The organism is Providencia manganoxydans (genome assembly GCF_016618195.1).
GTDB classification, from domain to species: Bacteria; Pseudomonadota; Gammaproteobacteria; order Enterobacterales; family Enterobacteriaceae; genus Providencia; species Providencia manganoxydans.
The window spans coordinates 1384114-1845486 of the sequence record NZ_CP067099.1 but is presented as its reverse complement, the minus strand read 5'-3'; the positions used below and the strand labels follow the sequence as shown (position 1 = coordinate 1845486).

Genomic DNA, 461373 nt, shown 5'->3' with positions numbered 1-461373 from the left:
GCTAGAATAGCTAAAATGCCCAGTGGTACAGAGTGAGTAAAGCCTTTGACCTTGTGCGCTTTGATTTTCGCTTCGCCGTGGAAGGCGATGAAAATCATACGGAAGGTATACATTGCGGTTAGCAGTGCACCGATGAGGCCGGCCCATAACAGAACGGTTTGCCCATCAACTTCAGCACCCCATAAAATCGCATCTTTACTGTAGAAACCAGCGGTAAACAGAGGCAATGCCGCCAATGCACTTCCACCAATTAACATCACAGCGTAGACGTAAGGGATTTGCTTACGCAACCCACCCATTTTGAAAATATTTTGTTCGTGATGACATGCAATGATCACCGAACCCGCTGACAAGAACAGTAACGCTTTAAAGAAAGCGTGAGTCATCAGGTGGAAAATTGCCGCATCCCATGCTTGCACACCAAGCGCCAAGAACATATAACCGATTTGACTCATGGTTGAATAAGCAAGTACACGTTTGATATCGGTTTGTACCAATGCAGCACAGCCTGCAAATAGCAGCGTCACACCACCAACAATACCGACTAAATGTAGAATTTCAGGTGCCATCAAGAACAACGCGTGAGTACGCGCGACAAGATATACACCCGCAGTCACCATGGTTGCTGCGTGGATCAGTGCAGAAACTGGAGTTGGACCTGCCATCGCATCAGCTAACCATGTCTGTAGTGGCAACTGGGCAGATTTACCTACCGCACCACCTAAGATCATTAAGGTTGCCCATGTGATTGCTGTGCCGCCTTCCGCCATTTTTTGTGGTGCCAGAACAGCCATTTCGCTGAAATTCAAGGTACCCAGTTCATTCCACAGAATAAACATACCGATAGCTAAGAACACATCACCAACACGGGTTACAAAGAAAGCTTTCATCGCGGCTTTGCCGTTATCTGGATTGGTATAGTAGAAACCAATCAATAGGTAACTGCACAGCCCTACCCCTTCCCAACCTAGATACATCAGCATCATATTATCAGCGAGGACTAAAACCACCATACTCGCGATAAACAGGTTCGTGTAGGTAAAGAAACGTGAATAGCCTTCTTCGCCACGCATATACCAAGAAGCGTACACGTGGATCAAGAAGCCAACCCCTGTCACAACACCTAACATTGTCAGTGAGAGGCCATCAAGGCGAAGACTAAATGGGATATTAAAGTCACCCACTGACATCCAAGTCCAAAGCAGCTCGGTATACGGAGGATATGCGCCGTTTGCAAGTACAGGTTGTTCTAAAAACTCAATACCCACATACAGTGCAACAACTGCTGCAAGGCCGACTACCCCAGCACCAATAATAGCTGAAACATTTTCTGACCAACGACCGCGGGAAAATGCGAGTAGCACAGACCCCAGTAGTGGCAGCAAAATGGTTAAATAGAGTAAGTTCATCCGCGCATCTCACTGACTTTATCAATATTCAGGTTCTGACGATGACGATGGAGTTGCAGTAACAACGCCAATCCAATACTCGCCTCCGCAGCAGCCAGCGCAATGGCCAAAATGTACATAATTTGGCCGTCTGGTTGCCCCCAGAAACTCCCTGCGACAACGAAAGCTAACGCAGTTGAGTTAATCATGATTTCCAGTCCGATCAGCATGAACAGCAAATTACGGCGGATAACAAGACAGCTTAGTCCCATTACAAATAAAATCGCCGCTAAAATCAGACCATGTTGAAGAGGTATCATTATTGTTCCTCCGCATTTGCATTGGCATTGCTAACAATGTCAGCGCCGTTTTCGTAGCGGTCACGACCGACGTGGAACGCAACCACGAGACCAGCAAGCAACAGCAGTGACGCTAATTCAACCGCGAGGACATAAGGTCCAAACAGGCTGATAGCCACTTCTTTTGCACTGATCACCGTACCTGCAATACCTTCTTGGTATGACAAGCTAGTGATGCCATAAATCAGTAGCGCTAATAGAACCAGAGACAAAATTGCCGGCCCGATCCAATTTTTTGGCGCTAACCACTCACGCTCTTGCTCTTGTACAGAGCGTCCGAGGTTGAGCATCATCACGACGAACACAAACAACACCATAATGGCACCTGCATACACGATGATTTCTAATGCACCCGCGAAGTACGCGCCGAGTGAAAAGAACACCATGGACAGTGCCAGCAAAGAAACAACCAGATACAACAACGCATGTACCGGGTTAGTATTGGTTATCACCCTCAAAGTTGCTAATACAGCAACCAGACCGGCGATATAAAATGTAAATTCCATGAATATCGCTCCTTATGGCAACAGGTCTTTGACGTTAATCGGTTTGGCTTCGTTATCCGCTTCACCTTTGTCTTTACCTGCAATCGCCATACCCGATTTACGGTAAAAGTTATAATCAGGATATTTACCCGGACCTGAAATTAATAAGTCATCTTTCTCGTAAACAAGATCCTGACGACGCCATTCACCCATTTCAAAGTCAGGCGTTAATTGGATAGCCGTTGTCGGGCAAGCCTCTTCACACAAACCACAGAAAATGCAGCGTGAGAAGTTAACGCGGAAAAATTCAGGATACCAGCGACCATCTTCATGTTCTGCTTTTTGCAATGAGATGCAGCCTACAGGGCAAGCAACCGCACACAAGTTACAAGCAACACAACGCTCTTCGCCATCTGGATCACGAGTTAGTACGATCCGACCACGGTAACGGGGTGGCAGGTACACAGGCTCTTCAGGATACATTTGTGTTTCACGTTTTTGGAACGCATGTAATCCAACTAACCAAATACTGCGTACTTGAGTGCCGAAACCGACCAATAAATCTTTCAATGTCATGGTTCAATCACCCCTTACTGAGCATTATATAAAATGACTGCTGCGGTACCCAGCAGGTTAAGCAGCGTCAGTGGCAGACAAATTTTCCAGCCAAAGGACATCACTTGGTCATAACGCGGACGCGGTAAAGATGCACGGATCAAGATAAACATCATCATGAAGAAGGCAGTCTTAATCGCAAACCACAGGAACGACGGCAAGAATGGACCATGCCAGCCACCAAAGAACAGTGTCACGATCAGCGCAGAAACGGTCACAATACCGATATACTCACCCACGAAGAACAGGCCGAATTTCATACCTGAATATTCTACGTGGTAACCATCGGCGATTTCTTGCTCTGCTTCTGGTTGGTCAAATGGATGACGGTGACATACCGCAACACCGGCTATCGCAAAGGTCACAAAACCGAAGAATTGTGGAATAACGTTCCACATGCCTTCTTGTGAATTGACGATATCAATCAGGTTAAATGAGCCTGCTTGAGCAACCACACCCATCAGTGATAGACCTAAGAACACTTCATAACTCACCGTTTGTGCAGATGCACGCATTGCACCGAGCAGTGAGTATTTGTTGTTACTTGACCAACCCGCGAATAGCACCGCATAAACAGCCAGACCTGCCATCATCAGGAAGAATAAGATCCCGATATTCAAGTCTGCAACGTGCCATGTTGGGCTAACCGGAACGATAGCAAACGCAAGGAACAGTGAGCAGAATGCAATCACTGGCGCTAGCGTAAAGATTTTTTTGTCCGCAAACTGTGGGATCCAGTCTTCTTTGAACAACATTTTGAACATGTCGGCAATTAATTGCCCCATGCCAAAAGGTCCAACACGGTTAGGACCGTAACGGTTTTGGAATAAGCCGAGAATACGACGTTCACCCAAACTCATGTACGCACCACAGGTAACGACAACCAATAGGATGACAATCGACTTAAGAATGGAAATTAACACTTCCATCACTTCTGGGGATATCCAATCCATCATGCACCCCTCCGTAGATTATTGACTGACACACCCGCCATTGCTGGTGCAATACCTGGCATCCCCAAAGGCAGACCGATTTGACCACTCGACAGATTTTGGCTTAAACGTACAGTCAAATTGAAAGCTTGACCTTGATGACTGAATTCCGCTTTAGCGCCAGCACCCAAACCGAGAGCTGCTGCATCTTGTGCATTCAACATCACATAAGGCTCAGGCATACGCTCTTGGATCACCTCTGAACGTTGTGACATTTCATCACTGCCGAACAGATGATAATAAGGCGCAACCACCCACTGTGCTTCAGTTGCATGATAAGCCGCTGGAATATCAGTGAAATAAGCCAATTTAGCTTCAGTTGAATTAAACAGACGCACACCCGGATCACCGAAACGTAGATGCCCACCGACTTCGCTTTGGAATTTGTTCCAAGCTTGTGGTGAGTTCCAACCAGGTGCCCATGCAAATGGAATTTGCTGACGTGGTGCCGTTGGGCTGTTGTTACCTTCCATTGAGAAGGCAAACGCAGTGTCTTTATCTTGCGGTTGACGTTGCTCATGGACTGATTGATTTGCCAACATTGCAGTACGACCACTGTAACGATGTGGTTCACGTGCTAACTTCTGGCCACGAATGCGGAAAGACGCTTTCGGTGCTGCATCAACAATACCGGCGAACTGTGGCAGTGCCGCAACACAATCCGCAATCACATGATCAAGTTGAGACCAGTCAGCGTCACGTTCTTGTGCTTCCGTTTGCAGAGAATGCAACCAACGCCAGCTTTCGTTCATCACGATAGATTTGTCGTAGAAAGATGGATCAAACACTTGGAAGAAACGTTGTGCACGGCCTTCTTGGTTGATTAAAGTCCCATCGGCTTCTGCGAAGCTTGCAGCTGGCAAAATCAATGACGCTTTATCCATGATGTCAGTGTGTTGATGATCAGCAACAATCAAGTGTTTCAATTTAGCCAGTGCACTATCAACGACATTGACACTGCTATGACGATAAAGGTCATTTTCCATTACGATAGCAACGTCAGCTTCGTTCGCGTTAATACGCGCAAATGCGCTATCTAATGATTGCGCTTTCATCATGGCTAAACCGAAGCTATTTGCATGCGATGCAAGGTAAGATAAACCAACTTGTGCACCTTTCGCTTTCAGTGCAAAGGCAACGTTTGCAGCGGCTTGGATCATGGCATCACTTGCCGAGTGGCTACCACTGATAATCAATGGTTTTTTAGCCCCTGCCAGCGCTTGTGCGATGGTTTCTACTTTGGCTTTTAAATCAGCTGGTAAATCAGCAACTGCGGGTGCATCACCATTGATCATATTCGCAATGGCGAAACCAAAGCGCGCTTGATCAGCGACTGGCGCACGATAGTTAAATGCCGCAATATCATCTAAGCGAGTATCATCAACGTTAGTGATAAACAGTGGATATTTAGCATGTTGACCGATATTCATGATCGCGGCGATTTGCCAATCAGCGACTTTCTGTGCTGCTGCCATTTCGCGTGCTTTGCCTTTTACAGCTTGGCGAACGGAAAGTGCCATGCGCGCACCAGTTTGAGTTAAGTCTTCACCCAATACCAGCACCGCATCATAGCCTTCAACTTCACGTAGGCTAGGCGTATAAACACCACCGTTTTGTAAGATATTTTGCATCAACTCAAGGCGACGTTGTTCATCAGCCGAAACACCTGAGTAGAAGTTTTCTGCACCCACTAATGCACGTAAAGCATAGTTGCTTTCGATGCTCGCGCGCGGCGAACCAATACCAATCACTTTTTTCGCTTGATTGATTATTTGTGCACCACTTTGCATTGCTTCGATTGCAGAAACAACTTGCTTAACACCCTCTTTATTTAAGAGTGGCTGACGTGGCCTATCTTTGCGGTTAACGTAGCCGTAACCAAAACGACCGCGGTCACATAAGAAATAGTGGTTTACTGAACCGTTATAACGGTTTTCGATACGGCGAAGTTCACCATAGCGCTCACCTGGGCTGGTATTACAGCCGATACTGCACTGTTGGCAAATACCCGGTGCGAACTGCATATCCCATTTACGGTTATAGCGTTCTGAGTGAGTTTTATCGGTAAAGACACCTGTAGGACAAACTTCAACGAGGTTACCGGAGAATTCGCTCTCTAACGTACCATCTTCCGTACGTCCGAAGTAAACATAGTTATGTGCACCATATACGCCTAAGTCAGTGCCATCAGCGTAGTCTTTATAATAACGCACACAACGATAACAGGCGATACAGCGGTTCATCTCATGACTGATGAAAGGCCCTAGATCCTGATTAATGTGAGTACGTTTCGTGAAACGATATTTACGCATATTATGACCGGTCATCACCGTCATATCTTGCAGATGGCAGTTACCACCTTCCTCACAGACTGGACAGTCATGTGGGTGGTTGGTCATTAACCATTCAACGACACTTTCACGGAATTGTTTGGCTTCTTCATCGTCAATAGAGATGTAAGTACCTTCCGTTGCGGGTGTCATACAGGACATAACGAGACGACCGCGGGTGTCATCCGCGTTTTGATATTGCTTAACCGCACACTGGCGGCAAGCGCCAACGCTTCCCAGCGCCGGATGCCAGCAAAAATAAGGAATATCTAGCCCCAGAGAAAGGCAGGCTTGTAACAGGTTTTCAGACCCGTTTACGTCATATTCTTTGCCGTCTACATATATTGTAGCCATAGTCAGCATGCTTCCCAAAGGCCCGCTCAAAGCAGGCGTTAATCAAAAATACGTTCTTCGTGAAAAATAACTTTTGCGGTTGCTCATTCGCAAAAGCGTTACCAACGCTGTTTCAGCAAGTTGGGTTGGATACCGGCTATCTGGGCAATATTGCGCAGATCTTTTTGCGAGATACCCGCTTCAAATTCTTCACGGAAATATTTGATGGCGCTCTGTAAAGGCTCAACCGCACCCGGTGCATGAGCACAGAAGGTTTTACCCGGACCTAAGAAACGACACAACTGCTCTAACGTTTCAATATCCCCCGGTTGCCCTTCTCCTTTTTCCAACGCTTGTAAAATTTTCACGCTCCATGGCAAGCCATCGCGACAAGGTGTACACCAACCACATGACTCACGAGCAAAGAAAGTTTCAAGGTTGCGAACTAAAGAGACCATGTTGATTTCGTTATCAACAGCCATAGCTAATGCCGTACCTAAACGGCTCCCTGCTTTACCGATAGATTCAAAATCCATTGGTAGATCAAGGTGATCACCTGTCAGGAAGTCCGTACCTGCACCACCCGGTTGCCATGCTTTTAGGGTCAAACCATCGCGCATGCCACCCGCGTAGTCCTCTAGCACTTCACGTGCTGTGGTGCCAAATGGCAGCTCCCACAACCCCGGATTTTTAACGCGGCCAGAGAAGCCCATCAATTTGGTGCCGGCATCTTTGCTCTTACCTGCGCTTAAGTTGATATACCACTGGTCACCATGCTCTAAAATCGCAGGTACGTTACAGATAGTTTCAACGTTATTTACACAGGTTGGCTTGCCCCATGCACCGGATGTCGCAGGGAACGGTGGTTTTGAGCGAGGGTTAGCACGACGACCTTCAAGGGAGTTAATCAGTGCAGTTTCTTCACCACAAATATAACGACCGGCGCCTGTATGCACAAACAGTTCGAAATCAAAGCCAGAACCCAAAATATTTTTGCCAAGCAGACCCGCAGCTTTTGCTTCTTCGATGGCATGACGCAGATGTTTTGCTGCCTCAACATATTCGCCACGCAAGAAGATATAACCACGGTAAGCTTTGAGTGCAAATGCCCCGATGATCATGCCTTCAACTAATAAATGTGGCAGTTGTTCCATCAAAAGGCGGTCTTTATATGTGCCCGGTTCCATTTCATCTGCGTTACATAAAAAGTAACGTAGTTTCATGTTTTCGTCTTTTGGCATCAGGCTCCATTTCAGACCAGTGGAGAAACCTGCACCACCGCGACCTTTTAAGCCAGCGTCTTTGACTAAGTTAACCACTTCATCAGGAGCCATGCCTTTAAGTGCACGCTCTACACCTTTATATCCGTTTTTACTGCGGTACTCATCCAACCAAACAGGTTGATTGTCATCGCGCAAGCGCCATGTCAACGGATGTGTCTCGGCAGTACGGATCACGGGTTGAAAGGAGTTTGTCATGGATACTGCTCCAGTAACTTTTTAATATCTTCAGGCTGTACGTAACTGTGGGTATCCTCATCAATCATCATGGTAGGACCTTTATCACAGTTACCCAAACAACAGGTTGGTAGTAATGTAAAACGACCATCTTGTGTTGTTTGACCTGGGCGAATATTGAGCTGGTTAATAATTTCAGCTTCTAATCCCTGATAACCCGTGATGTGACAGACCACACTGTCGCAATAGCGAATAATGTGGCGACCAACAGGTTGACGGAAAATTTGGCTATAGAATGTCGCTACGCCTTCGACGTCACTTGCAGGGATGCCCAGTACTTCAGCAATCGCGTGGATAGCGCCATCTTCAACCCATCCACGATTTTTTTGCACAATTTTCAGTGCTTCAATTGAGGCAGCACGTGCATCTTCATAGTGATGTTTTTCACCTTCAATTTCAGCACGCTCAGCCTCTGTTAATACGAAGCCGTGCTGAGGTGTTGGTTCAAAAACATTAACACCATCAAGACTGGTCTGCTTATTATGTTCATTATGCATGGTTAGCGATCCACATCCGACATTACAAAATCGATACTACCCAGATAGACAATCAAGTCAGAAACCAGACTTCCGCTGATCACCGCTGGAATTTGCTGCAAATGCGCATAACTCGGTGTACGGATACGGGTACGATAGCTCATGGTGCTACCATCACTCGTCAGGTAATAACTGTTGATCCCTTTGGTTGCTTCAATCATCTGGAATGATTCATTGGCAGGCATCACTGGGCCCCAAGACACTTGCAAGAAGTGATTAATCAAGGTTTCAATGTGCTGCAACGTCCGCTCTTTTGGTGGCGGAGTTGTCAATGGGTGGTCAGCTTTGAAAGGTCCTTCAGGCATATGCTTCAAGCATTGTTCAAGAATGCGAATACTTTGACGCATCTCTTCCACTTTAATCATCACACGATCATAACAGTCACCGTTGTGAGCAATTGGAATATCGAACTCAAAGTTTTCGTAGCCTGAATATGGACGCCATTTACGCACGTCGAAATCAACGCCTGTCGCACGCAAGCCAGCACCTGTTACACCCCACGCCAATGCCTCTTCTTTAGTGTAAGAAGCAACGCCGATAGAACGGCCTTTCAAAATGGAGTTTTTCAGTGCGGTCGTCACATAAGATTCAAGACGTTTTGGTAGCCAATCTAATAGCTCGCGTAGCAACTTATCCCAACCACGCGGCAGATCATGAGCTACACCACCGATACGGAACCATGCAGGGTGCATGCGGAAACCCGTAATGGCTTCAACGACGTTATAAACTTTCTGACGATCAGTAAATGCAAAGAATACAGGTGTCATCGCACCAGTATCTTGAATATAAGTACTGATATACAGCAGGTGACTGTTGATACGGAACAGTTCCGATAACATAACACGGATCGTTTTCACGCGATCAGGTACTTCAATACCTGCTAGTTTTTCAACGGCCAATACGTATGGCATTTCATTGACACAGCCACCGAGGTACTCGATACGGTCAGTGTAAGGAATATAGCTATGCCATGATTGACGCTCACCCATCTTCTCAGCACCACGATGGTGGTAACCAATATCAGGTACGCAGTTAACGATTTCTTCACCATCAAGTTGTAACACAATGCGGAAAGCACCGTGTGATGATGGGTGGTTAGGTCCTAAGTTTAGGAACATGAAGTCTTCGTTTTCGTTGCCGCGAGACATGCCCCACTCTTCTGGTTTGAAAGTCAATGCTTCCATTTCCAGATCTTGTTTTTGCTTAGTTAGCTCAAACGGGTCAAACTCGGTCGCACGTGCGGGATAATCTTTACGGAGTGGATGACCTTCCCAGCTTGGTGACATCAGTAAGCGACGTAAGTTCGGATGACCTTGGAAGGTGATACCGAACATATCCCATACTTCACGCTCATACCAGTTAGCATTTGGGAACAGTGAAACAAGAGAAGGCACATTGAGATCTTTTTCACTCAATGCCACCTTCAACATAATATCACGATTGCGGTCTATCGAGATTAGGTGATAGAAAACACTAAAGTCCGCCTCTGGCAAACCTTGTCTGTGTATTCTTTGACGCTCATCAACCCCATGTAAGTCAAATAACATGACATACGGTTTTGGCAATTTTTTCAAAAAATCTACAACTTCAAGTAACTGTTCGCGTCTTACCCAGATAACTGGCATGCCAGTACGGGTTGCTTGAACAGAAAAGGCATCCGGCCCAAATTGGTTGCGCAACTCCAGAAGCACAGGATCACTTAAGTGATCTTGTGTCTGCCATCCTGGCTGGGTACTCTCTTGCGCTATCTGATCTGTCATCATTCTTCACCATAACGCTTGATCAGGTTTATTATTTCGCAACACATAGCTCTGTTACGCTGTATGGCTTTAAGCCTTAAATTTCGTCTGGGGTACGCAGGTTAGTCACTGCGATACGTTCACCGTGTTTTCTTTCTCTTTCTGACTGCATATTGGCACGGTAAACGCCCTGATCACCAACAACCCACGAAAGAGGACGACGCTCTTTACCGATAGATTCTTGTAACAGAAGCAGTGCTTGCATATAAGCTTCAGGGCGCGGCGGACAACCTGGGATATATACATCCACAGGAATAAATTTATCAACGCCTTGAACGACAGAGTAAATATCGTACATACCACCAGAGTTGGCACATGAGCCCATTGAGATGACCCATTTTGGTTCTAGCATCTGATCATAAAGACGCTGAATAACAGGTGCCATTTTTGTAAAGCAGGTTCCTGCTACGACCATAAAGTCGGCTTGACGAGGTGAAGCACGAAGTACTTCTGCCCCAAAGCGGGCTACGTCATGAACTGCTGTGAACGACGTTACCATTTCGACATAGCAACATGAGAGACCAAAGTTATATGGCCAAAGAGAATTTTTGCGGCCCCAGTTAACCACATCATGTAATGCATGAGAAAGTTTTCCCATATACACGCTGTTTTTGACTTGCTGCTCAAGTGGATCTGTAACGATTTCTTGAGTTTGCAGGGGGTAACGGTCGTTCTCACCGTTCGGATCTATGCGGGTGAGCGTATAATCCATTGTATAATGCCTCGCTTTTTACTGCGGATGACGATTGCTGATTTTAATAACTTCACTAGGACCTTTAACTGCGCGACGTGAACGGACAGGAGTCCAATCCAATGCACCGACGCGGATCAGGTAAAATAGTCCCGCCAACAATACCAAAATAAAGATTGCTGCTTCGATAAAGCCTAACCAGCCAACTTCACGGACGGCAACGGCCCATGCAAACAGGAACATAGCTTCAACATCGAAAACAACGAAGAACATGGCAACCAGATAAAATTTGGCTGACATACGAAGACGGGCACTCCCTACCGAATCGATACCGGACTCATAAGGTACGTGTTTTGTTCTGGCTTTGGCGCGACTGCCGAGGAAATGACCAGCGACCAACATAAACGAACAAAGGGCGATGGCGCCGACAAAGAATATCGCAAACGCCCAGTTATGGGCTAACGCTAGGATAGATTCAGACATACTCGTTGCTTACTCATTACATATGGTGCGTAAATCTGCTCTTTTTAACATCACGGCAGTATTGCACCATAATTGCCCAGTTAATTGAGAAGAAAGACCAAAAATCATCACCAAACATAAAAATCAGCCTGAAGACTGCGTTTGGTTTGTCCTCTCTCTGACTATTTATTTTGCTTAACTTAAGCAAAATAACCCGTATTTGTTACAAATCCTTGACATTTTAAAAACAAGGTTGAAACAAAAAACACTCAAAAGCAGCTAAAACGTGTCAGTGTGATAATACACCTAGTAAACACAATGACTAGTTTAACTGATTATTCGCTTTTACTACACTATTATCTCAGGAAAAACCTGTCTTACTAGATGAAAACTTGCTCTTTTTATTTGATCTAACGCACAGTTTTATTGAAAATATACTTAGATTGTTTACAGAACATTCAAATTTAGTCTAAGTCGTATTAACTATTTTTTACTCACTAAATCAAGTAACTGTCTGACTAAGCAGCCCAATTTTAGCAATTATTCAAAATATGATTGTTAACAACATAACAACTTCTTAACGAAAAAATGAAATTTCTGTTCTGCCATCCACATCACAATTATTTCACGTTATAATTATTTTAACCATACTTATTAAGTGGTTAATTCGCTTTTTTTACCTACAAACTGCTCAAAAAAAAAGCCGCGACATCATCGCGGCATTCTTATTAGATATATTCTAAATAATTCGAGATACAGGTAGGTGACCCGTGAAGATAGATATTGAACAATTTATAATTAATATAAACCTTCACTTTCACTGACAACTGTATCATCGGCTGTAGGTGCAACTGCGTAAGGAATTTTTTTATTCTCTATGGCACTAAACACCGTCAGCACAAAATCCTTTTGCTCATCCGCATTTTTATATAGCCAATACTGAATATCAGGTAAACGTGGTAAGCCATCTGCTTCATTTAAAATACGTAAATCCGCATTTTGCATTTCCATCGGTCGTGCCGTGACGCCAACTTCTGCATTCACAGCAGCTCTGACAGCTGGCAATGATGCAGCTTCATAGGCAACATGCCAAGACAATCCAGCATCATCTAATGCATCTGTACTCATTTTACGGAATGGGTTTGATTCATCCATTACCACTAATGGGATAGGTTCATTAGCACGCAATTGGAAATCAGGTGCGCTGTGCCATAATACAGGCACTGTTCTCAATGCTGTTTTAGGGTGATGACTAATACGTGCAGTTGTCAATGCTAAATCGATTTCATGATTATCTAACATCGATTCAATAAAATGCGCACGTTTAATTCTTACCTCAACAGCAAGGCGAGGGAAAACAGACGCAATACGATTTAATAAGAATGGCAATAAAATATCGACAGTATCATCCGATGCACCAATGCGCAGCTCACCTTCAGCGTCATTGTAGGTCAATGATGCTGTCGCATCATCGTTAGCACGTAAGATTTGTCTCGCATAGCCAAGAAGCTGTAAACCATGAGCGGTAAGTAATTTATTTCGCCCATGACGAGCGAATAATTCACGGCCTACCAGCTGTTCTAGACGTTGCATTTGCTGGCTCACAGCAGACTGTGTGCGACATACAGCGGCAGCAGCAGCAGCAAATGTATTGAGATCGGCTACCGCAACGAATGTGCGCAGTAAGTCCAGATCGAGATTCATTATTGGACGATTGGAATTTATCATCATTATTCTCTTATATAATTTTATGGTACCTGGTGTTCCTGCTCTCCTCCTTGAGATCAGCTTGTTTAATAACTTAAAATAACTTGCTTAGTGCTTTCCAATCCCTAGGATCGCATTGACTACTCTTTAAATGTGTTGATAGCTCGTAAAACGACAATACCAACCTACGACAAAAAAAGTTTACTAAGTGAGCGATTTAATTTAAATCCCAAATACAACCTTCATATTTTGTCGCTCCGCAAATAGTAACATATTTAATGTAATTGCAATTATTTTAATGTAAATGCCTATAGGCACATACTCAAAAAGACAATTTTATCATTTAAAATCAATGTATTGAAATCATTTGATTTAATCTTTGTGGCTACTTTTTTACTAGAACAATCAATATTACTAACAAAAAGAGCTCGTTTTTGCTGAAATTTCGTGGAAATTTATTTCTAAACATCTAATTTCGTCATCAATCTTACAATTTGATACAAATTTTTTATTTCTTACTTAACTACATGAAGATTTTTTGTTTTTTCCTCCAAAACTGCGATATTTGACGACATATAAACCCAACTTAACAAATACAAACAGATAATTATTTTGATATAATAGAAATATTTAGTATTCATCTATCGCATTACGGTATTAGCCAACCTTTTACACCAAAAATTATCTACTATCTTCAAAAGCTTCCGAGGTAGGAGTAGAGTAGAACTGTTCGCCGGAATCCCCCTACTTAAAGCATCCCAAATAGGGTAATGAGAGAAACAATGAATACGATAAAGAAATCTAACAAGCTTGATAATGTCTGCTATGACATTCGCGGGCCTGTCTTAAAAGAAGCAAAACGCTTAGAAGAAGAAGGTAACAAAGTCCTCAAGCTCAATATCGGTAATCCGGCACCGTTTGGCTTCGAAGCCCCAGACGAAATATTGGTTGATGTTCTACGCAATTTACCAAGCTCACAAGGTTATTGTGATTCAAAAGGCTTATATTCAGCCCGTAAAGCCATCGTTCAACACTATCAAGCACGTAATATCCGTGAAATGACGGTTGAAGACGTTTATATTGGCAATGGTGTTTCTGAATTAATTGTGCAGGCGATGCAAGCCCTGCTAAATAATGGCGATGAAATGTTAGTGCCTGCCCCTGATTACCCGCTGTGGACTGCGGCAGTTTCTTTATCAGGTGGTAATGCAGTGCATTACATGTGTGATGAGCAACAAGGTTGGATGCCAGATATTGAAGATATTCGTAAAAAAATTAGTCCTCGTACCCGCGGGATTGTTATCATCAACCCAAATAACCCAACAGGTGCGGTATACAGCAAAGAGCTATTATTAGAAATTGTTGAGATTGCTCGTCAACATAATCTGATTATTTTTGCTGATGAGATTTACGATAAGATCCTTTATGACGATGCTGTCCACCATTCCATTGCTGCTCTTGCCCCTGATTTGTTAACAGTGACCTTTAACGGGTTATCTAAAACATACCGCGTAGCCGGTTTCCGTCAAGGTTGGATGGTTTTGAATGGTCCAAAACAGCAAGCTAAAGGCTATATTGAAGGTTTGGAGATGCTGGCATCTATGCGCCTTTGCGCAAACGTCCCGATGCAACATGCAATCCAAACCGCTTTAGGGGGTTATCAAAGTATTAGTGAGTTTATTCAGCCGGGTGGCCGATTGTATGAACAGCGTGAGCGTGCATGGGAACTTATCAACCAAATCCCTGGGGTCTCTTGTGTTAAACCACAAGGTGCTCTATATATGTTCCCTAAAATTGATATTAAGCGCTTTAATATTCATGACGACCAAAAAATGATCCTAGACCTACTACTACAAGAAAAAGTACTTTTAGTGCAAGGAACTGCATTTAATTGGCCGGAACCTGACCATTTCCGCATCGTTACGCTACCCTATGCAGATGATCTTGAAATGGCAATTAATAAATTTGGTCGTTTTATCGAAAACTACCGTCAATAATCCCCTATATACTCTAAATAATTCGAGATGCAGGTAGGCGACAAATGAAGATAGGCGGGCATAGATAAACTCTATGACTCGACTAGCTGAGTGTAGCCAACAGCCCTGCAACTTGAAGTATAACGAGTATATACTCTAAATAATTCGAGATGCAGGTAGGCGACAAGTGAAGATAGGCGGGGAGCATAGATAAACTCTATGACTCGACTAGCTGAATGTAGTCAACAACCCTGCAACTTGAAGTATAACGAGTATTTAACGCTCTTACCACAATGAGAGCATTGCCCCTTTCACACTATAAAGTTCTACAATAACGGTATCAACAATATATAATGCAATGCCCTATTTTATTAATTTAATATAAATGAAATAGGGCATCAATAAAAACATACTGCTATAAACATTCGAAATTTACTTTTATAAACCATCGAGAAAAGATGGTTTTAAATGAAAATTTAAAGTATAGAAATAAAATAAACTGCTGCTAAGAAAAATAGCAATAAAATAATGGGGAAGTATTTCATGGCATTCCTTACTATTATTGAATAATAATGACCTTTTCATTATAGTTTTTTATCACGTCAAATCAAACACTAATTATAAACTTATATAGTTGCAGAACATTATAATCTTAATTTGATTATCCATATTAAATAGACAATGATAATTCTCTTATTATTCCCTCGCAATAAATAAGTTGCCATCTCGTCATCAAGCAAAATCTGACAACAACGTTACCTTTTAAAATAATAAGTTAACTAAACACTTCCGATTAAAATCATCTATTTTTAGATTATATTTTTCATTCTCTATATCTGGAAGCACATACTCCATATATGCAGATATTTCATAAAAAGGCATACCTTGCTTATTTTTAGTTTGTAATCACCTCATAAATATCAATGTAAATAATTTATCGACTATCTATCCTATAAAAAATAAATATTCAGCCTTAATCATCGCTATGTTTATTTCTACTAACATTACACGCTTATGCATGTCTTAGGTTTACTTTCACTTATCAGTAAACTGTAACCAATAAATTAATTAATAAGTTCAATAGGATTGATATATAATTTTAAAATTATACATATCAATTTTGAGCCTTCTCCACTACAATATAGCTTTAGCCAATAGGGAGTAATCATGAGCTACTTTTTTGCCCACCTTGCTAGAATGAAACTGATCCATCGCTGGCCATTGATGCGCAATGTACGCACTGAAAACGTTTCAGAACATAGCTTGCAGGTTGCAATGGTTGCCCATGCACTCGCTATCATCAAAAATAAACGATTTGGCGGAAATGTTAACCCTGAGCATGTTGCCTTACTCGCGATGTATCATGATGCCAGTGAAGTGATTACGGGCGATCTACCAACACCCATTAAATATCATAACGAGCAGATTGCTCATGAATATAAAAAAATAGAAAAGTTTGCTCAACAGAAGCTGTTAGATATGTTACCTGAAGAACTCCGAGAGGATTTTCAAGAACTTATCATTGAAGAATTACAAACTGAAGAAGAGCACTTTATTGTCAAGCAAGCGGATTCACTTTGTGCTTATTTAAAATGCTTAGAAGAGCTATCTGCTGGAAATAGTGAATTTAAATTGGCTAAAAAGCGCCTTGAAAAAATTCTATCTGACAGAAAAAGCCCTGAAATGGACTATTTTATCGAAATATTTGTTCCTGGTTTTAAACTTTCCCTTGATGAAATTAGTAACTAATTCATGGGAAGGAATAATATTTTTATTCCTTCCTTGCAGAATTTAATTTATTTCATTCAATTCAGTATTACATCCCGATGATACTGGAAATGCGACATAAAAAGTTTTAGCATCACCATTGACACCTAATATTACCCTACCATCATCCTGTTCACCTAATGAACAATAAAATCGTCTTTTGCTTTGATACGTTTTGCCACTTTTTGTGTGTATTTTAATAATCCAATAATCATAGCTATCCCAAGGCCCCACCGTGTATCGAAACACAAATGCATCCGTTGTTTTTGTTTTATCAGGAACATTATGGATGATTTTACTTGTTCCATAGACTTCAGATTGGTCAAGAAGTCCCGATACAAAATGAGTAAACTCAACCTCTATCAATTCCTCTCCCCAATAATTTTCGAAGTCACAGTAACCTGTAAGATATTCATATTCACCAAAACTTTGTTCTTTTTTCATTTATCCTCACTAAAAAGTGTATTCCAAACAGAATTCATCATCGATGAAATATCAACAATACAGGATAAATTCAAATGTAATATCATAATTGGTATCATAGAATAATAAAAATAAAATTCTGGTGACTGACTAAATAAATGAGTCAGTCACCTTTTATTAAAAATAATTTAGAAGGGAAATAAAATAGGAACAATTAATATACTGATAATCATGACAATAACAGTAAATGGAACACCGATCTTAATAAAATCACTAAATTTATATCCCCCAGGCCCCAGCACTAAGGTATTAACGGGTGAAGAAACTGGTGTCATAAAGGCTGCCGATGCGGCTATTCCTACTATCATAGCAAACGGTAACGGCGACACATCCATATGACGAGCTGCTGCAATGGCAATTGGCGCCATCAAAACAGCAGTGGCTGTATTAGAAATAAATAAGCCAATTGAGGCGCAAAGTATAAATAAACACAACAACATAACGTGTGGCCCTAACCCACCCGCAATTTTCATGAGAGCGTCAACCGCTAAAGCAATACCACCTGTTTGTTGTAGTGCGATAGCAAATGGCATCATCCCTACAATTAAAATAATACTCGGCCAGTGAATTGACTTATACGCACTCTCCATATCAATACAACGAAATTTACCCATCAATAAACAGGCAATGAGCGCGGCAATAAAATTGGGGATCTCATTGGTTACCATCATAGCAACCATCAAGGCAAGACAAAATAAAGCATGTGGGGCTTGAGATGATGCAGGAGCGACAGCTTCAACTTCCGCGGCTAAGTTTAATACAATAAAATTACGAGGCTTAGTTGAAAGAATACGAATTAATTTCCAGTCACCAATCACTAATAAAATATCACCAAGCCTTAGTGGTTCATCAACTAATTTCCCCCCTATCGCCTTACCATCACGTCGAATACCAACAACGTTTAGACCATAACGAGTACGAAATTTAATATCTCGGAGGCTTTTGCCCAATAGTTCGGAATCCGGGTTCATCGATACTTCAGCCATCCCCACATCACGCGACTGGTCGGAAAAATAATCGCCACGTAAGATCATCGGTTCAAGCTTTTGCTCAAAACAAAACTGTCGCAGAGCATCATCACTCACCGCAATATCCACTAATAAAACATCTTGCTCTCTTAATTCCGTCCCCCCCGTTGCACTCACCATAACACGCCGAAATTTACGCCAACGTTCAATACCAACCACGTTAGCTTCATAACGAGAACGTAAATGTAATTCATCGAGGGAGTGCCCAATTAATGGTGAACCTTTACGAATAGCAAGACGACGAGCCCTACCCGTTAATTTATAATCACGAATTAAATCACGGAAAGTACGCTGATAGCGCTCAGGTAATTTATTAGGCTCACTACTCCCTAGCCAACGACGAGCAACCCACATGTAAGCGATCCCTGCCAGTAAGATCACAATACCTATTGGGGTGATTGAAAAGAATTGGAAGCCTCTGATACCTTCTCGAACTAACTCACTGTTGACCACCATATTTGGCGGTGTTGCGACTAATGTCATCATGCCGCTGATCAAACCAGCAAATCCTAATGGCATCATTAGACGACTGGGGGAAATTTTCATGCGCCCAGCAACGCTAAGCACAACAGGGATAAAGATAGCAACCACACCAGTCGAACTCATAAAAGCCCCGAGCCCAGCAACGGTGATCATCAAAAACACTAACATTTTACTTTCACTGCTACCCGCGACACGAACCAGCCAATCGCCCATTTGGTAGGCTATACCCGTTCGCACTAAACCATCACCAATCACAAATAAAGCCGCAATCAATAATACGTTAGGGTCAGCAAAGCCTGCTGTCGCCTGCTCTAAAGAAAGTGTATCGCTTAGCACAAACGCGACAATCACCAGTAATGCCACCACATCCATCCGTATTTTATTTGTGGTGAACAAAACTATCGCGATCAATAAGAGGGTTAACACCCACAGCAATTCTCCGTTCAAAAACGTCCCCTTTCAACGAAAAAAATAGTGTTAGATATTCCCTTAGTTAACCATGTTTTACGGAGAATTACTTTGATTTAATCGCTGTTAGACATTTTTTGATACATGGAGTGTAAAAACACCATTTTTATCTGGGCCAGTCACCGTAATCTGCGTTAATGAACTGATAATTGCATCAATTTGTTGTCTTCTTGGCATACTCTCTGGCGCGTGCACGGCTACAACTTGACAGCCTGCATCAAGTGCTGAATAAATCCCTGCTTGAGCATCTTCAAAAGCCAGACAATCGTTTGGTGATAAATTGAGGGATTGTGCCCCTAAGAGGAAAGGTTCTGGGTCAGGTTTACCTTTTGATACCTTTTCAAAAGTAACCCAATGTTTTGGTTCAGGTAAACCCGAAGCTTTTTGGCGTCCATGTGCTATTGGCACCGTTCCTGAAGTCACAATCGCCCAAGGTGCACCTATCTCTTCTAAACGTGTCAATAAAGCCACTGCTCCGGGTAATGCGACGACACCTTCCATATCGGAAGCTTCCATTTTTTCTAACCAGCGAAAGCGAGACATAATTTCGTCTTCGCTGGCTTCAGGCATAAAGTGACGTAAGCTAGTTAGCGCAGGTTTTCCATGGATATAGCTAATGATTTCTTCGGGTGAAACCCCTATTTCTTCACCAAATAAACACCAGCAACGTTCAACTACCGCTAATGAATCGGCTAAAGTACCATCAAGATCAAACAGAAAACCTTTTGCTTTTAACTCCACATTTACCCCTTAGAAACACATTTATGCGTTAATAACCTGATTAATTTCCACGGCAGACAAATGGTATTGACGAGGACAAGCACGCCAAATACCTAGCATCCGCACATATTTATCCCACATTGGTGTTTGAGAATTAAAGCCATGAGTTCCACTATCAAAATGGGTATAGCGGCCTTCGGTATTGACCATAAAGCGTACATAGCTCAAGTAACGCGCTTCTGTCGCTGCGTCAAAGCCTAAGAACTGCACACGGCGTCCATCGATACCTTGAGGATCACTCATATTGCCATAAGACACTTGTAATGCATGATACATTTCCATGATATCAATCACGGTGCGACAAGTGCTCTCACTTAATTCGCCGAAGTCTCTATCTAGCTCACGCATTTGTAAGCCGAAGCCACGCTCAATAATAGTTTGCAAACGACGGTAGCGATCTGCATTATCAGGATCCAACATCGTCATCATTTTGTATTGATTTGATAAAATCAGGCGTTGTGCATTAGTCATTTCCATCATGATCCTCCTCGGAAAATTTTTAGCTCATCTTCGCATTCAAAATTCATGATGGACAGTGAAAACACCACTTTTATTGATCTAAACAACCTTTTTACATTACTTGTTGTTAAATCGAACTTTTAATTTAAATATCTTCAATAAAAGACTTATCTAACTGCTTAAATGCGCGTTGTAACAACTGCGCTAATGCCAAGTAATCAGGTTGATGTTCGATAGGCGCCATAGCAATGCCTGCTTGGGTAAATTTGTCGCGGATTTCATAAAACCAACTGAGCAAACTGGCAGGCAGTGGAGTTGCCGCCCTTTTTCCTAACCACCATAGGCCTTGCATTGGTAAACTACAGGCAAACAGAGCTGTTGCGACCGCAGGTCCGAGCTGCCCGCCAAGCGCGATTTGCCAAGCGAGCGTAAAAATAGCGATCGGTGGCATAAAGCGGATACCAAAGCGCGTTGCTTTGATCATGCGTAATTCGGGGAATATTGGAGATAACTTTTTCTCCATTGGAAATGTTTTTAGGTACAGGTTCCCCAGCCTAAATCGTTTGAAAAAACCTGGCGGTGAGTTTTGTAATGTACTCATGGATACCTTCCTATTAAATCTTTGCTTCGCCATCACCATACGCCATTTTATCCGTAATGCCTATACTCATGATACTTCAAATAGCAACACCTTTCGTTAAGGCATAATGACCACGTTCATTCGCACTCATCACCTAGTTATTTTGCCGAAATCAGCTATTCTGATGGATAGGTAATTTTGCATAAAATGCGTATTTTATAGGGCTGTTATGATTTCAATCAATCAAAGCTTCTATTTATAAAAAAAACATACAAAATATAAAATATTTTTAGTAGAATTAGCCGCATTTAGTATTGCTGTCGAAATTTGCTAGCCGAGTAAGGTTATCAATGTTCAACAGGCTTGTTATATATTGGGGTTCTGACGTGTTATTTCAACACCAATGGCTGAATGCATTAAACTATGCACTTAGCCAATAAAAGATACACTCTAAATAATTCAAGATGCAGGTAGGCGACAAGTGAAGATAGGCGGGGAGTATAGATAAACTCTGTGACTCGGCGAGCGTAGCGTAGTCACTTATATCTCAACGAAAGCCCTGCAACTTGAAGGATGACGAGTATAAACACATATAACGTCCCCCTTTTATTGTATCCAATAAATTTTAAATGATTTGAAGTATCACAGACTGTTTACTTCTAAATAATTCGAGGTGCAACTAGGCGACAAGTGAATGAGTCGCTAGGAGCCTACATAAGTAGGTGACTAGTGCGAGTGAACGCAGTCACCATACCTTAACGAAAGGCGTTGCAACTCGAAGTATGACGAGTAAATGACTTGAATCATAAAATTAGGGTACAAAATACGCTAGGCTCTAGCACATTAGATTTTTACAAAGTCTTTTTAGGCAATTTTGCATTTTAAAGGCTTCACTACAACAATTAACAATAGGTATTTCCATGTCAAGTAAGCTGGTACTGGTTCTAAACTGCGGTAGCTCCTCACTGAAATTCGCCATCATCGATCCATCTAATGGCGATGAATATTTATCTGGTTTAGCTGAGTGCTTTAATCTGCCGGAAGCCCGTATTAAGTGGAAAATGGATGGCGCTAAGCATGAAGCTGAATTAGGCGCAGGTGCTGCACACAGTGAAGCGCTGAATTTCATTGTTAACACGATCTTAGCAGAAAAACCTGAGTTGTCTGCACAAATCGCCTCTATCGGTCACCGTATTGTTCACGGTGGTGAGAATTTCACTTCATCGGTATTAATCAATGATGAAGTTGTTGAAGGCATTAAAGCAGCCATCCCATTTGCTCCACTGCACAACCCAGCTCACTTGATTGGTATCGAGGAAGCAAGAAAAGCATTCCCTCATTTGGTTGGTAAAAACGTTGCCGTATTCGATACTGCATTCCACCAGACTATGCCTGAAGAAGCATACTTGTATGCGCTACCATACGAATTATATGAAGAGCATAGCATCCGCCGTTATGGTGCTCACGGTACTAGCCATTTCTATGTGTCTCGTGAAGCCGCTAAAAAATTAAACAAACCTGTTGAAGAATTAAATGTGATCACCTGCCATCTAGGTAACGGTGGCTCAGTGACTGCGATTGTTAACGGTCAATGCGTTGATACTTCTATGGGACTAACGCCACTGGAAGGTCTGGTAATGGGTACGCGTAGTGGTGATATCGATCCTGCGATTATTTTCCATCTTCATGATTCTCTAGGTATGAGCGTTGATCAAATCAATAAGATGCTGACTAAAGAGTCAGGTCTACTTGGTTTAACTGGCGTAACCAGCGATTGCCGTTATGTTGAAGATAACTACGATACTAAAGCAGATGCGAAACGTGCGATGGATGTATTCTGCCATCGTTTAGCAAAATACGTTGGTGCATACAGCGCACTGATGGAAGGTCGTCTTGATGCTGTTATCTTTACTGGCGGTATCGGTGAGAACTCAGCTCAGGTTCGTGAACTGACACTGAAAAAACTGGCTCTGTTAGGCTTTGAATACGATCATGAGCGCAATTTAGCTGCCCGTTTCGGTAAAGAAGGTCTAATCACGACTGATAATAGCCGCCCAGCGCTAGTTATTCCAACGAACGAAGAGTTAGTGATTGCCCAAGACTCTGCTCGCTTAACCGCTTAAGGTCTCGATACCGCCAGCTCTACGCTGGCGGTACTGTTTTATAATTAGAGAGAGGTTCCCGTGTCTCGTACAATTATGTTAATTCCTACCGGCACCAGCGTTGGCCTAACCAGCGTCAGTTTAGGTGTCGTTCGCTCAATGGAACAAAAAGGTGTTCAATTGAGTGTATTTAAGCCTATCGCACAGCCGCGTGTTTCAGGTCAGAAAGACCAAACTACCGAGGTTTTACGTTCTCATTCAAGTATCACATCTATCGTCGAACCATTAGAAATGGGATATGTTGAGTCATTACTGACCTCATCAAAAAAAGACGTATTGATGGAAGAAATTGTTGCTCGTTACCATGAGCAAACTAAAAATGCAGAAGTGGTTCTGATTGAAGGTTTAGTGCCAACCCGTAAGCACTCTTTTGCCCAATCACTAAACTACGACATCGCGAAAACTTTAGGCGCTGAAATTGTGTTCGTTACTGCGCCAGGCAACAGCACAATCACTCAAATGAAAGAACGTTTAGAGTTAGTGCGTAACGAGTTCGGCGGCCCACGTAATAAAAACATCATTGGTGTCATTGTTAATAAAGTCAATGCACCTGTTGATGAACAAGGCCGTACTCGCCCTGATCTGTCTGAAATTTTTGATGACTCAACTAAAGCAACCGTCACTAATATCACACCAAAAGAATTAGAGTGCCTAAGCTTACCTGTACTGGCCTCTATTCCTTGGAACTTTGATCTGATTGCGACTCGTGCCATTGATATGGCAAAACACTTAAATGCTGAAGTGATTAACGAAGGTGAAATTAAAACTCGCCGCGTTAAATCAGTTACATTTTGTGCACGTAGCATCCCTCACATGCTAGAACACTTCCGCCCAGGTTCATTGTTGGTCACATCTGCTGACCGTCCTGATGTATTAGTTTCTGCTTCCTTAGCAGCAATGAATGGCGTTGAAATTGGTGCTTTACTATTAACTGGCGGCTACCATATCGACGCACCGATCCGCCAACTGTGCGAACAAGCCTTCGAAACCGGTTTACCCGTCTTCATGGTGAAAAGTAATACGTGGCAGACTTCATTGAACTTACAAAGCTTCAGCTTAGAAGTTCCAGCAGATGACCATGAACGTATTGAAAAAATTCAAAACTACGTTGCTCGTCATATCAGCAGCGAGTGGATTGAGTCATTAGTGGCTGATTCAGAGCGTCCAAACCGCCTGTCTCCTCCTGCATTCCGTTATCAATTAACTGAATTAGCACGTAAAGCGGGCAAACGCATTGTTCTGCCTGAAGGTGATGAACCACGTACTGTTAAAGCGGCTTCTATCTGTGCTGAACGTGGTATTGCAACTTGTGTTCTACTGGGTAATCCAGAAGATATCCGTCGTGTTGCATCCGCTCAAGGTATCGAATTAGGTACAGGTATTGAAATCGTTGACCCACTGAAAGTACGTGAAGAGTATGTTGCTCGCCTTGTTGAATTACGTAAAAACAAGGGAATGACCGAAGTTGTTGCACGTGAGCAATTAGAAGACAACGTCGTTCTCGGTACATTGATGTTGGAAAAAGGCGAAGTTGATGGCCTCGTTTCTGGCGCGGTTCACACCACAGCAAACACCATTCGCCCACCGCTACAGTTGATTAAAACTGCGCCGGGTAGCTCACTGGTGTCTTCCGTGTTCTTTATGCTATTACCTGAACAAGTTTTTGTTTACGGTGACTGTGCAATCAACCCAGATCCAACCGCTGAGCAACTGTCTGAAATCGCTATCCAATCTGCTGATTCAGCAAAGGCATTTGGTATCGACCCACGCGTTGCGATGATCTCTTACTCTACAGGTAACTCAGGTGCGGGTAGCGATGTAGAAAAAGTACGTGAAGCAACACGTCTGGCACAAGAGAAACGCCCTGATCTGATGATTGATGGCCCACTACAGTATGATGCTGCGGTAATGGCTGATGTTGCTAAGTCCAAAGCACCAAACTCACCCGTCGCAGGTAAAGCAACTGTATTTATCTTCCCTGATCTGAATACAGGTAACACCACTTATAAAGCGGTTCAACGTTCAGCGGATCTGGTTTCTATCGGTCCAATGCTGCAAGGTATGCGTAAACCTGTAAACGACTTATCTCGCGGTGCATTGGTTGATGATATTGTCTACACTGTCGCCTTAACAGCCATTCAAGCTGCACAGAATGAAAATGCTTAATCACTACGATTAACCTTTCATTCGCAAAAAGCCAACTATGATAGTTGGCTTTTTCTTTATCTATAAAATGAATAATATCAACAATAATCAAACACATTAGTTTGAATGGTTTTGATGGCCAAATCTTTATCAATAAAATCATAGATAAGCACACCTTTACCTGCACTTTGTTGCAACATCGTTAATTTGTTAGCAAGGATTGGATTCAGAATATCTGCATACCCCCTAGGATCCCCTAATTTTCCATTGGTTGCGCTGATATGGTTGAGGACTAGTTTATGGCTATAATGCGGCATGGGTAATAATAATGCATCGATGTCCTGTATTTTCTCTTCAATCTCAGGCCCATTCCAATTATCTTGCAATACGATATTGTTATTTTCATGCCAATTATATGCCCAAGTGAGATCCCCCAATGAAGATACCTGCCATATAGGTGCAGCACATTCAATTGCAATAATCTTCCCTCTTACTTCACCCAATGTTGGCCATACATAAATATCACCATTATCATTGAGTTTTGGTAGATAAAGATTATCAAGATAGTCAGCAATAAAGGTTTGAATAGCTGATTTGTATTGCTCGAAATCATCTTTTTTTTCATTGGCATTTTGGATCCGTACCAACACAAACTCAGATGGATTTTGAGCTAAAAATTGCTGTAACTGTTCGAAAATAACTTGAGCGGAAATATCGCTGATCCACTCACGATGCGCAGCAACCAAATCTCGCGTGATCCTTAAATCAAAAAAACGTACCCCAATATTCAGTTGCTCAATCAACGACAGATGCTGAGTTTTATAATAAGCACTGTCACATAAGGCCGTCATCGCATCATGCGTCCCCGGAATGCTCAATTCAGTTATTGACCGGTTATCATTAATATATTTTAACCAACAAGGTAATTTATTATTTATCATCAGGTATACTCACCTTTTATACTCTAAATACTTCAAGATGCAGGTAGTCAACTTCACTGCAACCTGAAGTATGACGAGTATATTATTAAAAATTATCCGAAAGTTTGCCTTCCGGATAATCATCATTATTGTGTTGCTCCAGCGGCCTTTTTCATCTTAATTAACTTCCAAGATAACAACGCCGCAATCAGAGTTAAAATAGATAGACCAATGAATACATGACTGATAATCGTTGTTGGGGTAAGTACTTCACGAAGAATTTTGCCATGTTCATCTAATTGTGGGCTAAAAATAATTTTACCTAATACTAAAGGGGCTAGTAATGCGGGAAGATAACCAATGGTGATCGCCAATGACATTGCTGCCGAGGCATTTTTCTTATCAATATTAGATTCACCAATCGGGGCGTAATAAACACCACGGATCATAAAACAACATGCTGAAGCACATAGCATAAGTACCATAATGCTATTACGTACAATTGGTGTCACAATATCGTCTGGCACTTGTCCCGGCAAAAAATCGGCCACCGCAGCAGGATTCATATAGAAAAGTATGCTGATCGTCGCAAGTAAGATCGCTAACAAAAATGACATAAAGCGCATAAAATGTGCGGTTGATTTAAATGCTAAAGTAACTAATAACGTTGAAAGCAATGGTAGCATCCGCAGCGCTATCACAACTGAAGCAAATATTGCTGCAACCGTTGCAGAGGTTCCATAGCCCGCCTGTAAAAAACGCGCAAAATAGGTGCCAGCAGCGACAAATGTTCCATAAATACAAAATACGTTTAGCCCAGTGATCCACACAATTGGTAATTTAATCACTTTAAAAACACCTGAAACGGCCTCTTTCACCGAGCTGGCACTTTCGGTGTCATCACCAACACGTGCGTCTTTAGATACCGCAAGAAAAATAAAGATAGCAGTCGCTAATACAATCACTGATGCGGTGATCATCATGATGCGGCTAGACGCTTCAAAATAAACCATCGCCGCCCAAACTAGACTAAGTAAAAATGCCAATAAACCACGACCAAACTCAAACATACCGAATGCAACACCTTGATGTTCTTTAGTGGTCGACAAACTAACCGCCTTAAAGTTAGCGGGTTTAAATAAAACTTCACTCAATAATAGCATCAAGAAAAAGCACAATAACAATGTTGGCATACTTAAACCTGGTGAGTTTAATGCAATAAATAGTGAAATACAGCCAACCCCGAGTGTAGTTAGAAACATAATATTGCGTACTTTAAAGCGGTCACCAATCCAACCTAACCCTATAGTACCTAACAAAATAACCAAGCCTTGCATTGAATATAACTGCCCTGCCTGTGCATCTGAAATGCCCATCGCAACAGGAAACCCTAGTGGTAAAGAATTACGCAGATCCCAAAAAGCATACAGTAATTGGGCATTTGCAGTGATAAAGAGTAATTGGATAACCGTATGGGATGAAAACCCAAATTTACGCATTAAATTAGTCATTTTTTATATCCATTATAATTATATACTCTAAGTAATCCGAGATGCTGCTAGACAACAAATCAATCCGTCGCTAGGAGCCCACAGCGTTTATGACTGGTGCAAATGGTTGTAGTCAACAACACTGTAACTTGAAGTAAGTCGAGTATATGAATAATACGTTTCATTAGTGGCTATATTTAGATAATCTAAAATTTATTTTATTTATCTAGTAATGTTGTGTAGTACGCTTGCTATCACTGTGTTGTATATAAAATTCAATAAGTCATCATAAAAATAGATAATTAGGTATAAATAACTAGCCTTGTTATGATGAAATTTAGAAACACACAAAATGAATCATGCATTTCAAAATTATTACTTATAAAAAAATTATTCCGTGATCGTTTTCACATATCATTAACCTTCATATTTATTCATGACGGATTTGCTACATAAATAACACAACAATAAAGTGTAATGTCATTAATGCTAAATATTTCAATAGGTTATTTTTATTTATAGAAAGGAAAGTAATTGCTGGTATTTAGACTTAATGCAAGGTGAGACACTCATCAATTTATGACTATATTAATTGAAAAATCATTACGGCTAATAAATAAAAAGCTAGGAGAAATATCCCCTAGCTTTGGTGTTTAGACAATATTTTATTTTTGTCTGTTATTTTTTAACAGTAAATAAAGATACAATCGTAGCAACAAGTATATTTAATATAAATGCAGCAATACCGATATTCATAAACTCAAGTCCCTCGCTTAACCAAGGGAATAATTGAGATAATGAGATATGTTCAATATAAGTGATAGCGAGGAAAAGTACGCCTGCAATAATGCCTGCGATCGCCCCAGCAGCTGACATCGGATTATATTTTCTAAAACTCATTAATAACGCAGGGAAAAACTGCGCAACAATATTGACACCAAGTAGCATTATCGCTACCAAAGTATCATTACTGTGGAAAATAAAATACAAACTGACTAAAGCAACCAGTGGCACCATAAAGCGTGCATAAATACCAGATTGGCGTTTTTCTTCACTGACATTTAACGCTTTTTGCACCACCCCCGCTAACATATTCGATGTTGTCAGCAGCAACATCGAACCTGGAACCAATGCGGTTAACATTCCCGCGGCACCAATTAAACCGACAATGACGGGTGAAAAAGTCGCCTTAGAAATTTCAAATAACGATAAATCAACTTGTGAGCCGTCAAGATGAGGTATTTGTAGGATTGCAGCATAGCCCACAAAGAAAGCAAATAACATGATCAAACTATAAGCAGGAATTAAAATACTATTGCGTTTCAATGACTTTTCATTTTTTGCCGTAAATACCGCCGCCATATAATGTGGCCAACAAAAATAGGCAACTACCGATAAGAAGATAGTGGAAATATACCAAGGAATATTTAACCCTTTTTCTGAAAAGGTTAAAAAGCCGGGGCTTGCGGTATCAATCGCACGGAACATATCACCAAAACTGCCATAATAATGCAGCGGAATATAAATACCGATAAATAACACTACCAGTAATATCATCAAATCTTTTAACGCTGATGTCCATGCAGAACCATGAATACCTGAAATCATCACAAACAAAGTAACAGCAATGATCCCAATCCAAATCGCCATATCAGCAGGAATTGCGCCATAAGAGGCCTGAGACACAATGATCCCCAACCCTTTAAGCTGTAAGACAAATAAAGGTACCATTGCTGCAATTGAAATTAAACTAACTAACAATGCTAAACCTTGACTATGGTATTTCGCCCCAAAGAAATCTGAAATCGTTCTGATATCATTTTCTTTAGCAAATCGCCAAACTCGTGGGTGCACCCAATACAAAAAGATCCCCATAAATGCATTGACGGCTAATGTATATAGAATTGCGGGTCCTTTACCATATGCCCAACCACTTCCCCCTAAAAAGGTAAAAGTGGTATAAATTTCGCCTGCACTGAGTAAAAAAACCAACAACGCACCATAACTACGCCCTCCCACCGACCACCCTTCGTGATCCATGGTTTTACCTTTTTTGGCTCTAAGCGCAAGATAAATGCTAAACAGGAAAAACAGCGTAATAACAACTAATGCTGAGCTCATTGTTCTTCCTTACTGTGTCTAGAGTCTAATACATTAATTAGCAGCATAATAAGTGCACTAACAACCACCCAAGCAACGATCCAAAACATTAAAAACGGCAGTCCCATCACAAACGGTTCTACACGATTGGCATAATAAATACCTACCGTCAGCGCTAGTAAAGGAAAGATGACCAAAAAGTGATACCATTTCATAGATAAGCTCCTTGATGATTAACCACGAGAAACTAAATTTCGTGGTAGATGGCTCAGCATTTCGACTCCATCCTCGGTGATCAACAACATATCTTCGATCATAATACTTCCAACCCCAATGCCGTAATAAGGTGTTTCAAGGCTTATTACCATACCCGCTTTAAACACTTCCTGTGCCGCCGCACTCACAAACGGGGCTTCCTCTAACCCAGTAAAAACACCGTCACCATGACCTAAATGACCACGATTGTAGTGAGGCAAGCCAGAATTACGAATTAATGCCATAGTGTCATTAAAGACATCACTTAATTGCACTCCCGGTGCAACTCGGCTTAACATATATTCATGCCCTTTCTGGATGGTTTGATAAAGCGATGAAACTTTGTCATTTGCTTTACCCACCACAAATGTTCTAGCGATATCAGCGCCATAGCCAGCCACATCAACACCACAATCAAACTTAATTAAATCACCCTCTTTGGCTGGCATATTGTCAGGTAACATTTTGGGTGAAAAATCACTGCCTACCGAGATCAAATTAAAACGGCTATAGTTCGTTTCAGGATATTGCATAACTTTCGCTTTAAACGCTGCGGTTAACTCGGCTGAAGTACACCCAACTTTAATTAACTCACTTGCAGCTTGAATACCTGCTTCGGTAATTTCCGCACTTTTTCTTAGCTGCACTATTTCCCACTCACTTTTAATCATACGCAATTCATTAAATAACGGCGCAGAATCCACTAAATTGAGTTCAGGGATCACTTTGTCTAACCACACTTTGCCTGCGTAGCTAATTTGATTTAACTCGATAGCAACCTGTTTACCATCCCCTTTAACATCTGCTAGAGCGTCTTTTAATAAGCTGAAGATAGCTTCAATTGGGCTATTAATCGGTCGTGGCTTTATCACTTTGCCATGGTCGGGGTTGTACGGATCATCAACATCAACCCAAATAGGGAAAGTTACGATATGTGCATTCGGCATTTCTAATTGCAAATTTGCCGCTTCAAATTCATTCATAATAACCAGTGATTTTATCGCAGGATCACGAAAAATAACGGCAATCGCTGTACCCGTTTGTCTAAAGGTATACATAAAGAAACTCGCAAATCCTGTTAGATGATAGAAGTTATCAGCAACTGTTGCGATGAGCACTTCGATATCATCACGTTCCATGATTTGACGCGCTTTCTTTGTGACATTCTCAAGGTGTTGTTTTTTCAAAAAAGAGATATCTTTATATGTTGTCATTATTTAATTTCTCGGGTGATGTCTAAATATCAATACCACCCCACTCAGTAAGCTTTGCGGGGTGATGAATATAACAATTAATCTTTCTACCATTTATAACTAATAGCTATACATTATTCTAGATAATACTATATAGGAAATAAGTGGAAGCATAATTGAAAAGCCAATACTGACAGTTAACTGATTGAAATAACTTTAATATTTAGCTCTTTCTGCGGAGGGATTATTGATAGTATATGTAAGGATGATTGACCTTTGCTGCTGATCCTTACAACTAAAAAGATAAAACAAAAGTTAAAAAATCGATGATTATCTTGATCAACTCAACTCTCCATTGTTCGAGTTAAGTATTATGCTTACATGTCAGTCTACCAGTACACTTAAAACATGCGTCATTCATATGAGGCAATATTGAGAGGCTATCGCCAAATTCAGTAGACCACGAACCTCTCATCTACCCTACCTAGTTGGCCGTTAATTCGAATAAAAATTCACCGTCAAAATCAACGCCTCTAGCTATCAGCACAAGAAATGGCTTTATCAAATTGATTATTACGCGTTAACCATAAGGAGAGTGCTTTCAGTGAATCTGGAGTGAACTCATCACAACGCGCGCTAATTTCATCAGGTGTTAACCAACTGACTTCAACAATTTCAGATTCCTGTAAAGCAAATGGGCCATGACTAACACAACTAAACAAACCGCCCCAAATACGACAGTTCTCACCTTCGTAATAAAATAAGCCATGCTCAGCAAATGGTACTCCAGAAACCCCAAGCTCCTCTTGTGCTTCACGCTTTGCGGAATCAAGAATATTTTCGCCTTGAGTTACCACTCCACCTGCCGTTGCATCCAAATAACCTGGATAAAAATCTTTGATATCAGTTCGCCTTTGTACCAAAATTTTTCCCATGCCATCATGGACAACAATGTAGGTCGCACGATGACGTAGATTTTCTGCACGCATTTGTCTGCGAGTTGCCTGGGCAATCACCTCATTGTTGTCATCAACAATATCAACCCATTCAACCACTTCGGTTTGTTCATCCATCCTTAAAACCTTTTTTATCAGCCTGTTAAGTACAGTTGTTATGCCATAGAACTTTACCGAAAACGGTCAAGCAAACAGTCTATCTCTCCGATATAACTCAACATTCAACAACACTACAACTCGATGTATGCCGAGCACATAACAAGGTATTCTTTTCATTGCTCCCTTGCAAGCAAACACCAATAAATTTGAGTGTTTATTCCGTACTATTGACGAATTAATCGACATTTCTCATTTCCTTATGAAATTATTTTCACAAAATTGTTAACAGCCTCAGCAAATTTATGAAGCAACTGCTATAGTTAGCACAAATAGGCTCGATATTAGTCCCATTTTTCACAGGAGGCGATTATGCGGATACTTATTACTGGCGGTACAGGGTTAATTGGTACACCCCTCGTGCAACGACTTGTTGCGCGTTCAGATAAAGTAACTGTACTAAGCCGCTCTCCACAAAAAGTTTACAGTCATTTCTGTAAAGCTGTTGAATGTTGGACTTCTCTTCAAGATAAGCAAAACCTTAATCAATTTGATGCGGTAATTAACCTTGCAGGAGAGCCTATCGCCGAAAAACGCTGGAGCGATGAACAGAAAAAAATCTTATGTGAAAGCCGCTGGGTAATAACTCAACGCTTAACGGAATTAATTGCAGCCAGTGATACACCACCACATACTTTTTTATCCGGCTCCGCTGTCGGTTATTATGGCGATCAAGGGCAAGCGGTTGTAGATGAATTTGAACAACCCCACGACGAATTTACCCATTATTTATGTCAACATTGGGAAGCGCTTGCTCAAAATGCCGAATCACCAGCAACACGGGTATGCATATTACGTACTGGGGTCGTCATGTCATTAAATGGTGGAGCATTGGCAAAAGTCCTCCCTATTTTTAAAATGGGCGCTGGTGGTCCTATTGGTCATGGAAAACAGTTTATGCCATGGATCCATATCGATGATATGGTAAATGCAATCTGCTTTTTACTCGATAATCATTCATTATCAGGGCCATTTAATATGACAGCCCCTTATCCCGTTCATAATGATCAATTTTCAGCTATTTTAGGCGAAGTTATTAACCGTCCTGCGTTTATTCGTACTCCTGCCTTTGCCATTAAAGCCATTCTGGGTGAAGCTGCTGCATTAGTTCTTGGCGGTCAACAAGCTATTCCTAAGCGCTTAGAAGAAGCGGGCTTTCAATTTGAATATATTGAATTGAAAATTGCTTTAGAGGATTTATTTAAAACACAATAAAAAATAAGATTTATATTATTAGGCTGAATAATATAATCAAATTCAGCCTTAAAACTTATTATTTACTACCTTGCCAACGGGTAAAGAGATCTTGTTCTAATTGAATATCAAATTGATCTAGAATTCGATTTACTGTTTGATCAACAATATCTTGAATTGTTTGGGGTTGATGATAAAAAGCCGGCATTGGAGGCATGATCACCGCGCCCATTTCGGCTGCTTGTACCAGTAAACGCAGATGGCCGAGATGTAATGGGGTTTCACGTACGCCTAACACTAATTTTTTGCCTTCTTTTAATACCACATCTGCTGCGCGCGTGACTAACGTATCAGTATAGCTATGTACAATGCCCGACAGTGTTTTCATGGTACATGGCATGATCACCATGCCCGCTGTACGAAATGAACCTGATGAAATCGCAGCCGCGATATCACGGCTATCATAATTATGATCAGCCAGCTGTTGGATATCTTTTACTGTGTAGTCAGTTTCTAACGATAATGTCTGGCGAGCAGCCGCACTCATCACAAGATGTGTTTCCACATGATCCACTGGTTTTAAAACTTCTAATAGCCTAATGCCATAAATGGCACCACTCGCACCAGTTAAACCAATGATTAGCTTTTTCATGCCACCCTCTTTCCAACGAATATATCCAGCGCTAATCATAACAGCTATTGTGATTAAAAACCTTCAAATCTACCGGTTAGATCGCCAAAATCAAAGATGTTAACTTTTCAGAATATCGAAATTTTCAGTAGTATTAAATTAAATAATAGAGATTGTTTTATGTTTAGGAGTAACTTTTAAGCTACGGCTCGCTGAACAAGATATAAACCTTATCTAATAAAAAACCAACCTAAAATGGAATTTCCCATAGGCTGGTTTTCTTCTTAAATCAAAAATGATTAACCTTCGTTATAAATCTCTAGGTTCTCAATCTCATTTTGATCTTTAATTTTTAGCTCATCATCTCTACGTAGATTCTCTAAATAATCTAAGTAGGTTTGATCGATATCTTTTGTGACATAAATACCATCAAACACTGAACATTCAAACTCACTGATTTCCGCATTCTCTTCACGAACAGCGTCGACCAAATCACTGAGATCTTGGAAAATCAAACCATCAGCACCAATGAGCTTACGGATTTCATCAACTTCACGACCATGTGCGATCAATTCATTGGCGTTTGGCATATCAATACCGTACACATTCGGGAAGCGAACTTCAGGTGCCGCAGATGCAAAATAAACATTTTTTGCCCCTGCTTCACGCGCCAGTTCAACAATCTGTTCTGAGGTGGTACCACGTACAATTGAATCATCAATCAATAATACGTTTTTATCACGAAATTCCGCACGGTTAGCATTCAGCTTACGGCGAACTGATTTACGACGCTCTTGTTGCCCTGGCATAATAAATGTGCGGCCAACATAACGATTTTTCACAAAACCTTGGCGGTATGGCTTATCTAAAATATGCGCGATTTCTAAAGCGATATCACAAGATGTTTCAGGTATTGGGATCACCACATCGATATGTAAGTCTTCCCACTCACGAGCAATTTTAGCGCCTAATTTTTGCCCCATACGCAATCTTGCGTTATACACTGATATTTTATCGATAAAAGAGTCTGGGCGAGCAAAATAAACATACTCAAATAAGCATGGCGTTAATTGTGGGTTCTCGGCGCATTGGCGTGTATACAGTTGACCTTTCTCGGTCACATAAACCGCTTCTCCGGGTGCAACGTCACGTAAAAACTCAAAGCCTAGTGTGTCCAATGCAACACTTTCTGAAGCTACCATGTACTCTTCAGCCCCATTTTCCAGTACCCGACGACCTAATACTAATGGACGGATACCGTGAGGATCACGAAATGCCAACATGCCATGACCAATAATCAAGGCCACACATGCATATGCCCCACGCAATCTTTTATGCATGGCAGCAACAGCAGTAAATACATTGTCTGGCTCAAGTGGAAAGTGATCAAAACGGTCTAACTCATAAGCCAATATATTTAATAAAATTTCAGAGTCCGAGGTGGTATTCACATGACGGCGAGCTGTTTCAAATAAACGACGCGTCAGTTCATGCGCATTTGTCAGATTACCATTGTGAGCAAGGGTGATACCAAAAGGCGAGTTCACATAGAAGGGCTGTGCTTCTGATGCGCTTGAACTTCCCGCAGTTGGATAACGTACATGGCCAATTCCCATGCAACCTTGCAGTCGGAGCATATGCCGTGTTTCAAAAACATCTTTTACGAGGCCATTCGCTTTACGTAAACGAATATTATTTTTGCCATCAATGGTAGCAATCCCTGCTGCATCTTGCCCACGGTGCTGAAGCACAGTTAAAGCATCATAAATAGATTGGTTGACCGGTGATACACCGGCGATACCGACAATACCGCACATTTAGTCTTTCCTCATCAGCCAGACGGAGAAATATTCTCCGGTAGGAAACTTGACGCATTTTGCAGGTAGTCAAAGAACCACCTGATTATATGACTGAACTGCGGAATAAGTTCCGAACGTTGCCAATCCTCACTTTGAGGAAGTGGTGTAAAGGTATCAAGAAAAAATAATAACGCAGATACAATTAACACACCACGCAACGCACCGAAGCAGATCCCCAGAACACGATCTGTGCCCGATAAGCCAGTTTTTTGAACCAGAGAACTAATCACATAGTTAACAACTGCACCGACAATTAATGTCGCAATAAATAATGCAGCAATAGCAATACCATTTCTGACTAGTATGTCCTCAAAGCGCGTAAAATACTGTGCTAAGTAAGGATAAAATGTACTAGCAACAAAGAATGCACAGCCCCATGTTATCAGTGATAAAGCCTCGCGAACAAACCCTCGGATCAGGCTTACCAGTGCCGAGAAGCCAATGATGGCAATAATTGCATAATCTAACCAGACCATATTTCATTCCAAAATTCGCACCCACGGCAGTGGCTGGAGTGCATTCTAACAGAAAACGAAAACGTTTGCGTAACCAATTTACATACAATTTAAAAAAACCAACGGCGAAAAGAAAAATTCATATTCGCCGCTACAATTGGTTAAAAACTCAAATTTTTATACTCTAAATAATTCGAAATACAACTAGACGACAAATCAATTCGTCGCCAAGGGCCTACAGCAGTATATGACTATTGCGTTGAGTATAGTCACTATACTTCAACGCAATATGCTATAAATCGAATGATAACGAGTATTTTATTCCTAATTCAATACTATGATTTACTCATGGCTTGAAAGCCCTAATCTCACCTTGCAGCCCCGTTATCGAACGCAACTCAGGTAATGCGCTTTCTAAGCGTTGCCGTGAAGCTTCTGGCCCAACAAAAATACGCGTTAATTGGCCATTCACTGGTCGTGAAGGAACCGTATAAACTTGATACCCAGACAACCGTAATTTTGCGACAATTTCCTCAACCTTCACTGAATTTTTCAATGCACCAAGCTGCACCACAAACGCTTTCCCCTGTGGAGCTTTAACTTCAGGCTTAGGCTCTGGTTTTGGTTCCGGCTTCGGCACTGGCTTCACTTCAGGTTTTGGCGTAGGTTTAGGTTCTGGCTTTTTAGGCTGTTCAGTTGGGGTAACCTCTTTTTCTGGCAATGTTGTGGCAGATTGCTGTTCGCGCTGCTGTTCATCTTGTTTCTGCTCAGAAATCGCTTCAGATATCATGGCTTCCGATACCGCGCCTGACGTCGAAGATTGCGTCAGCGGTGCGATCGCTTCGATATCTTGCTCGTCACCCGGTTTTGGAATAATAGGTATGGCCGCAAATTCATTTTCATTGTATTTCTTATCGCCATCAAGTAATGCGGGTAACACAATGATCCCCGCAGCAACTAAAACAATGGCGCCGACAAGACGATTTTGAAATTTACTTGCCACCTACGCTATCCTTTTGTTTGATCTAACAACATCATTACATGAGCAACAGTATGGAAAGAACCACAAACAATCACAATATCCTTCTCTGTTGCATCAACACAAGCTTGCTGCCATGCTTCATCAACCGAATCAAATACCTTTGGCGAATCTAGATATTGGCTTAATTGAGATGCTGATGCACCACGAAACTCAGTTAATGACGCCACATACCAATCCGTCACTTGCTCAGATAAACGCGTTAATGTGCCTTGGATGTCTTTATCGCCTAACATACCAACTACCGCACGGATCCGTCGCCCTTCAACCGAAGGAAGTTGCGCTAAACGAGTCACCAGATAACCTGCTGCATGTGGATTATGCGCCACATCCAGTATCATCAACGGTTTCTCACCAATAATTTGAAAACGCCCAGGGAGTTGAGCAGACTTCAAGCCCTCTCTCACCGCCTGATCAGTAATTTTATTGGCTAGTTGATGGTTAGTTTCTTTGAGACAACAAATAACCCCTAAAGCAGTCGCTGCATTAGCGAGCGGTACATTAGGTAACGGTAAATTCGCCCACTGGTATTTATCGCTTTGCCATGACCAATTATTTTCGTGTTGCTCAAAAGACCAATCTTTATCACGACGAAACAGCAGAGTACCAATTTCATTGGCATATTGACCGATCGATTCAGGCATGTCAGGTTCACCGACTACACCATAACGACCACCACGAAAGATACCCGCTTTCTCGAAACCAATGTGTTCTCTGTCAGAGCCTAGCCAATCAGTGTGATCGATAGCAATACTGGTGATTGCCGTGACATCAGCATCGACGATATTGGTCGCATCTAAACGCCCACCTAACCCTACTTCAAGGATCACCACATCTAACGCAGACTGTTTAAACAACTTCAGCGCTGCCAATGTGCCGTACTCAAAATAAGTTAATGAAATATCGCCACGTTCCGCTTCTATATCAGCAAATACACGACAGAAATCCGCTTCAGCTAGCTCTTGACCTTGAATACGTACCCGCTCGGTGTAGCGAACTAGATGTGGTGAACTATAAACTCCCACTTTGAGGCCAGCCGCCATTAAAATAGATTCAAGAGTATGGCAGGTTGTCCCTTTACCATTAGTGCCTGTCACGGTGATCACGTGAGGTGCGGGTTGAAGCAACCCCATTTGACGAGCAACTTGTCCGACGCGCTCTAGCCCCATATCAATATTTTGGCTATGCAGGTCTGTAAGATATGAAAGCCAAGTCTCCAATGGAGACTCGGCATTTGGAATAGTAAATTGATTACTCATCATCTTTTTTATGCTTAGCAGAGTCCTTTACTTGCTCATGAGCATCGATGACAACATCGTCTTTAGCGATATCGATTTTCACTTCCTCTTCAATCACTGGTACAAACTCTTCTGTATTGAAGCTCGGTTTATTGGTTAACATTGCTAATACATCAGCTAACGTATCACGCATATCAGTACGGCGAACGATCATATCGATAGCGCCTTTCTCTAACAAGAACTCACTACGTTGAAAGCCTTGAGGCAATTTTTCACGTACCGTTTGCTCGATAACACGTGGGCCTGCAAAACCAATTAACGCTTTTGGTTCAGCGACGTTGATATCACCTAACATCGCTAAACTTGCCGATACCCCACCCATGGTTGGGTCAGTTAATACAGAGATGTATGGCAGACCACGTTCTTGCATTTTTGCTAACGCTGCACTGGTTTTCGCCATTTGCATCAGTGACAACAGCGCTTCTTGCATACGCGCGCCACCACTTGAAGAGAAGCACACTAATGGGCAGTTATCTTCTAGAGCTTGTTCAACTGCACGAACAAAGCGAGCACCAACAACGGATGCCATTGAGCCACCCATGAAAGAGAATTCAAATGCCGCCGCAACAATTGGCATTTCTTTTAACGTCCCTTTCATTACCACGATAGCATCTTTTTCACCCGTCTCTTTTTGAGCCGCTGAAATTCTATCTTTATATTTTTTTGAATCACGGAACTTGAGTATATCTTTTGGCTCAAGTTCACTGCCTAATTCCGTTGTAGAGTCTTCATCAAGAAAAGCTTCAAGGCGCTGGCGTGCATGAATGCGCATATGATGATCACATTTAGGGCACACTTGTAAGTTACGCTCTAACTCAGCCCCATACAATACTTGTCCACAACTATCACATTTAGTCCAAACCCCTTCAGGGATATTGACTTTAGTTGATTGGGTCAAGTTACCTTTCTTTAATATTTTTTCAATCCAGCTCATTAATAGACCTTTTCGTCTGATTGATCTCTGGCTACTTCCTTGAGAAGCCGCATATAACGCCTCTCAGGTAAAACACCAGTATGTAATTTTGTGCCATTAAACCACAATGGTACTCCACTGTGGATAAAAAAATTTAAAATCCGTTACGGATTATCACTGTTTTGCGTAGCGACACGCTTTTCTCTCGCTGCTGCACGGCGATGACGGATCACTTCAATCACCCCCGGAAGAATAGAAATAAAGATAATGGCGACTATCAATAATTTCAAATTCTGCTGTACGAACGGTAAATCACCAAACAGGTAACCTGCATAAGTGAATGATAACACCCATAATAACGCACCTGTCACATTATAAAAGGCAAAATGACGATAAGACATTTTGCCCATTCCTGCAACAAATGGCGCAAAAGTTCTAACAATCGGCACGAACCGCGCCAATATAATGGCTTTACCACCGTGTTTTTCATAAAACGCATGGGTTTTATCTAAATAAACACGACGGAAAATTTTTGAATCGGGATTTTTAAATAATTTTTCGCCAAATATACGACCGATTGTATAGTTAATTGCATCACCTAAAATGGCCGCGATGATCATCAGTGTAACCATTAAATGCACATTCAAATCATTGCTATCTAATGCGGAAATCGCTCCTGCAACAAACAATAATGAATCACCAGGTAAGAATGGGGTTACTACCAGCCCAGTCTCACAAAACAAGATCAGAAATAAAATACCGTACACCCAAGTACCATATTCAGCAACCAGCTCTGCTAGATGCACATCGATATGCAGAATGAAATCGATAATAAAACTGATAAACTCCATAAGTGTCCTCGTGATTTATGAATAGCGTCCCTGCTATATCTAAGATTCTTAAGATTAGATTTACATCAGCTCATCGGCTAAAAAAAGCGGCCCCATCACATTCGATGGCAGAGCAAATTTCTCAGGATAATCAACCGCAACTAAGTACAAACCTTCAGCTTTAGCGGTCGCCGCAGCTTTTGTTCTGTCCTTAAGTTCCAGTAATTCTGCCATCCAATTAATATCTTGATTACCGCAACCAATTTCTAGCAGACTTCCAACAATATTTCTGACCATGTGATGAACAAATGCATTGGCTTTGATATCCACCACCACATAGTTACCATGGCGGCTAACTTGCACGTGCATTACATTACGCCAAGGCGTCCTTGACTGGCACTGGACTGCTCTGAATGAGGTAAAATCATTTTCCCCCAATAGAACTTGCGCCGCCTGATGCATTCTTTTTTCATCCAATGGATAATGAAAATGCGTGACGCCATTCGATAAAATCGCAGGTCGATAGCGATGATTAAAAATGACATAACGATAACGACGTGCTGTTGCACTGAATCTCGCATGAAATTCTTCATCAACACCTTGGCACCAACGCACGGCAATATCGTCAGGCAAATGGGTATTAACGCCCATTGTCCACGCTGCCTCTTTGCGCACTACTGGCGAATCAAAGTGCACCACCTGCCCTGTCGCATGTACGCCTGCGTCAGTACGCCCCGCACAAAACACACTAATCGGCTGATTAGCCACTTTAGACAGCGCTTCTTCGAGACAACCTTGTACACTTTTTACTTCTTGTTGGCGTTGCCAGCCATAATAGCGACTACCGTTATATTCAATGCCTAACGCAATGCGAGACAACTGGGTTGACTCGGACATCAGTAAGATAGCTCCTGAGCCAGTTTTTCTGCGGTTTCAACTGCCATCAATGCACCACCAAAACGCACATTATCGGCAACAGACCAAAACTGTAAGATTTCAGGAATACCGTAATCATTACGGATACAACCAATACTCAAATAATCGTTGCCAGAGGCATCAGTCACTTGAGTTGGATAATCGCCTTCTTCTGAGACCTGAATATCATCAAAACGTTCAAGTTCATCGCGAGCTTCTTCCATACTGACTGGTCGCAAGGTTTCAAGGTAAACTACTTGGGCATTACCATAAAATACTGGTGATTGAATAAAGCTCACAGCAACGGGTAGTCCATCGTCCTGCAATACTTTGCGTACTTGCTCAACCAGACGGCGCTCTTGCTGTACACTGCCTTCTTCATCGGCTAATGTTGGTAACATATTGAATGCGAGTTGTTTAGTAAAACGGCCTTCTTCAGCTGGGATGCCATTTAACAAACGGGCACTTTGTCCTGCGAGTTCATCCACTGCCGATTTACCATAAGCAGAAACAGATAACATATTTGTCAGCGTAATACGTCCCACTCCTGCCGCATCAATTAATGGCTTAGTGGCACTCAATAATTGGCTCACATAGCTATCTGCAACAGCAATAATATTACGATTGCGATAATCAGCTAAGACATGCGGGTTTACACTCGGTACAACTAAAGGGACATCTGGTTCGAGAGCAAACACACCACTGCTATCAATCACAATACAACCTTCTTGTGCCGCTTGTTCCGCATATTGCAAGCTGACTTCATCACTTGCAGCAAAGAACGCCATTTGAGCTTGCGACCAATTAAAGTCGGTAGCATCTTGGACTTGATAACTTTTGCCATTAAAACGAATGCTCTCCCCTGCTGTTCGCTCGCTGGCTAACAAGTACAATTCGCCAACCGGAAATTCGCGTTCTTGTAATAATGCTAAAATGGCTTCACCGACAGCGCCGGTTGCACCCAATAACGCAATATTCCAACCTTCAGTCATTGCTGTTTCTCCAAAAAATAACGATTAAATGAAATAATTAGCAAATAATAAGTTAATGATGTAATCATCAACTTATCATCGTTGTTTGCTGTATTCACTTAATTAAATGTGCATTAAAACCCAGTGCAGATAGTTGTGATGCAACCTGATCATCATCACAACGAATGTTGAGAGACGACCACTCACGGCGCTCCTGATAGTGCTTGCGTAATTTGTCAAACTCACCGGGTATTGCGGCGACTTCACGCAATGCAGCGTCGTCGCGACGCACATCATACACGAGATGAACCAGCCTTTTGAGCTGACTTTGCGATAATTTACCTTGAAATGTTAGTGCGCTAATTTCAGGTGTAGGTAATAAAGAAGACAGCGCGATATTGTCTGGTTTGCCTAAGAATTGGCAATACGCCTCGTAGACTTGGGTTGTACCACGTGCCTTACCTTCAAGGGTATAACCTGCAATATGTGGTGTGCCAATGTCTACCCATTGAAGTAATTCAATATCTAAATCTGGCTCGGGCTCCCACACATCTAAAACGACAGAAAGCGATTTACCTTGTTTCAATAGTGATAACAAAGCTTGATTATCAACAACTTCACCACGACTAGCATTAATAAGGATCGTGCCATCACGTAGCTCAGCCAAACGTTGAGTATCCATTAAATGGTAGGTTTTATCCGCACCATCCATATTCAATGGGGTATGGAAAGTCAAAACATCCGCTTCCGCCAGTACTGTTTCTAAAGGTAAAAATTCGCCCTGACCTTCTGCTTGCGCACGAGGAGGATCGCATAATAATGTTTTTATCCCCCAAGCTGCCAAGCGATTGGCTAAACGGCCTCCAACATTACCAACGCCAATAATTCCGACTGTTTTATCACGCAAATCAAAATGATCGCGTTCCGCTAACATTAATAATGCAGAAAATACATATTCAACCACAGCGATTGCGTTACAACCCGGTGCTGAAGAAAACGCGATCTTGGCTTGGTTGAGCCATGCTGTATCGACGTGATCAAAGCCCGCTGTTGCCGTACCCACGAATTTAACTGGTGTATGGCTAAGTAATGCGCTGTTAACTTTGGTAATTGAACGTACCATAAGTGCGTCGGCATCAAGCAATTCACCTTCAGGTACTGGGCGGCCTGGCACAGCAGTAACTTTACCTAACTTGCTAAATAATTGCTGAGCATATGGCATGTTTTCATCAACTAAAATTTTCACTGAATTCGCCCCAATATCATCACGCGTCTTTTAAATAAAAATGCAAAGTATACTCTAAATCATTCAAGGTGCAGCTAGGCGATAAACGAACGCTCAGCTAGAAGTATAGAAAACACTGTGGCTAGCGTCAGTGAGTGTAGGTACTCTATATTAATGAGAAGCGCTGCAATTTGAAGTATGACGAGTATGTCATCTATTTTGCCACGTTCCAGCACCATTTCCTATGTACGATTTACTTCATTTAACGATTCTTTAGTACGAAAACGATCGGGGGTCACACCCGATATTTGCTGAAACATTGCAATAAATGCCGATGCGGAGCTATAGCCCACATCCAGCGCGACCTCATGCACACTTTTTCCGCGTTCTAACCCAGCTACCGCATGCAAATAACGTAAACGCTGACGCCATTCACTAAACGACATCCCTAGCTCTTGCTGACAACGACGCGATAACGTTCGTTCTGAGGTGTAACTGCGTTTAGCCCACTGCGCTAAAGTCGAGTTATCAGTGGGATCTCTTTGTAAGGCATCTAAAATGGGGGCTAAAAATTTATCTTTTGTGATAGGAAGATAGGTATCTTGGCAAGGTGAAAGTGCAAATTGGTCAACCAACACACTGGCTAAACGCTTATCTTCATCGGTTTGAGGCTCAACAATTCCCCTTTGATAAAAATCGGACATAATCGTCTGAAAAATGGGGCTTAGTCGAACTACGCAGGCACGAGAGGCTAACTTGCCGCTGAGGTGTTGTGCAAAATCGATGATCCGAAATTTAACACTTTGTTTATTAAAACTCGCATGCTGTACATCGGCAGGTATCCAAATGCAAAATTCAGGTGGTGCTAGATAATGCTTACCGCCAACTTCCATTTCCATGATCCCACACACCACATAGAGCAATTGCCCAAACGAATGAGAGTGAGATTTATACTCTGTCTGGGTATCAATTTGTTCATGCCGTAAGGCAATAAACGCAGGTTCAATGATATTGCACTCATTAATTAGTCGTTTCGATGTGTTTGTAATTTGTTTCATGAATGTTGTCTGAAAACCGTTATCGAATGTCTGAATATCAGTATATATAAAAAATCTGACAAGGCTATACTATTGCCATCATTAGGGAGAAGCATTTGATGAAAAATTTAATCTTTCCGTTAATAGCGGTTTTACTGTGGTCAATCAATGCGATTGTCAATAAAGCGGCTGCAACGGCCATCGATCCTGCGGCAATATCTTTTTACCGTTGGGCATTAGCACTATTAGTCATGACTCCATTCGTACTGCGTTCAGTTCTTAGGCATTGGTCGGTTGTCAAAAAACATTGGTGGCAATTAGCCATTTTAGGGGCACTAGGCATGATGCTTTATCAAAGCCTTGCTTATTATGCGGCCCACTCAGTCAGCGCAACCTTTATGGGGATCATGAACTCACTTATCCCATTGCTAACCGTGGTAATTAGTATATTTGTCCTACGAGTCATTCCAACGGTCGGTATTTTTATCGGTACACTACTGTCATTGGTTGGGTTAGTTTGGCTAGTGAGTCAAGGAAACCCTGCCACTCTATTTTCTCAAGGACTTGGTACAGGTGAGCTATTGATGTTAATTGCCTCCGCAGCCTATGCTTTATATGGCGTACTGACTAAACGTTGGGCAATTCAGTTATCAAGTTGGGATTCACTGTATGTGCAGATTTTCTTTGGTGTGCTCCTATTAATACCTAACTTTTTATTGGCTGACGATGTTTCACTCAATAGCCATAATATTGGTCTTGTGGCCTTCGCAGGGATTGCAGCATCAATTATCGCCCCTGCGATGTGGATCCAAGGTGTGATGCGCTTAGGTGCCAATACAACATCTATCTTTATGAATTTAGCGCCAGTATTTACAGCAATTATCGCGATTTTTGCGCTCGGCGAAGAATTAAAAAGCTACCATCTATTAGGCGGCGGAGTGGTCTTACTTGGTGTAATGTTAGCACAACAATTACGCACGCCACTGACTGATCTTTTCAAGAGTAAAAAACACATTGAGCAGAAAAAAGATTGCGTAAACGATAACAGCCAGTAAAATTAGCTTTCAAGCAATGCAATGTCGTAATCCATATGCCCCACTTATGTGGGGCTATGTTTTTTTATTTATACCCATTAATTATTAAATGAATCATCTTAATTTAATTTATTTAATAAAATACCAATATATTAAATATTACATTGTTGAAAACATTATGGATTAGGTAACTAATATTATGATGAATATGTAAAAGGATAGTCATGCTCCCTAATATTAAGCCATTTCGAATAGCCACCGTGACTTTAGCTACACTGATAACTTTGTGCTTTACGTCTTCAAAACTTCATTTATCACCATTAGCAACAAGTTATGCTTTTTCTCAATCCGATGACACTCAAAAGGATTTAGTGTCATTGGCTAAAAATGAGCATAATGACTTGCCATCAACGGTGAGTCTTCCTACGATTTTCTCAACCATTGTTAATGATGATTACGCCAAAAAAGCGTATTTATTGTATCAAATCTATCATGGTGATGAGTATCGAGAAAATTTAACACCTGACTGGTTACAAGCTCAAAAATACCTTGAGCTTGCGGCTGAATTAGGCCATCAAGATGCATTGATTGAAATGATTGAACAGTCAACTTTCCGTTTTAATTTTCCCGGAAAGTACCTTGATGAACTAGCGCAAAAATATATTAATACTCTGTTAGATAAATACCCTGATTCTCCGAAAGCCCTTATTGCTTTAAGCGATCTTTATGCAACATATACAACACATTTTTATAATCCTGAAAAATCATTTGAATTAATTCAAAAAGCGAGTGAAATATCACCATCAGCAGAGAACAACTATAAACTTGCTCAAAAATACGCTCTCGCTCTAGGTACAGAGCAAAATTTAAAACAAGCTATCAGTCTTCTACAAGAAAATATTGCTAACGATAAATTAGTAAAAGATAGCCAATATGCATTAGCACGACTCTATTTTCAATTTGATGTATCCGATGAAATTGAAAAAGACTTCGTTATTGATATACTCAAAGAAGGTGTTGAAAGAAATAAAACTTCTTTATTTCCAGATTATAGCTTAGCACATTACTATGCAGACTATCTTTTAGAGCAAGACCCAATTAATAATAAAGAATATGCTTTTTCATTATACAAAAAAACAGTCAACTATTTTACTGATGCAAATATACATCATGCATTAGCGCTAATAAAATATAAAGAACACGAAAAAGATCAGGCCATGGCCCTTATTTTATTAACGCTAGAATCAGATAAAGAGCGTCATTATCTCACCACAAGAGAGCGTCAAAATGCTTATGACCTGCTCTTTGAGCATGCTCTTGAGTATCCTAGAGCAATTCAATTTCTTATTGAAGAATCATTTAATAATGAACGAGCAAGAACTTTCATCCTTCCTTTATTAGATCAAAATCCTGACGTAAGGTTTAAATATGCCATAGCTAATGTTAGCCGTATGAGTATTGAGAATAAAGTTGATGAAAATAAATTAACCTCACATTATCTAGACATAATTGAAGCCGCAGAGTTAGGTTCCATTGATGCTATGCTGTTTATTATTCATGGGAAAATTGATGATAACCTCATTTCTGGAAGCCTTTATTACAATAATAAATTTGATCAACTCACAGGGACAACACAAAATGATCGTTTGATGTGGCGTAACAAGTGCGCAGAACAAGGGAGTAATCGCTGTTTAGCCGAGCTGGGTAAACTCTACCAATATGGGCAATCTGGTGTTGAAAAAAATTATCCGAAAGCACTGGAATATTATCGACAAATTCATGTCATACCTGATAAGTATGAATTTTTGGATTATGAGTCCGATATGAAGCTTATTGAAAAAGAGCTACAAGAATTCAATGAGCTGCTCAATCAATATCATAATAATGACTCCCAAGCCGCTTACAGACTAGCCAATACTTATCGGCTCGGTGAGTATGGGCAAAAGAAAGACAATGTTAAGTGGCTTAAATATCTCGATCAAGCAGCAAACTTAGGCAGTTATACAGCATTAAGTGATCTACAGACATATTATGAGAACGAAGGGTTACTCGAAAAAAATAGCGCTAAAATCATGCGTTATTATAAGCAGCAAATCTCTTCAGGTAATCAATCAGCCACCCTAAGCTTAGGCTTAAATTATTTATACGGATTGCACCTTGTTAATGCAGATCGAACAAAAGCTCGTGAATTATTGAAAAAATCAGGCAAAGATGGCGAGCGCTATCTCTCTGAAATGGATAGTTTCGATGCAAAATACAATATAAAAAATAAAGATGCAGATACCAATCTTCAGCTAGGTATCGCACATACATCCGGTAAAGGAACCAACATTGATCATTTAAAAGCTCGACAATATTTTAAAGCCGCTGGAGAACAAGGGGATCAAGATGCCGCTTATACCTATATTAGATCGTTACAAAATGGTATTTATGATTATAAACAAAACCGCTGGATAGTAGAGCCTAATTGGGATGAAGCTATTTCATGGTTAAAAAAATACCCACTGGCCTGTTGTGAGGAAGATGAGTTATTTCGTTATAATACACTGGTATTACCCGCGTTAAATAATGATATTAATGCAACACTCCGATTGTCCCATTGGTATATTGAGCAACAGCAACATACTGCGGCAGCCTATTGGTATAACAAAATACTGGATAAAGCAGATTTAAATATCATCATCCCTGCTCTTGATAAAATAATTACCAATACAGACAAAAAACGCGAATTATATTCATTTGGAACATTGAAGAACAATCAATATTCTAAAGTCCATTTTGCATCTTTAGCGCTAAGTAACAAAAAAGTAGCCGCAAACCCACAGCTCTACCAGTCTCTCATTCAATACCTGCATGAAGGATTAGACTCAAAAGATCCTGTGATTGCAGATCTTGCATTTGATTCTTTGTTGACTGCATATAGAGATGGAACTGAACGGTATAGTTATCGAAACCTTCATCCAAAACATGAAAAAGCGTACGTTGAATTATTAGAGTCACAGTCTAAGAAACGTACTGATGTGCTAATGCTATTGGCTGAATATTATACAAAAAAAGATCCGCAGAAAGCGCTAGCATATGCCAAAGAATCTGATGAAAAAGGTAATATTAAAGCAGCTAATTATCTATTTAACTTTTATCTTACTCAACATGATGCTGAAGATGAGAATTTTGAGCGTGCGGTTCAATATCTCAAGAAATATTTAAATATGAGGGAAGCTGCTGATAAAGAGAAAATTAAAGAGCTTACTGTTCCTACTCTAAAGATAACCTACATTGCCAATATTTATTTCGAAGGCTTTGACGATATAGCGCGAGATCTAGATAAGGCGATTGAGATGTATCAATATTTATTAAAATATGAACCTGAAATTGCATTAGAAAAACTTTATGAGGCACATATCTTAAACGGAAATGCCAATGAAGCTTATTACTATGCATTAATTCTTGATAAAGATATTGATAATGTCATCATGTTTAATACGCTAACCGATGCACAGCGTGAAGCTATCAAGATACGTGCACAAAATTATATCGATAGTCAAAATACTAAAAAATAAATCATAACCGTAGTCCAGACTTTCATAGTATCCGTCTGTACTGATTGATCTGCGACTGACAAGCTTAGCTTCCTATGCACTTTGCTTGAAAAATAGCTGCGCTGGTTGACCTGAGAGTACTCATCAATCAGCCAGCGTCTGCAAGGAAGCATCCCGCATATTACATAAACCGGTCAGCACCGCCTGAAGCCTCAATAGTCTGACCGGTAACAAACTGATTCCGATCAGAAAGTAAGAATGCGGTGATTGCCGCAATATCTTCTGGTAATCCAAAACGACCTACAGGCGTTTTCTCTTTGCCCAATAATGTCATGATCTCTTTATCCGTTTTATCAGTCAGCTCAGGACGACGATCACGGACATTCGGCAGCATATTCCTAGCCCAGTTATCCGTTATGACAGCACCTACCCCCACCGCGTTAACCAAAATCTCATCAGGCGCAACACTCAGTGCCAGACTACGAGTTAGATTATTGATTGCAGCGCTCAGAGCATGCGAAACCGTCAGTTGGGGGTTTGGATAGATCCCACCAATAGAGGAAATGTTGACAATGCGTCCCCAATTTTGAGCCTGCATTCCGGGTATGACAACCTTACAAAACCGTCGCATTGCAGAAAACTTAGTCTCTGTCATCGACTGCCACTCTTCTTCTGATGTAGTCAGCAGTGTGCCTGTGTGGGCTCTTCCTGCATCATTTACCAGCAAATCAATGCGCTGAAAAATACTTTCGGCCTGCTTTACCACCAGCTCAGGCAGTTCAGGATCCGTCACGTCCCCAGCAATCGGCAGTACGGTTACTCCGTATTTATCTGCAATTTTTTGTGCTGCTAATATCAATTGTGCTTTTTGTCTAGCAACCATGATCAGATGCACACCATTCGCGGCCAATTCTTCGCAAATACTGAAACCAATACCGGTTCGAGCTCCAGTTACTAGAGCCACTTTACCCGTCAGTTTTAAATCTATTTTCAACTCCTTAGATTATGTTTAGTGATTAATGTGAATAACATGAGTAGCAATTTTTTGTTTCAAACACTTGGGGAATAAAATTCAGACGTCTGAATAAAGTGGTCAAAGAATCGGGAATAGATATTGCCTAGAGTAGACAACATTACGTTTAGAACGAGGTGTGAACATGTGTACTGATAGCGAGGAACTTTCTTCGGTCAAGATCCTAATACTGGCAATTATTTGCTGTATCGTTGTCGCTAATATCTATTTTAATCAATCCGTTATGAATCTGATTGCGGGTTCTTTTCCTAATGAATGGAAAGCCGTCTCTTTGATCCCCATGGCCACCCAGTTAGGCTATGCGGCAGGCTTGTTCTTGCTGATCCCGCTGGGCGATTATATAGAACGTCAACGGCTTATCCTACGTCAGGCACAAGTGCTGTTTTTGGCACTGATTGGCATGATATTGTCTCCAACTGCATCAGCGCTGGTGTTTTTCTCTTTCCTGACTGGCATTGCTGCCACCGTTGCCCAACAGATTGTACCGCTTGCAGCTTCGCTTTCGAAAAGTTCTTCACGCGGTAAAACAATGGGAACGGTAATGAGTGGTGTTTTGGCAGGAATTCTAGCGGGGAGAGCTATTGGCGGCTTTATTGGTCAATATTTCGATTGGCGAGGAGTCTTTTTATCGGGCGCAGTCATTACACTGATAGCGATATTTTTCATCGCCCGTATGTTGCCTTCTCAGTCGTTACCTACTCCGAAATTTAACTATCTCACAGTACTGCGTTCCTTAGGCCAGTTATGGAAAAATGAACCACAGCTGAGAAATGCGACACTGACACAAGCCCTGTTATTTGCCTCCTTCAGCGTGTTATGGACTGCCCTCCCTTTCTGGCTAGCCTACCGCTACCATTACGGGGCAGGCATAACTGGGTCTTTGGCTGCGCTGGGGTTAATTGGAATTCTCTGTGCACCTCTGGCAGGAAGTATCAGCGATCGTCAAGGCCCTTTTAGAATGGTTGTCTTGGGCATAGTGCTGATGCTGCTGGCCTGGATTGTTTTCTGGGGCTGGAACAGCATAGTTGGTATGGTGGTGGGCATTCTATTACTGGATGCGGGGGAACAATGTGTCCTGATCGCGAATCAGCACACCATTTATTCTTTGTGTCTAGAGGCTCGAAACCGTCTTAACACACTTTTTATGTGCATCATGTTTATCGGTGGCGCATGTGGCTCACTGACGGCCACTTGGCTATGGGAAACCACGCATAACTGGATGTTGATCGTGTCTGCTGGGGCGGGGCTGGTGATATTAGGTATGTTAATCGCCATCAGATACAACACTTCATCCCTTCAAACGGGCACATAGTTCTAACGCATTTCTGATGTCTGTTGAGTATTGAGACTCATCGATATGGCTTAATACCTCCGTGATTAACTGTTTTGCCACCACATGGTCACCGATTTCAATCAGCAGCATTGCTAGCGAGCAAACAATGCGCAAAGCCCAGCCATATGCTTGTTGCTGGTATGCTTTATTCAGTGCCAGTTCTAATTGCTGGCGCTGAGTGCAAGTCGGTAAATGTATTGCGGAAAGACGCATCAGTTCAGGTATACACCAGTTTTCATGCGGTGTTTGCTGCGAAAGTCTGGCATCCATTTCTGATAATAAAGGAGAGTACTGCCAGTCTAATCCCATGCCTCGCAGCGATCTAAATAACATAGTTTGCTTGATATTCGGCTGACTGAACTGCTCAGCCCAATGGAGAAATAACTCACCGTAGGTTTTCCAAAAATAGAGGTCATGTTTTTCAGCCAGTTCAATAAGCCAAAGAGCGGCCTTTCTTACCCAGCGCGGATTGCGATCGAGCGCCGCTGTCATGCAAGCACCTTCCGCCAAGGCGCAACACAACGAACAAATATGTTGTAAACGCGCCGCTTTTTTCACTGCTCGCCATGCAATCTGCTTAGCGGTTTTATACTCACCCTGTACCCAAAGTACACGGGATAAAAATGCCTCACCAGCAGTTTCCTGATCGAGTCCAAAACGGAAAGCGTGGTCGGAACCGTCAATGGCAAGCCGATCCAGAGATTGTTGCAAATAATCGCGACCGAGAGCATGCTTCCCCAAAAAATGCCAAGATACCCCCAAAATTCGCAATCCTGTAGCCAGCGCGTTTGTATCATTAATCGTCTGTGCAAGCGTGCACATTGACTGCGCATGATGAAGCGATTGGTCGAGTTTTCCGGTGCGCAAGTAATACAACCATAGCCCATAATAAGCTTGTAAGCGGATTTCGTTATCGTCGAGTTGTTCAGCAAGTGACAACGCTGTTTGCCAAGTGGATCGTGTTTCAGGAGTGGGACCTTTTGCCCAAGTCGATGCTTTACCCGCAGCTGCACTGAGATCCATTCTCTGATGTAATGTTAAAACTCCCTGCAAACGCGCTTCACTGAGCAACGGATAAATATGGCGCTGACATTCATGATAAAGTGAATATTCAATCCAGAATGGCGTCATGGCCTGTAATATATCAAGTCCTTTTGCAGGGTTAGCTCCTTCAGTTAAGGTGTGCTGTAAAACACTGCGTAAATCATTAAGGATAGAGTCATAACGTGCTCGCCACTGTTTTGTTGGCAGCCTATACCAATCGAGCTGAGCTTGCTCCGCTTGACGATGGCAATAGTCAGCAAACTGAGCGGCAAGCCTTGGATAGACTCCTTGCTGCCTGAGTTTATCGCAAGCGAACTGACGAAGGGTTTCCAGTAAACGAAAACGGGTAACGGGTACCTGAGTAATCACTTGGATCAGTGACAGGGAGACCAATCGTTGGAGATCATCGACAAGCTGCCAACTATTTTCTTCGGGAGTCTGTAAGAAGTCGGTCACGGTGTTCACGGAAAATATATCGGTGAAAATCCCCAAAGAGCAGAATAATTTCTGTTCACGCGGATTGAGTAATTGATAAGTCCACTCTAGCGTAGTCTTGATTTTTTGATGTCGAGATACCCGAACGCTTTGCCTATTGCTCAAAAGCTGAAAACGATCTTCCAGACCATAATAAATCTCACTGACGCTCATAATCGATAACCGAGAGGCTGCAAGTTCAATTGCTAGGGGGAGCCCGTCAAGATGACGGCATAATTCAGCTATCACTGGTAGCTCAGCATTTGATGGATGGTAATCAAATCGCTGAGCCTGAGCGCGTTCAATAAATAGGCGAACGCAGGGAAACAGCAGCAATCGTTGAAAATCGGCCTCTTCTTTTTCTGGAACCACTAGTGGCGGTAGGAGGTACTGTTGCTCACCTGCAATTCCTGTTACCGCCTGACTAGTAAGTAACATGGTAATATGTGGTGCTGCATTCAGTAGCAAGGTAATCACCGGTTTTAACTCTTTGATAACATGCTCACCATTATCAATCATCAACAAGCACTGGCGTTGGGCGAGCTAATGCGATAAATCAGAATCGTTATGAACAGCAGTTAATGGCAGATGCAAAGCCTGTGAGAAAGCGGAGAGAAGACTGGAAGCGTCAGAGATGTGGGCCAGTTCAACCACACAAACACCATCTGGATACTTTGCCCGAACAAAATTAACGACTTCCCAAGCCAAACGCGTCTTACCCACGCCGCCTAGACCAGTGATAGTGACAAGTGGGTGCTGACGTATTAAGGCGCATACCTCCTGCACTGCTTGATCACGCCCTAAAATCGAGGTTAGAAAAGGAAAAACAACCGGGGATTTTCTGCTATGTTCTGACGATACGACTTGATGACTGGGCAAAAGGTCAAAACGGTAGCCAGCACCAAATTCGGTCGTTAGAAGATGACGATCGTTGCCAAGCACGCGACGGATGGCAGAAATCTGCGCTTGAAGATTATTTTCCTCAACAATTTCATTCCCCCATACCTGAGTAACTAATCGGTCTTTACTGACGACTTGGCCTTGTGCACTGACCAGAGCAACCAGCACATCAAAGGCTCTGGCAGAAATTTTAACCGGTTTACCGCGATGCAGCAGGATCCTCAATTGAGGACAAATTTGCCACTCAGCAAAGCGGATTTCATCGGTAGATTTCATGATGTCACTCTCTTTTGTCGGGATCCTCTGTCGCAGGTCAGCGGTAGTATAAAATCAGGGGCAGCGTTCCTCATAACACAATAGTTAATTCAGCAATCATAACATAGGGGATTTCTCATCACAGTCAGATGAGCGATATAAAGTACAATACATTGAATTAAACATTTTGACACTAAACAGCCCTCAAACAGCGCTCAAGTGTCTAATTTAAGTGAAGAGCTGATGCACGTAACAGTGCAACAAAGATGATTTTTTGAATGAGATCGTTCATATTGATTGGAAAGAGTTCACTTCCACTAAGAAGATTAAATTAACAAAGGCTGAAAATGACAAAGCTCGAAGAATTAAAAAATATTTATCCCGATGCACTTGTATGGCAATTTGGTGATAGCCCAGAACTTGCTGACGAACTCGTACAACTGGTTTTGAGTGGAATTAAAACAGCGACATGTTCTTCGATAGCATCTTTTCAGCATGAATATAAGCGAGGCGAAGCCCCCTACGTTGGCAGTTATAATATCATTCTTAACGGAGCCGGACAGCCAATGTGCGTAATCAGAACCCTCAAGATGCAAGTCATCCGCTTCAATGAAATGACCCGTGAACTCGCCAGTAAAGAAGGTGAAGGTGATTTAAGTCTGGAGTATTGGCAAGAAGGCCATAAGCGTTATTTTGAACGTGAAGGCTCTTATTCTGAAGAAATGGAGCTTATCTTTGAGGAATTTGAACTTATAGAAATTTTGTAACAGCCCGCTTTGGCACAGGACTACCCTAAGCGAGTTTCAGCGGTCAGCCATGAGCGAGGAGCGGATAACAAATTAGTCGGCAAGCCATGGGGAAATTTTAATGCTTCTATTCAGGCCAGCCATCGGATCCTACTGGCCATTATTAAAACAGGAAGCATATTCAAAATGCTCAGGTCATCGGATCTTCACTTTTAGTCCAATAACGAGCGTGGCAAGAAACATTACGCAACCAGCGGTGATGAAAACCCCTATCACGCCGCTGATGCTAAAGAGTAAGCCTCCTAGTGCAGCTCCAGCAGCAATTGAAGACTGTACTGCTGCCACTACCATACCCCCTGCTGTTTCAGCCTGATCGGGAACGGAACGTGCTACCCAGTTTGACCACGCCACGGGAACGCCACCAAAAGCCATCACCCATAACGCAACAAACAATATCAATCCATTTTCGTTCAGGGGCAATAAAATCATGCCCAGTGCTGCCAAACCGACAAGTGCTGGCATCAGTATCAGCGTAAAACGCAAACTTCTTTCCATTAGCCAACCAGTCAGTAGCGTTCCGATAAAATTAGCCACGCCGAATCCAAGCAGGATTAAAGATAAATGATCTACATCAAGCTGAGTAATATTTTCAAGAGCCGGTCGAATATAGGTAAACATCGCATACTGACCAGTATGTACAATAACACATCCAGTCATTCCGATCGCAACGCCTGGGCGGCGAAGCACATCCAAGATAGTCGCAGTTGCCATCATTCTACGTGGAGCCATTCTAGGAAGCGTAAACAACTGAAAAATGAGTGTCAGCACGCCTACTCCAGTTGCAGCGATAAAAGCACTGCGCCATCCATAAAGCCCACCTAAGTAGCTTCCCAGCGGAATCGAAACGACTGTTCCGACGGCAATACCACTAAAAATAATGGAGAGAGCACGCGGCACTCTTTTTGCAGGAACCAGCCGCATAGCTACGGCAGCTGCCATACTCCAGAACCCACCCAGAGCTATACCCAACAGAATGCGCATTACAAGTAAGATTGACAGGCTCGATGAAAGTGCCACAAGCAGGTTGGAAGCAATCATTAGCACGGTAAAACCAAGCAAGACATTTCGGCGATCATAATTGCGCGTCAGACGGGGAACTATCAGGCCAGCAAACAGTGCTACCACTGCTGTTATCGTCACAGCCTGACCTGCAAGGGCTTCGGTAACACCAAGATCAGCGGCCATAGGTGTCAGCAAGCTAGCTGGGAGGTATTCTGCGGTCAGCAATCCAAACACCCCCATCGTCAGCGAAATAACAGCTATCCATGCGGATTCTTTAGGCTCTGAACTATTCAGACTAGCAGATATGGCTTCAGGTGCTTCATTTCTCATAACATACTCTTTTCAGGAAAAAATTTAGGTTCCAAGTCTAGAGCTGTGAAGCCGGATGCTCTATGATGTTACATCCTGATTTTTTACCCGAAACGCCGGAAATACATGTGAATAAACATTTTGCTCTGTCATCCGAACTCATCAGTGAACTATTGCTTGAAATGCGCCTATGTGGCGTACAGTACCGCCGCTTACTGACTGGAACTGAATTTGGTGTCGGTTTTAGTAATAAACCGGGCCATGCCTATTTTCATTACATCGCTGTGGGAACTGCTTTGCTTCGTACAAACGATGGTGTGCTTCACAAGCTGAAAGCCGGAAGCATGGTATTTATGCCACAGGGTGAGGAGCATCAGCTTATATCGGATGTCAGCTGTGCAATTCAACATATCGATACGTTAGGCTCTGCGCCTTTAGGAGAGGCTGTCAGCGGAATCAATACCTGTCCCAGTACGCATCCGACTCCCAGCACAGTTCTGTTTTATGGCTGTATGGAGTTCGATCTTGGTGGAATGCAGGGCTTGGGTAAACTGATGCCGCAAGCCATAGTGGTGGAAGCAAACGAAAAGGTATATCCGGGACTGGTTCCCATTCTGGATGCAATGAAATTTGAAATTTGTTCCGGGCGTGCTGGCTTCGCGGGCATTCTGGCACGCCTAGCAGAAGTGGCTGCTGCCATGATCGTTCGTGGATGGATAGAAAACGGCAGTGAAAATGCCGCTGGCCTTATCGCCGCGCTACGTGATCCGCGGCTTGCCCGTGCCATTCTGACCATCCATCGCGATACAAGTCGAGAGTGGTCTGTTGCAGAGCTTGCTGCCCAGTCTCATGTTTCACGTTCTGTTTTCGCTGAACGCTTTACATCAATCATTGGAATACCTCCCCAGCGCTATGCAAGGGAAGTACGAATGCGCCTCGCTGTTCACTGGATTATTCACGATAAAGTCTCAATCGACACGGCAGCTTTACGTCTCGGCTATGCCTCACAGGCAGCATTTAGCAGAGCTTTTAAGCGTATCATTGGGTATCCACCGGGTGTTATGCGAAGCAACCAATTAAAAGCCATTCAGAGTTAATTCACTGAAATTATGAATATTATTGATTCGGTTCTGCACTGAATTCTGCATATAACACGGAGAACTGAGCATAAACTGACCATCATCAATTAACGCATCACATTTTCTCTAATGTCCGTTTCTGACACAACAGTTACTGGAACGCTAATATCTACAAGCTACCTGAGTAAACATTTTAGTTAGATATTTAATGCATCCAGCCTTTCGAAGCCACTAAGTCCGCTTTTCGCAGTCAGATTAGATTGAGTTTTGTGCCATAACGGTATCCGATCAAACCCGAACTATTACAGCGAATTTAATGCTATTAGTGCTCTATCCCCTATTCATCACGGGCTAGTTTGAAACACCACCCTAGCCAGTAGCCCACCCAATTCCGTCCCTTTCAATAATTGCAATTCCGTGCCGTGGTAAATCGCAATATCTTTTACCAATGCAAGGCCAAGTCCAGAGCCTTCCATCGCTAATGCATTATTTAATCGTGTAAATGCTTCCATAGAACGCGTTATTTTTTTATCGGGAATACCGGGGCCTGAGTCTTCTACTTCCAAAATAGTATGCTGCTTGTCTTCACTGAAGAGTATTCGTACCGTTACTATGCCATTGGTAGGGGTATATTTAATCGCATTATCAATTAAATTGGCGCACATTTCAGAAAGCAAAATTGGCTCTCCTTTGATCCATGATTGTTCTTCCCCCTCATAACCTAAATCAATACCTTTACTTTCAGCTTGCCCTAGGCGAGTAAAACAAGCCTGCTGAACCAACTCAACAAAATTGATTGCTCGATATTGGCGGATAGCTTCTTTTTCATGTGCTTTTAAACGTGCTAGCTGCAATAACCTATCAGTTAAGGCAATAGTACTATCCAACGTGTTATTAATGGCATGTAAACTTTGCTGTCGTTGTTGTTCATCATTGCTATTCAATGCCACAGACACTTGTGTTTTCAAAACGGTTAAGGGCGTTTTTAATTGATGAGAGGCATCGGCACTAAAACGCTCTTGGCGCTTCACCATTCTTTTTAATCTTTCAATATAACGATTTAATGCATCTACAAGCGGTGATAACTCTGACCATGGTAATACATCGGGTATAGGTGTTAGGTCATTTGCAGAACGCCCCATCATCAAATAAGATAATTTTTTGAGTGGGGTTAATAGGCGGCTCAATAATAGATAAGCTAGAACCAAGGTCAAAAATACCACAGTTCCTTGGCTCATTAAGGATGAAATGAGTAATTGGCGTGCAAATTCGTGTCGTGATGCGACTGTCTCTGCCACACGGATCTCTACCATTCCCATCATGCCGCCTTCATTCACGGGTTGATAAAATGAGGCAACACGGATCGGTAAACCTTTGTATTCAGCATCGTAAAAATAAACCAGTGCCGTATACAGCTGAGAACGCAACCAATGCGGGGGGATCTCAGGTAAATCATTATAACCTGAAATGGTTTCACCACTTGGAGAGATGACTTGATAGAATAAGCGGTCATTAATGTTGCGCTCAAAACTGTCTAAGACAACATAAGGCACATCAACGATTAAATGACCATCTTGCACTTGTATACGTTCAGCCACTGTCCTCGCGGAAGAAAGCAAAGTGCGATCATAAGCTTGGTTCGCCGCATTTTTGGCGCTGTAATAATGGGTGTAGACTGTAAAAGCCCCCAAAACAATAAGGGGGATACCGAAAAAGAGCAGCAACTGATGAAAGAGAGAGTGTGGATGAGAGACTAATTTCATACACTACACTGCTCTAGTCGGTATCCTAATCCGCGAAGAGTACTAATATTGACATCTGTCCCCGAAAGTTTTTTTCTGACGCGATGCACATATAATTCAATACTCTGTAAATTAGCTTCATCGGAGAGGGAAAAAACCTGCTCAAACAATTGTGTTTTTGAAACAGGACGCCCACGGCGATTGAATAAGGTATTGAGTACAGCAAACTCCCTTGGTGTTAAGGCAAGTGGTTCTTGGTTAAGCAAAAAATAACCATCTTCATGATAGCAAAGTGAACCAAAACGTTGCTGTTCATTGACCTGCCCTTGACTACGACGTAACAGCGCTCTAATTCGTGCTTCCAATTCAGCTAAATCAAAAGGCTTAGTCACATAATCATCAGCACCTGCATTGAGCCCTTTGACTCTATCTGCAACATCCGAGTTGGCTGTCAATAATAAAACGGGCAGCTCTTGTCCACGTTTACGCATTTGTGCCAGTACCTCTAAGCCATTTAGTCTTGGCAAAGAAACATCCAACACCACCAGCGAATAACTTTCTGTTTGTAATAGTTGATCGGCTATGGCGCCATCACTCGCGATATCCACCGCAAACCCTGTCGAGCTAAGTGCTTTTTGTAACCACAATGACAACTCATCGTGATCTTCCACTAGCAAAATTCTCATTGTTCATGCACTCATTTAAGCAGATTTTGCGTATACGTTCGCATTAACCTCTACGTAATGAAAGACTTAAGCATAATATTTCCAATCCAGCTCACAGGAATACCTCACGCACATAAATTAACATTAAATTAACAATTAAAAATAATTAATAATAAACAATCTGATATTCATCACAAAAAAATAACTTAGTTTGTTAATGAAAGGTAAATGAAAGCTTAGTGAGCCCATGATGTTGGCGAGAAAAACAACAATGACATCTCTTTATTTGATTTCGTGAGGAAAAAAAATGAAAAAATTATCATTAACCACTGTTGCGACCGCCCTATTTTTTGCCAGCTTACAGCAAGCCAGTGCCCTACCTGATCGTACAGAGTGTATTGCTCCAGCGAAACCCGGTGGTGGTTTCGATTTAACCTGTAAATTAGTTCAAGTATCTATGCTTGAAACAAAAGAAATAGAAAAACCAATGCGGGTCACCTATATGCCCGGTGGTATTGGTGCTGTTGCTTACAATGCTATCGTAGCACAACGCCCAGCCGAGCCAGGTACCATTGTCGCATTCTCTGGCGGTTCTTTACTTAATCTCGCACAAGGAAAATTTGGCCGTTATAACGAAAATGATGTGCGTTGGTTAGCCAGTGTTGGTAGCGATTACGGCATGATCGCGGTTCGAGAAGATTCACCCTATAAAAATTTGCAAGATTTAATGGAAGCGTTCAAAAAAGATCCTAACAGTATCGTTTTCGGTGCTGGTGGTTCAATCGGCAGCCAAGATTGGATGAAAACTGCTCTGCTCGCTAAGCAAATCGATGTCGACCCGCGCAAAATGCGTTATGTCGCCTTTGAAGGGGGTGGTGAAACATTAACAGCATTACTCGGTAACCACATTCAAGTCATGTCTGGTGATATGAGTGAAATGGCACCTTACCTTAACGATGGCAAAGTACGCGTACTGGCGGTTTATGCTGATAAACGCCTCAGCGATGGGCTTGAAAATATCCCAACGGCGAAAGAGCAAGGTTATGAAATTGTCTGGCCAATTATTCGTGGTTTCTATATGGGACCCAAAGTTTCAGATGAAGACTATAACCAATGGGTCGAAGCCTTCCAAAAACTACAACAAACCGATGAATTCAAAAAACAACGCGAACTACGCGGGTTATTTGAATATAACTTAACCGGTCAAGAACTGGACAATTACGTTAAAAAAGAAATCGAGCAATACCGAGAACAAGCTCGCTCATTTGGTTTAGTGAAATAACGGGGGCCGATGATGAGCCAGCGCATATTTGCCATTGTTTGGCTGATATTGTGTGGGATCGGTCTTTACATTGGTTGGGGCATCCAGAGTGAGTTCTCATACGAACCTCTGGGGCCTCGGCCTTTCCCGATAGCCATACTCTCCTTAATGGCTTTGTGTGCCTTACTGTTACTTTTAGGCAAACAAGAAGCTATTGAATGGCCAAAACCTTATGTTTTACGTCGCTTAGCACTGCTGATCTTGTCATTAGTGATCTATGCATGGGTATTCGAATGGTTAGGGTTTCCATTATCAACCAGCTTACTGACCATCAGTGTTGCATTGCTATTTGGCGCGACACCAATTGCCGCAATTATTTCAGGACCAATACTGGGTGTTGTACTGTTTTATGCCTTCGACAAGCTACTTGATGTCACCCTGCCTATTGGCAATCTGTTTAATTAAGTAAGGAAATAGCCATGGAAACTTGGATGTATCTTTCGCAAGGGTTTGAAGTCGCATTAATTCCTCAAAACTTGCTGATCGCCCTTATCGGCTGTTTTATTGGCACCGTCGTTGGCATGCTACCCGGTTTAGGGCCAATCAATGGTGTTGCGATACTGCTTCCTTTAGCATTCGCATTAAAACTGCCTCCAGAATCAGCGTTAATATTATTAGCAACCGTATATTTAGGCTGTGAATATGGTGGGCGTATATCTTCTATTTTACTGAATGTTCCCGGTGATGCCGCTGCCATTATGACAACTTTAGATGGCTACCCGATGGCAAAACAAGGTAAAGGTGGGGTTGCACTATCTATCTCAGCAGTCAGCTCATTTATTGGTTCAAGTATCGCGATTGGCGGTATCATTTTATTTGCACCACTTTTGGCACAATGGGCTTTAGCATTCGGACCGGCTGAATATTTTGCGCTTATGGTATTTGCGATCGCTTGCCTTGGCAGCATGATGAGCCAAAATCCCATTAAATCACTATTAGCCGCGCTAATTGGTTTATCTTTTGCGACCGTAGGCGTAGATGCAAACTCAGGTGAATACCGTTTTACTTTTGATAGCGTTCATTTATCCGATGGGATCCAATTTATCGTCGTTGTCATTGGATTATTTTCTGTTAGCGAAATTTTGTTAATGCTAGAAGGTACCGCTACAGGACAAGGACTGATCCGCAAAACAGGTCGTATGCTATTTAATCGCAAAGAAGCTAAACAGTGTGTAGGTCCAACATTACGTTCTTCATTTGTTGGTTTTTTTGTCGGTGTGCTCCCCGGCGCAGGTGCAACAATAGCCAGTGCTATCACCTATATGACTGAGAAAAAAATCAGTGGTGCAAATAACCAATTTGGTAACGGTGATGTACGTGGGGTCGCGGCTCCAGAGGCTGCTAATAATGCCTCAGCCTGTGGCTCTTTTATTCCAATGTTAACCTTAGGCGTCCCCGGTTCAGGAACCACGGCAGTCATGATGGGGGCATTAACGCTATATAACATCACACCCGGTCCAGGTATGTTTACAGAGCAACCTGATATCGTCTGGGGGCTAATTGCCGCATTACTGATTGCAAACGTGGTTTTATTAGTCATGAATATCCCATTAATTGGCTTATTCACTCGTATGCTTACCGTACCGCTGTGGTTTTTAGTACCCGCGATCGCTACGGTTTCTGCTGTTGGCGTCTATGCTGTTCACAGTACAACGTTTGACTTATTACTGATGATGGGACTCGGCGTATTTGGCTATATATTACGGAAAATGAATTTCCCACTATCCCCTCTGATTTTAGGTTTTGTACTTGGTGAGATGCTTGAGCAGAACTTGCGCCGCTCTTTATCAATCAGTAATGGTGAGTTCAATATTTTATGGAGCAGCACTATCTCACAATGCTTACTGGCTATGGCAGTGCTAGTGCTAATATTACCGCCAATTATTAAACTTATTCGCAGAAAACGTCAACACCAGTCCCACATAACTGAATAATCTTACTCGCAATCAATTCTCTGTAACATTTTGCCCCAGTTCTATTTTGGGGCATTTTTTATTCAGTTTATTCCATTGATTTTATTAAAAATCAGACAATCTCTATATAAAAACAGCCTTGGCTTTTTATATTATTTTTGTATTATCTCACTTTAGAACACCATTACTCTTAATATGTTTATTAAAATATTTACGCGTCTATTTAACTGGCAACCAAAACCACTTACTTATAACCAATATGCCAAGGTTTTAAATGATAATTACCAAATTAGTAGCCAAAATCCAGCGACCTTGACTTATAAAGAAAGCGGCTATTTATTAATTAAATCTCAAGGTGAAGTACATGTACGCTGTAATGGATTATTAGTTTTACGTTTAAAACGCAATATTAATATTATCACGATTGGTTGGATTGGTAATAAAACCCAGATCCTCGATATCAAACACAATATTTTCACGTCATCACGCGGCTTTACCTCCTCAAATAGTCGCCATTATTCAACGACGACAACCTCTTCTGAAAGCAGCTCTTCAAGCCATGAGCAACGTTCAAGCAATAGCAATGATAGTTATGAGTGTAGTTCGTCCGGAAGTGACTCATGTGGTGGTGACTCAGGAGGTGGTGGTGATTAAATATTCCAGTCATCCAATAAAAAGAGCGAAAACCTAATCGTTCTCGCTCTTTAAAAATTTATTTAGCTAATTAAATAAATTAAGCTTTGTATTTGCTCATCACTAACGTTGCGTTAGTACCACCGAAGCCAAAGCTATTTGACATTACAGTCTCTAGCGCTTGTTCAGTTGGTTTAGTCACAATATTCAAGCCTTCTGCTTTAGGATCTAACGTCTCAACGTTGATGCTTGGCGCGATAAAGCCATGTTCTAACATTAGCAGGCTATAAATCGCTTCATGTACACCCGCAGCACCCAGTGAATGGCCGCTCATTGCTTTAGTTGCAGAGATAGCCGGAGAGTCGTTGCCAAAGACTTCTTGAATAGCTTCAAGCTCTTTCGTATCACCGACAGGTGTTGATGTACCATGAGTATTGATGTAATCAATTTTACCATCGATACCCTGCATTGCCATTTGCATACAACGTACAGCACCTTCCCCAGATGGAGCAACCATATCAGCACCATCAGAAGTCGCGCCATAGCCGACGATTTCTGCATAAATGTGCGCGCCACGCGCTAATGCATGCTCAAGTTCTTCAACAACGACGATACCGCCACCACCTGCAATAACAAAACCATCACGGTCAACATCATACGTTCTTGATGCTTTGCTCGGGTCTTCATTGTATTTGGTAGACAGTGCGCCCATCGCGTCGAATTCACAAGTCATTTCCCAACTAAGCTCTTCACCACCACCGGCGAAAACAACATCCTGCTTACCTAATTGGATCAATTCCACTGCGTGACCAATACAGTGCGCTGATGTTGAACATGCTGAGCTGATTGAATAGTTAACACCTTTAATTTTAAATGGCGTCGCTAAGCAAGCAGAGATACCCGATGCCATCGCACGAGTGACCATATAAGGACCAACACCACGTAGGCCTTTTGCTCGCATACCATCTGAGCCTGCAACTTGGTTACGAGGAGAACCACCACCCGACCCCACAACAAGGCCAGTACGTAAATTAGAAACTTGTTCGTCAGTTAAACCCGAATCACTAATTGCCTGCTCCATAGACAAATAAGCGTAAACTGAGCAATCGCTCATGAAACGGCGGATCTTACGGTCAATTAAACCGTCTGTATCCATTTTTACATTACCCCAGACGTGGCTACGTAGCCCCGCCTCTTTGAATTCTTCTGAAAAAGTGATCCCGGAACGACCTTCCTTCAGAGAAGCCAGTACTTCTTCCTGGTTATTACCAATACTGGAAACAATACCCAGGCCAGTGATGACTGCACGCTTCATTCATTACCTCATGTCTTTTAATAATGTGAGTACGGGATTTATAGTGTGCCACTTTAGCTTACACTTGTACGCTGAACAAGTCCGATCAGGGTAAATATTTGTATTTTTTTCTTATCTAACATAACAACATTTTTGTTCAAAGGTAGCCTTGGTGCCTGTTCAGCGCTAAAATTCAGCTATTATTTGGATAATATTAGGCATAAGCGTGAAAAAGTCAGCAGTTCAAACAGCCCGCCTTAGCTGGAACGACGAAGGCACTCCGATTTCAGAACAATTTGATGACGTCTATTTTTCTAATCAAGATGGTTTAGCAGAAACCCGTTATGTTTTTTTACAGGGAAATCAATTTCCAGCACGCTTTGAGAGTCATCCATTTGAAACCTGTGTTATTGCGGAAACGGGTTTTGGTACAGGCTTAAACTTTCTCACTTTATGTCAATCTTTTGAAGAATTTAACCGTAATCATCCACATGCAATGTTACAGCGATTACACTTTATTAGTTTTGAAAAGTATCCACTTAGTGGAGATGACCTTAAAATGGCACATGGCCGTTGGCCTGAGCTTGCTGCGCTCTCAACCATGTTGTGTGAACAATGGCCTCAACCACTCCCCGGAAATCATCGAATTGTATTAAAAAATGGGCTAATTACACTTGATTTATGGTTTGGTGACATAAATGAACAATTACCCCAACTTAATAGCAATTTAAACAATAAGATAGACGCTTGGTTTTTAGATGGATTTGCACCTTCAAAGAATCCTCAAATGTGGAGCGAACAACTGTTCGCTGCAATGGCTAAATTTGCTCGTCTAGGAGGAACGTTTGCCACCTTTACCTCTGCTGGTTTTGTTAAACGAGGTTTGCAACAAGCAGGGTTTACTATTAAAAAAATTAAAGGATTTGGTCATAAACGTGAGATGCTTACGGGTAACTTAGCCGATAAAAATGACAAAATGATGACGCCTTGGTTTGCCAGACAAGCTGCATCAACACCCGATGACATTGCCATTATTGGTGGCGGCCTCGCCAGTTTAACAACCGCCTATGCACTCATACAACGAGGTGCGCATGTTACTGTTTATTGTAAAGATGAACACGTGGCACAAAATGCATCAGGTAATCGACAGGGAGCGGTTTACCCACTGCTTAACGGTAAGGCGAATGCATTAGAACAATTTTTTGTCAGCGCGTTTCCTTACGCACATCGTTTTTATCATCAGCTCAGCCGTCAAGGGATCGAATTTGATGGGCAATGGTGTGGTGTTTCCGAATTGGCTTACCATGAAAGAAGTCGCCGCAAAATTGATTCCATGTTACAAACCCAATGGCCAGAGCAATTTGCCGCAGAAAAAAGCCGTGAACAGCTGAGCCAATTAGCAGGGTTGGATGTCAATCATTCAGGTATTCATTACGCCAATGGCGGCTGGCTGTGCCCTGCTCAACTTTGTGAAAATCTTATGCGGCACCTCAGTGAGAAAGGGGTTAAGTTTCACTTTAAGCACAACATTAAAGAACTACAACACACTGAAAAAGGCTGGTTATTACACGCCGAAGTTGAAGAACAACAACAATCCTTTATACATCAAACCGTAGTGATTGCTAATGGGCATCTGCTGAGCCAATTTTCACAAACGGAAAAACTGCCTGTGACCCCAGTCAAAGGACAAGTCAGCCATATCCCAACAACGACCATACTAGGACAGTTAAATAATGTGCTCTGTTATGAAGGGTATTTAACACCAGTTAACCCTGCGGATCAGCAGCATTGTATTGGTGCCAGCTATCAGCGCAATCAACTCGACTTTGATTACAGTGAAGCTGACCAACAAGAAAATCGTCAAAAATTACGGGATAGTTTGCCTGATATCACATGGACTGAAGAGATTGATGTTTCAGGAAAGCAAGCACGACAAGGGATCCGCTGTGTTATTCGCGATCATATGCCGCTAGTCGGTAATGTTCCCGATTTTACACAACTCATGACTCTGTATGAAAATCTATCTGAACAAATGACACAACCAGAAGATATTCAAGCTGCTCCTGTTCATCCTAATTTATTCATATTAGGTGCGCTTGGCTCTAGAGGGCTCTCGACCGCGCCTTTATGCGGTGAATTACTTGCAGCACAAATCTTTAATGAGCCATTACCATTCAATGATGAAACGCTAGCAGCACTACACCCTAATCGATTTTGGGTCAGAAAATTATTAAAAGGTCGCGAAGTAAAAGTAAAACCATAGACGATCAAATTAACCAGCAGTTAAAAAAGCCTCTTGCAACATAGAGGCTATCATTGTGTATTGTCTCTAAACTAACTACTTTTGGTTGTTTTTTCTACGTTTACAGTACCAACGACTAAACCAATTAGTGATGTAGATATAGCAGAATATGATCAACGTAATGGTCAAAATATCCATATTTAACGTATTCGTATCGAAACCAATAATGCTAATAAACAGGGTTGGCGATAAGATTAATAATAATAAATCAAAAAATAGCTGTAGACGATATGGTTTAGCTGAAATAACATTCCAAATCGTTTTATGAATACTCATTAAAGTAACCTCTTATTCTGAAATCAAACGCTATGATTAGGGTTATTTTTACACTGCTTGCTGCCTAATATATAACCGAAATAGATAACAATAAACCCAACGACTACACTCAATATTAAATATACGACGCCAGTCCATAAATATTGAGGGTATTTCATTATCTCTACTGCTCCGTACACAAAACTAGAAAAAGTAGATAACCCGCCCATCACTCCAGTAGCAAAAAAAGCATTCATTGATTGGCCAATGCGTTTACTGGTGAGCAACCCTGCAACAATACCCAATAAAAACGAAGCACTAATATTGGCAATGAAAATATCTAAAGGAAACTGGTCTGCCATTTTCGGTACAGAAATCATTAATAATTCACGAAAAATTGCGCCAATAGCACCACCGATAAAAACTAAGATTGCAATATTCATATTTTTATCCTTTAGTTAATCAACCATGCACCAAAAAATGCAGCCATCAGACCTGCAATAATTGACAATAATAAATAAAACAACGCTAACATTTTTTGTTTTGTTTGCGTCAGTTTTAGCGCATCAAGCTGCATACTACTAAATGTAGTGTAGCCACCTAATAAGCCAGTTAATATGGCTGATTGTAGAAATGAACCATAACGATCATCCCAATCTAACAAAAAATAACTGCTTAAAAAGCCGATTATAAAAGCACCTGATACATTAATAATGAAGGTCGATAAAGGAAATTTACCGTGATATTTTTCACCAACTAAACGTCCAATCCACCAACGCAATAATGAACCGATCCCACCACCAGCACCGACTAAGGCGATATCAAAAGCGAGCATATTGAGTACCTCAATGTATTTAATTTAAAATAGACTTGTCACATTTCAAATAGAAGATATTTCCCAAACTGACGTACATACCTTATCTAACAACATTTTATTATGACTAAAAATAATCATCGCTAATGGTCTGTCTTGTGATAATTCAATCAGAAATTGCCAAATATCTTTTTGTAAATGTGCATCAAGTTGAGCCGTTATTTCATCCGCGATTAATATTTTAGTGCGAGGATCTAGCGCTCTTAATAGAGCAATGCGTGCCAGTTCTCCACCTGAAAGCTCACTCGGACGTCTTTCTAACCATTGTGCTTTAATTGACAAACGTTCGAGATATTCAGCGCTTGGCTCCCATGCATCATTGACACTTGAGCCGACAGTTCTATATGGATTAAAACTTTTCTCTGGATGTTGAGGCACTAATTGTATTGGACAATAACCTGTTGGCGATAATGCCTTTCCCTCAAATAAAATCAAACCATTAGAGGGTGCTTGCCATTGCGCTAATACTCGGCCTAATGTAGTTTTACCAAAGCCACTTGGTGCAGAAAGCCCTAAGCGCTCATTATTACCTAAGCAAAAGGAAAGATCGTTCCAGAGTGTATTCCCTCCCTGAGTGATACGTATATTTTTTACTTCTAACATATTCCCTTCCTCTTACACCTAAAATAGTCATTATTAGCTAAATAAAATCCAACCTGCCGCAATCGACATACAAATTAAGGCAATGATACCGCCTGATTTTGTAAATTCTAAAAATGAAATTTTAATACCATGTTGGGCTGATTGATCGACAGCAATAATGCCCGCAAGGCTACCAAAAACAAAAATATTACTTGAAAAACAAGCACCAAAAATTAATGCGGCTCCTAGTGGATCAGCATTACCATCGGGAGAAACGAATTGAATTAACAACATCACGGTTGGTGTTGTACCAATAAAGATGCTCATAATACTGGAGACCAAAAATAGCGTAATAGGACTACTCAGATCGATACCTTTATTTAACAAATAATGCAAAACTTCCTGCGGAACCCCCGTCTTAGCAAAGGCAGCGTTAATAATAAACAGGCCCATTATTAGCAATAGCAGATCACCATTAACATGCTTTAGCATGTCACTAGAGGCAATTTTCCTATTTAATAATAAAAAGCAAGCCGCTGAGAGTGCCACTAACTCTCTAGGTAAATCTGTAAACAAAAACGCAATAATGACAATGGCAATCACAATAGCGGCTTTACCCGTTTCCCATTGATTAAATGGGATCACCGTATGTGTTTTAGGGGGTAGCGACGCCTTTTGACTTTCAGGTAAATACCAATTTTTACGATAAAGTAAGCTAATTGCACACCAAACAACAGGCAAAGAAAGCAATACAGGAATAGCGGTGATATGCAGCACGCCGATAAATGATAGATCTAAGCCTTGTGCAACTATCATATTTTTAGGGCTACCAATCAATGAACCTGCTGCCCCATTGTTTGCTGCGAAACAAAAGCCCAATAAAAATGGGATTGGATTCAGCCCTCTTGCTAATGTGATTGAAATTAACAATGGCGTCATTGCCACGACCACCACATCATTAGTCAATACCGAAGCAAGTACAGCACCAACAATAATAAAGACCAGTAACAATTTGGGTGGGCTAATTTTGAGGATAGCCATTTCATTCGCGACTTTATGATAAAAGCCAGAAACGGTGAATGAAGCCGATACCACCATCAAGCCAAATAGCAACCCAACTGCTTGATAATCAATAGAGTCCCAAGAAGCTTTCGGGGTAATAAAACCAAAACCAATCATTGCCAAGGCGCCAGCAACAGCTGCCCCCGTACGGTCAATTTTTATTCCTGGAAACGTGCCAAAAGCCATCGCGATGTAAACCAGCACGAAAATAATAATAATTGAATTCATATTTAGCTCGCCATTTTTATTCTTGTATTATTTCACTTGAAGCAAAATAAAATAATGAGCTGTGGTCATTCCACAGCTCATATTCAGATCTCTACGCATCTTCTAAGAATCTAGGATATTGTTCGAGAAAATAATGTTTTCAATTATTTGGCTATTGATACTCTCACCAAAAATCATTTTAATTAATACTTCACTACCTAACGATGATAAAGAGATCAACAGATCAGCATGCAGTAATTTCAAGTTTTCGTAGTTATTATCATCGTTGACGACCATAACACTTTTGATATTCGCGCCGACAATCTCTTTAGCCGCCAGCATCGCAATCGTGTTTTCGGCATCTAAATCTCCAAGTATAAATAATGCCTTAGCATCTGCTAAATTCACTTGGTTTAAGCTTTTCTTATTGATTTGTGATGTCGTGATCACTGGAGCATTATCTGGATAATTGTTTTTGTGTTCTTCTTTACACAGCACCATCACATCTAAATCACGCTTTTTTAATCCATGATAGGTGTTTAACGCTAAAGGGCTAGCACCGACAATTACATAATGATCTTTCATACGGAATAATCTCTTTTTGACAATTTCTTGTGTGCTCTTTGCAAACACTCCTAAAAAATAAACAATAGAAGTGGTAAAAATTGTGATACCCAATATCACAATAGAAATGGTAAATAATCTTGCTTCTACACTAATAGGAACAATATCCCCGAATCCTACGGTTGTCATACACACCAGCGCAAAATAAAACGCAGAAGAGATATCGGTTATATGAGGTTGGAACTGATCACCAAGATACAATGATCCAAATACTGAATATCCCAGTAAAGCAATCAAACTGACAAACGCAACAAAGCCCGCACCTGATAAGCTATGGCGGTGAAATATTTTCCAATTTGCAATCAATGCAATTAATATCAGTAGTGAGAGCGTTCCCGTTAATACATTCTCTCTTGCTAAGAGCAAGTTAATCAGAACGAGAACAAACAGCATAAAACAACTAAATACCCATCCAATTCTGATACCTAAATAAATAGGTAATGCCAAAATAATCAAAACGACCCCGATAGCAAACCGAGGGATATCCAGTAATTTAATGAAACCTAATGACTGCAACCAATCAACAAAATTATGGTGTTGTGGGGACAAATTAATATTATATGACGCTAAGATAGGCAGTATTATCAATAGCCCATCCAGCAAGATCAACAATGCTAATGTTGTCCTTATCATCGTCATATTTTGAATGTATTTATAAATCGCATTCTTTTTCATATCGATATGACCTAAAATTATATTTTATACTGTCAATAGTCCGCGTTGCAGGTAGAGGACCAGCAAAGATAGTCGAGAAGCTTAAATAAATTAGGTAACCCGACCAGCAAAGCATCGCCCTCCTCTGCAACTCGAAAGATAACGAGTATAATTATGATTGCCTATGTTCAGGCATAATATCTTGGTTCGGTACTAAGAATAACCATGATGCTAAAACAAATGGCATGGTTAATGTAGGTATACCAAACGGCTCCAGAATAATATCTAATGCACCTTGAACAAAAACAGTAAAGATAACTCCGATGATAGCATAGACTACCACTCGATAACTCGGCTTATTAAATGTTGAACCTAAAGCAATTGCAGTTAAAACGGCGCTAAATGAATATAAACCAGTATGGATGCTAACAAAATCGCCTTTCAATAACGTGGCAATAATAAATGCTAATAGCGAACCAACAATAGCAAACACTGCGGCCCATATTGAGCTAACAGCAAGTCCAACCACAAAAATAATACCAACAATCACACTACTTAGTAAAAAGACTTCAGAAACACCACGGAAGACATCAGCAACAATATCACTGTGTGGAATACTGCCAATTGGCTCAATAAATTGTTGCGGAAGCGCCGGTGCTGGTAAAGCAACACCTTTTATACCTAAAAAACTGTAACTGGCTAATAAGATGGTCCAAGAAACTAATACAAAAGGAGCGGTTAATGCAGCAACTTTCCAATTTTTTAAGAAATCCATTAAGGATATGGTCGCGATCACCGAAACAATACTACCTAAAATAATCGATAACCAAACAAAAGGCGTATTTTCTAAAAAAGTAGGTAAAGCTACACCAACTAAACAGCCATTATAACCATACAACCCCGAACGCAATGAGCTTGTATCCAACTTACTGATATACGCAGTCAATGTGGATACGACTGTGCCTAATAGGCAGCCAAAGGCTACAGCAGGCATGCTTTCTAAAAATGCTCCGATAAAGATTGCAATAAAAAATAGCAATCCGGTTAATGGATTATTTTGAAACATCACTTGAGCACAGCCACGAAGTGTGACATCAATAAACTGTACTGTAATATTTTTATCAGCAAGCTGATCCCAAGCATTTTTATTTATTGTTGAAGTGTTCATCGTAATGTCCCTTCTATTCCTTGGCATAGGTATAGGTAGGATCGTTAATCAACGATCCTACCTGTCATTATTTGACGAATATCTTTGTAACTTAATAAGCTAAATAAGTTTATATACTCTAAATAATTTTAGGTGCAGCCAAGCGACAACAAACTGATCGCAGCAGCATAAAAACTATATGACTAACGTAAAAGAACGCAGTCGCCATACTTTAATAATACAAAGTATGGCGAGTATACTTTTTAACGCCATAAAAAAGGCTTCTGTAATGTTATTCCTAGTATTTCTTCACGTGCGATTTGCCAAAAATATCTAACAGCCTCTTTCACTTTTGGACTATCAACACCCAATGCTTTAAAAATTAAACCGCAATCATTAGGTAATTGAGTTGCCCCAAATGCAATATTGTTCTCTGTATCATAAATAGCTTCTAGACGCTCTAAAATACGACTATGGTGAATTTTAGGTGTTAGCAAAATAACATTGCCAAACGTATCAAATTTATCCATCACCGCAGTGGTCATTAATTGTTCTTTTTTAGGCTCTAGAATATATTTCTCAACAAACAATTCTTTATTCGATGAAGATTCTGCTCTGATATGCGAAGAGAAAATATCAAAACCAAACTGCTCATCTTGGTGATGATACTTACGTCCCGACATCAATATTTCAGAATATATCATTGTCGCACTCGGATGAATGTTAATCCGAGTATCAGTAATAAAGCGTGAATTGCGATGAGGAATAATTGGATCAGGTAAATACTCTAAATAACCATCTTCTTCAACGATAATATTTTGGAATTGTGTTGCATAGTTTGCTTCCATCATATGCACTTTCGTTGCAGATTGTGTGGTTACATGAGCACACGCACCCTTTTCAACAATGATATCCAACGCTTGACGATCACCCTGCAAAAGACAACCTGAAGTAGAAATCATGGTGACACAAGGTAACTGTGGCATCATTTCATCCCAATAGAGTGCTTTTTGCACCAGAGATGGAACACGACGTTCCATCTCTACTAGCTCGCTGCGATATTCGCCTTGCGCAAATCTTAGCTTGAGATAACCACTTTTACCTACCGCACCGCTTTGCATTTGTTTAGGCTCATCTTGATAGATGGCGAGTTCAGGTGCATTGTTACCGAGTGTATGTGCTTGAACACGTGATGGTGTATTTGCGATATCTGCCCTGAATTGAGTCATACTTAGCCCCTTGATGATTGATGGGTAAACAGGAATTTATCCATAATCATATCAACCAGTTCAACAACACCTTCGCCGGTTTTACAGTTAGTCATCACATATGGACGATTACCGCGAACCACTTTCGTGTCGTGCTCCATCACTTCAAGGCTCGCGCCAACATAAGGGGCAAGGTCAATTTTGTTAATGACTAAAATATCAGCCTGTACTAAACCTGGACCATTTTTACGTGGAATTTTTTCGCCTTCAGCCACATCGATAACATAGATGTAAAAGTCAGCCAATGCGGGACTAAACGTTAATGTTAGGTTGTCACCACCACTTTCAATCATGATCACATCGCTATCAGGAAAACGCTCTTCCATATCTTCTACCGCAGCAATGTTCATACTTGGGTCTTCACGAACAGCAGTATGCGGACATGCACCTGTTTCCACACCCAAAATTTTCTCTTCGTCTAAAATACCTTTTAAAGTACGTTTAACTTGTTTCGCATCTTCAGTGGTCACAATGTCATTAGTGATAATTAACGGTTTAACGCCACGCTCAATGAGGATCGGAGTAATTACTTCAATAATTGCTGTTTTGCCTGAACCCACTGGTCCACCGATACCAATCCGAGTCATTTTTTTCATCATTGTTCCTCAAAATTTTTTAGTTAATCATCAGTTCATAAACAAACGAACAAACGATTTTGTATGCACTGCTGCCAGCACATCAATCACTGGCACATACGAGGCCATTTGTTGAATATCGCCACATGATGCAATGTCACAAAAGATGTCGATATCTTCATTCAATTCAAACAGAATATGTTGTGTTTCATAATGCGTAACACGCATCAAGCGCATTGCTGCACTCAAAATCGTCATGGCAATACCATATTGATGCATGACCACCACATCTCTTTCTGTTATTCCTTGAACTGCCATTACAATGGCTTGTGTCACTGGCTGGGTTCCTGCTGCTGTGCCATTTTTAATTTGTTCTAGCCACCAAGCAACTTGCTGGTTTTCAAATATATGTACTGAGATCTCAGCGAGTTTCTTTCCCATACGGGTCGTCATTATTCTCGCTTCTTCATTTAATTTACGATTGTGCACAGCCCAATCGATATTAATTAATGCTTCATTATCTTGTGCGATAACGGCTCGATGGGCAGCAACTACCGCAATACCATCAGAGCTTGCCGCAACATTGAGTGATGTACGGACAAATGACTTTAGCGTTTCTTTATCGTGCACAACGCCTTTTTGTATTGCCGACTCTACGCCATTTGAAAAGGTAAATGCACCTATAGGTAGCGCCGAGTCACCAAACTGCATGATCCTAATTAAATCAGATGCCTTCATACCACAATCCTTAACTGCAATGACCATTAATGCTTATGTGTATGGCTATGCCCATGGTGATGGTCATGATCGTGATCGTGGTGATGGTCGTGATCATGGTCATGAGAGTGGCTATGTGCATGTTGGTGAATTTGACCAATTGCCACATGGACATGCGTATCGGTATCTTCCGCACCACCAAATAATAAACGCGCTTCTGAATGTGTCAGTTTTGGTAAAATAGACTCACCTTTTACGAAAGCAAAAGTATCTTGAGAAAAACCATGGGTACGCATAACCGATTCCATGACTTTTTCACTCACCGTTAATGGCACATAAACTTGATTCTCTTTTAAAACCGCTTTCCAGTGCTGGTTTCCTAATGCATGTCCCAATTCAAAACTAACTCGAATTTGTTCTTCAGCATCCAAACTTTGCAAGCGCTGTAAATTAACTACCATCACGTCACGCAAAGAAATCTGCACAATAACCATCGTATTGGCGGCTTCATCAAATAAAATAACATCGCCATCAGAAAGTAGGACATTACGATCTAATGCAATACCGAGATCGAGACCCTTTTCTGTATGTTTACGACAACGACTCTTCTGTGCTTCACGCTGGTCAAGTATCAAAACATCCAGCTGTGCTTTTTGACTTTTTTCTTGCCAAGCTGGATCTTTTTTCACATTTCCAAGAATTTGTTCAATGATGATCATCGCATTACCTATTATGTTAATTCTGCCTGCTTGAAGGCAGGCAGAAAATAAAACAATCAAATTACTGGTTGTGTCACAGTATTAACCAAAGAAATAACGTTGGTTCATGGCTGCTTCACTAATCGGTTGGCAAGTAGCATGTTCGCCATTCACTTTTACAGCAAAAGTTTCAGGGTCAACTTCAATATTCGGAGTTTCACCATTACGAACTAAATCACGCTTACCAATCGCACGGCAGTTGTTCACCGCCACAACTTGGCGCTCTAAACCAGCTTTTTCTTTAACGCCATCATCTAATGCTGCTTGGGAAACAAATGTGACACAAGTGTCATTAACTGTTTTACCCATAGCGCCAAACATTGGACGATAGAATACTGGTTGTGGTGTTGGCAGTGACGCATTTGGATCGCCCATTGCCGCCCAGTTAATCAAGCCACCTTTAATCACCAGTTTTGGTTTAGCACCAAACATTTTTGGATCCCACAACACCAAGTCAGCCATTTTACCAACTTCGATTGAACCTAAGATGTGACTCACGCCTTGTGCAATCGCTGGGTTAATTGTGATTTTTGCAACATAACGTAAAACGCGGAAGTTATCATTACCCGGTGCATCTTCAGGCAGTTTTCCACGTGAAGCTTTCATTGCATTCGCGGTTTGAATGATCCTCAACCAGTTCTCACCAACACGACCCATCGCCTGTGAGTCACTAGAGAACATCGAGATTGCCCCCATATCATGCAATACGTTTTCCGCTGCGATAGTTTCTGGACGCACACGACTTTCAGCAAACGAAACGTCTGATGGTATATTTGGGTTTAAGTTGTGGCAAACCATGATCATATCGAACAATTCTGATTGGCTATTAATACCAAAAGGAAGTGTTGGGTTAGTTGAACTTGGCAGCACGTTTGGCTGGCTAACAACTTTAATAATATCTGGTGCGTGACCACCACCAGCACCTTCTGTGTGATAGGTGTGGATAGTACGGCCTTCGAACGCTTCGATAGTATCTTCTACATAGCCACCCTCGTTGAGGCTGTCTGTATGCACAGAAATTTGCACATCAAACTCATCAGCGATACGCAGTGCGTGACGAATTGCGTTGCCTGTTGCGCCCCAGTCTTCGTGTACTTTTAAGCCTGCCGCGCCAGCAACTAATTGCTCAATTAATGGTTCACGGGTATATGAGTTACCTTTACCCAAAATACCAACGTTGATTGGCAAGCCTTCAATGGCACGCAGCATGGCACGCATGTTCCATGGACCTGCGGTTACTGTGGTGCCGTTGGTACCATCAGTTGGCCCAATACCACCACCAAAGAAAGTCGTTACACCGTTTGATAACGCAGCATAAGCCTGCTGAGGTGAAATTAAATGAATGTGAGTATCGATACCCGCAGCGGTTAAAATTAAGTGTTCACCTGAGATAGCATCTGTGGCTACACCCACCACCATTCCAGGGGTGATATTGTCCTGAACATTCGGGTTACCACTTTTACCAACCCCAACAATTTTACCGTTTTTAATCCCTACGTCGGCTTTGATCACACCTAAACGTGCATCAACAATAGTGACGTTGGTAATAACGAGATCAAGAACCCCGTTATCGCTGGTAAAGGTGTTATTTGCGCCCATACCATCACGCAAAGATTTACCTCCACCATAGACAGACTCTTCGCCATATCCGCGTAAGTCTTTCTCGATTTCAATATACAGATCTGTATCACCTAAACGAATTTTATCGCCGACTGTTGGGCCAAATAGGCCGCTATATTCTTGTCTAGAAATTTGTGGCATTTTATTTACCTTTATAGTTTATAAGGTACATAGCTATTTATCATTATCGATAAACAACACAATTACTGTTCTTTATGTTTATAACCGCGAGCAATCGCTTCATTTAATGCAATCGCTTTTGCTGGACGCTCTGTTGTTGCGACGTTATTCCCTGCCCAACCATCAACGAGGTTATTAAATCCATAAACAGTTTGTTTTCCACCGAAAGGGATAAGTGATACTTCAATTTCATCGCCTGGTTCAAAACGTATTGCAGTAGTAGACGCAATATTTAAACGCTTACCATAAGCCGCAGCACGATCAAATTCTAACGCATGGTTAACTTCAAAAAAATGAAAGTGAGAGCCTATTTGTACCGGACGGTCACCGGTATTTCGCACTTTTAATTTCGTTTCAGGTTTGCCTACATTAAATTCAATTGGGGTATCCGCTAAAATAACCCCGCCTAAAGGTGTAGGTGCTTTTGTATCTGTTTTCGCGTTGCTCATATGCTCACCTCGTCATCAGCTTATTTTATCGGATTATGCACAGTAACCAGACGTGTGCCATCAGTAAAAATAGCTTCAACTTGTACGTTTGGAATTAAATCCCACACACCATCCATAACATCTTTTTTCGTTAAGACAGCAGCAGCTTCTTTCATCACATCTTCAACGGTTTTACCATCACGTGCACCTTCTAAAGCAGTAACCGTAATAATGGCAACCGCTTCTGGGTAGTTTAATTTCACACCACGGTCACGACGTTTTTGTGCAACGTCTGCGAGTGTATAAACCATCAATTTTTCAATTTCCCTTGGGGTTAATTGCATAACGCCTCCTCGATTGATAAAAGTTTGTATTTATCAATACAGATAAATATTTATTACACGCGTTAAATAGCCATACTCAAAATAATTCGAGATAAGGTCGACAACACACGAAAATAGACGGAGCATAAATAAACCATATGATCCGGCTAGCTGAGTATAGTCCCCCCTAAAATTCAAAGTATGACAAATATAAACAATCCTTTGCGCTATAAATCCTTGTAAAAACCAAATAACAAGTTCGTTGCATTTAAAAAATAATCATTAATATTAAAGTCACCTTATCTCACCAATAAATACTCACCAAATGACTAATCAAAATAAGATAACCAATATTATTAATGATACCTTGTTAAAAGTTTGTTATTTTTAAATACTAAAATGATTATTGTTTAAAATTCATAAATTGGTGTTCAGGCAAAGAATGCCATAGAGATTGGAGCCATTTCCCCCCTCCACCATTTTGTAATTTTTCACTCGTTAATACTTCTTCAAGTGACCCATTGCGTAAAAGTGCAATACGGTCAGCGAAACGTACAGCCATCGCAAGATCATGTGTTACCCACAAAATACCTTTTCCATCTTGGCAAAGTGACTTGATATGTTCCAATAGCTGGATTGCATGTTCATCATCCAACCAAGAAGAAATCTCATCCGCTAAGATATATTCAGCACGCGATAATGTCGCACTACAGGCTAAAACACGTTTTGCCATTCCACCTGATAATTGATTTGGATAATTATTCACCACACTGGATTGCAAGTTATATTGCTGCAAATGCAGTGCTACATCGTGCATTTTGATATGCTGCCCACTTAACACGGCCGCCCTTTCGAGTTGAGGGCCGATTCTAATTAAGGGGTTTAGAGCACTGACACCCTGTGGTATATAACATAAAGAATTACCACGATACTGCTGCTTGGTTTTTTCAGTTAGCTTATTACCATTTAAGACAATATTGCCATGACAACGCATATTCTCTGGTAATAAACCTAAGCCACTTTGTAACAATAGGCTTTTACCTTCACCACTGCCCCCCACTAGCGCAACCATCTCACCTGGGCGAACATCCAATGAAATATCATTCAATAATGGCTGCCAACGTTTTTTTCCAAGCCAACGAAACTGTGCAACATCTACGGTTAAATGATCAAAACTTAACATCATACTCCCCTTAACCATAAGTTTTGGACAGATTTGGCAAACTGGTCAAATAACAGTACCAATCCAACTAATGCAAGACCTGGAAACATCGCTAACCACCAAGCACCTGTACTTAAATAACGCAGCGCATCAGATAGTAAAATGCCTAATGATGGCTCATGTGGTGACAAGCCAAAACCAAGAAAACTCAATGCAGCGCTGTGTAAAATTGCATGTGGAAACATCAATAATGTTCCAACCATCCACTGCGGTAAAATCATCGGCAGATAATCATATCGGCAACGATATAGTGCACTGTTACCAATGCGGCGCGATAACATGATGTAATCTGCTTGTTGTACTCGCAATAACTCAGAACGTAAGATAAGCGTTAATTTTGGCCAGTGAGTTAATGCAACCGCCCAAATGACTCCCGCTTTTCCCCCCCCTAAAGTAAAACAAATCAAGATCAGCAACAGCAAATGTGGCAGTGCTAATAATGAATCGATAATGCCACGCACGATATAATCCATCGTTTTGCTAAATGACGATAAACCCGCCATCACAACTGCGATTAAACCACTCGATACCGCTGCCGTCGTTCCAATCTGCAAACTGGTCGCTAAACCTTGAAATACGCGATCCCATAAATCACGCCCTAAACTATCAGTACCGAATAAATGAACTAATGAGGGCGCTTGACGGCGATCTAATAAATTCACTTCGACATCAGTCTGTGAAAGCCACAAGGCATAAATGGCTAACACGCATAAACACACTAAAGAAATTATTAACTTCAGTAAAGCTCGGTTTGGGTTATAGGTCATGACTCTCTAATCACTCCCTGATTAATCTTTTTCAATAACAAATCTGAAAGGCTATTGCTGAAAAAGATCACCACTGCACACAACATCACAATCCCCATGAGCAATGGAATATCCCCCCGTAGCCCTGCATCAATTGTCGCTTGCCCTAAACCAGGGTAAGCAAATACCTTTTCAGCCAGTAATGCGCCGCTGAGTAATTCCCCCACCGAAGCAAATTGCAAACACATCGCTGGTGTGATTGCATGTTTTAAGATATGAAAACTCATCATTGGCCACCCTTTATCACCCTGCGCTTTCGCATAGTGAATGAACTCGCTATTCATCACTTCCGCCACTTTAGAGCGCGTGTGTAAGGCGATATTTCCAACACCTAGCAGTCCTAGAGCAATCACGGGCAGTACTAAATGATGGATTTTTTGTGACCATGTCGCTGTTTGTTCGTCTAAACCGATTGGCCATGCACAACAAATTGGCGCCCAATGCAACGAAACAGCAAATAATGACAGTAATAATAACCCTATCCAAAACACAGGGATCGACGCTAATAGATAAGATAATGTTGAAATCACCCTATCTGGCCACCGGTTAAGGTAACGTCCCGCAACCAATCCCAAAGCAAAACCAATAATCCCTGAAAATAACCACGCTGATATCAATAATGCTAATGAAGGCGCTAACCTATCGGCTATGACTTGTGATACAGGTGTGTTATAGAGCATCGAATAGCCCATATCACCTTGTAATAGCTGCGAAAACCAACGCCAGAACTGCATCCATAATGGCTGGTCAAGCCCCCAACGAGCAGCAATCAGTGGATACTGCTCAGGGGGTACATGCATTAAATCATTACCAATATAAGCTTTTATCGGATCAATAGGTGAATAGCTTAAGAGAATAAAAACCCCTATCGCTGTCACCAACAGCAAACAAATAAATCGCAGTAAAAGCCCTATTGTTGTACGCATTATTTACAGGTCCAAGCCCAATCATCAACGTTATTCAGTACAGACCAAGAACCATGAATTTCAGGTGCACCTTTGCCTAATTCAACACAATTATCTAATAAATAAATGTGTTGAATATTCATCAACCACGCCCAAGCTGCATCACCTTGGATACCTGTTCCTGTTTGACCATTCCAATCCACTTGTTGCCATAATGGAATTGCGGCTGTTTGGTCTGGCTGGCGCAACGCCTCTTCGATGATTTCATCAATAGCTGGATTTTTATAATAACCAGGGTTGTAAAAACCAACACCCGCAGCCTTACTGCTATAGTTATGAACCAGTTCCATTGGGTCGAGGCTACCCCAACCAAACAATGTTGGGTTGGCATGCATGTAACGCTCAACGGTTTCCCAACTTCCTGATTTCAGATCCATCTCAATACCAATAGGTTTCAAACTTGCCCTTACCGCTTGAGCTAAATCACGACGCGTAGTATCACCGCTCGCATACCAGAGAGTCAGCTTAGCAACTTTACCGTCTTTTTCTCTTAAGCCGTCTTTATTTAATTTCCAACCAGCCTCTTCTAAAATCGCTTTCGCTTTTTCTACATCACCATCTTTAAACGATGATTTCGGGTTATTCCAAGGTAATCCTTCAACCCCTGTGTAGGCAGGGATAGCAAATCCTTCAAGTACCGATTCAGACAGCAATTTACGGTCAATCACATAGTTGATGGCTTTACGCACCGCCACATCGGAGGTGATATCATTACCAATTGGATTGCCTTGTGCATCTTTTTCACCTGCTGGAGGAATAGGGAAAGAGATCCCTCTATTCTCTACACTATGACGTTCAACCAATTTCATATCTTTGACATCTTTTGCATTCGCTGCGATAGCCGCAGGGATGCGCACGATATCAAGTTGACGACTTTGTGCCGCAGCGAAAGCCGAGTCTTCATCAAGGAATACGAAGACCATCTTATTAAAGTCGTTTTTTGGGCCTGCATAGTATGGGTTTTGTTCAACGATCAGTTGCTGTCCCGGTTGAAATTCAACTAAACGATATGGACCTGCACCAATCGGATTATGTGCATACTTTTTAGCATCGTACTTATCGGCAGAAACAATACCTAATGAACCTAATACGTTAATAAAGGTACTTTGTGGTGATGATAATGTAATCTTAACGGTTAATGGGTCAATCGCTTCAGCGTTAGCAAAGTTCCCCATATCCACTTTACCACCACTTGCAGCGGCATTGTTATAGGTGAAAACCACATCTTTTGCTGTTAATGGTGAGCCATCAGAAAATTTTAAATCTTTCTTTAATGTTAGCGTCCAAATTTTACCATCATCAGAATGTTCATATTTCTCAAGCATATAACTATGCCATGACAAATCTGCATTCTGTTTTAATAGCGGACTATGAAGAAGCATATAGCTGCCATGACTCCAGCCTAACATAGGGTCAAAACCTTCTGTTGGTTCAGAACCAATAGCCAGACGTAAAGTATGTTCTGGTGAAGTAGAATCGGCTAGAGCACCCATAGATAGCCCCATTAAGCATGCGGCTTGGATTGCTGTTGCTAATCTCTTTTTCATATTATCCTCTTTCTATTTCGTTCATTTTTATAATAATGTTATTTAATAATAGATTAATCAAAAACTAAGCCACCGAAGTGGCTTAGTGACTAAACTCGACTAAACACTAGTTAGATTTTTCTCTATACGCATCTTCATCAAATTCAGTGATATCTAAATCATCACCAACAGCCTGTTGATTTACTTTGACTGGGGTAAATTTATTAATGATCCATAGAATTAATAATGTAAATACGAACGACCATACACTAGTAAAGACAACAGCAACAAGTTGCTTCACAATTTGCATACCATTGCCTTCAAGTAAACCTGCTGGTCCTTTAGGGTTCCAAACTGTGGAAGCAAATACCCCAACTAAAATAGAACCTGTGATCCCGCCTACACCGTGCACACCAAAAACATCCAGTGCATCATCTAAATGACGTCTCACTAAGAAAACAAAGAAATAACAAACAAGACTTGCAATAATACCAATGATTGCCGCTGAGCCGATTGATACATAACCCGAAGCTGGCGTGATTGTCGCTAAACCTGCAACAGCACCGGTTAAGAAACCAACTAATTTTGGCTTACCAGTATGCAGACGCTCAATAATAAACCAAGTGACTGCTGCAAAAGCCGCTGCAATATCCGTGGTTAAAAATGCAGACACCGTGACTGTATTTACTTGCAACTCGGAGCCCGCGTTAAAGCCATACCAACCAAACCACAGTAAAGCAGCACCTAATGCAATATAAGGAATATTATGGGTTCCATCTGAAGGTACCATACGTTTGCCGACATACAGTGCCGACGCTATCGCAGCAAAACCTGCAGTTGCATGCACAACAATCCCACCAGCAAAGTCAACAACGCCCCACTTAGCAAAAATTCCCTCGGGACTCCATACCATATGAACAAATGGGCAATAAACAAATAACGTCCATAAGGTCAAAAAGATCAGATAAGCAGGGAAGTTAACTCTATTTGCAAAAGCCCCTGTTATTAATGCAGGTGTAATAATGGCAAACATCATCTGATAACTGAAATGTACCAGTATTGGTAACCCGCCATCATTCCCTGTATACATGGTTTGGGGACTGACGTTATTTAAAAACGCATAATAAAATGGATCACCAATGATCCCATTAATTGATGGACCAAAAGATAATGAATAACCGACAACAAACCAAATAATCGCCACCCATCCCATAGAGAAGAAACTTTGGGACATTATGGTAATAACACTTTTACGAGAGACTAGGCCGCCATAGAAAAAAGCCAGTCCTGGAGTCATTAACATAACTAAACTTGTACACAGCAGCATAAAGGCCGTATTTGGAACATCCAAAACCGACAGTATATTTTCCATAAACTTTCTCACACTAGATAGTCATATATAAATCAGTGAACTTATTATTTATAAAATAAGCCCATTTGTAATATTAACCTACCTATATAATAGAATAAGCACAACGATTATCAACAATATTATTTAGATCATTCAAGATTCATCTTCAACGATCATCTCAATGTAATAATCATTACAAATACAAGGGAGTTATCATGATAATACTCACATTATGTTAATAATAAGTTATATTAATTAAATTAATGTGCCTAATGGCTAAAAAAGAACGAACAAGTCTATTTTAGACTGTCTTTATTGGACTAATAAAGGATAATGAAAGTCTATTCTCTTAAAATAATTAAATGAAATCTAAACTAAATAGTGAATAAGTTTCATTCATTGTTAAAAGAGACAAAATAACATTTTGTCTCTGCTAGATTAAGAATTTAATAACGATATTTAGATTATTTCATAATTACCCTAATAAAAAACTAGAGCATACACAAATAACAACATATATGCGTACAGATTAGATAAATCACTCGATAGATTTAATACGCAAAAATAAACTTGATATATATCAAAAATAAGTATTCTTATTAAATATATTATTATTGTGTTTGTATTATTGATATAAAAATAAATATATTAACAATATTACTCTGTTGTTCTCTTGTAAAAAATTAAATATAGTTTAATTATTTTAATAGAATAAATGCTTGATAATTGCCATTATCCAGATACTAATAATTGAGTATTAAAATCATCTATTCTAACCCCTAAAAACAGAAATAACTAAACTGTTTATTTTAAATAGTCTATATATGACTAAGATGGCTATATTACTTCAATATAGCCTAGCCATGGAGTGTATTATCAATACCTATCTAAACTATCTAATAATATTAAGACGCATCGCACATCGTTGTTCAACGTTAAAACCTGCGTTCACTTCTTGTTGCAATATAGATGCTAAGTCAGTAGTTAATTCACTCGCTTCTACTATCGAAAAACCTAATCGCTGGTAGTAAGGTGCATTCCATGCAATCTCGCGGAAAGTGGTTAGCGTGACAGAACGAACCCCTTCCAGTAATGCGAACTCTACTACTTGTTGGATCAATCGACGTCCGACACCTTTCCCCTGCCAAGACTGACACACCGAGACTTCACAGATATGAAGGCTCTCTTGCAATCGTTCGATATTGATAAAAGCGACTGGCTGATCGTTATTATTGACAGCCACCCACTCCATTTCTTGAGCTATATAATTAAGATGATCTTGTTCTGACTGCACATCATCATCAGCAATCCAACCTAATTCAGGGTGACCACGAAATGTTTGTGCTGCTGAATGTTCAATAGTAGGTAAGATTGCAGCATCAGAAGGAACGGCTTTACGAATTGAAAACATTTTTTGCTTCATAATAAAAAAGAGGGTGCCCCCCTCTATACTCGTCATACCTCATGTTGCGGTAATTTTCGTTAAGGTATAGTGATCGCGTTCACTCACATTAGTGATCTAACAACGCATTCACTACTTGTCTAGCCGCACCTCGAATTATTTAGAGTATAGGGGGTGTTGACGAAGCGAATAAAAGCCTGTTTTTTCCGCTTCTTTATTTAAAAAAATTAGATGTGTTTAGCGCACTTCATCTAAAAGTGATTTCCACATGCCTAGTACTAATACTTGATCTGGAGGGGTTAACTCGCCACCTTTAATCGCTTGTTGAATACTGTCTTCTACACGTTGATAGAGAGCATCTGCGCTAGTTTCTTGTTCTTCTTCAAGTTCAGCTACAGCAAGGGTTAAATGCCCACGCAAATAGCCACCGGCAAATAATTCATCGTCACTTGCGTGTTCGACCATATCATCAATTTTTGTCAGTATGCGTGTTTCAAAATCCGCAAGCATGCTTTATCCTTACTGTCGTTAGTGTATCTATATTCATCATACTTCAAGTTGCAGAGCTTTACGTTAATACAAGGTAACTGCGCTCATTTGCACCAATCATCGACTTGTGTATACGCCTAGCCACACCTCAAATTATTTTGAGTATATTAGGAGAAGATATCTTCCGGATAAGGAAAATCTTCTGCGCAAAGAGGTGGGGTATTGTAAAACGTTTGTAGCGCCTTCACAAAGCGTAATGGCCTTTCAGGAATACCATTTGCTAAATATTCCATCACTTGACGATGAACTTTGCGTTGAAATGCGATACGGTCAGGCTCAAAATCCCCTTCTAAGTTATCGCAACTCACATTAAAAGGGATCCCAGCGGCAACACAAAATAGCCAATCGAATGATTGAGGCTTAACCTCAACCACCTCAAACTCGCCTTGTGTTTTTTCATCACGGCCATCAGGGCAATACCAATAGCCATAATCAACCTGTTGGCGCCGAGCCTCTCCCGCAATACACCAGTGAGAAATTTCATGCAAAGCACTCGTAAAGAAACCATGAGCAAAAACAACACGATGATATGGCGTATGCTCATCCGCAGGTAAATAAACAGGCTCGTCATCACCTTTAACTAATTTCGTGTTGTACTCTTCTCCGAAGCATTCTTCAAAAATATCTATCAACTGCTGATAATGATGTTTAGTCATGAAATTCAAATCATTTTAAAATAACGAAATAACCCAAGCCTTGATTGCATCACCATGACTATCATGGAGCAATTTAATACTCATTAACAAAGAGATGATCACTATCATCGGTCGGATCAGTTTTTGTCCTTTAGTCAGCACTAAGCGAGCACCCAATCTCGCGCCAACCATTTGGCCAACAAGCATAACAAAGCCTAGTGCCCATAAAACATGACCTCCGATAATAAAAAATATCAAAGATCCAGAATTTGATGCAAAATTAAGTAATTTCGCATGGGCTGTCGCTTTCGCAAGGTTGTAACCTAACAATAAAACATAGCCTAGTGCTAAAAATGATCCCGTTCCTGGTCCAAAAGCACCGTCATAGAAGCCGATTGTCATCCCAATAGCCACACCAAAAATCGGAATACTAATACGCTGTTGGCGGTCTTGAGCGCCCAATGATGGTGTTAACAAGAAATACAGCCCGACACAAATCACCATGATGGGTAATAGCTGCTTCAGAAAGTCAGTATTAATCATTTGGATAACAATAGCACCAGCCATAGCGCCAATGACTGTCATAATGAAGGGAAATATTTGCTCGCGTAAATTGATAGCTCTACGCCTGACAAAGTACAACGTAGACGAAAAAGAACCGCCCACCGCTTGGAGTTTGTTGGTGGCTAACGCTTCGACAGGCGTGATCCCCACAGACAGTAATGCAGGTATGGTTAATAAACCGCCCCCACCTGCAAGCGAATCAATAAATCCCGCAAACAACGCAACACAGAACAGCAGCAAATAGACTTCAGGTGCAACAGCGGTCAACCAATCCATTTTTAATCCAAATAACAATATTGCTAGCAATATGTAATATACATTATGATCTATGATCACTCAGTATTACTGCCTAGATGAATATGTTTAAGCAGGTATCATCCAAACCTTTATACTGTAATCCTTCAAGTGCAGCACCTTGAGTTATCAGAGTATACACCGTATAGACTCTAAATAATTCTATACTCGTCATACTTCAAGTTGCAGGGTTGTTAACTACGCTCAGCTAGGCGACAAATGAATGAGCCACTAACAGCATAGTCACCATACCTCAACGCAAAAGCGGCGATTTTGAGTATGACAAGTATAATGATAATTAAGCAAAAGGCTTCATCGTCGGAACAACATCTGCACATTGTCCACGGTGACGCAAATAGTGATCCATTAATACAATCGCCATCATCGCTTCCGCAATTGGCACGGCACGAATACCAACGCATGGGTCATGGCGACCTTTAGTGATCATTTCAACTTCTTCACCATCACGGTTTAACGTTTTACCTGCTACCGTAATACTCGATGTCGGTTTCATTGCGATATGTGCAATGATTGGCTGACTACTGCTGATCCCACCAAGAATACCGCCAGCATGGTTTGAGCTAAAGCCGTCACGAGTAATTTCATCGCGATTTTCACTGCCTTTAAGGCCAATAACCCCAAAACCATCACCAATTTCTACACCTTTTACTGCATTGATACTCATCAATGCATGGGCAAGATCGGCATCTAAACGATCAAATACAGGTTCACCTAACCCAGCAGGCACATTTTCAGCCACCACGGTTACCTTTGCACCGATAGAATCCCCTTCTTTCTTTAAGCCACGCAATAGCTCATCTAATGCATCAAGCTTACTTGGATCAGGGCAAAAGAACGGATTTTCCTCAACGATAGACCAATCTTTGATTTCGCACTCTACTGTCCCCATTTGGGTTAAGCAGCCTCGAATAACAATACCCAGTTTTTCATGTAGGTATTTTTTGGCAATCGCACCTGCCGCAACACGCATCGCGGTTTCACGGGCCGAGGAACGGCCACCACCACGATAATCGCGCTGGCCATATTTTTGCTCGTAGGTGTAATCTGCATGACCCGGTCTGAATACATCTTTGATCGCACTGTAATCTTGTGAGCGCTGATCGGTATTTTCAATCAGTAGACCAATACTGGTACCTGTTGTAATACCATTAAACACACCCGATAAAATTTTCACCTGATCCGGTTCACGACGAGCCGTAGTATAACGCGAAGTTCCGGGACGACGGCGATCTAAATCCCCTTGTAAATCTGCTTCTGTCAGCGCTAATCCCGGCGGTACGCCATCAATGATACAACCTAAAGCCAAGCCGTGAGATTCACCAAATGTGGTCACACGAAACAGTTGCCCTATTGAATTTCCAGCCATGCCAAATCCCTAGTTCTTATTAAGCGATTGTTATTGTGATGTTGTGATTGTTTAGAATGCCGCGCAATATCCACTTAATCAATATAAAGTTGGAATTGAGCATGATGTTCCAATAATTGATCACGGGTTAACATAAACACACCATCACCACCATATTCAAACTCTAACCAAATAAACGGAACGTCTGGATATTGTTCGATAAGATGCACCATACTATTACCGACTTCGCAGATCAGTACCCCTTCATCAGTGAGGAAACGTGGTGCATTGGCTAAAATACGGCGCGCAAGTTTCAACCCATCACTGCCTGCTGCCAATGCTAATTCAGGCTCAACACGGAACTCTTCTGGCAAGTCATCCATATCTTCCGCATCCACATAAGGTGGGTTAGTCACGATCAAATCATATTTAACTTCTGGCATATCCCTAAATAAATCAGAACGAATTGGGATCACGCGATGTTCTAACCCATGATTAGCAATATTTTGCTCGGTGACAGCCAGTACATCAGCTGAAATATCGACGGCATCCACTTCTGCTTCAGGGAACTCATATGCACAGGCGATAGCAATACAACCACTACCAGTGCACATATCAAGAATAGTTTGTGGCTCGTCCGCAACCAAACCAACAAAATGGTTATTTATCAATTCGCCAATTGGTGAGCGGGGAATTAACACTCGCTCATCAACATAGAATTCGTGGCCACAAAACCATGAGCGATTAGTCAGGTAAGCCACAGGGATACGCTCATTGATTCGACGCAGTACACGTTCAATAATACGATGACGCTCCGTTGGTGTCAGGCGCGATGTAAGTAGTTCATCCGGTATATCAAGCGGTAAATAAAGCGTTGGTAGTACTAATTGTAACGCCTCATCCCATGCATTATCGGTACCGTGACCATAATAAACATTGGCTGCATTAAAGCGGCTCATTGTCCAACGCAAAATATCCTGAATGGTATGAAGCTCAGCAACAGCTTCATCAACGAAGATCTTTTCCAAGAAGTGTTTCTCCTGACTGTATATCGAAAGTCTTCAAGTTTGCCACGAAGTGAGACACAAATCAGCAGATTAATATAATTAAATCGTGAAGGAATAGATAAAGAAGACAATTAAAAAAAGCACATGCCCTCATAGGATGAGAGCATGGCCAAAATTAAATAAAGAGATTAATTATTCGACTGGTTCAGCGTTATAATTTGGCTGAGTATCCGCTTCTGGTTTTTTCACCCACAAAGCATATGCACCTGTTAAAATAACTAGCCAAACAATACCAACATATAAGGCAATACGGGTATCTTCGAAATAACCAAGCACCCCAAATATGAACAGCATAAAAATTATGGCAACTACAGGGCCGACAGGCCATAGCGGTACAGGGAACTTCAGTGAGGCAACTTGTTCTGGCGTCATTTTTTTGCGCATCGCCACCTGTGATACTAATATCATTAACCAAACCCATATAGTGGCAAAGGTAGCAATTGAAGCAATCACTAAGAACACTTTTTCTGGGATCAGATAGTTAAGTACCACACCCACTAACAGGACAAGCGACATAACCAATACCGTCATCCATGGCACACCATTTTTGGTTAACTTAGTGAACGCTTTCGGTGCTTGCCCTTCATGAGCCATACCAAACATCATACGACCTGCGCCAAAGATATCACTATTGATCGCGGATATCGCTGCGGTGATCACCACGACGTTTAAAATATTCGCCGCTGAAGAAATACCTAAGCTATCAAATATTTGCACAAATGGACTACCTTGAGAGCCAATTTGATTCCATGGGTAAATACACATTAAAACAAACAGTGTCAGAACATAGAATAGCAGGATACGAATCGGTACCGCATTGATAGCACGAGGGATCGTAACATCAGGATTTTTAGCTTCACTTGCCGTGATCCCAATCACTTCAATTCCACCAAAGGCAAACATCACCACAGCAAAGGATGCGATCACACCTCCAATTCCATTTGGCATAAAGCCGCCATGCTCAAACAAATTTGAAATTCCAACGGCGTGATCGGAAGCCTGACCAAAACCAAACATCATGATTGCAGCACCACCGACAATCATTGCGACAATCGCCACAATTTTGATGATAGAGAGCCAAAATTCCATTTCGCCAAACACTTTTACATGGCACAAATTAATGGCGCCGATAAAACAGATAATACCTAGCACCCAGATCCATTGAGCGACCTCAGGGAACCAAAGCTTCATATAAAAACCAAATGCGGTTACGTCAGCTAAGCAAACAATTAGCATTTCAAAAACATAGGTCCAACCTGCAAAAAAACCTGCACGTGGCCCCAAATAATGGCTCGCATATTGTGAAAAAGAACCTGCAATCGGGTTATGAACCGCCATTTCCCCCAATGCCCGCATAACCATAAAAACCGCAGCTCCACCTATAATATAAGCAATTAATACCGCAGGGCCTGCGGTTTCAATTGCCTTGGCTGAGCCGTAAAACAGACCTGTACCAATCGCTGCCCCGAGGGCCATAAACCGGATGTGACGCGCAGAAAGTCCACGCGTAAGTTTTGTTGTGCTTTGCATGATTTATCCTTCGTATTATAGTTTTAATTACGTTAGTGCAGATAAATACCACAAGCGGTCGATACATTGCCGACCGCTTATTATTTGCGTGATGTATTATTTAGAGAAGACTGCTCCCTCAGAGAACAGAGTTGATAATTTGTGTTCTGCAATCAGGTTGATTGCAGCATCGATATCGGGTGCAAAGTAACGGTCTTTATCATAGTACGCCACTTTATCACGCAATGTTTTACGCGCTTTTTCTAATGTTTCACTTGATTTTAGTCCCTCACGGAAGTCCATTCCTTGACATGCTGACAGCCATTCAATGGCTAAAATACCTGTCACGTTTTTGGCCATTTCCCATAAACGGCGGCCTGCCGCTGGAGCCATAGACACATGGTCTTCTTGGTTAGCTGATGTTGGTAAGCTATCCACACTCGACGGATGTGCTAATGCTTTATTCTCACTCGCCAATGCCGCAGCGGTGACTTGTGCAATCATAAAGCCTGAGTTAACACCACCGTTATTCACCAGAAACGGCGGTAACTGCGACATATGTGTATCCATTAATAACGCGATACGGCGTTCCGATAATGCGCCTATTTCAGCCAATGCTAAGGCAATATTATCTGCCGCCATCGCGACTGGCTCTGCATGGAAGTTACCACCTGAAATAATGTCACCATTATCAGAAAAGACTAATGGGTTATCAGACACCGCATTTGATTCAATTAAAATCACGTCAGCAGCTTGGCGAATTTGAGTCAAACAAGCTCCCATCACTTGTGGCTGACAACGTAATGAGTATGGGTCTTGTACTTTGACACAATTAGCATGTGATTGAGATAGCTCACTCGTCGGCGTTAGAATTTCACGGAATAAGCCAGCAACATCGATTTGTCCTTTCTGCCCCCTCACTTCATGAACTCGAGCATCAAACGGTTTACGAGATCCTAATGTTGCTTCAACACTCAACGAACCACAGACAATACCGCTGAGCAGGAGATTTTCCGCCTCAAACAACCCTTTCAAAGCGAAAGCTGTCGATACTTGAGTCCCATTTAACAGTGCCAATCCCTCTTTTGCTTCCAATTTTAGAGGCTTCAGTCCTGCTTTTTCGAGTGCCGATTTCGCACTGATCCATTTACCTTGGTATCGTGCTTTACCTTCCCCCAGCAACGTTAAACTCATATGCGCAAGAGGCGCTAAGTCACCAGATGCTCCTACAGACCCTTTAGCAGGGATCAGAGGATAAACTTGATGATTGACCAAGGCGACCAAAGCTTCAATCACCTCCAAGCGAATACCTGAAAACCCACGAGCCAAACTATTAATTTTTAACACCATAATCAGACGAACTAACTCATCATCAAGTGGCTCACCAACCCCAGCGGCATGTGACATAACAATCGAGCGTTGCAACGATTGGAGATCTTTCGTCGCAATACGGGTGTTGGCTAGCAAGCCAAACCCTGTATTGATGCCATATGCCGTTTTATCTTCTGCAATAATTTTATTAACAGTGGCAACACTTTTTTCTATCGCAGAGTGTGCACGTTTATCTAATGTGACAGTTACTGGTTGTGCAAGAACAAGGCGCAAGTCATTCAGTGTCATTTTTCCTGGATGGATAGTTAACTTAGTCATTAATTGCACCTCTTAGCGTGTTTTGATCATGGGTAAATTAAGATTTTTTTCTTGCGCACATTTAATCGCAATATCATAACCAGCGTCAGCATGGCGCATAACACCGGTTGCAGGGTCGTTATGTAGAACTCTTGCGATACGTTCAGCAGCTTCATCGGTACCATCGCACACAATAACCACCCCAGAATGTTGTGAGAAGCCCATACCTACACCACCACCATGGTGTAATGATACCCATGTTGCACCACTTGCTGTATTTAATAGCGCATTCAGTAATGGCCAATCTGATACCGCATCGGAACCATCTTTCATTGCTTCAGTTTCACGGTTTGGACTTGCAACTGAGCCTGAATCAAGGTGATCACGACCAATAACGATAGGTGCTGATACTTCACCACTGCGTACCATTTCATTAAATGCCAAGCCTAGTTTTGCTCTATCACCTAAACCAACCCAGCAAATACGAGCTGGTAAGCCTTGGAAACTAATGCGTTCACGAGCCATATCTAACCAACGATGAAGGTGTTTATCATCAGGTAATAGCTCTTTGACTTTGGCATCCGTTTTATAAATATCTTCAGGATCACCCGATAACGCTACCCAGCGGAATGGGCCTACGCCACGACAGAATAACGGGCGAATATACGCAGGTACAAAACCAGGGAAATCAAATGCATTTTTAACGCCCATTTCAAGGGCCATTTGGCGAATATTATTACCATAGTCAAACGTTGGAATACCTTGTTTTTGGAACGCTAGCATGGCTTTTACATGCTCAGCCATTGATGCTTTGGCTGCTTTTGTGATGCCTTCAGGATCTTTCGCACTGCGCTCGCGATACTCTTCCCAGCTCATACCAATTGGTAAGTAACCATTGAGGGGGTCATGGGCGCTGGTTTGGTCAGTGACCATATCGGGACGAACACCACGTTTTACTAATTCAGGAAGTACTTCAGCCGCGTTAGCACATAACGCGATCGAAACCGCTTTTCCTTCTGAGGTGTACTTTTTAATACGCGCTAATGCATCATCCAAATCAGTCGCTTGCTCATCGACATAGCGCGTGCGCAGGCGAAAGTCGATACGGCTTTGTTGGCATTCAATGTTTAATGAACATGCACCTGCCAATGTTGCCGCGAGTGGCTGAGCGCCGCCCATACCACCTAATCCAGCGGTCAATACCCAACGCCCCGTCAGATCATCATTAAAATGTTGGCGCCCTGCTTCAACAAAAGTTTCATATGTCCCTTGAACAATCCCTTGGCTACCAATATAAATCCAGCTTCCCGCAGTCATTTGACCATACATCGCTAGGCCTTTTGCATCCAATTCATTGAAATGCTCCCAATTGGCCCAATGCGGTACAAGGTTTGAGTTCGCAATTAATACACGAGGTGCATTTTCATGGGTTTTAAAAACCCCCACGGGTTTACCTGATTGCACTAGCAAGGTTTCATCGCTTGCTAATTCTTTTAGAGTTTCGACAATTTTGTCGTAGCACTGCCAGTTGCGTGCTGCTCGGCCAATACCACCATAAACCACTAACTCATGTGGGTTTTCTGCAACGTCAGGATCTAAGTTATTCATAAGCATGCGCAAAGGGGCTTCGGTTAACCAACTTTTTGCGTTGAGCGTGTTGCCTCTCGGAGCTCTGATATCACCATTTCTGTATTTATTATTTATCGTTGTCACATTCATACCCTCTTTCGATAGATTCAGTCTGTACTGATAATGTCTTGCTATAGGTATAGTTGTATATACATGTACAATCAATACCCATTTTAACATTAAATTTAGGATAGGAAGATGAGTAAAGTAAAATAAGTTATTATTTATTAGCTAGTTATAATGATTTTACTCAAAGTTGATGGTGAATAATTCTTCTAAATCTGCCAGTGAGATCACATTAGATTTACAATTAATTCACATTAATAAATTGAATGACCTATTGGAGGAATTCAGGAAAGTAAACTGAAGTGAGTTTAATTGACAGATAATTAAATGCACTATTTTTCAAAAAGATAAATAGCAAGCAACCTTAATATCAAGCGTTGCTTACTATTCCTAAGAGGTAAAATGCCCTTTTAGCTTATAGCGATTTCCGGGAAATAATAATTTTGTACTTGTCACAACAAATGATTGAGACCACGTACGTCGCGATATCAATAAGCAAGAGGAGCCGATAGCAATGTTCAACAATTTGGCGGCTCGTTCATCAGCTTCTATCGCTTCAACAATATGTTCTCCTTCCGTCAAGGGTGCAACCATTGACAAATAATCATGAGGGGTAATAGCTGAAAAATTTTGTTTTAAATAATCAGGAGCCGCTAGCGCATTAACATAGCGATCTTCTATCTGTACGGCTACCTCATTTTCATAGTGAACAATGATAGAATGAAATACCATTGTATCCGCTGAAATGTTCAACTCAGCAGCAAGGGAAACCGATGCAGGAACCTGTTCTAATCTTATGATTTTACAACTGTAGTTATGGCCTCTCGCTAATATTTCCGCTTCAATGCTATGGATCTCAAATAACGCTGATTGCCCCTTTGGCTCGGCAACAAATGTACCGACCCCTTGCACACGCACCAATAACCCTTCAGCAGTTAATTCTCTCAATGCTCGATTAGCCGTCATGCGACTACATTCAAATTGTTTTACCAGTTCTGATTCGGAGGGGACACGGTCATTAGGTTGCCATTCTCCATTATGGATCTTTTCCGTAATCAGCTGTTTTACCTGTAAGTAGAGCGGAACAGGGGTGTCCCTAGGACTTTTTTTATTTGCCGTCACAATTTTTTCCATTAAAAAAGTAAAATATTAAGCTCGCAATAAAATTGGCAAGAGCTACCTTGGCACTATCGAGTTATATACTCGCCATACTTCAAGTTACAATACTTTTGTTAAAGCTCGTGGCTACCCCATGCCAATCACATACTGATTATGCTCTTAGGGACTGACACACTTGTCACCTAGCCATCGCTCAAATTATCTAGAGTATACAATCAAGTAGCCAATATTTTGACCGTCGCAAATAAAATCTAATCTCCTGCAAAATAGCCTTAAGAGAAATAACTTACCTATCTATATTATCAGTTTTGTATGGCGATATAAGAATTTTATGACTTAATAACCAACCAATACCATTAAGCATTATGGTGACTAATATTTCCTTGATAAACGCGCATATATAAAGGCTGGCTACCTTGCTCATAAATCATCTCAACGGGATCAATAGCATTCCATACCACAAAGTCCGCCTGATATCCCACTTTTAACTGCCCATGGGTATCCTCTCGGCCTAATGCTTTCGCAGCGTGACATGTCACACCGGCCCAAATTTCTTCAGGTGTTAATCTAAACAATACCGCTGCCATATTCATGATCATACGCAATGACGCAAAAGGGCTGGTTCCTGGGTTAAAATCTGTCGATACGGCCATCGGGACCTTATGTTCACGTAACAGCTCAATTGGTGGTAATTTAGTTTCCCGTAAAAAGTAAAATGCCCCCGGTAAAAGTACCGCTACCGTTCCACTTTCTTTTAAGGCACGAATACCATTGAGATCAAGATACTCAATATGATCAACCGATAAGCCTTTAAAACTTGCGACGAGCTCACTACCACCGAGATTGGACAGTTGCTCTACGTGCCCTTTTACTGGAATACCTAATTTTTGTGCTGCGGCAAACAGTTTATGGCTTTGCTCCAAAGAAAAACCTACACTTTCACAAAACACATCAACGGCTTCAAATAAACCTTGCTGCCACAAAGCTGGCATAATCTCATTACAAATAAGATCAATATATTCGTCAGCTTTATCTTTATATTCAGGGGGAACGGTGTGAGCCGATAATAATGTAGAACTGACGCTAACGGGGTAAGAGTCTGCGAGTTTTTTAGCGACTAATAATTGCTTTTGTTCGCTGACAAAATCTAAACCATAGCCTGATTTCATCTCAATAGTCGTAACACCCTCACGGATCAATGCCTCTAGCCGAGGTTGAGAAACCTGAAAAAGCTGCTCCTCATCCAATGAACGAGTCGCACGCACCGTTGAGTTAATGCCCCCCCCTTGCTGACTTATCGTTTCATAAGAAACGCCATTCATGCGTTGCTCCCATTCCGCCGCACGGTTACCACCAAACACTAAATGTGTATGACAATCAATCAAACCCGGTGTCACTAAGCGCCCTGCTAAATCCACAACGTGGCAATCTGTAGTATTAAGCGATCCTGCTGGAACAATCGCTACAATCAGATTGCCGCGTGTCACCATATCAACATTTTCTAGCAATCCATAAGCAATATCAGACTGCTGATCCATGGTTGCAATACGGCCATTTTGCCAGATAACATCTTGAGCTAGGGTTTTAAATGACATAACAAATCCTATGGTTTAAAAATGCATTGAATGTTGCAACAAAATAACAGGTATAGATATGTATATACAATTAGACAAAACAACGTGATTTGTCAATGTATACTCGATAGTTTAGTTAAAAATTTGTTATTTTAGTCTTAGAAATTACGCCTCTAACAATAAGAGACAAAAATAGGTTAAACTTAAAGAAATATAATTATCTAAAAAAGACAGTTAATATAATGAAAAACAAATTTGGGTTAAATGATGATGATATTCATCTGTTTAAAGAAGCCATCCAGGGCGCAAAGAAGATAAAACAAGATCAAATTTTACATACACCTATTCGTGCCAAAGTGACTCAGCCATCGAGTAAAAAAGTTCAACAAGAACAAATTGATGCAACATTTTATTTTTCTGATGAGTTCCAACCTCAATTAGAAGATGAAGGCCCTACTCGCTATCTAAAACCCGGCGAAAGCCCTTACGAATTAAAAAAGTTACGCCGTGGAGATTACGTTCCGGAACTCTTTCTTGATCTACATGGTTTGACCCAAATGGAAGCTAAGCAAGAAATTGGTGCATTAATTGCGGCATGTAAACGTGAAAATATATTTTGTGCTTGTATTATGCATGGCCATGGTAAACATATCCTAAAGCAACAAACACCGCTCTGGTTGGCACAGCATCCAGATATTATTGCCTTTCATCAAGCACCTAAAGAATGGGGAGGTAATGCCTCAATTCTGTTACTCATTGAAACCCAAGAAAGTATCAGACGTTAGATCCGTTAACTTAAAGTAGCCCCTTAGGGGCTAGTTAACTATTGGTTCATTGAGAATAATTGTGATGGACTAAGCATCCAGTCTAAATGAGCTTTATGGTGCCCCACATCGATTTCAATACAAGCGATTGAGGAAGTAATAAACATAGGTGGTGCCTCATGTGGACACAACTCAGAAACTAAATAACCAACTAATGGCAAATGAGAAACGACTAATACTGCATTTGCTCCCATCACTGCGAGATCACGAATATGATCAGCTACAAATGTGGCATTTCCCCCCGGGGTCAACATCTCCATTACTTCTGCCTGCATAGGAAGACTTAAATTTTCCCTAACCACCTGTAGCGTTTGTTGCGCCCGCAAATAAGGACTGACAAGTACATTATCAATTGCTGGGTTACGTTTATTCAACCACTGAGCCATCAATGCTGAGTCATCGCTTCCCTTTTGCGTTAACGCTCTCGCTGCATCACTGGCAGCCTGTAATGCCGCGTCACCATGACGCATAATATAAACTTGCATAATCCACCATTTGGGTTAACTAAGTCACCAGACTCGCTAACCTTATTTATTAAAATACCTTTATATATCAAATGATAATATTCTATTGAAGCATTATTCATTCACGCAAAACAACCTAACTAAGCTTCAAATTATTGAAAACACAATTGTTGCAAAAATCAGCATTAACCACACCGAATGTGTGATTCTGCATCAAACCATTTAAAAATAAAATGACTTAAGTAGTTTTTTTGTTTTTAGTTTGTCTGAAATATATCTAGATTTTGCAGTCAACTTAACGTTACTGTTTATCCTATCTTACCTACTTTGTGATGCTTTCATTTCCCCGACAATTAACCATAAAAAAACCCGATGTTTGCTATAACAAGCAAATTCATCAGGTTTTTTATCAGGTTAGCACTCTATTTATTTGATCCTAGCCTGACTCACTACACCTAGATCATTATCCTTTCTTCGCTATTCAATGTTCTACTCAGAGAAGAATTGCTCATTATTTTGTGCCATTTGACACAATCGATCGCAAGGTCTGAATTTTTCATCATATTTTTCAGCTAAGTTATTCATCGTATCAACTGTTTTTTGAATACCCAAGCTATCCATATAGCGGAAAGGACCACCAAAGAATGGCGGAAAGCCAATTCCAAATACAGCACCGATATCTCCATCACGTGCATTTTGAATAATTTTTTCATCTAAACATCGTACCGCTTCATTCAACATTAACAGCACACAACGTTCTGCAATATCAATTTTGCTTAAATGATTTTGTGGATGAATACCCACTAATGAATAAAGGCTCTTATCAACTTGGCGCTTATGAGCCTTTTTCCAAAAGAATAACTTAGATGACGCTTGATGCTCATACAAATAAAAACCTTTACCATTTTTCTTACCTTTACGACCATCTTTATTCACTTTATCTAAAAGTTCAGGAGCCATAAAACGCTCTCCAAAACGCTCGACGAGTATAGGAAGAATTTTTGTCCCTACATCAATACCCACTTCGTCTAACAGATTGAATGGCCCTACAGGAAACCCAAAATCGACTAACGCGCTATCAATATGTTCAATTGACTCGCCATGCATTAAACACTCAGCCGCTTCACATAGATAAGGCGCTAAAATGCGGTTAACATAGAACCCCGCGTCATCACCAACGACTATTGCTGTTTTACCCTGCTTTTTAGCTAAAGCGACCGCCGTTGCAATAGTTTGAGCATCTGTCTGCTGATGAGGGATCACCTCCACTAAAGGCATTTTATCTACAGGGCTAAAATAATGTAATCCAATCACTTTTTCGGGGTGTTTGGCTTTTTCTGCAATCTGATTAATAGGTAATGATGATGTATTTGAAGCAAAAATAGCATGGCCTTTAGTCACATCTTGGATCTCCGCAACCATTTTTTGCTTTAATGCGAGATCTTCAAATACCGCCTCAACAACGATATCAGTATGCTCAAAACCTTGATAATCAAGAGTACCTGATATTTTCGCCATGACTGCATCACGTTCACGAGCAGGCATTCGCCTTTTATTCACGCGCTGAGTTAGCCGATCCCAGCTATAACGCAGTGCTTGCGCTACACCGCTCTCATTAATGTCTTTGATACGAACAGCAAGATCACCTCGCATTGCAGTAACATAAGCGATCCCTCCGCCCATCAAACCACCACCTAACACACCTATCTGTTTAAATTTAGCAGGAACCGCTGCTGAACCCGTTTCATTTTTTAATGAAGTTGTCGCAAAAAAGAGGCTGCGCAATGCTGCCGATTGTGGAGTCATCACTAGCTCACCAAAGGCTTTTGCTTCCGCATCATATCCCGCTTTAGCCCCTTTTTCGACCCCTGTTCTCACAACTTGAATTATCTTCTCAGGTGCTGGATAGTGCCCTTTGGTTTTACGCATCACCGTCTGTTTAGCCGTTGAAAATACTTTATTGCGTAATAATCTACTGCTTAACAACCTTTGCTGCCAATGGATAGGAGCTCGCTGAATTTTACCTTTCTTTGCCATTTGAATAGCAACATCCAGCAAAATAGTTTCAGGTACGACATCATCCACTAGTCCGATTTTTTGAGCTTGCTTAGCGCGTAACTGCTTACCTGTCAGCATCATATCTAATGCACTAGGAATACCCACTAATTTAGGTAACCGCTGTGTTCCACCAGATCCTGGAAGTAACCCAAGTTGTACTTCAGGTAGACCTAGTCGTGTTTTATCATCATTCGAGCAAACGCGTGCGTGGCAAGCTAATGCCAGCTCTAAGCCCCCTCCTAAGCAAGCCCCATGAATAGCAGCAATGATAGGCAATGGATAATTTTCTAATTTATCAAATAAAATATGACCTTCTCTTGAAAGTTCACTGGCTTCTTCTTTACTCGTGCAATTAGCAATCATGCTAATATCAGCACCAGCAATAAAGCTGTCTTTCTTCCCAGAGGTGATCACCAGCCCTTTCAAGCCTGATGTTGATTGTGCCTGCTGTAATATGGAAAGGAATTGCTGGGCAAATTCAGCCTTTAAGGTGTTCACTTTTTCGTTAGGGACATCAATATAAATCACCCCTACAGTTTGCGAATGAACTTCAAGACGAAATGCCCCCTTAGCGATTTCACCTTGCATTTCTCGCGGAGAATAATCAGTCATTATTCCACCTCCAAAATCATTGCTGCACCTAAGCCACCCGCTGCACATGCAGTTGTTAGGCCAAACCCACCGCCACGCCGGCGAAGTTCATGAAGTGTTTGCGTTACCATACGAGCACCTGTCGCAGCAAAAGGGTGTCCATAAGCAATAGAACCACCCAAAACATTAAATTTATCCATGTCCACTTCACCAATTTCTTTGGTTAATCCTAATTTTTCTTGTGCAAATTGGCGACTTGAGAATAATTTAAGATTTGCCAGCGTCTGAGCTGCAAATGCTTCATGCATATCAATTAAGGTGAGATCTTGCAATGTCAGCCCTGCACGTTTCAGTGCAATCGGCGTTGCATAAGATGGTCCTAGTAACATATCTTGCCAAACATCAATCGCAGAAAAAGCAAAGCTACGAATATAACCTAATGGTGTATAACCTAATGCTTTTGCTCGCGACTCTGTCATCATTAGAACAGCAGCCGCGCCATCCGTTAATGGAGTACTATTCGCCGCGGTAACAGAACCATGTTTACGGTCAAATGCAGGCTTTAATTTTGCATAAGAAGATAAAACTGAGTTTGTACGAATATTATTATCTTGAGTAAACGCTTGTTTGAAAGGTGGCATATAAGCGGTCATCACCTCTTGCTCTAATACACCACTTTCCCATGCTTTCGCCGCCAGCAAATGTGAACGATGAGCCAACTCATCCTGTTGTTCACGGCTAATATGGTAGCTTTTAGCCATTTGTTCAGCGGTATCCCCCATACGTAACCCTGTAGAATACTCCGCGACTGCTGGTGCAACGGGTAACAAATCCTTTAAACGTAATTTCGCGATAAGGGATAATTTTTGGCCTAACGATTTAGCTTTACTCAAAGAAAGTAGTGTTGCAGCTAATTTTTTGGATACGCCAATTGGTAAAACTGAAGAGGAATCGGCGCCACCGGCAATACCAACGGAGATATGGCCAGCCATCATACTTTCAGCAATATTAGCCATTGCTTGAAAACTGGTTGCACAGGCTCGTGAAACGCTATAAGCATCCGTTGAAACACTCATACCCGTCCCGAGCACAATCTCCCTTGCAATATTTGGAGCAGCAGGCATTTGCACAACTTGCCCAAATACCAACTGCTCAATCAACTCTTTCTCAATACCACTTCGGTTGAGTAATTCAGCAACCACCGCTTTTCCCAAATCAACCGCGGCAACCCCTTGGTATGCTGTCGCTTGTTTAGCAAAAGGTAGACGTAGACCACTCACAATCGCGATCCTTTCTTTTGCTGAATAATTACTTTCGCCATGATGGGAAGTTTGATTCATGGTAGCTCCCGCTAAAATTTTCTAGCTTATAGACCCTACAGATATCGTCGTTGTTTACATTTAGGTGTAATAAATAGATATGCACCTAAAAACCTAATTTAATAGCGATACTTTCACAACTGTTGAACCCCAAGAGGTCTGACCTGTTATTATTGTTAACATAAAGGTTACATTCAGAAAACCGTGATATTGAGAAAATGCGAGCTTGCACACAACTTAATGAGTATCAATGAAAGATTGGAACAATTAAGGTAGGAAATAGATATTGCAAGAAAATAAAGAAACCTTCACTATTGTGCAATAAATCAACAGCGAAGGTCGCAAATAGTTAATCAGTTGATTGATTAGCGCAGGCCCAATTGAAAAATCAGACTTTCTGCTTCACAGCTAAATGTGAAATCTGCTGATAGCTCAACACCGCCCTCAACATTCGCTATCGAATGTTTGATGATACAAGGGTCTGATTCAACTGATTTAGCTTTTTCTGTTAACTGTTTCAACATGGCTTCCGCTTCTGCTTGGCTTGCGAAAACATGCTGATATGATGCAGTACAATCTTTGTTATCTAAGATTGTGCCCACATCCACACAACAGCAAGCAGCTGTCTCTTCTGCGCTACAGCGCTTAATCGCATCAGTCATTTTATTCTCCAAATCAACAAACTGTTAAGCTGCTATCATAACGCCGAAAAACAGCGAAAAACCAGTGTATACCAAAGCTATCACCGACTATCTGCTATAAGTTTGATCTAACCCCATAAATTACAGCTATAAGTAAAATTGGCACCATTCAATGTTGCAATTTTGTTAAACACATCGCAATTTTGAAAACAATTCAGAGATAATTGTAAAACATACTTGCAACACATAAGGTGGTCAGACCTATACTCTAGTAACTGGTCTGATTTGTCATAAAGGCAAGCGACCCTACAATTCTGCGCTTCTTGCGATAGAAGTCGCCTAATATAAATAATAAACAAGAGGGTTTTGGTCATGAGCCAGAAAAACCTATTTACTCGATCAGCTTTGGCAATAGCAGTGGCAATGATTTCATCTAACGCTGGAGCCGCTGGTTTTTTGCTTAATGAATATTCCACATCTGCGCTAGGACGTGCATTTTCTGGGGCAGGTGCAATCGGCGATAACGCAAGTGAAGGTAGTCGTAACCCAGCAGCGATGATGTTATTTGATCGTCCTGCTCTTTCAGTTGGTGCGGTGTATATTGATCCGAGTGTTGATATTAAAGGCCGTGGAGCCTCCCCACTCGGTAGTAATTTAAATGCGAATGATATCGCACCAAGTGCGGTAGTACCTAATGCTCACTTTATTTTCCCTATTAATGATAAATGGGCAGTGGGTACCTCAATGACGACAAACTTTGGGCTCGCAACTGATTTCAACAAAAACTATGCCGCAGGCCCTATCGGCGGTAAAACTGACCTAAAAACCGTGAATTTAAACTTAAGTGGTGCTTACCGCTTAAATGATAACTTTAGTTTTGGTTTAGGTGTTGATGCTGTTTATGCAGATGCAGAAATTACACGTCATGCGGGGGATTTGAGTATAATCAGCCCATTGCCCATGTCGCCTAGTACCACTATGGCTAAATTAACGGGTGACGATTGGGGCTATGGCTGGAACGCAGGGATCCTCTATGAATTAAACCCTGATAACCGCTTTAGTTTGACTTATCGTTCAAAGGTTAAGGTCAAATTTGAAGATGGTAAATACTCAAACGATTTACCAACTAGTTTACCAAATGGCGGGCCTCTACCAGGTGGCCTTGTGGGAACTGGTGGTGAGAAAATCAAAGGGAAACTTGATCTGAACTTACCTGATATTTGGGAGTTCTCTGGTTACCATAAAGTTGCACCAAAGTGGGCATTACACTATAGCGTTGCCTACACGGGATGGAGTGAATTTAAAGATCTTACCGCATACCGTAGTAGTGATAATGAACTATTATTCCACAAAGCAGAAAACTTTAAAGATGCATGGCGCTTTGCTTTAGGTACCACCTACTTCTATGATGATAATTGGACATTCCGTACCGGTATTGCCTACGATGAAAGCCCTGTACCAACTAAATATCGCTCAATTTCTATTCCTGACCAAGATCGCTACTGGTTAAGTGCGGGTACAACCTATGCATTTAATGAAAACGCCTCCGTTGACCTTGGTATCTCTTATATGTATGGCAAGAAAGTGAATATCTCCGAAAAACTCAGCGAGAGCGCAGCTGTGCCACTGCCAGCCTACGAGTTTAAATCTGAAGGTTCAGCTTGGCTGTATGGCGTAAACTTCAACTATACATTTTAATTGATATGAACCTCATAAATAACAGGGGCATCCCCCCTGTTATTATTTCTCCCAAATACAAATAAACCTTTTTCTATCTGTAAAACTTCATTTTTAAGTTATAAATCACTGGCATTAACCTGATTTTCTACATTGAAAGCACATTATCATCATCAAGGTAGCAAAATATCCTACCTACTACTACGTAAAAAGCCTTGAAAACGCAGTTCTCGCCTGAGTTGCACTTGACATCTGCCCAGATAAATCTATAAATTAAATTATGGCTGGCTTGTAAATTAACTGTTAACAGTCCCTACACCACGCCTACCACTGTAAAACTATTTCAATTTGTTTTTAAACACCCATTTCGTTGTAAATAGTTTTGCAATTCTTTTTCATAACATCACAACACCCTGCATGTTCTTGTCATAACGCTATGTACAATAAGTTTATTGTATAGCTCAACATGGCAGCATAGATGTATGGGCAAAACACATTAACGTTAAGCCATCATTAACACGCCGAGCGTTAATCATAAAGAGGCAGATATGAGCACATAGGAGAAAAGTATGGGAACTTTATTTACTGTTGGCTTTATTGGCGTATTAGGCGTCATCGCACTAGTAGATGCAATAACTTCTCGAGGAAACCGAGGCAATGAATAACATCTTTATCACTCTCTAATGTCTGATGACAAAAGAGAGTGATAACGTTAATCACATAGACTAATCAATAGAATCTAAATCACCTTCGATTGCCGATGCATTAGGATTCACCGTCGCTTTTAATTCCCCACCACTCGATAAGAAATCATTACGTTGGAAATAGGCTTCCCTCATTAACAAATACGGATCTGAAGAGTTCTTCAATAAACCATCAGAATCGAGTAATTGTGAACGGGTTTCAATACCTTCAAGCGCCCATTTACCCGCTGACATCCAGAACGTCAAATAACTTAACATCGGATATAGATCATCGACTAAGTTACCCCCCTCTTCACGTACCGTAAAGCTACCGTAGCCCGGTAACACGACGTATGGGCCATAGCCAACATCATAGTAACCTAGAGTATTACCAAAACGTTTAGGTTCTTCTTTCGCTAACTGAGGGTTTGCCATTGAAGCTACGTCGATAAGCCCCCCCACTCCGAAAACGGTATTGAGGAAAAAGCGATTAAAATGTTTAAAACCTTGGCTGACTTCGCCTCGTAGGAAGCTATTCAGCATACTGGCTGGTTCTTCAAGGTTAACAAAAAAGTTGGTTAAACCATTACGTGCAGGCATCGGTACATAATCACGCCAAGCCACTGCAACAGGCCTTAAAACGTATGGGTCTAACACATTGTAGTTAAAATTGAACATCGCTCGGTTAAAACCTTCAAGCGGATCCGAACGTTCCTGAGTTTCAGGGTTTATTGAACTCGAACATCCAACAAGCAAAACTCCCGCAAGAAGAACGCCACTCATGCGAAACTTCATAATACTCTCCATCCCCTGCACCACCAGCCATGGCACTTTTCTACGAATTATAAGCTAATATGTTTATATTAAAACCAAACAGATATAATTGTTAATCAATTTGAGTGCTAAGAACAACTAAGCAACCATAATGTTAACTATACCTTATTTATGGCATCCATCATTATAAGAAATGTGATTAAACAGGTAAGAATCACTTTTTATCGGGCAAGAAACACAAAAATGTAGAAGATTCATAGTGATAATGCACACTATTTTAAGTATTACTATGATTTACACGTATAATTCTCATTTATCCAATTATCACATACAACTTATTTATCTAACCAGTCAACCAAAACATCACTTGAGCAAAAAAACAACTAAAAGCTCTTTTTGCAGCTTCTGATAAAAGAAATTCCACGTAACAACTTGATTCAACAGGAAGTCAGAAGTAGAATGCCAACCACTGCGGCATTAGCGGTAAAGTCCCCTTAGTTAAATGGATATAACGAGCCCCTCCTAAGGGCTAGTTGTAGGTTCGATTCCTGCAGGGGACGCCATTAGCAACTAAATAGAGCTATCCATACCTAAACAAACCCTCCAAAAAAACCAATCACAGCAATGCATCGCACTAAACTTAGCTAAACCAATCTATACTGGTATAAACGTATCTTTGGGGGTAGTATTGGTGGTATCGTATATTTCACTCGTACTCAATACCCCCATGCCAACAAATATCAGTGGCAAAAACAAAAATCATACAACTAAATGCAATCGATACATTTCTAAATGGTACGAACAGAGAGAAATAATTCAGAATAAGTCGATAGGATATGCATTTCCCTTTTCTCCCTATCCATCTTATTCCTCTATACCATCAAAGCTGTGCCAACATTTCCTGCGTAATCAGTACCACTCCACCCTCTGAACAATAAAAACGCTGTTCATCCTCTTCTTTATTTTCGCCTACCACCAATCCACTTGGCACATGGCAACCTTTATCAATAATGCAACGTTTTAAGCGGCAAGCACGCCCTACACGTACCTTAGGGAGTAACACTGAAGAATCAATTTGGCAAAAAGCATCAATATTTGTTTCTTGAAAAATAACTGAGTTAGTAATCATTGAATCCGCAATTATACAACCAGAGTTAATTAGCGAGTTAATGACCATACCTTGTGTTCCTGAACTACCTTGAATAAATTTAGCGGGGGGTAGCGGGTACATTGCTGTACGAATTGACCAATTATGGTCATACATATCTAGTTCAGGTGCAGCAGACACTAAATCAATATTCGCATTCCAATAAGAGTCGATAGTGCCGACATCACGCCAATATGGCTGAATTTTTTCATTAAAATTAGATGTGACACATGAACGAGCAAATGGATGTGCCCATGCAACCCCTTGTGCGACTACCTTTGGGATGAGATCTTTACCAAAATCATGATGAGTTTCTATAAGAATGTTTTCTTCTTTCAGTAATTGATATAGGTATTGCGCATCAAAAACATAAATTCCCATACTGGCTAATGAAGTATCAGGTTTGCTAGGCAGCGATGGTGGATTTTCTGGTTTTTCGATAAATTGAATAATACGTTCGTTTTCATCGATATCCATAATTCCAAATCCAGAAGCTTCATCTCGCGGTACTTCAATACAAGCCACCGTGCATTTGCTGCCTTTTTCGACATGGTCGAGCAACATTTGCGAGTAATCCATCTTATAGATATGATCCCCCGCTAAAATCAAAATATATTTTGCTTGATAATGCCTAATGATATCTAAATTTTGAAAAATGGCATCAGCAGTACCTTGGTACCATCCATCATTCCCTTGCTTTTGCTCAGCAGGTAAAATATCAATAAACTCATTGGCTTTATCATTCAGAAATGACCAACTCCTTTGAATATGTTGGATCAATGAATGCGAATAATACTGTGTTAACACCCCTACGCGGTAAATACCTGAATTGATGCAATTTGATAATGTAAAATCAATAATTCTAAATTTTCCACCAAAAAATAATGATGGCTTAGGTTGCTTATTAGTCAGTGCTTTTAAGCGTGTTCCTCGCCCCCCAGCAAGGATCAACGCCACCGTTTTATTAGGTAACTGCCTTGCTAACATTAAACGTTGCGCAGAGTTTGATTGTGATTGAGCCAATAACTTTTCTGGCATATAACCCCCTCAAAAAACTTAATGATTAAAATTATTATTAATTAACACATCAATATTTCTTGGATTACTTTGGTGTTTTTCAATCATTTCACTAGAACAGAGAAAAGGCTCACTGTTCACCCAATGACCAGCGGGGAGTGTTATATGCTGGTTCTGCTCTGTAAAATTAATAATTATTAGCCACTTACCAGATAATAATATTTGTAACGGTAATATTTCATGCCATTGCCATTGTTCAGGTGTTAATGGCTCTCCATGTTGATTGAGCCAAACCACATCAGCGGCATTCTTTTCACTAGAAAAATTTCCTGTCCACCATTCACCTTCAGTTAGAGCGGTTATTTTATGCCTTAAAGCTGTCAACCGACTTGTAAATTGGATCAACTCTTCGTCTCTTGTTTGCCAATTAATCCAACTTACAGGAGAATCCTGACAATAAGCATTGTTATTTCCTTGTTGGCTATTTCCTTGTTCATCACCAGCTAGCAACATCGGTGTTCCCAGTGATAACATCAAAAAGGTCAATAAATGCCGTTGGCTTTGAGATCTTTTTTGTAATATTTGAGGATCGTCAGTTATCCCTTCAAAACCGTGGTTATTACTGTGATTACTATTACTACCATCAGTATTGCTTTCTCCATTAGCTTGATTGTGTTTATGATTGAAGCTCACAACATCTTGAAGAGTAAAACCATCATGAGAAGTAATTTTATTGATAGAGACATAAGGTAAGCGCTGGCTCTGTTGATAGATGTCACTAGAGCCTGCGAAGCGGCTCGCAAATGTACCTAAAGGGACACCTTTATTTAAGGTAAATTGACGGATATCATCACGAAAACGGTCATTCCATTCCGCAAATGGAGTCGGAAAGTTACCTAATTGATAACCGCCAGTCCCAACATCCCATGGTTCAGCAATGAGTTTTAATTTGGATAAAACAGGATCTTGAGTAATTGCTCTTAATAATGGGGAATTTGAGGAAAATTCAGGCGTTCTACCGAGTACTGTTGCTAGATCAAAACGAAAACCATCAACATGACACTCATTTGCCCAAAAATGTAGGCAATCTATCACCCACTGTTTCACCATTGGATGAGATAAATTCAGTGTATTTCCACACCCCGTCCAATTATGATAATCACCATTATCTTGCAACCAATAATAAGTACTGTTATCAATACCTCTAAATGACAATGTGGGGCCTAAAAGATCTAATTCGGCGGTATGATTGAAGACAATATCTAAAATAATTTCAATACCTGCACGATGTAAGGCTTTTACCATGTCTCGAAATTCGTTTAGCGGTGAGGTATTAGCTCGACCAGACCAATATGTCGGTTCAATCGCAAATGGCGCTAACGAGTTATAACCCCAATAATTGGTTAAATTTAATTTTTGCAAACGAGGCTCATCAAGGTGAAATTGTATGGGCAGTAATTCAATAGCAGTAATACCCAGTTGTTTTAAATAGCTAATCATTACTGGATGATCAATAGCCGCATAGCTACCTCGGATCTCTTGTGGAATATCAGGGTGTAATTGAGTCAAGCCACGTACATGCGCTTCATAAATGATCGTCTGTGACCACGGCGTATTTAGTAATTCATCATCCCCCCAATCATAATTGTCTTGTGTAACAATCGATTTAGGCGCAATGCTTCCATTATCAATTACATTTCTACTATCTATCCCATCAATAAATAGATGTGCATCTTGTACTTTACTACTCACAGCTCGACTGTAGGGGTCAATCAGTAGTTTATTAGGGTTAAAACGCAAACCTTGTTCTGGCTGCCAAGGGCCATGCACTCGATAACCATAATGAAGACCAGCTGTAGCACCCAATAAATAGCCATGCCAGATATGGTTATCATCACGTATTAAGTCATAACGAATTTCTTCACCCTGTTGGCTAAATAAGCATAACTCTACTCTTTCAGCTTTTTCACTATAAAGTGCAAAATTGACGCCATTTTTATCGGCCACACAGCCTAATGGCGTTGAATGCCCCGCGCTTAATTTAAAGTTAACATTTGCCATTGTTCATCTTCCTTTTTGGTTGAAAAGGAGGAATACAACTATCATTGAATGAAATTTATTATGACAAGCAATAGGCTTTGTGTGAATATTTGCCATATCATCAATATCCCCTTTATGATTGTCGAATATCGTCCTAATTAATCATGATGTTATATCTCTTACTAGAATAATTAAGCCGCTGACAACTTTGTTTTACTTGTTTGAGTTAAACTAGCACATAAATATCAGTACATCAGAGCAAAAATATTCTCATGAAAAACTTATCCTCAAATTATAAATCAGTAATGTATAAAAAAGATTATCGAAACGAACTAAAACTTTCTTTCAACTACTTCCGTACTTATTCTAAAAAATTAAATAACCGTAATGCCTGTTAGGTTCGCTAAAGCTAACCTTGCATATTAATTTACAAGAGCTTTTCAGCATAAAGTGAGAAGTTTATAAGTTATTAAAACTTCATCCCAATTAGTCACCTTAAGTTATTACACCTTAAAAACCCCATTTGTGAGTTTAAAGTTTCCATTTATTATCAATGCATTAAAAAAACAAATGTGATTAAACTACTACCATACTAATCACATCCACTTTACAGTTAATATTATAGTGTGTTTTTTTTGTTATTTAAAAATTCGAATATTTTTTACATTAAAACTAAACCCAACATAAATAAACAGTAATCTACATTATAGATTTTAATTTTTCAGCAACCCATATTTTAGGTTGCCGCTTTATTTTTACATAAATAGATAGTCATTTAAAAATGATCGCTTGGTAAGGGTTTAGCACAATATGTTCACTTTCAATATTTAAATCTTTAATATTACTCAAATATAGTTTATTTATATGACTATTAACCTTCTCATTTTTATCATTGAAATTACAATAAATATTTACCCATTGATCTTTTAATACTCTACGGTAGGCAATAACATTTTCTGGTGCCTCAAGCGCTATAAAAGTACCATGAATAAGAATGTCTCTGATCTCAGAATGTAATCTCAGAGAAATAAGCTGTTGATAGAATGAAAAAAGAGAATCTGCTTGCTGTTGCTGTTCTTGAGCATTAATGGTTGTGTAATTAGGATTGATTTTTAGCCACGGTGATGCAGAAGTGAACCCTGCGTGCAAGTCTGAATTCCATTGGAATGGCGTTCTTGCATTATCTCTACTACGTGCAGCAAAATAACTTATCATCTTCTGCTGATCATAATTATGTTGTAATCCCCATTCATATAATTTAAAAACATGTAAATCATCATGCTCATCTATCGACATGGCACAGTTAGTCATACCAATCTCTTGTCCTTGATAAATAAATGGCGTACCACGTTGCATCAACAAAAAAGTCGCCAACATTTTTGCTGCAACTAAAGATGATTCAGTGCCTTTTGGCAGAAATTTATTTAATGAACGTGGTTGATCATGATTTTCCAGATATGGAGCCCCCCAACCTACCCGTTGGGTATCAAGCTGACTTTTTATAAAAACTGGCTTTAACCGTTTTCCAGTAATTGGCTTTAATGTAAAAGGTGGTTGTTCATCAATATCAAGATTTGCAATGCTAAAATCAAATACCATCGAAAAATAGCCATGTTCTCCTACATAGTCATAGAGATCTTTTTCAGGAACATCAATTTCAGCAACAGTCATACAATTGGCGGGGCGAAAAGTATTATCTGCAAGTTGATTAAGAAATTTATCTATCCCAGGTTGATTGACAACCCAAGGGATCAGGGAGGCGGTACCATCTTCATGATCAGGTGCAAAATAATGAACTGAAAGTGCCTCTGGTGATTTTTTTAAATTACCAATCGCATCAATACGAAAACCCGCGACTCCTTTTTTTATCCACACATTAATCATATCAATAATTTCTTGACGTAATTGTGGGTTTTCCCAGTTAAGATCCGGCTGTTCTGGCCCAAAAGAATTAAAATACCAACGATGAGTGTTTGGAACATGCGTCCATACCGAGCAATCAAAATAGCTACGTAAATTGTTAGGGGGGGTCGATTTATCCCATTCTATAAATGTATAGTAATCGGCATATCGGCTATTTGGGTCGGCGAGTGCAGCTTTAAACCATGGATGCTCATCTGATGAATGATTGAGAACTAAATCGAGGAGTATTTTTATGCCACGCTTTTTTGCTTCCGCAATTAGCTTATCTAACGTCGCATTATCACCAAAAATAGGATCAACCGTTGAATAATCAGAAATATCATAACCATTATCTTTCATCGGTGATTTAAAAATAGGGCATAGCCAAATAACATTTACCCCAAGAGCTTGTATGTAATCTAATTTTTTTATGATCCCTGCTAGATCGCCTATTCCATCACCATTATCGTCACAAAAGCTTTTGGGATAAATTTGATAAACAACCGTTTCTTTCCACCATGCATCTGTCATACTCACCTCATCATTATGTCAATAATAAATCTGTGTTAGATACAGCATGTAACTTTGTTTTACCTATCCTTGTATATTAAAAACACAAAAATTTCACTAATACTAACGTAAAATTGACGGTAAGCTATCCATAAAAATGAACTCCCTTTGCAAGCAGCAATTGGCAACTACTTTACAAGCTATAGCATAATTATCTAAAGAGGTAACTAAATCACTTAACTACTATCACTTAACTACTATCACTTTCACTCATTATAATGTCATAAGCTGAGTCTTTTTGAATAAATGATGGACTTTATGGCGAGCTAACCTATTGATATTTAATTCGAATGCACTGAACATACATAATGAATGTTCCGAAAATTTATATCATAAGAAAGTATAGCTACTCGTCCATATTATATTAATTTGTTAAAATATTTGGACATTTTGATTAAGAAAACGCTTACCACTCTATAAATAAAATCAACATGCAATATAAACACCTCACATCTTTGCACATTTCTATCATATTGATGCCTAGCACATCTAGATCACTATTATTAAGTTCTACTGTATTAGAAAATAAACCCAAGCTATTTTATTTATTGATGACATATTAGGGAGAGATTCCACTATGTATATTTACTGTGTTCACAATAGTAGTGTATAACAAACACCTATAACTAAATGTATTTCAAAAAAAACGATAGTGTAACAAAATGAAAATATCAATCTTAAATTAAAAAAATAACAAATAAAATAAACTTAAAATATATGATAATCCCATCATCATTCCAAAAAGAACTACTCACATATCTTGTTAATTTATAAAATTACAAAGTCAAATTTTTAAATGTTTTGTCAAGTTTCATCATTAAATCAATAGACAAAACCGATTAAAAAAATTCTTATCCATTGACTGAAATGTGTTTACTTAAATAACGAGTGGGCCATATTTAATTCCAGTTTAACACGCAATATGTTAATCACTAAGTGTTTTTACTATAAAAATATCAATTAGAACATATTAAATATTTGCATCATTAAGGGGTATTAATTAGAGCATGTTAAATATTTGTATCAGATAACAATAAACACTTCACTAAGTGAAGTAGGTTCGACGTTAATATTGCTTAATTAAATTCAACATTAACGGTTACTGATAAAATATGGAATGGAGCCCATATAATTATTATTAAAAGGAACAAGGCCCTAGTTAAACTACTTAACCTAATTATATTTAATAGAAACACAAAAAAAACAAGTAAATATATATTTTAAATTTAGCTTTTCACATACTTAGGAAGATCATCATGAAATTAAATAAAATTGCTTTAATTGGTACATTTGCGGTTGCAGCTCTATCTTCTCAAACATTCGCAGCGCAAGATGCTACTGTTAATTTTAACGCGCGCTTAGTAGCAGCAACATGTGATATCAGTGCTTCTAAATCTTTAGTAAATTTAGGTACTCACTCAATCGAAAAAATTACTGATATCAATAAAGCATTAGCAGAATCAAACTTTAACTTAGTATTAAATAAATGTACTAAAACTTATTCTGATGATACAACTGCAACAGAAGTTTCAATCCTAACAAGTGGTGAAGCTTTAGCGGGTCACTCTGATATGTTTGCTGATGCTCAAGCATCACAAATTGGCGTTAAACTAAAAGCAGGTACAACTGAATTAGCACCTAACGCACAAACAACTATCAATAACCTGAAAATTTTAGGTGATAACGACTATATCGTTGAAGTTACAGCTGGTTTATATGCAACTTCTAAAGATGCTGTCGCTCAGAGTTTAAATGTTCCAGTTACTTTTAGCGTTGCATACGACTAATAACTACTTTAGTTAATTAGCTAGTTGAGCAGGCAGTATCAATATACTGCCTGCTATAAAGGAAATAAAAAATGATAAAATTAAAATTCTTAATTTTTACCTTATTGACTCTTTCATTTACTACTCAAGCAGGCGTCGGTTTAAGCCAAACACGTATCATAATTGAAGAATTGGGGTGGGCAAAGCTCAAATACCTCTGTCGGTATGTCATACAATAATAATTACAAAGGCATATCTTATAGCTTAAGTTATATGGTTGACCGAGTAAAAAGCTACAACAACTCATGGCCTGAAAACCGTGTGGTTTCTTTAGATATTACAGTGCCCTTCAGCTTACTGACTAATAATGAAATGGCTCAAACGATGAGCGCTCGTTACGGTATTAGCATTGATAACCACGGCGAAACACGAAATCAAGCAGGTTTGACAGGAAGTGCATTAGAAAATAAATTCAGTTACGGTTTGTACCAAAACTACAATAGTCAAGGAAGTAACTACGGTGGTAGCTTAAATGGTACATATTCAGCAGATAATTCAACGCTCTCAGCTGGTTACAGTTACTCTGACACAAACCGCACAATGAACGTAAGTATGAGTGGTGGAATGATCGCTCACTCTGATGGGATTTCATTGTCCCCGAATATTGGAGATACCGTCGCTATTATTACCGCTGATGGTGCTAAAGGCGCAGAGCTAACAATGGGTGCCAAGTTTGACCGCTTTGGTAATGCGATTATTCCACAATTAGCGAGCAATACAGCAAACCAAATTTCTGTCAACGTCAATACGTTACCAGATGATATTACTTTTAAAGATACATCAATGATGGTGTACCCAACTGAAGGTGCAATTATCAAACGTAACTTTAAAACCAAAATTGGCTACCAAGCCATCATTCATATTAGTACAGCAGGTAAAATACCACCATTCGGTGCCATTGCAACGCTTATTTCTGCCGATAAAGATGATGATATTAATACAGGTATCGTTGGTTCTAATAATCAGTTGTACATGAGTGGATTACCTAATTCCGGAAAACTAAACATTAAATGGGGTAATCAAGGTGATCAATGTTCAATTAGTTACACATCATTAGAAAGTATAGCGGTAACTGCTGATTCACCAGTTAGAACGCTAATAGCTGAATGTAAATAAAGAGCATTAAAGCCAAATGACGGATAAGAGAATAACCATGAAAAAAATAAAATCCTATTTTCCATTTTCATCCAGTGTAGCATCAAGCTTGCTATTCACATTGCTATTTGCTACACAATTTCCAGCACTAGCAGCGGATAAACTCACTGTTCGAGCTGGACAATCAGGCTATTTGGGAGAGTTATACCCTTCAGCAAAGTCTGCTTTTTTGAGCTATCACCCTTCGTGGCACTATTCAAGCACGTCTCCGCTGCAGGATCCTAACGTTAACTACCCGATGCTTCCAAGCAATGCTGTTTACTTACAATTTTCAACACTAAGTGGTGGCTATATTAATTCCAACTTTCCAAAGTATGAAGGAGCCCCAGGTATTAGACTTATTAACGAAAATGATCCAAATAAAATTATTGTATTACTTCTAAATGGTACTGTATCCGCTTCATTTTATAATACAAATTACTCATATGTCACAAAAAGAGCTGTTATTAAGCGTTCAAGAACAATAAGTGGTAATTTATATCAAACAAACTCTTTAGGCTGGAAGCTTGAAAATAATACTTCTACAATTGAGAAATATTTTATTCCTGATTCACGGAATAGAACAGGAAATATTACAGCTGATATTAGCAGTTTTTCTGCTTATGCTAGCTCCGAATCAGGAGCTCCGACAACGATAACAAAAGGACGTTATAGACTGTCAACTGATGAACAATTACGGTTCGGCCATAGTAACTTATATTCTATATATGGATGGGCATCAGCAGATACACAATTATTAAATGATAGCACTCTAAGTATCGAAGCCTTAGATTCGTGTATTGTTAAACCGATGACTGCAACCAATATTGTATTTAACAATCAATTGGCTGGTTATAAAGCCAATCAACTATTGGAAACCCGCCCCGCCACACTGTCATTAGATTGTGTGACAACTGGCAAATTACTTATGGTGTTATCGGCTAATCAGCAATTGCATGGTCAAAATAGTACAGGAACAACATCAAGTACGAATCTTGCCGGAATGGCTTTGGATTCTTTGTCAGGAAATTCAGCTAACTCAACTGAGCGCCCTTATATTGTAACCACTAAGGTACCACCGGCATCAGATATCTGTCGAAATGGTCACAGTGATGCATTAGTTTACTATGACCGCATTAAACTAGGAGATATTACCACTACAAATTTACGCCAAAACTTATACTTTAATCTTTGCCAAAATGGGAATGTAAAAGCAGGTGCGTACCGTGGAAGTATTGATGTATCTTTTTATCTTGAATAAAAATTAAATTGACAAAAAACGTTAATGCTGTAAGTAATTAATATCTTATTACACATATTATTAATATTTAATTAAACGATGCCACTCACTATATGCTGCGAGTGGCAATCTATATTTAAAATAATAATAAGCACAGCTAAATACAAAATAAGTCACTCGCTCAGAGGCATGGGATATACGATCAGCCCCTCTTAACGAAAAGCATTACGACTTGAAATATCACAATGATTACGCTTTAGGGTAATCGGTTTTATTTAATATCGTTGCATGCGCCCCCACAGGGAATAAACTAATGGAACTAAATCCCTGATCTTGATACCCCATAATTCCACCATCTGTTCTCATTTCATTAAGGTCAATCAAGATGATACCTAACGTTGGGATAATTTTTTCACGCCAGATAAATAAATACAGATTATTTGATATTTTAATGTAATGACAACGGTCAACATCCGCTAACCCCTTTTCAACACCATCCAAACAATGCCACGCATAGAATTGTTCATTCAGATAAACATGCTCATAACGCTCTTTAGGATTATAAGTATACATATTACGCATACCAATAAGCTCTGCGGTATAAGTCGGTGCTTGTCCTTGCTTATTATCAAGGGTTCCAAATTGAATGCCGATTTTAACATCCGTTAATGGCAGATTTTGCTCAACCTTACTAAAGGCTGAAATACGTATATCAGTTTCCGTGGGTAAAGTGCCTTGAAGCAAGACACAGTTATTATCTTGCTCGTTAATAATAATAGTAATCCCTACACGCCAATCTTCAGGTGAAATAAAATTAACAAAATAAACCCCAGGCCGAATAGAAGTAATCCTACAACCAACAATAGCATCTTTCCATTTAATTTGTTGATCAGCAGGAAAAGAGACTGCTATTTGTTGCATTGTATCTGCAAAATTTAATTGAAATGTCTTACCTGTTAATTTATTACTGACCTCTAAAATATAGCTATCCGGTGCAAAACCATCTGATAATGCGCCCACTTGGATAAATGCAGCTTCTTCAATCATAATAGCTCCTTAGGTAAAAGCGAGAGTAGGTAAATCGACAACTGTTGCACCACCATCAATAACCAGTGCTGCACCAGTAATAATCGAAGCGTCCGCCGAACATAAAAACTTGCATGCTAAAGCAATTTCTTTTGCACTTGCTGGACGTTGTAATGGCACGTCACGGCAAACATATCGATAAGCCTCATCCAATGAAAACTGATGTTGTTCCATCAATGGCTGCATCTCTGCATCCGCCATTGGTGTTTTTACCCAGCCGGGACAAATTGCATTTGCTCTAACCCCTTGTCTTCCATAATCACGAGCAACAGAACGCATGAGTCCAATTAGTGCATGCTTTGCTGTAACATAACCACAAGCTTCAGGGCCAGCAGCTAAAGACGCTAATGAACCAATGAAAAGTACGTTGCCTTGATTCCGTATTAAAAAGGGTAAACATCCACGAATACTAGCAAATGCACTGTCTAGATTAGCGGATATGGCTTGCCGCCATTGTTGGTCGCTCATATCCTCAACCGTCCCTAGCCCCATTCCTCCTGCATTGCAGATTAATACATCAATTCTATCTGTGTACTGTTGAATCTGTGGCAAAATGTTCTCATCCCATGATGTTGCAGTAGAAACATCAGCGACAATGGCTATTGAGCCTGTTTCTTGAGCAATTTTTTGTAGGGGTTCTGCACGGCGCCCAATGATAAAAACTTTGTCACCTTGAAGAGTAAATAGCTGAGCACAAGCAGCACCGATTCCAGTACCACCACCTGTAATAACAACGGTTCTTGCTTCCATACCCTCTCCTATCGCGACTCATGCTTAATACAAAGTTAATTTTTACTTTAAACAATTCGAGATGTAGCTAGGAACAGAAAAATTATGCGACTAACTCACATCTGCGTAGTCACCATACCTTAGCGGAAAACCTTGTAGTTCGAAGTATGACGGGTCTATTTGTTAATATAGAAACAAATTACCAAACCTGACTATCGCTCTAAGGAACGATATTCATAAAAATGCGATAGAAGTGGATAAATTAAGAGGGAGTAAGATAAATTTATCAGCCAGCCTTTTATTATCGTATCCTAAATAATTCTAGATATAGCTAGAAGCCTACTGAGGTGTTTGACTCGTGCGAGTGCGCGCAGCCAACACGGCTGCGGCACGGTGTGTGACGACTATAATTCACTGATAAATTTAGATAATTAAATTTAAGGTAAGATTGCAAAAGAACGAACAGGGAAACCACTGGCATTGTTAGGTTTGGCGACCAAATTAAAAATCACAGCACCTCGGGTTGGTAATTTATCAAGATTAGTCATTAATTCAATCTGATATGTATCTTGTTCCAACACATAATATTCCCCTTGCAAAGCATTATTACGCCGAAAATCTTGGGCTGAATCGGTATCAAAAGTCTCATGACCAATCGCTTTAATACCTCGTTCTTCAAATAAAAACGTCAATGCATCCATTCCCCAACCTGGAATTTGATTGTTACCCTCTGTATCTTTATTATCCATTGCTTCCTGTGATGGCCAGCGATGGCTCCAATCGGTTCTCAACGCAACAAAAGTTCCGGCTTCAATTTGTCCATGTTGTTTTTCAAAATCAAGCACATCTTCTCGCGAAAAAGCAAAGTTTGGATCTTGTTTAGCGCGCTGTGATTGGTCAATGACGATCAAAGGTAAAACTAACTCTTTAAGCTCTAACTCGTGTAGATAACGTTTCCCTTGTACAAAATGGCATGGAGCATCAATATGCGTGCCATATTGACCGGGGAAAGTAAATTGCTGTGCAAAAAAACCATCTTTATAATCGAATAATGTCTGAAATTTCGCTGCTTCGAACATAAAAAAACGTGGTGAATCTTGATCAAAACTATGTGTTAAATCGACCCACTTTTTTGACTTTAATAAATTTAGGGCATTCAATAATTCGTTAGACATAGATTTTCCCTTTTGCGATGTATTTGCTCAGTTATTATTTTTATACTTAAAATAATGAGATGTATAGCTAGACAACCGGTGAACTTCATCACCCAAAGCACGACTATCTGAAGTATAGCAATGCCTTTATTAATTAACTAAAAATAAACACTTTGTCCATCAATACAAGACGAATATTTTTCATATTACATCACTGTTATTTCCAACCATATTAAAATAATAAAAAACCACCTAATAACATACTAGGTGGCCATAATTAACAATAAAAAGTAGACTAGGATTTTGTTAGTTACTTATTCCATACTTCAGGCTCAATAAAGCCATCATATATGCGTTGTGAACGAATATAATCCGCATATTCTTTTGACTCGAAAGCATCTTTTAAATCTTTTGCCCATTGAGAGTTCACATTATCTTGCATTACTGTCACAATAACACGATGCTCTAAAGGCGAGTCTTCAATCACTAATCCATCCGCAATACGCTGGCCTGCACTCGCAACATAGTTACCATTTACCACAACAAAATCAACATCATCTAATAAACGTAGACCTTGCGCAGCATCTGTTTCACGGATATCTAAATTATATTTAGCAGGCTCTATATCATTCACGCTAAAAGTTAATGTATTGGTATTAGGCTTTATTTTTATCCAACCTAATTGCTCTAAAATTCGAGCTCCACGCTCTGCGTTTACCGGATCATTAGATAATGCGACAATCATACCATCTTTTACTTCATTCAATGATTTATGTTTGTTAGAACGTAAACTTTGTGGTGCGCTTGGGGAATCTGCTAAGGCAACCATATTGATATTATTTTTCTTATTATACGCTTCCATATAAGCTCGGCTTTGATTTACTGAAGCGTCAATGGATCCCTCTTCAAATGCGGGGTTTATTTGCCTATTTTGTGAAAATTGTCGCAAGGTAACTTTATAACCTTTTTTTTCTAATATCGGAACGATTCCTTTTTCGACTTGATCAATATAATTACCAACGCCAAAGCCGATGGTTATTTCCTTCTTATTTGGGTTATTTTTCTCGTTATTATCATTACATGCAGCCAATGCAATCACTGCTGTGGCAACTAAAGCTAAATATTTTATTTTTTGTTTCAACATGATGTTACGACCCTGTGTAAATAATAGGGTCAGTATAATCATAATTATTTCATCTGATTTATAACATATCGCTATAACTTATTACTAATATTATATATAAAGCCATTTTAATAACATTTAGGAATATGGATATAGCGATTTGTTCGTTCGAATAATGGGTTTCTTGTTATGTAATGAATAAATAAGATAAAAATGTATATAAAGAGAATTGTAAGATGTCTATTCCAAATAATGATTTAATTAATGAACTCATTGAACTAACACCAGAGTCAAATTTAGCAATTACCAGAAATGAACGAGCAGCTGCGACTGACAATACTCAAGCCGCTTTTGATATTATTTTTTCCGTAGATTCTTCTCGTTTAACACCTGAAATAAAATATCACTTCGCGAGTATTGTGGCCGAGCAAACAGGTAGTGCAACACTGGCGTATTTTTATCAGCAATCTTTAGGTCAGCATCCCCTCAATTTAACTGATCCCGCCTTTAAAGCTGCCGAAAAATATTTACAAACACTGGTTAACCACCCCAAACAAACTGATTATCAGCTACTCAATGCTTTAACTCACCATGGGTGGATTGAAAGTGACATCATTTTACTCGCTCAATTAATTACCTTTGTTACTTACCAAGCTCGCTTGATAGAAGGATTGCGATTGCTACAACAGCATGAGCCATCACATATTCACACACCCTTGATTACTGCTGGGCAGTGGAATAATCACCCACAAACACATCAAGGAAAACCTTCTCCAACCGCATTCACCCAAGAACAACTTGGTTGGGAAGCATGGCTCAACGCTCGTGATCCTCAAACTCTTGATGCCGACGAAACACAAGTGATGAAAAAGTTTGGACAACTAAACTCTGAATATTTTTTATTGCTTGCTCATCAAAGCAAAATTCTGGAAATTCGTACCTTAATTGATCGCGGTGTTTTTTATACCGCCGGTGGCCTACCTCGCTGGGAGCGTGAATTTGCCGCAGCAGCAGCAAGTAAAGTTAATGGTTGTATTTACTGTGCTTCAGTTCATGCACGTAAAGCCAGTCAATACGCTAAAGATCGTCGTACTGATGTTGAAAAGTTATTAGCGACACCAGTTGGCTCAGCACTTGCCGACGGTTTCGATGAGCGCCTAACCGCAATCACCGACCTAGCAACTGCGCTTTCTGCTACACCGATACAAGCTAACCATCAGCAAATTGTTTTATTGAGGAAATTGGGATTATCTGAACTCGAATTACTCGATCTCATTCAGTCTACTGCGTTTTTCTCTTGGGCAAACCGTTTGATGCTTTCTTTAGGTGAGCCATTTCAAATCGAAGAAAATAAGGAGTAAACCAATGACCTCGTATAATGGTTTAAAGGCTCTGGAAGAGCAAATTCGTCGTGATTTGCAATACCTTAATTTACCGCTAACAAATTGGTCATTAACGCCAAATCATTCGCATCATCAATTGGATGTAGCGATCATTGGCGCTGGAATGTCAGGTATCACTGCCGCTTTTGCTCTTAAATTACAAGGAATTGGATCCGTTGTATTTGATCAAGCCGTTGCAGGAAGAGAAGGTCCATGGCAAACCCCTGCGTTAATGGAAACATTACGTTCACCAAAACATGTTGTTGGCCCCGCACTTGCCTCACCTTCACTGACGTTTCAAGCTTGGTTTAAGGCACAGTTCGGTGATGAACAGTGGGATTTACTAGATAAAATTCCACGCCTGCAATGGGGCGAATATCTTCAATGGTTCAAAAAAATGACCGCACCTTATGTACTGAATCAATATCAATTAATTGATACTGAATTAAGTGCACAAGGTTATATACTCACTTTTAAGACGCCAGACGGAGAACAACGCTATCAAGCGCAACATGTGATCCTTGCCACAGGTATGGAGTCATTCAGTGAACCTAATATTCCTGCATTTATGGATACTATTCCTAATCATTATTGGGAACATTCTTACGCAGGGAGTGATTATAGCCGTTTCAATGGATTAGATATTGCTGTAGTTGGCTACAGCGCTGGTGCAATGGATAGCTCAGCTACTGCATTAGAACACGGTGCTCGCTCGGTTGAATTACTGATCCGAGCGAAAGATATGCCAAGAGTTAATCGCGGTAAAGTTGCTGGAAACCCTGGGTTTACCGAAGCCTATAGTCAATTTACTGACGCTCAAAAATGGCATTACAGCGACTATGTTGTTAAAGCCAAGACTCCAGCACCGCATGGCAGCACGCTGAGAGTATCTTGCCATGATAATGCTTATTTTAATTTCGATACTCAAATCAAGCAGATCACAGTAAAAAATAATAAACTGCATATTGATACAACCACTGGCGAGTATATTGCTGATTATCTGATCTTAGCCACTGGCTACCGCTTAAACTGGCAGAAACATACTGCATTTAGCAAAGTTACCCCTTTTATTCGTACATGGGGAGAAGTTTATAGTCCTCCTAGCGATGAAGAGAACAGTGAATTTGCTTTATATCCTTATTTAGGTGCTAACTTTGAGTTTCTGCCAAAAGAAAACTGTCATCTATCTGAATTAAGTAATCTGTATTGCTTTAATTTAGCGGCATCACTCAGCATGGGGCCGATTATTGGTTTAATCCCTAATACCAATACTGGCGCACTAAAACTTGCAGAGCATATTGCTGCTAAGCTTTATCTTGCTCATCAACAACAACACTTGCAACAGGTGAAAGACAGTACTGAAGCTGAACTACTAGGAGATGAGTGGCAACCAGCACTCCCTTATCGCTTACGGATCACCCAAGCGGATAGTGTGGAGTAATTATGATTACATTTAAAAACATCGAAAAAATCTATCAAAAAGAAGGCCAGTCACTAACCGCACTGCAAAATGTTAATTTACAAATTAATGAAGGTGAAATTTTCGGTTTTATTGGCTATAGCGGTGCGGGTAAAAGTACTCTGATCCGCTTAGTGAATCAGCTAGAAAAACCCTCTTCAGGTGAAGTGATCATTAATGGGCAAAATATCGCACATCACAGTGCGGCAGAAATTCGAGCTCATAAAAAAAGTATTGGCATGATTTTTCAACATTTTAATTTATTAGAAACCAAGACTGTTGCCCAAAATATTGCCATGCCATTACTGTTATCTGGTGTGAGTAAACAAGAAATCGAACGACGTATTGATGATATTTTAGCTTATGTAGAACTGAGCGATAAAAAACATCAATACCCGGGGCAGCTTTCTGGTGGACAAAAGCAACGAGTGGGTATTGCTCGTGCATTAATTAATAATCCCAAAATTTTATTATGTGACGAAGCCACATCGGCATTAGATCCACAGACCACATTATCGATTTTATCATTGCTCAAAAAAATCAATAGAGAGCAAAAAATTACTATTTTATTAGTTACTCATGAAATGGAAGTGATTGAACAAATCTGCCACCGCGTAGCTGTGATGGAAAATGGTCGTGTTGTTGAAGAAGGCTCAGTCCTCGATATATTTGCAAACCCGCAACAACCGACAACACAGAAATTTGTGCGTACAGTACTCAATGAGGAAATACCTAAACGCGTATTAGATAATTTAGAGCATCAACACAATGTTTATCGCTTAGAGTTTTTAGGTGCTTCGGCACAACAGCCCGTGGTCAATGAGCTGATATTACAAGATAAAGTAAAAATTAATATTTTATTTGCCAACATGAAAGAAATCAGTGGCGTAGTTTTAGGCAGTATGTTTGTACAAATTGTTGGTGAAGAAAACAATATTCGTGATGGCATTGAATTTTTGCGCCAGCGTGGCGTTGCAGTCAGTAAGGGGGCTCTATGACACAATGGTTTGATACGGCATTAACCAGTAAACAATTTTTCCTCGCAATGTCCGAAACCTTTACCATGGTTTCTATTGCGCTGGTGATTGGCTCATTACTAGGTATTTTGTTAGGTATCGTTTTAGTGGTCACTCGACCTGATGGTATATGGGAAAACAAATGGATATACCGCATTATCAACCCAATTATTAACACTATTCGTTCATTGCCTTTTATTATTTTATTAGTCGCTATGATCCCTCTTACTCGACTGATGGTTGGCACTTCAATCGGCACAACCGCAGCGATCGTACCTTTAGTGATCTATATTGCTCCCTATACTTCACGTTTAATTGAAAATTCTTTGTTAAGCGTTCATTCGGGGATTATTGAAGCGGCTGATGCTATGGGAGCAACCAATTGGCAGATTGTTTGGCACTTTATTTTACCTGAGGCCAAATCATCTCTGATCCTAAGTTTAACGGCTGCCAGTATCACACTCGTTGGCGCAACAGCAATGGCAGGTGCTGTCGGTGGTGGTGGTGTTGGCGATTTAGCACTTAACTATGGCTATCAACGCTTTGATAATGTTGCGATGGCGATTACCGTTGTGACATTGGTCATCATTGTACAAGGAATGCAGATGATCGGTGATTATCTCGCTAAAAGGGCAAGATATCATTGATAACACAATGACCGGTATGAACCGCACTTATCGGTCATTTTTCTCCTCTCCCTCTCCTACTATTGTTCACTCATCCTATCATGCAGAAACCACACTAGAACATAATTGATTGATTAGCATGAAATTAATATAATCACATAAACAAAAAATCAAAATACATTAAATAAATTAATCATTAAAGGAATTCAAGTACTAAACATTATTAATTAGTCAATAAAATTATCATATGAAGACATCATCTGATTTAAAAATACAGTTATATGTCAATTTATTTGTTTTTATCTGTTGTATAATCATAGTGATATAACGATTAAATTAAAATTATTGTGTTTTCAGCCATAGTACTATCTTAATTGTTTTATTTTCATTGCTGATGACCTTACTCGCAACAATGATACATTATCAGCGTGTTACTCACCCCCTAACTTAAATCTGATTATGCTAACAATTGAACAGTTAATATTACTCACTTCTATACTCATCTTACTGGGTATTTTTTCCAGTAAACTCTCGGCTCGGCTAGGCTTGCCAATGCTGGTTATGTTCCTATTCATCGGCATGCTAGCAGGGGAAGATGGCATTGGCCAAATTGCGTTTAACAATGTTAACGTCTCTTATGCCGTTGGTTCTCTAGCATTAGCACTGATCTTATTTGATGGGGGTTTGCAAACTTCGGTGAAATCTATTCGCCTTGTTTGGAAACCCGCATTCACTCTCGCTACATTTGGTGTATTAGTCACCGCAGGTATTACAGGATTAGCTGCGGCGTACATTTTAGGTATACCGCTACTTGAAGGCCTTTTACTTGGCGCAATTGTGGGGTCAACGGATGCCGCTGCCGTTTTTTCATTATTACGTAATGCAGGGATCTATCTTAATGAACGTTTGCAATCAACTTTAGAGATTGAAAGTGCCACTAACGACCCGATGGCAATTTTTTTAACCGTCGGCCTGTTACAATTACTAATGAACCAGCAAGCTTCAGGTAGCGAGCTACTATTATTATTTATCAGTCAAATGGGGATTGGTACCTTAGTTGGTCTAAGCGTTGGCTGGCTATCGATCAAAATTATTAATAAGATTAAATTACTGGCCACAGGACTTTACCCTGTATTAGTAGCAGCTTGTGGCTTACTATCCTTTGGTATTGCAAGCAATTTACAAGGTAGTGGTTTCTTATCAATTTTTGTAACTGGCGTCGTTATCGGTAATGCTCGTTTTGTTTTTCAGCGCAATACTTTCTTATTTCATGATGGGTTAGCTTGGCTAAGCCAAATTATCATGTTCGTCATGTTAGGCTTGTTAGTCAACCCAAGTTCATTACTGGAAGTGTGGTTTGAAGGGCTAGTTATTGCACTGGTATTAACCTTTATTGCTCGCCCAATTGCTGTTGTTCCTGTGTTAAAATTATTTGGGTTCAATCGCGAAGAGATCACATTAGTCTCTTGGGTTGGTCTGCGCGGCTCTGTCCCTATTATATTAGCCATCTTTCCTTTTATTTATGGCTTACCTGGAGCAAATCTAATTTTTGATGTGGTGTTTTTTGTGGTGTTAATATCGGCTACATTACAAGGCTCAACTTTACCTTATGTCGCCCGCAAACTGAATTTGATGCAGCCCCCTCCTCTTCTTCCAGCCGCAACGCTTGATATCACAGCTGTCGATCAAATTGATGCAGATCTTGTCGAATATACTTTAGGTGAAGATTGCTCTGCTGTTGACCGCCGTTTATCACAATTGGCTTTACCTGACCAAACCGTTATTGCCATGATCACTCGCGGTAAGAGCGTTCTTCCTCCTAGAGGTTCAACAAAGTTACTTGCCAATGATCATTTATTTGTCGTCCTGAAACCTGAAAATCGTCTTTTTCTCGAGCGTCTATTCTCTGAAAAGATTTCTTCCGAGTTAATGCCTATAGAGCTACCATCAACAGGGCTTAGCCTAAAAGGAACAACAAGGCTTGATGAAATTTATGAATCTTATGGCATTCAAATTGATAATGAGAACATACAAACGCTAGATCAGTTTATTTATAGTATCTCAACTGGAGAACCAACGCAGGGCATGGTAATTAGCTTGACGTCTTTACAGATGAGGATCAGTGAGATGATTGGTTCACGGATAGTCACGGTGGTATTAGAGCCAATACCTTTAGAGGATAGCTAGTAAAAATCTAAACGCCATTTTTGATTATATACTCTAAATAATTCAAGGCGTAGTTAGAAGACCAAGTCAACGAGGCGCTAGGAACATAGGAAATACGTAACTAGCGTAAGTGGACATAATCAGTACGCCTTAACGAAAAGCGCTACAACATGAATTATGGGAGTATGAATTAGCTGACATTGACATCCCCTATATCAATATATTTACTTAAAATCATTGTTTTTCACTTTATTATCTCTGGAGCATCCAGTAATTTTTTATTTCCACTCATATGATATTCGGTATTTCTGACCATAAAAAAATAAAAGCCCATGAGAGGGCTTTTATTTCATAGTATATAAATAATGACAGATGCAGTATTTATTGATAGTACAATAGAGAAAGTTCTCAATGTCTATTTATATAATGTTCTTAATTGAAACAATTAAGTTCTAGATTACTTAATTAAGTTCCACTTTGGAACATATATAATCAATAGTTAGATAAGAGAATAAATAGAGTCGTCAAACCCTTTAGATTCTTTATCTTCACTTGCATGGGTATCATCTTGAAGGACTTCACTAAAGAATTCCCCCATATTTACATCTAATACTTTCAGTACTCTTACTAAACAGTCGATATCTATACGGTTTACTCCACGTTCATAACGGAATAGTTGTTGCTCGCTGATATCAATCTCTTTAGCTAACTGAAAAACAGTATAGCCTTGAGACTTTCTTAACGATTTAATTTTTTGTCCAACTGCACAAGCGACAGGATATTTTGTATTCATAAACATTCTCGCTTCAACTTATATTATTAATGAAATAAAAAATCAGCAGGTGATTCTCTGTGTTTTTCTATTGTTATCTTTATTTATGATATAGCCATTTGGATGTATTAACGACGATTCAGCCTATATCTTGAGAGGGATGATATACTAGCAATATAATTAGTTTCAACTAATCCAAAAATGACATTGCAACTATGTAACTAAATATTATCATAATCACAAAATGCCTTAAAAATGAGGATTTTCCTTTACTTTCAATAAATTAAAGCATTTAACAATTAATAGTTGTTGTTCTAGGCAAACATAGTCCCGCAGGTAACCACAAAATTTAAACCTAAATTAACCTTATTTACCCGATAAATAATCTAAAAATAACGGAAATAAACAGAATAATTTAATACTGTAACAGTATTAATGATTTTTGAAACCGATATTCATAAAATGAATACACACAATACGATAAACACACAAATAGTGTAAAACAAAGTAAAAAAGAGAAATTATTCCCATATTATCATTTTGATATCTTAAATATCAATAGCTTATATCAATAGTCTTTTTGTTACAATCGACAAAAAACACTGAATTTTTAAAGTAGCATAAGAAAAACTATAGCTAGCTCACTAAACATAACAAAACATTAACGTTATGTATCTTTTTGGTTTGCTATACATGAAGCATATCACAAAAAATAAAAATTTAAATTCTTTGAAATACACAGTTTTTTATGTTAAAAAACAAATCTAAATATGATAGAGCTACTGTATATTCACCCCATAAACTAAACAGTAAGAATTTATCTCCATAAAATTTACCTTTGTAGATTTTTATCGCATTATAAATCACTGACTATTGAGTAATACCCAATATAATTCTTACCAAATTAGCCCAAAAGAAACCGACTTAATCCTAAAAACTAGCTATTTATGCTTAACTCCTAATTCTCTTACACAATAGTAAATTTCCCTTACTTCGTAATAATTTTAATAGAACCACAAGAGATACAACAATGCAGTGTTCCATAACTCACTATTAGAGTAATTACAAGCTAAAAAATTTGTTAGACTATCTTTTATTGAACTGTGTATTTTATATACCTAAAGCCTCAACTCTTAAACTATTTGAATGTCTTTATACATGCTCTATCACTCTATGCTAAATTAATAGCATATTAACGAATACGGACTCCTTAACATCAAACTGTTTACAATTAAATTGTAAAAAAAAATAACGTCACGTTACAATAAAAGAATGATCCATATATATCTTTAAACAGTATATTTACATTCCCTATTGTCATATTAATAAGTATTTTTGTTTTTGATTTATGTTTAGCATGGTATTTTATCATTGTGGTAAACCACAGTATTAAATTAAACAACCTGTAAGGTATCTTGAATGTCTCATCCCTCCTCTGACAACTAATAATGCTAATTAGCTTAGAAAACTTCACAAGGGTTGACTGAGGGCACTACAATTTAATTTAAATGACAAAGCTCATCTCTTTATCTCTTATGCAAACATAACAATATGGAATGGCTTAGTGGGTAGTATGTATATATTACAGGAGGAGCATTAATTTGTTTGCTAATGTGACAATGAGAATATAGTCATCAAAATGATGATTCAAACCAACATCTCTAGATCACAAATCAATGAACACCGAGAAATACAGATAAATAGCCAATCCCTAGCTTTAGCTAAAATTGCTGTGAGTTGAAATATTGTGAATACAAACCAATTGAGTACATATGTTGGTAAAGCCATTAAAAGCGCTATAGCTTCGCTGTAAATCATTTGGATGTATGTTTGGTATCTATTCTAGGTATGATGTAGACGTTTGAGAGAGAATCAATCGTAGAGCTTCTCACCCGCACTCTACGTACAGCATGCAAGGATCTTTTTTTGGGATTAAGAACGGAGTGTTTCTTTAGATGGTGGGTCGTGCAGGATGACTCGGCCGATGGTCTCGCCCTTCGGGTCGTTGCGTAAGCGCAACGCTGTCTCGCTTCGCTCGGCTCGAACCTGAACGCAGCTTCTCACCCGCACTCTACGTGCAACATGCAAAGATCTTTTTTGGGGATTAAGAATAGAGGAGGTTGTTTAGATGGTGGGTCGTGCAGGATGACTCGGCCGATGGCCTCGCCCTTCGGGTCGTTGCGCAAGCGCAACGCTGTCTCGCTTCGCTCGGCTCGAACCTGAACGCAGCTTCTCACCCGCACTCTACGTGCAACATGCAAAGATCTTTTTTGGGGATTAAGAATAGAGGAGGTTGTTTAGATGGTGGGTCGTGCAGGATGACTCGCCCGATGGCCTCGCCCTTCGGGTCGTTGCGCAAGCGCAACGCTGTCTCGCTTCGCTCGGCTCGAACCTGAACGCAGCTTCTCACCCGCACTCTACGTGCAATATGCAAGGATCTTTTTTGGGGATTAAGAATAGAGGAGGTTGTTTAGATGGTGGGTCGTGCAGGATGACTCGGCCGATGGCCTCACCCTTCGGGTCGTTGCGCAAGCGCAACGCTGTCTCGCTACGCTCGGCTCGAACCTGAACGCAGCTTCTCACCCGCACTCTACGTGCAACATGCAAGGATCTTTTTTGGGGATTAAGAATAGAAGAGGTTGTTTAGATGGTGGGTCGTGCAGGATTCGAACCTGCGACCAATTGATTAAAAGTCAACTGCTCTACCAACTGAGCTAACGACCCATCGTTGAATTTTGATACTAAAAATGCTTGATATACGTACAGGATTTTAGTCCTTCGGACTTACCCTTACGGGTCGAACCTGCAACCATCTTGAAAAACACAATAATCTACTGACTGAGCCAACAACCCATCTTAAAAATGATTGGTTTTGTATCTTTAGATGGTGGGTCGTGCAGGATTCGAACCTGCGACCAATTGATTAAAAGTCAACTGCTCTACCGACTGAGCTAACGACCCATCTATAAATCTAAATTGATATAATGCGACTAACTAATGAAGTGGTGGGCGATACCGGGTTCGAACCAGTGACCTCCTCCTTGTAAGGGAGATGCTCTACCAACTGAGCTAATCGCCCACTTCATGACAAGTTTCACATATTGGGTAAATAAATGGTGGGCGATACCGGGCTCGAACCAGTGACCTCCTCCTTGTAAGGGAGATGCTCTACCAACTGAGCTAATCGCCCATTTATTTACTGCTTACTACTAAGTACTTCTTTATCGTCGACAGTGGTGGGCGATACCGGGTTCGAACCAGTGACCTCCTCCTTGTAAGGGAGATGCTCTACCAACTGAGCTAATCGCCCTGTCGTCGATGGAGGTGCATTATAGGGATCCCTCGTTCTGAGTCAACGGTTTTTGAATAGATTTTTTCTGTTCGTTGTAAAAATAAGCAAGATGTACCAATATTCATCAGAAAAGAATCTTATTTAACCAGAATCAGGTTAATTTATACCACCTAACAAAAACAATATTAGTCGAAAATTATTTTTATGCTGGTAAAAAATGGCTATTTGCTTCTTTAAACAGATTTTATTTATCTAACTACAGATAACTTTATTGAGGTATCACTGTAGAGTGATAGAATAGAACTACATTTTATACTCGTCATACTTCAAGTTGCAGCGCTTTTCGTTAAGGTATGGTGACTACGCCCTCTTTTACTAGTCACATACCCATGTATGCTTTCAGCGACTCGCTCACTTGTCGCCTCGCTGCACCTCGAATTATTTAGAGTATAGGCACGTTAGAAACCCGTATCGCAATTAAGGCAATCTCGATGAGTAAAATTAAAACCCGTTTTGCACCTAGTCCAACAGGTTATTTACATGTTGGTGGAGCGCGTACCGCGCTTTATTCCTGGTTATTCAGCCGCCATAATCAAGGCGAGTTTGTTCTACGTATCGAAGATACCGACTTAGAACGTTCAACTCAGGAAGCTATCGATGCCATTATGGATGGTATGAACTGGTTAAATTTAAATTGGGATGAAGGCCCTTACTACCAAACTAAGCGCTTTGATCGCTATAACGATGTCATTGATCAAATGCTTGATGCAGGCACTGCCTATCGTTGCTATTGCTCAAAAGAACGTTTAGAAGCGCTACGTGACCAGCAAATGGCTTCAGGTGAAAAACCTCGCTACGATGGTTGCTGCCGTGACCATGCTCATAATCACACAGCAGATGAGCCTCATGTGGTGCGTTTTCGCAACCCACAAGAAGGTTCTGTTATCTTTGATGATAACATTCGTGGCCCTATCGAATTTAGTAACCAAGAGCTTGATGACCTTATTATTCGCCGCACTGATGGTTCACCAACTTATAACTTCTGTGTCGTTATTGATGACTGGGACATGGAAATTACCCATGTGATCCGCGGTGAAGATCACATCAACAATACTCCTCGCCAGATCAATATATTAAAAGCTTTGGGTGCACCTGTACCTGAGTACGCTCACGTTTCCATGATCTTAGGTGACGACGGTAAAAAACTGTCTAAACGCCATGGCGCAGTTAGCGTGATGCAATATCGTGATGAAGGCTATTTACCTGAAGCTCTACTTAATTATTTAGTACGTTTAGGGTGGTCACATGGTGATCAGGAAATTTTCACCCGTGAAGAAATGATCAACTACTTCAGCTTAGATGCCATTAGCAAATCAGCAAGTGCGTTCAATACAGATAAATTGCTTTGGTTAAATCACCATTATATTAACCACTTGCCAGCTGAAGAAGTTGCTGTTCACCTTGCATGGCATATTGAGCAACAAAATATTGATACACAAAATGGGCCACAATTGGCTGAACTAGTGAAATTACTCGGCGAACGCTGTAAAACACTCAAAGAAATGGCCGAGTCTTGCCATTATTTCTATGAAGAGTTTAATGAGTTCGATGCAGATGCTGCGAAAAAACATTTGCGCCCAGTTGCTCGCCAGCCATTAGAAACGGTGAAACAGAAACTGGCCGCTATCACTGAGTGGACGGCTGAAAACGTTCATCAAGCTATTGAGCAGACTGCGACTGAGCTTGAAGTCGGTATGGGTAAAGTGGGTATGCCATTGCGCGTTGCAGTAACAGGTGCAGGCCAATCGCCTGCTTTAGATGTGACTGTCCATGCTATTGGTCAAGCACGCTCTGTTGCTCGTATTGATAAAGCACTTGCTTTTATCGCTGAACGTGAAGCATCAGCTCAATAATTATCAGCACTTCCCTATGCTGTATATGGCGGCATAGGGATCTCTCAAAATCCAACCCATCCCACTGATTTGCTGTTTAAATGCTCTATAATTCAGCAGTTAAACTCAAAACCACATTATTTGATTGACACCCTGACATTGCTTGAATATCATGCCCTCCGTCCATAGATTTTGTTGGGGCTATAGCTCAGTTGGGAGAGCGCTTGCATGGCATGCAAGAGGTCAGCGGTTCGATCCCGCTTAGCTCCACCACCTAATTCCCTGTTAGGTGTTTATCCAAAATCAAATCTATTGGGGCTATAGCTCAGCTGGGAGAGCGCTTGCATGGCATGCAAGAGGTCAGCGGTTCGATCCCGCTTAGCTCCACCAAATCCTCATATCTAATTTCAATCACTACTCTAAAGAATTCAAGTTAACATTAGGCGAGTAATGTGATTGAACATAACAACTTGAAGTATGACGAGTAAGTCAGACACGTTTTAACGGCTTTACAAGGCTATCCAGCCCTTCTATTTTAAGCCCTAATGCCATTTCCATTAATTGCCCAAGTCGCCCTTTCGGGAACTCACCTTTCTTATAGAACCACAACAAGTACTCCTCAGGGAGATCGACTAAGGTTATACCTTTGTATTTCCCAAATGGCATTTGCGTATTTGCTATATCGATAAGATCTTGTTTTTCCATTTTCTCTCCAAGCAAAAACGGCATTCATAATGAATGCCGTTAGTCATTTTAACATTTTTATTAGCGTTATAGAATGAGCCCAACAACCGCCGCTGATAAAAAGCTAACTAATGTTGAACCAAACAGAAGTTTTAAACCAAAGCGAGCAACGGTATTACCTTGCTTCTCATTCAAGCCTTTGATTGCGCCTGCTACAATACCAATTGATGAGAAGTTAGCAAAAGAAACTAAGAATACCGATAAAATACCCACGGAGCGAGGAGAAAGTGCCGCCGCCGCTGCTTGTAAATCCCCCATAGCAACAAATTCATTCGTCACCATTTTCACTGCCATGATACCGCCTACTTGTAAAGCTTCATCAGCAGGAATGCCGAGTATCCAAGCAAAAGGATAAAATACATAACCTAGCATTGTTTGGAATTTAATATCGAACAGCGCAACACAAATACCATTCACCATTGCAATCAAAGCAATGAAGCCGATCAGCATAGCAGAAACAATAATCGCGACTTTAAAACCAGCAAGAATATATTCACCCAGCATTTCAAAGAAGCTTTGACCTTCATGAATGTTGCTCATTTGCAACTCTTCTTCTGCTTCTGGTGGATATGGGTTAATCAGTGAAAGTACAACGAAAGTACCAAACATGTTCAGCACCAACGCTGCAACTACATAGCGAGGTTCTAACATTGTCATGTAAGCACCCACAATTGACATTGAAACTGTCGACATTGCAGTCGCCGCCATGGTGTACATTCTGCGTTCTGACATTTTGCCTAGTTGGTCTTTATAAGCAATAAAGTTTTCAGACTGTCCGAGTAATAATGAACTAACCGCGTTAAATGACTCCAATTTTCCCATGCCATTCACTTTAGATAGCACGGTACCAATGATGCGGATCACAATAGGTAACACTTTGATATGCTGTAAAATACCGATCAGTGCTGAAATAAAGATGATAGGACAAAGAACTTGCAAGAAGAAGAACGCTAAATGGCCTTCGATCATGCCACCAAAGATAAATTTAGTCCCTTCAGCTGCATATCCTAATAAGTGTTCAAAGACACCTGCGACGCCTAATACAAACGAAGAACCTACATCAGAGTGCAAGAAGAAATAAGCTAATGCAACTTGAATAACCAGTAATTGTACAACATAACGTAGTCGGATTGCCTTACGGTTACTACTTGCTAATGTCGCAAGAGCGCCAATTACAACAAGAGATAAAACAAAATGCAGGATCGAGGTCATATGCGACTCCAACAAATTTAAACAAAGCGGTTTATGTGTATATTCTATGTAATAGGCGACATTTAAATGCGACAACCGTCACATTAGCATGAAAATGGATACATTGTATTTTGTAGAAAGCTAATGCCGATCACACTTTAAGCGGAAATACTGACTGTTAACCTATAAGTTGATATAGGTCATGTCATCACCTATTTTCAGATGATGACACTCAAAAACTATAGTAGAAAATCAAGAACCTAGCAAACGAATAAGCTCATCTTCATCAATGACTTGAATACCCAATTCATTTGCTTTAGCCAGTTTGGAGCCTGCCGCTTCCCCTGCAATCACTAAATCAGTTTTCTTCGAAACACTACCAGCAACCTTAGCCCCTAATGCGACCAACTTATCTTTTGCTTCATCGCGGGTTAAGCGGCTCATCGATCCGGTTAATACCACTGTTTTCCCTGCAAATGGGCTATCAATACTGCTGACATCTATCGCAACTGCTTGTGGCCAGTGAATATTCGCTTTATTTAGCAAATCTTGGATCACCGCTTGGTTATGCTCTTCACGGAAGAAATTAACCACATGCTTAGCCACAACGTGACCAATATCTTGTACTGTTTTTAGTGACTCTTCATCTGCTGCCATCACGGCTTCAAGGGTACCGTAATGCGACGCGAGATTCGCCGCTGTTGCTTCTCCAACCTCACGAATACCTAAAGCATAAATAAAACGTGCGAGTGTCGTTGCTTTCGATTTCTCTAAAGCATCCACTAAATTCTGTGCCGATTTAGGCCCCATTCTATCCAGCCCAGTGAGAATACCTGCACTCAATTGATATAAATCTGCGGGTGTTTTTACATACTCTTTTTCAACCAGTTGGTCGATAATTTTGTCTCCCATGCCATCGACATCCATAGCACGGCGTGACACAAAATGTTTTAATGCTTCTTTGCGCTGGGCGCCACAAATCAGACCACCAGTACAACGCGCAACAGCTTCGCCTTCTATGCGTTCGACATCTGAACCACAGACTGGACAATGAGTTGGGAATACGATTTCACGACTATCTGCTGGTCGTTCTGATCCAACTACGCTAACAATTTGCGGGATCACATCACCTGCTCGGCGGATCACCACTGTATCACCAATATGTACGCCTAAACGTTCTATTTCATCTGCATTATGTAGTGTCGCATTACTGACTATCACACCAGCAACCTGAACAGGTTCTAAGCGCGCAACGGGTGTAATGGCTCCAGTACGCCCTACTTGAAATTCAACGTCTTTTAATAAGGTCATTTGTTCTTGCGCAGGGAATTTAAACGCGGTAGCCCAACGAGGAGCACGAGATACAAAGCCTAATTGCTCTTGAGTCGCAATCGAGTTAATTTTGATCACGACCCCATCAATATCAAAACCAAGCGATGGACGAATTCTTTCTATTTCATGATAAAAATCTAATACCGCTTTATGGCCAGTTTTCAGTTGAACATAATCACTAACAGGTAAGCCCCACGCTTTAAATTGCATCAAACGCTCATAATGGGTATCTGGTAATGTTTCACCCTCCACTAAACCTACACCATAACAATAAAAAGTCAGTGGTCTTTTTGCGGTGATGCGAGGATCAAGCTGACGTAATGAGCCTGCGGCTGCATTTCGGGGGTTAGCAAACACTTTACCACCTGTACGGCGAGCTTCCTCATTGAGGGCTTCAAATCCTTTTTGTGGCATAAACACTTCACCACGAATTTCTACGCGGGCAGGAATGTTATCTCCGATTAAACGCAGTGGAATAGCACGGATCGTTCTCACATTCGATGTGATATTTTCGCCAACAGTGCCATCGCCTCTCGTTGCTGCTTGGGTCAGCTCGCCATTTTCATATAATAAACTTACCGCGAGGCCATCGAGTTTTAATTCACAGCAAAAAGTTTGCTCTTGTTGGTCTTTCAATCGATCTCTAACGCGTTTATCAAACGCAAGGTAGCTTTCCTCATCAAACACATTATCAAGCGATAACATCGGTATTTCATGACGAACAGTATCAAATGCAGCTAGTGGTGCTGCACCAACACGCTGTGTCGGCGAGTCGCTAGTTATCCATTCAGGATGCTCTGCTTCGATGGCTTTGAGTTCTTGCATGAGTTTGTCATATTCAGCATCCGGAATTTCAGGCGCATCTAATACATGATATTGATATTCGTGATAACGTAATTGCTGTTTGAGCGCATCGAGATGTGATTTTGTCGTCATGTTTCACCCATAAATGTAAACCCCCCAATTAAGGGGGGTTTCGGTCGTTCTGATAATTAATTTAGTGTATTGCGAATTCGAGCATGATACACCTCTATTTTTTGAGGTGTTAACATTTTACGCTCATCATCAAGGACAACACCGCCCGCATCTGAAGCGATGCGTTGTGCTGCCTGTAGCATTAACTTGAAGTTTTGGCTTGCATCACCATAAGATGGCACCATCATAAACATGGAGACACCCGGCGTCGTAAACTCAGACATGGTCTCAGGATCAAATGAACCCGGTTTAACCATATTTGCAAGGCTAAACAGCACAGGGCCAGTCCCCGAAGGGTGCACATGGCGATGGAAAATACGCATTTCACCAAACTGGAACCCTGCTTGTAAGATACTTTGTAACAGCACTTCACCTTGTAAAACTTGGCCTTGATGAGCAGCTACATGAAGAACCAGAACCGTCTCCTTGTTGTTCGTTGGAGATTCACTTTGCGGTTGTTCAGTTTTCTTCTCAGTGTGCGCCTGTTCCTGTTCATGGTGTATCGGCTGTTGCTCCTCTTGATTGTCATTAATATCGAAATTGAATTCTGGTTGCTCTGGCGTATGCGGGGTACGCACAGCAGCAGATGGCTGGGAAGTTGTGACTTTCGCAGCAGATTGTTCGTTCACAATATCGACCTGTGGAGCGACATCAGACACAATAGGCTCTGAACGCGCTGGCGTAATATTTAATACAGGTTCGGTATCATGAGCAGAAGGTGTAATGGGTGGCAAATCAGGCTCGACACGACGTTCTTCCTTTACCTGACGCACAGGTTCAGAAACCGCAGGCTGAGAGATAGGTTTCTCTTGTGCTTCAGTTTCATTGAATAATGCAGAATCATCATCATAATCTGACGATTTCTCCTGACTGTCATGTTTTCGGCGTTTTACGGGACGATCACGGAATAACTTTGAGCGCTCTTTACGGCTGGTCCATAGACCATGCAGTAACAGCGCAACTATGGCTATCGCACCTACGACCACTAATATCAGACGCAAATCCTGCATCGCTGCTATCTCTAGTTGTTGAATGATAATGCCACCACGGCAAAAACGAAGCCCAAATATTTTAAGCTGCGAGCTAACAAGCTGTAAAATCTACCATAAAACTACAGTAATTTATAATTTTAAGGCATTCATACAGCTAAGTACCGTCAACATAAACGCAACTTAAAATATGACGGATATACCTTAAGATTATTTGGCAAACGTGCTAAGTGCAACCCTCTGAACGATTTTCTTATAAGAAAGAGACAATTCTGCTTTCGTTTGCTGTTTTTTTAAGCAAATACTGACTAGCCAGCCTAAAATCCTACCTATATGATACATGGTCAACCGTAAAGGAGAGAAGAAGAAGTATGATCCAATCGACAGATCCGCAACAAAAAAGCCATTCAGGCTTTTACTACTTCGCACAAGGATGGCGCTTAGTCACGCGCCCAGGAATTAAACGTTTTGTTATTTTGCCGCTTTTAGCCAATATTATTTTACTTGGTGGCGCATTTTGGTGGTTATATAGCAAGCTCGGCGACTGGATTGCTCAAGTCATGAGTTATATCCCAAGCTGGCTACAATGGCTTGATTATCTCATTTGGCCAATTGCTGTTATATCAATCTTGCTCATATTTACTTATTTTTTTAGTACCGTTGCCAATATTATCGCAGCACCATTTAACGGTTGGCTATCTGAAAAACTTGAGTCTGAGTTAACCGGTATCCCTGCACCTGATGGGGGCATCATTGATGTCGCAAAAGACGTTCCACGAATGATAAAACGTGAGTTCGTGAGAATTGGCTACTACCTACCCCGCGCTATTGGTTTACTCATTTTGTTTTTCATCCCAGGTATCGGGCAAACCGTTGCACCAATTCTTTGGTTCCTATTCGGCGCTTGGATGATGTCAATTCAGTATTGTGACTACCCGTTTGATAACCATCGTGTTGGCTTTAACGATATGAAACAAGCGTTGTCAAAAGACCGTATGAATAATATTCAATTTGGCGGTGCAGTTAGCGTATTGATGATGATCCCAATCCTTAACTTGCTGATCATGCCTGTCGCTGTATGTGGCGCAACCTTAATGTGGGTTGACCGTTATCGCGCTCGCTACGCACGTTACTAATCTCTCTACAATAAAACGCGATGTTATTGATAAATAGCTCGCGTTTTTACTCATTCCTCCCTTTGTTCTCTTGCTATATTCGCCATTTTTGTCATAACCTTTTACTAAAATATATCTGTTCAAAATAACTTAAAAATATAAGTATATAGGTAATTCATATTTGCAATAAAGGTTTGTTCGCGTATTTTGGGATCAACCTTACATCCAATTCTCGGCCCTAATTGACTATTATAAGGATATCCCATGAGTAAAATTTATGATGATAATTCGCTAACCATTGGTCATACCCCATTAGTACGCTTAAAACATTTCGGAAATGGCAATATTTTAGCGAAAGTTGAATCGCGCAATCCAAGTTTTAGCGTCAAATGTCGTATTGGTGCGAATATGATTTGGGATGCTGAGAAAAAAGGAATTCTAACTCAAGATAAAGAACTCGTTGAACCAACTAGTGGTAATACAGGTATTGCATTAGCTTATGTTGCAGCTGCAAGAGGTTATAAATTAACCCTAACCATGCCTGAAACGATGAGTATTGAACGACGCAAACTGCTAAAAGCACTCGGCGCCAACCTTGTTTTAACTGAAGGCGCTAAAGGTATGAAAGGCGCTATCGAAAAAGCAGAAGAAATCGTTAAAAGTGACACAAATAAATATATTTTGCTACAGCAGTTTAATAACCCAGCAAACCCTGAAATTCACGAAAAAACCACAGGACCTGAAATTTGGGAAGATACCGACGGTCAAGTAGATGCCGTTATTGCGGGCGTTGGAACCGGCGGAACTATCACAGGAATTGGCCGTTATTTAAAGAAAACTAAAGGCAAAGATGTCACTATCGTTGCTGTTGAGCCAGAAACCTCACCGGTGATCAGCCAAACGCTAGCGGGTGAAGAGGTGAAACCAGGTCCTCATAAAATTCAAGGCATTGGGGCTGGATTTATTCCAGGTAACTTGGATGTTTCACTGATTGATAAAGTATTTAAAATCAGTGATGACGAAGCTATCAAAACTGCACGCGCGTTAATGGAAAATGAAGGCATTCTTGCGGGGATCTCTTCAGGCGCTGCTGTTGCTGCCGCCGTTAAATTGGCAGCAGAACCTGAGTTTAAAGATAAAAATATCGTTGTGATATTACCTTCTTCGGGTGAGCGTTATCTTTCAACTGTGTTATTCGCCGATCTTGCAGCAGATTAATTTTAAAAGCGTTAACTATTCGTTAAAAAAGCACCTTGTTGGTGCTTTTTTTGTGGTATGGATCAAACTTTAGCACGTATTGAGATGATTTCTAATCGAGGGTCTAGTATTAAACATAGTAATTATTTTGAGCCTCGAAATTAATCCAATTTAAATCAAAAAATTTGATTGTCGAACTGGTATTATTTAGGCTGTAAACTGAAAAAAGGTTGATATTCGACAAAGTCGGAAACCTTTTTAACCGTTAATAATCTAACTAGGCACACTCAGTCATGCACAGTTCAACTTGAAACTGTCGTATGACAAGTGAGTATACAAACCTAAGTTAAATCAACTACACTAATAAAAAACTAAGTTATTGAGGAAATAATATGTTCCAGCAAGAAGTCACTATTACAGCACCAAATGGCTTACATACACGCCCTGCCGCTCAATTTGTGAAAGAAGCTAAAGCATTCACTTCTGATATCACTTTGATTTCAGGTGGCAAATCAGCCAGCGCAAAAAGCCTATTCAAGCTACAAACTCTGGGGTTAACTCAAGGTACTGTTGTAACCATTTCAGCCGAAGGTGAAGATGAAAAACAAGCAGTAGAACATTTAGTTAAACTGATGGGTGAACTGGAATAATCTTGCCGAGCAAGAGAACCAGTGTTACTGAGTTAATTCTCCATCCCTAAATATTTAGCTCTAAATATTTTGCAATGTAGCGAGGTGGCAAGTGCGTAACGACCTAGGATCATCGACAATTATGTGACTAGTCCCAATAAGCATAGCCACCATATCTTAAAGCAAGACGCCGCAGCTTGAAGTATTGCGAGTCTACATTTAGGGATATCAGTTTACAGATTGACAAGCTTGCTGTTATCTCTTCAACATCAGAACACCGAGCCGCAGTAGTAAGGTAATAATATGATTTCAGGAATTTTAGTATCCCCAGGTTTTGCTTTTGGTCAGGCTTTACTCCTCAAAGAAGACCCTATCATTGTTAGCACTAAAAAAATTGCTGATGACCAGATAGAAACCGAGATCCAACGCTTTATTGATGGACGCAACAAATCAGCCGAACAACTCAGCCTCATCAAAGAAAAAGCCGAAAAAAACCTTGGTGCAGAAAAAGCTGAGATTTTTGAAGGCCATATTATGCTGTTGGAAGATGAAGAGCTTGAGCAAGAAATTGTTACGCTAATTAAAAGTGACAAAAAAACAGCGGATGCCGCTGTTCATTCTGTGATTGAAGATCAAGCACAAGCCCTTGAAGCACTTGATGATGAGTATTTGAAAGAACGTGCAGCAGATGTACGTGATATTGGTAAGCGTTTATTAAAAAACATCCTGCGCATGCCAATTGTTGATTTAAGCGCTATCGATAAAGAAGTGATCCTTGTCGCTGCTGACTTGACCCCTTCTGAAACCGCGCAACTGAATCTTGATAAAGTGCTCGGTTTTATCACTGATTTAGGTGGCCGCACCTCGCATACATCTATTATGGCGCGTTCACTTGAACTACCTGCAATTGTTGGTACTTCAGATGCCACAACGAAAATTAAAAATGGCGACTACATCATCCTGGATGGCGTAAATAACCACATTTATTTGAATCCATCAGATCAAGAAATTGATAAACTGAAAAAATTCAATGAAGAATACCAACAAGAAAAAAATGAGCTTGCTAAGCTAAAAGATTTGCCAGCAATCACACTTGATGGCCATCAAGTCGAAGTGTGTGCAAACATTGGTACGGTACGTGATGTTGCGGGCGCAGAACGCAATGGGGCTGAAGGTGTTGGTTTATACCGCACAGAATTCTTATTTATGGACAGAGATTCTCTGCCAACCGAAGAAGAGCAGTTCCAAGCGTATAAAGCGGTTGCTGAAGCCATGGGCAGCCAAGCGGTCATTGTACGTACCATGGATATTGGTGGTGATAAAGATTTACCATACATGAACTTACCTAAAGAAGAGAATCCATTCTTAGGTTGGCGTGCAATTCGTATTTGCCTTGATCGTAAAGAAATTCTACATTCTCAGTTAAGAGCTATTTTAAGAGCCTCAAGTTTTGGTAAACTGCGTATTATGTTCCCGATGATTATTTCCGTTGAGGAAGTGCGTGAACTAAAAGCAGAACTTGAGATGCTAAAAGGTCAATTACGTGAAGAAGGCAAAGCCTTTGATGAATCAATTGAGGTTGGTGTCATGGTGGAAACACCAGCGGCCGCAGTGATTGCTCATCATTTAGCGAAAGAAGTTGACTTTTTCAGTATTGGGACGAACGATCTCACTCAATATACTCTAGCTGTTGACCGTGGTAATGAGCTGATTTCTCACCTCTACAATCCGATGTCACCTGCGGTTTTAAACCTAATTAAACAGGTTATTGACGCATCACATGCGGAAGGTAAATGGACAGGAATGTGTGGCGAGCTAGCAGGAGACGAACGTGCAACCTTATTGTTGCTTGGCATGGGATTAGATGAGTTTAGTATGAGTGCAATTGCAATCCCTCGTATTAAAAAATTAATTCGTAATGCAAACTTTGCAGATACTAAAGCATTAGCTGAACAGGCACTTGCTCAACCTACTGCGGATGAATTAATGAAACTTGTCGATACCTTTATCCAAGAAAAAACGTTATGCTAGGGGTAGCACAATAGAAACAGCACATTAGTTTCGGTCCCATATAAAACGATTAGGAGAAGATCCATGGGTCTGTTTGACAAACTGAAATCACTGGTTTCGGATGATAAAAATAGCAGTGGCAGTATTGAAATTATCGCACCTTTATCAGGTGAAATCGTCAATATTGAAGACGTTCCCGACGTTGTTTTCGCTGAGAAAATTGTTGGTGATGGTATTGCTATCAAACCTGCGGGTAACAAAATTGTCGCTCCTGTAGATGGGACTATTGGTAAGATTTTTGAAACTAACCATGCGTTTTCCATTGAATCGGATGATGGCATTGAACTATTTGTTCACTTCGGCATTGATACTGTTGAGCTAAAAGGTGAAGGCTTTAAGCGTATTGCTGAAGAAGGCCAAACAGTTAAAAAAGGCGATTTAGTTATCGAGTTTGATCTCGCATTACTAGAAGAGAAAGCAAAATCAGTTTTAACCCCTGTCGTTATTTCTAACATGGATGAAATTAAAGAACTGACTAAGCTTAGCGGTACCGTGACTGTTGGTGAAACCGTTGTGATGCGCGTTAAGAAATAATCTCATCGTCTTTGACGATAGAATAAAACCATCAGATAGCTTATGCTACTGATGGTTTTTTTATGATATTCAGCGACTAATCAAACACACCTGTTGAGAGATAACGGTCGCCTCGGTCACAAATAATCGCCACAATCACGGCATTAGGCTCCGCTTTAGCGACTCTCAGCGCCCCTGCAACCGCTCCACCAGAGCTAACACCACAAAAGATACCTTCACGTTTGGCAAGCGCCCTCATCGTGTCTTCAGCCTCTTGCTGATTGATATCTAACACACTATCAACTAAGTTTTGGTCAAAAATACCCGGAAGATAGTCTGGTGACCAGCGGCGAATACCTGGGATTTGGCTTTTTTCTGCGGGTTGTAATCCAACAACTTGTATATCTTGCGACTGTGATTTTAAATAACGGCTCACACCCGTAATGGTACCTGTTGTCCCCATACTTGAAACAAAGTGCGTAATACGCCCTTGTGTTTGTTGCCAAATTTCTGGTCCAGTGGTGTTAAAGTGTGCTAGAGGGTTATCAGGATTATTAAATTGGTCGAGTACCTTCCCTTCTCCACGTGATTCCATTTCCTGAGCTAAATCACGAGCGCCTTCCATACCCACTGCTGTACTGACTAAAATTAATTCAGCGCCATACGCTTTCATGGATGCTTGGCGCTCTTTACTCATATTTTCAGGCATCAATAGTTTCAGTTTATAACCTTTAACAGCTGCGATCATGGCAAGTGCGATACCGGTGTTACCACTTGTCGCTTCTATCAATGTATCACCGGGTGTTATTTCACCTCGTTTTTCTGCTTCGGTGATCATTGAAAACGCAGCGCGATCTTTTACTGAACCAGCAGGGTTATTGCCTTCTAGTTTTACCCAAATTTCAGCATTTACCCCATCAGTTAAGCGCTGAAGTTTAACTAAAGGCGTGTTACCAATAAATTGTTCCAGAGTTGCCACTATCGATTCCTTATTTCATTTATCTCTAATGCGCTTTCTTATGGTTATAAATGATATCCTATTATGCTTAAATAGTTCGCATGAAAAAAATTCACTTAGATATCAATAATTAATAAAATCGATTGGGCTTACAACTAATTTAGATAACAGACGAGGATTGCGCCAATAAAATCGTTTTATTGGCGCAATTGTAACTGATTGGATATTAAGCGCTTTGGGCTAGCTGGGGAAAAAACAGTTCATTTTCACCTTGATAGATTTTGGCCTTATGACTACCAAGGAAATATTGTTCCCCCCTCATTGGAATTGAGTGAGAGGATTGCCACACTACGGATAAAGGTTCATTTCCCCAACCTATCGGCTGGACGGTTAGCTGCCAAAAATGACCTCTAGGACCTGATTCAATTACGCGAATTGGTAAACGATGTTGCTCATCAGCCTCTTTAACTAAACTGATATCCCAAGGGCGTAAGAATACATCCACTTCGCCTTGATGAGCACTCGTATGATGTAATGGAAAATCATAACCATCGATCTGTAGCTGAGCACCTTTGATATGACCGTGAAGTTGATTAACTTCTCCCATAAACTCTAATACAAAACGAGTTTCAGGGTGCTGCCAAATTTCATCCGGTGTACCAACTTGCTCGATATGGCCTTGGCTCATTACCACAATTCTATCAGCAACTTCCATTGCTTCTTCTTGATCATGAGTCACAAACACACTGGTAAATTTCAATTCATCATGCAATTGACGCAACCAACGACGTAGCTCAACACGAACTTGCGCATCTAAGGCACCAAAAGGCTCATCAAGCAATAAAATTTGTGGCTCTACAGCCAGTGCTCTCGCTAAAGCAACTCGCTGTTTTTGCCCTCCAGATAACTGGGAAGGATAACGTGTCGCCAGATGAGCAAGCTGTACCATCTCCAATAATTGCATCACTTTTTGTGTAATAGCTTGTGACGATGGACGTTGCTTTCTTGGCATAACAGTTAAACCAAAAGCAACATTATCAAATACGGTCATATGACGGAATAAGGCATAGTGCTGAAATACGAATCCAACATGGCGATCTTTAGCATGAATGCGACTGACATCCTGACCATGGAAACGTAAAGCACCTGAGCTGTGTTGCTCTAAACCTGCGATAATTCGCAGCAGTGTTGTTTTACCTGAACCTGATGGACCAAGTAGAGCCACCATTTCTCCGGAAGCAATATCTAATGAGATATCTTTCAGCACTTGCGTCTTAGCAAATAATTTGCCGATTTTTTCGATTTGAATACTCATTGTTAATGAACTCCTGATTCGGATTGCTGCCGGCTCAAATGCCATTGCAATGCACTTTTAATAATCAAAGTGATAATTGCCATTACAGCAAGGATCGCCGCAGCAGTGAATGCGCCCACGGTGTTATAGTCCTGATGCAGTAATTCAACTTGTAATGGCAATGTGTAGGTTTCCCCACGAATTGCACCTGATACCACAGAAACTGCACCAAATTCACCAATTGCTCTCGCATTGGTTAGAACAACCCCGTATAGCAGTGCCCAGCGAATGTTCGGTAATGTCACCCGCCAGAACATTTTCCAGCCGGATGCGCCTAATAAAACAGCGGCTTCATCTTCTTGACTCCCTTGGCTTAGCATCAGGGGAACCAATTCTCTGACTACAAATGGGCAAGTGACGAAAATAGTCACTAATGCCATACCTGGCCACGAAAACATTAATTGAATGTCATAGCCTTCAAGCCAACCACCAAACCAACTATTAGACCCGTAAAACAGCAAATACAGTAAACCTGCAACCACTGGCGATACCGCAAAAGGAATATCAACCAATGTGAGTAATAGCTGCCTTCCCGGAAACTGAAAACGAGTCACTAGCCACGCAAGCATAGTGCCAAAAATTAAGTTTACTGGAACGGTTATCAAGGCAATCAGCACGGTTAAACCAATTGCATGCAACATATCTGAATCATTTAAATTAAGTAAAACTGCATCGAGCCCTTTCGAAAATGCAGTCATAAAGATCCAAATAATAGGTACCACCAGCAATAATACTGAAAATAATACGCCAACAGCGATCAGGAACCATTTAGCCCAATTAATAGGTTGACGTGAAGTTGCCGTCATTGGTGTAATTTGAGCCACTTATTTACCCCCTAATCGCTTGCCAAAACGGCTTTGCACGATATTGACACTAAACAACAGTAATAATGACGCTGCTAAAATCACGGATGCGATTGCACTCGCCGCTGGATAATCAAACTGTTGTAATTGGCTAAAAATCATCAATGAAACGACTTCGGTTTGCCAAGCAATATTACCTGCAATAAAAATGATAGCGCCAAATTCCCCTAAACTGCGGGTAAAAGAGAGTACCGTTCCAGCCAGTAATGCAGGTGAAACTTCTGGTAATACTACCCGACGAAAAGTTTGCCAACGACTTGCGCCTAACGTTTGCGCTGCCTCTTCATATTCAGGGCCTAGCTCTTCCAAAACAGGTTGTACCGTTCTGACGACAAACGGGATACTCGTAAATGCCATCGCTACCGCAATACCTAACCAAGTATTGACCACCTTAATATCAAACTGGTGCAAATATTGTCCATACCAACCCGATGTCGCAAATAGAGTCGCTAATGTTAAACCAGCCACTGCCGTTGGTAATGCAAAAGGCAGATCAACTAAGCCATCTAAAAAAGTCCGTCCCGGAAATCGATAACGGGTTAAAATCCATGCTAGCAACATACCAAAAACCGCATTAAATAGGCTCGCCACTAACGCTGCCAACAAAGTCACTTTATATGCTGCGACGACTTGTGGATAACTGACTACAGCCCAATATTGCTGCCATGTCATTTCTGACAACTGGATCACTAAGGCACTTAACGGCAGCAGTAAGATCAAACAGGTATAGAACAAACTGCTGCCTAGTGTCAGGCCAAAACCAGGCAAAAAGCGCTTCCCTGAATTACGCATTAACGGCGCCCTTCTGCCATCAATTTGTCAAACTCGCCGTTAGTTGCAAAATGGGTTTCCATCACCGCAGGCCAGCTTTTAAATTGGGATTCCACAGTAAATAAACGTGTCTCAGGGAATTTTTCTTTATTCGCAGCCATAACTTGTTTATCGTTAACGCGATAATTAAAACTCGTAATGATTTCTTGGGCTTTTGGGCTATATAAGTAATATAGATACGCTTTTGCTAAATCCTCTGTGCCATTTTTCTGCACATTCTTATCAATCCACGTCACTGGAAACTCTGCTAAAATATCCACTGGCGGGACGATAACTTCATAATCTGATTCGCCATATTGCTGGCGGATATTATTCACTTCTGATTCAAAACTGATTAATACATCACCAAGGCCACGTTCAATAAAAGATGTCGTTGCACCACGGCCTCCTGTATCAAATACTTCGACATTTTTTAAAAACTGCTTCATTTGCTCGCGAGTTTTCTTCTCGTCGCCTTTATTTTCTTGTGCGAAAGCCCCCCAAGCAGCTAAATAGGTATAGCGGCCATTACCTGATGTTTTTGGGTTAGGAAATATTAATTTAACGTCTGAGCGCGCTAGGTCATCCCAGGTTTTGATCCCTTTTGGATTATCTTTGCGTACTAAAAATGCCATCGTGGAATAATAAGGTGAGCTGTTATTTGGCAAACGGGCTTGCCAATTTTCAGGGATCAAATTGCCCTTATCATGCAAAATTTGTACATCCGTGACTTGGTTATAGGTCACTACATCGGCTTTTAGCCCTTGTAGAATCGCCAGTGCTTGCTTGGATGAACCTGCATGTGACTGTTTAATTGTCACTTTGTCATCAGGATGTAATTCATTCCACTGTTTCTCAAACTCTGGGTTCAAAGCCACGAATAATTCGCGAGCAATATCATAGGAGCTATTAAGTAATTCAGCGGCAACTAATGGTGTACTGCCCATCACTGAAATGGTTGCTAACCCGGCTAAAGCGGTTTTTTTTAAGAAAGCTTTTTTCATTAAACACCTACCTATCACTAAACCCAAACTACATCGTTAAACTTACTTTATCTGCTTTGGTTATAACTGTGTAGTTATCAATCGCCATTTAATATATCAAATTGATATAATCAATACATTATGGCAATAAGCAATGAAATAGTGTTTTTTATCATGAAGTTAGTTAGATGAGTGCTATTCATGAAAACGTGAAATGGGAACAGGAAGGTTGTGTCAAAATTGAGTTGCCGCTTCCTTGCGACAATCATTGTGGCTTATAGTGCAAGTAATCTATCAATAGAAGGAGCAAAGTAGTAACTACCTGATACCGCTTTAGTCATACGCAGCAAATCATCATATTTACCGTCTTTTTCACCAAACATACTTAATAACTGTTGTTCAATATTATGTAAACGCGCGCAATAAGCGACAAAGAACAAACCATGCTTACCACTCGCAGTACCATAAGGTAGGCTATGACGCATAATAGATAGCTCTTCACCATCCTCTTCGACCACAACACGTGAAACGTGGGAAGTCACATTACGGGCACTTTCATCAAGCTCAACGCTATCTTTTTTAGTGCGACCAATCATCTTTTCTTGCTCATGCTCAGAGAAGCGCTCCCATTTTTTCAAACTATGCTCATAACGCTGAACAAGAATATAGCTGCCGCCCATATCAATACCATCGGCAATCAGAGCAACCTCAGCAATTTCTTCACCTTGTGGATTTTCACTACCATCAATAAATCCACTCAAATCGCGCTCTTCTACCCAGCGAAAACCGTGAGTCTCTTCCTCAACTTTAATCGCTGAGCCAAATGCTTTTAACGCCGCTTGAGCTAACGAGAAGTTAATATCATGACGTTGAGATTGAATATGAATAAATAAATCACGTTGGGTTGCAGGCGCTAGCCCTTTCCCTAGTTGACGAAATGGTTTCAATTCAGGCGCACTTTCAGATGATGAAAGTTGCTTCCAGATATCCGACCCAAATGCAACAACAGCACCCAAACGATCGGCTGGATATTGTTCTTGTAATTGCGTCAACGCATCCACAAAGTGCTGGCAACCTAATTTAATTTCATCCAAAGTTCCTTGCACCATTGCTTCAATAAAAATGCCGAAACGACTGTGATCTTTCAGAATACCGCTCTGAGAATGAGACATGTAATCAACCTCTTATTATATGTAAGTAATTCTCAGATTATTTTAACGCAAATAATTGCCAGCAGGTAAGAAATAGATGGGATTGATTTGATTAAATCACTATTGAGTGAAGATAAAATTACGTGCTTTATTCCTATTTGGTCCATAAAGCACGCGATTAAATAATATTTGTATTATTTTTTCCAAGTTATTTGCGAGATCGTCCAGCTTTTTAACTCATCGTCAGGTGGCATTAAACCTTCAGGTCCTTGCCATTTACCAGTAAAGCTATAGACAATATGTGATGTTTCCGGCGCAATGCACTCGACTGTTGGCTGGTCATTAATCGGCTCAGCTATTTTACAAGCACCAAACGCTTTCTCATAAATATCGCTAAACTGCGAACCGATTTCTGTTCCCCATTCAGTGACAATTTTAGGATCGTTAATTATAACCCGTGAAACGTGCCCTTTTTCAGGCCCAATCACCTCAACCTTAACCGTATCATCATCAATGCCTTGGAAAACAGTGACAATTTCACCTTGCTCGGTTTGCATACCACTGCGAATGGTATAACGATTATCCAAACGCTCTTTAATGATATCTGCTTGCATCGGCGTAAAAGCAGTGATCCCACCAACCCCTGCCGCTTTAACCGTTATTGGGCTACTGAACCAATTCATCGGTGAAAGTGAAGACCAGAATCCTCCTGAGCCTGCGCAACCAGACAATAACAATACGCTCGTCAGTGCGGTTATCTGAGAAACCTTCACAATTGCACTTTTAGGCATAACATCCTCTATTAATGATTTACTTGATGCTTACTGTGACAACCTATTTTTAAAAACATTCCAGCCGACACTAAAAATCTAAATCATTTGTTAATGTTTTAGTGTAAATAAGGCGTGCAGGTTGCTCTTCTTCATAAAGCATTTTTTCAAACATACAAATCGCTGAATCGGACTCTTCATTGACAAGTAATTCAATTCTGCCGCAGCCTCTAGCACGTAATTTCTTTTCTAAACGACTAATTAAAGCATTTGCAATGCCTCGACCGCGGTACTCTGGATGAACCGCTAAATAACAAGCGGAGCCTTTAATACCGTCATAGCCTCCCATAACAGTACCAACAACCTCTCCTGTCACTTCAGCAACCAGAAATAAATCAGCACCACATTGTAATTTGCGTTCAATATCAAGTTCAGGATCGCCTCCGAACTCATTTAAGTCGCAGCGTTCCCACAGCGTGATGACTTCCTCAAAATCACTTTGGCGGAAAATACGTATTTCCATATTGATGACCCGTTTTAACTGAGCTTTCTGCCATTATCACTGCTTTTGGCGCACAATCAATATTCAATATGCCTTTTTTAATTCAAAAAGGTATACTTTACTCACTTTTTTTTACCAACCGTTCAATTGGAAAACAATGAATTACCCTGATATTTTTCGCGTAAAAGCCTTTTTACTCGAACTACAAGAAACCATTTGCCAAAAAATAACTGAACTGGATGGTAAGGAAACCTTCCTAGAGCAAACATGGGAAAGAGCTGAAGGTGGTGGCGGTCGCAGCCGCGTATTAACGCAAGGCGCTATTTTTGAACAAGCGGGCGTTAACTTCTCCCATATACAAGGTAACCAGATGCCTGCTTCAGCAACAGCGCATCGCCCTGAACTCGCCGGCCGTAGCTACCAAGCAATGGGGGTCTCCTTAGTGATCCACCCTCTTAATCCATACATTCCAACAACTCATGCCAATGTACGTTTTTTTATTGCCGAAAAAGAAGGTCATGCCCCTGTTTGGTGGTTTGGTGGTGGATTCGATTTAACACCCTACTATGGTTTTGAAGAAGATGTTATTCATTGGCACCGTGTTGCTCGCGATCTGTGCGAGCCATTTGGCACTGACACCTATCAAACCTATAAAGATTGGTGTGATGAATATTTCTATTTAAAACATCGCGATGAACCAAGAGGTGTTGGTGGATTGTTTTATGATGATTTGAACAAACCTGATTTCGAGACTTGTTTTGCATTTACACAAGCCGTCGGTAATGGCTTCTTAGAGGCCTACGTTCCTATTGTCGAAAAGCGCCGACATCATTCTTGGGGAGACAGAGAACGTCAATTCCAACTCTATCGACGCGGGCGCTATGTAGAATTTAACCTAGTGTGGGATAGAGGCACATTATTTGGTCTGCAAAGCGGTGGACGCACTGAATCTATTTTAATGTCCATGCCGCCACTCGTACGTTGGGAATATGATTATCATCCTGAACCTAATAGCCCCGAAGCTAAGTTATACAGTGATTTTTTAGTCACTAAAAAAAATTGGCTAGATAGACTCTAAATAATTCAAGATGCAGGTAGGCGACAAGCGAAGATAGATGGGGAGCATAGATAAACTCTGTGACTTGGCGAGCGTAGCGTAGTCACTTATACCTCAACGAAAGCCCTGCAACTTGAAAAATGACGAGTATAAATAGTGACAGTGATTACTATCATTAAAGTCGCTAAAATGCTTGGCGGCTTTTGTGATAAAAATTAGCAAATTTTAATAAACATGATTAACTATCAACTAGTTACATAATCAACTTCATCGCCTATGATTCCATTCTCACAAACAAAATGGAGTCTATTATGAGTCATATCCTTGGTCGTTCTTACCTTCCCCCTTACCTTGTTGCTCAGATGTATCAAGATTCACCCTCACCAAGTAAAAAATCAACGTTACTTCATGTTAATGAATTAATGAGCAAAGCATACAGTTTAGAAGATAAGGAACTATTAAGATCTTTATTTATGAATGTGGCAAGCCCAGGTAATCGGTATGAACGTATCATTAGAGATGCACAGCAAAATGAGGAGTCTAGTTGGCATGCACATTCTAATTTACCTATTTGTTCACGCTCTGATCTATCGTTAGATAACTCAGCACCAAATCCATATGTCCTACACATGCCACATGAAGATTTTTCAATCATTATGAAAGAAGGTGACATTAACGCACCTTCAACCGCCGCGCGCACTGTGTATGATTCTGTTGGTAAAGTGCGCTCTTTTTACAAAGAAAAATTAGGCATTGATAAGTTATTTGGTTGTGATTCGCAAATTAATGCGGTGATCCACTACGGTGAAGATTACGCGAACGCATTTTGGAATTCACAAGCCATTTTCTTTGGTGATGGTGATCGAGTCTATATGGGTGCCTTTTATAATGACATCGATATTATTGGCCATGAACTCAGCCATGCTTTCGTAACCTTCACAACTGATTTTGACTATTGGTTCCAATCTGGCGCACTCAATGAATCTGTTGCTGATGTTATAGGTATAATGGTGAAACAATATGCTCAAAATGAACGAGCTAATGAATCTAACTGGCTATTAGGGGAAAATCTGTTCCTTGATAAGTATCATGCACCTGCATTACGTTCAATGAAAGAGCCGGGCACTGGGTATAATATTCCAATCTCTGGTGGAAAATATATGAAAGATATGCAAGTTGGTCATATGCAAGATTATATGCATCTGTCTGCATATCAAGATAATGGTGGTGTACACATTAACTCAGGGATCCCAAACAAAGCCTTCTACTTACTTGCTACAGCACTTGGAGGTTATTCATGGGAAGTCGCAGGGCAAATTTGGGTTCAAACTATGTATGACAGTACACTGAGATCAAACGCAACATTTAAAGAGTTTGCTAAAGCAACAATTAACACTGCAAATCAAAAATTTGATCACCGTGTTGCTAATATCACGAGAAAAAGCTGGGAAGATGTTGGTCTATTTGTTTAATCCTTTAAATAAGTTAGTCTGCCAGTAATGGCAAAACTTGTCAGCCATAAGCATAAGATACGGCTGACAGTTAATCGTATTAACGTTTTTTCTTTTTACGTCCTGGTTGCGTAAAGCGTTTACGAGATGCAGTATCCGTTGTTGCTTTTGATTTATTTCCTGCGTTTGGCTTACTGTTGCCTTTTCCACTCGCGGGTGTTTTAGCTTTTACAGGTTTCTTCGGCTTGGCATCTGCTTCTGATTTTTCAATCATTTCAAATAACTTAATTAACTCATCATCAGTTAAGTCTCGCCACTCCCCTAATGGGATCCCCGAAAGACCCACATTCATAATTCTAACTCGCTCTAATTTCGTGACCTCAAAACCAAAATGTTCACACATACGGCGAATTTGACGATTAAGTCCTTGAACTAAGGTAATACGAAATACAAATGGTGCTTCTTTTTTCACCTTACATTTCTTGGTCATCGTCCCTAGGATCGGTACGCCAGCTCCCATCCCTCGAATAAACTCTTCAGTCACGGGTTTATTGACGGTAACCAAATACTCTTTTTCATGCTCATTGCCAGCGCGTAAGATCTTATTAACCAAATCGCCGTGGTTAGTTAAAAAAATCAAGCCTTGTGAGTCTTTGTCTAGACGACCAATAGGGAAAATACGTTTACTGTGGTTAACATAATCGACAATATTATCTTTTTCGCCACTTTCGGTGGTACTCACTATACCAACTGGCTTGTTCAGTGCAATTAGCACCAAATCTTCTTCATTTCTTGGTTCAATAAGTTGCCCATTCACTTTGACAACATCACCACTAAAAACTTGATCGCCAATAGCCGCGCGTTTGCCATTGATAAAAACATTACCTTGTTCAATGTAGCGATCTGCATCACGTCTTGAGCAAATACCACTTTCACTAATGTATTTGTTAAGACGTGTAGAAGATTGAGTTTGCATGGTTACCCTCTGTAATCTGCATTGCAGGAGCTCTTTTCTCCCAATATTAGAAAGCCGTAACAGTGGATACCATTACGGCTTGTTAGAAGCGCACATTCTCTGTGACTTCTATACTCCTCATATTTCAAGAGGCAGGCATTTCGTTAAGGTATGCTACGCCTCGAATTATTTAGAGTATATATTGTTAACGTTTTTTCAAATGCTGCATTAAACGCTTACGTTTACGCAGCTGAGTGGCCGTTAACTGATTCTTTTTGTTTGCATAAGGGTTTTCGCCCTCTTTAAATTGAATACGAATCGGTGTTCCCATCACCTGTAATGAACGACGGAAGTAGTTCATCAGATAACGTTTATAACTATCTGGTAAATCAGAAACTTGGTTGCCGTGGATCACAACAATTGGTGGGTTATGGCCACCTGCGTGCGCATATTTCATTTTAACGCGACGACCACGGATCAATGGTGGTTGGTGCTCATCTTCCGCCATTTTCATGATACGTGTCAGTAAAGCCGTACCTACACGGCGGGTGGCTGACTCATAAGCTTCTTGAACAGATTCAAATAAGTTACCAACACCGCTACCATGTAATGCAGAAATAAAATGGATACGTGCAAAATCAACAAAGCCAAGACGTAATTCGAGCATGTCTTTTACATGATCACGATCTTCAGGCTTCATACCATCCCATTTATTAACGGCGATAACTAAAGAACGACCTGCGTTCAAAATAAAACCTAATAACGATAGGTCTTGGTCAGAAATCCCTTCGCGTGCATCGATAACCAACAATACAACGTTAGCATCTTCGATAGCTTGTAATGTTTTAATCACTGAGAATTTTTCAACAGTTTCAGTCACTTTACCGCGTTTACGGACCCCTGCCGTATCAATCAAAATATACTCGCGTTCATCACGCTCCATTGGGATATAGATGCTATCACGTGTTGTACCTGGCATATCAAATACCACAACACGATCTTCACCAAGGATACGGTTTGTTAGTGTAGATTTACCGACATTTGGCCGCCCCACTATCGCCAATTTGATTGGCAATGTGGTTGGATCAAAATCATCTTCTTCGTCCTCGAATTGCGCATTTTCCTCTTGGGCTGCCCAGTAAGCGGCATTTTCTTCTTCTTCGGTCAGCTCAACGTCTTCTTCGATTTCAATAAAAGGCTTCAGTGATTTTTCAATTAACTGTGTTACACCACGACCATGCGATGCAGCAATAGAATGGATTTCACCTAAACCTAAAGAATAAAAATCACCAATTGCACTATCAGCATCGATACCATCTGTTTTATTGGCAACTAAATAAGTTTTTTTCTTACGGCTACGTAGATGCTTGGCGATCCCCTCGTCCGCAGGCATTAACCCTGCTCGTGCATCGACCATAAATAGAACCACATCAGCTTCTTCAATAGCTTGCAATGATTGCGCAGCCATATGGGTTTCGACACCTTCCTCGGTGCCATCGATACCACCGGTGTCGATAATAATAAATTCATGCCCTTCTACTTCAGCACGACCATATTTACGATCACGAGTCAGACCGGGAAAATCCGCTACCAGTGCATCACGGGTACGGGTTAATCGGTTAAATAACGTGGATTTTCCTACGTTTGGACGCCCAACCAGCGCTACGACGGGTATCATTATTTGATGCCTCACTACTTTAATTAACTAAAAGAATTTTGTGTCGTGACTAAAATAAACACAAAAAACAAAAAACGAAACGGCTCCTACATCAGGAACCGTTAATTTTATAGAGAAATTGGTGACTTGTCAGAAAATTAACGCGTCAACAGATAAACTGTGCCGTTTCTTGTCTGGATCATAAGTTTATCACTGGCTACCACAGGGCGGCTATGGATACCTGAGCTGTTGAGCTTGTTTTGTGCCACAAAACCACCCGTGCTCATATCCAACCAATGCAGATAACCTTCTTTATCACCAACAACAATGTAGCCATTGTACATTTCTGGAGCGCTCAAATTACGGTTTAATAAACCTTCTTGCGTCCACAATGTCACACCATCACTCTTACGAACGGATAGAACACGGTCATTTTGATCAACAAGGTAGAGATTTTCACCCGACAACACCATATTGTTGACAGAACCGAGATCGCGTTTCCATTTGATTTGGCCTGAACGCATATCCAATGCAGCTAACGTTCCGTTATAAGCAATTGCATAGATCATACCGTCATCAATAACTGGCGTCATATCCACATCATCCAAGCGACCAATTTCAGTAGAGCTGGTCACTTGAGAAATGCGTTGCTGCCAAATTAATTGGCCTTGTGACAGTAATACCGCGCTCACGCGACCATTGTCACCACCCACAATTGCTGCACCATATGCCACACTTGGTGCTGACTCGCCTCTCACGGACAGTGATGGGGTATCCATATTCACTGTCCATTTGATTTCACCGTTGTTCTCATCAAGTGCTTGTAACATTCCATTACTGGTATGAACAATCACAAAACCGTTACTGGCGACCGGACGAGAAAGTGCTTCACCCGCAACTTCCACATCCCAAACAACTGAGCCGTCTTCTTTGTTTAGGGCAATCACGGTTCCACGCTCAGTGCCAATATAAATATGATCACCAGAAACGGTTAACCCACCTGATAGCAGTGCAGATAAGTTGGCAGAAAGAAAACCTGTACGCTTAGAAAGATCAACAGACCAAATTTCTTTACCACTATCCAGTTCAAATGCTTTCACTAACCCTTTGCGATCAGCCGCATAGATTGAGCTACCATCCCAAACTGGCGATAAATCAGAATAAAATTGTTCCACACCATTACCGACTGATTTATCCCAAACGATAGATGGGGTAAATTGATTTTCAACCTGTGGGAGTGGTGCCATAACGATAGAATCAGTTTCGCTGGAACAACCGGCAAGTAAAGCTGAAGCGACTAGGCCAATCAAAAGTGTTTTCCGCAACTGCATGTTAATCGTTTCCTTTCTACGTTATGTTATGAATTAATTAGACACGTTATTCAGTTTAAGGGTAAGGAGACCTTTAAGGGTCTGTGATCCTTCACTATCTAGCCCTTGTGTATATGCAGCTTTAGCACCTGCTATATCACCTTTTTGAAGTAATGCATCCCCACGAACATCTTGTGCAGCAGCCTGCCATGATTTCGCTTTAATATTACCAATAGACGCTAGCGCTGCATCTGCATTACCAAGCGCAAGTTGTACTCTAGCTAAACGCAAATTAATTAAATCTGCCATATCTTCCGTTTTGGCTTTCTCTAAAGCATTTGCTAATGACTTTTCAGCCATTGCTAAGTCGCCTTTATCAACCGCGACCTGAGCCAGTTCTAAACCAATCATCGCGCTATAAACATCATTGGTTTCTGCCGCGAATTTTTGTGCGGCCTCAATCCCTTGAGCTGAACCAGAGTGCAGTTGAGTGCTAACGTTTTCAAATTTTTGTGCGCTTTCTTGCAGTACATTCGTTTTATGAGACTGCCAATAGTTCCACCCAAAAACAGCACCAACACCTAAAACAAGCCCAACAACTAACGCAACACCATTATTAGCAAAAAAGCGTTTAATCGCATCAACTTGATCATTTTCGTTTGTATAGACTTCCACTTGTCTCTCCTTAACCTAACAGTTCAGCTAAACGCTGGGCTAAATGCTGTTGTGAAATCGTTTCTTGCTCACCTGTGCGCAAATCTTTAACACCAACTTGGTTATTTAAGATTTCATCATCGCCTAAAATCAAAGCAATTTTAGCGCCTTGTTTATCTGCGCGCGCTAATTGTTTCTTAAAATTACCGCCGCCGTGGTTTGTCATCACACGCAGTGTTGGTAACGCATCACGGACTTGTTCTGCTAACATTAACGCTGATTTTTGACTATTTTCACCAAATGATGCCAAATAAACATCGGTCACTGATTCATCAGCAGTAAAACTTGGGTTAAGGTCTTTAACTAATAAAACCATACGTTCCATACCCATTGCAAAACCAACAGCTGGTGTTGCACGGCCACCCAACTGTTCAACTAGGCCATCATAACGACCACCGGCACATACTGTACCTTGTGAACCTAATGCCGTTGTTACCCATTCAAACACGGTGCGGTTATAATAATCAAGACCACGAACTAAGCGCTGATTGACACGATATCCAATACCCGCCGCATCCAATAATTTACATAAACCATCGAAATGCTCTCGCGATTCATCATCTAAATATTCAAACAATTCAGGTGCGTCATTAAGTAATGTCTGCACATCTTTATTTTTCGAATCCAAAACACGCATTGGGTTAGTGTACATACGACGCTTGCAATCTTCATCGAGTTTATCTTTATGTTGCTCAAGGAACTCAACTAATGCTTCGCGATAACGTGCACGAGCTTCTAAAGAGCCAATCGAGTTCAACTCTAACGTGACATGTTCACTGATGCCTAAAGCACGCCACCAACGCGCAGTCATCATAATCATTTCAGCATCAATATCAGGGCCGGCTAGACCAAAAACTTCTGCTCCCAGCTGGTGAAATTGACGGTAACGCCCTTTTTGCGGACGTTCATGACGGAACATTGGCCCAAGATACCATAAACGCTGTTCCTGATTGTACAGCAAACCATGCTCTATACCTGCGCGGACACAACCGGCAGTATTTTCAGGGCGCAAAGTGAGGCTGATTGGCTCTTTATCGCTTTCTTGGCGATCGATAAAGGTATACATCTCTTTTTCAACCACATCGGTCACTTCACCAATTGCCCTACTAAATAGCGGGGTATGCTCTACAATCGGGGTACGAATTTCACTAAAGCTATATCCTTGTAAAATATTTTTAAGAACTGCTTCAATTTTCTGCCAGACTCGAGTGTCTGCCGGCAGGTAATCGTTCATGCCACGAACGGCCTGGATATTTTTTGCCACGTTATGTCTCTATTTTCAGAATCGAATAAACTCGATTATAAAAGCGAAATGTCATTGGGTTCAATCGACAAACAACAATATTCCTGCTCAATCGGGAATTATCTGTGCTTTTGCGATAGATAGCGTTAGTTTTTACTCTACAATATGCGGATTTAATAGGCTAAATAGAGATAAAAACAAAAACTGGCTCGCAAAGAGCCAGTTATTTGACAACTATTTTTCTATTTGGTTTATCTCTATGCGATTACTTTCATCAAGCATTGCTGCTTTTGCGCGAATTTTCGCCTCAAGCTGATCGATAATATTATCATTATCGAAACGCTCTTTCTGACGTTTACCGTCTTCATAGAAACCACTTTTCGTTTTAGCGCCAGCAACACCAAGAGTGGATACCTCTGCCTCGCCGGGGCCATTGACCACACAACCGATGATTGAAACATCCATTGGGGTAATAATATCTTCTAAACGCTGTTCTAATGCGTTCACAGTACCAATAACATCAAACTCTTGGCGTGAACAGGTTGGACAAGCGATAAAGTTAATTCCACGAGAACGAATACGCAGTGATTTAAGAATATCAAAACCAACTTTGACTTCTTCAACAGGATCGGCTGCCAGAGAAATACGCAGCGTATCCCCGATCCCTTCAGATAACAGCATACCAAGACCAATCGCCGATTTTACTGAACCAGAACGAGCACCACCGGCCTCAGTAATACCTAGGTGTAACGGCTGGTCAATTTTCTGGGCAAGAAGGCGATATGAGCCAACGGCAAGAAAAACATCGGATGCTTTAACACTAACTTTAAACTGATCGAAGTTTAATCTATCTAAAATATCCACATGGCGCATTGCCGATTCAACTAATGCTTCAGGTGTGGGTTCACCATATTTCTCTTGAATATCTTTTTCAAGAGACCCCCCATTAACACCAATACGAATAGGGATATTGTAATGACGAGCACAGTCAACAACTTGACGAATACGCTCTTCACTACCAATGTTACCCGGGTTGATGCGTAAACAATCAACCCCATATTCCGCCACTTTTAATGCAATACGATAATCGAAGTGGATATCGGCAACCAAAGGTACATTAACCTGTTGCTTAATTAACTTAAATGCCTCGGCAGCATCCATCGTCGGAACAGAAACACGTACGATATCAACACCGACACGCTCTAATGACTGAATTTGGCGTACCGTTGCATCGACATCTGTCGTACGGGTATTGGTCATAGATTGAACTGCGATAGGTGCACCATCGCCAATAGGGACTTTACCTACATATATTCGGGTGGATTTACGTCTTTTGATCGGTGATTCATTATGCATTTTAATTTAACTCTCCGGACATCCATGTGCTCTTAAACACTGTTGTGTCGTGATAATCATTGCTTCAATTATCACTATACACAAAAACGTAAACTGCAAACTATCACATTTGATGTTTTAGGATACAGTTTACGTCTTCAATTCTTCGCTTTATACCTTGGCCTTATGCTTCAGGGACTTTCAATTTAGCAGGGCGATTTGCCTTAATAAAACGACTTAAATCAACAACATTACCATTAAACTGTGCATCCACGTTTGCTGGCGCACCAATATTTAAACGGTAAGGAGGAGTACCTTGTAAGTCGAGCTTATCGCCATTATTTTTTGTGCCACTAAACAAAATTTTATTATTAGCATCACGGACTTCAAGCCAGCATGGGCCTTTAAAACTCATCACTAATGCATCTTGAACCACAGGAGCGGCTTCAGGCTCATCATGAGTTTGAGCGCGATCGACTGTTACAGTTGTATTTGATGCGTTTGGTAATGGCACTGTTTTAACAGGCTGCGATTCCATGACTTGAGTATCGATAGGTTGTGCCGGTGCTAAATCAATCGGTGTACTTTCCGCGGTCAGTGGCGCATTAATTGCAGAATTATCAGGAACGTCGCTCGGCGATTCAGTTGAGTTTTCAACATTGTTTTGTTGAGAAAGGATCAAATCATTTTGATTTGCCATCGTCGTTAACTCACTTTTTTGTGCCTGATGGTCTTGCCACCACCACACACCGACCATTGCAATTAATAAAATCACAATCAGCCAAGTGACTTTCATTAGCCAGCCTTCACGTTTCTTACGTTTTTTACCTAACGAATAGCTTTGCATAGGTGAAACCGTTGACATAGCAATCGGTTCACCGGTTTTTAATAACGCGTTTAATTCACTCTCAGCAACATTTACCATGCGTGCATACAAACGCATATAACCGCGCAAAAATGTGGGTTCAACACCAGCAGGCTTTATATCTTCATCGATTTCTCTTACCGTACTCACCTTAAGACAAAGACGCTCAGCGACCGCCTCTTGCGTGAGCCCCATACGTTCACGAGCCTGAGATAATAGTTTTCCTACAGTGATTGGGGTTTGTTCGGTATTGTTATCGATAGTCATTTGCTGGCAACACTGTTTCCGAGTGAATGAAATATAAAGCTATTTATCCTAAGCTTTATTCGTAATAATCCTAATGTGACAATTAAATTGATATCATCACCTACAAAACATTGTAGGTGATGAGGGGCATTTTGCCTATCCATAAAATGATCTAGATGATAACTAGACCAAATGTTTAAGACTCAACTATTAACATCAGACTGCTTTAACCTTGATAGGTTCCCCAGCCATGCGTTTTTTCAATGTCCGTTTTGTTCTGTCAATCACTTCACCCGCTAATTGACCACACGCTGCATCTATATCATCACCGCGAGTTTTACGTACTATTGTTGTAAAACCATACTCCATTAACACCTTAGAAAAACGGTCAATACGGCTATTTGAGCTGCGGCCATAAGGTGCTCCGGGGAACGGGTTCCAAGGGATCAAATTAATTTTACTTGGTGTATCTTTTAAGCATTCCGCTAATTGATGCGCTTGTTCAGTACTATCATTAATATGATCAAGCATCACATATTCCACAGTAACACGGCCACCATTAGCATTCGATTTTGCAAGGTAGCGTCTAACACTGCTCAAAAAGGTTTCAATATTGTACTTTTTATTAATTGGCACAATATCATCACGGACATCGTCGGTCGGTGCATGCAATGAAATCGCTAAAGCCACATCAATCATATCGCCGAGCTTGTCTAAAGCGGGTACAACCCCCGAGGTTGATAAAGTCACACGACGTTTAGATAAGCCAAAACCGAAATCATCCATCATGATTTCCATTGCTGGCACGACATTATTTAAGTTCAATAATGGCTCGCCCATTCCCATCATCACTACATTGGTGATTGGACGACGACCACTGGATTTCAACGAACCAATAATTTTTGCAGCACGCCAAACTTGCCCAATAATTTCTGAGACACGTAAGTTACGGTTAAACCCTTGCTGTGCGGTTGAGCAGAATTTACATTCCAGAGCACAACCTACTTGTGAAGAAACACATAAGGTTGCACGATCATCTTCTGGGATATAAACCGTTTCGACCTGTTGGTCACCCACAGTGATCGCCCATTTAATTGTGCCATCCGCAGAACGCTGTTCTTCGGCAACTTCCGGTGCACGGATTTCAGCGACTTCCTTCAGTTTCGCTCTTAGAACTTTGTTGATATCTGTCATTTGATCAAAATCGTCATAACAGTAGTGATAAATCCATTTCATTACTTGGTCAGCACGGAATGGTTTTTCACCCATTTGCGCGAAGAATTCACGCATCTGCTTACGATTTAGATCCAGCAGGTTAATTTTTTGTGAGTTAGTTTCTGGTGTGACAGAAATAGCTGAGGAAGTTGCACATTGTGCACTAGTAGTCATGTCGGACATTTTGAGTTGCCTCGTTGTTACACTTTCGGCGAGTGCTATTAGGATAGCACAACGTTAATAATAAAATCGCCCTGTTAACAATTATATTAACAGGGCGACGCATTGTACAAACTTTATAGGAATAATGCTAATGCATTACACCAGTTTATCACTTAGCGTGGGCAGATTTCATCTTCTGCAAAAAAATACGCGATTTCGCGGTTTGCTGATTCGATAGAATCTGAACCGTGAACGGCGTTTTCAGTGAAACTATCTGCATAATCAGCACGCAGTGTACCTGCTAGCGCGTTATCTGGATTAGTTGCACCCATTAAGTCACGGTGACGTTGAACTGCATTTTCACCTTCAAGAACTTGCAGCATGATTGGACCAGAAGTCATGAACTCAACCAGACCTTCGAAGAAAGGACGGCCTTTGTGTTCCGCGTAAAAACCTTCTGCTTGTTCACGGGTCAAATGCAGCATTTTGGCGGCAACGATTGAAAAACCAGCGCTTTCAAAGCGGTGATAAATTGCACCAATTGCGTTTTTCTTCACTGCGTTTGGCTTAATAATAGAAAATGTACGTTGAACCGTCATAAATAACCTCTTTAGCGATATCGTGACTTTTACCCTGCGTTCTCAACTTTTCTTCAAGTAAATCAAAACGGAAAGTAGATGTCAGTTGTAGTTTTTTATAATGTATACTCGTTATACTTCCAGTTGCAGCCTTGTTGGTTGCATCTTGAATACTTTAGAGCATCTATATTCTGGTGACCAGCACCAGAAAATAAGGCGTTGATTATAGGGGCTACGATTACAATTTCCTACAGTCACATCAACATTTTGTTAAACTTTTTATAGCAAAAAACACTATTTTTTTGACTAAGTCACACTTTTAATGTGCTACTTCACTTTAAAGTCCACTGACGTGACTTGTCCACCCAAATCTAAAACCGATATCTGATAGCTACCCGATTTCTCCAGTGTCAATAAAATAGTGCCATTATGGTTAGTTTCTTGAACTTGTTCTCCATTTAAAAACCACCACTGATGACCTTGCCCACCTTGAGTGATTAAACGCAGATCTAAACTCGTTTTTCCCGGTAATCGCTGTAACACTTCTCCGCTACGAACGCCTGATATCAGTAGTGGTGGCATTTCAGCCCGTAACGGAGGACATTCAGGATCTGCTTTTGGTAAACGATTTATCCTTTTTTCACCAACAGGCAACCATGACTCTAAGGTTATCGGCCATAAATGGATCTCTTTTTCGGTTGCATTTGGGCAATCTGAAGCAACTTGCAAACCTTGACTGTTAACCCACACCTTTTGGCGTAAACCAAGCAAAGACTCTTGCTCCTTAGCCATCAATGTCGGTGGAATAGTATTATCTAAAATCCAACTCAAGCGACGCTGCCGGCAATTACTATCTTCTTTTGGCAGTGTAGTGCCACTTGGCCAACAAATCACTGCTTGACTGACACTAGCTGGCCGCGGATCTTTTGGTATCGATAGATGAGATTGATATAAACGAGCCAGTAATAGGTTATTGACTTGATTCATAATCGGGATCGCGGTTGCATAACCATACTGCCCCGCTACAGGCGTGCCATCAGGCCGCCCCACCCAAACGCCTATTGTATAGCGAGGGTTCACACCGATAGCCCATGCATCGCGGTAGCCATAACTCGTTCCCGTTTTCCACGCTAAATTGACTTGCGCGGTTAAACTACTATCCGGCACAGGACGCGCTTCGCCGCCCATAATACGGCGAATAATCCATGCTGCCCCCGGTGACATTAATTGACGATCACGCAATACGTCTGTGGGTCGATAACGTAAAGGCGATACCTTACCTTGACGAGCAAAGCCGCTATAAGCAGACACTAAATCATCCATGCGAGCCGCTGTTCCGCCTAAAATCAGTGATAAATTAGGTTCACTCGCTAATGGGAAACGTAATTCAGTACCTACGTTACGTAATTTAGCCGTAAAACGCTTACTGCCATAAACATCAAGTACTTGTACAACGGGTAAGTTCAAGGATCGTACTAATGCATCACTGACACTTACTGGACCATTAAATCCAGTATCAAAATTGCCCGGTCGATAATCATCAAAACGCCGCGGCACATCTTGCAGTAATGACTCTGCATGGATCAAACCATCATCCATTGCCAATGCATATAAAAATGGTTTTAACGTAGAGCCTGGTGAACGCCATGCCGTGATCATATCAACATGGCCAAAACGGCTATTATCTTGGAAATCAATTGAGCCAATATACGCTTTTACACTCATATCGGTATGATCGACCACCAGCAGCCCCAGTGATGTCTGTTTTGGCAACTGATTTTTCCAATTCATTGCCATATCTTCTAATTGACGCTGTAGCCCTGCATCAATAGTTGTTTCAATGATTGAGTCTTGAACATCTTTGACGACGCGTCGTGCCAGTAATGGCGCTGAATTTGGACTTTTACGCGGTGCCAACCAAATTTGTTCTTGTTTAATATCCGTTATTTTCTCTATCGGCCAAACTTGATACTCAGCCAATCTATCAAGTACTTTGTCACGAGCAGCTTGAGCCCTTAAGGGATAGCGATCTGGCCTTAGACGACTTGGTGCTTGAGGTAGCACAGCAAACAATGCCGCCTCCCCAGAGGTTAATTTATCTGGTGCTTTATTCAAATATACCCAACTCGCCGCACCTATTCCTTCAATCGTTCCGCCATAGGGTGCACGATTGAGATACATTTCTAATATTTCATTTTTTGAATAATGATATTCAAGCTGAGCTGTTCGCCATAGTTGCTTTAATTTACCCGTGACTGTTCTATCGTGAGGATCAACTAGCCGCGCCACCTGCATCGATATCGTGCTACCACCCGAAATAATGCGCCCAGAACTGACGTCCTGCCATAATGCTCTGAGTAATGAGAAAGGATTAACCCCCGGATGGTTATAAAAGTGACGATCTTCGTAGGTGAGTAACGCTTCAATAAATTCAGGTGAGACCTCATCTAATTTTACCGGATAACGCCATATTCCCTCTTTATCCGCAAAGCGCCAAAGCGGTGTGCCATCTGCGGCAACTACCGTGCGTGCCATCTCAATTTGTTTGATGGGTAATGGCCATATTTTATCAGCCAATACAAACAAGAGAGGCAAAAAAATCACCAAGAAGAGCAAAGTCAACCCAGTGCGTCGTAACCCTTTTTTCATAGATGGATGTACCGCAAAGAAATAGCCCTTATACTCGTCATACTTATAACTCACAGTATAAGGGCTTGCTCAAGATTAACGAACGATTTCTAGTTGACCATTAGCATTACCAACAGCACGCCATTCAGGAACATACATTGATTCCACTTGTGGAACTGGAACATTGTAGACGCCTGGGGTTACTGCACGCGCTAAATACACTAATGTCGTTGGCTTATATTGCTGAACTTCAACAGCAGCAACAAAACGGTCATCACGATATTCCATGTGACTAATTTGTGCTTGCTGCATGTCATCAATCACTTCTTGTAAGTTCGGTGCCGTTTCACTGAGATTAGCACTACTATTAGCAAGGTTTTGATTTTCTAATTCTAAACCTGCTGGCAGTAAATCAACCACTAATGCATCAGGCACTCTCTGAGTGGCGTTCACTTCTAATTTTACTACCACCATTTCACCCGTTCTTAAACGATCAAGTGAAATTGGCTTACCTTGTAAATCTAAATAAGTACGTTTTACATTCAATACATTAGAGCTTGGGCGTGGTGTATACATTGGGTAACCCACGACGTTCACACGACTATATAATGTGTTGGTACCCGTATTTTCAATGCTATAACCTGTTTGCAGTTGCTCTTTAGTTAAAAATTCATTGACTGGTTTGTCTGAAGACATCGGTGGTTGTTGACCGTTGATCACCGCTTTCCATGGTGACTCCGTATCATTGACATAATAACGACCTGCTAAGTACAACGCGTTACTTTCTTGAGTTGAGAAGTATTGCTGTGATACTAGGTTATTTGACAATGTTTGCAATTTTTGGTCACGTGATTTCGGCATCAATTGATGTTCATTCAGTAAGGCGACAATCAATGCATCATCACGAATTATTGAACCATAATCACCATCATAGCTGTAACGAGCTCGTTGTTTTTTCAAACCATCAACAATTGCGCTATCACCGCGTATTTTATCTCCCATCAAGTTCAGTGCAACACCCAATTGAACCAGTGATAAGCCACTATTAGCTTCATTGGCTCTTGAGTACAGTTGACGTAACGCGCCTAAAGGTGCTTTTTGTTGAGTTGCTAATACTAAACCAGCGTAAGATTGCGCGGCAAAACGCGATGCAGCTTGGTTATCAGTATATGGATAGTTAATTTGATTGCCATCTTGCAAATAGCTTAAGAGGCGATTGTTTGCGTTAGCAATAGCGTCTTGAGGTACTGAATAACCACGTTGGTTTGCTCGATTTAAGAAATCTGCTGCATATGCAGTTAGCCAATATTCCTCATTGCCATTACGATCCCATAAAGCGAATCCCCCATCGGTACGTTGCATACTTAATAAATGTGGAATACCAACTTCAATTGCCTTACGACGGTCTTCATCCGTTTGCGACTTCACACCCAACTTAGACAGCTCTGCCTGTGAAGAATACAATGATGGATATAAACCACTGATGGTTTGTTCAAGACAACCATATGGATAGGCAAATAGCTCACGAATATAACGAGCAATTTGTAATGGCGGACGGCTAGTTAACAGAACTTGCCCTTCTAGGGTGTCCGTTGATAAGCCACGTAAATCCTCTATTGGTAATGACCACTGCTCACCCGGTTCAACCGCAATCGCATAAGAAATCGTTTCTGCTGGTTGTGCTGGGCGAACACCCACTTTCCAACTATTGCTGTATTCTTTCAATGATTCACCCGGCAAATTAATACCATTGATTGTCATTGAAACTTCACCTTCGCCATACCCATAATCAGCACTGACAGGTAAAGTGATAGTGGTACGCTTGCCTTTAACTAATGACAGTTCTTTTGATGTAGGTCCTTCTAATTTCACCATACCTGATGCTTTGAAGGTTACCGTAACATTTTGCGTATTATCCGTGGTATTGGTTAAATCTAAAGCAAAGTATGATTTATCACCACCAGCCATAAAACGCGGCATAGACATTTGTGTTACTAATGGTGCGGCAACAACCACTTTACTGTCCGCATGGCCAAAGTCTTTTTCATTCCACGCTTGTGCCATTACACGTAATTCGCCATTAAAATCAGGAATTGCCAGTGTAATTTCACCTTCACCGTTTTTATCTAACGTTACAGGTTTAGCTTGCTCTGCAATGATTTGGACTTCAGTCAATGGTTTTAGGCCACCACGTTCTAATGCCGCATCTTCACTGTCACCACCAAAACGTAAACTCGCTAATTTGCCTTGTCCTTCAATCAGATGACCATATACATCATATTGGTCAACGCTATAGCGTTTGCGACCAAAGAAAGCATCATACGGATCAGGGGTTTTAAAATCAGTGATATTTAATACACCTGTATCAACAGCAGACAATAAGACGTTAACTTGTTCAGGCAAAGGCTTACCATCTTGCGCCGTTGCTTTCACTTTCACAGTCAGATCTTGATTTGGTCGCATCTTAGTCGGTGCATTCAACGTTAAACCAATTTTACGGTTTTCATCTGCCAATGGCACATGAAGTACGCCGATCGCACGTTTCACTGTCGCCTCTTTTGAATCATCTCCCGGACGTACAACTACGGCTGTGATATAGAGGTCATGACGTGCCCATTCTTTGTTTACAGGAACGTCGATTTCCATGCCTTTTTCAGGCACATCAATTTCTTGCCACCACAGTGGGCCACTACTTGATTCAAGTAAAATATAACCTTTACCTGCTTTAGGCGATTCAATGTGAACTTTTGCTTTTTCTCCCGGTAAATAAGCCGGTTTATTCAAACTGAGTTTGACCTGATCGGGACGTACGGCACCATTACCACCTACGTTATCTTGCCATGAATATCCAGCCCAAAACTGTATGCTGCTGACTAATTTGTTATCTTCATTTATCACTTCAAGACGGAAAGAGCCCCAATCAACGGGGAACGAGACTTTTGCAGTACCCTCTTTTTCAATCTTGATGTTTTCATTTGCCATCACCAAATCTTTTTGATCGTAATTTGATGTCCAGCCGCCACTTTCTGACCAACTCCAAAAATAGTCACGACGCTCATAGACAAGACGAGTCGTTAAATTTTCAGCTGATAATTTATTTCCTGCGGCATCAGCAAAGACCAATTCGAACTCAGCAAGTGAGTTTTCATCAACATTGTAGCGTTTGCTATAACGACCTGTACGATAGTCATAAATTTCTTTTTTATTGAACAGAGGGCGAATACCCACTAAGGCATTTGCAGGCCATACTGACTGTTCGGCACGACGCGTGACAGGTCTACCACCCGCTTCCAACAAACTCGCTTGAGCGACAACCTTAATTGGTGAACGCAGCGATTCCCAATTGCTTTGTGGAACGGCAATGACGGTTTCCCCGCTATCATTCAAGGTCAGATCGAATTCATCCAACTTGCGTTGCAGCCCTTCTTCACTTTCAAAACCAAACTCAAAGCCCGGTAATTTAGCAACAGCTTCACGATCAGGACGGATCAATATTTGCCCTTGTAATTCATTACCAGCTGCTGGTGCGCCATATAAATAACGCCCTTGAATATCAAATTCGACAGGTTGGTTGTTCAGTATCGGTTTGTCTTGTGCCGTAATGTCTAATGCCATACGCTCAGGCATAAAATCTTCGACATTAAACTTGTAGTAACGCAGAGGTGAGCCATCACCTAAATCAAAACGTAATGACCAATTACCTGTTTCTGCTGATTTTGGGATCTCATACTGATATTGATACAAACCATTTTGATCTTTTTCAGGCTGCCACACAAAACTTCTAACCACTTGGCCATCGGTTTTTAATACATCGACTTTGACTGGCTGTGCTTTGATTGGGTTTCCATCACCATCACGCAATAAACCATTAACCAGTAACAGCTCACCGGGACGATAAAGATCACGAGGACCAAATACAAAAAACTGTTTCGCATAACCCACTGGACCTGAAATATCAAATTCAGATAAATCAAGCGCAGGTTGGGTCAGGTCAATCATACTTGTTTGACCATTTAAAGTTGCCAGAAGTAATTTCCCTCCAGCTAATTTATCTAATTTGGCGTGGCCCTCACCATCGGTCGTCGCCTTATTCACTAACTGGCCTTTCTCATCCAGTATGCGTAACTCTACCCCTTTTAATGCGGAGCCTTTTGCCAATGATTGTGTAAATACATCAACTTGGTCTTGATAGCTGTGTAGTGACACACCGATATCACTCAGTGTAAATACCGTTGCAGGGAATTGATAACTATAGCTACCCGCCTTTTGCATGATCGCTAAATAGACACCATCTTGTTGCAATTCTTTGATATCTTTTAACGGTAATAAAATATTCTGGCGGGTATTCTTTTCTGGATTGAGATCAAAACGGCCTGTATAGGCTAATTTGACCTTATCGAGAAACTCTTCTGAATACCAATATTCGTAATTACTACGGTATTGCCACATTGCTAAAAATTGCGGGAGCTGCTCTTCATCAATGCGGAAAAAGTTAACATCAACTTTATCAACATTAAGCGCCATCACAGGTAGCCCTTGCGCAACTTTACTTGGTAATAAAGAACCTTTGCTAGCAAAACCCACGGTAGGGATAATTTGAGCAGTTTGGATTTTTTTCTCAAATGGCGCAGTGATTGTACGCTCATTAACCGCTTTGATCCCCGTATTAACGGTTAAATTTAGCTCTCTTGAAGGAGGTAAGTGGCGAAAGCGTAACTCCATCTGATTATCAGAGAGTTCCCATGCTCCATCTAGCTTTCCTGTTTTTACATCAATGAGATTCAAAAACTGACTAAAATCTTGGTTTGGCTCTAGAGGCACAGAGAAAGTCACCACCATTGCGCTGGCACCGTCTAATTGCAGTTCAGATGCATCGAGGATAGTCACATCTTTACCAGCATAGCGTTTGATCATCTCTTCTTTTGAAAGTTTCGCTGCCGTTTTGTTTTCTGCCGCAACTGGTGCGGTCTTAGTTTGATTTTCTGCCGCTGAATTTTTTTCAGTCGCGACATTGGTTTCTTTTTTGCTTGTATCGTCTGTATTATCACAACCCGTTAATGCAATGACAGATGCAAGAGCCGCTGCAATATAACGTTTTTTTGTTTTTAAACCCGCCAATGAAGCCCAACTAAAATGTTGATTCATGACCGACTCTTCCTTTTATAGTTAAATTTATTGAGCTGTACTTCCAATCAATATGTTGAAAGCAACAAAAATTTTGACCTGATAATAAAAATAGGCGAAGACTGAAATAGTCTGTATCAATCGGTTGTATAATTTAACAGAGAGGGAACCTAGCACCTATCAGACAAAACGGAAAAATAGCGTGATATTCTGTGTAATTAGTTATTATATTTCTTTAAATTAAATAAATTATTATTACTCACAGCCTGTATATTGTATTCATTGCACTTAAAATAATTAAGCCAGTTACAAAGGCTCAGCCTCTAAATCAAGTAACACGTAAGCATCCTATTTATACTCAAAATAACTCGAGGTTTAGCTAGCAGGCGGCAAGTGAGTGTGACGCTAGACAACCCTAGAAAACGATGTAACTAGTGCGAACAAATGTAGTCAACACCGACTGTAATTTTAATTATGCCTTGTATAACAAAAACTTAAGCTTAAACTTTCCTTTCTTAGCAATAGCTAAACAAAGCATAACTATTCATATTATTGTAGAGAAATAAGATCTTCTCGGCTTAACCCAGTACTTTCCATGATGAGTTCAAGACTAATACCATTTTTTAAAAGGGCTCTGGCTGTAGCGAGATTCGCCTCATGTTTACCTTTCTCAATTCCTTTTTCGATTCCTTTTTCAATTCCTTCTTCTAGACCTTGCTGATGCCCTTTCTCCCAGCCCACTTTTATGCCTTTATCTTGCAAACGTTGTGCGATACTCATAATAGCCTCTTGATATTTTTCAACCTGATCACATAATTGTTGAACCACTTCCTCAACATTTGGTGTATCTATCGTAGCAAATAAATAATTGAGAATAGTGATGACATCGCTATCAGTATTATAGTTGCGATTGATCGCTTGGGCTATTAAAGATATTACGTGTTCATTTTTATCTCGCAAATGTTTATGTTTCATCACCAATTCCATAATCGCCACCTTACGGAAATTGATAAAATCATTATCATCCACCACCGTTACATCAACCAAAGGAAAACAGCCTGTATATAACTGGTTTGCGACACTCGCTAATGGGAAGCAATCTGTCCATAGTTGCGAATAAGGATAAGGAGAAGTATCTCCATGGTAGAACAAGATAGGCACAACTAGCGGTAAATCTTTATGCCCTTGTTGCAAGTGTTGATTCATCGCCAAAAAAGCGTAGTGCATTAATCGCCATGCCATTAACTTATCTGGAGTTGATTGATGCTCAACAAGTAAGTAAATATACCCGTCACCTTCTGTCGTTTGCACCGAGTACAACACATCAGATAACCGTGAGCGTAACTGTTTATCGACAAAAGAGGAGTTCGTTAATGTGAGCGTGTTAAAATCACATAACGTACTAATGTGTTCTGGTAAATGAAAGTGAAAAAAATCTTTAGCATTCTCGACCTGAGACATAAAACTTTTAAATGCTGCATCGTGGACTGAATGTTTGTGTGCCTTCTTCATTACTGAGCCTTATCTGCGCAAACCAGTCAACAATGCATATTGTTTGTGGCTGCTTTAGGTTATCACTGTAGAAGGGTAATCGTGTTTCAAATGACTGCTAATCTCGTAATACAGCAATATTTATTGCTAACGCTATTTTCCATAGATAAATACCCTAAATAATTCAAGTTGCAGCTAGGCGATAAGTGAACGTAATCGACATCGCTGTAACTTGAAGTATGACGGGTATAGACGATGTGCCCCACTGCTTGTCATTGCCCGAAAAGCGTATCATTAGGAGTATAAAAGAGTCATTAATCGCCTAGTTAACTTAGCGCTAAAGTTTCTCCGAAAAAATTAAATTTGGCGTTTATAGAGGATCACAAATGATGGTGGGACAATGGGTTCTTACCGAACCCATCACTGTATTTATTTGGTATTTTTAACTGGGATGGTATCACGTAACCAACTGCCTAATTTACGTTGGTAAAAAGGCTCAATATGCTCAGTGATAAAATGGCTAATCCCTTTTTCTGCTTCATTGACTAAGCAGAAATCAATAGATTCATTATCTTCTAGATAATCACAAGCTAAGGTGCCAGCCTGATGAATAATTTCATCAATATTTTCAGTCCCCGGAACAAACTCTAACGCGACCATTAAAATAGCTTCACCACTATCATGGTTCTCTTCTTGAGCGGACACAATAAAAGCACGACGTACAACTTTATGTTGTTTAAAACACGCTATTAATGCTTCAGTCAATGCTGCTGGTTCATTTTCTAGCGCACTTAGCTTTAATGATGAGCCTTGGGGAATAGTTAATTCAATAAATTCGATCTCATTGTCAGCGTTCGATAAATGATTATTTTCAGATTGCTGCGACATATCGATGCCCTATAGGAAATATAAAAATGATAACAACTATAATAAAAAAACAGGCACAAAAAGTCGCCTTTTTCATGCCTGTTTATTGATTTTAATACTGCTTAGCCTGCTTTTTTAACTAACAAGTTCGCAATAGTTCTAACACCAATCCCTGTAGCCCCTTCAGCCCACAGGCTCACCGGTGATTTACGATAAGTTGCAGAACAATCGATATGGATCCAGTTTTGGCGATAGTTTTCAACAAAATGAGATAAAAATGCCGCTGCGGTACTCGCACCTGCGGTATGAGATGGCGCAGCAATATTATTTAGATCAGCAAAACCCGATGGCAATTGCTGACGGTGAAACTCAGCTAATGGTAAACGCCAGAATAATTCATGTTCCAATTCTGAGGAATCCATTAATTCCGCAACAAATTTATCATCAAAGCTAAGAACTGAATGGTAATCATTACCTACCGCAGTTTTTGCCGCCCCAGTCAATGTTGCTGCATCAATAATTAAGGATGGCTTTTCTTTACATGCATCAATTAAACCATCAGCAAGAACTAAACGACCTTCTGCATCAGTATTCATCACTTCAACAGATTTACCGTTACGATAACGAATAATATCGCCTAATTTAAACGCATTACTGCTTACCATATTATCTGCTAAGCAAAGGAACAATTTAACGCGTTTTTTCAATCCACGTTTAATCGCTAATGCCAACGAACCCACTAATGTTGCTGCTCCGCCCATATCTGCTTTCATTGAATTCATTGAGGAAGAAGGTTTAATACTGTATCCCCCTGAATCGAAAGTAATCCCTTTTCCTACTAGGCAGGCAAATACAGGCGCATTCGCATTCCCCGTTGGGTTGTAATCTAGTGCTAACAACGCTGGTGGGCGATTTGAACCACGGCCAACTGTGTGGATCCCCGCATAACCTTGTTCAACTAAATCATCACCTTTTATAATGCGATAGCTAATATTTTCTGCACCCACATGACATAACAAATCAATGGCACGTTGTGCTAACTGCTCAGGGCCCAATTCTTCCGCTGGCGCATTGATCACATCACGTACCCAATCAATGGTACGGATACGGTTTTCTAATTCTTTACGCTCCGCATCGGCGAGTACTGGCCATTCAATCGTTCTCGCCCCTTTTGGCGCCCTAAAACCTTGCCAAAATGCCCAACTTTTTTCCAGATCCCAACCGTCACCAATAAGGGATACGTTGCGAATACCTTGGCTATCTAATTTGCGTCCCGCACTTTGCACCGCACATAGCTTACCCGGATGTTTTAAGTGGATAGTGATCCCTTTATCACCAGAGCTGATTAAAGCGCCCTCACCCCAACACGGTGCTGCTGCTTCAAATGAAATCATTACTGGCATAATTTGTTTTGTCATCGTTTCTCTCACTTTAGCTATTGTGGCGAGTAACTTTATCAATTCTTACCCGCTGATATAAGTAACTTAACCGATTCGCGGTCAAACAGATATCAATATAGTGCTGATTAAATGGAAAAACCGGACTAAAAGCCCGGTTTACTCACTTAATGGAATAGTTATTCGAATTCATCCAGCCAAACTAATAAAATCGCTTCCAAGATCTTTTCGTTCGATTTTTGAGGATCATCATCAAAATCGTCTAAATCACATATCCATTGATGCATGTCTGTAAAGCGAACTGTTTTTGGATCCACATCAGGATAGGCATCATACAGTGCTTCGCCAATTTCTCGGCTATTTGACCATTTTAGGCTCATATTCGCTTCTCCGTGCTGTTGAATTAATGCTCACGAGCATGGTTAATCGTGTATTTAGGAATTTCGACCACTAAATCTTCATCTGAAACTCTCGCTTGGCAGCTCAAACGGCTTTCTGGCTCTAATCCCCATGCTTTATCCAACATGTCATCTTCTAATTCACTACTTTCTTCCAGTGAATCAAATCCCTCGCGAACAATACAATGGCAAGTTGTACAAGCACATGATTTTTCACATGCATGTTCAAGTTCAATACCAATACGTAATGCAGCATCTAAAATTGACTCACCGTCTAGTGCATCAACAACCGCACCTTCCGGACATAATTCAGTATGAGGTAAAAAAACTATTTTAGGCATAATTATATCTCATCCACAGAATGGCCTGACAGCGCCTGACGAATAGAAGCATCCATTCGGCGAGCCGCAAACCCCTGTGTTTGCTTATCCAGTTGTTTAATGGCATTTTCAATTGTGGTAGGGTCTGTACCTTCTACCGCTTCAATTAATACATTGACTGCATTATCAATCGCTGACTCTTCGTCGGTAGTCAATAAATTAGCATCTTGCTCTAATGCACTAGTCAGGCTTTCAAGTACTCTGGCAGCTTCAACTTTTTGTTCTGCCAAACGGCGCGCATTAAAATCATCTTGCGCATTAGACATCGAGTCTTTAATCATGTTGGAAATTTCAGTGTCAGTTAAACCGTATGAAGGTTTTACCTGAATAGAGGCGACAACACCTGTTGATTTTTCCATTGCACTCACACTCAGTAGACCATCTGCATCAACTTGAAAGGTAACTCGTATATGTGCACCACCCGCTGGCATAGCAGGAATGTCACGAAGGGCGAAGCGCGCAAGTGAACGGCAATCAGAAACCATTTCACGCTCACCTTGTACCACATGCACCGTCATTGCTGTTTGGCCATCTTTGAATGTGGTGAATTCTTGTGCTCGGGCTACAGGGATCGTGGTATTGCGTGGGATCACTTTTTCCACTAATCCCCCCATAGTTTCAAGACCTAAAGATAGCGGAATAACATCCAGTAGTAGCATGTCACTATCTGGTTTATTACCTACTAAAATATCAGCCTGAATTGCTGCGCCAATCGCAACCACTTTATCAGGATCAATTGAGGTTAAAGGTAACTTACCAAAAAATTCACCCACTTTATCTCTAACTAATGGAACACGAGTCGAACCCCCAACCATCACAACATTGAGTACCTCTTCGGCGTCTACTTGAGCATCTTTCAACGCACGTCTGCATGCCATGAGTGTACGCTTTACATGTTTTTCTATTAGTTGCTCAAACTGTGCACGATGAATTTCGCCCTGCCATTGTGGCAACGATATTTGTACGCTATCTGTATCACTCAGCGCAATTTTCGCTTCAGTTGCCGCATTGAGTAGTTGACGGTTTAAACGGTGATCCCCTTGGCTAACAATGCCCGCTTGTTCAGCGATCCATTCCGCCAATACTTGGTCAAAATCATCACCACCTAATGCAGTATCGCCACCCGTTGCAAGCACTTCAAATACACCACGGCTTAAACGTAAGATAGAGACATCAAAGGTTCCACCACCAAGGTCGTAAACGGCGATCACTCCTTCTTGCCCTGAGTCAAGGCCATAAGCAATAGCTGCCGCAGTTGGTTCGTTTAACAAGCGCAATACATGTAATCCAGCCAAGCGAGCTGCATCTTTGGTACCTTGACGTTGGGCATCATCAAAATAAGCAGGAACAGTGATCACAACACCATCCATTTCACCACCTAACGTCTCTTCAGCTCTTTTAGCAAGCGCTTTTAATATGTCAGAAGAAACTTGAATAGGATCAACTTGCCCGCAGACCGTTTGCATAAATGGTAAACCATTTTCACTCGCAGTGAGCTGATACGGTAAATCAGGATAGCGTTTTTGAATGTCGACCAATGAGCGTCCCAGTAGGCGTTTCACTGAAATAATCGTATTCACAGGATCAAGCTCTGCACGTTGTTTAGCTTCCCAGCCTACCTGTTTGTTATCGGCTTGATAATTCACCACTGATGGCAGTAAATAACGGCCTTCATGATCAGGCAATACCGCAGCTTCGCCACTGCGTACAGTAGCAATTAAAGAATGGGTGGTACCCAGATCTATTCCAGCAGCAAGCTTACGTTGATGCGGAGCAGCAGTCATACCTGGTTCACTGATTTGAAGTAAAGCCATAATTATTTCTCTTAAAAATCGTCCAGTAATCGCTCTTCGAGCTGCTCAGCTTGCTGCTGTAATCGGTCAAGAAAACGTAATTTACGCACAGTGTCTGCGGCCTGCTCCCATTGCTTATCATCAAGCTGTGTCACCATCATAGCCGAACGTGTCTTTTGCATTTGTTGTACATTTTTTATAAAATCCACAAGCAAATCAGCAGCATGAGAGTTATTTTCGATATTATCGAGTTCTTCACGTAGCTCAAGTTGTTCCATCAAAAAAGCGGTGTCATGCATCGTATGCTGTTCATTATTAATATCAATACCTTGTAACAACAACATGTATTCTGCACGTTTCAATGGATGACGAAGAGCTTGATAAGCTGCGTTGATTGTTGCTGCTTGTTGGAGGGCTTGCATTTTTTCCTGTTCGGTACAGGTTGCATAACGATCTGGATGATATTGACGCTGTAACGATTGAAAACGTTGAACTAGTTGCTCGCTGTCTATCGTATAGCTAGGTGTAAATCCAAAAAGAGTAAAATAATCCATAAGTATTTAGTTTCTCGAACTGAAATACCAATGCAAATCCATGAAAACGACTTGTTATAAAGTGTCACGAAGAGTACATTGGTCAAAATGTTGTCTATACTCGTCATGTTATAAATCACTCAGAGCATATAGAAAGTATTATACGTGAAAGCTTTCCCCACAACCGCATTCACTGCTGACATTGGGGTTATTAAATTTAAAACCTTCGTTCAAACCTTCTTTGACAAAATCCAGTTCAGTACCATCTAAATAGACGATGCTTTTACCATCAACGATGACTTTCACGCCTTTATCTTCAAAAACGGTATCTTCTTCATTGATCATATCAGCGAATTCGAGAATATAAGCCATACCTGAGCAGCCAGAAGTTCTAACACCAAGGCGTAAACCTTCGCCTTTACCTCTGCTAGCTAGAAAAGCTTGAATACGTTGCGCAGCGCTTTCTGTAAGAGAAATAGACATTGCAAACCTCACTATAGAAACAAACAAGGCAGATACTATTTTACGCTTAGTACCCACCCTAAAATATCATTATTTAGAGTATATACTGGCCTATAATGTAGCCGCATAGGTTTTATTTATTTATTAGTCCTGATGCGGCTCGTTGACCTGTGTTAAAAGCCTTATTTGCCTTGGCGTTTGCTTTTATAATCCGCGATGGCAGCTTTAATTGCATCTTCAGCCAGAATTGAGCAGTGAATTTTCACTGGTGGCAATTCTAATTCTTCTGCGATAGCTGTGTTTTTAATTGATTCTGCTTCATCTAAGCTTTTGCCTTTCATCCACTCAGTCACCAGTGAACTGGATGCAATCGCAGAACCACAACCATAAGTTTTAAAGCGAGCATCTTCAATAATGCCTTCATCACTCACTTTGATTTGCAATTTCATTACGTCACCACACGCTGGCGCACCAACCATACCGCTGCCAACACTTGGGTCGTTATTATCGAATGAACCCACGTTGCGTGGATTTTCATAATGATCGATGACTTTTTCGCTATATGCCATTTTTAAACTCCTGAAGCTGTCTGATTAATGGTGAGACCATTCGATGCTGTTAAGATCTACGCCGTCTTTGAACATTTCCCACAATGGAGACAGTTCACGTAAGTGACCAATTGCGCCATGAATCTGTTTGATTGCATAGTCAATTTCTTCTTCGGTTGTAAAGCGACCAAAGGAGAAACGAATTGAGCTGTGTGCTAGCTCATCATTCATTCCTAAAGCACGCAGAACATAAGAAGGTTCAAGGCTTGCGGATGTACACGCAGACCCCGAGGATACAGCCAAATCTTTAAGAGACATCATTAATGATTCACCTTCAACATAGTTGAAGCTGACGTTCAGAATGTGTGGCGCACCATTTTCTAAGTCACCATTTAGGTAAACTTCTTCGATATCTTTAATACCATTCCATAAACGCAGGCGCAGTTTACGCAGACGCGCGGATTCATCACTCATCTCTTCTTTGGCGATACGATAAGCTTCACCCATACCAACGATTTGGTGAACAGGTAATGTACCGGAACGCATACCGCGCTCATGACCACCACCATGTTGCTGTGCTTCAATACGAATACGAGGTTTGCGGCGCACATATAATGCACCAATACCCATAGGACCATACAGTTTATGGGCGGAGAATGACATCAAATCAACTTTCAGAGCAGATAAGTCGATAGGCAATTTACCGACGCTTTGTGTCGCATCAACATGAAAAATAATGTTACGGCTGCGGCACATTTCACCAATAGCGGCGATATCTTGTACGACACCAATTTCATTATTCACATGCATGATAGAGACAAGGATAGTATCATCACGTAAAGCCGCTTCGAGTTCTTTCAGATCAATCAAACCATTACGTTGCGGGGAGAGATAAGTAACCTCAAAACCTTCACGTTCTAATTGGCGACAAGTATCTAAAACTGCTTTATGCTCAGTTTTACACGTGACAACATGCTTACCCTTCTTCTGATAGAAGTTCGCTGCACCTTTAATAGCTAAGTTATCTGACTCGGTCGCACCTGAAGTAAATACAATTTCACGTGGATCAGCATTCACTAGCTCAGCGATTTGATTACGTGCAATATCAACGGCTTCTTCTGCTTGCCAACCAAAACGGTGGGAACGCGAAGCGGGGTTACCAAAATTGCCGTCCATAGTTAGACATTGCATCATTTTTTCAGCAACACGAGGATCAACCGGTGTCGTTGCTGAATAATCAAGATAAATCGGTAATTTCATTGCTCACTTACTCCAAAAGACAAAATTGTCTTCATTTTCCAATGACGCATGTAACCCTCATTTGATGGCCTACTGCATCCACTGCTATTTATAGAATTATTTTATATTAAGCACGAACATTGATAATAGTTTCAGGTGATAAACCACCTAATGTAGCTCGACGTTTTTCGTTATCTTGTCGATCAGCAACATCCATAACTTCCTGATTTTTAACCAGTTCATCAAGGCTAATACTGCTTAGGAAGCTAGTGATCCTGTCACTTAAGTCACGCCACAGAGCATGTGTTAGGCAACGATCACCATTTTGGCAACCTTCTTTATTACCTTGACAACGCGTTGCATCAACAGATTCATCAACCGCCGCAATCACTTGAGCAACGAAAATCTGGTCAGCATCACGCCCTAATAGGTAACCACCACCTGGACCGCGAACACTCGCCACAAGATCGTTTTTACGTAAACGCGAGAAAAGCTGCTCAAGATAAGAGAGGGAAATTCCCTGACGCTCAGAAATATCAGCAAGAGGTACTGGACCTGACTGAGAGTGTAACGCGACATCAAGCATCGCGGTTACTGCGTAACGCCCTTTGGAAGTGAGTCTCATAACATATACTCCATGGTAAAATATAGCCTAATTGTGACATTCCTGACTAATTTAGTCAACTATTTACCTGACTAAAACACTCAGGTATTATCCACGGAGTTTTACACGTTATACTTCAAGGTGAAGCGCTGTTGAATACCCTGACTTCCACTAGTTACATAATATTCTATGCCCCTAGTTGCACCTCGGATCATTTAGAGTGTAGCACTCACTTTTTTGCCCATTTTTCCATCGACGTTAAAATGCCACGTAATATATGTAGCTCTTGAGTTTCAATATGTGCACGTGTAAATAAGCGCCTTAACTTATTCATAATCATGCCTGGATGAGCTTTACGGATAAAGCCAGATTCATTCAATACACTTTCAAGATGCACATAGAAACGTTCAACATCTTCTGAAGGCGGGTATTCTACCTCATCCACTGACGAATTAAGCGTATTTTTTTCATCCATCGCTAGGTACGCCATACGAATTTCATAGCTCACCAGCTGTACAGCCATCGCTAAATTGAGCGAGCCATATTCAGGATTCGTTGGGATATATAAATGATACTGACACTTTTGTAGTTCTTCGTTGGTTAGCCCTATTCTTTCGCGGCCAAAAATGATAGCAACCGGTGCGGTTTGTGCTTGCGCGATCGATTTTTCACCACATTCACGTGGGGCAACCATCGGCCAAGAAAGCGTACGAGAACGAGCACTGGTACCAATCACCAACTTACAACCTTCTAATGCCTCATCGAGTGTCTCAACAATTGTTGCATTACCGATGACATCACTTGCTCCAGCAGAAAGTGCGATTGCGTGTGAGTCAGGTTGTACTTGTGGTTTGACCAAGTAAAGATTGGAAAGTCCCATGGTTTTCATGGCACGAGCAGTAGAGCCCATATTCCCTGTGTGTGAGGTTTCAACAAGGATGATGCGGATGTTATCTAGCATGATTTAGTCGTTTTGATAAAAAATAATCGCAAGAGTCTAACACAAAATTGCTTATTGTGATGAACATCTATATAATCCGCCCACTCAAAGTTTTTCGTTCTTTAACATTCCAGTGGAAAAAGCCCATGCATCCGATGCTTAACATCGCCATACGTGCTGCACGTAAGGCCGGTAATCATATAGCTAAAAGCTATGAAACGCCTGATAATGTTCAAATCACTCAAAAAGGCACTAACGACTTTGTGACTAACGTTGACCGTGAATCAGAGCATTTGATTATCGAAGTCATCCGTAAGTCTTACCCAGATCACACTATCATCACAGAAGAAAGTGGTGAATTATTAGGTAAAGAAGATGAAATTCAATGGGTAATCGATCCACTGGATGGCACTACCAACTTCACAAAACGTTTCCCTCACTTTGCTGTATCTATTGCTGTCCGCATTAAGGGACGCACAGAAGTTGCTGTCGTTTACGACCCAATGCGCAATGAGCTATTCAGCGCAGTTCGCGGTCAAGGTTCACAATTAAATGGTTACCGTCTACGTGGCGCCGACGCTCGTGAACTAGATGGCGCGATCGTTGCAACAGGCTTCCCATTCAAACAAAAACAACATTCAGTTGTCTTTATGAATATCATGAGCAAAATGTTTGAAAGTTGTGCAGATTTCCGCCGCACAGGCTCTGCTGCTCTGGATTTATGTTATGTCGCTGCTGGCCGTGTTGACGCTTACTATGAAATTGGCTTAAAGCCATGGGATTTCTTAGGTGGTGAGCTGATCATGCGCGAAGCTGGCGGTATTATGACTGACTTTGTTGGTAACCATAACTATCTGGCTTCAGGTAATATCGTTGCGGGTAGCCCACGAATTGTTAAAGATATTCTATCCGTGATGCGCGAAGAGCTATCTGAAGCGCTAAAACGCTAAACTAACAATACATCTTGAAAGGCGCTGGAAATCCTTCAGCGCCTTTTTTATTGATAGAGCCATAAATGCACTGGTAATCGCAAAACACCAGCTTATGACTGTGCAGTAACTTTTGGTCGAATAAATAATGCAGGTATTGCCAACAATGCCATTAAATAAAAAACAACACCATGTTGATCAGGGACACGTTTATAAATTGCGCCCGCCACAATCGTCATTATTGCTAGACCGCCTCCCATTGCTAATGCGGAATAGACAGCTTGTAACGGAATAATTTCGTTTTCTTTACGTGAACTAATAAACCGCATCGCAGCGAGATGACAAACTGTAAACGTACCACTATGCAATATTTGCACCACGATCAGCACAGGAAGTGAAGTAAAAGCCCCCATTAAGCTCCACCGAATAATGCCACATACAGCGGACAACAATAGCAAGTTGCGAGCACTCCAACGACGGAATAGCTTATGACTTAACATAAAGACCACCACTTCAGCCACCACCCCAAGTGACCACAAATTACCAATGACTGAATCTGAATACCCCGCTTCTTTCCAAAATAATGAAGCAAAGCCATAGTACGCAGCATGTGCGCCCTGCAATAAGGTGACACAAACGAGAAATCGAATAATATTTTTATCTGCAATAAGCTGTTTGAAGGTAATTTTAGACTCACCTACCGTTTTAAATACCCCCGCAGGCATAACCATTGGTTTAAGCATCGCGCCTAGTAACAACGCCAAACAGCTAATAATTAATCCAATCATGATGGACTGATGGCCATAAACGCTTGCATAATGGCCCATTAATGAAGAGCCGATAATAAATGCGATTGAACCCCAAACTCGAATTTTGCCATAATCAAATGGAAATTGTTTTTGCCACGTCCCTGCTAATGAATCACCAAGGGGAACCATCGGTGAAAAAAACAAATTAAACCCAATCATGACAAAAAATAACCATGCCCAATGCGATCCAAAAGCAAACCCAATCGCAAATATCAGAGAAAGTGCAGCCAGTATTCGCAACGCAGTAATGAGTTTTGAGGGATCTTTTACCATCGGTGTGATAAACATTGAACCAAGAAAACGTGCAGCTAGCCCTATTCCCAATAGCAATCCGATCATTTCAGCATCAATACCTTCCCCTTGTAGCCAAATTGACCAAAACGGCAAGAAAATACTGTAAGCTAAAAAATAGGTAAAATAGTCAATCGCAAGCCAATGCGTTGATGGGATTACCATTATTCCTCCTTGTTTTTCAATACAAAAAACCCGCCAGAAGCGGGTTTAAGTAAATTTAACACTAGCTTAAATTATGCGTAAACTGGGTACTTAGCGCAGATGTTTAATACTTTTTGCTTGATACGCTCAATGGTCGCTTCATCATTAAGATTATCTAACACATCACACATCCAGCCCGCTAATTCACGTGCGTCTGCTTCAGTGAAGCCACGACGAGTGATGGCGGGTGTCCCAACGCGAATACCAGAGGTAACAAATGGGCTTTTAGGATCGTTAGGAACGCTGTTTTTGTTAACAGTGATATTAGCACGGCCTAACGCAGCATCTGCATCTTTACCTGTGATATTTTTATCAACCAAATCAACTAGGAACAAGTGGTTCTCTGTACCACCAGATACCACTTTATAACCGCGTTGCTGGAAAATTTCTACCATTGCTTTCGCATTTTTAGCAACTTGCTGTTGATAAACTTTAAACTCAGGCTCCATTGCTTCTTTCAGTGCAACCGCTTTACCTGCAATAACATGCATTAGCGGACCACCTTGAGAACCTGGAAATACTGCTGAGTTTAGTTTTTTATACAGTTCTTCATCGCCACCTTTTGCAAGGATCAAACCACCACGCGGACCCGCTAATGTTTTGTGTGTAGTCGTTGTTACGATATGTGCATGTGGAACTGGGTTCGGATAAACACCCGCAGCAATGAGCCCTGCAACGTGAGCCATATCAACGAACAAGTAAGCATTGATGCTATCTGCGATTTCACGCATTTTTGCCCAATCAACCACACCTGAGTAAGCAGAAAAACCACCGATAATCATTTTAGGTTTGTGTTTTAACGCTTGTTCTTTGATATCGTCGTAGTCGATTTTGCCACTTTCATCAATACCGTAAGGTACGATGTTATACAGTTTACCTGAGAAGTTAACCGGAGAGCCGTGAGTTAAGTGACCACCATGGGCAAGGTTCATACCTAAAACCGTGTCACCTGGTTGTAATAATGCCATATAAACGGCAGCGTTAGCTTGTGAACCTGAATGTGGCTGCACGTTAGCATAATCCGCACCAAACAGCTCTTTTGCACGGTCAATCGCTAATTGCTCAACAACATCCACATATTCACAGCCGCCGTAATAACGTTTCCCCGGATAGCCTTCTGCATATTTATTTGTTAGCTGAGATCCTTGAGCTTGCATCACTCGTGGACTGGTGTAGTTTTCTGAAGCTATTAATTCAATATGTTCTTCTTGACGTACAACTTCCTGCTCCATTGCTTCCCAAAGTTGTGGGTCATAATCTGCAATATTCATTTCACGCTTTAACATCCGCTTCTCCTGCCTCAGCTATTCAATAAGTTGGTAATAAAACTAACGCAATAGCACACAGTGTAAACTCTTTTTGTTCGAGGTGATAGCCCTAAACAAAAAATATACGCAAACGTTTGCATATATTTTATTGACACTAAATCAACATAAGTTGCATCAAAATAAAATCATACAAATTCATATTGTAAAGATATTAAACGCTATTTTTTTATCGTCACATCAATAAACACTCTATTTTTAGGCCTTTTTTTAATAGACCTATTTACATTGTGAGTTAAAAGTTATAAGTTGCATTTAAAATACATGTTATAAATTTCATCTGCTAGTGAAGAATTTTCAAGGGAGTCTGCCATGCTAGACCAACAAACTATCGCTATCGTCAAATCTACTATTCCTGCCATTGCGGCAACAGGCCCTAAGCTGACCGCACACTTCTACGACAGAATGTTTAAACAGCATCCTGAACTCAAAGATATTTTTAACATGACTCATCAAAACAATGGTTCACAACGTGAAGCGTTGTTTAATGCGGTTTGTGCATACGCAACCTATATTGAAACCCCTGAAGCACTAATTTCAGCGGTTGAAAAAATTGCTCAAAAACATGCAAGTTTAAATATCAAACCTGAACACTACCCAATTGTCGGTGAAAACTTGCTGGCTGCAATTGATGAGTTACTGGATCTGGGTCAGGAAGTCTTGGATGCTTGGGGCAAAGCGTATGGCGTGCTAGCTGATATTTTTATTCATCGCGAAGCAGATATTTATCGCCAAAATGCGGAGAAAAAAGGTGGATGGGAAGGACTGCGTGAATTTCGTATTGCAGTAAAACAAACACAGAGCGATGTGATCACCAGTTTTGAGTTTGTTCCTGTCGATGGACAACCTGTTGCAGACTATCGTCCAGGCCAATATATTACCATTTACATCAATGATGATAGCTTAGCTAACCAAGAGATCCGTCAATACTCACTCACCACCGCTCCTAATGGTCAAAGTTATCGTATCGCGGTTAAACGCGAACAAAATGGAGTTGTCTCTAATTATATTCACCATGAACTCAATGAAGGAGATATTGTTCATCTAGCCCCACCTTGTGGTGATTTTTTCATTGATGTTGATAATCAAACTCCTGTTACCCTGATTTCAGCAGGTGTTGGCTTAACGCCGATGTTAAGCATGCTTAATCAATTAACTCACGAAGGCCATGACGCACAAATTAATTGGCTACATGCAGCAGAAAATGGTGCGGTACACGCATTCCATCAGGAAGTGAATAAGCATTTATCCCATCATAAAAATAGCCAGTCTGCGATATGGTTTAACCATCCTCGCCCTGAAGATAAGCAAGGCTTTGATTATCAATTCAGTGGATTGATGGATTTATCAGCAGTAAAAGAATGGTTAATGATCCCAAATATGCAATTCTATTTCTGTGGGCCAGTGGGTTTTATGCAATATATTGGTAAGCAATTGATTGATATGGGTGTTTCAGCAGATAACATTCATTATGAATGCTTTGGCCCTCATAAAGCCCTGCCATTGAATTAATAGGCAATTTTGCGGTAATGGTTTTGCATGTAAACATAGTTTTAATCAATCCCATTCTTGTGTTTACACCATTACCGCTTTTTCCCTTCTGAGAAATAGTAAATAGCTTGTTTTAAATAAAGAATTGGCTAACGCTACTCCGTCAAATTTGACGAAAAAGATCCTCTAAATAATTCGTGCTACAGCTAGGCGGCAAGTGAAAGAGACCCTAGGAGCATACATCAGTATGTGACTAGGGCGAATGAGCGTAGCCAACAACGCTATATCGCGATGTATAACGCGGTAAATCCTCTAAATAATTCGTGCTACAGCTAGGCGGCATGTGAAAGAGACCCTAGGAGCATACATTAGTATGTGACTAGGGCGAGTGAGCGTAGCCAACAACGCTGTAGTGCGAAGTATGACGAGGATTAGATGGCTTCCTCGTCCTGCTCACCTGTCCTAATTCTAATCACACGGGCGACATCATACACAAAGATCTTCCCATCGCCGATTTTGCCGGTTTGTGCTGTTTGCATAATAGTTTCAACACAGCTTTCAACGATATCATCAGGCACGACAATTTCAATTTTGACTTTTGGTAGGAAGTCGACCATATACTCTGCACCACGATAGAGTTCTGTGTGACCTTTTTGGCGACCAAAACCTTTGACTTCGGTTACGGTCATACCCGTAATCCCGACTTCCGCCAGCGCTTCTCGAACGTCATCAAGTTTGAATGGTTTGATAATTGCATCAATTTTTTTCATAAATAATTCCTGCTATGACCAGTTTTTACGGCCAAAACCCGATGTGATCGGATAACGACGATCTTTTCCGAAATTACGCACCGTAATACGTGGTCCAACTGGCGCTTGACGGCGTTTATATTCGTTAATATCGACAAGACGCACAACGCGATGAACGATTGCTTCATCGAAGCCTTGTTCAATGAGTTGAGCAACTGAGTAATCTTTTTCTACGTATGCTTCTAACAGTGCGTCCAAAATATCATAGGGTGGTAAGCTGTCTTGATCGAGCTGCCCTGGTGCTAATTCTGCTGAAGGCGGCCTATCAATCACACGCTGCGGGATAGCGGGCGAGACAGTATTACGATATTTGGCTAATTCAAACACCAATGTTTTTGGCACATCTTTTAAAACATCAAAACCACCGGCCATATCGCCATATAAAGTGGAATAGCCAACGGCAGATTCACTCTTATTACTGGTGGTTAATACTAAACGGCGGCGTTTATTTGACATCGCCATTAGGATAACAGCACGGCAACGCGCCTGTAAATTCTCTTCTGTGGTATCGACTTGTGTACCTTCAAACATCGGTTGTAACTGTGCCATAAAGGCATCAAACATTGGTTCAATCGAAACAATATCAAATTCAACACCAAGTAACTCAGCCTGCTCTTTGGCATCATGAATACTCATTTCTGAGGTATAGCGGAATGGCATCATAACAGCTTGTACGCGCTCTTTACCTATCGCATCAACGGCTATCGCAACGGTTAGACCTGAGTCTATCCCTCCCGATAGGCCTAAAATTGCGCCATTAAAGCCATTTTTATTGATATAATCACGAGTTGCCATCACCAAACCTTGATAAACCTGTGCAACTAGTGAAAGTGCTGGAGCGGGGTTATCCATTGGTATAATGTCTAAATCATTAAACTGGCAATTCACCACCTGTTCATTGAAATCTAATAACTGATGGGTCATTTCACCATTACTGGCGAATACTTTAGAACCCCCATCAAAAATCAGTTCATCTTGCCCACCAACTTGGTTCAAATAGATAATTGGCAATTGTGTGCGCTGACAGTGAGCCACTAACAATTCACTACGAATATGCTCTTTATTTCGATCATAAGGTGAGGCATTGATGGTGAGTAAAATTTCAGCACCAGCCTGTTTCACCGCATCAACAGGCGCATCAAACCAGATATCTTCACAAATCAATAAACCAATACGATAACCTTTAAAATCAACAACACAGGTTTTATCGCCAGCACTAAAATAGCGTAATTCATCAAAAACACCGTAATTTGGCAGTTCTTGTTTGAAGTAACGCGTGAGTAATTCACCTTGGTAGAAAAAAGACAACGTATTGTACATTTTGCCACCTTCAGACCATGGGTGACCAACAACAATGGCGGTTTCACTGCTTGCCTTCTGTAAGCGCTCTAATTGCACTAAACAACGCTGCGTTAAGTCAGGGCGAAACAATAGATCCTCTGGCGGATACCCTGTCAGTGATAGCTCTGAGAACATCACAATGTCAGCAATATTTTTTTGTTGTTCAACAACTTGCAACATACGTTCGCAGTTGCCTTCAATATCACCAACTAACCAATTTAATTGAGCTAGTGAAATATTAAGCTTACGGCTCATAAGGTCTTTCTTCTCCCGAGCAGGTGTATTAATACTTTAATTTATTTATAACCAGAACATTAACGACTGAGCGACTTAATACAATAGTTATTATTCTTTAAAATCATTAGCTTCTAAATCATGGCGTGCTAATAATTTATAAAATTCGGTTCTATTTCGCCCCGCCATACGTGCCGCTTGCGTCACGTTACCTTTGGTCATTTGCAGCAACTTACGTAGATAATTGAGCTCAAACTGGCTACGTGCCTCAACAAATGTTGGTAATGCGGTATTTTCACCCTGCAAAGCTTGGCTAACGAGAGTTTCACTGATCACAGGCGTAGTCGTCAATGCAACACATTGTTCAATCACGTTAACTAATTGGCGTACGTTACCCGGCCAACTTGCTGACATCAGGCATTTCATTGCCTCTGTTGAAAAACTGCGTACAAATGGTTTATGTCGTGATGCAGATTCACGCAGTAAATGATTAGCTAATATCGGAATATCTTCAGCTCTCTCATTCAGTGCAGGAATGCGTAAATTGACTACATTAAGACGGTAATAGAGGTCTTCACGGAATTCGTTTTTCTCCATCGCCTTCGGTAAGTTACGGTGTGTCGCTGAAATAATACGTACATCGATATCGAGGTCACGGTTACTACCGAGAGGTCGAACCTTACGCTCTTGTAGTACTCGCAACAGCTTAACCTGTAGAGGCATTGGCATATCACCGATTTCATCAAGAAATAGTGTGCCACCATTCGCCGCAAAGAATAAACCTTCTCGGCTACTCACTGCGCCTGTAAATGCACCTTTAGCGTGACCAAATAGTTCTGATTCCAAGAGTTGCTCAGGTAATGCACCACAGTTGATCGCGATAAAAGGTTTACGTGCTCGTGGGCTGGCCTTATGGATAGCCTGCGCTAACACCTCTTTACCCGTACCACTTTGCCCATTAATCAGTACGCTAACATCAGACTGTGCCACCATATGTGCTTGTTCTAGCAGCCTAATCATCAATGGACTACGTGTGACAATACCTTCGCTCCACTCCTCATCACTAATCGGCGTGGAAGAGAGAGCAAGAGCCTCATCAATAGCCTTATATAGCGCATCTTTATCAACAGGTTTAGTTAAAAAGCTAAAAACCCCCCGCTGAGTGGCGGCAACAGCATCAGGGATGGAGCCATGGGCGGTTAAAATAATAACAGGCAAATTAGGATGCTGTTTCTGAACTTCATCAAACAGCGCCATACCGTCCATTTCGTCCATTCTGAGATCACTAATCACCAAATCGGTTTTTTCTTTTTGCAGTATTTTTAAGGCTTCAGGCCCACTTTCAGCCGTTGTCACTTTAAAACCTTCGCTGCTTAAACGCATTCCAAGTAACTTCAGTAGACTCGGGTCATCATCCACTAATAATAGATTTGCTGATTTACGGCTGGTCATGGATGCGCACCCTCCGTTTGATTATTAGTTGCTGGTTCACGACTTTCAGCGACTGGCTTTTCATCTTTAGGCACTGCTTTTTCTTGCGTCTTCTCAACAGCTTCAACTTCTTTTTCAGTTTCATTGCTGCTTTGCTTACGAGATGAAAGCTGTCTTTCAATATCCGTCAGGTTTTCTAATTTGCGTGATGTCGTATTCAATTCAAAAACCAACTTAGCATTCTCTTCTTTCATGCGGTCAAGCTTATTATCAGTATCTTGCTGTAACCGTTTAAAACGTGAGTTTGCTTCTGCAAGGTTAATTATCTGAACTTGTTGTTCACGCCATAGCTGTAGCAATGGACGAATTGCTGTTGGAAAATTAAGGCTGAAAGTATTCATACTATCAACCATTTTACGGCGCTCAGCGATCGTAGGCTCTGCCGCGCCCATTAGAATGCTTTGTTGGAAGGCTTGTGACCAATTATCAACTGAGACTTGTGATGCCTCTTTTCGTGCGATAGCGGGATCAAGGCGATCCGCACAATCCATCATACGCAGCCAAAATAGCGCATTCTCACGTGCATTGGGTTGATTGTTATCCCAAATGCCATCACAAGCCGCGTAACGATAATCTGTTACTTTCACTTCAGGCACAACAACTTGAGCCAATGTTTCTAAAGGCGATTGGCCACTTTTTGCCGCACATCCCGTTAAAATGAGGGACAACAATAATGTACCAATATGTACCGCTTTTTGTTTTCGGATCAATGCTGTCGTTCTTTTGGTTAACCCTATATATTGCTTCGCTCGCATCGCCAAACTAGATGCGAATAAAACCTCTGTAGACCGATTTGCCATTATTATTCATTCTCTGCAGTTAAAGGCAGTTCAATTCTAAAGCAGACATCTGCTAACTTACTGGAAACGAGTGAAAGCTCCCCACCCATTTGTTTAATACAATCTTGTGCAATACTGAGCCCTAATCCGCTGCCTTTGACAGCCCCTTTTCTCACGAGTGATCCTTGGTAGAAAGGTTCAAAGATCATACTCTGTTCTGATTCAGGGATCGGCGTACCTGTATTAGCAACTTCAATAACAAGCTTATTATCTATTCTACGGCTTGTGATCCAAATATTACCTGATTCACTGCCATAGTGCACCGCATTGGAGTAGATATTATCAATAACCCGCCCAAGAAGTGTGGGTTCGGCAAGGCAGTGGTCAATACGTAAACGAATCTCTGTTTGAATATTCTTTGCTCTTGCGGGAAGGTTGTGCGCTAACACAATATCTTCAATCAATTTTTGCAAATCAACATGCTGTGCTTCTGGCGGGCTATCTGCCAGTTTACGATTATAATCGAGAAGCTGTTCAATAAGTTGCTGAAGATGCTTACTGCTATGATCTAAAATTTCTACCACTTCTTTTTGTGATTCAGTTAATGGCCCAGCGACTTCATCCGCAAGCAGTTCTGTGCCTTCACGCATACTTGCAAGTGGTGTTTTTAATTCATGGGAAATATGACGTAAAAATTCATGTCGTTGAGATTCTAGCCAAGCTAGCCTCTCACTTAGCCAAATAATACGTTGAGCAAGAGAACGAAGCTCACGAGGTCCTTTGAAACGCTCTAAGTTACTGGCTAATGTCCTGCCAGTCCCTAAGCGGTTAATCATGCGCTCAATACCTTTTACAGGGCCAATGATCATACGGGTAAATAACGCAACTAAGAATACGCTAAGCAAAAACAGAATTAAGCTCTGCCAACCAAATAGTTGACCTTTATTCGCAATCGCTTTTTGTAGCTGATCACCTCGGCTAAAAATGACATTGCGCGTTTCTTGGATCAAGAAATTATTTTGCTCTGAAAATTGGCTAAATGCATTTGTAACCTCTTTTGGCAACTCGTTATTATCACAGTTTACCGTTTTTAATTCATTGAGTGCCTTGGCAAGTGAGGATGAATCTGTTTCTTTTGGCAAAATGGTTTTTTGCCGTTCGAACATTTGCTGATAATCAGAAAATTGTTTTAAGTAAAGTGTATGCAATGATTCATCTTTTAAAACACAATACTGACGATAGCTTCTTTCCATTTCTAAAGCCAGCCCCCCCATCGCCTCACTACGTCGTGTATCTAAAAGGGTTGTTTTATTAATTTGAGCCGCTTGGTTGCTCAATTGCTCCAGACTTTGATAAGCCTGATAGGCCAAAACCAATAGTGGTAATAGCACTAACCAAAATGCCATAACAACTAATTGGCGCAAGGAGCGCGGAAAAAGACGCCATTTACTCAATGCATTCATCTCACACCTGTTAACGTTACACCAATGGTAGCAGAACTCGACGTATTACGTGAGCACGATTACGACGCTTATTTCTTATCTGTACTTCTAAATAATTCAGGCTCTCTGTCATCACCATACTTCAACACAAAGCGCTGTCGCCTATGTATGAAAAGTGTATTCGAAAAATGAAGATCAATAGGTTACAGCAAGCCACATGCCAACTTACTAAAAATGATTAAGATAATCAGAGGAATAGAAAGGAGTAAAAATAGGAAGGCGGAATAAAGTGTTGAACTCTATTCCGCCAGCGATGGTATTGATACTTCATTATACTCTAAATAATTCGAGATGCAGGTAGGCGACAAACGAAGATAGACGGGGAGCATAGATAAACTATGTAACTCGGCTAGCTGAGCGCAGTCAACAACCTCTGCAACTTGAAGTATGACGAGTATATATGGCTATTTATCCATAGTCATATAGGTGGTGCCTCACTCAACGTGTCGCCCTGTGTTTGATAAGGCCCGAAGGCGAGTATCTGTGCTATTGGACGGTAGGCACCTTACTTTGGCATCATTCTTGCTTTATGTGGTATGTTCCCACCCTAGTTGTGGACCGACATAATAATGTTGAATGAGCAACTGAGTATTATTATGCACACATCATGCCAACTTTCCAAGTTATTTTTTAATTCATTGTTATTTAAAGATTTATATTTTCAACATCAAAATAACGCCCTATCTATAACACTTTTTGTTTCCCCCTCACGAGAAATTTGTCTCTATTTAAAGACACCTCTTTACCTCATTTATTTTTACTTTATTTTTCAATAAATTAAATGTCGCCTATTGGCGACAGTGCGATATAGCGTTTGTCGCTAATTTTATACAAGAAGAGAAATGCACTCATTTTGAGCTGTTACTGCATCAAATTAACATTAAAAAAAATTTGATATTTTTAATTAACCAAAAAATAAATAACAAATTAATACATATAATTATTTATATACCCCAAATTAACCACATAATTAAAACCCACAAAACATAAATTTAAATTATATTTAAAGGGTTATATGGAACAAAAAAGCACAGTTAAACAACAGAGTCTGAAAAGTGCACACTATGTCCTTGAGCAAGCAATTGGCTTTACCTACCAAGGTGCTCTACGCGCCGCAGCTGAACTCAAACTTGCGGATTGTTTAGTTGATAAAGCAAAAACCGCTGAAGAATTAGCACTAGAAACAAATACAGATGCAAAGATATTGAAGCGCATCTTACGAACTTTAGTATCGCGCAATATTTTTACTACAGATGGCAATGTAAATTTTGCGTTGAACCCAGAAGCCACTTTTTTATGTAGCAATCATCCATTTTCAGTACGACAAGCTATTTTAATGCTCACGGATAAGACGTTTTGGCTACCTGCAAATAACCTCAATCAATATGCATATGGAAATAATAGTTTTGAAGAAATATTTGGTATGCCATTCTTTGATTATTGGGAATTACATATTAATCATCCTGACAATTTTCATAATGGCATGTCTGAACTATCAAGGGTTGAAAATGAGTTTGTTCTCAATAGCATTAAGTTCCCTGAAAATATCACAGTTGCTGATATTGGCGGGGGTACGGGGACATTACTATTATCTGTGCTTAAAAGGGAGCCCTCACTAAAAGGTATACTTTTTGATACTGAAGCGGTTTTAAAAAAGCACATCCTATCACAATTAAATGATGACACTCGTTGGCAACTCTGTTCAGGATCTTTCTTTGAACAATGCCCTGAAGCCGATATTTACCTGCTTAAATACATTACCCATGACTGGAGTGATGAAAAAATACAACAAATATTGCATACCATTCACAAAGCTATGAAGCCTTCATCTAAATTGCTGATCATCGATAATATTATCCCTGAAGGGGATCAACCTTACTTCGGTAAAGAGATGGATCTCATAATGATGACAAGTTTTTCAGGTGCAAGCGAACATACTCAGTCTGAATTTTCAACGCTTTTATCCTATGCAAACTTCAAAATGAATAATGTTATTTCAACTGGTTGCCATCTATATATTATTGAGGCAGTGCCGGTTTAAATCAGTAAAACTGATAGCTATCTTAAATTTGATGCAGCTTGAACATTTAATGTATCACACTAGCTTATCTCTCTCGGTGTTGATATAAGCATTAAAAATTACCTCAATAATGTATAGCTATAAAAATGATAAAAATTGCCCTTATTGACGATCACATCGTGGTACGTTCAGGTTTTGCACAGCTATTAACTCTTGAGCCTGACATTTGTATAGTTGGTCAGTATGCTAGTGCTCAAGAGGCTTGGCCTAACTTAATTAGCCTTGATATTGATGTTGCCATCATGGATATTTCCATGCCTGATGAAAACGGTTTACAACTGCTTACTCGTTTGCGTCAAAAGAAACCCGATTTTCGCACTATTATACTGAGTATTTATGATACCCCTGCATTTGTACAAAGTGCCTTAGATGCAGGCGCCAGTGCCTATTTGACTAAACGATGTGGCCCAGAAGAGCTCGTTCAAGCGGTTCGTTCTGTCCATAATGGGGGTTGCTACCTATGTTCAGATGCGATGAAGGTTCTACGCCAAGCACCACAACAACGCCGAGCTTTAGAAGAACTCACCCCAAGAGAAAAAGAGATATTTGATTTATTGGTGGCAGGCCTAAGCGTAAAGGTGATAGCCGAACAATTAGAGTTAAGCCATAAAACAGTTCATGTTCACCGCGCAAATATTCTTGGAAAGCTTCAATGTGAAAATACCATCGATCTTGTTCATTATGCTTTAGAGCACAACCTTTACTCAAGGTGATAGACGATGCGCAAAGGAACACGCCTACTCCTACAATCCATTTTTTTATTTTTTACTTATTCATTGATTTGGATTGGCTTATGGATTATTGGCTTTTATCTAAGTCAAAATGGGTTTCAAGCTACCCTTTTCTTACCTCAAGGGCTACGCCTAGCCTTAATGATTATCCTATGGCGACGCTATTGGCCAACACTATTGGTTAGCGAAGTAACACTTAATATTTGGCTCGCCCAAGAACAGTTATTATCACAACCGCTATTACTACTTTCACCTTTATTGAGTTTAACTGTTGCCTATGTGATCCAAGACATTTGGTGGCGATATACGCTTTATTGGCAGCGATTATTATTGTTACTTGCAGGTGTTGCGGCAAACAGCTTACTACACGTCCTTGTTTTTAGCTGGTTGTCTTCTTTTTCAGTCAGTCAGCTGTTTCTAGCCACTTTTACTGGCGGAATATTATTAACGCCATTTATTTATCTAATCTATGAATACTTGCATGAACAGCATTATCAAATGCTACTCGACTATGGTACCCCTGATAAGCAGCTCAGAACCTCTTTATTGATTTGGGCATTCTTATTTTGCTTAGTTGGTCTCAGCGCACAGGTCTTTTTCACCCCTGAAATCGAACAACTCATTGTTTTACTTGTTTTTATCCCTAATGTATTTATGGCTTATCGCTATGGTTGGCAAGGCGGTGTGTTATCTGCCTTATTAGGCAGCTTAATTATGACTTTTGCTCGTCAATTTCATGGCGCTTTTGCTGACCTACAAGAACTCGAAATGTTCTTAAGCTCTCAAGCGCTGATTGGAATTGGCTTAGGGATAGCTATCAGTCGACAACAGCAATTAGCACGTAACCTACAACGCTACCGACAACGATTAGAGCAGGAACTCAAAGCCAGAAGAGAATTAATGCGTCAATTGGTGCACACCGAAGAAGATGTGAAAAAAGCCATTGCACGTGAGCTGCACGATGAAATTGGCCAAAATATTACCGCGATCCAAATTCAATCAATGCTAGTAAAAAAAACGGCTCTTGACCCACTCAGCCATCAAGCTGCGGGGCAAATTAACCAGCTAGCACAGCAAATTCACCAATCTACCCGACAGTTATTACGTCAGTTACGTCCACCAGTACTCAATGAAATGTCATTAGAAAAAGCGCTCGCTCATCTTATTGATGAATTTGCCTTTGAAAAAAATGGGATCGAATGTGAGTTCCATTATCAGCTAATAGATACACCTGAAAATGATACAGTTCTGTTTACCCTTTATCGCCTAGTTCAAGAGCTGTTAAATAATATCAGTAAACATGCTCGCGCCACGCATATCTCTATCTCTCTAGAACAACAGTCAGACAAAATCCAACTCAGGGTCAACGATAATGGTGTGGGGATCCCCTTTAGCCAACGAACGAGTGGCTTGGGATTGCGCGGCATTGAGGAACGGGTGAGTGCTTTAGGAGGGGATTGGACGTTAACCACGCAAGGTGGAACACAGATAATTGTTAACCTGCCCACACTTTGAGAGTAAACAAGCCAAAACTAAGACTTATTCCTAGCTCTCTAAGTCCTTATCTCATCCTTTTTGTTAAAAATTTGATTACATTTTGCCGAACGGGAGACATCGACATGATTGGCAAAAGCACCCTCACTTTAGATAGCACATACCGCTTTTGGCGCCGTAAATTGATGCTATCAATGATTGTTGGCTACGCCGCTTTTTATCTAACCAGAAAAAGCTTTAATTTTGTGATGCCCGTTATGCAGGTGGAGTTGTTTTTAGACAAAAGTGATATCGGCTGGATTGCGACTGCCTTTTATTTGACTTATGGCATCTCAAAATTTATCTCTGGCATTTTTCACGATATCACAGGCTATCGCTGGTTTATGGGAGTGGGTCTAGTGATGACTGGTCTCCTGAATATCCTTTTTGCCTATTGTTTGTCTTTTCCTGCATTACTGATTGTATGGACACTAAATGGTTTTTTTCAAGGCTGGGGATGGCCTCCATGCGCACGTATCTTAACTCATTGGTATTCACGCAATGAAAGAGGTTTTTGGTGGGGGCTATGGAACATATCCATTAACTTAGGTGGCATGTCACTCCCTTTATTAACAGCTTGGTTAGCAACGAGTTATAGCTGGCAAATGGCATTAATTGTGCCCGGTATTATTGGTGTTGTGATTGGTCTATGGCTGTGTCGGCAGCTCAAAGGGACACCACAACAAAGTGGTCTGCCCACAATCGGCCGATGGCGGCATGATGTTTTGGAGTTAAGACAAGAAAGGTTATCACCGCCACAACCCATGCTAACCATATTAAAAGAAACCATTTTATTTAACAGAATGATTTGGTTGCTCGGTTTTTCTTACATTCTGGTTTATTTGATACGCATTGCAATAAATGATTGGGGCAATCTTTGGTTATCAGAAACCCACGGGGTCAATTTACTCAGCGCCAATGCCACCTTATCACTGTTTGAGCTAGGTGGTTTGCTCGGTGCACTTTGTTCTGGCTGGGGTTCTGATCTGCTGTTTCGCGGGCAACGTGCGCCAATGATTTTACTTTTTTCGTTAGGATTGGCGATTTCAGTAAGTGCACTGTGGCTAACGCCGATTCACCACTATGCCTTACTGGCAGCCTGTTTTTTTAGTATTGGCTTTTTTGTATTTGGGCCACAAATGTTAATCGGTCTAGCTGCAACAGAATATTGTCATAAAAATGCAGCTGGAACGGTAACTGGTTATCTCGGCTTGTATGCCTATTTAGGGGCGGCAATTGCGGGATGGCCACTCTCTCAGGTCATAGCACATTATGGTTGGTCAGGCATGTTTGCTTTACTTGCCAGTGCTGCGGCACTGATGGGATTACTGCTAATGCCACTTTTGATTGCGAATGTCAGCAAACGTGAGCACTTAGCCGGTACTGTTTCACTATCCGATGATAAAACCTGATAAAAAGGACTGAAAATGAAACTGAAAACCCTTACTACCCTTATTGCAGCCGGCTTGTCTTTAGCGGCAATTTCAACAACAGCTTCAGCCGCGGGTCGATTAGTTGTCTATTGCAGTGCCACCAACGCCATGTGTGAAACTGAAACCCAAGCTTTTGCTAAAAAATATGATGTAAAAACCACCTTTATTCGTAATGGCTCAGGCAGTACATTAGCAAAAATCGAAGCTGAAAAACGCAACCCTCAAGCCGATGTCTGGTATGGCGGTACGTTAGATCCTCACTCACAAGCAGGTGAAATGGATCTACTACAACCGTATAAATCACCTAATCTAGAGCAAATCATGCCGCAATTTCAAGATCCGGCAAAACGTAAAGGTAACTATTCCTCTGCGGTTTATATCGGCATTTTAGGCTTTGGCGTGAATAAAGATCGTTTAAAAGAAAAAGGTCTACCAATTCCCACCTGCTGGAAAGATCTCACCAAACCTGAATATAAAGGCGAAATTCAAATTGCCGATCCACAAAGTTCAGGAACCGCTTACACCGCGCTGGCAACCTTCGACCAACTGTGGGGGACCGACCAAGCCTTTGATTATCTCAAAAAACTAAATAGTAATATTTCTCAATATACCAAATCAGGCATCGCACCGGCACGTAACGCTGCACGTGGTGAATCGGCGATTGGGATTGGCTTCTTACATGATTACTCATTAGAAGTTGAAAATGGTGCGCCATTAGAATTGATTGCACCTTGTGAAGGTACAGGCTATGAAATTGGCGGCATCAGTATTTTGAAAAATGCGCGTAACCTTGATAATGCGAAGCTATTCGTTGATTTTGTATTATCAAAAGAAGCGCAAGAGCTAAGCTGGAAAGAAGGTAAATCTTATCAGATCTTAACCAATACAACGGCTGAATCTTCACCTGTTTCATTAAAACTGAATGATTTAAACCTGATCAACTACGATATGGATAAATACGGCGACGCTGATGTCCGTAAAAACCTGATCAACAAATGGGTTACTGAAGTCAAAATGAGTAAGTAATCGCTTGAAGGGAGCATCTATCACGATGCTCTCATTTCTGCAAAACAATAATAATGATGTCAACATTCGGGGGATTTATGTCTCGCACCCTTACTTTGCCTAAAAAACAGGGAAGAGACACCATTTTCTTTTGGTTACTACTGGCATGGCTAGGATTTGCGTTACTGCCATCGTGGAGCTTAGATTATGGTGTTTTCGACTCAACGCAAGATGAAATACTTGCCGCTTATGGTTGGAGTAGCGTAAATATCAGTTGGATGTGGTTTTTACTGCCTTCGCTCCTATTTATTCGCCCTATCTATGCTGCTGATAGATATCATAAAACACGACACTATCTTGATATATCTATTGCTGCCATCACGGCTATTGCCGTTGTCGTTTCTGCCATTTTTGAAGGTAAAGGCTTAGGCTATTCATCTATCATGCTATTTATCTCATTAGGCATGATCATGACACTCGCCTTAACACGATTAGAGTGGCTAGGTGGAGACCAATTTGTTATTGGCTCACTGATCACTATTGTGGCCGTTATCGCTTTATTTATTGTCTTTCCTAGCGTTGCCATTTTTATCCCTATGTTTACGGATAGCAATGGGGACTTTGCGCCATTTTCATTTGTCGCGATATTGACTCAATCTCATATCGTCCAAGTGATTATTAACTCGGTTTTCCTATCGCTGGCGGTGGGTGCAGGCTGTACTTTCTTTGGTTTGATCCTCGCGATTTATACCTCAAGAATTGCCAAACGTTCTGCTATCATTGGCCGCGTGTTCTCTATTTTGCCGATCGTTACCCCACCTTTTGTCGTTGGCCTAGGTGTCACATTGATGATGGGGCGCTCAGGTTATATTACTGAGTTCCTTGCAACCTATATGGGGTTAGAAAATACCAACTGGCTGTATGGTTTTACAGGTATCTGGTTAGCACAGGTTCTCGCCTTTACTCCAATGTCATTTATGATTTTAGATGGTGCAATCAAAACGATCCATCCATCACTCGAAGAAGCCTCTTATACGCTGAGAGCTAATCGCTATCAAACTTTCTTTAATGTGTTTATGCCTCTGTTAAAACCAGCTTTGGCCAACGCATTTTTGATCGTCATCGTTCAATCTCTCGCCGATTTTAGTAACCCATTAGTATTAGGAGGTAACTTTGACGTCTTAGCGACGCAAATTTATTTCTACATCACAGGCTCACAGCTCGATTACCAAGCTGCAAGTACCCTAGGTGCTTCATTATTGGTTTTCTCACTGCTCGTTTTCTGCGTGCAATATATGTGGATAGGCAAACGTTCCTATGTCACGGTGTCAGGTAAATCCTATCGTGGTGATGTTCAGCCACTCCCAACTTCATTAGTCACATTAGTTACCACTTTCCTCACCATTTGGGTGGTATTCAATGTGTTATTATATGGCAGCATTTTCTACGGTAGTTTCACGGTTAACTGGGGCGTTGATTACACCCTAACCCTAGACAACTTTATAAAACTCTTCGGACAGGGAATGAGTGATGGTGCATGGCCATCATTGTTGGATACCTTATTGTATGCGGGTATTGCCGCCCCAATCACCGCAATCTTAGGGCTATTAATTGCCTATATTGTAGTACGACAAGAATTCCGCGGAAAAAAAACCATCGAGTTCACCACGATGTTATGCTTTGCCGTACCCGGAACAGTCGCAGGTGTTTCTTATATTTTGGCCTTTAATGATTCACCTTTCTATTTAACAGGTACTGCTGCAATTGTGATCATCTCAATGACCATGCGTAACGTTCCTGTAGGGATCCGTGCAGGTATTGCAGGCTTAGGGCAAATTGATAAATCTCTTGATGAAGCATCACTTAGCTTACGAGCGGGTTCAATGAGAACCATTTTCCATATTTTATTACCCTTGTTACGCCCTGCGATCCTCTCTGCGCTGATCTATAGCTTTGTTCGTGCCATAACTACCGTCAGTGCCATTGTGTTCTTAGTTACGCCTGATACTCGCGTTGCAACCGCTTATATCTTAAATCGTGTTGAAGATGGTGAATACGGCGTTGCTATTGCTTATGGCTCGATCCTGATTGTGGTAATGCTCGCAATTATTTTCCTATTTGACTATTTAATTGGCGAAGCCCGTGTTTCACGTTCCAAAGCCAAAAATGCACAGTAATCATGGAGTAACTGACATGACCCAACAAAATTTTGTTGAACTTAAAAATGTGACTAAACGCTTTGGTAACAATACGGTTATCGATGATTTAAGTCTTTCTATTCCACAAGGCAGTATGGTGACGTTATTAGGTCCATCCGGTTGCGGAAAAACCACGGTTCTGCGCTTAGTTGCCGGCCTTGAAAAACCTACCGAAGGCCGAATGTTTATAGATGGTGAAGATGTTACTGACCGTTCTATCCAACAGCGTGATATCTGTATGGTGTTTCAGTCCTACGCCCTATTCCCTCATATGTCTTTAGGGGACAACGTCGGGTATGGTTTGAAGATGCTGGGTTTACCTAAAGCAGAAATTAAACAACGGGTGGAAGAAGCTTTGGAGTTGGTTGATTTAGCTGGCTTTTCTGATCGTTTTGTTGATCAAATATCTGGGGGCCAACAACAACGTGTCGCCCTCGCCCGAGCGCTGATTTTAAAACCAAAAGTACTGTTATTTGATGAGCCACTCAGTAACTTAGATGCTAACTTACGTCGTAGCATGCGCGAGAAAATTCGTGAGTTACAACAGCAATTTAATATTACCTCATTGTATGTGACACACGATCAAAGCGAAGCTTTTGCCGTTTCCGACATGGTTTTGGTAATGAACAAAGGTAAAATCATGCAACTTGGCTCACCACAAGAACTGTACCGCCAACCCGCTTCTAAGTTTATGGCCAGTTTTATGGGCGATGCCAATATTTTCCCTGCAACACTCACCAGTGATAGCGTGAATATATTTAACTATCATTTACCACGCCCAAGTCAATTAACGTCTGATAAAACAGAAGTAACTGTTGGCGTTAGACCAGAAGCCATTACCCTGAGTCTACAAGGTGAAGAAAGCCAACGCTGCACCATTTCACATGTAGCCTATATGGGGCCGCAATATGAGGTAACAGTCGATTGGCATGGCCAATCAATGCTATTACAAATCAATGCAACACAGCTTCAACCTACGGTAGGGGAAAGTCTCTACTTACAAATACATCCTTACGGTATGTTTATACTCGAATAGAAAACTAACTATTTTATATCAATAAAAAAAGCGGTAACGCAATGCGCTACCGCTTTCTCAATACATTAAACTCGAAAATTAGCCTAATTGTTTACGTGCGTTACGGAAAATACGCATCCATGGACTATCTTCCCCCCAATTTTCAGGGTGCCATGAATTGCTCACTGTACGGAATACACGCTCAGGATGCGGCATCATGATCGTTGCACGGCCATCAGTAGAAGTCACGGAGGTAATACCATTAACTGAACCATTTGGGTTTGCTGGATACTGTTCAGTCACTTGCCCATAGTTATTCACAAAACGCAGTGCGACCAGTAAACTATTTTCCAACTGTTGAATATGGGCTGAGTTACGTGCTTCAACTAAACCTTCACCATGTGAAACAGCAATTGGCATACGTGATCCAGCCATATCTTGTAATAATAATGACGGACTTTTCACTACTTCAACTAAGCTAAAACGCGCTTCAAAACGCTCTGAGCGGTTACGAACAAATCGTGGCCATAAATCTGCACCTGGGATCAGCTCATGTAAGTTAGACATCATCTGGCAGCCATTACATACCCCAAGGGATAGTGTGTCTTGACGTGCAAAGAAAGCAGCAAATTCATCGCGAACACGTGAGTTAAAGAGGATAGATTTAGCCCAACCTTCGCCCGCCCCCAATACGTCACCGTAGGAGAAGCCACCGCAAGCCACCAGTGTTTGGAAACCCGCTAACGATAGATTGCCTGACAATAAATCACTCATATGCACATCAATTGCATCAAAACCAGCGCGGTCAAATGCAGCTGCCATTTCTACATGTGAGTTAACACCTTGCTCACGCAATACTGCGACTTTAGGACGTACACCTGACGAAATATAAGGAGCTGCAATATCATCAGCAATATCAAAGGTTAATTTAGTGTTCAACCCCGGATCTTGGCTGTCTAACTTAGCATTATGCTCTTCATCAGCACACACTTCATTATCACGCAAACGCTGCATCTGCCATGTTGTCTCTGCCCACCACTCACGCAGTGTACTACGTGATTCACGGTAAACCACAGTATCACGGCTATTGATCACCACCGCATCGTCTTGTGTCGCAGTACCTAAATAATGCACACACTCAGCAAGCCCGACGTCAGCAAAACAAGCTTCAACATATTGTCTATCTTGTTGCTTAATTTGAATGACCGCACCTAACTCTTCATTGAATAGAGCCGCTAAAATATCTTCATCAAATTCGCTGATATCAACATTCACACCACAATGACCAGCAAATGCCATTTCAGCTAATGTGACAAATAGGCCGCCATCAGAGCGGTCGTGATACGCTAACAATTTTTGTTCTGATAGTAAGTTTTGGATCACAGTAAAGAAACCTGATAGCAACCGAGGGTCACGAACATCAGGGGCTTTATTGCCTAGTTGGCGATACACCTGTGCCAATGCTGAACCACCCAATGCATTATGACCCTGCCCTAAATCAACTAACATTAAAGCAGAATCTACATCCGTTTTTAATTCAGGTGTCACGGTTAAACGCACATCTTCAACACGGCCAAATGCACTGATCACCAATGATAATGGTGATGTCATTTCACGCTCTTCGCCATTTTCTTGCCAACGTGTTTTCATTGACATGGAATCTTTACCAACAGGGATCGTCAAGCCCAGCGCAGGACAGAGTTCCTCACCTACCGCTTTAACCGCCTGATAAAGGCCCGCGTCTTCGCCAGGGTGCCCTGCCGCAGACATCCAGTTTGCAGACAATTTTACTCGTTTCAGATCTTGCACATAAGCACAAGCAATATTAGTCAACGCTTCCCCAACGGCCATACGAGCAGAAGCGGCAAAATCTAATAATGCAATCGGTGTTCTTTCACCAATCGACATCGCTTCACCATAATAGCTATCAAGGCTGGCGGTAGTAACGGCACAGTTAGCGACAGGGATCTGCCATGGACCAACCATTTGGTCACGAGCGACCATGCCTGTGACCGTACGGTCACCAATCGTGATCAAAAATGTTTTCTCTGCAACGGCAGGAAGATGTAAAACACGTTTTACTGCTTCATTTAAATTGATTGATGTTCTATCCAACGCATCTGATTTTGCTTTCAATGTGCTGACATCACGCAACATTTTTGGTGTTTTGCCTAATAGCACATCAAGGGGCATGTCGATAGGTTGGTTATTGAAATGTTCATCGTTCAATACCAGCTCACGCTTTTCAGTCGCTTCACCGATAATGGCGAAAGGTGCACGCTCACGCTCACAAATAGCAGTAAATAGTGGGATTTGCTCAGAAGCGACCGCTAATACATAACGCTCTTGTGATTCATTACACCACACTTCCAGTGGGCTCATGCCTGGCTCGTCATTTAATATTTTACGCAGCTCAAAACAACCACCACGGCCACCATCGCTGACTAATTCAGGCATCGCATTCGATAAACCACCCGCCCCAACATCATGAATAAACAGAATTGGGTTAGCATCACCAAGTTGCCAACAATTATCAATCACCTCTTGGCAACGACGTTCCATCTCAGGGTTGTCACGCTGTACAGAAGCGAAGTCTAAATCTGCATCTGATTGTCCTGATGCCATTGATGATGCCGCACCACCACCCAAACCAATATTCATTGATGGACCACCAAGAACAATCAGTTTTGCACCAACGGGGATCTCACCTTTTTGCACATGATCAGCACGAATATTACCAATACCACCCGCTAACATGATTGGCTTATGGTAACCACGTAGCTCTTCGCCATTATGGCTATTCACTTTTTCTTCGTATGTTCGGAAGTAACCTAAAAGAGCAGGACGGCCAAATTCGTTGTTAAAGGCAGCACCACCCAGTGGCCCCTCTAACATAATATCAAGTGCAGTCACAATACGTTCAGGCTTACCAAAGTCCTCTTCCCACGGTTGTTCAAAACCAGGAATACGTAAGTTAGAAACGGAAAAACCCACTAAACCTGCTTTCGGTTTTGCCCCACGACCAGTGGCACCTTCATCGCGAATTTCACCACCAGAGCCCGTAGCTGCGCCCGGCCACGGAGAAATTGCCGTTGGATGGTTATGGGTTTCTACCTTCATTAAAATATGTGCATCTTCTTGATGATAACGATAAGTGCGCCCATCCGCTTCAGGGAAGAAACGCCCTACCGAAGAACCTTCCATAACCGCCGCATTATCTTTGTAAGCTGATAATACATAATCAGGTGTGGTTTCAAAGGTATTTTTAATCATTTTAAACAGTGACTTAGGCTGTTCTTTACCATCAATGATCCAATCTGCATTAAAGATTTTATGGCGGCAATGTTCTGAGTTTGCTTGCGCAAACATATACAATTCAACATCGGTTGGATTACGTTTTAATTGATTAAAGGCCGCTAACAGATAATCGATTTCATCATCAGCAAGGGCTAAGCCCATTTCTAAATTTGCTTTTTCAAGTGCTGAGCGACCATGAGCAATGATATCCACCACCTTCATTGGCGTAGGTTGATGATGAACAAAAAGCGCTTGCGCTTGTTCAAACTCACTGAAGATGCTTTCCATCATGCGGTCATGCAGCAACCCTGCAACTTCCAGCCATTGCTGCTGCGATAGCCCTTCAGCCTGAACGTAATAAGCTGTACCACGTTCAATTCGTTCAACTTGAGATAAACCACAATTATGAGCAATGTCTGTCGCTTTAGATGACCAAGGGGAAATGGTGCCTGGGCGTGGGGTAACTAAAATCAACCGCCCAAAAGGCTCATGCTCTGCGAGAGAAGGACCGTACTTTAGCAAACTACGCAGCTTGCCTTGCTCGCTATCACTTAGAGGTGCTGATAGTTCAGCAAAGTGCATATATTCAGCATAGATATCCGTAACAGGAAGCTGTTTTTCAGCGAACAACGCCAAAAGGCGAGTAATACGAAATGCTGATAGAGCAGGTGAACCACGCAAAATTTCCATAGTCTTAATTTCTCTCATTTAAACGCCAGCCCTGATCATGAAAGCAGGGGAACCGGAACACATTATAGAGCAATGTTCATCAATACGAAACCGTTTGCGTGACTAAAAATAAAGCAAACCGTTAAATATTATTAGGAGTGAAATAACACGATATTGGTTGCACAGATCATAATTGTTGAGCAAAATGTCCAAATACTGGGAATATAACCATTACTTATAATAATTTTACTATTACAAACCCATGCTCCTCCGAACGATAGGCGGGAAATGACAATATCAATAACCGTCCTCGTGATATGATCCGGATAGCTACTGCATTAACTAAGCGAAAACAACAATATGCAGTCCAAAGGTTTACATATGAGATATATTTTTGAATAACATCAAGGTCAACTATTTAATCATTGTGATTGTGGCATTGTTAGCTGCGCTAATTATTGGGCTGAGTATTCGCTGGCCAAGTACGCCAAACAATCAACTAAATCAAATCATCTCTCGAGGTGAGTTGCGTGTGAGCGCTATTAGCTCTCCCCTCATTTATCTTGATGATGATGCAAATCTACATGGATTTGATTATGAACTCGTGCAAAGTTTTGCCGATTATCTTGAAGTGAAATTAGTTATCACCATGCGGCCAACCGTTGAACTGATTTTTAACGATCTGGAGAACGAACAAGCTGATATTGGTGTGGCAGGGCTACTTTATAATCAAGAACGCTTGCAAAAAATGAAAACAGGCCCCAGTTATCTCAATGTCACACAGCAATTAGTTTATCGAAAAGGTTCTACGCGACCGAAAAATTTTAATGACCTTAATGGCAGGTTCGTTGTTATGGCGGGCTCAGCTCATGCCAGCACCTTAAAAGCATTAAAAGAGACATATCCCAATTTGGTGTGGGAAGAAACAACCGATTTTACAACTAACCAACTATTAGAAATGGTCGCAGAAGGGTTGATTGATTATACCCTAGAAGACTCCATCTCAGTGGCTTTACAGCAACGAGTTCACCCTGAGATTGCAGTCGGGTTCGACTTAGTCGATGATCATGCTGTCACTTGGTATATGAAAAGGCTCAATGATGACAGCCTCAATGCTGCATTACTGGATTTTTTCAATGCCAGTAATGAGGCGGATTTATTAGCTAGATTGGATGAAAAATTCTTTAGTCATGTTGGAACCTTTGATTATTTTGATACCATTTCATTTATTAATGCGATCAACAACAAGCTTCCTAACTACCAGCCTCTATTTGAAAAATACGCTAGAGCCGTTGATTGGAAGCTATTGGCTGCTGTTGCTTGGCAAGAATCTCACTGGGATCCACTCGCAACATCACCAACAGGTGTTCGAGGGTTAATGATGCTCACAAAACCAACAGCTGAAACCATGGGTATCGCCGATCGATTAGACGCTGAAGAAAGTATTAAGGGAGGTGCTGCTTACCTTGAATATTTAATGCAGCGGCTACCTGTATCTATTGCGGATGATGATAGGGTTTGGTTTGCTTTAGCCGCTTATAATATGGGATATGGCCATATGTTGGATGTGAGAAAACTCACCGAAATGCAAGGTGGTGATCCTGATCGCTGGTTAGATGTAAAATCTAGATTGCCATTACTCACACAGAAAAAATATTATTCACAATTGAATTATGGCTACGCACGAGGCCATGAAGCTTATCGCTATGTAGAGAATATTCGTCGTTACCATCAAAGTTTAGTGGGCTATTTACAAAATCAAGATAAAAAACAGCGCTCATTAGCTATAGCGGAGAAATCATTAATTTTATTTCCTCCACTATTAACACCTAAACAAGAAAACACCCCTCAAGAAAATGAGAAAAAACCTGATATAAATCTGAAAACAACAGAGACGGAGCAAGGGGCAATGCAAGAAAAAGTGAGTCTCAAATATGCTCAGCCAACTCAGTCGCAATACAAACTACCGCCTATTTCACCACCTAGCGACAAGCTATCTTTAGGGCAATATTTTCTTTCAGCGACCCCTGATAACGATATAAGAACTGAAGTCGAATCAATAAATTAATATCATATTATAAATTTGCTTAATTATAATTCTACTCATCACTATAATTAAGCAAGCGTTTTTGTTCCTTTTTCTGCGCCCTTCTCATTTTAAAAAAAGCACTCAGCATTGTGGAGCAGCTCTCCTCGAGTACTCCCCCTGTCACCTCAAGATAATGATTCAAACCAGGTCGCTCCATGATATTAATAAACGAGCCACAAGCACCTGTTTTGAAATCTTTAGCACCATAAACTAAACGGCTTATACGACTATGGATCATTGCCCCTGCACACATAATACAAGGTTCTAAAGTCACATAGAGAGTAGTATCTAATAATCGATAATTACTGAGTGCTTGCCCACCTTGCTTAAGTGCCATTATTTCTGCATGGGCGGTAGGATCATGATTTTCAATTGAACAATTCCAACCTGACGCAACTAGTTGGTTATTTTTAACTAACAAAGCACCTACAGGGATCTCCCCCGCATCTTGAGCGTTTTTAGCCAATTCTAAAGCGCGCTTCATCCAGTACTCATCGATTTCTGCTTGCGTCACACGAACCTCTTAACTGTATTTTTAATACAATTATACTGAAAATAATTAGAGTTGAATAATGTATCGATGATAACTGAAGAGAAATTGACTTAAGTCGCTACCTAAACAAGCAAAATGATAGCAACTTAATCAATGATATGATCTGTTTAGCAATATCAGTTGTCTACCTTAATGACTAAAGATAGCCAATTTTGCAGCAAATCCCATAAAGAAGGTTCCAACTGTACAGTTCCCTAATTTGGCTAACACTTGCTTTTCGCGTAAAAAGCGCGCTATTAAATAGCCACTAAAAATAAGCAAACTAAGATACATAAAACTAACTAATTCAAGGATTGACGCCAATACTAAATACGGTACCCAAGCATGACTATAACTAAAATCAATGAATTGTATAAAAAAGGAGATGTAAAATAGAATCGCTTTTGGATTCGTTAAACTCAAAATCAAAGCACGTGTAAAAATTTTCTCCGATTTTACCACGACGGGTTGATCATCAGTGCTAGGCATTTTTTTCTGCCAAAAAGTTGCATAAAGGATCTTACAGCCTAAATAAAGTAAGTAGGCTGCGCCCAAATAACGTACAATCATAAACAAGGTTGGAGATGCTTTAATCACCGACGCTACGCCAATGAACGAAAGAAAAATTAAGGCAGCATCACCAGTAAAAACGCCTAAAGCAGCTCGATAGCCAGCTCGAGTCCCGTGTGAAGTACTTGATTTTAATACATATAAAGAATTTGGTCCCGGAACAATGATAATTAAAACTAAACCCGCTAAATAGGTCCAGAAGTTTAATACACCAAAACTTTCAAACATGATGATGATCCTATTGTGTTTTGCTTATTATTAACATAATCCTCAGCAGTTGTGAATATTAAATTATTTAATTATTTAATTATTTAATTATTTAATTATTTAATTATTTAATTATTTAATTATTTAATTATTTAATTATTTAATTATTTAATTATTTAATTATTTAATTATTTAATTATTTAATTATTTAATTATTTATTTTACAAGCATTTATATATGTGAAATAGACTAACAATAAACATTATTTCTAAATGATTTTTAAATGAATAATATAAATGTGCTTAAACATTACTACATTCAATTTAAATATTAAGAGGTTTAAAATGGGATTTTCACAAAATATTTTTATCGATGGTGTTTTCGATCAATTCTATCCTTCTAATGTTGTTTATACAACCTCAACTAAAAAAACCTATTTTTTAGGGCATACTAATCAAGATTTCGCTTATTACATTTACAATGTAAATGATAAAGGTTCTATTGAGGGCTCAACACCTATTATTAAAGGAAAATTTTCATCCTATCTTAGTAATCTACAAACACTGGTTGATGTCGTCACAAATAAACAATATATCTTTGGTTTTAATTTGGTTGATAAATCAATCCAGTTTTTCAAAGTACTAGATACAGGTAATCTTGAACAACTTTATGAATTAATCATCTCTAATCCAAACTCAGCAGCTAGAACAGCATTGTACTATGCTATCAATGGAACGATATATTACTACTATCAAAATGAAAAAACAAAAGGATGGGAGATAAGTAAAGTCGCCTTCACTGATAATAAATAATATTTCACCTTAAAAAGGCATACTTAAAATAAGATAATTACACCGATTATCTTATTCTCAAATTATTAAATTAAAGTTTTTACATTAGTAAATAATAACGTAGAGAGTATAAAATATGGATATAATTCATGTACAAAATGGAACCTTCGATAAATATTTTTCAGCTACGGAGTTTTTTCATATCAATGGAAAAAGCTATTTTATTGGTATTAGTGAAGATGGTAGCTATAGGATCTACCCAATAGATAAAACCGGTGTTATCCTTGCAAAAAAAATAATATCCGAAGGAAAAGTTGAAACAAATATTTATGACTTAAATGTAATAAAAGATACATATAATGGATATATATATTTATATATAATTAATTCAGAGCAAACACTTATATCTCTATACACGATAACAGATAACCTTACCCTAGAGTTATCCTATTCTCTACGTTCTAATGTACGTAAGGTGGCAGGGATGTTTTATATAGTAAATAATAACCTATTTCAATATAGACAAAGCAGCACCACCAAAGCTTGGGAAATTCATCAATTTAATATAAATAGCCAATAAATTATTTAATATCATTAAGTTATATAATAGCAAAATTACTATAAATACAGTAGTTTTGCTATTTCCTTGATAACTAGTATTTAATTTTTCAATTTAGGTGTACAATACTCGATTCATTAGCATCACAAGCAATAAATTTAACTAGCTAAAATGGCACTACTAATCACCAAAAAATGCATCAATTGCGATATGTGCGAACCCGAATGCCCTAATGATGCAATCTACATGGGCGATGAAATCTACGAGATCGATACAAACCTTTGTACCGAATGCGTTGGTCATTATGATAAGCCAACCTGCCAATCCGTTTGCCCAATCACAAATACCATTATCACCGATCCTGCTCATATTGAAAGCCAAGAGCAGCTATGGGATAAATTTGTGATGATCCACCATGCTGATAAAATATGATAAAAAATAACAGCCTCTTCGTCCATGACGCCTGAACCAAGCGTTCATTCAACAATAGAATCGTTATTAACCACTGTATTTTTTATCCTATAAAGCAAACTCTAGCGATATAAGTTCAACTTACGTGTTGATAGATAGGCTTATCTATCAACACGTAGCTTAAATGATGTTCATATAACTGATACTTTGCACTACGAGCTCAATACCCACAAAGCAGACTTATACACTTTCTATAATCACTGTAGCGGCAGCATAGTGTCGTTCATCAGTTATTGATACATGAAAATGCGTAACCCCCATTCGCTCGGCAAGCTTCTCAGCCTCTCCCGTTAGCGTTAATAGAGGTTTACCTAGCGGATCATTAGTCACTTCAAACTGATTAAATGCTAAACCATTGCGAATACCAGTCCCTAGCGCTTTAGCCGCCGCCTCTTTAACCGCAAATCGCTTTGCCAAAAAACGCGCTGGCTGCGATTGCTGTTGAAACTGCTTGAATTCACTTTCAGTTAATATCCGCTTAGCTAAACTATCAGCAGAACGCTCTATTACCGCTTCAATCCGCGCAATTTCAACAATATCAGTACCAAGACCAACAATAGCCATTAGCTGCGAGCTTCTCTCAATAATTTTTTCATATCGGATACCGCACCTGCTAGGCCACTAAATAATGCACGACCAATAATTGCATGGCCAATATTCAATTCATAAATTTCAGGTAGCACTGCAATGCGCTGAACATTGTGATAGGTTAAACCATGCCCTGCATTTACTTTCAAACCTTTGCCTGCCGCATACGAAACCCCATCACGAATACGACGGAATTCAATTTCTTGTTCCTGCTCGGTTTTAGCATCTGCATAAGCACCAGTGTGAATTTCAATAAAAGGTGCGCCAGATGCCTGTGCAGCATCAATTTGCGCATGGTCTGCATCAATAAACAGTGAAACTTGAATACCCGCTTCTGTAAGGCGTTTAACCGCATCTGATACTTTGTCAAACTGACCTGCTACATCCAACCCCCCTTCGGTGGTGACTTCTTCTCGTTTTTCTGGCACTAAACAGCAAAAAGTAGGCTTAATACGACATGCGATTTCCACCATTTCTTCAGTCACTGCCATCTCAAGATTCATGCGTGTTTGAATGGTTTCTTTGAGTAGTTCTATATCTCTATCTGTAATATGACGGCGGTCTTCACGTAAATGCACAGTGATACCATCTGCTCCGGCTTGTTCTGCAACAAAGGCAGCTTGAACTGGATCTGGGTATTGGGTACCCCGTGCATTTCTTACGGTTGCAATATGATCGATGTTCACACCTAACAAAAGCTCAGCCATTATCTACTCCCCAAATTAATACAGTCAAATACTCTTCAATGCCCCTATCCTACTGCAATTTCGCTACTTATGGGAATAAATCTCTGCTTCATTCGAGTACCTTTCCAAACTTATCTTTAGATTTCTGCAAATAGTTAATTTTTTGGGAAGCGGCTCGAAGAATACAATGAGACCAAACAATATCGCTCGCAATGAACGATATGTTACGCCAAACTCAACTTATGATTTGGTGGCATTAGAATTGGTAGGTATGGCAAATTGCCTAAAGAGCTCTCTACTTTTCAGTGGTTTCCCACCTAAATACGGTTTTAAAGCCATACGAGTAAATCGCTTAGCAGCTTTCAGAGTATCACTATCAGGAAATTCTCTCGCAGCTAATGCTTTAAGCTGTTTACCTGTAAAACTCAATTGGTCAATAATGAGGCTACCAATAAAACCTTTTTCTTCGCGATAGCGATAAGTCATGGTATCCGACACAGGCTCACCGCTTCCCGCACAATGCAGAAAGTCAACACCATAACCAAGGTAGGATAACAATGCTAATTCAAACTGTCTTAGTGCGAACTCAGGGGTTTTTTCACTTGCAGCAAGCACTTGTATACATGAAAGGTAATCAAAAAATAAGGCTGAATAAGGTGTACCAAACTCAATAACCCGTGTTACTAGCTCATTGAGGTATAGGCCACTATAAAGTACTGTACCGCTTAATGGGAGTGATAATGAGATTGGATCCGCATTGATCAGTGTTTTGATTTCTCCTTTGCCACCCCAACGGATCAGCAAAGGAGTAAAGGGTTGTAAACAACCCCGAAGTGGTGAACGATTTCGGCGAGCCCCTTTGGCGAGTAGACGGATCTTGCCTTCGCCTTCAGTGAAAAAATCAATTAATAAGCTCGTTTCACTGAAGGGTCTAGAATGGAGTACAAACGCTCGTTGCCAACCACTCACAGTGATCTACCTATTATTTTAGATCATCAACATAGCCTAAGCTGCGCAATGCACGTTCATCATCAGCCCAGCCAGCTTTTACTTTAACCCACAGTTCAAGGTGAACTTTGGTATCAAACAGTCTTTCCATATCGATACGTGCTTCAGTACCGATGGTTTTCAATTTGCTACCTTTATTCCCTATGACCATTTTCTTTTGGCCTTCACGTTCAACTAAAATTAGGCCATTAATGTGAAAACCTCCCTTTTCCATTACTTTAAATTGTTCAATTTCAACAGTAACGGAATAAGGAAGTTCATCACCTAAGAAGCGCATCAATTTTTCACGAATGATTTCAGATGCCATAAAGCGCTGTGAACGATCAGTGATATAATCTTCAGGGAAGTGATGATCAGCTTCAGGAATATGTTGTTTTACAATCTTGGCGATTGTATCAACCCCTTTACCTTTTTCAGCACTAATCGGCACAACATCAAGGAAATTCATTTTTTGGCTAACAAAACCAATATGCGGAAGCAAAACCGTTTTGTCAGTTACATTATCGATTTTATTAATCGCTAATATGACTGGGCACCGAAGGCTTTTCAACTTATTGAGAACCATTTCATCATCATCAGTCCAATTCGTGCCTTCAACCACAAAAATAACTAATTCAACATCACCAATAGAACTGGATGCAGCACGATTCATCAAACGGTTTATTGCTCGTTTTTCTTCAATATGCAAACCTGGAGTATCCACATAGATGATTTGATATTCATCTTCAGTATGGATCCCCATTATGCGATGGCGGGTTGTCTGAGGCTTTCTCGATGTAATCGAAACTTTTTGCCCCAATAGCTGGTTTAGCAGTGTTGACTTACCCACATTTGGTCGCCCAACAATAGCTACAAAGCCACAGTGGGGATGTTTTTCACTCATTCAATCTCCAAAATTTTCAATGCTTGTTCGGCAGCAGCTTGCTCAGCTTTACGACGGCTTGAACCAATTCCATTAATTGGCTGCTCAATGCCACTAACTTGGCAATGGATCGTAAATTCCTGATCATGTGCCTCACCTTTTACTTGTACAACAACATAATTAGGTAATGGCAAATGACGCCCTTGCAAATATTCTTGTAATCTCGTTTTCGGGTCTTTTTGTTTGTCACCCGGGCTAATTTCATTCAGCCTAGTTTGATACCAATCCAAAATAATTCTTTCAATTGTTTGGATATCACTATCGAGAAAGATACCGCCGATAAGTGCCTCCACTGTATCCGCTAGTATTGATTCACGGCGAAAACCGCCACTTTTTAGCTCACCAGGCCCTAAACGTAAACACTCGCCTAGTTCAAACTCACGAGCAATTTCTGCTAGCGTATTTCCACGCACTAGCGTTGCTCTCATTCGGCTCATATCACCTTCATCCACTTTAGGAAAGCGGTGATATAAATCATTTGCTATCACAAAACTTAAAATAGAATCACCAAGGAATTCTAAACGCTCATTATGCTTACTGCTCGCACTACGGTGCGTGAGCGCCTGAATCAAAAGATCATGTTGATTAAACTTATAACCAAGTTTTCGTTGTAATTGCTCAAGTAAAGAGGGGTTCATCGCGCCTAGCCATTTCTCTGATTGACAAAAAAGCACACGCAACAGACCTGTAAAAAACAAAACTGTTGCGTTTGCACTGGCTTCTAATACTTTTCCCATTGTTTAATACACAACGTGAATAAAACGATAGGGATTAATTAAAAAGCCAATAAATATTAATTAAATTATATTGTACACTGAGAAAAACAATAATGCTTCGGTTTATGTGGGTTTTGATAATAAAACCCAAATCTACCTGTTCTACCTGTCATATTTCAAGTTGCTAGGGGCTAGCTATACTCAGCTAGGCAGGTCACATAGTTTATCTATGCTTACCGCCTAGCTTCGTTTGTCGCTTACTATACAACTCGAATTATTTAGAGTATCAACTCGTTATACTTCAAGTTATGATCCGATTGGTCCAATACGGCTAAAACGAATACCTGTCGGCCATTCATTCTCTTGCTTATCTAAACTTAGCCAGATAAATACAGCACGTCCAACAAGGTTCTCTTCAGGAACAAAGCCCCACATACGGCTATCAGAACTATTATCCCTATTATCACCCATCATAAAATAATGCTTTTCAGGCACAATCCATTCATTTGAAGGCATGTTAGGTTGAACATAACGCGATTCTGTAATTGCTTGACGAATAATCAAAATTTGATGCTCAACAGTATCCAATTTCTCAGTTCTTTGATATTGACGTAACGCATTACCGGGAACAGGCTGGTCAACAGGGATCTGGTAATTACCTTTTTGGCTTTCAACAACAGAATCCACATTAAAGAACATTGTCCATTCACTTGGTGCTAAAGGACCATAAGTGATGGGTAATTGTTGGGTACAGTTGTTATCTGCGCAATTTGGATAAATCGTCAATTCTTTCGCATCTGGGTTATAAACGATTTTATCACCCGGTAAACCTATCACTCGTTTTACAAAATCCACGCTTGGATCTTTAGGATATTTAAAGACAGCAATATCACCACGTGATGGTTTACCTGTTTTAATTAGCGTAGTTTGCGTAATGGGATCTTTCAGACCATACGCAAACTTCTCAACCAACATAAAATCCCCAACTAATAATGTTGGCATCATTGAGCCTGATGGAATTTGAAATGGCTCATAAATAAATGAACGCACCACCAAAACAATCGCTAAAACAGGAAAAATAGAAGAGCCAGTTTCAACCCATGATGGACGGCGTACCACTTTTTCCATTTCATCTTGGGTCAATGAGCCTTGGCTCGCTTCCTGTATTTGTTGCAGCTTTTTCTTCCGCGCAGGCGAAAACTTAAGGCGATCTAAACACCAGATAATCCCAGTAACCAATGTGGCTAATGTTAGGATCAAGGCAAAGGTGTTAGCCATTGAGACTCCTTGTATTATTAGTTGTCTTTACCGACATGCAAAATAGCTAAGAACGCTTCTTGAGGTAGTTCAACATTACCTACCTGTTTCATACGCTTCTTACCGTCCTTTTGCTTCTGTAACAGTTTTTTCTTACGGCTAACATCACCGCCATAACACTTAGCAAGTACGTTTTTACGTAGCTGCTTAACTGTCGATCGAGCAATAATATGGTTACCGATAGCCGCTTGAATAGCAATATCAAACTGCTGACGTGGGATCAGCTCTTTCATCTTCTCAACCAATTCACGACCACGATACTGCGAATTCGCGCGGTGCGTTATCAGCGCTAGCGCATCCACACGCTCACCATTGATCATCACATCGACACGTACCATGTCGGAAGCTTGGAAGCGTTTAAATGCATAATCTAATGATGCATAGCCACGCGAGGTCGATTTCAAACGGTCAAAGAAATCTAAAACAACTTCAGACATTGGAATATCATAAGTCAATGAGACTTGATTACCATGATAGACCATATTCGTCTGAACACCGCGTTTTTCTACACAAAGTGTAATTACGTTGCCTAAATATTCTTTAGGCATCAACATATGACACTCTGCTATAGGCTCTCGTAACTCTTCAATATTGTTTAGAGGCGGTAATTTAGCAGGGCTATCGACATAAACGACTTCACCATTAGTTTGTTCTACTTCATAAACAACCGTTGGTGCCGTAGTAATCAGGTCTAAATTATATTCACGCTCTAAACGTTCTTGGATAATCTCCATGTGGAGTAAGCCAAGGAAGCCACAACGGAAACCAAAGCCAAGCGCACTCGAGGTTTCTGGCTCATAAAATAATGAAGCATCATTGAGGCTTAATTTACCTAATGCATCACGGAAGGCTTCATAATCATCAGAACTCACAGGGAATAAACCTGCATAGACCTGTGGTTTAACCTTTTTGAACCCGGGAAGTGCTTTATCAGCAGGATTACGAGCACCAGTTAATGTATCCCCTACTGGCGCACCAGTGATGTCTTTAATTGCACAGACTAGCCAGCCCACTTCACCACAACTTAAAGAATCACGGTCAATTTGTTTTGGTGTAAAGATACCAAGACGGTCAGCATTATATACCTGCCCAGTACTCATCACCTTAACTTTATCGCCTTTACGCAACACGCCGTTTTTAATTCGGATTAAGGAGACAACGCCCAAATAATTATCAAACCATGAGTCAATAATTAGTGCTTGTAGTGGCGCATCAACATCACCTTGCGGTGCAGGGATTGTTTGCACTAAACGCTCAATAACATCTTGTACACCAATACCTGTTTTTGCAGAACAACGTACTGCATCATGAGCATCAATGCCCACAATATCTTCAATTTCTTCGGCAACACGCTCAGGATCAGCGGCTGGTAAGTCAATTTTGTTCAGAACAGGAACGACTTCTAGATCCATTTCGATGGCGGTATAACAGTTTGCAAGCGTTTGAGCTTCCACGCCTTGCCCCGCATCAACAACCAACAAAGCCCCTTCACACGCCGCTAAGGAACGAGAAACTTCATAAGAGAAGTCAACGTGGCCGGGGGTATCAATAAAGTTTAATTGATAGGTCTCACCATCAGAGGCTTTATAATCTAGCGTTACACTTTGCGCTTTGATTGTAATCCCACGTTCACGCTCTAAATCCATAGAGTCAAGAACCTGAGCTGCCATTTCCCTATCCGTTAATCCACCACAGATCTGAATAATACGATCAGACAGTGTTGATTTACCATGGTCGATGTGAGCAATGATAGAAAAGTTTCTTATGTTATTGATTTTCAAGGTAATATCTTCTTTTAAATTGCCTACAAAATCAGCCCTGCATAAATACTTGCCGCAGAACTAAAATGCTATGATTATCACAAGATTGCTAATTAGCAGCATTTTACATAGAAGCTCCCACTAACACAAAGGTTCAATGTAAAACAACTGTAAACTACTTAGAGCCTGTTGATGAACGATTGCGGTATAAAACAAAACCGCCTGTTATCACAGGCGGTACTGACTTAGCAATCAACTTGAACGGAAAGCTCCCCAGGAGGAAGTCCTATCTGTAAGATAACTGGCTGAAATGCTGACTCGTCACGCCAGTAAGAGGCAATTTTACGCGCTAAAAAAAAGCCTAAAAAACCACCAGCAATGCCAGAGGTAGCAACCCATACTTGTTCAAAACCTGCAAGTTGTACTAATACAGCCACTAAAAATAGGCCAATTAGAGGAGTTAGATAAACCAACATCGCAGAACGCAGTAAACTCCCTTCAGGAATGCCTACCTCAACCTTTTGACCAACAACTAAAGGTTGTTCAATTTCAACTTCTAACTGATGTTCTGTATTCGGTCCTATTTTACTTAGTGCATAAGAGCCACAAGCTCCACGAGCACTACAGCTACCACATCCAGAAGAAGCGCCATAACGCAATAACGCTCTTCCTTGATGCCAACGAATCACTGTTGCCCATTCTTTTATCATCATTTACTCCTAGAAACGAATGCTTGCAGCAACTTGCTGTGCCGTAGCTAACGGCAGCTCACCTATTATGGTAATCACATTTTGTTTCTGAGTCATGGTATAAATTGTGCGGCGACCATTTTGGATTGGTTGATCTAAAGGTAGCCCTTGCTCAGCCTTAGTAATATTAACTGAGAATGTAAATAATCCATCGCTAAATAATGCGCTTTCAACTTCATCATTCTCTGCCAGTTTACGCTCTGAACGTGACACCTCTTCAAAACCTGGCGGTAAAAAACCAACTCGCCATTTAAATGACGGACTACTATTTTTCGGGGAGACTAATAGTGGCGGCAGATTAATTTTACTTAGATTGGCCAGTGAATCATTAACCGTTTTACTGTCTAAAACAGTCGATATCACTCGGAACTGCTCTATGGTTTGACTATTATTGTCTAAAAGATCAACGCGTAGCGGTAATTTAGTTTCTTCATCAATCAATAAAACATAATTAAAGCGTGAATTATCTTTAGAGATAATTCGGATCACTAACGATGGCTTATCACCGATATGGGTTCTCCCCGCATCAATGAAATTATAATACGGCTTGATTTTATCGTAGTCAGCGAACAGCACTGACGGTAAGTTATCAACAATATGATTACCATTTAAACTAAATGCATCAAAACCTGGCTCAAAATAGCTGATTTGTTGCCCTTTTTGCACAATCTCACGTCGAGATGAATCCATTTGGATCATCTGAGAGATGGGAACATTATTAATAATCCCATGTCGATAACGCACTGGGATAATGCTTCTGGGGCTAAAAGACATGAACGACATTTCATAGGAAAGATTTTGGGCAGCACTTCCCATCTCTTTGAAGAGAACTTCAGCATCTGGTTGAGATGCCGAAGCTTGATTATAAATAATCAGGCTGCCCGTCAGGCAGATGACGGATAACCACTTATTCATTATTGCAGTTTAACTCCTGCGGGTACTACAGCTTTGTCACTTTCATGATATTGTTGATTCAACATTGAACGTCTTTCGATTTCATACTGCTGAAGCATTGCATTAACACGTTGATTTTGCTGTTCAACTTGTTGCATTTGCTGTTCATTACCAAACAGCTGACCATCAGAGAAGTTTAAGCTAACGGGAGCACCAGCACCGGCTGGGATCGTATTAAATACCGGTTCATCAATCACAGAATCGGATGAATTGCTTTGATTATATTGCTGTACCCCAACAATTACCGCCAGTGATACACAAGCAGCGACGCCAATCTGTGTAATTTGACTTGCCCATGGGCGTACTTTTTGCCAGAACGGCATTCCGCTCCACGTTGTTGGTTCAGGTTGCGATTCCATAACTACCTGAGGATTAATACGCACAACTTCATTCTCTAATGCTGCGGCAACTTTACCTGCTATGTCAAAATTCATGACGTCAGGGGTATCATTACGCAGAGTATCACGAATAAGATGATAGCTCTCCCAACGTTTTTGTAACGTTGAATCACATGTAATGGCGTTTACTAATTCTATATCAAGAACTTCGCCATCCATCATTGCGGAAAGTTTCTCTCTTTGCATGCCCGAATACCTTCAGTTAATTGCATCACAATTACAGTTTAATGCCCTGATTATGTTTATCTGCACTATCATACGTTGTGATCAAAAATCAATCACATGACCAATTGTTAGTGCCGTTGGATCAGTGGCTGTACTTTATTATCGATAGCTTCTCGAGCTCTAAAGATCCGCGAACGTACAGTACCCACAGGGCAATCCATAATTTCAGCGATCTCTTCATAACTTAAACCATCGAGCTCCCTGAGTGTTATTGCCATTCTTAAATCTTCAGGTAACGACTCTATGGTTCGAAAAACTACCCTTTTCAGTTCTTCAGACAACATTAAGTTCTCTGGGTTCGAAATTTCTTTTAATGCACTAGCGGTTTCGAAGTTTTCTGCATCGCTGGCCTCCAGATCTGACGCTGGTGGGCGGCGATCTTGAGCAACTAAATAATTTTTAGCTGTATTGACAGCAATACGATACAACCATGTATAAAATGCACTATCACCACGAAACGACCCAATCGCACGATAAGCTTTGATGAAAGACTCCTGAGCAACATCAGGCACATCAGCTTGAGGTACGTAACGGGAAACTAAACTTGCAACTTTGTGCTGATATTTAATCACCAACAAGTTGAAAGCTTTTTGGTCCCCCTTTTGGACTTTTTCGACCAACATCTGGTCTGTCAGTTGCTCGCTCATTCCTGGGAAAATCTCCCGAACTCAGGCTGTAAATTTGTTAAATTGATCATCACTCCCTTCCTAAAGCAAGCATAACTTTGAGTAATAAAAATAGATGAAGTTCAATTTAATGCATAAAATTAGTAAAAAACTTACAATAAAAGTCGTTTCTCACTGATAAAGGATCCTTGCGATCCGCAGAAAATCACTTTAAAACCATTTAGGTAGCATACCGCTTTATCAATATATACTCAAAATAATTCGAGGTGCAGCTAAGCAACAAGTCACCGAGTCATTGGGCACATAGATAGCTATATGGCAGCGCGAGTATATGCGACCAACACCACTGCAACTTGAAGTATGGCGTGTATAAACGCCAAGCTCAACCCACCGTAATCAATAACATTAAAGACGCTTTCACAAATAGCATTGACAAGTGCGATAGGCTAACATGAAAACTCCAATTAATACTACACAGCATACAACCACTTATGAAAAACTCTACACAGCATTACACTGATATTCTTATTATTGGTAGCGGTGTCGCAGGGCTTTCTGCTGCATTGCGGCTCGCACCGTTTCATCAAGTGACTATTCTTAGTAAAAGTAAGCTAAATGAAGGTGCATCATACTACGCACAAGGCGGAATTGCTGCTGTTTTCGACGACAGTGACAGCGTTGAATCTCATGTTGAAGACACACTCATTGCAGGGGCTGGCATTTGTGAAAAGCAATCCGTTGAATTTATCGCCTCCAATGCAAAAGAATGCGTACAATGGCTGATTGATCAAGGTGTTCTCTTTGATACTGAAGTCACCGATTCTGGAGCAACCCAATACCACCTCACTCGTGAAGGTGGACACAGCCACCGGCGAATACTCCACCACGCAGACGCAACAGGCAAAGAAGTTGAAACAACACTGGTCAACCTTGCTTTTTCCCATCCCAATATTCATATAAAAGAACGCTATAATGCCGTCGATCTCATTCGATCGGATAAGGTTGGTTTGTCAGGTGATACGCGTATCGTTGGTGCTTATGTGTGGAATCGACAAAAAGAACAAGTTGAAACGATCCGCGCTAAGATCATCGTGTTGGCTACTGGTGGCGCAGCAAAAGTTTACCAATATACCACTAACCCTGATATATCTTCTGGTGATGGGATAGCAATGGCATGGCGCATTGGCTGTAGCGTAGCCAACCTTGAATTCAACCAATTTCACCCGACATGCCTATTCCATCCACAAGCACGCAATTTTTTACTGACAGAAGCATTACGTGGTGAAGGCGCTTACTTAAAGCGTCCTGATGGTAGCCGTTTTATGCCTGACTATGACCAACGCGGTGAACTTGCCCCACGTGATATTGTCGCTAGAGCGATAGATCATGAAATGAAGCGCTTAGGTGCAGATTGCATGTATCTTGATATTAGCCACAAACCCGCTGACTTTATTCAAAATCATTTCCCAACTATTTACGAAAAATTACTGACATTAGGGTTAGATCTGACTAAAGAACCGATTCCTATCGTTCCCGCCGCTCACTATACCTGTGGTGGTGTTCAAGTTGATCAAAATGGCATGACAGATATTCATAATCTTTATGCAATCGGGGAAGTCAGTTATACCGGTTTACATGGTGCGAACCGCATGGCATCCAATTCATTATTAGAGTGCCTTGTTTATGGTTGGTCCGCATCCGAACATATCAAAAAAGTGATCTCGCAAGTTGCAGATATTACAACCTTGCCAGAATGGGACGATAGCTTAGTTCATAATTCAGATGAGCAAGTGATCATTCAACATAACTGGCATGAATTACGATTATTTATGTGGGATTACATGGGGATCGTCAGGACGACTAAACGGCTGGAAAGGGCTTTACGGCGGATCCATATGTTACAACAAGAAATTCATGAATATTATGCAAACTTCCGTATTTCAAATAACTTACTGGAATTAAGAAACCTTGTTCAAGTCGCTGAATTGATGGTTCGCTGTGCTCTAGAACGTAAAGAAAGTAGAGGGTTACACTATACACTAGACTACCCTGAACAACTTGAGCACTCAGGCCCCACTATTCTCAAACCTTAAATCGATTAGTAGCCAGCGACTGTTGGCTACTAATATTTTAAATAAAACTCGCGGATCAATTGCTGAAAATCTTCGGTATAAACCTGACTATCAACCTCCTTCAATGCCAATGTTGACACATTAGGCTCTACAAAGGTCAACTTCAGGCCTAGTAGCATGCGATGAAACGCCGTGGTTGATTTATCTTGGATATTGATTCGATACGCGGTGAACCACCCTTCCTTATTTGCCATTATTTCAACTTTTTCACCGACTTCATAAGGTAAAACAAGGCATAATACCCCATCAGCGACTAAGCATTGCTTAGCACAATCAAGTAATGTTTCATGAGTCAGTGTCGCAGTATAACGGGCCTGATCACGTTGCTCTGTACTACAAGACACTGATGGCTCAAAATAAGGAGGATTACTGACAATAAGATCATATTGTTGTGGGTTAATTGCACTAAATTCAACAATATCTTGCGCAAAAACGCGCAACCGCCCAGCCCATTTTGATTCAGTGAAGTTCTCTTGCGCTTGTTCTGCCGCTGCATTATCTAATTCAACAGCATCAATCAGTAATTGCGAGTTTCGTTGAGCCAACATCAAAGCAATTAACCCACTACCACAACCTATATCTAATGCTCTCTTGGCTTGTTGAACTGGTGCCCATGCTCCCAATAACACACCATCTGTTCCCACCTTCATTGCACAACGATCATGTCCAACAAAAAATTGCTTAAAGGTAAAACCACCTTTGCGATAATTTTTTTTCACGTTACTCAACCACTCTGAATCGTATATTAATTATTCAAATTCTCATTATGTGACAATTTAAAAATGAAAATATTACATTTTTTCCACAAAATAATTCTCATATTGTGAGAATATTATTTGAGCCCAAAAATATTTACTGCTAAGTTCGAAAAAAAGGGGATACCATGAACAGTATTAACCGAACATTGAATATTTTATCCTATATCACTGCAAGTACGGTTCCCGTCACTCCGCAAATGATTTCTAACGAATTAAATATTCCTGTTTCCACTGTTTATCGCTTGCTAGCCATTCTCATAAACTGGGAATTTATCACATACGCTAGGCAATATGGTACGTATACTGTTGGTGCGCAGAGTATCAAAACTCAGGAAAAATACTACCAACACAGCTTACTGATGAATTCATCCAAGATTGAATTGCAATCATTGAGTAAAAAAACCCAAGAAACGGTTGCGATTATTACCTCAAATCTATGTGAAACCATCTGTGTTGACATGATCGAAAGCTCTCAGGCACTACGTTGCTCCTTTGTGATTGGCCGCGGCAACACACTCATAAAAGGCGCTAGTGCAAAAACATTGTTGGCTTTTCGCGATGCAGACTATCAATCACTGGTATTTGAAACTCATGGCGAACAATTACAATCACCAGAGAGTATAACGCAGTTAAAGCAAGCCCTGACGCAAATTCGCCAACAAGGCTATGGTGTATCTTATGGTGAAATTGATGAAGGCGTATTAGGTGTTTCCGCCCCCATTTTTAAGGGTAATGATGTCATTGCCGTGGTTTCTGTCATGGCACCTGAATTTCGCTCTACTCATCGTGTTGATGAGTTTATTGTCGAGACCTGCAAAGCAGCGCTCAATATGACCAAACTGATTAATCTGGAGTAATTATGGCAGCACCTTTTATTTGGCAAGGCCGTACTGATGGAGATACTGAAGAGCACTTACGCATCCATCAAGTCATGAATAAAAACACCCCTGCACAGTTTGCTTTAATCGGTTTTGCCTCCGATGAAGGGGTAAGGCGTAATAAAGGACGACTAGGTGCTAAAGCAGGGCCTGATGCTATTCGTCAACAATTGGCTGGGCTCCCATTACATCAGCCTCTCGCGATCCGCGACGCAGGAACCGTCCGTTGTGATGATAACGATCTCGAAACCGCTCAGCGCAATCTTTCTGATCAATTGATCGCTATTTTATCATCAAATCAAACCCCTATCGTTTTAGGCGGTGGACATGAAGTTGCTTTTGCTAGCTTCCAAGGTTTATTTGACTTTGTTGCCCAAACAGAGCCAACTAAAACAATAGGTATCATTAATTTTGATGCTCACTTTGACCTCAGAACGGCAATGGAAGCGACTTCAGGAACACCTTTTTTACAATCGGCAAAATTATGCGAACAACATAATCGCCCATTTAATTATCTCTGTTTAGGTATTGCTGACCATGGCAACACTAAAGTGTTATTTGATACTGCGGATAAATTAGGGTGCCAATATATTCGTGATAGAGAGCTATCCCAAAGCCAACTACCAAAAGCAATTAATCAAATTCAGCAATTTATCGAACAAGTCGATTACCTTTATGTCACTGTTGATTTAGATGTTTTTTCTGCCTCAATTGCGCCTGGGGTAAGTGCTCCCGCAGCGAAAGGCATTAATACCGAAACATTTGATGAATTATTTGCCGTAATTAAAGCCAGTCAAAAAATTGCTGTCTTTGATATTGCTGAATGTAATCCAGAATTTGATATTGATAACCATACGTCAAAATTAGCAGCTTATTTAATTTACCAATTTTTATTCTAATAAACACACAACAATGCGACTGATAAAAACACCGTAAATTTGCAGTAATATATTTCAACTTTTCTTAAATGAAACTATAACAACAGATTTTAAGGAAAGTACTGGCAAAATAACGGTGCTACAGGGAAACTATATGAACTTTACATTACAATTAGACACCTTATCGACACTTTTACTAACCGTACTTTGCCTTCTTATGGGTATCCACCTTAAAAAACGCATTGAATGGTTACAACGCTTTTGTATTCCATCACCTGTTATTGGTGGTTTTCTTGTTAGCTTAATTATTTGGGGTTTAAAATCCTTTAATTTAGCTGAAATTCATTTTGACACCAGCTTACAAACTTTCCTAATGGTTGCCTTTTTTACCACTATCGGTATTGATGGCAGCTTCCGCATTTTAAAAAGTGGTGGACGTTTATTATTCATCTACCTATTTATCTGTTGGTTTATTGTTTTATTCCAAGATACTTTTGGTGCAGGCTTAGCGCATTTATTGGGGATCAACCCAGTAATCGGCGTTATGGCAGGTGGTGTATCACTCACTGGTGGTCATGGTGGTGCCGCAGCTTTCGGTCAAATGGCTGAAGGGCTTGGCGTACAGTCTGCAACCGTAGCAGCTATTGCGGCGGCGACCTTTGGCTTAATTACTGGTAGCTTATTAGGCGGACCAATTGCGTCTTATTTAATAAAAAAACATAACGTCGTTATTGAAGCTGATGAAACCATTAAAAGCCCAAAAGTGACCGAGACGATCGCCAGCAAAATTGAATCGATTGACGCTCATGCATTTTTAAAAATGCTTGCATTAGTGCTGGGTATTATGGTTATTGGTCAATTCGCCTCAGCTCAATTCACTAAAGCAACGGGTTTTTCATTACCAAGTTATGTTGGAGCGATGATCATTGCTATCGTGATCCGCAATATCAACGATCAGGTTAATTTATTTAAAATTAACCAAAAATCTGTTGATTTAATTTCTGAAGTTTCTTTAGGACTCTTTTTAACGATGGCAATGATGTCGCTAAAAATTTGGGAACTAAAAGAAGTGGCTTTACCACTGTTTATTATCCTGTTTGCCCAAGTTGTGATACTTATTTTACTCGTCATATTCGTTATCTTTAAATTACTCGGTAAAAATTATGACGCAGCGGTTATGTGCTCTGGTTTAATGGGGCATGGGTTAGGTGCTACACCTAATGCAATGGCTAATATGTCTTCAGTTTGTGAACGTTATAAACAAGTTTCTATGAAAGCGTTTATGATTGTTCCATTAAGTGGTGCAGTACTGATTGACCTAGTCGGCATCCCATATCATACATGGTTAATCAACATTCTGAGTTAACTTCTCTCTACTCAAAATAATTCGAGTTGTAGGAAGACGAACCGATAAGCATGAGTAAATAATGCGATTTGGATAGCTGAGCCTAGTTAACACTCCTACAACTTGGAATATAACGAGTACTATCGCGTGCTTTCACCTCGGAAAGCACGCTTTCTGGCAATATTACTGCCCGCTGCATACAAAAACAGGTACACTTTACCAAAAGATGCATATTTTCAGATGAACAATTTGGCTAACCTGTTTATAATCAGCGCCCCAAATAGAGGTATATCATGACTGCAACCACATTTTCTGAACTTGAACTAGATGAAAGCCTGATCAACGCGCTGGCAGATAAAGGCTATGAACGCCCAACTGCGATTCAGGCAGCCGCCATCCCTGCTGCAATGGATGGTCGTGATGTTTTAGGTTCAGCTCCCACTGGCACCGGCAAAACTGCCGCATTCTTACTGCCAGCTATCCAACATTTACTCGATTTTCCAAGAAAAAAATCAGGTCCTCCGCGGGTGCTTGTTTTAACACCAACCCGTGAATTGGCAATGCAGGTTGCAGATCAAGCAAGAGAATTATGTGCTCATAATCACCTTGATATCGCCACGATTACTGGCGGCGTTGCGTATATGAACCACGCCGAAGTTTTTAGTGAAAACCAAGATATTGTTGTCGCTACCACAGGTCGCCTACTGCAATACATAAAAGAAGAAAATTTTGACTGCCGTGCAGTAGAAATTTTGATCCTTGATGAAGCTGACCGCATGTTAGATATGGGCTTTGCCAATGATATTGAGACTATCGCAGGTGAAACTCGTTGGCGCAAACAAACCATGCTGTTTTCAGCTACCCTTGAAGGGGAAGCTATTCGTGATTTTTCTGAACGCTTGTTAGAAGATCCGATTGAAATCGATGCTGAATCATCACGTCGTGAACGTAAAAAAATACAGCAATTTTACTACCGCGCAGATACGCTAGAGCATAAAACAGCTTTACTGTGTCATCTCATAAAACAAGACGATGTAACTAAATCAATTGTTTTTGTACGTAAGCGTGAACGAATTCGTGAAGTCGTACAATGGCTGCGCGATGCAGGTATTGAGCCTTGCTATCTTGAAGGTGAGATGGTTCAAGCAAAAAGAAATGAAGCGGTACGCCGCCTTGTAAGTGGACAAGTCAAAGTTTTAGTTGCGACTGACGTAGCCTCTCGCGGCTTAGATATCGATGATGTTAGCCATGTGTTTAACTTTGATATGCCGCGCACTGCGGATGTCTATATACACCGTATCGGCCGCACAGGAAGGGCTGGTAAAAAAGGAACAGCAATCTCATTGATTGAGGCTCATGACTATCCTTTATTTGGTAAAGTCACTCGCTATATTGAAGATCCAATCAAAATGCGTGTTGTTGATTCTTTACGTCCAACCACTAAAGCACCTTCAGAAGCTATGATGAATAAACCAAAACCATCTAAGAAAGTGCTAGCAAAACGTAAAGAAAAGAAAAAAGAAGAAGAGTCTAAAAAGAAAGCAAAAGTTCGTCTTCGTGATAAAAAGAACATCGGTAAACGCCGTAAACCAGCAACCCCTTCAGCGACACCAACGACTGATAAAACAGAATAAATTTAAAAACGGGCTTAGCCCGTTTTTTATTGCATCATTAACGTCAATTTTTCACGCAATAACCTTCCCTGTGGTGATAAATAATCCGCTTTAACCATATGATTTTCCAATACATCAAGACAATCATAACCTTGATGATTTTTAATTCGCCAATCCGCCCCTTGAGCCAGTAAAAACTCAGCGACTAATAATGCATAACAGCCTAAAGCATCATGGAGTGGCGTATTACCCGTACTGTCTACCGCATTTATTTCACACCCTTCCGCTAATAAGATTGCAGTTTGCTCTAACCGCCCAGATTGCGCGGCAAGGTGTAAAAAGGTTCGTTCATTTCCTAAGTGTACTTTTTTAATATCACTCGCATATGAAGAAGCCAAAAGAACCTTCATGAATTCAGGATCCGTTGACCTCACAGAGTATCCAACCAACTTATCAAGATGAACTGGTTTATTACCAACTGAGATCAAATTGGTGAATCCAGCAATATTGCCCTGTTTAATACTGTTTTCGCAACAACCTTGCCAACAATCGGTTTGATCATCATGAAAAAATGATAATCCGTAACTAAACTGCTCTAATTGAACCTCAATATCATCGTTAACTACCCTACTGCCATTCTCCCATGGTGTAAAATGACACATCATTTTGAGAATTTTAGGCATACCATGCGCAATGAAATTCCGCGTTAATAAACGATGAGGAAGCCAATCTCGCCATGTTTTACCTTCATTGTAGTAATCTAATATGATCTTATTACCTAGTGCAGGAGGAAATGGCTTTAATGATTGAAGTAAATCCAACCAATCATATCGAACAACATAAAAACGAACGAGGCCGTCATTTGCGATTTGTTTAGCTTTTTCATAATCCATACCAATTCTTTGGATCGTATTTTTAGCAACTCCCGCTGAACTAAAAGCAATACAAGGCGTATTACTCGCAAGAGCAGCAAATGTTGCCAACCCTCCTCCTAACGAGTGGCCAACACAAATCATATTTCCCTTAGATACTTTATAAAGAATATTGGTTAAATTGACCGCTTGAAAATATTGAGGTTCATAGTAACCAAGCCCTTGTCGGATATCCGCATAAAAATCAACTAACTCATCTGAACCAGCGAAGCAAATAATATACAACTCATTAAAACGACAAATATTTGCTTCAAATCCTGTTGATGTATCACGTAATAAAATTGAATCAATACCAATTTCATGTAATTGCGTATGATTAAGTCGTTCAACACCATGCATAGTTTCCCAATCTTTGAAATAAACGCCACTCGCAATTAACCCAATAAGATAATCATAAGATTGAGATTGGCGCCCAAAAAGTTTCTCAGGCGATAAATCATCAGACCATTTTGCAGCTTTAGAACATAGAGCAAATGAATTATTCTTTTTTTGATAAATATTAATGCTTTCCCGAATTAACGATATCTCATTAGCGGATTGAATTTGAATACTACTATTAATATGAGGCATAGATTCTCCCGATGAAAATGAAGTAAGGGAGATCATTAAAGGGGAAATTTTAAGAGGAAAAAACAATGTACTTTATTAGTGAAGAATAAAAAAGCCATTAAATTCAATGGCTTTTTTAATTAGTTTTAGACTAATACTTATATTTGGAATGATACGCTGACTACAAACTTTCAGTAAAAGTACGAGTAATAACATCACGTTGCTGCTCTGGTGTCAGTGAATTAAAACGCACTGCATAACCAGAAACACGAATAGTTAACTGAGGGTATTTTTCAGGATTTTTAACTGCATCTTCTAACGTTTCACGACTTAAAACGTTAACATTCAGATGTTGGCCACCTTCAACACGTACAGTCGGCTTAACTTCTAAAGGAACTTCACGATACTCAAACGTACCAAGTTCATCTTTAGCAACGATTTGCCCTTCATTATAATCAGCTTTTGCACACACACAGCGTGCTTCATTTTTTTCTTCATCCAGTAACCAGAACGAGTTTAATAGCGCTGCATTATCAGTTTTAGTAATTTGAATACCAGTAATCATGTCGACCTCCACTTTCAGGTAGGATTAAGATCAATCCCATAATTTAACTGTCGATTATATATACTCTAAATAGTTCAAGATGCAGGTAGGCAACAAGCAAAGATAGCCAAGGAGCATAGATAACTATGTGACTCGGTTAGCTAAGCGCAGTCAACAACCCTGCATCTTGAAGTATGACGAGTAAAATTGGTCTAACCAATATCTCTACACACTATATACCAGCTAGCCACCACAGCTTCCTTGATATTTATCAATAATTTCGAGTGGCAATTAACCGTTAATAGGCCAACACCCTGTTTTAAATCAATTTTAACAAATCACTTAAATCAATATTTTTTACTAATATTAAAAAATATTTGAAACCAATTAATGAAAACGGGACTTTATCTCTTACAATCAAACCAGTAAGCTTATAGCTATAATTTGATTGTTATAGGAATTTTCATGGCAAATATCCCAACTTGGCATGACGTCATTGGCTCAGAAAAAACACAAGCCTACTTTACTGATACGCTCGCCTATGTTGCTAATGAACGTCAGAAAGGAAAAATCATTTACCCACCACAAGCAGATGTATTTAATGCATTTAGATACACCGAACTTGCCGATGTAAAAGTGGTTATCTTAGGCCAAGATCCGTACCATGGCCCTGGGCAAGCGCATGGTCTATCTTTTTCAGTTCTTCCTGGCATTAAACCACCACCATCACTGGTTAATATGTATAAAGAATTAGAAAAAGATATTCCTAACTTCCAACGTCCCGATCATGGTTATCTGCTCAGCTGGGCTCAACAAGGTGTTCTGCTACTCAATACCGTGTTAACTGTCGAACAAGGCAATGCCCACTCACATGCCCATCTAGGCTGGGAAACATTTACTGATAAAGTTATCGCCGCTATTAATGAAAATAGAGAAGGTGTCGTTTTTTTACTGTGGGGCTCACACGCTCAGAAGAAAGGCCGCATAATTGATAGCAAACGCCATCATATTTTAAAAGCCCCACACCCTTCACCACTTTCAGCACACCGTGGATTTTTAGGCTGTGGACATTTCTCACAAACCAATCAATTATTAGAGCAACAAGGGCTTACGCCTATCAATTGGCAGCCAAAAATTGACAATTAATTTTTATAGATACAAGAAACCGGGTATAACACCCGGTTTCTTCGATATATTATTTAGAAACGATAACCATTGCAGGCCGCAATAAACGACCATTTAACACATAGCCTTTTTGCATAACATCAATAACTTGATTTGGTTGATGCTCAGGTGATTCAATCATCGTCATTGCTTGGTGCACTTCAGGGTTAAATGCGACGTTCGATTCTCCAACCACTTCAATACCAAACTTACCAACAGCGCTTAGGAAAGTTTTCAGCGTTAAATCCAATCCTTCTACCATTGCTTTTGATGTTTCACTTTCATGATCAGCCGCTTCAATAGCACGCTCTAAATTATCGATAACAGGCAACAGCTCATTTGAAAATTTCTCAAGTGCAAACTTGTGCGCCTTCTCAATGTCTTGTTCTGTACGACGACGAATATTTTCAATTTCAGCATGAGCACGAAGCATTGCTTCACGCTCTACTTTTTGAGATGCTGCAAGTTGCTCTTCAAGCTCAGCAATACGCGCTGCCAACGCTTGCACTTCTGCTTGTTGATCTGCCGGCTGTGCTTCTTGCTCTAGCTCCGATTTTTGTGCTTCATTTAGCTCAGGGGCTTGCTCATCATGCATGTTTTGTTCTTTACTACTCATGAATATCTCCGCGTATTTAGCATTAATCCCATTTATTAGAGTATTATGGGGATATAAAACAGGGATTCAAGGGAAGTCATGTAATGAGAGGCCAAAAAAATATGCGTAAGGACAAAAGCTCGCAAAAGACACTTTTTCGAACTATCGGTATTGTTGGCCATCCGCGCCACCCCGAAGCTTTGGCGACCCATGAATTAATCTATAATTGGCTGTTATCCAAAAACTACCACGCGATTATTGATAAACAAGTTGCCAAAGACTTAAAACTCCATAATGCTAATACTGGGAACCTCACCGAAATCGGTCAACAGGCTGATTTAGTTATTGTTGTTGGCGGTGATGGCAATATGCTTGGGGCCGCTAGGATCTTATCTCGCTACAATAATAAGGTCATTGGCATCAACCGTGGAAACCTTGGTTTTCTCACCGATCTTGACCCCGATAACGCGCTACAACAACTTTCTCGGGTACTTGATGGCGAATACCATGAAGAGCAACGTTTTTTACTCGAAGCACAAGTCATAAAACCTAATCAAAAGGCCCGCAAAAGTAGTGCAATCAATGAGGTCGTATTACACCCCGGTAAAGTCGCTCATATGATCGAATTTGAAGTTTACATTGATGAACGTTTTGCATTCTCACAACGCTCGGATGGGTTAATTATTGCAACCCCAACAGGCTCTACTGCTTACTCTCTTTCTGCTGGTGGCCCTATTCTTACGCCTAATTTAGATGCTATCGTTTTAGTACCTATGTTCCCACATACACTTTCGTCACGCCCGCTAGTAATCAGTAGCAACAGTAGCATTCGTTTGAAATTTCTACGCACTAATATTGACTACGAAGTAAGTTGTGATAGCCAGATCATGTTACCAATACAAGATGGAGAGGAAGTCATCGTACAACGTAGTAACAAAAACCTGAATCTCATTCATCCAAAAGATTATAATTATTTCAATACGTTAAGTTCAAAATTAGGATGGGCTAAAAAAACTTTCTAATTTTTATCATCTGCCTCTTTACTGTATAAAAAAACAGGATAAACTGTATAGAAACACAGGTGTGTATTTTCACAGGAGAGCGCAGATGCTTACCCAACTTACCATTAATAATTTTGCTATCGTTCGTGATCTTGAAATTGATTTTCGTAGCGGTATGACCACTATTACAGGTGAAACTGGTGCAGGTAAATCTATCGCTATTGATGCACTAGGCCTATGCTTGGGTAACCGTGGTGACGCCAATATGGTACGCCCTGGTGCACAACGTGCAGACCTCTGTGCGCGCTTTTCTTTGATCGATGCTGATAGCGCAGCAAAATGGCTCATAGACCATGAATTAGACAATCATAATGAGTGCCTATTACGCAGAACCATTACACTTGATGGTCGCTCACGAGGTTTTATCAATGGAACCGCTGTTCCTCTTTCCCAACTACGTGAACTCGGAGCTCTGCTTATTCAAATTCATGGGCAACATGCTCATCAGCAATTACTCGATAATACGCATCAAAAATCGCTTCTTGATGCCTATGCTAATCAGCAATTTTTACTCACACAAATGAAAAAGGCTTGGCAGCAATGGCATGACTCTTGTCAGCAACTTGCCCTGTTTCAAAAACAAATGCAAGAACGCGAATCACGCCAGCAACTGCTTGAATATCATTTAAAAGAATTAAGCGAATTCTCACCTGTTCAAGGTGAATTTGAAACCATTGAGCAAGAATATAAACAACTCGCAAATTATGGTCAGTTTCTATCGCTTGGGCAAAATGCTGTACAGATCATGTCTGATAATGATGATGCCAATATTTTGAGTCTACTTAATATGGCTAAACATGAATTAGCTGAGTTAGCTTCTTTAGATAATAAATTTTCAAACTTATTAGATATGTTGGAAGAAGCATCAATCCAAGTCAGTGAAGCAAGTGATGAACTCAGACACTATTGTGATCAGTACGAGTTAGATCCTAATCGACTGTTTGAACTTGAACAGCGCATATCGAAACAAATTAATCTTGCTCGCAAGCACCATATCGTGCCAGAGGCATTGCCAGAGCTTTATCAACAGCTTCTTGATGAGCAAGAAAAAATAGCTAATCAAAATGAAGATTGTGAAGCCCTTAGTGAACAAGTTCAACGCGACCATCAACAAGCCATTCTCTGCGCACAGGAGCTTCATCAGGTGCGTATTGAATTTGCACAAGAGCTAAGCCAGCTTATAACAAGCAGCATGCATCAACTCTCTATGCCTCATGGTCGTTTCACTATTGATGTCAAATTTACACCTGAACATTTACAGCCAGATGGTGCAAGCAAAGTTGAATTTAATGTAACAACAAACCCAGGGCAACCTCACCAAGCACTCGCTAAAGTCGCCTCTGGTGGTGAGTTATCACGTATTGCACTAGCAATTCAAGTTATCACTGCGAAAAAAATGGATACTCCAGCACTGATCTTTGATGAAGTTGATGTTGGTATTAGCGGACCAACAGCCGCAATTGTGGGTCGTTTACTTCGTGAGCTTGGTGAGTCAACCCAAGTGATGTGTGTCACACACTTACCTCAAGTTGCAGGTTGTGGTCATCACCATTTTTATGTCTGCAAAGAAACCAATGGTGTTGAAACCGAAACACATATGCAATTACTTGATAAAAAAGCACGTTTACAAGAACTCGCTCGCCTGCTAGCGGGAAGTGAAGTGACTAAAAATACGTTAGCAAATGCAAAAGAATTGCTTGCAGCGTAAATTTTGACAACTTTTTTGCTCTCATATGGTCTTAGAGTCAATACGGAAGGTTTTAAATTGTATCAATGTCGATTATCATTGATGTTCTGACTCCAAAAGGAATGAGATATCCATGCGTTATAAACTGTTAACTGCTGCTGCACTATCACTCGCATTAATGTCATCGGGCTGTTCAATGATGGAACGTTTGGTCTATCACCCTGACATTAACCAAGGTAATTACCTGACAGCGAAAGATGTTGCTAAGATCCAAAAAGGAATGACTCAGCAACAGGTCGCTTATACTTTGGGCACACCAATGTTAACCGACCCGTTTGGTACTCAAACTTGGTACTATGTTTTCCGCCAAGAACTTGGTCATGATCCGGTTAAACAAGAAACATTAACTCTCACATTTGATCGTAACGGTATACTAACTGACATCAAAAATGAGAAAAATCTTTCTGCACAAGAAGCAATGGAAGCAAAAGAAGCTGAAAACACCCAGCCAGCTGTAGAAGCAGAGCCAGAAAGTCAGCCGAAAGCTGTCGAGCCTGCAACTGAGCAGCAACCAGCCACACCAAGCCAAAAATGGTTAACCAACTAAGATAACTTAGGTTATTTATTTTATAGCTTGTTAACCGTGTTGAGTAACTACCTGCTTAAAACAGGTAGTTATTGCTATTTACCTAATTCAAAGTTCTCTACTTACCAATCTTTTTTCTAACTAACCAATTTTTGAATAGCACAAATAAAAAAACCGAGAAATGAAGTGACCCCATAAAGTTGGACACTTTTAGTTAAGCGGCTTGTAAGGCCTGATTTCGATATTCAATCGGAGTCAGGCCTTTTAATTTGGCTTTGATCCGTTTGGTGTTGTAATACTCTATGTATTCGCCAATTTTATCAATCAGTTCATCGGCATCTCGAAAACGATATCCATGATACATTTCCGATTTCAATAGACCAAAAAAATTCTCAGCAACGGCATTATCTAAACAGTTACCTTTCCTTGACATACTTTGTTTAATTCCAATTGTCCCTTAACTGTTTCTGGTAGTGTTTGTGCCGATATTGCCAACCCTGATCACTGTGTAAGAGTGGTTTTTGAGCTTCTCCTAATCGAGATAGCCCTTTTTTTAGCATCTCTGTGACCAACGTTAAACGTGCATTTTTAGCCACTTTATAAGCTACAACCTCTTGGTTATATAAATCAATAATAGGTGATAGATACACTTTTTGTTCATTCACTTTAAATTCAGTGACATCTGTTACCCACTTTTCATTCGGTTTAGTCACTTTAAAATTTCGTTTGAGATAGTTAGGCGCTGCTTTACCCACATCTCCCCGATATGAACGATATTTCTTCGGTCTGACTGTCGATTTTAAATTCAGTAATCCCATTAATCGCTGAACCGTTTTGTGATTTAATGTAAACCCTTCATTTTTCAGTGTTAAATGGATGCGCCTGTAACCGTAGCGACCTTTATGTTCATGATAAATCTTTTCAATACGTTCGAGTTCGATTGTATATTCTTTTGGTTTTTTTAACTCTCTAACGTGATAATAGAACACACTTTTTGCTAGTTTCGTAGCATGAAGCAAGTGTTTGAGTGGATATTGATTTCTTAGGGCTAAAACAATTAACGTCTTTTCTTTGCTTGCCGTCGTTTTATTTGTTCCAACTCTTCCAACTTTTTTAGCACAGCATTTTCTGCACGTAAGTAGGCAACCTCTTCTTTCAATTCTTCAAGTGTCTTTTCATCGTCAGGACGAGTAGTTATTATTTTGGAGAAGTCCATAGGCTTTCTTCCTCTTGAGCGACACTCTAACCCTTTGAACCCGTATTTATCATATCTATCAAGCCAGAGAGATAGAGTGCCAGTCGTAGTTAAGTTAAGTACGGCACTAGTGTGACCGAGAGACCAGTCATGTGTCCACATAAGTTTTATGGCTTGTAACCTTGCTTTTGCACAACGTAAATGAGGTGTGGGCTGGAAAGCCTTATTACCATGAATAGTCACGACTTGAGCCCAATATCGGATCTGCCGAGAAGAAATATCATATATTTTTGAAAGTGCTTCTGATGATTCCCCCGATAGGCATTGATTTGCGATAGCAATTTTTAAATTCCGATTATATTTAGACATAAAAAACCCCCAGTAATTGGTTGTCCAACTATTGGGGGTCACTTCAAAACTCTCGGTTCAAAAATACGTAAAAAGATAATTATTTTTTATTATCTTTAGATTTTTCAGCTCGCTTACGGCGCAATTCTTTAGGATCTGCAATCAAAGGCCGATAGATTTCAACTCTATCCCCTTCTTTCAAAGTATCACTTAACTTAACCGGACGACTGAAGATACCAACCTTATTTTTTTTAAGATCGATATCGGCTCTTAATGCAAGAATACCAGAAGCAATGATTGCATCCTCAACTGTTGCACCCTCATTAATTTTTACAGCCAATAAATACTGCTTTTCAGGTAAAGCATAAGTGACTTCGATATTTAACTCAGACACTGTATATATCCTTTGCTCGGAGCGTAAATGCTTGAACCATATTATTAGCCAGTTCTTTGAAGATTTTTCCAAATGCAAGTTCAATGAGCTTATTAGTAAATTCAAAATCAAGATGAAACTCAATTTTACAGGCATCTGCACTTAAAGGAATGAAGCGCCAGCCACCAGTTAACTTACTAAAAGGCCCTTCAACTAGCTGCATATGAATACGTGCATTATCCTCTAGCACATTTTTTGTGACAAAGGTCTTACTAATACCTGCTTTTGAAACCTCAACCGATGCAGTCATTTCATCATCACTATGACTAATCACACGACTACCTACACACCCCGGTAAAAAACTGGGATATGCAATAACATCATTAACGAGCTTATACATTTGTTCTGCACTAAATGGTACTAACGCAGAGCGACTAATCTGTGGCATATCGATTCCTATCCCCAAAAACTGCCTATATATTACCACTATTGATTGGTTAAACAAAAAACAAAACAGATTGAGCACAATAAATGCACAATCGGCATATTTTTAAACGTTGAGAGATTTATTTCACTACAGCTTACAGTATAATGACCAAACTATGACAAAGAAAAAAGCTTATAAACCCGGTTCGGCAACAATTGCCATGAACAAACGTGCTCGCCACGAATATTCTATCGAAGAAGAGTTCGAGGCTGGCCTCTCCTTACAGGGTTGGGAAGTAAAATCACTACGTGCTGGTAAAGCAAACATTGGTGATAGCTATGTCTTACTTAGAGACGGTGAAGCATACTTATTCGGTGCCAACTTTACTCCGTTAAACGTTGCATCGTCTCATGTTGTCTGTGATCCGACTCGTAGCAGAAAGCTGTTACTAAACCAACGGGAGCTTGACACCCTTTATGGTCGAGTAAACCGTGAAGGCTACACGGTCATTGCATTATCCTTATACTGGAAAAATGCGTGGTGCAAAGTCAAAATTGGCGTTGCAAAAGGTAAAAAAGCGCACGATAAACGCTCAGATATAAAAGATCGCGAGTGGCAATTAGATAAAGCACGTATAATGAAACATTCTAATCGCTAAGTTCTAGCTTTTTAGAGTATTTTTCTGTTATACTGCGTTCAACAACTTGGGGCTGATTCTGGATTCGACGGGATTTGCGAAACCCAAGGTGCATGCCGAGGGGCGGTTGGCCTCGTTAAAAGCCGCAAAAAAATAGTCGCAAACGACGAAAACTACGCACTAGCAGCTTAATAACCTGCTTAGAGCCCTCTCTCCCTAGCCTCCGTTCTTAGGACGGGGATCAAGAGAGGTCAAACCCAAAAGAACTCGTGTGGATGCCTTGCCTGGGGTTGAAGCATTAAATTTAATCAGGATAGTTTGTTGGTGGCGTGTCTGTCCGCAGCTGGCAAATGAAATTAAAGACTAGACTAAGCATGTAGTACCGAGGATGTAGAAATTTCGGACGCGGGTTCAACTCCCGCCAGCTCCACCAAATTTGGTGGGTCAGTGATAGGACAACAGTTTTAAAAACAGGAAGTTAGCAAAATCAGTTGGACTGAACACTGGCAACATTAAGACTAGAAAGTGCACGTGAAATGCACGCGCATTTGAAAGTTACTAAAAGCCCACTTCGGTGGGCTTTTTTATTGCTTTCTGAGTACACCTACCAAAATATAAATAGTTCGTAGTGGTACTGTAGTAAAATCCCATTTCCCCTATTTTATAATATAGGCTTGCTTTTCCGCCTCACAATTTGGTGGAGAATAAAGTAAGACTAACACGACATTTCACATAAACTCTCCTTATCAGTTTGCTGCATCAGTAGGTATATTCAGGTATACTAAATTACTTATTCTCTTCTCAATACGAATGATTGAAATGATTAAGTTATTCACTAAATACTTTTCGGTTGGAATTTTAAACACTCTTATACATTGGTCCATTTTTGGGCTACTGACAGTGTTCCTTTCAACCTCTCAAGCTATAGCTAACTTAATAGGCTTCATAGCTGCTGTCAGTTTTTCCTTTTTTGCTAATGCAAAATTCACGTTCAAAGCTAAAGCGACTACAGCACGATACTTATCATTTACCTTATTTATGGGGCTATTAAGTTATTTGACTGGTTATGTTTCAGACCAGCTACGATTCCCCCCTATCGCAACTTTAATAATTTTTTCTTCGATTAGCCTCGTATTAGGTTTTCTTTACTCCAAAATCTTTGTTTTCAGAGATACTCCACAATGAAAATATCATTAGTAGTGCCCGTTTATAACGAAGAAGAAGCTATCCCTATATTTTATAAGTCAGTAAGAGAACACCCGATTCTTAATCAATATGATATCGAAATAGTCTTCATAAATGATGGAAGTAAAGACAGCACTGAAAATATTATCAATGCATTAGCTATTGCTGACCCTTTAGTGCTCCCTTTAAACTTCACGCGAAATTTTGGTAAGGAACCGGCTTTGTTTGCGGGCCTTGAATACGCAACTGGAGAAGCTGTAATACCTATTGATGTAGACCTTCAAGATCCTATTGATGTTATTCCACAGCTCATAGATAAATGGCAACAAGGCGCAGATATTGTTCTCGCAAAAAGAGCTAATCGTACTAGTGATACATGGTTAAAACGCAAAACAGCTGAATGGTTTTACAAGCTCCATAATAAAATTAGCGCGCCTGAAATTGAAGAAAATGTTGGCGATTTTAGGTTGATATCTCGTCAGAGTGTCGAATATATAAAATTATTACCTGAGCGTAATTTATTCATGAAAGGTATCCTTTCATGGGTGGGTGGAAAAATTGATGTTGTTGAATACAACAGAGCAGAAAGATCTGCTGGAGAAAGTAAATTCAATGGCTGGAAATTATGGAACTTAGCCTTAGAAGGTATAACGAGTTTTTCTACTTTTCCATTACGCGTTTGGACTTACATTGGTTTATTTGTTGCTTTTGCATCTTTTATCTATGGTGGTTGGATGATGGTAGATAAATTAATTTGGGGTAATCCTGTTCCTGGTTATCCTTCATTACTTGTTTCTATTCTATTTTTAGGTGGAGTTCAGCTTATTGGTATTGGTGTACTCGGTGAGTATATTGGTCGTATTTATACTGAAAGCAAAGCAAGGCCTAGATACTTGCTAAAAAAGACAGATTATATTGAGAACAAAAATGACTAACTACTTAAAACGTATTAATTTAGGCTACATAAGTGTCCTAATTGTCTTTTCGCTTATTTTTTTAGTCGAATACTATACACCTATGCATTCTGATGACTATGTGTATTATATTAAAGGAAATTCATTATCTGCTCATGTATCTCACTACCTTTCATGGAGTGGAAGATTTGTATCAGACTATTTTAGCACTCTAGTTCTTACATCAGGCTCTAACATACTAAAAAATAGTATGATTGCATTTGTATTAACAATGATGATCTTTTTAATTACTAAAATAAGTAGTAACTCTGACACAAGTAAAAAAACATTTTTTTTACAGTTTATTGTTTTATTTTCAATTTACTGGGTTACAAACCCAGCTCTTGGTCAAATTGTTTTTTGGGTTGTTGGTGCAGCAAATTATCTTGTCACAAATTTATTTATTGTTATTTATCTTTATTTTTTATTTCGTTATCTTGATGATAAAAAGTGTCTAATCCCTCTCATAATCAGTTCTTTTTTTGCTGGATGCAGTAATGAAAATACGAGTTGGATTATAGTTGCCATTTCAGTAATTACCTCCTGTTATGTTTTTTTTAAACATAAAAACAGACTTATTATCTTTTCATCTGTACTTGTTATACTTGGGTTTGTAACTTTGATTTCGAGCCCTGGTAATTTTCATCGAGCCGCTCTTTTCACTGACTTTTACTCCCTCAGTACGATAGAAAAAATCACATATTTTTTATCGGATAAACTTTCACATTCATTTACTAAAACGTGGGGTGTACTAGTTGCTTCATTACTTTTGCTGCTAACTTATGTAGGTGAAAAGAAGTCAAAAAGCTTTTATCTTTCATTATTGTTTATCGTATTAGGCTTTTTAAGTATATTTTCCATGGTTGCATCCCCAACATTTCCTACTAGGTCTTTGAGTGGCGCTCACCTTTTTTATGTTATTTCATGCTCCTTTTCTATTGGATACGCATTTAGTATGAAAAATAAAAGAGGAATCGCAATTACATATTTTATTGGTATTTTAACTCTTTGTGGTTTCATTTTTTCATATATTCAAATGGTCTATTCATATAATGCAATAACGACTCAAGAGAAAATAAGAATTTATGCAATAAACGAAGAAATAATTGGTGATTCTAAAACCGATAAGATACCCGAGTATTACTATCCACGCTCTTTCAGAGGTGGTGACGAAATGGATTTATATCATAATCCTAATGCAATGGCTGAATACTTTAACATTAGCCATCCGATTGAAACCTATAAAATAGACTATAACTACGCAGTTATTTTAGATGGGATAAAATTGCCACTACCTAATGTAACAAATACAAATGTTTCAAATCTATTCTTAGGTAAAGATAGATTTTTGAAAGGAACAACTATAGTCCTACAACTTGTTGATAACAAAAAATTAATGTCAAATGAAAGCTATAGAATAATAGTAATGGATGACAAAAACAAAATACATACTGAAGAGAATAACAAGATAGACTCTATTTATGGTATGAATTTAGTTGGTTTCACTATTCCAGTTTCACCTAAAAATATAAAATCCATTAATTTCATTGTAGATATGGATAACAAAAAAACAATTGAACAACAAGTGATCTTTTAATTTAAGTGTGGTGTGCATATTACAATGCACGCCACACTTTTATTTATTAATATCACTTAACTTAATCGATACCACCCCATCAGCATGATATAGGCGTTGGTAACTGTTAAGGCCGTTCCTGAACCGAGGTTTTCCGTGTTACCTGAATAGGTATGCGTATGCGCTCCACTATTAGACGTTTCACCTGACCATGTTTTAGATGCGTTAAATACATATTTATAGCCACCAGTAGTGTTATTACCATTATAGCCGGTTCCCCCGTTAGCAAGACTAAAAGCGCCTGTTGCCATGGAGTGAATAGCATTATCACTCCGGATATATCCAAACTCCCCCGTAATATTCATTGTCCCACGTGTGTGGGTATACCCTCCACTTGAAACAGTTGTACCCGAATACTTAAGTGATACCGCAGGAAGGTGGCCTTTACCTATAGTAACTGAATCCGAACCACCAGTTGTTAACACATTCGCACCACTTGCAGCAGCTAATCGAATGGTTTTATTTTCGCCGATGTACTGCCATTTCGTACCAGGGAATAATGTATTGGGGTTCTTATTTTGTGCAAACCACACCACAATACCAATAGGGTAAATAGTATTAAGATTGACCGCATTTTGTAATGCATCGGTGACAGCCTTCTGGCTCATCACGTTCGTTGTTGAACCGCCCGTTGATTGGGTGACACTGCTCGTATTGAGCTTAGTATTAAGCCCGTTATTAAGCGCTGTGTTTGTTGCATAATCCCCCGACGGCTGATAACTGCCTTTTGGCTGATATCGTGTATCCCCTTCGGCCTTGGTGTAACTTTCACCTTTAAGTGCATAATTACCCGCCGGGGCATAGTTACCCTTAGGCTGATAGTTGGTATCAGACTCCGCTTTAGAATAACTATAGCCCGCGGCTTGATAGCTGCCTTTAGGTTGATACTTACCATCGGTCTCAGCCTTGGTATAGCTATCCCCTTTTAAAGCATAGTCACCTGATGGCTGATAACTGCCTTTCGGCTGGTATCGCCCATCGCCCTCTGCTTTAGTGTAGCTTTCACCTTTAAGTGCGTAGTTGCCTGCGGGGGCATAATTGCCCTTAGGTTGGTAATTAGTGTCAGATTCGGCTTTAGAATAGCTGTAACCTGCAGGCTGATAGTTGCCTAATGGCTGGAAACGCTTGTCAGACTCCGTTTTGGTATAAACATTGATATCACCGGCGCTTAAATCGGCTTTCAGTTCCTGCCATGCTGTGCCTGCGACAGGTTCAACATTGTTATTTTCAATCTTCGACTGCCACGTTTTGTTTTTATGATAAACAATCGCGCGGATTGGGTATGGCTTGCCTTCTGTCGCCCACTTAGGGAAACCAAAGCTCTGCAACTCGCCTATCGCTTCCGTGATATCGTGAAATATCCCATTCATCTTCTCACGTTCAATATCTTTCGCGGCAGGGTCAGTTTGTTGGTCACGCTCATAATCGTAACTATAGCCTTGCGTGTAAGAAACTGCGCCATCGGCTTGCACATCATCAGGAATAGAAGTTCTATCCCCTTGTGTTGCAAAGGGGATTTTAAAGATTTTTGTCATGAGTTTTAAGCTCCGAAATTACTGCTAAGGAAGTTTTTACGGTGTTGGCCGTGACCGAAGGCTTTTTTCGTCACGATACGGTATTTGACACCCACACCCGATGGGCGAGGCATAAGATCAAAGTTTTCAAGAAGGACCCGTAATCGTTCATCTGGATTGAAATTAAACACGTAATACAGATAGGTCATATCGAGCGGATCAAGCACAAATACCTTGCTATCGTCCTGCCAGAAGAACCGTTTAAGAAATTCGTTAATATTGATGACCGTTGGGCTTTGCGTAAGGTTAAAATAGCGCATACGCACGATGAGGCGCTTTTGGTCGACAGTCAGCGATAAGGTGTAATCGGCATTACGTCGAAAGTTGGCTTTAAAATTAGCGTTCTTTTTACCGAAACCAAAGCCGATTTTGGTTTTATCACTCGGGGGAACATCAATTCCCAATGGCACATCAAGAATACGCGCCCAAATATTTAGCCCAAACTCGTTCGCAGTATCGATATTAAACACATCACGGTACCAATCACGCCAAAACTGGACGGTGGATTGTTCAAAATACTCCGCTTTGTATTTGGCTAACGCCTTAAGATTTGTCGCATCCTCATATTGCCAAAGGATCGCCTTTAATAAATCAGAGTGAAAATCAAACGATTGGATTTTACTCATACCAACACCACCTGTACCGCACTGCGTTTGAGCCTTGCCACCTCATTCATTTTGATTTCATAATTATTTGAAGACCAGGCTTTGCCATCCGTTGAAAGTTCGACACGTGTAATAAACAACCGAGGCTCGACGGCATTGATACCGGCTGATATTTCGAAAGGTGATACATCGCGCCCCACCACTAAACCGCCCTCACCATCGATATCCCCATTTGCCCATGACTCAACCGCAGAAGGAATAATGGTTTGTGCATCCACCGTGGCTTTTTTCACCGTTACTCGGCAAAACAAAACAATTTCTTTCGCCCTATCAAATTTAACGGGATAAATTTGGCCGCTGATGTTTTCCAATACTTCAACTTCTTCACTGCCGTTAAAAGCCGCACCCAGTGTTTTTGTACGCAGTAGCGAACGGGCAATCGCCTCTTTATCGCCCCCTTCAACACACACATAAATGCTATGGGGAACTAACGTGATCCCATCAAACATCATCGGTTGGTCAGTGTAGTTTTCTCGATACGCTAACGAACGCACACCTTCTAACTCATACAGTGCCGAAGTAATTGCTTCCCCCACACTGACGGTGTTTTTGGCTAGCGTCTGCTTGCGTCGTCGCCGTGATTGTAGGTCTGATTCGGCATCTCGCCCCAACACCGCATTGCTGGGGTTATGAACAGTTTCCCAACCTAATACCGAACTGGCCACTTTATTGAGTTGACCCACACCGCACTCAACCGCCCCTGTTTCAATGGCGCGCATATCCCCTGTTACTGAGCCATCTTTACCGATAATTAAGGTTTTGGTGGTTTCGAATAAGTCACCATTCAGCGTGGCCGCTTGTGACCCCTTAGGGATGATAGTCTCGGCAATACCCGTGAATTTCACCTGTGATAAAAAGGAGTGAGTCGCATCAAAACGCTGCCCGCCCATTAAGGCCCATATTGCATCAAGGAAAATGCCACCGGCTAAATCGGGGTTAATTTGATTGGCCAACTCTGCATTATTGCGCACAACGGCGTCCCGATTTTCGACCTCCATGGTGATCAATGCGCCTTGCGGGGTTTCGGGATTAACATCTAAATCCTGACCAAACACACTTCTATATTCGCTTTCGACATCATCACGTAATGTGCTGGTATCCGGCACAATTACACCCTGTGACGTAATATATTGATAATCAGCCATTAAGCGTTATCTCCCCATAAATGGTCTGGATCACCGCGGTATAGTTCAGCGAGTTATCGGCGATTAATGCCGAAAATGACACCACCGATATCACATCATCCAACTCACGCAGCCGGTCACGAAACGCCGCTTCAAATAACGGAATATCCGCTTGCCGCCCAAAGGTGGTTTTCCAGTAAGGAATCCCCATATCGAGCTTATGCAACATTTCACCACGGAGTGCTTTGACGTAATGCTCACAACGGTTTTTTGATGCCCGTTCACCACTCACAATCGATAAATTTCCGTCATTGCCAAGATGGATGTCGTTATTGCTGTCGACATTAAATGTTTTCATACGGGGACTCCTGAATTGCTATTACCACTTTGAATACCGCTGTGTTTATGTGTTGAGCCGATATCTTTACCGTTGTGTTTCATCGTACCGCCGTTTGAATCGCTGTTACCGTTTATAGCCTGATTACCATTAACCGTAACATTGCCGTTAAAGGTGGTTTCGGGCACATTGACTTCAAGAACGGGCGAATCTAAAACCGCTTTACCCTCATGCAGTGACAAACATACGGAGCCATCCATGGACTGAATCACCAAGGCATCCGTATTTTTGCCATCAATCAACCAGCCTTTAAGTGTGTCAGGGAAGAACATCGCATCGCTAAAGGTATGTAAACGAGCCGTATTCGGTTCATCCTCTAAGCCGCCACGCTGAAAGATTAAGCTGATATCACGGTCATTGGCTTTTAACCAACCGAAATCACCCGCCTTGATCGGCATACGGATAAAAAAGCCCCCGCCACCAAAACGAAAAACGGGAATATTCGGTACTGGTGCACGCCCGACTTTTTGCCCCTCCGTCGATACCATCATGACGAGTGGCTTAATCACCGCGCGGTTAGTTTTATCGTCATAGCTCACTACTGTCGCGGGGAGCATGTCGTCAATATTCATCAATAGGCTACGAAACGCAGCCATAAACTGCCCTGCCAAGCTGCCTTCGCTAGCAATATCATTATTGGGTTGGTTCATGCTTTACACTCGTTTGCAGGTCGCTTGGTAAAAGAAGGGATCGTCATGAGACGCTATATCGAACTTGAGTTGCTCAATAATGTAGTCGCCATTCAAGGCAGGATTAAACTTGCTTTCAAGGCGTAACATGCCGCCCAATGACGACTCACTATCAATTAAATACGTGACATCGACGCCCTTCTCAGTGGCTTTAGGAATACCGACCATACCCGATTTTTGGTTAAGAATACGCAAGCGGCCACTTAACGCTTTATCCTGGTCTTTCACATACAACATATCGTCGTCGATAAACGCCTTCACATTGCCCGCATCTTGCAGCCGTTCCACTTGCTTGAGTGCCGGCCCACAAAAATACCAATTGGCAATATTTTTATCGGTGGCTTGAAAGTCCAATTTAACCCCGCAATCCTGCGCGATATTTTTGGCTAGCTCGCTCATTTTGCTTATGGCACTACCCGATGAAGAAACAATATCTCGGGCGTTTGTGTTGTTGGTTTTCGCTTTTAAGGTCAGTGTCACATCTGGCGGTGAGGCGATTTCTGCGCTAACAATATCCCCCACATAAATGCGAAAAACACCCGTACTGGCGCGACCCGCTTCAACAATCAACCGATGCGAAGTTTTGCTTTTTGCATACGGGCTCGTTTCCGTGAGTAACATGTTGCGCGTATCGGCATTTAATCCGTCAATATTCACCGTGCATTCATTCTGCAGGGGATTAGCATACTTAGTACCATTGGCACGAATACGCAGCCCCTCATACCATTGCAACCGTCCATTTACCTCGATCCCTAATCGGATACGGCGTAAATCAATCATCATCCCCCCACCAAACAAGACTGTGTGATTGCCCAAACTGCGCCCACCACGGATATTCATCATTTTCAGTGATAAAGGCGAAATTACCGTTACCCGATAAATAGCGGTAGGGGATCAGCGGTTGATTGGGGATCACACGAATACCTTGCAGTAAAACCACATCATTGCGCTTGATATCGCAACACATTGTTGTTCGCGCCACTTTAATCGTCAGCTCCCACTCGTCACCGCCAAGGCTCACGCGCAAACGTTGATTAGGTACGGCATTTAAAGGGATCTCTTGCATGGGTCACCACCCTAACGTAAATTCACCGTCAGCAATTTTGGTTGCTGCCGATTTTTTCTTTTTGTCTGGTACCGTGGACGTTTGCACTTTTCCGCGATTCACTGTGCTCGATTGCTCTTTTTTTGCCACCTTGCGGGGCGGTAGGTCGCCATATTCGGGCTCAACCGTTCGCCACTCACTAAAGCGAAGTGACAATTTAATCGCATCGGCCATCTCAGGAATTTCATCGTGATAGAGATTCACTAACAGCATCGGCTTGTAGGTTTTCACCCGCGTTTGAATGCCCACTAGCTGGTGTTTATCATAAGCTTGCTGTAGGGTTTCAAAGGCGCTTTTCATTTCGCCAGCTAAAATTAAATCCATACCAATTTCAACGGGCTGAACTACCACATGGTCACTGCGTGTTTCCCCCGACTCAACGGTAAACTGTGTTGCTTTGTGTTCGTCACGCACGTTAATTTGAATTGGATTGGCCGTTTCAAATAACGTCGAAAAGTTATCGACATTGAAGATTTTCACCTCGGTGATCATTTGCTTACCCCCGAACTGGTTTGATGGGCTAAATCTTGTAGCTGGGATTGCAACGCATCTTTCGTGCCATTAGCCATGCCTTGCGCATCCGTGGCTTGGGTTTCCACTTTGATTTCACCAATCGACAAGTTAGTTTCATTGGTGGTACTGGATTGATTACTGATGGCTTGGCTGGTCATCGGGTTGATTGGATTGGCCGACATGCCGTTAATTTGTTGGCTCAGTCCTTTTACTAACAATGCAGTATCTTCTTCAGATAACTTGGGCTGTTCGGGAATTTGGTGCTCTATCGTGCCATCAGACGTGACTTTGCGTTCAACCGTTTGAGTCATTTGTGCATCCTCAAAGCCAAACCACCCTTTGACCGTGTTCCAGCCATTTTTAATCGAGTCTAAGCCGTCATTAATCCAACCTAAATACTGTTTGATTTGCGCCCATAACCACTTAAAAATCCCTACAACGGCATCAGAAGCCACCGTAAAGACGCTTTCAAATTGCTTGCCCCAATCTGCTAAATCGTGAATAAAGCCCGTGAGCCATGTCCATAACTGCTTGCCACCATCAACAATAAAGTTAAAAGCTGACACTGCCACATCGGCGACGACCTGAGACAAGGTAATGACAAAATCAAAGAAGGCTTTAAACGCATCCCACAACGCAATAATGACGGCTTTAAGTTCGGGGTATTCATCCAAAATACGCCCTATCATCGAATCATTGCCGTCAATAAAGTTCATGATATCGTCATAAACTAAGGCAAACGCCGCAGCCAGTAAGGCAATAACCGCGATGATCGCCAAGATGGGCCATGTTGCTGCCAAGGTCGCTGCCGCAGCTGATAACATGGCAGGCACATAAAACACCGCAATAGCCGAACCTATTGCAATAAAGAACCCTACAATGAGCGACTTGTTTTCTTTGCAAAAGCTCACAAAGCGGTTAATCCACTCTAACCCTTTGGTTAAAATCGGGATCACCATTTCAAGAAAGCTGTTTTTCAGTAAACCTGATGATTGCTTAAAGCCTTGCATGGCTTTGTTGAATTTGATGGATTGTTCAATACTCTCTTTGTTGATACCTGAGTATTCTTTTTGAATGCCCATCATGCGTTCGAGCTCTTTGCGGCCCTTCATCATCAGCTCGACAGTTTTATCATCCGTCACGCCCAGCCCAGCAAGCGTTGCCTTAGCTTTGTCGAACTTCATGCCCTGCACTTTATCTGCAGTCTGAAGTACTTTTTCCATGGAGTTGTTCGCAAAGCCAAATGATTTGGCCATGGCGGATAAATCCGCTTGCGCCGCATCACGCGTACCGCCCAGTTCAGCCATTGAACCCGCGAAAGCGTCCACATCGGCAGTCGCTACATTGATTTTTTTACCCAGTTTGTCGAGGGTTTCAATATCAGCCGAACGTGAAATCGATTCCCCCACCAAGGCAGTTGCCCCCATCAATAAGCCAACCGCCCCCAATGCCTTTTTGGCAAACGACATGACCGTATTACCCGCTTGCTGGTATTTAGTTTCGGTATTCTCAAGGGCTTTTTGCACCGATTGCTGAGCTTTAATTTCACTGGTCGCCGCTTCAATTCCCTTCACTTTCATGGTGTCCACAAGGCGAATTAACTCGCTGTAATTACCTTGCAGTGCCTGAATAATGGCGTTGGACAGTTGCTTCGCGGTGATACCTTGGTGTTCTGCTAACGTGAGGTCGGTGACACCTTGATTAAGTTGAATAACGTCTTGCTGTAGTGCCTGGTAGTTTGCATCGAGCTCACCCAAAACAACCTGAGTGGATTGCATGCCTGCATCAGATATTGAGCGCTGTGCCTCAAGGTTAGCCATCGAATCTGTTACTGTCTCTAATTGTGTTTTAACCGAGCCAGTTTGGGCAATAACCTCATCTGCATTAGTGACAAAATCAATCGAATGTTCAACTGATAAGCCTTGCACTGATTGGCGTAAGTCTGCCATTACACGTTCAATTTCTGCGGCGCCATCGGCCGTGGTAGTCGGGATTTTTTGCAGCTCGTTAATATACTCACTGACCGAGCCTTTGACCTGTTCTAATGCGTTTTTTTGGTCACCCACCGATAACGAGCCGAGGTCATTTTTCAGTTGGGTGATTTCAGCTTGCAGTGATTGCCCCCACTCCCCTAGCGCATTCCCCCCGGAGACCCAAGCAGCGTCTGCATTTTGCCGTTGCTCATCCAATGCGCTTAATGATGAGCTCACCGCATCTAACCGAGCCACGATTTGGCTTGTCTCAGCACTGACCTCGCTGGCATTGGTGGTGAACAAAATGGCATGTTCGGTCGACAGCCCCTGCAACGATTGCCAAAGCTCCGTCATGACACTCCCGATGGTCAGTGAACTTTGCTGCGCCGCTTGTTGGGTTTGTTTCATGCCATCAATAATGTCATCGGTCGAACGTTGCACCTTTTTAAATGCCCCATCCGCTTGCCTTGTATCAAACTCAAAGACCTGCACAAAGGTATCCATTAATGACATTAGCGATCCTTTGAAGCCGCAAGGGCTTCGTTATAACGGTTAGTGATGGCAATTTCCCACAGGTCCATTGCCTCTTCTAAATCTATTGAGGTTTTGAGTTCGGTGAAGGTGGCGAGGCATTCGCTGATGATGACGGCAAAGAACCCATCAGCGTTTTTATAATCGACGGGAGTGAACCGCTTACCTTGCTGAGCAGGAAGTGGAGGAAACCTTGGCTCCCGTCGTTGCCGAAAAAACTGGTGTTGTATTTCAGCATTTCCAACTCTAAGCGGATCAACGATTCGCCATCGGGCACATGGTTATCAATCAAGGTTTGTGTTTTAAGGGGGATTTCTTCACCATCGATAGTGACACACACATAGGCCATCATTTTCAGCATGGCCTCTTTGCTGACCTCATAGTCACCGATTTTCGGGGCATTGGATAACGGGTATTTTGCTAAGATTTCACGCCCAACCGTAGCCGGTAGGCGGCTAATTACAAATAGCTTTTCAACGCCATCAACGTCTTTGATAGCGACTTCTTTAGGTTTAATCAACATGGTAAACACCAATAAAAAAGGCGGGAACCCCCGCCAGAAATTGAAATGAATTAACGGATACGCGTACTGTCGAAATCCTGAAACACAAAGGTATAGACTTTGGATTTCAAACGCCCTGCCGAGGCGGCAGAATTGCCACGACTGCCATTGGTAATCTTGCCGTTACGCGCCGTGACCGTTGAACCATCACCGTAAGACGCCACAAAGGTAATGATATCCCCTGCGTGTCGACGCCCTTTTTTTGCGGTATTGGCTTCGAGCAAAATAGACAAGTTTTGATCTTCTTCACTGCCGGCTAATACGTTGATCGTGACGGTTTGTGGTGTCGGTGTGGACCAACTCACCAAGTTACCATTAATGTCCATGCCCGTTTGTGCAATATCGACAGCCGGTAAATCCAGTGGGTCAGCATCGTCAGCAAAGGCGGTAATTAAAATCCCAGTGGGAAAGGTTTTGCTGGCTTGAATGGTAAAACTCAAGCCGGTTGCAGAGATATCATGCATATTCTACTCCTAGACTAAATTATGAGAGCCTTCGACTTTGCGAACCCAATCGCCTTTGCCATAAATCAGCACGTATTTCATGACATACTCAGGCAAGTCGCTTACACCGGTGTTTTCAACAATCTGCGCGTTATACCAATAGCCTTTATCCTGTACGTCATACCAAGCAAGGTCATCGCCGGATGCATCTGCAATGGCGAGCTTTTGCACGTCGCTCAGCGTTTTACCCGCTAAAATCGTGCCGTTATTAATCGCTTTGGTGACCGCACCGGCAATCACCATCAACGCACGCGCTTCACCGTCCTTATTCGCTGGAACACCCCGTGTGGCCAACAACACGTTAAACCACTGCTGAGCAATATAGGCTTTTAGCCATTGCTCATTGGCGTGCACGCTCATATCCAGCGGATTAGACGGACCACCACATAAGAAGCCTCGCTGATAGAAACGAATTTGCGAGCCGGCTATCGCGGTTTCACCGTAATAGTTCACGCGAAGCTTATCGAATCGGTCAGCGGCTTTATCCGTGGTCACTTGCGCAGGGAACGTCACACCTAACTGACGAAACATGTAGTTTGTCGTGGCGTTGGTTCGGTCATAATCCGTCGCCGCCATAACGGCCATGGGTAAGGTTTGAATAAAATAGTTGGTATCTGTTTTGAGGTTTAACCCCACAGAAGCGGTTCCCATCAATGCTGCGCTAAAATCTTCAACCTGCTTTTCGCTCACGCTAATGTGCAACTGGTATTTGACGTTTTCACCGGAAACATACTGCGCCAGTGGCACTGCTTGCTCTAACGTCAGTTCATCCAAAAATGTCGCACTGCCGAATGAATCGGAGACTTGCTCGGCAACCATAAAGGCTTCCAGCGGCGTTTGTGCAGGGTTACCTTCAGATGCGGTACCGGAAGACAGCCCCATGGCATTGGCTAGCACCGAATATTCAACACTAATGGATGCGCGTTCTTGCACACCACCACTCAGCTCAAAGGCGCTATCGAGTGAGTTAAACGTCAAGTAGCTACTGGAAAATTGCGGTTCCCTTTCTGCATTGAGCTTTGCTTGAATGGTGGACGCAATATCCGCATAGGACTTCGCTTCTGACAAATCAATGTCTTTGTAGCTTTTAGTGACGGTACCAATCGTGACGGAGAGCGTCCCATCCGCAATGATTTTTAAATCTGCTAATGCGGCAGCTTTGGTACCAAATAGCGTAGGCGCTCGGCCGACAGGTTCAAAAGACGCAATTTGCAGCTCTTTAGGCTTGCTCACGGGTGCGGGGCTGACATAGCTAAAATATTGTCGTGCAAAGTGGGCTTCGGGAGAATCAACACCCAGTAAATCATCAACCTGACCACTGGCGAACTCTAAAACTTTACCTGCAGGTATTTTCGGGTTAGTGGAAAATAAGCGGCCGGTTAATTTACGCATCGGGACAGCAGACGCGCCAATAACCGCCGATGCGATATCAACGTATCGAGTTTGTTTAATTGGCATAATAAAACCTTATATGCGGTGGATATCAGGATAGAGCGCGCTTATGGCAGCTGTATCAGGGAAAAGAGAGCGTTTAAACGTCACATTAAAATCAAACGAGGGGTTCTGTTCGTAGTTGCCCTGGTCATTAATAAAGTAAGGCTGGCGAACGGATGTTGCCCGTTGTACACCAATACCTTGCTTTCTCAATGTGGTCACAAAAGGCAGTGAATTGACAACCATTCGAGCAATGGCGGTAATATCATTAGCGGTATATGGGCCTAATTGGGTAATGAATGCCTGAACTTGGTACGTTTTCTCCGATAATTGGTTTTCTTGGTGATTGGCATTGTTGCCTTGGACATTGTAATTGCGACCTTGCCAGCCATGACCACTTTCATTGATGGAAAAGAACATCACCATATTATCTTCACGGCCTTGCTTGGTGGATTGAAAACCCGCTTTCACGGGAATATCAATACCCACTTCGGTCAGCAGCCGTAATAACTGTTTGCGAATGGCAATATCAACGTCATTATCCGTCATAGGCCCCTACCTCGATGCAAATCACCGATTTCCAGCCGTCCTGCTCGTACCAATCCGCATTCCCCATCACATCGTATTTCTTACCGTTAAAAACAAGGTAATCGGGGGACGTACCACGCTGAATGCCTTTGATATCATGGGAGGTATAAAAACGGCGATAAACTTGGTTTGAATCAAAGCCCATTGATTGTGCATCTTGGGTATCGACGGCTTGCCAACTCCCCCGAATATCCACTGGCTCATGATATTGGTTTTGGTCATGCCCTCGCTCATCGGGCTCACGGTTTTTAAAGCGAAACCATAAGGCTGTTTGCTGAGGAATATAGCGGGAAGCGATACGGTGTAAATTTCCAAACATTATTTATCCTCCACGACAAAAGTGACGGCCTGTAACATCTGCCCCGTGTCCACTAAGGGCTTATCGGTGGATTTCCCTTTGCTATGACGCCGCGCTCTGGCTTTTACCGTTGAATCGTCTAACGCAGGCGTGGTTACCGCTTTAATAGCCAGTTTCACATCCCCAGCCGCTTTTGCTCCCACTTGGGTTAGCCCATCAGTAACAGAGATATTGCCAACGATCGCCGCTTTGGCCACACGGAAAATTAACTGGCCATACTCTGTTTTTTTATCGCTCATTGTTGGGCGAAAAAACGAACGGGGAGGAATGCCACCTGCGGGGTAACCCAATTCTTGAATAGCCGCAATATAGGCAATGGGCGTGCCATCGGGATACTTCGAATGCTCAAAGAAACCCACTTTCAGTTGTTTCTTGGCTAACTCATCGTAAACCGCTTTTAACTGCGCTAATTTGGTCATTAACGTAATCGACCCCCGCGCGTAAATCGCCCACCCGCACCACCGATGTATTGCGGCACACTACAGCGTTTTATCAGTGCTAAGAACTGTTGGCCATAGGTGGTCATTTTGAACCAGTGTGACCAATCAGAACCGGCAGGGGGCGCAGAGAATGACACGCTGACTTTATCGATGGTCACACTAGTCACAACACCAGTTGGGGATTCATCATCCGCAATCCACTTTCGCAGTGATAGCATATGAGCAACAACCAACATCCACAGTTCGTTAGTACATACGCCCCTGCAGGGAGAAAAGTAATTTAAGGCAGATTGAGCAATAATATAAATGTCATCATCACTCACACCATTAAACGATGGATAGAGCACACGAAATGACGTTAGGGGAAATGTGCTCGCCTCCATCATTATTTACCCTTTTTGTTGGTTTTCGGGACAGCTTGTTTTTCTGCTTCCAATGATTCCACGGTATCCGGCGCTGACTTATCGCTGGCTTCCATATTGGTGGCCACTTTTTCAGGGTCTTCTTTGCGGTTTTCAACGCTGATAAACCCGTTTTCTTTATGCAGTTGAAATACATGGTTATCTTTAAGTTGAGCGTATTGTTCGTCGCTGATTTCCGTGACACGCCCACGCGGGGTATACATGTGCTTGGTCATGATATTGGCTTGACCCGCAATAAACACTTTCCCATCGGTGACCGAGTAGTTTTGGTCATTGGATAGCGTGCAATAGACGTAGAGAGACATAGCTTTCTCCAATAAAAAAGCCCTCATTTGAGGGCGTAAAAAAGGAAGTGGTCAGGTTAAATGCCAGTTAGGCGGGTGATAGCCCAAGGGCGCGTGACAAAGACACCCGCTGTCGCGTTGGTCGCATCCTCTAAATACCCTTTGATTTGCGCTTGCGAGCCCAGTAATTGGTACTTAACAGGCACCACTTGTAAGATGGTCGCGCTGGTTGCGGTTGAGCCATCATCGATGGTATCTGCGAACATATACGCCACATCCGCACCACCATTCGCCCCGACAAATTCAGGTGAGAACACAAAGCGCAGGTTTGGATAGTTTTCTTTCACCCATTGATACACCGTTTCACCACGCGCCACAGGGTTAGCGACATTGAGAGTTGAACGGTAGCCCAGCGGTAACGTCAACGTGATCGCGATATCGTCTTTGATAATCCCGCCTGAACTCATTTCAATGCGCGAGAACATATCGGTAATATCTTGGGTGATATCGGCAAACGTGCCGCCCTTCCATTTTTTCGATGCGGTTTCATAAGCCGGTAGATTCGGTTCATTCATCAAGCCAAATACACGTGTTTCAGGGCTATTAAACCCATAGTAACCAATCCGCTCACGTCCTTGCTCTAAAGATTCAGTCGCTGAATTACGTTTTTCCGCAGCGGCTTCAAACCCAGCAGCAGATTGGCGGGCTTCCTCTAACTTACCGACTTGAAAACCTTGTTCAAAACGCACGATACCGCGACGTTCTTGGTCTTGAATGTAAGACGCTAACGGTACGTTGGTATGGTCGCCGTAGAGCTCGGCTTTACCGGTTGGTGTTGCCACGTTCAGAATGATTTCTTCATCGTGCCATTCACCCGCATTCAATACACCAGTGATTTCATCCAATACGCGAACGCGAGTTGCAGTACGAATCAGACCAGGGAGAACATGTTGCAACATTTCACGTTGAATTAACCCACCCTGCATGGCTGCACCTGTGATCGCGGAATCCATCGACGCCAAGCCACCAAAACCAATTTGCTCAAGTTCCTGATACGTCCACTGTTGGTTAGGTTGGATATTAAGTTGGCCATGCTTGCGAATATCGCGGCCAGACATATAAAACTTTTGCTTGCTAACTGGCATTATTCACCTTCCTTTACTGCCGCTGGATATGGGATTTCTGTTAAGCGAATAACGCTCAAATGGGCTGATTCACTGGATTCAACGTGACGACTAACAAAACCAATCACTCGGTCACCAGCAGCAGGAACAAGCTTGGAGGAAAGTGAGCCGTCCGTTTCATCAAAGACAACTGGTGCATTGATTTTACCTACCCCTTCTTCGAGTTCGACGTATACTTCGCCCATTGCCAAAAACTCGCCTTGGGTGCCATTGCGCGCATGGTTCACTTCAATACGATACGCTTTCGGGTTAATCATAATCCCCGCAAATGCGCCCTTGCCACCCACTTGCACAGACTCCACAGAATCATCTTTGTAGGTGTAAGCCCGACCGAAGATATTTTGCTTTTCATCCGCTGAGCTGAGAATGGCGGCAACGGCACGAATAGGCCCTGCATGGCTGATTTCACCCACTACGCCAGACGTTAAGCCATGCGACACTGATTTAGGAATTGCCATTATTTCTCCCCCCATTTGTCCATAATTGATTTATTGCTAACCGCAGAGTCCATCGTCACCGTAGCTTTCTGTGAATCCGGCACACGCCCTTGCATCCACGCATCGAGTGCAATAGCTTCATTGCCCTTGCCACATTGAATGCCGAGCTTATCAACACCATACTCCGCCACTTGTTGCTTGGTCATGGCTGCATGGTCAAATACACCAAGGAATGGGGTCAGCTTATGGGCTAACGAATCACGCTCACCAATTTGCTTTAACAGTGCGCCAGTATCCATCGTGGGCTTTGATGCTTCTAAACGCTTAATTTTGCGCTTCAAAGATGCAATCTCATCCATTGTACCGATGCCGTTTTTCAAGCGTTTGAGTCGGCGATTTAAGCTATCCGTGGTCGCTTGGTCGAGATGCTCTTTGGCTTCTTCAATCGCTTCAGCGGCAGTCTCAATCGCAACTTCGGCAGCTTCTACGGCTTCAGGTGTACCGGTTGTGGCTTCCTCTGCTGCAACTTCGGCGGCTGCCACGGCTTCTTCCGCTTTTTGCTCTTCTTCAGGATCAGCATCAGTGGATTTCTTTTCTTCTTCCGGATTCTCATCGGTTGAAGGCTTAGTTTGTGCAATCACCTCTGCAATAATGCTTTTCAGCGCAGTAACTTGCTCCGCTGTAAACGCACCTTCATCAGTGGTTTGCTTCTCTTTGTTTTCTTCTTCGTTCATGCGAATAAGTTCCTTTGTGTCGATAGTGATAACGAGGTGATCTTGCACAGCGACGTCAGGGCCGGTTCGCCCTTCATCCACTAATGCGAGGTGATTTCCACGTAGGTGACGCTGAATGACGTCATAGTGTTGGCCTTCATAAATGCCTGAGGTGAATTCATATTTACTGCGATAACCGGGTGAAAGGTCGATTTTGCCGCTGTCGATATTGCTAAGCGCTACATCTGAAAAGATTTTGATGTTGGCTCTAAGATACGGCGGGTCAAAATACACATTCTCACCAATCACCCCTTGGATGCCTTTTTTCTCCGCTGGGGTCGCGTGTTTGCCTAACATTTCATGTTCAATAATGAACGGGGTGAGTTTGAAAGAGTTAATTGTCGCTTCGCTGGCCAGTTCTTCTGGTGGCCGCAATACGCGATAGATTTTATCGGGTACCGGCGCACCAATTTCTGCCCCCAAATAATCAAAAACCCCAACTTTAGAGATGGGGTTGTCTGTTACTTCGAGCCAGCCGTTATTGTCATAGGTTCGTTTTGTCATGTCTCCTCGCCACTTTCTTCCCCACTAAAATCGATAACAGGCGTCCAAAAGCATTTGCAGTTAGGTAATTGACCCGGTAATCCACGTTCGCCCGTTTTTGTGTCAATAATCGGTGGGTTATCTAAATCAAAGACTTCACCGTCTAACTGTAGATGCCACTCTCTCGGCTCGGCGCTTCCACCGGAGTGATGCCAAATAGCCTTACGAATTCCCGCTGATTTCATGCGTTCATAGTTTGCCGCAGTCGTAATTTTTCTCGTTTGGTCAACGGCGATAAAATTCGCTCGGCTTTCTGTGACGCTGCCAGTGTGCCTGATTTCATCTAATAAGGTTTTCGCACCCTCGCCCCCTTGGGAAATAGAGCGCAGGGCAGCACTTTCGATACGTTGATGAAATTGGCTAGGAATGGATTTAATCAGAGAGACATTTTCAGCTGTTGCAGCAATCATTTTGTCTTTTAACGCTTCAGGCATCGCTGGTGTTTTAATTGTGATGCCGCCTGAAAGCTGTTTAAGGGAGTCGTCTAAATTACGCTGCGCGCCGATATCCACTTGGGAAACCAGCTTATCGGCCATGGCGCTAGACTGCGTATTAAAGATTTTATCCCACTTACGTTTTAACCGGTTGAGCCAAATCCGTGTTTGACTCGCAATGCTGGCATCCATCGTGGCGCCGTCAAAATCATCACTCAATTCACTAAATACGTTTTCATAGTCTTTAATCATTGAGCTGATTAACCGTGACATATCACGTTGATAACGGCTAGATGGCGCTGCTGAATACTGCAGGGGTTTGCCCTTCAATACCGCTTGGCGGGCGGTTGCCCACTTCGCCTTTTTCGTTCGGACTCGTATTCGTCTCGACATAGTCACTCTCGTTCACATCAATGCCGTAATAGCTCGACTCTTTATCTGCAGCCAGTTTTTTACGGATATCCAACCCATCAATGGCACCCGTAGCCGCTAGAGCCGCGTCCGTCTGAGCTGATTTCAACTCAATATCGGCACTCTCTGCCGCCGTTGGGCTATCGAGTGGCGCCCATGTCACTGATATTTCAGTCAGTGGTAGTTCTTCGCTACGCATCAACATGTCGTAATGACGCTGCAAGAGTTCTTCTAAGTCGTTCGATTGCACACTTTCCAGCTCTTCACGGTAGTTCGACTCTTCATACTCACCCGTGGCATTAAAGCCCTTTGGCGTGGTACCGAGTAACTTAGTGGCGGGTACATTTGCTGCCGCTGCCACTAACTGGTATTGCGTCATAATGGTGGCATCTAAATCCGCTAATGAGGTGTCAAACTGCTGTGCAACGTCCTCTTTCCCCATCACTTGCACGCCATAGTTATCGCGCATCTCCATAAAATAAAGCATGTTTTCCTGAATTGTGTTCTTATCTGCACCTTCAGGGTCAGCCATGCCAATCGTCAATAACCGCTTGGTCATCGCCAGTTGTGGCGCTTCATTGGCGGTGCGTTCAGAGGCATAAACACGCTCATAAATGCGCTCTGGCACTGATACGCCGAAATAGTTATACAGCGGCTTCAGCACGTTAGGCACGGGGAACGGGACAAACTTAATAAAGTGCGATTTATGGTATTTGCGACCGCCAATCACATAATAAGTGGGGTCGTAAAAATCCATGCTAGCAGGGTCTTGGATATTGGAGTCGGTTAAATCAGGCGTTACCCATTGTGGGTCAATTTGCTTGATCCCCTTATACATTCCTTTGATCACACCATCGAGATTGAACGGATTTTCATACCACTCTTTCGGGTTTGAAGTTTCCACCACAAACAATGCTAATCGACCGCCATATACACGCCCAAAGTGAATAAGCTCCTTCAAGTGATGTTGTATACGGTACTTTTTATCGCGTTTACGCAGCTTTTTACTGATAGCGCTGTCATCGTCATTATCGCAATCAATATCATACCCTTGACGAATGGCATCACGGGCAGGCATATTACAAGCCTTATCCACCAGCCAATGTTTCGCAATAATGGCGCACATATTGTTGCCAATAAACATTTGGCTCGCATACCAAGCCGCTTGCGATTCGGGTACACCATAAACTTGCTCACCTTTGAATGACGGCACGGAAGTATCAATGCTATCCATCCCCACACCGTTAATCACTGGTTGTGGCAAATCTAATCCGTTAAATCCCTTATCTTTTGCTAATGCAGGGTACAAATCTGTGGTAAATGCTGACCGCTTCGGCGGTGCAATCTGCTCTGCAATTTTTCGCCTTTTAAACGGCCACATAGAATTACCTCTTGGTTGTAAAGAAACCGCCTTTTTTCTTCTGGTATAAATCACGCAGCGCCTGCGTCATCGCATCCACCGTATCGTCATGACCCGCGAATGGGAACGTGGTAATTTCCTCCACGGTTTCCACTATCCACGGTGCAATGTCTTTGTGCGGTAGCCACACGTTGCCCGCCTCCCATTCAGCGGTACAGGCGTGAGCGCGTGCGATTTTGCTGCCATCAGGCTCAACGGGAATTAAGCCTGATACCGATGATTTAAGAGAGTCGATAACTGCAGGACCATTAGCTTTATCCTCCACCAGCTTACGGCGCCCTTCAGGGAATTTTTCCGCGAGCAGCTTCACGGCATCCTTAGTTTGAGTAAAGCTCATGCGTTTTCGAATTTGATAGAGCAAATAGGCATTGGCATCTTTCTTGCCCCAAACCTGACCAACAACATAGTCAGTACCGTCGCTGTCTTTAAAGGTCATATCCCAGCTATGGATAACTTTATCGAACTTATCCGGTAGGTCTTTAGGTAAGTAATAGCGTACAAACTCTTCGTGGAAGATTTGACCATCACCCGGCTTCGGCGATTGTTGATACATGGCAGACCAGAAGTAATCACCAAGGATCGCTTTGGTTTCTAACAGCTTATCAATGGGGTGAAGTTCAGGTACCAACGCTTCCCCTTGCTCATTAATGGCAGGGAATGCAAGCACTTTGGTTTCAGGGGCTTTTTCTTTTAGTTGGCCTGATAAATCATCGGTCGCCCACCGCGTGGCCATGATGATTTCGCCGCTGTTTTTTGATAAGCGAGTCTTAAAGGTCGAAACGTACCAATTCCAAATCGACTTTTTAACCGTCGGGCTAAGTGCTTCTTTCGAGTTTTTTATCGGGTCATCGATAATGCCGAGGTCAACTTTTTTACCCGTTAGTGGGCCACCAACACCCGCACACACATAGCTGCCTTTATGATTGACAATGCCGAACTCATCAGAGTTACGTTTAACAGCGATGCCATTCTCGGGCTTGTTACCTAACCAGCTCTTTGGAAATAACACACGATATTCAGCCGACATCATAATTCGCTGAACATCAGTGTTCATATCACCGGCTAAATCAGACGAATACGACAGCGCCCCGACGCGCATGTTAGGGTATTTTCCAAAGAAGTAGGCAGGAAGATAGCGGGAAACAATATCAGACTTACCATGCTGTGGCGGTGCGCCTAATATTAACTTAGGGCGCTTACCTTCCATCATATCAATCAAGAACTGGTCGAGCGCATCACATACCGTTTGAGAGAAATGGCTTGTGATGTATTCAGGGTTTATGTACTGAATGAATTCATGCAAACTACGGCGTGCTATCTCCCTTTCGATCTCTTCATCAAACAAACTGAAATCGATATTCATGGTTGTACCTAATTTATAAGGGCAAAACACTCATTTAAATTGGATAAAAAATATAATAATTTAATCTAATCAACAGTTATATAAAAAACACCTTACATGTTTATAAAAAAGGCAATAATATCAATGCACTTTTAATCACAGCATCAATTATTGTTAGTTCCATAGTATCTATGAATCTAATATACTCTTATCAATAAGTATCTTCTCAACCATCCTAATCAAATAAGGATAATTCGTTATGGATGTTATACCTGCTATTTTATCTGCATTATCTTCTTTATTATGGCCATTGATTGTATGTTTTTTAATCTGTTATTTTAGAAAGCATCTATTAAAGCTCATAGACACTTTCTTTGATGGCAAGTTAAATATAAAAGTCTCAGGATTTGAACTAAATTTGAAAGAAAATTCAATACAACAAGGCCACATTATTCTAGACCTACAATCTAAACTTGTTGAAATGGAAAAGAAAATAAACACATTACACCCTAATTCAGAAACAAATGTGCAATCTAATATTTCAATGAGAAAAAGGGTCTTATGGGTTGATGATAGTCCTTCAAATAATAGCTATTTGATTGAAACACTAAAAATGAATCATGTAGATGTAGATACTTCACTTTCAACAACTGATGCTATTGAAAGAATCAAACAAAATAATTTTGATGTTATAATATCCGATATGGGAAGACCCAAAGACGATCGGGCCGGAATAACTCTTACAAAAGAAATAAGAAATCTTAATATTCAAACTCCGGTTTTCATTTTCTGCGGTAATTGGGCCTCTACTAATTTACGCGAAGAGGCTAAAAAAGCAGGTGTTACTGATATAACTTCATCAGGAACCGAGCTTTTAGCAATGTTACCAATTTAATTTTTCTCTTTACTCTTTTTACTCCTCAATTTCATTAGTTGTTCAAAACTTAGGTGGCTTAGATCAATCCCAGTTGATTGAATAGGCCCACCATCAGCACCAGTTATTTCAGTCTTGTTCTTAACCATCCCTAAATGCTGTGCAACCATTTTAAGCGCATCGTCTTGATTACGAGTAATCACCTCAACACCAAACTTACCCTCTTTCACACCAGCAAATAAACGACGAGCTGCGCCAGTTAAATCGCGTGTATCATGAAAATGCGCATGACCAATACCAAAACCATTACAACGCGGACAATCGGGATTAGGATCGAGTGAATTGTCATAACCGTAACCACCGTTATCATGCGGTATCTTTTTCTTCTTCACCCTAGCTTCAGTAACAGCATCTTCAAATTCTATCGCATCACGCCACTGATAATTAAAGCCAAAGCCCCAGCAATGACGACAGCATAACCGGCGATATTCAGTTAGCTCGTTAACGTCTGCAGTTGCAATATCCCACCACATTTTTAATACGGCATCTTGGGTGATTTGAGTTCTGCGTTCTCGTTCTGCTAATGCGTCTGTAATTGCGCGATTGACCTTAGCATTTCTGTACATCCGACTAGCGCCAACATAGGCAGTATTACCTTCGCCATTTCCACCGGCTCTTTTATAAGCTGCCGTCCTATTTAAATCGACAAGATACTCATTGACGAATCTGAACTGCATATCGTTAAGCCCGTAATTGCACAGGTTGAACGTACTTTCATCATCGTGCGCACTATCTTGTTCTCTACTCTGCGCAGTTGGTATTGCGCTATTACATATAGGTTCTTTTGCGCATTCTTTATCGTGCGCAGTGCGCAATTTCTTGTGCGCAGTTTTTTGCGCACTCTGCGCATTCGATATCTTGATGTATCGACGTGCAGTTGCGTAATTAAGTCCTTGGGTTTCACTCCACTCTTTAGGGGATATTCCTGATTTAGCATGTTCGGTGAGGAACTGTTGCTGTAGCGTCCCCCAATCCGGTTTAGCCATCGTGTTTATCTCCTTAATGACTAGTCCTGATATAGGTTGACAACTTTTCAGGTATAAAATGCTCGATGAACCTCATCGGGCGTTTTATAGTTTAATGATAAATGAGGTCGCCTTTCATTATAAATCTGTATTGATTCTTCAACCAACCTCCTAGCCTGTTCTAAATTTCTCGGCTTTATTAACAAATATTCCATTTTTAATATCCCATTGACTCGCTCTGCTAATGCATTTTGATAACAGTCATAGCCATCCGTCATAGAACATTGAATATTATGTTTTTTATGGATTTCCTGATATTCCGACGAACAGTATTGTAAGCCTCGATCTGAATGATGGATCAAGGTCGTGGTTGAACTTCGTTTTTTTAATGCTTGTACAAATGATTTCTTGACGGCTTTTGTTTTCATATTGTCATCAAGATGATAACCCACTATTTTTCGCGAATAAGCATCGGTGATCAGACTTAAATAAGTATCTCCTTCGTGTGTGGATAAATACGTAATATCAGCAACCCACAGTTGCTCCGGTTGTGAAGGGATAAACCCTGATTTAATTAAATTTGGATGTCGATGAAATCGATGATGACTCAATGTTGTTCGATGATATGACCGCTTATTAGGCACTAATAAGCGATGTTCTCTCAACAAAGAAAATAATCGGTCACGACCAATAATTAATTGTTTTTGTTTCAAAAGAAAGTGTAATTTTCTCACCCCAAGCCTAGGGTGAACTGTTCGCTCAGATTTCACAGCACAAACAATAATTGCATCTAATTTTTTCCGCTTATCAGACGTATCTTGACGTTTGTAATAGGCTTGCCGAGTGATTTTCATAAAACGACAAGCTTTGGTTACGGTGAGTTTTTCAACCGTTTTTTCCTTAATAACTCGGCTTTGCGCTTTTTTGAGAGGCGAACTCCAAAATCCCTATCCATCACTTTGACAACCGCCTCAAAAAAATCAGCTTTGAGCTGCATCTCCTCAAGCTCTTTTTCAAGGGCTTTAATGCGTTGTTCAGGTGTTTGTTGCTCCGAGGTTTGGTTCATAGCAGCACCTTTATAAAGAGTATTGGGCGTACCTTCCGACCAATCTAATCTACCATGCTTACGTAACCAAACCAAAACAGTTGAACGCCCCTGTATGCCATATCGATATTGAGCTTGTTTATAGGTGAGCTCGCCTTTTTCTACTTGGTCAACAACCGCCAGTTTAAAGGCAAGAGAATAATCACGTTGAGTTCGTTTACCTATTGGTTTCATTACACTCTCCAATTTTAGATTGGAAAAGTGTCAACTTTATTTAGGACCGGTCACCCCTTATAAATAAAGCCCACTCGAAAGTAGGCTTTGTAATAGAGTTCTAGTGATTATTTTTATGGTATTAACTACTAAATACCTATGCTATCAATGAGCCCATATTTTGTTGCTGTGAACAAATCACGTAATTCGGCAAGCTCAATAATTTTCGCTCTTACGCTATCAACCGTACACTCAAACTCCCCATGTTTATGAGATAAATCTATTATTTCTTGTATCGTTAGAAACGAATTCCTACCCTTTACTTTAATGAAGTACAATATAAGCGAATCTAAGGTCTCAAATTTTATTTCTGTATCCATACTATTCTCATTTACTAATGGTTATTAGGTAAATATAAGCTTGGGGCTTAGTTGCTCATTATCAATGATTGAATTTACGTGAAATATCATTATTTGATCTTTTAAGTTGCGTTAGTAACTCATCCTCTAAAACACCCACTTGCAGAGATAAATGAGGCCTTCGATTATTCCCCATCCAAGAACAGCACATGCAATGCCTAGGATAAGGAAAGCTGGTGCGTATGAGTCATTACCAAACATTAACAGCCCTCTAATAACACTCCGTTCTAATGTAATCTTGCAGCCCTAATACCATTCTCGTTAGTTCTGCAATTCTGTTTCTGAGTAACCAATAATTTCGGATAGCGGTGTCAGTAGGTCTGGCGGTTGCTCCATCATCCAAGCCGGAGGTGGAATTGGTTTCGACTTTCGGGCAACTGGCTCTGATGTACACCCGCTCAGGATTGCGCTCAGCAGCAATACGTAACTTATCAATTTCACTTTTTGCATTGGCTAGTTCCTGAGTATGTTTAGTATCGAGTTTATGCAGGGATTGGACACGTTCTTGGTATTCTTCATTAGCTTTGACTTGGTCAGCTAGTTCAACAAGCAGTTCGGCATTCTTAGTGTTTAACTCACCTATCCTTTCGTGTTGTTTCCACATTCCCCAAATGGCCATCCATGCAGCGACAAATAACAATGCTCTGACTGTATTCATGGTAGTTACCACCTAGAAGATTAAAAATTAACTTGCCGACCTTTATAGTGGTCGATAGCTTTCTGGCAGCGCTTTTCTAAACTGGCTTTATCAATGCCGCATGTATTGTCAGTTAGTCTGTAGGCACCAAATACAATTATTGATATCGCTAACAGCATAAAGAGAATTACAGCCACTATAGGTTTCCATGACATATAGCTGCCTCCGCTTCTCGACGGTTTACAAGCCCACGCCATACTTTCTTTTTAACATAAACCCATTTTTTTAATTCTTCACAAGCACCGTATTGATCACCCGCATTGAGTTTTTTAAGCATTGTTGATCTTGCAAATGCATTAGTTCCAACATTAAAAGCAAATGAATATAGAGCTGCTTTTGTATAATCATTGATAGGAACTTTCACTAATCTATCAACCTGCATTTTTGTTAATTCGAAATCTAATTCTAATATCTCATCGCATTCTTCTTTTGTGTAAGTCTTGTTGGGAACAATATCTATTCCCGTATGCCCATAGCAGACCGTTAAAACCCCGCCCACGTCTTCATACGGTTCATATCTTACACCTTCAAAATGCGCAATCACCGTTAAAGCGATGGCCGAAGCCCCTGCGCCAATTAGCACAGTTAGTTTTTGTTTGAGTGACATTAGATATCCTTAGGTGCTTTCGCCATAAGTTCGGCGGCTTTTCGTGCGGTAGCTGATGGGTTTTGTGGATCAGTCTTGTTAACCAGATCTTCAAATAAACGAGTTCGCTTTCGCTGCTCTCGTCTGTTCATGAAAAAAGTCGCTAGGCCTAGGATGATGCTAAATGCCATCCCGATAATGAAGCCCCATTCATAAAGCGATAAGCTTGCAAAGAATGCTGTGAGCCCAGCACTACCGTAGGCTGCGTTGCTATATTTATCCATACGCATAAATTCACCCCCTACGGAGTGCCTGAGTTATGTGATTTAGTTAAAAGATAAATACAATTAACATGTCATAATGTTAAATTATACTTAACATTGGAGTTCCTTAATGGATGAGTTTACCGAAAAAATAAAGAAGCAATATTCTGTACCTGAGAACCATACTCTTGTAAGTACGGGCTTTCGTTGGGAGGGTTCAAGAAAGGGGCAAGATACAGACGCTCACACGTACCAGCAAATTGATGAAAATGGAAATGTCTGTGCTGAATATTTGGTAAAAGATTCAACATCAATTTATCCACCTCAAAAACGCACTATTTCAATATCTAAACGATAATATAGTTAAGCCTCTTACTTATAATTAGTAAGAGGCTTATTGTATATTTTATTAATTTCCAACTTGGTTTTCTTAAACCGCTCAGTCTCCAACTCAACGCCAATCACCCTGCGATTAAGCTTTAATGCCGCTTTTATTGTGGCGCCAGACCCCATAAAGAAATCGGCGACAGTATCACCCTCTCGGCTACTACTATTGATAATATGTTCCATCATCACTGCTGGTTTTTCGCAAGGATGTTTACCCGGATAATATTGCACGGGCGGATAGGTCCATACATCGGTATAAGGAACATCAACGGTAACGGAGAAAGGACGCCGTAATAACTGGTATTGTTCCGCTAATTCATGATATTCACGCCTTAATGTGATTTGCTCACTCACTAATTCGGCATGTTCACGACCTAACGGGTTATGACTTAACTTTTCCTCAGCGACACACTTGAACAATTCTTGCAGCTTCAAATAATCGGTTTCACTTGGTAGCTGCCACTGGCTATAACCAAACCAATGCGAGGCCATTTGCTTACCTGTTGCCTTGTGGATTTCTTTTGCTGTTATCCCCAACGAATCACGAGCTTGCTTGAAATATTCAATCAGCGGCTTAAGCACGTTTTCTTTAAGTTCACGGCATTGTTTTAAGTATTCACTACTTTTGCCTTTGTACGGGCTTTGATAATGCTCAGCAAATAAAATCCTTTCCGTACTTGGAAAGAAACTGCGCAGGTCTGCTTTGCATGCTCTACGCCACGGCCCTGATGGTTTTGCCCATATAATATGATTCAGGACATTAAAGCGTTCTCTCAATAACAACTCAGTGTCTGCGGCGAGTTTTGAACCACAGAACATATATAAGCTGCCATTGGGCTTCAGAACGCGCCAAAACTCTGCCAGTATTTCATCAAGCCATAATAGATAAGACGTGACATTTTCCCACTGATTGTCCCAACTGCACGACTTTACTTGAAAGTATGGCGGGTCAGTTGCGATTAAATCGATACAGTTGTCTGGAAGTGTTTTTATGTAGCTGAGTGAGTCACTATTAACCAAATTAGTACTGTTTAAATTTACAGTATTTTTCATAGATCAGGGAAACCTTTTTTGATAAGCTTCACCATGCTTTGTGCACATAAGCGGTGGGCTTTAGTTTGTCCGTGATCTCGCGGAACGGGCGAATGGCTGGTAAGGTGCTACCAACACCCACCAGCCGCCCATTTTCACAACGCTAGATATTTTGAAATGTATTTTCTTCGATGTTTTCTTTGATTAATCCCGCCATCGCGAGTTGCGTTAATATCAACTGACAGCGTGATTTTGCTAATTCAGTGTAACCTGAAATTTCTTCTATTGTTGCCCACCAGGAGTGCGGAACAACCTCTAAAACTATCTTTGCCTCTTCTGTTATATCAGTCTGTTTTAACATGATATTTATATACCTTTGGTCGTTTATTGGTCGTGAATACACATGTAACTCTGAACAAAGGTGACAGCAAGCTTTACTTGGTTTAAAAAGCAAAAAACCCAGCGCATTGGCTGGGTTAGTTGGTGAAGTTACTAAAATGGCAACTTACCTTTAAATAGTGGATCATTGGCTCAAAGAAGTCAACACGTTCTTACTATTATTTTTCTTTTTCCACTCATCATCGCGTATTTTAAATGTATTATAGAGATGTGGATAAATTAAATACTCGGCAGAACGAATGATTTCTTTTACCTCACGGCGACATGTGGCCATCGAGGGCTTTCTATATTCAAGCGTGCGATTTCTGCGAATCATTTGCCGTGGCTGTGCAATACCATAATAATAGCGAGCAATGGCACGGTCGGAGCTCACAAAGGCATAACGTAATAACAATAACGTAAATGCGACTCGGTCTATATGATAAATTTTATCAACCACTTTGGTGATTAACATTCCGTCGTCATCGTTACATATTTCCCTTTCTGGATAATCACGCTTTTCTACAGTAGCCATAAATTCAGCAATGATACTGCTTTGGCGTTTTTCTAATCTACCACTGTAAACCCAAGCACCGAATTTGGATAGCCAACCTTGTAACCAGGCCTCTTGCTCTGCATCGAGTACAAGCCCATCAGAAATACTTTTTATACTCGACATGCGCGCAGCTCCATGACTTCTCTTTTGGTTTGTTCTAATAACTCGATTTCGGTACCGTGAATTTCTTGCCATGTTTTAGGGGCCGCATGAAAACCAGTATCGTAGCTAGGTCTGTGATGAGGTGGACATAGTGGCAATACATCTTTATGGCTAGCTCGCTGAGCCATACCCTGCCCCGTTCTTACATGATGGATTTCCGCGGGGCTTGCTCCATACCCCATATTACGGAAACAAATACAGCCAAGTTCGGCTACATCTGATAGCCACTGTTTATCTTCTTTGGTCTTTGATTTTTTGGTCATTGGTCTTGCCTCTAGGTAAAATCTAATAACTGAGCCGCCGCATTTTCAGCAGCTTCTTGGGTGGGAAATTTACGGAATAGAATGAAGTTCCAAAGCACATCGAGTGTGGCTTTGTAGAGTTCGCCAAAGGCTAGGTCATCCATTTTGGCAAAGCTGATTGATTTAGCGACACGACGTAGGCTACCGTCTGGCATTTCAAAGGTTTCATAATGGCCAGATTGCTCTACTACCCAATAGCGGAAAGCATCAAAGGATTTGGTCGCTGATATATTGTGAGCGCGTTTCTGTGCTATTTCATCGAGGTAAACATCTGCAGCTGACTGGAGGGCATCGTCGTTATCTGTGTAATAAGCGAGGAATTTAACGTAACCACGTACTAGCTCTTTTTCTTCAGGCGAAATTGTGCCGCCGGTTGGTTCCCAATATTCATACCCTAGATTGAGTAGTGCGAAGTATTTACGGTGGAAACGTGGATTACGTGCTTTCTTGAAATCGCCATAAAGCACATCACCACATTTGATTTTCGAATGCAAAAAATCTCTCGCAGCGGGGTTAGCCGGTACAAGAGTGTCGTTAGACATTTTGATAAAGCTATGCTGTGCCATACGTTTCTCTCCGTAGACACAGCAAGTGTTAAGATTGGGTGTTCAGACCAACAGGATCATTAGACCAGAAATAATAGCTCTAAGCAAAACATATCAGTCACTTGTGAAAATATGTTCAATATCCGAGCAATGGCCAATTATTTCAATATAACTACGTTTGTAATAATCAATAGATGTTTGAGTATTTTTAATATACTCTCTCAATCCTATCGACGTATATTCCTTGCTGCATAAATCAATAAATCCAACAAGAAAATAATCATTAAAATAGTGAGTGAATCTTCTAGTTTTAATTAATAGCGCTATCAGCCTATCATCTACCTCTGACACATTTAAAAGATATTTATCCATCACCATCGTTGAGTGTTTTATCAACGGAATTAAATATGAGCTATTGTCTTTAGTTAAATAGTCTAAATATTGCATGCCTACCCAAGCTATTAACCTGCATACTTTTTAATTTATTGTTTTCCACATGATTGATGAGTTCAATTAATTGGTTTAAATTATCAAAGTTATTTTTAATTTCATCATATATTAAAATTTTAAGTGCCTTAATCTTATCTTCTTTGCTCTTCTGTTTACCCTTTTTATCTGCGCTTCTCTGAAAAAAATGAATTGAAATTGCAACAAATATCGCAAGAAAAGAAGCCAAACTGCCAAAAATAGAAAAACGCTCAACTAAAGTCATAGTATATCCTTATGTTAAATTACATCCGTTATTCTACCTTCAATTTCAACTCATGCCACCCCATAGTATTCCAACACTCAGAACTACCACTGAGGCAACACTCCGCCACAGGCAATTGCTCATCACACTTTTTACAGCGCCTTTTGTTTAGCTCTGAGATTAGCGACATCACGGAACAGTCATCAATTCTAATTAACATAGAAAGATATTCAGCGATATCATAGGGCTCTCTTCCTGGTCTACGTAATGCGCAATTTCTTTGAAGCATTTCTAACTCTTGCTCATCGAGAAATAACTCTATTTTAGTAACGCCTGATTCCTTTTGACGCTTACGCTGTTCGGCTTTACGTTCTGCTGCTGTTTTTGCCATTGGTCTTGCCTCTTCATATCAACTCGGTTAATGCACTGAGCAATAACGCTCAATAGATAAATCATCTACTCTAGCGCCACCTAGATTTGCCCAAAATGCTATTGTTGAAAGTACATCTTTTTCGCTTGTTGCGACAAAAAGAGTTATGAAAGACGTTTGGTTCCATAAACCACTTGCTTTATAAACCGATTTTTTCATTTTAACTCCAACTAACTACATCTAATAACCTTATGACTAAACGGACTTATATACGCTGTAAAGCTTGTAGTTATATGATGGGAACGATTTTATTTTTTCCAAGTGTGTGCGTTTCATACCCTCATCACCTCACGCCAATGATTTAACCTATCTCTAAAAAATTCCCGATGTACTACCGGTGCCTTTTCAATTTCAACCAGTACGCGCTCTCTGTAGATTTTGCGATTTTTCAGTTGCCGAATAAGTCGACTAGCCAATAAATCAAGCTGCTCCAGTTCGCGATATTCTTCTGGCCATAAAGCACGGTTATGAGGAAGTCCATCAGGTAAATATTTACCTGACATAACTACCTCTTTTGGGGGTTCGGCTCTGGTTGATATGGTGCTTTGGTTCTTGCCCTTGCAGCTGCGTTAAGGCGCTCAATATGACATGGTGAATGGTCTAAACCATCATCGGGTAATATGGGGTGATTGCTCCAGACGAGTGACTCGCCGGTGATTGGGTCTTTAATTGTCATTTGGTCTGCCTCTGTATTAATGGTCACGGCTTGGTCTAGCCTTATTAACGACTTAAAATGCTTCTGTAGCTTGTGTTACTTTTTGTGAGTAATTACGCTTACTTTCTTGGCCTTTCATTGACAGCCTTTCCGCTTCGCTTTGGCTAATATTTTTAATGTACGAATTAACCAGTTGCCCGTGGGCTGTGCCAGTATTCCCATCACGATTTAAGCGAAGAATAATTTCCATCAGCGATTTATCTGCATTGTTGTTATAAACCGCATCACGGTATAAGCCTATCCATACATCACAATCTTGCTCAATTTGCCCTGTATCTCGACTATCTGCAGGTGTTGGTCGTTTATCTGCTCGTTCTTCCAGTTTACGGTTAAGCTGGGTAAGTAACAGGACTACACAATCCATTTCCTTGGCTAAGTTTTTTAAACCCGTTGTAATGTCACCGTAGGCAATATCGCGACGTTCTGCTGGGGCAGCTTTGATTAATGTCAGATAATCCACAGCAATAAGACCAATTTTCCCTTTAACTCTTTTTATCTTTCGACACTCGGCAATAATATGGTGCAAATCAACACCAGGAGTGCTATCGATATACATGTTGGATTCTGCAATTTCTTCAGCTCTTGCTAATGCTCGAGCCATTTCCATATCATCATGCGCACCGGTATAGAATATATCTGCTGAAACACCACCCTCTTGAGCTATCATGCGCTCAATGATCCCTCGGTCAGTCATTTCAAGGCTGAATAACAACGTAGGTAATCTGTGATTTAAAGCAAAATGAGTCGCTACACGGTTGTAGAACGCGGTTTTGCCCATTTTAGGTCTAGCACCCACGACAATTAGAGATCCTCTTAGCGCTTGCTTAGGAGCCATTAAATCATCAAGTGATTCGATACCTAAAGTAAAACCAGCAGCATTCGTCGGATCATCAAAACGTCTTTCAACTTCCTCGACCCAGTCGCCTACTACATCACGAGCTGGTCTAAGCCCCTTACTCTTACCTGTTTTAGCATGCTCAATGATACTTGATACCACTAGCTGGACATTGGCCAATTTATGATTTACTTCAAGGCCATCATTGGCCATCAACATTTCGACGCAGGTGTTGAGATTGTTAATCGCATAACGCTGTATAGCCTTGTCACGGATGATCCGTGCATAATTCACTATGTTTGCTGCTGTTGGTAACATACAAAGCTCAGCGACATAGGCGAAACCGCCAACTTTGTCTAAATCACCATTTGCTGTTAGCGCATCGCTCACTGTAATTACATCAGTAGGCTGATTAGTTTTGATTAGCCTTACGATTTCCGAAAAAATTCGGTTGTGCGCCCATTGATAAAATGACTCGGGTTTTATCAGAGAAATAACTCGCAGACGCTTATCTTCGTCAGTGCTAATCATAAGGCCACCTAGCACAGCTTGCTCAGCCTCGGCACTATTCGGTGGAGCAAAGATATTATTTGTCATTAGCGCGTTCCTCCTTGACTGCAACGTAGCAACGCTCAGTAATCAGGTAATCCAAATTCTTACGGCGCCATGTTCCACCACGTCCATTGTCTCGATCTTCCATCATCCACCGACAGTGGCTCCCAATGTACGATAAATAATTTACCCAGCGTTCCTGATTAAATTTAATCCAGAAGCTTTTCAGTTTTCGCTTACGCTCATCAGTCAGAACTTTGACAGCTGGCATATCTGGTAAAATTTCGTGATATGAATCGATGATTTTTTCATAATTCAATTTAATTTTTGACGATGGTTTGTTGTCGTCAGGTTCACCTGACGTACTATCAATAATCTCTGTAGTAGTCTCTGTAGTAATCTCTGTATTTGTCTCACGTTTAGAAGTGGGGGCTATCACTTCTGTATGTGGGGGCTGTCCCGTTTCAACGTACCCCCTATCACGTTTAGAAGTGAGACCTGTCACAGAAACAGACTCTATTTTTGTTTGATTATTAATCAATGGGATAGAGTTTGTTATTTCCTGAATACATTCAACAACTGGCTCAAGAAATACCACATTGTTGCACGGCCCACTTACTGTATTTATGGTGCGAAATTCAAGTGTAATAACACCTTTTGCCTTCAACCGTTTTATCGCTTCGGTTACTTCCCGCTTTGTAAAACCAAATTGATCCGCGAATGATTGATAACTACGTTGCAACTTATCGCTTTGAAACCGCTTGCGCCACCCTTGAAGTTCACCAGTAAACTCGTCCCGAATTTCTGCTGGCCGGTACCAGTAAATAATTTCTGAAAGCAATATGATCCCAATATTATCAGGCTTGCCACTTGGCATTTTGATGTGATGCCACCAGTTCGCAGGGATCACATTACCCGTTATGTTCATGCGCCCTATTTGATTAACGGTTTCTGTCATTAATAAATTATTCACTTTATACCCCCAGTGCGCGTGCAATGTCACGGCAAGCGTTCTGGTACTGCTCAGGTGACAGCTTCTTCGAAAGCAGCTTTTGTTTTTGTTGTTCGTACTGCTCCCAAACGCTTAGCGCAGCTGCTCTTCTACCTTCGAAAACGTCTTCAACTTTCTCTCTATCAGCCGGTTTTCCGTTCAACAAAAAACCATTGCGATAGGTTATTTTCTCAATTGTTCTTAGCATTGGTCTTGCCTCTTGAATTAATGCACGCTGGTCTGGCGTGGTATCGCATTTAACGCAATGACTGCATTATTAATATGGTGTGACATGTCACGACCCTCTAATAAAATTTCGCTAATTGCCTCGGCAAATCGCTGTATTGCAATTGAAGCCAAGTAATTTTTCGTATCACCTCGAACCCGGGCGAGTCGTGAAGCCGGTAATGCAATTTCTATTGCCGGCATTAACTCAACTATTTTTCTGATAGATGCGGGGGAATCACCACGCAACCAACGAAATATCTGCTGTCGATTATTGTTAATCGCTTTCCAATCCGCTTGTCCTCGTTCATCTTCAATCACATGCAAGCGGCTCTGTGATTTGTCTCGTGTGATCTGCAAATACGCACGGCTTATCTCAATCGCTACGTGCTCTTGACCGTGTTCTGTAGCCCAGCTCTCAATTTCGGAACGGACAATATCGATATCAAAACTCATCTCTGCGTCTCCTGTCGCAAAATTGATTATGAATAATCAGTTCTTTAATCTGATAGCTGTAATACTGATGGCTCGTTGGGTAAGCCGTCGTAAGGGTTTGGGTAATCTATCGGGTTCAAATCATGTGGGGTCACAAGCCAATTTGTTTTGGATGCCCACTCAATAGCTTTGCGTCCCTTTGGAATGTAATTCCCTGCAATGACTTGGCTAATATAGCCCTGTGTCACGCCAACTGCCTGAGCAAACTCAGACTGGCTAATTTGCTGTTGCTTTAAGTAGATATTTAATTTCATTTGTTAGCTCCTTTTTTAACTTAACAATGCAATATTAGCAATGCTAATTAAATAGATCAATAGCAACGCTATTAGAAAAATATTAGTAATACAAATAAACTAGACAGTATGAACAGAAAAATTTCCGAATCTGACAAGGTAGCAGCCCAGAATTTACGCAATATCTGGGAAAGCAAACGTGAATCTCTCGGCTTAACTCAAGAAAAAGCCGCGGAGGCTCTTGGTTTTGCTACACAGGGAGCGGTTAGTCAGTACCTAAATGGCCGTACCGCTTTAAATACAGATACCACACTAAAATTTGCTGCCTTACTTCGCGTTGATCCTGAAGATATCAACCCTGAATTAAAAATTTTACTCGACTACGTCAGGTCAACAAATCGAAATGTTGAGATAGCTCAGCCGCAACAATCGATTAGAAATGATCACAACACATTGAGATTAATGGATATATATGCGAAAGCAGGCCCGGGTGGTTTTATTAACAATGACTTCCCAGATACCATAAAATCTATCGAGTTTTCTTCCGAAAAAGTTTTTGAGCTATTTGGCCGTAAAAGCCTGAAAGGCATTGAGATGATTAATATCAGTGGTGATAGCATGTCCCCTGCAATTAATCCTAGAGATGTTGTCTTTGTCGATACACATAGCGACTTCTTTGATGGGGATGGCGTTTATGTGTTTAGTTTTGAAAATTCCCTATTCATTAAACGACTACAACGCGTTAAAGGCCGAAAACTTGCGGTCAAATCAGATAATCCTGCCTATGAAACCTTTTATATCGAAGAGTCTGAGATGCATGACTTGCGTGTGATAGGTAAAGTTATAAAATCTCTTCCAATAAAAATGGTTGATTTTGCTTAACTAAAACAAACAGTTAAATACCGCCGCTAATATTAGCGGCTTTTTTTTGCTTAAAATAATTAGCATTGCTATTGATAATTAAAAATAGCACTGCTAATATTTATTTCATTAATACAAACACAGCAAGTGTTTAGATAAGTGTTCAGACTTAAAAATTAGCCCACACTAGGGAAACAGTTAGACCAAAGCCAGAGGCAAGACCAGACAGCTCGGAAAGACGAGCATTGATTTACAGACGTAAAAAAACCCACCTAAGTGGGTTCCTTTACCTCGGGTCGCCGACCAAAGCTAACCGAGAGTTCTACTAGCGCGACCAAACGCTAGAAGAGGCAAGACCAATGATAAATCACTGATCACAGTTATTTTAAAGGAGCTGCTATGAAAGCACAACCTAAAACCCTAAGTGTTACGCTTTATATCCACGCACAAAAGCAATTTGACGGCTCATACAAATACCGCCCTTATCCATTCAAATATGATATTGAATCTGGTTTAGGCTTTGTCATTGCTGAGCATACTATCGACATTCCCTTTACTGCTCCGTCAAATACTGAGCTAGTTCAATTAGAGATTGACTCACTCAAAGCTGAACAAAGCAAAATTCTTGCTGATGCGCAGGTGAAATCAAGCTTACTGGAAGACCAGATCCAAATGTTGCTCTGCTTAGAAGGCAAACCCATTTCTAAAACTGACGAACAAATCCCTTATTAAGAGGCAAGACCAATGACAACTTTTATCTGTGTATTTGAGCCTACGACCGAGGCTCGAACCAATGGCACTGTACCTTTAACCATCGCTTTCAATGCAGCGAATGCCAAAATTGCGGCAGCAACAGCAATGATTAAGCTATCGGAAGCTTACCCTGATTCGATGGATAACTTTAATATTGATGAGCCTATTATTTGTCAGGATGCTGTAGGTTCCCCCCGCCCTGCACTCGATAAGTTTGATGAAAAATTTGCTGTTGAAAATGAATTTGACGGTGAGAAATGGCAACCCATTAAATATAAAGAATTTAAAAAGCTGGCCACTAAACCTCGCGTAGCTGCTTTACTACTATTTAGTAAAACTCAAATAACAGATCAAGAATTCACTTATACATTGAACCATCTTAGTGAAAGTAAAGCTGCTCCTAAAATTCGCAATATCGCCACTGGCCTTGCCGAAATCACCAAAGTGTCATTAATGGATGCTGAAGCCACGATGGAAATTGCACAGGCGGTTTATGAGCATGCTGACGATAATGTCACTATCGAAGAGGCTAAGGCGCTTGGTGAAAGTTGGTTAACCGAGGAACCTGAACTTCCTCCCGTTGAGGACGAGCCTGTCCTTAAACGTGATTATGCCGCACTTGATCTCGAAATTGCCCTCGCTCTCATGGACATTAAACCAAGCGATGCAAAAAGCGCAGATATTCGCAAAGCAAAAGAACTCATCAGCACTGAAGATAAAGCATGGAAACGCTTATCAATGGATTTGCGCACCTTCCCTAGCGTTCTAGATATCCCTCGCGAGAACATCTTTTCACTAGTGGCTGAGGCACGCGAAAAGCCAGAACTATTTGATGATGCGAATGCCCGTAAAGCGTTTATCGATTCAGAACTTAGTACCAACAACCCAAAAGTAACATCTCTCGGTAGTGGCCGTTTCGCTGTTGATAATTTAGATGCTAAGCCGGCTAATGATGAAACACCTGAGCAACTGGCTAAATCAGAAAAAACAAAACGCACAAGCAAGAAAAAAGGCACACTGGCTAAAGTAGAAAAAGAACCAGTTGTGATTGAGACACCTGTTGTTTCTACGCCAATTGCCACTGAACAAGATGACTTTCAACAACGCGCAGCAGTCATTGATGAAGTGATCGATAGTAATAATGACCACCTCAATATTTGGAAACGAGTGCAGCGTACTGATGCGCGATTTACCAAACCGCTTGATGGGGTTGGTTATACCGGAACCAGTATTAACAGCACTTACATGTTTATGCGTGCGACTGAAATATTCGGCCCTATTGGTGAAGGCTGGGGTTATGAAATCGTTGAAGAGAAATTCGTGAATGGTAAGCCTCTTACTGAACCGGTTCTTGATGAACGTAACAAACAAGTCGCAACGCATTTTTTACGAGATGGGGACGGTTCTTTATTCTGCGAACAGAACCATTCAATCAAGATCCGCTTTTGGTACACCATCGAATGTGAAACACGAGGTGAATTTGAAAGCTACGGCGCAACACCATACCGCTATCAAACCACCTATGGAATTAAGGTTGACGGTGAAGTGTTTAAAAAATCACTGACAGATGCCATCAAAAAAGCACTTTCCATGCTGGGCTTTAGCGCTGACGTCTATATGGGCATGCATGATAACCCTGAATATGTGGCGAGTAATAAGCTCGAGTATGAAATCAAAGCCGCCAGCGATAACGCTGAAGATGCGACCCGCATTCGCAAAGAGTTAGACGAGAAGTTCACGCGACACACTGAGACTATGCGCAGTGCGGTGACGCCAAACGAATTACGGGGTATCACATCCACCCTCACCCGTGAAATTTCAACCCATGCCAAGTTGGCCAAACAACGCGGCGACAGTGAATATGAAAAATATTTAAACGGCCGTTTGCGCCGGCTAAATGAAATTGAAAAAGAGTGTTTAGACCAACTGAAACAAAAAGAAGAGGCAATCTAATGACCAAGACAACTGCTATTGCAATGGCTGCTGACTACAGCAAATTACAACAACTCGTCGAAACAGGTGAATTCACTGCAGAAGATGTGGCCGATACCTTAGAGGGTATCGAGTGTGAACTAGGCGATAAACTCGATGCAATTATGCTTCATGCCCGTAACTTGGAAGGACAAGCTAAAACACTGGATGAGGAATCAAAACGCTTGGCTGACCGTAAAAAGTCATTCGAAAATCAGGTTAAGAACCTAAAAAAATATGCATTAGATTGCTTATTAACATCAGGTAAAGACAAGTTAAAAACCACTAAAAACACATTTACCGCTCGCGCTGGTGTTGTGCGTGTCATCATCGATAATGAGCCTGCTTTGCCCGATGAATTGGTAGATGTTCAGACCATTACCGCCCCTGACAAGAAACGCATTAAAGAAGCGATTGAAAACGGTATTGAAATACCTGGTGCTCACCTAGAAGTCGGTGACCGTTCATTAATGGTTCGTTAATCAATATAGCGCCCAGCAATGGGCGCATTATCAGGAGATATCTTTATGGCCATGAAATTAGAAGTCATCATTACTCACGATGAAACTAACAATAAATGCAGCGTTGAGTGGACCACTGCATCGACTCAACAAGTCACTCGCCAAGAAGAACAAACGCTATCACTGGTAAAAAAGGCATTGTTACTTCAACTGGGTTACCCAGCGGCACACACTGTTATCCATTAACGTGACATGTCACAAACGAGGCAAGACCAATGCTAAGACACGAACATCAAAAAGACCAGGAAATCAAAATCACCCTACCCGATGGCTCGCACGGGTTTGTTTCAACAGATAGACGTTGCAAGGTTTCTTATGACTTTCCTGCACATATTAGAATAGAAATACAGCCTACTCAGGCAGAACTACAAAGGAGTAAACAATGATTTATGGTTTATTCCTGCTAATTTGCAGCGGTGCTGATTGCCTATATAAATCTAACGGCTATACCTATCCCGATGAGCAGAATTGTTTAATGGATAAAGACGCCCTAACTCAACGAGGTGTTTTGTCTGAATGCTATCCCATCGAAGCGATTATTCGGGCCAATAATTGATTAAGCATAATCAGTTTTATTCTGCATTTTTTCTTACTGTGGTGGTTTATTCAAAACCAATGGATAACCACCATGAAACAACCACAATTAACCCCTTGGGTACCCAAGGAACAATTATTAACTGAGTTTGATATTAAATTAGGCAAGCTAGCTGCCAGTGTCAAAAACAGACCATGTACTGAAGCTGATATCAAGCATGCCTGCAACATTGCTGACCAACTTATCTTATTAATGATGAGGCAAGACCAAGATGAGACAAAATATCACAGAAGGCTATGATTTATTTCTCCGCGACATTAAGCAAGCGGATATCGGAGGAAATTATGTTATATGAATGTTTGCCTATTTCCGCATACTGCAATATGTACGGAGAAACACCAGAGTCCATTAATAAGCGCATACAACGGCAATATTGGATAGTCGGTGTACATGTTTTAAAAGTTGAGGGTTCAAAAGAACGTTGGATTGATATTGCTGAGGTGAATAAGTGGGCACGAAAAAACAAACAGGCTACACACTACCAAGAGGGGTGACGGTTCGTAACAACAAAACCAGCCAAACTATTGTTATCACGTTTACTTATAGAGGGGCGCTCTGTAGAGAGCCTCTCTCAAGACTAACCGTCGATAATAAAAACATTAAATACGCAGAAAGACTACTCGCTGAAATTCAAAATAATATTGAAAAAGGCACATTTAATTACGCTAAATATTTTCCTAACTCTAAAAAACTAATTCTTTTTGGCGTTAACAATCGTGAAAAAAGAGTAATTGATTATTTAGAGGAATATTTAGTTATTTGCGAAACTCGAAATTTATCTCCCTCAACGATTGGCGGTTATAAAAAATGCAAAAGTGCCCTGTCTGATTTGCACCAATTACATGTTTCATCACTGACACCGGCTATTCTTAAAAACTGGATACAAAAACAAACGACAGTATTAAAAACCATCCGTAACCAGCTCTCTTTCTTGCGCAGCTCGCTAGATGAAGCCATTACCGATGGGATTGTATCAATTAATCCTGTGAGCCTTGTGTCTGCTTCAAGGTATCAATCTAATAACAGTGACAATGAAAGCAGTTATATTGTTGACCCATTGTCACCTAAAGAAGTCTCTGCCCTACTGACTGCGGCAAGATATGAGCAATGGAAAAACTTATTTCAGTTTGCCATTAATACAGGGTTAAGAAGTTCTGAATTATGTGCATTGAGATGGAGTGATATTGATTTCATAGAAAATACTGCACACGTGCAATCAGCCTGCGTGGTTGGTGTTATTAAGAAAACAAAAACTAAAGCCGGTACTAGAAAGGTTGAGTTGAATAGTGAAGCCCTGAACGCCCTAAATAACCAAAAGCAATTCACCTTTATGAAAGACGCTGTAATTTTTGAAGACCCAAAAACAAATAAGGCTTGGGCAGGTGCCGATGCAATAAGGAAAAAAGCATGGGTACTAACATTAAAAAAGGTAGGTATCCGGTATCGCAATCCTTACCAAACGAGACATACTTTTGCCACGAGGCATATCAGCCAAGGCGCTAACTTATTTTGGCTAGCAGGACAAATGGGGCATAAAGGGCCTGAAATGTTGTTTAGGCACTATGGGGGATATCTTAAGGAGTATGATGGAAAGACTATGAGTAATTTGAATAAACACATAAGTCAAATCTAAAATTCATAGATAAAGACATAATAATACTCCATCAGATTAAATACCTCTGCTTCTAATAACAGGTATATTTATCACTTGCTGAATTTTTAAAATTAGTCACACTATGAGTAGAAAAAAACAACCAATACAAGGGGATATAATGAGGATTCAGGAAGAATACAAAAAATCTGGTTACTTTTGGCTTCCAGAACAAGAAGATAAAAAAATACCAGGAATTATCACAATTAGTGATGGTGGAAAGATCGAATTAGAAATAATTGGTCATTTTGATGAGGAAAAAGCTTTTTCTTATGATAATAAACATATTGAACGGATAATAGGCCATATAGAAAAAGATGATTTAGTAACCCTTGATAGATGTTTATATGCAAAAAAGAACTTTGCTTTTGGAGGTATTTCTAAATCAACAATATCAGTTCAAAGATTATTGAGTGGTGCCGCATGGGATAAAAATGAGGCTATCACCTTTAACACTTTCTCTTTTGCCGTTGACTGTTTAGATGAGTGGGTAAGGCTTAGTGGTATAGATATAGAACATGATTGGAAAAATCATACAGCACAAATCAGTTATAAGCGCCCTGAAGATATAAGCATTACTCTTGATAATGAAATGACCCTTGAAATATGCTTCGCATATACATTCTCTGACTTACTTATTAATAAAGAAGCGAAAATCACACAGCGAGCTTATTTTAATCTTGTATCAGAAAAACTACGTGACCTGAATGAATTCACAACTATAGCCTACAAAATTACAAATCTAATGTGCTTTGCTATAGATGAGATTGTTACTTTGAAAAACGTATCAGCAACATCCTCAGAAATAGTACTCGATCATGGAGATAATAAGAAATATCCAGCCACAATCAAAATATACTACCAAAGTATCCCTCATGCAGAAAAAGAACCAACTAAACATTGGCATGATATATTATTTAGCTATGTAACAATTAAAAATAATGCGCAGCAAGTATTCAATAATTGGATTAATGCTTATGAATACTTGTCTCCTGCGTTTAGTTTATATTTCTCAACAAAAGCTGGCGCACAAAAATATCTTGATAGTAAATTCTTAGCATTAGCGCAAGGGCTTGAGACATATCATAGAAGAACTAGTGATGAAAAACTCATGGAAAATGACGCTTTTGAATCATTAGTTTCTACAATTCTTAAATCATGCCCAGCAGAACACGCTGACTGGCTTCAAGGGAGACTAATGCATGGAAATGAAATTAATCTTGGAAAGCGATTAAAAAGAATTATTGAGCCATTCAAAGAACACTTGGGTTCAAGCAAAGAAAGAAGCAAGCTTCTAAGACAAATAGTAAACACACGAAATTACTTAACTCACTACAATGAAGACTTAGAGCATGAGATGGCTAAAGGAAGAGAGCTGTGGCTTCTTTGTTTGAAAATGGAAGCTATATTCAATCTACACTTTTTAAATATTATTGGATTTACTGCCGATGAAATTGAACAAGTAATCGAAAATAGTGAATCTTTGAAAAGGAAACTTCAGCCTATTGTGTATAGTTATTAATCATGAATATACCTACACCACGACCTCCATGTGCACATCTAGTGCACATGATTGATCACCATTTAAAATACCCTTTAATAATCAATCAATTAAGAAATTACGGACTCGGGTTCAACTCCCGCCAGTGCAGAAAGTCTAATTATAACTATCTTATTTTAGGGGAAGTGGACACTACCACATATGAAAATGGTTATTTTGATGTAGTGATAATTTAGATGATACTAATTATGCATATTAGCTATCTGATACAACTAGAGAGTAATATGGAATTTCATTTCTGAGTATTTTCTTGTGCTTTCTTGTGAATTTCGTCTCGCATTTCAGCTGTGATTTTTTGGTAAATCTCTAATGTTCCATCATCACGAGCAAGACCCATAAAGATATCCTTACCTCTTTTCTGAATTATAACTGATACTTTTACAGGCTCTATATCACCGAAATTTTTTGGCTCTATTTTCCCATTAATTTTGTAGGTAATCTTAGTGATTTTCTGCATTAATATGCTGGATTTTACGTCAAATTTCCACGTAGAGTCTTGCTTTATTTCTTCTACATTATCACCAACTTGGATCCGCAATGAATCAACAGCAGTACCATTTGGAGCAAAACTCATCATTTTGAGAATTTTTATTTCTTGTGTATTATTTACATCAATCCAATAACCATACAAGTCACTTTCAGAGTATGGCTGTGGGATTGTTTCAATTTTTATACCTTCCTCTATATCCAGATCTGCATCAGCAATACTGACGTTAGGGATACAAGAAAATGCAAACAATATAACAAGTGATAGGAATATTTTTTTCATCATTTGTTCAAAAATCGTTTTATGTAGAGCACATTGATAATTCGGTTTGCAGGCAACGAAGTATCGACTTCAATTGCCAAGCACTCACGCGTTCCTTCATCAATAATATTCACTGCCAGAAACGGTTACCATAATATAAACTTTCATACATAAAATCTAACGCCTATTGAACACTAAAACTAGTCAATATTTTTTAGCTCTTCAATAATTTCCTTCAATTCTTTTAACTCCAATTCAAGTAATCTCTCCCTTGAGTTATTATCATACAACCTAGTTGGCCCAGTTGCTCCCGAGTAATGGTCATACAATCTCGTTGGCCCAGTTGCTCCCGAATAATGATCATAACAATTAGATTTTACGTTTGATATCGCACGTTCCAGAGCTTGTACTCTATATGTATTACCGTAGTCCTTGGCATATTTTAATTGTTTTTCAAGATTATATATTTTCTTATCGCATTTATAGGCTTTGGTGCCCGCCAAAGAAGATAATGGTAAAAAAAACAGCAATAATGATGTAACCAGTATTTTAATTTTCATAGTATATTCTACCTAAAAAAATATCCTCTGCTTTAAATTTACCTTATATCATCATTTTTTGACTAGTTTGAATACCGGAACTATCTCAAACACAGTCAACGTCATTATATATATCCAATTTAAATGGAATTTTTAGTTATCTTTAATCACCTATCTCGCTAGTAGACTTGTTATTTATGTTGCACTTCACCAATTAGTCAAAATTGTCTGCTAGCAGTATCAGTATATCTCCATAAATCAGGATGTTTGGTATTCGCTATAATATCAAAAGACAGTGCATGACTATCTCAAATTACAAACCGTGTAAAATTTACGCCCATCACTCTAATTTATCTGGCATACGTATATCCCCTTCCTTTTTAAAGTGTCAAAAATTTAATGACAAGTTCTGATATGATTAGTTTAACTACAGGAGCACTATATTTAAATATCCTAACCATCCTAAGTAATATCGCTTAGGCCATTTTGACAACAAATGTTTTCGCCTTTCACACCTGAATCGGTAAATTTCAAAATACTCACTATTTGGATTTTAATCCAACTGATTTTATTATAATAACTTGCTTTTAAAGTAGACAAACAGCATCATCACTAACAGAGTAAAACCTCAGGTATATTATTTATCTTTGTCAATAATTATCGCCTCCTCAAAAGAAAATAATGACTATTGAAAATTGAAAGTACATTTCAGACTTTCATATTCCAATATAATTACCAGCCCTATCAAATTCACTTTAATAAAATCTTACATTACTATAATTTACATATCATTATCCAATCTATATACTTCCTCATCTAACTTTTTCAATTAAAAATTAACGTATAAATAAGTATTTGGGCATTATTGAAAATAGCCATACTCCCTTTTATAAAAGCTAGATACAAATAATATTAGACGTTATATTCGATAAGTTTTATCACCTACTCTCTGATTAGGATGAGTTTTATTAATGATAGTAACGAAAAGCCCAATAATATTGTTTACTTTTTTGCATGATTATTTTTTCTAGTCTTATTATAAAACCATCATTTATATTAATTTTTCTAGTCGGTCTATTTTATAAATTTAACTTAGATTTTTATATCTATGAGGCTCTATGCTTACTACAATCCTTCATTTTCTGAAAACATCATTTAGCCTTAAAGGTCGAGCTACTAGATGGGATTATTGGTCTTTTCAAATATTCAACATTCCTCTAATCAACCTAAGCATCTATATTTTAAATTATACGGGTAGATTTCACTTTCCTCGGGGTGAATTATTCGATGATACTCTAATTATCCTCGCATTTGCTTATTTAATTTTTGGTGCTACATATACAACAGTACTTACAGTTAGACGACTGCATGACATCGGTTATTCTGGATGGTTAGTATTAATTCAATTTATTCCATATTTAGGATTCATTCTTGTTTTTGCTATGTTCTTTAAAGGCGATGTAGGACCTAACAAGTTTGGTGATGACCCAAAACAAAAAGACTAATTGTAATATTAATGCCCCATAATAGGGGCTACTTTAAACGGCATTTAACGAGTAATACATAACTTTTTCTAGATACTGCTAATCCAATAATCGCTTCATTATTCTCTAACTTAACTCATTTCCGCAAACTGAAAATAGCATGTCAATAAATTACAAATATTCCATACTAAAAGTCACATCGGTATTAGCAGAACCTGCGATAATTGTTCCCCCCGTAGAAACATATTGTGCATAAAAAACAAGCGTTGCACTTTTCTGGCCAGCCTCAAGGGGATAGGCAATACTCGCCGTTCCTGGCGAAATGCGAGTCTTATTCCGATCCAAAATAGCTACGCCCACATGTGATGCAGTACTCGTAGGATCCAATTTAAATAAACTACTATTATTACTGTCTACAGTGCCATTGAAAGTCACTTTCACTCCTGAAGCGATCGAACCACAATCTTCTAAATTAAAAGTAAAGCGAACCGCTGAAGTAGCAGGCTCCGCTGTTGCTGTAAATTGCTTTATCGTCCATGAACCTAAATTAACTGTTTGATTCAAAGTTCCAATACTCACAGTACAGGTGCTGGAGACGATTGTGGCACGCATATATAAGTTTGTGATCCCAACATCCCCCCGAGACAGCGGAATGTAGACTACTCCTAACCATTAACATTTGCCTTATTTTGCAATTCACTTTTATAAAACGGATTAAATAGAGTGTTATCATCCCCATATCATCACCTTATTTTGATTAAGGAAAATCTACACGTATATAAGCTTGAGATGTCACCGTTCCTTCCACTGGCTGTTTCCCTGTGATACTAATAGGGTAAATGCGTAAAGTTGCTATCGCGCTCTGAGCGCTGTCGAGCGTAAATGGTATATAACTCGATGTATTATTGGGGATCAATGGATTACCATCAGAATTTGCTACAACAAATCCCACATCACTATTATTTGAAACAACCGCATTACCAGAAACATTATCTGCTTGCAGGCGAAGCGTCATTGCGCTGCCAGCGCCAACATTGTCACATTGAATATTAATCGTACGCACAATTTCATTGACTCCATTCGGTTTTTCACCTGCGTTCTTAAACTCTGAACTGGAAATATTCCCAAAATCTACATCAATAACCTGCCCACCATTAAAACTACAAGATTCAACTACCGTAATATTCAAATTTAAATATAAGTGGAACAATGTCAGTGTTTTCGCCTGACAAGTTTGTGTGTTTGATGAACAAACCCCTCTTTCACCAACTAAAATATTCGTCCGATAAGTCCCCCAACCAAAGGTTTATCTATACGGATCGCCGTATCATAGGTTGTTTCAGGCCACCATGTAAAAGTATTTGGATTATAACTGTAAATAACACATGAACCTGGATATAAATTTTGAATATTAAAAGGGACATATGCGATAGAACAACCATCACTAAACTTTACTCCAACTGAAATATAATCATTAATTGGATGGAATACCCAACTCTGCGGTTTTGTTCCTGACACAGGCACCGTTCCCCCTGCAAAAACAAACCATATATTTAAATACCCCCCCTCATTATTTTGATTAACAGTCATTGTATAAGCATTTAATTTCACAGGACTACTTGAGTAAATTGCCCCAACTTTATTTTCCCTTGCTTTTAACGATGTCGTTAATGTCGCGGTAACATCATTACATCCTGATAGACATGTCACTGCCTGTATTTCTATTGAAAATAAAATAACTAACAATGTAATAATCAGTTTTCGCATAATTACCCCAACAGGCCTCAATTAAAGGTACCCGTGAAAGCAGAACCAGAAGCACCACCGGCAGTATTACTGATTGCTAATACCGTAGGATCGACGCTGTCGACGGTACCACTAAATGCAGTTGATACTTGAGTCGATACTGTACTATCACAATCTTCTAACTCGATATTAAAAAGGACAGAGTTTGAGCGAACCCCCATAGCTGTAAACAATGCCGAGCGATATTCTCCCATATCCACATTTTGATTATTCGACGATGCACTCACAGCACAACCGGCATTCACGATTGAACCAGAAAAATGTATGGCTCCACCATTAACGGTTACAGCAAAAGCGATATTTACGCTAAAAACCAATAATAGCGATAGTACACAATAAGTTACTAACGATTTGTTTAACATAAGTGAGCCCCCATCCCACTGACACTTAATTGAATTAATATCAATAATAAGTATAAGTTGAGTTAACAGCCTTAAATATTAGTAAAAGCTAGAAAACGAGCTAGCTAAAAACAAACACATCATAAAAAGATGACTTATTGGAAATAATAGAATAAAGCCATAAAAACACCAAGTCACCACTATAAAAAAAACATAATATTTACTACTATGATTAACCTTATCTGTCGTGTTTCCTTTATCTGTGAAGCGATATATTTAACTCAATGTTTTTAAATCATTAATGAGAATATCTACTCTAAATAATTCAAGATGCAGCTAAGAGCATACATAAGTATGTGATGAGTCACGAATGAACATAGTCAACAACGCTCTAACTTGAAGTATGACGAGTATAAGCACTACTATCTTAAAGGCATTAATAATATTCTTGAATAATTGAATATATTTATTAATGACGATAATTCACCACAAATATTAACCAGAACTAGGCTTTCAGTTAAATGCTTTTCAAATAAGCAAAATAATGAATAAACATATTTCCGCCCTTATGTTGTATTTAGCGCAGGTGTTCAATGGCTATTTTCACCATTATTAGCAGCTGTTAAAAAGAATCAGTTTGTTAGGCTAAAAAATACTATTATGCCTGCTGAAATGTTATTTGAGCATCTATTGCGAGCGACTTAGCATTCGAAATTGAAAGACTGTTATCGTATTTCAGCGAACCACTTCTAGAAACAGAAAAATTTTTGAAGCAAGTACTAACTTAGCTAGCGCTGCTTCTCCCTATCGGAACTATAAAATTAAGCAATGCAATGCGTTTTGGCATTGGCCTGTTTGGATATACCTGTACATTAGAGATGACCGAAATGTATCGGGACGTTGAGAAACCAGAAGATGACCTTTATCAATGTCTTAACATTATAAGATGATGAATTGATGCGATTAGAAAAAGTAGATCCTTTGTTGCAAGGATTGATTGAGGCATAATAAATGACGCATTTTATCAAAAAAATATAAAACGATGAGCACACAACTGAACGAATTGCATTTTACACACGCTAATGAGCACGCTTTTCATGATGCATTAAAACAAGCGAGCCATAACTATCTCAATAGTAAAAACGATCATGTATATGCAAGCAAGAAAGATATTTTTCTGATTATCAGCATGATAGTCCTTGCTATCATCTGTTATATTCCTACATTGCTAACATCTTCAACGGTTGTGTATATTGCTGGCTATGTTGGCTTTGTGTTACTCATCATGCTGTTGAATGTATTAGGCCAGCACGATGCTTGTCACAATACTTTGTTTAAGCAAACGTGGCTAAATCGTATTTTTGGCCGTTTAGTCACGCTGCCACTAGGGCTAGAGCCTGAGTTTTGGCGAGTCCGCCATGTCTATTTTCATCACCGCTATGCCAATATTGAACATTACGATTTAGATACCGAGGAAAATGGTATTTTTAGGCAAACACCCTTTCAAAACTGGCGTCCAATGATGAAGTATCAACATGTTTATTGGCCAATCGTCGCATCGTTCTCGCTTACATGGATTGCATTAGTATTTGATTGGTCTGATAGAACGGGAAAAACGCCACTTAAATCGCGGAAAGTACTAGAAGGTAAATTGGGTTGGGCATTATTTTTAGGTAGTAAAATATGCCATCTGTTACTGATGCTTGGGCTACCTTTATGGGTTGCACACCTCCATGGTATAGACATCATGACTATCTTACTCACTTACCTAGCGAGTCAAATGGTCGCTTCTTTATTTGTCGTTTATTTATTGCTTGGTACACATTGGGCTGAAACGGCGTTTTTTGAGGCACCGAATAACCAGCAAATGCCTCATGGTTGGTATTATCACAATTTTGTGACTGCTTGTGATTGGTTGCCCTCACCCAAATGGTTATGGCGCTTGACTGGCGGGCTAAACTACCATCTTACCCACCATTTATTTCCCGGTTGGCACCATCGCCATTACCCCGCGTTAGCCGCCATTATTGCTCGGTTAGCCAAACAATATGATCTGCCTTATCGTTGTATTAGCTACCGGCAATTACTGGATGCTCAAATCCGCTTTTTACGTAAAATGGGTGAAGTGCCGAAATAGTACATCTCACTGATTTTATGCTGAATATTGCGCTATCCCTGTATATCCGTTGCCTTGATACAACGTCTTAACCTCTCCTGTATTCAAGGCGATTTGATATACTCCACCGAGTAAATCAGTAACATACATTAGCTGAGCGGACTTATCATAAGTTAAACCGATCGCTTCATTGAAACCACGACAAATCACCTGATGATTGCTCAAACCGTTTTCAGTAATATCTGCTTTATTCAAGCTATTACCATTCGGTTCGCCACCGCGATCTGTCCAATAGAGAATATGTTCTTCCCCATCCAGTAACAAATCAATAGGTTCAGGTAATTTGTCGAGTAGTAGCTCAATATCCTGTCGATGAGTAGGTTCAGTATTCACTGTTGGTCGTAGTGGCGCTCTAAACAAACGACCTTGATTGCCTTTTGACATACCTTTTTGTGTCCAGTATAGCCAATTGTTCTCAATATCCACGGTAATACCAACACACTGGTCGAGTATGTCGACTTTACCTTGAGGATCTCTAGGCCGCTCAACATGTGTCTGTAAATCACTACCATCAACATTACATGATGAAACTTTTCCGCCTTCTCTATCGCACCAATATAATCGTTGGTTAATTTGATCAAGTTGTAATTGTTTTGGTGTACGAATTCTCCCGTGACTGACTAATACTTTTCGATTAGTACCATTAAAGTTGATCACATTGATAGAGCCATCATCGGCTTCAAAGTCTTCCCCCATGTTGCTCCAATAAATTAAACGGTTTTCAGGATCAACGGTAATCCCATCAGGCGTGCCGCCAAGCCCTTCAAGAAGGTTATGTATTTGGCCTGTAGATTTGTGATATTCAACAATGGCGGGGCTATGGATATCAAGCAGTAACAAGTAAGGTTGGGACAGTGGTTTATCGTTCACTACATATACCTCATCATACATTTGATTAACTTTACATCAATAAATATAGATGAGTGGCTATTAGTTAGCTAACTAATACTCTAAAAATTAAATAATTCCTTAAGGTTAACTTAGCGTTCGACTGTTACTATCAGATAGTCTTGGCATCCTTGTGTACATTTATAAAATAAACTGACGAATATTGATATAAAAACAAACAAATATAGGATTTAATTACCTTGCTAATATAAAGGTTATTTATTATCTGTTTAATAAAAATATCACTTAAGATAGAAAATATAGAAAAATAAAAAATCAGAAAATTTAACAATACCCTCCATATTTAATATCTATTTATGTTTACCTAAATATAATTGCTGAGCAATTTTAAGTTTTTAAAATTTTATTAAATAATAACATAAAGAATGGTTAGGCGACTCATATGAAAAAAGTCGAATATTTACTCAAAAAACTACGCACTTTAGTCATCAGCGATAAACTCTATCTCACTAATAAATTTAGGAAAAAACTAGGTTACATCCCTAATATTGAAGTACCTAAAAGTTTTAATGAGAAAGTTAATCACCGTATGATATATGATAAAAATCCGCTATATACACAGCTTGCTGATAAACTCACGGCTCGTGAATATGTGACACGGAAAATAGGCGAACAATATTTAGTACCAATTTTAGCCGCCTATAACAATGTTAATGAGATCAATATTGATAAACTACCCGAGCGCTTTGTATTAAAGTGTAATCATGACAGTGGCAGTAGTATTATTTGTACAAATAAAACAACATTTGATTTACAAAAAGCCAAACATAAACTTTCACGCCACATGACGAGAAATTTGTATTACATCACCCGTGAACGTCATTATAAAGATATTAAAGCAAAAATAATTTGCGAAGAATATATCGATTTATCAACACATAGAGATAAACAATTAGCCATAGAAACCTGCCGCATTCACTGCTTTTCAGGCAAACCTATGTATGCTGAAATTAATTTCATCGATACAAAGGGAAATATGTATGCCAATATTTATGATACTGATTGGTTACTACAACCTATTGTGGTTGATTTTCCAAACACACCTAAAGACGTTGCCGAACCAAATTTGTTTCAAGAAATGTTACGGCTTGCACAAAAACTCACTAGCCCATTTGACTATTGCCGAGCTGATTTTTTAATGACCGATAACACGCTCTATTTTAGTGAAATGACTTTCACACCAAATGCAGGACGTTTCCCTATTCAGCCGTTATCGTGGGATTTCAGATTAGGTGAAATGTGGGAGCAACGTATCACTGGTTTAACGGATAATATTGAAATAGAGGGAGCATTCGCCACTGCATCGTTTACTAGCAAGAAAAAATAGCCTATATGTTCAATAATTCAAGCGCTAAGAACCAGCAAGCCTAGTTCTTCAACACAAAGCGCTATAATTTCAAGTTCATGGATATATAAATAAACATGCCGTGTTTACCCAATAAATATGAAGTAACACGGCATGTTCTTTAACTACAAATAACTAATTAGCTAATACGCCTGCTTTACGACGTACACTTGCAATCAACATATAAATCGTGGTGACTGTCAATACGATAAAGAAGAAGTTAATTAAACCATTGTGTTGCTCTAAGAATGTTCCCGCCGCCAACGGACCAACCGCAGAACCGATACTATAGCTAAATAGCATTACTTGTGTCGCCGCAACAATATACGATGATTCAAGGCTATCACAAGCTAAGGTGATCGCAATTGGGTACAATGCAAAAGATGACATCCCTAACAGCGCCAAAGCAATTATCATCACAAGGTAATCTTCAGAGATATAGACAATCCCCATCGCAAATACCCCCAACAATGAAACCATGGCCAATAACAGAGTTTTGCTCATCATAACGGATAGCTTGCTGATCACAGGCTGAATCAACATACCACCCAAAATAATCGATGCCATCAATACACCGACTTGCTGAGTGGTAAATGGGCCATTTTTAAGCGATAACGGCATTAAACCATAAATGGTTCCCATCAAAATCCCTGAAGTCATACAACCAATCATGGCTGGCTTACTTAAACGGGTAATCTTTTTCAAAGACAACTTTTTGTGAGAATCACAAGCAGGCTGACCTTGACGAAGCAGCAACGGCGGTAAAACAGCCAGTAATAATAAACCTAATACCACCATAAATGGGTAAACGCCTTGAGTACCAATTACTCCGATGGCTAATTGCCCGAGGGTGGTACCGCCATACAGTGATGTCATATAAAAGCTAAGACGTTTTGCTCTTTCTTTAGCGTTATCACCAATCAATAACCATGATTCAACAACAACAAAAATCCCTGCAACCGCAATACCGGCAATTAAACGATTTGGTAGCCAAGCAGCTATTGTTGCTGCCCACGGCAACACCACGACTGTTGCTGCAAGCATTAATAAAAAGACAATAAATGAAAGGCGGTGCCCTATTTTAACGATCACAGGCTCAATCATCATTGAGCCAATTAATAAGCCAATATAGTAAGCACTTGCAAGCCATCCTGCGTAGCTGGTATCGATATTAAAGCCACCCATTGATAATGGGATCAGGCTCATCAAATACCCCGAAGCGATTGCAAAAATAGTTAAACCAGCGACAGGTACAAAAGTACTGTCTTGTTTGCGCATTATTGTAGAGGCCTGTTTCACGACCTACTCTCCCGCTAATAAAAAAATTAAATGCGCTGCATCTTCATCGGGGGGCTGTGCGGCAACACTGAGCTGAAAAACAGCAACTCAGTCCGGCGACTAGTGCAGATATAAAAATAAACGATAGGACTAATTTGCCGGCAATATAGAACTTTAATTGGCTAAATTAAAATGAGAAAAACTAATGCTCACTAGTAAAAATATTTATGTGAGAAAAATCACTGTTTTTTAGCAATGTGCTATTTTTTAGAATGATAGAAAGAACAAGAAAAACGCTTAAAAAACAATTCGTTAAAAAAACCACCGCAGCAATCGTTTGAATATTTTTTAAACATCACTAACCCACATTCTTTATTAGAATTGCGCTAATAAATAGTTTCTTACAATATTCTGCTATTACCTTGGTTCTGCTGTACAAGTTATTAGGATAAATATTCCCTTTTGTTCATTTTTTAAATTGAATATCATTTATTTTTAATTAAATGGCAGAAAATTAATTTTTACTCTTTTGCTGCTTTAAACGACGCCATAATGTGGTACGACTAATACCTAAATACTGAGCCGCAGCTTGTCTATCACCTTTAAAATAATCCATCACTTCTGTTAAAGAGGCATCAAGAGGATTGATTTGCATAACGTCATGGGTTGTCGTTTTACGTTCAGGTGATAAATTTTCTAATAATTCTTGAGTGATAGATTTTTCTGGGTAAGCACTACAGAATAATGCGACTCGCTCCATTAAGTTACGTAATTCCCTAACATTACCCGGCCATGAATATTGCCTAAAAAATCCATGACAGCTAAATAATTGCTGAACCCGAAAAGCCGGTAGGGATTGCTGTAGCCCCGCAAAAGCGAGTTTTAACAGCCTTTCCGCTAACATAAATATATCATCTCCCCGTTGATGCAATGAAGGAACTTGCATACGTAACACACCTAGTCGATAAAATAAATCTGCTCGAAAGCGTCCTTCCTTAACCCAGCTATCTAAATCACAATGGGTTGCACAAATTACACGCACATTGACCTGCAATGGTCGATAGCCACCAATACGTACGACCGTCATTTCCTCTAATACTCTTAATAAGCGGGTTTGCAATACTAAGGGCATTTCACCGATTTCATCTAAAAATAGAGTTCCGCCATTTGCCATCTCAAACAAACCAGCTCGTCCGCCACGCCGCGAGCCTGTAAAAGCGCCTTCTTCATAACCAAACAACTCTGCTTCCAGTAAGTTTTCAGGGATTGCTCCACAATTGACGGCCACAAATGGCATGGGGGCTTTATTTCTTTTATGCTGATTAAATAAGCAATATTCATGATGTATCGCTTGAGCAACCATCTCTTTACCTGTACCACTTTCGCCTTGGATCAATACTGTCGCCTCTGAGCGCGCATATAACATTATGTTTTGACGCACAGATTCCATCAGTGGTGAGGCGCCAATAAGATCATTAATGGTATGGCGGATCTTAGTACTATTTTCAGGTAAATAACCAATAGGCGTTGTTTTTTGATCGTATGAAATACGGCTCAGCTCGATGGCATCATAAAACGCCTGACGGATGGTTTCAGTTGAATAAATAAAGATCCCCGTCATCCCTAGCTCTTGGGCTAAATCCATAATGAGTCCAGCCCCGACAACAACGTTGATCCCCATTGCTTTCAATGATTTCAACTGTGCTCGCGCATCTTCTGCGGTAATATAGCTACGCTGCTCTATACGTAAGCCAAAGTTTTTTTGAAATTCATCGAGTGAAGGAATAATTTTCTGGTAATTAATAATACCTACTTTATGGCTAATTTCTCTTGCTTGAGCAAGAGCTTGCATAACATCAAAACCGCTGACTTTAACAATAATCACAGGTACTGAAACATGGCTTTTTAAATAAGCGCCATTCGAGCCTGCACTAATGATCGCATCACAATGACCCGTTTTCAGCCTTTCACGAACTTCTGCTGCGGCTTGCTCAAAACCAATATTTAGTGGCGTGATATCTGCCTGAGCACTAAATTCAGGGCTAATATCGCGAAATAGTGTAAACAATCGTGATACTGATACCGTCCAAATAATGGTTTTTTGCATAAGTGATCCTTATTTAGCCATGACGTTTCAAATGAAACACCAAGAAACATTAACATCATTTCAATGAAACATTCATCTGCTTTGATTGAAAACCCTTTACTCGGTCACAAAAGTAAAAATAATCATATCCTAATGATTTTAAATAATTTTAATTATTTATACGCTATTTTGTATTTATGGCACAGCACTTGCTAAGAATAATTTTATCAATAGAGGCTACATTTTATACTCTAAATAATTCGAGATGCAGGTAGGCGACAGGCGAAGATAGACGGGGAGCGTAGATGAACTATGTGACTCGGCGAGTATAGCGCAGTCAACAACCCTGCATTTTGAAGTATGACGAATATAGTCGCAATTTAATAACAATCATAAGAGGTTACTATGTCATCTATTTCTGCTGGCCAAGCATTTCGTCAAGCACTAAGTAGTGAAACACCTTTGCAGTTAGTTGGCACTATTAATGCTAACCACGCCTTACTTGCACAACGTGCTGGCTATAAAGCTATCTATTTATCTGGTGGTGGTGTCGCAGCTGGCTCATTAGGTTTACCCGACCTCGGTATTTCAACCTTAGAAGATGTTTTGATTGATATTCGACGCATTACCGATGTTTGTGAACTACCCTTAATGGTGGATGCAGATATCGGCTTTGGTCCTTCTGCATTTAATGTCGCACGTACCGTTAAATCTATCGAAAAAGCCGGTGCTGCCGGTTTACATTTGGAAGATCAAGTTGGTGCTAAACGTTGTGGTCATCGTCCCAATAAAGAAATTGTTTCAACACAAGAGATGGTTGATCGGATCAAAGCCGCGGTTGATGCACGCGTTGATGAAAATTTTGTGATCATGGCACGTACCGACGCGTTGGCTGTTGAAGGGTTAGAAGCCGCGTTAGACAGAGCGCATGCTTATATTGAGGCGGGGGCAGATATGTTATTTCCTGAAGCCATCACGCAACTGAACATGTACCAACAATTTGTAGAGCAAACTAAAGTGCCAGTTCTTGCCAATCTTACCGAATTTGGTCAAACCCCTTTATTTACCCTTGATGAGTTACGCAGTGTTGGTATTGCGATTGCCCTTTACCCTCTCTCCGCTTTTAGAGCGATGAACAAAGCCGCTGAGCAGGTTTACACCACACTACGCAAAGAAGGCACACAAAAAAATGTCGTTCCACTGATGCAAACTCGTGACGAACTTTATCAAAGCATTAATTACTATGACTATGAACAAAAATTAGATGCTCTATTTTCACAACAAAAATAATACTTATATTCTAAATAATTCAAGTTGTCCCCCTACAAAGGATAATCCGATGAATGAACAACTTAATAATACTGGTACTCCCCAATTTAAACCTAAAAAATCCGTTGCTTTATCGGGTATCACCGCAGGTAATACCGCACTTTGTACCGTTGGCAAAAACGGTAATGACTTGCACTATCGCGGTTATGATATCCACGATCTCGCCACCCAATGTGAATTTGAAGAAGTAGCCTACCTACTGATCCACGAAAAATTACCGACTAAATCAGAACTCGTCGCCTATAAAGACAAGCTCAAGGCATTAAGGGGTCTTCCTGCTAGCGTTAAACAAACCTTAGAGTCGATCCCCGCGAATGCTCACCCTATGGATGTCATGAGAACAGGCGTGTCAGTCATGGGCTGTGTGCTTCCTGAAAAAGAGTCTCATACTTTAGCGGGAGCAAAAGAAATTGCAGATAGATTGTTAGCGTGCTTAGGTTCAATGCTGCTGTATTGGTATCATTTCAGTCATCATGGCCGCCGCATTGAAACGGAAACTGATGATGATTCTATTGGCGCCCACTTTTTACATTTACTGCATGGTAAAAAGCCACCAGCACAGTGGGAACGTTTCATGCATATCGCTTCAATTTTATATGCGGAGCATGAATTTAATGCATCCACCTTTGCTGCTCGCGTGATTGCGGGTACTGGTACAGATTTTTATTCTGCAATTACTGGGGCAATTGCTGCCTTACGTGGTCCTAAACATGGTGGCGCGAATGAGGTTTCACTGGAAATTCAACAGCGTTATCTCACCACTGAAGAAGCTGAACAAGATATTATTCAGCGCCTTGAAAAGTCTGAAGTGATCATTGGATTTGGTCATCCCGTATACACGATTGCCGATCCACGCCATCCCATCATTAAATCCGTTGCTCTGCAATTATCAGAACAGTGTTTAAACCGCCAATTATATGATATTGCTCACCATTTAGAATTGGTCATGAAACGTGAAAAAAATATGTTTCCTAATTTAGATTGGTTTTCAGCAGTAACTTATCATTTGATGGGCGTCCCAACCGCCATGTTTACCCCGCTGTTTGTTATGGCGCGTACAGCTGGCTGGTCTGCGCATATCATTGAACAACGTCAAGATAATAAAATCATTCGCCCATCTGCCAATTATGTGGGCCCAGAAAATAAACTATTTACCCGCATGGAACAGCGTTTATAAGGATAATATCAATGACCACAATTACCCCTGTACCTCAAGAGTTTGATAAAGTGATTAGTGATATCGTCGATTACGTCACTGAATACCCGATTATTTCTGACTTGGCTTATGAGACTGCCTATTACTGCTTCTTAGATACCCTTGGCTGCGGTATGGAATCACTTGAATACCCCGCATGTAAAAAACTATTAGGGCCTATTATCCAAGGAACCATTGTTCCCAATGGTACGAAAGTACCTGGAACGCATTTCCAGCTTGACCCTGTTCAGGCTGCGTTCAATATTGGTACGATGATCCGTTGGCTAGATTTCAATGACACATGGCTTGCTGCTGAATGGGGGCACCCTTCGGATAACCTAGGGGGTATTTTAGCCGTTGCAGATTGGCTATCACGAGACGCTATCGCAAAGGGCAAAACACCGATAACCATAAAACATGTGCTTACCGCGATGATCAAAGCGCATGAAATCCAAGGCTGTATTGCATTAGAAAATGCCTTCAATAAAGTCGGACTCGACCATGTGATCTTAGTGAAAGTCGCTTCAACCGCCGTTGTTGCACAGCTGCTCGGTCTTAATCGTGAAGAAATTTTAAATGCCGTCTCACTGGCTTGGGTGGATGGGCACAGTTTACGCACTTATCGACACGCACCAAATACAGGTTCTCGTAAGTCATGGGCTGCTGGGGATGCTACATCAAGAGCAGTACGATTAGCCTTAATGGCGCAAAAAGGCGAAATGGGCTATCCAACGGCATTAACCGCAAAAACGTGGGGCTTTTACGATAGCTTATTTAATGGCCAAGAATTTCGTTTCCAGCGCGCTTATGGCTCTTATGTCATGGAAAATGTGTTATTTAAAATTTCATTTCCTGCGGAGTTCCATGCACAAACAGCCGTAGAAGCTGCGTTACAATTGCATGAAAAATTAAAATCATTAGATAAAAGTGCCGATGATATTGAAAGTGTTTCCATTCGTACTCACGAAGCTTGTGTGCGTATTATCGATAAACAAGGGCCTCTTAATAACCCTGCCGATCGCGATCACTGCATTCAATACATGGTTGCTGTGCCATTAATTTTTGGTCGCTTAACCGCTGCTGATTATGAAGACAATATCGCCAATGACCCACGTATTGACCTATTGCGTGACAAAATTGTTTGCCGTGAGGAAACACGTTTTACTCAGGATTATCACGACCCAGAAAAACGCTCAATTGCCAATGGGTTAACCATTAAATTAAAAGATGGCACGGTGCTTGATGAAGTGCTCATCGAATATCCTGTCGGCCATAAACGTCGCCGCAAAGAAGGAATTCCACTGTTACTCAAAAAATACCGCACCAATCTTGCCCGTCAATTTCCACAAACCCAGCAATTGCGCATTCTTTCAGCTTCATTAGATAAACCATTGCTTGAAGCTATGCCTGTCAGTGAATTTATTGATTTATGGGTGATTTAATCGCTTTTGGGAGTCAAACGACTCCCAAAACAACTCAATCACTATTTCAGTGAGCGTACTGAATGACGTTGAACCAATGTCGGTGAGTATACTAAGCCACTCGCCTTCATTGGCGCTTGGCGTGCTAACGATAAGGATAACTCAGTCGCGGTTTCAGCCATCATTTGAATAGGATAGCGGATAGTCGTTAAACGAGGGTGAATATAGCGGGCAATTAACACATCATCAAAGCCAATGACTGAAATCTGTTCTGGCGACAGAATATTATTTTCATCAAGAACAGCGAGCGCCCCCGCAGCCATAAAATCGTTATAGCTAACTACCGCAGTGATTTCTAACGATTTAGTGAGTAGATTGGTCATTGCCTGCTCACCCCCTTCTCCATAAGGTACGCCATACTCAATATAGCTATCGGGTAGTGTGATCGCATGCTGCTTGAGTGCATCACGGTACCCTTGTAACCGCTGCTCAACATCTTCAATATTATGATTTGATGAAATATAAGCGATTTTAGTATGTCCATGGCGAATTAAATGCTCAGTGGCAATATAAGCACCTTTATAGTTATTCAACGAAATACATCTGCCAGCAATTGCATCAATATGTCGATTGATCAACACCATACAAGGGACTTCTTCCGCAAATTCAATCAGCTCGTCATCAGATAATGCTTTCGAGTGGATCACCAAACCATCGCAGCGATTATTAATCAAGAGTTCAATAGATTGACGTTCTTCCTGTGCCGTATGATAACCATTACAAATTAATATATGTTTACCATTTTTATGGGCAACAGCATCAACCGCTTTGACCATGGTGCCAAAAAAAGGATCGGAAACATCATTCACGAGTACCCCAATGGTATCAGAGCTCTGGCTCACCAATGCACGTGCCGCAGCATTTGGACGATAACCGAGTTTATCCATAGCACTCTTAACGCAAGCAATTGACGCTTTGCTCGCCTTAGGTGATTGGTTGATCACTCGGGAGACTGTCGCTACAGATACCCCCGCTTCTCTCGCTACATCTTTAATTGTCGCCATCCGTTTCCTCTACATACATCCAACAAGCACATTCAACAACCAATTACGGTCAAAAACTAAATTGGTAACTGGTTTTCTGATGATAAACTTGGTTTGGCTGAGATACACCATTGTACTGTTCCCCCCATTCAGGGTGATTGACAGCATCGGGAGGAAATTGAGTTTCAAGAGCAATGCCGGAAAATGGGGTGTAATAACGCGATTTTCCCGGAACCGAAATCAAATAGTTCCCTGTATAAATCTGCATTGATGGCATGGTTGTCGCAATATCCATCCTGACATCACCATCCGGAGAAAAAACGGATGCCACGATTTTTTCACCATCAGTGAGTTCAGGATCGAATATCATCGCATGGTCGTAACCACCTGCTGCTTTTTGGTCATCATCTTGCAAAAAATCATAACCAATACGTTTTTTACGCCGAAAATCAAAAAAAGTGTCCGTTACGTCACGCCATTCCCCTGTTGGGATCCCATTCTTGTCGGTCGGTAAATAGTGTGTCGCAGCTAGCTGTAAATCGTGCTCTAGTGCGGTTTTAACCGAATCTTCACCCGCTAAATTAAAATAGGCGTGATTTGTTAGATTTACAGGACACCGTTTGCTGACTTGGGTACGGTAATCAATAATGACTTTGTTTTCATCGGTGAGAATATAGCGAACTTCAGCTTGCAGTTCTCCAGGGAAACCTTGATCACCATCATCAGAGGTCAATGAAAAAATAGCCTCTTGTTGATTAACTTGAGTCACTCGCCAAACACGATAACTAAAGTTATCCTCACCGCCATGCAAGCAGTGCTCACCTTGATTAGTCGTCAATGTATATTGGCGGCCATCTAGGCTAAAGCGACCATTAGCGATACGGTTTGCGACTCGGCCCACCGTTGCGCCGAGATAAACGCCCTGAACCATCTGTGCTGCCATATTTGGCGAACCAAGTAGAACATCGCGTTTCCCATTCGGCATAGGCAGTATGCAGCTAATCCAGCTAGCCCCCAAGGTCGACAGCAAAATTTTCATTCCATTGCTGTTGGTAAGCGCGATCACTTTTGAAGCGCGTGCTACATACCCCAGGTCTTTTGATAACTGCATATTTATCTCTCTACTTGGATGTCTTGTTAATTACACCAGCCCCATCACTTGGCTGGCAAACATAAATATCGGCTTTTAAACCTGTTAAGGCTGAATATTGTTGCTCAACCGCATTGACTACCGCTCCAACAATTTGCCGCTTCATAAGCGCAACAATACAGCCACCAAAGCCGCCACCTGTCATACGGACACCGCCTTGTGCACCGAGTACTGATTTTACAATATCAACCAAAGTATCAATCTCTTTTACTGTGATTTCAAAATCATCACGCATAGAAATATGAGATTGCTCCATTAGTGCACTGAGTCGTGGCAAATTATTTTCTGTTAATGCTTGCGCTGCCGCAAGTGTTCGCTCATTTTCACTGATAACATGTTTAGCACGCTTAGCGACTACAGGTTCCAATTGATGTTGTTTTTGTTCAAACTGAGACATCGTGACATCACGTAGCGCTTTAACCCCAAATTGTTGAGCTGCACTTTCACATTGCTGGCGGCGAATATTATACTCACTATCAACTAATCCACGCTGCTTATTTGAATTAATGATCATAACAACAAGATCATCAGGAATAGGGATTGATGACAGCTCTAAGCTGCGACAGTCAATTAATAAGGCATGTCCTTCATCACCACAAGCTGAAATTAACTGATCCATAATACCGCAATTACAGCCAACAAATTGGTTTTCCGCTTGTTGTCCATTTAAAGCAATCTCTTGCTGGCTAATCTCTAATTGATACAGCTCTTTAATTGTTTGACCAATAACCACTTCTAACGACGCAGAAGAACTCAGGCCAGCACCTTGGGGAACATTACCGCTAACCGCAATGTCACATCCAGAGAAGTGATACCCCCTCGCCAATAAAAATTTCACCACACCGCGAACATAATTTGCCCACATTTTCCCCGGTAAAAATGGAATTTCGCTGTCGAGGCTAAATTCATCAATATCATTGTCATAATCAGCAGCCACAACTCGAATTAATTGGTCATTTCTTTTTTTTGCTGCTGTTATCGTTTGATAATCAATTGCACAGGGTAAAACAAAGCCATCGTTATAATCAGTATGTTCACCAATGATATTGACGCGCCCCGGTGCTTGCACATAAAGCTCAGGTTGATCATTAAAGCCTTTAATAAAAGCATCGGTCACTTTGTGTTGAAGAAGTTCACTATTGTTCATAAAAACAGCCTCTTAGTAAAAATAAACTTATTTGCTCATATGCTTATAGTGAATATCACTGACTGCCCGTAGCTTTTCAGCAGCCTGTTCAGGTGTGAGATCACGTTGGGTTTCCGCTAGCATCTCATAGCCAACCATAAACTTTTTGACGGTTGCTGAGCGCAGTAGCGGTGGATAAAACAATGCATGAAGCTGCCAATGATCAATATTTTGTTCGTTAGCAAAAAATGGTGCAAAGTGCCAGCCCATTGAATAAGGAAATGCACAATTAAATAAATTGTCGTAGCGGCAAGTTAACTTTTTCAATGCAATACTAAGATCGGCACAAACTGCCTCATTCATCTCCCCCATGCGCCTGATAGGCTCTTTTGGCATCAACATGGTTTCAAAAGGCCAAGCCGCCCAATAAGGGACCACGGCAAGCCAATGTTCAGTTTCAACTACCGTTCTAGCACCATCATTCAATTCTGCCTGTGCATAATCCAGCAGCAAATTACTTGCGTGTTGCTGATAGTATTGGCGTAAATGTTGGTCTTTACGGGCAATTTCATTTGGTAAAAAATCACTCGCCCAAATTTGTCCATGTGGATGAGGCTGCGAACACCCCATCACCTCACCTTTATTTTCAAAAACCTGTACCCAAAGAAAACGCTGACTGAGTTCATCAATTTGTTGCTGCCAAGTTTCGATAACCAATCCAATTTGCTCCGCCGATAATTCAGGTAATGTTTTGCTGTGGTCAGGCGAAAAACAGATCACACGGCTGAGACCACTGACCGCTTGTGCTTGAAATAATGCCGATTGTTTTGCCGGTTGCCCACATGCGTCAGGTAATAATGCAGAGTAATCATTTTGAAAAACATAGGTTCCCTGATAATCGGGATTACTATCACCTGAAACTCGATGGTTAGTAGGACAAAGAAAACAGTGTTCATCATAGCTAGGGAGCTGTTTAATCTCTGTTTTTTCATCTTGCCCACTCCAAGGGCGTTTAGCACGATGGGGCGATACGAGTACCCATTGCCCTGTTAAAGGGTTATAGCGACGATGAGGACAATCTGAAGGGTTAAATTGAAGTTTATCCATGATATTATTCCCTATTATCGTGTTTCATAACCATTAGGGTTATTGGACTGCCAGCGCCATACATCAATCGCCATATCATCAATCGTGCGGCTCGCACGCCAGCCTAATTCACGTTGTGCTTTCTCTGACGTTGACCAATATTCTGCAATATCCCCAGACCGACGAGGCATTATTTGATACGGGATCGCCCTTCCAGCAGCCTTTTCAAAAGCCTCTAGGACTTCAAACACACTGGTTCCTTTACCTGTACCAAGGTTATAGATATGCAACCCTGCTTGTGGGCTAACTGATTTAAGAGCAGCAACGTGACCATCTGCTAAATCCATCACATGAATATAATCACGTACACCAGTGCCATCCACGGTAGGGTAATCGTTTCCATAAATAGATAGTTTTTCACGACGACCAACAGCAACTTGCGCAATATAAGGGGTTAAATTGTTTGGTATACCTTGAGGATCTTCCCCCATAGTGCCTGATGGGTGGGCTCCGACTGGGTTAAAGTAGCGTAACAATGTCACTGACCAGTTAGGTTGTGAAGTGAATAAATCAGATAAACAACGCTCAACCATGTACTTACTTGTACCATAGGGGCTTTGCGTATTACCTGTAGGGAAGCTTTCGGTGATAGGTACAGAATTGGGTTCACCATAAACAGTGGCAGATGAACTAAAAATAATTCGAGTAACCCCCGCCTGTTGCATACACCTAGCCAAAACTAGTGTACCATTGACATTAACATCATAATATTCAATGGGTTTTTCAACTGATTCACCTACCGCTTTTAAACCCGCAAAATGGATCACTGCGTTGATTTTATGTTCAGCAAAAATGCGATTAACAAATGCTTCATCACGCACATCACCTTGATAAAATACAGGTCGATAGCCCGTTAGCTTCTCAATACGGTTAAGTACTTCTGTTTTAGCATTACAGAGATTATCAATAATGATTGGGGTAAATCCTGCATGGATCATTTGTACGCAGGTATGACTACCAATGTATCCCATGCCGCCTGTTACCAACACTTTTGTTTGTTGCATTATTTACCCCTGAGTCAATTTGAGTGGCTAAATCGATTTTAGGGAGTATAGCAATCAGACAACATAACAATCTGTGATCGATCTCGCGTTAGTGTAAACGTTTACACAAAACTCCATAAACTCATCGATTGAGAATAAATTCAGTAAAAATTGGAAAATAAGTACAGCGACCAGAAATCAAAAAATTTCTAGCCGCTATTATTGAAAGGAAATGGCTTTAATGCGTGCACTCTTCATCGTATGGATCTAAATGGGTCATCACATTGAGGATTTGTGGATTTTCCATCAACTTATCTCGAACATTCACAGCAATATCATGTCCCATCATAATGGACATATCACCATCGACTTCAAGATGTACATCAACTAAATAAAAATCACCTGATTTGCGTGTTTTCAAATCATGAAAACCTTTTATATCTTCAATATTTTCTAGCACATTACGAATTTCTTGTAAGGTTTCTTCATCGGCCCCTTTATCCATCAGATCTTGCATTGACTGATTGGTAAATTTATAACCCATCCGAAAAACAAATGTCCCTACAATGAGTGCAGCAATCGGGTCAAATATCTTAAATCCACATAAACTACCAATAATACCAATGGCAACCACCAATGAGGATGCAGCATCAGAACGTGCATGCCATGCATTAGCTACTAACATGCTTGAGTTAACTCTATTTGCCACCCGCAACATATAACGGAACAGCCCTTCCTTAGCAGCCAATGCAATTAATGCCGCCACTAGAGCAATAAAATGAACCTCCTGAATTAATTCAGGATTAAGCATTTTTTGGATTGCAGACCAAACCATGCCAACACCGACAATTAATAAAATAATTCCCAAGATCAACGATGCACCATTCTCATAACGAAAATGACCATAAGGGTGATCTTCATCGGGTTTTTTATGACTTTTTTTGTTAGCAATTAAAACAACAAAATCAGCAATAAGATCAGATAATGTATGAATACCATCGGCAATTAAGCCTTGAGAGTGTGAAATGACCCCAATAATAATCTGCCATATTGAAAGGAGTAAATTAACAATCACGCTAATTAAAGTGCTTTTTTTGGCAGCATGAAACTTTTCTTCTTGCAGGCTAAGCTCATTACTTGTTGTATTTGATAGGTTATTTTTATCCATAATATATATTCTTAATGAAAAACAAAACAATTATCATTCAAATAGACTTTAAAAATCAATTAATTACAAAAACAAAGTAAATGATCTCATAATATAAAAGAAAAGTCTTGTTATTTAATTGTAGATTATTATGTTAACTGATAATGATTATTTCTTATATTTTGATATAGATTAGAATAACAAAAAAAGATTAATTCTTATTTTGATTAGACGCGTTTCAAAATAGTAAACACCTATACTCTAAATAATTCGAGTTGCAGGTAAGCGACAAGCGAAGATAGTCGGGGAGCATAGATAGACTATATGTCTCAGCTAGTTGAGTGTAGTCACTTATACCTTAACAAAAGCCCTGCAACTTGAAGGATGACGAGTATATACTAAATTCACTTATAGCTGATATACTGAGGCAAATTCACATGTACTCTAAATAATTCAAGTTACAGCTAAGTAAACAACGACTGAGTCACTTGCAACATAGAAAACGCTGTAACTCGTGCACATACTTTAACGCAAGATGCTGTAATTTGATGTATAGCGAGTATATTAATGAGGTGGTTATGCATAATAAAATTTTAGTCCCTATTGACCTATTAGAAGACACTCTTAATCCACAAATCATCAAACATGTTGAAGAACTAGCAAAATTGGGTTCCCCTGAAATTCATTTTCTATCTGTCATTCCAAGTGCAGAACTCTTTTTTGGTATTGAAGTTACAATCCTGCCAGAAAGCCATAAAAATTCAGCAGAACGTTCAACATTGGCACTGAGAGCTTTAGAAGAAGTGATCAAAGACATTAAAGTTCCAGACGATAAGATTGTCTGCAAAGTGGGAATTGGTTCAGCAAAAGATGAAATCCTCAGCTATGCTGAAGATATTGATGCAAGTTTAATTGTGATCGGCTCACATCGACCAAGCACTTCAACCTATTTATTAGGTTCAACGGCTTCAACAATTGTGCGTCACGCTAAAACATCTGTATTGGTGATCAGATAATTAGATATTAAAAAGTGCCACACAAAGTGGCACTTCTAGTTCAATTATTTTGTTACAGAATTCTGTAGCTGATCGTCAGTTGACCAAATACGGTATTTAACATCCATATCTTTTGGGGCATAAACGACGATTGGTAATTTGCTGTTATAACGAACAAATGCATCATCACCTAATTGGGTAGTTACAAAACGATCTTTCGCAGGTTCGGAACACCCCATCATGGTTGAAGCAGGTCCTTTAACATCTTCTAGCTTATAGTAGTTGTAACCCCAACCTTCTAAGGTTTTTTCTTCTAACTCACCCATAAACCATTGATGGTTACAGTCTGCTTTGATTGTTTTACCAATCACCAATTCAACTTGAAAATTGTTTTCATTCGGCTTTTCAGCCAATTGGATCACATGACGAGTCATGCCTTTATCTGCTTTAGGATAAGGTGCGATCTTTTCCAATTCCCCAGTTGCCATTGCGCAAGAAGAAACTAATGCTACAGCCATTACAGACAAAATCGCTCTTTTCATTATAAAATCCTATTAAGTGCAACAAAGTTAATCAGAAAAATAAATAACTTCCTATAGAATAAGTTAAAAATACTGCTTTTTACATCATAGATAATTCTTAATTTCAAAATTACGTAAAAACACTCAAAAAAACTATTTGAAGTTAAGTCATCATAACTAATTTTAGTATAGTGATCATAAATCAGATAAAAAATATGTAAATTCCATTTCGTTCTAATGCACAAATTATGTGCAGGGCTTATACTGACATTGAGGCTTAATACATTCTGAGGAGGTAGTATGTTATCTACAGATCAAGATTTAGTTTCAAAGTTAGTATCAACACATCCCCGTTTTCAAAACCTTTATGAAAAACACCATCAGCTCGATAAAGAAATCAGTAAGCTAGAAGGCCCTTCAGGCGCAGGCTATAATGAGCAAGTTGTTAAACTGAAAAAAGAAAAATTGCATCTAAAAGACGAAATGCAAAAAATAATGCAATCAGCAAGTAAAGGTTAGCAATCCATTTACTAGGTAATCATCTGGTTACATAATTCATTTGTTGCATGATTGGTTTATTTGTAACATAAAATTCACATATATTATGTCAGAGTATTTTACCTAGATTAATAGCGTTAGTTATCATGGCATAAGTCTCCACTTATGCCATTTTACATTTGATATGAATAAATCAACTCTTTCTATCCTTCCAAATAAGTTGTATATTAAATGTATCTTATATATCTCTTTATCGGATAGCAAAATGGCCGGCAAACGAATACAAAGAGAAATTAAAACAATCGAAAAAATGATCCTTATCTATGAGAAGTCACATCCTGCAACAATAGACTTCCCTGACCAATATCAACAATTGTATAAATACGCCATTAATCGCCTTGAAAAATGCCGTTACGGAGAGAATAAACCTGCGTGTAAACAATGTCCTATACATTGTTATCAACCTAAAATGCGTGAGCAAATGAAAGTGGTGATGCGCTGGTCTGGTCCAAAAATGTTACTTCGCCATCCTATATTAGCAATACGCCATTTATTAGATGATAGAAGGCCGCTCCCTGAACTTCCGCAAAAACAACAAAAAACAAACTCATCATCGAAGAAAAATTAACCATTTATTCTGTACTATTAATTCTTAAATTCAGTTTATTTATCTCATAACACTATGCAAACAAATGCACATAATCATTATGTTGGCTGATAATTAACCATTAAGTAATATTTAAAATATTAATTTACTATATTGCTCAGATAGTATTGATTTCTCTATATATATTTATCATTTTTAGTCAAAGAAAATCTTGTGTCTATAGGATATTTGTCATGAGTGCATTCTCTTGCATGGGCTAACTCAATCATGAATGACGTTTTTCTAAAAAGTAGTACCCCTCAATAACTAATAATTAAAATCTATGTATATTTATTCATTAAAAATGATAAGCACGGTAAATACACTCAATAAATAAGATGTATATCTCATAATTGAGCATTTAGCCGCACATAAATAAATTATTTTTATATTAACGATAAATTATTTTAATTAATACCATAGTTAACAAACACAAGCATTAATATTTTTAATAAACAATACTTTTTCCGATAATAATCACAATAAAAACCATACCTAAAATTTCCTGTAATATACGGAAAATGGTCAATTCCTGCGTTTAGATCAAAAAACCTCCTAATAGCAGAATTTTATTCATATCTATTTTGTACTCCCAAAGCACACTATTAAAAATTTATAACTATAAAAGTAATATTTTTAGTATATTAAAAATAAAAAAACACCAATAGGTCAATTAACAATCAATAAAAAGTCATTAATGCTAACAGATGGGGTTTGGAAATATTTATTAATATTTAGAATTAATCTGTGACACAAAAAAAGTCGCTTTATATAATTTCAATCAATCAGATAATACTGAATTTATATTTCATACACCCAAAATTATTCAGTATTTAATATTAACTTTTAATCAAAAGAGTCAACATTTAAGCAATGAAAATTAACATTTGGGACATATTATGCAAAATGATTATGATGTAACGAATCGGCGTATAAAAAAAATGATTATTAATAAAGGGAACCCACATTCAATTATTGAACAACCAACCAAAGGGCTGATAATTATTGAACGAGGCACGCTAGTATGGGAAAGCCCTACGGCAATAGAAACATTGAATACTGGTGATATTCTTTATCATAAACAGGGCTCTTATGCATTACAGATCCCTGATAATGGATCTGAATGTGAGTTTCTGTGGGTTTCATTAGAGGATCAGTTTTTACGTGAATTTATTAATCTCTATGGCAGCCATTTGAGTGAAATTGAACGTACCGATAATACTAGCCATGATGTGATTAGGTTTACAACGTCCACTATTATTGATGAATTGAAAAATAGTTTTAAAGCGATTGTTAATAAAGAATATCCACGCCTAATGGTAACATTGCGAATCTCTGAATTTTTGTTATTGCTGTCTTATAGCGAACAAGGTTCACAGCTATTGTCTAGTTTAAGGCAACTAAGTAATCGTCAAGCAGAACGTTTGCAAAATTTTATGGAGAATAATTTTTTAAAAGAATGGAAACTGACTGAGTTTGCAAAATCATTCGGTATGGGGTTAACGACTTTTAAAGAATTATTTAATAACGTTTATGCCACTTCACCACGTTCATGGATCAGCGAGAAAAGAATTATGTATGCACATCAATTATTGGTAAATACTCAGATGAGCATTGTCGAGATTTCAATGGAAGCGGGTTTTTCAAGCCAATCTTATTTTACACAAAGCTATCGTAAACGTTTTGGTTACACGCCGAGCAAATCGCGCACGCCATCTCAATAATGAGTTAATATATAATTCACTCAAGCGACACATGCCCTGTCAGTTGTAGACTTCTATATACTGGCAGAAAGGCAAATATCCCTCCTCTCTCTACAGTACTCTTCTTATACAAAAACGCCTTTTAAACAAGCTTAAACCAGCCCTAAGCACAACAATCTGTGATCATATAGACGAAAAAAAAGGCTGCTTACTTAATTCAGTAAACAACCTTTTTGATGCCACTAATTATTTTGCACTGATAATTCTCAGATCAATAATTGACATTGAATTAGGTGGTATTTGCCCTGGTATACCTTTCACACCATAACCACCTTCAGGTTTAATATAAACTTTAACCACACCACCCTCACCCGCTTTTTCAATAAATGAGTTAAGTGGTACAGGTAGTTCGCTATAAGGTAATGTAACAGGGTTTTTGTCGGTATACATTACAGTTACCGTTCCATCTGTTAGCTGCTCCCTCATAATAAATGTGATATTTTTATTTTTCACATTCGCAATAGGCTTACCTTTTTGTAAGATCTTATAGTAAGTAAAGCTATCCAACTTGCTATATTTTTGCTGGGTGATCTCAGCAATTATCTTCTGATTACGTTTATCGTTCTCTTGAGCTATTGCAGTCAGTTCTTTCTCTGTTGGTTGTTTCGCTACAGGCTTAACTGAAATCGGGCTACCCGAAGAAGTCGCTGACTTCGCTTTTAATTTGTCATTCTCATCTTGCAACTGCATAACCTTTTTATTGAGATCCATAATCTGCGATTTCAATGCTTCATCAGGTATAACAGACTTTTGTTTTTCCAGCTCAGACTGAAGCTTTTTCAACTGTTCTTTCGCAGTCGTCAACTCTTGCTGTAACTTAGTCTTATCTTCGAGCTGCTTTTTCAGTTGCTCCAACTCAGCACTCTGAGCTTTATATTGTGCATTGACTGAGGTTAATTTATCAGCATCAAGTTTCAATGCACTGATCAGTTTATTCGCCTCAGCTAATTGCTTATCAGATTCAGCGCTTTGTTTCGCTTTATTAGCTGCATCGCTTTCAAGACGCTTAACTTGCTGCTCGCGTTCTTTATTTTGCTTTTCTATTTCAGCTTTTTGAGCTTGTAACTGTTGCTGTACTTCTTTCAGCTCAGACTCTAACGCTTTCTTCTGCTCCACTTGGGCGGTTTGTGCAACTAGTGATGCCTGAAGCTTAATTGCTTGCAATTCATTGCTCTTTAACTTCTCTTGCAACTGCTGATTTTGCTGTGTCAGCTGTTTTGCCGCCGCATCTTGCTTCGCCAGTGCCTCTCGGGTCGCTTGGCTCTCCGCTTCCGCTTTTTGCAACGCCGCTTCTTTTTGCTTCAACTGAGCCACTTGCTGATCCAGATCAGCACTCAAGGCTTTTATCTGCTGATCAGTGGCTTGCGTCATCAACTGCTTCTGTTTCTCGATCTCTTTTTGCAGCTGTGCCACATCGCTATTGGCTTGCTTCAGTTGCACTTGTGCCGCGCTAAACGCTTTTTCGTTCTCGGTCAGTTTGGCTTGCAGCTGTTGTTGCGCCTGCTGGCTGTCGCCATACTGTTTTGTCAGCGCTTCCTGCGCCGCTTTTTGCGTCTGTAACTGCTGTTGCAGTGCCTTCAGCTCGGCTTCCACATTTTTCTTCTGCTCAGCTTGCGCTGTTTGTGCCGCCAAAGCAGTTTGTAGCTTGCTGGCCTGCTGCTCATGCTCTTTTAACTGAGCCAACAGCTGTTGGTTTTGCTGTGTCAGCTGTTTTGCCGCCGCATCTTGCTTCGCCAGTGCCTCTCGGGTCGCTTGGCTCTCCGCTTCCGCTTTTTGCAACGCCGCTTCTTTTTGCTTCAACTGAGCCACTTGCTGATCCAGATTGGCACTCAAGGCTTTTATCTGCTGATCGGAGGCTTGCGTCATCAACTGTTTCTGCTTCTCGATCTCTTTTTGCAGCTGCGCCACATCCCTATTGGCTTGCTTCAGCTGCGCTTGTGCCGCGCTAAACGCGTTTTCGTTCTCGGTCAGTTTGGCTTGCAGCTGTTGTTGCGCCTGCTGGCTGTCGCCATACTGTTTTGTCAGCGCTTCCTGCGCCGCTTTTTGCGTCTGTAACTGCTGTTGCAGTGCCTTCAGCTCGGCTTCCACATTTTTCTTCTGCTCAGCTTGCGCTGTTTGTGTCGCCAAAGCAGTTTGTAGCTTGCTGGCCTGCTGCTCATGCTCTTTTAATTGTGCCAACAGCTGTTGGTTTTGCTGTGCCAGCTGTTTTGCCGCCGCATCTTGCTTCGTCAGTGCCTCTCGGGTCGCTTGGCTCTCCGCTTCCGCTTTTTGCAACGCCGCTTCTTTTTGCTTCAATTGGGCCATTTGCTGATCCAGATCGGCACTCAAGGCTTTTATCTGCTGATCGGAGGCTTGCGTCATCAACTGTTTCTGCTTCTCGATCTCTTTTTGCAGCTGCGCCACATCGCTATTGGCTTGCTTCAGCTGCGCTTGTGCCGCGCTAAACGCGTTTTCGTTCTCGGTCAGTTTGGCTTGCAGCTGTTGTTGCGCCTGCTGGCTGTCGCCATACTGTTTTGTCAGCGCTTCCTGCGCCGCTTTTTGCGTCTGTAACTGCTGTTGCAGTGCCTTCAGCTCGGCTTCCACATTTTTCTTCTGCTCAGCTTGCGCTGTTTGTGCCGCCAAAGCAGTTTGTAGCTTGCTGGCCTGCTGCTCATGCTCTTTTAACTGAGCCAACAGCTGTTGGTTTTGCTGTGTCAGCTGTTTTGCCGCCGCATCTTGCTTCGCCAGTGCCTCTCGGGTCGCTTGGCTCTCTGCTTCCGCTTTTTGCAACGCCGCTTCTTTTTGCTTCAATTGAGCCATTTGATGATCCAGATCGGCACTCAAGGCTTTTATCTGCTGATCGGAGGCTTGCGTCATCAACTGCTTCTGTTTTTCGATCTCTTTTTGCAGCTGTGCCACATCGCTATTGGCTTGCTTCAGCTGCGCTTGTGCCGCGCTAAACGCGTTTTCGTTCTCGGTCAGTTTGGCTTGCAGCTGTTGTTGCGCCTGCTGGCTGTCGCCATACTGTTTTGTCACGGCCTCTTGCGCCGCTTTTTGCGTCTGTAACTGCTGTTGCAGAGCCTTCAGCTCGGCTTCCACATTTTTCTTCTGCTCGGCTTGCGCTGTTTGTGTCGCCAAGGCAGTTTGTAGCTTGCTGGCCTGCTGCTCATGCTCTTTTAATTGTGCCAACAGCTGTTGGTTTTGCTGTGCCAGCTGTTTTGCCGCCGCATCTTGCTTCGCCAGTGCCTCTCGGGTCGCTTGGCTCTCTGCTTCCGCTTTTTGCAACGCCGCTTCTTTTTGCTTCAATTGGGCCACTTGCTGATCCAGATCGGCACTCAAGGCTTTTATCTGCTGATCGGAGGCTTGCGTCATCAACTGCTTCTGTTTCTCGATCTCTTTTTGCAGCTGCGCCACATCGCTATTGGCTTGCTTCAGCTGCGCTTGTGCCGCGCTAAACGCTTTTTCGTTCTCGGCCAATTTGGCTTGCAGCTGTTGTTGCGCCTGCTGGCTGTCGCCATACTGTTTTGTCACGGCCTCTTGCGCCGCTTTTTGCGTCTGTAACTGCTGTTGCAGAGCCTTCAGCTCGGCTTCCACATTTTTCTTCTGCTCGGCTTGCGCTGTTTGTGTCGCCAAGGCAGTTTGTAGCTTGCTGGCCTGCTGCTCATGCTCTTTTAACTGAGCCAACAGTTGTTGGTTTTGCTGTGTCAGCTGTTTTGCCGCCGCATCTTGCTTCGCCAGAGCCTCTCGGGTCGCTTGGCTCTCCGCTTCCGCTTTTTGCAACGCCGCTTCTTTTTGCTTCAATTGAGCCACTTGCTGATCCAGATCAGCACTCAAGGCTTTTATCTGCTGATCAGTGGCTTGCGTCATCAACTGCTTCTGTTTCTCGATCTCTTTTTGCAGCTGTGCCACATCGCTATTGGCTTGCTTCAGTTGCGCTTGTGCCGCGCTAAACGCGTTTTCGTTCTCGGCCAGTTTGGCTTTCAGCTGTTGTTGCGCCTGCTGGCTGTCGCCATACTGTTTTGTCAGCGTCTCTTGTTCAGCTTTTTGCGTTTGAAGCTGCTGTTGAGCAATTTTTAATTTATCTTCTAACTGTTTTGCTGCTTCTTGCTGTTTTATAAGCTCATCGCGAGCTGATTGGCTCTCTGCTGCCATTTTTTGCGCAACATCTTGCTGCTGTTTTAATAAGGCAACTTGCTGATTAAGTTCCGCAGTCAATGATTTCACTTGCTCATCACTAGCTTGTGTCATCAATTTTTTCTGCTTTTCAATCTCATTTTGCAACTGTGCAACATCAGCAGTAGCTTGTTTCAGTTGTGCCTGTGCTTCAGTGTAATTCAGTTCACTTTGCGTCAGCTTTTCTTGCAGCTGTTGTTGAGTTCGTTGGCTCCCTTCATACTGTTTAACTAAAGCTTCTTGATCTATTTTTTGAGTTTGTAATTGCTGTTGAGCTGTTTTTAGATCATTTTCAAACGTTTTAGAAGCATCTTGCTGTTTAATTAATTCTGCTTGGAGGTCATTTTTCTGCTTCTCAGCTAATTGCAGAGCTTCTTCTTTTTGCTTCAGTAGTTCTTGTTGTTTATTTAGTGAAGCAGTCACTAATTTAACTTGTTCATCACTGTTTTTATTTAAGCGCTCAGCTTGCTCTTTTGCATCAGTCTCTAACTGAGTAATTTGTGCAGTCAATTGTTCAACTTGTTTTTGGGTATTCTCAAACTCTAATTTTGCTTGTTCAAGTTGTTTATCTTTTTCTGCTAATTGACTTTCAGCGACAGCTTGTGCTTTAACACTTTCACCGAGTTTTAACTCAAGTTGTTTAATGACTTGTTGAGCTTGCTCGTTTTGTAAAGTTAGAAGGTCTAAATTATTTTGTTTTTCAGTGATGGTATTTTTGGCTAACGATAATTCATCAGTCAGTAATACGATAGTTTCTTTATCATCTGTCGCTTTTAATTGTTTTTGCAATAAGGCAATTTGATTTTTATTTTCAGTTAGCTCGCTATTAATACGTTCTATTTCAAATTGTTTTTCAGCAATAGCATGGCTTAACTCTGCGACCGTCTTATTGTGTGCAATCAGTTTTTCAACTAACTGCCTATCTGTTAATAGCTGATGATAAGCAATTAACTGGCCTGCTCCCTGAGCAGCACCAAATTTAAATAAATGAGTTGCTTGCTGCTGAGCAAGTAGGTCAGCTAGCTGTTGCAAATAAGCGTCGTTGTCGGCTAATGATGATGCCGAGAACCGAGAGGAATAGAGCCCTAAAGGATCTAATACGATTTGGTATTTAGCAAAATCACGTGATAAATACTGCGGATGCCATTGCTTAGAATCAAATAAATATGGATAAGATGACAATAGCAAAGACTGGCGTGCTGAACCCGTTTGTTGCGCTACTGTGTTTTCTGGCATAGGACATTCAGACAAAGACACCATTGCCACTTCTTTTGGCATAGTGGGGTTTGGCGTCGTAACTTTTGGCTGAACCTGCTTATTCACGACTCTCTGCGTATTCGATGGCGTACGTACAGAGCCTTTTGCTTGCCCTGTATTTTTTTTACTTACCGCAGATTTTGATTTTTCTTTTGGCTCAGGAGCGAGCGGTAAAGATAAAAATGAATCATAACCTTGACCTTGAGTATTCAATGGCTTTTGTGGGACTTGTCCCTCCTGCTCTAATTGCAGGTATATATCGAAGTCATCAATGACATTATTAAAGCTATCCGACTTAGCAAACTGGCTAAAAGCAGCCGAAAAAATGGCCAAAGAGACACAAAGTCTTAGGTTAATTCTCATAATCCACTAATTTTTTCCAAAGTTGATTCGGTTGATAGAACTGAGTTATAACGCACTTTGGCACAAAGCACTTTTGTTTTAGCTTCTATTGCCATTTGTAATAATTCAATCGTATCTGGGCTCGCCGTTGAGGATACTTGTTTATAAAGTTGATTAATTTCACTGACTTCTTTAAATGAGCCAACTAAGCGGTTGTAATCTTTAGGTGACAAAGTTTTCAGTGCATTAAGTTCTTTAATACAAGTATTTAAATGTTGAAATGACTCTTTTCCATTTCCAGTATCATTTAAACTGGTTGCCGCTGTTTCCATAGGCTTGTTACTGATTGCTGTATTTAAAACTGCTTGCGAATCAGCATAAGCGTAATCCATTTGCTGCTGTTTAGGTGCAGGTGCAGCTACAGGCGCAGTAACGGGTGTAGTTGGAGTTGTAACTTGAGTTTTTTCTGTATTGTTCGTGTTATAGCCCAAAGAACAGCCAGAGAGCATCGCAGTCCCAGCTAAAAGCAAGGACGCAACAAAAAATTTATTGTTTGAGAACATATGGTTACCTTACCAGCACTTTTTCTTCGCTATTATAATGACATCCAAGAAACCTAGTGTAAGCTAAAACCTAGCTATTTTCTATAAGCCCCAATCTAGAAATAGAGACATCTCATAAATTTAGGTTAATTATTTTAATCTTAGCACTAAATTGGAATCCACCACACTATTTTTTCATGTAACAAAATAACTCAAAAACTCTTATTTTGAGTTTTATAAATAGCTATAGCAAAAAACTACCATCTAACAAACTTATTTGAAACTTTTATTTAATAAACAATCCATATTACGTTCAGGATAATGATAACAGGTTGATTATCCAGATAACTCAAATATTTCAGTTCAGAAATAATTTCTAACAAAAAAATAAGCTTATGTGTTTTATCTATTCATCTTGCTTCATTAGATACATTAGTGAAGATACACATTATATGTTCATATATAGCAGTTTATTTTGCCTAGTATTTTTACCTATATCGATAGATAGTTAATCATCGCTCACCTATCGTTCACTTTAGGCATTTATCCAGATAGTTTTATTTAAGTAATAATTTAACAATTACTAATTGTATTGATTTATTAATTAATCAATTTGATGGGGATCAAATAGAATAATGCCCAGTATGTTAACTGGGCATTCATTGAGAAATAATAAGTTTTAAACTTATTAAGCTTTAGATGGGCGCAATGCAGGGAATAAAATAACATCACGGATCGTATGGCTGTCAGTAAACAACATCACCATACGGTCAATCCCAATACCTAAGCCCGCTGTTGGCGGTAGGCCATGTTCTAATGCAGTAACATAATCTTCATCATAGAACATCGCTTCATCATCACCTTCATCTTTATGACGAACCTGCTCAGCGAAACGTTCTGCCTGATCTTCAGCATCATTTAACTCAGAGAAACCATTACCAATTTCACGACCACCAATGAAAAACTCGAAGCGGTCAGTAATGAATGGATTATCATCATTACGGCGTGCTAACGGAGAAACTTCAGCTGGATATTCAATAATGAAAGTTGGTTGAATTAAGTGGCTTTCGGCAACTTCTTCAAAAATTTCACATTGAACTCGACCTAATCCCCAGCTATTTTCAATTTTAATACCAAGAGATTGAGCAATCGCAACGGCTTTATCCATATCATCCAGATCCGCGACATTGGTTTCTGGGCGATATTTACAAATTGCTTCTTTCATTGTCAATTTAGTGAATGGTTTACCAAAATCAAATTCTTGCTCACCATATTTGACAACGGTAGTCCCTAAGACTTCTTGCGCTAAAGTACGGAACAGTTCTTCTGTCAAATCAATCAAATCACGGTAATCAGCATAGGCCATATAGAGTTCCATCATGGTGAACTCAGGATTATGGCGAGGTGATAAACCTTCATTACGGAAGTTACGGTTAATTTCAAACACACGCTCAAAACCACCAACAACTAAACGTTTTAGATACAGTTCAGGCGCAATACGCAGATACATATCAATATCTAGTGCATTGTGGTGTGTCACAAATGGACGTGCTGATGCACCGCCAGGGATCACCTGCATCATTGGTGTTTCAACTTCCATGAAACCTTTACCTACCATAAAATTACGTAATTCAGATAGGATTTTAGAACGCACCATAAAGGTGTGGCGTGATTCATCATTCGCGATCAAGTCAAGGTAACGCTGACGGTAACGCGTTTCTTGATCCGCTAAGCCATGAAATTTGTCAGGTAATGGGCGCAGTGCTTTTGTCAATAAACGAACTTCATGACAATGAACTGTCAGCTCACCCGTTTTGGTTTTAAATAAGCGGCCTTTAGCGCCTAGGATGTCACCTAAGTCCCACTTTTTAAATTGTTCGTTATAAATGCCTTCCGCTAAATCATCACGAGAAACATAAATTTGAATACGACCACCCATATCTTGCAAGGTTGCAAATGATGCCTTACCCATAATACGACGAGTCATCATGCGCCCTGCAATTGAAACTTCAATATTAAGATCTTCCAGCTCTTCTGCTGATTTCTCATCATATTGTGCGTGGATCTTCTCAGAAGTGATTTCACGACGGAAGTCATTTGGGAACGCGATCCCTTTTTCACGTAAAGTAACCAGTTTCTCTTTACGGGTCTTTAATTCGTTATTCAAATCGGGAGCTTGTTCTGCACCCTGTTGTTGCTGCTGAGACATTTTTTCCTCACAGGCCAGCTTTTAGACTAGCTTCAATGAATTTATCCAAATCACCATCCAGTACGGCTTGCGTGTTACGCGTTTCCACACCAGTACGTAAATCTTTAATACGCGAATCATCAAGAACATAAGAACGAATTTGACTGCCCCAGCCAATATCCGATTTGTTCTCTTCCATCGCTTGTTTATCTGCATTCTTTTTCTGCATTTCCAGTTCATAAAGCTTGGCTTTTAACTGGCGCATAGCTTGATCTTTATTTTTATGTTGCGAACGGTCATTCTGGCACTGAGTCACAATGTTAGTTGGTATATGGGTGATACGTACCGCTGACTCAGTTTTGTTTACGTGCTGACCACCAGCACCAGAGGCGCGGTAAACGTCAATCCGTAAATCCGCTGGGTTGATTTCAATATCAATATCGTCATCAACTTCAGGATATATAAAAGCAGAACTAAACGATGTATGACGACGGCCACCTGAGTCGAATGGGCTTTTACGTACTAAACGATGCACACCGGTCTCTGTTCTCAACCAACCATATGCGTAATCGCCAATAATTTTAATTGTTGCAGATTTTAAACCCGCCACATCACCGTCTGATTCTTCAATAATTTCTGTTTTGAAGCCTTTCGATTCTGCCCAACGCAGATACATACGCATTAACATACTTGCCCAGTCTTGGGCTTCAGTACCACCGGAACCAGCCTGCAAATCAATATAACAATCAGCACTGTCGTATTCACCTGAAAACATCCGACGAAACTCTAATTGTTCTAATTTCAGTTGTAGCTGTTCTAACTCTTCGCCCGCTTCATTAAAGGTGTCTTCATCATCTGCTTCAACAGCGAGTTCAAGTAAACCTTCAACATCCTCAATGCCTTGAGTTAGCTGATCAATGGTATCGACGATCGCCTCAAGTGAGGAACGTTCTTTACCTAAGGCTTGCGCTCTTTCAGGTTCGTTCCAAACATCAGGTTGTTCTAGCTCCGCGTTAACTTCTTCTAAGCGCTCTTTCTTGGCATCATAGTCAAAGATACCCCCTAAGAACCACCGTCCGGTCAGACAAGTCCTGAATCTTACTTTTTACTGGGTTAATTTCAAACGTCATTTTTCAATGTCTTATGTTGGGTCATTTAATAGAATGAATTCTTCACAAACTGTCAATTATATCGGAATTCCCCCGCAATTTATAGCGCCATAAAAACCTAATAGCGGAATAAATCATAGTCAGTAAACAAGGAGAATTATTCAGGCCAAATATGTTCCACCATCAATTGAACACTCTTTTGACCTCTAAACTCATTAACATCCAATTTAAAGGCTATTTTAGCGCGTTTAACACTGTTATCCGGCCAACGGCGCACATCGATATTAAACATGATGGCATCCAACATTGGCCCTCCATTTACAGGCTCTAATATTAGTTTAAGGTGACGTTCACCGACTAAACGTTGCTGTAGCAATTGGAAGTGACCATCAAATACTGGCTCAGGGAATGATTGTCCCCACGGACCACTTTCACGCAGAAGCTCGGCGGTTTCTAAGGTGAACTCACTGCGTGCTAATTCACCATCACTCCACACTATTCCTGCTAATTGCTCAGGTTGAATTAATTCACCCATCAATAATTCAAAATGATGTTTAAACAACTCAAACTTTGTTTCTTCAAGGCTTAAACCTGCCGCCATGGCATGGCCACCAAACTTTTGCATCAACCCCGGCTGTAGCGTGTTCAAGCGCTCTAAAGCATCACGCATATGCACACCTTGGACTGAGCGCCCAGATCCTTTTAACGTTCCATCACCCGCTGGTGCAAAAGCAATCACAGGCCGATGGTATTGCTCTTTGATCCTCGACGCTAAGATACCAACAACCCCTTGATGCCATTCAGGGTGATAAATCGCTAACCCATTCGGTAATTGGCTATCGCCATACTCGATTTGGTTAAACAAAACTGAGGCTTCTTGCTGCATACCCGCTTCGATTTCTCGCCGTGCTTGGTTTAAACCATCCAATTCATTAGCCAGCTCTCGTGCATAAGCCATATCATCAGTCAGTAATAACTCAATACTCACTGACATATCATCCAAACGACCCGCCGCATTCAAACGAGGCCCCAAGGCAAAACCAAAGTCATTAGCTACTAAACGAGAGCATTCACGTTTTGAAACCTCAATTAATGCTTTGATCCCCGCACAGCAACGACCTGCTCTTACTCGATTTAGCCCTTGATGCACTAAAATTCGGTTATTGGTATCCAGTGGAACCACATCCGCAACGGTACCTAATGCAACAAGATCCAGATATTCAGCTAAATTGGGTTCACTAAGCCCTTGCTGGGCAAACCAGCCTTCTTGGCGAAGTTTGGCTCGTAATGCCGACATCAAATAGAATGTAACACCGACGCCTGCAAGCGACTTTGAAGCAAACTGGCAACCGACTAAATTAGGGTTAATAATGGCATCTGCGTTAGGTAATAGTTCTCCCGGTAAATGGTGGTCAGTCACAATAACTTTAATACCAAGACGATGCGCTTCCTCAACCCCTTCATGGGATGAGATACCATTATCCACCGTGACAATAAGATCTGTGCCTCGTTTATAGGCTTCTTCTACCACCAATGGCGTTAACCCATAACCATTTTCAAAACGGTTAGGAACGATATAATTTAAGTTTACATACCCCATTTTGGTGAGTGCTCGGATAGCTAATGCGGTACTGGTTGCACCATCAGCATCAAAGTCACCCACGATGGTGATACGTCCTTGGTTTTCTAATGTGCTATACAGTAATGATAGCGCACTCTCTACCCCTGATAATGCACGATAATCTAATAAATTAGAGGCTTTACGCTCTAACTGTGCAAGATCAGTAATGCCTCGATGAGCGTATACACGTTGGAGGATCTCGGGGAAGCCTGACAGTGCTTTGATATCATCGGTTAATGTGCGCTGACGCAAAAAGGTTTCTACATTCACAGTAATTAACTATTTTTGTTCAAGTATCTTTAAAAGATCATCAGGTGCTAAATAGCCTGATAGTAGCTGCCCATCGGGTAATACGATTGCGGGTGTTCCTGTCATTTTAAATTGACGGCCTAAATTAACGTGTTTACTTAGATCAATTTTACAGTCATCAATCATAGCAATTTCATCACCTTTAAATGCTTTAGTGAGCGCATTTTGTGGTAAAGCATTACACCAAATAGAAGCCATCTGTTTTGCTGATTGGTGATTTAACCCCTGACGAGGGTATGCAAGATAACGTACGGTAATCCCTTTTTCATTTAACTCACCAACGGATTCATGCAGTTTTTTACAGTAACCACAGGTAATATCAGTAAAGACTGTCACTACATACTTTTCTTTTGGCGCTTTAAAAATAATCATTTGATCTTTTAGCGCTTCAATTTTTTTCATCAATGATTGATTGGAAATATTCGCAGGTACCTGACCACTAAGATCATAAATAGGGCCTTGTACCAAGTATTTACCATCATCAGTTACATAAATAATGCCATCTGATGTATCAACAGTATTCAGACCCACAATCGGTGATGGTTTAATCGACTCCACCACTAAATTATATTTAGCGAGTTTTTCTTCGATAATTTTATCATCAGTGGCCGCATGGGCTGACACAGAGAATGCTGCGAAACAAGCTGCCCATAATAATAATTTACGTTTCATAATTATCCTTATCATGCACATCACCCCCTAGGATGATGCTGCTCATGTAACATGCGCAAACGTTCAGTTGCGACATGCGTATAAATCTGGGTAGTTGAAAGATCACTATGACCTAACAACATCTGTACAACGCGTAAGTCCGCTCCATGGTTCAATAGATGTGTGGCAAAAGCATGCCGCAGAACATGAGGGGAAAGCGCTTCGGAATCAATATTCGCGATCACCGCATAATGCTTAATACGGTGCCAAAAGGTCTGCCGAGTCATCTTCGTGCCACGCTTACTTGGAAACAGCACATCACTGGTTTTACTACCTAAAAGATCGGATCGCCCTTCTTGGATGTATTTTTCAATCCAATAAATAGCTTCTTCCCCTAATGGGATCAATCTTTCTTTATCACCTTTACCCACAACACGGATCACCCCTTGGCGTAAACTGATATCAGAAAAGGTTAAGCCCACCAGCTCTGATACACGCAAGCCACAAGCATACAAAACTTCCAACATGGCTTTATCACGTAGCTCCAAAGGATCTTCCGTTGCGGGTGCATTAAGTAGATCATCGACCTGTTGTTCACTTAAATCTTTTGGTAGCCGCTGAGGTATTTTAGGTGCAGCAATCACAGCTGAAGGGTCATCTAAGCGTATTTTTTCACGATAAAAATACTGAAATAGCCGGCGCATCGCACTCAATAACCGCGCCGAACTGGCTGCTTTATAACCACCATCAATTCGTTCAGCTAAAAAGGATTGTAAATCTATTGATTGAACATTTTCTAAATTTAATTTATTTGCTTCTAACCATTTATCTAATAATTGTAAATCTAAACGGTAAGATGCCAATGTATTTTCAGCAAGATCTTGCTCTAACCAAATAGTATCAAGAAATTGTTCAATCAATGGATTAAGTTGTTTTGTTTCCACGTGCCCTATCTTCCTCTTCGCGATCACACAATCATTATGCCTGAATTCGCTTCATTCTGTTACAATACCTCTCTACTGCAATGAAAACTAGTTACATTAACATGAAAATAGGTCTCTTTTACGGTTCTAGCACTTGTTATACCGAAATCGTCGCAGAGAAAATACGCGATATCCTTGGTGATAACTTAGTCACATTACATAATGTTAACGATACACCACCTGAGCTAATGGAACAGTATGACGTTCTCATTTTGGGTATCCCTACGTGGGATTTCGGTGAAATACAAGAAGACTGGCTAGCAATTTGGGACGCGCTTCCCAATCTTAAACTTAGCGGCAAAATTGTTGCTATGTACGGCATGGGTGATCAGATTGACTACAGTGAGTGGTTCCTTGATGCACTAGGGATGCTTTACCATCAATTGAAGCCTACTGGTGTCAAATTTATTGGTTTTTGGCCACTAGAAGGCTATGAGTTTGAAAGCCCTAAACCACTGACGGAAGATGGCAGCCAGTTTGTCGGCTTAGCACTCGATGATGTCAATCAATTTGATGAAACAGATGAACGTATCGCCCAATGGTGTATGCAGGTACTAACTGAGCTCGAAGAATTACTGTGATAATGGCCGAAATTTTTGCCGATTACTGCAATATGCTTTAAATATCTGGATATTGCAGTAACAGTTGGTTTAAATTACGCCAATTCTCTTCCGATAACGAATCTCTCGCCACCCATAAATGGATTGTTTGTGGCTTCCCTTGTAGCGCACTTAACGTAAGTAATGTACCAACTCGAGTACACCACGGCTGTTTGACAATACTCCACTCATTCTTTTTCCATTGTACTTTGTTACCATTAACGAGGACTGCAACCCCTTTAATTTTACTGATGTTTTTTTGGCTTTTTGCCCAACTTGCGATCACAATCACCAGCAAGGGTAACCATACCATTGAGTTACCCGGAGCCCATGGTGCAACTAATAAGATGAAGCCGACTATCCCATGAATACAGGTTGAAAAAAATTGAGTTTTCCATGAAATGGAGAGATTAGATTTCCACAGGACCACGATTTTTATTTCTTTCCTGGATCAGTTTAACCATACTAAACAGCTCTTCATCCTCTGGACGACCGTGATTCATGAGCCAATTAAATAAATCGGGATCAGCACATTCAAGTAAACGAACAAAAGTGTGTTTATCTTTGTTAGAAAGGCTATCAAACTCATACTCAAAAAATGGCATGATGGAAATATCTAACTCGCGCATTCCGCGACGACAAGCCCAATGAATTCTTGCTTTGTTCTCTATATCCATTCCACTACGGCCTTATTTTGTTGCAGTTAACTGATAAGATTGGTTATTTTTAGTACTCTAACAGATTATTACTCAAGAAAACATGATGTAGAATACAATGTTACCAATTTCCATCATACTATCGCGTTTTTATCCAAGAATACCGATTAAAAATATTAAATAATTGATAGTGCATCATAATAATTACTTGCAATGTTATCCAGCTATTTTACCATTAACCCCCTTCTGAAATGAAAGAATACAGGTGAAATCATGACTACTGACGTTACTCACTTACCCTCATTCCCTCTCGATTCTCAGTCTTTACCACTTATATTGATTTCACTGGAAAACTGGGGACTCGTTCATTTACATGGACTTGACGCTCAAAAATATCTACAAGGCCAAGTTACTGCTGATGTTGATGCGCTGACATCAACACAACATACTTTAACCGCACATTGCGACCCTAAAGGGAAAATGTGGAGTGATTTACGCCTATTCCATCACCTTGACGGCTTCTCTTACATAGAAAGAAGTAGCGTCATTGAAAGTCAATTGGCTGAACTGAAAAAATATGCCGTATTTTCAAAAATCACTTTTGAGCAAAAAAGCGAATTGAAATTACTCGCTGTGGCAGGAAAAGGTGCCCGCGAAACGTTATCAACACTCTTTAGCACACTCCCAGATGATGAGAGCCAAGTGGTTGTTGATGGTAATTCTACCCTATTACATTTCTCTTTGCCGAATGAGCGCTTCTTGATCGTTACAGATGAAGCTACTGCACAAAAATTAGCAGATGCTATCAAAACCACAACGGATGATCAGCAATGGCTCTCACTCGAAATCGAAGCGGGTTATGCGGTTATCGATCAGGAAAGTAGTGCCCAACACTTACCACAAGCAACTAACTTACAAGCTCTACCTTATGGGATCAGCTTTAAAAAAGGCTGCTATACAGGGCAAGAAATGGTTGCTAGGGCTAAATTCCGCGGTGCGAATAAACGTGCTATGTATTGGCTAAAAGGTACAGCAGAGTCGGTACCTGCGGTTGGCGATGGTGTAGAATGGCAGCTTGGCGACAAATGGCGTCGCACAGGTAACGTACTTGCAGCCGTTAAATTAGCCAATGGTGAAATTAATATTCAAATCATTATGAATAATGATATGGAAGCAGACAGCGTATATCGCGTTACGGGTGATGAACAAAGCCATCTAACCATTCAACCGTTGCCCTACTCTTTGGAAGAAGAAAAATAATTGAGGTTTTTATGTCATCTGTAAATGGTAATAAGCCAGTTGAAGTCATGAATTTTGGCGGGTTTACCGAAGTTGTTCAGTTTTTAATGGAATTAGATAAACTAAAAAGTGTTTATCGCAAAAATAAGCTGTTGAACAACGAAAGACAAGAAAATACGGCTGAGCACAGCTGGCAATTCGCAATGGCAGCCATGAGCTTTGCCCCTTATGTTAAAGGTGTAAATGTCGACCATGCCATCAAACTAGCCCTAGTACATGACATTGTTGAAATCGATGCAGGTGATGTGTTGGTTTATGACATTGCTGCACGTGATGCTATCCGTGAACAAGAAATTAAAGCCGCTGTGCGTATTTTTGGCTTACTGCCTTCCCCACAAAACGAACAATTTTTAGCCTTATGGAATGAGTATGATGCCGCTGAAACATTAGATGCAAAATTTGCTAATGTGATCGATAGAACCATTCCAATGCTATTGAATTTACACAATCAAGGCCAAAGTTGGGTAGAAAATAATATTCGTTTAGAGCAAGTTATTGCTCGAAATGAATTTATTGAGGAAGTTTTCCCTGAGTTTTGGGAACAGCTATTGCCACAATTAGAAGCCGCTCAACAAAAAGGCTGGTTGTTGTAAGAAGTTTCAGTATTTTTGTCAGCCACCCGATGAAATCATCGGGTGTTTTGCCTAAAAATACGACAAAGTTATTTTAAAGAATAATTTTCTGAGCGTTAAAAAACAAAGCTCCCCGATAACATCGCTATCGGGGAGCTAACTTACCACATTGATTTAAATCAGTATCAATTAAACATAGTCTTCAATTGGTACGCAGGAACAATGCAGATGGCGGTCGCCATACACATCATCCAAGCGTTTTACTGCTGGCCAATATTTATTCGCTTTAGTCGCTTCTGTAGGGAATACCGCAAGTTCACGGCTATATGCATGATCCCATTCCCCTGCAAGCTCAGTTTGCACATGAGGTGAATTAACCAAAGGGTTGTCCTCAAGTGTCCATTCACCTTTAACAACCCTATCTATTTCACTACGAATAGAGAGCATTGCATCAATGAAACGATCAATTTCAACTAGACTTTCGGACTCTGTAGGTTCAATCATTAATGTTCCAGCAACAGGGAATGACATGGTTGGTGCATGGAAACCATAATCAATCAACCGTTTCGCAATATCCAGTTCACTGATACCTGTGTCTTTCTTGATTGGACGTAAATCAACAATACATTCATGAGCGACATAGCCATCACGACCAGTATACAAAATGTCATAGTGACCTTGCAGACGCTTAGCAATATAGTTCGCATTTAAAATCGCCACTTGGCTAGCTCTTCTTAAACCATACGAGCCCATCATGCGAATATACATCCAGCTAATTGGCAGGATTGATGCGCTACCAAATGGTGCGGCTGAAACAGCACCTTGGTCTGTCACCATCTCTTGCTCAACGACTGAGTGCCCCGGAACAAATGGTGCTAAATGTTTTTTAACACCAATTGGTCCCATACCCGGACCGCCACCGCCATGTGGAATACAGAAAGTTTTATGTAAGTTTAAGTGGGAAACATCTGCACCAATATAGCCAGGTGTCGTCAAGCCCACTTGTGCGTTCATATTAGCGCCATCAAGATACACTTGGCCGCCAAACTGATGGATGATTTCACAAACTTCTTTGATGCTTTCTTCATACACACCATGAGTTGATGGATAAGTTACCATCACACAAGAAAGATCGGCGCTGTGTTTCTCCGCTTGTTGACGTAGATCAGCAAGGTCAATGTTACCTTCGTCATCACAACGTACCACAACCACTTCCATACCTGCCATATGAGCTGATGCAGGGTTGGTACCATGTGCTGATGCGGGGATCAGACAAATATTACGATGCCCTTCATTACGGCTTTCATGGTAACGGCGGATCGCTAATAATCCAGCATACTCCCCTTGAGCACCTGAGTTAGGTTGCATGCACACCGCATCATAGCCAGTGAGTTGCACTAACCAGTGGGATAGCTGCTCGATCATTTGATGATAGCCTTGAGCTTGCTCTGGTGGGCAAAACGGATGCATTTCGCCAAACTCAGGCCAAGTAATAGGTAACATTTCTGCTGCGGCATTCAACTTCATCGTACATGAGCCTAACGGGATCATAGCTTGGTTCAATGCCAAATCTTTGCGCTCTAAACTATGCATATAGCGCATCATTTCGGTTTCACTGTGATAACGATTAAAGTTTGGATGAGATAAAATAGCATCATTACGCTTCATCGCCGGTGAAATCGCTTGTTCCTGAGCAGCAACCTGTTTATCCAGTTTTTCAAAATCTAATTTTTGCTCGCTACCTGTGATCACAGCAAATAAATCATTTAAATCTTGGCGAATGGTTGTTTCATTAAATGTAACGCCAACCGCACCATGAACATCTGTTCGAAGATTGACTTGCGCTTTTTCTGCACGAGCCAATACCGCTGCTTTATCAGCAACTTCGATGGTTAAAGTATCAAACCAACTATTGTGGCGCAGGGTTAACCCTGCTTCTTGTATCGCTTGAGCAAAAATCGATGTAAAACGATGAATGCGCTCAGCAATCAATCTTAAACCTTGCGGGCCATGATAAACGGCATACATTGCAGCAATATTGGCAAGTAATACTTGCGATGTACAAATATTGGAGTTGGCTTTTTCACGGCGAATATGCTGTTCGCGGGTTTGCATTGCCATCCGAAACGCAGTATGTCCTGCCGCATCACGTGATACACCAATAATACGTCCCGGCATCGCGCGTTTAAATTCATCACGACAAGCAAAAAATGCCGCGTGTGGGCCACCATAGCCCATTGGCACGCCAAAGCGTTGCGCAGAACCGAAAACAATATCAGCTCCCTGTTTACCCGGAGCTGTTAGCAACACCAGTGCCATCATCTCTGCGGCAACACAACTCACGATTTTGCGTTCTTTTAGCTTAGCAAACAGCTCAGTGTAATCGTGTACTTCACCTGTCGTGCCAACTTGTTGTAATAACGCACCAAAAATACCTTCATGATCCAGTACTTTTTCTGCTTTATCGACAATCACTTCAAAACCAAATGTACCAGCGCGAGTACGAACAACATCAAGTGTTTGTGGGTGGATATCATCGGCAACAAAGAAACGTTCAGCATATTTAAGCTTACTAATACGTTTTGCCATCGCCATCGCTTCTGCCGCCGCAGTGGCTTCATCCAACAATGATGCTGAAGCTAATTCTAAGCCAGTCAAATCAATGGTCACTTGCTGGAAATTTAACAGCGATTCTAAACGTCCTTGGGATACTTCAGGCTGATAAGGGGTATAAGCGGTATACCAACCTGGATTTTCAAGTAGATTACGTAAAATCACTGGCGGTAATATTGATGGGGCATATCCCATACCAATATAGCTTTTATACCTTTTATTTAAACTCGCAATCGTTTTAAGTTCTGCAAGCGCTTCTTGTTCTGTCGCACCGCTCCCCACTCTTGGTGGTTCAGCAAGTAAAATCGCTTTCGGTACAATATTGCCCGTCAGAGCATCAAGAGATGCCGAACCAACTGTGTCCAACATGGTTTTAACTTGTTCTTCTGATGAACCAATGTGGCGTTGAATAAATTCTGAACGGTTTTCTAATTGACTCAGAGACATCGTCATATCTGTATTCCCATTCCTATATCTGCTGCAAAAAGGGTAAGCTTATACTCTAAATAGTTCGAGCTGTAGCTAAGCGACAAAACGAATGAGTCGCTAGAAGCATAGAAAATAGAGCGACCCCATACAAAAAGAGTCTCATCCCCCTATCTTCAAAAAGCGCTGCAACTTGAAATATGGCCGGTATAAAAGAAAAGCGCCCCATAATGTCTTCATTACGGGGCGCTTAACGGTTTATTCTTCTTCCGCAAGTAATGCTGAGTAAGCATCAGCGTCTAACAGGTCTGTCAACTCTGATTCATCAGAGATTTTAATTTTGAAGATCCAGCCTTCTTGATAAGGTTGCTCGTTGACTAATTCAGGCGAATCATTCAGCGCCTCATTGACTTCAACAATTTCCCCCGTCAGTGGTACATAAATATCAGAAGCGGCTTTTACGGATTCAACCACCGCACAATCACTGCCAATATCCACCGCACTACCCACTTCGGGTAGATCGACGAAAACCATATCGCCTAATAGCTCTTGGGCATGTTCAGTAATACCTACGGTATATACCCCATCACCTTCATGACGTACCCACTCATGTTCACGGGTATATTTCAGCTCAGCAGGAACATTACTCATCATTAACCTCACTCTTATGTTCGAATTTTTAACGTCAAATATTAATCAATAGCGACAACTAAACGAGGGCTTTCCCTTCTCGTACAAATCCCGGTTTTACGACCTGAACTGGCATCTCTCGATTACGAATTTCAACAATCGCACTGTCTTGTATTTCTTTTGGCACACGCGCCAAAGCAATACTAAATCCAAGTGTCGGAGAGAAAGAACCGCTAGTAATCACGCCCTCTTGTAACTTACCTAAGTCATCAGTAAAGCGCACTGTTTGCCCTGCACGTAAAATGCCTTTTTCATGCATAACGATACCGACCAATTTTTCAGTGCCTTGCTCTTTTAATTTTTCTAATGCTTCACGACCAATAAATTGGCGTTCTTCAGGCTTCCAAGCAATCGTCCATCCCATATTAGCGGCTAATGGAGAAATAGTTTCATCCATATCTTGTCCATAGAGATTCATACCAGCCTCAAGGCGTAGCGTATCTCTTGCACCTAAACCGGCTGGATGGACACCTGCTTTAATCAGTTGACGCCAAAAATCGACGACTTGCTGTTTAGGAAGCGCAATTTCATACCCTTTTTCACCGGTATAACCTGTTGTGGCTATGAATAAGTCGCCAGCTTGCACACCGTAAAAAGGTTTCATATCAGCAATCAGTGCACACTGAGACTCGGATAGTAAAGAATGGACTTTTTGTTGTGCAGTAGGGCCTTGAACGGCCAGTAGAGCGAGGTCATCACGCACTTCAATAGAAACGACGTAGGATTTTACGTGCTGTTCAATCCATGCGATATCTTTATCGCGCGTTGCGGAGTTCACCACTAGACGATAAAAATGGTCATCTAGGTAATAAACAATCAGATCATCAATCACGCCTCCAGAGGCGTTTAGCATCCCCGTATAAAGTGCTTTACCTTTCTCTGTCAACTTGGCGATGTCATTTGCTAACAAATAGCGAAGAAAGTCACGACAACCTTCGCCATGTAAATCGACTATGGTCATATGGGAAACATCAAACATCCCAGCATCGGTTCTGACGATATTATGTTCATTGATCTGTGAACCGTAATGCAGTGGCATCATCCAACCATGAAAGTCCACCATTTTTGCACCACAAGCTATATGCTCATCATATAACGGGGTTTGCTTTGCCATGAATACCCTCTTTACATTTTTGAATATGATAGGGTGAGCGCTACCATTCTGTGCAGTAAAGAGGATCATCACTACACAGCCAGTCACGCTACGCAAACGATAACATCTTATTAAAAACTACCACTGTTTTTAGCAAGAAACCATTAAAAAAAATAGGGCTACCAGCTCTCTGTATTACTGATTACAGAGAAGATAATCCAGCGAAATTTGTTAAAAAATTGAGAATGATCACTCAATAACACTATGTTTAATACAAAACAGTAGAGTAAATCATCATATCCACAGTGTTCTTAACTAAAAATCAATGTTAGCACTGAACCATAAAATTAGTAAAACTAATGCGAAAATCGATTGTGATTAGAATTTCTCAATCATTAATACCAAAAATAACAGTGATAAGTTGATTTTTCATGATCCTTCATCGGTCATAAAATATGGTTATTCTTTAAAGAATTCGAAATTCAGATAGGTAATAAGCAAAAGATAATCAGAAGGAATAGATAAACGATATGACTCGACAAATGTAACGTGGCCAATGATATCTCAATGAAAAGCCCTGCTGACGAGTATAGGCGGATAAGGCGAGGAAATATTGGCAGCTCTCCGTCGTTCAACGTTGATTTTCTGCCAATAATTAATCGATAAGTTTAGTTAGAGAGATCAGGCTCAGCCTTTTTCAACCACTCAGGCATATCAAATAGACCCATTGCATGATTGAGCAATTGCGGTTTTACCCCCGGCAAAGTACCCGCTAAAATTAAGCCGACATCACGCAAGAGTTTCTTGGCTGGATTATTACCATCAAAGAGTTCACGGAAGCCTTGCATGCCAGCAAGCATCATTGCCGCACTGTGTTTACGGTGGCGCTCAAAACTGCGTAAATAGAGATATTGACCGAAATCTTTACCTTCACGATGAAGACGTTTGATTTCACCTAACAGCATTGCAACATCCATAAAGCCTAAATTCACGCCCTGCCCAGCCAGTGGATGAATGGTATGAGCGGCATCACCTAATAATGCCAAACGCTGCGCTGCAAACTGCCTTGCATAACGCCCCGTCAATGGGATCGTTAATCGTTCACTTTTCAGTTGGCACAACCCCAAACGAGTATCAAAAGTAACGGCTAATTCTTTTTCAAAATTAACTTTGTCCATTTGTTGGCGTCTAGCGGCATCAATAGCTGGCTGAGACCATACTATTGAGCACAGATGAGGATCACTCAATGGTAAAAAAGCTAATATGCCTTTTCCATCAAAGGATTGACGAGCAATTGAATCATGGGGCTTCTCGGTACGAATCGTTGCAACCAACGCTGTATGTTCATAATCCCAAAATGTGAGCGGGATATCCGCATGACCACGTAACCATGAATTTGCACCATCTGCACCGACAATAAGCCTAGCTGTAAGCATAGAGTCATCGGCCAATGTAATGAAGACATCGTTTTCCCCCCATACCACTTTTTGAATGGTGGCAGGTGCTAATAATGTGACATTACGCATAGCCGCTGCTTTTTGCCATAATGCATCACGGATCACGTTATTTTCAACAATATGGCCTAAATGAGATAAATTTTGCTCTTGTGCGGAAAATTGGATACGACCAAAACTGTCCTTATCCCATACTTCCATTCCTTTATAGGCGGAAGCTCTCATCGATTTTATTGATGACCAAACGTCTAAGTAAGTTAGTAGTTTCTCACTTGCAGCATTAATTGCTGATACCCTCAGCGCATACGAGTCATTCTCTGAAAATGTATTTTTGGCGGGATGATTCTCAATGACCGCAACACGTAACCCTGTACCTTCTAGTCCACAAGCTAGCGCTAAGCCGACCATACCACCACCGGCTATAACCACATCAAATGATTGCATACTTTCTCCTATTAATTCTGTGGTTATTGTTCCGCTACCCAGCCAAGTGTTTGGCGAGCTAGTGCATCGCGTACTGATGGCAACATTTCCATTGCCATTAAACCTAAATTGCGTCCAACCACTAAAGGTAAACAACGGTTGGCAAAAACTCTCACTAATCCATCCGTCATGGTCACGGTTTTTTCTCTATCAATGCTTCTGGCTTGTTGATACGTATTCAACAGTGCATATGCGCCAATATCTTGATTTTTCTGATAGGCTTTAACCACTAACTCGGCCAATTGCATCACATCACGAATACCAAGGTTGAAACCTTGTCCTGCGATTGGGTGCAGTGTTTGTGCGGCATTACCGACCAAAACAGTACGATGACTAATTGGGTTTAAAGCCTTACGTAATGATAGCGGATAACAGAAACGTGTTCCCGCCTGAGTGATTTTGCCAAGACGCCAGCCAAACGCTTGCTGAAGCTTATTAATAAACGTTTTATCATCCCACATTTTGATGGTGTCAGCTTGTTCTTGTTGATGACACCAAACTAGTGAACTGCGCCCTTGAGACATAGGTAACAGCGCTAACGGACCAAACTCAGTAAAACGCTCAAAAGCTCTACCTTGAGGATCAATCGACGTTTTCACATTGGCAATAATCGCCACTTGACCATAATCAGTTTGCTGCCATTGCATATGACAAGCCTGCCCTACTGCCGAATGGCTACCATCGGCCGCTACCAGCAATGCGCCGGTGAGTATTTCGCCACTATCTAAAGTGACCTCAACATAATCGCTATGCCGCTGGATAGTTTCTACTTTTGCAGGACAATATAATGTAACACCTGCCGCTTTGCCTAATAACTCGAATAATCGAGTTCCTGCATCATGCAATTCAATGACATTACCTAATTCAGGAATATGGTAATCCTGTGCATTGATATTAACAAACCCTGCATGACCGCGATCGGAAACGTGAACATGGGTTATTGGTGTAACGCAATCAGCAAGCGCTTCCCAGATGTCAATTTTAGCTAACCGCTGACAGGTTCCATGGGCAAGTGCGATCGCTCGGGCATCAAACCCCGGATGCTCGCCTTCTGGCAAAGAAGCTTCAACCAGCGAAACTGATAACTTCCCTTGGCTTAACGCAGAAATGGCCAGTGCCAAGGTTGCACCCGCCATTCCACCACCCACAATAATCACATTCATGTTGTGTTAATTACCTTTTACTACTCTCTTAAGCTTAATGAGCGCTTGCCATCAATGCTTCTATTTCATCAGGATCTTTGACGACTAAATCAGTCAAGTTTTCATTGCCGTTTTCAGTGATCACAATGTCATCTTCAATACGGATACCAATGCCACGATACTCAGGAGGTACATCTGCATCTGGTGCGATATACAGCCCAGGCTCCACCGTCAATACCATACCCGGCTCTAAAATACGGTCACGGTCGGCGCCATAGAAACCAACATCATGTACATCTAATCCCAACCAGTGACTTAAACCATGCATAAAGAATGGAAATAGTGCTTTGTTCTCGATCAATTGATCTACGTCGCCATGTAAAATACCTAGCTCAACTAGCCCTTCAACTTTGATACGCACAATTTTTTGTGTGACTTCATGAATACTTGTACCAGGGCGATACAATTCTAAGGCGGTATTTAGTGCCTTGAGCACAATTTCATACAGCTCACGTTGCGACTTGGTAAATTTACCATTTACAGGGAATGTACGTGTGATATCGCCTGCATAGCCATCAAATTCAGCCCCTGCATCAATTAAGACCACTTCACCGTCTTTCATTTCGCATTCATTTTCTGTGTAATGCAAAATGCAGGCGTTTTCACCACTACCAACAATGGTGTTATAAGATGGGAAACGTGCACCATGGCGAGTAAATTCATATTCTACTTCACCGCATAACTGGTATTCAAACATGTTTGGCTTACAAGTTTTCATGGCACGAATGTGCGCCAATGCTGAAATTTCACCCGCTTTACGTAACGTGGCTATCTCTGCTTCAGATTTAAACAAACGCATTTCATGCACGAGTGGACGCCAATCAATCATCGTTGACGGTGCACGTAAATTACGACGGCTACCTTTACGTAAGGTCTCTAATGCATCAAACACTAATTTATCTGCATACTCGAATTCACCTTGAGCATGGTAAATAACATCAAGGCCATTCAATAATTGATATAACTGTTCTTCTATTTCGTCAAAAGGCAATGCTTTACTAATACCCAGTTTTTCTGGAGCAGCCTCTTGGCCTAAACGACGACCAAACCAAATTTCAGCAGTAAGGTCACGTATACGGTTAAAAAGTACGGTATGACTATGTTTTTCATCGCTTTTGATTAGTAACAATACGGCTTCTGGCTCACTAAACCCTGTCAAATACAGGAAATCACTGTGCTGACGATAGGGGTATTCACTATCCGCATTGCGTTGTGCGCTAGGTGCTGAGAAAATAATAGCGGCGCTTGCTGGCTCCATCTGAGCCAATAATGCGTTACGACGAGAAATAAATTCCTGCTTATTCATACCGTTTCTGCCTTATTATTTAGATTGTTGAATTAATAGTATGCCCTTGTAGCTAATGCTAAAGCATATAACGGCCGTCACTTAACCTGTATTAATTTTACTGAATAAACCGCTATTTAGCTCAAATAAGCAAATATACTTCCCATCAAACAAGATGTAGCATTATCGGCTACATCTTGAATACAATAGATCTTACGTTGATGGCATTTAATGGAGCGTTGGTTTGTTGTTTTCAACATCCGTTGGTGCTTTTTTACCTTCAGTAAAAGTGATATAGCAAAGCTGTACTGCCACTCTGACATACTCAACCACTTCTTCTAGCGCCTGCTCAAGCTCTTCTTGATCTTCGTCTTCATCGTAACCCAGCATGCCAATGTTACGTAAATCAGTAATCACCTCACTAACTTCTTTTTTCTCTGCGAGTTTAGGCTGAGCGACCCCAAGCCCTAATAGAAAATGATTCACCCATCCAGCTAAGGCATCAGCGTGATCAAACACTGATGCATTCTCATTAGGAAATAACATAGAAAAGGTAAAATTACTGTCATCTAATGCTTCATAGGTGGTGTCATAGAGATCACGTAATGGCTGAGCAATTACTTGAGAAAAAGCCAGTCCATCATTAGCCAGATCATGAACTAATGTCTGCCAACCTTGGTCACGGCTTCCACCACAAATAAGTCCGGTAATCAGTCCGTGAATTTCTGCGGCTGTAAGCGCAATGGAATTTTGTTGGAGAAGAGTGTCCAACGTTTCATAGTTTGGTAAAGATTTTTGTATAGACATCTGAATTCGTCATGTTAGCTAATCATTCATGATATGCTACCATCAAGGGTAGTCGCTATACCAGTAAGCTTTTGTGATCTGTATTATTAATCAAGCGCTTTATCTAGCGAAATTTCCAGACTCTGAATAATTTGAACGGTTGCTATCAGTACTGCAACTTGGGTTATAACGGGTGTATACTCGAAATAATTCGAATTGCAGGTAGGCAAGGAGCATAGATCAACACTATGACCCAACGAGTTAAGCGTACGTACTCACTATACCTTAACGCAAAGCCCCGTAACTCGAAGTATGACGAGTATATTTTTTTGGCGCCGAACACAGATTTGTCGGCGAGTATTATTCGTATGGAGGGATCATGTCCGCACAGCCGGTTGACATTCAAATATTTGGGCGCTCAATGAGAGTCAACTGCCCTATTGAACAAAAAGAAGCATTAATTGCATCCGCTCAAGAGCTTGAACAGCGCTTACAAGATCTTAAAGATAGAAGCGGTGTAACAAATACAGAGCAGCTTATTTTTATTGTTGCATTGAACGTATGTCACGAATTAACACAAGAAAAGACAAAAACGCGTGATTATGCATATAATATGGAAGAGAAGATAAAAATGCTGCAACAGACGATCGAGCAAGCATTACACGATCAGGTAAAAATTACTGAGAGACAGGTTTTGCCTATTGGCTAAATTTGCTTAAAAATCATACATTAGTATAAAAAAATATATGAAAATGGGGTTGCATTTTCATCCCAATTTCATACAATGAAGTCCATAGAGTAGCAACAAGTACTCAACAGAATTTCTCTGAGATGCGCGTCAGTGGGTGAGTCCCCTGAGCCGATATTTCAAAAAAATAGAATGTGGTTATTGCGCTGGTGAGCACGCCTGATCCGCTCAGGAAGCCTAAAGGTTAGCTAAACTACGTTCACCTTGAACCAAGGGTTCAAGGGTTACAGCCTACAACGGCATCTTGGAGACCCCCATTTTTCCCTTCGTGTTGTCTTTACCTTTGTTTCTATTATTACGTTACACTTGCGGTAATTTATTCGATTATTTCTGAGGTATATGAAACCATGGAAGATCAACTATCAGCTACCCGTTATCAAATTCGCCAGTCTACTCGAAAAAAACGCCAACAACTGAACGCTATTGAACAGCAAACTGCCGCACAAAAGATCATGCAACATGCTTTATTGCACTCGAAAGTCAGCCAAGCTAACAATATTGCATTATTTCTCTCCTTTGATGGTGAAATCGATACACTGCCGCTAATTAACGCACTATGGCAGCAAAATAAAAACGTTTATCTCCCTGTTTTACATCCTTTCAATCGAAACAATCTATTATTTTTGCGTTATACCTCTGAAACTAACTTAGTTAAAAACCGTTTTAATATTGAAGAACCACCACTCGATGTCACTCAAGTGCTTCCACCAAACCAGCTCGATATTATGATGATCCCTCTGGTCGCTTTTGATGAACAAGGCCAACGCTTAGGTATGGGGGGAGGATTTTATGATAGAACATTGGCAAATTGGCAACACAAAGGTTTTTATCCTATAGGGTTAGCGCATGACTGCCAATATGTGAAGTCACTGCCTGCCGCACACTGGGATATTCCACTGCCAGAAATTATCACCCCTCAAAAAATATGGCACTGGTAACCAGTGCCATCAGATGACAAGCAGACAACAATTGATTAATTAGAACAATAAACGAGCGCGAATAGTGCCCGGTAGTTCTTTTAATTTCACCAAAATATCATCAGCTTGGTCAGGCTGCTGAGTAATGATATCGATCACTACATAGCCCACATTACCTGTAGTGCGCAAATACTGACCAACAACGTTAATGTTGTTCTCTGTGAATACTTGGTTAATGCTATTCATTATGCCTGGACGGTTTTCATGAATATGCAATAGACGGTTAGTATCTTCAGTATGTACCGGTAGAGAAACCTCTGGGAAGTTGACCGCAGATAATGTAGAACCATTATCAGAGTATTTGGCTAATTTGCTCGCAACTTCTAACCCGATATTTTCTTGAGCTTCTTCCGTCGAACCACCGATATGTGGAGTCAATATCACATTATCGAATTTAATTAATTCACTGACGAATGGGTCATTCGGATCATTGTTACCGGCAGGCTCTGTTGGGAACACATCTACCGCAGCACCTGATAAATGCTTGCTTTCTAATGCATCCGCTAAAGCAGGAATATCTACCACTGTTCCGCGTGAAGCATTGATAAAAATGGCCCCTGGCTTCATCAATTCAAATTGCGGTTTAGCAAACATGTTTTTAGTACTTGGTGTTTCAGGTACATGTAAGCTCACCACATCGCTCATATTTAATAGCTCAGCCATTGAACGAACTTGTGTTGCATTCCCCAAAGGTAATTTGTTTTCGATATCATAGAAGTAAACATCCATACCAATACCTTCAGCTAAGATCCCCAACTGAGTACCGATATGACCATAGCCTACAATACCTAAACGTTTACCACGTGCTTCAAAACAACCTTTTGCTTGTTTTTCCCAAATACCGCGGTGGGCTTTCATGTTTGCTTCAGGGATACGACGCAGTAATAATAGTAATTGGCCAAGTACCATCTCTGCAACGGAACGAGTATTCGAGAAAGGCGCATTAAATACAGGGATCCCACGTTTAGCCGCAGCATCTAAATCGACTTGGTTAGTCCCAATACAGAAACAACCTACCGCAACCAATTTTTCAGCCGCAGCAAAAACTTCTTCAGTCAAATGAGTACGGGAGCGAATACCGACAAAACGCGCATCTTTAATGGCTTCTTTTAATTCTTCATCCGACAGTGCACTTTTGTGATATTCAATATTGGTATAACCTGCTGCTTTTAGGTTATCCACCGCGCTGTGATGAACACCTTCCAATAATAAAAACTTAATTTTGTCTTTTTCCAAAGATACCTTGACCATTTACCCTACCCTATCATGCTTAAAATTCGTAACAGATGAATCTCCGACTACCAACATAGCAAAAAATGGCACAGTATCAATACAATCGTTTGCCTAGCCCTAACTATCTAGCGCGAAGAAAAAGAAGTTATACGGAAGAAAATCAGGGGCGGTAACACAAAATAAGGATTTTGCCTATGTTATAAGCATTAGTGTGAGATATATCACCAAAATAGTGATAAATAAAAAATCGTGAATTTTTTTACTAATAGTTAATACCAGAAAAATCAATATTAAAAATATCTATCTACTCATAAAAAAAATAAACCAGTAAAATAATCACTGGTTTATGTTCATCTGAGGTACATTTAAACGCTATTTAATGGTTTTAACCCCTTCAGAGGTACCCATCAATACAACATCTGCCCCGCGATTCGCAAACAGGCCAACAGTGACCACACCTGCAATACCATTAATTTTATTTTCAAGGGCAACAGGATCAACAATGCTTAAATTATGAACATCTAAAATCACATTACCATTATCGGTAACGACATTTTGGCGATATTCAGGTGTTCCACCCAATTTTACTAACTCACGCGCCACGTAGCTGCGAGCCATTGGGATCACTTCAACAGGAAGTGGGAACTTACCCAATACATCAACTTGCTTTGATTGATCGACAATACAAACAAATGTTTTAGAAATGGCAGCAACAATTTTTTCACGAGTTAGCGCAGCGCCACCGCCTTTGATCATATTCATGTGATGATCAATTTCATCGGCACCATCGACATAAACATCTAATGAATCAACATCATTACAATCTAAAACAGGAATACCTAACGCCTTAAGTTTTGCAGTAGACGCTTCTGAACTCGAAACTGCACCTTCTATCTGACCTTTCATTGTCGCAAGTGCATCAATAAAATGAGAAGCGGTAGAACCCGTCCCTACGCCAACAATCGTGCCAGGTTTTACGTAATCTAATGCTGCCCAACCTACTGCTTTTTTTAATTCGTCCTGAGTCATGCCCATGCCTTTTGCTATTTAAAATATCAATGAAGTTAGTGTTAGTAGTATATACTGTACACCCAACAAGTTCAGCTTTGTTCGCTATATTCTGTGATTTATACAATGTCATTAATATTTCAAGTGTTCTGCAATAAATTATGGCATATTAACCCATAGAATAACGACAAGGAGAATATCCCCAATGAAGCGCCCTGATTACCGCGCGTTGCAAGCACTGGATGCTGTCATTCGTGAAAGAGGATTTGAGCGCGCAGCTCAAAAACTGTGTATTACGCAGTCAGCTGTTTCACAACGGATCAAGCAATTAGAAAACCTATTTGGCCAGCCGCTACTTGTCCGGACAGTGCCACCGCATCCCACTGAGCAAGGGCAAAAGTTACTAGCATTGTTGCATCAAGTAGAATTATTGGAAGAACAATGGCTTGGTGATGAAAATGGTGGTTCAACGCCACTACTGCTTTCGCTTGCGGTCAACGCTGATAGCTTAGCAACATGGCTGTTACCGGCCCTCAACCCTGTGTTACGTAATAGCCCAATACGCTTAAATATCCAAGTGGAAGATGAAACGCGTACCCAAGAGCGTTTAAGACGCGGTGAAGTAGTTGGTGCGATCAGTATTCAACCACAAGCCCTACCGGGGTGCCTTGTCGACAAATTGGGGGCTTTGGATTACCTTTTTGTTGCGTCACCAGACTTTGCCGCAACTTATTTCCCTGATGGCGTCACGCGCTCATCGCTGCTTAAAGCGCCGGCTGTCGCATTCGACCATCTTGATGATATGCATCAAGCTTTTGTGCAGCAAAACTTTGGTTTATCGCCGGGGAGTGTCCCTTGCCATATCGTGAATTCATCAGAAGCATTTGTGCAATTAGCCAAACAAGGGTCAACCTGTTGTATGATCCCACATTTGCAGATAGCGAATGAATTAAAAAATGGTGAGTTAGTAGATTTAACACCGGGGCTATATCAACGTCGTATGCTTTACTGGCATCGTTTTGCACCAGAAAGCCGCACGATGAAGAAAGTGACAGACGCCCTACTCAAAACAGGGCGCCTAATGTTGAAACAAGAAGAGATTTAACGTTTTAACTCAAAAACCACATCAACTTGGTCATTAAAATCAATACTCTGCTGCTCATAAGTTTCATTAACATCACGTTCAGGAGCAGCAGCAAGTACAGCTTTAGCACGATAGTTCATCACTGGTGCTGGGTATGGAACCGCATCAGGAGCACGATAATTGATACTGTATACAGGCCCTAACTGAACACTAAAACCTTTGGCCAATGCGTTAGCTTGTTCAATCGCATTTTTAATTGCTTTTTCACGTGCTTCATCACGATACTGTTGTGGATTATTCACACCAAACTGAACCGAATTAATTTCATTTAGTCCCGCTTTCAAAGCCCCATCCAGCAGTGTATTAAGCTGATCTAATTTAGTGACTTTAACTTCAACAGAGCGAACCGCCGTATAACCCACAATTGATGATTTTTGTGATTCTTTGTCATACTCATATTTAGGCTGAGTACGCACATTAGCAGCATTGATATCTTTCTTTTCAATGCCGTTTTGTTTTAAAAACTCAAAATACTCAGCAACACGCTTATCAACACCTGTTTTAGCGGCTGCTGCATCTTTCTCAGTAACTTCAACATTAATATTTAATGTTGCCATATCAGGTGATGCCTTAATAACTGCATTACCTGATGTCGTAATATGTGGGCCTTCAGGAAGTGGATTGGCTTGTGCAATAGCTGGAACCGCAATACCCGCCATCATGGCGGCAAGAACTAAAGACTTTAACTTCACAGGACCTCCTAAGAAATAATAACAAGAAAGTTGCCGTGATATTATCACTCACTAGCAACCTACATAAACCTTAGCACATACAATGTAAAGTTCGTTTCAGATTAATAAGAAATTACAATTATCCTTAATACCCTAATCCTTGTTTTGCTAATTGAATAGCAATAAACCACATTACTGTGCCAACAAATACATTAATAATACGTTGCGATAACGGTTTATTTAACACAGGTGAAAACCATGCCGCTAACATCGCTAATGCAAAAAACCAAACAAATGAAGCCGTCAACGCTCCCGCTGTAAACCAAGGGCGTAGTTGGCTTTCTAATTGACCGCCGACACTCCCCAACACCACGAAAGTATCTAAGTAAACATGTGGATTAAGCCATGTCACGGCAAACAACGTTATGATTACTCGCCAACGACTAGCGATTTGATGCTCTGCGCTTAACACCATATCGTCGCGACTAAATGCGCTACGAAAAGCACCATACCCATACCATGTTAAAAATCCAACACCAGCCCATGTAATCAGCTGCATCAATATTTCAGATTGGCTAAGTAAAGCGCTACCACCAAATACCCCTGCAACGATTAATAACGTATCACTTAAAGAGCATAAAAATGCACTCATAATATGATATTGCTTTCGACTGCCCTGCTGTAATACGAAGGCATTTTGTGGTCCTAATGGAAGGATCATCGCTGCCCCAAGTAAAGCGCCCTGTAGATAAATAGTAAACATGCACTCATTCCAAATAATTATTCACTGTTTATGCGACAATTCTATCGATAAAAAATTATTAGTGAAAATTATTAATTCTTATAGAACATTAGTAAAACTACTTTCGCGATGAGGTATAAAAATGATAAGAAAGGAAGAAATGAAAACAGGGTAACGTATTCAACATACGCAACCCTGTTATGACGCTCAGTCCACGATTATTCAGCAGATTGATTTTTGACGACAGTTTGTGATTGTTGGTGCAAATAGACATCCATTTGCGGGAAAGGAATACCAATTTTGTGCTCATCAAGAGCGCGTTTAAAGTTTTCCATCAGATCCCAATAAACAGGCAATGCATCGCCATTCGTGGTCCAAAAACGCACTAAGTAATTCAATGATGATGGTGCCATTTCATTCAAACGAATGGTCACACCTTTATCATGTTGAATACGGCTATCAGCTGCAACAATATCACCCAACACTTTTTTCACTACATCGATGTCTGAATCATAAGCAACACCAACTGTAATATCAGTACGACGATTTGGCTCACGTGAGACGTTAATAATACTATCTGCAATAATTTTACCGTTAGGGATGACAATAATACGGTCATCCGCGGTTCTCAGTGTTGTAGAGAAGATTTGTACATTTTGTACTGTACCTTCAACTGCACCAATCTTCACATATTCACCCGCACGTAATGGTCTAAATACCACCAATAAAACGCCCGCAGCAAAGTTACCCAGTGAATTTTGTAACGCTAAACCAACTGCTAAACCCGCGGCCCCCATTACGGCTATTACCGATGCCGTTTGAACACCAATTTTGCCAAGTACGGCAATAAATGTGAAGGCAATAATAGTATAACGCGCAATGGCAGATAAGAAATCACTCACTGTCGCATCAATGCCGCGAAGAGTCATGATACGGTGTAAACCACGACCTGCCCATTTCGCAATCATCATACCGACAATTAATATGATAATGGCAGAAACAATATTCACCACATACTGAACTAACAGATCCTGATTTGCCGCAAACCAACTGGTTGCGTTATTCAACGCTCCTGTAACATCATCAGTATTCATAAAGCCCTCGAGTTTTTAAATTGAACAATATTGTGAATAAAATAACCACACTCTCCCAAAACTTAACCTTCTGACAGGCTAATCATGTGGTATCACTGTCGAATAATAACTGTAATTGCTAAAATCTGACAACATATCAAAACAAAAGTTTATTGCCTTTTATTTTCTAAGACAAATCGTCTATATTCATTAAGCATACTAAGAAAGTCATCAATGCCACAAAATGCGATGCTTTCATTATCATAATAACTCATTCCTTCTTCCAATCCATCCGTTTCGAAAGCGAGCTGATTCGCTTTGATCATCACCTCTTCTTCATCCAAAAACAGTGTATATTCGTGACCAATCAACTCCCACTGTTTTTCGCTACCTTTAACTGACTCGTAACTTTGTTCAATATCTTCGAGTAAGTTTAAGTCGCCTTTTACCTCTTCATTAAGCCAATAACCAATCGCCTCATGATCCATCGAAAATTTTGCTGATATCTCGCCTGTAATATCTTGAAAAAATTGGTAATCCATAACTCACCTCCACCAGACGTTATTACGCTTAATTATACCCTTAGTTACGTATTATTGTTGGTATAAAAATAATATTGTTATGCCATAAAGCGCACAGAAATCGCCAACACATCTAAGTATTAAACTAAAATGAATGAGGTAAGAAATGGGAGTAATTGCAAAGTAATTAAGCTAAGTAAATTATAAAGAATATTTGGAGGGATGACTGGCTTATGATTAACCATATCGACCATTTAGTGTTAACGACCACGAATCAAAATTTATGTATTGATTTCTACACCCGTGTTTTGAAAATGAACTTAGTCACATTTGGTGAACAGCGCTATGCAATACAATTTGGTCAACAAAAAATAAACATTCACCAGTACGGTCAAGAATTTGAGCCTAAAGCTCACTTGCCTGTCCCTGGCTCACTTGATTTATGCTTTATCAGCGACATACCGCTAGAACAGGTTATTGAACATATTCAAAATCAAAAAGTAACTATCATTGATGGGCCCATCAAACGCACAGGCGCAATGGGGGATATTTTATCCATTTATATTCGAGATCCCGATTTGAACCTAATTGAAATATCAAACTATTGTTGATGCTCATTTTGATAATTAATTCCTCAATCATAACCCACACTATTACAATAGTAATAAAAAAGGCTCTGAACACTTCAGAGCCTTTAAATAGTATAACTTAATGGTTAAACAGCAGTTTGGAAAATAACGCCATCTGCTTTTTCAGTGTATTGCTCTAACTGATCAAAGTTTAGATAACGATAGGTATCTGCTGCCGTTTCATCAACCTTATCCATAAACTGTAAGTATTCCTCAGGCGTCGGTAGACGACCTAACAAAGAAGAAACAGCTGCGAGTTCAGCTGATGCTAGGAATACATTTGCCCCAGTACCTAAGCGGTTAGGGAAGTTACGTGTAGAGGTTGAAACAACCGTTGCACCATCAGCAACACGAGCTTGGTTACCCATACATAATGAGCAACCTGGGACTTCAATACGTGCCCCACTCTTACCAAATACGCTGTAATAACCTTCTTCGGTTAATTGTGCTGCATCCATCTTAGTTGGTGGAGCAACCCATAAACGCGTTGGTAGTTGACCTTTGTGCTGATCAAGCAGTTTACCTGCCGCACGGAAGTGGCCAATATTTGTCATACAAGAACCGATAAAGACTTCATCGATTTTCTCGTTCTGTACTGCTGATAATAAACGAGCATCATCAGGGTCATTAGGTGCACACAGAATGGGTTCTTTGATTTCATTCAAATCAATTTCAATCACTGCGGCATATTCCGCATCGGCATCACCTTCAAGCAGTTGCGGATCGGCTAACCAGCTTTCCATCCCTTTGATACGACGCTCAATCGTACGACGATCACCATACCCTTCAGCAATCATCCACTTCAAGAGGGTAATGTTAGACTGTAGATATTCAATAATTGGCGCTTTATCTAATTTAATCGTACAACCCGCCGCAGAACGCTCGGCTGAAGCATCAGCAAGTTCAAATGCTTGCTCAACTTTTAGCTCTGGTAAGCCTTCAATTTCCAAAATACGGCCAGAGAAAATATTTTTCTTACCTTTCTTCTCAACAGTCAGTAAACCCTCTTTAATCGCATATAATGGGATTGCATGTACCAGATCACGTAATGTGATACCCGGTTGCATTTCACCTTTAAAGCGAACCAGCACAGACTCAGGCATATCAAGAGGCATAACCCCTGTTGCTGCTGCAAATGCAACCAGACCTGAACCCGCAGGGAAAGAGATACCAATAGGGAAACGAGTATGTGAGTCACCACCTGTACCGACAGTATCAGGCAGTAGCATACGGTTTAACCATGAGTGGATAATACCGTCACCCGGACGTAAAGAAACCCCACCGCGGTTCATAATAAAATCAGGCAGTGTATGGTGAGTCGTCACGTCAACAGGTTTTGGGTAAGCCGCAGTATGACAGAATGACTGCATCACGAGATCTGCGGAGAAACCTAAGCACGCTAAATCTTTCAATTCGTCACGTGTCATTGGCCCTGTCGTATCTTGAGAGCCTACAGAGGTCATTTTAGGTTCACAATATTCACCGGGGCGAATACCTGGGCGACCACATGCACGGCCTACCATTTTTTGTGCTAAAGAAAAACCACGGTTACTTTGTGCAACAGATTTAGCATGACGGAAAACATTGGTTGGCTCTAAACCTAATGATTCACGCGCTTTTGAAGTTAAGCCGCGACCGATGATCAGAGGAATACGACCACCCGCACGTACTTCATCAATCAATACATCTGTTTTGAGTTCAAATGTTTCTAGCAGCTCGCCCGTTTCGTGGTTACGAACTTCACCTTTATATGGATAAATATCAATGATATCGCCCATATTCAGTTTAGAAACATCCACCTCAATAGGTAGTGCTCCCGCATCTTCCATGGTGTTAAAGAAGATTGGGGCAATTTTGCCACCAAGCACAACACCACCGCCGCGTTTGTTAGGGACAAATGGAATATCATCACCCATAAACCACAGTACTGAGTTAGTTGCTGATTTACGAGAAGACCCCGTACCGACAACATCACCCACATAAGCTAATGGGAAACCTTTCTTATTTAATTCATCAATTTGCTTGATTGGTCCTACGTTACCTGCATCATCAGGTACGATACCGTCGCGGGCATTTTTCAGCATCGCGAGTGCGTGTAACGGAATATCAGGACGTGACCATGCATCTGGCGCTGGTGATAGATCATCAGTGTTAGTTTCACCAGTGACTTTGAATACTGTTACTGTCAGTTTTTCAGCCAGTTCTGGGCGCTCTAAGAACCATTTGGCATCAGCCCATGACTCGATAACTTGCTTAGCATACTCATTACCTGCTTTCGCTTTTTCTTCCACATCATAGAAGTTATCGAACATTAATAAGGTATGTGAAAGTGCTTTAGCCGCAATAGGTGCAAGTTTTGCATCGTCTAAAGCTTCAATAAGTGCATGAATATTGTACCCACCCTGCATAGTGCCGAGTAGTTCGACTGCTTTTTCAGGGGAGATAAGAGGAGAGGCGGTTTCACCTTTCGCGATAGCGGCTAAAAAGCCAGCTTTGACATAGGCTGCTTCATCAACACCAGGGGGTACACGGTTGGTCAGCAGGTCTAACAGGAAATCTTCTTCACCTTTAGGTGGATTTTTCAGTAGTTCTACCAGTGCAGCTACTTGTGCAGCATCTAACGGCTTAGGGACGATCCCTTGAGCGGCACGCTCGGCCACGTGCTTACGGTAATCTTCTAGCACGACGTTCTCCTCGCTTCATTGTAATTTATATACCCGGCTGTCTGCACCATCCTGACAAAAATTATCATCCGGTGCCAGGTCAGAGGAATTTGCTCGCATAATCTCAATGGCGGTAAAATTATGCCCAGCTTCGGGCGTTCAGCATAGCAGAGTTTAAATAGAATGTTAATTCATTCACAAGAAAGCAACATTCTTCTGCTAACTTTACCTATTAACAAACTTTATAGGGTAATTTTTAAGCTTGAAACATCATAATCCATTATAAGCATCCATTAAGACCTTACTTTTTATAATCCATTTCGTGACTGAAAGCACCCTAATTAGTGCCTTTTTTCATCCCTTATCACAAATTATATTTAATAACTCATTTTTACTTATCTGACTAATTGATAAGGCAAATCATTGCGATTGGTTTAAAATTTTTTAATGGATTTTATGGGGTTTATTGGTTTTTTTAGTTCAACCAGGTTGCTGAGGGGAAGCAATAAAAAAGAGCCTACGAAAATCTAGGCTCTTCAATTGAAACTTAAATTATTTCCCATAATTATCTATCTAAATGAGCGTAATTCAATGCTAATCTTTATTCTTAAGCGTATCACGCACTTCAACTAAAATAGACATCAGGTCACCTAATGGCAGCTTTGCAATAAAATTATTAAATAAATCAGAACCTAACAATTCAACTTCCAAATATTCATATTCCATAGGATTTAAAAAAATAATTCTAAGCTTTTCATTTTTCATTTTTCATTTTTCATTTTTCATTTTTCTTTAACGCTAATAGTTTATTGGGGAATCTATCAATACAATTGAGATCATTTCAGATTGTTAATGTTAGAAACCTTATATATCCTCACATCAGTAGCTCGTTATGTGTACATTCTTTATTGAATTAAAGTCCCCCACTATAAAAGTGAGGGAGATCAACTTAATTATGTAATAATTAAACTAAAGGCTCTAACCGTAAAAGATGCTCTTTAGCTTTTTCTATCAATGATAAAAACTCATTATATTTGAACTCTAAAATTTCCGAGTCTGGATAAATAATGATATTTACCTCTTTTTTATCTTCAGAAAGTGATATTTCTCCCCATTGAATACTATTAAAGTAGAGCTCAGCATATAAATCATCTCTATTTAAAGAACTACCAACACTATATTCTAACATGAAATCCCTCATCAATTAGTTTTCAATTTCACGGTTCTCTAAAACCAATAAATTTCTTACCATCTCTACTAAATCTTAATGTTCGACCATCTGGTGATCTAGCATCAATCACTTCAATTCTTTGCCTATTTTCATAAACAGTTCTAGATTTTATTGTTACATTAGGATTATCTAATATTTCATCAATTATTGCTCTAGCCTCTTGGTTCAATACTGAAGCTTTTTGATTTGAATACGAGTATACAGAGCCTTCTCTGCCTCCATGCTTTTGTAGTGATCGTCCTGCATTTGTTAAGCCGTTGCGATTAATTTCAGATGCACCTTGCTTTAGCTCCTCTTTAGAAGGAATCTGATGTGTTCTAGCATGTGCTTCATCCTCAGGCCCCCAGCCATCTGGTGTACCTGAACCAGTACCACCTAATTCTACTTTATCTGAATTTGAAAGTTCTTTTCCATGATTGGGATTTTTAGCTGCGTTATCGATATCATTAGAGCAACTCATTCCAAAAGTACAATCAAAAGTTTCTGCTAAACCATCACAAATGGAACTTAATCTATTTTCTACACCCCTTGCGATATGACTATCCGAAATTTCTGGATTCAAGGCTACGCTAGGGGGTAGTGAGCGAACAGGAATAGAAAAAAAGCTGCTTTTTGCAATACCGAGTTTAATTAAATTTCTCTGATTAGCTTTAATGCCATTGGCTACTTTGTTATGCACATATTTAATGTAAATAAGGCTTCTTCTTGCTGAACTATCAAGAAAACCCTCATCCCCATCTGGAAATATATAGTCATCATTCCAATTTTCATTGGACATATTTTCACTATAACCAACTAAAAGGTCATCCCTCTCTTGAGCCGTTTTATATACTTTAGTAATTAATCGGCCAGATATTATGCATTCTTGTTTGAAAGGATCATTATCTGGATCTAATAAAAACTTCCATTCATCAGTTGCTTCTATTTCAAATAATTTCTGATTTAGATTATCGACATGCCCTTGAATCCTTTTCGTTCTAGAGTTGAAATCTGCTTCTGATAATGAACATATATTATCTAATAAATCCTCAATATCTATTGGTGTAGATGCATCTTCACAAGCCGATATATCATCAATAATATCATTGATAGCATGATACCATCCAACCAAATCATCAGTTCTAAACCTGTCCGTAATACTATCGCACTCACCGTAACAACCATCCCCAAAATACAAACTTGGACTTTCAATAACTGGCAATTCATCGGCAGTTACATAGATTGTACCTAAATCTTCCACATTTCTCATAAACTAACTTCCTTATTAGCATAAATGAAAAAGAATAAAGAAATTAGAGCGAAATATTTTATTAGTCAACTAAAGGTTATTATTGATGTTTATTAAATTTTAATAATTGAATAAACATCTTATTTAAGAATATTATTTAATATTGATATATGCTCTGAATAATTCGAGGTACAGCTAGGTGACAAGTGAACGAATCTCTAGGCGCATAGAAAACGATGTGACTAGCGTGAGTGAATATAGTCATTATACCTTAATGAAAAGCGCTGTAATTTGAAGTATGACGAGTATAAATAAACCTATCAACAAATATAACTCTCTATAAAAGCAAAAAAGCCAATGTGTTTCCACATTGGCTTTTATATACTTTCCTAATAAACAACCAATTCAACAGGCTATTTATCAAGGCGACCTAAGAAATTATTTTTTCTTTTTCGCTTTAGCATTTGGCAAGTCAGTAATACTACCTTCGTAGATTTCTGCCGCCATACCGATTGATTCATACAGTGTTGGGTGAGCATGAATAGTTAATGCGATATCTTCTGCATCACAACCCATTTCGATTGCCAAGCCGATTTCACCTAGCAGCTCGCCACCATTAACACCAACAACCGCACCACCGATAACACGGTTAGATTGCTTGTCGAAAATCAGCTTAGTCATACCTTCAGAGCAATCAGATGCGATCGCACGGCCAGAAGCAGCCCATGGGAAAGTTGCTACTTCATAGCTGATGTTTTTCTCTTTCGCTTCTTTCTCAGTCAAACCAACCCAAGCAACTTCTGGCTCAGTATAAGCGATTGAAGGAATAACTTTAGGATCGAAGTAATGTTTCAGACCAGAGATAACTTCCGCTGCAACATGGCCTTCGTGAACACCTTTGTGTGCCAACATTGGTTGACCCACAATATCACCGATAGCAAAGATGTGAGGTACGTTAGTACGCATTTGCTTATCAACATGGATGAAGCCACGATCGTCAACTTCAACACCTGCTTTGCCAGCATCTAGGTTTTTGCCATTTGGTACGCGACCAATCGCAACCAGAACTGCATCATAACGTTGAGGTTCAGCAGACGCTTTTTTACCTTCCATAGAAACATAGATGCCGTCTTCTTTCGCTTCAACAGCAGTGACTTTTGTTTCTAACAGTAAATTGAATTTTTTGCTGATTTGTTTGGTGAATACTTTAACCACATCTTTATCCGCAGCAGGGATAACTTGGTCAAACATTTCAACCACATCAATCTGTGAACCCAGAGCATGATAAACAGTACCCATTTCCAGACCGATGATACCACCACCCATAACTAGCAGGCGCTCAGGAACTTCTTTCAGCTCAAGCGCATCTGTAGAATCCCAAATACGTGGGTCTTCATGAGGAATGAATGGCAATTGAATAGGACGTGAGCCCGCAGCAATGATTGCATTATCAAAGTTGATAGTGGTGCTGCCGTTTTCGCCTTCAACAACCAGTGTGTTAGCACCAGTAAATTTGCCTAGACCGTTAACTACGTTAACTTTACGGCCTTTCGCCATACCAGCCAGACCACCAGTCAGCTGATTGATGACTTTTTCTTTCCACAGGCGCACTTTAGAGATGTCTGTTTTTGGCTCACCAAAAACAATACCGTGTTCAGCCAGTGCTTTTGCTTCTTCAATCACTTTTGCAACATGCAACAGTGCTTTAGAAGGGATACAACCAACATTCAAACAAACGCCACCCAGAGTTGAGTAACGTTCTACTAATACAGTTTCTAAACCTAAGTCAGCGCAACGGAAAGCCGCAGAATACCCTGCAGGGCCTGCACCAAGTACCACTACTTGGGCTTTAATTTCAGTACTCATCATGACCTCTTTTTGTTTTGTCCTGCGGGGGCAGCCAAAAACGAATGATCCCACAGGAAAATACACACCGCGAGCAGTTTACAGAATTGTTAACATCCTGAAAAGGCTGAATGCGTGATGCAACTCCCAACCTTTCGCTGCAACAGCGAAAAACTCTGCCCCAGCCCAAATAAAACAGACCGGTCAATTGACCGGTCTAATTTATTACATAACCAGACGGCGAATATCGCTCATCAATTGTCCAACTAGCGTGATGAAACGCGCACCATCAGCGCCATCAATCACACGGTGGTCAAATGACAGAGACATTGGCAACATTAGGCGAGGAACAAACTCACTACCATTCCAAACTGGTTTGATAGCAGAGCGCGACAGACCCATAATTGCCACTTCTGGCGCATTCACGATAGGTGCAAAACCGGTAGTACCGATACCACCTAAACTAGAAATCGTGAAGCAACCGCCTTGCATGTCAGCTGCGGTCAGTTTACCTGCACGCGCTTTCTTAGAAACTTCACCCAGCTCGCGAGACAGTTCCATAATGCCTTTTTTGTTCACATCTTTGAAAACAGGAACAACTAAGCCATTAGGTGTATCAACTGCGATACCGATGTTGATGTATTTTTTCAGGAACAGACGCTGTGCATCTTCTGAAATAGAGCTGTTGAAACGTGGCATTTCTTCCAGAGCACGTGCAACTGCTTTCATCACAAAGACCAGTGGCGTGATTTTCACACCCAGCTGTTTCTTCTCAGCTTCTTTGTTTTGTTGCTTACGGAACTCTTCAACTTCAGTGGTATCAACCTCTTCCATCAGCGTTACGTGAGGGATCATCACCCAGTTACGGCTCAGGTTAGCACCAGAGATTTTTTGGATGCGACCAAGTTCAACTTCTTCAACTTCACCAAACTTGCTGTAATCCACTTTCGGCCACGGCAACATACCTGGTAAGCCGCCACCCGCTGCTGCTGGCGCTTCTGCACGCTTAATCGCATCTTTAACGTAAGCTTGAACGTCTTCACGCAGAATACGACCTTTACGACCTGTACCCTTCACTTTCGCTAAGTTAACACCAAATTCACGCGCTAAACGACGAATAACAGGTGTTGCATGGATATAAGCATCATTCTCAACAAATTCATTTTTGTTGTCAGCCGCTTTTGCTGGTGCTGCCGCAGGAGCTGGAGCAGATACCGCTGGAGCAGGGGTTGATGCTGCTGGAGCTGAAGCAGCTGCTGGTGCTGCGCCTGCCACTTCAAAGGTCATGATCAGCGAGCCAGTTTTCACTTTATCGCCAGTCGCAATCTTAATTTCTTTTACCGTACCTGCGAATGGTGCTGGTACTTCCATTGAAGCCTTATCACCTTCAACAGTAATGATTGATTGCTCAGCTGAAACGCTATCACCGACTTTGACCATCACTTCAGTGACTTCAACTTCATCACCACCGATGTCTGGTACATTAACATCTTTGATTGCCGCAGCTGCTGGTGCCGCCGGAGCTGCTGCTGGAGCAGAAGCCGCTACCGGTGCTGCGCCCGCCACTTCAAAGACCATGATCAGTGAACCCGTTTTCACTTTGTCGCCAGCGGCAATTTTGATCTCTTTAACTGTACCCGCAAATGGTGCAGGCACTTCCATTGAAGCTTTATCGCCTTCAACGGTGATCAAAGATTGTTCTTCGGTAACGCTATCACCAACTTTGACCATAATTTCAGTGACTTCAACTTCATCGCCACCGATATCTGGTACTGCTACTTCTTTCAAAGCCGCTGCTGCTGGTGCTGCTGCCGGAGCTGCTGGAGCTTCAGCTGGCGCAGCTGCTGCTGCACCTTCTGCTGATTCAAACACCATAATTAATTTGCCAGTGGTCACTTTATCGCCAACAGCAATTTTAATTTCTTTTACCACACCTGCTTGAGGAGAGGGTACTTCCATAGAAGCTTTGTCACCTTCAACCGTGATCAAAGATTGTTCTGCTTCTACTTTATCACCAACTTTAACCATCACTTCGGTGACTTCAACTTCATCAGCACCGATATCAGGCACTTGGATTTCAATAGACATTGATTATTACCTCTTATGCCAGACGTGGATTAACTTTTTCTGGGTTGATGTTGTATTTTTTAATCGCTTCTTCAACGACTTTAACATCAATCTCACCACGTTTAGCCAACTCACCTAACGCCGCAACAATCACATATGAAGTATCAACTTCGAAGTGGTGACGTAGGTTTTCACGGCTGTCAGAACGGCCGAAACCATCAGTACCCAATACGCGATAGTCGCTTGCTGGTACGTAAGTACGGATTTGTTCTGCAAACAGTTTCATGTAGTCAGTAGATGCAACTGCTGGCGCATCATTCATCACTTGAGCAACATATGGCACACGTGGTTCTTGAGATGGGTGCAGCATGTTCCAACGTTCACAATCTTGACCATCACGCGCCAATTCTGTAAATGAGGTTACACTGTAGACATCAGAGCCAATACCGTATTCAGTAGACAGTACATTCGCAGCTTCACGGACATGGCGCATCATAGAACCAGAACCTAACAGCTGAACTTTACCTTTGCTACCTTCAATGGAAGCCAGTTTGTAGATACCTTTACGGATACCTTCTTCTGCGCCTTCTGGCATTGCTGGCATATGATAGTTTTCATTCAGAGTCGTGATGTAGTAGTACACGTTCTCTTGTTTTTCACCATACATACGCTCCAAACCATCTTGCATGATCACAGCCACTTCATAAGCAAATGCTGGGTCATAAGAGATACAGTTAGGAATAGTCAGTGACTGAATATGGCTATGACCATCTTCGTGTTGTAAGCCTTCACCATTTAAGGTTGTACGGCCTGAAGTACCACCAATTAAGAAGCCACGAGCCTGCTGGTCACCTGCTGCCCACATCAGGTCACCAATACGTTGGAAACCGAACATTGAGTAGTAGATATAGAATGGGATCATTGGCAGGTTGTTGGTGCTGTATGAGGTCGCAGCCGCTAACCATGATGAGCCTGCGCCCAATTCGTTGATACCTTCTTGCAGAATTTGACCTTTAGAATCTTCTTTATAGTAAGCAACTTGCTCACGATCCTGTGGTGTATACTGCTGACCTTTAGGGCTGTAGATACCGATTTGACGGAACAGACCTTCCATACCAAAGGTACGCGCTTCATCAGCGATGATTGGCACTAAACGTTCTTTAATAGAATTGTTTTTCAACATCACGTTTAACGCACGAACAAATGCGATAGTGGTTGAAATTTCTTTTGATTGCTCTTCAAGTAATTGATTGAAATCTGACAGTGCAGGAATTTCTAATTTTTCATCGAAGTGAGTACGACGAGCTGGCAAGTAACCGCCAAGGGCTTGACGACGCTCATGCAGATATTTGTACTCTTCTGAATCTTTTTCAAAAGTGATATATGGCAGGTTTTCAATTTGATCATCTGCAACAGGCACATTGAACTGATCACGGAAGTGGCGAACACCATCCATGTTCATTTTTTTCACTTGGTGAGCAATGTTTTTACCTTCTGCTGTTTCACCCATACCATAACCTTTGATGGTTTGAGCTAAAATAACAGTTGGTTTGCCTTTAGTTTCTTTCGCTTTTTGGAATGCTGCATACACTTTCTTCGGATCGTGACCACCACGGTTCAGCGCCCAAATTTCATCATCAGTCATATCTTTAACTAATGCAGCAGTCTCTGGGTAACGATTGAAGAAATGCTCACGCACGTACGCACCGTCACGTGATTTAAATGTTTGGTAATCGCCATCAAGGGTTTCGTTCATTAATTGAACAAGTTTACCGCTGGTGTCTTTACGCAGCAGTTCATCCCAACGATCGCCCCACATAACTTTGATAACTTGCCAGCCAGCACCACTGAAGATGCCTTCAAGTTCATTAACGATTTTACCGTTACCTGTTACTGGACCATCTAAACGCTGTAAGTTACAGTTGATAACAAATACAAGGTTATCTAACTTGTCACGCGTTGCGATAGTAATCGCACCTTTCGATTCTGGCTCATCCATCTCACCATCACCTAAGAATGCGTAAACACGTTGTGCTGAAGTATCTTTCAGACCACGGTTCTCTAAATATTTCAGGAATTTAGCTTGATAGATCGCATTGATTGGACCTAGACCCATTGATACTGTTGGGAATTGCCAGAAATCAGGCATCAATTTAGGGTGTGGATAAGAAGATAGACCTTTACCACCAATTTCTTGACGGAAGTTATTCATCTGCTCTTCAGTCAAACGACCTTCTAAGAATGCGCGAGCGTAGATCCCTGGAGATATATGCCCTTGGAAGAAGACCAGATCGCCACCGTCATTGTTGTTATGAGCGCGGAAGAAATGGTTGAAACATACTTCATATAAAGTCGCAGAAGACTGGAATGATGCCATATGGCCACCCAGTTCCAAATCTTTCTTAGAAGCACGCAAAACAGTCATTACTGCGTTCCAACGAATCGCGGAGCGAATACGGCGCTCCAAATCCATGTTACCAGGGTATGCAGGCTCGTCTTCAACAGCGATAGTGTTGATATAATCAGAATGACTAGATGCACCAGCAGCAATATTTACGCCGCCTTTACGTGCTTCACTCAATACCTGTTCGATAATGAACTGAGCACGATCAACACCTTCTTCACGGATGACCGATTCAATCGCCTGTAGCCAGTCGCGAGTTTCAATCGGATCCACGTCATTTTTCAACATATCTGACATGGTGTATTCCTTATCTGTTATCTATTTTTTAATGTTTTTACTCGTCATACTTCAAGTTGTAGTGCTTTCCGTTAAGGGATAGTGACTTCATTCACTCGTTGCTCATCACATACTTATGTACGCTCCTAGAAACTCATGGACTTGTCACCTAACTGCAACTCAAATTATTTAGAGAATAAATGGAGCCTATCTTCCTGCTACTTTTCCACAAAATAGCGGAAAGATAGGCCCTGCTGTTGTTGCCGCTGAACTCCCAAAGAGAGTAGTTACAGTAATACAGACGCAGCAGTCAGTAATCTATATTACTAATTTAATTCAGGATGTTGCTGTAACCTGCGTAAAGAACGTTCACGTCGCGTTTGTTCACGGCTGATATCCAAAAGTAACTCTTCAATAAAGGCTAAGTGACGATGGGAAGCCTCTCGTGCTTTTTCAGGTTCTCTTGCCATTATAGCGGAGAATATTTGAGCACGATGTTCACTAACTGCTTTGTACATTTCTTTACGGGTATACAAAAATTCAAAATTTTGACGGATATTTTGTTCAAGCATTGGCACCATACAACGCAATAAATGCAGTATTACAACATTATGTGCGGCTTCTGTGACAATCAGTTGATATTGCAAAACAGCGTCAGACTCAGCATCAATATCACCGCTTTGCTGAGCCTTAATAATCAATTCATAACTTTGACGAATGCGTTCCAAATCCTCATCAGTACCGCGTAACGCCGCATAATAGGCAGCAATACCCTCAAGGGCATGACGAGTTTCAAGAAGATCAAATTGAGATTCAGGGTTACCAGTGAGTAGCTCGGTTAAGGGGTCGCTAAAACTTTGCCACATTTGCTTTTGAACATATGTTCCCCCACCTTGGCGGCGAGATAGTAGCCCTTTAGCTTCGAGAGTTTGGATTGCTTCACGCACTGATGGCCTAGAAACGTCGAACTGTTTGGCCAGTTCACGCTCAGGAGGTAGCTTTTCGCCGGGGCGCAATGTCCCTTCGAAAATAAGATGCTCGAGACGTTGCTCAATGACATCGGATAATTTTGGTTGGCGAATTTTACCGTAAGCCATAACCTGCCATGATCATAGTGAGTAATTAATGATTAGCTATCGCACAGTGTTAATTGGTATTACCAATTTCTGTTTGGATTAATAAAGTAACAAAGTATTCACTAACTGTCCATAAAGACCTTGCGCTAAATCATAAAATCCTGCAAATTTTAACAGATTTTTTTAAATTATAGCATATTTTGATAACTAATCCGTCCGAAGTTAGCACCTATTCTTAACAATCAGAACGAATCAATATGTAAAAATTACTTAAACTGAAACGATATAGCAGAAAACAAACAGAATAATTATTCAATTTTAACCGTTAAAAAAACAAAGCAGCTTAGCAAAAATGAAAATGATTAAAATTATGAGAAGTGAATATTAACAATATAGTTAAATATTCATCTCATCTGTTATTTTACTCAAACCAAGCGTCCAACACATCTACTGAATAGAAGAGATTCCTCAGCTAAAAAAACTAACATTCGCTATTTTGATTTCATGATAGAACTATTACTGTGTATACCCTAAATAATTCGAAATACAGATAGGCGACGAACGAAGAGAGACAAGGGTATAGATAACTATGTGATTCGGTGAGCACCGCATAGTCCCCCTACCTTGAAGTATGACGATTATATCTTTATTTATATGTGGGTCCTTATCCATATAAAAAGGTAAAAGAACTAGAGATATCCAATCATCTCTCTGGATATTGACGAAACAGAGTAAAGCGTACGCCTTCCGTTCTGCGTTATCCTGTCGAAAATCGATAAATTGATTTTCCTCGTTTATTTCAGAACCCCTAACGACTGCCGCTAAACATGATATGTTTGTCAACAGTCTGAGATATGGCTAAGCCATATCTCATTTTATCGATCTCCTACGATGATTTCTCAATAAAACGCATAGAAAGATCCATAGCCTTAATATGTTTTGTCAAAGCGCCAACAGAAACGAAATCAACCCCTGTCTCGGCAAATTCTTTGATTGTTTCTAAAGTCACATCCCCTGAAACTTCAAGTGCAGCTTTACCAGCAGTAAGTACAACCGCTTCTTTCATCATAGTCACAGTAAAATTATCAAGCATAATAATATCCGCATCAGCTTTAATCGCCTGTAGCAATTCATCCAAGCTTTCTACCTCTACTTCAATAGGAACTGTAGGATGAGCTTGGCGGGCTAGTTTTACAGCTTGCGTGACAGATCCTGCCGAAATGATATGATTTTCCTTGATAAGATAAGCATCCGACAATCCAAGACGATGGTTGAAACCGCCCCCCATTAAGACTGCATATTTCAATGCGCTTCGTAAACCTGGGATTGTTTTACGTGTATCTAAAAGCTTAGTGCGAGTCCCTTCAAGCTCAGCAACATACTTTGCGGTGACGGTAGATACTGAAGACAATGTTTGAATAAAGTTTAACGCTGTTCTTTCCCCTGTAAGTAACACCTGAGATGGCCCTGACATTTCACACAGTAATTGGTTCGCTGTCACTTTATCGCCATCGTTAACATGCCACGTCACACTTACTTGTCCACCCAATTGCTTAAAAACTTCGTCTAACCATTGCTGCCCACAAAATACGCCATCTTCTCTGGTAATAATCCGTGCATCGGCTTGTGAGTTTGGAGATAAAAGCTGCCCTGTAATATCTTGTTTATAATCGACTACCTGACCAAGATCTTCTTTTAATGCATTGCTTACCGTAAACGGGATATCTGTACGTAACCTTTCAAGCAATACTTCACGTCGTTGGTTTTCGTCATAACGCCTTGTAGCCATTAATCAACTCCAATAAAATGATTATAAACCCACCATAAGCTCTTTGAGCGCAGTTCACTTGTTTGTATGGGGACTTTACTGTTTGACCGATTTGTTATTCATCATACTCCAAGTTAAAACATGAATTAAGGGATGCCAACGATACAATCCGCAACAAAAATCCCACCTTACAGAAAAAGTGACAGCTTCGTTATTGACACTACACCTACTTACAAGCCACTATTCAATTGAATTTAATAAAATTTCTAGTACATTTTTAATCAATTAAACTAATAAATACCTCTTCATTAAATACGCAGAGAGTTCAATTATTTTACGTATATGCTAATCTCTCGAGTAAAAGTTTTTGAATACGAACAACACTACAAAGAGAACACAATGGCACTGAGTATGGAAATACAGAATGGTTGGTTAAAAAATGTAACGCATATTCCATCTCCACATCATGATGAACGCCCAACTAACACCCCGCCTTCCCTATTAGTGATCCATAATATCAGTTTACCTCCTGGGCAATTTGGTGGCCCTTATATCAACCAACTATTCACTGGAACACTAAACCCAGAAGAACACCCATTTTTTGATGAAATCAAACACCTTCGTGTTTCTGCACACTGCCTCATTCGCCGTGATGGTACTGTTATTCAATATGTCCCTTTCAACCTCCGCGCATGGCATGCAGGACAATCTATCTACCAAGGAAAAGAAAAATGTAACGATTTTTCAATTGGCATTGAGCTAGAAGGGACAGACTTTGAACCTTTTACTACTGAGCAGTACGATTCATTGACTTCTATTACACAAGCACTGATAAGCCAATATCCAGATATAAAAGACAACATTACAGGTCACAGCGATATCGCTCCAGAGCGTAAAACTGATCCCGGCCCCTACTTCGATTGGCTAAAATTTAAAAACCAACTCAGCGCTAAAAAATAACAGCAGTACTGTTACTCGGCTTTCGGTGCAAACTACGTCACAGTTTGTACCAATCTCTTTTCTTCAATTTCTAATCTATATTTATCACATGCCGCGCATTAATTTGAGTCGCTATTTTACAGTTAAATAAACTCTGCGAACCTGCTCCCAAGAAAATGTAACAGTTCACATTTCTATAATTTAATTTTCGATAACACTCGAAAACGGTTTTTTATTAAATTAATTATTAATCTTTTTTCATTAAGATAAAAACTCACTTAAATCGGAGGTTTTTATGAATCAAAAAGGATTTTCTTTAATTGAAATAATGGTTGTGATTGCAATAATATCTATATTAAGTGCTATCGCGATACCGGGCTATCAAGGTTATATGCAAAAAGCAGCCATAACCGATGTATTACAAACTCTTCTTCCATATAAAAATAATATTGAGATCTGTGCTTTTAATAAAGGCGCCTTAACGAGTTGTCATTCGGGAAATGAAAATATACCTAATGATATAAAAGGAAAGTATCTAAAAACCATTGAAGCTAAGTCAGGTATCATTACCTTTGAAGCTGATAAGAATCTCTCTGGCTTGTCCGCAACTCTAACACCTACCGTATCAACAGATGGTTCACCATTTAAGTGGCAAGTTGTCTGTGAAAGTGATGACGATAAATTAAAAACACTATGTGAAAACACATTTATTTTTTAATAATAGGATAATTTATGACATCGACCAGGGAAAGAGATTTCATATTTAAAGAATTAAAGTTTTTCTGCGATAAACATTATATAATTATTATTGATTATACAAATAAACGATTATCTATTGCTACAGCTAATAAACCTGAAGACAATGTACTAGCGACGCTTAGATTTATATCGAGTGTACCTGTTTGTTATGATATTTGGCCTAAAGAAAAAATCGATCATTATTTCAATAAAAAATATTCAGAGATACAAGAGCCAGAACCTGAGTATCAACCTAATGAAAATGAACAATTAAATACGACATCTCCTGCCGTTGAATTCGTTGAAGATATGTTAAAAACGGCAATCAGAAAAAGAGCCTCTGATATTCATCTTGAGCCCACGAAACAAGGCTTAAAAATACGTTTACGCGTTGATGGTAAATTGTATTTTATTGCATCCCCACCACTTGAAATTAATAATGAAATCATTGCACGCATTAAAATCCTAGCTAAGCTGAATATTGCTGAAAAACGCTTACCGCAAGATGGACAGATGAATTGGTATCTTGATGGGCACAATTACAGTGTTAGATTATCAACAATGCCTACACTGTATGGTGAGAAACTTGTTCTCAGGGTACTTAATACTCAATTGAGATATTCCATCGATCAAATAGGTTTACATTCAAGTTTGCTAACAAAATTGAAGAAAACACTTTTTCAACCACAAGGTTTGATATTAGTCACTGGCCCTACTGGAAGTGGTAAAACCGTCACTTTATACAGTATGCTTGAATATCTAAATCAATCATCACGTAATATTTCAACCATAGAAGATCCTATTGAAATTCCTCTTTCAGGGATCAATCAAGTACAGGTTAATGACAAATATGGATTAACTTTTGCTTATGTCTTGAGAGCATTACTACGGCAAGATCCAGATATTATTATGATTGGCGAAATTAGGGATGAAGAAACCGCGCAAATCGCGACAAGAGCGGCTCAAACAGGGCATTTAGTCTTATCGACTTTACATACTAACTGTACCTTTAGTGCCATTGAGCGTATGGAACAACTCGGTATTGATAGAACCCAATTAAACTCTTGCTTAAAAATGGTGGTTGCACAAAGACTAGTACGTAAACTTTGTACCAATTGTAAGACTAAAAGCGCCAAAAGCGTTCAAATCAATGACAATCGCTCAGTTCAAGAGTGGTCTGCAAGTGGCTGCGACCTTTGCTTTGCAGGTTTTATCGGCAGAACAGCTATTTATGAATATTTAGAGCAAGATTCACTTATCGAGTTTTTTCTGCATGGAAAAGCCAATTTATCCCATTTTGAAAGCCTTTTTGAAAATGGGTTACGGCTAGTTGGATCTAGTGAAACCACACTCCAAGAGCTGTATTCTGTTGTTGGCAATATAGAGGCTAATTAATGTTTATTTATTCATATATCGCATTATCTAAAAATAATACTATTATTAAAGACGTTATTATATCTAAAAGTAAAAATTGTGCTTTCATCGAGTTATTAAACTTAGAACAAACGCCAATAAAAATAACATTTAAATCTGTATTTTTTCTCGACAGGAAAAACATTGATTATAGGATACATTTTTTTCATCAACTGAGTGCATTATCATCATCAGGTATTAATATACTCCAAAGTTTATATATTCTTCAGAATAATAATCATCCTCCATTCTGGAAAATGATTATCAAATTAGCCATTGATGACCTAAAAAAAGGTGGCTCGCTAGCCAATAATTTTAAAAGAACACCAACTATTTTTACGCCTACAATAGTGAGTTTGGTCGAGGTAGCAGAAAAAATAGGGCAATATGAAAAGAATTTTAAAATTATCGCTGAGATGCTAAAACACCATCAACAAACCAAGAAAAAAATCCTACAGTCATTGAGATATCCTATTATCCTAATCTTACTGTCGGCAGTACTTATATTGCTCATGTTAATTTATGTGCTGCCTCAATTTGAAACCATATATCAAAGCTTTGGTCATGACTTACCCTTTATGACCAGCTTACTTATCTATGTTTCAAAATGGTTATCCGAATATGTAATATACCCACTATTAGCAATATCTCTGCTATCCTTTTCTCTTTTTAGGTACAAACAAAAATTTATTATTTGTACTATAAAATTTTTAAATTATATCCCTGCATTTAGAAATCTTACTCGGGAATACAACCTTACACTGTACTTTTCAATGTTATCTTCTACATTGCAAGCTGGTTTACCATTAACAGAATGTCTAAAGTGTGCAGCTAATACAATTGTTCATCCATTTTACAAACAAGCCTGTTTAGTTATACAACACTCTGTTGTGAAAGGAGGTTCCCTTTCTACTGCAATGAAAGAGCAATCTTTCTTTCCTAGTATGGCATGCCAACTTATCGCTGTCGCAGAGGAATCAGGGCAATTAATTCATTTCGTACAATATTTATTTGCACATTTTTCAGAGGATTTTATCTTTCGCACTGAGACGTTACTCAAAAGAATAGAACCTATATTGCTTATTTCAATGGCATTTCTTGTAGGTGGAATTATGGTGGCTATGTATTTACCGATATTCAATTTAGGAAACGTTATAACAGGAATCTGATAGCTTAATTATAGGATAGCCTTTTATCTATTTATGATATAAAAGATTGTACAGGTAGCATAATTAAATGATGAGTAGCTAGGTAACAACCGAATGAATCGCTAAGGGTGTAAAAATTTATGTAATGGGCAGCAAGTGAACGTTGGCATCAGACCTTATTGCGAAAGTTCAGTAACTTGAATTATGACGAGTAAATAAGTCTAAATTGCGTATTATCTCATCCGTGAAGACAAACAGATAAAATCCGTGTAACCTAATATTTTTCAATATATATGAACATGATTATGACTTATATTGTCGCACTTACAGGTGGTATCGGCAGCGGTAAAACAACAGTTGCGAATGAATTTGCCAAACTAGGCGTACCGCTTGTTGATGCTGATATCATAGCAAGAACAGTGGTTGAACCTAATACGCCTGCACTTACGGCGATAAAAGCACGCTATGGCGCAGATATAATTAAATCAGATGGCTCTCTTAATCGTCAGCACCTGCGGGAGATTATCTTTTCAGATACAGCAGAAAAACAGTGGCTAAATAGCTTACTTCATCCGCTGATCCATCAAGAGACTCAAAAGCAGCTACAGCAAATCAATTCATCTTATGTATTGTGGGTCGTTCCTTTATTGATTGAAAATAAGCTCTCGCATTTAGCAGATCGCACGCTGGTCATTGATGTGACACCTGAAGAACAAATTTCACGCACAATACAAAGAGATAATGTTAGCGAAGAACATGTAGCGAATATCCTAAAATCACAAGTCAGTAGAGAAAACCGCTTACTACATGCTGATGATGTCATTACCAATCACAATGGTGAATCCAACCTAGCAGATAAAGTGGCGGTACTACATCAACAGTATATGACGCTAGCGCAACAGAAAAATAGGAAATCTATATGAGTGAGCTCAACACAGCCAATTTCGTCACTTATGAGTATCCATTAAATGAAAAAATTCGCTCATGGCTTCGCCTTGAGACTTTGTTACAACAAGTTTATGAACTTAGCCATATAACATCCTATACATCTGGCGTTGCATTTTTCCGTTCCGTTTCAGAGTTGATTGAGATCCTTGATAGAGGAGAAGTTCGTACCGATCTGATTAAAGAATTGGAAAAACATCGCAAACGCTTAGCTACATGGGCAGATGCACCTAATGCAGATAATCAATTAATTTCATCACTACTTAATGACCTCTCAATTAAAACAGCGAATATCACCTCAGCACCAAGATTTGGGCAACAATTAAGAAATGACAAAATCATCAGCATGGTTCGCCAACGCCTAAGTATTCCAGGCGGATGCTGTAGTTTTGACTTGCCAACATTACAGCTTTGGCTAAATATGCCTCAAGAGCAAAGAGATCGTGCAATAAATGAGTGGCTTAAAAGCCTAGCGCCGCTAAAAGATACTTTAGACACTATCTTACATTTACTTCGCCAAGCGGGTTCTTTTGAAGCCAAAGAATGCCATAACGGTTTTTATCAAGATAGCGTTGAAGATAAAGAGTTATTAAGAGTACGATTATCCACCGATAAGCCAATTTTTCCGCAAATCTCAGGTCATAAAACACGATTTGCCATTCGTTTTCTTCACATCGACAGCGAAAATGGTATTGTACCCGCAATGATGAATTTTGAATTGTCATGCTGTTGATAAAGGGAGTGATATATGAGCGAAAAAATTGAAGTTAATTGCCCTACATGCCAAAAAGTTGTGGTTTGGGGAGAAGAGAGCCCATTTAGGCCATTTTGCAGTAAACGTTGTCAGCTCATAGACCTAGGTGAATGGGCATCTGAAGAGAAGAAGATCACGAGTCAAGGTGATATTTCAGATAGCGATAATTGGAGCGAACAGCCAGATAACTAGCAATCTATTCACTTTATTCAAGGATTGTTAAACTTTGCAGAGTATATGTAAGCAGATAATGCCTTGAAACAAACACCGTATGTTCTGGATAGCTTTAAAGCTGTGACCTATCTTCTTTAATCGGCTTTTACCCATTTGAAAATAGGTCACAGGTTTATCATAAGATAGTTGAATCTACACAAGCTAATTGAAAGCTAGTGAGATTACTTCAGCATTTCGACAATCACTCGATTAGCTGGAGGGAATTCATCAGCAACTAAATCTTTTTGATCAACCCAACGTCCCTTCTGTCCTTCTTTTCCATACGGCTCATTTTTCCAACATGAGACCATATAAAAATAGAGTGTCACACAGCGCTCATCAAATTCATGTTCCACACAATGAAATAACTCACATTCAGTGACAATAATACCCACTTCTTCTTCCAATTCACGGATCAACGCGTCTTCAGGTTGTTCGCCTTTTTCGAGCTTTCCACCGGGAAATTCCCAATAGCCAGCCATATGCGTACCACTTGGGCGCTCAGTAATAAATATCTGTTGGTCATTATTACGAATGATCCCAGCAGCGATATATAAGTGTTTTTTTTCCATAATTTTTTCGTTAAAAAGGCGGGTTACCCCGCCTTGGATTTATCTATTAGTCATTTAATAAATTAATTTAAGCGACCGTGGCATTGCTTGTATTTTTTTCCTGAACCACAAGGGCATGGGTCGTTACGACCAATCTTATGGCCTTGTGTGGCAATTTGCGCTTCAGCTTCAGACATCAGTGATTCAGCACTTGCTTCATGGCTAAGATGTTGTTTTTTCGCTAAACGTTCTGCTTCTTCTTTACGTTGTTGCTCTAATGCTTCAACTTCTTCAGGTAAACGAACTTGAACTTTAGATAACGTGCTAATCACTTCATATTTCAGTGATTCCAGCATATTTGCAAACATATTGAACGATTCGCGCTTATACTCTTGTTTTGGATCTTTTTGCGCGTAACCACGTAAGTGGATACCTTGGCGTAAATAGTCCATAGAAGCCAAATGTTCTTTCCACAGGGTATCTAACGTTTGTAGCATGACACCTTTTTCAAAATTACGCATCATTTCAACGCCAACAATTTCCTCTTTGCGTTGATACACTTCAACCGCTTTTTCCATAATACGTTCACGTAACGTTTCTTCGTGCAATTCAGGCTCTTTATCTAACCATTCTTTAATTGGTAAATCTAAATCAAAGTCGTTAATTAGACGTTTTTGCAAACCTTCAATATCCCACATTTCTTCTAAAGATTGTGGCGGAATGTATGCATCAATTGTTGTTGTGAATACATCTTCACGAATACTCTCGACAGTTTCTTGAATATCACCACCATCAAGTAGCTCATTACGCTGCGTGTAAATTGCGCGACGTTGGTCACTCGCAACATCATCGTATTCAAGTAATTGTTTACGAATATCAAAGTTACGGTTTTCAACTTTACGTTGTGCGTTTGCAATCGCCTTAGTTACCCATGGGTGCTCAATAGCCTCGCCTGGTTTCATTCCCAATTTACGCATCATACCGGTTACACGATCTGATGCAAAAATACGCATTAGCGCATCTTCCATTGATAGGTAGAAACGGGAAGAACCAGCATCCCCTTGACGCCCCGCACGACCACGTAACTGGTTATCAATACGACGCGATTCATGACGCTCTGTACCAATGATATGCAAACCACCCGCTGCCAGAACAGCATCATGGCGAATTTTCCATTGAGCTTTGATTTCATCAATTTGTTCTTGGGTTGGCTCTTCTAAAGCAGCAACTTCAGTTTGCCAGCTTCCCCCTAACATGATATCGGTACCACGACCCGCCATGTTAGTTGCAATGGTAACGGCACTTGCTTGACCTGCGTTTGCGATAATATCAGCTTCCATAGCATGGAATTTTGCGTTCAAGACATTATGGGCAATCTTGGCTTTTTTCAGCGCATTAGAAATTAATTCAGATTTTTCGATTGAAATTGTACCGACCAAAACAGGCTGGCCATTCGCCGTTCTTTCACGAATATCTTCAATAATTGCATCAAATTTATCTGCTTCAGTCATATAAACTAAATCAGGTAAATCTTTACGCACCATTGGACGGTTGGTTGGGATAACAATGGTATCCAGTTTATAGATAGAACTAAACTCAAATGCCTCGGTATCAGCCGTCCCGGTCATACCCGCTAGTTTTTCATATAAGCGGAAATAGTTTTGGAAGGTGATTGAAGCCAATGTTTGGTTTTCATTTTGGATTTCAACGCCTTCTTTCGCTTCAACTGCCTGATGCAGACCATCAGACCAGCGGCGACCTTCCATTGTACGACCAGTATGTTCATCGACAATGATAACTTGACCATCTTTAACGATATAGTCAACATCCAAGGTAAATAGTGCATGGGCACGAAGACCCGCCATCACATGGTGCATCAACATGATATTAGAAGGTGAATACAGTGACTCGCCCTCTTCCATTAAGCCTTCATCAGATAGCAGTTTTTCAATCAATACCAGCCCACGTTCAGTCAGTGTGACTTGACGTGATTTTTCATCAACAGAGAAGTGACCTTCGCCTTGGAAAGTATCGGAGTCTTCTTTCTCTTGACGCTCTAATTTAGGAATGATTTTATCAACTTTTTTATACAGCTCAGAGCTGTCTTCAGCTGGACCTGAAATGATCAGAGGAGTACGTGCTTCATCGATAAGAATTGAGTCGACCTCATCCACCAATGCATAGTGAAGTTTACGTTGAACACGCTCTTCAGGACTAAATGCCATGTTGTCACGTAAATAGTCAAAACCAAATTCGTTGTTTGTACCATAAGTGATATCAGCAGCGTAAGCTTCACGCTTCAGACCAGCAGGCATACCCGGTAGGTTAATACCGACTGTCAGCCCTAAGAATTCGAACAATGGACGGTTGTTTTCTGCGTCACGTTTCGCCAAGTAGTCGTTGACGGTGACAACGTGAACCCCTTTACCTGTTAAGCCGTTTAGGTATGCAGGCAGTGTTGCCGTTAATGTTTTACCTTCACCAGTACGCATTTCAGCGATACAACGTTCGTTCAGTACCATACCACCTATTAGCTGAACATCGAAATGGCGCATACCGAAAACACGTTTACTTGCTTCACGTACTGTCGCAAATGCTTCAGGTATGATGCTTTCAAGACTTTCATTTTTGCTTAAACGCTCGCGAAACTCTTGCGTTTTGGCTTTCAGTTCATCGTCCGTCAGTTTTTCAAACTCAGGCTCAAGACGGTTGATATTTTCAACCTCTTTGCGTAAACGGCGCAAAGTACGATCGTTGCGGCTACCAAAAACTTTGGTTAATAGTTTTGTTAACATAATTCTTTATTCTCAGTTAGTTATTAAATGATCACATCATTTATTTTGAACGAAAAACAGTTCACCTAATAAAGGCGTAGTAATAACAATAATAATTAACTGAAAATGGGTCCGGCACGGATCCCGTGAACTTGCGCAACCCACATCGCAGGTTGAAATGAAATAAATAGAGGATAGATATAATAATTTGATTGAGAGGCGATTTCGCCCCATTGCAATGATCGTTGTGCCAACATAGCATACAACGTATCAAGCATAATTTGTGGTGCTAGCTGTAAGCCTTTTTGTTCGTCTTGCTGGCTCGCATCATCATCTTCAGTGGCTGAAAATGCAAAGGTCAATTGCCTGATCACATTTCTAACGGCATGTTGCTGCCAATAATTCACCGAATAAGAAGAGGATGATGAGGAGCGCTGAGGGTTTTGCTGAGCAAATAAGTTATCAAATGCATTAACCGCTTGATTTTGGCGATTAACAGAAGATGAATTGAATTGTGTTTGTTGCCCATCAGATAAAGCATTCAAAATCGCAGGCATGCCAATACCTGTAGCCACAACCCCTAATAAGAGGTGAGACCAAAAGTATCGTCTACCAAATTGTCGCCAAAGATTTAGAATACCCATCAAAGTCTTAAATTATTTTCTGTTATACTCATCATGCTACAAACTGCTAAGATTTGCGCTAAGGTAGTTAACTACCTTCATTGGTACTAGTCGCAGTGTTTTCTATGGACGCTTAGCCGTAACTTGGATCATTTAGAGTATACACTGTATTTATATATTATCGTTTTATAGTACACATATCATATCGCACTTGTCGTACTAGAGCACTGAACTACCCATTAGCTGGAGCTAGAAATGAGAGATAGTCACCCACAAGAGCTATTTGATGCACTTGAAGAGTCGCTCGCTAAAACGAGCAGCCCTTTAAAAACTATTCAACGTACTGCACAAGCTATCAATAAGCTAAATCAAGCTGTAAAAGGCTTATTACCCAGCGAACTAAAGCCTATGTGCCGCGTTGCAAATTATCGTAATTGCATATTGGTTATCGAAGTTGCTAACGCAAGTTGGATGACCCGTTTGAATTATGAAAAACTTCATCTGATTTCTGCATTACGAAACTCTATTCTACCATCTTTATCTTCTATAGACATCAGGATCAACCCAGTTCTAATGCGAAAAAAGGTTGAAAATAGCTCACTGAATAATCAAACAGTTAAAACTCATCAAGTTCCGAACAATCGAAAGATAAGTACAGAGACGGCTAAACATCTATTACGCTTGGCTGAGAATAGTTCGAAGGGGTTAAAAGAGAGATTAGAGCGGCTGGCTGCACTGGCCGGAGAGAGTACCAGTACAACCAACAGAAAAGGCTAACACCAATCTAGTGGTAGCTGCACAACTATTATTTACAAACCTAATTAATACGCTATTTAGTTAAGCGTAAACAGTATTAAGCGTAAACAGTTGAAGGTGCTTTGAATGCCACTGGCAATTCAGCTTCATCTTCAAATGTGACCAGATCCCAAGCTGACTCTTTTGCAAGTACCGCTTGTAGAAGTTTATTGTTCAATGCATGGCCAGATTTGTACGCAGTAAACGCACCAATAATATTGTGCCCACACATGAACAGGTCACCGATAGCATCGAGTGTCTTGTGACGAACGAATTCATCTTCAAAACGTAAACCATCTTCGTTGAGAACACGATAGTCATCAACTACGATAGCACAATCGAAACTACCGCCTAAGCATAAGCCTTTGGATTGCAGATATTCGATATCACGCATAAAGCCAAATGTACGTGCACGGCTAATTTGACTAACAAACGCTTCAGCAGAAAAATCAATTTTATAACGCTGAGTGCTGCTATCAATAGCTGGGTGATTAAAATCGATAGTAAAATCAAGGCTAAAACCATTATATGGCGTGAATTCAGCCCACTTATCACCATCTTCTACACGCACTTTTTCTTTAATACGTAAGAATTTCTTCGCACAATTGATTTCTTCAATACCAGCATCCAGTAATAAGAAAACAAACGGTGCTGCACTGCCATCCATAATCGGGATTTCAGGCGCATTGACTTCAATAACAATGTTATCGATACCTAATCCTGCCAAAGCAGCATTCAGATGCTCGACGGTCGAAATACGCACGTTATCTTCATTGACTAAACAAGTACATAACATGGTATCGCGGACAGACTTAGCATCAGCCGGAAAATCAACCGGAGGATTTAGGTCAGTACGACGGTAGATGACCCCGGTGTTGGCCGCCGCTGGACGCAGAGTAAGCGTGACTTTTTTGCCGGTATGTAAACCAACACCAGTCGCTTCAACTATACGTTTAAGTGTCCTTTGTTTGATCATCGTTTTTTTCTCGCAATGTTATCCGTCCTGCTGATCATCATACTTGATAATCAGCAGGAAAGTTTAGCACAAAAAGCGGAGAAACCAATATAATTAAAATTAATCGGCCTGTTTACGCAAAAACGCAGGAATATCCAAATAATCGGGTTCCTTATTAGTTTGCGTATTTTGGTCATTCACCGCTTTTGCAGCAGCAGGCTTCTCTTCAGTCAATGAAGACATTGACGGCATAGAAGACATGCTATTTTGCATTTGCTGGTAGCGCTGTTCCATTGATGCTTGCTGAGACATCTTGTTGTTAACAAGGGTAATTTCAGGACGTTTATCCATACCAATACCCGTTGCAACGACAGTCACTCGCAGCTCTTCATTCATTTCTGGGTCAAGTGATGTACCAATCACGACTGTCGCATTATCAGAAGCGAATGCACGGATAGTGTTACCTACCGTTTCAAACTCATCCAAACGCAGGTCGAAACCAGCTGTAATGTTGACCAGAACGCCACGAGCGCCAGACAGATCGATATCTTCGAGAAGTGGACTTGAAATAGCCATTTCAGCCGCTTCTTCGGCACGATCTTCACCGCGTGCAACGCCAGAGCCCATCATAGCGTAGCCCATTTCTGACATTACAGTACGTACGTCAGCAAAGTCGACGTTCATCAGACCAGGGCGTGTGATCAGCTCTGCAATACCTTGAACAGCACCTTTTAGTACATCGTTTGCTGCACCAAAAGCATCCAGTAATGAGATACCGCGACCCAATACTTTTAGTAGTTTGTCATTTGGAATAGTAATTAATGAGTCAACATGTTTTGATAACTCAGTAATGCCTGATTCCGCGAATGCCATACGTTTTTTGCCTTCAAAATTGAAAGGCTTAGTCACGACAGCAACAGTTAGGATACCCAGTTCTTTAGCAACTTCAGCAACCACTGGAGCCGCACCTGTACCCGTACCACCGCCCATACCCGCTGCGATAAAGACCATGTCTGCACCATCAAGTGCATTACGTAACGCTTCACGATCTTCTTCAGCGGCATTGCGGCCAACTTCAGGGTTGGCACCTGCGCCAAGACCTTTAGTGATACCAGTACCAATCTGGATGGTTTGTCCGACTGCGGTTTTACGCAGTGCTTGTGCATCCGTGTTGACGGCGAAGAACTCAACGCCTTCAATACGCTCACGCACCATGTGTTCAACGGCATTTCCGCCGCCGCCACCAACGCCGATGACTTTAATCACCGCATCGTTGGTTAGCTCCATTGGTTCAAACATAATGTCTCTCCGTTTTGTGCTTACTTCGAAGCTAATAATATGCTTCTGAATAAAAATTAAAATTCTTTTCTCAGCCAACCGGTAATTTTACTAAACCACCCTTTAACTGAAGCACGTTTTTCCGTTTCGGTATCATCGCCAAGATGGCTTTCTTTACCGTAATGCAGAAGCCCAACCGCAGTTGAATAGTATGGCTCCTGAGCATAATCCGTTAAGCCTGTAATATTGAGTGGAGTCCCGATCCTAACTTGTGTATGGAACACTTTTTGAGCACATTCAACGAGCCCGTCGATTTGTGCAGCGCCCCCAGTAAGAACGATCCCCGCGGCTAAATGGTGTTTGACACCTTGTTGCCTTAACTGTTCCTGTAAATTTAAAATTTCTTCATTTACTAGGTTTAACAGCTCTGTATAACGCGGCTCGATAACCTCTGCTAAAGTTTGACGTTGCAAACTTCTCGGTGGCCGTCCACCCACGCTAGGTACTTCAACTGTTTCATCTTTACTCACTATCGAGCCGACAGCACAGCCATGACGAACTTTGATTGCTTCGGCATCACTTGGTGGTGTACCGAAAGCGTAGGCAATATCGCTTGTTACAACATTACCTGCATAAGGGATCACTTTGGTATGACGTAATGCACCACCTGTGTATACTGCCATATCCATGGTCCCGCCACCGATATCAACCACACAAACGCCAAGCTCGCGTTCATCTTCGGTCAGTACAGAATAACTTGCAGCAAGACCGGCAAAAATCAGTTGGTCGACTTTCAACCCACAACGTTCTACCGCTTTCACAATATTTTTCGCCATATCGTTATGGCAAGTAATCAAGTGAACTTTCGCTTGCATACGCACACCTGAAAGACCAACAGGGTTCTTAATACCTTCTTGGTAATCAATCGCGAACTCTTGTGGGATCACATGAAGAATTCGATGTTCGTCACGAACCCTGACTGATTTAGCGGTATGAACAACACTGTCTACGTCTTCTTGTGTCACTTCTTCTTCTGAAACTGGTACCATACCAATTTCGTTTTGGCAGCTAACATGCTTACCTGACAAGGCAAGATACACTGAAGAAATTTGGCAATCTGCCATCAACTCAGCCTGATCAATCGCCCTTTGCACGCATTTAACCACTGACTCTAAGTCGTTAACGCCACCTTTGTCCATGCCACGAGATGGACAGCTTCCCACCCCGATAATATTCACCATACCATCGGGCAGAATTTCGCCTACAAGGGCCGACACCTTGGAAGTCCCAATTTCAAGGCCTACAACTAATTTTCTGTCCGTCGTTTTGATCATTTGCTTCTGCCTAGTCTGAGTTATTAGCAATATTAATTATTGTAACTCCAGTGGTGCATCCACTAGCAGTGGTGCCCACCCCACCGCAGCGCCACTGGTATAACGTAAATCAACATAGTCGACACGTTTATCTGTGGTTTGCTGCAACAGCGGATAAAGTTCAAGAAAACGATTTAACCGCCCAATTACATCTTTTTTACCGAGTTCAATACGAACATCGTTATCTAAAATAAGCTGCCAAGCATGCCGTGCTGTCATCGAGACTGATTTTAATTTTAAATTTTGCTCTGCAAGTATTCTTTTAAATTCAAGGTACTCTTTTAGCACTTCTTTTTGGCTACCTTGCGGGCCATATAGCAAGGCATAATCACCTTTATTACTTTCACTGGCAGGAAGACTAAATACTCGCCCTTCCTTGTCAACCATTGTTTGGTCATTCCAACGTGCATAAGGCACATATTCGACTAAATGGATCTTTAATTCGTCAGGCCACTGCTTACGTACTGTAACTTGGCGTATCCATGGCATCGCACTAATCTGATTTTGAATCGCATTCACATCAACCGTCATAAATGTTCCCGGTTGCCCCAATGATAATATTGCCTTCCTAACATCATCATTGGTTGTATAGTAGCGCTCCCCCGTTAATACCAGTTTCGACATCGGCAGTCTGTCAGCATCTTTCATCCAGTTCATGACGGTCCAGCCACTCCAAATGATTGTGCCAACAACCATTAAGAAGAAAATCAACCCACCAAGAAACGCACCATTACTTGGTCCTGAATTTGGGTCATTACTGTCATCATTATGCTGTTTATGATGCCTAACATTTAACGCTGCCTGTGACATATCAGTTAGCCAATTCCAAAATACGTACTACCAACTGCGAAAAATCGATCCCTGCTTGACGCGCGGCCATCGGTACTAAGCTATGGCTAGTCATGCCTGGAGAGGTATTCACCTCCAATAAATAAAACTGACCATCGCTATCTTGCATCACGTCTACTCGCCCCCAGCCCTCGCAACCAACCGCTTGATAAGCGCGCATCGCTAACTGTGACAAATCTGCTTCTAACTCATCGTTCAAGCCACTCGGACAAAAGTATTGTGTTTCGTCAGACAGATATTTAGCTTCGTAATCGTAAAAGATCCCCGGCGGTTGAATACGAATTGATGGTAGAGCCTGCTCGCCCAATATTGCGACGGTATATTCAGGACCACTTAACCATTTTTCTATCAACACCGTTTCATCGAAACGAAACGCCAATTCCAAAGCTGCTGATAAATCATCCAAACTGTCCACTTTGCTCATACCTACACTTGACCCTTCCAAGCTCGGTTTGACAATAAGTGGTAGTCCGAGATGTCCCACAAATTCTTCAATTTGTAACTTTGTTAGTGAATTAAATTCAGTTTTGTTTAAAGAAACGTAAGGTGATACCGATAAACCTGCGCCTTCCCATAATTGCTTGGTTCTTAATTTATCCATACTCAAGGCGGAAGCCATCACACCGCTCCCCGTATAAGGAAGTTCTAAAAACTCAAGTAACCCTTGGATAGTACCGTCTTCGCCACCACGTCCATGCAATGCAATAAAGATTTTATCAAACCCTGCTTCTTTTAACGTTACAGCAGGGAAATCTTTAGTATCAATCGCATGTGCATCAATACCTGCTTCACGCAGCCCTTTAACGACCGCAGTTCCTGATTGCAGAGAAACTTCACGTTCAGCAGAGGTGCCGCCAAATAAAACTGCAATTTTCTCGGCCATAAATTACTCCTCTACCATTGGTGGCTGTAATTTAGTTTCTGCAAGATTGCGCGCTATTTTACCTATATTCCCAGCACCTTGGACTAGAATTAAATCATTTGGTTCAAGTACTTGAGATAAAATTTGTGCAACTTGCTCAGGCTCTGCCACATAAATTGGATCAATTTGGCCACGACCACGGATAGTACGACATAATGAACGGCTATCTGCACCCGGCACAGGTTTTTCCCCTGCTGGATAAACTTCTAACATCAGTAATACATCAACCTGATTAAGTACATGAGCAAAATCATCATACAGATCACGGGTACGTGAGTAGCGATGTGGTTGAAATACCATGACGATACGCTTGTCTGGCCACCCAGCTCTTGCTGCTTTGATTGTGGCATCAACTTCTGTTGGGTGGTGACCATAATCATCCACCAACATCACTTCACCCTCTTTACTGTTTACATGACGAAGTGAATAGTTACCAAGAAAATCAAAACGGCGCCCAGTACCTTGGAACTCAACTAGTGCAGATAGTATATGCTGATCATCGATACCTTCTTCCGTTGCAACGGCAACCGCAGCCGTTGCATTTAATGCATTATGACGCCCCGGTGCATTCAGCACCACCGTCAGCTCAGGCATATTCTCACGCGCAATAGTAAAGAAACCTTGATTACCTTTTTGTTCATATTTAACGATACGCACATCTGCATCTTCACTAAAACCATACGTTGTCACATAGCGACTAACGCGTGGTAATAATGAACGGATCACCGGATCATCAATACACATCACTGCACGGCCATAAAATGGCAAGTTATGCAGAAAGTTAATGAAGGTATCTTTCAAAGTTTCGAAGTTACCTTGATAAGTGTCCATGTGATCCGCTTCAATATTCGTCACCACCGCAACCAGTGGCTGCAAATGTAAAAATGAAGCATCACTTTCATCAGCCTCAGCGATTAAATAGCGGCTGCTACCTAAACGTGCGTGAGTACCCGCTGATTTTACTAAACCACCATTAACAAATGTAGGATCTAAGCCTGCTTGTGCATAAATTCCTGAAATCATAGCAGTAGTAGTGGTTTTTCCATGAGTGCCTGCGACAGCAATTCCATGACGGTAACGCATCAGTTCAGCCAACATTTCAGCACGGCGAATAACAGGAATACGCAGTTCATGAGCGGCTTGAATTTCAGGGTTTTCCGCTGAAATTGCTGTTGAAACCACAACCACACTGGCGTTTTCAACATTCTCAGGGCGATGATTAAAATAGATTGTTGCCCCTAAAGAAGTCAGCTGCTGTGTGACCGCGTTTGGCGCTAAATCAGAACCGCTAATTTGATAACCTTCATTTGCCAACACTTCGGCGATACCACCCATGCCAGCACCACCGATACCGACAAAATGGATGTGCCTGACTCTTCTCATTTCCGGCACTGATGTTCTTAATTTCGCCAACTGTTGTGTATTCACTATATGTCTTCGCTTCTATTAATTCTGTACCAATACCACTTACCGATGATTACTTCGCCACTTCACAGATCACGGCAGCTACGCGCTCAGTTGCATCTGTGATTGCACATTCTCGGGCTTTTTTGGCCATCGACAACAATTCTTTTCTATCCCATTGGTCTAACAGAGTAGCCACGCTATCTGCTGTAAACTCGGGCTGTTCAAGTATTTTGGCCGCACCCGCTTTTTCGAGTGGTAGTGCGTTCCAATACTGCTGACGGTCTTTGTGCTGAAAAGGAACAAAAATTGCGGGTAAACCCGCCGCTGCAATTTCACTGACCGTCAATGCGCCTGAACGACATATAACGATGTCTGCCCATGCGTAAGCTTGAGCCATATCATCGATAAACTCAGTCACTTTATATTCGGAATTAACTGAATACTCGGAATTAACTGGATTTTTTAGGCTTTCATTATACAACGCTTCTGTAGATTCCTTACTTCCTTTTCCTGCTTGATGCCATATATTTAACTGTTTGCTTACTTTTCCAGCAACTTTAGGCATCACTTGATTCAAAATACGAGCACCCTGGCTTCCTCCTACTACAAGCACGCGTATTTGGTCGTCGCGATCTGATAATCGTGCTTCTGGTAGAGGGAGTGCTAACACATCTTTTCGAACCGGGTTTCCAACAACAGGCGCGTTAGGAAATGCACCAGGAAATGCTTGCAATACACGTTTCGCTATCTTGGATAACCATTTATTGGTTAACCCTGCGATACCATTTTGTTCATGCAGAACAACCGGAACACCGGATAACCATGCGGCAATACCGCCCGGCCCAGAAACATATCCCCCCATACCTAATACAGCATCAGGTTGATATTGCTTAATAATTGCTTTGGCTTGGCATACAGCTTTGCAGATCCGCCAAGGTGCCGCAGCCAATGCCATAACACCTTTACCTCTCAGCCCTGAAATACGGATAAACTCTATCTCAATGCCATGTTGTGGCACTAATGTAGCTTCCATACGATCGGCAGTGCCTAACCAGCGAATTTCCCAGCCTTGAGTCTGCAAATAATGCGCCACAGCTAATCCGGGAAACACATGTCCCCCAGTGCCACCAGCCATGACTAATAATCTTTTTGCTCGACTCATTTAACACTCCTTACAAACGCCTGTGCTTTTTCCAGACGTGTTTCAAAATCCACACGCAATAAAACAGCGATAGCGGCAGACATGACTAATAAACTGGAACCACCATAACTGATCAATGGCAATGTTAGCCCTTTCGTTGGCAACATACCGGCCGCTGCTCCCACATTCACCAGCGCCTGAAAGGTAAACCAAATCCCTATAGAGCAAGCTAAATAGCCAGCAAAGAACTGTTTTGCTAACAAAGCACGGCGGCCTATCATCATCGCTCTAAATGCCAACATAAACACCATAAGCAGAACCAGTACTACACCGACGTAGCCTAACTCTTCCGCGAGTACGGAGAAAATAAAGTCAGTATGTGCTTCAGGTAAATATTCCAATTTTTGGACTGAGTTACCTAAACCTTGGCCTAATACTTCACCGCGACCAAACGCCATCAAAGACTGTGTTAACTGATAACCACTACCAAACGGATCTTCCCATGGGTTCAAAAATGAAGTCACTCGACGTAAGCGATATGGCTCAAACCAAATCAACGCCAAAACCCCCACTACGCAAGCCGCAATACCAATAATAAATGGTGCTAATCTTGCTCCCGCGAGGAATAACAAACCTAGTGTGGTAACTACCAGCACGATAACGGTACCTAAATCGGGCTGTAGTAATAACAATGAAGCCATAATGATCAGAATACACATGGGTTTGACAAAACCAAGGAAGCGCGTCCTGACTTCTTCTGACTTTCTCACTAAGTAACTAGATACATAGCAAAACAGCGCAAATTTAGAGATTTCTGCTGGCTGAATTTTAACAATTCCAATGTCAATCCACCGTGAGGCACCATTCACTGAGCTACCTGCAACCAGCACAACGGCTAACATCGCTAAAGCAAACATCAATAACGCAAAGCTGTATTTTTCCCATGTCGCCATCGACACTTTCATCACACCTAGCGCTAAAATGAAAGCGACCACTAAATAAATAACATCACGCTTTGCGAAGTAAAACGGATCTTCAGTGAGCCGCTGACCAACTGGCATTGAAGCGGATGTCACCATCACAAAACCAATCGCAGCGAGACCGAATGCTAACCATACTAGAGTACGATCATACAGTGTAGAGCCTGCAATAACGCCGCTCTTCTCACCGATAACCCAATTTTTTAAGCGCATCGCACCCGGTATAGTCATCAGCCTAGCTCCTTCGCCAACTCAGCAAAAATAGCACCACGTTGCTCAAAGTTTTTAAACTGATCGATACTGGCACAAGCAGGCGAAAGTAAAACCATATCGCCAGCTTTGAGCTGCGGAGCCAAGTAACGCATACTTTGTTCCATGGTCTCAGTAAGTACTGACTTATTCGGCTCTAATTCAGCCAACTGTTTACCATCACGGCCAAAGCAATACAAACGCACGTTGTCTTGCGCTAAATAAGGCTTTAATGGGGAGAAATCAGCTGATTTCCCATCCCCGCCCAGTAACAAATGCAGTGTGCCATCAACTTTTAAACCATTAAGAGCAGCTTCAGTACTACCTACATTGGTTGCCTTCGAATCATTTATCCAGCGGACACCATTATTCAGTAATACCAGTTGAAAACGATGAACTAGACCCGCATAGTTTTTCAATACTCGCAAGCTAGCATCACGATCAACGCCTGCGATATCCGCTAATGCAAGAGCTGCCAACGCATTGGTATAATTGTGCTGCCCTGTTAAATGCATTTCATCAACATTGAGCAGTGTTTGACCTTTGGCAACTAATGTACGACGCAGTGAATCAAAGTAATAATCGCCATTATCAACACCGAAGCTAGTCCAAGTGTTGCTGTTACCCTCAGTAGGTAGAGTTAATGGATCTTGTGCATTCACTACACAATGTTGTGCATTATGATAAATACGCAATTTAGCTTCACGATATTGTGCCAGCCCCAAAGGATAACGATCCATATGGTCTTCAGTGACATTCAATACTGTTGCAGCCAGCGCTTGCAGACTGGATGTCGTTTCCAATTGGAAGCTAGACAGTTCTAATACATACAGTTGATGACCCTGATTAAGCAATGACAACGCAGGGATACCAATATTACCACCAACGCCAACAGAGATAGCCGCAGCCGTCGCCATTTCGCCCACTAAAGAGGTCACCGTACTTTTGCCATTAGAACCCGTAATCGCAATAATGGGGGCATCCGCTTCACGGCAGAACAGCTCTATATCACCAACAATTTCGATTCCATTATTGGCCGCTTGTTGCAATTCAGGGGTTGCTAATGCGATACCAGGGCTGGCAACAATTAAATCAGATTCTTGTAACCACTGATTATTTAAACCACCACGATGACACTCAACATTTTCAGGTAATTGTTCAACACCTGGAGGGACAGCACGGGTATCCATCACACGCGGGATAACGCCTTGTGATAGGAAAAAGTGCACACAGGATAGGCCCGTAAGGCCTAATCCGATAATGGTCACTTTTTTACCCTGATACTGTTTGCCCTGCGAATGACCCATTTTAACGTACCTTTAATGTTGCTAGACCAATAAGTACTAGCATCAAAGAAATAATCCAGAAACGCACAATAACACGTGGTTCAGGCCAACCTTTCAACTCATAATGATGGTGAATTGGTGCCATACGAAATATACGTTGGCCGCGCAATTTAAAAGAGCCTACTTGTAGAATGACCGATAAGGTTTCAACGACAAATACCCCACCCATGATCACTAATAAGAACTCTTGACGCAGTAAAACGGCTATCGTACCTAAAGCGCCACCCAATGCCAGTGAACCAACATCGCCCATAAACACTTGTGCAGGATAGGTATTAAACCAAAGGAAACCGAGCCCAGCCCCAACAATCGCGGTACACACAATCACGAGCTCACCCGCATGAGGTAAAAATGGTATATGTAAGTAACTCGCAAAATTGACGTTACCGGTTGCCCATGCCACTAGCGCAAAACCAGCAGCAACAAATACCGTTGGCATAATCGCTAAACCGTCGAGACCATCGGTTAGGTTCACGGCATTACTGGTTCCAACAATAACGAAGTAAGCCAGTAAGATATAAAGTACGCCTAGCTGTGGCATGACATCTTTAAAGAATGGCACAACTAGCTGTGTTGCCGGCGTATCATTACCAACCGCATACATTGAAAATGCGACGACTAAGGCGATGACGGATTGCCAAAAGTATTTCCATCGAGCAATCAAACCACGGCTATTTTTACGTACTACTTTTAAATAGTCGTCAGCAAAGCCCACTAAACCGTAGCCAACAAGTACCAACAGTACACACCAAACATAAGGGTTATCTAAACGTGCCCACAGTAATACTGAAATACTGATTGAAAACAGGATCAGGATCCCCCCCATAGTTGGGGTACCACGCTTGCTGAAGTGAGACTCAGGCCCCACATCACGTACAACTTGTCCAATCTGCATTTTTTGTAAATAGGCAATTAAACGAGGTCCCATCCACAACGCAATAGCAAGTGCTGTCAGCAAACCGACAATGGCTCTAAACGTCAAATAAGAGAAGACGTTAAAGACAGAAAAATGATGCACCAATATTTCGGCAAGCCAAACTAACATGCAAAGCACTCCTTCAATGCATTCACAACATCTTCCATGGCGGAGCTGCGTGAACCTTTAACTAAAATAGAAACAACCTCATTCTGCTGAACTAGCGGAATTAGTCGGGTTAATAAATCTTTTTTGAATGCAAAGTGCTCACCACATTCACTGGACTGACTGATCAACTCACTCAACGTACCAACGGTCAGTACTTTATCCAGACCTGCATTTTTTGCTGCTATGCCTACACGTTGATGGCAATCTTGTGCATAATCACCGAGTTCGCCCATATCCCCTGCCACCAAAATGCGATAGCCGGGCATTTTAGCCAAAACATTAATTGCTGCAATCATTGAGCCATCATTTGCGTTATATGTGTCATCTAAAACAACTTTCATATCGCTTAGCTGTACCGGATATAAACGGCCCGGCACGGCTTTTGTCGTTGCTAAGCCACGACGAATATCCTCTAACGTTGCGCCTACTGAAATTGCCAAAGCACTCGCAGCCAAAACGTTAGCAATATTATGCATCCCCGGTAAAGGCAAGCTGATTGCCACCTGCCCAACGGGTGTATGTAACATGAAATTCGTAGTTAACTGCTTTATCTCAATATCCGATGGATAAAAATCAGCTTTATCCTGTGCAGTTAATGAGTAATACCAAACGGTTTGGCGCGGCTGAAACTGCCATTTATCAGAACAGCTATCAAGGTTAACAATCGCTGTACCTTCTTCAGGAATACCTTGATAAATTTCACCTTTTGCACGAGCAACGCCTTCTGGTGAACCAAACCCAGCTAAATGTGCAGCAAATAAGTTATTAACCAAAGCGGTCTGTGGCTTGACAATATTCGTGGTATACGCGATTTCGTTTGGATGATTAGCGCCCATTTCAATCACAGCGTAATCATATTCATTGGTGAGTCTAAATAATGTTAGAGGAACACCGATATCATTGTTCAAATTCCCCGCGGTATACAGTGTGTTACCGCGAGTAGAAAGAATCGATGCGGTCATTTCTTTCACTGAAGTTTTACCAGAAGAACCGGTTAGACCAACGATTTTCGCTCGGCTTTGTTGACGAACCCAAGCGGCAAGCTGCCCCATCGCAAGACGGGTGTCATCTACAACCACTTGTGGACAGTCAACATCCAATTCACGGTCAACTAATAATGCAACTGCACCGCCTTCAACCACTGATTCGACAAAATCATGCGCATCGAAACGCTCGCCTTTTAATGCAATAAATAGGCAACCTGAGTCTATTTTACGGCTGTCGGTACTGACTGCATTTAAGGCTAATGTTGATGCATCAAGCCCTTCAATGCGACATAAATGCCCAGAAGTCACATCTGCAAGTTGAGTTAGCGTTAAAGGGATCATGCTAGCACCCCCAATAATCGAGCGACAGTAAGGCGATCTGAATAATCTAAACGGCGATGACCAATGATTTGGTAATCTTCATGCCCTTTACCCGCAATCACAATGACGTCGTCAACATTCGCTTGCATGATACTGCTAGTGACTGCTTCGGCACGGCCAGGGATCGCCAATACACGGCTAGAGTCTAGAATACCCGCCATGATATCGTTAATAATATTCATCGGTTCTTCACTGCGAGGGTTGTCATCAGTGATCACCACTTTGTCAGCCCACTCTTCTGCCGCTGCTCCCATTAACGGGCGCTTGCCTTTATCACGATCACCACCACAACCAAACACGCACCATAGTTGCCCTTTACAATGTAAACGCGCTGCGGCTAACGCTTTTTCTAAAGCATCTGGCGTGTGGGCATAGTCAACAACCACTGTAGGTTTGTTCGGTGCACTGAACACCTCCATTCTCCCACAAACAGGCGATAATGAAGTGGCGGCATTTAATAGTTGGTCTAATGGGTAATCCATCATTAGCAATGTCGCCATGGCTAAAAGCAAGTTACTAACATTAAATGCGCCCATTAGTGGGCTTTCTAGTACTCCATCACCCCATGATGATGTGAAGTTGATCGTTGCACCACTATCATGATATTCAACGGCGGTTGTTTGTAGCCAAGGGCCTTGCCACTGTGATGGAATACATTGTTCCATTGATACGGCGCAAGCTTGTGGTAAACGTTGTAGCCATTTCAGGCCAACTTCATCATCTGCATTAATAATTTGTGCTTTGGTTTGATGAGTGGAAAACAATAACCATTTAGCTGCTTCATAGTTTTCCATATCACCATGATAATCTAAGTGATCACGGCTTAAGTTAGTGAAGACCGCCGCATCGAAAGGCAATGCGGCGACTCTGCCTTGGATCAAACCATGTGAAGAGACTTCCATCGCGGTCAAAGTTGCCTGATGTTTTAACAGCTGTGTCAATTCAACTTGAATATCTACTGCTGAGCCAGTGGTATTTTCACTTGGAGCAACCTGCCCTAACAAGCCATTACCTACCGTCCCCATGACCGCGCTAGTTTCACCTAACCCTTGCGCCCATTGGGCAATTAATTGCGTCGTCGTGGTTTTACCATTTGTTCCTGTCACGCCTACGAGCTTCATTCTAGCTGCTGGGTGCTGGTAAAACTCACCGGCTAATGCAGAAAGTCGGTTATTTAAGTCATTGAGGTAAACAACCGGAACGCCATGTACATAACGTATTTCGCCTTCAGCGGCTTCTCCCGCAGCTTCAGCAATCACCGCAGCAACACCTTGTGCGATGGCTTGGGAAATATAATGTCGACCATCTGATTGATGGCCTTTAATAGCAATAAACAGATCTCCAGCCGCTGCTTTACGGCTGTCTAAAGTCATCTCACGTAATGAGATGTTTGCTGTGCTTACGCCAAATGGCGAAAGAAGATCACAAAGATTACGATCTGCCACTTTTAACCTCTTTTTTATTAATGACTATGTCGTTTTTCTCATCCGGCTGTAATGCGTCGGGCTCTATGTTCATCATGCGTAATACGCCTCCCATGATTGAACCAAATACTGGTGCAGATACTGCACCACCGTAATATTTACCCGCGTTAGGCTCATTGATAAGAACGACAAGGGCATAGCGAGGATTACTCGCAGGGGCGACACCAGCGGTATAAGCAATATATTTCTCTACGTAACGCCCCTCAGGACCCACTTTTTTCGCTGTTCCTGTTTTAATCGCAATACGATAGCCTTTGATTGCCGCTCGTGTTCCACCACCACCAGGCAAAGCAACACTTTCCATCATGTGTACTACGGTACGCATCGTTTGCTCTGGGAACACTCGTGTTCCCGGCACTGGAGGATCAACTTTAGTGATAGATAATGGACGGTAAATTCCAAAACTACCGATTGTTGCATAGGCACGGACTAATTGTAGTGGTGTGACCATTTGTCCATACCCAAAAGAAAAGGTGGCCCTATCTAAATCAGACCACCGTGTTTTTTTACTTGGAAAGATGCCACTACTTTCCCCGACTAACCCCAGATTAGTCGGCTTGCCAAACCCAAAGCGGCTATACACATCCACCAGCTCTGTAGCAGGCATCGCTAACGCCAGTTTTGAAACACCAACGTTACTCGACTTCTGTAAAATACCGGTAATAGATAACTCTGCATAACGAGCAACGTCCTTGATTTCATGGCCGCTGATCCGATATGGATAAGTATTCAATACCGTATTTTCTTTGATAATACGATTATTCAGTGCACTCATTACGACTAACGGTTTTACCGTTGAGCCTGGTTCGAAAATGTCGGTGATCGCCCGATTACGCATTGCATCCATCGGCGTGCCCGCTAAGTTATTCGGGTTATAGGATGGACTATTTGCCATCGCTAAAATTTCACCGGTGTGCACATCCACTAAAATCGCTACACCAGACTCTGCTTTGTTTTCTTGAACACCTTTAGTCAACTCACGATAAACGATAGATTGGATCCGTTCATCGATACTCAATACTAGGTTGTGTGCTGCTTGGCTATCTACTGATGAAACGGTTTCGATCACGCGACCATTACGATCTTTACGAACAGTTCGCTCACCGGGAGAGCCTTTTAACCAGCGTTCAAAACTTTTTTCAACGCCCTCAATGCCTTCACCATCAATATTTGTTACGCCAATTAAATGCGCAGTCACGGGCCCTGAAGGGTAATAACGGCGTGACTCTTTGCGTAAGTAAATACCGGGCACTTTCAATTTAGAAATATATTCACCAATTGATGGGTTCACTTGGCGAGCAAGATACACAAAACGGCCTTTTGGATTAGCCGATATTTTTGCAGTAATTTGTTCTAGAGGGATTTCCAGCGCATCAGCCAGTGCTTTCCAGTGCTCATTATTGCTAACGCCCCCTTTCTCAAACACCACTTTCGGATCCGCCCAGATAGCGTTTACAGGAACACTAACGGCTAATTGTCGCCCTTCTCTATCACTGATCATACCGCGAGCTGTCGATACTTCCTGAACCCGCAGTGAGCGCATATCGCCCTCTTTTACTAATTTTTCTGGCGCGATAATTTGTAAATAGGCAACACGCACCAGTAGCCCAGCTAAAGCTAATAAAATGCAGCCACACAGCAAAGCAAAACGCCAGCTGACAAAGCTGGTATTTTCTTCCTGTTTCTTATTTTTAGCTGACTTCGGTGCTTTCATTAGTCACGTAACCTTATCTACTGCTTAGAAACAATGATATTTTCTTGAGAAGGCTCAACATGAACCATCTGTAATTTATCCACAGATAAGCGTTCAACTCGGCTGTGGCTAGCTAATGCGTTTTCTTCTAGGATCAGATTGCGCCATTCAATATCTAGCGCATCTTTTTCTTCGTATAATCTATCTTTTTCTGCTGTCAGTAAGCGCGTTTCATGGGCGGTGGTAACCACAAATACAGCACTGATAATAATCGCAGCAAGTAAAATTAAAGGAATAATTCCATAACGGAAAAGATCGCGCCCGATAACTTTTCCTAGGCTATGCCTTTCTGGAACCATTACGCCATCCTCTGTGCGAAGCGCAATACCGAACTGCGCGCTCTTGGATTTTCATCTACCTCAGCGCCAGAAGGTTTCATTTTCCCCACTTCACGTAACTTGGCAGCACCTAACTCTTTAATTTGAGTTTCAGTCAGTGGGATCCCTGCTGGCACACTCGGACCTTTACTATTTCGGCGGATAAAACGTTTCACTAATCTATCTTCTAGCGAATGGAAACTGATTACCGATAAACGCCCTTCTGGTGCGAGAACAGCCACTGCGCCTTCAAGTGCCTGTTCTATTTCTTCTAATTCACTGTTGATATAGATACGTATTGCTTGAAAGCTTCGGGTTGCTGGGTGCTTATGACGATCTTTTATCGGGCTCACTTTCGCAATTAATTCAGCTAGCTGACGAGTACGCGTTAATGCCTCTTCTTCAGGATTATGATTACGCTCAACAATGGCTCTCGCTATACGTTTTGCAAAACGCTCCTCACCAAAGGTTTTCAGTACCCATGCAATGTCATCCGCTTCTGCATTCATGAGCCATTGCTGTGCTGATTGACCTCTCGTGGGATCCATACGCATATCTAGGGGTCCATCTCGCATAAACGAAAAACCGCGTTCTGGATCATCTAATTGTGGTGATGACACGCCAAGGTCTAATAAAACACCATCAATTTTGCCAACCAATCCTTCTTCTGCGACATAATCCGCAATCGCAGAAAATGGCCCATGTTTAATCATAAAACGTGGATCATTAATTAATTGAGCCGCTTTAATTGCTTCAGGATCACGGTCAATCGCAATCAGGCGCCCTTGTTCATTTAGCTGACTTAATATCAATCTTGAGTGACCACCACGGCCAAAGGTGCCATCGATATAGATACCGTTTGGCTTAATATTGAGTCCGTTGACTGCTTCATCAAGCAATACTGTTACATGTTTAAATTGCTGCTGTGTCATGTTTATAGTGACAAATCCTGTAAGCGGGCTGACAGCGGTTCTTGGGTTTGTCTTTCAGCAGTTATATCTTCTTCAACTTGCTGATACCAAGTCTGTTCATCCCAAAGTTCAAATTTATTTATTTGGCCGACTAACATGACCTCTTTTGTTAGCCCTGCGTGTTGGCGCAGCGTACTAGCTAACAAAAGACGCCCTGCATTATCCATTTGGCATTCACTGGCATGCCCTAATAACAGACGCTGTACACGCCGTTCCGCAGGGTTCATGGTTGATAAGCGAGACAGTTTTTCTTCAATAATTTCCCATTCAGGTAACGTGTAAAGTAATAGGCATGGCTGGTGGAGGTCGATGGTACATACCATCTGCCCCTTAGATTCCTCGCTCAGCATTCCCCGATATCGGGTAGGCACGGTAAGACGCCCTTTGCTGTCGAGATTTACCAGTGTTGCCCCACGAAACATACCCAGTAAAACCTCTTTATTTCCTGTTTACCCACTTTACCCCACAATTCTCCACTTATAAAGTTTACGAATGGTAGGAAAACCTTGTCAAGCCAGATGCACCTAGCTTTTGCTTTATTTACAGAACAATTCAGAAAAGATAAGAGAGGGTAAAATCTAATTCGGAGATAAAATTATGAATAACGGGTTGATATAACTCATTTATTTTTGACAATGCAGTAAATATTGACTTAATTCTATTTTACTGACGAAAAAACGGGCAAATGATGATATATCCTATATACGTCTCATTTTTAATCAGCTTATCGATAACCGATTCTTTACTTTCAAATTAACCGTGAATGTCTAATTACTATAAATATTCTCGATAATTGCCTCACAGGAAAATAAAAACCATAAATTTCAACCTATTAAAACACTGTTTTAATAGACAGTATTTTAACTCAAATATGGATTCAGGATAAATTTTATATTTAAACCTAAACTTTTAAATTAATTTTTTTATTTAATTTTATTCCACTTCGAGAAATTAGATTTATCCGATTAAGAATATTCCTAAAGTTAAATATTTACTTATTTTTAGCATGAAATAAAAAGCCCCTTTTGAATAGGGGCTAATATGATACTCATAAATGTGATCGATATCACTCAGTATTCAACCAGATTAATTAAAAAATAATTATTCCTTACGACCTAAGCTACCACGTCGGCATAAATCACGGCGAATACGTGTAATACCTGTATCAGGTTTTTGCTTTTCATCTAGACTTGCAAGAACTAATTCTAAAATACGTTCAGCAATATCCCTATGACGCTGTGCAAGCGATAAAACAGGACAGCCAAGAAAATCAAGCAACTCGCTATCACCGAACGTTGCAATTACCATATGTTCTGGTAAGCGCCCGTTACGTTTCAATGCGACATCGAGCACACCTTGCAACAGCGAAAATGACGTCGTAAACAAAGCATCAGGCATCTGATTGCCTTTATCTAACCACTCAGCAAACACATCTGCTGCTGACGCCCTCTCATAACTATTAGCGTACAGATAATTAACTTCTCTTGAATCGCCTTCCCAGCCCTTACGAAAACCTTGTTCACGCAAATAACTGACGGATAGCTCAGGTAAAGCGCCAAGATATAACACTGATTTTGCAGGAAATTTCTTCAGCTCAGTTGAGATCATCAATGCATCTTCTTGGTCATCACCCACTACGCTAATAAAGTGCTCTTTTTCAAGCGCCCTATCAAGAGCGATAATAGGTAAGGAACGATTTGCCCAGCGCTGATAAAAAGGATGTTCAGGAGGTAGTGCCGTTGAGACAATAATCGCATCAACTTGACGCTGCAAAAGATGTTCAACGCAACGAATTTCATTATCAGGTTGATCTTCAGAGCAGGCTATCAATAACTGATAGCCGCGTTGGCGTGCCTGACGTTCAAGATAATTAGCGATACGAGTATAGCTCGTATTTTCGAGATCAGGGATGACTAGCCCTATCGAACGTGTTCTCCCTGCGCGTAGCCCCGCAGCTACGGCATTTGGATGGTAATTGTGCTCTCTGACAACAGCCATCACTTTTTCTACAGTTTTATCGCTGACTCGATACTGCTTGGCCTTGCCGTTGATCACATAACTAGCCGTTGTGCGGGAAACCCCTGCTAAACGGGCTATTTCATCCAGTTTCACGTTAACCTCTTTGTGTGTTTCAACCAAACTTAATACATTGATTATACTGCTTATATTGCAGTCTCTAATAACCGCAAGCCTATATACTCGTTATATTTCAAGCAGTAGAGGGGATTAACTACCTGCATCTTGAATTATTTAGAGTATAAAATAACAGCTGACGGTCAAAGCCCCGAATGACTCGGGGCTTTACACATTACTGCATTCTACCTTCAGCTGACAAATTTTTCATCGCATAATTTTATCACCGCGTGATACACCGATGATACCTGAACGTACAACTTCAACAATTTCAGCAACACCACGCACCGCTTCGATAAAAGCATCTAGTTTATCGCTTGTTCCTGCGAGCTGAACGGTATAAAGCGTTGGCGTCACATCAACAATCTGTCCACGGAAAATATCTGAGCAACGTTTGATTTCATCACGCCCATAACCTGATGCTTGCAACTTAACTAACATAATTTCACGTTCAATATGTGCTGAAGCCGTTAATTCGCTAACACGCAATACATCTACTAATTTATGTAGCTGCTTTTCAATTTGCTCAAGAACTTTCGCATCGCCTTTTGTCTGAATAGTCATTCGAGACAATGTCGGATCATCTGTCGGTGCAACCGTCAAACTTTCAATATTGTAGCCACGTTGAGAAAATAGCCCGATGACTCGAGATAACGCACCGGATTCGTTTTCTAATAAAACTGATAAAATACGACGCATGATCAAGTCCTCTCCGTTTTGCTCAGCCACATTTCATCCATTGCACCACCACGGATTTGCATTGGGTAAACATGCTCAGTTTCATCAACATTAATATCAACAAACACTAAGCGTTGGTTTTCATTAACCTCAACCAAGGCTTGCTTTAACTTGTCATCTAACTCAGCAGGAGAGCTGATAGAAATACCGACATGACCATAAGCTTCAGCAAGCTTCACAAAGTCAGGCAATGATTCCATATAAGAGTGAGAGTGTCGCCCTTGATAAATCATATCTTGCCACTGCTTCACCATGCCTAAAAAACCATTATTTAAGTTCAATACAATGACAGGTAAGCCGTATTGCAGCGCCGTTGACAGCTCTTGAATATTCATTTGAATACTGCCATCACCAGTAACACAAATAACGGTAGATTGTGGATGCGCTAATTTAACCCCTAAAGCAGCGGGTAAACCAAAGCCCATCGTTCCTAAGCCACCTGAGTTGATCCAGCGACGAGGTTTATCAAATGGATAATATAATGCCGCAAACATTTGATGTTGGCCGACATCTGAAGTCACATAAGCCTCACCCTGTGTTAAACGATAGATAGCTTCAATGGCTTGCTGTGGTTTAACTTTTTGGCTATTGGTTTGGTAACTAAGGCATTTTTTCTCGCGCCATGTTTCGATATCCTTCCACCACGCCTGAAGCGCTTGGCTATTCTGCTTTGTGGAAGCTTGATCTAACTGGCTCAGCATTTGCTGAAGTGCCAATTTAGCATCACCAACAATCGGAATATCTGTATTTACGGTTTTTGAAATAGAGGTTGGGTCAACATCGATTTGGATAACCGTGGCATTTGGGCAATATTTTTCGAGGTTATTGGTGGTTCTATCATCAAAACGCACCCCAACTGCAAAAATTACATCCGAGTTATGCATGACTTTATTGGCTTCATAAGTCCCATGCATGCCTAACATCCCAACGGATAAATGATGTGTTTCAGGGAAAGCTCCGAGTCCCATTAACGTCGAAACCACTGGAAGTTGCAACTTTTCAGCAAGTTCTAGAATTTCTGGTGAGCAGCTTGAGTTGATCGCACCACCACCAATATAAAATACTGGCTTTTGTGCTGCTATCAGCTTAGAAAGTGCTTTTTTGATTTGTCCTTTATGGCCTTGCAACGTCGGGTTGTATGAGCGCAAAGAAACTGTTTCAGGATAGCGATAAGGGTATTTGTGCGCCGGGCTGACTGTATCTTTAGGTAAATCAATGACCACAGGACCAGGACGCCCACTTGCTGCAATATAAAATGCTTTTTTGATGATTGCAGGTATGTCTTCCGCTTTTTTAACTAAAAAACTATGTTTTACAATTGGGCGAGATATTCCCACCATATCACATTCTTGGAATGCATCATTACCGATAAGGGAGCTTGCGACTTGCCCTGATAGTACGACCAAGGGAATAGAATCCATGTATGCTGTTGCAATACCGGTGATCGCATTTGTCGCACCGGGCCCTGAAGTCACTAAGACGACTCCTACATCCCCTGTCGATCGTGCGTATCCATCCGCCATATGTACAGCGGCTTGTTCATGACGAACGAGTATATGATCCACACCACCAACGGTATGAAGTGCATCATAGATATCTAAAACAGCACCACCTGGATAACCAAATACGTGCTTTACACCTTGGTCTATCAATGACTTGACGACCATTTCTGCTCCCGACAACATCTCCATGAGTTTGCCCCCAGACTATTTTTGCAAGTTAACAGAGGTATGACTGTCCTCGTAATTATTGTCATTTCTTCTGTCGTAATTATGACTGCTATTAACATATCGTTGAGATTAATACGACGCAAACATCATTTGTTAAGCAAAAATGTCAACTTAGAGCATTCACTCCATCTTTATTAATTATTAGTCGAACTAACTAAGATAATAACGAAGAGCAGCAAATATCGCTGCAATGTAGTGAAAAAGAGTGCAAAGTGCAGCCGGATATGATGTTAAATATCCGGCTAAGAGAGAAATGTGATAGCTTAATTATTCACGATACATTGATTCTATTTCAGACTGGTAACGTTCTGATATGATCTTTCTACGTAATTTGAGTGTTGGTGTCAGCTCTCCTTTTTCCATTGAGAAATTGACAGGAAGTAGTGTAAAACGTTTAACTTGATGGAATGCTTCAATATTTTTTTGCAAATCTTTTAAGCGAGTTTCAAATAAGGCCACGATATTTGAGTCTTTGAGCAATTCAAGTCGGTCACGGTATTTTAAGTTAATCGACCTTGCATATTCCTCAAGTGAATCATAACAAGGCACAATTAAAGCCGATACAAATTTGCGCGCATCTGCAATTACCGCAATATGTTCAATAAATTGATCCTGCCCTAACACCCCTTCAATCATTTGTGGTGCAATATATTTACCATTCGATGTTTTCATCAAATCTTTCAAACGATCAGTAATATACAGATTGCCTTGTGCATCTATCTCACCCGCATCACCTGTTTTTAACCAGCCATCCGCTGTGAAAGTATCATCAGTTTCTTGTGGACGATTATAATAACCTTTCATCACCACAGGTCCTTTGACCTGAATTTCATTATTATTGCCAATACGTACTTCAACTGATGATAAAGGTGTACCAATAGATCCGAGCGGATAACGCCCTTCTTCCCAGCATGAAACCGTCGCGCAGGTTTCTGTCATACCATAACCATACTTAATATTAATGCCAGCGGCTAAAAAGAAAGCAATCACATCATCATCTAAGCGCGCACCAGCAGCAGGCATAAAACGAATGCGTCCACCAAGCAACTGACGCAACTTGGTGAGAACCAATTTATCCGCCAAATTATAAAATGCGTTATTAATAATTGAGAGTGATGAGCCTTTGGTAAGAGCTTTCGTTTTTTTCTTACCTTGGGCTAGTGCCCATTTAAACAATAAACGACGCGGTAGAGGCGCTTTAGCAACTTTACCTAATACCGCACTATATACTTTTTCATAAAAACGAGGCACGGCACACATCACCGTTGGTTTTACATCTGCTAATGCCTCTCTAACCGCATTGGTGTCTGTTAAATACACATTGCGAGCGCCAGTATGCATAACATAGAAACTCCAAGCGCGTTCAAAAACATGAGATAGTGGTAGAAAACTTAATGATACATCTTCAGAAGTGAGTTTCAAACGTTGATCGTGCAAATAGAGTTGTGCTGCCATGTTGTAATAATCCAACATAACACCTTTAGGTTCACCGGTTGTTCCTGATGTATAAATGATAGTGAAAAGATCACTAAGGTTATGAGCAGCAATTCGACGATTTAATTCATCTTGATATTCTACGGTATTTTGCTCAATAAAGTGCGATAAGTGGTATGAAGGAATGTCACTTTCTAGTAACTCAACATCACTGTTAAGCACCACAATAGCAATAAGCTGTGGGCAATGCGATTTTAATTGACACGCAATGTGATACTGCTCTTGCTCGCCGACAAATAGAATACGGATGTTTGCATCATTAATGATATAGGCGGCTTGTTCTAAGCTACTTGTTGCATATAAAGGTACCGTCACGGCTTTTAGTTGTAAAACAGCGAGGTCAACTAAAGACCAATTCATACTGTTATGGGCAAATAACCCAATGTTTTCCTGTATGGCAACATTAAGCGACAGAAGACGGCAAGCAATTGCAGAAGAGAGTTGTTCAACTTCCTTCCACGTCAGCTCACTCTGTTGGCCATTATGCCATTGACTGAAAGCTATCCGGCTTGCCGATTCAACAGCACTAAATCTATTGTGCAAGCGATTAACCAGATGGTAAGGATAAAGGTTTTCAGTAATCAAAGTGTGTTTCCTATAGTACATTTGTTAACTGAAGTGATTCGGCAAAGTCACAAGACACTTCGTAAGTTAATTATTTCAGCTTACAACTGTTAGCTGAATACTTGGAGTGTATAGACTAAAAAGGAGCGAGGAAAGAGGTATTATGTAAAGATTATGCAAATGTTATTGGCTTAACAAAACCCACTATTGTATTTCACTCTGACGAGTTACTCTCATAATACGACCTGTTACAACACTTTTAATTAAGGTATGGCGACTAGGTTCATGCGCTATTCATCACATACTGTGTATGCCCCTAGCACCTCATTCACAGATTACCTAGCCGCACCTTAAGTAAATTTTAATTAAACAGTATAAGAAGGGTTAATCAGCAGTAAGCCTAGATTGATGATTCTGTAATAAGCTGACAAATTCGTGATTTCATCCATTGATGCCCTTTATCGCGAGACGTTGACTCATGCCATGTTAAATAACATGGACGTGTATTGTCAGCCCAAGGCAAGGCCACTGTGCGAACAGGGAATTTATTATCTGCATGCTCAACCAACCATTTAGGTACAATAGCGACTAAATTAGTTTGTGACACCATATTTAGCACACTGTGTAAATTGATTCCTTGATAACTAATTGTTTGTGATAAATCAGTATTAGAATAATATAAATGACTAAATGAACCAATATTATCCATAGACATAACTGCATGTTTTTCGTTTACTAACTCTTCAAGCGTGATGCTATTTCCAATATAAGGATGGTTATTGGCCACCACTAAAACAGCTTCATCATTAAAGATAATTTGATGTTGATATTCGTTTTTACCGAGCTTATTGTAGCTTATCGAAAAATCTGTTTCTTGATATTTTAGTTTATGTTCAATGTTATTATCTAAGAAACCATGAATAACTATATTAATATTAGGTGATATTTCTTTAAACTTTTCGACAACAATTGCCGCTAAGCGAATATCTAGAGGGGAGCAAATCGCTAAATTAAAAATCCTTTCGCTAATCAGGGGATCAAAAGAGGCTCCGGGTAGTTCATTATGAACTAATTGTAAGGCTTGTCTAATAGGACCAAATAATTGCTTAGCACGTGATGTCGGTTGGATCCCTCTACCGTAACGAACAAAAAGCTCATCATTAAACATTGATTTTAAACGAGATACTGCATTACTTACCGCAGGTTGTGACATCCCCAAAATTTGTGCTGCTTTAGTCACATTTTGCATTTGCATTACAACATCAAAGACTGTCAGTAAATTTAAGTCTACGTTTCTTAGATGAATATCACTATTCTCTTTTTTTGTTGGTGAAACTGTATCAAAATCAATCATTCTTTACTCCAATAAAGATATTTATCATTTTTAATTAATGACAATTCATATACCTATAACTTATTTAATAGATGCATAAATTCATTAAATATTATTTTTCAAACAACTTATACATAATAAGCTATTCTGCGTTCCCTGCATTTATAAAACGACGCTCTAATTATATAACTTATAGATTTGATGATACAATATAAGCTGTAATAAGAAGCGAAGGTATTCATATATTAAATGAATATTACTCATTCATTTAAAACTACTATTGTTAACCCCAAAATAATAAAACAATTTTTAAAATAAATCATAATAAATATGATCAGCTTTACCGAAACATTCTCATTATCAGATTAATTATAAATTATTCATTTACCGAATAATTTATTGATTGAAAACTATAATTCAAGCCTATTTCTATTTCTCACTTTATCGCTTTATTCACATCGCAAAATCGCGCAAAAAACACCCAAAACAATCAGTTTATGCTATGTTTTTACCTCGACATTTCATGAAAAGAATTTTACCCCTGCTTTATGACCAAAATATAGGGAAAAACATCACTAAAAATTTAGAAATTAGTCACAATCACTAAGTATTGATAATGATTCATAATTCGCAAAATTTACGACAAAAATCTAAAGTTGACAGCAAAGAAAAGATCACGTATCAATAAATATATCTTGATGAAAAACAAATTTTAGAGACCGCGTAAATGACAATTTCTATCCGCCTACTAAGCCTACTACTACTCGCATCCAATGTGCGCGGTATGCTTGTGGACGGAAGGTAACACGCAGTCCAGAAACATAAAGAACCCGCGCCAGCCGCGGGTTTTTTTATGCCTGCCGGCACCGCAAAAATATAACGATAAAATTCTGTATTTAAAGAGGAACACAACATGAGCGATCAAGTCATTATATTCGATACCACCTTACGTGACGGCGAACAGGCATTGCAGGCAAGTTTATCCGTTAAAGAAAAATTACAGATTGCGTTTGCGTTAGAACGCTTGGGCGTAGATATCATTGAAGCAGGTTTTCCGGTTTCCTCTCCCGGTGATTTTGAATCTGTACAAACTATCGCTCGTGAAATTAAAAATAGCCGTATCTGTGCATTAGCTCGCTGTGTGCAAAATGATATTGATGTGGCTGCTGAATCATTAAAAGTCGCTGAAGCATTTCGCATCCATATCTTTTTAGCTACCTCAAACTTACATGTACAAAAGAAATTAAATAAAACGTTTGATGGTGTCATGGATATGGCGATCGACTCAATCAAACGCGCTAGACGTTATACTGATGATGTTGAATTTTCATGTGAAGATGCAGGCCGTACCGATATTGATAACTTATGCCGTATTGTTGAATCCGCAATCAAAGCTGGCGCAACCACCATCAATATTCCAGATACTGTAGGCTACACCACGCCATACCAATTCGGTGGCATTATTACTTCTTTATATGAACGCGTTCCTAATATTGATAAAGCTATTATTTCTGTGCACTGTCATGATGATTTGGGCATGTCTGTTGCCAACTCCATTACAGCCGTACAAGCGGGTGCTCGCCAAGTTGAAGGAACCATTAATGGATTAGGTGAACGTGCAGGTAATACCGCATTAGAAGAAGTGATTATGGCCATAAAATTGCGCGAGCAGATGATGAATGTTCATACCAATATTAATCACAAAGAAATCTACCGTACCAGCCAATTAGTTAGCCAGTTATGTAACACACCGATCCCTGCCAATAAAGCTGTTGTAGGCAGCAATGCATTTGCTCACTCATCGGGGATCCACCAAGACGGTGTGCTGAAGAACCGCGAAACCTATGAAATTATGACGCCAGAATCGATTGGTTTGAAAGCTATCCAATTGAATTTAACCTCTCGTTCAGGTCGTGCCGCGGTTAAACATCGCATGGAAGAAATGGGATACCATGAAGGGAAAGATTTCAATTTAGATGAATTGTATACCGCCTTCTTAGGTTTAGCCGATAAGAAAGGCCAAGTGTTCGATTATGACTTAGAAGCATTGGCTTTCTTTGCTAATCAGCAAGATGAAACTGACCATTTTGTCATGGACTATTTCAGCACCCAATCAGGCTCCAGTGTCGTTGCGACCGCAACAGTGAAAATGCGCTGCGGTGAAGAGGAAAAATCAGAAGCTGCCACTGGCAACGGCCCTGTTGATGCTATTTATCAAGCTATTAGCAAGATCACAAATTACCCTATTCAATTAGTATCTTACAAATTATCCGCAAAAGGCCAAGGTGAAAATGCATTAGGTCAAGTCGATATTGTTGTCGAATGCTTCAATCGCCGTTTCCACGGAATGGGCTTAGCAACAGATATCGTTGAGTCTTCTGCAAAAGCAATGGTGCATGTATTAAATAGCATTTGGCGTTCTGAGCAAGTCGAAAAAGAAAAACAAAAAATAAATCAACAAGAATCACAATCAAATACAAAGGAAGCTGTATAACAATGTCTAAGAGCTATCATATTGCCGTATTGCCTGGAGATGGCATTGGTCCAGAAGTTATGGCGCAAGCAAATAAAGTATTAGATGCTATCCGTCAGCGCTTTGCGTTATCGATTACCACTAAAGAATATGATGTTGGCGGCATCGCTATTGATCGTCATGGTAAACCATTGCCTGAAGAAACAGTGGCTGGTTGTGAAAATGCGGATGCGGTGCTGTTTGGCTCTGTCGGTGGCCCTAAATGGGAAAACTTACCGCCTGATAGTCAACCTGAGCGTGGTGCTTTATTACCACTACGTAAGCATTTTAAATTATTCAGTAATTTGCGCCCAGCGCGTTTATATCAAGCTTTAGAAGCGTTTTGCCCATTAAGAGCTGATATTGCTGCTCAAGGTTTCGATATTTTGTGCGTGCGTGAATTAACGGGTGGTATCTATTTCGGTCAACCTAAAGGCCGTAAAGGCGAAGGTAAAGAAGAGTATGCATTTGATACTGAAGTCTACCATCGTTATGAAATCGAACGTATTGCCCGTATTGCCTTTGAATCCGCGAAAAAGCGTAATCATAAAGTAACCTCAATTGATAAAGCTAATGTGTTACAAAGCTCAGTTTTATGGCGTGAAGTTGTTAATCAAATCGCCAAAGAATACCCTGATGTCGCCGTTAGCCACATGTATATTGATAACGCGACCATGCAGATGATCAAAGCGCCTGCACAATTTGATGTTGTGCTATGTTCGAATTTATTTGGCGATATTATTTCTGATGAATGCGCCATGATCACAGGTTCAATGGGAATGCTGCCATCTGCAAGTTTAAATGAAGCTGGCTTTGGCTTATATGAGCCAGCAGGTGGCTCAGCACCAGATATCGCAGGACAGAATATTGCGAACCCTATCGCACAAATTCTATCCGCAGCAATGCTGTTAAGATTCAGCTTAAATGAAAACGATGCCGCAGATGCTATCGAAAGAGCGGTCAATAAAGCGTTAGAAGATGGGCATCGTACTGCTGATTTGGCAGGTGGTGGTAAGTCCGTTAGTACTAGTGAAATGGGTGATATTATCGCCCGCTATATTCGTGAAGGGGTGTAACATGGCTAAAACTTTATATCAAAAATTATATGATGCCCACGTTGTCCGTGAAGTTGACAACGAGACACCTCTTATTTATATCGATCGTCATTTGGTTCATGAAGTGACCTCACCTCAAGCCTTTGATGGTTTAAGAACAAAGAATCGCCCATTGCATCAGCCAAGCAAAACATTCGCCACTATGGATCATAACGTCTCTACGCAGACCAAAGATATCAATGCATGTGGTGATATGGCGCGGATCCAAATGCAAGAACTGATGAAAAACTGTGAAGAATTTGGCGTCACGTTATACGACCTCAACCACCCTTATCAAGGGATCGTCCATGTTATGGGACCTGAGCAAGGTATCACCTTGCCGGGTATGACGATTGTTTGTGGTGACTCACATACCGCAACACATGGTGCATTCGGTGCTTTAGCTTTCGGGATCGGTACATCTGAAGTTGAACATGTTATGGCAACGCAAACCTTGAAACAAGCGCGTGCCAAAACAATGAAAATTGAAGTTGTCGGCAAAGCCCCTGCTGGAATTACAGCAAAAGACATCGTATTGGCTATTATCGGTAAAACAGGTAGCGCAGGCGGAACAGGCTATATTGTTGAATTTTGTGGCGAAGCTATCGAAAACCTCAGCATGGAAGGCCGTATGACAGTGTGTAATATGGCTATCGAATTAGGAGCAAAAGCGGGGATCATTGCACCCGATGAAACCACCTTCAATTACATGAAAGGACGCCAATTTGCCCCGAAAGGCACTGAATGGGATGAGGCTGTTGCCTATTGGAAAACGTTAAAAACGGATGATGATGCCCAGTTTGATAAAGTCGTCACGTTACAAGCTAGCGACATTGAACCTCAAGTCACTTGGGGAACAAACCCAGGTCAAGTAATTGCCATTAATCAACCAATCCCAGCACCTGAATCATTCAGTGATCCTGTCGAACGTGCCTCTGCGGAAAAAGCGTTAGCTTATATGGGATTAGAATCAGGTATTAAATTATCTGATGTGAAAATTGACAAAGTGTTTATCGGTTCTTGCACCAACTCTCGTATTGAAGATTTGCGTGCAGCTGCGGCAATCGCAAAAGGCAAAAAAGTCGCTGCGGGTGTGCAAGCCATTGTCGTCCCTGGCTCTGGTCCAGTTAAAGCACAAGCAGAACAAGAGGGTTTAGATAAAATCTTTATCGAAGCTGGCTTTGAATGGCGTTTACCGGGTTGCTCTATGTGCCTTGCAATGAACAATGACCGTTTAAACCCGGGTGAGCGTTGTGCATCCACCAGTAATCGTAACTTTGAAGGCCGCCAAGGCCGAGCTGGTCGCACTCACTTAGTCAGCCCTGCGATGGCAGCAGCAGCAGCGATCAATGGTCACTTTGCTGATGTACGTGATATTCAAGCCTAAAGGAGACATGAAATGGAAAAATTGATTACTCATACTGGTATTGTCGCACCTTTAGATGCTGCAAATGTCGATACAGATGCAATTATCCCTAAACAGTTTTTGCAGAAAGTGACTCGTACTGGTTTCGGCCAACATTTGTTTAATGACTGGCGTTTTTTAGATGATGCAGGCCAACAACCTAACCCAGATTTCGTCTTAAATAAACCGGTATTCAAAGGCGCAAGTATTCTATTGGCTCGTGAAAACTTTGGTTGCGGCTCATCAAGGGAACATGCTCCTTGGGCACTAACCGATTTTGGTATTCAAGTGGTGATTGCACCAAGTTTTGCCGATATCTTTTATGGCAACTCGTTTAATAATCAGTTATTACCAATTAAATTGAGCGAACAAGAAGTCGACGAAATGTTTAATTATGTGCAGCAGCATGAAGGATGCCAATTCACAGTCGATTTAGAAAATCAAACCGTGAAAGCTGGCGATAAAACTTATCATTTTGAGATTGATAGTTTCCGCCGCCATTGCATGATGAATGGCCTTGATAGTATTGGTTTGACATTGCAACATGCAGAGCAAATTAGCCAATATGAACAAAAACTCCCTTCGTTTATGCGTTAACGATTAAGTTTCAACTACCAAACGCCTGCAATGATTGCAGGCGTTTTTGTTTTTAAATAGTGAACAAGCTTTTCATTACATGCTAATCTAATCTCAAGCCATCCCTATTGTTTTTGTATTATTAGAAAAGAAAGTGCCATGGTAAAAAACAATAAAAAAGCCGATAACCTAAGCTGTCGGCTGGTAAATTACCATTACTCAATAATTCGGGGAGTCGGCCTGCTAACTAGCAGACCTAACGAGCTACTTACTAGTACCTATTATCAATGGGATATTAGGAAATAAAAATTGATGAAATCATTGCCGGAGTTCCCCTTTTATGTCTAATTCTCGCCTGCAAACGCAATTTGTTCGCCTCTGGCAGCACTTTCAAGGGCAAGATAGTGAAACCACACTGCAACATATTGCTGACACCCTGTTTTGCTCTCGTCGTCACGTTCGTACTTTACTCAATAATATGCAATCTCATGGCTGGTTAAGTTGGCAAGCTGAGGCTGGTCGAGGTAAACGATCTACCCTACTTTTTCACGTTAATGGATTAGAATTACAACAAGCTCAGGCTGAACGCTTATTAAAAGAAGAAAGTATTGAAAAATTAGTCGCACTAGTCGGTGACAAAGAAACTATTCGCCAAATGGTGCTTTCTGAGCTGGAAAGAAGCTATCGCCAAGGCAAAAACCTATTACGTATCATTTATTATCGTGATTTTCCTAATTTGCTGCCCGGAACACCAATACGCCGCTCTGAAATTCATTTAATGAGCCAAATCTTTAACGGGCTAACCCATATAAATGAGGAAAAAGGGGAAGTCGAAAATGGGATAGCTCATTATTGGCAAGCAATTAGTGATACCGAATGGCGCTTTTATTTAAGACCAGCAATCTATTTTCATCATGGACGAGAAATGTTAGTCGATGACGTTATTAGCTCACTAATGCGCTTAAGTCATTGTTGGCCACTATTTTCTCATATTAAATCTGTTACATCCCCACTGCCTTACGTGATTGATATTCAGTTAAGTTCACCAGATAAGCAGCTCCCATTATTATTAGGTAGCCCTCATGCGGCTATCATACCTAAAGAATGGGAAAGCCTTGAAAATTTTAATAAATTGCCTATTGGTACAGGACCTTATCTCGTCGAAAAAAACTTACCTCAAAAACTTACCATTACCGCATTTGAGCGATACTTTGGCTATCGTGCACTACTCGATGAAGTGACTATTTGGGTCGTACCAGAGCTTTCTGAACAAATGGTTTGTACCACATTAAAAATGGACAGTGACAATACACCTAATGATTCACTAGAAAGCAGAATGGAGGAAGGTTGTTACTTTTTGTTGATGGATCAACGCTCTTCGCTTTCTCAACGCAGTGATATCCGTAAATGGCTGTGCAGTTATTTGACGCCAATAAATTTATTAGCTCATTGTGAATCCTTTTATCAACGGCACTGGGCGCCTGCCTATGGCTTATTGCTTCATTGGCATCACAGTAAGATGCTAACACCGCTACCAAAACCAGCCGATCTTACTCAGCTCACCGTCACCTTTTACCAACAGCACCATGAGTTTTATGCGATTAGCCAGATCATGAAACGCGTTTTAAAATCACAAGGCATTGAATTAAAAATACAAATTGTTGATTATCAAGCGTGGTTTAATGGTGATGTCGAAAGTGATATTTGGTTAGCCACTGCTAACTTTTTTAAACCTCTGGAATTTTCTATTTTTGCTACTTTGTACGAAATTCCACTCTTACGTCAATGCTTAGGTAACTCGTTAAACGAAGAGCTCGTTAAATGGCGAAATCAACAATTAAATGTTGAGTCTTGGTGTGAAAGTCTTGTTGATTCACAGATATTCCATCCTATTTTCCACCATTGGTTAGAGTTACAAGGGCAAAAAACCATGCGTGGAGCAAGGATGAATACTTTCGGTTGGTTCGATTTTAAATCTGCATGGTTTAAACCCACTGAGGATAATACACAGAAATCATAGAAGTTATAAACATTGTAAGTGAATAATAAGGATGTTATTCACTTTTTCTGTGGATATCTATGTTAACAACACGATAGTAATCAGGGTATATCCTTTAAAGGGATTAATTAAGCAAACTAACCATTTTTATTAAACTCTAATAAATCATAAGGATAACGCGATTTAAGGCAAGTTATTCACTGTTTATCTTTTCATCATCCTTGTTTAGGAGTTCAAGTGAGCAAAGATCAAACAATGTATGATTTATCCACAAGTAATGTACTTAACTTACTCATTTTATGTGACGAAGCTCAACAAAATGACGAAGTCAAGGCTGTAAATACACACAGTAATTAAATTTTTTCACAGTTATCCAATAAACCTGTGGATAACTCAGTGCATGACCCTGTGATTAGCATGGGATGAACGTGAATAACCTATTTTTTTTAGTTTTATTTTTTTTATTAAAGGCAATTATTATCTTATATATCAATATATTAATAATCTCTTATAAAAAGTGATATACTGAATATACCTTGTGGATTTTTTTTGGCTATTATTTCATCGCATTATGCAATTTACACCACCTTTACCCCCTGAAAATGAATCTGTGCTAATGGCTAGAGCACAAGCTCTCGCAGGCTATACACTTGGCGAGCTAGCAAGCTATGCAGGTTTACCAATCCCTCCAGATCTAAAACGTGATAAAGGCTGGGTTGGTATGCTGCTTGAGTACTTCTTAGGTGCCACCGCAGGGAGTAAGCCAGAACAAGACTTTGCAAATATTGGTGTTGAACTAAAAACTATTCCTATAGATCGCCATGGCGTACCTCTTGAAACAACCTTTGTTTCTGTTGCTCCTCTCACTGGCAATAGCGGGTTAACATGGGAAAATAGTCATGTCTATCGTAAGCTTTCACGTGTGCTCTGGTTTCCTATCGAAGGTGAACGGCAAATACCACTTGCCGAGCGACGTGTGGCAAGCCCATTATTGTGGAGCCCATCTCCTTTGGAAGAAAAATTATTACGTCAAGATTGGGAAGAGCTGATGGATTTGATTGTATTAGGAAAAGTCGAAACGATTACTGCTCGGCATGGACAGGTTTTACAAATACGCCCCAAGGCGGCAAATAGCAAAGCCCTAACAGAAGGGATTGGTGAATCGGGCCAAACGATCATGACCCTTCCCAGAGGTTTTTACCTTAAAAAAGATTTTACAGCTCCGCTTCTGGCAAGGCATTTTAAAATTGATTGATAGAACTGATCATCAATCCTGCAATGTTTCCTTGCTCACAGTGCTGGATCGTAACAAGACTCCCTGTTGAGAATGCCATTTCAATGATACCAAACATTTTCTTGTTATAATCCCCTCCCCTTAACCCTAAAACTGGAATTCTTTTCGTTACCGTAGGCCCATCAAATAACGTGATTAAATATTCTGACTGTTGAGTGATTTTTCGTTCAGCAAATGTAATAGCAGCAATTTTCTTTGGCATTCCTTTATAACTTTCACATTGATCAGGAAAATAATTTACCTCTTCTGTGCTGGCTACTGCCATGATAACCATACATAAAATAAACTTTACCATTTTATTAAACATAGTTATAAAAATATAAGTAATTTGATTTCGCTAATCGTAAATCAAATTACTTAGTCTTTCATGTAAAAACAGCGGCTAAGTATTAATTAAAAATAACAGAGATAATCTTTTAATTATGTCTTTAGATCTATTTCTCTTTCAGTGAATGCCGTGCCGCCTCTATAGCTCCTTCAACAGCTTTTTTTGCTTGAGGACTATTCTTCCAACAGCTTGATCCGGTTAAAGCAGCTCCAGAAATTAAAATTTCGTCATAAGATGCTTCACTTAACTGCAATAATGATGAAAACCCCATTTGCTCAAGACGACTAATCACGGTAGGACCAACCCCTTTTACCGCTAGTAAACATTGTTTTTCTGCATCAGAGAATCCCATAATAACGCCTATTAGAAATAATAAATGAGACAGTAATATACCCTAAATAATTAGAATTTCAGCTATATGATAAGGCCAGAGATATAAAAAGTGATGTAACGTGTATGAGTTAACACGGTCAAAAAACATTGCTATTTGCTATAATTAGCTTTGCATTCAACATACTTCTTCTTTTACTATATACGCTTAACACACTTTGATAGTAACTATGCTCAAAGAAATATATTGTAAATAGTGTGCGTATTCATAATTTTATACCCTAGCTCATTCGAGTCGCTAGCAATATAGAAAACGAAATGGCACCGCCAGAAGTGCTCAACTCGAAGTGTGACGCGTTTATATCAATACAATCCCCTAAAACATAGCATATTTGTTTTTTGGAACGACAGCTAGGATCCAGTAATGCAAACTAATCGGTTCGTTAACTCTCGACAATATTCAATTCAACTACCTGACAATCGTCATTTAAGTTGGTATGAATCAGGCCCTGTATCCGGCTACCCTGTGGTTTTTTGTACAGGGGCTGGCATGAGCGGAATTTTAGGTTTTGGGATCGAATTACTGGATAAGTTGAACATTAGGTTAATTGTCCCTGAGCGTGCAGGCCTAGGCCGCTCTTCTATAGATCCACAGAAATCGTTAGCAAGTTTTGCTGTCGATGTTAATGCGTTACTCAATTCACAACAGATTGAACAATATTCTGTGGTTGGTTTTTCCCAAGGAGCTGTATTTGCTATGGCTTTAGCTTTTTATGGACATCCGAGCTCGCTATCCATTGTCGCTGGGCAAGATCAATTTGACTATCCTGCAACAAGAGCCATATTGCGTTCTGATATTATCAATATGCAAGAACAGGCCAGAAATACCCCAGAAGCGCTTGCAGATTGGTTACAAAAGAATGTGAGTGCACCATGGCTGCTGGCCTTTATACTCCACTATAGCGCAGAAATCGATCAAGAATTTTATAATGAGCCTACCTTCTTGCAAGCCTATACCGACTGTATGAATCAAGCTTTTCATCAAGGTAATTTAGGATACGTACAAGATCTATTAATTTCATTTCAAGAGTGGAAATTTCAGCCCGAAGATATCCATTGTCCAGTATTATTATGGTATGGGGAAAAAGATGAAAGTACCGTCCATTCACCTGATTTCGGTAAAATACTTTCAACACGTTTCTCTAATTGCCAACATTTTATTTTAGAAAATGAAGGTGGTTCATTACTATGGACGCAGGCCGAACGTATTTTAACTCATTTAAACGTCTGATCGTATGAACCACTCTGCACCATTGCCATGGCTGAAATTAATATAATTCAATTTCAGCCACAACAGGATAATGGTCAGAATAATCAAAAAATAGCTTATTATTATAATCATAGCCTTGCTTTGTTTTTATAACACGCGTCTGTTCATTAATTGAAACTACATTTTTTGCAAAAATATAATCTAAATGCCAACGATGCCGTTCATCTGGTGAAGCTTCTCGAATGATATTATTCGTTGCGAAATCCCAAGATGGCTGTGGATTAAAGTTTTCAGGCTCTCTCCAACCAATAATTTTTAATGCTTGCTTATATTCATCAGAACCATAATCGATATTTAAATCTCCGCCTAAAATAATAGCTTGGTGGTCATCGCTCGTTGATTGTTCTGCCCAGTTCACCAATTGAGCTAACTGTGACTTACGATGTGAAGATGGATGACTCATAATACAGAAGCTATCATCGGATTGCATATGTGTACCAAATACATTTACCACTTTACTATTAATATCGATAACCGCTCTAACTCCTCCTCTGGCACTAAAGCGATCAGCTCCACATCCTGCATCTTCAAATAGCTGATATTCACGGTAGATAATAGGATGGCGAGACACAATAGTAATACCTGAGTTGACTTGCTGAATAACATCCCATCCTCCTTTTTTAGCATTCCAGCAATGATTAGAATCACAATAAGATAATATCGATTCATTATATTGTGCTGCAACAGGTGTGTGATAGAAGAAACCCAATTCACGCATGCCAGATAGCAATTTTTTTTCAGAGTCATAGTTAAAAACCTCTTGAAAAATAACAATATCTATATCTTCAAAGATATTATCTTTTATCATTGCATTAATACGCTTGTCTTGTGTTAGAGCGCTAATACTAAAGAAGGGAATATGCAGTAAATAAGTATTTAACGTCATTACTTTAATGGTATTCGACATAAACTTTCCTTATTAAATGGTTTATTTGAAAAATATCAATTTATTTATTATATAAATGAAAATATCGCGAAATTAAAGCTATTGATTATTCTACTCAAGCCTTAATTAGGCTAAACCATATATGCATCATTGAATATATTATTTATTAATGTATTAGCAAAAGAATTTTAACAGAGTTAAGTTTAGGTTGGATTATTTATAATTAATATTTATTTAAAATAGTTTGCAATGTGGCTAATCCATTAATCAATAACTATAAAACAAAACTATTATGTAGAAAGTTAATATTAAACATTTTAATACAATTTAAAATCTATATTTATTTAATCTCTCATCCATTCTTATATATCAATAATTAGTCACATGCATAAATAGGTGACGAATATGAACAGTTCCTATTAATAAGGCTACAACTTAAATCTGACGAGGCGATAAGTCAGCGAATCGCTAGGAGCATACATAAGTATGTGACTAGTGTGAGCGAACGCCATCAGCAAAGATACAGCTCGAAAGTTTGACGAGCGGTGCTCTATATAATTCGAGCTGTAACGAGGCGACAAGTCAGCGAATTGCTAGTCACACATATAAATAGTAACTCGCGTAAGTGAATGCAATCAACAAAGTTACAACTCGGAGCTTGACGAGCGATGCGCTAAATAATTCGAGCTGTAACGAGGCGACAAGTCAGCGAATCGCTAGGCGCATACATGAGTATGTGACTAGTGTGAGCGAACGCCATCAGCAAAGCTACTGCTCGAAAGTTTGACGAGCGGTGCTCTATATAATTCGAGCTGTAACGAGGCGACAAGTCAGCGAATCGCTAGGCGCATACATGAGTATGTGACTAGTGTGAGCGAACGCCATCAGCAAAGCTACAGCTCGAAAGTTTGACGAGCATTAGCGATAGACGATACCGCCATCAGTTAATATAGACTGACCGGTAATGTAATCAGAATCATCACTCGCTAAAAAGGCGACTAGGCCTGCTACATCTTCTGGGGTTTGTGCTCGGCCTAATGCTATTCCTTCTACATATTTTTTATAGGTTTCACCTTTTGGAGCTCCTGTAATTTCAGCGAAGCGTTCATCAATTTCTACCCACATGTCTGTTCCTACTATACCTGGACAGTATGAGTTAACGGTGATACCTGAACTTGCATATTCTTTTGCCGCGGCTTGAGTTAGTGCGCGTACAGCAAATTTCGTTGCTGAGTAAACCCCTAGCATGGCAAAACCATCATGCCCTGCAATGGAGGAGGCGTTAATAATTTTACCTTTATGTTTACGTTGCTGGAATTTTTCACTAGCGGCTTGAATACCCCACATCACACCATCAACGTTAATTTTGAAGATAAGATCCATATCTTCTTGACGAACATCTGCGATCGGTTTTACTTGTGCGATCCCCGCATTATTAATCATGACATCAAAGCCACCTAACTCGGCCTCTGCATGTGCAACAGCAGCGAAAACCTCTTCACGTTTACTGACATCCGCTGCAAATGTGGTCGCTTTACGGCCTAGTGCTTCAATCTCTTTAGCTACATCGACCAGTTTATCTTTTTTCAGATCAACCAGTGCGATATCAGCACCTTCTTTTGCTAGACGTAATGCGATACCACGCCCAATACCTTGTGCTGCACCAGTAACTAAAATGACTTTATTATTCAGTGCCATAAGTATTCTCCCATTGAAAGCCGTTAAAATGAATGACTCAAACTAATAATTACGTTAGCAAGATTAACAACAAGTTACAAAGTAATGATAATAGGCTGTTATTAGAGAATATAATAATAGATTGCACTATCTTTGAGTGAGAATCACTTACATTTTCGATATGAATAACTTTAAAAAGCAAAATACTAGTTAATTAGAGGTAGATTTACACAATAAGAAGTATGGCAAAAAATGCTATTTGTCCATATTTGCTTAATAAATCGTCTATAACTCCAAATAATTCGAGATGCAGATAGGCAACAAGTGAAGATAGGAAAGGAGTATCGATACACTATGTGGCTCAGCTCGCTGAAGGTAGGCAATGCTGATGCAGATTGAGCGAGTTAAAATTTAGGCTGCCTAGATGACAGCCTAATATTAAGACATCTTATTTTTTAGATGCTTGCAAATAAAGCATCTCTAGTGCTATCGATGCTGCGGCTAAAGCCGTAATTTCTGATTGGTCGTAAGCAGGTGCAACTTCAACAACATCCATACCAACGATATTTAACGGCTGTAAGCCGCGCAGTAATTTTAATGCACGGTCCGAAGTTAAACCACCAACCACAGGTGTACCTGTTCCTGGAGCAAAAGCAGGATCTAAACAATCAATATCAAAAGTTAAGTAGACAGGCATATCACCCACAATTGATTTAATTTGTTCAATCATATCATCAACACTGCGATCGTTTACCTGTGCCGCATCTAACACAGTGAAGCCATTATCGCTATCATGTTCAGTACGAATACCAATTTGTACTGAATGGTTAGGGTCAATCAACCCCTCTTTTGGTGCATGATAGAACATGGTACCATGATCATATTGGCTACCATTACCATAGGTGTCTGTATGTGCATCAAAGTGGATTAGCGCCATCTTGCCAAAGTGTTTTGCGTGAGCACGTAATAACGGTAATGTCACAAAGTGGTCACCACCAAACGATAAACAACGTTTACCTGACGCTAACAGTTTCTCAGTATGCGCTTGTAATTTGTCACACATATCCTGAGCATCACCGAAAGCAAATACCACATCACCACAATCCACGACATTTAAACGTTCTGTTAGTTTAAAACTCCATGGCCAGCGATGACTTTCCCACGCTAAGTTAGTTGATACTTGACGGATAGCAGCAGGACCATGTCGGCTCCCCGCTCGCCCTGAAGTCGCCATATCAAATGGAACACCAGTGATCACCCATTCAGCATCTGAGCTATAAGGCTGAAAATTTAATGGAAAACGTAAAAAACCAAATGCGTTAGAAACCAATGAATTATCAGTCTGGTTCCCTAATGTACTATTGATCATCACTTCTACCTCTACCTGTATTTGCATTTGCCAAATACATTGATTTATTAGGTTTTATTCACAGGATACCCTGTGATTGATTTAAAAAATCTAATGGCGATTTATCGCAAATTACTCGTCTTCTAAATAAGTATAGCCATAAAGGCCTGCTTCAAATTCTTCAACAAAATCTTTTTGCAGCTGTTCGCTTAAACCAGTCCCTTTCACTTGCTCAGTAAAGCTTTCTAACAAGACTTCAGGAACTAATTTTACATATTGCAGCATATCCGCGACTGAATCGCCTTCTTCACTTTGCAAATAACGAAGGTTGCCTTGGCTATCAACCCATACATCGATTGCTGCGGTGTCACCAAACAAATTGTGCATATTACCTAAAATTTCCTGATAAGCACCAATCATAAAGAAGCCAATCATTGGCGGATTTTCAGGGTCATAAGCAGGCATTGGCATGGTAGTTTCAACACCATCACCATCAACATAGTGATCAATAATACCATCTGAATCGCATGTGATATCCAACAGTACTGCACGACGGTCTAGCGGCTTATCTAAACCTTCAATAGGTAACACAGGGAAGACTTGATCAATCCCCCATGCATCAGGTAACGATTGGAATAACGAAAAGTTCACATAAAACTTATCGGCCATACGCTCTTGTAACTCATCAATTATTGGGCGATGCGCTCGATTGCTTGGATCCAAATCTTGCTGAATACGACGACAAATATTTAAATAAAGTTCTTCCGCCCATGCGCGCTGGGTTAAATCCAATACGCCATGAGCATACTGTGTATGCGCTTCTTGTAAGTCAAACTGGCTATCATGAAGCCATTCACGTAATGAGCGGCTATTGCCTTGGTGCTGCATCGACTCCCATGTTTCCCATAAAGAAATCAATGAACGTGGTGCATCTTCATCAGGTGGAGATGTTTTAGTAAATTCATTACGCTCTACCCCAATCACATTAGATACCAATACGGTATGATGTGCAGTTAATGCACGGCCAGACTCAGTGATCACCGTTGGGTGAGGTAAATCAAACTCCTCACACGCATCACCTATCGCCCAAATGACATTATTAGCATATTCGTTTAACCCGTAATTGACAGAGCAATCAGACTGGGAACGAGTACCTTCGTAGTCAACGCCGAGGCCACCACCAACATCAAAGCATTGAATTTGTACCCCAAGACGATGCAATTCAACGTAAAAACGTGCTGATTCACGAACCCCTGTCGCAATATCACGAATATTCGCCATTTGTGATCCTAGGTGGAAATGCAATAATTGCAAACTCTCTAAACGACCTGCATCACGTAATATTTCAACTAACTGTAGTACTTGCGTTGCCGCTAGCCCAAATTTAGATTTTTCTCCGCCACTAGCTTGCCACTTACCTGAACCTTGTGATGCTAAACGTGCTCGAACACCTAAACGAGGTGTAACATTCAAGCTCTCCGCTTCCTTCAGCACCATTTCAATTTCAGACATTTTCTCGATAACCAGATAAACTTTGTGTCCGAGTTTTTCGCCAATTAATGCTAAACGGATATACTCGCGATCTTTATAACCATTACAAACAATCACTGTGCGAGTACGACCTGCGTTAGCGAGAACTGCCATCAATTCGGCTTTTGAACCCGCTTCTAACCCAAGAGGTTCACCTGAATTAACTAATGACTCAATGACACGTCGTTGCTGATTAACCTTAATAGGATATACCAGAAAATAGTCACCCTTATAACCGTATGATTCACGCGCACGCTTAAAGGCCGCATTAATGGAACGCAAACGATGCTGTAAGATTTGTGGGAAGCAGAACAACGCGGGTAAACGCAGGTGTTCCTGTTCCTCTTGTACTTGATAGACAAGCTCAGCAAGATCGATGGATGTTTCTGGGTTATCAGGATTAGGGCAAACACAGACATTTCCGCGCTCATTCACCTGATAGTAACCACCGCCCCAATATGCGATGTTGTACGTCTGGCGCATTTTACGAGCGATATTATCATTCATAACAAACTCCTAATATGGAGGGGTGAGTGACGCTTTCTCCGGCCAGATAGAACCCCGTCATATGACGTGGTGACACTAGGCAGTTATGTCGGGGAAACAGCTATTACTCGGATTAATTAAAGTGCTTAGAACATCTAAACGGTGACAAATACGACCATTAGGCTGGCAGTTTACCTACTGGTAGCCAAGGGTGTACTGAGAAAGTGACGGTAACTTCGTGAAGAAGTAAAGAAGGACAGGAAAGTAAAAGCCAAAAACACACGGCGATCCGCGTATAGCTGTTGGTTACTGTTATTCAGTAGATTATGGATCATCACCCATTAACCCCCAATATAACTGTTTAATCTTCATCAATAATGAAAAAGATAAACACTCCTGATAGATAGCAGGCAATTTATATACCTACTCGTATATAACGGAATATATCTAACTAACCATTACGGTCGCTGTTTATACATTGATTGAGCAGAAATTGCAAAACGTTATTGCTTTGTTCGAAATAAAATTAAGCAAAAGACTTTTTTTTTGTTTGTATTCTCTAAAAACTATTCATCTTTTTCAAAGAGTAACAGTTAGTGTTCACTCTCTTTTAATAAAAACAGGTGGCACTTTCCATGTTAAGCGATTAAAATAGACGTCTAGATGTTAAAACATCCAATTACAATCTGCGAATTCTAAGGTATTAATTTCATGGCGACACATCTCTTTACTTCTGAGTCTGTATCAGAGGGGCATCCAGATAAAATTGCCGATCAAATCTCTGATGCGGTTCTTGATGCAATTCTTGAACAAGATCCAAAAGCTCGCGTTGCTTGCGAGACTTATGTTAAAACAGGTATGGTGATGGTGGGGGGAGAAATCACCACCAGTGCCTGGGTTGATATAGAAGAAATTACACGTAAAACTGTTCGTGAAATTGGTTACACCAGTTCAGATATGGGCTTTGATGCAAACTCATGCGCCGTTTTAAGTGCAATTGGTAAACAGTCACCTGATATCAATCAAGGGGTTGACCGCGCAGATCCTTTAGAACAGGGGGCTGGTGACCAAGGTATTATGTTTGGTTATGCAACTAATGAAACAGATGTTCTGATGCCTGCGCCGATTACTTTTGCACACCGTTTAGTACAGCGCCAAGCTGAAGTTCGTAAAAATGGCACATTGCCGTGGTTACGCCCTGATGCCAAAAGCCAAGTCACTTTTCAATATGATGACAACAAAATTGTCGGTATTGATGCAGTTGTTTTATCGACCCAACATTCAGAAGATATTAAACAACAAGATTTGCATGAAGCCGTTATGGAGGAGATTATCAAGCCAGTGCTTCCAACAGAATGGCTAGCCCCAACAACCAAATATTTTATTAACCCAACTGGACGTTTTGTTATCGGTGGCCCTATGGGTGACTGTGGTCTAACTGGCCGTAAAATCATTGTTGATACCTATGGCGGCATGGCTCGTCATGGTGGTGGGGCATTCTCAGGTAAAGATCCGTCTAAAGTTGACCGTTCAGCAGCTTATGCAGCGCGTTATGTTGCTAAAAATATTGTAGCTGCGGGCTTAGCTGATCGTTGTGAAATTCAAGTTTCTTATGCTATTGGTGTGGCAGAACCAACCTCAATCATGGTAGAAACATTTGGTACAGGCAAAATCCCTGAAGCCCAGTTAGTACTACTTGTTCGTGAGTTCTTTGATTTACGCCCATATGGCTTAATTCAAATGTTGGATTTACTCCATCCAATTTATCAGCAAACAGCATCATATGGTCACTTTGGTCGTTCACAATTCCCATGGGAAAAAACTGATAAAGCCGAAATCTTACGTAATGCAGCTGGTTTAAAGTAACCGTAAATAAAAAGTTCGAGGTGTAGCTAAACGATCAATATATGATCCGCTAAAAGTATAACTGGCATAGCACACCTCAACGCAGAACGCTGCAATTAGAAGTATCATGAACTCACATAGACCCTACAATAATGTAGGGTTTATTTTTCAGGTAATTCTTGTTGTTAGCAAAGCGACTTATGTCATTATAACCTGCTAACAGTTAATCCCCATTTATAGAGGCCACTATGCCAATTATTGGTGCCCTACTCTATTTTATTCCAGCTATTTATTTTGCTGTACATGTTGTCAAAACACATCAAAATTCATACTGGCTATTTATTTTATTTGTATTCCCTATTTTAGGTTCTATTGTCTACGCTTTAGTTATTTGGTTACCTTCTATTCGCTACTCTCGTCATGGCTATAAACTAGAAAACACCATCAGAAAACAGTTGTTTTCGGGTAAAGATCTCAGTGAAGCGAATCGTCAATATCAGCTAAGTCCAACAACAGAGAACTGTGTTGCACTTGCTGAAATACTAGCAGATCAACAAAAATACCAAGAAGCCGCCAAATATTATGTCGAATCGTTGCAAGGAATAAATCAATACTCTCCAGATATTATGCAAAAATATGCTCAAGTGCTGTTTGATCTAGGCGATTATCAAAATTGCCGTGACACACTTGATTTACTTTGTGAGAAGAACCCTAATTTCACGTCTCCAACAGGCCATTTTTTATATGCGAAAGTATTGGCTAAGTTAGGTCTAATTGAAGAAGCCAATCAAGAATTTCGTGCATTGCTACAATATAAAGAACGCATTGAATACAAAGCTATTTATGCCGAGTTTTTATTCGAAAATCAACGTCAAAATGAAGCAATGCCTCTCATTGATGAAGTCATCAAAGAGTATAATCTTTTACCAAAATCAGCAAAAAGCTATAATAAACAATGGTATCAATTAGCATTGAAAATAAAAAATAATAAAAGGCTTGAATAAACGTCTTAACACCTGGAATCTATGCTCTAAAGAATTTAAATTACATATCAGCGACCAGCGAATAAACCACTAGTAGCATAAGTCACAATATAATGAGTGGCGAGTGAAAAAACTCACTATGCTTTAGCGAAAAACGCTGCAACTTGAAGTAAAACGAGCTATCAGTTAATCCTAGTGGCATTAGCCCTCTGCCACTAGGATTTCTAAAACAATAAAACCAACCTAATAACATGAAAGCCAATAAATATCTTTACTATTATGCTGTTGATAGGTTTTCGGTAAAACTAGATGCATCAATTTTTTTTATCAGCCTTTCTTTCCACCAAGAAAAATGCCCCCCTTTACTTGCCGGGTGCCAAGCAAGCCAAATAAATTGATCATCTTTTGGTATTTCTACTGGAACTATCACTAGCTCTTGTTTTTTTAATTCATTCTTTATATGAGATGGACAGATAAAACCATAACCAATACCTCTCTTAATCAAGATTAATTTACTTTCTAAATCACAGACTAATATTTGTTTTTGTAGTATTAATTCCTTTTCTCTATTAAATGATAATTCATGGCTACTATCTGCAATTTCCACATGAATATCATTTAGTAATTGCTCTCGTGTTATCACTTTATTTTTAGAGGCAAAGGGGTGTGATGGTGAAACACAGAGAGCAAAACTAAGTTTGCCAAGTAATTGCATTTTTGCTTTTACATTTTCAGGTACATTACCAAGCGCAATAATAAAATCAGCTCTATTTTCTTTTAATGCGTCCCATGCACCTGTCATCGCTTCTCGTTGTATAGATATATGAATATTTCCACTAGTATTAATATAATCGCGGATATCTTGTACAAAAATATCTAGTGGCAAAAATTTTTCAACCACAATGCGAATTTGATTATCAAGTGTTGGAATATTTCTAACTCTATTTTCTAGATCTTGAACCGCATTCAATATCCAAGCCCCCTCTTGCAATAAAAATTCGCCTTCTTTTGTTAATCGAATTATTGGGCCGTTGCGATGAAACAACTTAACTTTCAATCGACTTTCTATATTCAATACTTGATAAGAAATTGCCGATGGAGTTTTATGTAACACATCCGCCGCTGTTGAAAAAGAACCTGTTTTTTTGATAGTATTTATTATATTAATTGCATCCACGGATAATCTAGTCATATAAGCTCCGATTAATTTAAAATAGCTAATACAATGATTTCAGCGCATGAATATTAGATAACTACATATATAGAACTATCATAATATTAATAATAAAAAATCTAGAAACATCCTAATCTAATTACTTAATAAGAATAAGTAATTTAAATTGATTTGTAATTAATAAATAAAAGCAAAATAAAAATATTGACCAAATAAAATAATAGAACATATATATTTAAATACTTTTTTGTTAAATATATGGGAATGTATCCCCTATATAGATTATGATAATCATTCATCATTTTAAGGTATTGCCTAAGCTCGAGTTCATACTATTAAGAATATCACCATTATCGGCATCAATTTCCCATGAAAATAATCCGCCTAGTTTGTTATCTAAAACATATTTACCTTTCGCCTTAACAGAACGTTCGTCATCAAAAGTAATTAAATCGCCTGTTGATGCTTTAAATACATACGGTGTTTCCGCTACCGTATCGTAGTTATACGTCCACAAACCAATCATATATTGGTTTTTTATTTGCCGATAATCGACAACACCATTTTCCCATGTACCAGCGACTGGCCCAGTTGCTTTCCCTGTAAATGGATTATCACCCACATAGCTATTAACCCCTGTCCATCCTCTACCATACATTGCCGCCCCTACAACAATTTTTTGCGGCGCGACACCTTGAGCTAACAAAGCATTTACCCCATTTACTGTCGTGTATTCAGTATCAGGTCTCCAACTAGATGCATTAAGTGCTGTATGGTAACCAAGCGTATTTAAATTAAATGCGCCATAAAAGTCATAGCTCATCATAAATAAATGATCGACTGATTTTTGTACTGTACCAAAATCCACTTTATCTATTTTGACTTTAGCTGCACTAATTGCCGAAGTTAATTCGTACTCACGCCCTGTTTCTTTTTCCAACCCATCTAGCATCGCGCGAAGTTCTTGCATTAATAATAAATAAGTTTCGCCATCTTTATCTGATGCTAATACAGTACTAGCGCCATTTTCGCCAGGATATTCCCAATCTATATCAACACCATCAAAGAATTTCCATGTCAGCAAAAATTCTTTTACCGAACTAACAAAAATATCGCGCTTTGATTTATCTTTCATCGCATAGAATGGATCAGATAATGTCCAGCCACCAATTGATGGAAGTACTTTTAAATCAGGATAGGCTTTTTTTAAGGCCATTAACTGACCAAAGTTTCCTTGGTAAGGCAAAGTGGTTCCGGTTTGAGGTTTATTAAATGCAGCCCACTGATCATGAATACTTACTTTATAATCCGCCCTACCCAAACATGATGTCTGTAATGTTTCAAAACTATTCTCAATTTGTTTTAAACTATCATTAATACCATGACCACCACATATGGGAATAAAGCCATAAAGAATATGGGTTAAATTTTGTGCCGGTATTTTGTCTACAGGAAATCCTCGTAAATATACTCCCCACTCCACAAAGTAAGCCGCAACAACTTTTCCAGAGTTTTGTGTATAAGCTTTATTATTTTCTAATAAAGGTGTTTTAAGCATCGCTATTTCTGTTGGCTTTAAATGAATACCATCAGTATCTTTAACAATAAGCTCTTTCGGGTCACTAAGAGTACATTCATCTCCGTTACAAAAAGCAACAGTGACTTGATATATTCCCCCCTTAGTCACCTCAACTGCTGTGACACCATATCCCCCCATACTCGGGATACTTTGTACCAACTGCCCATTAAAATACACTTTAACTGTCGTTCCAAAATCACCATTCCAGTTAGTCACGGCCCATTCAATTGGAATACTTACTACGGTTTTTCTCTTGATCGCCGCTTCATAATTTGTTGCGGCTGATATATCAACGAAAGCATAGTTTGTATGATTCCAATTTGAGTAAGGATCTACAACAGGTTTTACAGGAAAAGCAGCATAAGCATATTGACTTGCTAAATAACTCACAACAGCAATCGATAATAATTTATTTAACGTAACCATTTCTTTCTCCTTAAATTAGAGAAAACAAGTTATTATGTCTTTTATTTTTCTTTCATTCGTGTCTAGTATCAACATCATTTGTTTGATACGGCATAAACATTAGAGGCTCAGCTGTATGACTGTAAATGAGAGAAAATGGTATAGCAGCTAATAGTGAAGAGTCTAAAGAATGTAATAAGACGGAATTTTGAAATCGATTTTTCATCATTCACCTCTTTTATTGGTTAAGATAAAAATATCCACATCAGTTTTATTAAATCCACGTTCTACTGACCACTAATATTATTATCAATTTTAGAGGTGCTCTTTATGAATAAATCGATGCAATAAATTAAATATTTATCATGATAAATATTTTTTTTACTAAGGATGAGTAACTTTATATGTAATGTATCTCTATGTGACATCTTTTTATTCTAATAATTTATATTTTAAATCATTAGAATAAAAAGCCCCAATATAAAAGGGCTTGCTTTTATTTTTTGAATATCTGAAAAATGGACATACCTGCTATCATAGCTAAGGTAAAAATAATTCCCTCCGTTACCCCCATCCCTGTCAACAATAATGCAGGCCCAGGACAAATCCCCGCGATCCCCCAGCCTAACCCAAATAATACGCTACCAATTATCAAGGGCTTATCGATTTTTGTATTCTGTGGGATTTGTATAGGACAATTGAGCACACTCATTTTACGTTTTTTAGCTATCGCAAAAGCAATAGCACTGACTACCATTGCTACTGCCATTGTCACAAGTAAAGAAGGATCCCAATTTCCTGTAACATCTAAGAAACCAAGAATTTTAGCAGGATTTCCCATACCGGCTAAAAGTAGCCCAAGGCCAAATAACAAACCTGATATCAATGCAACGATAATAGGCATCTATTTATCCTCTTAATCCAAATGTATTAACAATCGCAACTGTCGCAAATGCAACAATCATAAAAGTCATCACTGCCACAATTGAGCGGCGAGAAAACCTAGCCATACCACAAATACCATGTCCACTAGTACAGCCGCTGCCTAAGCGAGTCCCAAATCCCACTAATAATCCTGCAATAATGATGAAAGGTGTACTCGTCGAAATAATGACTTCAGGCGCATAGAAAAAGAAACTAAAGATAGCTGGTGCAACCATAATTCCCACAATAAATGCCACCTTCCATGCGGTATCCCCCACAATAGGTTTTAATATGCCTCCTAAAATACCGCTAATACCCGCTATTCTGCCATTTAAAAGCAATAAAGTTGAAACAGCCAATCCAATTAATAAACCACCGATGGCTGCTGACCATGGAGTGAAATTAGCCCAATCAATAGACATGATTATTTACCCTCTTTCGGACAATAAAGTGTGTAGAGTGTGTTCAGTAAAATAAACAGTTTTTCATCGGCGATTGCGTAGTAAATACGTTTACCTTCACGCCGCGTTACTACAAGACCTTCATTTCGTAGCACGGTCAGTTGTTGAGATAATGTAGGTTGTTGTATTCCTAGTGATACCTCAAGATCACTCACGCACGCCTCTCCTTGCGTCAATTGGCATAACAAAAGTAAACGATCCGGATTACCTAATATTTTTAAAAGCGTTGAAGTTTGTGTTGCCGCTAATTTCATTGCGTCCAGTAGTTCACTTGAAAGTGGCTTTGTCATTATGTCTTCTCATTATCAATATCATAAATTATAATATATATTTTGATATAATGAGTGTCAATAACACTTGTTTACCTGCCATCGCTTGTATTAAGCTTAGTTGTATGAAAACACTTCGTGTCCCCATCAATCTACAGCAAAAAGTTATGCGCACTTTGCGAGCAAAACTTATGTTAGCTCAGCAAAAACTCGAACAACATATTCCAGAACCCATAATTAACTATAAACAACGCGGAACAACCGCTGGTAGTGCCTATTTAAAAGAATGGGAGATCCGCTTAAATGCCGTACTGCTTTTAGAAAATGGTGAGAATTTTATTGATGAGGTGATCCCCCATGAGCTGGCACATTTATTAGTTTATCGTGTGTATGGGCGGCAAGGTATTGCACCGCACGGTTCGGAATGGAAGTGGATGATGGAACATGTGCTTGAAGTGCCTGCAAGCCGGACCCATTGCTTTGAGATTACGTCGGTAAAGAGCCGTACTTTTCATTATCACTGTGCCTGCCCTATTACACACGAATTAACCGTGAGAAGGCATAACAAAGTTGTTCGAGGGGAAAGTCAGTATTTGTGCCGAAAATGTGGTGAGATATTAAAACAAGGAGCAAATATAGCTGCGACAGATATTAAATAGATTGGATCTATCGCAGCCAAAATCAACTGATAAGCTTAGGCAAACTCTGTCATCACCAATTTAGCAATTTCAAAGTAAATAATTAAACCCGTACCATCGATAAAAGTGGCAATAAAAGGTGCCGATACTACAGCGGGATCCACTTTTAGCTTCTTCAATACCATTGGAATAATTGAAGAAACAATGGCACTCCACATGGTAATTGCGATAATCGTCAAACTCACCACAATCGTTACTTCAGCACCAACACCAAGTATCCATGCCCTTATTAAAGCTGCCGCACCAATTGTAATGGCGACTAAAAAAGATGTCGAAACTTCTTTTTTCAGCACAGCACCGACATTACGTAAGCTCACTTCGCCCAATGCCATGGCTCTAACAAGTGTAGATGTAATTTGTGTACCGCTGTTGCCGCCTGTTCCAATCAATAATGGAATAAAGAAAGCCAGTGAGATAGCCGCTTCTAGTTGTTCTTCAAACGCTTTTAATACTGTCCCTGTATACGCCTCAGCGACGAATAACATGAGCAACCAAACCACTCGTTTACGCCACAATGTGACTGGGCTGGTTGATAAATAAGGTTCTTCAAGTGGCGTTGTAGCGCCTTGAAGCTGTGCATCCAACGTATTCTCATCTTCAATCAATTCAGCAATATCTTGAGGACGCAATACCCCCATCAATTTACCAAACTGCACAACAGGGATCATATCCAAACCACTGTGATTGATCAGGTCATAAACATCATGACGTGATTGTTCTGGAGCAACGGAAAAGTAATTATGTCTCATAATATCAGAGACGTGCAAACCTTCATCTGCCGCTAACAGCGATTTAACGGAAAGTATACCATTTAGATAATTATCCTGATCAACAACAAATAAAAATGTTGGAATTTGTTCACCATCAAGATGTTCAATCAAACTTTTTTTTACACAAGCAACTGAATCTGCAATAGAAACAGGTAAATACGACTGACTCATGTAAGCGCTTACTGTTGAGTCATCAATTTTCGGTTGCTGTGAATTGTTGTTTTTTAGGCGTGCGCCTTTCATTGCGGACTGAGCAATTGCTACAGTTCCCGCTTTATTCTGGGAAGTGAATGTCATTTTTTTAGTCCCTAGTTACTGTTGGTTACTCAAACAGTACTCACATAGGGGCGAAACCAGATGAGAGAATGCGATGGCTATCTCCACGTCTCGGTTTTAGCACTATACAACGTATCTCATTATAAAATAATGAGAAGTTACATGGGGATATACCTTCGTTCGATATATCCTGTCCTGATCTTGGGCGTCTCTCGACGTCGTCAGATCAGCAACCTGTGTTTGTATAGGAGCCTCGCCTAACGAGATACTGCACTTTTAATGCGTCGCGAATTATAACCATTGAGATGTTAATTACCACCCCAAAAAAAGGGTTAATATCGAATAGCCATTATTCTGTTTAGGATTTGTTTAAGTTGATGTATAACAACAATTCCCACCGAAACAAAATGTAATAAAATATGAATTTATATTTCAAAAAGATTAGTACTGTCTATAATTAACTCATACTAAACAGTTTTTTGGAGTTGTAGCACTATCCCGTTATAAAATAAGATAAAGGCGTAATTGCATTTAACCATTACGATGATTAATTGAAAAGTAATATTGTATATATTAATTTGTATTATTATATATTTTAAAATAATCTTATTTTATAGTATAAAAACCCTAATTAAGGGTTAATTAAGTCATGTGCCTATAATTACTTTATTTATAAGGATGTCGCCTTAGAATAATTTAAGTAAGCGAATGCACTTAAGTATTTATTAAACTCGAAAAACAACCACTTTCAGTTACACTTCAAAATAAAATAATAAAAACATATATTAATTTAGTCTTTAATATATTTTATTTTACATTAGAATAGTGTTAAGTTAATTAAAGAGTGAAGATTTGATTATGGACAAGACCATTGTCGGCATGCTGACAAACCTGACATTTAGGGGTAATGACGAGATAAAAATCGCTGCAATATCAGCTTTAGGTGATTATAAGGCGACAATTGAGTATGAAGAAGCCATCGTGCGTATTATTAATCTATGTCAGGACCCAAATAAAGAGATTGCAGTCTCAGCGATCAATACATTAAGTAAATTATCTATTTACTTTATGCATGATGGTAGTTATTTCAAGTAAAGATGCCTAATATTTAAAAAATTAGTCTGTTTATCACATTCTAATTCAATATTTTTCAATACGTTTATTTAATTAGGCATTAATACATAGACTACTGTCTCATTAATTCTATAAAGAATGAGACAGTCCATATATTTTTAGTGATACTAAAAAATACCCTAGGCTATTTCTGTATCACCTTGTAGTTGGCAGCTGCATGCTAATACATAACCATTTGCTATTTCTTCAGCCGTTAATGTCATAGTGCTACTTGTTATATAATTACCAGATAAAACTCTGGTTTTACAACTACCACAAACCCCCGCACGACAAGCTGCAATAACTGGTTGTTTATTTTGCTCTAAAGCAGAGAGTAAAGATGTACCAACTGGTACCTTAAAATTCATCAAACGGTGACGTATTTTTAAACTTAAGGTATCTTCACTTTCAATTGGTTCTGGATCTAACGAAAAACGTTCCATAAAAAAATGTTCAGCAGGAACGCCAAGATTTTTCGCAAATTGCTGGGCATTCTTCATATAAGGTGTTGGCCCGCATGTCATCACGACTCTAGAGCGAATATCAGGCACTAAAGCAAACAGTTTTTCTTGTGTTAAACGCCCTTCTGCGATTCCACCATGGTCAGGGTGTTCAGCCATAGTACACAATTGTAATCTCGGAGAATATAAATTAACTAGTTGTTGCCACTCATCAGCAAAAATAATTTGCTGCTGATCACGCACATTAAATAGAACTTTTACATCCGCTTGAGGACGATTTGCCATTAACCAACGTACCATTGACATAATGGGGGTTACTCCACATCCAGCCGCTAGCATCAAATATTGGTTACTGTTAATTTCTGCACAAGTAAACTCCCCTTGTGCATCCGAAAGCCACAAATAATCTCCTGGTTTAACTGAATTCGTTAACCAACATGAACCGACCCCATGATCCAACCGCCTAACGGTGATAGTAATAAAGCGACTTTGGCCTGGAGTAGAAGATATTGTGTAAGCACGCATTATTTCATCACTGTTTTTAATGCTTACTAATGCATACTGCCCAGGCGAATAAGTGTAAAAATCGTGATTGATTAAGTTAATCGTCCATACATCAGATGTTTCTTGATGAATAGAATGAATTTGCATTCTATTGGGACATAAGCTGCTTGGCATTGTCATCTTATCACTCCACTTGGTAGGGGGAATTATCATTCCCCCCTCTTTCATATTACTTTTTAAAAATTACGCAGGTAGGATTTCAGCTAAATCTTGTTCAACCGTTGTTATACTACGCATACCAAATTTCTCATTTAGTACATTCAAAAGATTTTCAGTTAAAAATCCAGGCGCAGTTGGTCCGGTATAAATATTTTTAACACCTAATGCCAAGAGCGTTAATAAGATAACAATTGCTTTTTGTTCAAACCAAGACAAGATCAAGCTAAGAGGTAGATCATTTACGCCACATCCCAATTTTTCCGCAAGATTAACTGCAAGCATAATTGCTGAGTAAGCATCATTGCATTGCCCAACATCGAGTAAACGCGGTAAACCTTCTAGTGTGCCGAAATCTAATTTATTGAATCGATATTTACCACAAGCTAATGTCATAATTAAACAGTCATTTGGCACACTGCGAGCAAAATCAGTATAATAACTACGCTCACCACGACTACCATCGCAGCCACCCACTAAAAATACATGGCGTAATTTTTTCTGTGCAACTAAATCAATAACGGTATCAGCCGCACTTAATAATGTTTGACGGCCAAAACCAACTGTAATTTTGTGCTCTATTTCAGTGTATGGGAAACCATTCATCGATAACGCTTGAGCAATCATTTCAGAGAAATTATCTCCAGTTAAATGTTTTGCTCCAGGCCATCCAACAATGCTGCGCGTCCAAATGCGATCTTTGTATTGCCCAACATCAGGATCAATAATGCAGTTTGATGTCATGAGTACAGGACCTGGGAATTTAGCAAACTCTACTTGCTGATTTTGCCAGCCACTACCGTAGTTCCCAACAAGATGAGAGTATTTTTTAAGTTCAGGGTAACCATGCGCTGGTAGCATTTCACCATGTGTATAGATATTGATCCCTGTACCTTCAGTTTGTTCTAGCAACATTTTCAGGTCTTTTAAATCATGACCTGAAATAAGGATACATTTGCCCGCGACAGGACGTACATTAACTTCTGTTGGGATCGGATGTCCAAACTCACCTGTTTCACCGGCATCCAGTATTTCCATCACTTTAAAGTTCATCATGCCAATGGCCATTGCGTTATCAAGCAGCTCATTCATATCAGTGGGTAACGTACCTAGCCATGCCATTATTTGATGATATTGTGCATAAATTTCATTGTTATATTGTCCTAAAACATGAGCATGCTCCATATAAGCAGCAGCCCCTTTCAGACCGTATAAACACAGCATGCGTAAGCCATGGATATCGTCACCAACACGCGCTTTATCAATATCTAATGCAAATTCTTCAGCTTGCTTTTGTAACGTTGCAATATCATTACTGTTTAACTGAAGATTAATTAACGGGTGATTGAAGACAATTGCACTATTTTTTGCTTGGCACTGCTTAATTAATTTGTCTCGCAGATATATCGCTTCTCTTGCATAACCAATAATACGTTCTGAATCAAAGTTAACATTGGTTAATGTTGAAAAAAATGCACGTGGAGCAAAACTATCTACATCATGATCGATAATGCCTAACTCGCGCGCTACCACTGCGCTAGCAGATAAACTTTGCAATACCGCAACTAATAGATCTTGCAAGTCAGACGTTTCAGCCGTTTTACCGCACATACCCTGCGCGTATGCACAGCCATTGCCAGCTGGAGTTCTAATTGTTTGTTCACATTGCACACAGTACATGTTTGTTGCCTCATAAGTTGCATTTGAAATACAACATTAAGATTAAACCTTTTTGACTAATAAGGAAGTGCGATTACAGACTATCTGAAGATTTATTGATCTAAATTAAGATTTAAATTTAATGAGAATCATTCACAGTTATCCATCTAATAAAGCAAGAAAAATTACTTTTATTATTCTGCAGTTAAAAATATCGATGTCATCGTCATCAAATTAACACTTGCACATTTTGATTTACTCAATTGATAATACCTTTACGTAACTTATTTAAGTGCGAAAAATACCATTTATTCAGTTAATCATTTTAAGGATTTATTATCATGAAGCGAAATATCCTTGCAGTTACAATCCCTGTATTAATAGCTTCTAGCACAGCAAATGCAGCCGAAGTGTATAATAAAGATGGGAACAAGTTTGATGTGTATGGACAAATTGATGTTCGACATTATCTTGCAGATGCTAAAAGTGGTGAAGATGGTGATGATTCAAGAGTGCGCCTTGGTTTTAAAGGCGATACACAGATTACAGATCAACTCATCGGCTTTGGCCGCTTTGAATGGGAAACCCCTACTAACAAATCAGAGAGTGATAACGAAACACAAAATCGTTTAGCCTATGCCGGTTTAAAGTTTGCCGATTATGGTTCACTTGATTATGGTCGTAACTACGGTGTGATCTACGATACCAATGCTTGGACCGATGTATTACCGCTTTGGGGCGCTGATACTATGGATCAAGAAGATACATTTATGATGGGGCGAAACCGTAATTTATTAACTTATCGCAATAACAATGCGTTTGGTTATATTGATGGGCTCAGTTTTGCATTACAGTATCAAGGAAAAAATGGCGATCAAAATAAATCAGCTAGCGACAGTGCACTAGATAATAATGGCGATGGTTATGGTTTTTCAACAGCCTATGAGCTAGGTTGGGGTATTTCGATCGGTGGCGGTTATTCAAATTCATCTCGTACACCAAGTCAAAATAACTCAGCAACAGGCGCTACAGGTAAACGAGCTGAAGCATGGAATATTGGCAGTAAATTAGAACTTGATGACATCTATTTAGCGGCAATGTATGGACAAACTTTAAATACAACTCGCTTTGGTGATGATAAGCATGAAACCACTGCGAATAAAACAGAAAACCTTGAATTAGTTGCGCTATATACATTTGATTTTGGTTTAACGCCATCTATTGGCTATAACCAATCTAAAGGCAAAAACTTAGGTCGCTACGGTAGTAATGACTTAGTTAAATATATTGCTGTCGGTGCAGCTTATGATTTTAATAAAAATATGTCCGCAGTTGTTGATTATAAAATTAATTTACTAAAAGACAATGAGTTTACTCGTGATTATGGCATCAATACAGATAATGTGTTGGGACTAGGTTTGATTTATCAATTCTAAAATAACTTATACGTTCACCTCATTGTGAAGACATGATGAGGTGATATTAATTTACTTATGAACGACAGAACATCATTATAGGATTATTAAATTTAATTTTTTGATCTTGCGATAGTGGAATTAGCCAAGATAAATTTGAAATAATATTTATAGGTAGTTGATATACAGAGTGTAAACTCACAATTTCTTTTTCAACTGTCTTTACCTGATTAAATTTTTCACTGTAGGTATAAAACATATATACACGATAATTATTTGAATTAGTTAAAATCAAAAAACATTGCCAGTCTGATAATTTCGTTATTACACCTGTTTCCTCAAAGAATTCTCGGACTATAGCATGATTAGCACTTTCTTCAGCTTCAATTTTTCCTCCCACGCCATTAAATTTTCCTTTTTGCCATTCTGGTTTATTTTTGTTGATCAGTACTACCTGTGAACCATCAGGGGAGTACATAAAACCTGTTACATAACTGATCATGGGACCCTCTTTGTTTAGCTACAAATAATCGTTTTTTCTCTATCTGCACCATATGAAATATAACGAATTTTTTTATTTGTTTGTTCTTCAATAAAAGATAAAAAAATCTCTAATGATTTTGGGAGTTGTGACCTATTTTGATAACATTCATTTAAAGGAGGCCAACCTGAAAATTTACGGTATATTGGTATAGCCTCAGCCAGATCTAATAGAGCTTCATCACATGAAACTGATTGGCCCTCAACCATATAATCTATTGCAATATAAACTTCATCAAAGCCTGCCAATACATCCACATTTGTTATTGCGAGTTCCGTAACGCCATTAAGCTCGATCGCTTGTTTAATTAAATTTAAATCTAACCAACCACATCGCCGCGGACGCTTGGAAACTGTGCCGTATTCATTTCCTTTTTCACGCAGTGTCTCTGCAATTTCATTATTCAATTCGGTCGGGAATGGCCCATTACCCACTCTTATCATATACGCTTTCATAACGCCTAAAATATGAATAGGTGAACTTGGGATCCCTATGACTGAAAAACAGCTTTGCACTAAAGTTTGATAAGCAACAGTATAAGGATAAGACCCAAATGCATTATCTAAAAATGTTGCTTGAGAGGTCTCAAGTAGTACATCTTCATTTCGATTAATTAGCTGACGAATTTTCTTATCTGTAAAAGACAGGTAAGGTTTTATATATTGGCATTGTTCATGCAGCACATCTAACGTTGTTTCAAAACTTAGCGCAACCTCACCATTAAAGACATATTTAATTTGCTTCTCACGTAACTGCCACAAAAAAGCTAATTTATCTCTTAAACGATCTTTATCAAGGGCATCACAGAGCCTAATCCCGTGACGGTTAGCTTTATCTTCAAAACAAGCGCCTATACCGACCCCGACCGAGCCTATTTTTCGTTTGCCTTTAAAATATTCAGATGCATGATTTAATAAGGCATGTATAGGCAATACAATATGACATCGATAGTCAATACAAATAGAAACATCTTGATAATTTGCTTTAAAGCGTTCTATTTCATCTATTAAAATTTCAGGGCTAATAAGTGCACCTTGGCAAACAAATAAGTTACGTTGATGCAAAGTAGCTGGTAACTGAGAAAATGACAGACGCTTATTTTTAACTTGAACACTGTGCCCTGCATTTGCACCTCCATTAAACCTAACAATATTATTCATTTTTGCAGAAAGGTAATCAACAAATTTTCCTTTCCCTTCATCTCCAAATTGTAATCCTATGACAGCATGTAGCATACCTCCTCCTATTTAAGTAATTCTTTCAGCTAAAATAGCAGCTTCGACTAATGAATTAACAACATATGCCCCCGTTGCTAATAATTTTTCCTCGCTATGAGTTCCTCCAGTATAAAGAATCGATTTTGCGCCAGCATCAAATGCCGATAATGCATCATCGGTAGAATCACCAATCACAACACAATCACTAGGTGAAATATTTAATTTTTCAATGTGTGATGCTAATTGTTTTGACTTACCAAACTTTAAAAGTTGTGAGCTTCGCCCGTGAATTAAATTGAAATATTTACCTACTTGAGTATTACATACACTTAAATCAAGATCGTCTTGTTCCATTAATGAACAAACTGATTGAGTTAGATTTTTTAATTGCTGATATTGTAAAGCTTTAATAGCATCCTTACACAGTTTCGCTTTTCTAACCTCTGGTTTATAATAATAATTAAAAATATTCCCAATTTTTTTCCATTCAATTTTTGTTGGAGTACGACCTAATACATTATGATAAAATTTCTGAATGGGAACCGAGTAATATTGTCTATATTCATTTAACGTCAATGGCTTAATATCTAAGCTAATAAACACTTGATTAGCTGCAAATAAAGAAATATTAACATCATCTAAAAGAGTTCCATTCCAATCCCATATAATATGTGTTTTTTTCATAGTTCCTCTTTTATGTTGGATCCTCAATAAATAAACTAAACCTATTAAATAGTGCTAAAAGTCTTTTTTCCGCTGGAAATATTTTATACAATATTGATATCATTTTTAATGAATAATTAGCCCAATCTTCTGTTGTAACGCCACATACTTCCAATGCATTTTTTTCTTTATCTTTTAATATATTAAGCAACTCAAAATGCCTAAAACACCATGGTGTTAACTCCGTCATAAAGTTTAGCTCAAATATCTGATCTTGATGTTTATACACCTTACACCTAAAAAATTTTTCCCAATGTAATTCCGTTGCATATGTTGATATAGAACAGTCTGTTATTGCATTTAAATATTGTTTAGCTTTATTTAAGGTTACCCCACTACCACAATTATCATCTATCAATAATATATTCCCTTTATCCAACCAATTTTTATATAGCGGTATTGATTTACCAATATTTCTCTCATCATAATAAGAGATTTTTATGATACTAAGAGGCTTATTTAAATAACAACTTGCTATCGCTGCGCAACTAATCCCACCCAATGCAATACCGACAATATAATCATACTGTTTTTTTAGATAACTAACTGATGATAAGGAAATAAAATGATTGTCTGCTTCAATTTGTTCCCGTGGAAATTTTAACTCTAAGCTAGGATCAATCGAAATTCCCTCTAACTCATCGGTATATTTAGGTAAAGGCTTTCCTTGAAAGAAACAGATAATTGTATAAGCACACCAATTAATTGCTCTGATATAATTAAATAAAATACTTTCAAAACTATCATAAGCTCCTATAATAAAATCAGCTAAACGAACCAATTTAGAGAAAACATGATCTACAATCACATACTTTATAATTTTTTCCGCAGCCATATAAGGAACCATCAAATATTTATTTTTTAAAACTTTTATTTGATGGATCATTTGGTTGCAATTTAACTTCTCGTAATAACTTTGCCCTCGACTATTTAGCATACCATTATTATAATGAAATAATTCAGGAGAATATCTATATGCTTTATAAAATAGGCTATTATCCACAGGATAATATAATGCACCTAGCAAGCTTATATTCTCCATTTTAATAGAAAATATTTTTCCCATAAATGCACTCTTAATCAAGATTAATTAAATTATACTATCGATAAAATACTAGGTATATTTATTATACCTATATGAAGTGCTTGCCCAAGTATCACACCTTCAATACCTAGCTCTCGCATGTCAGATAATGTGATAATATCATTTAAAGATGAAACACCACCACCAGCAATAATAGGACTATCAGTTTTAGTACAAACTTTTTTTAATAAATCAAAATTTGGTTTACTTAACATTCCGCCTTTTTCAACGTCTGTGACGACATAACGTAAGCAGCCTAACTTATTTAATTTGTCTAATACTGGCCACAATAAACCACCATTCACTCTCCATCCTCGGCTCGTTAAGTAATAATCACCATTAATTTGTTTAACATCTAAAGCAATAGCGATTTTATTACCATGTTCTTTGATTACCTTTTCACACCACTTTATATTTTCTAATACCGCAGTACCAATATTTACTCTTTCGCATCCTAAATTCAATGCACGCTCAAGTGTTCTATCGTCCCGTATTCCACCACATACTTGAGCACGAACATGCGACATTGAAATTGCCTGTTTCACCGCTTGATAATTATCACCAGTACCTGCTGCTGCATTTAAATCAACGATATGTACTTTTTTTGCTCCTTCATTCTGCCATTTGTTAATAACTTCAGTCGGTGTTCCAAGGATCATCTTACTGACGTGAGATTGGTCATAAGAGTTTTCTAACGTCATTTTGATTGCAGCTTGTGAAACCATAGCAAAACCAGACACGATATCAATTGATGGGTAAATATCGAATGGAGTGGTCATACTTACCCCCTTATTGAAACTGAATGTAGACGCTAGATATTAATTCACTGATTATTTAGCTTACAAATTCAATAAAGATCAGTTTCTATTCATTGTTATCATTATTGAAATAAATCATTCCCTACATGCAAATAATTAGGCTTATATATTGAATTTCATACACATTAAAATCGTATTTCAATAGTTATAAAGTGCTGGTACTTTCTCTATAACTCATTTTATTTCTTAAATAAAATACCTACCCATATTTTTATGATATGGTTGCCTTATTCTTTGTTATGCTAGAATTATTGTTGTTTTGTCACCAATCATAAATAGAGAGTCATAAAGAGATGTCCGAACAAAGTCCTATTAGTCAGTCCGCGATGAAGTATCGTTTCGGAATACTCAGACGATTAAAAGAATCCAATAAAACTCCACTTGGTATCTTATTATTGGCCGCTTTGATTGGCGCATTTGTTGGCCTAGTAGGTTCTCTTTTTGAATTGGGTACTACGTGGGTCAGTAACTATCGCAGTAGTACCGTTAGTCAATATGTCACTGATAAATGGCTAATCATCCCAGCAATGTTTGCAGTATCAGCCATACTCGCCATGATTGGTTATTATCTTGTCAAAAAGATATCGCCTGAATCAGGCGGCTCTGGTATCCCTGAAATTGAAGGTGCTCTACAAGATTTGCGACCTGTTCGTTGGTGGCGAGTGATCCCTGTAAAGTTTTTTGGTGGATTAGGTGCTTTAGGCTCAGGTATGGTACTTGGTCGTGAAGGCCCAACAGTCCAGCTTGGGGCAAATATTAGCCAAATGTTTTATGACATTTTCCGTGTTAAAAATAATGAGTCACGCCATACTTTATTAGCTGCTGGTGCAGCAGCAGGTTTATCAACTGCCTTTAATGCTCCTCTTGCAGGTATTTTATTTGTTATTGAAGAAATGCGTCCTCAATTCAAATATAGCCTCATTTCTATTAAAGCAGTATTTATTGGTTCGATTACATCAACCATCGTGTATCAATTAATCAGTGGTCAGGCTGCAATCTTAAATGTTGGACATTTTTCATCAGCTCCATTAAATACACTTTGGCTCTACTTAATTCTAGGCATGCTATTTGGCGTTATTGGTATTTGTTTTAATAATTTCTTACTTTACTTGCAAACAAAATTCCTCGCATTCTATAAAGATAAAGTTTCTCGGTTTGTGCTCATGGGTGGCCTAATTGGTGGCTGCTGTGGGGCGATTGGTGTGTATATGCCAGAAATTGTTGGTGGCGGTTTTTCAGTGATCCATCAGATGATGGCAGGTAGTTTCACTGTGACTATCCTATTGTTATTTTTCGCTCTGCGTTTTTTAACCTCTACAATTAGCTTTAGCTCAGGAGCACCTGGCGGAATTTTCTCCCCACTTCTCGCATTAGGTACGCTTTTCGGTGGAATTTATGGTTACTGTATACAAGAAATATTTCCTGATTATCCGATTGAGATTGGAACTTTTGCTATTGCGGGTATGGGGGCATTATTTGCCGCAACAGTACGAGCGCCACTAACCGGTTTAGTTTTAGTACTTGAAATGACAAGTAATTATCAGTTGATTTTACCGATGATTATTACTTGTTTAGGAGCAACTATGGTTGCACAGCTACTTGGTGGCAGACCGCTCTACTCGGTTTTATTAGAAAGAACCTTGCAAAGAAGTTCACAGCAAAAATCAAATGACCAAGCAAAAGCAACAAACTAAGCTTAATGATTTAGCGGGATACTCATGTATCCCGCAATAATATTATTTTTTCTTCGCAATCAATGTCGCAAAATTAAGTTTAATACGGTTACCATCCGCATCAGTGCGATGCAAATGTCCAGGATCTTCGTTGTACTTTAAAATTTCCCAATCTTGATAATACTCTTGAAGCTCACCGGCTTTGAGGAAACATTTGAATGGGATCAAATCAAGTGGTGCATCTGGTGTTTCAACTGGGCAAACAATTAAATTAATACCGCCAGATAATGTGTGCGCCTGCATATCGGCAATAACATTAGCAATGTTCTCTCTCTGTAAAAACATTAGAACAACCGTCGATATAATCAGGTCATAGTCACCTTTTATTTGATGGCTATTAATATCATAAACGGCGGTCTTGATATTTTCGATCTCTGCTTGTCTTTTTACAAACTCAATTGCTTGAATGTGTTGTGGGTTAATATCCACAGCAGTGACATCATAGCCTTGCAGAGCAAGATAAAAACTATTACGTCCGCGTCCTGAGCCGAGATCAAGCGTTTTACATGGTTGAGATAGGTGATTTTCACATAAAAATCTGACTTCCGAATGCGGGATAGTCAATCCATATTCTTTATAAAATTTAATCTCTGGCTGACATAAAAAAGAGAGCTGGCATTGCATATCATCACTACAAGCAGCAATTCGGTGCCAAACTTGTGGAGCAATAAGTGGCGGTTGATTATTCACATCAAATGTAAATTTCTGCTCACTGCCATCATCAGCAAAAATGATAAAATCTAGCGTTCCTGCTAAAACACGAAGCTGAGCATAAGTATCCTCTTTCGTGTTATGTCTATCTTGAAACATCAACGGAAGAGACGCTTTATCCCATACAGGCATCGTTTTGTAGCAAACTAATTCACTCATACCATCACCTTTAAGTTGCATATTAAATACATCTTATAGTTTTATTGAATAAGCTGCAAAGGTTTCATGATGAGATAGATATTGACTTGATTAAAATCAACCTTCTGTTTATTCGGAACGTTCAGACTGCTGAAAAACGTATTATATTTGGTGGCAATGAATAAGATTTTGAAATTAATAAGTAAAATCAACTCATTGATTTTCGACTGAGAACACGAAGTGGGAAAAAACACTTTTATCCCACTTCGTCAACGATTTCAATCTTCTGTTTACTCAGAAGGTTGTCGAAAAAACTTAATATCCAAGTTGTTTCGCAGAAAGCCCTAGGAACTCAAATGGTTTACTATCAACATACTCTTTGGTCGCATCACCTGAAAAAATATGATCCTGCTCTACACCTAAATCTAATTTTTTAACCTTACCTGTTTCAGCTGAAAAGTCGATTTTCTTCAAATCCGTCCAAAAAATATTTGGGGTTAGCGCTGATTCAAAAAAGTAGAGTTGGCGTTTATGGTCAACAAGCGTCCGCCAACGCGTTGATGAAATTTCTGGAGAATTTTCTGTTGTTAAACCATAAGGAACTGAGACATTACGAATAACACCAAATACACTGGCTACCGCTTTATTTGGCGTTGTGTGTTGTGGGATGGCATTAATATAAAATTGAGCTCGGGCAAACCTATCCGCTGAACGATTCGTCCCAGGTAACATGACTGTACCACCAATTCCTTGCCAATATTCCTGCATCGCTAGCTGTTTCTCGTAAGTCGGAGAGTTTGTCATCACCTGATATTGGCGGCTGTGGTGGATCACTTGTTTACCATCAATATATTCAATAATTGCACTATCACCGCTCGCATCTGATAATGATAAGTGCAATGTCGCCAAGCGATCTTGACCCGGTACGTTATCGGTCATGACCACTAAAGGTGTTTTTTCCAGTGCCTCTACAGCTTCAGCAACAGATGCATAATTATCAAGCATATATTGTGCCCATAGAGAAATAGATAATGCAGGCTGCTTATCATCCGCTTGTGGATACTTAGATTCTGCTAACCATAAAAGATTAGTAACTAAACCTTTTTCATTAACACCATCTGTTGTAGAAATATCATAACCAGAAGCAATCACGCTGCCATATTTGGATTTCCATTTAAGAGAATTAGGCCCAGCAATCCCATCTCTTTCCATACCGCGAGGAAAAATCCATAAATTAGTTCCAATATCATATTTCCAATCCATTGTTCTTGCGGTCATGGTTTGCTGATCATCGCCTAAATAAACCACTCTAGTACAAGCTTGGGTGACGATTGAAGGGACGTATACCGCGGCCGCTGTTAGCAGAGCAACCATACTTTTCTTAACAAATGACATCCTACCTCCTCGATAAAATTCAAACTTATCGTAACCCTATAATAATAAACTAACACAATAGAATATATTAATGGTAATCAATTAAGACGCCCATTGGCTTAGCCATAGAATTTAACTCTGAAAGTATAGAAGAATTACTTAGCTTGCACAGCCATTTGAAACATTCAATAACAATAAAATGCTATTTAGTCATTAAAATAGAGGAAGTAATAGGTCGTATTTGACTGTTGGATGGTAAAAGACCCCATAATAAATGGGGTCTGCTATTTGTTACTACTGATTAGCACTTGAAAATAAGGTTCTTAAAAAAGCGGCTTTTTGTTTATTATCAGGCATCGCAAGAATGTGGTCATAGAAGCTAATAGAAATACGACAAGTTAAAGCTGGCTTTTGTTTTGCTTGCTCTAAGTTCGCAAGTAATTGAGTTTCCTTGCCGTATTGTGCTGCCAGTTTCTCTTGTAAACTGGTTAAAATCGCCATTTGTTCTTCATTAGTTAATGTTGGCTGTTTGATATTGGACTCACTTGAAATTAGCAAATCATTGGTTGCTGCTAATTGCTTAAGTAACATTGCATGGCTTTTTTGTGGCGGAATAACGGCCGCAGAATCGCGTAAATAAGGGAATAGTGAATAGAAACAAGTTTGCCCTGTTGGATCAGCCTCTAGTAACACTTTTAAATAATCATTCACTTTATGAGTAAAATTAATCACTGAGTCATCTGTTGCATAGGGCATTCGCTCAATCACTAACTTCATCACGCTAGCAACCACTTGATCAAACATTTGTCGAGTCAGTAACTCGTTCGATGGATCATACTCACGCACGATTTGTTCTAGGCTCTGATACGCGACAGGGCTCATTTTTTTAATCGTTTCAATAACAGGCATCTGCTCTTCTAATTTCGACAATGCCTCTACTTGGCTCACGCTTAATGGTGCCGTTAAAACATCTTCTTGAACCTCAGCATTCGTCTGTGTTGATAATGTATTATCATCCTTGCCTAACCAATAAAATCCGATGGCAAATGCAATAAAAATAACAACAACAACCAGTGCTGTTTTGCGTGAATTTTTTGTCTCCAAGGGGCTTACCTTTATATCTAGATACCTATTAATTTTTCAATTGATTTATTTAAATAAATTTTATTTATAAAAACCAATTGATTTTCTATACATTCTACCTTGTTATAAAGTTCTCAAGCTATAGGAAAAAGGGAAATTAACCATATTATTTCGAGGATCAATTGAGTATCAGCTGCGTGAGACTATGAAAGTCGAGAAAACGATGTCGCGAGTGCCATCGCTATGCCTTAAAGATGTATGCTTTCATACAAAAAACTATAAATAAATGTAAAAAGCCCCAATACATAAATGTATTGGGGCTTTTAGAGGTTGTTGACGGAGTAGGAAAAAAACGTGGTTTTCCCGCTCCGTGTTATCAGCCGAAAATCAATGAATTGATTTTCCTAATTTATTTCAAAAACCTTAACCTCTGCCGACAAACAGAATTCGTTTTTCAGCTAATTAGGCATTACTTCTCTTGAACACCTTCAACTGAAATCAGCAATTCTGCTTCTTGTGATTTTGGACCAAGGTCAGATTTAATGTTGAAATCTTTCAACTTGATATTACCTTGAGCTTCAAAACCAGCACGATAGCCACCCCATGGATCTTTACCTTCACCCATTAGTTTTGCATCTAAAGTAATTGGTTTTGTCACACCATTTAAAGTGAAATCACCAGTGATCTTATAAATTTCACCTTCTTTTTTCACTTCTGTTGAAACAAATTTCGCTTCTGGGAATTTTGCTGCATTTAAGAAATCACCGCTACGCAAGTGTTTATCGCGCTCTGCATGATTAGTATCGATGCTGCCTGTTTTGATAGTGACTTCAACTTTGTCCTTTGCAGGATCTTTTGCATCATAAGTAAAGCTACCATCAAAATCTTTAAAGCTACCGTAAACCCAGCTATAACCTAAATGTTGGATACGGAATTCGATAAATGCGTGCTGACCTTGTTTATCAAATTTATAGGTTTCTGCTAAAGCTGAACCTGCGGTTAAAAATAAAGCTCCAGCAGCTAAACCAAGAACTGTTTTCTTAAACATATTTATCTCCACGTTTATTTATCGGGATTAAAACCCAACATTCTTTTTAAAGTAATATCACCATCAAAGAAGTGATGTTTAAATGCCGCAAAGGCATGTAAAACTGATAGCAAAACAACGGCCCAAGCAAGATATAGATGAACTTCACCTGCGGTATCTGCCTGTGTTGCTGCTCCAGTAAATAAAGCCGGTACTTCGAACCATCCAAATACACTAATTGGCTGGCCATCAGCGGTTGAAATTAAATATCCACTGATCAGGATACTAAATAAAATAATATAGATGAGAATCTGTGCAATTGCTGAACTTAATCTCGTTAAGCGACTATAACTCTCAAGAGGCTTAGGTGGTGGCGAAATAAAACGCCAAACCACACGAAATGCCATAACAATAAATAATAAAATACCTATACTTTTATGAATTTCGGGGGCTTGATGATACCAGCTATCATAATAACCTAGTGTCACCATCCATAAACCTAATGCGAACATTCCATATACGACGATCGCAACCAACCAGTGAACGAGCAAAGAGATATGCCCGTAACGTGTGGCACTATTTTTCCATTGCATATAAATAACCTTGTAAATTAAAAGGTAATTGAGCGTTTTAATAAACTGCTGTAATCATAAGGGTTATCAAAAATTATTCCTATCCCTAACTTAAACAAATATTTTGTTGATGATATTCAAATACGGTCACCATTCTTAATATTTTTTATAAATAGTGATTTGTCGAGCTTTAGATATTAAATATTAATAAAATTATCTTCAGTTTTTGTAAACAAAAGAAACCATTTATTTTTATTACTCGCCATTGGTTAATATTTTGGTTATATCTTATAATTAAAAAAATATAGGCTATCGTTCATTCTTTTGTAAAAAGACATTTGTAGCTTCTCTAAAACCCCTTTAAATTGTTAACTTCGTATCATCTTGATCTCACCTTTCATTTTCAGACCTATCGCCTCATGGAGAAAGTGACTATGTACAAACTTTGGATAGCCAATAAAAATTACTCCTCTTGGTCTTTACGTCCTTGGATCTTGCTGAAAGTACTGAATATTCCTTTTGATGAAAATATCTGCTATTTCGAAGTCGGAATTGGAAAAAGTAGTCACGATAAATTTAAAAGCTTTTCTCCATCGGGTTTAGTGCCTTGTTTAGTCGATGGAAAACAAACTGTATGGGACTCACTCGCTATTAGTGAATATTTATATGAAGAATACCCGCAAGTTTGGCCTACAGATAAAAATGCACGTACATGGGCGAGATGCGCTAGCGCAGAAATGCATTCTGGATTTTCAGTTCTTCGTCAAACTTGCCCAATGAATCTCTCTCACCAATCCCCCCTTGAAAAAATATCAAGGGAGTTACAAGCTGATCTAAATCGCCTTCAACAATTATGGCAGGAAGGCTTTACCACTTTTGGAGGACCTTGGCTGGCAGGAGCACAGTTTACTGCGGTAGATGCGTTCTTTGCTCCCATCGCATTTAGAATACGAAGCTATCAATTACCTGTCAGCAATGCAGCACAACAATGGGTTGACCGAATGATTGCTTTACCCGCGATGCAAGAGTGGTATCACTCTGCACTTACAGAGCCAGTGGTCGAACACATTTAAGCTAGCAAAGTGGGGTAAAAACTCACGTTTCCACTTTGTTAGCCATACTTTCAATAATTCAAATTCCGTTAAGCGGTAAGAGCATCCGTCCCAGAGAGCTTATATACATAATTAATGTGGATGAGCGGCGTTAACAATACGGCGACTTGATATATGACGAGTACATTGATGTAAAAAAATTCAACTGCACGAGCATCAAAATTATTTTTTAAACAATGTGATTGAGTTAGCAGCAACTTTATACCTTAAATAATTCAAGATGCAGCTAAACAACAAGCGAGTAAACGTCGCTCTACAACTCTGTAATAGGAGGAATGACAAGTATCAATATTATAAATTAATATCCCACGGATCGGCAGTCATCACATTACCTCGTGGTGTATGTAGAGTCACTTCGTCATTTTTAAACCATTCAGCCAATGAAAAGCCCCCTTTTGGAGTCTCTACATGAATATCTATACGACATAATGGCGTATTTGCTTTAATGGCAAACTCAGCAAAATCTTCTTTTTGGTGCGGTGTTGGACAACGAATAACCACGTCCAAATCGCCATCTGATAACATACTTTGAATATCAGTAACCAATGTATAAGCGCAACTGCCTGTCACTGCCCATGTCCATGGCCAATTATGCTGTGAAAGAAGTAACAGCACTTGTACTGGTGGTAGTGCAATAAACATGGAACGTTGTAGTTCACGTGAATTACTGACAAGGGATGCAACATCCATAATATGTGTAATAGATGATTTATCAATTTGTGTAACAAAGCGTTGTGAGGGTTTAATACCGCGGATCCCAACTGTAAGTTTATTTTCTGCTGCCGCTTCTCTACGCACTACTAATGGCAATTGTTTATTCCATTGAGAAATCACCCATTCAGGTAATGTTTCTACGGGTAAATCATCAAGACTATTGATCCAAACAAAATCATGTGGCTGCACTTGCATTATCTATTCCTTGTTTTCAATCTAATGATGCACTATAGGATTATTATGCATTTTTAAGCCGCAAAAAAATACCGCGCGGCACATTTATACAAAAACAACCATTTATCGTTTACTTTCAATCGATTTAATTGATTCAAAACGGTAAGCTTATAATTATGTTAATATAAAATCATCTTAATAAATAATAACTTATAAAACCTATTGTGAGCATCTTTTTATGAGGAAAATACCAGCAATCAATGACGGACTCATGTTCAGTGGCTGTATGCTATTAAGTGCTTTAGTGGCATTTGCCATTATGGATGTACAAGCCTCTATGTGGGCCGCATTCTCGACATTGTATGCATTTAACCTATTTAATGCGGCTAAAGAGTACAAAAATTATCTTTATACTTCTTTTTGGCTTGTCATGATCCTCGTCGCGATTTTTATCGGTGATACGCTACGATTAGGTACCGCTTTTTATATCTACCTTACCCTCTTTTCTTTTGTTTATTATCAGCTTTACGGGACTGATCCTGTCATGGATCTGACCATGAAATTTATGATTATTATGTCCACCATTGGAACGATCCTACCTGATATTTCTAAAAGCTTAGCATTTGGATTTATTATTGGTAGCAGCGTCACTTTAATAACCTGTTATTTATTAAGTAAAAAAATGCATCGCCGTGCTATTATTACAGGAAGTTTAGTTGAGCAAAATTTATTTACCTTACGTAAATACATTATTCCTCGTTCAATGACCTATGCAATTGGACTGATGCTGTCATTAACCATCCCACTGATGCTTGGCTTAGGCCATTTTTATTGGACATTACTCACCTTTGTATTTGTATTACACCCAAAATCACAGAGTATCATTCAAATCACCTTACAACGTGTTGCCGGAAGCTTACTCTCTGTCGTGTTGCTTTATTTCTTATTTAATACCCCTTTGATGCCTTATATCGGATTAGCGGCGATTGTTGTTTTCGCATTTCTTATGCCAATGAGCTTTCATCATGGCTATACCTTTATGACATTTGTTGTCACCAGCCTGATCCTTTCAGTACTTGAACAAGTGATTTATTGGCGACATCCTGCTTATGTTCTGTTATTTGATAGAATACTAGAAACCGCATTAGGTGGAGCGATTGCGGTAGCCACCAGTATTATTCTTAGATTATTTAGAGATGCGAAGTAATTTCCTATCAGCCCTGTCATGCAGGGCTAATTCAACATCATGATCCCTCTATTATTTCCAATACGAAGTTACTGTGATTATGATTTCGTCTAGCTGAAAACAACATTCCCGCCCCATTAAAGTAAATAGCAATTATATTCTCAATAATTCGAGATGCAGGTAGGCGACAAGTGAAGATAGGCGGGGAGCATAGATAAACTCTATGACTCGACTCGCTGAGTATAGTCAACAACCCTGCAACTTGAAATATAACGAGTATAGAGTGAATGACAACTAAGAAATCATACAGATTTAAATGCTGTGTTGAGCAAATTATCAATTTTTGCCAATTAGCATTACCACCACAAAATCCATCTTTGCAAAGCCACTCGTAATGAAGAGTAAATTGCTAAGGGAATACCACTACATTTATTAACATTACGTTATACTCAAAGGGTACCCACTAAAAATATGACTATTAAAAATACTCTAATACATCAAGATGCAATTAGGTAAAATGCACCAACAATGAAGCCTGATACAAAGACTGTTTTAGCCTAACACCGCAGCTTGAATAACGATGAGTATAATTAACTTGCGGAGCAAACAATGAAAATATCCATTATTGGAGCAACAGGTTTTGTAGGCAAGGCACTTGTTAATGAAGCGCTGCTTCGCCATCATCAAGTTATGGCTATTTCTCGTCATAGTAATCAACTCTCACAGCATGCTCATTTAATCACTATGGCGGGAGATATTACGGATACCCCTTGGCTAACCGCTCGGCTCCGAGGCCAAGATATTGTGATCAGTGCCTTCAATGGGGGTTGGCAAAACCCTAATTTGTATCAAGATACCATAACGGGTAACCAATCTATCTTACAGGCAGTCCGACAATCAGGCGTAAAACGTTTTATTGTTGTCGGCGGTGCGGGTAGTCTCGAAATAGCGCCAGGTGTCGATTTGATTGATTCCCCTGATTTCCCCGCGGCTATCAAACCGGGTGCCCAAGCCGTAAAAGAATTTAAGCAAACCTTACAAACGATACAAGATCTTGACTGGACATTTGTCTCCCCTGCGGCTGTACTTGAATCAGGAGAACGAACTGAAACATTTAGAATTGCAGGCAACCAACTGTTAATGAATGGGCATGTTCCCGCAAAAATTTCAGTGGAAGATCTTGCTGTCGCCATTCTTGACGAAGCCGAAAAACCAAAATTTATTCGGAAACAATTCACTGCGGCTTACTAACTCATACGCTAATACGGTTTGCCCCTAGAAATAGGGAGCAAACCGATTTTCTCTTAATTACAAACCAAATTTGCCTTTGAGCTTATCCAACATTTGTTGTTGAAATAGTTCAAATTCAGCCCTAGGTTGTTGCAAGCCAATAAAATCCAATAATGGATCTTGGACTTCAGTTCTAACCCCCACCATCTCTTCAATCACCGCTAAACCACAAAATGGTACATAAGCTTCCGAGTAGCCGCCTTCATGAACAATAACCAGCTTTCCATCACATAGCCTATCTGCAGCTTCCATGACTAACTGAGTCATTTCTCGAAAACTTTCACTGTGTAATTGCATTCTTGCCAGTGGATCTAATGCATTTGCATCATAGCCACTAGCAACAATGATCAACTCGGGTTTGAAGCGCTCCAAGGCAGGTATGACTATCTGTTTCATTGCATAGATATAGCTATTGTGGCCAGCGCCAGCCAGTAATGGAATATTGAGATTGTACCCTTCACCTTCACCACCACCAATATCATCTTCACCGCTATACCCCGGAGGAAAACATCCGTCTTGATGCAATGAAATGGTTAAAACATCGGAGCGATCCCAAAAAATATGTTGAGTACCATTACCGTGGTGCACATCCCAATCAATGACGGCTACACGCTGTATATTAAATTGTTCTTTTGCACGTTCAATCGCTAATGGAATGTTTGCTAGGAAACAAAATCCCATGGATTCATCGGGCAAACAATGGTGCCCAGGTGGTCGAGAAAGGCTATACGCATTATCCAACTCACCGCTAAGTACTGCTTCGACGGCCGCACAGGCTAACCCAGCTGATAATTTAGCAATCTCATAACTACCCGGCCCTAATGGCGCTTCTTTACCTAAGAGCCCGCCACCATTATCGCTGACTTGTTTAAAACGGGTTAAATACGCTTGAGGATGTATTTTTAGCAGAGTTGCTTCACTCGCGGGTTCTGCTGAAGATAAAACAAGAGAACGGCTTAGTCCCGAAACGTCCATTAGGCTCTTTAGTCGCCTTTTAGTTTCAGGGGATTCTGCATGTGAAGCCCCTGCGGGCGGTTGTACCCATCCTCCAACAGGTAACGTGGTTGCGTGCAAGCCGGTACTGTGCCAAAAACAATGCTCATCAAAGAAAAAACCTGTTTTACGCTTCATTACTACCTCACTCATCATGTTTTATTTACATAAAATTAACACAATGAATACATCTGAACAGATTAACATATTAATAATGTGATTGATGTAAAATTAAAACAGCATTAATTACATTGGTAACTGGCATTAACAGATACTGTTAATATGACAATAAAAAAAGCCAGCAATGAATTGCTGGCAAAGTCTAGATAACAGATTTTGGTTTTGGTATATACCCTAAATAATTCGTGATGCAGCTAAATCGAGTCAATAACACTGCAACTTGAAGTATAATGAGTATAAAAACTACTTTTTATCACGATGTTTAGCTGCATATTCTTCACTATTAACCCAGTTATGATCTTTCTCCCACGTAAAGAGCCATTTACGTGTTGGTCCAGCCATAACATTCAGGTAATAGTTATCATAACCAGCCATTGTTGCCATTGGGTGATAGCCCTTTGGCACCATTACCACGTCTTTATTATAAACAGCCATACACTCATCTAATTCACGATCATCAGTGTAAACACGCTGCATACAGAACCCCTGAGATGGGTTCAAACGATGATAATAGGTCTCTTCCAGATAAGTTTCTGCGGGTTCATTATCAGTATCATGTTTATGACTTGGATAAGAACTTGTGCACCCTTCATCTGTAAATACCTCAACTACGAGTAAGCTGTCTGCTGATTTATTATCTGGAAGAATGTTATGAACATAACGTTTATTGTTTCCATGTCCACGCTGCTCTGCATCGATGTCATTCGGTCCAATTAAACGTGTTGGGTAAGTTCCTTTACCTTTTGCTTGGCATACGGCTAATTCCAGCGCTGTTTCAGCAGTAACTTCAATAGCTTCTTGTGCGGTTACATAAACAGCATAGGGCTTTTTACGCTCAAAAGGATCCATGCGATCACCGATATTAGCAAATGTTTGCTTTGGTGTTTTGACTGTTGCTTTACCCGCAACTAACACTAAACATACCTCATTTTCCGATGCCGGCAAGGAAATCGACTCACCTTGTTTTAGTTCATACACATCAAAGTGGACATACCCCCAATTAGCTGATTCTGGCGTAATATGCTGAGTACGCTTCTGCTCATCTGGTGAATGATACTTTGATAATAATTTAGACATATCGCTTACCTCGGCTCTAACAACATATTTTAAGCTGCGACAATACATCGCAGCTCAAATTATTAACTTCACTGGCGTTTAAATCAGACCTGCATCTTTAGCAAATTTGTGCAAGTTATTATAGCCCAGTGTCGCATAAGTTAATGGATGGGCAATTGCAGGATCTTGCTCCGCTTCAACCACTAACCATCCATTTTCATATTGGCTATTTTTTAATACTTTAAATACCGCTGGATAATCAACACAACCGTCGCCCGGAACGGTAAATACCCCCGCTAATACGGCATTCAAGAAGCTTGTTTTGCGGTTTTTAACATCTTGTAGTACATCAGCACGGACGTCTTTACAGTGAACATGGTTGATACGTTTTGCCCAACGTTTAGCAACTTCAACAGGATCCGCTCCCGCAAAAGTTAAGTGACCAGTATCGAGTAGTAAGCCAACTTCATCACCTGTATATTTCATTAAATTATCAACATCTTCTGCTGATTCAATGACGGTTCCCATATGGTGGTGATAAGCAATTTGGACCCCTTGTGACAAGGTGTATTTTGCAAATTCAGTCAGTTTTCTACCGTACTCTTCCCACTGATCTGCGGGGAAAAGTGGACGCATGTGTACAGGTTTGTCTTGATCACCATGAATACAGTGTGTGACTTCAGCAAACACCATCACTTTCGCCCCTAAATCACGCAGTAATGCGAGGTGACCTTGAACCGCTTCAATTTCTTCTTCAACGCTGCGAGTCAGTAATTCCCCTGAATACCAACCAGAAACCAGTTTAAGATCATGTTGTTCCAGGATTGGGCCTAAAATTTCTGCTTTACGCGGAAACTTATTACCGAGTTCAAAACCAACAAATCCTGCCTGACGACCTTCAGTTAAACATGTTTCCAACGGCGTTTCAGCGCCAAGTGTTGGTAAATCATCATTGGTCCATGTCAAAGGGTTAATACCGAGTTGGATTGCCATGATGAGGCTCCTGTGTATAGGTAAAAGTAATATTATTTACGCTGACGCCATAAGGCGATCAGGCCGTGGTAATTGTTTTTAATCGCTTCTACTAGCGCATCATCATCAAGCTCACCCTTCATCCATGCTAATGAAGGCTTACCGAACAATGTGCGGCCTACTGCAAACCCTTTTACAATGGCTTTTCCCGCAGCGGCATTAAAACCTGCTTCTAATTCAGCTTGTGGCGCATCTAACCCCAGTAATACGACACCTCGACAATATGGGTCACGCTCTTGGATCAAGGAATCCACTTCATCCCAATTTTCGGATTGCAGTGGTGGAAGCTTCCACCAGTCAGGTTTGATACCTAAGTTATAGAAACGTTTAATTGCACGTAGATAAAGTTCGTCATTACGTTCCATATCCGCAGGTAAAATAACTTCAAGTAATAATTCATGCCCAGATTGGCAGCAGGCGCTATAGACTTCTTGAACTGTTTTTTCCTGCTCTAAACGTAATGGGTGATTATCTTCTGGATGGAAGAAAACCAAGCATTTCACGATATGCTCTTTTGGCCAGCTAACTAGCTGTGAGCCAATATTGCCATGCTCTAGACACAGTGGACGAGAAGCAGGTAGCTCAATAGGTCGACCAATCCACCAGCCTCTACCTGTAACATCATTCAACACATCTTGGCCAAAAGTGCTGTCGCACAACAACCCTGCTTTACCTTGTAACTCGGCTTCTTCAGCAACTTCACAGCTAGCACGAAAGATCAGTTTTTTCAGATAAGGAATACATGAAATATCTGCACCCGCAGCTCTTGCCATATCAACAAATTGAATACGATGGTCAAAGGCCATTACGCACAATTCATTCCATTGTGTTCCGCGAGTCGTCACACGATGTAAATGATTCAACATAGGATCTAAGTCCGGACGAGGTACAGCCGCAGCACGTTCTAAATAATTATCGAGCTCGACTTTACTTGGCATCGCTGGAGCACAGCCATGACGTGAGACGACTAAAGCCCCACAGGCATTCGCATAAGTACAGGCTTTCTCCCAGCCTTCACCATTTAGATACCCACGTAGTAAACCTGACATAAAGGCATCACCAGCCCCTAAAACGTTAAGTACTTCGACACGAACCCCTTTTACGGTGATCCCTTCATCTAATGTTTCAGGGATCGCTTGAGTAAATACAGAGCATCCCAATGCACCGCGTTTACAAACTAGCTCTGCATCAGTCAATTGGCGAATATTTTTCAGAGCTTGAATAGTGTCAGTCGATCCACCTGCAATGTGAAACTCTTCTTCTGTACCGACTATCAGATCAAATAATGACAAAACTTCTTGCAGCTGTTCCGTCACTTTTTCTGATTCAATAAAACGCGTTTCCCCATCACCAAGAGAGGTCAACCCCCAAAGTACCGGACGATAGTCAATATCAATGGCAGTTTTAACACCATTACGCTTCGCATATTCTAAGGCTTTTAGCACCGCGGAGCGTGTTTTGGGATGAGATAAGTGAGTGCCTGTTATTGCCAAACAACGTGCCGAGGCAATATAGTCTTCGCTGAAATCGTCCTCGGTGATAGCCATATCAGCACAATTTTCACGGTAAAAAATCAGTGGAAAGGTATCTTCATCCTTGATCCCCAAAATCACCAACCCCGTTAATCTATCTTTATCTGTGATTAGATGACTGGTATCGCAACCAACACGTTGTAGCTCTTCACGAAGAAAGCGCCCCATGTGTTCGTCACCCACCCTTGCCAGCATTGATGATTTCAAGCCTTGTATTGCTGTGCCATATGCAACGTTGCCGGAAGAACCGCCTAAGTACTTTGCAAAACTACTCATATCTTCTAGACGTGAACCTATCTGCTGCCCATATAGGTCAACGGCAATACGGCCCATGCAGATCACATCTAGTTTCTTCTGCTTATTCATTAATCACCTCTTAAACAGAATTAATTGATTTCAGTGACTTTAACCCAGCGCTGTTCTTCATAAGAACGTGCGATGGCATCAAGAATGCGTGAGACTTTCCAACCTTCTTCGAAGTCAGGCCACATGTTTTCGCCCATTGCGACACCATCAATTAAATCTCGAACTTCAACTGTTTTTTGATCGTTAAACCCAATACCATGCCCTGCACCATTACAGAATGGCGCATAATCTGGATGCTCAGGGCCCACTAAAATAGTTTTAAAACCTTGGCGGTTACTTGGTTCATCATGTCGATATAGTTTCAACTCAGCCATACGCTCTTGGGTAAAAGATAAGGTCCCTTTCGTTCCAGTGACGACATAGGTCAGTCCCATTTTGCGGCCTGCGGCGATCCTTGAGGTTTCAATTACCCCCATTGCTCCCCCCGAGAAACGTACCATCGCATGCGCCTGATCCTCGTTCTCAACATCAACCATGACAGAAGAACCTGCCTTTTCAGGACGCTGCTTAATAACAATCTCCATATCACCGCAAACCGTCTCAATATCGCCAACTAAGAATTGAGCCATATTAATAATGTGTGCGGATAAATCACCAAGCGCACCTAAACCGGCTTTATCTTTGAAGCAGTGCCAGTGAATTGGGGCGTTAGGATCAGCCATATAGTCTTCATTATGAGTACCATAGAAATGAATAACGTCACCAATTTCGCCATTTGCAATAATTTCTTTTGCAAGTTGCGCAGTTGGATTTTTCATATAGTTAAAACCAACTAATGTTTTAACACCTGCTTTTGCAGCTGCCGCTACCATTTCTTTGGCATCTTGTGAGTTCAAGGCTAACGGCTTCTCGCAATAAACATGTTTACCTTGCTTTATCGCTTCCATAGCCATTTCTTTATGTAGGAAGTTTGGCGAACAAATATCAACAACATCAATGTTTGGATCAGCAACCAGTTTACGCCAGTCATCGGTTGAACGATTAAAGCCCATCTCTTTCGCTCGAGTCTCTGCTAACTCGGGTGTAATTTCTGCGATCATTTCACGAACAAGCTGACCTTTTAATGGGAAAACGGTCGGCGCCTGTGCATATGCGATCGCATGAGCACGACCAATATAACCAGTACCTATCATGCCAATACGGATTTCTTTCATTCTGTACTCTCCCTTCGTGCAGCTCATCTTAGATAGCACAAGCTCAACCGATGTTTGTGCTTGATGTTTTTTAATTGATACTGATGTTATACGGAATATTTATTTCATTTTCAACAAAATAAGGAATATTAATTTCATTATGTGATCTGGCGTTAATTTTTTATTTAATCATTTAATTTATAAAGAAATAAAAATAAAACGATTAGATAGAAAGCTTATAAATGAAATAAAATAAAGGTATAAATGAAATGGAAATTTCAAAAAATACATCAACTATAGTGATCGTTTATAGAGCTGTTTGATGACAGGCGGTTGAGAAGGATAAATCACTTTAGATTGAGCAAGAAATAGCTCTGCGGCAGCAATTGCATCAGAAAGGGCATTATGTGCATCATAATCAGGTAACTGATAACGATTTCGTAGTGCTGACAGACTAAAATCATTACGATTAATATTTTTATGGCTTAATAACGTTTTTTCAATTCGTAAAGTATCAAACCAAATAAATGGTAATTCTTTAATATTCATTGCCTTAGAAAGAAATTCTTGCTCTATCGCACTACCATGAGCCAAAATACACTTATCTTTTGCTTCATGTAAAAAAAGCGCAATAGCATGGGATAATGAGATCCCCTCACTCAATTGCTCTGGTGTGATATGATTAATCACCGCAGTTTCTGCTTTAACTGGCTCGACATCCTTCACATAATAGTGTTGCGCACTTTTAAGAAGAATTCGATTCCCTGCAATCGTAACCATACCGATACTCAAAATTCTGTCTTTTTCAGGGTTTAAACCGGTTGTTTCTATATCAATAGAGAGAATTTTTTGCGCTTCTAACAAACCATCTTCATTGGGTAAAGCCGTTTGTAAAGACTGTTGTAATAATATAGGTAGCTTTTGAGACTTAAGTAATTTCATTCGGCGACGAGCCAAACGTGCTAGTGGCCGTTGAAAACGTAATATAGCGCTTATCATTTCATTATGCCTTTCGCATGATAGCGCTGCTGCGCTGCTTCTTGAGTTCGTGCAATAATGCGAAACGCATCTTTCAAATGATTGCGCTCAAATTGGGTGAGCCGCTGGGGAACAATTAAATTAGTCAATGCATCTCCAGCTAATAATGCTCGACGTTGGCAACCAAACCTAACCTGATTAATAAATAAATACGCTTCTGTTAATTCTTGGCAAGATGCTGCACTAATAATGCCAGAGTCGCGAGCGACCTCAAACCGAGTCATCGTGGATGGTGTAAAAACCCCCGCTTCCAGCGAATACACACGAGCAAGTTCCACAAGCAAGTTAATAGCTTGCTTTTTAATATTAAACGCGCTGTGATTTTCACCATTTTTGACTAATACAAATTGTCTAAACATACCAAGTGGAGGGTTAATTCGCGTTGAATTCGCCACAAGCATTGAAAATAATCGTTTACTGCCTTTTAAGTGTGATTCAGCAGAAAGAACCAGTGAGTCAAAAAGAACTTGGTTTCCATATAAGAAACGAATATCTAAAAACACAGAGATATTTAATAATGCAAGTTGCTCAGGTTCTTTTAACCACTGTTGATAATAGGCTTGCCAATCCGATAATGGCTTACACCATTTAGGATTTGTCGCCATTATATGACCAGGGCAAAGGGAATACCCACACTCATCCAAGCCATAGCAAACATATTCCGCCAGCTGCCTAAACCAGCCTTCTTCTTCTTTAGTAATATCTCGCGCGAGAATAATGCCATTATCTTGATCCGAGAGATAATGCATCTCTTGCCTAGCTTGAGATCCTGCTGCAAACCAACAGTAATCGCAAGGTGGTTCCCCAAGCTCTCTTTCTGCAAGCTTCAATAATTGCTTATTAAAAGCATCAGCAATTAATGTCATCATCAATTGGATCGTATGGGATTGAACTCCTGATTCTACTAAGGATTCAAACACGGATTGTCTTTGTATCCCCAGCGCTTTCAATTCATCAAGGCTATCTTGTCGATATATGCGGCTGATTAAATATACCGCTTGCATACTATTTTTTTGTACTAAACTGGTTGCCGTTAAAACACCTGTGATACGGTGATTTGTCATAACTGGTAAGCTACGAATATTATGCTGCATCATTAATTCAATAGCGTTAATAATGGGGGCATTAGCAGAAATTGTTACAGGATTTTCCGTCATAATTTTGCTAACAGGCTTGGTAATATCTAAACCAAGCGCTACAACACGTTTTGTCAGATCTCGATCAGTAATAATTCCCAGTAATACATCACCCGCCATCACTAATGCCGAAGAACGATGCTTCTGTACCATCTCTTGCGCAGCATCTTGAATGCTAGTGCCAGGAGAAATAATAACAATATTTCTATTTTCGATAGAGGAGACAGGATTTAAATAGAGTAAATGATCTTCTGCTAGGCTATTAATTTTTGGCCGTGATGCCAGTCTTTGGCCTTCCTCACATGCAAAGTGATGGCAAACGGCTTGGTTTTGCTCCATCGCGACCAGCAATGCCTCACGCGAAATGCAATAGAGCAATGTATTTTCTATCGCGACCACTTGATACTCACCGGGGAATTCAGGTGTTTTATTTAACACACTGAATCCAAAAACATCCCCAGAACCAAGCCTTGCTCTTAAGGAACCATCTGCATAACGCTGTTCTACCGCCCCAGTTCTTACCAAATATAAACCTTGGCCTGCAATCTGTTGCGGTTTTAACACTTCCCGTTGCGTCAAATAACTAATTTCAACATTATTGATTAGCTGATTTAACTGTTCTTCATCTAAGCGATCAAAGGGATCTCGCTGTGAGATGAATTGCTTAACCATCGGGATAAGTGATGGTTCCATAAGATCTTAACTCCTTTATGCATTAATAGGTTGAGTTTTTCCTGCTAGCCATGCCTTTGAAAATTTATAAATAATAAAGGTTAAAAATACAGCTGCAAAAATGTAATAGCCGATGATCACATAGCTAGGTGCTCCCTGAGCCAGATAGACATACATAGAAATTGCACCAAGAACAATTAGGCAAGCCGTCGGTGTTGCAAAGCGCCATGGGGAGATATCAACTTGCTCGGTATACACTTCTTCATACGGTTTTCCAGGGAAGAAATAGCCAATCGTTAGCATAAAGACAATATTCGCAACAAATAGAATTCCCACTAAATGGAAGAAATGAATATTTAAGTCTAAAACAAAATTACAAATTAAATAGGCCGACATACCAAATAACAGACCTAATTTTGCAGCGATAGGAGGTACACGCTTTGTCATTAACCCCACTAACACAACACTCAAGATCGGTGCGTTAAAAATACCTTGCAATTGCTGAATTAAATAGAACAAACCATCTGGTGCATTCGCAACTAAAGGAGCAATAATCATGGTCGCCAATGCTAAAGCAATTCCTAAATATTTACCGACTTTAACAGTCTGTGCTTCAGTTGCATTTTTATTAATACGGTCTTTATAAATATTTACCGTAAATAAGGTCACTGATGAGTTCAATCCACCACTGAATGTTGAGAATACAGCACCAACTACCACTGCGGCAAAAAAGCCAACTAAAAATTCAGGTAAAACCATGTGAACTAAAACAGGATAAGCATTATCTGGATTATCAATTTCACCACTGAGAATATGGAATGCAATAATACCAGGTAGAATAATAATAGATGGGATAATAAGCTTAAAGAATGCACATAGCATTACCCCTTTTTGCCCTTCAGCTAAGTTTTTCGCTCCCAACGATTTTTGGACAATTGACTGATTAGTACACCAAAAAAACATATTTGAAACGATCAACCCAGTAAATAAAGTTGAGAACGGCACTAATGAATCTTCATCACCAATTGAATTAAATTTATCTGGATGCGCTTGATAAACTTCCGTCAAACCAGCCCAAGCGTTACCATCGCCAACATACAGCAAGGCAAATACAGTGACTAACAGCCCACCAATAATCAAACCTGCACCATTAACCGTATCCGCAATCGCAATGGCTTTGATACCACCGAAAATAGCATAAATTGCCCCTAGACCACCAACGCCCCATACCATGATCCACAATGCAGTTGTTTTATCGACATTAAAAACATGTGAAACTTGGAATAAACTTTCAAGAGCAATCGCGCCTGTATATAGGACAATAGGTAACAACGAAATAACATACATGGCTAAAAATAGAATGGATGTTATTAATAAAGTGTTTTTATCAAAGCGGCGTTCTAAATATTCTGGAATAGTCGAAATACCTAATTTAAGGTATTTAGGTAAGAAATAAATAGCGAATAATACAATCGTTAATGCAGCCATAACCTCCCAAGCCATTACAATAAAGCCAGTCCTGAAAGATAAGCCATTAAGTCCAACAAGATGTTCCGTTGATAAATTCATTAGTAGCATTGAGCCACCAATATACAGGCCAGTCATAGAGCGGCCACCTAAAAAATATCCCTCAGCAGATGATGTTAAATGTGCATTTCGTGTTTTGTAATAGGCGATCCCTGCAACGAGTAAGGTAAAGCCAATAAATGAAAGTAGAGCCAGCATTAGTACCCCCAAGCCTTTCTATTTATAATTAGCGCATAAATATATGTAAGGTGACTGATGAAGCGGGAAAATGATTCTCCCGCTGTTATTGTTAGTAATCGGTAAAATAAGAGGTAATAAAATTTATAGTTGAACTTCTTTGCCTGTTTTCAATGACTCCAGTGCCTTATCAGCTAAATAAAGCGCTAGCTCACCATCAGTACCCGTTGTTTCTGATTCTGCGCGCCCTGCTAAAATATCGACAAAATGATTCCATTCTGCTTTATACGCTTCATGATAACGTTGCAGGAAGAAAAACTCAGGTTTAGCGGATAAACAACCTACATCGCTTAAGAATTCAACACTGTTCTCTTTAATATTACCTGCTGTTAATAAACCTTTTTCGCCATGTAATTCGATGCGCTGATCGTAGCCATAACCAGAGCGGCGACTGTTTGAAATTGTTGCCATCGCTCCTGAAGGAAATTTTAAGATGATAAATGCAGTATCAATATCCCCTGCTTGCCCAATTGCAGGATCAACAACATTGCTACCTTGTGCATAGACTGAACATGGGTTCTCACCAATCATAAAGCGTGCCATATCAAAGTCATGAATAGTCATATCTCTGAACATACCACCGGATACTTTTACATATTCTGCTGGAGGTGGTGACGGATCCCGTGATGTAATAATTAAAGATTCTGCTTTACCAATTGCGCCTTGTTCAAATAAATTTTTCAGGTGGCGGAACTGGGGGTCATAACGGCGATTAAAGCCAATAAATAGTGGCACATTGTGCTCTTTAACACTTTTTAAACACTGCCTAACACGCTCTAAATCTAAATGTACTGGCTTTTCACAAAAAATAACTTTTTTGTTTTTTGCCGCTAATTCAATTAAATCGGCATGTGTATCGGTTGCAGAAGCAATCAGCACGCCATGGACGTTAGGATCTTGCATTGCTTCGTCGATTGACTGAACCTTTGCTTGGTACTTCTCCGCCAGCGCTACCGCATTTGGTTGGTACGGGTCAATCACAGAGTAAAGTGCGGTTTCTTTGTGGCCGGCAATATTGACAGCATGAACCTGTCCGATACGTCCTGCGCCGAATAGTGCTATATTGAACATTGAAATGCTCCTTGAGGCTATAAATCCACTATTAGGATATGATGAAATATAACAAATAAAACATTCATTTCAATTTATAATTAATTGAAAATTATGTTTTTGAGGACTGGGTAACAATTGTCATATTAAAGTGGTTTTTTAGTGTTACTCTGATCACAAAATAACAATAAGAACTCAATCAATTAAGCTAGAAAGAGGTCAAACCATCACAATAGGAGGGGTTTAAAATCAGACAAGGAAATACCTTAAGTTAAATTTTGAAACATATGTTTCGTTTTTTTTGTTTTTTGTCACAGTTGCTCTTATCAATGATAACTCAACTTTTGCATTAACAAAACCCATCCCCCTCGGTTCACACTACAAGGGTTGTGAGCTGTCAAAATTCATTCGGATCTATCTAGTAAGCCTAATAATCTATAATTATATTAAATAATAATTATAATAAATTCATGCACTAGTTAACGAATAAAAAATCAGACGAATATCAGAATGCCTCACAATACCATATTTGCTAAATCTGCTAATCTTTTGGCGGGTGCTTAACCCTTTTGGGTTTAAGCATTTATTAATAGCCCAAAATGGAAAAGCCCCGATGATTGAGTTTTTATGTTCAACCATCGAGGCACATCCCAACAGAACAATTGAGATAGTGCCTCTTAACAAATAAGAGGTCAAGAGGAAATGACTAAGTATATGCTAATATCACTAGTGGCTATCTGTATCACCGTGTTTGGAATTTCACTGTTAATACATGATAGACTATGTTCAATCAATTTTGTGAGTGGTAATACAACAGTTAAAGCAACCCTTTTCTACGAAATAAGGTAATGCCAAGTGAGGGGAATTATTGCCCCTCACCTTTTCCTCTTCTTTTATTGTTCAGTTGTGGAAATAAGCACCTATTTATTAATCCCTCTTTATATATAAAGAGGGATTATTTTTAATTAAATAATTAGCTTTATATAATTTTATTTTTATAAAATATAAAAAGCCCAGCAAAACTGGGCAAAAAATATAGAACAAGATTAACCACATTAACGACCAAATAATAACCAATACATCCTTGCAAACTTCCCGATAAATCATCTCATACCTTAATAAATAGCCAGAAAGCGTAAAAACGCCTTCAGCCATTTACCCACAACTCTCCCTACAGAGCCGTGTTTTAGTACTGACGTACTTTATTTTCTACCATCTCTTTGATTTTATCTGCTGCTGCAACAATTTCTGGTTTATCCGCGACTTGAGCTGTACCTGTGCGCCACCATGCTTCGTAACCATTGGTCATCGTCTTTGGCAGCACTTTAATATCGATCAATACACAGCCTGTCTGTAGTTTTGCATCTTCAATAGCCGCGATCAATTGTGCTTCATCATGCACTCGATAGCTTTTACAACCATAGCTTTCTGCATTTTTAGCAAAATCAACTTTCACCAATGCCCCATCCATTTGACCGGTTTTAGGGTTACGATGG

413 protein-coding genes, 8 tRNA genes, 6 other RNA genes and 1 riboswitch (2 of these 428 cut by a window edge) are annotated in these 461373 nt (G+C 40.4%); of the genes, 117 read left to right on the top strand and 310 right to left on the bottom strand.

Going from position 1 to position 461373, the window contains the following annotated elements; all coding sequences use genetic code 11:
* The 12 genes from nuoL to JI723_RS08065 form a co-directional block, all read right to left on the bottom strand.
* A protein-coding gene (nuoL, locus tag JI723_RS08120) for an NADH-quinone oxidoreductase subunit L (protein ID WP_070929238.1) crosses the window boundary here: on the bottom strand, positions 1 to 1409 show its 5' portion. Its footprint begins 448 nt before the window's first position; the window shows 1409 of its 1857 coding nt (coding positions 1–1409); it begins with the start codon at positions 1407 to 1409; its stop codon lies off the left edge, out of view.
* A complete protein-coding gene (gene nuoK, locus JI723_RS08115; protein ID WP_004921109.1) occupies positions 1406 to 1708 on the bottom strand; it encodes an NADH-quinone oxidoreductase subunit NuoK in 303 nt (100 codons plus the stop codon). The genes nuoL and nuoK overlap by 4 nt, the downstream gene beginning before the upstream one ends.
* Positions 1708 to 2253 carry an NADH-quinone oxidoreductase subunit J gene (gene nuoJ, locus JI723_RS08110; RefSeq protein WP_070929237.1) on the bottom strand — a complete coding sequence of 182 codons (546 nt, stop codon included), beginning with the start codon at positions 2251 to 2253 and terminating at the stop codon, positions 1708 to 1710. The genes nuoK and nuoJ overlap by 1 nt, the downstream gene beginning before the upstream one ends.
* Before the next feature lie 12 nt (positions 2254 to 2265).
* A complete protein-coding gene (gene nuoI, locus JI723_RS08105) occupies positions 2266 to 2808 on the bottom strand; it encodes an NADH-quinone oxidoreductase subunit NuoI (protein WP_070929236.1) in 543 nt (180 codons plus the stop codon).
* Between the two features lie 14 nt (positions 2809 to 2822).
* Positions 2823 to 3800, bottom strand: coding sequence for an NADH-quinone oxidoreductase subunit NuoH (gene nuoH, locus JI723_RS08100; RefSeq protein ID WP_070929235.1), 978 nt, complete (start codon positions 3798 to 3800; stop codon positions 2823 to 2825).
* Entirely contained in the window at positions 3800 to 6523 is a 2724-nt protein-coding gene (nuoG, locus tag JI723_RS08095) for an NADH-quinone oxidoreductase subunit NuoG (RefSeq protein ID WP_272579942.1), read from the bottom strand. Before nuoG ends, nuoH begins: the two co-directional genes overlap by 1 nt.
* A gap of 98 nt (positions 6524 to 6621) precedes the next feature.
* Complete coding sequence (gene nuoF, locus JI723_RS08090) at positions 6622 to 7980, bottom strand: NADH-quinone oxidoreductase subunit NuoF (protein WP_070929234.1); 1359 nt, start codon at positions 7978 to 7980, stop codon at positions 6622 to 6624.
* Positions 7977 to 8516, bottom strand: a complete 540-nt coding sequence (gene nuoE, locus JI723_RS08085; RefSeq protein ID WP_070929233.1) for an NADH-quinone oxidoreductase subunit NuoE — start codon at positions 8514 to 8516, stop codon at positions 7977 to 7979. The genes nuoF and nuoE overlap by 4 nt, the downstream gene beginning before the upstream one ends.
* A 2-nt stretch (positions 8517 to 8518) precedes the next feature.
* A complete protein-coding gene (gene nuoC, locus JI723_RS08080) occupies positions 8519 to 10318 on the bottom strand; it encodes an NADH-quinone oxidoreductase subunit C/D (protein WP_272579941.1) in 1800 nt (599 codons plus the stop codon).
* A 73-nt stretch (positions 10319 to 10391) separates the two neighbouring features.
* Positions 10392 to 11066 carry a NuoB/complex I 20 kDa subunit family protein gene (locus JI723_RS08075; protein ID WP_004921127.1) on the bottom strand — a complete coding sequence of 225 codons (675 nt, stop codon included), beginning with the start codon at positions 11064 to 11066 and terminating at the stop codon, positions 10392 to 10394.
* Between the two features lie 18 nt (positions 11067 to 11084).
* Positions 11085 to 11528 (bottom strand): NADH-quinone oxidoreductase subunit A, encoded by a 444-nt coding sequence (locus JI723_RS08070; RefSeq protein ID WP_070929231.1) that lies wholly within the window; start codon positions 11526 to 11528, stop codon positions 11085 to 11087.
* Positions 11529 to 12305: 777 nt separating this feature from the next.
* Positions 12306 to 13235: a LysR family transcriptional regulator gene (locus JI723_RS08065; RefSeq protein WP_140178741.1), complete on the bottom strand. Its 930-nt coding sequence runs from the start codon at positions 13233 to 13235 to the stop codon at positions 12306 to 12308.
* A gap of 761 nt (positions 13236 to 13996) precedes the next feature.
* On the opposite strand from JI723_RS08065, the gene JI723_RS08060 reads away from it, so the two are divergent.
* Both JI723_RS08060 and yfbR read left to right on the top strand, forming a co-directional pair.
* On the top strand, positions 13997 to 15211 hold the full coding sequence (locus JI723_RS08060; RefSeq protein WP_070929229.1) for a pyridoxal phosphate-dependent aminotransferase: 1215 nt from the start codon (positions 13997 to 13999) through the stop codon (positions 15209 to 15211).
* Between the two features lie 1146 nt (positions 15212 to 16357).
* Entirely contained in the window at positions 16358 to 16939 is a 582-nt protein-coding gene (gene yfbR, locus JI723_RS08055; RefSeq protein ID WP_070929228.1) for a 5'-deoxynucleotidase, read from the top strand.
* A gap of 42 nt (positions 16940 to 16981) precedes the next feature.
* Here the strand turns inward: yfbR and JI723_RS08050 are convergent, their stop codons facing one another.
* The 5 genes from JI723_RS08050 to yfbV all read right to left on the bottom strand — a co-directional run bounded on the left by JI723_RS08050 (position 16982) and on the right by yfbV (position 21259).
* Positions 16982 to 17401: a hypothetical protein gene (locus tag JI723_RS08050; RefSeq protein WP_140178647.1), complete on the bottom strand. Its 420-nt coding sequence runs from the start codon at positions 17399 to 17401 to the stop codon at positions 16982 to 16984.
* A 167-nt stretch (positions 17402 to 17568) separates the two neighbouring features.
* The gene (locus tag JI723_RS08045) at positions 17569 to 19398 is read right to left on the bottom strand and encodes an SLC13 family permease (RefSeq protein ID WP_140178649.1); all 1830 of its coding nucleotides are present in this window, start codon (positions 19396 to 19398) and stop codon (positions 17569 to 17571) included.
* Between the two features lie 87 nt (positions 19399 to 19485).
* A complete protein-coding gene (locus JI723_RS08040) occupies positions 19486 to 20160 on the bottom strand; it encodes a sugar phosphatase (protein WP_272579938.1) in 675 nt (224 codons plus the stop codon).
* Between the two features lie 21 nt (positions 20161 to 20181).
* Positions 20182 to 20676, bottom strand: coding sequence for a YfbU family protein (locus JI723_RS08035; protein ID WP_140178743.1), 495 nt, complete (start codon positions 20674 to 20676; stop codon positions 20182 to 20184).
* Between the two features lie 127 nt (positions 20677 to 20803).
* Positions 20804 to 21259 (bottom strand): terminus macrodomain insulation protein YfbV, encoded by a 456-nt coding sequence (gene yfbV / locus JI723_RS08030; protein WP_070929223.1) that lies wholly within the window; start codon positions 21257 to 21259, stop codon positions 20804 to 20806.
* Between the two features lie 899 nt (positions 21260 to 22158).
* Here yfbV and ackA point away from each other — a divergent pair.
* Positions 22159 to 23361, top strand: coding sequence for an acetate kinase (ackA, locus tag JI723_RS08025; protein WP_337979910.1), 1203 nt, complete (start codon positions 22159 to 22161; stop codon positions 23359 to 23361).
* A gap of 75 nt (positions 23362 to 23436) precedes the next feature.
* On the top strand, positions 23437 to 25566 hold the full coding sequence (pta, locus tag JI723_RS08020; RefSeq protein WP_272579963.1) for a phosphate acetyltransferase: 2130 nt from the start codon (positions 23437 to 23439) through the stop codon (positions 25564 to 25566).
* Positions 25567 to 25643: 77 nt separating this feature from the next.
* Here pta and JI723_RS08015 read toward each other — a convergent pair whose 3' ends face one another.
* The 6 genes from JI723_RS08015 to yfcD all read right to left on the bottom strand — a co-directional run bounded on the left by JI723_RS08015 (position 25644) and on the right by yfcD (position 32576).
* Positions 25644 to 26486, bottom strand: coding sequence for a phosphatidylinositol-specific phospholipase C domain-containing protein (locus JI723_RS08015; protein ID WP_272579937.1), 843 nt, complete (start codon positions 26484 to 26486; stop codon positions 25644 to 25646).
* Between the two features lie 125 nt (positions 26487 to 26611).
* A complete protein-coding gene (locus tag JI723_RS08010; protein ID WP_140178657.1) occupies positions 26612 to 27976 on the bottom strand; it encodes an MFS transporter in 1365 nt (454 codons plus the stop codon).
* Positions 27977 to 28633: 657 nt separating this feature from the next.
* Positions 28634 to 30076: a sodium:solute symporter family protein gene (locus JI723_RS08005; protein WP_272579935.1), complete on the bottom strand. Its 1443-nt coding sequence runs from the start codon at positions 30074 to 30076 to the stop codon at positions 28634 to 28636.
* Positions 30073 to 30270 (bottom strand): DUF3311 domain-containing protein, encoded by a 198-nt coding sequence (locus JI723_RS08000; protein ID WP_272579934.1) that lies wholly within the window; start codon positions 30268 to 30270, stop codon positions 30073 to 30075. Before JI723_RS08000 ends, JI723_RS08005 begins: the two co-directional genes overlap by 4 nt.
* An 18-nt stretch (positions 30271 to 30288) precedes the next feature.
* Positions 30289 to 31524 (bottom strand): M24 family metallopeptidase, encoded by a 1236-nt coding sequence (locus JI723_RS07995; RefSeq protein ID WP_404826910.1) that lies wholly within the window; start codon positions 31522 to 31524, stop codon positions 30289 to 30291.
* A gap of 512 nt (positions 31525 to 32036) precedes the next feature.
* Positions 32037 to 32576 carry an NUDIX hydrolase YfcD gene (gene yfcD, locus JI723_RS07990; protein WP_070929216.1) on the bottom strand — a complete coding sequence of 180 codons (540 nt, stop codon included), beginning with the start codon at positions 32574 to 32576 and terminating at the stop codon, positions 32037 to 32039.
* A 351-nt stretch (positions 32577 to 32927) separates the two neighbouring features.
* Between yfcD and JI723_RS07985 the strand changes: the two genes are divergently transcribed.
* The gene (locus JI723_RS07985; protein ID WP_272579933.1) at positions 32928 to 33830 is read left to right on the top strand and encodes a TIGR01777 family oxidoreductase; all 903 of its coding nucleotides are present in this window, start codon (positions 32928 to 32930) and stop codon (positions 33828 to 33830) included.
* Positions 33831 to 33888: 58 nt separating this feature from the next.
* Here JI723_RS07985 and JI723_RS07980 read toward each other — a convergent pair whose 3' ends face one another.
* The 11 genes from JI723_RS07980 to JI723_RS07930 form a co-directional block, all read right to left on the bottom strand.
* On the bottom strand, positions 33889 to 34461 hold the full coding sequence (locus JI723_RS07980) for a UbiX family flavin prenyltransferase (RefSeq protein ID WP_140178666.1): 573 nt from the start codon (positions 34459 to 34461) through the stop codon (positions 33889 to 33891).
* A gap of 278 nt (positions 34462 to 34739) precedes the next feature.
* A complete protein-coding gene (gene purF, locus JI723_RS07975; RefSeq protein ID WP_272579932.1) occupies positions 34740 to 36257 on the bottom strand; it encodes an amidophosphoribosyltransferase in 1518 nt (505 codons plus the stop codon).
* A gap of 14 nt (positions 36258 to 36271) precedes the next feature.
* Positions 36272 to 36775 (bottom strand): colicin V production protein, encoded by a 504-nt coding sequence (gene cvpA / locus JI723_RS07970; protein WP_070929212.1) that lies wholly within the window; start codon positions 36773 to 36775, stop codon positions 36272 to 36274.
* Between the two features lie 325 nt (positions 36776 to 37100).
* Positions 37101 to 37757: a cell division protein DedD gene (gene dedD, locus JI723_RS07965; RefSeq protein WP_272579931.1), complete on the bottom strand. Its 657-nt coding sequence runs from the start codon at positions 37755 to 37757 to the stop codon at positions 37101 to 37103.
* Between the two features lie 5 nt (positions 37758 to 37762).
* Positions 37763 to 39052, bottom strand: coding sequence for a bifunctional tetrahydrofolate synthase/dihydrofolate synthase (gene folC / locus JI723_RS07960; RefSeq protein ID WP_217495506.1), 1290 nt, complete (start codon positions 39050 to 39052; stop codon positions 37763 to 37765).
* Positions 39045 to 40025, bottom strand: a complete 981-nt coding sequence (accD, locus tag JI723_RS07955) for an acetyl-CoA carboxylase, carboxyltransferase subunit beta (protein ID WP_319066644.1) — start codon at positions 40023 to 40025, stop codon at positions 39045 to 39047. The genes folC and accD overlap by 8 nt, the downstream gene beginning before the upstream one ends.
* Before the next feature lie 143 nt (positions 40026 to 40168).
* The gene (locus JI723_RS07950) at positions 40169 to 40855 is read right to left on the bottom strand and encodes a DedA family protein (RefSeq protein WP_272579929.1); all 687 of its coding nucleotides are present in this window, start codon (positions 40853 to 40855) and stop codon (positions 40169 to 40171) included.
* 60 nt (positions 40856 to 40915) lie between these two features.
* Positions 40916 to 41731 (bottom strand): tRNA pseudouridine(38-40) synthase TruA, encoded by an 816-nt coding sequence (truA, locus tag JI723_RS07945; protein ID WP_070929207.1) that lies wholly within the window; start codon positions 41729 to 41731, stop codon positions 40916 to 40918.
* Positions 41731 to 42741, bottom strand: coding sequence for an aspartate-semialdehyde dehydrogenase (locus JI723_RS07940; protein WP_272579928.1), 1011 nt, complete (start codon positions 42739 to 42741; stop codon positions 41731 to 41733). The genes truA and JI723_RS07940 overlap by 1 nt, the downstream gene beginning before the upstream one ends.
* Positions 42742 to 42835: 94 nt before the next feature.
* Positions 42836 to 43966, bottom strand: coding sequence for a 4-phosphoerythronate dehydrogenase PdxB (gene pdxB / locus JI723_RS07935; RefSeq protein ID WP_337979909.1), 1131 nt, complete (start codon positions 43964 to 43966; stop codon positions 42836 to 42838).
* A gap of 221 nt (positions 43967 to 44187) precedes the next feature.
* Positions 44188 to 45003, bottom strand: a complete 816-nt coding sequence (locus JI723_RS07930) for an AraC family transcriptional regulator (RefSeq protein ID WP_070929204.1) — start codon at positions 45001 to 45003, stop codon at positions 44188 to 44190.
* A gap of 98 nt (positions 45004 to 45101) precedes the next feature.
* On the opposite strand from JI723_RS07930, the gene JI723_RS07925 reads away from it, so the two are divergent.
* Both JI723_RS07925 and JI723_RS07920 read left to right on the top strand, forming a co-directional pair.
* Positions 45102 to 46037 (top strand): DMT family transporter, encoded by a 936-nt coding sequence (locus JI723_RS07925; RefSeq protein ID WP_283125344.1) that lies wholly within the window; start codon positions 45102 to 45104, stop codon positions 46035 to 46037.
* Between the two features lie 239 nt (positions 46038 to 46276).
* Entirely contained in the window at positions 46277 to 49576 is a 3300-nt protein-coding gene (locus JI723_RS07920) for a sel1 repeat family protein (RefSeq protein ID WP_337979908.1), read from the top strand.
* Positions 49577 to 49736: 160 nt separating this feature from the next.
* Here the strand turns inward: JI723_RS07920 and JI723_RS07915 are convergent, their stop codons facing one another.
* The gene (locus JI723_RS07915; RefSeq protein WP_337979907.1) at positions 49737 to 50519 is read right to left on the bottom strand and encodes an SDR family NAD(P)-dependent oxidoreductase; all 783 of its coding nucleotides are present in this window, start codon (positions 50517 to 50519) and stop codon (positions 49737 to 49739) included.
* A 193-nt stretch (positions 50520 to 50712) separates the two neighbouring features.
* Here JI723_RS07915 and JI723_RS07910 point away from each other — a divergent pair, with 193 nt between their 5' ends.
* Entirely contained in the window at positions 50713 to 51900 is a 1188-nt protein-coding gene (locus JI723_RS07910; RefSeq protein ID WP_272579924.1) for an MFS transporter, read from the top strand.
* On the opposite strand, the gene JI723_RS07905 is transcribed toward JI723_RS07910, so the two are convergent.
* Positions 51877 to 53958 (bottom strand): ATP-binding protein, encoded by a 2082-nt coding sequence (locus JI723_RS07905; RefSeq protein ID WP_272579923.1) that lies wholly within the window; start codon positions 53956 to 53958, stop codon positions 51877 to 51879. The two genes, JI723_RS07910 and JI723_RS07905, sit on opposite strands and share 24 nt — an antisense overlap.
* Before the next feature lie 24 nt (positions 53959 to 53982).
* On the bottom strand, positions 53983 to 54615 hold the full coding sequence (locus JI723_RS07900) for a winged helix-turn-helix domain-containing protein (protein WP_272579922.1): 633 nt from the start codon (positions 54613 to 54615) through the stop codon (positions 53983 to 53985).
* 326 nt (positions 54616 to 54941) lie between these two features.
* Between JI723_RS07900 and JI723_RS07895 the strand changes: the two genes are divergently transcribed.
* Entirely contained in the window at positions 54942 to 55361 is a 420-nt protein-coding gene (locus tag JI723_RS07895) for an ASCH domain-containing protein (RefSeq protein WP_070929198.1), read from the top strand.
* 174 nt (positions 55362 to 55535) lie between these two features.
* Here the strand turns inward: JI723_RS07895 and JI723_RS07890 are convergent, their stop codons facing one another.
* Complete coding sequence (locus JI723_RS07890) at positions 55536 to 56732, bottom strand: MFS transporter (RefSeq protein WP_337979906.1); 1197 nt, start codon at positions 56730 to 56732, stop codon at positions 55536 to 55538.
* A gap of 62 nt (positions 56733 to 56794) precedes the next feature.
* On the opposite strand from JI723_RS07890, the gene JI723_RS07885 reads away from it, so the two are divergent.
* The gene (locus JI723_RS07885; RefSeq protein ID WP_272579920.1) at positions 56795 to 57808 is read left to right on the top strand and encodes an AraC family transcriptional regulator; all 1014 of its coding nucleotides are present in this window, start codon (positions 56795 to 56797) and stop codon (positions 57806 to 57808) included.
* Positions 57809 to 58134: 326 nt separating this feature from the next.
* Here the strand turns inward: JI723_RS07885 and JI723_RS07880 are convergent, their stop codons facing one another.
* Together JI723_RS07880 and tctD are read right to left on the bottom strand one after the other, a co-directional pair.
* The gene (locus tag JI723_RS07880; protein ID WP_070929195.1) at positions 58135 to 59553 is read right to left on the bottom strand and encodes a sensor histidine kinase; all 1419 of its coding nucleotides are present in this window, start codon (positions 59551 to 59553) and stop codon (positions 58135 to 58137) included.
* Entirely contained in the window at positions 59550 to 60218 is a 669-nt protein-coding gene (gene tctD, locus JI723_RS07875; protein ID WP_070929194.1) for a transcriptional regulator TctD, read from the bottom strand. The genes JI723_RS07880 and tctD overlap by 4 nt, the downstream gene beginning before the upstream one ends.
* Before the next feature lie 286 nt (positions 60219 to 60504).
* On the opposite strand from tctD, the gene JI723_RS07870 reads away from it, so the two are divergent.
* The 4 genes from JI723_RS07870 to JI723_RS07855 all read left to right on the top strand — a co-directional run bounded on the left by JI723_RS07870 (position 60505) and on the right by JI723_RS07855 (position 64085).
* On the top strand, positions 60505 to 61479 hold the full coding sequence (locus JI723_RS07870) for a Bug family tripartite tricarboxylate transporter substrate binding protein (protein WP_070929193.1): 975 nt from the start codon (positions 60505 to 60507) through the stop codon (positions 61477 to 61479).
* 12 nt (positions 61480 to 61491) lie between these two features.
* Positions 61492 to 61923, top strand: a complete 432-nt coding sequence (locus tag JI723_RS07865; protein WP_070929192.1) for a tripartite tricarboxylate transporter TctB family protein — start codon at positions 61492 to 61494, stop codon at positions 61921 to 61923.
* A 14-nt stretch (positions 61924 to 61937) separates the two neighbouring features.
* Positions 61938 to 63452 carry a tripartite tricarboxylate transporter permease gene (locus JI723_RS07860; RefSeq protein ID WP_272579919.1) on the top strand — a complete coding sequence of 505 codons (1515 nt, stop codon included), beginning with the start codon at positions 61938 to 61940 and terminating at the stop codon, positions 63450 to 63452.
* A 174-nt stretch (positions 63453 to 63626) separates the two neighbouring features.
* Entirely contained in the window at positions 63627 to 64085 is a 459-nt protein-coding gene (locus JI723_RS07855) for a hypothetical protein (RefSeq protein ID WP_272579918.1), read from the top strand.
* Positions 64086 to 64164: 79 nt separating this feature from the next.
* On the opposite strand, the gene fabB is transcribed toward JI723_RS07855, so the two are convergent.
* Positions 64165 to 65379: a beta-ketoacyl-ACP synthase I gene (gene fabB / locus JI723_RS07850; RefSeq protein WP_070929190.1), complete on the bottom strand. Its 1215-nt coding sequence runs from the start codon at positions 65377 to 65379 to the stop codon at positions 64165 to 64167.
* Between the two features lie 205 nt (positions 65380 to 65584).
* Here fabB and mnmC point away from each other — a divergent pair, with 205 nt between their 5' ends.
* Positions 65585 to 67621, top strand: coding sequence for a bifunctional tRNA (5-methylaminomethyl-2-thiouridine)(34)-methyltransferase MnmC2/FAD-dependent 5-carboxymethylaminomethyl-2-thiouridine(34) oxidoreductase MnmC1 (gene mnmC, locus JI723_RS07845; RefSeq protein ID WP_337979905.1), 2037 nt, complete (start codon positions 65585 to 65587; stop codon positions 67619 to 67621).
* A gap of 75 nt (positions 67622 to 67696) precedes the next feature.
* Here mnmC and JI723_RS07840 read toward each other — a convergent pair whose 3' ends face one another.
* From JI723_RS07840 to hutI, 30 genes are all read right to left on the bottom strand, one after another.
* Positions 67697 to 67936 carry a hypothetical protein gene (locus JI723_RS07840; protein WP_070929188.1) on the bottom strand — a complete coding sequence of 80 codons (240 nt, stop codon included), beginning with the start codon at positions 67934 to 67936 and terminating at the stop codon, positions 67697 to 67699.
* A gap of 23 nt (positions 67937 to 67959) precedes the next feature.
* Entirely contained in the window at positions 67960 to 68358 is a 399-nt protein-coding gene (locus tag JI723_RS07835; protein WP_070929187.1) for a CrcB family protein, read from the bottom strand.
* An 11-nt stretch (positions 68359 to 68369) separates the two neighbouring features.
* On the bottom strand, positions 68370 to 68750 hold the full coding sequence (gene crcB, locus JI723_RS07830; RefSeq protein ID WP_070929186.1) for a fluoride efflux transporter CrcB: 381 nt from the start codon (positions 68748 to 68750) through the stop codon (positions 68370 to 68372).
* Between the two features lie 45 nt (positions 68751 to 68795).
* Entirely contained in the window at positions 68796 to 69392 is a 597-nt protein-coding gene (locus tag JI723_RS07825) for an ATP-binding cassette domain-containing protein (protein ID WP_272579916.1), read from the bottom strand.
* Positions 69393 to 69425: 33 nt separating this feature from the next.
* Positions 69426 to 70661, bottom strand: coding sequence for an ArsB/NhaD family transporter (locus JI723_RS07820; protein ID WP_337979904.1), 1236 nt, complete (start codon positions 70659 to 70661; stop codon positions 69426 to 69428).
* Between the two features lie 102 nt (positions 70662 to 70763).
* Entirely contained in the window at positions 70764 to 71939 is a 1176-nt protein-coding gene (locus JI723_RS07815) for an ion channel (RefSeq protein WP_272579915.1), read from the bottom strand.
* Positions 71940 to 72090: 151 nt separating this feature from the next.
* Positions 72091 to 73086, bottom strand: a complete 996-nt coding sequence (gene yut, locus JI723_RS07810; RefSeq protein ID WP_070929182.1) for an urea transporter — start codon at positions 73084 to 73086, stop codon at positions 72091 to 72093.
* Positions 73087 to 73328: 242 nt separating this feature from the next.
* Complete coding sequence (locus JI723_RS07805; RefSeq protein ID WP_070929181.1) at positions 73329 to 74294, bottom strand: urease accessory protein UreD; 966 nt, start codon at positions 74292 to 74294, stop codon at positions 73329 to 73331.
* A 2-nt stretch (positions 74295 to 74296) separates the two neighbouring features.
* The gene (gene ureG / locus JI723_RS07800; protein WP_053110480.1) at positions 74297 to 74929 is read right to left on the bottom strand and encodes an urease accessory protein UreG; all 633 of its coding nucleotides are present in this window, start codon (positions 74927 to 74929) and stop codon (positions 74297 to 74299) included.
* 30 nt (positions 74930 to 74959) lie between these two features.
* Positions 74960 to 75646, bottom strand: coding sequence for an urease accessory protein UreF (locus tag JI723_RS07795; protein ID WP_053110482.1), 687 nt, complete (start codon positions 75644 to 75646; stop codon positions 74960 to 74962).
* Between the two features lie 26 nt (positions 75647 to 75672).
* Positions 75673 to 76344, bottom strand: coding sequence for an urease accessory protein UreE (locus tag JI723_RS07790; RefSeq protein ID WP_272579914.1), 672 nt, complete (start codon positions 76342 to 76344; stop codon positions 75673 to 75675).
* 81 nt (positions 76345 to 76425) lie between these two features.
* Positions 76426 to 78144, bottom strand: a complete 1719-nt coding sequence (locus JI723_RS07785; RefSeq protein WP_140178700.1) for an urease subunit alpha — start codon at positions 78142 to 78144, stop codon at positions 76426 to 76428.
* 62 nt (positions 78145 to 78206) lie between these two features.
* Positions 78207 to 78632 carry an urease subunit beta gene (locus JI723_RS07780; protein WP_070929179.1) on the bottom strand — a complete coding sequence of 142 codons (426 nt, stop codon included), beginning with the start codon at positions 78630 to 78632 and terminating at the stop codon, positions 78207 to 78209.
* A 20-nt stretch (positions 78633 to 78652) separates the two neighbouring features.
* Entirely contained in the window at positions 78653 to 78955 is a 303-nt protein-coding gene (locus JI723_RS07775) for an urease subunit gamma (protein WP_070929178.1), read from the bottom strand.
* A 382-nt stretch (positions 78956 to 79337) separates the two neighbouring features.
* Positions 79338 to 80117 carry an ATP-binding cassette domain-containing protein gene (locus JI723_RS07770; protein ID WP_272579960.1) on the bottom strand — a complete coding sequence of 260 codons (780 nt, stop codon included), beginning with the start codon at positions 80115 to 80117 and terminating at the stop codon, positions 79338 to 79340.
* Positions 80117 to 80923, bottom strand: coding sequence for an ABC transporter permease (locus JI723_RS07765; protein WP_070929177.1), 807 nt, complete (start codon positions 80921 to 80923; stop codon positions 80117 to 80119). Before JI723_RS07765 ends, JI723_RS07770 begins: the two co-directional genes overlap by 1 nt.
* The gene (locus JI723_RS07760) at positions 80920 to 81888 is read right to left on the bottom strand and encodes an ABC transporter permease (protein ID WP_070929176.1); all 969 of its coding nucleotides are present in this window, start codon (positions 81886 to 81888) and stop codon (positions 80920 to 80922) included. The genes JI723_RS07765 and JI723_RS07760 overlap by 4 nt, the downstream gene beginning before the upstream one ends.
* Positions 81888 to 83474: an ABC transporter substrate-binding protein gene (locus JI723_RS07755; protein ID WP_070929175.1), complete on the bottom strand. Its 1587-nt coding sequence runs from the start codon at positions 83472 to 83474 to the stop codon at positions 81888 to 81890. Before JI723_RS07755 ends, JI723_RS07760 begins: the two co-directional genes overlap by 1 nt.
* A 106-nt stretch (positions 83475 to 83580) precedes the next feature.
* Complete coding sequence (locus tag JI723_RS07750) at positions 83581 to 84825, bottom strand: ammonium transporter (protein WP_272579913.1); 1245 nt, start codon at positions 84823 to 84825, stop codon at positions 83581 to 83583.
* 871 nt (positions 84826 to 85696) lie between these two features.
* Positions 85697 to 86215, bottom strand: coding sequence for a GNAT family N-acetyltransferase (locus tag JI723_RS07745; RefSeq protein WP_272579912.1), 519 nt, complete (start codon positions 86213 to 86215; stop codon positions 85697 to 85699).
* 228 nt (positions 86216 to 86443) lie between these two features.
* Complete coding sequence (locus tag JI723_RS07740) at positions 86444 to 86716, bottom strand: YfcL family protein (RefSeq protein WP_070929173.1); 273 nt, start codon at positions 86714 to 86716, stop codon at positions 86444 to 86446.
* A gap of 146 nt (positions 86717 to 86862) precedes the next feature.
* Positions 86863 to 87411: an elongation factor P hydroxylase gene (locus tag JI723_RS07735; RefSeq protein ID WP_070929172.1), complete on the bottom strand. Its 549-nt coding sequence runs from the start codon at positions 87409 to 87411 to the stop codon at positions 86863 to 86865.
* A gap of 15 nt (positions 87412 to 87426) precedes the next feature.
* A complete protein-coding gene (locus JI723_RS07730) occupies positions 87427 to 88230 on the bottom strand; it encodes a TSUP family transporter (protein ID WP_140178704.1) in 804 nt (267 codons plus the stop codon).
* 316 nt (positions 88231 to 88546) lie between these two features.
* Positions 88547 to 89635, bottom strand: a complete 1089-nt coding sequence (aroC, locus tag JI723_RS07725) for a chorismate synthase (protein WP_070929170.1) — start codon at positions 89633 to 89635, stop codon at positions 88547 to 88549.
* A 74-nt stretch (positions 89636 to 89709) separates the two neighbouring features.
* The gene (gene prmB, locus JI723_RS07720) at positions 89710 to 90642 is read right to left on the bottom strand and encodes a 50S ribosomal protein L3 N(5)-glutamine methyltransferase (protein WP_070929169.1); all 933 of its coding nucleotides are present in this window, start codon (positions 90640 to 90642) and stop codon (positions 89710 to 89712) included.
* 171 nt (positions 90643 to 90813) lie between these two features.
* On the bottom strand, positions 90814 to 92211 hold the full coding sequence (locus tag JI723_RS07715; protein ID WP_140187295.1) for an amino acid permease: 1398 nt from the start codon (positions 92209 to 92211) through the stop codon (positions 90814 to 90816).
* Between the two features lie 96 nt (positions 92212 to 92307).
* Positions 92308 to 93840 (bottom strand): histidine ammonia-lyase, encoded by a 1533-nt coding sequence (gene hutH, locus JI723_RS07710; protein ID WP_070929168.1) that lies wholly within the window; start codon positions 93838 to 93840, stop codon positions 92308 to 92310.
* Between the two features lie 12 nt (positions 93841 to 93852).
* Entirely contained in the window at positions 93853 to 95538 is a 1686-nt protein-coding gene (gene hutU / locus JI723_RS07705) for a urocanate hydratase (protein ID WP_175442559.1), read from the bottom strand.
* Positions 95539 to 95904: 366 nt separating this feature from the next.
* Positions 95905 to 96648, bottom strand: a complete 744-nt coding sequence (gene hutC, locus JI723_RS07700; protein WP_070929167.1) for a histidine utilization repressor — start codon at positions 96646 to 96648, stop codon at positions 95905 to 95907.
* A gap of 341 nt (positions 96649 to 96989) precedes the next feature.
* A complete protein-coding gene (gene hutI, locus JI723_RS07695) occupies positions 96990 to 98228 on the bottom strand; it encodes an imidazolonepropionase (RefSeq protein WP_337979903.1) in 1239 nt (412 codons plus the stop codon).
* A 221-nt stretch (positions 98229 to 98449) separates the two neighbouring features.
* On the opposite strand from hutI, the gene smrB reads away from it, so the two are divergent.
* Positions 98450 to 98992 carry an endonuclease SmrB gene (gene smrB, locus JI723_RS07690; RefSeq protein WP_140178711.1) on the top strand — a complete coding sequence of 181 codons (543 nt, stop codon included), beginning with the start codon at positions 98450 to 98452 and terminating at the stop codon, positions 98990 to 98992.
* A 38-nt stretch (positions 98993 to 99030) separates the two neighbouring features.
* Here smrB and sixA read toward each other — a convergent pair whose 3' ends face one another.
* The 4 genes from sixA to JI723_RS07670 form a co-directional block, all read right to left on the bottom strand.
* The gene (sixA, locus tag JI723_RS07685) at positions 99031 to 99516 is read right to left on the bottom strand and encodes a phosphohistidine phosphatase SixA (RefSeq protein ID WP_337979902.1); all 486 of its coding nucleotides are present in this window, start codon (positions 99514 to 99516) and stop codon (positions 99031 to 99033) included.
* 468 nt (positions 99517 to 99984) lie between these two features.
* Positions 99985 to 102165, bottom strand: a complete 2181-nt coding sequence (fadJ, locus tag JI723_RS07680) for a fatty acid oxidation complex subunit alpha FadJ (RefSeq protein ID WP_404826912.1) — start codon at positions 102163 to 102165, stop codon at positions 99985 to 99987.
* The gene (gene fadI, locus JI723_RS07675; protein ID WP_272579908.1) at positions 102165 to 103484 is read right to left on the bottom strand and encodes an acetyl-CoA C-acyltransferase FadI; all 1320 of its coding nucleotides are present in this window, start codon (positions 103482 to 103484) and stop codon (positions 102165 to 102167) included. The genes fadJ and fadI overlap by 1 nt, the downstream gene beginning before the upstream one ends.
* 344 nt (positions 103485 to 103828) lie before the next feature.
* Positions 103829 to 104125 (bottom strand): YfcZ/YiiS family protein, encoded by a 297-nt coding sequence (locus JI723_RS07670; protein ID WP_272579907.1) that lies wholly within the window; start codon positions 104123 to 104125, stop codon positions 103829 to 103831.
* A gap of 351 nt (positions 104126 to 104476) precedes the next feature.
* Here JI723_RS07670 and fadL point away from each other — a divergent pair, with 351 nt between their 5' ends.
* The gene (fadL, locus tag JI723_RS07665) at positions 104477 to 105802 is read left to right on the top strand and encodes a long-chain fatty acid transporter FadL (protein WP_337979901.1); all 1326 of its coding nucleotides are present in this window, start codon (positions 104477 to 104479) and stop codon (positions 105800 to 105802) included.
* Positions 105803 to 106506: 704 nt separating this feature from the next.
* Here the strand turns inward: fadL and mlaA are convergent.
* Positions 106507 to 107259 carry a phospholipid-binding lipoprotein MlaA gene (gene mlaA / locus JI723_RS07660; protein ID WP_070929162.1) on the bottom strand — a complete coding sequence of 251 codons (753 nt, stop codon included), beginning with the start codon at positions 107257 to 107259 and terminating at the stop codon, positions 106507 to 106509.
* A 467-nt stretch (positions 107260 to 107726) separates the two neighbouring features.
* Between mlaA and JI723_RS07655 the strand changes: the two genes are divergently transcribed.
* A tRNA-Arg gene (locus tag JI723_RS07655) sits at positions 107727 to 107801 on the top strand.
* A gap of 317 nt (positions 107802 to 108118) precedes the next feature.
* On the opposite strand, the gene glgC is transcribed toward JI723_RS07655, so the two are convergent.
* The 3 genes from glgC to JI723_RS07640 all read right to left on the bottom strand — a co-directional run bounded on the left by glgC (position 108119) and on the right by JI723_RS07640 (position 113875).
* On the bottom strand, positions 108119 to 109423 hold the full coding sequence (gene glgC, locus JI723_RS07650; RefSeq protein WP_272579905.1) for a glucose-1-phosphate adenylyltransferase: 1305 nt from the start codon (positions 109421 to 109423) through the stop codon (positions 108119 to 108121).
* Between the two features lie 18 nt (positions 109424 to 109441).
* The gene (glgX, locus tag JI723_RS07645; protein WP_337979900.1) at positions 109442 to 111463 is read right to left on the bottom strand and encodes a glycogen debranching protein GlgX; all 2022 of its coding nucleotides are present in this window, start codon (positions 111461 to 111463) and stop codon (positions 109442 to 109444) included.
* Positions 111464 to 112213: 750 nt separating this feature from the next.
* Positions 112214 to 113875, bottom strand: coding sequence for an alpha-glucosidase (locus tag JI723_RS07640; RefSeq protein ID WP_337979899.1), 1662 nt, complete (start codon positions 113873 to 113875; stop codon positions 112214 to 112216).
* A gap of 1295 nt (positions 113876 to 115170) precedes the next feature.
* On the opposite strand from JI723_RS07640, the gene JI723_RS07635 reads away from it, so the two are divergent.
* From JI723_RS07635 to JI723_RS07625, 3 genes are all read left to right on the top strand, one after another.
* Positions 115171 to 115701 carry a fimbrial protein gene (locus JI723_RS07635; RefSeq protein ID WP_272579902.1) on the top strand — a complete coding sequence of 177 codons (531 nt, stop codon included), beginning with the start codon at positions 115171 to 115173 and terminating at the stop codon, positions 115699 to 115701.
* Between the two features lie 162 nt (positions 115702 to 115863).
* On the top strand, positions 115864 to 116856 hold the full coding sequence (locus JI723_RS07630; RefSeq protein WP_272579901.1) for a fimbria/pilus outer membrane usher protein: 993 nt from the start codon (positions 115864 to 115866) through the stop codon (positions 116854 to 116856).
* 37 nt (positions 116857 to 116893) lie between these two features.
* The gene (locus JI723_RS07625; protein ID WP_272579900.1) at positions 116894 to 118135 is read left to right on the top strand and encodes a hypothetical protein; all 1242 of its coding nucleotides are present in this window, start codon (positions 116894 to 116896) and stop codon (positions 118133 to 118135) included.
* A 228-nt stretch (positions 118136 to 118363) separates the two neighbouring features.
* On the opposite strand, the gene JI723_RS07620 is transcribed toward JI723_RS07625, so the two are convergent.
* The 4 genes from JI723_RS07620 to JI723_RS07605 form a co-directional block, all read right to left on the bottom strand.
* Positions 118364 to 119161: a MoaF C-terminal domain-containing protein gene (locus JI723_RS07620; protein WP_272579899.1), complete on the bottom strand. Its 798-nt coding sequence runs from the start codon at positions 119159 to 119161 to the stop codon at positions 118364 to 118366.
* 9 nt (positions 119162 to 119170) lie between these two features.
* Positions 119171 to 119950, bottom strand: coding sequence for an SDR family NAD(P)-dependent oxidoreductase (locus tag JI723_RS07615; RefSeq protein ID WP_272579898.1), 780 nt, complete (start codon positions 119948 to 119950; stop codon positions 119171 to 119173).
* 416 nt (positions 119951 to 120366) lie between these two features.
* The gene (locus JI723_RS07610) at positions 120367 to 121104 is read right to left on the bottom strand and encodes a cyclase family protein (RefSeq protein ID WP_140183130.1); all 738 of its coding nucleotides are present in this window, start codon (positions 121102 to 121104) and stop codon (positions 120367 to 120369) included.
* 289 nt (positions 121105 to 121393) lie between these two features.
* A complete protein-coding gene (locus JI723_RS07605; protein ID WP_233445746.1) occupies positions 121394 to 122227 on the bottom strand; it encodes a MetQ/NlpA family ABC transporter substrate-binding protein in 834 nt (277 codons plus the stop codon).
* 215 nt (positions 122228 to 122442) lie between these two features.
* Here JI723_RS07605 and JI723_RS07600 point away from each other — a divergent pair, with 215 nt between their 5' ends.
* The 5 genes from JI723_RS07600 to JI723_RS07580 all read left to right on the top strand — a co-directional run bounded on the left by JI723_RS07600 (position 122443) and on the right by JI723_RS07580 (position 128876).
* Entirely contained in the window at positions 122443 to 123567 is a 1125-nt protein-coding gene (locus tag JI723_RS07600) for an alkylhydroperoxidase domain protein (RefSeq protein ID WP_140183128.1), read from the top strand.
* A 4-nt stretch (positions 123568 to 123571) separates the two neighbouring features.
* Positions 123572 to 125029 (top strand): FAD-dependent oxidoreductase, encoded by a 1458-nt coding sequence (locus JI723_RS07595; protein WP_337979898.1) that lies wholly within the window; start codon positions 123572 to 123574, stop codon positions 125027 to 125029.
* A gap of 2 nt (positions 125030 to 125031) precedes the next feature.
* Positions 125032 to 126045 (top strand): methionine ABC transporter ATP-binding protein, encoded by a 1014-nt coding sequence (locus JI723_RS07590; RefSeq protein ID WP_140183126.1) that lies wholly within the window; start codon positions 125032 to 125034, stop codon positions 126043 to 126045.
* Positions 126042 to 126710 (top strand): methionine ABC transporter permease, encoded by a 669-nt coding sequence (locus JI723_RS07585; protein WP_070928809.1) that lies wholly within the window; start codon positions 126042 to 126044, stop codon positions 126708 to 126710. Before JI723_RS07590 ends, JI723_RS07585 begins: the two co-directional genes overlap by 4 nt.
* Before the next feature lie 438 nt (positions 126711 to 127148).
* A complete protein-coding gene (locus tag JI723_RS07580; protein WP_272579896.1) occupies positions 127149 to 128876 on the top strand; it encodes a potassium/proton antiporter in 1728 nt (575 codons plus the stop codon).
* A 478-nt stretch (positions 128877 to 129354) separates the two neighbouring features.
* Here JI723_RS07580 and JI723_RS07575 read toward each other — a convergent pair whose 3' ends face one another.
* From JI723_RS07575 to JI723_RS07530, 10 genes are all read right to left on the bottom strand, one after another.
* Positions 129355 to 129648 carry a helix-turn-helix domain-containing protein gene (locus JI723_RS07575; protein ID WP_070928815.1) on the bottom strand — a complete coding sequence of 98 codons (294 nt, stop codon included), beginning with the start codon at positions 129646 to 129648 and terminating at the stop codon, positions 129355 to 129357.
* Positions 129649 to 131583: 1935 nt separating this feature from the next.
* A non-coding RNA gene (locus JI723_RS07570) (RtT sRNA) lies at positions 131584 to 131711 on the bottom strand.
* 45 nt (positions 131712 to 131756) lie between these two features.
* Positions 131757 to 131884: non-coding RNA, RtT sRNA (locus JI723_RS07565), on the bottom strand.
* Between the two features lie 45 nt (positions 131885 to 131929).
* Positions 131930 to 132057: non-coding RNA, RtT sRNA (locus JI723_RS07560), on the bottom strand.
* A 45-nt stretch (positions 132058 to 132102) separates the two neighbouring features.
* Positions 132103 to 132230, bottom strand: a non-coding RNA gene (locus JI723_RS07555) — RtT sRNA.
* A gap of 45 nt (positions 132231 to 132275) precedes the next feature.
* Positions 132276 to 132351 (bottom strand) — tRNA-Lys (locus JI723_RS07550).
* Positions 132352 to 132512: 161 nt separating this feature from the next.
* A tRNA-Lys gene (locus tag JI723_RS07545) sits at positions 132513 to 132588 on the bottom strand.
* A gap of 42 nt (positions 132589 to 132630) precedes the next feature.
* Positions 132631 to 132706: transfer RNA gene (locus JI723_RS07540), tRNA-Val, on the bottom strand.
* A 35-nt stretch (positions 132707 to 132741) separates the two neighbouring features.
* Positions 132742 to 132817 (bottom strand) — tRNA-Val (locus tag JI723_RS07535).
* 44 nt (positions 132818 to 132861) lie between these two features.
* Positions 132862 to 132937: transfer RNA gene (locus JI723_RS07530), tRNA-Val, on the bottom strand.
* Positions 132938 to 133410: 473 nt separating this feature from the next.
* Here JI723_RS07530 and gltX point away from each other — a divergent pair.
* From gltX to JI723_RS07515, 3 genes are all read left to right on the top strand, one after another.
* Positions 133411 to 134832, top strand: a complete 1422-nt coding sequence (gene gltX / locus JI723_RS07525) for a glutamate--tRNA ligase (RefSeq protein WP_070928811.1) — start codon at positions 133411 to 133413, stop codon at positions 134830 to 134832.
* A 176-nt stretch (positions 134833 to 135008) separates the two neighbouring features.
* Positions 135009 to 135084: transfer RNA gene (locus JI723_RS07520), tRNA-Ala, on the top strand.
* 41 nt (positions 135085 to 135125) lie between these two features.
* A tRNA-Ala gene (locus JI723_RS07515) sits at positions 135126 to 135201 on the top strand.
* Between the two features lie 99 nt (positions 135202 to 135300).
* Here JI723_RS07515 and JI723_RS07510 read toward each other — a convergent pair.
* From JI723_RS07510 to zipA, 4 genes are all read right to left on the bottom strand, one after another.
* Positions 135301 to 135516 carry a DUF3820 family protein gene (locus tag JI723_RS07510; protein WP_272581179.1) on the bottom strand — a complete coding sequence of 72 codons (216 nt, stop codon included), beginning with the start codon at positions 135514 to 135516 and terminating at the stop codon, positions 135301 to 135303.
* Positions 135517 to 135582: 66 nt separating this feature from the next.
* Positions 135583 to 136767 (bottom strand): NupC/NupG family nucleoside CNT transporter, encoded by a 1185-nt coding sequence (locus JI723_RS07505; RefSeq protein ID WP_070928812.1) that lies wholly within the window; start codon positions 136765 to 136767, stop codon positions 135583 to 135585.
* Between the two features lie 231 nt (positions 136768 to 136998).
* Complete coding sequence (gene ligA, locus JI723_RS07500) at positions 136999 to 139014, bottom strand: NAD-dependent DNA ligase LigA (RefSeq protein ID WP_272581180.1); 2016 nt, start codon at positions 139012 to 139014, stop codon at positions 136999 to 137001.
* Positions 139015 to 139070: 56 nt separating this feature from the next.
* Positions 139071 to 140063 carry a cell division protein ZipA gene (gene zipA / locus JI723_RS07495; RefSeq protein ID WP_272581181.1) on the bottom strand — a complete coding sequence of 331 codons (993 nt, stop codon included), beginning with the start codon at positions 140061 to 140063 and terminating at the stop codon, positions 139071 to 139073.
* 350 nt (positions 140064 to 140413) lie between these two features.
* Between zipA and cysZ the strand changes: the two genes are divergently transcribed.
* The 5 genes from cysZ (at position 140414) to crr (ending at position 145587) form a co-directional block, all read left to right on the top strand.
* Complete coding sequence (cysZ, locus tag JI723_RS07490) at positions 140414 to 141178, top strand: sulfate transporter CysZ (RefSeq protein WP_140180356.1); 765 nt, start codon at positions 140414 to 140416, stop codon at positions 141176 to 141178.
* 243 nt (positions 141179 to 141421) lie between these two features.
* Positions 141422 to 142375 (top strand): cysteine synthase A, encoded by a 954-nt coding sequence (gene cysK / locus JI723_RS07485; protein WP_272581182.1) that lies wholly within the window; start codon positions 141422 to 141424, stop codon positions 142373 to 142375.
* A gap of 371 nt (positions 142376 to 142746) precedes the next feature.
* Complete coding sequence (gene ptsH / locus JI723_RS07480; RefSeq protein WP_008910625.1) at positions 142747 to 143004, top strand: phosphocarrier protein Hpr; 258 nt, start codon at positions 142747 to 142749, stop codon at positions 143002 to 143004.
* 282 nt (positions 143005 to 143286) lie between these two features.
* Positions 143287 to 145014, top strand: a complete 1728-nt coding sequence (gene ptsI, locus JI723_RS07475) for a phosphoenolpyruvate-protein phosphotransferase PtsI (protein WP_070930082.1) — start codon at positions 143287 to 143289, stop codon at positions 145012 to 145014.
* Positions 145015 to 145077: 63 nt separating this feature from the next.
* Positions 145078 to 145587 carry a PTS glucose transporter subunit IIA gene (crr, locus tag JI723_RS07470; RefSeq protein WP_070930081.1) on the top strand — a complete coding sequence of 170 codons (510 nt, stop codon included), beginning with the start codon at positions 145078 to 145080 and terminating at the stop codon, positions 145585 to 145587.
* A 76-nt stretch (positions 145588 to 145663) separates the two neighbouring features.
* Here crr and cysM read toward each other — a convergent pair whose 3' ends face one another.
* From cysM to JI723_RS07430, 8 genes are all read right to left on the bottom strand, one after another.
* Positions 145664 to 146545, bottom strand: a complete 882-nt coding sequence (gene cysM / locus JI723_RS07465; protein WP_272581183.1) for a cysteine synthase CysM — start codon at positions 146543 to 146545, stop codon at positions 145664 to 145666.
* A 205-nt stretch (positions 146546 to 146750) separates the two neighbouring features.
* Complete coding sequence (gene cysA / locus JI723_RS07460) at positions 146751 to 147839, bottom strand: sulfate/thiosulfate ABC transporter ATP-binding protein CysA (protein ID WP_140180352.1); 1089 nt, start codon at positions 147837 to 147839, stop codon at positions 146751 to 146753.
* A 2-nt stretch (positions 147840 to 147841) separates the two neighbouring features.
* Positions 147842 to 148684 carry a sulfate/thiosulfate ABC transporter permease CysW gene (gene cysW / locus JI723_RS07455; RefSeq protein ID WP_175442603.1) on the bottom strand — a complete coding sequence of 281 codons (843 nt, stop codon included), beginning with the start codon at positions 148682 to 148684 and terminating at the stop codon, positions 147842 to 147844.
* Between the two features lie 18 nt (positions 148685 to 148702).
* The gene (cysT, locus tag JI723_RS07450; protein WP_140180350.1) at positions 148703 to 149533 is read right to left on the bottom strand and encodes a sulfate/thiosulfate ABC transporter permease CysT; all 831 of its coding nucleotides are present in this window, start codon (positions 149531 to 149533) and stop codon (positions 148703 to 148705) included.
* Positions 149533 to 150555, bottom strand: coding sequence for a sulfate ABC transporter substrate-binding protein (locus tag JI723_RS07445; RefSeq protein ID WP_070930077.1), 1023 nt, complete (start codon positions 150553 to 150555; stop codon positions 149533 to 149535). The genes cysT and JI723_RS07445 overlap by 1 nt, the downstream gene beginning before the upstream one ends.
* Positions 150556 to 150809: 254 nt before the next feature.
* Positions 150810 to 151706, bottom strand: coding sequence for a Dyp-type peroxidase (locus JI723_RS07440; protein WP_070930076.1), 897 nt, complete (start codon positions 151704 to 151706; stop codon positions 150810 to 150812).
* A gap of 173 nt (positions 151707 to 151879) precedes the next feature.
* Entirely contained in the window at positions 151880 to 152476 is a 597-nt protein-coding gene (locus JI723_RS07435) for an RpoE-regulated lipoprotein (RefSeq protein WP_337979897.1), read from the bottom strand.
* A gap of 70 nt (positions 152477 to 152546) precedes the next feature.
* Entirely contained in the window at positions 152547 to 152978 is a 432-nt protein-coding gene (locus tag JI723_RS07430) for a GNAT family acetyltransferase (protein ID WP_070930074.1), read from the bottom strand.
* A 136-nt stretch (positions 152979 to 153114) separates the two neighbouring features.
* On the opposite strand from JI723_RS07430, the gene hemF reads away from it, so the two are divergent.
* Positions 153115 to 154035 carry an oxygen-dependent coproporphyrinogen oxidase gene (gene hemF / locus JI723_RS07425; RefSeq protein ID WP_337979896.1) on the top strand — a complete coding sequence of 307 codons (921 nt, stop codon included), beginning with the start codon at positions 153115 to 153117 and terminating at the stop codon, positions 154033 to 154035.
* A 290-nt stretch (positions 154036 to 154325) separates the two neighbouring features.
* Entirely contained in the window at positions 154326 to 155486 is a 1161-nt protein-coding gene (locus JI723_RS07420) for a M4 family metallopeptidase (RefSeq protein ID WP_272581186.1), read from the top strand.
* A gap of 79 nt (positions 155487 to 155565) precedes the next feature.
* Here the strand turns inward: JI723_RS07420 and rluF are convergent, their stop codons facing one another.
* The 23 genes from rluF to trmJ all read right to left on the bottom strand — a co-directional run bounded on the left by rluF (position 155566) and on the right by trmJ (position 184170).
* Positions 155566 to 156441 (bottom strand): 23S rRNA pseudouridine(2604) synthase RluF, encoded by an 876-nt coding sequence (rluF, locus tag JI723_RS07415; RefSeq protein WP_070930071.1) that lies wholly within the window; start codon positions 156439 to 156441, stop codon positions 155566 to 155568.
* A gap of 184 nt (positions 156442 to 156625) precedes the next feature.
* Positions 156626 to 158098, bottom strand: a complete 1473-nt coding sequence (der, locus tag JI723_RS07410; RefSeq protein ID WP_272581187.1) for a ribosome biogenesis GTPase Der — start codon at positions 158096 to 158098, stop codon at positions 156626 to 156628.
* A gap of 137 nt (positions 158099 to 158235) precedes the next feature.
* Entirely contained in the window at positions 158236 to 159408 is a 1173-nt protein-coding gene (gene bamB / locus JI723_RS07405) for an outer membrane protein assembly factor BamB (protein ID WP_070930069.1), read from the bottom strand.
* A gap of 33 nt (positions 159409 to 159441) precedes the next feature.
* On the bottom strand, positions 159442 to 160062 hold the full coding sequence (locus tag JI723_RS07400) for a YfgM family protein (protein ID WP_070930068.1): 621 nt from the start codon (positions 160060 to 160062) through the stop codon (positions 159442 to 159444).
* Positions 160063 to 160072: 10 nt separating this feature from the next.
* Positions 160073 to 161365, bottom strand: a complete 1293-nt coding sequence (gene hisS / locus JI723_RS07395; protein ID WP_319066159.1) for a histidine--tRNA ligase — start codon at positions 161363 to 161365, stop codon at positions 160073 to 160075.
* Positions 161366 to 161578: 213 nt separating this feature from the next.
* Positions 161579 to 162700: a flavodoxin-dependent (E)-4-hydroxy-3-methylbut-2-enyl-diphosphate synthase gene (gene ispG, locus JI723_RS07390; protein ID WP_070930067.1), complete on the bottom strand. Its 1122-nt coding sequence runs from the start codon at positions 162698 to 162700 to the stop codon at positions 161579 to 161581.
* 163 nt (positions 162701 to 162863) lie between these two features.
* Positions 162864 to 163811: a cytoskeleton protein RodZ gene (gene rodZ / locus JI723_RS07385; protein ID WP_272581189.1), complete on the bottom strand. Its 948-nt coding sequence runs from the start codon at positions 163809 to 163811 to the stop codon at positions 162864 to 162866.
* A gap of 195 nt (positions 163812 to 164006) precedes the next feature.
* Positions 164007 to 165188, bottom strand: coding sequence for a dual-specificity RNA methyltransferase RlmN (rlmN, locus tag JI723_RS07380; protein WP_070930066.1), 1182 nt, complete (start codon positions 165186 to 165188; stop codon positions 164007 to 164009).
* 152 nt (positions 165189 to 165340) lie between these two features.
* Positions 165341 to 165766 (bottom strand): nucleoside-diphosphate kinase, encoded by a 426-nt coding sequence (ndk, locus tag JI723_RS07375; RefSeq protein WP_070930065.1) that lies wholly within the window; start codon positions 165764 to 165766, stop codon positions 165341 to 165343.
* 306 nt (positions 165767 to 166072) lie between these two features.
* Entirely contained in the window at positions 166073 to 168394 is a 2322-nt protein-coding gene (gene pbpC, locus JI723_RS07370) for a peptidoglycan glycosyltransferase PbpC (RefSeq protein ID WP_337979895.1), read from the bottom strand.
* 75 nt (positions 168395 to 168469) lie between these two features.
* Positions 168470 to 173518 carry an alpha-2-macroglobulin family protein gene (locus JI723_RS07365; protein WP_337979894.1) on the bottom strand — a complete coding sequence of 1683 codons (5049 nt, stop codon included), beginning with the start codon at positions 173516 to 173518 and terminating at the stop codon, positions 168470 to 168472.
* Positions 173519 to 174046: 528 nt separating this feature from the next.
* Positions 174047 to 175009: an Rpn family recombination-promoting nuclease/putative transposase gene (locus tag JI723_RS07360; protein WP_337979893.1), complete on the bottom strand. Its 963-nt coding sequence runs from the start codon at positions 175007 to 175009 to the stop codon at positions 174047 to 174049.
* A gap of 408 nt (positions 175010 to 175417) precedes the next feature.
* A complete protein-coding gene (locus JI723_RS07355) occupies positions 175418 to 175876 on the bottom strand; it encodes an enhanced serine sensitivity protein SseB C-terminal domain-containing protein (protein ID WP_337979892.1) in 459 nt (152 codons plus the stop codon).
* Between the two features lie 101 nt (positions 175877 to 175977).
* Entirely contained in the window at positions 175978 to 177273 is a 1296-nt protein-coding gene (gene pepB / locus JI723_RS07350) for an aminopeptidase PepB (RefSeq protein WP_070930060.1), read from the bottom strand.
* A gap of 158 nt (positions 177274 to 177431) precedes the next feature.
* Positions 177432 to 177632, bottom strand: coding sequence for a Fe-S cluster assembly protein IscX (iscX, locus tag JI723_RS07345; RefSeq protein ID WP_070930059.1), 201 nt, complete (start codon positions 177630 to 177632; stop codon positions 177432 to 177434).
* 23 nt (positions 177633 to 177655) lie between these two features.
* Entirely contained in the window at positions 177656 to 177991 is a 336-nt protein-coding gene (gene fdx / locus JI723_RS07340; protein WP_070930058.1) for an ISC system 2Fe-2S type ferredoxin, read from the bottom strand.
* A 2-nt stretch (positions 177992 to 177993) separates the two neighbouring features.
* Positions 177994 to 179844, bottom strand: coding sequence for a Fe-S protein assembly chaperone HscA (gene hscA / locus JI723_RS07335; protein ID WP_272581195.1), 1851 nt, complete (start codon positions 179842 to 179844; stop codon positions 177994 to 177996).
* 11 nt (positions 179845 to 179855) lie between these two features.
* A complete protein-coding gene (gene hscB / locus JI723_RS07330; RefSeq protein WP_272581196.1) occupies positions 179856 to 180377 on the bottom strand; it encodes a co-chaperone HscB in 522 nt (173 codons plus the stop codon).
* Positions 180378 to 180515: 138 nt separating this feature from the next.
* Complete coding sequence (gene iscA, locus JI723_RS07325; RefSeq protein ID WP_140180323.1) at positions 180516 to 180839, bottom strand: iron-sulfur cluster assembly protein IscA; 324 nt, start codon at positions 180837 to 180839, stop codon at positions 180516 to 180518.
* Between the two features lie 161 nt (positions 180840 to 181000).
* Positions 181001 to 181387, bottom strand: a complete 387-nt coding sequence (iscU, locus tag JI723_RS07320) for a Fe-S cluster assembly scaffold IscU (RefSeq protein WP_070930054.1) — start codon at positions 181385 to 181387, stop codon at positions 181001 to 181003.
* Positions 181388 to 181411: 24 nt separating this feature from the next.
* Complete coding sequence (locus JI723_RS07315) at positions 181412 to 182626, bottom strand: IscS subfamily cysteine desulfurase (protein WP_337979891.1); 1215 nt, start codon at positions 182624 to 182626, stop codon at positions 181412 to 181414.
* A gap of 106 nt (positions 182627 to 182732) precedes the next feature.
* Positions 182733 to 183230 carry a Fe-S cluster assembly transcriptional regulator IscR gene (gene iscR, locus JI723_RS07310; protein WP_070930052.1) on the bottom strand — a complete coding sequence of 166 codons (498 nt, stop codon included), beginning with the start codon at positions 183228 to 183230 and terminating at the stop codon, positions 182733 to 182735.
* Between the two features lie 208 nt (positions 183231 to 183438).
* Positions 183439 to 184170 carry a tRNA (cytosine(32)/uridine(32)-2'-O)-methyltransferase TrmJ gene (gene trmJ, locus JI723_RS07305; RefSeq protein WP_070930051.1) on the bottom strand — a complete coding sequence of 244 codons (732 nt, stop codon included), beginning with the start codon at positions 184168 to 184170 and terminating at the stop codon, positions 183439 to 183441.
* Between the two features lie 125 nt (positions 184171 to 184295).
* Here trmJ and suhB point away from each other — a divergent pair, with 125 nt between their 5' ends.
* Entirely contained in the window at positions 184296 to 185099 is an 804-nt protein-coding gene (gene suhB, locus JI723_RS07300; protein ID WP_070930050.1) for an inositol-1-monophosphatase, read from the top strand.
* A gap of 92 nt (positions 185100 to 185191) precedes the next feature.
* On the opposite strand, the gene JI723_RS07295 is transcribed toward suhB, so the two are convergent.
* Both JI723_RS07295 and glyA read right to left on the bottom strand, forming a co-directional pair.
* The gene (locus tag JI723_RS07295; RefSeq protein WP_337979890.1) at positions 185192 to 186343 is read right to left on the bottom strand and encodes a 3-phenylpropionate MFS transporter; all 1152 of its coding nucleotides are present in this window, start codon (positions 186341 to 186343) and stop codon (positions 185192 to 185194) included.
* Between the two features lie 71 nt (positions 186344 to 186414).
* Positions 186415 to 187668 (bottom strand): serine hydroxymethyltransferase, encoded by a 1254-nt coding sequence (glyA, locus tag JI723_RS07290; protein ID WP_140186428.1) that lies wholly within the window; start codon positions 187666 to 187668, stop codon positions 186415 to 186417.
* A 351-nt stretch (positions 187669 to 188019) separates the two neighbouring features.
* Between glyA and hmpA the strand changes: the two genes are divergently transcribed.
* Positions 188020 to 189219, top strand: coding sequence for an NO-inducible flavohemoprotein (gene hmpA, locus JI723_RS07285; RefSeq protein WP_337979889.1), 1200 nt, complete (start codon positions 188020 to 188022; stop codon positions 189217 to 189219).
* A 410-nt stretch (positions 189220 to 189629) separates the two neighbouring features.
* Here hmpA and glnB read toward each other — a convergent pair whose 3' ends face one another.
* The 5 genes from glnB to JI723_RS07260 form a co-directional block, all read right to left on the bottom strand.
* Positions 189630 to 189968 carry a nitrogen regulatory protein P-II gene (gene glnB, locus JI723_RS07280; protein ID WP_004921424.1) on the bottom strand — a complete coding sequence of 113 codons (339 nt, stop codon included), beginning with the start codon at positions 189966 to 189968 and terminating at the stop codon, positions 189630 to 189632.
* A 12-nt stretch (positions 189969 to 189980) separates the two neighbouring features.
* On the bottom strand, positions 189981 to 191603 hold the full coding sequence (locus tag JI723_RS07275; RefSeq protein WP_337979888.1) for an NAD+ synthase: 1623 nt from the start codon (positions 191601 to 191603) through the stop codon (positions 189981 to 189983).
* 90 nt (positions 191604 to 191693) lie between these two features.
* The gene (glrR, locus tag JI723_RS07270) at positions 191694 to 193034 is read right to left on the bottom strand and encodes a two-component system response regulator GlrR (RefSeq protein ID WP_140186432.1); all 1341 of its coding nucleotides are present in this window, start codon (positions 193032 to 193034) and stop codon (positions 191694 to 191696) included.
* Entirely contained in the window at positions 193031 to 193873 is an 843-nt protein-coding gene (gene qseG / locus JI723_RS07265) for a two-component system QseEF-associated lipoprotein QseG (RefSeq protein ID WP_081336057.1), read from the bottom strand. Before qseG ends, glrR begins: the two co-directional genes overlap by 4 nt.
* Before the next feature lie 2 nt (positions 193874 to 193875).
* On the bottom strand, positions 193876 to 195315 hold the full coding sequence (locus tag JI723_RS07260; RefSeq protein ID WP_140186434.1) for a sensor histidine kinase: 1440 nt from the start codon (positions 195313 to 195315) through the stop codon (positions 193876 to 193878).
* Between the two features lie 1054 nt (positions 195316 to 196369).
* Between JI723_RS07260 and JI723_RS07255 the strand changes: the two genes are divergently transcribed.
* From JI723_RS07255 to fbpC, 7 genes are all read left to right on the top strand, one after another.
* The gene (locus JI723_RS07255; RefSeq protein ID WP_337979887.1) at positions 196370 to 197395 is read left to right on the top strand and encodes a methyltransferase; all 1026 of its coding nucleotides are present in this window, start codon (positions 196370 to 196372) and stop codon (positions 197393 to 197395) included.
* A 125-nt stretch (positions 197396 to 197520) separates the two neighbouring features.
* The gene (locus JI723_RS07250) at positions 197521 to 198147 is read left to right on the top strand and encodes a response regulator transcription factor (RefSeq protein ID WP_070930046.1); all 627 of its coding nucleotides are present in this window, start codon (positions 197521 to 197523) and stop codon (positions 198145 to 198147) included.
* A gap of 6 nt (positions 198148 to 198153) precedes the next feature.
* Positions 198154 to 199680 (top strand): MASE1 domain-containing sensor histidine kinase, encoded by a 1527-nt coding sequence (locus tag JI723_RS07245; protein ID WP_337979886.1) that lies wholly within the window; start codon positions 198154 to 198156, stop codon positions 199678 to 199680.
* A 104-nt stretch (positions 199681 to 199784) separates the two neighbouring features.
* The gene (gene uhpC, locus JI723_RS07240) at positions 199785 to 201110 is read left to right on the top strand and encodes an MFS transporter family glucose-6-phosphate receptor UhpC (protein WP_140180289.1); all 1326 of its coding nucleotides are present in this window, start codon (positions 199785 to 199787) and stop codon (positions 201108 to 201110) included.
* Between the two features lie 15 nt (positions 201111 to 201125).
* Complete coding sequence (locus JI723_RS07235; RefSeq protein ID WP_121874848.1) at positions 201126 to 202157, top strand: ABC transporter substrate-binding protein; 1032 nt, start codon at positions 201126 to 201128, stop codon at positions 202155 to 202157.
* A 77-nt stretch (positions 202158 to 202234) separates the two neighbouring features.
* A complete protein-coding gene (locus tag JI723_RS07230; protein ID WP_272581203.1) occupies positions 202235 to 204313 on the top strand; it encodes an ABC transporter permease in 2079 nt (692 codons plus the stop codon).
* 16 nt (positions 204314 to 204329) lie between these two features.
* A complete protein-coding gene (gene fbpC / locus JI723_RS07225) occupies positions 204330 to 205370 on the top strand; it encodes a ferric ABC transporter ATP-binding protein (RefSeq protein WP_070930043.1) in 1041 nt (346 codons plus the stop codon).
* A gap of 78 nt (positions 205371 to 205448) precedes the next feature.
* Here the strand turns inward: fbpC and purL are convergent, their stop codons facing one another.
* Positions 205449 to 209336: a phosphoribosylformylglycinamidine synthase gene (gene purL / locus JI723_RS07220; RefSeq protein WP_337979961.1), complete on the bottom strand. Its 3888-nt coding sequence runs from the start codon at positions 209334 to 209336 to the stop codon at positions 205449 to 205451.
* Positions 209337 to 209709: 373 nt separating this feature from the next.
* Here purL and mltF point away from each other — a divergent pair, with 373 nt between their 5' ends.
* Positions 209710 to 211383: a membrane-bound lytic murein transglycosylase MltF gene (gene mltF, locus JI723_RS07215; RefSeq protein ID WP_272581204.1), complete on the top strand. Its 1674-nt coding sequence runs from the start codon at positions 209710 to 209712 to the stop codon at positions 211381 to 211383.
* A gap of 31 nt (positions 211384 to 211414) precedes the next feature.
* Here mltF and tadA read toward each other — a convergent pair whose 3' ends face one another.
* Both tadA and leuE read right to left on the bottom strand, forming a co-directional pair.
* On the bottom strand, positions 211415 to 211918 hold the full coding sequence (gene tadA / locus JI723_RS07210) for a tRNA adenosine(34) deaminase TadA (RefSeq protein ID WP_140180284.1): 504 nt from the start codon (positions 211916 to 211918) through the stop codon (positions 211415 to 211417).
* A 168-nt stretch (positions 211919 to 212086) separates the two neighbouring features.
* Positions 212087 to 212734: a leucine efflux protein LeuE gene (gene leuE / locus JI723_RS07205; RefSeq protein WP_337979885.1), complete on the bottom strand. Its 648-nt coding sequence runs from the start codon at positions 212732 to 212734 to the stop codon at positions 212087 to 212089.
* A 323-nt stretch (positions 212735 to 213057) separates the two neighbouring features.
* Here leuE and JI723_RS07200 point away from each other — a divergent pair, with 323 nt between their 5' ends.
* From JI723_RS07200 to JI723_RS07190, 3 genes are all read left to right on the top strand, one after another.
* Positions 213058 to 213525 carry an XRE family transcriptional regulator gene (locus JI723_RS07200; RefSeq protein WP_140180279.1) on the top strand — a complete coding sequence of 156 codons (468 nt, stop codon included), beginning with the start codon at positions 213058 to 213060 and terminating at the stop codon, positions 213523 to 213525.
* A 115-nt stretch (positions 213526 to 213640) separates the two neighbouring features.
* Positions 213641 to 214084 (top strand): hypothetical protein, encoded by a 444-nt coding sequence (locus JI723_RS07195; RefSeq protein WP_140180277.1) that lies wholly within the window; start codon positions 213641 to 213643, stop codon positions 214082 to 214084.
* Positions 214085 to 214234: 150 nt separating this feature from the next.
* Positions 214235 to 214495, top strand: coding sequence for a YfhL family 4Fe-4S dicluster ferredoxin (locus JI723_RS07190; RefSeq protein ID WP_070930041.1), 261 nt, complete (start codon positions 214235 to 214237; stop codon positions 214493 to 214495).
* 219 nt (positions 214496 to 214714) lie between these two features.
* Here JI723_RS07190 and acpS read toward each other — a convergent pair whose 3' ends face one another.
* The 11 genes from acpS to rpoE all read right to left on the bottom strand — a co-directional run bounded on the left by acpS (position 214715) and on the right by rpoE (position 224504).
* Positions 214715 to 215098: a holo-ACP synthase gene (gene acpS, locus JI723_RS07185; RefSeq protein ID WP_070930040.1), complete on the bottom strand. Its 384-nt coding sequence runs from the start codon at positions 215096 to 215098 to the stop codon at positions 214715 to 214717.
* Complete coding sequence (pdxJ, locus tag JI723_RS07180) at positions 215098 to 215829, bottom strand: pyridoxine 5'-phosphate synthase (protein WP_070930039.1); 732 nt, start codon at positions 215827 to 215829, stop codon at positions 215098 to 215100. Before pdxJ ends, acpS begins: the two co-directional genes overlap by 1 nt.
* Positions 215830 to 216048: 219 nt before the next feature.
* Positions 216049 to 216777 carry a DNA repair protein RecO gene (gene recO / locus JI723_RS07175; protein WP_070930038.1) on the bottom strand — a complete coding sequence of 243 codons (729 nt, stop codon included), beginning with the start codon at positions 216775 to 216777 and terminating at the stop codon, positions 216049 to 216051.
* Positions 216778 to 216790: 13 nt separating this feature from the next.
* Complete coding sequence (gene era / locus JI723_RS07170; protein ID WP_070930037.1) at positions 216791 to 217699, bottom strand: GTPase Era; 909 nt, start codon at positions 217697 to 217699, stop codon at positions 216791 to 216793.
* A complete protein-coding gene (rnc, locus tag JI723_RS07165) occupies positions 217696 to 218376 on the bottom strand; it encodes a ribonuclease III (protein WP_070930089.1) in 681 nt (226 codons plus the stop codon). The genes era and rnc overlap by 4 nt, the downstream gene beginning before the upstream one ends.
* 384 nt (positions 218377 to 218760) lie before the next feature.
* On the bottom strand, positions 218761 to 219732 hold the full coding sequence (gene lepB / locus JI723_RS07160; RefSeq protein ID WP_272581207.1) for a signal peptidase I: 972 nt from the start codon (positions 219730 to 219732) through the stop codon (positions 218761 to 218763).
* 17 nt (positions 219733 to 219749) lie between these two features.
* Complete coding sequence (gene lepA / locus JI723_RS07155; RefSeq protein ID WP_070930088.1) at positions 219750 to 221546, bottom strand: translation elongation factor 4; 1797 nt, start codon at positions 221544 to 221546, stop codon at positions 219750 to 219752.
* 230 nt (positions 221547 to 221776) lie between these two features.
* On the bottom strand, positions 221777 to 222241 hold the full coding sequence (rseC, locus tag JI723_RS07150; RefSeq protein ID WP_070930035.1) for a SoxR-reducing system protein RseC: 465 nt from the start codon (positions 222239 to 222241) through the stop codon (positions 221777 to 221779).
* Between the two features lie 9 nt (positions 222242 to 222250).
* Positions 222251 to 223195: a sigma-E factor regulatory protein RseB gene (gene rseB / locus JI723_RS07145; RefSeq protein WP_070930034.1), complete on the bottom strand. Its 945-nt coding sequence runs from the start codon at positions 223193 to 223195 to the stop codon at positions 222251 to 222253.
* Positions 223195 to 223818, bottom strand: coding sequence for an anti-sigma-E factor RseA (gene rseA / locus JI723_RS07140; protein WP_070930033.1), 624 nt, complete (start codon positions 223816 to 223818; stop codon positions 223195 to 223197). Before rseA ends, rseB begins: the two co-directional genes overlap by 1 nt.
* Positions 223819 to 223925: 107 nt before the next feature.
* Complete coding sequence (gene rpoE, locus JI723_RS07135) at positions 223926 to 224504, bottom strand: RNA polymerase sigma factor RpoE (RefSeq protein WP_070930032.1); 579 nt, start codon at positions 224502 to 224504, stop codon at positions 223926 to 223928.
* Positions 224505 to 224974: 470 nt separating this feature from the next.
* Between rpoE and nadB the strand changes: the two genes are divergently transcribed.
* Positions 224975 to 226576, top strand: a complete 1602-nt coding sequence (gene nadB / locus JI723_RS07130) for an L-aspartate oxidase (protein WP_319066183.1) — start codon at positions 224975 to 224977, stop codon at positions 226574 to 226576.
* Positions 226577 to 226605: 29 nt separating this feature from the next.
* Here the strand turns inward: nadB and trmN are convergent, their stop codons facing one another.
* The gene (gene trmN, locus JI723_RS07125; RefSeq protein WP_272581210.1) at positions 226606 to 227343 is read right to left on the bottom strand and encodes a tRNA(1)(Val) (adenine(37)-N(6))-methyltransferase TrmN; all 738 of its coding nucleotides are present in this window, start codon (positions 227341 to 227343) and stop codon (positions 226606 to 226608) included.
* Positions 227344 to 227498: 155 nt separating this feature from the next.
* On the opposite strand from trmN, the gene JI723_RS07120 reads away from it, so the two are divergent.
* The 4 genes from JI723_RS07120 (at position 227499) to srmB (ending at position 232108) form a co-directional block, all read left to right on the top strand.
* Complete coding sequence (locus JI723_RS07120; RefSeq protein ID WP_272581211.1) at positions 227499 to 228230, top strand: IclR family transcriptional regulator; 732 nt, start codon at positions 227499 to 227501, stop codon at positions 228228 to 228230.
* A 2-nt stretch (positions 228231 to 228232) separates the two neighbouring features.
* Positions 228233 to 229150, top strand: a complete 918-nt coding sequence (hutG, locus tag JI723_RS07115; RefSeq protein ID WP_070930028.1) for a formimidoylglutamase — start codon at positions 228233 to 228235, stop codon at positions 229148 to 229150.
* A gap of 196 nt (positions 229151 to 229346) precedes the next feature.
* Entirely contained in the window at positions 229347 to 230495 is a 1149-nt protein-coding gene (gene gltS, locus JI723_RS07110; RefSeq protein ID WP_337979960.1) for a sodium/glutamate symporter, read from the top strand.
* A 272-nt stretch (positions 230496 to 230767) separates the two neighbouring features.
* Positions 230768 to 232108, top strand: coding sequence for an ATP-dependent RNA helicase SrmB (gene srmB, locus JI723_RS07105; protein WP_272581212.1), 1341 nt, complete (start codon positions 230768 to 230770; stop codon positions 232106 to 232108).
* A 26-nt stretch (positions 232109 to 232134) separates the two neighbouring features.
* Here the strand turns inward: srmB and JI723_RS07100 are convergent, their stop codons facing one another.
* Together JI723_RS07100 and grcA are read right to left on the bottom strand one after the other, a co-directional pair.
* A complete protein-coding gene (locus JI723_RS07100; protein WP_272581213.1) occupies positions 232135 to 233589 on the bottom strand; it encodes a Tle-like phospholipase domain-containing protein in 1455 nt (484 codons plus the stop codon).
* Positions 233590 to 233749: 160 nt separating this feature from the next.
* Positions 233750 to 234133 (bottom strand): autonomous glycyl radical cofactor GrcA, encoded by a 384-nt coding sequence (gene grcA / locus JI723_RS07095; protein ID WP_070930026.1) that lies wholly within the window; start codon positions 234131 to 234133, stop codon positions 233750 to 233752.
* A gap of 444 nt (positions 234134 to 234577) precedes the next feature.
* Between grcA and ung the strand changes: the two genes are divergently transcribed.
* A complete protein-coding gene (gene ung, locus JI723_RS07090; protein ID WP_070930025.1) occupies positions 234578 to 235258 on the top strand; it encodes a uracil-DNA glycosylase in 681 nt (226 codons plus the stop codon).
* Positions 235259 to 235307: 49 nt separating this feature from the next.
* On the opposite strand, the gene grpE is transcribed toward ung, so the two are convergent.
* A complete protein-coding gene (gene grpE, locus JI723_RS07085) occupies positions 235308 to 235892 on the bottom strand; it encodes a nucleotide exchange factor GrpE (protein ID WP_140180259.1) in 585 nt (194 codons plus the stop codon).
* A gap of 101 nt (positions 235893 to 235993) precedes the next feature.
* On the opposite strand from grpE, the gene nadK reads away from it, so the two are divergent.
* The 3 genes from nadK (at position 235994) to bamE (ending at position 239226) form a co-directional block, all read left to right on the top strand.
* Positions 235994 to 236893, top strand: coding sequence for an NAD(+) kinase (nadK, locus tag JI723_RS07080; RefSeq protein WP_070930087.1), 900 nt, complete (start codon positions 235994 to 235996; stop codon positions 236891 to 236893).
* Between the two features lie 85 nt (positions 236894 to 236978).
* A complete protein-coding gene (gene recN, locus JI723_RS07075) occupies positions 236979 to 238640 on the top strand; it encodes a DNA repair protein RecN (protein ID WP_336193510.1) in 1662 nt (553 codons plus the stop codon).
* Positions 238641 to 238752: 112 nt separating this feature from the next.
* On the top strand, positions 238753 to 239226 hold the full coding sequence (gene bamE / locus JI723_RS07070) for an outer membrane protein assembly factor BamE (protein WP_272581215.1): 474 nt from the start codon (positions 238753 to 238755) through the stop codon (positions 239224 to 239226).
* Positions 239227 to 239419: 193 nt separating this feature from the next.
* On the opposite strand, the gene JI723_RS07065 is transcribed toward bamE, so the two are convergent.
* From JI723_RS07065 to JI723_RS07045, 5 genes are all read right to left on the bottom strand, one after another.
* Positions 239420 to 239638 (bottom strand): IS3 family transposase, encoded by a 219-nt coding sequence (locus JI723_RS07065; RefSeq protein ID WP_272581216.1) that lies wholly within the window; start codon positions 239636 to 239638, stop codon positions 239420 to 239422.
* Positions 239639 to 239645: 7 nt separating this feature from the next.
* The gene (locus JI723_RS07060) at positions 239646 to 240365 is read right to left on the bottom strand and encodes an IS3 family transposase (RefSeq protein WP_337979959.1); all 720 of its coding nucleotides are present in this window, start codon (positions 240363 to 240365) and stop codon (positions 239646 to 239648) included.
* Positions 240263 to 240769, bottom strand: coding sequence for a helix-turn-helix domain-containing protein (locus JI723_RS07055; RefSeq protein WP_337979884.1), 507 nt, complete (start codon positions 240767 to 240769; stop codon positions 240263 to 240265). The genes JI723_RS07060 and JI723_RS07055 overlap by 103 nt, the downstream gene beginning before the upstream one ends.
* Before the next feature lie 79 nt (positions 240770 to 240848).
* Entirely contained in the window at positions 240849 to 241142 is a 294-nt protein-coding gene (locus tag JI723_RS07050) for an RnfH family protein (protein ID WP_272581218.1), read from the bottom strand.
* Positions 241135 to 241569 (bottom strand): type II toxin-antitoxin system RatA family toxin, encoded by a 435-nt coding sequence (locus tag JI723_RS07045; protein ID WP_217495512.1) that lies wholly within the window; start codon positions 241567 to 241569, stop codon positions 241135 to 241137. Before JI723_RS07045 ends, JI723_RS07050 begins: the two co-directional genes overlap by 8 nt.
* A gap of 154 nt (positions 241570 to 241723) precedes the next feature.
* On the opposite strand from JI723_RS07045, the gene smpB reads away from it, so the two are divergent.
* From smpB to JI723_RS07020, 5 genes are all read left to right on the top strand, one after another.
* Positions 241724 to 242206, top strand: coding sequence for an SsrA-binding protein SmpB (smpB, locus tag JI723_RS07040; RefSeq protein WP_070930020.1), 483 nt, complete (start codon positions 241724 to 241726; stop codon positions 242204 to 242206).
* 48 nt (positions 242207 to 242254) lie between these two features.
* Positions 242255 to 242618, top strand: a transfer-messenger RNA (tmRNA) gene (gene ssrA, locus JI723_RS07035).
* A 386-nt stretch (positions 242619 to 243004) separates the two neighbouring features.
* The gene (locus JI723_RS07030; protein WP_004912862.1) at positions 243005 to 243370 is read left to right on the top strand and encodes a GtrA family protein; all 366 of its coding nucleotides are present in this window, start codon (positions 243005 to 243007) and stop codon (positions 243368 to 243370) included.
* Positions 243367 to 244305, top strand: coding sequence for a glycosyltransferase family 2 protein (locus JI723_RS07025; protein ID WP_109911406.1), 939 nt, complete (start codon positions 243367 to 243369; stop codon positions 244303 to 244305). Before JI723_RS07030 ends, JI723_RS07025 begins: the two co-directional genes overlap by 4 nt.
* Positions 244298 to 245920: a DUF6056 family protein gene (locus tag JI723_RS07020; RefSeq protein WP_337979883.1), complete on the top strand. Its 1623-nt coding sequence runs from the start codon at positions 244298 to 244300 to the stop codon at positions 245918 to 245920. Before JI723_RS07025 ends, JI723_RS07020 begins: the two co-directional genes overlap by 8 nt.
* Before the next feature lie 56 nt (positions 245921 to 245976).
* Here JI723_RS07020 and JI723_RS19900 read toward each other — a convergent pair whose 3' ends face one another.
* From JI723_RS19900 to terL, 23 genes are all read right to left on the bottom strand, one after another.
* The gene (locus JI723_RS19900; protein ID WP_420704847.1) at positions 245977 to 247494 is read right to left on the bottom strand and encodes a phage baseplate protein; all 1518 of its coding nucleotides are present in this window, start codon (positions 247492 to 247494) and stop codon (positions 245977 to 245979) included.
* Positions 247495 to 247499: 5 nt separating this feature from the next.
* The gene (locus JI723_RS07010; protein WP_337979882.1) at positions 247500 to 248159 is read right to left on the bottom strand and encodes a DUF2612 domain-containing protein; all 660 of its coding nucleotides are present in this window, start codon (positions 248157 to 248159) and stop codon (positions 247500 to 247502) included.
* Positions 248156 to 249343: a baseplate J/gp47 family protein gene (locus tag JI723_RS07005; RefSeq protein ID WP_337979881.1), complete on the bottom strand. Its 1188-nt coding sequence runs from the start codon at positions 249341 to 249343 to the stop codon at positions 248156 to 248158. Before JI723_RS07005 ends, JI723_RS07010 begins: the two co-directional genes overlap by 4 nt.
* Entirely contained in the window at positions 249336 to 249680 is a 345-nt protein-coding gene (locus JI723_RS07000) for a contractile injection system sheath initiator (RefSeq protein WP_219246850.1), read from the bottom strand. Before JI723_RS07000 ends, JI723_RS07005 begins: the two co-directional genes overlap by 8 nt.
* Positions 249677 to 250369, bottom strand: coding sequence for a Gp138 family membrane-puncturing spike protein (locus tag JI723_RS06995; protein ID WP_337979880.1), 693 nt, complete (start codon positions 250367 to 250369; stop codon positions 249677 to 249679). The genes JI723_RS07000 and JI723_RS06995 overlap by 4 nt, the downstream gene beginning before the upstream one ends.
* A 3-nt stretch (positions 250370 to 250372) precedes the next feature.
* Entirely contained in the window at positions 250373 to 251188 is an 816-nt protein-coding gene (locus tag JI723_RS06990) for a baseplate hub protein (protein WP_337979879.1), read from the bottom strand.
* Positions 251181 to 251474 carry a phage baseplate plug family protein gene (locus JI723_RS06985; RefSeq protein WP_337979878.1) on the bottom strand — a complete coding sequence of 98 codons (294 nt, stop codon included), beginning with the start codon at positions 251472 to 251474 and terminating at the stop codon, positions 251181 to 251183. The genes JI723_RS06990 and JI723_RS06985 overlap by 8 nt, the downstream gene beginning before the upstream one ends.
* A gap of 3 nt (positions 251475 to 251477) precedes the next feature.
* Positions 251478 to 252005 carry a phage baseplate protein gene (locus JI723_RS06980; protein WP_337979877.1) on the bottom strand — a complete coding sequence of 176 codons (528 nt, stop codon included), beginning with the start codon at positions 252003 to 252005 and terminating at the stop codon, positions 251478 to 251480.
* Positions 252002 to 254503 (bottom strand): hypothetical protein, encoded by a 2502-nt coding sequence (locus JI723_RS06975; RefSeq protein ID WP_420704853.1) that lies wholly within the window; start codon positions 254501 to 254503, stop codon positions 252002 to 252004. Before JI723_RS06975 ends, JI723_RS06980 begins: the two co-directional genes overlap by 4 nt.
* A 91-nt stretch (positions 254504 to 254594) precedes the next feature.
* Positions 254595 to 255053 carry a hypothetical protein gene (locus JI723_RS06970; protein ID WP_131680588.1) on the bottom strand — a complete coding sequence of 153 codons (459 nt, stop codon included), beginning with the start codon at positions 255051 to 255053 and terminating at the stop codon, positions 254595 to 254597.
* A gap of 50 nt (positions 255054 to 255103) precedes the next feature.
* Positions 255104 to 255556: a phage tail fiber protein gene (locus JI723_RS06965; RefSeq protein WP_272578629.1), complete on the bottom strand. Its 453-nt coding sequence runs from the start codon at positions 255554 to 255556 to the stop codon at positions 255104 to 255106.
* Between the two features lie 9 nt (positions 255557 to 255565).
* The gene (locus JI723_RS06960) at positions 255566 to 257053 is read right to left on the bottom strand and encodes a DUF3383 domain-containing protein (protein ID WP_337979875.1); all 1488 of its coding nucleotides are present in this window, start codon (positions 257051 to 257053) and stop codon (positions 255566 to 255568) included.
* Between the two features lie 9 nt (positions 257054 to 257062).
* Complete coding sequence (locus JI723_RS06955) at positions 257063 to 257578, bottom strand: phage gateway protein (protein ID WP_272578627.1); 516 nt, start codon at positions 257576 to 257578, stop codon at positions 257063 to 257065.
* Complete coding sequence (locus JI723_RS06950) at positions 257568 to 257936, bottom strand: phage collar protein (RefSeq protein ID WP_272578626.1); 369 nt, start codon at positions 257934 to 257936, stop codon at positions 257568 to 257570. Before JI723_RS06950 ends, JI723_RS06955 begins: the two co-directional genes overlap by 11 nt.
* Positions 257936 to 258394 (bottom strand): hypothetical protein, encoded by a 459-nt coding sequence (locus JI723_RS06945; RefSeq protein ID WP_272578625.1) that lies wholly within the window; start codon positions 258392 to 258394, stop codon positions 257936 to 257938. Before JI723_RS06945 ends, JI723_RS06950 begins: the two co-directional genes overlap by 1 nt.
* Positions 258394 to 258798 (bottom strand): DUF4054 domain-containing protein, encoded by a 405-nt coding sequence (locus tag JI723_RS06940; protein ID WP_337979958.1) that lies wholly within the window; start codon positions 258796 to 258798, stop codon positions 258394 to 258396. The genes JI723_RS06945 and JI723_RS06940 overlap by 1 nt, the downstream gene beginning before the upstream one ends.
* A 2-nt stretch (positions 258799 to 258800) precedes the next feature.
* The gene (locus tag JI723_RS06935; protein WP_105881054.1) at positions 258801 to 259142 is read right to left on the bottom strand and encodes a hypothetical protein; all 342 of its coding nucleotides are present in this window, start codon (positions 259140 to 259142) and stop codon (positions 258801 to 258803) included.
* A 56-nt stretch (positions 259143 to 259198) separates the two neighbouring features.
* On the bottom strand, positions 259199 to 260266 hold the full coding sequence (locus JI723_RS06930; protein ID WP_272578624.1) for a major capsid family protein: 1068 nt from the start codon (positions 260264 to 260266) through the stop codon (positions 259199 to 259201).
* A complete protein-coding gene (locus tag JI723_RS06925; RefSeq protein ID WP_337979874.1) occupies positions 260266 to 260763 on the bottom strand; it encodes a structural cement protein Gp24 in 498 nt (165 codons plus the stop codon). Before JI723_RS06925 ends, JI723_RS06930 begins: the two co-directional genes overlap by 1 nt.
* Entirely contained in the window at positions 260763 to 262019 is a 1257-nt protein-coding gene (locus JI723_RS06920) for a DUF2213 domain-containing protein (RefSeq protein ID WP_337979873.1), read from the bottom strand. Before JI723_RS06920 ends, JI723_RS06925 begins: the two co-directional genes overlap by 1 nt.
* A complete protein-coding gene (locus tag JI723_RS06915; RefSeq protein WP_337979872.1) occupies positions 262016 to 262744 on the bottom strand; it encodes a phage head morphogenesis protein in 729 nt (242 codons plus the stop codon). The genes JI723_RS06920 and JI723_RS06915 overlap by 4 nt, the downstream gene beginning before the upstream one ends.
* 37 nt (positions 262745 to 262781) lie before the next feature.
* On the bottom strand, positions 262782 to 264284 hold the full coding sequence (locus tag JI723_RS06910) for a phage portal protein (RefSeq protein ID WP_337979871.1): 1503 nt from the start codon (positions 264282 to 264284) through the stop codon (positions 262782 to 262784).
* A 4-nt stretch (positions 264285 to 264288) separates the two neighbouring features.
* On the bottom strand, positions 264289 to 265686 hold the full coding sequence (gene terL, locus JI723_RS06905) for a phage terminase large subunit (RefSeq protein ID WP_337979870.1): 1398 nt from the start codon (positions 265684 to 265686) through the stop codon (positions 264289 to 264291).
* A gap of 238 nt (positions 265687 to 265924) precedes the next feature.
* Here terL and JI723_RS06900 point away from each other — a divergent pair, with 238 nt between their 5' ends.
* Positions 265925 to 266560 carry a response regulator gene (locus tag JI723_RS06900; protein WP_337979869.1) on the top strand — a complete coding sequence of 212 codons (636 nt, stop codon included), beginning with the start codon at positions 265925 to 265927 and terminating at the stop codon, positions 266558 to 266560.
* Here JI723_RS06900 and JI723_RS06895 read toward each other — a convergent pair.
* The 7 genes from JI723_RS06895 to JI723_RS06865 form a co-directional block, all read right to left on the bottom strand.
* Positions 266557 to 267585 (bottom strand): terminase small subunit, encoded by a 1029-nt coding sequence (locus JI723_RS06895; protein WP_337979868.1) that lies wholly within the window; start codon positions 267583 to 267585, stop codon positions 266557 to 266559. The two genes, JI723_RS06900 and JI723_RS06895, sit on opposite strands and share 4 nt — an antisense overlap.
* A gap of 47 nt (positions 267586 to 267632) precedes the next feature.
* Positions 267633 to 268843 (bottom strand): IS3 family transposase gene (locus JI723_RS06890; RefSeq protein WP_319069321.1). Its coding sequence is split into 2 segments (ribosomal slippage): positions 267633 to 268495 and positions 268495 to 268843, totalling 1212 coding nucleotides; the frame shifts between segments, so codons are not numbered across the junction.
* A 128-nt stretch (positions 268844 to 268971) separates the two neighbouring features.
* Entirely contained in the window at positions 268972 to 269202 is a 231-nt protein-coding gene (locus JI723_RS06885; RefSeq protein ID WP_272537753.1) for a hypothetical protein, read from the bottom strand.
* Between the two features lie 250 nt (positions 269203 to 269452).
* The gene (locus JI723_RS06880; protein ID WP_337979867.1) at positions 269453 to 269899 is read right to left on the bottom strand and encodes a lysis protein; all 447 of its coding nucleotides are present in this window, start codon (positions 269897 to 269899) and stop codon (positions 269453 to 269455) included.
* A gap of 20 nt (positions 269900 to 269919) precedes the next feature.
* Entirely contained in the window at positions 269920 to 270093 is a 174-nt protein-coding gene (locus JI723_RS06875) for a hypothetical protein (RefSeq protein WP_210852297.1), read from the bottom strand.
* Positions 270075 to 270545 carry a lysozyme gene (locus JI723_RS06870; protein WP_211889615.1) on the bottom strand — a complete coding sequence of 157 codons (471 nt, stop codon included), beginning with the start codon at positions 270543 to 270545 and terminating at the stop codon, positions 270075 to 270077. Before JI723_RS06870 ends, JI723_RS06875 begins: the two co-directional genes overlap by 19 nt.
* Positions 270545 to 270814: an HP1 family phage holin gene (locus JI723_RS06865; RefSeq protein ID WP_004912034.1), complete on the bottom strand. Its 270-nt coding sequence runs from the start codon at positions 270812 to 270814 to the stop codon at positions 270545 to 270547. Before JI723_RS06865 ends, JI723_RS06870 begins: the two co-directional genes overlap by 1 nt.
* 103 nt (positions 270815 to 270917) lie before the next feature.
* Here JI723_RS06865 and JI723_RS06860 point away from each other — a divergent pair, with 103 nt between their 5' ends.
* Positions 270918 to 271145: a hypothetical protein gene (locus tag JI723_RS06860; protein ID WP_272687904.1), complete on the top strand. Its 228-nt coding sequence runs from the start codon at positions 270918 to 270920 to the stop codon at positions 271143 to 271145.
* Positions 271146 to 271159: 14 nt separating this feature from the next.
* Here JI723_RS06860 and JI723_RS06855 read toward each other — a convergent pair whose 3' ends face one another.
* The 15 genes from JI723_RS06855 to JI723_RS06785 form a co-directional block, all read right to left on the bottom strand.
* Complete coding sequence (locus JI723_RS06855; protein WP_337979866.1) at positions 271160 to 272227, bottom strand: DNA-methyltransferase; 1068 nt, start codon at positions 272225 to 272227, stop codon at positions 271160 to 271162.
* Between the two features lie 142 nt (positions 272228 to 272369).
* Positions 272370 to 272567, bottom strand: coding sequence for a TrmB family transcriptional regulator (locus tag JI723_RS06850; RefSeq protein ID WP_272682566.1), 198 nt, complete (start codon positions 272565 to 272567; stop codon positions 272370 to 272372).
* A gap of 162 nt (positions 272568 to 272729) precedes the next feature.
* Complete coding sequence (locus JI723_RS06845) at positions 272730 to 273263, bottom strand: antiterminator Q family protein (RefSeq protein ID WP_272687902.1); 534 nt, start codon at positions 273261 to 273263, stop codon at positions 272730 to 272732.
* The gene (locus JI723_RS06840; RefSeq protein WP_337979865.1) at positions 273251 to 273565 is read right to left on the bottom strand and encodes a Ref family recombination enhancement nuclease; all 315 of its coding nucleotides are present in this window, start codon (positions 273563 to 273565) and stop codon (positions 273251 to 273253) included. The genes JI723_RS06845 and JI723_RS06840 overlap by 13 nt, the downstream gene beginning before the upstream one ends.
* Positions 273566 to 273576: 11 nt before the next feature.
* A complete protein-coding gene (locus JI723_RS06835; protein WP_272687901.1) occupies positions 273577 to 274170 on the bottom strand; it encodes a DUF1367 family protein in 594 nt (197 codons plus the stop codon).
* Positions 274171 to 274570: 400 nt separating this feature from the next.
* Positions 274571 to 274861, bottom strand: coding sequence for a hypothetical protein (locus tag JI723_RS06830; protein ID WP_337979864.1), 291 nt, complete (start codon positions 274859 to 274861; stop codon positions 274571 to 274573).
* A 28-nt stretch (positions 274862 to 274889) separates the two neighbouring features.
* Complete coding sequence (locus JI723_RS06825) at positions 274890 to 275231, bottom strand: hypothetical protein (RefSeq protein WP_272687899.1); 342 nt, start codon at positions 275229 to 275231, stop codon at positions 274890 to 274892.
* A 27-nt stretch (positions 275232 to 275258) separates the two neighbouring features.
* Positions 275259 to 275429, bottom strand: a complete 171-nt coding sequence (locus JI723_RS06820; RefSeq protein WP_164565073.1) for a hypothetical protein — start codon at positions 275427 to 275429, stop codon at positions 275259 to 275261.
* Between the two features lie 113 nt (positions 275430 to 275542).
* Positions 275543 to 275773 carry a hypothetical protein gene (locus JI723_RS06815; protein WP_164565072.1) on the bottom strand — a complete coding sequence of 77 codons (231 nt, stop codon included), beginning with the start codon at positions 275771 to 275773 and terminating at the stop codon, positions 275543 to 275545.
* Positions 275774 to 275775: 2 nt separating this feature from the next.
* Positions 275776 to 275946: a palmdelphin gene (locus JI723_RS06810; RefSeq protein WP_272687898.1), complete on the bottom strand. Its 171-nt coding sequence runs from the start codon at positions 275944 to 275946 to the stop codon at positions 275776 to 275778.
* Between the two features lie 52 nt (positions 275947 to 275998).
* Positions 275999 to 277417 (bottom strand): replicative DNA helicase, encoded by a 1419-nt coding sequence (locus JI723_RS06805; RefSeq protein ID WP_272524256.1) that lies wholly within the window; start codon positions 277415 to 277417, stop codon positions 275999 to 276001.
* Positions 277407 to 278345, bottom strand: coding sequence for a hypothetical protein (locus tag JI723_RS06800; RefSeq protein ID WP_337979863.1), 939 nt, complete (start codon positions 278343 to 278345; stop codon positions 277407 to 277409). The genes JI723_RS06805 and JI723_RS06800 overlap by 11 nt, the downstream gene beginning before the upstream one ends.
* Position 278346: 1 nt before the next feature.
* Entirely contained in the window at positions 278347 to 278571 is a 225-nt protein-coding gene (locus JI723_RS06795) for a hypothetical protein (RefSeq protein WP_272524258.1), read from the bottom strand.
* A 17-nt stretch (positions 278572 to 278588) separates the two neighbouring features.
* Positions 278589 to 279044 (bottom strand): toxin YdaT family protein, encoded by a 456-nt coding sequence (locus tag JI723_RS06790; RefSeq protein WP_272524259.1) that lies wholly within the window; start codon positions 279042 to 279044, stop codon positions 278589 to 278591.
* A gap of 44 nt (positions 279045 to 279088) precedes the next feature.
* Entirely contained in the window at positions 279089 to 279337 is a 249-nt protein-coding gene (locus JI723_RS06785) for a helix-turn-helix domain-containing protein (protein WP_125892425.1), read from the bottom strand.
* A gap of 108 nt (positions 279338 to 279445) precedes the next feature.
* On the opposite strand from JI723_RS06785, the gene JI723_RS06780 reads away from it, so the two are divergent.
* From JI723_RS06780 to JI723_RS06740, 9 genes are all read left to right on the top strand, one after another.
* Positions 279446 to 280198, top strand: coding sequence for a LexA family transcriptional regulator (locus JI723_RS06780; RefSeq protein WP_272521720.1), 753 nt, complete (start codon positions 279446 to 279448; stop codon positions 280196 to 280198).
* A 378-nt stretch (positions 280199 to 280576) separates the two neighbouring features.
* On the top strand, positions 280577 to 280909 hold the full coding sequence (locus tag JI723_RS06775) for a hypothetical protein (protein WP_036965975.1): 333 nt from the start codon (positions 280577 to 280579) through the stop codon (positions 280907 to 280909).
* Between the two features lie 12 nt (positions 280910 to 280921).
* Positions 280922 to 282883, top strand: a complete 1962-nt coding sequence (locus JI723_RS06770; protein ID WP_272687896.1) for an exonuclease family protein — start codon at positions 280922 to 280924, stop codon at positions 282881 to 282883.
* Positions 282883 to 283383: a siphovirus Gp157 family protein gene (locus JI723_RS06765; RefSeq protein WP_337979862.1), complete on the top strand. Its 501-nt coding sequence runs from the start codon at positions 282883 to 282885 to the stop codon at positions 283381 to 283383. The genes JI723_RS06770 and JI723_RS06765 overlap by 1 nt, the downstream gene beginning before the upstream one ends.
* 45 nt (positions 283384 to 283428) lie before the next feature.
* Positions 283429 to 283608 (top strand): hypothetical protein, encoded by a 180-nt coding sequence (locus JI723_RS06760; protein WP_110592093.1) that lies wholly within the window; start codon positions 283429 to 283431, stop codon positions 283606 to 283608.
* 442 nt (positions 283609 to 284050) lie between these two features.
* The gene (locus JI723_RS06755; RefSeq protein ID WP_272687894.1) at positions 284051 to 284257 is read left to right on the top strand and encodes a hypothetical protein; all 207 of its coding nucleotides are present in this window, start codon (positions 284051 to 284053) and stop codon (positions 284255 to 284257) included.
* Positions 284258 to 284301: 44 nt separating this feature from the next.
* The gene (locus JI723_RS06750; RefSeq protein ID WP_068445436.1) at positions 284302 to 284511 is read left to right on the top strand and encodes an excisionase; all 210 of its coding nucleotides are present in this window, start codon (positions 284302 to 284304) and stop codon (positions 284509 to 284511) included.
* On the top strand, positions 284466 to 285650 hold the full coding sequence (locus JI723_RS06745; RefSeq protein WP_337979861.1) for a site-specific integrase: 1185 nt from the start codon (positions 284466 to 284468) through the stop codon (positions 285648 to 285650). Before JI723_RS06750 ends, JI723_RS06745 begins: the two co-directional genes overlap by 46 nt.
* Positions 285651 to 285789: 139 nt before the next feature.
* Positions 285790 to 287190: an ApeA N-terminal domain 1-containing protein gene (locus JI723_RS06740; protein ID WP_272687892.1), complete on the top strand. Its 1401-nt coding sequence runs from the start codon at positions 285790 to 285792 to the stop codon at positions 287188 to 287190.
* A gap of 271 nt (positions 287191 to 287461) precedes the next feature.
* Here the strand turns inward: JI723_RS06740 and JI723_RS06735 are convergent, their stop codons facing one another.
* Together JI723_RS06735 and JI723_RS06725 are read right to left on the bottom strand one after the other, a co-directional pair.
* Positions 287462 to 287998, bottom strand: a complete 537-nt coding sequence (locus JI723_RS06735; protein WP_337979860.1) for a hypothetical protein — start codon at positions 287996 to 287998, stop codon at positions 287462 to 287464.
* 179 nt (positions 287999 to 288177) lie between these two features.
* Entirely contained in the window at positions 288178 to 288537 is a 360-nt protein-coding gene (locus JI723_RS06725) for a DUF1090 family protein (protein WP_070929954.1), read from the bottom strand.
* Positions 288538 to 289634: 1097 nt separating this feature from the next.
* On the opposite strand from JI723_RS06725, the gene JI723_RS06720 reads away from it, so the two are divergent.
* Positions 289635 to 290021 (top strand): DUF805 domain-containing protein, encoded by a 387-nt coding sequence (locus JI723_RS06720; RefSeq protein WP_070929953.1) that lies wholly within the window; start codon positions 289635 to 289637, stop codon positions 290019 to 290021.
* A gap of 150 nt (positions 290022 to 290171) precedes the next feature.
* On the opposite strand, the gene JI723_RS06715 is transcribed toward JI723_RS06720, so the two are convergent.
* From JI723_RS06715 to JI723_RS06700, 4 genes are all read right to left on the bottom strand, one after another.
* Positions 290172 to 290612 carry a fimbrial protein gene (locus JI723_RS06715; RefSeq protein ID WP_272581234.1) on the bottom strand — a complete coding sequence of 147 codons (441 nt, stop codon included), beginning with the start codon at positions 290610 to 290612 and terminating at the stop codon, positions 290172 to 290174.
* Positions 290613 to 290757: 145 nt separating this feature from the next.
* Positions 290758 to 291210, bottom strand: coding sequence for a fimbrial protein (locus tag JI723_RS06710; RefSeq protein ID WP_337979859.1), 453 nt, complete (start codon positions 291208 to 291210; stop codon positions 290758 to 290760).
* A gap of 59 nt (positions 291211 to 291269) precedes the next feature.
* Positions 291270 to 291767 (bottom strand): hypothetical protein, encoded by a 498-nt coding sequence (locus JI723_RS06705; protein WP_337979858.1) that lies wholly within the window; start codon positions 291765 to 291767, stop codon positions 291270 to 291272.
* 17 nt (positions 291768 to 291784) lie between these two features.
* Complete coding sequence (locus tag JI723_RS06700; protein WP_337979857.1) at positions 291785 to 292168, bottom strand: fimbrial protein; 384 nt, start codon at positions 292166 to 292168, stop codon at positions 291785 to 291787.
* Between the two features lie 1021 nt (positions 292169 to 293189).
* Between JI723_RS06700 and JI723_RS06695 the strand changes: the two genes are divergently transcribed.
* Positions 293190 to 294284, top strand: a complete 1095-nt coding sequence (locus tag JI723_RS06695) for a fatty acid desaturase family protein (protein WP_272581238.1) — start codon at positions 293190 to 293192, stop codon at positions 294282 to 294284.
* A 15-nt stretch (positions 294285 to 294299) separates the two neighbouring features.
* On the opposite strand, the gene JI723_RS06690 is transcribed toward JI723_RS06695, so the two are convergent.
* Positions 294300 to 295193 (bottom strand): hypothetical protein, encoded by an 894-nt coding sequence (locus JI723_RS06690; RefSeq protein ID WP_272581239.1) that lies wholly within the window; start codon positions 295191 to 295193, stop codon positions 294300 to 294302.
* Between the two features lie 421 nt (positions 295194 to 295614).
* On the opposite strand from JI723_RS06690, the gene JI723_RS06685 reads away from it, so the two are divergent.
* Positions 295615 to 296559: an ATP-grasp fold amidoligase family protein gene (locus JI723_RS06685; protein WP_272581240.1), complete on the top strand. Its 945-nt coding sequence runs from the start codon at positions 295615 to 295617 to the stop codon at positions 296557 to 296559.
* Between the two features lie 153 nt (positions 296560 to 296712).
* On the opposite strand, the gene JI723_RS06680 is transcribed toward JI723_RS06685, so the two are convergent.
* Both JI723_RS06680 and prpR read right to left on the bottom strand, forming a co-directional pair.
* Positions 296713 to 297855 (bottom strand): MFS transporter, encoded by a 1143-nt coding sequence (locus tag JI723_RS06680; protein WP_337979957.1) that lies wholly within the window; start codon positions 297853 to 297855, stop codon positions 296713 to 296715.
* A 514-nt stretch (positions 297856 to 298369) separates the two neighbouring features.
* Positions 298370 to 299962 (bottom strand): propionate catabolism operon regulatory protein PrpR, encoded by a 1593-nt coding sequence (gene prpR, locus JI723_RS06675; protein ID WP_337979856.1) that lies wholly within the window; start codon positions 299960 to 299962, stop codon positions 298370 to 298372.
* Between the two features lie 384 nt (positions 299963 to 300346).
* Here prpR and prpB point away from each other — a divergent pair, with 384 nt between their 5' ends.
* Genes prpB through JI723_RS06660 form a run of 3 tightly spaced genes read left to right on the top strand, consistent with a single transcriptional unit; the run spans position 300347 to position 303907 of the window.
* On the top strand, positions 300347 to 301231 hold the full coding sequence (gene prpB, locus JI723_RS06670) for a methylisocitrate lyase (protein ID WP_070928763.1): 885 nt from the start codon (positions 300347 to 300349) through the stop codon (positions 301229 to 301231).
* A gap of 49 nt (positions 301232 to 301280) precedes the next feature.
* On the top strand, positions 301281 to 302447 hold the full coding sequence (gene prpC / locus JI723_RS06665) for a bifunctional 2-methylcitrate synthase/citrate synthase (protein WP_272581242.1): 1167 nt from the start codon (positions 301281 to 301283) through the stop codon (positions 302445 to 302447).
* Between the two features lie 11 nt (positions 302448 to 302458).
* Complete coding sequence (locus tag JI723_RS06660) at positions 302459 to 303907, top strand: bifunctional 2-methylcitrate dehydratase/aconitate hydratase (RefSeq protein WP_337979855.1); 1449 nt, start codon at positions 302459 to 302461, stop codon at positions 303905 to 303907.
* A 41-nt stretch (positions 303908 to 303948) separates the two neighbouring features.
* Here the strand turns inward: JI723_RS06660 and JI723_RS06655 are convergent, their stop codons facing one another.
* From JI723_RS06655 to JI723_RS06630, 6 genes are all read right to left on the bottom strand, one after another.
* Positions 303949 to 304950 (bottom strand): substrate-binding domain-containing protein, encoded by a 1002-nt coding sequence (locus JI723_RS06655; RefSeq protein ID WP_283125671.1) that lies wholly within the window; start codon positions 304948 to 304950, stop codon positions 303949 to 303951.
* Between the two features lie 49 nt (positions 304951 to 304999).
* Positions 305000 to 306040 (bottom strand): galactose-1-epimerase, encoded by a 1041-nt coding sequence (gene galM, locus JI723_RS06650; RefSeq protein ID WP_272581244.1) that lies wholly within the window; start codon positions 306038 to 306040, stop codon positions 305000 to 305002.
* A gap of 10 nt (positions 306041 to 306050) precedes the next feature.
* On the bottom strand, positions 306051 to 307226 hold the full coding sequence (galK, locus tag JI723_RS06645) for a galactokinase (protein WP_272581245.1): 1176 nt from the start codon (positions 307224 to 307226) through the stop codon (positions 306051 to 306053).
* 27 nt (positions 307227 to 307253) lie between these two features.
* A complete protein-coding gene (locus tag JI723_RS06640; protein WP_272581246.1) occupies positions 307254 to 308312 on the bottom strand; it encodes a UDP-glucose--hexose-1-phosphate uridylyltransferase in 1059 nt (352 codons plus the stop codon).
* A 14-nt stretch (positions 308313 to 308326) separates the two neighbouring features.
* Positions 308327 to 309355 (bottom strand): UDP-glucose 4-epimerase GalE, encoded by a 1029-nt coding sequence (gene galE / locus JI723_RS06635; RefSeq protein WP_272581247.1) that lies wholly within the window; start codon positions 309353 to 309355, stop codon positions 308327 to 308329.
* A 217-nt stretch (positions 309356 to 309572) separates the two neighbouring features.
* Positions 309573 to 310502, bottom strand: coding sequence for a cation diffusion facilitator family transporter (locus JI723_RS06630; protein ID WP_070928752.1), 930 nt, complete (start codon positions 310500 to 310502; stop codon positions 309573 to 309575).
* A 557-nt stretch (positions 310503 to 311059) separates the two neighbouring features.
* Here JI723_RS06630 and JI723_RS06625 point away from each other — a divergent pair.
* Positions 311060 to 311497, top strand: coding sequence for a universal stress protein (locus JI723_RS06625; protein ID WP_070928750.1), 438 nt, complete (start codon positions 311060 to 311062; stop codon positions 311495 to 311497).
* 44 nt (positions 311498 to 311541) lie between these two features.
* Here the strand turns inward: JI723_RS06625 and eco are convergent, their stop codons facing one another.
* Complete coding sequence (gene eco, locus JI723_RS06620) at positions 311542 to 312018, bottom strand: serine protease inhibitor ecotin (protein ID WP_070928748.1); 477 nt, start codon at positions 312016 to 312018, stop codon at positions 311542 to 311544.
* Positions 312019 to 312297: 279 nt separating this feature from the next.
* On the opposite strand from eco, the gene JI723_RS06615 reads away from it, so the two are divergent.
* From JI723_RS06615 to JI723_RS06605, 3 genes are all read left to right on the top strand, one after another.
* On the top strand, positions 312298 to 312516 hold the full coding sequence (locus JI723_RS06615) for a DUF465 domain-containing protein (RefSeq protein WP_140183047.1): 219 nt from the start codon (positions 312298 to 312300) through the stop codon (positions 312514 to 312516).
* Between the two features lie 244 nt (positions 312517 to 312760).
* Positions 312761 to 313123: a nitrous oxide-stimulated promoter family protein gene (locus JI723_RS06610; protein WP_272581248.1), complete on the top strand. Its 363-nt coding sequence runs from the start codon at positions 312761 to 312763 to the stop codon at positions 313121 to 313123.
* Between the two features lie 917 nt (positions 313124 to 314040).
* Complete coding sequence (locus JI723_RS06605; RefSeq protein WP_337979854.1) at positions 314041 to 314865, top strand: helix-turn-helix transcriptional regulator; 825 nt, start codon at positions 314041 to 314043, stop codon at positions 314863 to 314865.
* Positions 314866 to 315090: 225 nt separating this feature from the next.
* On the opposite strand, the gene JI723_RS06600 is transcribed toward JI723_RS06605, so the two are convergent.
* The 7 genes from JI723_RS06600 to xerD all read right to left on the bottom strand — a co-directional run bounded on the left by JI723_RS06600 (position 315091) and on the right by xerD (position 328019).
* The gene (locus JI723_RS06600) at positions 315091 to 320676 is read right to left on the bottom strand and encodes a hypothetical protein (protein WP_337979853.1); all 5586 of its coding nucleotides are present in this window, start codon (positions 320674 to 320676) and stop codon (positions 315091 to 315093) included.
* Positions 320673 to 321218: a hypothetical protein gene (locus JI723_RS06595; RefSeq protein WP_070925314.1), complete on the bottom strand. Its 546-nt coding sequence runs from the start codon at positions 321216 to 321218 to the stop codon at positions 320673 to 320675. The genes JI723_RS06600 and JI723_RS06595 overlap by 4 nt, the downstream gene beginning before the upstream one ends.
* Positions 321219 to 321885: 667 nt before the next feature.
* Positions 321886 to 323406: a lysine--tRNA ligase gene (gene lysS, locus JI723_RS06590; protein WP_070925313.1), complete on the bottom strand. Its 1521-nt coding sequence runs from the start codon at positions 323404 to 323406 to the stop codon at positions 321886 to 321888.
* Between the two features lie 7 nt (positions 323407 to 323413).
* A protein-coding gene (gene prfB / locus JI723_RS06585) for a peptide chain release factor 2 (RefSeq protein ID WP_139158610.1) occupies positions 323414 to 324515 on the bottom strand; the annotation gives its coding sequence in 2 pieces (ribosomal slippage) (positions 323414 to 324436 and positions 324438 to 324515; 1101 coding nt in all).
* A 136-nt stretch (positions 324516 to 324651) separates the two neighbouring features.
* The gene (recJ, locus tag JI723_RS06580) at positions 324652 to 326385 is read right to left on the bottom strand and encodes a single-stranded-DNA-specific exonuclease RecJ (protein ID WP_140186089.1); all 1734 of its coding nucleotides are present in this window, start codon (positions 326383 to 326385) and stop codon (positions 324652 to 324654) included.
* 9 nt (positions 326386 to 326394) lie between these two features.
* Positions 326395 to 327096: a bifunctional protein-disulfide isomerase/oxidoreductase DsbC gene (dsbC, locus tag JI723_RS06575; protein ID WP_070925311.1), complete on the bottom strand. Its 702-nt coding sequence runs from the start codon at positions 327094 to 327096 to the stop codon at positions 326395 to 326397.
* Between the two features lie 20 nt (positions 327097 to 327116).
* Positions 327117 to 328019: a site-specific tyrosine recombinase XerD gene (gene xerD / locus JI723_RS06570; protein WP_272580120.1), complete on the bottom strand. Its 903-nt coding sequence runs from the start codon at positions 328017 to 328019 to the stop codon at positions 327117 to 327119.
* Between the two features lie 101 nt (positions 328020 to 328120).
* Between xerD and fldB the strand changes: the two genes are divergently transcribed.
* Entirely contained in the window at positions 328121 to 328639 is a 519-nt protein-coding gene (fldB, locus tag JI723_RS06565) for a flavodoxin FldB (protein WP_070925309.1), read from the top strand.
* Between the two features lie 37 nt (positions 328640 to 328676).
* Here the strand turns inward: fldB and JI723_RS06560 are convergent, their stop codons facing one another.
* Together JI723_RS06560 and sdhE are read right to left on the bottom strand one after the other, a co-directional pair.
* Complete coding sequence (locus JI723_RS06560; RefSeq protein WP_070925308.1) at positions 328677 to 329087, bottom strand: protein YgfX; 411 nt, start codon at positions 329085 to 329087, stop codon at positions 328677 to 328679.
* Complete coding sequence (sdhE, locus tag JI723_RS06555; RefSeq protein ID WP_070925307.1) at positions 329068 to 329334, bottom strand: FAD assembly factor SdhE; 267 nt, start codon at positions 329332 to 329334, stop codon at positions 329068 to 329070. The genes JI723_RS06560 and sdhE overlap by 20 nt, the downstream gene beginning before the upstream one ends.
* Positions 329335 to 329586: 252 nt before the next feature.
* Between sdhE and ygfZ the strand changes: the two genes are divergently transcribed.
* Together ygfZ and JI723_RS06545 are read left to right on the top strand one after the other, a co-directional pair.
* Positions 329587 to 330573 (top strand): tRNA-modifying protein YgfZ, encoded by a 987-nt coding sequence (ygfZ, locus tag JI723_RS06550; protein WP_272580121.1) that lies wholly within the window; start codon positions 329587 to 329589, stop codon positions 330571 to 330573.
* An 11-nt stretch (positions 330574 to 330584) separates the two neighbouring features.
* Positions 330585 to 331205 carry an HD domain-containing protein gene (locus tag JI723_RS06545; protein WP_272580122.1) on the top strand — a complete coding sequence of 207 codons (621 nt, stop codon included), beginning with the start codon at positions 330585 to 330587 and terminating at the stop codon, positions 331203 to 331205.
* Positions 331206 to 331373: 168 nt separating this feature from the next.
* Here the strand turns inward: JI723_RS06545 and gcvP are convergent, their stop codons facing one another.
* The 7 genes from gcvP to JI723_RS06510 form a co-directional block, all read right to left on the bottom strand.
* A complete protein-coding gene (gene gcvP, locus JI723_RS06540) occupies positions 331374 to 334250 on the bottom strand; it encodes an aminomethyl-transferring glycine dehydrogenase (protein ID WP_337979852.1) in 2877 nt (958 codons plus the stop codon).
* A gap of 231 nt (positions 334251 to 334481) precedes the next feature.
* Positions 334482 to 334874, bottom strand: coding sequence for a glycine cleavage system protein GcvH (gene gcvH / locus JI723_RS06535; protein WP_070925317.1), 393 nt, complete (start codon positions 334872 to 334874; stop codon positions 334482 to 334484).
* A gap of 58 nt (positions 334875 to 334932) precedes the next feature.
* Positions 334933 to 336027 (bottom strand): glycine cleavage system aminomethyltransferase GcvT, encoded by a 1095-nt coding sequence (gene gcvT, locus JI723_RS06530; protein WP_070925303.1) that lies wholly within the window; start codon positions 336025 to 336027, stop codon positions 334933 to 334935.
* A 647-nt stretch (positions 336028 to 336674) separates the two neighbouring features.
* The gene (gene ubiI, locus JI723_RS06525) at positions 336675 to 337904 is read right to left on the bottom strand and encodes an FAD-dependent 2-octaprenylphenol hydroxylase (RefSeq protein WP_272580123.1); all 1230 of its coding nucleotides are present in this window, start codon (positions 337902 to 337904) and stop codon (positions 336675 to 336677) included.
* A 23-nt stretch (positions 337905 to 337927) separates the two neighbouring features.
* Entirely contained in the window at positions 337928 to 339106 is a 1179-nt protein-coding gene (gene ubiH, locus JI723_RS06520) for a 2-octaprenyl-6-methoxyphenyl hydroxylase (protein WP_070925302.1), read from the bottom strand.
* A gap of 34 nt (positions 339107 to 339140) precedes the next feature.
* On the bottom strand, positions 339141 to 340451 hold the full coding sequence (gene pepP, locus JI723_RS06515) for a Xaa-Pro aminopeptidase (RefSeq protein ID WP_337979851.1): 1311 nt from the start codon (positions 340449 to 340451) through the stop codon (positions 339141 to 339143).
* A gap of 207 nt (positions 340452 to 340658) precedes the next feature.
* On the bottom strand, positions 340659 to 341237 hold the full coding sequence (locus JI723_RS06510) for a YecA/YgfB family protein (protein WP_272580124.1): 579 nt from the start codon (positions 341235 to 341237) through the stop codon (positions 340659 to 340661).
* 358 nt (positions 341238 to 341595) lie between these two features.
* Here JI723_RS06510 and zapA point away from each other — a divergent pair, with 358 nt between their 5' ends.
* The 3 genes from zapA (at position 341596) to JI723_RS06495 (ending at position 342902) form a co-directional block, all read left to right on the top strand.
* The gene (zapA, locus tag JI723_RS06505; protein ID WP_070925299.1) at positions 341596 to 341925 is read left to right on the top strand and encodes a cell division protein ZapA; all 330 of its coding nucleotides are present in this window, start codon (positions 341596 to 341598) and stop codon (positions 341923 to 341925) included.
* Between the two features lie 111 nt (positions 341926 to 342036).
* Positions 342037 to 342219, top strand: a non-coding RNA gene (gene ssrS / locus JI723_RS06500) — 6S RNA.
* A gap of 92 nt (positions 342220 to 342311) precedes the next feature.
* On the top strand, positions 342312 to 342902 hold the full coding sequence (locus JI723_RS06495; protein ID WP_272580125.1) for a 5-formyltetrahydrofolate cyclo-ligase: 591 nt from the start codon (positions 342312 to 342314) through the stop codon (positions 342900 to 342902).
* A gap of 39 nt (positions 342903 to 342941) precedes the next feature.
* On the opposite strand, the gene serA is transcribed toward JI723_RS06495, so the two are convergent.
* Entirely contained in the window at positions 342942 to 344192 is a 1251-nt protein-coding gene (gene serA, locus JI723_RS06490; RefSeq protein WP_070925297.1) for a phosphoglycerate dehydrogenase, read from the bottom strand.
* Between the two features lie 354 nt (positions 344193 to 344546).
* Positions 344547 to 345203, bottom strand: coding sequence for a ribose-5-phosphate isomerase RpiA (gene rpiA / locus JI723_RS06485; protein ID WP_070925296.1), 657 nt, complete (start codon positions 345201 to 345203; stop codon positions 344547 to 344549).
* A 184-nt stretch (positions 345204 to 345387) separates the two neighbouring features.
* Between rpiA and JI723_RS06480 the strand changes: the two genes are divergently transcribed.
* On the top strand, positions 345388 to 346287 hold the full coding sequence (locus JI723_RS06480; RefSeq protein ID WP_140181832.1) for a LysR family transcriptional regulator ArgP: 900 nt from the start codon (positions 345388 to 345390) through the stop codon (positions 346285 to 346287).
* Here the strand turns inward: JI723_RS06480 and JI723_RS06475 are convergent.
* From JI723_RS06475 to JI723_RS06460, 4 genes are all read right to left on the bottom strand, one after another.
* The gene (locus JI723_RS06475) at positions 346284 to 347018 is read right to left on the bottom strand and encodes an oxidative stress defense protein (RefSeq protein WP_070925295.1); all 735 of its coding nucleotides are present in this window, start codon (positions 347016 to 347018) and stop codon (positions 346284 to 346286) included. The two genes, JI723_RS06480 and JI723_RS06475, sit on opposite strands and share 4 nt — an antisense overlap.
* A 124-nt stretch (positions 347019 to 347142) precedes the next feature.
* Positions 347143 to 347760: an arginine exporter ArgO gene (gene argO / locus JI723_RS06470; RefSeq protein ID WP_070925294.1), complete on the bottom strand. Its 618-nt coding sequence runs from the start codon at positions 347758 to 347760 to the stop codon at positions 347143 to 347145.
* A 197-nt stretch (positions 347761 to 347957) separates the two neighbouring features.
* Complete coding sequence (gene mscS / locus JI723_RS06465) at positions 347958 to 348833, bottom strand: small-conductance mechanosensitive channel MscS (RefSeq protein WP_272580126.1); 876 nt, start codon at positions 348831 to 348833, stop codon at positions 347958 to 347960.
* Between the two features lie 149 nt (positions 348834 to 348982).
* The gene (locus tag JI723_RS06460) at positions 348983 to 349354 is read right to left on the bottom strand and encodes a YacL family protein (protein ID WP_070925292.1); all 372 of its coding nucleotides are present in this window, start codon (positions 349352 to 349354) and stop codon (positions 348983 to 348985) included.
* 212 nt (positions 349355 to 349566) lie between these two features.
* On the opposite strand from JI723_RS06460, the gene JI723_RS06455 reads away from it, so the two are divergent.
* Positions 349567 to 349944, top strand: a complete 378-nt coding sequence (locus JI723_RS06455) for a VOC family protein (RefSeq protein ID WP_070925291.1) — start codon at positions 349567 to 349569, stop codon at positions 349942 to 349944.
* Between the two features lie 104 nt (positions 349945 to 350048).
* Here JI723_RS06455 and acnB read toward each other — a convergent pair whose 3' ends face one another.
* The 9 genes from acnB to nadC all read right to left on the bottom strand — a co-directional run bounded on the left by acnB (position 350049) and on the right by nadC (position 364541).
* Entirely contained in the window at positions 350049 to 352646 is a 2598-nt protein-coding gene (gene acnB, locus JI723_RS06450; RefSeq protein WP_319066230.1) for a bifunctional aconitate hydratase 2/2-methylisocitrate dehydratase, read from the bottom strand.
* A gap of 573 nt (positions 352647 to 353219) precedes the next feature.
* Positions 353220 to 353390 carry a hypothetical protein gene (locus JI723_RS06445; RefSeq protein WP_272580128.1) on the bottom strand — a complete coding sequence of 57 codons (171 nt, stop codon included), beginning with the start codon at positions 353388 to 353390 and terminating at the stop codon, positions 353220 to 353222.
* Positions 353391 to 353589: 199 nt separating this feature from the next.
* Entirely contained in the window at positions 353590 to 353814 is a 225-nt protein-coding gene (locus JI723_RS06440) for a hypothetical protein (protein ID WP_036978471.1), read from the bottom strand.
* A gap of 28 nt (positions 353815 to 353842) precedes the next feature.
* A complete protein-coding gene (locus JI723_RS06435; protein WP_337979850.1) occupies positions 353843 to 355105 on the bottom strand; it encodes a hypothetical protein in 1263 nt (420 codons plus the stop codon).
* A 417-nt stretch (positions 355106 to 355522) separates the two neighbouring features.
* Positions 355523 to 356950 (bottom strand): dihydrolipoyl dehydrogenase, encoded by a 1428-nt coding sequence (gene lpdA / locus JI723_RS06430; protein WP_070925286.1) that lies wholly within the window; start codon positions 356948 to 356950, stop codon positions 355523 to 355525.
* Between the two features lie 204 nt (positions 356951 to 357154).
* The gene (aceF, locus tag JI723_RS06425) at positions 357155 to 359017 is read right to left on the bottom strand and encodes a pyruvate dehydrogenase complex dihydrolipoyllysine-residue acetyltransferase (RefSeq protein WP_272580130.1); all 1863 of its coding nucleotides are present in this window, start codon (positions 359015 to 359017) and stop codon (positions 357155 to 357157) included.
* A 13-nt stretch (positions 359018 to 359030) separates the two neighbouring features.
* Positions 359031 to 361697, bottom strand: coding sequence for a pyruvate dehydrogenase (acetyl-transferring), homodimeric type (gene aceE / locus JI723_RS06420; RefSeq protein WP_070925284.1), 2667 nt, complete (start codon positions 361695 to 361697; stop codon positions 359031 to 359033).
* A gap of 305 nt (positions 361698 to 362002) precedes the next feature.
* Positions 362003 to 362773, bottom strand: coding sequence for a pyruvate dehydrogenase complex transcriptional repressor PdhR (gene pdhR / locus JI723_RS06415; RefSeq protein WP_070925283.1), 771 nt, complete (start codon positions 362771 to 362773; stop codon positions 362003 to 362005).
* An 865-nt stretch (positions 362774 to 363638) separates the two neighbouring features.
* The gene (gene nadC / locus JI723_RS06410) at positions 363639 to 364541 is read right to left on the bottom strand and encodes a carboxylating nicotinate-nucleotide diphosphorylase (protein ID WP_272580131.1); all 903 of its coding nucleotides are present in this window, start codon (positions 364539 to 364541) and stop codon (positions 363639 to 363641) included.
* A gap of 390 nt (positions 364542 to 364931) precedes the next feature.
* On the opposite strand from nadC, the gene ampD reads away from it, so the two are divergent.
* From ampD to yacG, 7 genes are all read left to right on the top strand, one after another.
* A complete protein-coding gene (gene ampD / locus JI723_RS06405; RefSeq protein ID WP_337979956.1) occupies positions 364932 to 365480 on the top strand; it encodes a 1,6-anhydro-N-acetylmuramyl-L-alanine amidase AmpD in 549 nt (182 codons plus the stop codon).
* A 274-nt stretch (positions 365481 to 365754) separates the two neighbouring features.
* A complete protein-coding gene (ppdD, locus tag JI723_RS06400) occupies positions 365755 to 366177 on the top strand; it encodes a prepilin peptidase-dependent pilin (RefSeq protein WP_272580132.1) in 423 nt (140 codons plus the stop codon).
* A 14-nt stretch (positions 366178 to 366191) separates the two neighbouring features.
* Positions 366192 to 367592: an ATPase, T2SS/T4P/T4SS family gene (locus tag JI723_RS06395; RefSeq protein WP_070925279.1), complete on the top strand. Its 1401-nt coding sequence runs from the start codon at positions 366192 to 366194 to the stop codon at positions 367590 to 367592.
* On the top strand, positions 367592 to 368779 hold the full coding sequence (locus JI723_RS06390; protein WP_319066233.1) for a type II secretion system F family protein: 1188 nt from the start codon (positions 367592 to 367594) through the stop codon (positions 368777 to 368779). Before JI723_RS06395 ends, JI723_RS06390 begins: the two co-directional genes overlap by 1 nt.
* Before the next feature lie 284 nt (positions 368780 to 369063).
* Positions 369064 to 369681: a dephospho-CoA kinase gene (gene coaE, locus JI723_RS06385; protein ID WP_337979849.1), complete on the top strand. Its 618-nt coding sequence runs from the start codon at positions 369064 to 369066 to the stop codon at positions 369679 to 369681.
* The gene (gene zapD / locus JI723_RS06380; protein ID WP_140181808.1) at positions 369678 to 370436 is read left to right on the top strand and encodes a cell division protein ZapD; all 759 of its coding nucleotides are present in this window, start codon (positions 369678 to 369680) and stop codon (positions 370434 to 370436) included. The genes coaE and zapD overlap by 4 nt, the downstream gene beginning before the upstream one ends.
* Before the next feature lie 15 nt (positions 370437 to 370451).
* Positions 370452 to 370649, top strand: a complete 198-nt coding sequence (gene yacG, locus JI723_RS06375; protein WP_070925277.1) for a DNA gyrase inhibitor YacG — start codon at positions 370452 to 370454, stop codon at positions 370647 to 370649.
* A 203-nt stretch (positions 370650 to 370852) separates the two neighbouring features.
* Here yacG and mutT read toward each other — a convergent pair whose 3' ends face one another.
* From mutT to secM, 3 genes are all read right to left on the bottom strand, one after another.
* Positions 370853 to 371242, bottom strand: a complete 390-nt coding sequence (gene mutT / locus JI723_RS06370; protein ID WP_070925276.1) for an 8-oxo-dGTP diphosphatase MutT — start codon at positions 371240 to 371242, stop codon at positions 370853 to 370855.
* Between the two features lie 62 nt (positions 371243 to 371304).
* Positions 371305 to 374016, bottom strand: coding sequence for a preprotein translocase subunit SecA (gene secA, locus JI723_RS06365; protein ID WP_070925275.1), 2712 nt, complete (start codon positions 374014 to 374016; stop codon positions 371305 to 371307).
* A 95-nt stretch (positions 374017 to 374111) separates the two neighbouring features.
* Entirely contained in the window at positions 374112 to 374639 is a 528-nt protein-coding gene (gene secM, locus JI723_RS06360; RefSeq protein ID WP_070925274.1) for a secA translation cis-regulator SecM, read from the bottom strand.
* A gap of 234 nt (positions 374640 to 374873) precedes the next feature.
* Between secM and JI723_RS06355 the strand changes: the two genes are divergently transcribed.
* Positions 374874 to 375395 (top strand): DUF721 domain-containing protein, encoded by a 522-nt coding sequence (locus JI723_RS06355; RefSeq protein ID WP_070925273.1) that lies wholly within the window; start codon positions 374874 to 374876, stop codon positions 375393 to 375395.
* A gap of 76 nt (positions 375396 to 375471) precedes the next feature.
* Here the strand turns inward: JI723_RS06355 and lpxC are convergent, their stop codons facing one another.
* From lpxC to leuO, 21 genes are all read right to left on the bottom strand, one after another.
* Entirely contained in the window at positions 375472 to 376389 is a 918-nt protein-coding gene (gene lpxC, locus JI723_RS06350; protein WP_070925272.1) for a UDP-3-O-acyl-N-acetylglucosamine deacetylase, read from the bottom strand.
* A 99-nt stretch (positions 376390 to 376488) separates the two neighbouring features.
* Positions 376489 to 377667 carry a cell division protein FtsZ gene (gene ftsZ, locus JI723_RS06345; protein ID WP_070925271.1) on the bottom strand — a complete coding sequence of 393 codons (1179 nt, stop codon included), beginning with the start codon at positions 377665 to 377667 and terminating at the stop codon, positions 376489 to 376491.
* 56 nt (positions 377668 to 377723) lie between these two features.
* On the bottom strand, positions 377724 to 378980 hold the full coding sequence (gene ftsA, locus JI723_RS06340) for a cell division protein FtsA (protein WP_008910356.1): 1257 nt from the start codon (positions 378978 to 378980) through the stop codon (positions 377724 to 377726).
* Between the two features lie 36 nt (positions 378981 to 379016).
* Complete coding sequence (gene ftsQ / locus JI723_RS06335; protein ID WP_337979848.1) at positions 379017 to 379829, bottom strand: cell division protein FtsQ; 813 nt, start codon at positions 379827 to 379829, stop codon at positions 379017 to 379019.
* Between the two features lies 1 nt (position 379830).
* Positions 379831 to 380751, bottom strand: coding sequence for a D-alanine--D-alanine ligase (locus JI723_RS06330; protein ID WP_319066236.1), 921 nt, complete (start codon positions 380749 to 380751; stop codon positions 379831 to 379833).
* Between the two features lie 3 nt (positions 380752 to 380754).
* Positions 380755 to 382173, bottom strand: a complete 1419-nt coding sequence (gene murC / locus JI723_RS06325; RefSeq protein WP_306803362.1) for a UDP-N-acetylmuramate--L-alanine ligase — start codon at positions 382171 to 382173, stop codon at positions 380755 to 380757.
* A gap of 94 nt (positions 382174 to 382267) precedes the next feature.
* On the bottom strand, positions 382268 to 383359 hold the full coding sequence (murG, locus tag JI723_RS06320; RefSeq protein WP_337979847.1) for an undecaprenyldiphospho-muramoylpentapeptide beta-N-acetylglucosaminyltransferase: 1092 nt from the start codon (positions 383357 to 383359) through the stop codon (positions 382268 to 382270).
* Positions 383356 to 384549, bottom strand: a complete 1194-nt coding sequence (gene ftsW, locus JI723_RS06315; RefSeq protein WP_140181797.1) for a cell division protein FtsW — start codon at positions 384547 to 384549, stop codon at positions 383356 to 383358. Before ftsW ends, murG begins: the two co-directional genes overlap by 4 nt.
* The gene (murD, locus tag JI723_RS06310) at positions 384549 to 385874 is read right to left on the bottom strand and encodes a UDP-N-acetylmuramoyl-L-alanine--D-glutamate ligase (protein WP_140181795.1); all 1326 of its coding nucleotides are present in this window, start codon (positions 385872 to 385874) and stop codon (positions 384549 to 384551) included. Before murD ends, ftsW begins: the two co-directional genes overlap by 1 nt.
* 1 nt (position 385875) lies before the next feature.
* Positions 385876 to 386958, bottom strand: a complete 1083-nt coding sequence (gene mraY, locus JI723_RS06305) for a phospho-N-acetylmuramoyl-pentapeptide-transferase (RefSeq protein ID WP_070925265.1) — start codon at positions 386956 to 386958, stop codon at positions 385876 to 385878.
* The gene (gene murF / locus JI723_RS06300; RefSeq protein ID WP_337979846.1) at positions 386952 to 388325 is read right to left on the bottom strand and encodes a UDP-N-acetylmuramoyl-tripeptide--D-alanyl-D-alanine ligase; all 1374 of its coding nucleotides are present in this window, start codon (positions 388323 to 388325) and stop codon (positions 386952 to 386954) included. Before murF ends, mraY begins: the two co-directional genes overlap by 7 nt.
* Positions 388322 to 389809 (bottom strand): UDP-N-acetylmuramoyl-L-alanyl-D-glutamate--2,6-diaminopimelate ligase, encoded by a 1488-nt coding sequence (murE, locus tag JI723_RS06295; RefSeq protein WP_319066239.1) that lies wholly within the window; start codon positions 389807 to 389809, stop codon positions 388322 to 388324. Before murE ends, murF begins: the two co-directional genes overlap by 4 nt.
* Positions 389796 to 391562, bottom strand: a complete 1767-nt coding sequence (ftsI, locus tag JI723_RS06290) for a peptidoglycan glycosyltransferase FtsI (protein WP_070925262.1) — start codon at positions 391560 to 391562, stop codon at positions 389796 to 389798. The genes murE and ftsI overlap by 14 nt, the downstream gene beginning before the upstream one ends.
* 17 nt (positions 391563 to 391579) lie before the next feature.
* Positions 391580 to 391900, bottom strand: a complete 321-nt coding sequence (gene ftsL, locus JI723_RS06285; RefSeq protein WP_140181791.1) for a cell division protein FtsL — start codon at positions 391898 to 391900, stop codon at positions 391580 to 391582.
* Positions 391900 to 392850, bottom strand: a complete 951-nt coding sequence (gene rsmH / locus JI723_RS06280) for a 16S rRNA (cytosine(1402)-N(4))-methyltransferase RsmH (RefSeq protein ID WP_272580141.1) — start codon at positions 392848 to 392850, stop codon at positions 391900 to 391902. Before rsmH ends, ftsL begins: the two co-directional genes overlap by 1 nt.
* 2 nt (positions 392851 to 392852) lie before the next feature.
* Positions 392853 to 393311, bottom strand: a complete 459-nt coding sequence (gene mraZ, locus JI723_RS06275; protein WP_070925259.1) for a division/cell wall cluster transcriptional repressor MraZ — start codon at positions 393309 to 393311, stop codon at positions 392853 to 392855.
* Positions 393312 to 393990: 679 nt separating this feature from the next.
* Positions 393991 to 395001: a catabolite repressor/activator gene (cra, locus tag JI723_RS06270; RefSeq protein ID WP_070925258.1), complete on the bottom strand. Its 1011-nt coding sequence runs from the start codon at positions 394999 to 395001 to the stop codon at positions 393991 to 393993.
* A gap of 228 nt (positions 395002 to 395229) precedes the next feature.
* Positions 395230 to 395721, bottom strand: a complete 492-nt coding sequence (ilvN, locus tag JI723_RS06265) for an acetolactate synthase small subunit (protein WP_070925257.1) — start codon at positions 395719 to 395721, stop codon at positions 395230 to 395232.
* A gap of 2 nt (positions 395722 to 395723) precedes the next feature.
* The gene (gene ilvI, locus JI723_RS06260; protein ID WP_070925256.1) at positions 395724 to 397451 is read right to left on the bottom strand and encodes an acetolactate synthase 3 large subunit; all 1728 of its coding nucleotides are present in this window, start codon (positions 397449 to 397451) and stop codon (positions 395724 to 395726) included.
* Positions 397452 to 397757: 306 nt separating this feature from the next.
* Complete coding sequence (locus JI723_RS06255) at positions 397758 to 399590, bottom strand: AMP-dependent synthetase/ligase (RefSeq protein ID WP_272580142.1); 1833 nt, start codon at positions 399588 to 399590, stop codon at positions 397758 to 397760.
* Between the two features lie 358 nt (positions 399591 to 399948).
* Positions 399949 to 400902 (bottom strand): transcriptional regulator LeuO, encoded by a 954-nt coding sequence (gene leuO, locus JI723_RS06250; RefSeq protein ID WP_272580143.1) that lies wholly within the window; start codon positions 400900 to 400902, stop codon positions 399949 to 399951.
* Positions 400903 to 401794: 892 nt separating this feature from the next.
* Between leuO and leuA the strand changes: the two genes are divergently transcribed.
* The 6 genes from leuA to mutH all read left to right on the top strand — a co-directional run bounded on the left by leuA (position 401795) and on the right by mutH (position 409722).
* Complete coding sequence (gene leuA, locus JI723_RS06245; protein ID WP_070925253.1) at positions 401795 to 403375, top strand: 2-isopropylmalate synthase; 1581 nt, start codon at positions 401795 to 401797, stop codon at positions 403373 to 403375.
* Positions 403376 to 403377: 2 nt separating this feature from the next.
* Complete coding sequence (gene leuB / locus JI723_RS06240; RefSeq protein WP_272580145.1) at positions 403378 to 404469, top strand: 3-isopropylmalate dehydrogenase; 1092 nt, start codon at positions 403378 to 403380, stop codon at positions 404467 to 404469.
* A gap of 1 nt (position 404470) precedes the next feature.
* A complete protein-coding gene (gene leuC / locus JI723_RS06235; protein ID WP_272580146.1) occupies positions 404471 to 405874 on the top strand; it encodes a 3-isopropylmalate dehydratase large subunit in 1404 nt (467 codons plus the stop codon).
* A gap of 12 nt (positions 405875 to 405886) precedes the next feature.
* Positions 405887 to 406489 (top strand): 3-isopropylmalate dehydratase small subunit, encoded by a 603-nt coding sequence (gene leuD, locus JI723_RS06230; RefSeq protein WP_319066243.1) that lies wholly within the window; start codon positions 405887 to 405889, stop codon positions 406487 to 406489.
* A gap of 319 nt (positions 406490 to 406808) precedes the next feature.
* Positions 406809 to 408488: an HTH-type transcriptional regulator SgrR gene (gene sgrR, locus JI723_RS06225; RefSeq protein ID WP_319066245.1), complete on the top strand. Its 1680-nt coding sequence runs from the start codon at positions 406809 to 406811 to the stop codon at positions 408486 to 408488.
* A 550-nt stretch (positions 408489 to 409038) separates the two neighbouring features.
* Positions 409039 to 409722, top strand: a complete 684-nt coding sequence (mutH, locus tag JI723_RS06220; RefSeq protein ID WP_070925315.1) for a DNA mismatch repair endonuclease MutH — start codon at positions 409039 to 409041, stop codon at positions 409720 to 409722.
* On the opposite strand, the gene JI723_RS06215 is transcribed toward mutH, so the two are convergent.
* Positions 409709 to 410026, bottom strand: a complete 318-nt coding sequence (locus tag JI723_RS06215) for a hypothetical protein (RefSeq protein ID WP_272580149.1) — start codon at positions 410024 to 410026, stop codon at positions 409709 to 409711. The two genes, mutH and JI723_RS06215, sit on opposite strands and share 14 nt — an antisense overlap.
* A gap of 169 nt (positions 410027 to 410195) precedes the next feature.
* Positions 410196 to 410441, bottom strand: coding sequence for a helix-hairpin-helix domain-containing protein (locus JI723_RS06210; RefSeq protein WP_140181774.1), 246 nt, complete (start codon positions 410439 to 410441; stop codon positions 410196 to 410198).
* Positions 410442 to 410843: 402 nt separating this feature from the next.
* Here JI723_RS06210 and JI723_RS06205 point away from each other — a divergent pair, with 402 nt between their 5' ends.
* Complete coding sequence (locus JI723_RS06205; protein WP_272580150.1) at positions 410844 to 411710, top strand: alpha/beta fold hydrolase; 867 nt, start codon at positions 410844 to 410846, stop codon at positions 411708 to 411710.
* A gap of 37 nt (positions 411711 to 411747) precedes the next feature.
* Here the strand turns inward: JI723_RS06205 and JI723_RS06200 are convergent, their stop codons facing one another.
* The 4 genes from JI723_RS06200 to speA all read right to left on the bottom strand — a co-directional run bounded on the left by JI723_RS06200 (position 411748) and on the right by speA (position 417697).
* The gene (locus tag JI723_RS06200) at positions 411748 to 412656 is read right to left on the bottom strand and encodes a sphingomyelin phosphodiesterase (protein WP_272580151.1); all 909 of its coding nucleotides are present in this window, start codon (positions 412654 to 412656) and stop codon (positions 411748 to 411750) included.
* 897 nt (positions 412657 to 413553) lie between these two features.
* Positions 413554 to 414333, bottom strand: coding sequence for an acetoin reductase (locus tag JI723_RS06195; protein ID WP_070925245.1), 780 nt, complete (start codon positions 414331 to 414333; stop codon positions 413554 to 413556).
* A gap of 427 nt (positions 414334 to 414760) precedes the next feature.
* A complete protein-coding gene (speB, locus tag JI723_RS06190; protein WP_272580152.1) occupies positions 414761 to 415681 on the bottom strand; it encodes an agmatinase in 921 nt (306 codons plus the stop codon).
* A 111-nt stretch (positions 415682 to 415792) separates the two neighbouring features.
* On the bottom strand, positions 415793 to 417697 hold the full coding sequence (gene speA, locus JI723_RS06185) for a biosynthetic arginine decarboxylase (RefSeq protein WP_318708868.1): 1905 nt from the start codon (positions 417695 to 417697) through the stop codon (positions 415793 to 415795).
* Positions 417698 to 418387: 690 nt separating this feature from the next.
* Here speA and metK point away from each other — a divergent pair.
* A complete protein-coding gene (gene metK / locus JI723_RS06180; RefSeq protein WP_070925244.1) occupies positions 418388 to 419542 on the top strand; it encodes a methionine adenosyltransferase in 1155 nt (384 codons plus the stop codon).
* Positions 419543 to 419769: 227 nt separating this feature from the next.
* Positions 419770 to 420525, top strand: a complete 756-nt coding sequence (locus JI723_RS06175) for a tetratricopeptide repeat protein (protein WP_070925243.1) — start codon at positions 419770 to 419772, stop codon at positions 420523 to 420525.
* A gap of 256 nt (positions 420526 to 420781) precedes the next feature.
* On the opposite strand, the gene JI723_RS06170 is transcribed toward JI723_RS06175, so the two are convergent.
* The 5 genes from JI723_RS06170 to JI723_RS06150 form a co-directional block, all read right to left on the bottom strand.
* Positions 420782 to 421696 carry a LysR family transcriptional regulator gene (locus JI723_RS06170; protein WP_070925242.1) on the bottom strand — a complete coding sequence of 305 codons (915 nt, stop codon included), beginning with the start codon at positions 421694 to 421696 and terminating at the stop codon, positions 420782 to 420784.
* Between the two features lie 280 nt (positions 421697 to 421976).
* The gene (locus tag JI723_RS06165) at positions 421977 to 423683 is read right to left on the bottom strand and encodes a glycosyl hydrolase family 18 protein (RefSeq protein WP_272580155.1); all 1707 of its coding nucleotides are present in this window, start codon (positions 423681 to 423683) and stop codon (positions 421977 to 421979) included.
* A 475-nt stretch (positions 423684 to 424158) separates the two neighbouring features.
* The gene (locus tag JI723_RS06160) at positions 424159 to 424566 is read right to left on the bottom strand and encodes a DUF6691 family protein (protein ID WP_272580156.1); all 408 of its coding nucleotides are present in this window, start codon (positions 424564 to 424566) and stop codon (positions 424159 to 424161) included.
* Positions 424567 to 424570: 4 nt separating this feature from the next.
* Positions 424571 to 425008 carry a YeeE/YedE family protein gene (locus JI723_RS06155; RefSeq protein ID WP_337979845.1) on the bottom strand — a complete coding sequence of 146 codons (438 nt, stop codon included), beginning with the start codon at positions 425006 to 425008 and terminating at the stop codon, positions 424571 to 424573.
* Between the two features lie 2 nt (positions 425009 to 425010).
* Positions 425011 to 425337, bottom strand: a complete 327-nt coding sequence (locus tag JI723_RS06150; RefSeq protein WP_272580158.1) for an ArsR/SmtB family transcription factor — start codon at positions 425335 to 425337, stop codon at positions 425011 to 425013.
* Positions 425338 to 425441: 104 nt separating this feature from the next.
* Here JI723_RS06150 and JI723_RS06145 point away from each other — a divergent pair, with 104 nt between their 5' ends.
* The gene (locus JI723_RS06145) at positions 425442 to 425975 is read left to right on the top strand and encodes a SprT family zinc-dependent metalloprotease (protein WP_272580159.1); all 534 of its coding nucleotides are present in this window, start codon (positions 425442 to 425444) and stop codon (positions 425973 to 425975) included.
* Between the two features lie 35 nt (positions 425976 to 426010).
* On the opposite strand, the gene JI723_RS06140 is transcribed toward JI723_RS06145, so the two are convergent.
* On the bottom strand, positions 426011 to 427027 hold the full coding sequence (locus JI723_RS06140) for a magnesium transporter (RefSeq protein WP_233445652.1): 1017 nt from the start codon (positions 427025 to 427027) through the stop codon (positions 426011 to 426013).
* Positions 427028 to 427155: 128 nt separating this feature from the next.
* Positions 427156 to 427332, bottom strand: a riboswitch (M-box (ykoK) riboswitch).
* Positions 427333 to 427918: 586 nt separating this feature from the next.
* On the opposite strand from JI723_RS06140, the gene JI723_RS06135 reads away from it, so the two are divergent.
* Positions 427919 to 428155, top strand: a complete 237-nt coding sequence (locus tag JI723_RS06135; RefSeq protein ID WP_070925236.1) for a HEAT repeat domain-containing protein — start codon at positions 427919 to 427921, stop codon at positions 428153 to 428155.
* A gap of 158 nt (positions 428156 to 428313) precedes the next feature.
* Here JI723_RS06135 and hcr read toward each other — a convergent pair whose 3' ends face one another.
* Together hcr and hcp are read right to left on the bottom strand one after the other, a co-directional pair.
* On the bottom strand, positions 428314 to 429318 hold the full coding sequence (hcr, locus tag JI723_RS06130; protein ID WP_272580261.1) for an NADH oxidoreductase: 1005 nt from the start codon (positions 429316 to 429318) through the stop codon (positions 428314 to 428316).
* A gap of 63 nt (positions 429319 to 429381) precedes the next feature.
* A complete protein-coding gene (gene hcp / locus JI723_RS06125) occupies positions 429382 to 431034 on the bottom strand; it encodes a hydroxylamine reductase (RefSeq protein ID WP_272580160.1) in 1653 nt (550 codons plus the stop codon).
* 320 nt (positions 431035 to 431354) lie between these two features.
* On the opposite strand from hcp, the gene JI723_RS06120 reads away from it, so the two are divergent.
* Complete coding sequence (locus tag JI723_RS06120) at positions 431355 to 432449, top strand: porin (RefSeq protein WP_272580161.1); 1095 nt, start codon at positions 431355 to 431357, stop codon at positions 432447 to 432449.
* Positions 432450 to 432504: 55 nt separating this feature from the next.
* Here the strand turns inward: JI723_RS06120 and JI723_RS06115 are convergent, their stop codons facing one another.
* From JI723_RS06115 to JI723_RS06095, 5 genes are read right to left on the bottom strand one after another with little or no spacing between them, the layout of a single operon-like run.
* Positions 432505 to 432930 carry an NUDIX domain-containing protein gene (locus JI723_RS06115; protein WP_140182821.1) on the bottom strand — a complete coding sequence of 142 codons (426 nt, stop codon included), beginning with the start codon at positions 432928 to 432930 and terminating at the stop codon, positions 432505 to 432507.
* Between the two features lie 14 nt (positions 432931 to 432944).
* On the bottom strand, positions 432945 to 434204 hold the full coding sequence (locus tag JI723_RS06110; protein ID WP_272580162.1) for an adenylosuccinate synthetase: 1260 nt from the start codon (positions 434202 to 434204) through the stop codon (positions 432945 to 432947).
* A gap of 12 nt (positions 434205 to 434216) precedes the next feature.
* Positions 434217 to 434870, bottom strand: coding sequence for an HAD family hydrolase (locus JI723_RS06105; RefSeq protein ID WP_140186053.1), 654 nt, complete (start codon positions 434868 to 434870; stop codon positions 434217 to 434219).
* Positions 434871 to 434880: 10 nt separating this feature from the next.
* Positions 434881 to 435975, bottom strand: coding sequence for a phosphoribosyltransferase family protein (locus tag JI723_RS06100; protein WP_272580164.1), 1095 nt, complete (start codon positions 435973 to 435975; stop codon positions 434881 to 434883).
* Between the two features lie 29 nt (positions 435976 to 436004).
* Positions 436005 to 436772, bottom strand: a complete 768-nt coding sequence (locus JI723_RS06095) for a HisA/HisF-related TIM barrel protein (RefSeq protein ID WP_272580165.1) — start codon at positions 436770 to 436772, stop codon at positions 436005 to 436007.
* Between the two features lie 332 nt (positions 436773 to 437104).
* On the opposite strand from JI723_RS06095, the gene clcA reads away from it, so the two are divergent.
* On the top strand, positions 437105 to 438505 hold the full coding sequence (gene clcA, locus JI723_RS06090) for a H(+)/Cl(-) exchange transporter ClcA (protein ID WP_272580166.1): 1401 nt from the start codon (positions 437105 to 437107) through the stop codon (positions 438503 to 438505).
* Between the two features lie 42 nt (positions 438506 to 438547).
* Here clcA and tehB read toward each other — a convergent pair whose 3' ends face one another.
* The 5 genes from tehB to JI723_RS06065 form a co-directional block, all read right to left on the bottom strand.
* Positions 438548 to 439435, bottom strand: a complete 888-nt coding sequence (tehB, locus tag JI723_RS06085) for an SAM-dependent methyltransferase TehB (protein ID WP_070925226.1) — start codon at positions 439433 to 439435, stop codon at positions 438548 to 438550.
* 273 nt (positions 439436 to 439708) lie between these two features.
* Positions 439709 to 440788, bottom strand: a complete 1080-nt coding sequence (locus JI723_RS06080; protein WP_070925225.1) for a linear amide C-N hydrolase — start codon at positions 440786 to 440788, stop codon at positions 439709 to 439711.
* A gap of 273 nt (positions 440789 to 441061) precedes the next feature.
* Entirely contained in the window at positions 441062 to 441871 is an 810-nt protein-coding gene (locus tag JI723_RS06075) for a topoisomerase IV (RefSeq protein WP_070925224.1), read from the bottom strand.
* Between the two features lie 448 nt (positions 441872 to 442319).
* Positions 442320 to 442898, bottom strand: a complete 579-nt coding sequence (locus tag JI723_RS06070; protein WP_070925223.1) for a YceI family protein — start codon at positions 442896 to 442898, stop codon at positions 442320 to 442322.
* A 14-nt stretch (positions 442899 to 442912) separates the two neighbouring features.
* Positions 442913 to 443470, bottom strand: a complete 558-nt coding sequence (locus JI723_RS06065; protein ID WP_272580167.1) for a cytochrome b — start codon at positions 443468 to 443470, stop codon at positions 442913 to 442915.
* 413 nt (positions 443471 to 443883) lie between these two features.
* Here JI723_RS06065 and JI723_RS06060 point away from each other — a divergent pair, with 413 nt between their 5' ends.
* Entirely contained in the window at positions 443884 to 444522 is a 639-nt protein-coding gene (locus JI723_RS06060) for a glutathione S-transferase family protein (RefSeq protein ID WP_272580168.1), read from the top strand.
* Positions 444523 to 444852: 330 nt separating this feature from the next.
* On the opposite strand, the gene JI723_RS06055 is transcribed toward JI723_RS06060, so the two are convergent.
* Positions 444853 to 445470 (bottom strand): malonate decarboxylase holo-ACP synthase, encoded by a 618-nt coding sequence (locus JI723_RS06055; RefSeq protein ID WP_272580169.1) that lies wholly within the window; start codon positions 445468 to 445470, stop codon positions 444853 to 444855.
* 217 nt (positions 445471 to 445687) lie between these two features.
* Between JI723_RS06055 and JI723_RS06050 the strand changes: the two genes are divergently transcribed.
* On the top strand, positions 445688 to 446656 hold the full coding sequence (locus tag JI723_RS06050) for an FUSC family protein (RefSeq protein WP_272580170.1): 969 nt from the start codon (positions 445688 to 445690) through the stop codon (positions 446654 to 446656).
* A gap of 588 nt (positions 446657 to 447244) precedes the next feature.
* Positions 447245 to 447886 carry an NAD(P)-dependent oxidoreductase gene (locus JI723_RS06045; RefSeq protein ID WP_140182831.1) on the top strand — a complete coding sequence of 214 codons (642 nt, stop codon included), beginning with the start codon at positions 447245 to 447247 and terminating at the stop codon, positions 447884 to 447886.
* A gap of 57 nt (positions 447887 to 447943) precedes the next feature.
* Here JI723_RS06045 and JI723_RS06040 read toward each other — a convergent pair whose 3' ends face one another.
* From JI723_RS06040 to iolG, 9 genes are all read right to left on the bottom strand, one after another.
* Positions 447944 to 449056 (bottom strand): class II histone deacetylase, encoded by a 1113-nt coding sequence (locus JI723_RS06040; RefSeq protein ID WP_070925217.1) that lies wholly within the window; start codon positions 449054 to 449056, stop codon positions 447944 to 447946.
* 285 nt (positions 449057 to 449341) lie between these two features.
* Positions 449342 to 450175: a 5-deoxy-glucuronate isomerase gene (gene iolB, locus JI723_RS06035; RefSeq protein WP_070925216.1), complete on the bottom strand. Its 834-nt coding sequence runs from the start codon at positions 450173 to 450175 to the stop codon at positions 449342 to 449344.
* A gap of 78 nt (positions 450176 to 450253) precedes the next feature.
* Positions 450254 to 451147: a myo-inosose-2 dehydratase gene (gene iolE / locus JI723_RS06030; protein ID WP_070925215.1), complete on the bottom strand. Its 894-nt coding sequence runs from the start codon at positions 451145 to 451147 to the stop codon at positions 450254 to 450256.
* A gap of 32 nt (positions 451148 to 451179) precedes the next feature.
* Positions 451180 to 453084, bottom strand: a complete 1905-nt coding sequence (locus tag JI723_RS06025; RefSeq protein WP_272580171.1) for a bifunctional 5-dehydro-2-deoxygluconokinase/5-dehydro-2-deoxyphosphogluconate aldolase — start codon at positions 453082 to 453084, stop codon at positions 451180 to 451182.
* A gap of 20 nt (positions 453085 to 453104) precedes the next feature.
* Complete coding sequence (locus JI723_RS06020) at positions 453105 to 454238, bottom strand: Gfo/Idh/MocA family protein (protein WP_140186044.1); 1134 nt, start codon at positions 454236 to 454238, stop codon at positions 453105 to 453107.
* Between the two features lie 273 nt (positions 454239 to 454511).
* Positions 454512 to 455216, bottom strand: a complete 705-nt coding sequence (locus JI723_RS06015) for a 3'-5' exonuclease (protein WP_070925213.1) — start codon at positions 455214 to 455216, stop codon at positions 454512 to 454514.
* The gene (locus tag JI723_RS06010) at positions 455213 to 457084 is read right to left on the bottom strand and encodes a DUF294 nucleotidyltransferase-like domain-containing protein (protein ID WP_272580172.1); all 1872 of its coding nucleotides are present in this window, start codon (positions 457082 to 457084) and stop codon (positions 455213 to 455215) included. The genes JI723_RS06015 and JI723_RS06010 overlap by 4 nt, the downstream gene beginning before the upstream one ends.
* 15 nt (positions 457085 to 457099) lie before the next feature.
* Entirely contained in the window at positions 457100 to 458788 is a 1689-nt protein-coding gene (locus JI723_RS06005) for a solute:sodium symporter family transporter (RefSeq protein ID WP_070925211.1), read from the bottom strand.
* A 123-nt stretch (positions 458789 to 458911) separates the two neighbouring features.
* Positions 458912 to 459898 carry an inositol 2-dehydrogenase gene (iolG, locus tag JI723_RS06000; protein ID WP_070925210.1) on the bottom strand — a complete coding sequence of 329 codons (987 nt, stop codon included), beginning with the start codon at positions 459896 to 459898 and terminating at the stop codon, positions 458912 to 458914.
* A gap of 681 nt (positions 459899 to 460579) precedes the next feature.
* On the opposite strand from iolG, the gene JI723_RS05995 reads away from it, so the two are divergent.
* Positions 460580 to 460726 carry a Hok/Gef family protein gene (locus JI723_RS05995; RefSeq protein WP_081335932.1) on the top strand — a complete coding sequence of 49 codons (147 nt, stop codon included), beginning with the start codon at positions 460580 to 460582 and terminating at the stop codon, positions 460724 to 460726.
* 78 nt (positions 460727 to 460804) lie between these two features.
* On the opposite strand, the gene JI723_RS05990 is transcribed toward JI723_RS05995, so the two are convergent.
* Both JI723_RS05990 and iolD read right to left on the bottom strand, forming a co-directional pair.
* Positions 460805 to 461032, bottom strand: a complete 228-nt coding sequence (locus tag JI723_RS05990; RefSeq protein ID WP_272580173.1) for a hypothetical protein — start codon at positions 461030 to 461032, stop codon at positions 460805 to 460807.
* A 31-nt stretch (positions 461033 to 461063) separates the two neighbouring features.
* Positions 461064 to 461373, bottom strand: the end of a protein-coding gene (iolD, locus tag JI723_RS05985) for a 3D-(3,5/4)-trihydroxycyclohexane-1,2-dione acylhydrolase (decyclizing) (RefSeq protein WP_272580174.1). The gene runs 1628 nt beyond the window's last position; the window shows 310 of its 1938 coding nt (coding positions 1629–1938); the start codon falls outside the window, past its right edge; the stop codon is at positions 461064 to 461066.

What these genes read in the sequence shown, in the direction of transcription:
- nuoK (WP_004921109.1), bottom strand. Translation starts at nt 1,708, where the DNA reads ATGATACCTCTTCAACATGGTCTGATTTTAGCGGCGATTTTATTTGTA.
- nuoJ (WP_070929237.1), bottom strand. Translation starts at nt 2,253, where the DNA reads ATGGAATTTACATTTTATATCGCCGGTCTGGTTGCTGTATTAGCAACT.
- nuoI (WP_070929236.1), bottom strand. Translation starts at nt 2,808, where the DNA reads ATGACATTGAAAGATTTATTGGTCGGTTTCGGCACTCAAGTACGCAGT.
- nuoH (WP_070929235.1), bottom strand. Translation starts at nt 3,800, where the DNA reads ATGGATTGGATATCCCCAGAAGTGATGGAAGTGTTAATTTCCATTCTT.
- nuoG (WP_272579942.1), bottom strand. Translation starts at nt 6,523, where the DNA reads ATGGCTACAATATATGTAGACGGCAAAGAATATGACGTAAACGGGTCT.
- nuoF (WP_070929234.1), bottom strand. Translation starts at nt 7,980, where the DNA reads ATGACAAACTCCTTTCAACCCGTGATCCGTACTGCCGAGACACATCCG.
- nuoE (WP_070929233.1), bottom strand. Translation starts at nt 8,516, where the DNA reads ATGCATAATGAACATAATAAGCAGACCAGTCTTGATGGTGTTAATGTT.
- nuoC (WP_272579941.1), bottom strand. Translation starts at nt 10,318, where the DNA reads ATGATGACAGATCAGATAGCGCAAGAGAGTACCCAGCCAGGATGGCAG.
- JI723_RS08075 (WP_004921127.1), bottom strand. Translation starts at nt 11,066, where the DNA reads ATGGATTATACGCTCACCCGCATAGATCCGAACGGTGAGAACGACCGT.
- JI723_RS08070 (WP_070929231.1), bottom strand. Translation starts at nt 11,528, where the DNA reads ATGTCTGAATCTATCCTAGCGTTAGCCCATAACTGGGCGTTTGCGATA.
- JI723_RS08065 (WP_140178741.1), bottom strand. Translation starts at nt 13,235, where the DNA reads ATGATAAATTCCAATCGTCCAATAATGAATCTCGATCTGGACTTACTG.
- JI723_RS08060 (WP_070929229.1), top strand. Translation starts at nt 13,997, where the DNA reads ATGAATACGATAAAGAAATCTAACAAGCTTGATAATGTCTGCTATGAC.
- yfbR (WP_070929228.1), top strand. Translation starts at nt 16,358, where the DNA reads ATGAGCTACTTTTTTGCCCACCTTGCTAGAATGAAACTGATCCATCGC.
- JI723_RS08050 (WP_140178647.1), bottom strand. Translation starts at nt 17,401, where the DNA reads ATGAAAAAAGAACAAAGTTTTGGTGAATATGAATATCTTACAGGTTAC.
- JI723_RS08035 (WP_140178743.1), bottom strand. Translation starts at nt 20,676, where the DNA reads ATGGAAATGACTAATGCACAACGCCTGATTTTATCAAATCAATACAAA.
- yfbV (WP_070929223.1), bottom strand. Translation starts at nt 21,259, where the DNA reads ATGAGTACATTACAAAACTCACCGCCAGGTTTTTTCAAACGATTTAGG.
- ackA (WP_337979910.1), top strand. Translation starts at nt 22,159, where the DNA reads ATGTCAAGTAAGCTGGTACTGGTTCTAAACTGCGGTAGCTCCTCACTG.
- pta (WP_272579963.1), top strand. Translation starts at nt 23,437, where the DNA reads ATGTTAATTCCTACCGGCACCAGCGTTGGCCTAACCAGCGTCAGTTTA.
- JI723_RS08015 (WP_272579937.1), bottom strand. Translation starts at nt 26,486, where the DNA reads ATGATAAATAATAAATTACCTTGTTGGTTAAAATATATTAATGATAAC.
- JI723_RS08010 (WP_140178657.1), bottom strand. Translation starts at nt 27,976, where the DNA reads ATGACTAATTTAATGCGTAAATTTGGGTTTTCATCCCATACGGTTATC.
- JI723_RS08005 (WP_272579935.1), bottom strand. Translation starts at nt 30,076, where the DNA reads ATGAGCTCAGCATTAGTTGTTATTACGCTGTTTTTCCTGTTTAGCATT.
- JI723_RS08000 (WP_272579934.1), bottom strand. Translation starts at nt 30,270, where the DNA reads ATGAAATGGTATCACTTTTTGGTCATCTTTCCTTTACTAGCGCTGACG.
- JI723_RS07995 (WP_404826910.1), bottom strand. Translation starts at nt 31,524, where the DNA reads ATGACAACATATAAAGATATCTCTTTTTTGAAAAAACAACACCTTGAG.
- yfcD (WP_070929216.1), bottom strand. Translation starts at nt 32,576, where the DNA reads ATGGATGAACAAACCGAAGTGGTTGAATGGGTTGATATTGTTGATGAC.
- JI723_RS07985 (WP_272579933.1), top strand. Translation starts at nt 32,928, where the DNA reads ATGCGGATACTTATTACTGGCGGTACAGGGTTAATTGGTACACCCCTC.
- JI723_RS07980 (WP_140178666.1), bottom strand. Translation starts at nt 34,461, where the DNA reads ATGAAAAAGCTAATCATTGGTTTAACTGGTGCGAGTGGTGCCATTTAT.
- purF (WP_272579932.1), bottom strand. Translation starts at nt 36,257, where the DNA reads ATGTGCGGTATTGTCGGTATCGCCGGTGTATCACCGGTCAACCAATCT.
- cvpA (WP_070929212.1), bottom strand. Translation starts at nt 36,775, where the DNA reads ATGGTCTGGTTAGATTATGCAATTATTGCCATCATTGGCTTCTCGGCA.
- folC (WP_217495506.1), bottom strand. Translation starts at nt 39,052, where the DNA reads ATGAGTAATCAATTTACTATTCCAAATGCCGAGTCTCCATTGGAGACT.
- accD (WP_319066644.1), bottom strand. Translation starts at nt 40,025, where the DNA reads ATGAGCTGGATTGAAAAAATATTAAAGAAAGGTAACTTGACCCAATCA.
- JI723_RS07950 (WP_272579929.1), bottom strand. Translation starts at nt 40,855, where the DNA reads ATGGAGTTTATCAGTTTTATTATCGATTTCATTCTGCATATCGATGTG.
- truA (WP_070929207.1), bottom strand. Translation starts at nt 41,731, where the DNA reads ATGTCCGAGTCAACCCAGTTGTCTCGCATTGCGTTAGGCATTGAATAT.
- JI723_RS07940 (WP_272579928.1), bottom strand. Translation starts at nt 42,741, where the DNA reads ATGACTGAAGGTTGGAATATTGCGTTATTGGGTGCAACCGGCGCTGTC.
- JI723_RS07930 (WP_070929204.1), bottom strand. Translation starts at nt 45,003, where the DNA reads ATGAAACAAATTACAAACACATCGAAACGACTAATTAATGAGTGCAAT.
- JI723_RS07925 (WP_283125344.1), top strand. Translation starts at nt 45,102, where the DNA reads ATGAAAAATTTAATCTTTCCGTTAATAGCGGTTTTACTGTGGTCAATC.
- JI723_RS07910 (WP_272579924.1), top strand. Translation starts at nt 50,713, where the DNA reads ATGTGTACTGATAGCGAGGAACTTTCTTCGGTCAAGATCCTAATACTG.
- JI723_RS07905 (WP_272579923.1), bottom strand. Translation starts at nt 53,958, where the DNA reads ATGATTGATAATGGTGAGCATGTTATCAAAGAGTTAAAACCGGTGATT.
- JI723_RS07900 (WP_272579922.1), bottom strand. Translation starts at nt 54,615, where the DNA reads ATGAAATCTACCGATGAAATCCGCTTTGCTGAGTGGCAAATTTGTCCT.
- JI723_RS07895 (WP_070929198.1), top strand. Translation starts at nt 54,942, where the DNA reads ATGACAAAGCTCGAAGAATTAAAAAATATTTATCCCGATGCACTTGTA.
- JI723_RS07890 (WP_337979906.1), bottom strand. Translation starts at nt 56,732, where the DNA reads ATGAGAAATGAAGCACCTGAAGCCATATCTGCTAGTCTGAATAGTTCA.
- JI723_RS07885 (WP_272579920.1), top strand. Translation starts at nt 56,795, where the DNA reads ATGATGTTACATCCTGATTTTTTACCCGAAACGCCGGAAATACATGTG.
- JI723_RS07880 (WP_070929195.1), bottom strand. Translation starts at nt 59,553, where the DNA reads ATGAAATTAGTCTCTCATCCACACTCTCTCTTTCATCAGTTGCTGCTC.
- tctD (WP_070929194.1), bottom strand. Translation starts at nt 60,218, where the DNA reads ATGAGAATTTTGCTAGTGGAAGATCACGATGAGTTGTCATTGTGGTTA.
- JI723_RS07870 (WP_070929193.1), top strand. Translation starts at nt 60,505, where the DNA reads ATGAAAAAATTATCATTAACCACTGTTGCGACCGCCCTATTTTTTGCC.
- JI723_RS07865 (WP_070929192.1), top strand. Translation starts at nt 61,492, where the DNA reads ATGAGCCAGCGCATATTTGCCATTGTTTGGCTGATATTGTGTGGGATC.
- JI723_RS07860 (WP_272579919.1), top strand. Translation starts at nt 61,938, where the DNA reads ATGGAAACTTGGATGTATCTTTCGCAAGGGTTTGAAGTCGCATTAATT.
- JI723_RS07855 (WP_272579918.1), top strand. Translation starts at nt 63,627, where the DNA reads ATGTTTATTAAAATATTTACGCGTCTATTTAACTGGCAACCAAAACCA.
- fabB (WP_070929190.1), bottom strand. Translation starts at nt 65,379, where the DNA reads ATGAAGCGTGCAGTCATCACTGGCCTGGGTATTGTTTCCAGTATTGGT.
- JI723_RS07840 (WP_070929188.1), bottom strand. Translation starts at nt 67,936, where the DNA reads ATGAGTATTCATAAAACGATTTGGAATGTTATTTCAGCTAAACCATAT.
- JI723_RS07835 (WP_070929187.1), bottom strand. Translation starts at nt 68,358, where the DNA reads ATGAATATTGCAATCTTAGTTTTTATCGGTGGTGCTATTGGCGCAATT.
- crcB (WP_070929186.1), bottom strand. Translation starts at nt 68,750, where the DNA reads ATGCTCGCTTTTGATATCGCCTTAGTCGGTGCTGGTGGTGGGATCGGT.
- JI723_RS07825 (WP_272579916.1), bottom strand. Translation starts at nt 69,392, where the DNA reads ATGTTAGAAGTAAAAAATATACGTATCACTCAGGGAGGGAATACACTC.
- JI723_RS07820 (WP_337979904.1), bottom strand. Translation starts at nt 70,661, where the DNA reads ATGAATTCAATTATTATTATTTTCGTGCTGGTTTACATCGCGATGGCT.
- JI723_RS07815 (WP_272579915.1), bottom strand. Translation starts at nt 71,939, where the DNA reads ATGAAAAAGAATGCGATTTATAAATACATTCAAAATATGACGATGATA.
- yut (WP_070929182.1), bottom strand. Translation starts at nt 73,086, where the DNA reads ATGAACACTTCAACAATAAATAAAAATGCTTGGGATCAGCTTGCTGAT.
- JI723_RS07805 (WP_070929181.1), bottom strand. Translation starts at nt 74,294, where the DNA reads ATGACTCAATTCAGGGCAGATATCGCAAATACACCATCACGTGTTCAA.
- ureG (WP_053110480.1), bottom strand. Translation starts at nt 74,929, where the DNA reads ATGAAAAAAATGACTCGGATTGGTATCGGTGGACCAGTGGGTTCAGGC.
- JI723_RS07795 (WP_053110482.1), bottom strand. Translation starts at nt 75,646, where the DNA reads ATGAAGGCATCTGATTTAATTAGGATCATGCAGTTTGGTGACTCGGCG.
- JI723_RS07790 (WP_272579914.1), bottom strand. Translation starts at nt 76,344, where the DNA reads ATGATCATCATTGAACAAATTCTTGGAAATGTGAAAAAAGATCCAGCT.
- JI723_RS07785 (WP_140178700.1), bottom strand. Translation starts at nt 78,144, where the DNA reads ATGCCACAAATTTCTAGACAAGAATATAGCGGCCTATTTGGCCCAACA.
- JI723_RS07780 (WP_070929179.1), bottom strand. Translation starts at nt 78,632, where the DNA reads ATGAGCAACGCGAAAACAGATACAAAAGCACCTACACCTTTAGGCGGG.
- JI723_RS07775 (WP_070929178.1), bottom strand. Translation starts at nt 78,955, where the DNA reads ATGCAATTAACCCCAAGGGAAATTGAAAAATTGATGGTTTATACACTC.
- JI723_RS07770 (WP_272579960.1), bottom strand. Translation starts at nt 80,117, where the DNA reads ATGTTAAGTTTTGATCATTTAACCGTAGATGTTGCACAGTTTCGTTGG.
- JI723_RS07765 (WP_070929177.1), bottom strand. Translation starts at nt 80,923, where the DNA reads ATGACCTATAACCCAAACCGAGCTTTACTGAAGTTAATAATTTCTTTA.
- JI723_RS07760 (WP_070929176.1), bottom strand. Translation starts at nt 81,888, where the DNA reads ATGCGTACAACAATAGGGCTTTTACTGCGATTTATTTGTTTGCTGTTG.
- JI723_RS07755 (WP_070929175.1), bottom strand. Translation starts at nt 83,474, where the DNA reads ATGAAAAAGAGATTAGCAACAGCAATCCAAGCCGCATGCTTAATGGGG.
- JI723_RS07750 (WP_272579913.1), bottom strand. Translation starts at nt 84,825, where the DNA reads ATGGAAAATATACTGTCGGTTTTGGATGTTCCAAATACGGCCTTTATG.
- JI723_RS07745 (WP_272579912.1), bottom strand. Translation starts at nt 86,215, where the DNA reads ATGTTTTCAATTCGTAAAGCCGTTCCTTCTGATGCTGCAATCTTACCT.
- JI723_RS07740 (WP_070929173.1), bottom strand. Translation starts at nt 86,716, where the DNA reads ATGCTTGCGGATTTTGAAACACGCATACTGACAAAAATTGATGATATG.
- JI723_RS07735 (WP_070929172.1), bottom strand. Translation starts at nt 87,411, where the DNA reads ATGACTAAACATCATTATCAGCAGTTGATAGATATTTTTGAAGAATGC.
- JI723_RS07730 (WP_140178704.1), bottom strand. Translation starts at nt 88,230, where the DNA reads ATGGATTGGTTGACCGCTGTTGCACCTGAAGTCTATTTGCTGCTGTTC.
- aroC (WP_070929170.1), bottom strand. Translation starts at nt 89,635, where the DNA reads ATGGCTGGAAATTCAATAGGGCAACTGTTTCGTGTGACCACATTTGGT.
- JI723_RS07715 (WP_140187295.1), bottom strand. Translation starts at nt 92,211, where the DNA reads ATGCAAAGCACAACAAAACTTACGCGTGGACTTTCTGCGCGTCACATC.
- hutH (WP_070929168.1), bottom strand. Translation starts at nt 93,840, where the DNA reads ATGACTAAGTTAACTATCCATCCAGGAAAAATGACACTGAATGACTTG.
- hutU (WP_175442559.1), bottom strand. Translation starts at nt 95,538, where the DNA reads ATGAATGTGACAACGATAAATAATAAATACAGAAATGGTGATATCAGA.
- hutC (WP_070929167.1), bottom strand. Translation starts at nt 96,648, where the DNA reads ATGGAAAAAATTGTGACGGCAAATAAAAAAAGTCCTAGGGACACCCCT.
- hutI (WP_337979903.1), bottom strand. Translation starts at nt 98,228, where the DNA reads ATGTCATTTAAAACCCTAGCTCAAGATGTTATCTGGCAAAATGGCCGT.
- smrB (WP_140178711.1), top strand. Translation starts at nt 98,450, where the DNA reads ATGAAAAACAAATTTGGGTTAAATGATGATGATATTCATCTGTTTAAA.
- sixA (WP_337979902.1), bottom strand. Translation starts at nt 99,516, where the DNA reads ATGCAAGTTTATATTATGCGTCATGGTGACGCGGCATTACAGGCTGCC.
- fadJ (WP_404826912.1), bottom strand. Translation starts at nt 102,165, where the DNA reads ATGACTGATTATTCTCCGCGAGAAATGCAAGGTGAAATCGCTAAGGGG.
- fadI (WP_272579908.1), bottom strand. Translation starts at nt 103,484, where the DNA reads ATGAATCAAACTTCCCATCATGGCGAAAGTAATTATTCAGCAAAAGAA.
- JI723_RS07670 (WP_272579907.1), bottom strand. Translation starts at nt 104,125, where the DNA reads ATGACTGATGCGATTAAGCGCTGTAGCGCAGAAGAGACAGCTGCTTGC.
- fadL (WP_337979901.1), top strand. Translation starts at nt 104,477, where the DNA reads ATGAGCCAGAAAAACCTATTTACTCGATCAGCTTTGGCAATAGCAGTG.
- mlaA (WP_070929162.1), bottom strand. Translation starts at nt 107,259, where the DNA reads ATGAAGTTTCGCATGAGTGGCGTTCTTCTTGCGGGAGTTTTGCTTGTT.
- glgC (WP_272579905.1), bottom strand. Translation starts at nt 109,423, where the DNA reads ATGCCAGAAAAGTTATTGGCTCAATCACAATCAAACTCTGCGCAACGT.
- glgX (WP_337979900.1), bottom strand. Translation starts at nt 111,463, where the DNA reads ATGGCAAATGTTAACTTTAAATTAAGCGCGGGGCATTCAACGCCATTA.
- JI723_RS07640 (WP_337979899.1), bottom strand. Translation starts at nt 113,875, where the DNA reads ATGACAGATGCATGGTGGAAAGAAACGGTTGTTTATCAAATTTATCCC.
- JI723_RS07635 (WP_272579902.1), top strand. Translation starts at nt 115,171, where the DNA reads ATGAAATTAAATAAAATTGCTTTAATTGGTACATTTGCGGTTGCAGCT.
- JI723_RS07625 (WP_272579900.1), top strand. Translation starts at nt 116,894, where the DNA reads ATGAAAAAAATAAAATCCTATTTTCCATTTTCATCCAGTGTAGCATCA.
- JI723_RS07620 (WP_272579899.1), bottom strand. Translation starts at nt 119,161, where the DNA reads ATGATTGAAGAAGCTGCATTTATCCAAGTGGGCGCATTATCAGATGGT.
- JI723_RS07615 (WP_272579898.1), bottom strand. Translation starts at nt 119,950, where the DNA reads ATGGAAGCAAGAACCGTTGTTATTACAGGTGGTGGTACTGGAATCGGT.
- JI723_RS07610 (WP_140183130.1), bottom strand. Translation starts at nt 121,104, where the DNA reads ATGTCTAACGAATTATTGAATGCCCTAAATTTATTAAAGTCAAAAAAG.
- JI723_RS07605 (WP_233445746.1), bottom strand. Translation starts at nt 122,227, where the DNA reads ATGTTGAAACAAAAAATAAAATATTTAGCTTTAGTTGCCACAGCAGTG.
- JI723_RS07600 (WP_140183128.1), top strand. Translation starts at nt 122,443, where the DNA reads ATGTCTATTCCAAATAATGATTTAATTAATGAACTCATTGAACTAACA.
- JI723_RS07595 (WP_337979898.1), top strand. Translation starts at nt 123,572, where the DNA reads ATGACCTCGTATAATGGTTTAAAGGCTCTGGAAGAGCAAATTCGTCGT.
- JI723_RS07590 (WP_140183126.1), top strand. Translation starts at nt 125,032, where the DNA reads ATGATTACATTTAAAAACATCGAAAAAATCTATCAAAAAGAAGGCCAG.
- JI723_RS07585 (WP_070928809.1), top strand. Translation starts at nt 126,042, where the DNA reads ATGACACAATGGTTTGATACGGCATTAACCAGTAAACAATTTTTCCTC.
- JI723_RS07580 (WP_272579896.1), top strand. Translation starts at nt 127,149, where the DNA reads ATGCTAACAATTGAACAGTTAATATTACTCACTTCTATACTCATCTTA.
- JI723_RS07575 (WP_070928815.1), bottom strand. Translation starts at nt 129,648, where the DNA reads ATGAATACAAAATATCCTGTCGCTTGTGCAGTTGGACAAAAAATTAAA.
- gltX (WP_070928811.1), top strand. Translation starts at nt 133,411, where the DNA reads ATGAGTAAAATTAAAACCCGTTTTGCACCTAGTCCAACAGGTTATTTA.
- JI723_RS07510 (WP_272581179.1), bottom strand. Translation starts at nt 135,516, where the DNA reads ATGGAAAAACAAGATCTTATCGATATAGCAAATACGCAAATGCCATTT.
- JI723_RS07505 (WP_070928812.1), bottom strand. Translation starts at nt 136,767, where the DNA reads ATGACCTCGATCCTGCATTTTGTTTTATCTCTTGTTGTAATTGGCGCT.
- ligA (WP_272581180.1), bottom strand. Translation starts at nt 139,014, where the DNA reads ATGACGACAAAATCACATCTCGATGCGCTCAAACAGCAATTACGTTAT.
- zipA (WP_272581181.1), bottom strand. Translation starts at nt 140,063, where the DNA reads ATGCAGGATTTGCGTCTGATATTAGTGGTCGTAGGTGCGATAGCCATA.
- cysZ (WP_140180356.1), top strand. Translation starts at nt 140,414, where the DNA reads ATGATCCAATCGACAGATCCGCAACAAAAAAGCCATTCAGGCTTTTAC.
- cysK (WP_272581182.1), top strand. Translation starts at nt 141,422, where the DNA reads ATGAGTAAAATTTATGATGATAATTCGCTAACCATTGGTCATACCCCA.
- ptsH (WP_008910625.1), top strand. Translation starts at nt 142,747, where the DNA reads ATGTTCCAGCAAGAAGTCACTATTACAGCACCAAATGGCTTACATACA.
- ptsI (WP_070930082.1), top strand. Translation starts at nt 143,287, where the DNA reads ATGATTTCAGGAATTTTAGTATCCCCAGGTTTTGCTTTTGGTCAGGCT.
- crr (WP_070930081.1), top strand. Translation starts at nt 145,078, where the DNA reads ATGGGTCTGTTTGACAAACTGAAATCACTGGTTTCGGATGATAAAAAT.
- cysA (WP_140180352.1), bottom strand. Translation starts at nt 147,839, where the DNA reads ATGAGTATTCAAATCGAAAAAATCGGCAAATTATTTGCTAAGACGCAA.
- cysW (WP_175442603.1), bottom strand. Translation starts at nt 148,684, where the DNA reads ATGACGGCAACTTCACGTCAACCTATTAATTGGGCTAAATGGTTCCTG.
- cysT (WP_140180350.1), bottom strand. Translation starts at nt 149,533, where the DNA reads ATGCGTAATTCAGGGAAGCGCTTTTTGCCTGGTTTTGGCCTGACACTA.
- JI723_RS07445 (WP_070930077.1), bottom strand. Translation starts at nt 150,555, where the DNA reads ATGAAAAAAGCTTTCTTAAAAAAAACCGCTTTAGCCGGGTTAGCAACC.
- JI723_RS07440 (WP_070930076.1), bottom strand. Translation starts at nt 151,706, where the DNA reads ATGTCTCATTCTCAGAGCGGTATTCTGAAAGATCACAGTCGTTTCGGC.
- JI723_RS07435 (WP_337979897.1), bottom strand. Translation starts at nt 152,476, where the DNA reads ATGCCTAAAAGTGCAATTGTGAAGGTTTCTCAGATAACCGCACTGACG.
- JI723_RS07430 (WP_070930074.1), bottom strand. Translation starts at nt 152,978, where the DNA reads ATGGAAATACGTATTTTCCGCCAAAGTGATTTTGAGGAAGTCATCACG.
- hemF (WP_337979896.1), top strand. Translation starts at nt 153,115, where the DNA reads ATGAATTACCCTGATATTTTTCGCGTAAAAGCCTTTTTACTCGAACTA.
- JI723_RS07420 (WP_272581186.1), top strand. Translation starts at nt 154,326, where the DNA reads ATGAGTCATATCCTTGGTCGTTCTTACCTTCCCCCTTACCTTGTTGCT.
- rluF (WP_070930071.1), bottom strand. Translation starts at nt 156,441, where the DNA reads ATGCAAACTCAATCTTCTACACGTCTTAACAAATACATTAGTGAAAGT.
- der (WP_272581187.1), bottom strand. Translation starts at nt 158,098, where the DNA reads ATGATACCCGTCGTAGCGCTGGTTGGGCGTCCAAACGTAGGAAAATCC.
- bamB (WP_070930069.1), bottom strand. Translation starts at nt 159,408, where the DNA reads ATGCAGTTGCGGAAAACACTTTTGATTGGCCTAGTCGCTTCAGCTTTA.
- ispG (WP_070930067.1), bottom strand. Translation starts at nt 162,700, where the DNA reads ATGCATAATGAATCACCGATCAAAAGACGTAAATCCACCCGAATATAT.
- rodZ (WP_272581189.1), bottom strand. Translation starts at nt 163,811, where the DNA reads ATGACTATCGATAACAATACCGAACAAACCCCAATCACTGTAGGAAAA.
- rlmN (WP_070930066.1), bottom strand. Translation starts at nt 165,188, where the DNA reads ATGTCCGACATGACTACTAGTGCACAATGTGCAACTTCCTCAGCTATT.
- ndk (WP_070930065.1), bottom strand. Translation starts at nt 165,766, where the DNA reads ATGACGGTTCAACGTACATTTTCTATTATTAAGCCAAACGCAGTGAAG.
- pbpC (WP_337979895.1), bottom strand. Translation starts at nt 168,394, where the DNA reads ATGAAAAAAGGGTTACGACGCACTGGGTTGACTTTGCTCTTCTTGGTG.
- JI723_RS07365 (WP_337979894.1), bottom strand. Translation starts at nt 173,518, where the DNA reads ATGAATCAACATTTTAGTTGGGCTTCATTGGCGGGTTTAAAAACAAAA.
- JI723_RS07360 (WP_337979893.1), bottom strand. Translation starts at nt 175,009, where the DNA reads ATGAAGAAGGCACACAAACATTCAGTCCACGATGCAGCATTTAAAAGT.
- JI723_RS07355 (WP_337979892.1), bottom strand. Translation starts at nt 175,876, where the DNA reads ATGTCGCAGCAATCTGAAAATAATCATTTATCGAACGCTGACAATGAG.
- pepB (WP_070930060.1), bottom strand. Translation starts at nt 177,273, where the DNA reads ATGACAAAACAAATTATGCCAGTAATGATTTCATTTGAAGCAGCAGCA.
- iscX (WP_070930059.1), bottom strand. Translation starts at nt 177,632, where the DNA reads ATGAGCCTAAAATGGTCAAATAGCCGAGAAATTGGCGAAGCACTGTAT.
- fdx (WP_070930058.1), bottom strand. Translation starts at nt 177,991, where the DNA reads ATGCCTAAAATAGTTTTTTTACCTCATACTGAATTATGTCCGGAAGGT.
- hscA (WP_272581195.1), bottom strand. Translation starts at nt 179,844, where the DNA reads ATGGCTTTACTTCAAATCAGTGAACCAGGTATGACTGCTGCTCCGCAT.
- hscB (WP_272581196.1), bottom strand. Translation starts at nt 180,377, where the DNA reads ATGGATTATTTTACTCTTTTTGGATTTACACCTAGCTATACGATAGAC.
- iscA (WP_140180323.1), bottom strand. Translation starts at nt 180,839, where the DNA reads ATGTCTATTTCTCTTACAGAAAGCGCTGCGCAACGTATTCAAGCTTTT.
- iscU (WP_070930054.1), bottom strand. Translation starts at nt 181,387, where the DNA reads ATGGCATATAGCGAAAAAGTCATCGATCATTATGAAAATCCACGCAAC.
- JI723_RS07315 (WP_337979891.1), bottom strand. Translation starts at nt 182,626, where the DNA reads ATGAAATTACCGATTTATCTTGATTATTCAGCAACGACACCGGTTGAT.
- iscR (WP_070930052.1), bottom strand. Translation starts at nt 183,230, where the DNA reads ATGAGACTCACTTCCAAAGGGCGTTACGCAGTAACCGCGATGCTTGAT.
- trmJ (WP_070930051.1), bottom strand. Translation starts at nt 184,170, where the DNA reads ATGCTAGATAACATCCGCATCATCCTTGTTGAAACCTCACACACAGGG.
- suhB (WP_070930050.1), top strand. Translation starts at nt 184,296, where the DNA reads ATGCATCCGATGCTTAACATCGCCATACGTGCTGCACGTAAGGCCGGT.
- JI723_RS07295 (WP_337979890.1), bottom strand. Translation starts at nt 186,343, where the DNA reads ATGGTAATCCCATCAACGCATTGGCTTGCGATTGACTATTTTACCTAT.
- glyA (WP_140186428.1), bottom strand. Translation starts at nt 187,668, where the DNA reads ATGTTAAAGCGTGAAATGAATATTGCAGATTATGACCCACAACTTTGG.
- hmpA (WP_337979889.1), top strand. Translation starts at nt 188,020, where the DNA reads ATGCTAGACCAACAAACTATCGCTATCGTCAAATCTACTATTCCTGCC.
- glnB (WP_004921424.1), bottom strand. Translation starts at nt 189,968, where the DNA reads ATGAAAAAAATTGATGCAATTATCAAACCATTCAAACTTGATGACGTT.
- JI723_RS07275 (WP_337979888.1), bottom strand. Translation starts at nt 191,603, where the DNA reads ATGAGCCGTAAGCTTAATATTTCACTAGCTCAATTAAATTGGTTAGTT.
- glrR (WP_140186432.1), bottom strand. Translation starts at nt 193,034, where the DNA reads ATGACCAGCCGTAAATCAGCAAATCTATTATTAGTGGATGATGACCCG.
- qseG (WP_081336057.1), bottom strand. Translation starts at nt 193,873, where the DNA reads ATGGCAAATCGGTCTACAGAGGTTTTATTCGCATCTAGTTTGGCGATG.
- JI723_RS07260 (WP_140186434.1), bottom strand. Translation starts at nt 195,315, where the DNA reads ATGAATGCATTGAGTAAATGGCGTCTTTTTCCGCGCTCCTTGCGCCAA.
- JI723_RS07255 (WP_337979887.1), top strand. Translation starts at nt 196,370, where the DNA reads ATGGAACAAAAAAGCACAGTTAAACAACAGAGTCTGAAAAGTGCACAC.
- JI723_RS07250 (WP_070930046.1), top strand. Translation starts at nt 197,521, where the DNA reads ATGATAAAAATTGCCCTTATTGACGATCACATCGTGGTACGTTCAGGT.
- JI723_RS07245 (WP_337979886.1), top strand. Translation starts at nt 198,154, where the DNA reads ATGCGCAAAGGAACACGCCTACTCCTACAATCCATTTTTTTATTTTTT.
- uhpC (WP_140180289.1), top strand. Translation starts at nt 199,785, where the DNA reads ATGATTGGCAAAAGCACCCTCACTTTAGATAGCACATACCGCTTTTGG.
- JI723_RS07235 (WP_121874848.1), top strand. Translation starts at nt 201,126, where the DNA reads ATGAAACTGAAAACCCTTACTACCCTTATTGCAGCCGGCTTGTCTTTA.
- JI723_RS07230 (WP_272581203.1), top strand. Translation starts at nt 202,235, where the DNA reads ATGTCTCGCACCCTTACTTTGCCTAAAAAACAGGGAAGAGACACCATT.
- fbpC (WP_070930043.1), top strand. Translation starts at nt 204,330, where the DNA reads ATGACCCAACAAAATTTTGTTGAACTTAAAAATGTGACTAAACGCTTT.
- purL (WP_337979961.1), bottom strand. Translation starts at nt 209,336, where the DNA reads ATGGAAATTTTGCGTGGTTCACCTGCTCTATCAGCATTTCGTATTACT.
- leuE (WP_337979885.1), bottom strand. Translation starts at nt 212,734, where the DNA reads ATGTTTGAAAGTTTTGGTGTATTAAACTTCTGGACCTATTTAGCGGGT.
- JI723_RS07200 (WP_140180279.1), top strand. Translation starts at nt 213,058, where the DNA reads ATGGGATTTTCACAAAATATTTTTATCGATGGTGTTTTCGATCAATTC.
- JI723_RS07195 (WP_140180277.1), top strand. Translation starts at nt 213,641, where the DNA reads ATGGATATAATTCATGTACAAAATGGAACCTTCGATAAATATTTTTCA.
- JI723_RS07190 (WP_070930041.1), top strand. Translation starts at nt 214,235, where the DNA reads ATGGCACTACTAATCACCAAAAAATGCATCAATTGCGATATGTGCGAA.
- acpS (WP_070930040.1), bottom strand. Translation starts at nt 215,098, where the DNA reads ATGGCTATTGTTGGTCTTGGTACTGATATTGTTGAAATTGCGCGGATT.
- pdxJ (WP_070930039.1), bottom strand. Translation starts at nt 215,829, where the DNA reads ATGGCTGAGCTTTTGTTAGGTGTGAACATCGATCATATTGCAACCGTA.
- era (WP_070930037.1), bottom strand. Translation starts at nt 217,699, where the DNA reads ATGAGTGAAAAACATCCCCACTGTGGCTTTGTAGCTATTGTTGGGCGA.
- rnc (WP_070930089.1), bottom strand. Translation starts at nt 218,376, where the DNA reads ATGAACCCCTCTTTACTTGAGCAATTACAACGAAAACTTGGTTATAAG.
- lepB (WP_272581207.1), bottom strand. Translation starts at nt 219,732, where the DNA reads ATGGCTAACACCTTTGCCTTGATCCTAACATTAGCCACATTGGTTACT.
- rseC (WP_070930035.1), bottom strand. Translation starts at nt 222,241, where the DNA reads ATGATAAAAGAATGGGCAACAGTGATTCGTTGGCATCAAGGAAGAGCG.
- rseB (WP_070930034.1), bottom strand. Translation starts at nt 223,195, where the DNA reads ATGAATAAGTGGTTATCCGTCATCTGCCTGACGGGCAGCCTGATTATT.
- rseA (WP_070930033.1), bottom strand. Translation starts at nt 223,818, where the DNA reads ATGCAAAGAGAGAAACTTTCCGCAATGATGGATGGCGAAGTTCTTGAT.
- rpoE (WP_070930032.1), bottom strand. Translation starts at nt 224,504, where the DNA reads ATGAGCGAGCAACTGACAGACCAGATGTTGGTCGAAAAAGTCCAAAAG.
- nadB (WP_319066183.1), top strand. Translation starts at nt 224,975, where the DNA reads ATGAAAAACTCTACACAGCATTACACTGATATTCTTATTATTGGTAGC.
- JI723_RS07120 (WP_272581211.1), top strand. Translation starts at nt 227,499, where the DNA reads ATGAACAGTATTAACCGAACATTGAATATTTTATCCTATATCACTGCA.
- hutG (WP_070930028.1), top strand. Translation starts at nt 228,233, where the DNA reads ATGGCAGCACCTTTTATTTGGCAAGGCCGTACTGATGGAGATACTGAA.
- gltS (WP_337979960.1), top strand. Translation starts at nt 229,347, where the DNA reads ATGGGTATCCACCTTAAAAAACGCATTGAATGGTTACAACGCTTTTGT.
- srmB (WP_272581212.1), top strand. Translation starts at nt 230,768, where the DNA reads ATGACTGCAACCACATTTTCTGAACTTGAACTAGATGAAAGCCTGATC.
- JI723_RS07100 (WP_272581213.1), bottom strand. Translation starts at nt 233,589, where the DNA reads ATGCCTCATATTAATAGTAGTATTCAAATTCAATCCGCTAATGAGATA.
- grcA (WP_070930026.1), bottom strand. Translation starts at nt 234,133, where the DNA reads ATGATTACTGGTATTCAAATTACTAAAACTGATAATGCAGCGCTATTA.
- ung (WP_070930025.1), top strand. Translation starts at nt 234,578, where the DNA reads ATGGCAAATATCCCAACTTGGCATGACGTCATTGGCTCAGAAAAAACA.
- grpE (WP_140180259.1), bottom strand. Translation starts at nt 235,892, where the DNA reads ATGAGTAGTAAAGAACAAAACATGCATGATGAGCAAGCCCCTGAGCTA.
- nadK (WP_070930087.1), top strand. Translation starts at nt 235,994, where the DNA reads ATGCGTAAGGACAAAAGCTCGCAAAAGACACTTTTTCGAACTATCGGT.
- recN (WP_336193510.1), top strand. Translation starts at nt 236,979, where the DNA reads ATGCTTACCCAACTTACCATTAATAATTTTGCTATCGTTCGTGATCTT.
- bamE (WP_272581215.1), top strand. Translation starts at nt 238,753, where the DNA reads ATGCGTTATAAACTGTTAACTGCTGCTGCACTATCACTCGCATTAATG.
- JI723_RS07065 (WP_272581216.1), bottom strand. Translation starts at nt 239,638, where the DNA reads ATGTCAAGGAAAGGTAACTGTTTAGATAATGCCGTTGCTGAGAATTTT.
- JI723_RS07055 (WP_337979884.1), bottom strand. Translation starts at nt 240,769, where the DNA reads ATGTCTAAATATAATCGGAATTTAAAAATTGCTATCGCAAATCAATGC.
- JI723_RS07045 (WP_217495512.1), bottom strand. Translation starts at nt 241,569, where the DNA reads ATGCCACAGATTAGTCGCTCTGCGTTAGTACCATTTAGTGCAGAACAA.
- smpB (WP_070930020.1), top strand. Translation starts at nt 241,724, where the DNA reads ATGACAAAGAAAAAAGCTTATAAACCCGGTTCGGCAACAATTGCCATG.
- JI723_RS07030 (WP_004912862.1), top strand. Translation starts at nt 243,005, where the DNA reads ATGATTAAGTTATTCACTAAATACTTTTCGGTTGGAATTTTAAACACT.
- JI723_RS07025 (WP_109911406.1), top strand. Translation starts at nt 243,367, where the DNA reads ATGAAAATATCATTAGTAGTGCCCGTTTATAACGAAGAAGAAGCTATC.
- JI723_RS07020 (WP_337979883.1), top strand. Translation starts at nt 244,298, where the DNA reads ATGACTAACTACTTAAAACGTATTAATTTAGGCTACATAAGTGTCCTA.
- JI723_RS19900 (WP_420704847.1), bottom strand. Translation starts at nt 247,494, where the DNA reads ATGACAAAAATCTTTAAAATCCCCTTTGCAACACAAGGGGATAGAACT.
- JI723_RS07010 (WP_337979882.1), bottom strand. Translation starts at nt 248,159, where the DNA reads ATGAGTAAAATCCAATCGTTTGATTTTCACTCTGATTTATTAAAGGCG.
- JI723_RS07005 (WP_337979881.1), bottom strand. Translation starts at nt 249,343, where the DNA reads ATGGCTGATTATCAATATATTACGTCACAGGGTGTAATTGTGCCGGAT.
- JI723_RS07000 (WP_219246850.1), bottom strand. Translation starts at nt 249,680, where the DNA reads ATGAAAACATTTAATGTCGACAGCAATAACGACATCCATCTTGGCAAT.
- JI723_RS06995 (WP_337979880.1), bottom strand. Translation starts at nt 250,369, where the DNA reads ATGAACCAACCCAATAATGATATTGCTAGCGAAGGCAGCTTGGCAGGG.
- JI723_RS06990 (WP_337979879.1), bottom strand. Translation starts at nt 251,188, where the DNA reads ATGATTGATTTACGCCGTATCCGATTAGGGATCGAGGTAAATGGACGG.
- JI723_RS06985 (WP_337979878.1), bottom strand. Translation starts at nt 251,474, where the DNA reads ATGCAAGAGATCCCTTTAAATGCCGTACCTAATCAACGTTTGCGCGTG.
- JI723_RS06980 (WP_337979877.1), bottom strand. Translation starts at nt 252,005, where the DNA reads ATGATCACCGAGGTGAAAATCTTCAATGTCGATAACTTTTCGACGTTA.
- JI723_RS06975 (WP_420704853.1), bottom strand. Translation starts at nt 254,503, where the DNA reads ATGGATACCTTTGTGCAGGTCTTTGAGTTTGATACAAGGCAAGCGGAT.
- JI723_RS06970 (WP_131680588.1), bottom strand. Translation starts at nt 255,053, where the DNA reads ATGTTGATTAAACCTAAAGAAGTCGCTATCAAAGACGTTGATGGCGTT.
- JI723_RS06965 (WP_272578629.1), bottom strand. Translation starts at nt 255,556, where the DNA reads ATGCATGATATCTCTGCAACCGGCTTGAGTTTTACCATTCAAGCCAGC.
- JI723_RS06960 (WP_337979875.1), bottom strand. Translation starts at nt 257,053, where the DNA reads ATGCCAATTAAACAAACTCGATACGTTGATATCGCATCGGCGGTTATT.
- JI723_RS06955 (WP_272578627.1), bottom strand. Translation starts at nt 257,578, where the DNA reads ATGACGGATAATGACGTTGATATTGCCATTCGCAAACAGTTATTACGG.
- JI723_RS06950 (WP_272578626.1), bottom strand. Translation starts at nt 257,936, where the DNA reads ATGTTTGGAAATTTACACCGTATCGCTTCCCGCTATATTCCTCAGCAA.
- JI723_RS06945 (WP_272578625.1), bottom strand. Translation starts at nt 258,394, where the DNA reads ATGACCAAATTAGCGCAGTTAAAAGCGGTTTACGATGAGTTAGCCAAG.
- JI723_RS06940 (WP_337979958.1), bottom strand. Translation starts at nt 258,798, where the DNA reads ATGGAGGCGAGCACATTTCCCCTAACGTCATTTCGTGTGCTCTATCCA.
- JI723_RS06935 (WP_105881054.1), bottom strand. Translation starts at nt 259,142, where the DNA reads ATGTCTCTCTACGTCTATTGCACGCTATCCAATGACCAAAACTACTCG.
- JI723_RS06930 (WP_272578624.1), bottom strand. Translation starts at nt 260,266, where the DNA reads ATGCCAGTTAGCAAGCAAAAGTTTTATATGTCTGGCCGCGATATTCGC.
- JI723_RS06925 (WP_337979874.1), bottom strand. Translation starts at nt 260,763, where the DNA reads ATGGCAATTCCTAAATCAGTGTCGCATGGCTTAACGTCTGGCGTAGTG.
- JI723_RS06920 (WP_337979873.1), bottom strand. Translation starts at nt 262,019, where the DNA reads ATGACAAAACGAACCTATGACAATAACGGCTGGCTCGAAGTAACAGAC.
- JI723_RS06915 (WP_337979872.1), bottom strand. Translation starts at nt 262,744, where the DNA reads ATGATTAAAGACTATGAAAACGTATTTAGTGAATTGAGTGATGATTTT.
- JI723_RS06910 (WP_337979871.1), bottom strand. Translation starts at nt 264,284, where the DNA reads ATGTGGCCGTTTAAAAGGCGAAAAATTGCAGAGCAGATTGCACCGCCG.
- terL (WP_337979870.1), bottom strand. Translation starts at nt 265,686, where the DNA reads ATGAATATCGATTTCAGTTTGTTTGATGAAGAGATCGAAAGGGAGATA.
- JI723_RS06900 (WP_337979869.1), top strand. Translation starts at nt 265,925, where the DNA reads ATGGATGTTATACCTGCTATTTTATCTGCATTATCTTCTTTATTATGG.
- JI723_RS06895 (WP_337979868.1), bottom strand. Translation starts at nt 267,585, where the DNA reads ATGGCTAAACCGGATTGGGGGACGCTACAGCAACAGTTCCTCACCGAA.
- JI723_RS06885 (WP_272537753.1), bottom strand. Translation starts at nt 269,202, where the DNA reads ATGGATACAGAAATAAAATTTGAGACCTTAGATTCGCTTATATTGTAC.
- JI723_RS06880 (WP_337979867.1), bottom strand. Translation starts at nt 269,899, where the DNA reads ATGAATACAGTCAGAGCATTGTTATTTGTCGCTGCATGGATGGCCATT.
- JI723_RS06875 (WP_210852297.1), bottom strand. Translation starts at nt 270,093, where the DNA reads ATGTCATGGAAACCTATAGTGGCTGTAATTCTCTTTATGCTGTTAGCG.
- JI723_RS06870 (WP_211889615.1), bottom strand. Translation starts at nt 270,545, where the DNA reads ATGTCACTCAAACAAAAACTAACTGTGCTAATTGGCGCAGGGGCTTCG.
- JI723_RS06865 (WP_004912034.1), bottom strand. Translation starts at nt 270,814, where the DNA reads ATGCGTATGGATAAATATAGCAACGCAGCCTACGGTAGTGCTGGGCTC.
- JI723_RS06860 (WP_272687904.1), top strand. Translation starts at nt 270,918, where the DNA reads ATGGATGAGTTTACCGAAAAAATAAAGAAGCAATATTCTGTACCTGAG.
- JI723_RS06855 (WP_337979866.1), bottom strand. Translation starts at nt 272,227, where the DNA reads ATGAAAAATACTGTAAATTTAAACAGTACTAATTTGGTTAATAGTGAC.
- JI723_RS06850 (WP_272682566.1), bottom strand. Translation starts at nt 272,567, where the DNA reads ATGTTAAAACAGACTGATATAACAGAAGAGGCAAAGATAGTTTTAGAG.
- JI723_RS06845 (WP_272687902.1), bottom strand. Translation starts at nt 273,263, where the DNA reads ATGTCGAGTATAAAAAGTATTTCTGATGGGCTTGTACTCGATGCAGAG.
- JI723_RS06840 (WP_337979865.1), bottom strand. Translation starts at nt 273,565, where the DNA reads ATGACCAAAAAATCAAAGACCAAAGAAGATAAACAGTGGCTATCAGAT.
- JI723_RS06835 (WP_272687901.1), bottom strand. Translation starts at nt 274,170, where the DNA reads ATGGCACAGCATAGCTTTATCAAAATGTCTAACGACACTCTTGTACCG.
- JI723_RS06830 (WP_337979864.1), bottom strand. Translation starts at nt 274,861, where the DNA reads ATGACTTTAGTTGAGCGTTTTTCTATTTTTGGCAGTTTGGCTTCTTTT.
- JI723_RS06825 (WP_272687899.1), bottom strand. Translation starts at nt 275,231, where the DNA reads ATGGCAAAAACAGCAGCAGAACGTAAAGCCGAACAGCGTAAGCGTCAA.
- JI723_RS06820 (WP_164565073.1), bottom strand. Translation starts at nt 275,429, where the DNA reads ATGAAAAAATCGGTTTATAAAGCAAGTGGTTTATGGAACCAAACGTCT.
- JI723_RS06815 (WP_164565072.1), bottom strand. Translation starts at nt 275,773, where the DNA reads ATGTCAGGTAAATATTTACCTGATGGACTTCCTCATAACCGTGCTTTA.
- JI723_RS06810 (WP_272687898.1), bottom strand. Translation starts at nt 275,946, where the DNA reads ATGACAATTAAAGACCCAATCACCGGCGAGTCACTCGTCTGGAGCAAT.
- JI723_RS06805 (WP_272524256.1), bottom strand. Translation starts at nt 277,417, where the DNA reads ATGACAAATAATATCTTTGCTCCACCGAATAGTGCCGAGGCTGAGCAA.
- JI723_RS06795 (WP_272524258.1), bottom strand. Translation starts at nt 278,571, where the DNA reads ATGCTAAGAACAATTGAGAAAATAACCTATCGCAATGGTTTTTTGTTG.
- JI723_RS06790 (WP_272524259.1), bottom strand. Translation starts at nt 279,044, where the DNA reads ATGAGTTTTGATATCGATATTGTCCGTTCCGAAATTGAGAGCTGGGCT.
- JI723_RS06785 (WP_125892425.1), bottom strand. Translation starts at nt 279,337, where the DNA reads ATGAAATTAAATATCTACTTAAAGCAACAGCAAATTAGCCAGTCTGAG.
- JI723_RS06780 (WP_272521720.1), top strand. Translation starts at nt 279,446, where the DNA reads ATGAACAGAAAAATTTCCGAATCTGACAAGGTAGCAGCCCAGAATTTA.
- JI723_RS06775 (WP_036965975.1), top strand. Translation starts at nt 280,577, where the DNA reads ATGAAAGCACAACCTAAAACCCTAAGTGTTACGCTTTATATCCACGCA.
- JI723_RS06770 (WP_272687896.1), top strand. Translation starts at nt 280,922, where the DNA reads ATGACAACTTTTATCTGTGTATTTGAGCCTACGACCGAGGCTCGAACC.
- JI723_RS06765 (WP_337979862.1), top strand. Translation starts at nt 282,883, where the DNA reads ATGACCAAGACAACTGCTATTGCAATGGCTGCTGACTACAGCAAATTA.
- JI723_RS06760 (WP_110592093.1), top strand. Translation starts at nt 283,429, where the DNA reads ATGGCCATGAAATTAGAAGTCATCATTACTCACGATGAAACTAACAAT.
- JI723_RS06755 (WP_272687894.1), top strand. Translation starts at nt 284,051, where the DNA reads ATGAAACAACCACAATTAACCCCTTGGGTACCCAAGGAACAATTATTA.
- JI723_RS06750 (WP_068445436.1), top strand. Translation starts at nt 284,302, where the DNA reads ATGTTATATGAATGTTTGCCTATTTCCGCATACTGCAATATGTACGGA.
- JI723_RS06740 (WP_272687892.1), top strand. Translation starts at nt 285,790, where the DNA reads ATGAGGATTCAGGAAGAATACAAAAAATCTGGTTACTTTTGGCTTCCA.
- JI723_RS06735 (WP_337979860.1), bottom strand. Translation starts at nt 287,998, where the DNA reads ATGAAAAAAATATTCCTATCACTTGTTATATTGTTTGCATTTTCTTGT.
- JI723_RS06725 (WP_070929954.1), bottom strand. Translation starts at nt 288,537, where the DNA reads ATGAAAATTAAAATACTGGTTACATCATTATTGCTGTTTTTTTTACCA.
- JI723_RS06720 (WP_070929953.1), top strand. Translation starts at nt 289,635, where the DNA reads ATGCTTACTACAATCCTTCATTTTCTGAAAACATCATTTAGCCTTAAA.
- JI723_RS06715 (WP_272581234.1), bottom strand. Translation starts at nt 290,612, where the DNA reads ATGCGTGCCACAATCGTCTCCAGCACCTGTACTGTGAGTATTGGAACT.
- JI723_RS06705 (WP_337979858.1), bottom strand. Translation starts at nt 291,767, where the DNA reads ATGCGAAAACTGATTATTACATTGTTAGTTATTTTATTTTCAATAGAA.
- JI723_RS06700 (WP_337979857.1), bottom strand. Translation starts at nt 292,168, where the DNA reads ATGTTAAACAAATCGTTAGTAACTTATTGTGTACTATCGCTATTATTG.
- JI723_RS06695 (WP_272581238.1), top strand. Translation starts at nt 293,190, where the DNA reads ATGAGCACACAACTGAACGAATTGCATTTTACACACGCTAATGAGCAC.
- JI723_RS06685 (WP_272581240.1), top strand. Translation starts at nt 295,615, where the DNA reads ATGAAAAAAGTCGAATATTTACTCAAAAAACTACGCACTTTAGTCATC.
- JI723_RS06680 (WP_337979957.1), bottom strand. Translation starts at nt 297,855, where the DNA reads ATGCGCAAACAAGACAGTACTTTTGTACCTGTCGCTGGTTTAACTATT.
- prpR (WP_337979856.1), bottom strand. Translation starts at nt 299,962, where the DNA reads ATGCAAAAAACCATTATTTGGACGGTATCAGTATCACGATTGTTTACA.
- prpB (WP_070928763.1), top strand. Translation starts at nt 300,347, where the DNA reads ATGTCATCTATTTCTGCTGGCCAAGCATTTCGTCAAGCACTAAGTAGT.
- prpC (WP_272581242.1), top strand. Translation starts at nt 301,281, where the DNA reads ATGAATGAACAACTTAATAATACTGGTACTCCCCAATTTAAACCTAAA.
- JI723_RS06660 (WP_337979855.1), top strand. Translation starts at nt 302,459, where the DNA reads ATGACCACAATTACCCCTGTACCTCAAGAGTTTGATAAAGTGATTAGT.
- JI723_RS06655 (WP_283125671.1), bottom strand. Translation starts at nt 304,950, where the DNA reads ATGGCGACAATTAAAGATGTAGCGAGAGAAGCGGGGGTATCTGTAGCG.
- galM (WP_272581244.1), bottom strand. Translation starts at nt 306,040, where the DNA reads ATGCAGTTATCAAAAGACCTGGGGTATGTAGCACGCGCTTCAAAAGTG.
- galK (WP_272581245.1), bottom strand. Translation starts at nt 307,226, where the DNA reads ATGAACAATAGTGAACTTCTTCAACACAAAGTGACCGATGCTTTTATT.
- JI723_RS06640 (WP_272581246.1), bottom strand. Translation starts at nt 308,312, where the DNA reads ATGGATAAACTTCAATTTAACCCTTCAGATTGTCCTCATCGTCGCTAT.
- galE (WP_272581247.1), bottom strand. Translation starts at nt 309,355, where the DNA reads ATGCAACAAACAAAAGTGTTGGTAACAGGCGGCATGGGATACATTGGT.
- JI723_RS06630 (WP_070928752.1), bottom strand. Translation starts at nt 310,502, where the DNA reads ATGGATAAAAATAACCTATCAAATACAACAAGTAATGAGCTTAGCCTG.
- JI723_RS06625 (WP_070928750.1), top strand. Translation starts at nt 311,060, where the DNA reads ATGCATAATAAAATTTTAGTCCCTATTGACCTATTAGAAGACACTCTT.
- eco (WP_070928748.1), bottom strand. Translation starts at nt 312,018, where the DNA reads ATGAAAAGAGCGATTTTGTCTGTAATGGCTGTAGCATTAGTTTCTTCT.
- JI723_RS06615 (WP_140183047.1), top strand. Translation starts at nt 312,298, where the DNA reads ATGTTATCTACAGATCAAGATTTAGTTTCAAAGTTAGTATCAACACAT.
- JI723_RS06610 (WP_272581248.1), top strand. Translation starts at nt 312,761, where the DNA reads ATGGCCGGCAAACGAATACAAAGAGAAATTAAAACAATCGAAAAAATG.
- JI723_RS06605 (WP_337979854.1), top strand. Translation starts at nt 314,041, where the DNA reads ATGCAAAATGATTATGATGTAACGAATCGGCGTATAAAAAAAATGATT.
- JI723_RS06600 (WP_337979853.1), bottom strand. Translation starts at nt 320,676, where the DNA reads ATGAGAATTAACCTAAGACTTTGTGTCTCTTTGGCCATTTTTTCGGCT.
- JI723_RS06595 (WP_070925314.1), bottom strand. Translation starts at nt 321,218, where the DNA reads ATGTTCTCAAACAATAAATTTTTTGTTGCGTCCTTGCTTTTAGCTGGG.
- lysS (WP_070925313.1), bottom strand. Translation starts at nt 323,406, where the DNA reads ATGTCTCAGCAGCAACAACAGGGTGCAGAACAAGCTCCCGATTTGAAT.
- dsbC (WP_070925311.1), bottom strand. Translation starts at nt 327,096, where the DNA reads ATGAAACGTAAATTATTATTATGGGCAGCTTGTTTCGCAGCATTCTCT.
- fldB (WP_070925309.1), top strand. Translation starts at nt 328,121, where the DNA reads ATGAAAATAGGTCTCTTTTACGGTTCTAGCACTTGTTATACCGAAATC.
- sdhE (WP_070925307.1), bottom strand. Translation starts at nt 329,334, where the DNA reads ATGGATATAGAGAACAAAGCAAGAATTCATTGGGCTTGTCGTCGCGGA.
- ygfZ (WP_272580121.1), top strand. Translation starts at nt 329,587, where the DNA reads ATGACTACTGACGTTACTCACTTACCCTCATTCCCTCTCGATTCTCAG.
- JI723_RS06545 (WP_272580122.1), top strand. Translation starts at nt 330,585, where the DNA reads ATGTCATCTGTAAATGGTAATAAGCCAGTTGAAGTCATGAATTTTGGC.
- gcvP (WP_337979852.1), bottom strand. Translation starts at nt 334,250, where the DNA reads ATGACGATGTCTCTGAGTCAATTAGAAAACCGTTCAGAATTTATTCAA.
- gcvH (WP_070925317.1), bottom strand. Translation starts at nt 334,874, where the DNA reads ATGAGTAATGTTCCTGCTGAGCTGAAATATACCCGTGAACATGAGTGG.
- gcvT (WP_070925303.1), bottom strand. Translation starts at nt 336,027, where the DNA reads ATGGCAAAGCAAACCCCGTTATATGATGAGCATATAGCTTGTGGTGCA.
- ubiI (WP_272580123.1), bottom strand. Translation starts at nt 337,904, where the DNA reads ATGCAATCATTTGATGTGGTTATAGCCGGTGGTGGTATGGTCGGCTTA.
- ubiH (WP_070925302.1), bottom strand. Translation starts at nt 339,106, where the DNA reads ATGAATGTGATTATTGTGGGTGGTGGAATGGCGGGTGCAACCTTGGCA.
- pepP (WP_337979851.1), bottom strand. Translation starts at nt 340,451, where the DNA reads ATGAATAAGCAGGAATTTATTTCTCGTCGTAACGCATTATTGGCTCAG.
- JI723_RS06510 (WP_272580124.1), bottom strand. Translation starts at nt 341,237, where the DNA reads ATGTCTATACAAAAATCTTTACCAAACTATGAAACGTTGGACACTCTT.
- zapA (WP_070925299.1), top strand. Translation starts at nt 341,596, where the DNA reads ATGTCCGCACAGCCGGTTGACATTCAAATATTTGGGCGCTCAATGAGA.
- JI723_RS06495 (WP_272580125.1), top strand. Translation starts at nt 342,312, where the DNA reads ATGGAAGATCAACTATCAGCTACCCGTTATCAAATTCGCCAGTCTACT.
- serA (WP_070925297.1), bottom strand. Translation starts at nt 344,192, where the DNA reads ATGGTCAAGGTATCTTTGGAAAAAGACAAAATTAAGTTTTTATTATTG.
- rpiA (WP_070925296.1), bottom strand. Translation starts at nt 345,203, where the DNA reads ATGACTCAGGACGAATTAAAAAAAGCAGTAGGTTGGGCAGCATTAGAT.
- JI723_RS06480 (WP_140181832.1), top strand. Translation starts at nt 345,388, where the DNA reads ATGAAGCGCCCTGATTACCGCGCGTTGCAAGCACTGGATGCTGTCATT.
- argO (WP_070925294.1), bottom strand. Translation starts at nt 347,760, where the DNA reads ATGTTTACTATTTATCTACAGGGCGCTTTACTTGGGGCAGCGATGATC.
- mscS (WP_272580126.1), bottom strand. Translation starts at nt 348,833, where the DNA reads ATGAATACTGATGATGTTACAGGAGCGTTGAATAACGCAACCAGTTGG.
- JI723_RS06460 (WP_070925292.1), bottom strand. Translation starts at nt 349,354, where the DNA reads ATGGATTACCAATTTTTTCAAGATATTACAGGCGAGATATCAGCAAAA.
- JI723_RS06455 (WP_070925291.1), top strand. Translation starts at nt 349,567, where the DNA reads ATGATTAACCATATCGACCATTTAGTGTTAACGACCACGAATCAAAAT.
- JI723_RS06445 (WP_272580128.1), bottom strand. Translation starts at nt 353,390, where the DNA reads ATGAAAAATGAAAAGCTTAGAATTATTTTTTTAAATCCTATGGAATAT.
- JI723_RS06440 (WP_036978471.1), bottom strand. Translation starts at nt 353,814, where the DNA reads ATGTTAGAATATAGTGTTGGTAGTTCTTTAAATAGAGATGATTTATAT.
- JI723_RS06435 (WP_337979850.1), bottom strand. Translation starts at nt 355,105, where the DNA reads ATGAGAAATGTGGAAGATTTAGGTACAATCTATGTAACTGCCGATGAA.
- lpdA (WP_070925286.1), bottom strand. Translation starts at nt 356,950, where the DNA reads ATGAGTACTGAAATTAAAGCCCAAGTAGTGGTACTTGGTGCAGGCCCT.
- aceF (WP_272580130.1), bottom strand. Translation starts at nt 359,017, where the DNA reads ATGTCTATTGAAATCCAAGTGCCTGATATCGGTGCTGATGAAGTTGAA.
- aceE (WP_070925284.1), bottom strand. Translation starts at nt 361,697, where the DNA reads ATGTCAGATATGTTGAAAAATGACGTGGATCCGATTGAAACTCGCGAC.
- pdhR (WP_070925283.1), bottom strand. Translation starts at nt 362,773, where the DNA reads ATGGCTTACGGTAAAATTCGCCAACCAAAATTATCCGATGTCATTGAG.
- nadC (WP_272580131.1), bottom strand. Translation starts at nt 364,541, where the DNA reads ATGGCTACAAGGCGTTATGACGAAAACCAACGACGTGAAGTATTGCTT.
- ampD (WP_337979956.1), top strand. Translation starts at nt 364,932, where the DNA reads ATGGAAATACAGAATGGTTGGTTAAAAAATGTAACGCATATTCCATCT.
- ppdD (WP_272580132.1), top strand. Translation starts at nt 365,755, where the DNA reads ATGAATCAAAAAGGATTTTCTTTAATTGAAATAATGGTTGTGATTGCA.
- JI723_RS06395 (WP_070925279.1), top strand. Translation starts at nt 366,192, where the DNA reads ATGACATCGACCAGGGAAAGAGATTTCATATTTAAAGAATTAAAGTTT.
- JI723_RS06390 (WP_319066233.1), top strand. Translation starts at nt 367,592, where the DNA reads ATGTTTATTTATTCATATATCGCATTATCTAAAAATAATACTATTATT.
- coaE (WP_337979849.1), top strand. Translation starts at nt 369,064, where the DNA reads ATGACTTATATTGTCGCACTTACAGGTGGTATCGGCAGCGGTAAAACA.
- zapD (WP_140181808.1), top strand. Translation starts at nt 369,678, where the DNA reads ATGAGTGAGCTCAACACAGCCAATTTCGTCACTTATGAGTATCCATTA.
- yacG (WP_070925277.1), top strand. Translation starts at nt 370,452, where the DNA reads ATGAGCGAAAAAATTGAAGTTAATTGCCCTACATGCCAAAAAGTTGTG.
- mutT (WP_070925276.1), bottom strand. Translation starts at nt 371,242, where the DNA reads ATGGAAAAAAAACACTTATATATCGCTGCTGGGATCATTCGTAATAAT.
- secA (WP_070925275.1), bottom strand. Translation starts at nt 374,016, where the DNA reads ATGTTAACAAAACTATTAACCAAAGTTTTTGGTAGCCGCAACGATCGT.
- secM (WP_070925274.1), bottom strand. Translation starts at nt 374,639, where the DNA reads ATGGGTATTCTAAATCTTTGGCGACAATTTGGTAGACGATACTTTTGG.
- JI723_RS06355 (WP_070925273.1), top strand. Translation starts at nt 374,874, where the DNA reads ATGAGAGATAGTCACCCACAAGAGCTATTTGATGCACTTGAAGAGTCG.
- lpxC (WP_070925272.1), bottom strand. Translation starts at nt 376,389, where the DNA reads ATGATCAAACAAAGGACACTTAAACGTATAGTTGAAGCGACTGGTGTT.
- ftsZ (WP_070925271.1), bottom strand. Translation starts at nt 377,667, where the DNA reads ATGTTTGAACCAATGGAGCTAACCAACGATGCGGTGATTAAAGTCATC.
- ftsA (WP_008910356.1), bottom strand. Translation starts at nt 378,980, where the DNA reads ATGATCAAAACGACGGACAGAAAATTAGTTGTAGGCCTTGAAATTGGG.
- ftsQ (WP_337979848.1), bottom strand. Translation starts at nt 379,829, where the DNA reads ATGTCACAGGCAGCGTTAAATGTTAGGCATCATAAACAGCATAATGAT.
- JI723_RS06330 (WP_319066236.1), bottom strand. Translation starts at nt 380,751, where the DNA reads ATGGCCGAGAAAATTGCAGTTTTATTTGGCGGCACCTCTGCTGAACGT.
- murC (WP_306803362.1), bottom strand. Translation starts at nt 382,173, where the DNA reads ATGAGAAGAGTCAGGCACATCCATTTTGTCGGTATCGGTGGTGCTGGC.
- murG (WP_337979847.1), bottom strand. Translation starts at nt 383,359, where the DNA reads ATGAGTCGAGCAAAAAGATTATTAGTCATGGCTGGTGGCACTGGGGGA.
- ftsW (WP_140181797.1), bottom strand. Translation starts at nt 384,549, where the DNA reads ATGACTATACCGGGTGCGATGCGCTTAAAAAATTGGGTTATCGGTGAG.
- murD (WP_140181795.1), bottom strand. Translation starts at nt 385,874, where the DNA reads ATGGGTCATTCGCAGGGCAAACAGTATCAGGGTAAAAAAGTGACCATT.
- mraY (WP_070925265.1), bottom strand. Translation starts at nt 386,958, where the DNA reads ATGTTAGTTTGGCTTGCCGAAATATTGGTGCATCATTTTTCTGTCTTT.
- murF (WP_337979846.1), bottom strand. Translation starts at nt 388,325, where the DNA reads ATGATCCCTTTAACGCTAACTCAACTTGCAGATGTGACTTCTGGGCAT.
- ftsI (WP_070925262.1), bottom strand. Translation starts at nt 391,562, where the DNA reads ATGAAAGCACCGAAGTCAGCTAAAAATAAGAAACAGGAAGAAAATACC.
- ftsL (WP_140181791.1), bottom strand. Translation starts at nt 391,900, where the DNA reads ATGGTTCCAGAAAGGCATAGCCTAGGAAAAGTTATCGGGCGCGATCTT.
- rsmH (WP_272580141.1), bottom strand. Translation starts at nt 392,850, where the DNA reads ATGACACAGCAGCAATTTAAACATGTAACAGTATTGCTTGATGAAGCA.
- mraZ (WP_070925259.1), bottom strand. Translation starts at nt 393,311, where the DNA reads ATGTTTCGTGGGGCAACACTGGTAAATCTCGACAGCAAAGGGCGTCTT.
- ilvN (WP_070925257.1), bottom strand. Translation starts at nt 395,721, where the DNA reads ATGCGTCGTATTTTATCAGTTTTATTAGAAAACGAATCCGGTGCGTTA.
- ilvI (WP_070925256.1), bottom strand. Translation starts at nt 397,451, where the DNA reads ATGGAGATGTTGTCGGGAGCAGAAATGGTCGTCAAGTCATTGATAGAC.
- JI723_RS06255 (WP_272580142.1), bottom strand. Translation starts at nt 399,590, where the DNA reads ATGTACTATAGGAAACACACTTTGATTACTGAAAACCTTTATCCTTAC.
- leuO (WP_272580143.1), bottom strand. Translation starts at nt 400,902, where the DNA reads ATGATTGATTTTGATACAGTTTCACCAACAAAAAAAGAGAATAGTGAT.
- leuA (WP_070925253.1), top strand. Translation starts at nt 401,795, where the DNA reads ATGAGCGATCAAGTCATTATATTCGATACCACCTTACGTGACGGCGAA.
- leuB (WP_272580145.1), top strand. Translation starts at nt 403,378, where the DNA reads ATGTCTAAGAGCTATCATATTGCCGTATTGCCTGGAGATGGCATTGGT.
- leuC (WP_272580146.1), top strand. Translation starts at nt 404,471, where the DNA reads ATGGCTAAAACTTTATATCAAAAATTATATGATGCCCACGTTGTCCGT.
- leuD (WP_319066243.1), top strand. Translation starts at nt 405,887, where the DNA reads ATGGAAAAATTGATTACTCATACTGGTATTGTCGCACCTTTAGATGCT.
- sgrR (WP_319066245.1), top strand. Translation starts at nt 406,809, where the DNA reads ATGTCTAATTCTCGCCTGCAAACGCAATTTGTTCGCCTCTGGCAGCAC.
- mutH (WP_070925315.1), top strand. Translation starts at nt 409,039, where the DNA reads ATGCAATTTACACCACCTTTACCCCCTGAAAATGAATCTGTGCTAATG.
- JI723_RS06215 (WP_272580149.1), bottom strand. Translation starts at nt 410,026, where the DNA reads ATGGCAGTAGCCAGCACAGAAGAGGTAAATTATTTTCCTGATCAATGT.
- JI723_RS06210 (WP_140181774.1), bottom strand. Translation starts at nt 410,441, where the DNA reads ATGGGATTCTCTGATGCAGAAAAACAATGTTTACTAGCGGTAAAAGGG.
- JI723_RS06205 (WP_272580150.1), top strand. Translation starts at nt 410,844, where the DNA reads ATGCAAACTAATCGGTTCGTTAACTCTCGACAATATTCAATTCAACTA.
- JI723_RS06200 (WP_272580151.1), bottom strand. Translation starts at nt 412,656, where the DNA reads ATGTCGAATACCATTAAAGTAATGACGTTAAATACTTATTTACTGCAT.
- JI723_RS06195 (WP_070925245.1), bottom strand. Translation starts at nt 414,333, where the DNA reads ATGGCACTGAATAATAAAGTCATTTTAGTTACTGGTGCAGCACAAGGT.
- speB (WP_272580152.1), bottom strand. Translation starts at nt 415,681, where the DNA reads ATGATCAATAGTACATTAGGGAACCAGACTGATAATTCATTGGTTTCT.
- speA (WP_318708868.1), bottom strand. Translation starts at nt 417,697, where the DNA reads ATGAATGATAATATCGCTCGTAAAATGCGCCAGACGTACAACATCGCA.
- metK (WP_070925244.1), top strand. Translation starts at nt 418,388, where the DNA reads ATGGCGACACATCTCTTTACTTCTGAGTCTGTATCAGAGGGGCATCCA.
- JI723_RS06175 (WP_070925243.1), top strand. Translation starts at nt 419,770, where the DNA reads ATGCCAATTATTGGTGCCCTACTCTATTTTATTCCAGCTATTTATTTT.
- JI723_RS06170 (WP_070925242.1), bottom strand. Translation starts at nt 421,696, where the DNA reads ATGACTAGATTATCCGTGGATGCAATTAATATAATAAATACTATCAAA.
- JI723_RS06165 (WP_272580155.1), bottom strand. Translation starts at nt 423,683, where the DNA reads ATGGTTACGTTAAATAAATTATTATCGATTGCTGTTGTGAGTTATTTA.
- JI723_RS06160 (WP_272580156.1), bottom strand. Translation starts at nt 424,566, where the DNA reads ATGCCTATTATCGTTGCATTGATATCAGGTTTGTTATTTGGCCTTGGG.
- JI723_RS06155 (WP_337979845.1), bottom strand. Translation starts at nt 425,008, where the DNA reads ATGTCTATTGATTGGGCTAATTTCACTCCATGGTCAGCAGCCATCGGT.
- JI723_RS06150 (WP_272580158.1), bottom strand. Translation starts at nt 425,337, where the DNA reads ATGACAAAGCCACTTTCAAGTGAACTACTGGACGCAATGAAATTAGCG.
- JI723_RS06145 (WP_272580159.1), top strand. Translation starts at nt 425,442, where the DNA reads ATGAAAACACTTCGTGTCCCCATCAATCTACAGCAAAAAGTTATGCGC.
- JI723_RS06140 (WP_233445652.1), bottom strand. Translation starts at nt 427,027, where the DNA reads ATGAAAGGCGCACGCCTAAAAAACAACAATTCACAGCAACCGAAAATT.
- JI723_RS06135 (WP_070925236.1), top strand. Translation starts at nt 427,919, where the DNA reads ATGGACAAGACCATTGTCGGCATGCTGACAAACCTGACATTTAGGGGT.
- hcr (WP_272580261.1), bottom strand. Translation starts at nt 429,318, where the DNA reads ATGACAATGCCAAGCAGCTTATGTCCCAATAGAATGCAAATTCATTCT.
- hcp (WP_272580160.1), bottom strand. Translation starts at nt 431,034, where the DNA reads ATGTACTGTGTGCAATGTGAACAAACAATTAGAACTCCAGCTGGCAAT.
- JI723_RS06120 (WP_272580161.1), top strand. Translation starts at nt 431,355, where the DNA reads ATGAAGCGAAATATCCTTGCAGTTACAATCCCTGTATTAATAGCTTCT.
- JI723_RS06115 (WP_140182821.1), bottom strand. Translation starts at nt 432,930, where the DNA reads ATGATCAGTTATGTAACAGGTTTTATGTACTCCCCTGATGGTTCACAG.
- JI723_RS06110 (WP_272580162.1), bottom strand. Translation starts at nt 434,204, where the DNA reads ATGCTACATGCTGTCATAGGATTACAATTTGGAGATGAAGGGAAAGGA.
- JI723_RS06105 (WP_140186053.1), bottom strand. Translation starts at nt 434,870, where the DNA reads ATGAAAAAAACACATATTATATGGGATTGGAATGGAACTCTTTTAGAT.
- JI723_RS06100 (WP_272580164.1), bottom strand. Translation starts at nt 435,975, where the DNA reads ATGGGAAAAATATTTTCTATTAAAATGGAGAATATAAGCTTGCTAGGT.
- JI723_RS06095 (WP_272580165.1), bottom strand. Translation starts at nt 436,772, where the DNA reads ATGACCACTCCATTCGATATTTACCCATCAATTGATATCGTGTCTGGT.
- clcA (WP_272580166.1), top strand. Translation starts at nt 437,105, where the DNA reads ATGTCCGAACAAAGTCCTATTAGTCAGTCCGCGATGAAGTATCGTTTC.
- tehB (WP_070925226.1), bottom strand. Translation starts at nt 439,435, where the DNA reads ATGCAACTTAAAGGTGATGGTATGAGTGAATTAGTTTGCTACAAAACG.
- JI723_RS06080 (WP_070925225.1), bottom strand. Translation starts at nt 440,788, where the DNA reads ATGTCATTTGTTAAGAAAAGTATGGTTGCTCTGCTAACAGCGGCCGCG.
- JI723_RS06070 (WP_070925223.1), bottom strand. Translation starts at nt 442,898, where the DNA reads ATGTTTAAGAAAACAGTTCTTGGTTTAGCTGCTGGAGCTTTATTTTTA.
- JI723_RS06065 (WP_272580167.1), bottom strand. Translation starts at nt 443,470, where the DNA reads ATGCAATGGAAAAATAGTGCCACACGTTACGGGCATATCTCTTTGCTC.
- JI723_RS06060 (WP_272580168.1), top strand. Translation starts at nt 443,884, where the DNA reads ATGTACAAACTTTGGATAGCCAATAAAAATTACTCCTCTTGGTCTTTA.
- JI723_RS06055 (WP_272580169.1), bottom strand. Translation starts at nt 445,470, where the DNA reads ATGCAAGTGCAGCCACATGATTTTGTTTGGATCAATAGTCTTGATGAT.
- JI723_RS06050 (WP_272580170.1), top strand. Translation starts at nt 445,688, where the DNA reads ATGAGGAAAATACCAGCAATCAATGACGGACTCATGTTCAGTGGCTGT.
- JI723_RS06045 (WP_140182831.1), top strand. Translation starts at nt 447,245, where the DNA reads ATGAAAATATCCATTATTGGAGCAACAGGTTTTGTAGGCAAGGCACTT.
- JI723_RS06040 (WP_070925217.1), bottom strand. Translation starts at nt 449,056, where the DNA reads ATGAAGCGTAAAACAGGTTTTTTCTTTGATGAGCATTGTTTTTGGCAC.
- iolB (WP_070925216.1), bottom strand. Translation starts at nt 450,175, where the DNA reads ATGTCTAAATTATTATCAAAGTATCATTCACCAGATGAGCAGAAGCGT.
- iolE (WP_070925215.1), bottom strand. Translation starts at nt 451,147, where the DNA reads ATGGCAATCCAACTCGGTATTAACCCTTTGACATGGACCAATGATGAT.
- JI723_RS06025 (WP_272580171.1), bottom strand. Translation starts at nt 453,084, where the DNA reads ATGAATAAGCAGAAGAAACTAGATGTGATCTGCATGGGCCGTATTGCC.
- JI723_RS06020 (WP_140186044.1), bottom strand. Translation starts at nt 454,238, where the DNA reads ATGAAAGAAATCCGTATTGGCATGATAGGTACTGGTTATATTGGTCGT.
- JI723_RS06015 (WP_070925213.1), bottom strand. Translation starts at nt 455,216, where the DNA reads ATGATAAGCGCTATATTACGTTTTCAACGGCCACTAGCACGTTTGGCT.
- JI723_RS06010 (WP_272580172.1), bottom strand. Translation starts at nt 457,084, where the DNA reads ATGGAACCATCACTTATCCCGATGGTTAAGCAATTCATCTCACAGCGA.
- JI723_RS06005 (WP_070925211.1), bottom strand. Translation starts at nt 458,788, where the DNA reads ATGCTGGCTCTACTTTCATTTATTGGCTTTACCTTACTCGTTGCAGGG.
- iolG (WP_070925210.1), bottom strand. Translation starts at nt 459,898, where the DNA reads ATGTTCAATATAGCACTATTCGGCGCAGGACGTATCGGACAGGTTCAT.
- JI723_RS05995 (WP_081335932.1), top strand. Translation starts at nt 460,580, where the DNA reads ATGACTAAGTATATGCTAATATCACTAGTGGCTATCTGTATCACCGTG.
- JI723_RS05990 (WP_272580173.1), bottom strand. Translation starts at nt 461,032, where the DNA reads ATGGCTGAAGGCGTTTTTACGCTTTCTGGCTATTTATTAAGGTATGAG.